This window comes from Micromonospora tarapacensis (genome assembly GCF_019697375.1).
Classification (GTDB): Bacteria; Actinomycetota; Actinomycetes; order Mycobacteriales; family Micromonosporaceae; genus Micromonospora; species Micromonospora tarapacensis.
The window spans coordinates 999,765-1,461,137 of the sequence record NZ_JAHCDI010000004.1; the positions used below are offsets into that span (position 1 = coordinate 999,765).

Sequence of the window (461,373 nt, forward strand, 5' to 3'; positions counted from 1 at the left end):
CGCGGCGAGACCCACCAGGTGTGCCGGATCGAGGGGCGCGTTCGGGTAGCTGCCGACCCACCAGAACGGCGAGAGGGCCTTGACCGCCGTGGGCAGTTGGAGGACAGATCCGAAGAACCGCTCCACCACGATGATCGCGCAGAACACCCAGGCGAGCGCGCTCGCCCGGGGAACCCAGGCATAGAGCGCCGCGGTGAAGGCGATCAGCACGGCGATGCCGAGCGCGAACGCGCCGGCACTCTTCAGCAGGATCAGCAGACTGGTGTCGCCACCGGAGAGGGACGCGCCGACCCACAGCGGCAGGGCGCCGCCGGCGACGAGCAGCACGAGCGCGCCGATCCCGGCGACGGACAGGTGGGCGAGCAGCGAGTTGGTCCTCGACGTCGGCCGTGACAGGCCGAGCCCGAGACGGCCCTCGTCCTCCTCGGTCTGGACTCGCAGCACGGACGCGGTGGCGAAGACGGCCACGGCGAGCGCGTTGTGCAGCATCATGATGGCCAGGAACGCCAGGATGGGGTCGTCACCGAAGATGGTCTCGGTGAGTTCGTTCTGTTCGGCGATCCGTTGCAGGGCGTCACCGGAGTCCGCGCCGAGGAACAGGCCGGCGGGGCCGAACATCGCCACACACCCCACGAGCCACCACAGCAGCGCCCCGCGCTGCTGCCGGACGACGAGCGCGAACGGGCTGGCCAGCGACGGCGCGGCGTCGGCCCGGCCGGGCCTGCCGTGCAGGAGGGCGCCCCCGAGGTCACGCCGGGAAGCCAGGACGGCCCCGACAGCCAGCGCGACGAGGATCGCCAGCACGCTCAGGCCGAGCGGCCAGAGCCGGACGTCGGCGTATGGTCGCGTCTGCTGCGCCCAGGCGATGGGGGACAGCCAGGACAGCCAGCTGCCGTGCCGCTGCTGGATGTCCCCGATGCCGCGGATCAGCACCGCGGCGGCGAGTGCCGCGAAGGCGAGGCCGGAGGGCCCGCGACTGTGCACGGTCAGCTGACTGGTGACCGTCGTGACCCCGGCGAAGACCAGGGCCGTCAGCATCACACCGATCAGGAGTGTGAAGGTGTCCACCGCGGCGAGTTGGCCGGCACTGATCATGAGCACGCTACCGAACAGGGCGAAGGCAGCGTCGGCGATCACCACCATCAGGAACGCCGCCACGGTCCCCGCGTGTCGTCCGACGGGCAGGGCCCGGACGAGTTCGGTGCGACCGCTCGCCTCCTCGGCGCGGGTGTTGCGGGCGACCAGCAGGATGTTCATCGTCGCCAGGAGCGCCATCAGCCAGAGCGACATCTCGTTGGCGAACATTCTGCCGATGGTGTAGTCCTCGAGCCCGTAGCCCGGTCCGGCCAGCAGCGTGCCACCGGCGTTCGCGATCGACTCGGCCCGGTTCTGCCGGTCGGCGGCGGTGGGGTAGACCGCCGCGATGGCGACGACGTAGTAACCGCAGAACGCCACCAGGGAACCTGTCCAGACCGTCAGCCGGACCCGGTTGCGCCGCAGCATGAACCGCAGGAGGTAGCCGGTGCCCGCCAGGGCGGCGGTGGATGCCGGAGCCCGCGTCGGTTCGGCCCGGGTGGGCGGTGCCTGCCGCGCGACGTCGGCGGTCGGCGTGCTCATCGGGACACCGCCTCGACGCTTCGCGGCACCGCGGCGGTCGAGTCTCCGCCGTAGTGCCGCATGAACAGTTCCTCAAGCGACGGTGGGGTGGCGGTGAGGCCACGTACGTCCAGCCTCGACAGCGCGGCCAGAACCGCGCCGATCTGCGCGTTGTCCACGGACAGGTCGACCTTGGTGACGTCGCCGCTCGCGGAGGTGGTGGTGACGTCATGGACACCGGCGAGCCCGGTGATGGCCGCCGGGTCGTCGACGACCAACGCGCTGACGGTGGTGCGGGTCAGGTGCCGCAGTTCGGCGAGGGTGCCGGACTCCACCGTGCGACCGTTCCTGATGATCGTGACGGTGTCGCAGACCTTCTCCACCTCGCTCAGGATGTGCGAGGAGAGCAGCACCGCCTTTCCTGCGTCCTTGGCCCGCTGGACGTGTTCGGTGAAGACCGCCTCCATCAGGGGATCCAGGCCGGAGGTCGGCTCGTCGAAGATGTACAGCTCGGGGTCGATGAGGAAGGCGGCCACGAGCGCCACCTTCTGGCGGTTGCCCTTCGAGTACGTCCGTGCCTTCTTGGTCGGGTCGAGCTCGAAGTGTTCCAGCAGGGCGGCTTTGCGCTTTCGGCGCTCCGCCCGGTCGGCCGTGTCGTGCAGCCGGGTCAGGTAGTCGATGGCCTCGCCGCCGGTGAGGTTGGGCCACAGGCTCACGTCACCGGGAACGTAGGCGAGCCGGCGGTGCAGGGCCACGGCGTCGCGCCATGCGTCGCCGCCGAAGAGCCGGGCGGTACCGGAGTCACGGCGCTGCAGGCCGAGCAGCATCCGGATCGTGGTCGACTTCCCGGCGCCGTTGGGGCCGAGGAATCCGGCGATCTCACCGGGACGGACGGTCAGGTGCAGGCCGTCGAGCGCTTTGACGGAGCCGAACGACTTGTGCAGGTCGGCGACTTCGACGGGGTTCTCTGTCATGGTCACTCCCAGGGAGAGAGGCGGGTGCCGCGGTGGTGGGCGTTCGCCGGTCGTTGCGGCGTGTCGACCGTGCGGCGCCGGCTCGGCGATGAGGGCGCGTCGAGCCGGCGCCGCGGTACCGAGTGGTGTCCACCCCGGAGCCGCCCGGACCCAGGCACGTGGTCAGGCGTCCGGGGAGTCATGCTCGCTTGTTGAAGGTGGAGACCGACCACAGGTATCCGGTGACGGTCAGCCCGAGACACCAGGCGACGGCGGCGAGAGCGCTACCGGCCGAGGGATCGCCCATCAGCAGTCCGCGCAGCGTCTCGATGATCGGGGTGAACGGCTGGTACTCCGCGAACTGCCGCATGCCGGCCCCCATCGAGTCCGCGGGCACGAACGCGCTGCTCAGGAACGGCAACATGATCAGCGGTACGGTGGCGATGCCGGCCGACTCCACGGTCTTCGCGGAGAGCCCCAACGCGACGGTGAGCCAACCGGCCGCGAAGCTGAGTAGCACGATGACGCCGATCGCGGCGAGCCAGTCGAACGCGCTGGCAGTGGGGCGGAAGCCCAGCCCGAAGGCAACCCCGACGATGGCGGCGCAGGCGACCAGGCAGCGGAGCGTGGTCACGATCACGTGCCCGGTCAGCACGGAACCCCGAGAGACGTCCATGACCTTGAAACGATTGATGATGCCTTTGGTCATGTCGGAGTTCACCTCCGTCGCGGTGGCTCCCAGACCATAGCTGACAGCCATCACGAGTAGGCCCGGCGTGGCGTAGTCGATGTAGCTGGAGCCGACGTCGAATGCGCCGCCGAACACCTTGACGAACATCAGCATGATCACGATCGGGAACAGGATCGCGTTGAACACCGTGGTCGGGTTGCGCAGGGTGTGTTTGAGGTTTCGGCGCAACATGACGGTCGAGTCGCCCAACGACGTCGCGACAGCGCTCATCGTACGATCGCCTCCTCACGCGGTCGGCCGGTGCTGGGGCGCTCGGTCAGGGACAGGAAGACGTCGTCGAGGTCGGGAGTCCGTACGGAGAACTCCCGAAGATTGATCGACTGTTCGTCGAGGCGGTTCAGCAGTGTCAGCAACGACCGGGGCTCGCCGTCGTGCGGCACCTGGAGGGTCAGTTCCTCGTCGTCCCGGGTGGCGGCGGCCAGGACCCGGGCCGCCGCGTCGAGGTCGTGCACGGCGGCGAACCGGAGCTGCACATGCGCGCCGGGGACCTGGCGCTTGAGCTCCTCGGGGGTACCCCGGGCGACCAGCCGGCCCTCGTTGAGAACCGCGATCTGGTCGGCGAGTTGGTCGGCTTCCTCGAGGTACTGGGTGGTCAGGAAGATCGTGGTGCCCTCGGCAACCAGCTCGCGGACGATGCTCCACATCGTGCGCCGGCTGCGCGGGTCGAGACCGGTGGTCGGCTCGTCCAGGAAGATGATGTCCGGGTTGCCGACCAGCGTCATCGCCAGGTCCAACTTGCGCCGCATGCCGCCGGAGTAGGTCGAGGCCAGCTTGTCCGCCGACGCCACCAGATCGAAGCGTTCCAGGAGCCGCGTGACGACCGTGTCGCCGCCCCGCAGGTGCTTCAGGTCAGCGACCAGGCGCAGGTTCTCCCGGCCCGACAGGAGTTCGTCCACCGCGGTGAACTGACCGGTCACGCCGATGGCCGAGCGCACCTGCCTGGTCGCGGTCGTCACGTCGTGTCCGGCGACGTGCACCGTACCGGCATCGGCTCGCATCAAGGTCGTCAGGATGTTCACGGTCGTGGTCTTGCCTGCTCCGTTGGGGCCGAGCAGGGAGAAGATCGATCCCGCGGCGACATCGAAGTCGATGCCATCGAGGACCACGTTGCCGCCGTAGCTCTTGCGCAGCCCCGAAACTGAAACCGCTGAACGTCTCACTTCTCCACCGTCCTCGTCGTGTCCGAAACGCAGTGCGTGTGCCTCGATCGGGCACCGGCGCCCCTCAGGGTGGTTCGGCTCTGCGCCTGCTGAGTAGTAAGCGTATTTGTGTCCAATGCGGTGTCTACGTCCCGAAGCTGCCTATAGGGGTTGCCGGGCGAGATTAGGGGCACGAGTGGAGACGAACTGTGATCCGCGACAGGGGTAAATGGTTGGGGGAGAGCCCTCGTGAACAGGGGTATAGCCAACCTTGACAGGCGTCCGTAACCGCTGCCTACGATGACCTGGCAATTATTTCGGCGGCCGTAGATTTCGGGCGTCGTCTCGATTTGAACTACGACTCGTTCCGTGACGATCTCAAGGACGGTGGCATGTGAGCACGAACCCTTTCGATGACGAGAGCGGCAGCTTCTACGTCCTGGTAAACGACGAGGACCAGCACTCCCTGTGGCCGGTCTTCGCCGAGGTGCCGGCCGGCTGGCGGGTCGTTTTCGGCGCGGACGTCAAAGCCGCCTGCCTGGAATTCGTCGAACAGAACTGGACCGACCTGCGCCCGCGGAGTCTGCGGGAGGCGATGGCGGCGAACTGACCGTCGTCGCATCTCGCGGGAGGAATGGAACGCCATGTTTGTGCCTCGTATGTACCGGGAGCCGGACCCGCAGTGGATCCGGGAGTTGATTCGGCGGAATCCGCTGGCGTTGTTGATGACCAACGGCGCCGACACGGAAGGGCCTTTCGGCACCCACCTGCCGGTCATCGCCGACCCGGGGCCGGCCGCCCATGACTCGCCGGACCTGACCGGAACGACGCTGCTCGGCCACATGAACCGGGCGAATCCGCAGTGGAAGGCGCTGCGCGCGGGTACGCCCGCCGTGCTCAGCTTCGCCGGCCCGCACGGTTACGTCTCACCGACGCTGTACCCGCTCACTCCCGCGGCACCGACCTGGAACTACACCGCGGCGCAGCTGCGCGGCGTGATCGAGCCGGTCGAGTCCGCGGAGGAGACGCTGTCGGTGGTGCGGGCGACCGCGGGGGCCTTGGAGGCCGAGTTCGGAAACGGCTGGGACATGACCGAGTCGATGGGCCACTTCCGCCGGATCCTTCCCGGGGTGGGCGCCTTTCGTTTCACGGTCACCCGGTCCGAGGCGATTTTCAAGCTCAGTCAGGAACAGAGCCGTGAGACGCAGGGCCGGGTGTGCCGACATTTCCAGGAAGCGGCCGACGGGCAGCCCGCAGTGGCGGAGTACATGAGCAGGCTGGCCGGAAGCAGCTGAGACACCCGGGCGCCGGGAAGCTCGATCGCGCGAGTTCACGCCGCCCACCTCTGGTTTCGACAAGGAATGGGGGACACCCGTGAAGACCGTGGACGAATGCCGGACCAGGCCGGTGAGCGCTGGCGGCGGACCCATGCAGCACGATCTCGTGGTCTCGTTCGTCGGCAACCAGGCGACGGTACGGAAGTCGGGGATGGTCTTCCCGCAGGGACTGTCCGAGCGCTCCTGGGAGCAGATCGGGAGCAGCCTACGCGAGCTGGCGAACTCGTCGGCCTGGTGGCTCGCCGATTGGCTGATCTTCGGGGAGACCACGTACGGGTGGCGGCGGTACCGGGAGGCCATCGAGCGGACCGGCCTCGACTACCAGACCCTGCGCAATTACGCCTGGGTGGCCCGGAGGTTCGAGCAGGGCCGCCGGCGGGACAGCCTCAGTTTCGCCCACCACGCCGAGTTGGCCCGCCTGGCACCGACGGAGCAGGACTATTGGCTCCGCAAGGCGGAGCAGCAGAAATGGTCACGCAACGAGCTCCGCAAGGCGGTTCGCGCCAGTCTGGCCGAGCGCGGCGCGAACGCCACGACGCCGATCACCGACGGCGCCCAGAGTCAGGGCGTCGCGCAGCTGGCCGATGCGGCGGACGCCGAGAAACGCCAGCCGCCGACCACCAAGATCACTATCGAACTGTCCGCGACTCAACTGGACTGTTACGCGAAGCTGGCCGCGGCGCACGGTCTCTCCGTCGACGAATGGGTCACCCGTGTCCTCGACGCCGTTGACCGGCGCGTCGCGTGACGCCGCCGCATCGTCCCCCTCGTGGTGGTCCGGCGAACAGGCCCGCCGGCCACCCGTCACATCGGAGTAGGTTCATGATTCTTCCGGGTAAACGAGTCCCGCTGCCCTCGGTGCCGGTGGTCCACCGCCGATTCGAGGCACACGCCGAGGACACTCCCGACGCCACCGCCGTCTACTGTGCCGGGCAGCGGGTGTCGTACCGCGAGCTGAATGCCAGAGCCAACCAGTTCGCGCATCTGCTCGCCGAGCGCGGGCACGGACGGGGCGCCAAGGTCGGCGTCTGCCTCGACTATTCGATCGACATGCTGGTCGCCATCCTGGGCACGCTCAAAGCGGGTGCGGCCTACGTGCCGCTGGACCCGGCCTACCCGGCCGCCCGCCTGCGGCTGCTGTTGGGGCAGATACCCCAGCTCGCCGCGATCGTCGCCGCTCCCGCCACGGTCGAGCTGGTGGAGTGCGCGACCGCCCCGGTCATCGACCTGGCCCAGTTGTCCGATCAGCTGGCGGCGTTGCCGGTGGTCGACCCCGGCGTGCCGGTCACCGGCGACGACCTCTGCTATGCGGTCTTCACCTCGGGATCGACCGGTACTCCGAAACTGACCGCCGTCCGGCACGAGAACTGGTTCAACCTGCTGAACTGGCTGACCCTCGAGTACGACCTGCACCGTGGGTCGAACAACCTCGTGGTCAGCGCGTTCGGTTTCGACCTTTCGCAGCGCAGCCTGATGATGCCGTTGTTCTGCGGCGCCACCCAGCACCTCATGGCAAGCCGGAACTTCGACGCGGCGATGGCGTACCGGATGTTGACCGAGCATGACATCCGGACGGTGAACTGCGCCTCGTCCACGCTCTACGTCCTGGTGGACTGGGAGATCGCGAGCGGCGGCGATGCGCTCACCCGGCTGGACTACGTGCTGTTCGGTGGGGAGCCGCTGCACGTCGAACGGGTCCTGGACTGGGCCGGCGCCGAGGGGAACACCTGCACCCTGCTGCACCAGTATGGCGTCGCCGAGTGCGCGGACGTCGCGACCTCGTACGACCTCGCCGACTACCGCCGCGACGAGCACGACGTCGCGCCGGTCGGCCGGCCCGCCTACAACACCGACATCCACATCCTCGACGAGCAGCTGCGCGGAGTGCGCACCGGGGCGCCGGGCGAGATCTGCATCGCCGGGCGCAGCGTCGGCGCGGGCTACCTCAATGGCTCGGGTCCCGAGTCCGCCCGATTCACCACGATCCAGGTCCACGGCGCTCCGGTGCGGATCTACCGCACCGGCGATCGGGGATACGTCACCGAGACCGGTCAGCTCATCGTCCTGGGCCGGATGGACACCCAGGTGAAGGTGCGCGGCATGCGTATCGACCCGCACGAGATCGAACGGGCGCTGGGCCGACTGCCCGGCGTCCGGCAGGCCGCGGTGGTGGTGGGCCCGGACGACTCCGGTGACTCCGAGCTGACCGCCTTCCTGGTGCCGGCCGGGGACGATCTGGCCGACCACGACGTGCGTGCCCGCCTCCTGGAGTCACTGCCGCGGAACATGGTCCCGGCCAGGTTCCGCACCATCGCCCGACTGCCGTTGACCCCGCACGGGAAAGTCGACCGCGCGGCGTTGCTCGACGAGCTTCGGACCAGCGTGCCGACCCGATGACCGACGAAGGGAAATTGATGATTACCGAAAGAGTGCACGCGATCTGGCGCCGCGAACTCGGGCGGGACGACGTGGCTTTCGACGACGACTTCTTCGCCCTCGGCGGCCAGTCGGTGATAATGGCCAGAATTCAGCGATCCCTCATCGCCGAACTGGGTGTCGAGGTGCCGGTGGACCAGTTGTTCCGCAACCCGACGGTGGCGTCCATCTCGGCGTACATCGAATCCCTGCGGGCCGCAACCGCATAGCGGCGCACCCGGCCCCATTCAGGCCCGTATCAATCGTGAAAGCCTGGTTAAGAGAGGCGCCATGTACGACGTTATTGTCATAGGTGCCCGTTGCGCGGGCTCGCCGACGGCCATGCTGTTCGCGCGGCAGGGTTACCGTGTCCTGCTCCTGGAGAAGGCGAAGTTCCCGCAGGACACGCTCTCCTCGCACTACCTGCATTCGCAGGGCGTGGCGCTGCTCGACCGGTGGGGGCTGCTCGACGAGCTGCGGGCCACGGATGTCCAGCCCATCACCCACCAGGTGTACGAGGCGCCCGGTGTGCGCGTGGAGGGGTTCTCCCTGCCGATCGACGGGCTGCGGACCACGTACGCGCCGCGGCGGTACGTCCTCGACCCCATCCTCGCGGCGGGTGCCGTCCGGGCCGGCGCCGAGTTCCGGCAGTCGTGCACGGTCAACGACCTGATCCACGAGGACGACCGGGTCGTCGGGGTCAGGTACACCACGCCCGCCGGCGTGCAGACCACCGAACGGGCGCGTCTCGTGGTCGGTGCGGACGGCATGCGTTCGCTGGTCGCCCGCAAGGCCGGCGCGCCGAACGTGATCGAGCACGCGCGGCTGACCTGCGTCTACTACAGCTACTGGGCCGGGGTGCCGGCGAACTTCGAGCTCTACGAGCGGCCGGGTCGCTGGATCGGCGTCGTCCCCACCAACAACGACCTGACGCTGCTCATGACCTACTTTCCGCAGGCCGACTTCGGTGACGTCCGCAAGGCGGTGGAGCCCGCCTATCTGGAGGCATTCCGCTCGACGGCGCCCGAGCTGTACGAGCGGATGCAATCCGGCGAGCGCGTGGAGCAGCTGTACGGAACCGGGCACCAGGAGAACTATTTCCGCAAGGCATACGGGCCTGGCTGGGTGCTGGTGGGCGACGCGGTCAACCACAAGGATTCCATCACCGCTCGTGGCATCACCGAGGCCTGGGTGCAGGCGCAGACGCTCACCGAGTACATCGGCGAGCACCTGCACGACGACCGCGCGCTCCGGTCGGCACTGCGGCGCTACGAGCGCAGCCTGAGCAACGAGGCCCTCAACCACTACCAGGGCGCTCTCAACGTGGCCGAGCTCAAGCCCGAGGGGCGTACGGACATGCTGCGCAAGCTGGTCGGTCACCAGGAGCACATCGATCGCTATTTCTCGACCCTGTCGGGGGCGATCTCCATCGACGACTTCTACAACGAGGAACTTCTGGCCCTGCTCGACCAGAACTAACTGACGTTCTGCTCCCCAGGTTCGCCGATTTTGGAGAAACAATGATTCCGTTGTCGTTCGCGCAGCGCCGGTTGTGGTTCGTGGACCGGTTCGAGGGCCCGTCGCCGACCTATAACGGCGCTTTCGCCTTGCGGTTGACCGGTGAGCTGAACGTCGGTGCGCTCGAGTCTGCGCTCCGGGACGTCATCGACCGGCACGAGGTTCTCCGTACGGTGATCGTCGAGGGCGACGACGGGATCCCGTATCAGGAGATTCTGCCGTCCGGAACGAGACCGGTCGCCCTGCCGGTCGTCGAGGTCGCGGAGGCCGACCGGCCGGCGGCCGTCGACGAGGTGGCCAAGGAGACCTTCGACCTGGCCACCGACGTGCCGATCCGGGCCCGGCTGGTGCGCACCGGGCCTGGTCGGCACACGCTCGTCCTGGTGGTGCACCACATCGCCCTGGACGGGGAGTCGCTCGGGCCGCTGCTGCGCGATCTGAGCACTGCGTACGCGGCGCGTCGCGAGGGGCGGGCCCCGCAGTGGGAGCCGCTGGCGCTCCAGTACGCGGACTACACGCTGTGGCAGCAGGAGATGCTCGGCGACGAGTCCGACCCGGAGAGCGTGGCCGCCCGGCAGTTGGCGTACTGGCGTGCGGCGCTGGACGGCCTGGCGCAGCCGCTGGCACTGCCGACGGACCGGCCCCGTCCGCGGGTGATGCGCTCGGACGGCGGCCTGGTGGAGTTCCCGGTCGAGCCGGCCCTGCTCGCGGCGGTGCGGAGACTCGTCGGCGAGCAGGACGTCACGGTGTCGATGGTCATGCACTCCGCGCTGGCGGTGCTGCTGCGCCACCTGGGCTGCGGCGACGACGTGCCGATCGGCGCGCCCATCGCCGGCCGGGTGGACGAGGAACTGCGCGACCTGGTCGGATTCTTCGTCAACACCTGGGTGCTGCGGGTCGACCTCAGCGGCAACCCGACCTTCCGTCAGCTGCTCGATCGGGTGCGTGATCGCTGCCTGGGCGCCTACGACAACCAGGACCTGCCGTTCGAACGGCTGGTGGAGCTGCTGAACCCGGACCGCTCCACCGCGTACCACCCCTTCTTCCAGGTGATGCTGGCCTGGCAGGAACCCCTGGGTGAGCTCACCTTCGCCGGTCTGCGGACCGAGTCGGAGACCCTGGAGACGGGCACGGCCAAGTTCGACCTGTTCTTCAACATCATCCCGAACGGCTCCGGTGGAGCCGGCGTCCGCCTGGAGTACGCCAGCGACCTGTTCGACCGGCACACGGTCGAGGGCATCGCCGCCCGCTTCACGCGCGTTCTGCGCCAGCTCGTCGCCGACCCGGACCGCGACGTCGACCGGACCGACGTGCTCGCGGCGGCCGAACGCGACAGGTTGCTCACCCGGTTCAACGACACCGCCACCACGCTCGACGAGCAGACGATCCCGGAACTGGTGGCGCGCCAGACGGCCCGCACTCCGGACGCGGTGGCGGTGGTGTGCGGAGGCCGCACGCTGACCTACCGCGAACTCGACGACGGGGCGAACCGGCTCGCCCGGGAACTCCTCCGCCGCGGGGCCACGCCGGAGGACCTGGTGGTGTTGGCGGTGCCGCGCTCGGCGGACCTGGTGGTCGGCCTCCTCGGGATCCTCAGGTCCGGCGCCGGGTACCTGCCGATGGACACCCGGTATCTGGGCGCCCGGGCCGCGGGGGTGCTGGCCGAGGCGCGGCCACGTTTCGCCGTCACCGACACCGCGACCTCGGCGGAACTGCCCCACGACGGCATGGCGGTGGTCAACCTCGACGACCGCGGCCAGTGGGCGTCGCCGGACGAGGCGGTCCCGGTGCCGCCGCCGGCCGCCGACAACCTCGCGTACGTCATGTACACCTCGGGCTCCAGCGGCAGGCCGAAGGGCGTCGCGATCACCCATCGCAACGTCGTCAACGGGGTACGGGCGCTGGCCCGCCGCCTCGACGCGCCACCCGGATGGCGGATGCTGGCCGGCACCTCGATCAACTTCGACGTCTCGGTCTTCGAGCTGCTGACCACGCTGTCCACCGGCGGCACCGTCGAGGTGGTGCCCGACGCGCTGGCGCTTGGCGAGCGCGCCAGCTGGGACGGCCACGTGATCAGCGCGGTGCCGTCGGTGCTCGGCGAACTGATCGGCCACCTGGACAGGGCACCGAACGTCCGTACCGTCGTCCTCGCGGGCGAGGTGCTGCCGGGCCGCCTGGTGCGGCAGATCCGCGAGATCCTGCCCGACGCGCAGATCGTGAACTCGTACGGGCAGAGCGAGAGCTTCTACGCCACCGCCTTCTCCCTGCCCGCGGATCAGGACTGGGCACACGGTGACGTCGCACCGATCGGTACCCCGCTGCACAACGTGCGCGCCTACGTGCTGGGTCCGGGACTCGTCCCCGTACCGCAGGGGGTGCTCGGCGAGTTGTATGTCGCCGGCGCCTCGCTCGGCCGCGGCTACCACGGTGATCCGGGGCTGACCGCCGAGCGCTACGTGGCCAACCCGTTCGGACCGGCCGGCGAGCGGATGTACCGCACCGGCGACCTGGTCCGCTGGAAGGCCGACGGCCAGTTGGAGTGCGTCGGCCGCGACGACAGCCAGGTGAAGGTGCGCGGCTTCCGCATCGAGACGGCTGAGGTGGAGGCGACCTGCACGCAGCACCCCGGGATCAGCGAGGCCGTGGTGATCACCCGTGAGGTGCCCGGGGGCGGGCGGCGGCTCGTCGCCTACGTGGTCCACACCGGCGACGGTGGCGTCGGCGACGACGGCGCCGGCGGCATCGGCGACGTCGACGTGCAGGCCGGCGCCTCGGCGGCCGAGCTACGCGAGTTCGTCGCGGCGCGGCTGCCCGACTACATGGTGCCGTCGGCCTTCGTCGCCCTGAGCCGGCTTCCGGTCGGCCCGACCGGCAAGCTGGACCGTTCGGCACTGCCCGAACCGGAGTTCCGCGGTGAGACCTACCGGGCACCGCGCACCGAGGCCGAGTCCATCATCGCGACGGCCTACGCGGATGTGCTCGGGGTCGACCGGGTCGGTGTGGACGACGACTTCTTCGGCATCGGCGGGGACAGCCTGCGCTCGATCCAGGTCGTCGCGCGGGCCCGGGCCCGCAACCTGCACCTGACCACCCGGGAGATCTTCGAGGGCCGCACCGTGGCCCGGCTCGCCGAGCTGGCGGGTGCCCGGGGACCGCGCGCCCGCGCTCGTCGAGGACGCCGGTGGCGGGATCGGTCCGATGGTGCTGCCGCCGGTGGCGTGGCAGGTGTTCGAACACGGCGGCGGCATCGACCGCTTCGCCATGGCCATGACGCTGGAGCTGCCGGCCGGCATCGATGCGGACGGACTGACCGCGACGCTGGACGCCGTCCTCGATCGGCACGACCTGCTACGTGCGCGGCTGGTGCGCGACGGCGAACTCACCCTCGACGTCCGCCCGCCGGGCAGCGTACGAGCGGGCGACCTGCTCCACACGGTCGCCTGCGACGGCCGCTGGGCGGAGCCGTCCGCACTGGCGCAGGCGCAGGCAGAACTGCACGCCGCGCTCGGACGGCTCGACCCGGAGGCCGGGATCGTGGCCGACTTCGTCTGGTTCGCCGCAACCGGCGGCGGCCGACTGCTCATCGTGCTGCACCACCTGGTCGTGGACGGCGTCTCCTGGCGCATCCTCATGTCGGACCTCGCCGAGGCGTGGCATCGGATCGGCTCCGGACGCCCGGCCGAGCTGCCCGCCGTCGGCACCTCGGCTCGCCGGTGGACCGCTGCCCTGGCGGACGAGGCGCTCTCCCCGCAGCGGGAAACCGAGTTGGCCTACTGGCGTGACCTGCTGGAGATGCCGAACCCGCCGCTGGGGCAGCGGATGTTCGACCCCTCGGTGGACCTGATGGGCACCGTCGACACCGTGCGGCTGCGGTTGCCCGTCGAGGTCACCGACGTCGTGCTGACCGAGCTTCCGGCGGCGTTCCGGGCAACCGGGACCGATGTGCTGCTCGCCGCCCTGGCCCTGGCCCTCGACCGGTGGCGCGGTGCGCCACAACCCACAGTGGTCCGGCTGGAGGGGCACGGCCGCGAGGAGGACGTCGTACCCGGCGCGGACCTGTCCCGGACCATCGGGTGGTTCACCAGCATGTACCCGGCCCGGGTGGCGGTACCGGGAGTGGACCTCGCCGACGTGCTGGCCGGCGGCCCGGCCACCGCAACGGCGATCAAGCTGGTCAAGGAGCAGCTGCGCGAGGTTCCCGACAAGGGCCTGGGCTACGGACTGCTGCGCTACCTCAACCCGGAGACCGCCGAGCAGCTCGCCGGCTACCCGGCACCACAGATCGGCTTCAACTATCTCGGCCGGATCTCCGACACCGACGTGCCCGAACACCTGCGCGCGCACGGGTGGGTGCCGGCGTCCTGGTCCACCGAGCTGATCGCGATGCCCGACCCGGGCCTGCCCGCGCTGTCCGCACTGGAGGTCAACTCGGTCGCCGTGGACACCGCCGACGGCACCCAGCTACAGACGATCTTCATGTTCCCGTCCGGGGTGCTGACCCGGGAGCGGGTCGCCGAACTGGCCGACCTGTGGGCCGACGTGCTGCGCGGCATGGCCGCGTACGCCGCCCGCGCGCCGATCGGTGGCCTGACCCCCGCCGACGCCCCGCTGGTGTCGGTACGGCAGGACGAGATCGAGGGTTGGGAGCAGCGCTACGGCCGGCTGGCCGAGGTGTGGCCGCAGGCTCCCGGCCAGTCCGGCATCCAGTTCCAGGCCGCGCTCGCCGACGACGCCTTCGACGTCTACCACATGCAATTCGTGCTGCACCTGTCCGGACACGTCGAACCCACGAGGATTCGGTCAGCCGGACAGGCACTGCTGCGCAGGTACCCGAACCTGCGCTCCGCGTTCCTCACCGCGGCCGACGGCGATCCCGTCCAGGTCGTGCCGGAACACGTCGCCCTGCCCTGGCGGCACATCGACCTGACCGGGCAGGGCGACGCGGAACAGAACGCCGCGCTGGACCGATTCCTGGCCCAGGACCGGGCCGACCGGCTCGACCCCACCCGGCCGCCGTTGTTCCGCCTGGCCCTGCTCAGCTGCGGACCGCAGCGGGCCAAGCTGGTCATCACCGCACACCACACCCTGTTCGACGGCTGGTCGTCGCCGCTGGTGATCAAGGATCTGGTCCAGCTGTACGCCGAGAACCAGGCGCTGCCTCCGGTCCGCGACTACGGCGACTACCTGGCCTGGCTGTGCCGGCAGGACCGCCAGGAGTCGGCCGCCCGGTGGCAGGCCGAACTCGCCGGGTTCGACCAGCCGACCCTCGTTGCCCCGGACACCCCGATTACCGGCGAGGTGTCCGCTCTCGGGCGCGTCGAGGTGCCGTTCTCGATCGACCAGGGGCGTGAGCTCGCCGGGCGGGCCGCGCAACTCGGGGTCACCCTGAACACCCTCCTGCAGGGTGCCTGGGCGATCCTCCTGTCGAAGCTGACCGGCCGGCCGGACGTGGTGTTCGGCGCCGCGGTAAACGGCCGCCCGGCGGACCTCACGGGTTCCGACGAGATGGTCGGCCTGTTCATCAACACCCTGCCGACCAGGGCCTACTGCCGGCCGCACGACAGCATCGGCGAGATCGTCACCGAGCTGCAGAACCGGCAGGTCGCGCTGCTCGACCACCACTACTACGGGCTGGCCGACATCCAGCGTGGCACCGGGCTGCCCGCGCTGTTCGACACGATCGTCGTGTTCGAGAACTATCCGATCGACCGGGCGGGCATCGTCGAGGCGAACGCCGCCGCCGGTTTCACCATCGACGGCATCCGACCGCTCGCCGGCTCGCACTACCCGCTCACGCTGAACTCCTCCGACCCCTACCTGCGGCTCTCCCTCGACTACCAGACCAACCTGTTCGACCGCGACGCGGCCGAGGTGATCGCCGCCCGGCTCGTCCGGGTGCTGGCGCAGCTGCTCGACGACCCGACGGCGACCGTCGGCGCCGTGGACGTGCTCTCCGAACCCGAACGGGACTGGTTGCTGCGGAAGGTCAACGACACCGCGCACCCGGTGGCCGCGGACACGCTACCCGGCGCGTTCGAGGCCCAGGTGGACCGCGACCCGGACCGGCTGGCGCTGATCCACGAGCGGGAGAACCTGACGTACGGTGAGTTCAACCGGCGTGCCAACCAGTTGGCGCACTGGTTGATCGACCAGGGCGCCGGGCCCGAACAGCTGGTCGCGGTGCGGATCCCCCGGTCGGTGGACCTGCTGGTGGCGATCTACGCGGTGGTCAAGGCCGGCGCGGCCTACCTGCCGCTGGACACCGAGCTGCCCGCCGACCGGGCCCGCAAGGTGCTGGACAGCGCGAAGCCGCTGCTGGTGCTCGACCAGACGACGCCCGACGTGTCCGGCTATCCGACCGAGAACCCACGGCGCACGCTGTCGCCGGACCACGCCGCGTACGTCATCTACACCTCCGGCTCCACCGGCGTACCCAAGGGCGTGCAGGTGACACACCGGGCGATCATGAACCGCCTCAGGTGGGGACTGGCGCACTTCCAGGTCGGCACCGAGGACCGCGTGCTGCTGAGCACCACCGCGAGCTTCGACGTGTCGGTGCCCGAGCTGTTCGCACCGCTGCAGGTCGGTGCCGCCGTCGTGATCGCGCGTCCGGACGGGCGCCGGGACCCCGCCTACCTGAGTGATCTGATTCAGCGGGAACGGGTGACCGGCGCGGACTTCGTGCCCTCCCTGCTGGATGCCTTCCTCACCGAGCCCACCGCCAAGGAGTGCGACAGCCTGCGCTGGATCGAGGTCGCGGGCGAGGCGTTCCCGGCCGCACTGGCCAACGCGGCGGTCGACCTGCTGCCCGGCTGCGAGGTGCACAACCTCTACGGTCCGACCGAGGCCGCGGTGGAGGTCACGGCGTGGCGGCACGTGCCGGGCGCGGACCGGGTGCCCATCGGCGCGCCGGTGTGGAACATCCAGGTCTACGTGCTGGACGGTTCGCTGCGCCCGGTCGCGCCCGGCGTCGTCGGCGAGCTCTACCTCGCCGGCGCCGGTCTGGCCCGCGGTTACCTGGGACAGACCGGGCTGACCGCCGGCCGGTTCGTCGCCTGTCCCTTCGGGGCGCCCGGAACCCGGATGTACCGCACCGGGGACCTGGTGCGCTGGAACCAGGAAGGCCAGGTCGAGTACCTCGGGCGGTCCGACTTCCAGGTCAAGGTTCGCGGGTTCCGCATCGAGCTCGGCGAGATCGAGCAGGTGCTGACCGCGCTCCCGCAGGTCGGCACCGCGGTGGTCGTGCTGCGCGAGGACCGCCCCGGCGACCAGCGGCTGGTGGCGTACGTCGTGCCGGCCGACACCGCCGGGGACTCCGCCCGGCTGGACCTGACGGCGCTGACCCAGCAGGCCCGGCAGAACCTGCCCGAGTACATGGTCCCCTCGGCGGTCGTCCCGCTGGCTCGGCTCCCCCTGACGTCGAGCGGAAAGCTCGACCGCAACGCGCTCCCCGCCCCGGAACAATCCACCACCGCGACCGGGCGAGGACCGCGCAACCACACCGAGGAGGTCCTCTGCCGGATCTTCGCCGAGCTGCTCGGGGTGGACGAGGTCGGTGTCGACGTCGACTTCTTCGAACACGGCGGCCACTCCCTGCTGGCCACCCGGCTGATCGGCCGGATCCGCAAGGAACTCAAGGTCGACGTCAAGGTCACCATGGTCTTCCGCAGTCCGACTGTCGCCCAGCTGTCGGCCCAGATCGAGAAGCTCTCCACCTCAAGTCGCCCTCAACTGCGCCCGATGAACGTGTAGGAGTGCGTCGATGATCCCGTTGTCCTTCGCCCAACGCCGGATGTGGTTCCTCCACCGCCTGGAGGGCTCGTCCGCGACGTACAACATCCCGTTCGTCCTGCGCCTGAGCGGGCCACTGGACACGGCGGCGCTGTGCGCGGCCTTCACGGATGTCATTGCCCGGCACGAGAGCCTGCGTACCCTCATCGTCGAGGACGCGGACGGCACTCCCGAACAGCGGGTGCTGTCGCCCGAGGAGGCGGTCTTCCAGAGCCGGTTCCTCACCGTCGCCCCCGTCGCCTCGGACGCCGCGGTGCAGGCCGCGGTGCGCCAGGGGTTCGACCTGCAGACGCAGATTCCGTTGCGGGTCACCATCTTCCAGGAGGCTCCACAGGAGCACGTGGTGGCGTTCGTGTTCCACCACATCGCGGCGGACGGTGCGTCGATGGGCCCGTTCCTGCGGGACCTGGTGACGGCGTACTCGGCCCGCCGTCAGGGTGCCGCACCGCAGTGGGCCCCGCTGCCGGTGCAGTACAAGGACTACACGGTCTGGCAGCAACAGCTGCTCGGTGACGAGTCCGACCCCGACAGCATCGCCGCGGCGCAGGTCGAGTACTGGCGCACGGAGCTGGCCGGCGTGCCGCAACCGGTGAACCTGCCACTGGATCGGTCGCGCCCGACGGCGGCCAGCCACCAGGGCGGCCACGTCGACTTCGAGCTGGACGAGGAACTGCTCACCGGCGTCGCGAAGATCGCCGCGCTGCACGGTGCCACGGCCCCGATGGTCGCTCAGGCCGGACTGGCGGTGCTCCTGCACCATCTCGGCGCCGGCAACGACCTGACGATCGGTAGCCCGATCGAGGGGCGGGCCGATGAGCAACTTGACGACCTGATCGGATTCTTCGCCAACACCTGGGTGCTGCGCGTCGACCTGTCCGGGAATCCGGCGTTCGAGGACCTGCTCGGGCAGGTCCGGGACCGGGCCCTCGCCGCCTACGACAACCAGGACGTTCCGTTCGAGCGTCTGGTGGAGCTGCTGAGCCCGGACCGGACCACCGCCTACCAGCCCCTGTTCCAGGTGATGCTGGCCTGGCAGTTCGAGTGGGCGCAGGTCGAGCTGCCGGGGCTGCGGGTCACCCCCGTCCCGGCCGGCACCGGGACAGCGAAGTTCGATCTCTTCTTCAACATCGTCCCGGCGCCGTCCGGCGGTGCCTACGGGCGGTTGGAGTACGCGACCGAGCTGTTCGACCCGGCCACGGCCGAGCACCTGGTCGACCGCTATCTGCGGGTGCTGCGGGCGGTGGTCGCCGATCCCGCGGCGCGGCTCGCAGCGGTGGACGTGCTCACCGACGCCGAACGGGGTCGGCTGGCCCGGCTGAACCAGACGAGGGTGCCGGTGCCGGACACGACGGTGGCGGAGTTGGTCGCCGCCCAGGTGGCCCGGACCCCGGACGCGACGGCGGTGGTGTGCGGATCGACCACGTTGTCGTACCGGGAACTCGACGTCCGCGCGAGCCGGCTGGCCGCGCTGCTGCGGGAGCGCGGTGTCGGGCCGGACGTCCTGGTCGCCGTGGCACTGCCACGGTCGGTGGACCTGGTGGTCACGCTGCTGGGCGTGCTCAAGGCCGGCGGTGCCTACCTGCCGGTCGACCCCGCCTACCCGGCCGGGCGGGTCGCCCTCCTGATCGAGTCCGCCAGGCCGGCCCTGGTGGTGACCGATGCCGCGACGGCGGCGGTGGGCCCTGGCGCACTGCCGGTCCTGCGGCTCGACGACCTGCGCCTCGACGGCCCGGCACGGGAGCTCCCGGACGTCGGCGTCGGGCCGGACCACCTTGCCTACGTGATGTTCACGTCCGGGTCGACCGGCGTGCCCAAGGGTGTCGCCGTCACCCACCGCGGCGTGGTCAACGGCGTGCGGGACCTGCGTCGCACGGTCCGGGTCGAGGCGGGCTCCCGGATGCTGGCCGCGACGTCGGTGAACTTCGACGTCTCGGTGTTCGAGACCTTCACCGCGCTGACCACGGGCGCGAGCATCGAGATCGTTCGTGACGTGCTCGAACTCGCCGAGCGTGGCAGCTGGTCGGGTACCACCGTCAGCGCCGTGCCCGCGGTGTTCTCCGCACTGCTGGATCAGCTCGGCTCCGGCACCCCGGGACGCCTCGCCCTCGACGTGGAAACCGTCGTCTTCGCCGGTGAGGCCCTCTCGGCCGAGCTGGTCCGCGAGGTCCGGCGCGCCCTGCCCGGCGTGCGCGTCGTCAACGCGTACGGGCAGACGGAGAGCTTCTACGCCACCACCTGCACCGTCCCGCAGCAGCTGGCCGGGACCGAAGCGGTACCGATCGGAGCGCCCCTGGCCAACATGCGCGCCCACGTGCTGGGGCCTGAACTCGCTCCGGTCGCGCCCGGCGTGATCGGTGAACTGTACGTCGCTGGCCTGCTCGCCCGCGGCTATCACCGGGACGGCAGGTTGACCGCCGAGCGCTTCGTCGCCTGCCCCTTCGGCCCGCCCGGCGCACGCATGTACCGGACCGGCGACCTGGCCCGGTGGGACGACGACGGCCAACTGCGGTACGCGGGGCGCGTCGACAGCCAGGTGAAGGTGAACGGCATCCGGGTCGAGCCGACCGAGGTCGAAACGGTCCTCACCCGGCACCCCGCGATCGGCCGCGCGGCGGTCACCGTGTGCCAGGACCACGGCGGCCGTGCCCGGCTCGTCGGCTATGTGGCACCGGCGGACACCGCTTCCGGCGGCGGTGTGTCGCCGGCGGAGCTGCGCTCGTTCGCGGCCGAGCGGCTGCCGGACTACCTGGTCCCTGCCCAGTTCGTGGTGCTGGACCGGCTGCCGTTGACCGCGAGCGGAAAGCTGGACCGGGCCGCGTTGCCCGTACCGGAGTTCGCCGACGCCGAGCATCGGGCGCCGCGCAGCGCCGTGGAGCACGTCCTGGCCGAGGTGTACGCGGACGTCCTGGGCACCGGGCCGGTGGGGATCGACGACGACTTCTTCACCAGCGGCGGCGACAGTATCCGTTCCATCCAGGTCGCCGCGCGGGCCAAGACGCGCGGGCTGGTCCTCAGCCCGCGGGAGATCTTCGAGCACCGCACCGTCGCCCGGCTCGCCGAACTGGTCGACAACCGGGCGGACGAGGAGCCCGTGACCCTGGCCGAGCTTCCCGGCGGCGGCGCGGGCTGGGCTCCGCTGCCGCCGACGGCGGCGCACGTCCTCGCGCGGGGCGGCGGTATCGGACGGTTCTGCATGTCCGCGATGCTCACCCTGCCGGAGGAGATCGACCGTGCGGGACTCGTCGCGACGTTGCAGGCCGTGCTGGACCGGCACGACGTGCTGCGGTCCCGGCTCGACCGGGCCGGGGCGGGCATCGTCATGGCGGCCGTCGGCAGTGTGGACGCCGGCTCGTTGCTGCGGGACGTCGCCCTGGGCGACGCCGATGTGCGGGCCGAGCTGGACGCGGCCGCGGACCGGCTGGACCCGGACGCGGGCGTCATGGCCCAGTTCGTGCGATTCACCTGCGACACGGACGTGGACCGGCTGCTGATCGTGCTGCACCACCTGGTCGTCGACGGGGTGTCGTGGCGGATCCTGGTCCCGGACCTGGTGTCCGCCTGGCAGCGGGTCAGCGGCGGCCGTGCCGCACCACCGGTCGCGGTGGGTACCTCGCTGCGGCGGTGGATGTGGGGGCTGGCCGATGCCGCGACCAGCCCGCAACGGGTGGCGGAACTGCCCGTGTGGCAGGAGATCCTGCGGGCCGAGGAGCCGGTGCTGGGCGCACGGCGGCTGGATCCGGCCCGTGACGTCGCGGCCACCGTGGACACGCTGCGCGTCCAGGTGCCTGCGGAGGTCACGCGGACCCTGCTGACCACCGTGCCCGCGGTGTTCCGGGCCGGTGTGGACGCCGGGCTGTTGACCGGCCTGGCGCTGGCGCTGGCCCGCTGGCGCGAGACGCGGGGCGGGTCGGGCACCTCGACGCTGGTGCGGCTGGAAGGGCACGGCCGGTCCGAACACGTCGTCCCCGGCGCCGACCTGTCGAACACCGTCGGATGGTTCACCGCGATGTTCCCGGTGCGGCTGGACCTGGCGGGCCTCGACGTGGTGGACGCGTTCGCCGGCGGCCCGGCCGCCGGACGGGCGATCAAGGCCGTCAAGGAGCAGCTGCGAGCCGTGCCGGACAACGGCATGGGCTACGGCCTGCTGCGCCACCTCAACACGCACACCGCCGCCGCGCTGGCCGAGGCGCGCGAACCGCAGATCGGCTTCAACTACCTGGGCCGCTCCTCCGGCGCGGACATTCCCGAGGAACTGCGCGGCCTGGGCTGGGCGCCGGACGCGGCGCACCGGGACCTGATCGCCGCCCCGGACGCGGACATGCCGGCGCTGTCGGCGCTGGAGATCAACGCCGTGGCCGCGAGCACCGCCGACGGTGACGAGCTCACCGCCTACTTCGGCTTCCCCACCGGCGTGCTCGACCGCGACGAGGTGACCGAGCTGGCCGGGCTGTGGGTCGAGGCGCTGACCGCCCTGGCGCGCCACGCCACCACCCCCGACGCCGGCGGGCTGACCCCGAGCGACGCGCCGCTGGTCGAGGTGAGCCAAGCGGAGATCGACACGTGGGAGACCCGTTTCGGCGCGCTGGCCACGGTCTGGCCGACGACACCGGTGCAGTCCGGCATGTTGTTCCACACGATGCTGGCCGGGTCGTCGTTCGACGCGTACCACATGCAGCTGGTGTTCCACCTGTCCGGCGAGGTCGACCCGGAGCGGATGCGCCGCGCCGCGCAGGCGCTGGCGGGGCAGCACGCCAGCCTCCGTGCCGCCTTCGTCGACCGAGCGGACGGTGAGGTGGTGCAGGTGGTGCCGCGGGCGGTGTCCCTGCCGTGGCAGTACCACGACCTGACCACGTTCGACGAGGCGGAGCGGACCGCGAGGTTCGAGCGTTTTCTCGCCCGCGACCGGGCCGTCCACTTCGACGTGGGCCGCCCGCCGTTGGTCCGGATGGCCCTGGTCGTCCCGGCGCCCGGCCGCGCGGAGTTGGTGCTGACCGCCCACCACGTGCTGATCGACGGCTGGTCCATGCCGCTGTTGATGCGGGACCTGCTGCTGCTCTACGCCTCGGGCGGCGACCCGGCCCGGCTGCCCGCATCCGGCGACTTCGGCGAGTTCCTGCGCTGGCGAGCCCAGCAGGACGACGAGGAGTCCGCTCGGGTGTGGGCGGCCGAGCTCGACGGGGTCGAGGAGCCGACCCTGCTCGCCCCCGGCTCGGACGGTGTGGCCGTCGAGGGCGTCGGCCAGGTCGCCGTCGCGCTCGACCCCGACGTGGCGCACGCACTCGTCCGGCGGGCAGCCGACTGGGGCGTCACCGTCAACACCCTGGTCCAGGGCGCCTGGGCGCTCCTGCTCGGCCAGCTCACCGGCCGCCAGGACGTGCTGTTCGGGGCGACCGTCTCCGGGCGTCCGCCCGCGGTGACCGACGTCGACTCGACGGTCGGCATGTTCATCAACACCCTTCCCGTCCGCGTCGAGTACGCGCCCGGCGACACCGTCGCGGAGGTCCTCACCCGGCTGCAGGGTCGGCAGGCCCGCCTGCTGGAGCACCACTACTACGGGTTGACCGAGATCCAGCAGGGTGTCGGGCTGCCGTCCCTCTTCGACACCCTGGTCGTCTTCGAGTCCTACCCGGTCGACCGGGACGCTCTCGACGCCGCCACCGATGCCGCGGACGGTATCGCCTTCACCGGCCTGCGCCCGTCCACGGCCACCAACTACCCGCTGACCCTGATGGCGGCGGCGGATCCGCAGCTCCAACTCCTCCTGCAGTACGCGCGGGGTGTCTTCGAGCCGGAGGCGGTGGAGGTGCTGGCGGCCCGCCTCGGCCGCGTGCTGCGGCACATCGTGGCCACCCGGGGCCTGACCGTCGCGCAGCTCGACCTCCTGGACCCGGCCGAACGCGATCTGCTGCTCGCCAAGGTCAACGACACGGTCGCGCCGACTCCGCAGGCCACGATCACCGGGCTCGTCGAGGCCCAGGCGGCGCGGACACCGGACGAGGTCGCCGTGGTCGCCGAGGGTGAGTCGCTCACGTACCGCGAGTTGACCGCCCGGGCCGCCCGCCTGGCGCACGAACTGGGCGGCCGTGGCGTGGGCCCGGAGTCGGTGGTCGCGGTATCGCTGCCGCGGTCGGCGGACCTGGTCGTCGCGCTGCTGGCGATCCTGCGGGCGGGCGGCGCGTACCTGCCGGTCGACCCCAGGTATCCCAGCTCCCGCACGGCCGCCATCATGGGGGAGGCCCGGCCGTGCCTCGTCCTGACCGACTCCGCGACGGTCGCGGTGTTGCCGGAGCACGACGCACCGGACGTCTTCCTCGACACGCTCGACCTGTCCGGTGACCGCACCGGCCCCGAACCGCGGATCCAGGCACAGCAGCTGGCGTACGTGATGTACACCTCCGGCTCCACCGGCCGACCCAAGGGCGTGGCCATCACGCACGCGAACGTGGTCAACGGGGTGCTGCGGCTCGCGTCCCGGGTGGGCCTGGGGCCCGGCAAGCGGCTCCTCGCCGGCACCTCGGTGAACTTCGACGTCTCGGCGTTCGAGATCTTCACGACGCTGGCCACCGGCGGAGTCGTCGAGGTGGTCCGGGACGTCCTGGTTCTGGGCGAGCGGGCGGGTTGGAGCGGCAGCGTCATCTCCACCGTCCCGTCCGCCTTCGCCGAGCTCGTCGACGAGATCTCCGGCCGAACCAGGGTGGAGACCGTCGTGTTCGCCGGCGAGGCCCTGCCCGCCTCGCTGGTGGAGAAGACGCGGGCGGCCTTCCCCGGCGTACGGGTGGTGAACGCCTACGGGCAGAGCGAGTCGTTCTACGCCACCACCTTCACCGCCACCGAGGAACCACCGAACCGGGCGGGAAGCGTGCCGGTCGGCACGCCGCTGGGCAACATGCGGGCCTACGTTCTGGGCCCCGGGCTGGCGCCGGTGCCGCCGGGGGTGGTCGGCGAGCTGTACGTCGGCGGGAGTGTCGGTCGTGGCTACCACGGCCGCGCCGACCTGACCGCCGAGCGCTTCGTCGCCGACGCCTACGGCCCACCCGGCGCGCGTATGTACCGCACCGGCGACCTGGCCCGGTGGAACGACGAGGGGCAGCTGGAGTACGCGGGCCGGGGCGACGCGCAGGTCAAGGTGCGTGGCTTCCGGATCGAGCCGGGCGAGGTCGAGACGGTTGTCACCGCGCACCCGGCGGTCGCCCAGGCCGTCGTCGTCTCCCGGCCGGGCGCGGGCACCGGCACCCGACTCGTCGCCTACGTGGTGGCCTCGGGCGAGGTCGACGCCGCGCGGCTCAGCCGGTACACCGCCGAGCGACTGCCGGAGTTCATGGTGCCGTCCGCGTTCGTGCTGCTGGACCGGCTGCCGTTGATGACCAACGGCAAGCTGGACCGGGCCGCTCTTCCCGAGCCGGAGTTCAGCGGGACCCACTACCGGGCGCCGCGCACCGCCCGCGAGGAGTGCCTGACCAAGCTCTTCGCCGAAGTGCTCGGGCTGGAGCGGGTCGGCGTCGACGACGACTTCTTCGATCTGGGCGGGCATTCCCTGCTCGCCACCCGGTTGATCAGCCGCGCCCGGGCGGAGACCGGAGCGGAGATCCCCATCCGCACGATCTTCGACCTGCCCACGGTGGCCGCGCTCGCCTCCTGGCTGGACCGGCCAGGACCGGAGGCACCGGCAGCTCCGCGTCGCCCTCGCCTGCGCAAGATGACCGTAGAGGAGTAAGCACATGATTCCGTTGTCCTTCGCCCAGCGCCGCTACTGGTATCTGCACCAACTGGAGGGTGGCGAGACCTGGAACATGTCGGCGGCCCTGCGGCTGACCGGGGAACTGGACCTGCCCGCGATGGACGCGGCGATCCGGGACGTGGTCGAGCGGCACGAGATCCTGCGCACCACCTACGTGGTGGACGACCAGGGCGAGCCGTACCAGCGGATCCTGCCGGTGGCGGAGGCGCTGGCCCGGGTGGAGACGCCGGTGCTCGAGGTGCCACCCGAGGAGGTGCCCGGTGCGGTCGACAGGGCCGTCGCGCACACCTTCGACCTGGCGACCGAGGTGCCGTTCCGGAGCAGCCTGATCCGCTCCTCGCCCCGCGACCACGTCCTCGTCCTGGCCATCCACCACATCGCCACCGACGGCAGCTCCAGTTTCCCGCTGGCCCGGGACCTGGCCACGGCCTACCGTGCCCGCCGGGCCGGCCGGGCCCCGGAATTCGAGCCACTGCCCGTGCAGTACAAGGACTTCACGCTGTGGCAGCGTGAGGTGCTCGGTGACCTGAAGGACCCGAACAGCCTCGCCGCGGCGCAGCTGGAGTATTGGCGCAAGGAGTTGACCGGCGTTCCCCAGCCGCTCAGCCTGCCGCTGGATCATCCGCGCACGGCGGACCTGAGCACCGACGGCGACGCGGTGGCCTTCGTGGTGCGGCCCGCCGTCACCGCCGGCCTGGAGCGCCTTGCCGCCGAGCGTGGCATGACCATGTCGATGATCGTGCAGGCCGCGCTGGCGGTGCTGCTGGGCAAGCTCGGCGGTGGCGAGGACGTGCCGATCGGCTCCCCGATCGCCGGGCGGACCGACGAGGCACTGGCCGACCTGGTCGGGTGCTTCGTCAACAACCTGGTGCTGCGCGTCGACCTGTCCGGCGACCCGACCTTCCTGGACGTGCTCGCACAGGTGCGCAACAAGGCACTCACCGCGTACGAGCACCAGGACGTGCCGTTCGACGTGCTGGTCGAGGAGATCAATCCGGACCGCTCCGCCATGTACCGGCCGATGTTCCAGGTGATGTGCGGCTGGCAGAACTTCGCCAAGCCGGTGCTCGACTTCCCGGGGCTCACGGCCGAGTTCCAGCAGGCCCTCACCACGAAAGCCATGGTCGACCTCTTCTTCAGCATGACGCTGGACGACGCGGCGGGCGTGCTCTACGGCGACATCCAGTACGGGACCAGGCTGTTCGACCGGGACACCGTCGAGGCCATGGCCGCCCGGTTCGTCCGCGTCCTGGAGCAGCTGGTCGCCGACCCGGCCAGGTGCGTCGGCGACGTCGACGTGCTCAGCGCGCAGGAACGCGAGCGGCTACTGGTGGCGGTGAACGACACCGCGGAGCCGACGCTGGAGGGCGGCCTGCTGGCGGCGGTGAGCCGCCGGGTGCGGGAGTCACCGCAGGCGCTCGCGGTGCTCACCGAGGACGGTTCGCTCACCTATCAGGAGCTGGACATCCGGTCGAACCGGCTGGCGCACTGGCTGGTGGAGCGCGGCGTGCGGGCCGAGTCGCTGGTCGCCGTGTGCCTGCCCCGAACGGTGAACCTGATGGTGGCGCTGCTGGCGGTCCTCAAGGCCGGCGGGGCCTACGTGCCGGTGGACCCGGAGCACCCGCGCTCCCGCGTCGACGAGATCCTGGCGCAGGCGAAGCCGATGCTGGTGCTCGACGAGGAAACGCTGTCCGGCGCCGACTGCTCGGGTCGTCCGGACCTGCCACCGGCGGTGGTCGTGCACCCCGCGAACACCCAGTACGTGATCTACACCTCCGGTTCGACGGGCACGCCGAAGGGCGTGACGATTCCGCGTGGCGCGGTCGCGAACTTCCTGGCCTCCGTCCAGCGGCGCTTCCCGTTGTCGCCGGGGGAGCGGATGCTGTTCAGCACGACGGTGTCCTTCGACATGGCGAACACCGAGCTGTATCTCCCGTTCGTCACCGGCGCGACAATGGTGATGGCGACCAAGGAGACGGTCACCGATCCGGCGGCCGTGCTGGCGTACATCCGTGGCACCGGGGTCAGCGTGGTGCAGGCCACGCCGGGGTTCTGGCAGATGCTGCTCGCCCACGACCCGGACGCCGCGCAGGGGCTGCGCATCATGACCGGCGCGGAGGCGGTGCCCGCCCGCCTCGCCGAGACGCTGGCCGGGCAGGCCACCGAGGTGGGCAACTGGTACGGCCCGTCCGAGACGACGACGTGGTCGACCATGGCGCCGCTGACGCCGGGAGCGCCGGTGGCGATCGGCACGCCGATCGGCAACACCCAGGTGTACCTGCTCGACTCCCGCTTCTGCCCGGTGCCGCGCGGTGTCGCGGGTGAGGTGTACATCGCCGGCGACGGCCTGGCCCGTGGCTACCAGGGCCGGCCGGACCTGACCGCCGAGCGGTTCGTGCCCAGCCCGTTCGGGCCGGCCGGATCGCGCATGTACCGGACCGGAGACCTGGCGCGGTGGAACCGCGACGGTCGGCTGGAGTACATCGCGCGCACCGACTTCCAGGTGAAGGTCCGGGGCTTCCGGATCGAGCTGGGTGAGATCGAGCACGTGCTGACCGGGCACCCCGGAGTGGCGCAGGCCGCGGTCGTGGTGCGCGAGAACCAGCAGGGCGACAAGAGCATCGTGGGCTACGTGGTGCCGACGCCCACCGTTGCCGTCGCGACCGATCAGCTTCGCACCGAACTCTCCACGTACCTGCGCGGACGCCTGCCGGACTACATGGTGCCGGCCACGGTGATCCCACTCGCCGAGCTTCCGCTCACGCCGAACGGGAAGCTCGACCGTCGGGCGCTGCCCGAGGAGGACACCAGCACGGTGGTCGGCCGGGAGCCGCGTAACGCGCAGGAGCAGCGGCTGTGCGCGATCTTCGGCGAGCTGCTCGGCCGGGAGGCCGTCGGTGTCGACGACGACTTCTTCGCCTTCGGTGGTCACTCGCTGCTGGCCACCCGGCTCAGCGTGCGCATCCGCAAGGACTTCGGGATCGACTTCCCGCTCCGTACGATCATCAAGTTCCCCACCGTGGCCGAGTTGGCCTCGCTGCTGCTGATCGGCCAGCCCGCCGGGGAGACCGCCGACCCGCTCGGCGTGGTGCTGCCGCTCAACACCGATCCCGGCACGGGCAAACCGCCGCTGTGGTTCTTCCACGGGGGAGGCGGGCTGGGCTGGGCGTACTTCAGCTTCGTGGTGCACGTGACGGACCGGCCCGCGTACGCCCTGCAGGCGCGCGGTTACAACGGCGTGGGTGAGCTGGTGACGTCCGTGGAGGAGATGGTCGACGACTACATCGACGAGATGCTGAAGATCCAGCAGGACGGGCCGTTCCACCTGATCGGCTGGTCCTACGGCGGCACCGTGGCACAGGCCGTCGCGGCCGGCCTCGCCCGGCGCGGGCACGAGATCGCCCTGACGGCCATCCTCGATTCGCAGCCCGGCGGGCACGGCTGGTCCGAGATCCACGCCAACAAGACCGTCGAGGACTACCGGGACGAGTTGGAGGACTTCTTCGGCCAGTACATCGGCACCGACAACCAGCAGGACTCCATCGACGTCATGGCCCGGGTGCTGGCCAACAACTCCCAGCTCATGATGACGTTCGAATCGCCGGTCTACGGCGGTGACGTGCTGTTCTTCAACGCGGTGCTCAAGGACGACCTGTACGCGCACCTGTGGCGGCCGTACGTTCTCGGTGCCATCGAGGAGTACGACGTACACGCCACGCACCACGAGATGAACCTGCCCGGCCCGGTGGCCGAGATCTTCGAGGTCATCAACCGCAAGCTCGCAGCGCAGTGAACCGGCAGACGGCGAATGACAGGAGTTGGTCGAGATGACAGGGCATGGCGTGGCCGGTGAGACGCGGGAGCGCGGCACGCTGTTGTGTGTCCCGTTCGCGGGAGCGGGTGCCTCCTTCTTCCACCCGTGGCGCGGGCTGTCGGCGGGCCGGTGGCGCGTCACCTCCGTCGAGCTGCCGGGCCGGGAGCGACGACTCCTGGAGGAGCCGTACCGCAACGTGGTCGAAGCGGCCCGCAACGAGGTTGACGCCATCGCCGCCGACCTCGGCGCGGGGGCGCGGACCGTGCTGTTCGGACACAGCCTGGGCGCGGTGCTCGCGTATGAGCTGGTGCACCTGCTCAGCAAGCGGGACGTCGTGGTGGAGCGGCTGGTCGTCAGCGGCTCACCGGGACCGTGGACGCAGCGCGAGAGGCGGGCGGCCGGGCTGCCGGACGAGGAGTTCCTCGCCCGGGTCGAGGAGTTCGCCGGCTTCCGGCACGAGGCGCTCGACCACCCGGAGATGCGGGAGCTGATCCTCCCCGTGTTGCAGGCCGACTGCGAGATGCACGAGGCCTACGTGCCGAGCTTCGACGAGCCGCTGCCGGTGCCGATCTGCTCGCTGCGGGGCAGTTCCGACGGCCTGGTGACCGCCGCGGAGGCTCGGCAGTGGCAGGCGGCGACCACCGGCGAGTTCAGCTACGTGGAGTTCCCCGGTGATCACATGTACCTGGTGGATCAGGGTCGGGAGGTGCTCGACGTCGTCGAGCAGGTCGGCACCCTCAGGAGTGCGGCACCGGTCTGAGTCTGCCCGCGACCGACGAACGGAGGGCCCCGAGCTTCGCTCGGGGCCCTCCGTGGTTTCGATTGATCCGCGGCGCGTGGTCAAGCCGGCCGCGCCCGACCGAACCAGGTGGTGAGGGCGGCCCGCAGCGCCGAGGTGTCCAGCGGCTCGTCGGCGGACGCCACCCAGGCGACGTGGCCGTCCGGGCGGATGAGCAGCGCGGCCGGAGCGGGCATCTCGTCGAGGTCCGGGACGATCCAGTGGTCGTCCACGCTCGTCGCCTCGACCAGGTCGACGCGATCGGCCCAGCCGCCGGCCGCCGCGGCCACCTCGGCGCTGCCGTGCAGATCGATGAGCACCGGTCGGGCGGCGTGCAGCAACTCGTGCACGCGAGTGCCGCCGCCGGCTGTCTTGAGGTCGACGTCCGGGACCCGGCGACCCGCCAACGGGTGATCGCCGCCGACCGGATAGCGAATGGTCAGCGCGGTCAGCATGCCGCACAGCTGCCGGTTGACGTCGTCGAACTGCAAGAGATCGCCGAAGACGTCGCGGAGCGCGTCCGTGTGTGGGCCGGGGCGGGCCAGCGCCGACTGCGCCCGGGTGTTGTGCAGCACGCGCTCGCCGACCGGGTGGCGCTCGCGGTGGTAGGTGTCCAGCAGGCTCTCCGGAACCTGGCCGTTGACCACCGCGGCGAGCTTCCAGCCGAGATTGACCGCGTCCTGCACGCCCAGGTTCAGTCCCTGCCCGCCGGCCGGGAAGTGGATGTGCGCGGCGTCGCCCGCCAGCAGCACCCGACCGGCCCGGTACCGGGCGGCCTGTCGGGCGGCGTCGCTGAACCTTGAGACCCACCGCGGGCTGCGCATTCCGAAGTCGGTGCCGGCGAGCCTGAGCAGCGACTCGCGGAGTTGCTCGAACGTCACCGGCTCGTCACGGTCGGCGACCCGGTCGTACTCGGAGGCGATGACCCGGTACCAGCCCGGCTCGAAGGCGATCACCGAGTAGTCGCCGGTGGGGCAGCGCCGCACCCAGATGTAGTCCTCGGTCAGATCCGGGAGCTCGACGTCGCCGATCAGCGCGGTCATCGTCGCCGGGGTGCCCAGGAAGTCGATGCCCGACAGTTTGCGCACGATGCTGCGTCCGCCGTCGCAGCCCACCAGATAACGGGCGAGAAGCGTCCGCGTCGACCCCGGCGCGGTGCCCAGCTCGACGGTCACCCCGGAACTGTCCTGGCTGATTCCGCTCACCTCGGACGACCGCTGAATGCGCACACCGAGCTCGACGGCCCATTCCTCGAGCAGCCGTTCGATGTCGGTTTGCAGGATCATCAGCGGATAGGGGTGCCGCGACTCCGCTTCGTCGAACTCCAGATAAAGACCGGAGAAGTGGCCTACGGGTTGCGGATCGCCGATTTCCGTGAAGCGATCCAGGATCCCGCGCTGGTCCAGTACCTCCAGGGTGCGCGAGTGCATTCCGCCGGCCCGCGACTCGCCCGTTCGCTGCGCGAGTCGCTCCACCACCAGCACATCGACACCCGCCAGGCGGAGTTCGCAGGCCAGCATCAGACCGGTGGGCCCGGCACCGGCGATCACCACGTCCGCATCCACGTCGCTGTGTTCCACGTCGTTCCCCTCACGTCCCTGCGCAGTGTGTTGTTGAACCACTGTCACGGTCACGCGCCGCCGGTCGCGAGGCAACCGGCGGTGGACGCCGACGCGGTCCGGCGTCGGTCCACCTTGTACTGTCCCGCCAGCGGGACACCGTACGGGGCGTGGGTCGCCTCGACCGCACCCCGGCCGACCCCTGTAATCGCCTTTACCGGTGTTCCCGCCCGAGAAATCGCGCGACACTCGAACCGGCCACCGAGAAATTGCCTCGCCGAGCGGGACGACTCCCTGATCGGCACTTTCCTCAAGCCACATGGCGGTGTCGGCGGTGGCGGCCCCGAATCGGGCCGAAAAGGTTGTGGACCGGCAATTCCGATCGGCGGACTAGAGGGAGCTCAAGAATGGAATCGTCACCACGGACGGACCACCGGAATGGTGGCGGCAGTGCAGCCGTGGAACGACCCGTCCCGCAGGCGCAGGCCATCGCGGACCTGTGGTCGGAGTATCTCGGTGCCGAGGCCAAGGAGAACGACGACTTCTTCGCACTCGGCGGCACCTCGCTGGCCGGCATCAAAATCATCGACCGGCTGGCCGACGACTACGGCGTACGGCTGTCCGTGCGGGCCTTCTACCTGGCGCAGACACCGGCCCGGGTCGCCGAGCTGATCGAACAGGGCAGGGCCGGGACGTGAGGCTGACGCCGGGGCCCGACCGTGACATCGACCTGGACACCGTCGATCTGTTCGACCTGGACCTCTACTCGCACGGTGACCCGCATCCCGTCTGGGACGTGATGCGGGCCAAGGCCCCACTGCATCACCAGGTCCTGCCCGACGGCCGGGAGTTCTGGTCGGTGACCCGCTACGAGGACGTCTGCCGGGTGCTCGGCGACCACCGCGAGTTCACCTCCGAACGCGGCACGGTCCCCACCCACCTGGGGACGGACGACCCGGCCGCGGGCCGGCTGCTCACCTCCACCGACCCGCCGCGCCACACCCGGGTACGCCGCGCCATCGGTGCCAAACTCACCGCACGGGCGGTGGCGCCCTGGGCGGACCGCATCCGCAGCACCATCGTGGACTTTCTCGAACCGGCGCTCGACGGCGAGGTCTTCGATCTGGCCGACCGCGCGCTGCTGCTGCCGGCGCTGGTCACCGGCCCCCTGCTCGGCATCCCCGAGCGGGACTGGCAGGAGCTGGTGGAGCTGACCGCGATGGTGACGGCTCCCGCCGACCCGCATTTCCAGCACGGCAGTGAGGCCGCGACCCTGGCGATCGCCCACCACGAGCTCATCACCTACGTCACCGAGTGGGTGCGGCGGCGGCGGGCCGGCGGGGGCGACGACGGGAGTCTGCTCGACCACCTGATGAACCTCAGCGTGGAGGACGCACCGCTGACCAACGAGGAGATCGCCCTCGACGGCTACAGCATCCTGCTGGGCGCCAACGTGACCACACCGCACACCGTGTCGGGCACGGTCGAGGCGCTCATCGAGCGGCCCGAGCAGTTCGCCCGCGCGCAGGCCGACCCGTCGCTGATCCCGAACCTGGTCGAGGAGGGACTGCGCTGGACGTCCGCGGCGTGCAACTTCATGCGGTACGCGGTGGACGACGTCCAGATCGGCGGAGGCACCATCCCGGCGCGTGGTGCGGTCGTCGCCTGGATCGGTTCGGCCAACCGGGACGAGTTGCAGTTCCCCGATCCGCATCTGTTCGACATCAACCGCGTCGGCGCGAAGCGCCAGGTCGCGTTCGGCTTCGGCCCGCACTTCTGCATCGGCGCGCCGCTGGCCCGGATGACGCTCCGCATCTTCTTCGAGGAACTGCTCCAGCGGTTCAGCTCGATCGAGCTCGCCGGCGAGCCGCAGCACCTGCGGTCGTACTTCATCGCCGGGATGACCCACCTGCCCATCGTTGCCCAGAAACGGCCGACATCATGACCTCCGGCACCGTCGCCACCGCCTCGCCCTGGTTCATCCGGCAACCGGCCACCCACCACCCGACCCGGATCTTCTGCCTGCCCTTCTCCGGCGCCGGGGCCTCCGCGTTCAACGGCTGGCCCGCCGCGCTGGGCGACGCCGAGATCTGCCCGGTGCAGTTTCCCGGCCGGGAGAACCGGCTGGCCCATCCGCACTACGGCAGCTACGAGAACCTCGCCGACGGCCTGGTCGAAGCGCTGACGCCGATGCTGGACCGCCCGTTCGCGCTCTTCGGACACTGCGCCGGCGCACTGCCCGCCTTCGAGACCGTGGTCCGGCTCGCCGCACGTGGCCTGCCCGGCCCGGAGTGCCTCTTCGTGTCAGGCCAGCCGGCCCCGCACGACGCGTCGCGCGACCGGATGCTCGCGATGAGCGAGCCGGAACTGCGCCGGGAGGTGGAGGCGTTCCTGCGTGGGCGGGGGATCGACCCGCGGCCGGACATGATCGACATGGGTCTGTCGGTGCTGGTCGAGGACCATGCCGCCGCCGCGCGGTACCGGCGGCTGGAGCCGGTCAGGCTTCCGTGTCCCATCGTCGTCGTGCACTGGCGGGACGACCCCGAGGTGAGCCTCGACGAACTCGCCGGATGGCGCCACTACTCCGACGCGGTGCGGTTCCGGGTCGTCGCCGGCGGCCACTACGACTTCATGGACGCCCCGGGCGAACTTCGAGATCTGTTGACCAGCTGGCGGTGACGGCGGCACGGCGGGACGAGAGTCGTCCGCCGCCCGGAGCGGAAGGAAATCGCATGGTTAGCGCAGGAGCGGACATTGCGGTGATCGGGATGTCGTGCCGCTTTCCCGGCGTGCCCGGCTTGACGGAGTTCTGGCGCCTGCTCGTCGACGGCGAGTCGACCGTCGCAGAGTTCCCGGAACACCGGCTGGCCGATTCGAAGGCTCCGGCCCACCCGGACGCCGCCACCCTGATGACCGGGTCGTTCCTCGACGCCATCGACGGATTCGACGCGGCGTTCTTCGGAACCGGCGCCGCGGAGGCGGCGGCCATGGATCCCACCCAGCGGCTGGGGCTGGAACTGGCCTGGGAGGCCGTCGAGGACGCCCGCGTCCCGGCGACCGCACTCGCCGGTCGCGAGATCGACGTCGTGGTCAGCACCGCGCCCTCCGGGTACGACCTGCTGCGCAAGCTGTCCGGCAGTGATCGGGACGACCACTACGCCGCGCTCGGATCAAGCGGTGCGCTGATCGCGAACCGGATCTCCAGCCTGTTCGACGTCCGGGGGATGAGCCTCTGCGCGGACTCCGGCCAGTCCTCCTCCCTGGTCGCGCTGGCGCTGGCGTGCGACCGGATCCGCAGCGGCGCGGTCGAGATGGCCATCGCCGGCGGCGTGCACCTGATCACCGACCCCGAGGCGGGCATCAGCCTGGCCAACCTGGGCGCGTTGTCGCCCGACGGCCGTTGCTTCACCTTCGACGACCGGGCCAACGGTTTCGTCCGCGGCGAGGGCGGCGCGATCGTCGTGCTCAAGCGGCTGGACCTCGCCGTCGCCGACGGCGATCACATCTACGCGGTGGTCCGTGGCTGGGGAGTCGCCAGCGGTGGAGCCTCCAGCCGGATGCCGGATCCCAGCCCCAGCGGGCAGGCCGCGGCGACACTGACCGCACTCGAGCGTGCCGCCGTCGCCTTCGGCGACGTCGACTACGTCGAGGCGCACGGCACCGGTACCCGGCTCGGCGACCCGGCGGAGCTCGCCGGGCTGCGCGAGGTCTTCCAGCGGACCGGCCGCACCCGACCCCTGGCGATCGGGTCGGTGAAGACCAACGTGGGCCACCTGGAACCGGCCGCGGGAATCGTCGGCTTCGTCAAGGCGGCGCTCTGCGTGGACCGGAGCCGGCTGGTCCCGAGCCTGAACTTCCGGTCGCCGAACACCGCCGTCGCCGACCTCGGGCGGGACTTCGAGGTCGTCCGCGTCGCTCAGCCCTGGCCGGGGCCGCCCGGCCGGCCGCGCCGGGCCGGGGTGTCGGCGTTCGGCATGGGTGGCACCACCGCGCACGTGATCCTCGAACAGGCACCCGAGCCACCGTCCGCCCCCGCCGCCGCGGAGACCGCCGGGACGCTGCCGTGGGTGCTCTCGGCACGGTCGGCGGAGGGACTACGGGCGCAGGCGGCCCGGCTGCGGGCGTTCGTCGCCGCGGACCCGTCGCTGTCGGCGGCCGACGTGGCGCACTCGCTGGTCTCGACGCGGACCGTGTTCGAGCACCGGGCGGTGGTGCTCGGCGACGGGCGCGAGGCGGCCCTGGCCGGTCTCGACCTGGTGGCGAGCGGGCGGAGCGCCCCCCGGGCGATCCGTGGGGTGGTCGACGGGCCGGTCGGCCCGACCGTCTTCGTCTTTCCCGGCCAGGGATCCCAGTGGCAGGGCATGGGACGGCAGCTCTACGCGGAGTCCGAGGTCTTCGCCCGCGCGATCGACGACTGCGCCCGGGCCTTCCAGCCCTGGCTCGACTGGTCCCTGGTGGACGTGGTGACCGGCGCCGAGTCCGCTGCGGCGCTGGACCGGATCGACGTCGTCCAGCCAGCGCTGTTCGCGATGATGGTGTCGCTGGCGCGGGTGTGGCGCTCGCTCGGGGTGGTGCCCGACGCGGTGGTGGGGCACTCGCAGGGCGAGATCGCCGCGGCGTACGTCTGCGGGGCGATCTCGCTCGACGACGCCGCCCGGATCGTCAGCGTGCGCAGCCGGGCCATGGCCGAGCTGACCGGATGCGGTGGGATGACCGCGGTGGCCGCGCCGCTGGACTGGGTCCGGGATCGGCTCGCGCGGTGGTCCGGGCGGCTGTCGGTCGCCGCGGTCAACGGGCCGTCGTCGGTGGTGATCTCCGGCGAAGGGCCGGCCCTGGACGAGTTCGCCGAGCTGGCCGTCGCCGAGGACGTCCGGGCACGCCGGGTCAAGGTCGACCTGGCCGGCCACTCCCACTACCTCGAACCCCTCCGTGACCGGCTGCTCGATGCCATCGCGGGCGTCACGTCCCGCGAGTCGGCGGTCAGGTTCTACTCCACCGTCACCGGCGGGCTGTTCGACACCCGGGGGCTGGACGGCGCCCACTGGTACGCCAACCTCCGCTCGATGGTCCGCTTCGGCGAGGTCGTCGAGCACCTGATGGGTGCGCCCGGCACCGTGTTCGTGGAGGTCAGTCCGCACCCGGTGCTCCAACTGGCGATGGCCGAGACCGCTGACGCGCTGGCCACCTCCCCGGTGCTGGTGAGTACGTTGAATCGGGACGACGGCGGCCTGTTCAAGGTGTTCGGCTCGCTGGCCGAGCTGCACGTGCGGGGCCTGCCCGTCGACTGGACCGCGGCCTGCGGCGGCCCGCGAGCGCGCCGGATCACCCTGCCGACCTACCCGTTCCAGCGGCAGCGGTACTGGTTGACCGCCGAGGACGCCGCCACCACGCCCGATCGTCCGGCAGCGGGCGACGGACTGGGCCTCGACACCGAGTCAGCCGCCCTCAGCCTGGTGTGCGCCGAGGCGGCGGCGATGCTGAGCACGAAGAACCCGGGCCTGACGCAGGCCGTCCTCACGGCGCGGTCGGCACAGAGCTTCCGGGACCTCGGCTTCGACTCCGCCATGGTGATCGGACTCCGGAACCGGCTCGCCGCGATCACCGGGCTGCGGCTCTCCGCCACCGTCGCCTTCACCTACCCCACGCCGCAAGCGCTCGCCGAACACATCTTCTCCCTGGTCGAACCGCCGAAGCCGGACACGCCGGCCGAGGAGGCGGGCTTCGACGACCGCGCCGACGACGAGCTGTACGCGCTCATCGACCGCGGATACCTGTAGTCACTTCCGTTCTTGTCCGTCAACGTGAGGGAGGGCCCGGTGGAGGATCTCGACAAGCTCCGGTCCTACTTGAGACGTGCCGTCAGTGACGCGCAGAAGCTGCGCGACCAGGTGCGTCACCTGGAGGAGTCCGCTCGCGAGCCGATCGCGGTGGTGGGCGTGGGTTGTCGCTTCCCGGGTGGCGTCGCGTCTCCCGAGGACCTGTGGGACATCGTGTCCGGCGGCCTGGACGCCATGAGTGACCTCCCACCGGACCGCGGGTGGAACCTGGCGTCGCTGGCCGGTCCGGAGCCCGAGGCGGCCGGGACGACGTACCCGCGGGCCGGCGGCTTCCTGGCCGACGTCGCCGGGTTCGACGCGCCGTTCTTCGGGATCAGCCCGCGCGAGGCGCTGGCCATGGACCCGCAGCAACGGCTGATGCTGGAGATCTCGTGGGAGGCCCTGGAACGGGCGGGCATCGATCCGACCGGGCTGCGCGACACCGACACCGGTGTCTTCACCGGGCTCTACGCCGTCGACTACGGCCCCCGCATGGGCAGCGGCGCCGCCGGCGAGGTGGAGGGGTACACGCTCACCGGAACATACACCAGCGTGGCGTCGGGCCGGGTGTCGTACGTGCTGGGCCTGGCGGGCCCGGCGGTGTCGACCGACACCGCCTGCTCGTCCTCGCTCACGGCCATCCACCAGGCCGTGCGCTCCCTGCGCTCCGGGGAGTGCTCGCTCGCGCTGGCCGGCGGCGTGTCCACGATGCCGACGCCCGGAGTGCTCGTCGAGCTGGGCCGGCAGCGGGGGTTGTCGGTGGATGGGCGGTGTAAGGCGTTTGCGGAGGCGGCGGATGGTACGGGTTTTTCGGAGGGTGCTGGGGTTTTGGTGTTGGAGCGGTTGTCGGATGCGCGGCGGAATGGTCGTCGGGTGTGGGCGGTGATTCGGGGTTCGGCGGTTAATCAGGATGGTGCGTCGAATGGGTTGACGGCGCCGAGTGGGTTGGCGCAGCAGCGGGTGATTCGGGCGGCGTTGGCGGATGCGGGTTTGGGTGTTGGTGATGTGGATGTGGTGGAGGCGCATGGGACTGGTACGCGGTTGGGTGATCCGATCGAGGCGCAGGCGTTGTTGGCGACGTATGGGCAGGGTCGGGAGTCCGGGGTTCCGGTGTGGTTGGGGTCGTTGAAGTCGAATATTGGTCATACGCAGGCGGCGGCGGGGGTGGCCGGTGTGATCAAGATGGTGATGGCGTTGCGTGGTGGGGTGTTGCCGCGGACGTTGCATGTGGATCGGCCGTCGTCGCATGTGGATTGGTCGGTTGGTGCGGTGGAGTTGTTGACGCAGGCGCGGCCGTGGGTTGGTGGTGTGGGTCGGGTGCGGCGTGCGGGTGTGTCGGCCTTCGGCATCAGTGGGACGAATGCGCATGTGATTGTGGAGGAGGCGCCGGCGGTTGAGGTGCCGGTGGTTGGTGACGGGGTGCCGGTTGCCGGTGGTGTGGTGCCGTGGGTGTTGTCGGGGCGTTCGGAGTCGGCGTTGCGGGCGCAGGCGGTTCGGTTGCGGGATTTCGTGGTCGGGGCGCCGGGTGTGGACGTGGCGGATGTCGGGTTTTCGTTGTTGTCGACGCGGTCGTTGTTCGAACACCGCGCCGTGGTCCTGGGCCACGACCGCGACGACCTGCTCGCCGGGCTCGCCGCGACGGCCGCCGGGACCGACGGCCCGTCGGCACCGGCGACGCCGGGTGGCAGGACGGTGTTCGTCTTCCCGGGTCAGGGGTCGCAATGGGTCGGCATGGGGCGCGAACTGTGCGCCTCGTCGCCGGCCTTCGCCCGCCGCATGCGGGAGTGCGCCGACGCGCTGTCCCCGTACGTGACCTGGTCCCTCCTCGACGTCCTCGACGATGCCGAGGCACTGCAACGGGTGGACGTCATCCAGCCGGTGCTGTGGGCCGTCATGGTGTCGCTGGCCGAGGCGTGGCGCTCCTACGGGGTCGAGCCGGCGGCCGTGATCGGCCACTCGCAGGGCGAGATCGCCGCCGCCTGTGTCGCCGGCGCCCTGACCCTGCCCGACGCGGCCCGGGCGGTCGCGCTGCGGTCGAGGGCGATTCTGGCCCTGTCGGGCCGCGGCGGAATGGTGTCGGTCGGGCTGCCGGCCGACGACGTGCGTGCCCGCCTGACCGAGGGACTGTCGATAGCGGCGGTCAACGGGCCGTCGTCGGTCGTGGTCTCCGGTGAGGTGGCCGCGCTCGACGCGCTCCTGGCCCGGTGCGACGCGGAGGGGGTGCGGGCACGTCGTGTTCCGGTGGACTACGCGTCGCACTCCGCACAGGTGGATGCCATCCGCGACGAACTGGCCCGAGTGCTGGCGGGGATCGCCCCGCGAACGTCCGAGGTCCCGTTCTTCTCGACGGTCACGGCCGACTGGCTGGACACCACCCGGCTGGACGCCGAGTACTGGTACACCAACCTGCGGCACACCGTCCGCTTCGAAGAGGCCACCCGGGCCCTCGCCGAACAGGGCTTCAGCTTCTTCGTCGAGGCGTCCGCCCACCCGGTGCTGACCGTCGGCATCGCACAGACGCTGGACAGCACGGACGTCACCGCCATGGTGGTGGGCACGCTGCGCCGCGACGAGGGCGGCCTGAAGCGACTGCTCCAGTCGGCGGCCGAGGCCTTCGTGGCGGGCCTCCCGGTGGCCTGGGACACCGCGCTGCCCAGCCGGGACGGTCGGTGGACCCCGTTGCCGACCTACCCGTTCCAGCGACAGCGTTACTGGCTGAACACACCGCACGACGGTGCCGCGGCGCCCGAGCCGGACCAGCGGACCGACCGGCTGTACCAGGTGGACTGGCTGCCCCGTGCGGTCCGCGCCGATCAGGCAACCGGGCGGTACGTGGTGCTGGAGCCGTCCGAGACGGACCTCGCCGGCCTCGACGACGTACCCCCCGTCGTCATCGTCGCGGTCCCAGGCGCGTCCGAGGCGGACGCCGACACACCGGCCGCCGTCGAGGACCACCTGCACCGGCTGCTCCGGCGACTGCAGAGCTGGCTCGGCGACGACCGCTTCGCCGACTCCCGGCTGGCCATCGTGACGCGCGACGCGATCCACGACGACCAGGTCGTCCACCCGGACCTCGTCGCGGCGGCGATCTGGGGATTCGTCCGTAGCGCGCAGACCGAGAACCCGGGCCGGATCACGCTTGTCGACATCGACGACCAACCCGCTTCGTGGGACGTCGTCCCGGCGGCCGTCGCGACCGGAGAGACCCAGATCAAGATCCGGGCCGGCGAGGTGAGCACGCCGCGACTGGCCCACGCCGGCGCCAACAGCGCCTCGGCGCAGCACGGCGGCCGGCCGCCATCGGGCACGAACGGCTCCACGCTCGGACACGGGACGGTGCTGATCACCGGAGGCACCAGCGGACTGGGCGCGATGCTGGCCCATCACCTCGTGCGACGGCACGGCGTGCGCCGACTCCTGCTGACCAGCCGGCGAGGGCCGGCGGCTCCGGCCGCGGCACGGCTGCGCGAGGTGCTGACCGGGTCGGGTGCCGAGGTCGAGGTGGTGGCCTGCGACATCACCCACCGCGAGTCCGTCGCCGAGCTGATCGCGGCGGTACCGGCCGACCACCCACTGACGGCGGTGATCCACTGCGCGGGTGTTCTGGACGACGGGGTCGTCGAGACCTTGACCGAGGACCGGATCGACACGGTGCTGGCGCCGAAGGTGCGCGGCGCCTGGCACCTGCACGAGCTGACCAGGGACCTGAATCTTTCCGCGTTCGTCCTGTTCTCGTCGATCGCGAGTGTGCTGGGCACCGCCGGGCAGGCCAACTACGCCGCGGCCAACGCCTTCCTCAACGGCCTGGCGGAGGCCCGCCGGGCGGGAGGCTGCCCGCCGGCGCCCTGTGCTGGGGCTTCTGGGCCGAGCGCAGCGAGATGGTCGCCGGGCTCGGCGACGCGGACCTGGTTCGCCTGCGCCGGCAGGGTGTGCTCCCGTTGTCCTCGCAGCAGGGGCTCGCGCTCTTCGACGCGGCACTCGGCCACGACCAGGCGGTGCTGGTGCCCGCCCGTCTGCAGCAGCCGTCGCCGGACACGCGCGACGCCGAGCGGCTGGCCTCGCCGCTGCTCCGGGGCCTGCTCGCGGCACCGGCCGAGGGCACCGGGCCGGCGGCCGGTGACGCCGCCGAGTCGGGACTCGTGCAGCGGCTGCGCTCGCTGCCGGCGGCCGAGGCGGAGACGGTGTTGCTGGACGCCGTCCGCACCCAGACCGCGATCGTGCTCGGGCACGCCGACACCAGAACGACCGGTGCCACCACGGCCTTCAAGGAACTGGGCATCGACTCGCTCACCGCGTTGGAACTGCGGAACAAGCTGTCGGCGATCGTCGGCTGCAAGCTGCCCGCCACGATGGTCTTCGACCATCCGAACCCGCGCGCGCTGACCAAGTTCCTGCTCACCCGGATCACGCCGGACGCCGGTACCGACACCGGATCCGTGGTCGATCGGCTGACCAGGGAGATCGAAGCGCTGGGCAGCCAGCTCGACGACGCGTACCTCGGCCTCGGGCCCGAGGAGCGGGCGACCATCTCCGCCCTGCTGAGTGAGTTGCGCGGCCGGGTGACGGCGAAGGCGAGCGTGGGCGCACCGGTCGGCATCGTCGATCGGATCAGTTCGGCCTCGGCGGGAGAGCTTCTCTCGCTCCTGGACAACGAACTCGGCTAGGGGAAGAGCGATGACCAACGACAACAGTGCCGATGTCCTCGAATACCTCCGTCGGACATCCATCGAGCTGATGGAAACCCGCAAGCGGCTGCGTGAGCTGACCGAGGCCGCCAGCGAGCCGGTCGCGGTGGTCGGCCTCGCCTGCCGGTACCCGGGCGGCGCGGTGACTCCGGAGGCGTTGTGGGAGCTGGTGGAGTCGGGCGCGGACGTCATGTCCGATTTCCCCACCGACCGGAACTGGGACCTGGACGAGCTGTACGACCCGACCTCCGGCCGGCCGGGCACCTGCTACACGCGCACCGGCGGATTTCTGAGCGACGCCGGGGACTTCGACGCCGAGTTCTTCGGCATCAACCCGCGTGAGGCGCTGGCCGCCGACCCGCAGCAGCGGCTCCTGCTGGAGGTCTCGTGGGAGTCGTTGGAACGTGCCGGCATCGACCCGCACTCGTTGCGCGGCAGCCGCACCGGCGTGTTCGCGGGGCTGGCCTACTTCGGGTACGGCAACCACTTCGTCACCCCCGAGGTCATCTCCGGGTACGCGCAGACCGGGTCGCTGGCGAGCGTGGCGTCGGGCCGGGTGTCGTACGTGCTGGGTCTGGAGGGCCCGGCGGTGTCGACCGACACCGCCTGCTCGTCCTCGCTGGTCACGGTGCACCAGGCGGTGCGTTCGCTGCGCCAGGGCGAGTGCGACCTGGCCCTGGCCGGCGGGGTCACGGTCACCGCGACGCCGCAGGTGTTCCGGGAGTTCGCCCGGCAGCGGGGGTTGTCGGTGGATGGGCGGTGTAAGGCGTTTGCGGAGGCGGCGGATGGTACGGGTTTTTCGGAGGGTGCTGGGGTTTTGGTGTTGGAGCGGTTGTCGGATGCGCGGCGGAATGGTCGTCGGGTGTGGGCGGTGATTCGGGGTTCGGCGGTTAATCAGGATGGTGCGTCGAATGGGTTGACGGCGCCGAGTGGGTTGGCGCAGCAGCGGGTGATTCGGGCGGCGTTGGCGGATGCGGGTTTGGGTGTTGGTGATGTGGATGTGGTGGAGGCGCATGGGACTGGTACGCGGTTGGGTGATCCGATCGAGGCGCAGGCGTTGTTGGCGACGTATGGGCAGGGTCGGGAGTCCGGGGTTCCGGTGTGGTTGGGGTCGTTGAAGTCGAATATTGGTCATACGCAGGCGGCGGCGGGGTGGCCGGTGTGATCAAGATGGTGATGGCGTTGCGTGGTGGGGTGTTGCCGCGGACGTTGCATGTGGATCGGCCGTCGTCGCATGTGGATTGGTCGGTTGGTGCGGTGGAGTTGTTGACGCAGGCGCGGCCGTGGGTTGGTGGTGTGGGTCGGGTGCGGCGTGCGGGTGTGTCGGCCTTCGGCGCCAGTGGGACGAATGCGCATGTGATTGTGGAGGAGGCGCCGGCGGTTGAGGTGCCGGTGGTTGGTGACGGGGTGCCGGTTGCCGGTGGTGTGGTGCCGTGGGTGTTGTCGGGGCGTTCGGAGTCGGCGTTGCGGGCGCAGGCGGTTCGGTTGCGGGATTTCGTGGTCGGGGCGCCGGGTGTGGACGTGGCGGATGTCGGGTTTTCGTTGTTGTCGACGCGGTCGTTGTTCGAACACCGCGCCGTGGTCCTCGGCCGCTCCCGCGACGAACTGCTCGGTGCGCTGGACTCGCTGGCCGACGGCGGCGAAACCACCGGGGTCGTGCGTGGTGTCGCCACCGAACTCGCGGGCGTGGCCTTCATGTTTCCCGGCCAGGGGGCGCGCTGGACCGGAGTGGCGCGGCAGTGGTACGAAACCTACCCCGACTTCGCACGGAGCCTGGACGACGTCTGCGCACACTTCGACGCGCACCTCCCGTTCGCCCTCAAGCCCATCCTCCTCGCCGCGGAGCCCGCCGATCACCACCGGACGGACGTCGCCCAGCCGGCCCTGTTCGCCCTGCAGGTCAGCCTGTACCGGCTCATCACCCGGTACGGTCCGCGACCGAAACACCTGATCGGTCACTCCGTCGGCGAGATCGCCGCGGCGCACGTCTCCGGGGCACTCAACCTCGACGACGCCACCAGGCTCGTGGCCGCCCGTGGGCGGATCATGCAGACGGTCCGCGAGCGCGGCGCGATGCTGGCCGTGCGCGCTGACGAGGACACCGTGGGCGAGCTGCTCGGCCGGTACGACCGGGTCGACATCGCCGCGGTCAACGGCCCGGACTCGGTGGTGGCCTCCGGTACCCGTGACGACGTCCACGACCTGCGTGACCGGCTCCTCGCCCGCGGCGTGTCGGCAAAGCTGCTCGACGTCGACCACGCGTTCCACTCCCCGCTGATGGAGCCGGTCCTGGACGAGTTCGCCGACGCGATCCAGGAACTCTCGCCGGGCACGATGGCGATCCCGATCCTCTCGACCCGGCTCGGCCGGGAGGCCACCCTGGCCGAGCTGACCTCCGTCGAGCACTGGGTGCGCCACGTGCGCGAACCGGTCCGCTTCCACGCCGCGGTCCAGGCGGCCCGCGCCGCCGGCACCGACGTCTTCTTCGAGGTGGGGCCGGGTTCGACGCTCGCGAGCATCACCAAGGACGCCTTCGCCACCGCGAACGTGAACGACGCGCTGGTGTTGTCGTCGGCGCGGCGTGGTCGCGAGGCCGCGGAGGGACTGGCCGACGCGTTGGCGCACCTGCACGTCCGGGGCGGCTGCGTGGACTGGGCCCCGCTGCTCGGTACCCGCCAGTGGGTGGATCTGCCGACGTACCCGTTCCAGCGCCGACGCTACTGGCTGGACTTCCGGGCCGGGACGACGGACGTGGCGACCGCCGGCCTGGCGGCACCGGATCACCCGCTGCTCGGCGCCGTGGTCGACCATCCTGACACCGGCGAGGTGATGTTCAGCGACCGGTGGTCGGTGCGGACCCACCAGTGGCTCGCCGACCACACGGTGTACGGACAGGTCGTCGTACCGGCGACCGCCTACCTGGACCTGGCGCTGTGGGTGGGCGGACAGCTCGGCTGCGCCGCGGTGGAGGGACTCTCCCTGGAAGTCCCGTTGATTCTCCCGGACGTCGGCGACGTGCGGGTGCGGCTGGTCGCCGGCGCCCCCGACGAGACCGGCCGCCGCTGCCTGACCGTCTACTCGTGTCCCGGCGACGACCAGCCGGCGGCGGGCTGGACCCGCCACGCGATCGGTCGGCTGGCTCCGGTCACCGCGCCGCCGCCCGCCCGGACCATCACGCAGTGGCCGCCGGCTGGCGCCCGGCGGCTGGAGCTGGGGGACCTGTACGACTCCCTCGCGGACGCGGGATTCGACTACGGTCCGGCGTTCCGCGGGCTGGGAGAGGGGTGGCAGGACGGTGACGACCTGTTCGCCGCCGCCACGCTGCCGGAGGCGGCGACGACCTCGTCCGGCGGCGGATTCGCACTGCATCCGGCCCTGCTGGACACGGTGCTGCACGCCCTGGTGGCCGGCGGCGCCATCGAGGTACGGGGCGATCAGGGCTGGATGCCGTTCGCCTGGTCCGGCGTGCGGCTTGCCGGCGCCTGCGGACCGGCGGTCCGGGTCCGGCTGTCCCCGGCCGGCGAAGGCGCCTTCTCGGTGACCGTCGCCGACGAGCACGGCCGCGAGGTCGCGCACGTCGACGCGTTGACGTTCCGCCGAGTCAGTGCGGAGCAGGTGCGCTCGGCGGCAGGCACTACGGAGCAGCCGCTGTTCGAACTCCGGTGGCGCCCGGTCGAGCCGTCCGAGCGGGGAGCCCACCGCGGGCAATGGGCGGTGCTGGGTGCCGAGGACGGCCTGGCGGCCCGCCTCCAGGACGCCGGCGAGGGGGATGTCACTCGTCACGGGTCCCTCGACGCGGCGATCGAGGCCGGCCCGCCGCGACACCTCGTGGTCGGGGTGGACGAACTGGTCGCCGGCGGCGACCCGGTGGCCGAGGTGAGCACCGTGAACCACGGCGTACTCGCTCTGGTCCAGCGATTTCTGACCGAGGAGCGGCTGGCCGGCTCGACGCTGGTGGTGATCACCCGGTCGGCCGTCGACACCGGCGAGGGGGTCAAGAGCCTGCCCGGCGCGTCGGTGTGGGGCCTGATCCGGTCCGCCCAGACGGAGTACCCCGGCCGGTTCCGGATCGTGGACGTCGACGACGAGTCGGCCCTGCGCGCGTGCTTGCCGGCCGTGCTCGCCGCGAGCGACGAACAACTGGCGGTGCGCGGCGGCGCTTGTCTCGTCCCCCGGGTGGCTGCCGCCTCGCCCGCGGACCAACAGCTCGACCCGCCGCCGGACGGGGCTCACCGGCTGGGTATGTCGAGCGCCGGGACGCTGGAGAACCTGACCTGGATCGCGGACCCGGCGGCGCAGGCGCCCCTGACGAGCGGACAGGTACGGGTCGCGGTGCAGGCCGCGGGCCTCAACTTCCGGGATGTCACCATTGCCCTCGGACTGGTGGAGCGAACCGCCTTCGACGCCGGGCTCGGCAGTGAGGGTGCCGGCGTCGTGCTCGACGTGGCGGACGACGTGACCGGCCTCGCGCCGGGTGACCGGGTGCTGGGCATCTTCCCCGGCGCGTTCGCACCGGTGGCCGTGGCGGATCACCGCCTGCTCACCGCCGTCCCCGACGGGTGGAGTTTCGCCGAGGCGGCGTCGGTGCCGAGTGCCTTCCTGACCGCCTACTATGCGCTCTTCCACGTGACCGGGCTCGCCGCAGGACAGCGCATCCTGGTCCACGCCGGCGCCGGCGGCGTGGGTATGGCCGCCGTTCAGCTGGCCAAGCACGTCGGCGCCGAGGTCTACGCCACCGCCAGCCCCGGCAAGTGGCCCGCGCTGCGGGCGCTGGGCATCGACGACGAGCACCTGGCGTCGTCGCGCGATCTGGAGTTCGCGACGAAGTTCACGGACACGACGGGCGGCCGCGGGCTCGACGTCGTCCTGAACTCCCTCGCGCACGACTTCGTGGACGCCTCATTGCGGCTGCTGCCCCGGGGCGGAACCTTCATCGAGATGGGCAAGACGGACATCCGGGACTCCCGTCGGGTGGCGGCCGAGCATCCGGGCGTCGACTACACGGCCTTCGACCTCTACGAGGCGGGCCCGGACGCGATCCGGGACATGTTCCAGAAGGTCATGGAACTGTTCGCCGACGGGCGGGTGCGGCTGAATCCGGTCTCCGTGCGCCACGTCCGTGACGCGCGCCGGACGTTCCGCGAGATGAGCCAGGGCCGCCATGTCGGCAAGCTCGTCCTCGAGGTGGGCGGCGGCTTGGGCGGCGGCACCGTGCTGGTCACCGGCGGGACCGGGGGAGTCGGCTCGCTCGTGGCGCGGCATCTCGTCGCCGAGCACGGGGTGCGTAGCCTGCTGCTGGCGAGCCGTCGCGGCCCGGCGGCGGACGGGGTGACGCAGCTGGTGGCGGACCTGGAAGGCGCGGGCGCGGCGGTCGGGGTCGTGGCGTGCGACGTGGCCGACCGGCAGGCCGTGACGGATCTGTTGGCCGCCGTGCCCGGCCGGTACCCGCTGACGGCGGTCGTGCACGCGGCGGGCGTGCTGGCGGACGGCACCCTCGAGTCACTCACCCAGGAGAGCTTCGACCGGGTGCTTCGGGCCAAGGTCGGTGGTGCGGTGAACCTGCACGAGCTGACCAAGGATCGCCCCCTGTCGGCGTTCATCCAGTTCTCCGCCCTTGCCGGCACGCTGGGTACCGCGGGGCAGGCCAACTACGCCGCGGCGAACGCGTTCCTGGACGGGCTGGCGTCGTGGCGCCGAGCCGGCGGCCTCGTCGCCACCTCGCTGTGCTGGGGGTGGTGGGAGCAGAGCAGCGGCATGACCGAGAACCTGGACCAGGCCGACCTGTCCCGGCTGCGACGGATGGGCGTCGGTCCGTTGCCGACGCCTCAGGCGCTGGCCCTCTTCGACGCGGCCTGCGCGTTCGACAAGCCGGTGCTGATCCCGGCGCGGCTGGAGACAGCCGCGCTGCGCGCCAGGCCCGCCGACGAACTGCCATCGGTGCTGCGCGAGCTCGCCGAGGGTGGCGGACCTGCCCGCTCCGGCTCCCGCCGGGCTTCCGACGGCGGTTCCCGTGGGCTGCTCGACCGGCTGGCGAAGCTGAGCGCCGACGAGGCACCGGTGGCCGTCCGGGAGTGGGTCTGCGAACAGGTCGCCGTCGTGCTCGGCCATCCGGCCGGTGCGGTCATCGACGCCGACCAGCCGTTCACCGTGCTCGGCTTCGACTCGCTGACCGCGGTGGAACTGTGCAACCGGCTGGCGTCCGCGACCGGGCTGCGCCTGCCCTCCACCCTCGTCTTCAGCTATCCGACTCCGAACGAGTTGGGTCGGCACCTCAACGACCTGCTGCGCCCGGTGCCGGAGCCCGGCCCGGCCGAGGACGAGGACGAGGCGATCCGCGACGTGCTGCGCACGGTATCGATCGACCGGCTGCGTGACCTCGGCATTCTCGAAGACATTCTGGCCTGCGCCCAACCGGTTCAACCGGACGGGTCGGGCCCGACGGCTGGTGCGGAGCCGGACGAACTGGCGGACCTGGACCTGGAGGCACTCCTGGACCTGGCTCTCGACGGGAGGAACAACTGACATGAGCGATGCCATGGACGGTCCGGCCGTGAGCGCGAGCGGGGACCGGGTCCAACAGGCCCTTCGCGCCCTGCTGGCCGAACGCGACCGCCTCCGCCAGGAGAACGAGGCCCTGAAGGCCGGCCGCGGCGAGCCGATCGCGGTGGTGGCGATGGCCTGTCGCTACCCGGGCGGTGTGTCCTCGCCGGAGGAACTGTGGGAGGTGATCCGCTCCGGCCGGGACGCCGTGGGGGACTTCCCCGCCGATCGCGGATGGCGCGACGTCTACCATCCCGACCCCGACACCACCGGCAGCTCGTACGTGCGGCAGGGCGGGTTCCTCACCGACATGGCCGGGTTCGACGCCGACTTCTTCGGCATCTCCCCGCGCGCGGCGTTGGCCGTCGATCCGCAGCAACGCCTGCTGCTGGAGACATCGTGGGAGGCGTTCGAGCGGGCGGGCATCGTGCCCGCAGAGGTACGTGGGGCCGAGGTCGGCGTCTTCACGGGGGTGAGCTCGTCGGAGTACGGGTCGCGACTCCTGGACGGACCCAGCGAACTGGAGGGCTACCTGCTGCAGGGCAGCACCCTCAGCGTCGCGTCCGGGCGGGTCGCCTACGAGCTGGGGCTGACGGGGCCGGCCGTGTCGATCGACACGGCGTGTTCCTCGTCGCTGGTGGCCCTGCACCTGGCCGCGCAGTCGCTGCGCGCGGGGGAGTGCTCGCTCGCGCTGGCCGGCGGGGCGTTGGTGATGTCGACGCCCTCCATCTTCGTGGAGTTCTCCCGGCAGCGCGGGCTGGCGCCCGACGGCCGGTGCAAGTCCTTCGCGGACGGTGCCGACGGGACGGGCTGGGCCGAGGGGGTGGGCGTGCTGCTCCTGGAGCGCCTGTCGGACGCGCGCCGCAACGGCCACCCGGTGCTGGCGGTGCTGCGCGGATCCGCGGTGAACCAGGACGGGGCCAGCAACGGGTTGACCGCCCCCAACGGCCGGGCCCAGGAAGAGGTGATCCGGCGGGCACTCGCCAACGCGGGAGTGTCAGCGGCCGGGGTGGATCTGGTGGAGGCGCACGGAACCGGAACCGTGCTGGGCGACCCCATCGAGGCCGGGGCGCTGCTCGCGACCTACGGCCGGGACCGGGCGGCGGGCCGTCCGCTCTGGCTGGGCTCCCTGAAATCCAACATCGGGCACGCCCAGGCCGCGGCCGGCGTCGCCGGTGTCATCAAGGCCGTCCTGGCCATGCGACACCGGCACCTGCCGAAGACGTTGCACGTGGGCGCGCCCTCTTCGCACGTGGACTGGTCCTCCGGCACGGTCCGGCTGCTGGTCGAGGGGCGCGAGTGGGAGCGGGCGAACGGTCCGCGGCGGGCCGCGGTGTCGTCGTTCGGCGTCAGCGGCACCAACGCGCACGTCGTCCTGGAAGAGCCTCCGCCGGCTTCGGAGGTGGCTGGCCGCAGCCCGGGTGCCGGAGTGCTCGGCGGGCTGGTGCCGTGGGTGGTGTCGGGCAAGAGTGCCGCCGCCGTGGCGCAGCAGGCCGCCAGGCTACGGGACTTCGTCGCCGGCGATCCCGCCGCCGACGTCGCCGACATCGCCGGGTCGTTGATCTCGCACCGCACGCGGTTCTCGCACCGGGCGGTCGTGCTGGGCCGCGATCGGGACGAACTGCTCCACGGTCTGACGGCGGTCCGGGACGGCGCGGACTCTCCCGCGGTGGTGCGCGGCGTCGCCGGAAACCTGGGCGGGGCTGTCTTCCTGTTCCCCGGGCAGGGTTCGCAGTGGGTCGGCATGGGCCGGCAGTTGTACGACTCCTTCCCGGCTTTCGCCACGACGTTCGACGAGTGCGCGACGGCGATGGCCGAGTGGGTCGACTGGTCCTTGCTGGATGTCATGCGGGGCGTTGCCGGGGCGCCGACTCTGGACCGGGTGGACGTGGTGCAGCCGGTGCTCTTCTCCGTGATGGTGTCCATGGCCGCGCTGTGGCGATCGTGGGGGGTGGTGCCGGCCGCGGTGATCGGGCACAGCCAGGGTGAGATAGCCGCGGCCCATGTCTGCGGTGCCCTGTCCCTGCGGGACGCCACCAGGGTCGTGGCGTTGCGTAGCCAGGCACTCGTGGACCTGATCGGGCACGGCGGCATGGGTTCGGTCGTGGCCGGTGCCGACGTCGTGGCGCAGCGCCTGGCCCCGTGGCGGGGGCGGGTGAGCATCGCTGTCGTCAACGGCCCTCGCTCGGTGGTGGTGTCCGGCGAGCCGGAGGCGCTCGACGAGTTCATCGAGGCGATGCAGGCCGACGACATCCAGGCGCGGAGAATTTCCGTCGACTACGCGTCGCATTCTCACCAGGTGACCCGGGTCCGTGACAAGGTGCTCGGTGCGCTGGACGGGGTGGCTCCGGTCACCGCCCCGGTGCCTCTCTATTCGACACTGCACGGCACGCGCCTGGACACCGCCGAACTCGACCGGGAGTACTGGTACGACAATCTGCGGGAAAGGGTGCTGTTCGAATCCGCCGTTCGGCGCTCGACCGAGGACGGATTCCGTCTTTTCATCGAGATGAGTCCGCATCCGGTGCTGACCGTACCGGTGCAGGAGATCGTCGAGGATCTCGACGACGCGCTGGTCCTGTCGTCGACCCGCCGCGATCGTGGGGAGGTGGCGGCCCTGCTCGGCTCGCTCGCCCAACTCCACGTGCGGGGCGGGCCGGTGGACTGGACCGCCCTGATCGGGTCGAGCCGCTGGGTTGATCTGCCGACCTACGCCTTCCAGCGGCAACGGTACTGGGTGAATTCCGCACACCGCGAGGTCGTCGCGGAGCTGCCGCCGACGGTGCTACCGACGGGCGACGTATCCCAGGCACCCCTGTCCGACCTGATCTCCGCCCTGCCCACGGAGGACGCGACGGCACTCGTCCTCGCGCACGTCCTCGACAAGGTCGCCGTCGTGCTGGGCCGCAGCTGCGGCACGGCCATCAACCCGGATCAGCAGTTCAAGGAGATCGGATTCGACTCACTGCTCTCCATGGAGCTGAGTAAACGTCTCACCACCTCGACCGGGATCAAACTCCGGGCGAACCTGGTGCTGCGCCATCCGTCACCGCGAAGGGTCGCCGGGCACATCGTGTCCACGATTGCGGCTGGCGATCCGTAATAGGTTCGAAGGGGACCTTCTGGGTTCCGATGCCGAAGGATTGTCCCGCCAGCGGGACGGGGCAGGTGTGGTGGCAAGCATTGTCGCCCCCGCTTCCCAGATGGCTTGTAAAGCTGGATCACCTCGCCGAATGTGGGAGGTGGTTGACGAATTTCTTTGATTCCCGAGCTATTGCTGAGGGGTGATTCGTGTGCGCTCGTTCGATGCGTCGCCCGCACATAAGGGACTGTGGCTGGCGGACGGCATGGCGTCCACCACGCTCAATCACGCGCTGACGATGTGGGACGTGGCCGGTGAGCTGGACGAGACAGCCATCGTGTCCGCGTTCCGGCACGTCCTCGACGAGGCGGAGATCCTGCGGGTCAATTTCGTCGACAACGGCGACGGACTGAAGCTGGTACCCCGGGACCTGGGCGACTGGCAGCCGTTCCTGCTGGACCTCGTCGGCGCGGACGATCCCGAGCAGGCCGCGCGGGACGCCCTGGCCGAGATGATCAGCAAGCCGTTCGACGTGGCGCGTGACCTCCTGTTCCGGCTGGGAGTGGTCAGGCTCGCCGCGAACCGGTCGCTACTGGTGATCGCCTACCACCACCTCATCGCCGACGGCTATGGCGCCGGCGGCCTGCTGTCGCGGCGCCTCGCCGAGGTGTACACGGCGCTGGTGCGGGGACAGGACATCCCCGCGCTGGCGCACCGGTGGGACGTCGAGTCGTTCGCGGCGATCGCCACCGAGTACCTTGCCTCGGAACGGTCCGCGGCGGACGCCGAGTTCTGGCGCGACTACCTGAAGGAGGCGCCCCCGCCGGCGCAGGTTCCCCGGGTCGTCGTTCCCGATGCGCTGCGGCCCGCGCTCGACGCCCCGATGAGCAGCGCGGACAGCTGGGCCGAGGTGGCCGGCGCGATCGGTATGGCCAGCCGGACGCTGACCGTCGCGCGGGCCGAGGCCGACGCGTGGGCCACCGCCGCGGAGTCGATGGGCGTGTGGATGTCGTCGATGCTGACCACGGCCGCAGCGGCGTTCCTGCGGCATCGCTGTGACCTTCCCGAGTTCCTGCTCTCCCTGGCCACCGGCAACCGGAGCGGACCCGCGGGCACGACCCCCGGGCTGGCCGTCAACGTGGTGCCGGTTCGGGTCCGTGTCCCGTTGAGCGCGACCGTCGACGAGCTGGCCGACGCGATCGTCGATGGCACCTACGAGATCTCCGGACACACGCTTCGCCACTACTCGGACATTCAGCGCGCGATCGCGGCGGCCCCCAGCGAACGCGGAAGCTTCGGTGTCGTCATGAACGTCATCGAGTTCGTCGACCAGATCCACTTCGCCGACCACCCGGCGCGTTACTCAGGGGCGACGACCGGAAGCTTCAACGAGCTCTCGATCGGCGTCTACCGCGACGGGACGCCCGACAGCGACCTGTTCATCCGGCTGGACGCGGCGGCGAGCCTCTACTCGCGGGCGGAACTGCGCCTGATCGGTGAGGACTTGATCGCGTTCATTCGGGCCGTGGCCGCCGCCGGCGCACGGTCGATCGGCGCGCTGGACGTGGCTGGCGACACCGGGCGGGACCGGATGCTGACGGCGTCGGAGGGCACGAGGGCGTCGGATCCGACGATTGCGGACCTGTTCGCGCAGCGGGTGGCGCGGGATCCCGATGCCGTTGCCCTGGTGGCCGGCGGCTCGGCGATCTCCTGTCGAGAACTGGATCAGCGATCCAGTCGGGTGGCCGCGGCGCTGCGAGGCCGCGGCATCGGGCCCGAGACCGTCGTGGCGGTGGCGATGTCCCGATCGGTGGATCTGGTCGTCGCGCTCCTGGGCGTGGCCAGGGCGGGTGCCGCCTACCTGCCCGTCGACCCGGGCCTACCGGCCGACCAGATCAGGTCCCAGCTCGACACGTCCGGCGCGGGCCTGCTGCTCGTCGGCGCCGCGTCGGCCGAACGGCCGTGGGGCGATCTGCGGGTGCCGGTGGCGATGTGCCACGACCTCGAAACGGACACCATCGATGGCGCCGAGGTGGCCTGGTCGCATCCCGACGGCGCCGTCGCCGTGCTGTACGGCTGCGCATCGGCCGACCCGGACACGGGCGTCGTGGTCACCCACCGGAACCTGGCGCGGTTCGTCCTGGACCGACACTGGCCGCGAGACGGCCGCGACACCGTCCTGTGGCACACCTCGCCGGCCTCCGACGCACTCGCGCTCGAACTGTGGGTGCCCCTGCTCACCGGCGGCCGGGTCATCGTGGCCGAGCAGACCGAGATGGACGGCGACGCGCTCGTCGCGGTGCGGTCGGCGCACCAGATCTCCCTGGTCTGGCTGAGCGCGGAGCTGTTCTCCGCCATCGCCGCCGAGCGTCCCGACGGCCTGGCGGGACTGAGGCAGGTGTGGATCCCGGCCGATCAGGTGGCGGTGACCGCCATGCAGCGGGTTCGGGCGGCCTGTCCTGGCCTGTCGATCGTCAACGGTCATGGTCCGGTGGGGACCACCCCGCTGATCCGGGCGCGTGGCGAAACGACCGACGAGCAGCGGCACGCTGCCGCTGCCGCTGGACTGACCGACGGTACCGCGTGCTACGTCCTGGGCCCAGGGCTGGCGCCGGTCCCGGCCGGTGTGGTCGGTGAGCTGTACGTCGCCGGGTCGGCGGTCGCGCGCGGTTTCGCCCGGCGGCCCGGGCACACCGCGCAACGGTTCGTGGCCTGTCCGTTCGGTCCGGCGGGCGGGCTCATGTTCCGCACCGGGGACCGGGCGCGGTGGGGTGCCGACGGCCGGTTGGAATACGTGGGCCGGGCCGGTGTCCCGGCCCGCATCGGCGGCATCGAGGTCGACACCGGCCACATCGAGGAGGTGCTCGCCGAGCACCCTCGGCTCGCGCAGTCGTTGGTGGTCGTCGGTGCCGACCGCACCGGCCAGCAGCGTCTGGTGGCGTACGTGGTCTCGGTGCCTGGCCGCGACGTAGCGGGTGCCGGAACCAGCGGCTCCCGCACCGAGACCTTCCATGAGGAGCTGAGCCGGTTCGTCGCCGGGCGGGTGCCCGAGTCCCTGGTGCCCTCGGCCTTCGTGGTGTTGGACCGACTGCCGGTCACGGCCGGCGGGCGGGCGGACCGAACCCGGCTACCGGAGCCCGAGTTCCGCGACGGGTCGCACCGGGCGCCGCGCAACCGCACCGAGCAGGTCCTGGCGACGCTCTTCGCCGACGTGCTCGAACTGGACCGGGTCGGAATCGACGAGGACTTCTTCGACCTCGGGGGCAACTCGCTGCGGGCGATCCGACTCGTCGGGTTGATCCGCGCGGAGCTGCACCTGGAAGTTTCCATCCGCACGTTGTTCGCCGCGCGCAGCGTCGCCGGCCTGTCTCAGCGTTGGGAGAACCTCAACAAGTCGAGCAGGCCCGCGCTGCGTCGGCGGACGAAGGGCGGAGCAATCGTCTGAGCGGGGCACCGGCCCGCTCATTCGGATCACATCCCAGCGACATCGACATCGCGATGGCGCGCAATCATAGGGGAACTTTTATGCCATTGAAGATCTCTTCCACAAAAGCGCTCGTCACAGCCGTGGCGCTCCTCGCCGCGGCGGTGCTCAGCCCGGCCGTCGCCCAGGCCACCGAGCCGCTCGGCTCGTCGGCTAAGCGGGTGGCGCCGACCCCCGCGCTCCAGCCGTTGAAGAAGCTGACCGGAAAGTGGACCTGCACCGGGGTGACGACCCTCCCGGACGGCAGCCAGTTGGCGTTCGACACCTCCTCGACCGCCAAGTTCATCCTCGACGGGAACTTCATGCGCTGGCAGGAGACGAACAGTATCGAGGGCACGCCGATCGCCTCGGCGGAGTACATCTGGGGTTGGGACGCCCAGCAGGGCCTCTTCACGGCGGATCGCTTCGACAACTCCGGACAGCGCGGCGCGCAGACGACCCCCGGATGGGTCGGGAAGGTGCTCACCTCGACCGGCGTCCTGATCCAGCCGGACGGCACTTCGCTTCCGCTGACCACCACGATCACGAAGACCGCCAAGAACGCCTTCACGGTGCAGGCGGTGGTCAGCCTGGGGGCTGCGGCGGGCGGAGCCAGCGTGTTGTCCGAGTCGTCGTGCGTCCGGTGACGAACGTGTCGTCGCCACTGCGCGGTTCCTGCCAGGTACCGGATTTCGCTCACTGACGCGGGGATCCCCGGCGTGCGGTTGCTCGCCGGGGATCCCTCCGAGCCACTATCGCCGGCCGATATACGAACAGCGCGTCGTGCGGCCATGCCAGCGGGAGAGTATCCATGACTAATCGTGAACATGAGATCTACGACGTGGTCGGCATCGGATTCGGACCGTCCAACCTGTCGCTTTCCATCGCCCTGGAGGAGCGCGCACTGGACGATCCGGAACGTGTTCTCCGCAGTCACTTCTTCGAGCGTCAACCACGTTTCGGTTGGCACCGCGACATGTTGCTGCCCTCGGCGACCATGCAGATATCCTTCCTCAAGGACCTCGTGACCTTTCGCAATCCGACGTCGAGTTTCAGCTTTATCTCCTTCCTGCACGCGGCGGGGCGGCTCTCGCAGTTCGTCAACAACCAGGACTTCTTCCCGACACGCCAGGAGTTCCACCAGTACCTCGAGTGGGCTCAGGCGCGGGTGGCCGGCCGTGTCTCGTACGGATCGGCCGTGACCTCGCTTCGCCTGGCCCCGAACGTCTCCGCGGCGTCGCCGGACCGTCTGCGACTGACCGTCGCGGATGTCACGGGTCAGATCAGCCGCGTGGTCGAGGCCCGCAACGTGGTGATCTCGACGGGCCTGGTCCCGAAGATGCTCGACGGGGTCGAGAGTGACGAGCGGGTCTGGCACAGTTCGGAGTTCCTGCAGAAGTTCCGCCGCATGAACCCGCGCGACCTGCGACGAGTGGCGGTGGTCGGCGCCGGCCAGAGCGCCGCCGAGATCACCAGGTACCTCTACGACGAGCTTCCGCATGCCGAGGTCTCGGCGATCATTCCGTCCTACGGCTACTCCATCGCCGACGCCACCCCGTTCGCCAATCAGATCTTCGATCCCCGGGCCGTCGACGACTACTACTTCGGCTCGGAACAGACGCGCGAGGCGTTCTGGCGGTATCACCGCAACACGAACTACGCGGTGGTCGACGACGAGGTGATCCGGGATCTCTACCGCAGGGCGTACGACGACGAGGTCCGTGGCGTCGACCGGCTTCACTTTCTCAATCTGACGAGGGTCGACGGGGTGAAACGCGCCGGCGCCGAGACCCGTGTCTCCCTACGGGGCGGCCCCGGCGGTGAGGCGGTCGACATCGACGTGGATGCCCTCGTCTGCGCGACCGGCTACCACTCGATGGAGCCCACCGAACTACTCCGTGATCTCGACGGGCACTGCCTGCGCGACGAAGCCGGCCGGCTCCGGATGGAACGTGACTACCGCGTCGCCACCACGCCGGACGTGCCATGCGGCATCTACCTCCAGGGCGGCACCGAACACACCCACGGCCTCAGCTCCTCGCTGCTGTCCAACATCGCCGTACGAAGCGGGGAGATCGTCGACTCGATCGTGGCCCGGGGCACGGGACGGAACGACAAGCGCTCCATGTACGCCAGGGCCGCAGGCGGTCTCCGCTAGTGCGGCGTGCGACGCCGTCGGTCGTCGGCGGTAGCCGGCGCGGCCCGGAGAACGCTTCTGGACACCGCACTGGCCGTTCCGTGCGGCCACCGCGGTGTGGAGGGGAGACTGTTGGATGAGAACCCTGACAAAGGACCGGTGGATACGCCGTTTCCACGACGGTGAGGGGTGTACGACGAAGCTCGTCTGCTTTCCCCATGCCGGCGGTTGGGCGAGCGCGTACCGCACCTGGCCGTCGAGCCTGCCGGCGGATGTCGGCGTGCTCGGAGTCCGATATCCGGGCCGGGAGGACCGGGTCGCTGAACCGTTTCCGTCCAGTCTCGAGGCCCTGGCGGACGACGTGGCCGACGTGTTGGACGCGCTGGCCGGGCACCGGATGGTGCTGTTCGGCCACAGCATGGGTGCGTCGGTGGCGCACGAGGTGGCGGTACGCCTTCACCGACGGGGGCGTCCGCCGGCCGCACTGTGCGTATCGGCGCGGCTTCCACCTGCGGCCTTGGTGGATCAGCCACCGATAACGGGCACCGATGACGAGATCATCGCCGAGATCGTACGCCATGACGCGAGCCGCACGGAGGTCTTCGCCGACCTCGAACTACGGGAGTTCGCGTTGCCCGCCATCCGCGCGGACCTTGGGCTGGTCAACGACTACCGCGGCGGGCGGCGGCCCATGCTCGACTGTCCGGTGTTCGGCTACCTGGGTGTGCAGGATGCCGCGATCAGCCCGGACCAGATGCGGGGGTGGGCGCACGTCACGCGCGGTCCCTTCCGGCTCCAGCTGTTTCCCGGTGGGCATTTCTACCTCAGGGACGAGGAGACCAGGCTGCTGGCCGACCTGGCACGGATCTGGGCGCCGGGAGGCGGCAATGGCGATCCGCGTTGACGGCGGTGGCCGCCGAGCGTTGACCGAACGCTGGTCGCGCACCACGGCGAGCAGCTACGGCACGCCGGGCCTGGCACTGGTCAAGGGCGCTGGTGCGGTGGTGACCGACGACGCCGGCCGGGAATACCTCGACCTGATGGGTGGCGCCGCGGCGAACGTGCTGGGGCATGCCCACCCGGCCGTCGTGAACGCGGTGTCCACGCAGGCCGCGACGCTCGGCCACGTCTCCAGCCGCGACGTGGCCGAGCCGACCGTCCTGCTCGGCGAGCTGCTGCTGGCCCTGACCGGGCCGGGTCGGGTGGTGTTCACCGACTCGGGCGCTGAGGCGAACGAGACGGCGTTCCTGGTCTCGCGCCTCACCGGACGGTCCCAGGTCGTCGCCACGACCGGGGCCTTCCACGGTCGGACCATGGGCGCGCTGGCGTTCACCGGTCAGCCCGGCAAGGCGCACCCGTTCCGGACGCTGCCGGACGCTGTCACACATGTCCCGTTCGGTGATGTCGAGGCATTGCGCGCCGTGGTCAGTGACGCCACGGCGATGGTCATCCTGGAATCGATCCAGGGCGAGAACGGTGTGGTGGTGCCGCCGCCCGGCTACCTCGCGGCGGCTCGCACGATCTGTACGGCGGCCGGTGCGTTGCTGGTGCTCGACGAGGTACAGACTGCCCTCGGGCGCACCGGGTACTGGTTCCACTATCAGAGCGAGGGCATCGCGCCGGACTTCGTCACCCTTGCCCAGGGGCTTGGTGGTGGCCTGCCGCTCGGGGCCTGCCTGGCGTTCGGGACGGCAGCTGACCTGCTGGCCACCGGTGCCCACGGAACGACGGTCGGTGGCAGTCCGCTCAGTTGTGCGGCCGGGCTGGCGGTGATCCGCACCATTGCCGGCATGGGTCTGCTCGACCACGTCAGGCGGGTCGGCGACCGGCTGCGCGCCGGTATCGAGGCGGTTGCGCACCCGCTGATCGCCGGGGTGCGTGGATCCGGGCTGCTGCTCGGCATCGCGCTGACCGAACCGGTCGCCGTGGCGGTGACCGATTGGCTGCGGGCGGCCGGCTTCCTGGTCGACGCGGTTCGGCCCGCCGTGATTCGGGTCGCACCGCCCCTGGTGCTCACCGGGGCTCAGGCCGACGCCTTCGTCGACGCGCTCGCGCGGGCATTGGTTGCCGGCCCGGGGCCGAGGCCACCGGCCCGGCTGCTGGTGCACGAGGCGGCCTGAGCAGCAGCCTGGGGAGCAGACCTGCACTCCGGACCGATGGCTGGAGACACCGACGGGCGGCGTACTCCGACGGTGGTGTCGGCGTACGCCGCCCGGGTGGGGGAGGGCGGCAGGTGGGAGCACCTCGGCCTGGCCACCCCGGGTTGGTCATGGCAGGCGGTCCCTACAGGCTGCGGGCGGCGATGTCACCGTAGGCGGTGGTCGCGTGGATGGTCAGACCGGCGGCGGCACCGTCGGTGTTCCTGAGCTCGTTGCGGACGCGGCCGTACGTGGTGCCGGCGTCCAGGGTCGCCGAGGCGTCCCGGGCGGCGCCGATCGTGATGTTGCCCTGCTCGGTGCGCAGGGTGACGGTGCCGGTGACGGCTTCGGTGACGGTCAGGTTGCCCCGCTGGGTGCTGATCTGCGCGGCGCCGCCCAGGCGGCCGACGGTGATGTCACCCGACTGCAGGGTCAGGCGGGCCTGCGCGGTCTCGTCGAGCTTGACCGCGCCGTCCGCGCCGTCGAAGGTGACGTCGCCGAGGCGGCCGACGCCCCGGAACTCGACGCTGGCCGCCTCCGCCTCGACCCGTGAGCCGGCGGGCAGCTGCACCGTCACCTCGACGGATCCGGACGAGCCGAGGACCCGCCGCGCCGGCTCCGCCGCCTGCAGGCGCAGGACGCCGTCGTCGTAGGTGACCTCGATGCGTTCGGCCGCCGTCACGTCGCGGGACTTGGTGGCGTCGGTGGGAAGGATCTCGACGGTCGTGTCGGTGCGGTCGGCGGCGATGATCTGGATACGTCCCGCGGGGATGTCGAGCACGGCCGAGATCGCGGCGGGGGTGTCGAACCTCTGCATCATGACTCCCTCTTGATTGATGTTTCCTATGTTGGAAACACTACGTTGCCTTCACCAAACCGGCAACAGATGGGTTGCACTTCAATGGTAAAACGGCAGGTCAAGAGCCATACTTCGTTGCAATGGGCCGCCGTTCAATGCAACACGTCTGGGATGAACGTTGCAATGAAGGGGAAGTGAACGCTATGCTGGAGGCCGTCACGGATTCATGAAAGGAGGCGGCGATGCCGGGAGGCAGGCTCACGCAACCCGAGCGCCAACAGATCGCCCTCGGGTTGGCCGACGGTCTCGCCTACGCGGCGATCGCCCGACGCCTCGACCGCCCGACCTCGACGGTCACCCGCGAGGTGATGCGCAACGGCGGCCCCACCGCCTACCGCGCCGACCTCGCTCATCACGCCACCGAGCGCCGCATCCGGCGCCGTAGAAAGGCCACACCCGGGCGTGCCGACACACCCCCCCAGGCGCACGGTCGTGACGCCGAGGCCGTGCAGGAGTACGAGGAGACCTTCGCCACGGTCTTCATGCAGTCGGGCCTGCCCAAGATGACGGCCCGGACACTGGCCTGCCTCTACACGACCGACACCGGCAGCCTCAGCGCCTCGGAACTGGTCGGGCGCCTGCGGGTCAGTCCGGCGTCGGTCTCCAAGGCGGTCGCCTTTCTGGAGAGCCAGGGCCTGGTCCGTCGGGAACGCGACGAACGACGTCGCGAACGCTACGTCGTCGACGACGACGTGCTGTACGAATCGGTGATGGCCAGCGCCCGAGCCACCGCCCATCTCGGCGAGATCGCCCGGCAGGGTGTGGGTGTCCTCGGCCGCGGCACACCGGCCGCCACCCGCCTGGAGAACATCGCTCGCTTCGTCGACTTCGTCTCCGAGAGCATCGCCCGAGCCGCAGATCAGGCCCGCGAAGTCCTGCACACGAAACTTGAGACCACCCGGGACGACGCCGGCTGAGCATCGCGGACCTCCCGCCCATCCGGCGTTGGGTGGCCCGTGCTCAACTCGCACGGCGCACCCCGGGGCCTCAGCCGGGTGCGCTCGGCACCGGCACCAGCCGGCGCTCGATCTCGGACACGACCGCGTCGCGGTGGGTGGCCACGAAGAAGTGGCGGCCCGGAAAGGTCAAACACTCGAAGCGGCCGAGGGTGTGACCCTTCCACGCGGCCGCTTCGGCGGCGCTGACCACCGGGTCGTCGCGGCCGCTGAGCACCGTGATCGGGCAGCGCAGCGGCGGGCCTGTGGTGACCGGGTAGGTCTCTACGGCACGGTAGTCGGTACGCAGCGCGGGTAGCGCCATGTTGCGCACGTCGGGATCGTTGAGCGCGTCGGCGACGCCGGCGTCACCGTCGAGTTCCTGCACGTGGGCGACCAGCCGGTTGTCGCTGAGCCGATGGACGGCCTCCGTCCGGCTCGTCGACGGGGCCCGCCGGCCGGAGGCGAACAGGTGCGTCAGCGGGTGGCCTGCCTGTTCCAGGAGCAGCGCGGTCTCATAGCCCACGAGCGCGCCCATGCTGTGCCCGAACAGCGCGACCGGTCGCCGGCCGAAGGCGGCCACCTGCTCGGCCACCGCCGCGGCAAGGGCCGCCACGCTGCCGACCTGCGGCTCGTCGTGGCGGTCCTGGCGACCCGGGTACTGCACGGCTACGACGTCGACCGAGCTGGACAGTGCCGCCGAGAACGGGTAGAAGAAGCTGGCCGAGCCGCCCGCGTGTGCCAGACAGACGAGGGTGACGCCGGCTTCCGGACCGCGGTGGTATCGCCGGACCCAGCGCGGATCGGGACCGTTCATGCCGAGCACCCGGCCGACGGCCGGAACCGGTTGATCGCCGTCAGATGCCGCTCCCTCAGGCCAGGGTCCTCGACACCGCCGCCCTCGGCCGGTGCCAGGCAGAGCACGCCGACTTTGCCCTGGTGCCGGTTGCGGTGCAGGTCGTCGACGGCCTGGCCGACGTCGGCGAGCGGGTAGGCGACGGACAACGTCGGGTGGATGCGGCCCCGCGTGACGAGCCGGTTGGCCTGCCAGGCCTCGCGGTAGTTGGCGAAGTGCGTCCCAACGATGCGCTTGAGATTCATCCACAGGTGGCGGTTGTCGAACTGGTGCTCGTAGCCACTGGTCGAGGCGCAGGTGACGACCGTGCCCCCGCGGCGGGCGACATAGACGGAGGCGCCGAACGTCTCGCGCCCAGGGTGCTCGAAGACGATGTCGGCGTCCTCTCCTCCGGTGAGCTCGCGGATGCGCTGGCCGAACCGGCGCCACTCGCGCGGATCCTGGGTGGTCTCGTCGCGCCAGAAGCGGTAGGCCTCGGCCTCTCGGTCGATGACCGCCTCCGCGCCCATGCGCCGGCACACCTCGGCCTTTTCGGCGCTGGAGACCACGCAGATCGGAGTGGCACCGCCGCACAGCGCGTACTGCACGGCGAACGAGCCGAGCCCGCCGGCCGCGCCCCAGATCAGCACGTTGTCGCCGAGGCGCATGCCCGCACCGTGTGGCGACACCAACTGCCGGTAGACGGTCGAGTTGACCAGCCCCGGCGACGCGGCCTCCTCCCACGTCAGGTGCGTCGCCTTCGGCATGAGCTGGTTCGCCTTCACCAGCGCCAGGTCCGCGAGCCCGCCGAAGTTCGTCTCGTACCCCCAGATGCGCTGTTCGGGGTCCAGCATGCTGTCGTCGTGACCGTCCGGGTGCTGCAGCTCCACCGACAGGCAGTGCGCGACCACGCGGTCGCCCGGGTGCCAGCGCTGCACGCCCGACCCCGTGCGCAGGACGATGCCGGCCAGGTCGGAGCCGATGACGTGGTACGGCTGGGCGTGCCGGGCAGCGACATCCCCGGTGCGGGCGTAGCGGCGCAGAAAACCGAACGTCGGTACCGGTGCGAACAGTGCGCTCCACACGGTGTTGTAGTTGACGGCACTCGCCATCACGGCGATCAGCGCCTCGCCGGGCCCTGGCTCCGGGGTCGGCACGTCTCGCAGGTGCAGGGCCTTGGCCGGTTCACGCTCGGCGATCGGGATGTCGTCGAACATGTGCTGGTCCTCTTCGAGCAGCACGGCCCCTCGGTAGTACTCCGGCACCGGTAGGGCGGCGACCGCCGCGGCGTCGGGCGCGGCGACGACAGCCTCGGCGAAGTTCGCGTTCATCGGGTACCTCCTGGGACGGCAGCGGTGCCGGCCATCGCCGGCTGCCGTTCCCGGGCGCGGGGAATCTCGCTCAGGAAGCCGGTGCCCGTCTTGCGGCCCAGCCGCCCCGCGGCGACCAGTGCGGCCAGGGCCGGCGCGGGAGCGAAGCAGGTCTCGCCGAATTCGTCGTGGAGCCGGCGCAGGATGGCCAGCGACACGTCGAGTCCGATGGTGTCGAGCAGCGCGAACGGGCCCATCGGGTAGCCGAACTCGGCTCGGATCGTGGCGTCGAACTCCTCGGCCTGCACCTCGCCGCGTTCGAGAGCGGTGATGGCGCCGTTGAGATAGCCGAACAGCAGGTAGTTGACGATGAATCCGCATCGGTCGGCGCTGCGCACGGAGACCTTGCCCAGGCGCCGTACCAGGGCGTGCGCCGTCGCCAGCGTGTCCGCCGAGGTGGTAGCGGTGGCGGCGATCTCGACCAGCCGCATCGCCGGTGCCGGGTTGAAGAAGTGCAGACCGAGCACGTCGGCGGGTCGACCGGCAGCGGCCGCGCATGCGGCGACGGACAGGCTCGAGGTGGTGGTGGCGAGCACCGCTCCGGCCGGGCAGGTGGCGGCCAGCGCGGCGAAGACCTGCCGCTTGATGTCAGCGTCCTCGACCACCGCCTCGATGACGACATCGCAGCCGGCGAGCGAGGCGTGGTCTGCCGACGTGGTCAGGCGCTCGTCGGCCGCCATCCGGGCCGGCTCGTCGAGGCGGCCGCGCGACACCGCGGCGGAGAGCGACCGGTCGATCTGCGCGCGGACCAAAGCGGCCCGTTCATCGGTCCGGGCCACCACCGTGGTGTGCAGGCCTGCGACGGCGCCGACCTGGGCGATCCCGCGTGCCATGGTGCCCGACCCGACAACGCCGAGGCGGCGCAGCGGAGGCGGCCGCCGGGCGGCCCGGATTCCCACCCGGCGCCCGGCTCGGCGGTGTCCGGTCGGTCGTAGTCGTAGAAGCCGCGGCCGGCGCGGCGGCCGAGCCGGCCGTCGCACGCCATCCGGATGAGGACCGCTGCAGGCCGGACCCCGGCGTCGTCGAGCATGGCGAGGGCTACGTCAATGCCGAGTTCGTCGAGGTGAGCGAGGGGACCCCGCGGCAGGCCGCAGCCGAGGCGCATCGCCGTGTCGACATCGTCGCGGGTCACGTGACCGTCACCGTAGTGAGCGGCCGCGCGATTGAGATACTGCACCACGAGAGCTGTCGCCGTTTGATCCTGCATGCCCGCAACGCTAAGAGCGTGTCTGATGCCGGTGGCACCCCTTTTCTCCACCTGGCGGAAAATCCGGGGCTCCTAAGGGTTCGACGGTCTCCATTGAGGTTCACTGCTGTGAATCACTGAGCAGGAAAGAGGGCGTGCCAGCGGACCCACACCGTCTGCCGCTGCACAATCGATTGAACGGGCAGTCGTGATTGGACGAAGGGCTCCGGTTCGCGGGTAGCGGCGGCCGTGGACGCGTTCGTAACCTCAATGTGACACACGGTGGAGAAGTCCATTGTGGTTCGGACATCGAAAATGGGGCAAATGTGCTGATTCGAAGAACAGGCGTCGACAAGCCGTGAGCATGGTTACCCTATCGGGACGAATACGCCATGGTGGCGCAGGGTAGGCGGGTTGATGGAGTTCCGTGTACTCGGTCCGCTGGAAGCGGTCGACGATGACGGGCGCCGCCTCGACCTGGGGGGCCATCGCCAGCAGATTGTCCTCGCCAGCCTCGCGCTGGAACCGGGCCGGGTGATCTCGGTCGGGCGACTGGTGACCGCGGTCTACGGCGAGCGGCTGCCCATCAGCGCCCGTGCGCAGGTGCAGATCTGCGTCTCCGCGCTCCGTCGGCTGCTGAGTGCCAATGGGCGACCGGAGGCGATCGTCACTCGCCACCAGGGATACGTCCTGGAGGTGCCCCACGACGAGGTTGATCTGCAGCGCTACGAGTCGCTGCTCACCCGGGCGGGCGCGGCCGTCGAGAAGGACGAGGCGGTGCGGCTCTACCGCGAGGCGCTGCGGATGTGGCGCGGCGAGCCGTTGGAGGGCTTGGACAGCGAGCCGCTGCGTGCGGCCGCCGACCGGCTTGTCGAGCGCCGGCTGACCGCCGCCGAGGAGTGCATCGACTTCGAGCTCGCCCTGGGTCGGCACGGTGACCTGATCGCCGAGCTGACCGGGCTGGTCGCCGCCCATCCGTTGCGCGAGCGGCTGCGCGGGCAGCTGATGCTCGCGCTCTATCGGTCCGGCCGGCAGGCCGAGGCGCTGGAGTGCTATCGCTCGGCCCGCCGGATCCTGATCGAGGATCTCGGCCTGGAGCCCAGCGAGCGGTTGCAGCGGTTGGAGCGCTCCATCCTCGGCTGCGACGTGGGGCTGAGCGCGCCGTTGGCCCGGGCGACGGTCGAGGTCGGGCTGCCCGTCGCGGCCGAACCGGTGGTGATCCCGCCGCCCGTCGAGGTCGCCGAGCAGGCGGCGCCCAACGCCGTCGGCCCGAGCCTGTCGGTCAGGGCGGCGGCCCGAGCCCGCCGGCCGACAGCGATGGCCCGAACCTGTCGGTCAGCGGTGGCGGCCCCAGCCTGTCGGCCGACAGGCTCGGACCGGGTCTGTCGGTCAGCGGTGGCGGCCCGAGCCTGCTGCCCACCGACATCGCGGACTTCACCGGCCGCACCGAACAGGTCCAGGAGATCCAGGAACGATTCGCCGAGGCTGCCGAGAATCCGGCCCAGTTGGCCGTGCCGGTCGTCGTGGTCGCCGGTAAGCCCGGCATCGGCAAGACCTCGCTGTGCGTACACGTCGCGCACCGGCTCGCCTGGCGCTATCCCGACGGCCAACTCTTCGCCGACCTGCACGGCGGTGCATCCCGGCAGGCCAGCCCGACCCAGGTGCTGGAACGCTTCCTGCGTACCCTCGGCGTGCCCGGCAACGGGATCCCGGACGAGCTGGAGGAGCGCGCGGAGATGTACCGCGACCTGCTGGCCGACCGGCGCATCCTGGTCGTGCTGGACAACGCCGGCAGCGAGACGCAGCTACTGCCGCTGCTGCCCGGCAACCCCAGCTCCGCGGTGCTGGTCACCAGCCGGCGGCGCCTGGCCGGACTGCCGGGCGCCGTGCACATCGAGGTCGATGTCTTCGACTCCGCCCAGTCCATCGCGCTGTTGTCGCGGATAGCCGGGGGCGACCGGGTGCAGGCCGAGGCCGGCGCGGCGGCCGAACTGGCCGAGCTCTGCGGGCAGTTGCCGTTGGCGTTGCGCATCGCCGGCGCGCGGCTGTCGGCTCGTCCCCACTGGACGGTGGAGCAGCTCGCCAGCCGTCTGGAGAACGAATCACGCCGACTCGACGAGCTCAAGCATGGCGCCCTCGGAATCCGGGTGAGCATCTCGCACACCTACGACAACCTGGCCGAGGACGCCCGCCGGCTGTTCCGCCGGCTGGCCCTGCTCGACTTCCCGGCCTTCGGTGGCTGGGTCAGCGCCGCGCTGCTCGACCAGCCGCTGGTCGACGCGCAGGACCTGCTGGACGAGCTGGTCGACGCGCAACTGGTCGAGATCACCGGCACCGAGGGAGGTGTGCGCACCCAATACCGGTTCCACGATCTGATCCGGGTGTTCGCCCGGGAACGGCTGGCCGTGGAGGAGGTCGCGGCCGACCGCAGCGCGGCGCTGTCGCGGGTGCTCGGCGCGCTTCTCTTCCTCGCCGAGCAGGCGCACGGGCGGTTGCACGGCGGTGACACCCCGCAGGTGCACAGCCAGGCCGAGCGGTGGACGTTCGCTCCGGAGGTGGTGGTGCAGGTCATCGGTGATCCGCTGAGCTGGCTGGAGCGCGAGCGCCTGAACGTGGTCGCCGCCGTGCGTCAGACCGTCAAGGCCGGCCTGGTCGAGTTGTGCTGGGACCTCGCGTTCACCGCGGTGACCCTGTTCGAGTCGCGGATCTATCTCGACGACTGGCGGGAGACCCACCGGGTGGCCTTGGCCGCGTGCCGGTCCGCCGGCGATCAGCGCGGCGAGGCGGTGATGCTCTACTCCACCGGCTCGCTGGGCATCGTCGAGAAACGTTTCCACGACGCGCGAGAGAGCCTGGAGCAGTCCGAGCTGCTGTTCAACCAGCTCGGCGCCGAGCACGGTGCTGCCCTGGTCAGCCGCCAATTGGCCTACCTGGACCGGATCGCCAGCGATTTCGAGAACGCGACGCGCCGCTACGAGAGCGCGTTGGCCGTACTGCTCGCCGCCGGTGACCTGACCGCGGCGGCCTATGTGCTGAACAGCATGGCGCAGACCGCGCTGGAACGCGGCAACCCGGACGAGGCCAAGCGGATGCTGCCACGCGCGCTGGAGCTGAGCCGGCGGGCCGGCAGCCGGCGCATCGAGGCGCAGGTGCTGCACCGGCTGGCCGACGCGAACCTGAGCGCCGGGGATCACGCGGCGGCCGTGACGGCGTTCGACGAGACCCTGGCCGTGGTCCGCGACCTGGGTGATCCGATCGGCCAGGCGTACGCGCTGCACGGACTGGGCCTGGCCTACCTGTGCTCCGGCGATCACGAGCAGGCGGGCACCGCGCTCAACGCGGCGCGAGCGCTGGCGTCCAGCACCGGCGAGCGGATGATCGAGGCGCGGGTCGAGCGCAGCCTGGGGGAGCTGGACCTGGCGGTCGGCAGGGCGCCGCAGGCGGTGGTGCACCTGCACCGGGCCCTGGGCCTGTTCCGCAGCATCCAGGCGCCGACCTTCGAGGCGCGGGTGCTGGTGATGCTCGACGAGGCGTACGCGGCGGCAGGCGACGGCGACCAGCCGTTCGCCGAGCCGGCGGAACGTGAGGCGTCGGCCACGCCGGCTCATCCGAAGATGACCGCGAAGTAGTTTCTTCCGCAGGGGTCCAGCCGGGGTGCGGAACTGCGAAAACGGTATGCAGGCGTATCGCCTGCATACCGTCGACTGGCTATGGTTGTCGTTCGGCAGCCCGAATTCGCATTTATGTGAGTCACCGTGTGCCGGTGCGGCGGTGATCAGGTCCAGGGCCAGTTGTTCACCGTGGTCGAGTTCACGGTCGTCTCGCCGGCGGAGTGCGAGGCGTCGGCGTGTGCGGCGGCGGTGCCGGCGAGGGCGAGCCCGATACCGAACAAACCGGCGACAATGGCCTTGGCGATGTGTGCAGCAGTCGAACGCATGGTGAATCCTCGTTTCGTAGCGGATTACCGGCTGCCTTGGCAGTGGTGCGGCAGCGGTTCTGGAAACGAAGTTATGGCCCAGATCCATTGATGCACTATCGAAGTTCTTTCCTGCCCCCGATAGTCGGTGACGGTCGCGACGATAGACATTTGAATGCATGGCGATAGCGGTCCATTCGATGATCGCCGCAACCAGCCGCCCGCGCAGTCGCGGGCTGAACAGGAGCAGAAGTCGATGAAGGTCACCGCGCAAGCCCTTGATGTGGTCTACGGCCGGCCCGCAGTCGGAGTCCCGGCACGGCTGGAACGACGTGCGCCGAAAGGTTGGGAGCCGGTAGCCGGTGCGGCGACCGACGAAGAAGGCCGCATCCGCGACTGGGCGAACAACCGGCTGGGCAAGGGTGACTATCGCGTCGTCTTCGACAGCGGCTCCTACTTCGCCAACCTCGGAGTGGGCGCCGTCTACCCCGAGATCGCGGTCGTCGTCGGTCTCCTCGACGACACGGACGCCTGCCAGATCCAGGTACTGCTGGCGCCGTACTCCTGCTCGATATTCCTCGATGCGCGCAGCTGACATCCACCACGGTCGCGCCCCGCGCGCCATCGTGACGAAGGCGCCGCAGCGGCCGTCGTGCTGCGGCGATGATCAAGGAGGACACCCATGCATTCCTTTCGCAACGCGGTGAAGCGCTACCGGCCAGCCGTCCAAGATCCGCTGCCGGACCGCACCTGGCCGGATCGGGTCATCGCGGCGGCCCCCCGCTGGCTCTCGACCGACCTGCGCGACGGCAACCAGTCGCTGGTCAACCCGATGAGTCCGGCGCGGAAGCTGAGCATGTTCCGGCTGCTGGTGAAGATGGGTTACCGGGAGATCGAGGTGGGCTTCCCGTCGGCGAGCAGGGACGACCACGACTTCCTGCGCCTGCTCATCGAGAAGGAACTGATCCCCGACCACGTACGGATCACGGTGTTGGTGCAGGCCCGCGACGACCTGATCCGGCGGACCGTGCAGAGCCTGGTCGGCGCGCCCCGCGCCACCGTGCACCTCTACAACGCGACCTCGCCGCTGTTTCGCCGGATGGTGCTCGGCGTCGACCGCGACGGGTGCAGGCAACTCGCCGTGCACGGCACGCAGCTGATGATGAAGTACGCCGAGGAGAGTCTCGGCGGTTGCGATCTGGGCTACCAGTACTCGCCCGAGCTGTTCAACGACACCGAGGCGGACTTCTCGCTGGAGGTCTGTGAGGCGGTGATGGACGTGTGGCAGCCCGAGTCCGGCCGGCCGATCATCCTGAACTTCCCGACCACCGTCGAACGCACCATGCCCAACGTGTTCGCAGACCGGATCGAGTGGATGGACCGGCAGCTGAGCCGGCGCGAGCATCTGTGTCTGTCGGTGCATCCGCACAACGACCGCGGCACCGGGGTGGCCACCGCCGAGCTGGCCGTGCTCGCCGGCGCCGAGCGCATCGAGGGCTGCCTGTTCGGTAACGGGGAGCGGGCCGGCAACGTCGACCTGGTGACGCTCGGGCTCAACCTGTTCAGCCAGGGCATCGACCCGGGCATCGACTTCTCCGGTCTGGACCGGATCCGGCGCACCGTCGAGCACTGCACCGATCTGCCGGTGCACCCTCGGCATCCGTACGCTGGGGATCTGGCCTACACCGCCTTCTCCGGTTCCCACCAGGACGCCATCAACAAGGGATTCGCCGAGCAGAGCCGGGTGGCAGCCGAGCAGGGCACCCCGGTTGACGAGGTCGCCTGGGAGATCCCCTATCTGCCGATCGACCCCCAGGACGTGGGCCGCGCCTACGAGAGCGTGGTGCGGATCAACAGCCAGTCCGGCAAGGGCGGGCTGGCGTACGTGCTGAGTTCCCGGCTCGGGCTGCACCCGCCGCGGGAGCTGCAGATGGAGTTCGCCAGCCTGGTGCAGTCCTACGCCGATGCCGAGGGCGGTGAGATCGACCCCGAGCGGGTGTGCGCCCTGTTCCGCGACGAATACGTGTCCCGGTCGCTGATGGTGGTGCCGCTGGCGAGGACCCGTCCGGTCGCCGCGTACCTGCACGTCGACGGCGCCGCATTCGCCGTCGGCGGGCAGCGCACCGACGAACTGGAACGGATCGGGCGGGCGCTGGCCCGCTGGGGCGTCGAGGTGCGCGCGGTGCACCGCACCGGCACCGGCCTGGCCGACTCGACCGGCCTGGTCGTCTACGCGGAGCTGCGGGTCGGCGACGAAACGCTGTGGGGCGCCGGCATCGAGGCCGACCTGCCGGCGGCGGTCTCGGCCGCGGTGCGCTCGGCGGTCGCCCGGGTCGGTCGGACCCCGCAGGCATCGGCGCCGAGACAGGAGCCGGCACCTGCTCTCGCGCGGAGCTATGCCCGGGTGGGGTGAGAGCGATCGGCGGATGGCGCGGCGATAGGGGTACGACAGCGGCCGTCCGTAGCGTCTGGATCACCGGCCGATCCCAGGTGAGGGAGCCGGAGCTGCGATCGTAACGAGAGGATGATCATGAAATTGGTCGAGCGCGCGGAAGCGATCGCGACGCTGGACGGCCTCCTTGCCTCAGCCGTTTCCGGCAAAGGGCGGGTCGCCGTCATAGCGGGCGCGGTAGCGTCCGGCAAGACCGAGTTGTTGAACACCTACGCCGACCGGGCGGTGGATCGCGATGCCCTGGCGATCACCGCGATCGGCGCGGACGCCGAGCGTGACCTGCCGCTCGGTGTGCTCACCCAGCTGTTGCTCGACGCGCCGCTGGTTCCCGAGGAACAACAGCGCGCGATGAACCTGCTGTACGAAGGGGTTCGCGCCGACGGCTATGACAACCAGATCGACCCGCAGATCGTGCACGCACTCTGCACAATCCTGCTGGAGCTGTCCCACCGCTATCCGCTGATCATCGCGGTCGACGACATCGACCGGACCGACCGTCTGTCGATCATCTGTCTGTCCTACCTGGCCCGGCGGGCACGCTTCGCGCCGATGCTGCTGCTGTTCACCCAGACTCAGCAGGGCCGTCGGGACGAAGTCGGATTCGAGATGGAGGCGCTCTGGCGGCCGCCGCACGGCTCGCTGATCGTACTGTCGGCGCTGTCGGCCGAAGCGGTGGGTGAGTTGGCGGCCAGCTGTGTCGGCGAGGCCGACGCGGAGCGGCTGGCGCCGGCCTGGCACCACCTCAGCGGTGGCAACCCGCTGCTGCTGCGCGGCCTGCTCGACGATCACCGCGAGGCGTCGGCCGCCGGCGCCGCGGCCGGCAGCGAACCGGTGACCGGGGAGAACTTCACCCGGGCGGTGGTCTCCTGTCTCCACCGCACGAGCGCCCGCGTGCTCCGGGTGGCCCAGGGGCTGGCGGTCTGCACCGATCTCGCGCTGCTCGAGCAGTTGGTCCCGGCCGACGGCGCACAGATCAGCCAGGCGGTGCGCACGCTGACCATGGTGGGCCTGCTGTCCGGCGGGGACTTCCGGCATCCGGCCGCTCGCGCGGCGGTGCTGGCCGACATCGACGAACTGGACCGCGTCGACCTGTTCGGCCGGGCCGCGGTGCTCGCCCATCGCGGCGGCGCGTCCAGCGCCGTGGTCGCCCAGCACCTGGTCGGCGCGGGCGACGTCAACGAGGCGTGGGCCGTGCCGGTGCTGGAGGACGCAGCCCGGCAGTCGCTGCGGGAGGGCCAGGTGGCCGCCGCGGTGCGCTACCTGCAGCTCGCGCTGCGGGCCTGCACCGACAGCCAGCGTCGCGCCCGGATCACTGCCGCGTTGGTCCGCGCCGAATGGCGAATCAACCCGAGCGCACCGACCGGCTACCTGCCCGAGTTGGCCGTGGCCCTGCGCGGCGGGCACCTGCGTGGTGTCGACGCGCTGGTGCTGACCAAGGCGCTGCTCTGGCACGGCCAGTTCACCGAGGCCCGGGAGGCGTTCGAGCTGATCACCGCGCACAGCGGCAACGCCGACGCCGAGACGCTGGCCGAGCTGTTCATCACCCGGCCGCTGATGCTGGCGACATACCCGTCGTTCCGACCGCTGCTCCACCAGGGCATGCAGCCGCCGGTGGCGATGCCGACGGTGTCGGCCAGTCATCGGCTGGCGGCCGCCACCGCGCTGGCCGGGGTGCTGAGCGAGGGCCCGTCGGAGCGGGCGATCGCGGTCGCCGAACGGATCCTGCACAACGCGCGCCTGGACGAGATGAGCCTGGACACCGTGGAGAGCGCGTTGCTGGCGCTCACCTACGGTGGCTGCTCGGCCAGCGCCGCGGTGTGGTGCGACACCTTCGTCGACGAGGCTCGCCTGCGGCGTTCGCCGAGCCGGCAGGCCCGGCTGGCTGCCATCCGCGCGGAGATCTCGATGCGCCTGGGCGATCTGACCGGGGCGCGGCGGTACGCCACGGACGCGCTGACGGTGATGCCGTCGAGCAGCTGGGGCGTCGCGGTCGGCGGCCCGCTTGCTGTTCTGATCATGGCGACGACCGCGATCGGCGACTTCGGTGCGGTGCGTGACCACCTGGACCAGCCGGTGCCGGAGGAGATGTTCCAGACCCGCTTCGGGTTGCACTATCTGCACGCTCGGGGCCGGTACAGCCTCGCCATCGGCGAGTTGCCGCTGGCGTTGCGGGACTTCAAGCTCTGCGGCCAGCTGGCCGCCCAGTGGGGGATGGACACGCCCGGCCTGGTGCCGTGGCGGGTCGACGCGGCCGAGACGCTGCTCCGGATGAACGCGCCGGAGCAGGCGCAGCAGCTGGTCGAGGAGCAGCTGAACCGCTGCGGCGACGGCCAGCCGCGGGTGCGCGCCATGGCCCTGCGCCTGTATGCCGCCTGCGCCGAGCTCCGGCACCGGCCGATGTTCCTGCGCCAGGCCGCCGATCTGCACAACGGTGGTGACGGCTACGAGCTGGCCCGCACCCTCGTCGACCTGACCGAGGCGTTCCAGACGCTGGGCGAGTCGCGGCGGGTCCGGCTGATCGCCCGGCGGGCCCGTGCCACCGCCGAGAAGGCGGGTGCGCTACTGCTGCTCAAGGCGCTGAGCCTGGAGCCCGGCTGGGACGAAGGGGACACCGTGGAAGCGATGAACCCGGCCGTGGTGGTGGCCGTCCTGAGCGAGGCCGAGCATCGTGTCGCGGCCCTGGCGGCGGCCGGCTACAGCAACCGGGAGATTTCCGAGAAGCTCTACATCACGATCAGCACGGTCGAGCAGCACCTGACCCGTACGTACCGCAAGCTGAATGTCGCCCGCCGTGGCGACCTGCCGGCGAGCCTGAGCCCGGACCACTCCGCCAGCGTCTGAGTGACCAGCATGGAAGGGGCCGAAGGCCGCACCCACCGGGTGCGGCCTTCTACCATGCTGCGGTCCGGCAACGTGTGGGCTACCGGCTCAGACGGTGGCCAGCGCGGGCGCCACCACCGCGATGGCGGTCACGACCAGCCCTTGCCGGGCCAGCCAACGCCCACTGAAGCCGGCGAGCCTGCGCCCGTGCAGCTGCCCCCCCGCGACCAGTATCCGAGCCTCGAAGGTGCCGGCCAGCGGGTCGAAGGTGATGTCCGCGTCCTCGAAGTCCAGCCAGCGTGAGGTCAGCGGAAACCACGCCTTGTAGACGGATTCCTTGGCGCTGAACAGCAACCGGTCCCAGCACACGTCGGGGTGCTCGTGCTGCAGCGTGCCGATCCGGTCCCGTTCCTGGGGCAGCGACACGGCGGGCAGTACGTCGTCGAGCAGCGGTGCGTTTGGCTCGGCGTCGATGCCGACGGTGGTGATGACCTCGGATTCGGCGAGCACCGCGGCGCGGTAGCCGTCGCAGTGCGTGATGCTGCCGATCAGGCCGGCCGGCCATCGCGGTTCGCCACGCGGCCCCGGCAGCACCGGTGCCGGCGCGCGCCCGAGGCGGGCCATCGCCTGCCGGGCACACCAGCGGCCGGTGGCGAACTCCCGCCGCCGTTTGTCGACCGCCGCGCGGATGATCTTCTCCTCCTCCGGAAAGAGGAACGTGCCGGGTGCCTCGGTGAAGGTGTCGATCGCCACGGTGCCGGCCGGGAGAATCGCCTCGATCATGGCACGCTCCGAACCGGTAATTTTCTCTCGGGTCCCACCGTCGATCGCGGCGGGGCGCTCTTGTCGACAGTGGGCATGTATCGAATGCTAGGGACCAGCACCGCGTACCGGAATGCGCGGCGGCGGACTCTCGGGCTTCGGCCGGGACGGTTACGGGATGGCCGGGTCGTGATAGGGGAGACGTGTTGCAGCGGCTCGCCGCCGCTGAGCGTGGCGCCACCACCGGCCACCTTGATGAAATGCTCGTACCGGCTGCGGCAGAAGCGGCAGCGCAGGCGTGATCGCCCGCGGGCGCGTCCACCGGTTCGCAGGCAGTTACCCTGGCTGACTGGGCATCGCTCCCGGCTGCGGATCGGACAGGACGGAACCCCGGCTCCGGGCGATCGTCGGCCCTGCCGGCGACCACGAGTACCGTTCGGTGCTCGACCAGCAGGGGCCTCGCTGGCAGGTCGCCGGGCGAGGGCGGGCCAACCGCTGGCGAGGGACCGGGGAAGGGAGCGAGGGGTGGCGCAGCAGAGAGCACTCGTGGTTCGGGGCGGGTGGGAGGGGCACCAGCCGGTCGAGGCGACGGAGTTGTTCATCCCCTTCCTCGAACGCAGCGGATACGCCGTACGGGTGGAGGGTTCGACGGAGATCTACGCCGATGCCGCCGAGATGGCCGACACCGACCTCGTCGTGCAGTGCGTGACGATGTCGCAGATCACCGGGGAGCAGGTGGCGGGCCTGGCCGCGGCGGTCGTCGCCGGGACGGGTTTCACCGGCTGGCACGGCGGCATCGTCGACTCGTTCCGCGCCTGCTCGGACTACCTGCACCTGGTGGGCGGCCAGTTCGCCACCCATCCGGGCGTGCAGCCGTGCGACCGCGGCGGCGGCGCGGCGGACAACTTCCTGCCGCACTCGGTCACGATCACCGAGCTGGGCCGGGAGCATCCGATCACCGCCGGGATCGAGGACTTCGACCTGGTCACCGAGCAGTACTGGGTGCTGCACGACGATCTGATCGACGTGCTGGCCACCACCACCCACCCGACGCGGGCGTGGCATCCGTGGCACCGGCCGGTCACCTCGCCGGCGATCTGGACCCGAAACTGGGGCGCCGGGCGGATCGTCGTGACAACCCCGGGACACAGCCTTGACGTGCTGGAGCACGCCTGCGTCCGTACCGTCATCGAGAGGGGGATGGTGTGGGCGACCCGCACGGCGTCGGCATCGTAGGTCTCGGGGTCATCTCCCGTGCGTACCTGACCACGCTGGCCAACCATCCCACGGTGCGCGTCGTCGCGGTGGCCGACCTCGACGCCGCCCGGTCCGCTGCGGTCGCGGCCATGACTCCCGGCGCCGAGGCGGTAAGTGTCGAGCGCCTGCTCGCCCACCCGGGCGTGCAGACGGTGCTCAACCTCACGATCCCGGCGGCGCACGCCGAGATCTCGCTCGGCGCGATCGACGCGGGCAGGAACGTGTTTGTCGAGAAGCCTCTCGCCGTGACATTCCCGGAGGGGCGTTCGATCATCAACCGCGCCGCGTCGGCCGGCGTCCGCGTCGGGTGTGCGCCGGACACCGTGCTGGGCACGGGTACGCAGACGGCGCGTGCGGCGATCGACGGCGGGCTCATCGGACGCCCGTTGTCCGCGTCGGCCGTCATGGTCACTCCAGGGCACGAGCGTTGGCACCCCAACCCCGACTTCTACTACACCCCGGGCGGCGGTCCGTTGTTGGACATGGGGCCCTACTACATCTCGGCACTCATCCACCTGCTCGGGCCGGTTCGCGCGGTGAGCGGAGCCGTCAGCCGGCTACGCGCCGAGCGGGTCATCGGCTCGGGTCCGCGCATCGGGGAGCGGATCCCGGCGGAGGTGGATACCCATGTGACCGGCGTGCTCGAACACGCCAACGGTGTCCTCTCGACCATCACCACGAGCTTCGACGGCGTTGCGACGACGGCCGCACCGATCGAGGTGCACGGGGAGACCGGCACGCTCGCCGTACCCGATCCGAACGACTTCGACGGTGAGGTCCGCCTCTTCGCGCTCGGCGCCACCGCATGGCGCGTTCTCGAACCACGGGCCGGTTACGCCGAGGGCTCCCGAGGCATCGGTCTGATCGACCTTGTCAGGGCCGGCGACCAGCGTCCGCCGCGCGCCGGCGGCGACGTCGCGTTGCACGTACTCGAAACAATGACCACCCTGCTCCAGTCGGCAGCCGAAGGTCAGCGGATCGAGCTGACGACGGCGGTGGCGCTTCCCGCACCAGTTCCGCTCACTCCGGTCGAGGACTGGAAGGCGATCGGTCAGACTGGTCGCTGAGCGCGGTGGGGACGTGGCCGCCGATGGTCGACCCGCTCGGCAGTGGTCGCTTGAGCCGCCGGGTGGGGCAGCTCCCGAATAGATCAGCATCGCTTGCGCGAACAGGCGATGGCTGGCCAGGAAGCGCCTGCCAGGGCCGGTGCCCCGGCTACCTGCGGAGGGTGCGCAGGATCCCGGCAAGCTCGGCCCGATCGGTGGCGTCGAGGTGACCGAAGCGGTCCGCCTCGGTCCGGCGGGCAGTGCGGATGGCGGCAGTGACCCGGCGGCCCTCATCGGTGGGTGCGACCAGGGTGGCCCGCCGATCCGCCGGGTCGGGCCGGCGTTCGACCAGCCTACGGGCGACCCGACCGCGGGTCGCGTCACCACCGACGGTGTCGACGTGCGCCCGCCCGCCCGGACGCCAGCGACGCGGAGATCGAGGACGCGGCCCGCGCCGCCCGGATCCACGACCTGATCGCCGGCCTGCCGGACGGGTACGACACCATGGTCGGCTCGCGCGGTCACCGGTTCTCCGGCGGCGGGCCATCGCACGTACGCGACCCGCGCATCCTGGTCCTCGACGAGGCCACCAGCGCGATCGTCGAGGCCGGTGACCACCACAGCCTGCTGGACCGCTACGCCGCCCTGGCCACCTGAGCGCAGCTCGCCCACGGCGGCCGAGGCGCTGGCGCGGCACGGCCACGGCGAGAACGTGCACCGATGGTTGGACGGGTACGTCGACCGACCGGTGCTAGCCATCGCAAATGACAACCGTTACCATCTGATGGTCCGGGATCCCCTGAACATCTGGAGTGCGCGGTGGGGCATGCGTTGGTGATCGAGAGCTGGGTCGGTGCGATGAGCACCCTGCTGCCCCGGGCGATCCGGGAGGCAGGGCATCGGTTCACGTTCTTGACCAGGAACCTGCACCACTACCTGCGTCCGGGCAGCGGCGAAGGGGTGCACCCGTTGCTCCTCGCGGACAACGTGATCACCGCCGAGACCAACGACCTGGACATGCTGCTGCCCCAGGTCCAGCGGCTGCACGAGGTGCTGCGGTTCGACGGGGTCGTCACGTCCTGCGACTACTACCTCGGCACGGCGGCCCGGCTGGCCGCACACCTGGGCCTGCCCAGTCCACGGCCGGACGCCGTCGAGTACGCCTGCCGCAAGGACCTGGCGCGGCAGCGGATGCAGGTGGCCGGCCTGCCCGGTCCGGCGTTCGCGATCACCGAGGACTGGCCGGGTACCGAGGTGGCCGCGCGCACGCTGGGCTTCCCGCTGGTCATCAAGCCGGTCGACCTGTGCGCCGGGATGTTCGTCCGGCTGGTGGCCGACCGGACCCAACTGCGCGAGGCGTTCGACGCCCTCGACGCATTCCCGGTCAATGCCCGTGGCCAGCAGCGCCTGCCGCTGGTGCTGCTGGAAGAGGTGCTGGTCGGGCCGGAGGTCAGCGTCGAGACCGTCACGGTCGACGGGGCGACGACGGTGCTCGGCGTGACGGACAAGAGCCTCGCCGGCGAGCCGTGGTTCGTGGAGACGGGCCACATGTTCCCCGCCGCGCTCGATGCCGCGACGGTCACCGCGGTGTGCGACATGACGGTCGCCGCCCTCGCCGCGGTCGGGTACGACCGGGGAGTGGCGCACACCGAGCTGCGGCTGACGGCGGCGGGGCCGCGGGTGGTGGAGATCAACCCTCGCCCGGCGGGCAACCAGATCACCGAGTTGGTGCGGCGGGTGACCGGGGTGGATCTGCCCATGGTGTTCACCCAGCTCGCCCTGGGTGAACAGCCGGACATCGCGGTGACCGGCACGGGCGTGCGCAGCGCGGCCATCTCGTTCCTGCTTCCACCCCGCGCCGGAACCGTCGCCGGGATCGAGGGTACGGCCACGCTGGCCGTGGCTGATGACGTCGTCGACTGGGCGGTCAAGCCGGCCGGGCACCGCACCGGCGACGCGGTGAGCAACAACACCTACCTCGGCCATGTCATGACGGTGGACACCGCAGCACTCGGCGCCCGTGCCCGGGCCGAGGAACTGGTTGCCGGGCTGGGCGTCCGGTACGCCGACGACCTGGCCGGGGCTCTCGCGTGACGACGCCGACGCCGGTCAGAAGCGGTGCGCCGTTCACGTCGGTGACGGACCTGATCGAGGCCGTCCGCGCTGCCCGGTTCGGCCCTGACCCGTCCGCTGAGCAGGTGAGCGTCGCGTTCACCACCCGGCAGGGTGCCCGGCACGCCGGGCGCGGCCGCGGCTACCGCAACCACGTGCTGAGCCTTCGGGTGGGCGCCACCGTCGGTTCCTGCGCGGCGGAGCCGGACGAGCTGACCGACGACGTCGCCTACGACTGTGTGGGCCGTAGCGTCGCCGAACTGCTCACCCACCCGGTGCCGGCGGTCCGCGTCGCGGCCCTCGACGCCTACCTCGCCACCGCCCGCCCGCACGCGCACGTCGCCCACGACACGGTCACGATCCCTGCCGGCACCTCGCTGGCCAAGTCGCGCGCCAGGGCCGCCGCGGTGGTGGACCTGCTACCCGTGCCCCCGGGGCAGGACGTCCTGGTCGTCGGTGTGGTGAACTCCCTGCTCGAGCAGCTGCGTCGCCGCGGTGTCAGCTACCTGCCCTGCGATCTGGCCGGCGGCAGCACGGAGTGGGACGAGCCGTGCCTGCCGGACGCCGCCGCCCTGCTGGACCGCTGCGACGCCCTGCTGGTCTCCGGCATGACCCTCGGCAACGGCACCTTCGAGCCGCTGCTGCGGCACGCCCGCGCCACCGGCAAACCGATGGTGGCCTTCGCGCAGACCGGTAGCGCCGTCCTGCCGTGCTTCCTCGGTGCCGGGCTGAGCGCCGTGTCCGCCGAGCCGTACCCGTTCTTCTGGCTCGACGGCGGACCGACCACGGTCTACCGCTACCGCGCCGCCGTCGGGTCGCCATGCTGACCGACGCCGCGCCGAGAACGCGCGCACCGCACCTGCTGGATCTGCTGGGGCGCTCCCCGGTGGCGTTCGTGGACACTCCGCTGCCGCACCCGCACGGCGGCTTCCACGCCAAGGTGGAGTATCTGAACCCCGGCGGCATGAAGGCACGCGCCGCCGTGGCCATGCTGCAGGCCGCCCGGCAGCGCGGCGACCTGCGGCCCGGAGCCACAGTGGTGGAGTCCACAAGCGGCACCTTCGGGATCGGGCTGGCGTTCGCCGGGCAGGCCCTGGGCCACCCGGTGATCCTCGTGGTGGACCGCGAGATCGAACGACCGATGCGGGCGCTGCTGACCGCCTACGGGGCGGTGGTCGAGGTGGTCGAGCAGCCGCACCCGGTCGGCGGGTGGCAGCAGGCCCGCCTGGACCGACTGCACGAGATTCTGGCGCGCACTCCGGGCGCCTACTGGCCCGACCAGTACCACAACCCGGACAACGCCGCCGGTTACCGCACCCTCGCCGCCGAGCTGACCGGGCAGGTCGAGGTCGTCGACGTGCTGGTGTGCAGCGTCGGCACCGGCGGGCACAGCGCCGGGCTGGCCCGGGCGTTGCGGCGGCACTGGCCCCGGATGCGGCTCGTCGGTGTCGACACCGTCGGCTCGACGATCTTCGGCCAGCCCGCGCGGCCACGGCTCATGCGCGGGCTGGGCAGCAGCATCTTTCCCCGCAACGTCGACTACACCGCCTTCGACGAGGTGCACTGGATCGGCCCGGTGGAGGCGGTGGACACCTGCCGCCGGCTGGCGCGTTCGGCCTTCGTCACCGGCGGCTGGAGCACCGGCGCCGTCGCGCGGGTCGCCGCGTGGATCAGCCGCATGCAGCCCGGCGCGCGGGTGGTCACGATCTTCCCGGACGGTCCGCACCGCTACCTCGACTCGATCTTCGACGACGCGTTCTGCGCCGCCCACGGGCTGTTCGCCCCGGCACCGGGCCACCCGATCGAGATCCCGTACCCGGACGCCGTCGAGGTGACCCGGTGGAGTCGCTGCCGGACCGTCCTCGACCCGCTGCGCAGCCTGGCGGTGCCGGCATGAGGCTCGGCTGGCGCACCTACCCGCTGCGGCTGCGCGAGCCGCTGCGCATCTCCCGCTCGACGATGCCGGGCCGCGACGCCGTCCAGGTCGACCTGTCCCACGACGGCGTCACCGGCCACGGCGAGGTCGTCACGAGCGTCTACTACGGCCTCGACCTGGCCGCCATTCTCGGAGTGCTGGCCGGGCTCCGGCACCGGGTGCGCGGCTATGGCGAACCCGAGGCGCTGCTGGCGGACCTGCCCGCGCTCGCCGCCGAGCTGCCCGCCGGTGTGCTGGCGGCCCTGGACGCCGCCGTCCACGATCTGCTGGCCCGCCGGGCCGGGATGCCGGTGCATCAGTGGCTCGGCCGGCCGGCCTTCTCTCCGGCGCCCACGGCCCACACCATCGGCCTGGTCGCACCTGACCACGCAGCCACCACCGCCCGGGCGCTGGCTCGGCGCGGCTTCCAGCTCATCAAGGTCAAGTGCGGGGACGACGCGGACCCGGCCCGGGTCGCCGCCGTCCGCGCCGCCATGCCACGGGCACGGCTCGTACTCGACCCCAACGGCGCCTGGACACCCGAGCAGACCGTGCGGCTGCTCGACGCGTTGCGCCCGCACGGCATCGACGCCGTCGAACAACCCATCGCGCCCGGCACACCGCAGCTGCTCGCCTGGATCAGCGCGCGCACCGACGTGCCCGTCATCGCCGACGAGGACGCCGCCACGGTGGCGCACCTCGACGCCCTCGCGGGCACGGTCGCCGGCATCAACATCAAGATCGCGAAGTGTGGCGGCATCCACGCCGCACAGCGGATCGCCGCCACGGCCGGTGCCTACGGTATGGACCTCATGCTGGGTTGCCTGGTGGCCAGCTCGCTGGGCATCGCGCCAGCGGTGCACCTCACCGGGGATGCCCGCTGGATCGACCTGGACGGGCACCTGCTGCTCACCGACGATCCGTGGACCGGCATCGGCGGCCACGACGGCGTCCTGCGGCTGACCAACGAACCCGGTCTCGGCGTGCGAGCGGCCCGATGAACACGTGGGCCACCCTGCGCAGCTTCCCGCTGCCGATCCGGCTGCTGGTGGTCAACCAGCTCGGCGTCAACGTCGGCTTCTACCTGCTGCTGCCCTACCTCGCCGGCTACCTGGCCGACGACGTCGGCCTGTCCGCCGCCGTGATCGGCATCGTGCTCGGGGTGCGGAACCTCAGCCAGCAGGGCCTGTTCCTGCTGGGCGGCTCGGCCGCCGACCGGCTCGGCGCCCGCAGCGTCATCATCGCCGGCTGCGCCCTGCGCGCCGTCGGCTTCGGGCTGTTCGCCCTCGACACGTCACTGCCGTTGCTGCTGGCCGCGTCGATGCTGTCCGGGCTGGCCGGGGCGCTGTTCAACCCGGCCGTGCGCAGCTACGTGGCGCAGGCCGCCGCCGACCGGCGGGCCGAGGCGTTCGCGTTGTTCAACGTGTTCGCCAGCGCCGGCGCGCTGCTCGGGCCGCTGCTCGGCGCCGCACTACTGCTTGTCGACTTCCGGGCCGCCGCGCTGACCGCCGCGGCGGTGTTCGCCGCGCTCACCGTGGCGCAGGCGGTCTGGCTGCCCGCCCAACCGGTCAACGCCAGTGAGGAGACCGTCTGGCAGGACTGGCGGACCGCCATCGCCGACCGCCGGTTCCTGGCCTTCAGTGGCGCGCTGGCCGGCATGTTCGCGTTGCAGACACAGCTGTACCTGATCCTGCCGGTGCAGGCCGAACACGTCACCGGGCAGCCCGTGGCGGTCGCCGCGTTGTTCGTCGTCTCCACCGTCGTGACGCTCACCCTGCAACTGCCGCTGACCGGCTGGCTGCAGGGCCGGTGGAGCCGTGGCACGAGCATCACCGCGGGCATGGCCGTCATGGGCGCCGGTTTCCTGCTGCCGCTGCTGCGGGTGGAATCGGCGTCGCCGGTGCTGCGGCTGGTGCCCGTGCTGGCCGCTGCCGTCCTGCTCACCCTCGGGGTGATGGTCGCCCAGCCGTTCGTGTTGGAGCTGATCCCCGCCTTCGCCGGCCACGGGCTGACCGGCACCTACTTCGGCCTGTTCTACCTGGTGTCCGGGGTCCTCGCCGCCGGCTGCACCGCCGCCGTCGGCGCGGCGGTGGACACTTCCGCGAGGGCCGGCGTTCCCGCGGTGGCCTGGCTGCTCACCGCTGGCGTGGGGGTGGTGTCGGCGGGCGCGGTGTGGCTGCTGCGCCGTGGCGGCCTGCTCACGCCCGCCCCCGCCTCGGCGCCGGCGGGCGTGTCATGAGCGGCGAGAACCTCCTCACCGACAACCCGGAGCTGTACGAACAGCAGTTCCCCGACCCGGGCCGCGTCGCCGCCCGGTTCGTCGACGACCTCGTGCGCCGATTCGCCGACCGCACCGACGCCGCGCCCCGGCTGCTCGACGTCGGTTGCGGCACCGGCCGCGACGCCGGGCACCTCGCCACCCTCGGATACGCCGCCACCGGGCTGGACACGTCGGTGCCGATGCTGACCTATGCGCGGCGCCGCCACCGGGGAGTCCGGTTCGTGCGCGCCGACATGCGCACCTTCGACCTGGCCGACCGTTTCGACGTCATCACCTGCCTGGACAGCGCGTTGCTGTACTGCCACCGCAACGCCGACCTGACCGCGTTCCTGCAACGCTGTCACCGGCACCTGCGCCCCGGTGGGCTGCTGCTGGCGGAGATGCGCAACGGCGCGTTCTTCCTCGGCAACACCGAACTCCTCGACGGCACCCGCACCCGCACCGTGACCTGGCGCGACGTCACGTACACCGCCGCGACGAGGCTGTGGATCGACCACCGTGAGCAGTTGCTGCGCCGCGAACGTGTCTGGACGTGGCCGGCCCGCCCGGAACCGCTGGTGCAGACCTCGGCCTGGCGGCTGCTGTTCCCCGCCGAGCTGCGGCACCTGCTCGACACCGCCGGGTTCGACGTCGTGGCCGTGTTCGACACCCCGGGCCCACGTACCGATCCGCCCTGGCATCCGGCAGCCGCGCTGTCGGGCGTCCTGTCCGGCGACCGCCTGCACCTGGTCGCCCGCCGCCGCAACGACGCGGCGTGACTCCCACCTCTGTACCGGAAGGACACCCACGATGGTTCACCCACCCGTCACCGTGCCGAGAATGTCTCGCCGTGGCCTGCTCGGCGGCGCCGCCGCCGTCTCCGCCGCCCTGCTGACCGGCTGCGGCTCGGGCAACGACCCGGCCACCACCGCGGCCGGGCAACCCCGGCGCGGCGGCCGGCTGCGGGCCGCCTTCGCCGGCGGCGGCGCCAACGAGACGTTGGATCCGCACCTGGCGAACCTGTTCAACGAGGCGTCGCGCGCCAAGGCGATGTTCGACAAGCTCGCCGACTACGGCCCGGACGTCTCCATCCAGCCCCGCCTCGCCGAAGGCTGGGAGCCCAGCAGCGACCTGACCCGCTGGCGGATCACTCTGCGCCCGGCCACGTTCCACGACGGCAGGCCGGTCCGCAGCGCCGACGTGCTTTACAGCTACACCAGGATCACCGACCCGACGAAGGCATTCCGCGCGAAGGCCAGCCTCGACCTGCTCGACCTGCCCAACAGTCGTGCCGTCGACGACCGCACAGTGGAGCTGGCCCTCAAGCGGCCCTTCGCCGAGTTTCCCAACGCGCTGGCGGCGTTCGGCGCGTACGTCGTTCCCGAGGGCGCCGACGGCTTCGAGCGGCCCGTCGGGTCCGGGCCGTTCGCCTTCGACTCCTGGCAGCCCGGCCGGTCGCTGCTGCTCAAGCGGTACGACGGCTACTGGGACGGGGCCGCGCACCTCGACGAGCTGGAGTATCTGATCAGCAACGAGGAATCGGCCCGGGTCAACGCCCTGCTCGCCGGCCAGGTGGACTACGCGCACGACATCACCCCCACCACGGCCCGTACCCACGCCGGCAGTGGCCGGATGGCCGTCACCCGGATGCCGAACAGCACCATGCAGTCGTTCGCCATGAAGGTCGACCGGCCGCCGTTCGACAACCGCGACCTGCGCGAAGCCATGTTCCTGCTCACCGACCGCCAACAGTTGGTCGACACCGTCCTCGCCGGTTCGGGGCAGGTCGGCAACGACCTGTTCGGCAAGGGCTATCAGTACTACGCCGACGACATCGCCCAGCGCAGCCGCGACCTCGACCGCGCCCGGTTCCTCATCGACAAGGCCGGCGCCAAGGGTCTGCGCATCACGCTCGACACCGCGTCGGTGGCCAGCGGTTTCGTCGAGGCCGCCAGCGTCTTCGCCGAGCAGGCCAAACAGGCCGGCCTGGTCATCGACACCGCGCTGGGCAACAAGGACACCTACTGGAAGGACATCCTCAACTCCGGTGTGCTGGCCTCGTACCGCTCCGGTGCCATGCCCATCGAAACGCACATCTCCCAGCGGCTGCTGACCAACTCCACCACCAACGCCACCCGGTGGACCCGACCCGAGTTCGACGCCCTCTACGCCAAGGCCATCTCCAGCGCCGACGAAACGACCCGCCGGCAGGCGTACGGCGACATGCAGCGCACCCTGCACGCCGAGGGCGGATTCCTGATCTGGGGCTTCGCCGACTTCCTCGTCGCCACCGCACCCCGCGTCGGCGGGGTGTCCGCCAACGCACCCGCCAACACCCTCGACTGGGCCCGCTTCGACAAGGTCTGGCTGGGGTGAGTCTGCCCCGCTACGCCGCGGGGCGGCTGCTGCTCGGCCTCGGGCAGGTCGCCGGGATCACCACAATCGTGTTCGTACTCACCGAGGCGCTACCCGGTGACGCCGCCGTGGTGATCGCCGGCGACCAGCCCGACCCGGCCCGCATCGCCGCGATCCGGGCGCAGCTGGACCTCGACCGACCGGCCTGGCGGCGCTACCTCGACTGGCTGACCGACCTGCTCCGCGGCGACCTCGGCGTCTCGCTGATCTCGCAGCGGCCGATCGTCGACCGGCTCGCCGACAGCGCGGGCGCCACCCTGCTGTTGGCCGTGGTGACGCTGCTCGTGCTGGTACCGCTCGCCATCGCGCTGGGCATGCTGGCGGCCCGCCGGGAAGGGGGGCGACTGGATCGGGTGGTCTCCGCGGTGTCGGTCGCGCTGTACGCGGTGCCCGAGTTCGCCCTGGCGATCCTGCTCATCGCCGTCTTCGGCGTCCAACTCGGTTGGCTACCGCCCACCGCCTTCGGCGCCGACCTGCTCGCCCAGCCGTCCGTGCTCGTGCTGCCGCTGCTCGTGCTGCTCGCCCGGCCGATCTGCACCATCAGCCGACTCACCCGCGCCGGCCTGCTCGACGCCCTGCGAAGCGAGCACGTGCGTCACGCCCGACGGCTCGGTATCACCGGCAGCCGGCTCTGGCTTCGCCACGCCCTGCCCGGCGCGCTGGCGCCGGTCGTGCAGCAACTCGCCCGCACCACCGACTGGCTGCTCGGCGGCGTCATCGTCGTCGAGGCGGTGTTCGTCATCCCCGGCCTCGGCACCGCCCTGGTCGACGCCGTGTCCACCCGCGACATCCCCACCGTGCAGGCGCTGTGCGTCCTGGTAGCCGTCACCACGGTGGTGGTGAACCTGGCCGCCGACCTGGTGGCGTTCCGCCTCGCACCTCGTATCGGGGCCGTGCGATGAGGCGGCTGCGCACACTGACCGGGGCGGTCTTGCTCACGGTGCCGCTCGCGCTGGCCGGGTTCGGCCCGGTGCTGGCCGGCGAGCCGGCCGGCCGCACGTTCCCGTTCGCCGGCGACGGCGTGCTGGGCACCGACTTCGTCGGCCGTGACGTCGGGCAGCAGGTCCTCCTCGGCGGCCGGTCCGTCGTCGTGGTCGCCGTCGGCGCGACGGTGCTGGCGTACCTCATCGGCGTGCCGGTCGGCCTGCTGGCCGCGTCGACCCGCCGCCGGTGGGTCGATGAGCTGCTCATGCGCCCCCTCGACCTGACCCTGGCCGTGCCGTCGCTGTTGCTGCTGATCCTGCTGGCCGCCACGGCACCGCCCGGGCCCCTCACCCTGGTCGGGATCGTCGCGCTGATCGGGCTGCCGGAGATCGCCCGGATCACCCGGGCCGCCGCGCTGCCGCTGGCCCACGGGCCGGCCATGGAGGCGATGCGCCTGTACCGCGAGACCTGGTGGCGGCGCGGCCCCGGCTACGTCGGCACCGGCATCCGCCGGATCCTGCTCGCCGACGCCGGGGTCCGGTTCATCGGCGCCATATATCTGGTCGCCACCGCCAGCTTCCTGGGCATCGGCGTGGCACCCGATGCGGCGGACTGGGCCGTCATGGTGGACCGCAATCGCACCGGGCTGTTCCTACAGCCCTGGGCCGTCGCCGTGCCGGCCGCGCTCATCATCTGCCTGGCCGTCGGTCTCAACCTGGTCACCGACCGGATGCTGATCAGCGGTGCCATCCCCAGCCCAGCACCGCCCGGGCCAGCCACGACCGGCAACCGCCCGCGCACGAACGAGCCCCTGCTCCAGGTGCGGGACCTGACGGCCACGACCGTCGACCGGACGTTGGTCGACGGCGTCTCCTTCGGCCTGCCTGCCGGCGAGATCCTCGCCGTCATCGGCGCATCCGGCAGCGGCAAGACCACCACCGGCCGGGCGGTGCTCGGCGAGGTCACACCCGGCGTGACCCTCGCCGGGACCGTCACCCTGGCCGGCCAGCCGGTCACGACCGTCACCCCGCCGAAGCCCGGCACCGTCGGCTACGTGCCCCAGCAACCCGCCGCCGCCCTCAACCCCGTACGCCGCATCGGCGCCGTGCTCCACGAGATCGCCCGGCACCACGCACCCGGCGACAGCCGCAGCGCCCACCGGCGCACGGTGACGGCCATCCTCGAACGCGTCAGCCTGCCCGCCGATCGCCGGTTCCTGCGCCGCTTCCCCCACCAGCTCTCCGGCGGCCAGCAGCAACGCCTCGTCATCGCCCACGCCCTGCTGGCCCACGCCGTCCTGCTCATCGCCGACGAACCCACCACCGGCCAGGACGCGCTCACCCGCAGAGACGTCGCCCGAGAACTGACGAAACTCGCCCGCGACGGCATCGCCGTGATCCTGCTCAGCCACGACCTGCACCTCGTGCGAGCCGTCGCCGACCAGATCCTCGTGCTGCACCACGGCACCGCCATCGAACAGGGCCCGGCCGTCGAGGTTCTCGCCACACCACGGCACCGGCACACGCGGCAGTTGCTCGCCACGCCACCGACCCGGTCGCCGGCCGTGGTCCGCGAGGACCGGCCGTTGCTGCAGGTCACCGGCCTGGGTGCCGCCCACCGTGACGGCGCTCGGCGGCGCGACGTGATCCGGGACGTCAACCTGGGCGTTTCAGCCGGCCAGTGTCTGGCCGTGGTCGGCCGGTCCGGCAGCGGCAAGACCACCCTCGCCCGCTGCATCGCCGGCCTGCACGCCGCCCACACCGGCCGCGTGACGCTCGCCGCGCACCACCTCGCCGCGCGTCTCGACCGGCGCCAGCCGCACGAACTCGCCGCCATCCAGTACGTGTTCCAGGACGCACGCGCCAGCTTCAACCCCTACCGGCCGGTCCTCGACCAGACCGCCGGTCCCGCGCAACGCCTGCGGAACGCCACCGCGGAGCAGGCCCGCCGCGTCGCCCTGCACCTGCTCGAACGGGTAGGACTCGCCGAACACACCGTGGCCCAACCTCCCGACCGGCTCTCCGGCGGCGAGCTGCACCGCGCAGCGCTCGCCCGCGCCCTCGCCAGCGAACCCCGCGTCCTCGTCTGCGACGAGACGACCGCCGGGCTCGACCGCGTCACCCAGCACGGCATCCTCACGCTCCTCGATGAGCTGCGGGGCAGCCTCCAGCTGACCGTCGTCGTGATCAGCCACGACCGCGACGTGGTGGCTCACCTCGCCGACCACATCATCGTTGTCGACAACGGAGCCGTCGTCGACCACGGCCCGGCCGACGCCCTGCTCACCCACGCACACCACCCGCTGACCCGCGCGCTTCTGCACACCGACACGGTGACCGCCGCGGCACCGTCGAGCCCATGACCGGAGGAAGAACCATGCAGCAGCACCGACACAGCGTCGGCCCGTACGACGTCCAGGCGGCCGACCAACGGCACCTCGACGGAGCGCGCAGCGTCATGCTCGACACCTTCTACCGCGACTTCGGCTACGGCTACCGGCCCGACTGGCACCAGGACGTCATCGACCTCGGCGGCACCTACCTCACGCCCGAGCACCACGCTTTGTTCGTCGCGACGAAGGGCGACGAGGTCGTCGGCACCACCGCGGTGCGCGCCGCCGGGCCCAAGAGCCCACCCCACCCGCGCGTCCTCGCTCAGCGCTACCCCGATGACACCACCGCGCAGCTGTTCCGGGTCTACGTGCGGCCTGAACACCGACGCTGTGGCCTTGCCCGGGCACTCGTCGACCTCGCCGTCGAGTTCGTCACCCGGCAACCCCGCTATCGGGTGCTCTACCTGCACACGGACCCGCGCATCGACGGCGCCGAACCGTTCTGGCGAAGCGTGGCGACGCCGATCCACGACCCGTGCGACGGCTACGACGACACCTACCAGACCGTCCACTTCGAGATCGCGCTGCCCTGACTGGTCTCCGGCGTTGGTGGGACGGGTGCTGCTGGTGGGTGGCACCGACGGTGCGGGCGTGGTCGCGATGAGCCAGGTCCCAGAACAGTGAGGTCCGGCCAGACGTGATCCCCTGAGGGATCGGAATCCGTCAGGGGATCACGGAGGAGCAGCCCGGGCGTCCGAACGGGTCAGGGCACCGCGACCACCGCGTCGTTGCCCGGCATCCGGGTCACGCTGGGCAACTGCGCCACGGCCGCTGCCGAGCGGCTGGTCACCTCGCTGGTCGGGCACATCGCGGTGCGCAGCAACGTGTTCCAGGCGATGTCGATCGGGTGCGGATCGGGCAGGCCGACCTGGTAGTGGCTGATGTTGATCCCGGACGATACCTGGCGAGTTCCGTCGCGGCTGTGCATCGAGAACATCAGGTGGCCGATAACCGCGCCGTCGTGGCCCCAGAACTCGCCGCACGGGGTGGGCAGCGAGTAGATGCCGAGACCGTAGCCGCCCGCCTGGGGCAGCTCCGGCAGGATCGGTACCCGGGTGAGCATCTCATCGAGGGCGGCCGGGCTGAGCAGGTCGCCGCCGAGCAGTGCCCGGAAGAAGGTGTTCAGGTCCGCCGTGGTGGCGATCATCTCGCCCGCCGTCCACGCCCAGCTCATGTTGAACTCGCTGAGGTCGCGCACTCCGAACGGGGCGAAGTAGGCGCCACTGTGCGGGCCACGGATCCTCGGATCGGTACCGGGGAAGGATGTTCCGGTGAGCCTCAGTGGCCGCAGGATGCGGCGCTGCACCTCGGTCGCCGCATCGTTGCCGGTGACCGTTTCGATCAGCAGTCCGGCCAGGACGTAGTTGGTGTTCGAGTAGGTGAACCGGGCGCCGGGGGCGTTGGTCGGCGGCATCGCCAGGCCCATGGCGACCAGGTCCGCCGGTGCGTACGTGGTGACCTGCATCTGGTTGATCGCCGCATATGAGTCGATCATCGCGTTGGTGTAGTTGCCGATGCCGCTGGTGTGATTCAGCAGCATCCGGACGGTGACCTGGGCGCCGGGCTCGCCCGGCACGGTGTCGGGCAGCCACTGCCCGATCGGGTCGTCGAGGCCCAGTCGGCCCTCGTCGACGAGTTGGAGCACGGTGGTGGCGACGAACGTCTTGGTGATGCTACCGATCCGGTGCCGCATCTGCGGCTGCATCGGCCGGGGCCTGGTCAGAAACGCCTGACCGGCGGCCCGACGCCAGTCATGCCGGCCGTCGCGCACAGCGACCAGCACGCCCGGGACGCCGGCTTCGGGTACCGCGGCGAGGGCGGCGCGCAACTCGGCGCGATCCGGCCCGCCGGCGGCTGGCCCGCCCGGCGGACCCGGCTGCGCGGTGGCGGATGCGGGTACGACAGCGATCGTGGTCACCAGCGCCACGCTGGTGACCACGATCTTGAGTGTCCGAAGAGTACTTGACATATTCGCATGGTCGCCGGGCCGCGGGCTGCCCGCATCCTGCTCAGGCGGGATTCTCGACTCCCGCTGCGGTATGGGTGAGGGCCAACCGTTGCCGCGCAACTGCGATGGGGATGCCGATGCCAGGGGTGCCTCCCACCCGTGCGGCTCGGCGCACCCAGCAGGTCGGGGTTCACGTCCCTTCCGGTGCAGTCCTGGGTCGTGCCCGTGTGCAGCCGGGGGCTCCTGCCGTTGTCGTCAGCTCCTGCTCGATACAGGGGCGGGCTCTGGTCAGGGTGCCCGGCTGCCGGGCGTGAGGTTGGCATGTTCCCGATGCGGTTGAATCAGCCCGTCCGCACAGCGGACGTCCCTCGATGTTCACGATCACCATGGGCATCGCGTTGGCCGACATCCTGGATGCGGCAGCCCAGGGGCGTTTCCCGGCACCGGACGGCGGCACCACCGTGGTGCCGCAGCCGAGCAACCATTCGCCGGGGTCTCCACGGTGTTTCTGCCTGCGCAGCCTGAACTGGCCAGGGTGTCGTCGACTGCGGTTCGCATGCGCGGGGAGTCACCATCAGTCGGGCGCGCCACACGAGCGTCCCGGTGTGCATGAGGGGGTTCGCCTTCAACTGTGGAAGAAGGCGAGTTGGTGGTGGACCGCGGCTGTTGCGCGGTCGTGGTCTCCGGTCGCCAACAGGTCGAGCAAGGCTCCTCTGAGGACCGCGAGAGCGAGGGTACGGCGGGCAGCGCCCTCCACGCTGTCTCTCTCCTGCGCGGGCTGGCAGTCGGCCAGGACGGTGAGCCAGTCGTGCACCGTCGCCGCGGCGAAACCGCCCCACACGCCTTCGGGCTCCACCAGAGAAGTGGCGTAGGTTTCGGCCCACAGCTTCAGTAGTTGCTGATGCTCTGCGGCTGCGAGCCACCCCCAGAGGCGCTTGACGGCGGTGGCCAGGCCGATGGCTCCCGGGTCGCCGGGGTCCTGGATGTGGTTGAGGATCGTGAGTTCGTCAGCGCGGGCCCGGGCCAGGACCGCCCTGGTCAGACCGTCTTTGTTGCCGAAGAGGAAGACCAGCACGCGCGGACTGGAACCGATCGCCGTGGCCAGTGGGCGCAGGGACAGGCGCGCCAGGCCGTGCTCCAGCGCGTATCGGTAGGCGGCCTCCAACAGTTCGACTTTCCGCGCGGAGGGAATTGTCGTGTCCTCGGTCACCGCCGCAGCCTACCCCTACTGAAACGCTCGTTTCAGTGGCCGAGAGGGGTTGACCAATGACGCACGGGTGCCAGCGGCGGGTCGAGATCACCGTGCGCCCCGCTGATCGCCCCGGAGACCTGGGCTGGGTGGTGATGGCTCACGGCGAGACCTACGAGCAGCAGTTCGGCTGGAACACCGACTTCGAGGCACTGGTCGCGAAGATCGTCGCGGACTACGCCACCAGCCGCGATCCGTCCCGCGAGGCGGGGTGGATCGCCGAGGCCGACGGCGAACGTGCCGGTTGCGTCTTCCTGGTCGCCGGCGACGAGCCGGGGACGGCCAAGCTGCGCGTCCTCCTGGTCACCCCGGCTGCCCGCGGCATCGGCACCCGCCTGGTCGACCAGTGCCTCACCTTCGCCCGCCAGGTCGGCTACCGACACGTCGTCCTGTGGACCACCGACGTCCTCGTATCCGCACGCCGGATCTACCAGGCCGCCGGGTTCACCCTCATCGACGAGAAGCCTCACCAGAGCTTTGGTGATGATCTCGTCGGCCAGACCTGGTCGCTGACGCTTGATCAGCGCCGGCAGGGGAGCGCCGCGTACGGATCGGAAGACTAGCGGCGTCGTTCGAGGGAAAGGCGAGAACCGGTAATTCGGATGTGTCGCGGTGGTGCGCGTCGCTAACGTCCCACCTCGTGGGGAGCGCAAACCTACGCACCGAACGCCTTGAGCTTCGTCCCGTGCGTGACGAAGACATCGACCGCATCCTGGAGTACCGCAACCTGCCGGAGGTCACCCGCTGGCTACTGCGCACCGATGTCGACCCGGTGTCCTTCCGGGCGGCGTGGCGGCGCGCGGCAAAGAACCCCGACGACCACAGCGTGGCCGTGGTCCTTGGCGGCGTGGTGATTGGGTCCGTCTCGCTCGACGTGGTCGACGGCATGGGGCAACCCGGCATGCCGGCACGCACGGAAGCCCAGCTCGGCTACATCTTCGACCCGGCGTACGGCGGTCATGGCTATGCGACCGAGGCGGTCACCGCGATGGTGGCGTATTCGTTCGACCGGTTGGGCGTGCGAAGGATCACCGCGGGGTGCTTCGCGGACAACCTGGCATCCGTGCGGATCCTCGAGAAGATCGGCATGCGTCGTGAGCAGCACGGCGTCGGCGACTCATGGCACGCCGAGCTGGGCTGGGTGGACGGCTACACGTACGCCCTGCTCGCCGAGGCATGGCGCCAAGGGACGTCGTCGTAGGGCCGGCAGCCGCCGCCGGCACCGGGCTGCCCGCAGGCGCCCTTCAGGTCCGCCGGCTTCTACGACCTCCGGTAGGACCCGTTGGTCGTGCGGCGGGCGAGGTGGAGGAGTTCGTTGACACTCCATTGGTCATCGGCGCGGTGGCCGTACTTGTGGGCGAGGATGTGGCCGTCGGTGCTGATGAGGAAGTCCGCGGGCAAGCCGAGGGCGGTCTCCCCGCGGCCAGGAGGTGCGGCCTTTCCGGCGACCATCCCGCGCAGGGCCGAGGTCCAGGTTCGTGGGTGCAGCGCCGCCCACGGTGAGGTGCCGACGCCGAAGCGGGCGTAGAGGCGGCGATGTGGATCGGCGACGGCGGCGAAGGGCAGGTCGCCCTGGTACGGGAGCATGGCGGCGGCGGTGGAGTGGAAGACGGCGACTTCGCGGACGCCAGCGGCGACGATGTCGTCGTGCCGGCGGGTGATGGAGCGCAGGTGCAGGTTGCAGATGGGGCAGCCGGCGAAGCGGCGGAATTGCAGGTGGACGAGGCGGTCCGGGTCGGGAATGCGGACGGGTTGCCCGGTGATGGCGGTGAGGTCGAGTGGGCCGACGCGCTGACCATCGTGGATTTTCGTCATGGCGGTGGTGTCGTCTCCTTCGTCGCTACGCGGTTTGGGCGAGGCGGGGCCAGGGGTAGCCGCTGGCCTCCGCTTCGGCGAGGGATGCGCGGACGGCGTTCCGCCAGTCCTCGCGGGGGGTGTAGCCGAGTTTGCGGGCGGCGTGGTCGGTGGGGCAGTCCCAGTCTTCGGAGACGTGCACCAGGGAGCGGGTCAGGAAGGGGTCGGAGCCGGGCAGGAGGGGGTGTAGCTTCTCCATCAGCCAGGCGAAGGCGTAGCCGGCGGCGTACGGCACGCTGAACCAGGGGCGTGGGGAGCCGGTCTCCTCGGCGATGAACTCGATGACTTCGCGGGCGGTGGGCAACGTCGGGCCGCAGATGTTGAACGACTCGTAGTCGTCGAGCCCGTCGGCGGTCGCCGCCAGCGCGAACGCCTCGCCCAGGTCGCTGCCGCCGACGAGCGCGAGGCGGGCGCGTCCGCCGGCGAGCCAGGGCACGAGGCGGGTGCGCAGCCGGGGTACGAGAGCCGGCACCATGCCGAGGGTGTTGCCGGCGCCGACGAAGTGCCCGAGGCGCATGGTGACCATCTGAGTGTCCCGGTCGCTGCGGCGGCGCATGTGGTCGTCGAGGTCGATGAGCCGGTCGAGGTGGGGCCAGAAGCCGGTGCGGCGGGTCGGGGTGAAGTCGTCGATCGGTCCGCCGTCGGCGGGGCGCGCGGCGATCGCGATCGTGCTGGTCTGGATGAAGCGGCGGACGCCGCGGTCGATCGCCTGGTCGATCAGGTCCAGGTTGGGCTCGAAGAACTGGCGGCGTTCCTGTTCGGCGTGGCCCCAGAAGGCGCCCCAGGTGCCGGCGTGGCAGACCACGTCGACGCCGTCGACGACCGCCTTGCGATATCCGGGGTCGCGTAGGTCGCCGACCCGGACTTCGCCGGTGAAGGCTGCCGGCAGCCGGTCGGGCGTGCGGCAGGCGGCGACGAGGGCGACGTCTGGGCGCGCGGCCAGCGCGGCGAGGACGTTGCGGCCGAGGAAGCCGGTGGCGCCGGTGACCAGAACTCGCGTGATTGGTGGTTTCACGTCTACTCCTTGCCGAGTGGGGTGGCGGATCACAGGGATTGGATCCAGCCGGTGAGTCTGGAGGTCTCCCGGTCGATGTAGCCGGGGTCGCCGAGGCTGTGGGCGATCAGCGACACGCCCTGCAGCGCGGACAGCAGGTGCAGGGCCAGGTCGGCGGCGTCGCCGTCGCGGCCGAGCGCCCGGAACTGCTCCTCCAACCAGCTCAGCAGTTCGGCGAAGACGGCGCCGGCCTGCTCGGCGAGGGGACCGGCCGCCTTGTGCAGCTCGGCACAGAGCGTGCCGACGGGGCAGCCGCTGCGGGCGAGCACCGCACGGTTGTCGGCCGTCATCCGCACGAACGCTGCCAGCCGTGACCGGGCCTCACCGGCCTGGTTCCATTGGGTACGCAGCGTGGCGTACTGCCCGGCGTGTCGGGCGATGAGGGCTTCGCCGATGGCGTCCTTGGTTTTGAAGTAGTAGTAGACGTTGCCGAGCGGCACTCCGGCCGCGCCGGCGATGTCCGCGAGCGTGGTCTGGGCGTATCCCTGCTCATGCACGAGCCGGACGGCGGCGTCGATCAGGCGGCTGCGTTTGTCGCGTTGGCGGTTCACCACGTCATCTCACCATCCCTCAGTTAGTTAGCTAACTTACAGGCCATGTAGGAGATGGTCCAGTGGCAGATCCAGATGGTCACTCAGGGTAGGCGACGAGCGGGCTTATCAGCATGGTCTTGTTGTGGGTGTCGGGTGACAGCCATCCCGTTGCCCGGTCGCCGGGAAGCAGCGCCGCCCAGGGGATCTCCGCGCGCGTTCGCGGGCCGGGGCTGAGGTGCAACACGAACCGCCAAGGCTCCTGCCCACCGGGTCCGCACCAGGCCCGGCCGCGGATGCACGGCGCGGCGGTCAGCAGATCGTACTTCTCGGCTACCAGGCCGTCACACCAGTACCACCGAAGGTGCCTGTCCTCGAAGCCCTGAAACTCCGCGCAGATGCGGAACTCCAGCCGTAGCCAGAAGTCCTGCTCATCCATGCCGACCTCCACCGGCCACCGGGCACCACGGCAGCCGACGCCGTCCTGGCGTTCCACGTTGGCCAGCTGGTTGCCTTGATTGTCAACCTGGGCACGCTCTCTCGCCGCGCCCAGCCCGCGGCGATCGAGTTGATCGGGCTGTCGTCACGTCTTGAGAGCGTCGGTGGCAGGCTGGCGGGGAGTGGCGGGGAGTTGCCGTATGGTGTCGCCTGTCCCGATCGTTGCGCCGACGAGCACCCGGGCGTTGAGGCCGCGCAGCCGTAGTCGCCGGCCTTCCTCGGTCCAGACGATCTTGTGGGCGTCACGTCCGAAGCGGGCGGCGAATTTGGCACAACCGGTGTGTGGCTGGTCAGTCACTTCGATGACGGCCCGGTCGCCGATCGCCAGCCGTGAACCGGCTGGCATGGCGTCGATGCTCAGGTCGAGATCGACGTAGAGCTGATCCCCGGCAAGCGCCCAGGCATCACGATCGGGACCGGCGATCAGTTCGACGAAACGGGAGTTGATGACGTTCAGCTGCATGTCGGGGTGCGGTGACCGGTCGGTCGTTCGCGAGCTGGGTCGTTGACTCCAGCTGTCGCCGAGCAGCCCGGCGTCAGGGTCCAGCTCGGCCCGGGACAGCACCTCGCGGGCGTCGACGGCCGGCCGGCGGACGGCCAACGCCAGGGTGCCGACACCCCGCGGGGACTGCCGCACGAGGTGCAGGCCCTCCATGATCTCGTCCATAGAGCGATGACGTACGGCGATGGAACTCTCCATGGTCCGACTGTGCTCCACGCACCTGCACGGCGTCCAAACAGTTCTCGAAACACGAGACCGGATCGAGGACATCCTCCGCTTGCCGTCAAGGGCGCTGTCGCACGCTCGCCGGCCCGAAGTCGGATGCGTGAGGCTCGGCATCAGCAGTAGCGTCCCGGTCATGGCTTCGGATGCCTTCGTACCGGCCGGCTTCGATCCGCCGACGTCGCTGGTGACCGGCCGGTTCCGCCTTGAACCGCTGGGCCCGCAGCACAACGTCGCGGATCATGCTGCCTGGATGTCGAGCATTGAACACATCCGCACCACGCCGGGGTACCCGGACGGCGACTGGCCGCCATCCCGCGGCATGTCGCTCGAGGCGAACCTTTCCGATCTGCGCCGTCATGCTGACGACTTCAGCAGTGGCACCGGGTTCACCTTCACCGTCCTCGACACGGTCGACGGCGACGTCATCGGTTGTGTCTACCTGTACCCGCCAGTCTCCGAAGCGTATGACGTGACGGTCCAGTCCTGGGTGCGGGCCGACAGGGCAGCCCTCGACAGGCCGCTTGCCGCCGCCGTCGCGAACTGGATCGCCACCGACTGGCCGTGGACGCGCCTCGACCGATGTGGCCGTTGACGAACTGCCTCGACAGAGGGCTCGGACTCTCCCGGCGGGTTGCCGCCTCCCGGACCGACAAATCCGCGCCGACCGCAACGCCCGGCCGTGCACATCACAATCCCACGGCCGGCGCCGCGACGCACTCGTGACCGAAGGTGGCGTCGCGGTATCGGTCCCCGGCCCCTCGAACGTGCCGAGCGGAGAGGCCCGACACGGCCACCAAGCCAACCGGGACGCCACGTGACGTTGGTGTATCACGGTTGTTCGGTAAGCGTCTCCGGCCTCGGGGCCCGCCTGATCTGCCGGCTCGCCGTCGACGCCGCTGCGACGATGGCCAGCCACGTCGCCAGGGCTGCGAAGGTCGGCACCGCGCCCAGGGTTTCCAGGGATATGCCGCCGAGGAGAGCGCCCACGGGTCGGGCGCCCCAGCCGATCATCCGGGCGGCGCCGTTGACGCGGCCCTGGAGGCGGTCGGGGGTCAGGGCGTAGCAGTAGGCGGCGTTGGTGGTGTTGAAGATCGGGCCCATCAGGGCGCCGACCGTGTAGACCACGCCCAGCACGAACACGGTCGGGGCGAGGGCGAACGCCACCATCTGCGCGACCCACCACCACAGGGCGCCCAGCATGATCATGCTCGGGGCGACGAGGCGCTGCATCGGCGGGGCCACCAGGGCGCCGGTGATCGCGCCCACCCCGAAGAGGCCGAGGAGAACACCGACGCCGGTCGGGGACGCGCCGAGGTCGGTGGCGCGGATGACGATGGTCAGGCCGAGGGCGCTGAAGGCCAGGTTGCCGGCCGACGCGATCGCCACCAGGGCGCGGAGGAGGTGCTGGCGCCACAGCCAGCGGACGCCCTCGGAGACCTCCGCCAGCAGGTGACGACGCTGCGGTGCCCGTTCGTCCTCCAGGGGCCGCTGGATCGGGGCGACCAGGGCAGCGCCCACCAGGTACGATACCGCGTCGACGGCGAACGGCACCGCGTGGCCGAGCCCGAAGAGGAGGCCGCCCAAGGGCTGGCCGGCCAGGTCGGCGCCCTGGTCGCGGGCCTGGTTCTGGGCGATCGCCGCTGGCAACTGGGGTTTCGGCACCACGTGGGGTAGGGCGGCGGTCTCGGCGAGCAGGAAGAAGACGTACAACGTCCCCTCGACGAAAGCCACGACCATGAGGTGACCGATCGTGATCCGCCCGAGCACGACGGCCACCGCGACCGATGCCAGGGCCACCGCCCGGCCGGCGTCGGCGGCGAGCATGATCCGCTTGCGGGACCAGCGGTCGACCAGGACACCCGCCGGCAGGAACCAGATCAGGAACGGTGCCGCCTGCGCGGCCGCCACCAGGCCGGCCTGCGCCGGTGAGCCGGTGACGGCCAGCACGAGCAACGGGTACGCGAGGCCGCTGATCCGGGCACCGAGCGTCGATACGACCTGGCCCGTCCACAGGAAGAGGAAATCCCGATTTCGCCAAAGGGGGGCCGGCATCGGACCAGTCTGCTCAATCTGCGCGGCAACCGCCCAAGCCCGATCCCGGCGATCCCACTACCAGCGCAGACAGGCGAAATGACGTGGAGTATCGGACGGGTCGTCATCCAGCAGCAGCGCGACTCGTCTGCGCTGTCGATGCCCGGAGACAGGAACGCTTTCCTGTCCAGCTGACGAGGCCGCACGACGTCAATACCGAGCCTTAGTCTCGGCTCGGTCGGGTGCGAGCGGCCTGGACCGGTGTGACGGCTTAGCGGCCTGCCTTCGCGTGGTATTGGTCCACGATCTCCTGGGGGATCCGGCCGCGGTCGGAGATGTCCTTGCCGGCCTTCTTGGCCCACGTCCGGATGGCCTTGTTCTGCTCACGGTCGGCACTGGCGGTACCGTGACCACGAGCAGCCCGGCCGCCGACGACCACACCGCCACGGCCCACCTTCGTACCGTGGGCGACGTAGGGAGCGAACACCTCACGCAATTTGCTGGCGTTGCCGCTCGACAGGTCGATCTCGTACTGGACGCCGTCGAGTGCGAACTTGACGGTCTCGTCGGCCTCGCCGCCGTCCAGGTCGTCGACCAGCTGATGAATGATTTGCTTTGCCACGTCTGAGCACATTCCTTTCGAGCATGATGGTCCTACCAGCGTGCATGCACAATAACCTGTACGGCACCGGCGACGTCAACAGGATCCGCCATGTGGCCTCGTAATGACTAACCCGGTCCCGGGAAATCTATCCCCACCCGTCCGTCATATTACCGCTGGGTAGGCAAAGGGCGACGGTGAGTTGACACGAAAGGCTGATCCTTGTGCGTCCAGCGACCTCAACCCAACGCGACGGATCAGAGCTGCCATTTTCGTGGCAATCCGTGATCTGCTCGTAGGGTGGGTGACGGGGCTATCGACCGCGGCCTCGTCGCCAACCGGGAAGCGCCACCCCGAATTTCGGGGCCATGCGTGAACCGGAACGACTGTCAGGTCGACACCACGGTCAAGAGCATGACGGCAGCGCCGGGGCGGTGACCGATGACGACCCGGTGGCAGGGGCGGCGAACCCGCCCCTGCCACCCGGGATCGGCCGGCGAAGTCGGGCCGGTGACCCGCGGCCCACTCGGCATAGGACCGGCGGGGTGCCCGCTGACCTGCTCGATGACGTCGTTGACTGGCGCGGCTTTGCCGACTGCCTCCGCCATGAGGCCGATCAGCGCCGTCAGATATTGGCGGCCCATGAACTGGCTCATCTGGCGGCCTCGCCGCCGGCCGGTGCCGCCGGGAGCGTCTCCGGCCTGGTCAGGTCGCCGCGGACGACGCCGACGCTGTCGGGGAGCGCGGCCCGTTCCGGAGTGGAGTTCGACGTGGTGGGTCGGGTGGGCAGCGTGGCGGCTGCGGTGTTGCCTCGGGTGGCGGCGAGGTGCAGCCGGTGAGACCGTCTCGGCGGCTGTCGTGGCGGAGGCTCCAGTGGTGCGGTTGCGTCAGCAGGCGGCGCAGCGCGGTCGGTGTGTGGCCGACGTGGGTTCGCCCGGTGCGGCACAGGTGCGCCTGATCGGCGAAGCCGAGGTCGACCGAGATTCCGGCGTGGTGGCCAAGATGTCGAGGTTCTCGACCTGACGGGCGACAGCGGCGAAGGCCAACAGCGCCACCGTGACATGTTCGGGAGCGGCCTGCGGGCGAGTCCGTCGGGCCGTGGAGTCGGAGGAGAAGTGCCTGGTCAGTACCGGTCGCGGAGAATCTTCTTCATTTGGGTGATCTCCTCCTCCTGGGATTTCACGATCTGGTCGCACAGCTCGACGATCTCCGGATCGGTGATGTTCGACTCCTGGCAGACGAGGATCGCCCGGGAGTGGTGCGGGATCATGGACTTGAGAAAGTCCTCGTTGCCGACGAAGGGCTCGGTGCGCACTGCCGCGAATCCGCCGACGAAGAGGGCGCCGAGCGCGGCGTACAGGGCGATGTTGAGGCGCCGGTCGGTGTACATCTGGTGCATGACGCCCATCATTATGACGCCCATGACCGCCACCATGATCACCGACATGTAGAAGTTGCTCAGGTTCAGATAGAAGTCCGACCACCTGCGGATCTGCGACAGCGTGAGGACGAACATGACGGCCAGGCTGATCAGCAGGACCAGGCCGAACCGGAGGTAGTTCTTCTTCATCTCTGCTCCGTCAGCTTATGGAGAGGGGCCAGTCGACTCGGACGTTTTGTCCACGCTAATACAGCATTTGGGGCATACAGTGTGTGATCCGGACGTACGTGCCGGCAGCGCCTCGGGTCAGCGGTGGGTGAGTTCGGGGGCGGCGCTGTCCAGTGGCACGGCGGCGCCGGGCACCAGTCCGAGTTGGACGCTCGATCGGGAGCCGACGGCGGCGAAGAGCCAGTCGGCGGCGGTGCGGGCGCGGTTGGCGGGCAGCGACAGCTTCACTCTTACGTCCGGCCCGCCCCTGCTGTGCTGGGCCCGGTCGATCCCTCCCGCATCGCTCGCTCGGTGTCAGCGGCGGACGTCGTGGGTAGGGTGGGCTGCGGGTCAGGACGTGTGCCAGATCCCCCACACCCGCGCCCTCACGCACCGGCTCCGACGGTCGCCGAACTCGCTGCGGAGCCGGACATCAGTGACGAGGAGGTGCTGGACGGTCTGGAGGCAGCACGCGCGTACCACGCGGTATCGGCCGATTCACGTCTCGGGAGCGGCGCGCGAAGGGACCGGAGGCAACACCTTCGCCGTGGTGGCATGCCGCTCGGTGAGGAACGCCGGCGCTCATCGGCCGCCGACGGACGGCCGCTGGCCAGTCGTAGCTCCACCTCCGCCGTCCTGTCACGGCGAACGTCTCCTGGCCGCAGCGATTGTGACCGTGTTTACCGAACTACCGTGCGGAACCAGCGTATGGTCGCCCGCATTGCCCCTGCGGGAACGGAGCACTCAATGGTCGCACGTCGGTTGATCTGTCTCCTCGCCGTGGCGGTGCTGGCCGTGGCCGGCTGCGGCGACAACGGCGGGACCTCGGCCGGCAGCGCTGATCGGCCGTCGGGCACGGCGACCGGATCACCGCTGGAGTTCACCGCGACCACTGTCGACGGCGCACCGTTCGATGGGCGGTCGCTGGTCGGTAAACCCGCCGTGCTGTGGTTCTGGGCACCGTGGTGCCCGGTGTGCCTGCAACAGGCGCCCGGCGTACGCGAGGCGGCCGAACAGCACGGCGACCAGGTCGCCATCGTCGGGATCGCCGGCCTCGACGAGGCCGCTGCGATGCCGGAGTTCATCCGCCTGGCCAAGGTCGGTTCGATCACGAACCTGTCCGACGAATCCGGGGAGGTGTGGAAACGCTTCGGCATCACCTCGCAAAGCACCTTCGTTCTGATCGACGCCGCAGGGACTGTCACCTTCCGCGGCCGACTCGACGCCGACGAGGTCCCCGACCGTGTCGCGGAGTTGCTGGGCTGACCATTGTTACCACGGGGATGGGGAGCCGATCCCCAGTTCAGAGCGTCTTGGCGCAGTCGCTTACGGTGATCCCCTTGCCGTCGCCGTGGCCGAACGTCTCGTGGCCGCGCCCGACACGAGGGTCACGCTGGCTGTGCCGGAGTACGCCATCGAGTTGGTATCCGCGGGGCTTTCCGGTGCGACGGTGCTCGTCGCAGATCGGCTCGGCGCCGAGGTCCTGGCCCATTGCGGGCTCGTCGACACGGTTTGCGGTCCTGCGTCGTGACACCGCGCCGTGCGACATCCTGATGGCCCGTGCCCACCAACCGCAGGCGCGGTTGGTGGTCCGGACCGAGCTTCCCGCCGCTGCGGCTGCCCACGACGTCCGGCACTTCTCCCTGGCGTCTGCGGTCGCCGATGCGTACCTGTCGGCGTTGGCTTCCACGGCGACCCGCCGGCCTCGACTGTTGCCCAGGATCGGCCGCGCCCGCCGCACCCCGTATCTCACCGGCAGCACCCACCCTTCAGCTCCGACACCGCAGCTGAATGCTCGATCAGTTCCTGATCATGACGATGCCGATGACGGGGAACTCGGCGGCTTGGCCTTCTGCGGGTAGATCGTCTCGTGGCGGGCCAGCATGGCGACGAATTCGCCGATCTTCCGCTCGCGGGTCTGCGCCCGCTTGACGGCGTTGACGCGGTGGATGAGAGCGAACCGGTTGGTTCTGGTGAGTACGTCGAACATGGCCTGGGCGGCGGGGTCGGTGGCGATGGCGGCGAGGAGGTCGGCCGGCACCTCGGCTTCCGAGGGCGGGGCGTAGGCGGCCGCCCACCGCCCGTCCGCCTTCGCGGCTTCCACCGCGGCGCGGCCCGCGGGCAGCATCCGCCCCTGCGCCTCAAGCCGGGCCACGTGGGCGACGTTGCGTTGCGACCAGGAACTGCGGGGCCGGCGCGGGGTGAACCGGATCCAGGACGTCTGCTGATCCCGCTTACGGGCCTGCCCGTCGATCCAGCCGAAACACAGGGCCTCGTCGACCGCCTGCTGCCAGGTCAACGTCGTGACGGTGCCGCCCTTCTTGGTCAGGGCCAGCCAGACGCCGGGCGACATGGCGTGATGGGCCGACAACCATGCGCGCAACGCCTCGGCGTCCGCGACGATCAACTCATCCAGTTCGGTGCTCACCATGACGGCAGGCTATCCGCTGCACCATGGCCGCAGTCACTGCCCGGTGCCCAGCCCGGCGAGCCGAGCCCAGTGGGCAAGGCGCCGCGCCCTTCGTGCGCCAGCAGCACGCCGGCCGGGCGCTATCGGCGCCGGGTGGTGTCGATCGGTAGGGCGGCGTGGTCGGCGGCCTGCCGGCCGGATTCCCAGCCTTCGCGGCTGTTCACCCGGCTGGCCCTGGCCCGGACCGTGTGCGGGAAGACCCGCTGCATGGTCTCGCGGATCTGCTCGTCCCGGGAGGCGAGTACCGGCAGCAGGTCGGCCGGGTCGGCCACTCCGTTCTCGTCGCCCCGACCGGTGGCCTGCGCCAACGCGAGCTGTGCCGCGGCGGCCAGTCGTTCGTCGATCCGGTCCGCAAATGCCACCAGGAAGGACTGGCGGAACGCTTTCAGGCGGCTCCGACCGGCCTTGCCGCCCGGCGGCTCGGCCCGGGCCATCGCCCGGTGCGCCTGCACCAGCAGGGAGGTGTAGAGCAGGTCGACCGCGTCGATGTCGGTGTCGAAACCGAAGACGGTGCTGAACGCCAGCTCCGGCGACGAGACCGTGTGGCAGCGGTTGGCGCGGGCGACGGCGTCCAGCAGGGACGCCTTCTCCTTCTCGTGCGGGTGGTCCACGCCGATCCGCCGCGCGTACGGCACCACTGGCGCCGTGTCACCGCCGCGGGCGGCCAGCAGCGCCTCGTCCAGACTGTGCCGGGTGACGAGTTCCTGGGCCTTGGCGGTGTACGCCTCCGCCTCGGCCGGAAAGGTCGTCGACTCCGCCTTGGCGAGCAGGGCGCGTACCCGGTCCAGCAGCCGGGCGTCGATCCGGGTCGACCCGACGGCGCCCGACCGGTCGGCCGGCGCGGCGGCGGAACCCGGCGGGGGCACGAGCACCTCGATCGGCGGGAGCGCGGCCAGGATGGCGAGCAGGCCCAACACCAGATCGAGCACGGCCACCCGGTCGAGCCGCCAGCGGGCCGCGAGTTCGTCGACGTACGTCGCGTCGCCGGTCCACCAGACCCGCGCGCCCAGGGTGTCCGCCTGCGCCAGCCACCGCCCGTCGACGGTGGCCCGGGAAAACAGTCGCAGGTGCGCGGCGACCGCGTCGGTCACCAGGTCGGCCTGGCGCGGCCGGCCCCGCCGGGCGACCACCCGGTGCAACTCGGCCGGCTGCCACCCGCCCCGCCACAGCCGCGCGCAGGCCTCGTCCTTCGCGGCCACCAGCTCCGGGTCGACCTCGGCTGACGGTGTGACGGTCAGCGCGTCCAGCCCCGATTCGTAGTCGACCGTCCCGGCGAGAACCGCCCTGATCCGTTCCCGCACAGTTGTCACCAGCCCAAGGCTACGGAGTCGCTGGCCCGCTCCGTCGACGCGGGGCGGACGAGAGCGCCTCGGCGATCATTCGGGTCGAGGCGATCATTCGGGTCAAGCCGTCCGGTTGACCGGACCGTGGTCCGCGAGAGCGGCGACGTGGGAGCGGATGCGTTCCGCCTCGGCGAGTTCGAGCTCGGTGGCGTCGGTCAGGAGGTACTCGTGGTGGCGGTGGGCGTGGCCGGGTTCGCCGCGGGTGTGATGGGTGTGCCCGAGCCCGGTGCGCGCGCGGGCCTGCTGGTAGCGGGCGCCGGTGACCGTGGCGGCGCTGAGCGCTGCGGTGAAGTGGGTCAGGGCCGTCGCGGTGTGCCCGATGGCGTGGGTGACCGCGCCGAGGCCGTTGAGCGCCGAGGCGCGGCCACCATGGTCACCGATCTCGGTGAAGATGGCGAGCGACTGTTCGAAGTACCGGTGGGCCCGCTCCGGATCGCCGAGTCCCAGCTGAGCGGTGCCGAGGTTGTCCAGCACGTGGGCCTCGCCACGCCGGTTGCCGTACCGCCGGGTCAGGACCAGCGCCTGCTGGTGGTGGTCGGCGGCGGCACGGTGCCGGCCCAGTTGCTGTTCGACGAGGCCGAGACAGTCCAGCGCCAGGGCCTCCGCGGTCCAGTCGTCGGTCCGCCGGGACAGCTCCAGGGCGCGCCGGTGGTCTTCGGCAGCGGCCTCGTGCCGGCCCCGCCGTCGGTGTACGAGGCCGAGATTGTTGCGCACGAGGGCTTCGCCGGTCAGGTTCGCGGTCTGCCGGAACAGGGTCAGTGCCCGGGCGAAACAGGCCTCGGCGGAGTCGTACCGGACGAGCTCGAAGTGGAGGAAACCAAGGCTGTTCTGGGCGCTGGCCTCGTCGGTGAAGTGCCCTGAGCGGCGGAACAGCTCGATCGCCTGCCGGAGGTGCTCGGCGGCCGACTCGTGCCGGCCCACCCGCTGTTCGGTGTTGCCGAGACCGGCCAGCGCGTGGGCCTGCCCGACGAGGTCGCCGGCCTGCCGGGCGGCGCGCAGCGCGTGCTGGTGGACGACCAGGCCATCGGCGTAGTGCCCGCAGTCGAGATAGCGGTAGAGCAGCACCGAGAGCCGGATCGCGTGGCTGGGCCAGCCGTGCGCGGCGGTGTAGCGGGCGACCGCCGCGAGGGTGGACCGCTCGGTGTTCAGCCATCGTTTGGCGGTGTGCGGTTCGGTGAGTTCCGGGCTGGGTGTCGCGGCGGGGGCCACGTTGGGCCGCGAGGTGACCGCGGCCGGGTACAGGCCACCGACGGCGTCGGCGGTGGCGGCGAGGTAGTAGTCGAACAGCCGGTCCCGCGCCGCCCGCCGGTCGCGGTAGCCGTCCAGCGCGGTCGTCAGACTCACCGCGTACGCGCGCAGCAGATCGTGCATCCCGTACCGCCCGGTGCCGGTGAGGTGCACCAGGTGGGCGCGGGCGAGCAGGTCCAGCGCGTTGCGGGCGGCTGCCAGGTCGGTGCCGGCGAGCGCGGCGACCGCGTAGCTGTCGAGGTCGGTGCCGGGGTGCAGGCCCAGCAGGCGGAAGGTGCGGGCCGCCTCGGCCGGCAGGTGCTGCATCGACCAGGAGAAGACGGCGGTGACGGCGGCGTGCGGATCGTCCCCGGCGGCCAGCAGGTCCAGCCGCTGCTGCCCGTCGGCGAGTTCCGCGACCAGCTCGGCCAGGGGCGCCTCGCCCGGCGGCCGGCCAGTTCGGCCGCGATCCGCAGGGCCAGCGGCAGTCGCGCGCAGCGCCGCACGAGGGCCCGCACGGCGTCGGCCTCGACCTCGGCGCGCCGGCCGATCAGGCGGCGCAGCAGCACGGCCGCGTCGGTGAGCGGGAGCGTGGCGAGGTCGAGGCGCTGCGCGCCGTCCACGGCCACCAGCCCGGCCAGGCTGTCCCGGCTGGTGATGACGACCAGGCACCGGCCGGTGCCGGGCAGCAACGGACGGATCTGCTCGACCGATGCGGCATTGTCCAGCACGATCAGCATCTGCCGCCCGGCGAGCTCGGTTCGGAAGCGGGCGGAGCGGCCGTCGAGGTCCCGGGGCAGTTCGTGGTCGGGCACCCCCAGCGCGTCGAGGAAGCCGGTCAACGCCTCGTCGGCGCCCATCGGCTGCTCGGGGTGGTAGCCGCGCAGGTTCACGTAGAGCTGCCCGTCGGGAAACCGGTCGGCGACCTGGTGGGCCCAGTGGACCGCGAGTGCGGTCTTGACGATTACCCCGATTCTGACATACTAGAGCTATGACGTCAACACCCACCCCCCAGACCCGCCGACCCCGGGCGATCCTGCTGGCCCGGCTGTCGGACAACCGCGAAGAAATCGACCTGACCGACGAGGGCATCCCGCTGGGGCTGGACGACCAGATCCGCCGCATGCACCAAAGCGCCGATCACCTCGGTTGGGACGTGTACAAGGTCATCAAGAACCCGCGCCTGTCCGCGTACAAGCGGCGTAAGGTCACCCTGCCGGACGGGCGCCGGGAGTACCGGGTGTTCCGCCCGGACCTGCGCGAAGCGTTGGCCGACCTGGCGGCCGGGCGCGCGAACGCGCTGCTGTGCCTCGATCTGGACCGGGCGTTTCGAGACCCGAAGGACCTGCAAGACCTGATCGACGTGGTGGAGCACTCCCCGCACCGGATCGTGGTGGAGTCGGTCACCGGCAGCCTGCACATGGAGAAGGGCCGGGACAACTTCGACGCCGAAATCCGGGTGCTGGTGGCCAACAAGGCATCCCGCGACACCGCCCGCCGGGTCGCCGCCGCCCGCGAGCGGCAAGCCCTGGCCGGGCAGTACGGCGGCGGCCGGCGGCCGTTCGGTTTCTGCGCCGGCCCGCCCCGGCTCCCAGACGACGCGAACCCCGAGGAGCACCTGTGTGACTGGCACGGCGCCCGCACCTGCAAGGCCGGGATCACCTTGGTCAAGGACGAGGCGGACGTGATCGCCGACTGCTCCCACCGGCTGCTGCAAGGCGTGAGCCTGCGGGCGCTCGCCCTGGAGCTGCGCGACAAGCAGGTACCCACGGTCACCGGGGCGCAGTGGAGCGCGGAGACGCTGCGGGATGTGCTGCTGCGCCCGCGCAACGCCGGGTTGCTGGTCTACCGCGGCGAGATCGTGGAAGGGGTAGCCGCGCCGTGGGAGCCGATCATCAAGCGGGAGGTGTTCGACGCGGTACGCACGTTGCTGACCGAGCCAGCCCGGCGCACCGGGCCGGGGGCGGCGCCGCGGTGGTGGGGGTCGGGTATCTACCGGTGCGGGGTGTGCACCCCACCCGGCAGCAACCCCGAGAAGCCGATGACGTGTCAGGTGACCCTTGGGGGGCGGGCACCCCGTTACAAGTGCAAGGACAACAACCATTTGGCACGTAACGCCGGCCACGTCGATGATTGGGTGTTCATGCACATCGCCTACTGGCTGACCCACCCCCGCGCCTACGAACTTTTGGCCCCACCGCCGCCGGAGGTTGACGCCGCCGCGTTGCGGGCTGAGCGGGCCGCGATCGCCGCCAGCCTGGAGCAGTACGCGATCGACGAGGTGTTGCAGAAGCGCACGCAGGCGCAGGTGAACGCCGCCACCAGGGCCGGTCAGGCGCGTATCGGCGAGATTGACGAGTTGTTGAACGCGACGGTCGCGGATGATCCGTTGGCGGAGGTGGTCAACGCCGCCGACCCGGTAGCGGTCTGGAGCAGCCTGCCGCTGGCTAGTCGGCGGGTGTTGCTGGACCGGTTGTGCACGGTGACGATCATGCCTTCCGGGCGCCGGGGGCAGGGGTTTGACCGGTCCACGGTGCGGGTGGCGGCCAAGCATCATCTGGGCACGCCGGTCGGGTAGGCCCGCCAGGCGCCAGGCGGCGGGTATCCGGCCCAGCCGGGTACGCCGCCGGCTGCGGGTATGGGGCGCGCGTTGGGTCACCCGGCCGACCGGCGCCGGGCGCGGTGCGGGTGCAGCAGCGCGGCAAGGGTGTCGCGCTGTTCGTCGGTGATTGGCTGCCACTGGTCGACGGTCGCGGTCACCTCGGCCATCGCCTCCCAGTCACGCAACAGGCCGCGTAGCCGGGCGGTTTCCGGATCGTCGGACGGGCGGGGTGTCGACATCGCCGCGAGCCGGGCGCGCATGACCTTCTGTACCGGCGTCAACGAGTCCGGCGATGTGCCCGCGTCCGGGGTCATTTCCGGACCCGCCCGCGCGGTCGTGTCCGGAAGGCGCGGTGCGGTTGGTTCCGGACGGTCCCGCGCGGTGGTTTCCGGACTTTGCGGTGTGCCGGCAGCCGCCCGCCGCCGGTTGCGGCGTGGCCGGGTGCGGGCCGCGCCGCCCGTGCGGGTGTGGTTCCGGCGCCAGGTTGCTCGGGTGCCCACCGGGGCGGGGTGCCGGTGGCCTCGGTCGCCGGTTGTTGGCCCGCGTGGGTGGTCGGCACGTCGCTGTCTTGACGTGCCGCTGAGGCGGGGCGTAGCGTCATATTCCTCCTAATTGGGCCATGCACGTGTCTCAGTTGGGGTTGCGGCCGGGCGCGGGTCGCGTCCGCGTCCGGCCGAGCTGTTAGGTTGTCGTCTACGTGTAGCGGCCAACCGTCCTCGGAACCCTCTCCGGGACCATCGCCGGAACCGTCCTCGGGACCGCCCCGGCTTGGCCGGTTGGGTTGTCTCCCACCCCTATAGCGGGCAGGGGTTAGCGAATCCGCTACTAGTCGCGCTCCAAAGTAGAATCCTCAGCGGCGCGTGCTATCCTGCGCCGTTCATCCGCGAGCGCTGCCAGCGGACCCGGAACACGCGGGCGGAATGTCCGCTGTGCTCTTATTCAGTTGATATGGATCTATACATACCTCCTCGGTCGTGTTAGCGTGTGGTCGCCGGGGTTCCGGACGGGTGACGGCACAGGGTCAGGGTGACGCGAGGGGGTTGACGCCCGCGTTACCAACAGACATCCGTCGATGCTGAATGGCGTAGCGGCCCAGGTCACGGCTGTGAACGGCCCCGCTGTCGTGGGGTGGTCTGCGGCTTCCAGCTAGCCCTCTTACGCAGCCTGCGAGCTGCGCGCCGAGCCCGCCGGGTGAGCATGGTCGCCGGCCCGCTGGAGACGGCCGCGAGCCCGCCCGCCCCGCTCGGGCGTACGCCCGCCCCGCTCCTGCGGGTGCGGCTTGCGCGCCCGCCTTTCGGGCGGGTGCCCAGGCAGGCCGCGCCCACGATCCGCTCGTAGCGGGCTGCATCCTGCTGCCCGGCCCGCCGTACCGCACGCCGGCCCTCTGGATGTGCGTGACGGGACACACCGGCCCGCCGCCGGGGTGCGGGTGGCCGGTGGGTGCTCTCGTAGCCGATGACGGCCGGGTCGCCTGCAAAGGTCCACACCTAGTAAAGACTGAAAACACCCCCCGATTCCTGATCTTGACCGAAAGTCCTTGCCCGGCGCGGGTCCGCGACACGGTGGTATCCCTACCAGTCGGCTCCGCGCACGGTTCCCGGACACCGGTGGTGACCAGCAGGTTCGGCCACGCCGGGGTGGTCCTTTCACTGGTCCGCTCCAGGACCAGTGAAGGGACCACTGAACGGACCAGGCAAAGGCCCACTGTGCAAAGCCATGCACAGCCGCGTGCACAGACCATGCACAAGGCTGGTAACCCCGGCGTGCATCCCGACGGCAGGCCGGTTCACGGCCGCGTTACCAGCCGAACAGCCCGGCCCACGCGGTGACACCGGCGTGCACACACCATGATCTGTCTCTTGTGGAGCGCTACGGTAGCGCTACCGTAGCGATGGCGCGCTATACTGCCGCCTTCACCTTGCCCGCAAGTCGCAGCAGCGGATTCGGTGACGGTAGCGTGCTACCCTTGCACCCCCCTGTGTGTCCCCCTGCCCGAACCGGGCGGAAGACCAGCCCGCGAGGCGCACCGGAACCGGCCAGGCGGCCCGCTCGGTCACCAGCGTTACCAACCCGATCGCCGCCGCCGCTTCGACACGCCACCACCGGCGGCATCACCCCCACGGCCAGCGGCAACCTGGTAACGTCCCCGTCGAAGACAAGCAGACCCGGTTACCAGGCACGCCCCCGGAGCCGCGAACGCGCAGCTCGACCCAGGCAACGGCATCCTCGGAGGCGCACCGGGACCAGCCTGCGGAGGAGTTTCGGCATCCTCCCCAGTGGCCGACCACGACGGCGCGGAAGCCTTGTGGTAGCGCGAAACCACCGGGAGCAAGCTAACGGTCTTGTGACAAGACCTCAGACCGGGCGCGGTCTGAGGAGCCTCCCGGCTCGCGTAGGTGCGCTACTGGTAACGGTCGCCTGTCACTGTCGAACCAGCGGCGAACCACGCCGCACCAGGGTTCGGCAGGAGGCACCGACATGGACAGCCGCACCGCACACCACACCGCGCCGAGGGCACGCGCCGGCCGCGACCGCGACCACCTGTTCCCGAGGCGGGTAAGGCGCGCCGGCCCCAGCTTCCACGACGACGAGTGGGCCGCGATCGCCGCCGCAGCCGAGAAGGTGGACCTGACCCCGACCGGGTTCATCGCCCAGGCCGCGTACGCGCACGCCCGCGGCGAGTGCGCCACCACCGGCGCCGGGTCGGGCGGGGATGGGTACGAGGTGCTGCGGCAGTTGCTCGGTGAGCTGTTCGAGACCCGCACCGCGCTGAACAGAGTGGGAACCAACCTGAACCAGGCCGTGGCCGCGTTCAACTCCACGGGCGAGGCGCCGGTGTGGCTGGCCGACGCGGTGAGGCTGGTAACCCGGGCGGTAACCAGCGTGGACGAGACGGCCGCCGGGGTGGGTCGGCGGTTGCCGTGATCCCGGCGATCACCAAGGGCAAGAAGGTCTACGGCCTGCTGCGGTACCTGTTCGGGCCGGGCAGGCGGGAGGAGCACACCAACGCCCACCTGGTGGCGGTATGGAACGGCGCCGGCCCGGTGGCCGAGCTGGAGCCGCCGATCCACGGCGACGGCAGCCGCGACGTTCGCCGGCTGGCCGACCTGCTGAACCAGCCCGTACTCGCGGCGATGCGCAAGCCGAACAAGCCGGTGTGGCACTGCTCCATCCGCACCCACCCGTCAGACCGGGTGCTCTCCGACCAGCAGTGGGCACACATCGCCGGAGAGGTCATGGCAGCGGTCGGGCTGGCGCCGCACGGCGACCAACAGGCCGTCCGGTGGGTCGCGGTACGTCACGCCGAGGACCACATTCACCTGGTGGCCACGCTGGTGCGCCAAGACCGGCGCCGGGCCTGGACGAACTACGACTACCGCAAGGCGCAGCAGGCGTGCCGGGACCTGGAGGAACGCTACAACCTGTATCGGGTGGCCCCACCCGGCCAGGGCAGCCGCCGGTGGCCGTCGCCGGACGAGCTGAACAAGACCACCCGCCTGCACCAGGCATCGACCAGCCGACCGGCGACCAGCAGACCAGCGACCGGCCCGAGGGCGACCAGCCGCAGCCGGCGGGGACCGGTGGCCCCGCGCGAGCGGCTACGCCGGCTGGTGCGAGCGGCAGCAGCCACCGCCACCGACGAGGACGACTTCTTCGCCAAGCTCGACCGGGCCGGGGTGAAGGTCAAGCTGCGCCACTCCAGCCGCAACCCCGAGCAGGTGACCGGCTACGCGGTCGGACTGGACGGCCACGCCAACCCAGATGGCGAGACCATCTTCTACGGCGGTGGCAAGCTCGCCGCTGACCTGAGCCTGCCGAAGCTGCGGCGGCGCTGGACCGGGGCACCACCGGAGGACCCGGCGCCACCTATGACGGAGGCTCAGCGGGTCGCTGCTCTGTCGTTCCCGCCGACCGGTGTCTACGCGCGGGCCGAACGGGTCACCCGCCAGGCGGCGCAAGCGCTACGTACCACCGGCGATCCGGCGCAGGCGGCCGGTATCGCCCGCGCCGCCGCAGACGTGCTCACCGCGATCGCCCAACGGTGGGAAGGCCGCGACGGCGGGCCGCTGACCGAGGCCGCCGAGCTGTTCGACCGCGCCGCCCATGACCAGCGGGTGACCGCCGCCCACGACAACTTGCACGCCACCCGGATGCGCGGCGTGGCCCGGCTGATCCTCGTTGCTGCCGCCGTGTCTCGTGACGAGGATGTCTCGAACACCACCCGGCTGCTGCTGACCCTGGCCCTGTTCCTGACCGCATGGGCCGAGATGCGGGAAGCGCGGCGGCTTGTGCACCAGGCGCACGCCGCACGCGAGGCCGCCGCGCGGCTGCGTTCCTGGACCCCGCCACCGGGAGCAGCTACGGCCACCGGTCCGGCCGCGCCGGGACCGGACCTGTTCCGTACGGCGCGGCCGGTGGCCACGCCCTGCCACCGGCGGTGACCTGCTACCCGGCCCGGTGGGTGGCGAGTCGCGCCAGCCGCACACGATCACCGGTGCCGGTTGCCGGTGCCCAGACGGGTCCGGCGGGATGTTCGGTGGTACCGCCTGCGCCGGTGGCGACCGTGAGCGTCCCGGAGGCCACGGCAGGATGGCGGGCCAGCCGGGAGCGTAGCGAGGTCTCCCGGGCCGGTGTGGGTGCCCAGACCAGCACCAGATGGTTCAGTCCGGTGGCCCGGTGCAGGTCCGCGTAGCCGTCCAACTTGGATGCCACGCGGTGGGCCTGTTCGGTGCCCTGGTCCCATTCGAGCCAGAACGAGACGGTGGTGCCGTGTTCGGTCCATACGCCGTGCCCGTCGGGGCGGACCAGCTCACCGGTCACGGTGCGGCAGGTGCGCTCGGACCACCACACCGACAGCTCCGCCCCCGGTGTGGTGCGGGCGTGGGCGGCCAGGTCGACAAAGAAGCCGTTGACGCCGAGCAGGTGGCCGAGCTTCGGGGAGGTGGCGAGCCGGTTGACCCGCTGGCGCACGGTGGCGGGTTTGGGTGCCGGTTGGTCGGCGCGGGCCGCCAGGTACGCCAGCCCGATCAGGTCCAGGGTCCAGCGCCATTGCTGGGAGCCGGGGCGTACGCCGTCGCGGAACCGGGCCAGGATGCCGCGCTGGTTTAGCAGCACCAGCCGGTTGCGGGCGGTGTGCAAGTGGTCGAAGCACAGCGCGGCGACCTGTTCGGTAGTGAACACCTGGTGTTCGCCGAGTAGTTCGATCAGCCACCGGTCGCGGGGCATCAGCCGGCGGAGCTCGCCGGCAACGTCGATACCGCCCCGGGGTGGTCGGGCAAGTGCCCGGATGTGCGGCGCTGCCGCATGTGTTGTTCCCATAGGGAATGTCTGCCCTTTCGTTGATGCGCGGTCAGGGGTGCTGACCTGCGCTGTTGGCTGCATGTGGGGTGGAGCCTCACCCGGAGGTTCCCGCACGAGGGAGGGTCCGGGTAAGGCTCCGGGGGAGGCTCCGACCCGACCGGTACCCTTGCCAGCCCGGTGTGGACCATCGCCAGGTCGGTTGTCAGGGATCGGTGTCAGCCGTCCGCCTATGCGGTGAGGGTGGGATCGGCACCGGCACAGCAGGCGCCGGACCACCGGAGGCTGCCGGCGGCGTGCCCGCCTGTCGCCCTGGCTCCGGTGGCGTGGCCGGATCGCCCGAGGAGGGTTCCCGTGCCGGGTCGATGCCGGCGGCCGGTCCGAGCCGGCGGGCCTGCGCCAGCTCCCGCCGCACCTCGGCGGGTAGCCCACGCGCCCGTGCGGCGGCCCGCAACGCCTCGGCGCGGCCGGGCCAGGCCGGTGGCGCCGGGCGGGTGGTCAGGCTGAACGGCTCACCGTCGCGTCCGTCGATCACCAGCCGGCACACGATCCCGTACGCATCCCGGTGGGTCAGGTCTGGCGGTGCGAAGTACGGCGCCACATGATGGCCCAGCTTCTCCGCATCGCCAGGGGCGAGCGAGAAGAACACCTTGTTACGGGCGTTACTGTCGATCGCGGCCAGCATCCGGGGCGTGAGCTGGTCGAGATGCTGGTGAGCCAGCACGAGCGACAGGTGCAGCTTGCGCGCCTGCGCCAACGCCACATCCACCCCCACGGGCAGGTTCAGGAACGTGGCCGCCTCGTCCAGCATCAACATGGCGTCCAACCTGGCCGCCTCGGGCAGGTCGGCCCGCCCGGACGCGGCGTGCAGCAACGCGGCCAGCAGCAGCGACCCGGAAAGCCGTACCGTGTCATCGCCCAACGTCGGGGGCAACCTGACCAGCAGCACCCCACCATCCAGAACATCCGACAGGCGGAACGTGGACGCGCCGGTGCCGAACAGCCCAGCCGCGAACCGGCGCGACAGCACCGCCCGCAGCTTCGACAGCAGCGGCCCGGCCTGCACCGACACCGCAGCCGGGGTCAGGCTGTCGTACCACGCCCAGAACCCGGCCAGCCCGGCATACTCGGCCGGCGGCGCCACCCTGCCCACCGCGCCGAGGACCCGGCGCCGGTGGCCCGGGTCGGCCAGCAGCGGCGGCAGATCAGCCAGCGTCGACCCGGGTAGGTGCGCCAGGGTGAGCACGGCGTGGCGGGCCAGGTCATCGGTGCGCGGCCCCCAGTAGGCCGCCCACACCTTGGCCATCACCCCGACGAGCTGATCCGCCACGGTCTCCGGGTCGGCGCCCAGGTCGAACAGGTTCAACGCCGGAGGCGCCTCGGTCTCGTCTGGGTCGATCACCACCAGGCGGCCGGCCACCCCGGTAGGCAGCCGGTCGAGCAGGTCGCGTACCAGGTCCCCGCCGGGGTCGAACACGACCACTCCGCGCCCGGCCCGTGCCTGGGAGATCGCCAGGTTCAGCAGTAGCGTCGTTTTGCCGGTGCCGGTGGGTCCGGGCACGTGCAGGTGGTGGCGGGCATCCTCGGGCGCGAGCCCGATCAGCACCGGCTCACCCACCGGCGCCACCCCCAAAGGCGTAACCTGCCGGCGGCGTGGCGAGTCGGGTGGGACCAGCCGCAACCTTGCCGGCCCCCGCATGCGTGTGGGGGACGCGGTTTCCGCCGCGCCCCCCACCGTGGTTGTCTCATATGGTCGATGGTTGTTCATGCAGCCTCCGTGTACGGCCAGCCGCCGTCCTCGTCATCGCTGGCCCTGTAGTCGTAGATGTCGGACTCGGCGCGGTCACGCCGGCCGCCGTACCCACCGCCGGAGTCGTGCCAGGAGTCGCCCCCGTCGCCGAACTCCTCCGGTGCGGCAACCGGTGGAGTGCTCCAGCCGGCAGCGGTCCAGCCCGCCGCGCTGCGGGTGGCCCGTTCCGGGGCGACCCGGCGGGCCTGGACCGGATGCGGGCGGTGCAGCGCAGCGGTAGCGAACCCGTACCGGGCCGGGTCGCCCGGCAGATGTGCCAGCACCGCCAACTCGTCGGTGGTCAACAGCAGCCACTCACCCCGCCGCGCCCGCCGCTGCCCCAGCGCCGAAGCGGCCCGCCACATCCGGGCCGGGCGCAGGTGCCGCGCCACGGTGGCGAACCCGCCCGCTACCGAGCGGGCCGCCGCCGCAGCCGAGGCCCGGTCCGGGCGGACGGCGCCGGTGCGGATGGTGGCCAGGACATGCGGCCCGGCGGCCAGCTTCTCCGCCGCGCGGCGCATCGCCTCCCGCTGCAAAGGGTCGGGCCGGGCAGGCTCGTACCGGTCATAGTCGTAGCCCGCTCGGCCGGCGGTTGGCCCGGTGCGGGTTGGGGTGATCAGCTCGAAGACCGCCGACAGCACCAGCCGCACCGCGCCCAGCAGCAGGTTCAGCACCCCACGCCCGAGACGGACGCCGACGCTGGCGCGGGGTTTCGCCGGAGCCTGCGCAGCCTGGACCAGTTCGCGCAGGCGTCGGCCGGTGGCCGGCCGTACGAGCACCTGCACCATTGCTGGACCACCGGGCCGGCCCAGCGCGGCCAGCACCGCCGCCAGCACATCGGGCGCGGTGGCCACGCCACGCGCCGGCCCGCCGGCAAGCCGGGTGTCGTCGACCAGCGGGCCGACATCCGGACGCGAGGCGGCCAGCCGGTAGCCGGCCACCCGCCAACCCTCCCGACCGGTCAGGGTCGGTGGGCGGTCCCGTTCGATGCGGGCGCCGGGCCACACCCGCCCCACCTCGTCAACGACTGCCGGCAGCGGCACCCAGCCGGGCAGCCACAGCCCCACCGTCATCGCGCGGCCGGTGTGGACGATCTCCAGCGCCAGCGGCGGCCGGGCCAGATGAACGCCCCGGCGGGCCAACCTGGCCAGCCCGACCAGCAGCCGCCACCCGGCACCGGCCCGCGTGACATCCACGGTGCGGGGTGGGGTGATCCGCACCCAGAAGCCGCCCGCGACCGCCCGCCGCCACCACCACCGGTGCACCACCCGCACCACCACGACCAGCGCGGCCACGACCGCCGCGACCAGCACCAGCCCAGGCCAGCCGCCGGTTGCCAGATGCCACAGCCACCCCGGCAGGCCCGTAGCCCACGCGCCCAGGTCGTACACCCGCACACCACGCCGCCGCCGGCAGCAGGCTCCCGGGGCCGGTCGCAGCCCGGCCCCGCCACCAGGAACGGCGCCGTGGCCGGGCCGCCGGCCCCACCATGCTGGTTCAACACCATCACTCCACCTCCCAGGCACGCCAGCGGGCGGGCCGTCAGAGCCCGCCCGCGAAGCGTCTACATCAGATACTTAGGTCGCGTTTCCCCCGCCGCGCAGGGGTTCAAGCAAGGCCCGGCAGCGTACCGCCGGGTGAAACACCACCCACATTGAACGGCCGCACCCACCCCGCCCCCGCCCCGGGCGTAAGAACCCCGCACAAGGTAAAGGCAGATTCGAGGCCCGGATTGCCGAACTTGACACCTATACGTGGCGCAGGTCACAGGCGCGGGTCGCCGTGCGTCCCGCTCGACGCCCGCGCGGCCGGAGCGGGTGCCCCTACTTACACAAAGGGACGGCCGGACCGGCGACCATCACAAGATCACCGGAATTCGTTCTCGTCCGGGCGTGCCGGCCGTCGCGGCGCGCGGGTCCGGTTGTAGCCGAAGTGTGGGGAAACCGCGTGGCGCCAGGACAGCCGCACCTCGTACGCTAGTTCGTAGACCCCGGCGGGTCCACAGCACGCCGGGTCACCGGCCACCCCACCCAGCTCCGTTGGGTTCTGTGGGGGTGCCGGTTGGGTTCGGCGTGTCCAACCAACGTCGCCACTGTTGGCCGGGGGAAGGACACTAAACGTCGTGCCGCGCCACGTGCACCACCGCCCGCCGGGTCCACCGCCAGGACCCGGCGGCCCCGGCGCGCTCACCGCGGCCCTGACAGCGGCACTGACCGGCGAACCCGAACCGGCGCCGGCCCGCCCGGCGGCGCGGGTCGCCACCCTACTCGGCGAGATCGAAGCGTTGGCCTACGCACTGCCCGCGCCGACCGTGCCCCGGGGTGTGGTCGGGCAGCAGCCGCCCGCGCAGGGCATGACGATGCCTCAGCTGCGCGCCACCCTGCTCCGCCAGGGGACCACGGTCGAGGTCAAAGACCAGGCGTGGCGCTACCTGGTCACCCAGGCACGAGCGCAGCGCGGCGACTGGCACCTGTACACGCTGGGGATGCTGCTGCCCGGCCTGTGGAAGGCCGCGCTCACGCTGGCGCCGCCCCGGGCCACACCGCTGGGGCGGGTGCAAGCCGTACACCGGCTGATCGCCGAGGAAACCCTGTTCGCGCTGCACCGCATCGACGCGACCGGTCCGTACCTGGCCAAGCGGCTGATCGACGCCGCCGTGTACGGCACCAAGGTCGAGCTGGGCATCCGCCGCCGGGTACGCGACCAGCAGCCACCCACCGCCGGCCTGGAGGCCCTGACGGCGGCCGAGGCCGCCGGCACCGCCGCCCAGGCCCGGCTACCCTGGCCCGCCCGGGGCCACCCGTACCTCGTGCTGGCCCGGATCGTGGCCGCGACCGCCGGCAAGCCACCAGGGCAACGCCTCACCGCCCAGGACGCCCGGCTGATCGCCCACACCTACATCGACGGGTACACGCTGGCGCAGGCCGCCAGGTGGGAGCAGCTACCCGAGCCGACCGCCCGAATGCGCCGCTGGCGCGCCGCCCAGCTCGTCGCCCACGAACTCGACCACGCCCGCCCCACCGACCAGCAACCGGCCGAACCACCCGGCCCGGCCGCTGGCCGCCGGCAGGAGACCTGAACAGGGGGTCGCGCGAGTGACCAGCAGGTGCAATGCTGTGCCTATGGCCGGCCGTGATGGTGAGCACGGCGTGGACCCGCACCGGGTGCCACCCGGCTCCGAGCTGCCCACCAACACCGGCCTAGGGATTCCGCTCACCGGCGACGACTACGAAGCGCTCGGGATCGACCCCGACCAGTTGGAACCGGGCGAACAGCTACGGCTGTTGTTCGTGCCCGCCGACGACCCCCGGTTCCCCGACCGCCAGCCGCCCGACCAGCCGGGCGAGCCCGACCAGCCGGAGGAGCTGAGCCAGGCGGCACAGGACCGGCGCCGGCTGGCGGACCGGCTCGCGCAGGTGTTGACCGACCCGCCGTACCGCACGCTGGCCCACGACGCGGTAGCCGGCCTGTCCGTGGCCACCCCCGTCGAGTACGTACCCGAAGTACAAAAGGCGCTCGCCGAAGCCCCACACGTCGCCGAAGCGCCGCCACCGGGGGCGGCGCGGGTCGGCTCCGGCACCGGCGGGCTGGTGGTCCGCCTACACGGCCCGACCTGGAGCCTGGTGTTCCGTGTCTCCCCGGTGCCCTACCCGGTGCTGGTGTGCACCGACGAACTAGCCGGGCACGCCTGGCGCATCGACCAAGACCCGGACTGGCGCCCGGAGATCGAACACACCATGATGGCCGTGGTCGGCCAGTTGTCCCGCTACGGCATCGGCGGAGACCGCCACCAACCCCCCGTGCCCGGCGACCAGGACGACCAGGACCACGCGGGTTAGGTCGTCGCCGTTTCGGCGGGGTGGCTCCACCATGCCCCGTCTGGGGTGTCGAGCCAGAACCGGTGTTCACCGGTGGCGGTGACGGTAACGCCGAGCCGGTCCCGGGACGGTTCACCGAGCTGGGTCCACTGTAGGTGGATGTCTTCGATTTCGTCCCATAGCCGGCGGGTGCCGTGCTGGGACACGGTGAGCGTGGTCTCGTCCAGGCACGCCCAGGAACCGTCTGCGGCCAGCAGCCACCGTTGCGGACCGCTGTCGTCTGGCGCGAACCCGATCGAGGCGACGCCGGGAAGCCGCAACGCGGCGACCATGCCGAAGTCCGCGCTGTCAAGCAGGTCTGCCCCGAGGCTGGTCGGCCGGGCCGGTGGGGTGGTGCCGGCTAGTGCCGCGTCGAGCAGCGGCCCGGTGTCGGCTGGCGGGTGGAGGCGCAGCGGCATGAACCCCCCGTATTCGGGCAGGAATCGGCCCTGCGCCTGCCCGTTCCCGACCACGTGCAGCAGCACGAGCGGGCCGCCGCCCAGGTCGCGGTACAGGCTGGTCAGGATCATCCCACCAGGGCGTACCTGGTCGATCCACGCCGGTGGGACGGTGCTCGCCGAGCAGGTGGCGATCAGGCGGTCGTAGGGCGAGCCCTCGGGGTGGCCGGCTGACCCGTCCGCTACGGCCACGGTCGGTGTGTAGCCGGCGGCGTGCAGGCTGGCGCGGGCCGAGTCGGCTACGGCCGGGTCTACCTCCACCGTGGTGACCAACGTAGAGCCGAGCCGGTGGGACAGCAGCGCGGCGTTGTAGCCGCTTCCCGTGCCGATCTCCAGGACCCGGTGTCCGTCATGTACGTCGAGCGCTTCGAGCATGAGCGCCATCAACCCGGGGGCGGTGCTAGACGAGGTAGGTGTGCCCGGGGTGGGCTTGTCAGCGCCGCGTGCGTTCTGCCACCGGTGCGGGTCGTTGTCCAGTTGGGTGACCCAGGTGGCGCCGTCGTAGATCATCTCCAACGCGCCCGGGTCGGTGTCGCTGACCGCCTCCCAGCCGGACAGGTCGCCGCTTTGGCGGAAGAACCGGCGCAGGAACAGATGCCGGGGTACAGCGGTGAACGCGGCAAGCCACGGCCCGCTGCGCAGGCTGCCGGCCGCGACCATCTGCTCTACCATCTTCGTACGCAACTGCTGTGTGCTCACATGTCCTCCCGCATCAGTGCGTCGGTGATCGCGGCCGTGATCGGCAGCCCGGTAGCGTCCTCGATCCAGGCCCATTGCCCGTTCGGGTTGACCTCCAGGAACCACCACGCGCCGTCTGGAGAAACGATGAAGTCCAAGGTGCCGAAACGCAGCCGCAGCCGGCCCAGCAACGCCCGCACGCCATCCCGCACGGTATCGGGAACCTCCGGCAAGGGCGTGTAGGTCACGGCATCGTAGTCGGCGCGCCAGTCCGCCGCCGCCGCCTCGCTGCTGGTGTCGATCCGCGCAGCAAGAAGGGTGTCGTCGGCCACGGTCAGGCGAACCTCGTACGCCTTGTCCACCCACGCCTGGATCAGGTGGGCGGTCAGCCGGATCGACTCGTCAACGTCGGCCACGGTGATCGGGGTGGTGAAGGTGACCCGGTGCGAGCCGGCCTCGGTGATCCCGGTCGGGGTGAACGGCTTGTACACCGCCCGCCCCGCCTCGCCCACGAAGGCCCGCGCTTCCGCCGGGTCGTTGGTCACCAGCGTGGCGGGCACACGCAGCCCGCACACGCGGGCGTGCGTGAGCTGCACTGGCTTGTACTCGGCCCGGCCGATGTCCACCGGGTGGTTCAGCCAGCGCGGCAACGCCGCCAGCACCCCGCCCACGCCCATGCGTGCCTCGTTGGCCGACCAGCGGCGGACCTGCTCACTCATGCCCGCCGGCAGGTCGAACCCGGTCGGGCGCCGGTAGTACACACACCCAACGTCGGCAAGGGACACATGGCGTTCGGGTAGGTGCAGGCCGCCGACCCAGCCCGCACCCGCCCCTTCTGAGCCATCGAGCCGGGCCGCGACGGTCAACCGCTGGGGGAACTGGCCCGGGTCGCACCGGAACACCGGCGCCCCGCGCCGGTTCAGCTCCATGACCACGTAGTCGGCGGTCGGGTCAAACGGGTGGGTCAGCACCAGCGTCACCGCGCGGCCCACCGGATCAGTCCTCCCGATGGTCGGTGTCGGAGTCCGGACCCTTGTGCCCGTCCGCGTTCGTGGTCGTGCTGGTCTGCCCGGTGGTGTGCCGCATCAGCGGCACCACCGTGTCACCGTCGCGGACCGTGCCGATTTGCTGGTCGTGGTCGTAGCCGTAGGCCGACAGGTCGCCGACCGGTAGCGGTTTGCCGACCACTGCCCGGCGCAGCCCGAACGGCAACAGCTCCTCCGGACACACCTCATCTGATTCCGGCAGCAGCCCGAACGGCCGCCCCAGCGGGAACAGCCCACTGGCCGGGTACAGCGGGTCCGCCTCCGGCGCACGAGCGGCATCGGCCGGACCTGCCCGGCCCGGCACCGTGGTTGCCAACATCACGTCTCCTTCCTCCACCCCGCTACACGCGGGGAAGCCTTCCGGTCGGACTCCCCAGGCCCCGTCCGTTGAAACAACACGTACACGTCGGATCACCCGAACGTCCACAGCCGGTCCGGTCCGGCGTAGGGAACCCGTGCGCTCCACAGCACCGCACGAGCACCCGCCCGGCCCGTCACCGGCAGGGTTCAGGCCCACCTCACCTCCTCCTCATCCGCCTCCGCATCCTTCAAGATCAGCTCTACCTCACGCAGCGGCACGCCGGCCGTAGTCGCGATGATCTCGACCGGGACGCCGGCACGGGCCGCCTCCTCGATCGCGTCCGCGATCGTGCAGTGCGCCTCGTTGGTCGTGCGCCACAGCTCCCGCACACTCGGGTCGTCCCGCGACCAATCCGTGCGCGTCTGCTTCTCCATCACGCTGGTACCGATCATCTTCTCGCTTTCATTCCAGAGTGGTCATGATCTTTGCGTTTCGCCCAACTCGCGTAGGGCCAAGTCGAAGCGGCGCACGTCATCCTCGGTGGCAAGCGAGAGCATCGTGTCCAGCAACTGATACGTCTCGAACCGTAGGCGTCCGGTCGAGTCCTCCTGCCAGGCCCGCACCGCCGGGATGCTGACCCCCAGCTTCGCGGCGAAGTCATAGACGTTCATCCGCATCGCGATCCGCAGCGCATACGCCTTACGGCCCGTCCAGTGCAGCACCACCCGCGTCGGCGGCACCGGTGCAGCAGCCGTGCACCGGGTCACCGCCGGCCCGGACGCCAGGGGCGGGGACACCGGCGCAGCAACCGGAGCCGGTGTGAGCGCCGCGCCGTTGACCCGGCTACCGGCAGGCTCGCCCAGCCCGCCGCCAGGCTCCTCGATCTCGAACGGTTCGGCGTTGCTGGGACTCGGCCGAGTGCTGCAAAACCCAAGCTGCGCATCCGTCTGCGCACCCAGCACCACCCGAAACGACCGCCGATGATGCGCCCGGGGCCAACGGGTCTCGCCCCGCTCATACCGCCCGATGTCATGACCGTCAAGGAAGCTCATGACACCCACGCTGTGCAGGTAGGCGTTGACCGCCTCGGCCAACTCCTGCCGTGACATCGGATCACCCGAGCCCGACGGAGACGCCAACGACAGCCGCGCCCGGCGAAGCAGATCGTTGCGCCGTGGCTTGTGACGCGAACCCCGCCGGGCCGACGACGAGGAGCCCACCGACCCGGGTGGGGCCGCCACGGGCGCCGGTGCCTCCGGACCGGGCGTGTCCGAGCCGCCGGCCCGGTTGGGATCGCTCACCAGGTCACCGCCAGCGTCGAGCACTTCGTCCAGCCGTTCCGCCATCTGCTGCGAGGGCTTCTTGCGCCCTCTCTCTATCTCAGAGAGATATACGTGGGAACACGGCACCCTTCGGGCCAACTCCCGGTAGGACCAGCCATGCGCCTCACGCAACTTGCGCAGCAGACGTGCGAAGCTTGACGCCGTGCCCGCCGATGGCGGCCGGGTAGCCGACTTCGCCGCTTGCGCAGTCATCGCAACCCCCCGGACGGCCACGGCCACGTGCACGGTCCACCGGCGCTATGGTCGGTCGGCATCAGCGGGAACATCTCCACCAAGCTACGAATCTCCCCTATAGACAAACGCGGGAGGCAGTCCGCCGCCCGCAGAAACTCGATCGCATCAACCCGGGACGCGACGTGCAGCCCGGTCATGATCTGCCAACACCGCTGCACCGCAGACGAGCCCACCGGTAGGTCAGGCATGGCGCACCTCCCACCGCCCGGCCCGCCGGTGTGCCACGACAAACGGCGGCACCCGCACCCCGCGCTCCAGGATCATCGTCGGCTCGTTGAGCACCCGCTCCAACGCGGCCCACTCTCCCGCCTGCTGCGCGGTAAGGTCGGCCGCCTGCGCCAGCACCGCATCCGGATAGGTCAGGTCGGCCCACACGGCGCGGGAGCGTGACCCGTGCGCGGCCCGGTCCGGGCCTGTGTCCCGGGCCGGCCGTTGCCACGGCCACCGCCACCACATCGCGCCGTCTCCTATCCGTCCGCTTGCGGGGACGGGGCACACCGAGCCCGGCTGTTCCGATGGGACCTGGTGCCCCACCGGGCCGGTGCGCCCCGTCGAGGGGAGGACCACGACGACTCCGGAGGGTTCCGGACCCGGTGAGCTTGGGGCGGGGGTCCGGTCACGTCACCGCCGCGTCTCTATCAGCAATCGTGTGTGACGAGCGTTACGCTTGGGAAGCCCTTCGCAGGGACGACCGTGCGACAGCATCGATGTCCCGGGGTGTAGAGACCTGTGGTGGAGATGTGGAGGAGCTGTGGCGAGGACGCCCGTTACCGAGCACTTCGGCGCGATGCTAAAGCGTGCCCGGGAAGCAGCCGGACTGTCTAGAGAGGAGTTTGGGAAGCTCGTCGGCTACGCGCCGAGCACCATCGGGGCGTTCGAGACCGGGGAGCGGTTCCCCCAACCCGCGCTGGTCAAGGGAGCAGACGAACACCTCGGTACCGGTGACAAGTTTGCGATGCTCTACGACATGCTGCTGCTTACCGGTGACGTGTACAAGGAGGGCTTCCGTCCGTGGCGCGACGCGGAAGGCGAGGCAACCTGCATCTGGACGTACGAACTCGCGCTGATCCCCGGTCTGCTTCAGACGGAGGGATACGCACGGGCGCTGCTGGACAACGACGAGACCGAGGTTACCTCCCGGCTGGCGCGACAGGACATCTTCTCCCGCGACGACCCACCTCCGCCCACATTGGTAGCGCTCATCGAAGAACGTGCCCTACGTACCCTCATCGGGGACGAGGAGATCATGCGCGAGCAACTGGATCACCTCGTCAGCGCGGCGCAGCGGCACATGATCCAAGTCGTCCCGCACGGCACCCGTACGTACCTGCACCTTGACGGACCGTTCGCCATCGCGACGGTCGACGGCCGTGACCAGGCGTTCGTAGAGACGCCGATCCAGGGTTTCGTGGTGGACGACGCTCCGGTAGTCTTGGACATGCGGCGCCGGTGGGATGTGATCCGAGCACAGGCGATGTCCGCACATCAGTCAATCGAGTACATACAGGAAGCAAAGGGGCAATGGACCTAAAGTGGCGTAAGTCGTCGCGATCCGGTACGGGAAACGGTAACTGCGTTGAGGTTGCTACCAACGTAGCCGGCATGGTTGCCGTGCGTGACAGCAAGAACCCAGACGGGCCAATGCTGACCGCGAGCCCGGCCGAGTGGCGCGCCTTCCTGTCGACCGTTCGGCAGGCGTAAGGCTGGACCCGTAGCGTAGGCCACCGCGCTGTGGCCCGGTGGCCTACTTGTGGTGCCCGTTGCCCTCGACGTTCGTAACGACCCAGGTACAGCATCAGAGCTTGAACCAGGTGGAAGGGCCGGCCGCGATGGCCGGCCCTTCCACTTGTGTCTGGTGGCGTCACTGGTGATTGGTACTCGCCACGACGGACCGATCCGTGACCGGGCGGGCGCCGCCCGCGTGAGAGTCCGTCCCGTTGGTCCGCGCACGGCGCACGGTGGCGCGGCTGACCCCGGCCAGGCGCGCCAGTTCGGCCACCGGCGCGTCCGGGTGCGCGGCCAGGACGCCGGCCGCCGCAGTGCCCGCTTCACCACGCCGCTTACGGCCACCCTTGCGGCCATGGCCATCACTACCGTTGACGGCCGGACGTGGAGCGGCCGGCCGTGACGGTGCTGGCGGCGGCGGCGGCGCGGGAGGCTCGTCCGCCGGTTGGGCCGGCTCCGTGGCCGGCTGGTATGCGGTGGCGCGGATCAGAACCTCCACGGCCAGCAGCAGCGACACGGCCGGGATGGCGGCCACGGCGCGCGCTGGCCAGGTCGGCGCAGCGGAGGCCACGTTAGCGGTGACCGATACGGCCACCCCGAACAGGAACCCGCAGTACGCCCAGGATGACGGCTTGCGTCCGGCACGCCGCGCGGCCAGCATCGCCAGCGTGGACATGACCATCAGCGCGTCGATCGTGACCGGCAGCGCATAGGCCACCTCCCGACGCTCGCCTACGTCCATGGCCACATCCACGATATGCAAATAGGACACATACCCGGCGACCACGGCCACCAACGCCGCCGAGATGCGGGTGACCAGCATGGAGCCCTTCACCGGTCCACCTCCCCACCGGTACGCGGACCGTCCGGCGTCGCGGCCGGCTGGCCCTGCTGGCGTGTCCGGTACTCGCGAGTCAGGATGTCGTTTATGACATCGCTGTCGGCCCGGTCACCAGGCTGCGGGTCGAAGATGGCCAGGATGGCGCTGATCTCGTCTTCGACCTGCCGGGCCTCGGCGAAGGTGGCCGGCACCCGGCCACCGCGCCCAACCAGGTCGATCACGTCGGTATCGGGCCGGATGACCGCGTGGGGGGTGCCGCTGGCGGGCTGCCCGGCCGCCGCGCCCGCCGTGGCGGCTAGGTCCAGCAGCATGGTGCCGAGGGTGGCCGCTTCCTCGGCCGGTAGCTGAGCAGTGCCGCCCACGGTCTGAAGCTCGTGGTCGAGGCCCTGGACGTCCAGGGTGACGTACGGGCCGGCAAGCGTGTGCTTGGCGTTCTGGTACAGGCTGGCGGTCACGCTCAGCGGGACCGGGAAGCCGTGCTTGGCGCGCAGCGTGACCGGGCTGCCCCGGTGGCCTTCTCGGATGTCGGCCGCCGGGGTAACGGTGCATAGGCTAGGCTCGCACCAGTCCGGGTGGTCGATCTCGACCCCGGCTGGCGCGTTGCTCGGGTTGGACATTGGTCCTCCTGGCGATAGCGAGTGGTACGTATCGCCAGGCCGGCATCGGAAGATCAGATGTCGATCTGTGTCAAATTCCCGGATACCGGCTTGCCGACGCCGGCCGTCCCGTTGATGGACGAGATCACCACGGCGTCGGCGTCCTCGGCGGGCAGCTCCAGCAGGTCGGTCAGGGTGCGCAGCTCGGTGTCCCGGCCGGTGAAGTAGCGCACCGCCGGTGGCAGTTGCCGCGGCACCGGCTGCGCGGCCGGCGCCGGCCGCGGAGTCTCCGGGTCGGCCGTGGGCGCCTTCGGAGCGGTCGTCCGGCGGTGCCGGAACGCCTGCTCGACCATGGCGTGCCGGGGTCGCCAGAACTCCTCGACCCCCGTGCGCAGCGAGACGTGCCGTAGCCGGTCGTGCTCCTTGGCGTACTGGTGAAACGCGTTGACCAGGGATTTCACCACATCCCAGTCGGGTGGGCGGCGGATCTGACCGCCGAGGATGGCGCCGACCTGGCTCTTGCTCAGGCAAACCGACCCGCCCAGGGTTCGCAGGCTCGGTCCGCCCGCCTGCCGCCAGAGCGTGTGCAGGTCCTGACAGTACTGGCGCAGCAGGTCATCCGCGGCGCCGATGGTCATCCACATCTCCCAGCTGTCCGGTGCCGTCCGGCACGCCGACAACGGACGCTGGCTCCCGGGCTGGCGTGTCACCGGCGGGTTACCGGCACGTTGCCGCCGTGTTCGGTTTGGTGGCCGGCCCGGCCGCCCGGAGGCATCCGGCTTGGAGACTAGAAGGTGCCTTGTGGACTGACAAGCGCGCCGCGGAGGGCCCGGGCGGCATTCAGCCGTACGGCGGAGGGCCAAGCCGCGCATCGGACCGCAGAACCACCCAGTATAGACGACGATGTCGTACGTTGTCGGTCGGCCCGCGAAATCCCGGCTCCGGCGGCGTGAAATTCAGCCTTTGCCGACGTCTCCGAACCCGTCGATCTCGGCGCAAACCAGGCGTTCGACCTCGCGGCCGAGGCCGGCGGCGGTGGGTTGGTCGAAGAACGTCCGCATGGGCAGCTCGACTCCGAACACGCTCTTGATCGTCCAGAGCAGCCGCGCCGCCAGCAGGGAGTTGCCCCCGCGCTCCAGGATGTCGTCGTCGGTGCCGATGTCGTCGCGCCCGAGCAGGTCCCGGATGAACCCGAGGATCGTCTCCTGGTGCGGCGCCAGCGCCGGCGGTGCCGACGCCGTGGTGGCGGTGTGATCGGCGTTGGCGGCGGGCGCGGCCACCGGCATCGCCAGGACGGGGCCCGCCGCACCCACCGGGAGCGCCGGTTCGGCGGCGAACCGTCCGGCGAGTGCGCGCAGCCGGTCGGCCAGCGTGACCGCCGTCGCCCGGTCGTAGAGCGCCGAGGCGTACTCGACGGCGCCCACGTAGCGCCCGTCGGGCTGTGGCCACACGGTGAGCGCCAGATCGGTGCGGGCGACGGTCCACGCCTGCGCCAGCAGATCGAGGTCGGCCTCCTGCCAGTGCTGGCCCACCAGGCCGTCCCCGGCCATGGTGACCAGGGTCTGGAACAGCGGTGTCCGCGCCGGATCCCGAGGCTGGACCAGGGCGTCGGCGACGGCCTCGAACGGCGCCGCCTGATGGGCCAGGCCCTCCCGGCAGGTCCGCTCGACCCGGGTCAGGGCCTCGGTGAAGGTCAGCTCGGGCGTCAGCCGCGCGCGGATGACCACGACATCGATGAACAACCCGACGAGGTCGTGGAGTTCCGGTCGGGTCCGTCCCGAGTGTGGGGCGCCGACGCCGAAGTCCCATCCGCTGCCGGCGTTGCCGAGCAGCACGATCCACAGGGTCAGGCAGACGACGTACGGGGTGGCCCCGGCCTGCCGGCCGATCTCCAGCAGCTCGCGGACGCTGGCCGCGGGGATCTCGAAACGCACCGCGCCGCCCTCGATGCTGCGCTGCTCGGGGCGCCCGCCCCTGATCGGCAGGTCGAGCGGGGGCAGGTCGGCGAGCGTCTGGCGCCAGTATCCGATCTGCTCGGCGAGCAGTTCCCCGGTCAGTCGCGACCGGAGCCAGGCGACGGCGTCGGAGTACCGGATCGGCAGCTCCGGCAGGTGCGCGGGTCGCCCCTGCCCGATCGCGGCGATCGTCTCGGCCAGTTCGTCGGCGAGGATCCGGGTCGACCAGCCGTCGCAGATGATGTGGTGGCAGACCAGCAGGAGCAGTTGTCCGGCCCCGCCGTCGCGTACCAGGGTCGCCCGGAACAGGGGCGCCGCCGCGAGGTCGAAGCCGGTGCCCAGTTCCGCGGCGACGACCTTGCCGACCTCGGCGGGGGTCGTCTCGACGGTGCGCAGTGGCACGTCCGGCGCGGGTTCGAGGACGGCCCGCAGGCCTTCGGCGTCCATCCGGTAGCAGGTGCGCAGCACCTCGTGGCGGGCCATGAGGCGGGTCAGTGCCTCCCGCACCACCGCCGCGGTGGTGTCGCCGTCGAGCCGGACGAGCATCGGGAGCAGGTACTCCGGGCTGCCGGGATTCATCCGGTCGAGCACCCAGAAGCGTTCCTGCGCGTGCGACAGGGGCAGGCGTGCCCCCGCCGGCAGCCGCTCGATGGGGCGTGCCCGCTGTGCCTGGCGCAGCAGCCGCGCCTGCTCGCGCACGGTCGTCGCGAGGTTCAGCTCGCGGAAGTCCAGGTCCAACCCGGAGAGCTCGCGTAGCGTCGCCAGCAGCCGGGTCATCAGCAGCGAGTGCCCGCCGAGGCGGTAGAAGTCGTCCTCGGGGCCGATGTCGTCGACGCCGAGCAACCGTCGCCACGCCGCCACCACGATCTGCTCAGCGGCGGTCCCGGGCGTCGGCGAGTCCGCCGTCCGTGGTGCCGGGCCCGCCCAGTCCGGCTCGGGCAGCCGGGCCCGGTCGGTCTTGCCGCTCGTCGTGCGGGGCAGGGTGGCCAACCGGCTCAGGTACGCCGGCACGGCGCTGGGCGGCAGCCGGTCGCGCAGGTGACCGAGGAACTCGTCGACCGCGTCGTCGCGGGAGGTGACCACCCAGGCGGCGAGCCGGCGGGTGCCGTGCGGGTCGGTGACCGCGCGGACCGCGGCCTCGATCACGTCGGGGTGGGTTTCGAGGACCGCCTCCACCTCGCCCGGCTCGACCCGTACGCCGTTGATCTTCACCTGGTCGTCGACCCGGCCGACGAACTCGAGGGCGCCGTCGGGGCGTACCCGCACCAGGTCCCCGGTCCGGTACATCCGCGCCCCGGGCGGACCGTCGGGATCCGGCAGGAACCGCTCGGCGGTCTGCGCGGCGTCCCCGTGGTATCCGCGGCCGACCCCGGTGCCGCAGAGGTACAGCTCCCGCGCCGACTCGTCCTCGGTGACCCCTGCCGCGGGCGGCAGCAGCAGGTGGCGCAGGTTGTCGATGGGGCGCCCGATCGGCACCGGACCGTGCCGCTGCGCGGGGTCGAAGGGCCCGGCCAGGGCGTCGATGGCGCACTCGGTGGGACCGTAGGTATTGAGGATCTCGACGTCGAGCCGTTCCCGGACCCGCTGGCACAGCTCCGCGTGCAGGGGTTCGCCGGCGCAACAGATCAGCCGCAGGCTGTGGCAGCGGTCCAGCTCGGGTTCGACCGTGAGCAGTCGCAGCAGGGTGGGCACGAGCTGCACCACGGTGGCCTGCTGCTCCCGGACGGATCGGACGAGTTCGCCGGCGTCCCGACCGGCCCCGGGCCGGCCGAACGTCACCGCGGCGCCGCAGAGCAGCGGCGCGAAGATCTCCCAGCCGGCCGCGTCGAACGTCAGCGGGGTCTTCTGGAGCACCCGGTCGTCCGGGCCGAGCTTCAGGGCACGGACACCCCAGTGCACCCGGTTGGCGAGGGCCTCGTGTTCGACGACGACACCCTTGGGCGCGCCCGTCGATCCCGAGGTGAAGATCATGTACGCGGCCTGGCGTGGTCCGGTCACCCGTACCGGCAGCGGGGTGGCATCGCCCGCGCCGACCAGGCGGCCGACGTCGCAGCGGAGGGTGCCCGGCGGCAGGTCCGCCGCCGCGGCGTCCGGGTACCCGCCGGTCGCGTCGGTGAGGACGATCCGGGCGCCGGAGTGCGCGACGACCTCGCGTCGGCGCCGGGCCGGGGCGAGCGGGTCGAGCGGCACGTAGGCGCCACCGGCCAGCCAGATCCCGAGCAGCGCGGCGACCAGGTGCGGACCGGGGAGACGAGCACCCCGACCGGCGCCTCCGGCCGCACCCCCGGGTGGCGAGCCCTCGGGCGACGCACCACGCCGCGTCAGCCAACTCCTGGTACGTGACCACGGTGCCGTCGTGGCGCACGGCGGGCGCCAGCGGGCGCTGCCGAACCTGCTTCAGAAAGGACGCGGGAATCAACTCGGTCATTGTCCACCTCGGCCCACAGGTGAAGACTGGCCCGCGTCCCGCGGCGCGACCAGGCATCCGGCAGGCAATATTCGGCCACCGAGTTGCCGGTCTCCGTGCCTGGATGGCGCCGGTCGTCGGCTGCGAGGATTCTCGCGCTACCGCGGCGGCGTGATTGCCATGCGTCTTTCGCGACCCCTGCCTGAGGTGCGCCCTCGACGGTCCGAGGGAATGGAGGATCGCATTGACTCCCATCACAAGTGAAATCGTTGAGCTCCGCGATCTGGCGCTCACCGAGGACGAGCGGTCCGCGCTGTCCGCCGTGGTGGCGCGCCTGGCGCGTACCGCGCCGGCGGTCGTCGACGAGGCGGCCTGGCAGGCGAGGGCCCGACTCGGCGGATGCCATCTGCCGCCCCGGCTGCTGGCGGCGATCCGGGGCTTCCGGTACGACGCCGGCGTCGACGGCCGGCTGACCATCACCAACCTGCCCATCGGGGCCGAGGCGTTGCCGCCCACCCCGACCGTGCCGGAGTCGGTCGAGCGGGAGGCCACCACCCCCGCCACGGTCGCCATGCTGATCGGGCTGCAACTCGGCGAGGTCATCGCGTACCGCGAGGAGAAGCACGGTGCGCTGGTGCAGAACGTCGTCCCGGTGCCGTCGCTGGCGACGTCGCAGAGCAACGGCGGCTCGGTACAACTGGAGTTCCACACCGAGAACGCGTTCCACCCCGACCGGCCGCACTACGTCGGGCTGCTCTGCCTCCGCCCCGCCCACGAGGACCGGGTGGGGACCCAGGTGGCCTCCGTGCGTCGGGCCTTCCCGCTGCTCGACGAGGGAAGCCGCACGGTCCTGCGCGAGGCGCGGTTCGTCACCGTCGCGCCGCCGTCGTTCCGGTCGGCGAGCGAGTCCGAACCGCATCCGGTGCTGCTCGGCAACGAGGAGGACCCGGACCTCTGCGTCGACTTCCATGCCACCTCCGCGCTGGACGACAAGGCCGACCAGGCCCTGGCCGCACTCCGCGAGGCGCTGACGGAGGTCCGGTGCGACCTGGTGCTCCGCCCCGGCGACATGGTCTTCCTGGACAACCGGCTGGTGGTGCACGGGCGGGTCGCGTTCCGGCCGCGCTACGACGGCAACGACCGGTGGCTGCACCGGGTCTTCGTGCATCTGGACAACCGCCGTACCCGGAGCCGCCGTGCCGGCAACGGCGCGGTGCTGTTCTGAGGCCCCCGGAGGCTCCGGGAATTCCCGAGACCGGCCTCGGCCGGTTCATCCGCAGCGCCACCCGGGGTCCGGGTCGTCGCCGGCGCTCGCGCCGGCCGCCCCGGGTAGCGCGGCGGCCACGCAGACGACCAGGCCGCCCTGGTGGCTCAGGGACACCTCGACACGGTCGATCCCGGCCGCGGTGGCGACTGCCCGGGCACCGCCGCGCAGCGTGACCGTCGGCGCCCCGTACCGGTCGGCGACCACCTCGATGTCGCGCCACACCAGGCCCTGGCCAAGGCCCCGACCCAGCACCTTCGCCACCGCTTCCTTCGCGCCGAACCGGCCGGCCAGGTATTCGGTGGCGCGCCGCTGGCCGAGGGTGTCGGCGTGCGCCAACTCGGCGGCGGTGAAGACGAGCCGCCGGCCGCCCGGGTGGGCGGCGATCCGCGAGATCCGGGCGATCTCGACCAGGTCGACCCCGAGTCTCATGGCTCCTCCTTCGCCCCGGTGGCGACCCCGCGCCGGGCGCGGCCCTTCAGGTAGGACCTGACGATGTGCTGGCGCTGGATGTCGCTCGTGCCCTCCATGAACTCGAAGGCGCAGACGTCACGGCTCCACTTTTCCAGCAGCGGGTGCTCGACCAGCGCCGCCGGACCGAGCGACCGGACCGCCCAGCGGCTGGCCTCGCGCGCGAGCGGGTGGCGGTGAGCTTCGCCAGGCTCGACAGCTGGCCGGCGGCGCGGTCGCGGTCCACCACGGCCGCCGCGGCGTAGACCATCCTTCGGCAGGCGTCGAGCCGGGCGGCCAACGCCGTGGCGCCGGGCGCGGCCGGGCGTTCGGCGCGCACCAGGTCCACCAACGCCAGGCCCGTGCCGACGGCGAGGGCGGCCACCTGCACCCGCATCGTGTTGAACACCCGCACGGCGCCCCACAGGCCCCGCCGGGTGGCGGAGAGGTGGCGACCGAGCAGCAGCTCGGCCGCGACCGGCACGCCGTCGAGCCGGATCTCGCCCAGGCCGGCGCCGCGCAGGCCGATCATGTCGAGGGCCGCCGCGCGGCAGCCCGGCGCGCCGGCGGTGACGAGCGCGGCGCGGATGGCCAGCGGACCGTCGCCGGTACGGGCGAAGACCACGCCGACGCGGCCCCGCGAGCCGTTGCCGATGTGCCGTTTCGTGCCGTCCAGCCGGTAGTGCTCGGTGGTTTCGCGGCGCAGCGCGGTTTCCAGCGCCCCGGCGTCGCTGCCGTGCCCCGGCTCGGTCATGGCGAAGAAGGACCAGCTGGCGCCGTCGGTCAACGTGCCGTAGAAGCGGTCCCGCTGCGCGTCGTCGGCCAGTTCGTCGACGAGGACGCCGGCAAGGCTGGGGCCGGGGCAGGCCAGGACCATGCCGGCATCGCCGTACCCGAACTCCACTCCCCACACCGCCTGGTCCAGGCAGGATCCGGGCGGGTAGCGGAAGCGGCCCACCCGCAGCGGGCCGTCGGTGTACCGCAGCGGGGTCACCGACCGCCGTATCATCCGGTAGGCGGCGAGGTCGAGGTGAGGGCCCAGCTGGTCCGGGTCCGCGTCGACCGCCAGCGCCGGCCCACGCAGTTCCCGGGCGAGTTCGGCGCTGGCGCCCCGCAGCGCGCGGAGCCGGTCGTCGAGCTCGAACACGGTCACGCTCCGGCCGCCGTCGGCCGGGGCACCCAGACGTCCGCGACCAGTGTGGAGACGTACAGGCTCCGGGCCGGATGGGTGGCGAGGTACCCTTCGGCGCCGAGGAGTCGGGCCACGGTCCATCCCGCCTCGGTCAGGCGTTCGTGCCAGCAGGCCGCGACCTCCACCGGCGGTGCCGTGTCACCGCCGTCGTGACCGTCACGGGTGTCGTCGAGGGCCGCGGCGGACAGCTCCAGCTCGGTCACCACGTCGGCGACCGCGCCGACGACCAACTGCTGCTCGATCAGGGGGACCCCGCGGAAGGTGCGCCCGGCCAGCCGCTCCACCGCCAGGTGCAGCAGGCTGGTGAGCACGCCGATCCGCACCGCGGCAAGCGCGAGGGCGCGCCGGCCGCGCAGTCCCGTCCCCCGGGCGCCGGGTCACCGCCGGTGGGCGCGGGGAACCGGACGACGGCCAGACCGTCCCGGGCCGCGAGCAGATGGGGCAGCACCTGGGCGTCGGCGGGAAGGTCGGCCGCCGGGAGCACGGCGAGCCGCTGCGGCGCCACGGTCGCCGGATCGAGCCCGTCGAGTACGGCGGCCAGCCCCACGGCCAGCCCGTGGTCGCGGCCGAGGTCCCGGTAACCGGTCAGGCCGGCGCCGGTCATGCCGCGGTCCCGGGGCGAAGGCCGGCCTGGAAGAGTCGCCGGGCGTGCGGGTCGTAGTCGGCGACGACGGTGTACCGGTCGCCCGGCCAGTGGGCGGCGAGCGCTGCCCAGGCGCTGGTGCACAGGTGCCCGGGCGGACCCTCGATGACGTCGTGCCGGGCGCGGGTGCGTGGATCGAGTCGGCGGGCGAGTGCCGGGCCCGCCACGATCCGGGCGGGGGCGGTCCGGTGGCGAGCGCGTCCGCGAGGTCGGCCGGGTCCGCGACGCACCGCTCGTCCAGGAAGTCCAGCGTCACCGCGTCCGCCGGGCCCGCCGCGTCCACCGGGTCCGTGCACAGCAGGACCGCGCAGTCGCGCACCGGTCCGCCCTCCGGGTCGGGATCCGGGTGCGGCACCGTCGACTGGTCCAGCACCAACACGGCGCCGGCCGCGTCGCCCGCAGGTCGCATGCAGTCGAGGATCCGCAGCGCGGTGAAGGGCGCGCCGACACCCTGCCCGGCGACCGAGAAGACGGCCGGATCGCCGGAACAGCGCCCGGCGAGGTAGCTCCCCGCGACCTCGATCACCCTCAGGTCGGGTACGTGGAAGGCGAGCAGCACGGTCTCGAGCGGCGGCAGCGCCCCGTCGAGGCCGTCCAGCAGTTCCGCACACATGTCGGTGAACGAGTTCCCGCCGCCGCCGGCGTACCGCTCCAGGTCGACCTCCATGCCGAACTCGGCGAGGAAATCGGTCAGGAACTCCAGTTCCTGCGCGGTCGGCTCGGGCCGGCAGCGGCGCCCGAAGATGCGCACCGTCGGGCGGACCAGCCGCAGCGGGCCGCCCGCCCGCCCGGCCCGCCGCGCCTCGGCCTGCGGCGTGCGCACCTCGCCCATCGGCGTCGGCGTCGGCATGGTCAGTTCGCCGGCTCGGGCGCTGCCAGGCAGGTGCTGACGTAGGTGGTCAGCGTGCCGACGGTGTCGAACACCTCCGCGGTCAGCTCCTCCGGATCGACCTGCACGCCCACCGAGTCCTCCAGCGCCATCAGCAGTTCGATGACGCTCGTGGAGTCGAGGCCCAGGTCGCCGAAGAGCCGGGTGCCGTCGTCGATCTCGGCAAGGTCGCGGTCCAGGACCTCACCGAGGGCCTTCCGCAGCGCGGTACGGATCTCGGCGTCGTCGATGTCGGACATCTGGGAACTCCTTCGTGACTGCTCGATACCTGCCCGGCGCCACGGCCGGCGGCTCAGGCCGGGACGGGACGGCTCAGGTCGGGATGGGTCGACTGCTTGGCCAGCACGTCGTCGACGGTGTCGCGGCTGCGTACCAGGTACGACCGGCCGCGCAGCAGCAGCACCTCGGCCGGGTAGCCGTGGCTGAGGAACAGGCCCGGCGACGCCGACGGTCCGTACGCTCCGGAGCGGCGGACGCCGAGCAGGTCCCCGGGCACCAGATCGGGCAGCAGCACTCCCTTGGCGACGGTGTCGTTCGGCGTGCACAGCGGCCCGGCGATGGTCCATCGGCCGGCTGGGCCGCCACCGCCGGGCCCGGCGGTGGGTCGGGACAGCAGCTCGACGGGAAAGTTGCGTTTGACGAACGAGCCGATCCCGACCGCGGCCATGTGGTGGTGCGTACCGCCGTCGGTGACGGCGAACTTCTCGCCCATCGACTCCTTCACGTAGCGGACGCGCATCAGGTAGGTGCCACAACGGGCGGTCAGGTAGCGCCCGGACTCCAGGATGAGCCGCGTGTCCGGGTGCGCCGCCGCGAACCGGTCCAGCATCGGGTTGAGTTCCTTGGCGAGCGCGGCGTCGTCGAGGTCGTCCTCGCCGTCGAAGTAGGCGACGCCGAGGCCGCCGCCGATGTCCACCGCGTCGAGGCGGATGCCGGTCTCCCTCGCGACGCGCTCGGCGAGCGCCAGCACGTAGCCGGTGTTGCTGACCACCACCTGCGGGTCGAGGATGCGGGTGCCCAGGTACACGTGGATGCCCGCCACGTCGGCGTGGCGCCAGCTGGTCAGTTCCGCGCCCGCCGCGAGCACCGTGGCTTCGTCGATGCCGAACTGGCGCGGCTTGCCGCCCATCGTCAACCGTGACCCGGCCACCGAGAAGGCCGGATTGACCCGAATCAGCACGCGCTGCCGTACGCCGGACCGCTCCGCCACCCGGTCGATCTCGGCGAGTTCGGCCAGCGACTCACAGACCACCGCGTACACGCCGGCCTCGACGCAGGCGGTGATCTCCGCGAGGCTCTTGCCCGGCCCCAGGAAGATGATGTCCGCCGGGTCGGTGCCGGCCGCGAGGACGGTCCGCAGCTCGGCGAGGGAGGAGACCTCGGCGCGGGCGCCGGCGGTGTGCAGGACGTCGTAGACCCCCCGGTTCGGGTTCGACTTGAGCGAGTAGAAGACCTCCAGCCGGTGATGCAGCACCGTCCGCAGCGCGGCCAGGTTCGCCGCGAGCCGGTCACCGTCGTAGACGTACGTCGGGGTGCCGTACCGTTCGGCGATGTCGGTCCAGTCGGTCTCTGCGGTCACGGCTGCGCCACCATCCTCTGCAACGCCGACTCCGCCGCCGCGCTCAGCCGCTGCACGTCGTCGACGTCGTCACCGATGCAGATCGCGTAGACGCGCCCGTACGGTTCCCGGCCGGCCAGGAGCGCGGCGTTCAGCGTGGCGAAGTTGTTGATCAGTACGCCGGGCGCGCCGGTTTCGCGCGTGGCGTGGCCGGGCTGGTACAGCAGCCCGCCGAGGGCACGGCGCACCTCGTCGAAGCCGTGGGCCCGGCCGGGCCGCAGTTCGACGGCGGTCGCGAGCGCGTACCGGCCGGCGGTCACGAAGCGCTCGGCGACCCGGTTCTGGTAGGTCGCCATGTTGAATCTCGCGTTGATCTCCAGGCAGGGGTGGAGCGTGCCGTCCGCGGCCAGGATCGCGTCGACGCCGACCAGTCCGAAATACCCCTCGCCGGCCAGCGCCTTGCCGATCACCTGGGCGGCGTCCTCCAGTTGGGTGACCTGGTCGGGCCGCAGCGGTGGGGGGAACAGGTGGCCGCGGTGCACGCCGTTGGCGGTGAGGGCCGCCTTCACGGTCTCGAACCGCACCTGCCCGTCGCGGCCGAGGATGAACTGGTAGTTGAGGTCGGCCTGCTTGTCCAGCCACCGTTCCACCACCACCGAGACGGCGCCGGTGCCGCCGCGACGAGCCAGCATGCGGAGCAACCGCTCGCCGCGACGAGGGCTGTCCAGCACCACCATGCCGCGGCCGGAGACGCCGAGCGACTCCTTGACCACGACCCGGTTCCCCCCGGTGAGGTGGGTGTCGAGCGCCGCCGCCAACTCGTCCAGGGTGCGGCACACCGCGCCGGGCACCGGGGTCAGGCCCGCGGCGTCGACGAGTTCCCGGCTGAAGATCTTTCCGTTGACCCGCTTGCAGATGGCCGCACTCGGCGTGGCCAACGGGATGCCCACCACCTCGGCGAGCCGTTCCTCGTCGGTCGAGACCCCCAGCGGCAGCAGGTAGGTGCGGCCGTCGGCCAGCGCGGCGAGATCGGCCAGCAACCGCGGCGAGGCCAGTGCGTCGGCGGTGACGCACCGATCCGGCTCGCTGTGGTCGACGACCAGCCGGGTGCCCGTCGCCAGACCGAGCGACTCCAGGTAGGCCGCGTACCCGGGGTCCACCGGAGCCTTGAGTACGACGGCGTCGACCTCCTCGCTGAGCAGGACGCCCACCTCCTCCATCCGGTTCACCGTGGCCAGCGCGAAGGACAGGCCGGTGCCGGGCAGCCGTGGCTCGCCCCGCGCCCAGGCCCGCTCGACCTCGAAGTTGTTCAGATAGACGAAGCGGGCGCCCGCGTCACCGACGAGGGCTGTCTTGAGCCTGGTGGTGAAGCCGTCCCCGGCCACGTCAGCCTCCTTCTCCGGCGCGGACGACGACCGCGCAGAACGTGCCGCTCTGACCGGCGGAGACCAGCAGCAGCGTGTCGCCGGGACGGACCGCGCCCTCGGCGCGGGCGGTCGCCAGGTTCAGGAACGGGTCAGCGCAGAAGCAGTGCGCCAGTTTCGGCACATTTTCCAGATAGATGCGGTCGATGGGAAGCCCGAGTTCCTTCGCCGCGGTGTTCCAGGAGAACCGGTTGACGTTGTGCGGCAGCACCAGGGAGACGTCGTCGAGGCACCGGCCCGCGTCGTCGAGGGCGTCGCGGATCACCGCCGCCAGCGTCGGCACGTAGATCCGGTGGTAGCGGTGGCGCAGCTCGCCCGACATGTTGCGGGACCGGTGGTACCCGCCCAGGGTGCGCCGGGCCAGCCCCAGCAAGGCGTCGCCGGGGCCGCCCAGCCCCACCAGGGCGGCGGCCGAGGCGTCGCCGAGCAGGGTGGTCCCGGGCAGGTGTCGGGTCACCCGGGACAGCACCTTCTCGCCGACCAGGACGAGCGCCGTGGCGTCCGCCGGCTCCGCCCGCAGCAGGCACTCCACGACCCGCAGGGCGAACAGGCCGGTCACGCAGTCCAGATGGGACATCGCGAAGGCGCGCGCCCGATCCAGGCCCAGCTGCTGGCGCAGCAGATCGACCGGGCGCAGCCCCGCCGGCGCGACGTGCGCCGTGGTGTGCCCGTGGACGAGGTAGCGGACCCGGGACCGGTCGACTCCGGCCAGTGCCCGCTCACCGCTGGCGAGCAGCATGTCCAGCGTGGTCAGCGCACCGGCGGATGCCACCCGGTCGAGTCCCAGGAACCGGGTGAAGAGGACGACCTCGCCGTCGGGAAGCCCGATGCGGTCGCCCAGGTCGGCGACCGCGATGGACTCGCCGGGCACGAACGGCACCACGGCACGCAGGTGCAGCCCGGCGGCCGGGACGCCGGGCGGGAGGGCCGGCCCGCGCGGCGGTGCGACCGTGCGGCGCGTCGTCGCGGCGTCGTCAGTAGGTGCCACGACACCACTCCAGCACCGCCATGGCGCTGTACATCTTGTTCTCGGCCTGGTCGAAGGCGATGGCGGTCGGTCCGTCGAGCACCTCGGCGCTGACCTCCTCGCCCCGGTGGGCGGGCAGGTCGTGCATGAACACGGCCCTCGGGGCGAGCGCCATCACCTCCGCCGTCACCTGGAACGGTGCGAACACCTCGCGCCAGTCGGCGTCGGGCTTGCTGGTCCCGGTGGTCTGCCAGCGGGTGGTGTAGACGACGTCGACGTCTTTCGGCAGCTCGGCCAGGTCGTGGCGCTCGCGCACGACGGCACCCCGGGCCGCCGTGGCCGCCGCGCGCCGGTGGACCTCGGGCGCGAGGCCGTACCCCGGCGGGGTACGCAGCTCCAGGTGGACCCCCGGGTAGCGGCTGAGCCCTCGGGTGAGTGCCGACGCGGTGTTGTTGCCCTCGCCGACGTACAGCACGCGCAGGCCGTCGACGGAGCCGAACCGCAGCGTGAGGGTGGTCAGGTCGGCCAGGGCCTGGGTGGGGTGCTCGTCGGCGCTCATGGCGTTGACGACCGCCATCCGGTGCTGCCGGGCCCAGACCCGCATCTCGGTCGGGTCGTCGGCGGTGCGCGCCACCAGCACGTCCAGCATCCCGGACAGCACCCGCCCGGTGTCGTCGCTGCTCTCGCCGGTGTTGAGTTGGAGGTCACCCGGCCCGTACGCGATGACCCCGGCGCCGAGCCGGAGCGCGCCGGAGGTGAACGCGGTGCGGGTGCGCGTCGAGGTCCGGCGGAAGTAGATCCCCACGACCGTTCCGGCGAGCGTGGCGCCGGGGGTGCCCGCAGGTCGGCTGCTCGCGGTGCTGGCCGGCCCGCCGGCCCGCCGCGCGTGCGCGGCGCCGCGCTCGACGATGTCCCGCAGCGTCCCGTCGTCCAGGTCGTCCAGGGAGATCAGGTGCCGGGTGCTACCGTCGTTCGCCATCCGGCATCCCACCTTTCGGGTTGGCGTGCCACGGGATCCCTACCATCGCTCGACCTCCGCGAAGAATTCCGGCACCGCCGTGACGCGGCCGGAGCCGCGACCGGCGGTGAAGATCTCCAGGCCCACGGCGAGATCGAGGACGCCGAGCCCGAACGGCGAGAAGACGTGGGGTTTGTCCCGGCCCAGCGCCACCTCGTCGAGCAGGAGTTGGGCCAGGGTCGCGTCGATGAAGTCGCGGTGGCCGAACTTCTGCTCTGCCAGGTGGGCCGAGGTGCCGGCGGTGAGGCAGTGGTCCACGTCGTCGACGATGTTGTGCGCGGCGGCGATGACGTCCGGTCCGAGGTCGCGCAGGGAGATGTTCAGGACGGTCTGCCCCGCGACGAAGGTCCCCGGGTCGAGGAGGTACGGCTCGGTGGCGGTCGTGGCCAACAGGACGATGTCGGCGCCGGTCACGGCATCGGTCAGGTCGTCGGCCACCGATGCCGGGTAGCCCAGGGACTCGGTGTGGTCGGCGTACCGCCGGGCGTAGCCCGCGACGGTGTCGTGGACCGTGACCCGCCCGATCGACCAGCGCAGCGATGCCAGGAACTCCAGGATGTTGCGGGCGATGATTCCCGCGCCGATCACCGCGACCCGGGCCGCCGTGCGGGAGCCGTGGATCCGCTCCGCGGCCAGGGCGGCCGAGGCCGCCGTCCGGGCGGCACTGATCTGCGCCGCCTCGAGACAGGCGAAGGGATATCCGGTCGCGAAGTCGTTGAGCACCAGCACGGCCGAGGCGCGCGGGATGTTGCGGGTGATGTTGTCGGGGAAGCTGGCGATCCACTTGATGCCCGCCACGCCCGGATCGCCGCGCAGAAACGCCGGCAGGGCGATGATCCGCGCGTTCGGCTTCTCCGGGAAGCGCAGGAAGTAGCTGTTCGGGTTCACCGTCTCGCCGCGATGATGCGCCAGGTAGGTCTCGCGTACCCGGTCGACGAGTTCCGGCCGCGACTGTTCCACGACGGCCCGGATGTCCTTGCCGCCCATCAGGTGGAAGGGGAACACGGCGGCTCAGCTCCTCAGCGGTGACAACCGCGGCTGGTCGTCGGTGGCCGGTACCAGGCAGGCCGCGCCGAACCGCTCGGTCACCCAGTCGTCGTCGTAGATCGTCCGCACGTATCGGTCGCCGAGGTCGGGGGAGATGCCCACGACGCGCGAGCCGGCCGGTAGGTCGGGCGCGCGTTGCAGGATCGCCGAGACGACCGAGCCGGTCGAGCCGCCGGCGAACAGCCCGTGCCGGCGCGCGAGCCAGCGGCAGGCCCGGACGGTGTCCGCCTCGGCCACCAGGACCACCTCGTCCACGACCTCCGGCCGGAAGATCTCCGGCCGGCGGCTGGCGCCGATCCCGGGAATGTACCGACGCGCCGCTGGAGACCCGAAGTTGACGGACCCGACCGCGTCCACGGCCACGATCCGGGTGCCCGGCGAGGCGGTGCGGAAGTGGCTGACGCACCCCATCAGCGTGCCGGAGGTGCCGGTGCCGACGAACAGGAAGTCGATGTCGGAGAGTTCGGCCGTGATCGCGGCGGCCGTGCACCGGTCGTGCACGAACCAGTTCGCCGGGTTCGCGTACTGGTTCAGCCACACCAGGTCCGGGTCCTCGGTGAGAAGCTGCTCGATGTAGGAGATGCGGCTGCCGAGGTAGCCGCCGCTGGCGTCCAGCCAGTCCACCCCGACGACGTCGGCTCCCAGCGCGCGCATCACCGCCACGCACTGCGGGGACGTGTTCGGGTCGGTGACGCAGAGGAAGTGGTAGCCCTTCTCGGCCGACACCATCGCGAGCGCCACGCCCAGACTGCCGGAGGACGATTCGACCAGCCGGCCGTCGGGCCGCAGAATTCCCCGTTGCTCGGCGTCGGTCACCATGTTCAGGGCCGTCTTCAGCTTTATCGACCCAGCCGGATTGAGGCCCTCTATCTTGAGATAGAGGTCGAGGTGCTCCGCCACGCCGGTGAGGTGCAGGAAGACATCGTCCAGGATTATCTCGTACGTGTGCTCAAATATCACCGATGTCAACCCCGATCAATGTCGATTCAAGGCCGCACGACACATGGACGATCTCCGCCGGCGGTCCCGTCCGGCGATCTTCGTTTTCCGATCGACGAACGCCAGAATAGGCGGGGCCGACCTGCCGCAACAGGCAAGAAGGCGGCAGCTTCGCCGGTCGACGCGGCGGCGGACCGGTAGCTGCGGGGCAGTGGAATTGCCGCCCGGATGCCTGGTGCGCGACGCCCGGGCGTGTCCTACTGGGTGCGGATCCGTAGCCGACGTGGGGGTGTGAGACCGGCATGCGTCCTTCATCGGCGGGCAGTGCCGTCGCCGCGACGGACGGCCGCGACCTGAGCGTCGGGCAGGAAGCGCTGTGGTTTCTCTACCAACTGGCGCCGGAGAGCAGCGCCTACAACGTGTCCGGGGCGCTGAATCTGCACTTCCCGGTCGACGTCGCGACGCTCGGATCGGCGGTCGCCCGCACGACGGCCGGCAACAGCGTACTCAACGCGGTCTTCCGGGCCGTTGCCGGCGAGGTCCGGCGCTTTCCGGGCGGTGCCGGGGCGGTGCGGCCGGCGCTGGAGGTGCACGAGCTGGCCACCGACGACCACGCGGTGCGGGATTTCGCGCGGGACTGGGCGCAGCGGCCGTTCCAGCTCGACCGGCAACCACCGGTCCGGGTCGCGCTGCTGCGCCGCGGTGCCGCCGGCCCCGACCTGCTGCTGATGGCCGGGCACCACATCGCGCTGGACAACGCCTCCCAACTGCTGGTCATCCGCGAGATCCTCGACCAGTACGCGGCTCTCACCGCGGGAGCCGAACGCCCCGTGGTGGACACCGGCGCGGATTTCGACCGGTTCGTGCGGCGGGAGCGGGGGTTCCTCGGCTCGACCCGCGCGGCGTCGGCCCGCGCGTACTGGCGCCGCGAGCTGACCGGCGTGGGGAGGCCACCGGCCTGCCGGCCGACCTGCCGAGACCCGCGGTGTACCGCTTCGTCGGCGCCGAGGTCGGTGTCGCGCTGCCGGCGGACCTGCTGGCGCGGGTCGAGGCGGCCTGTGCGGCGGAGAACGTCACCCCCTTCGCCTATCTGCTGTCGGTGTTCCAACTGCTGCTGCACACGGCGAGTGGCGACACCGACTTCATCGTCGGTTACAACGTGTCGGTCCGGCCCGGCCGGACGTTCCGGGACGCCGTGGGCTACTTCGTCAACACCCTGCTGCTGCGGGCCCGGGTCGAGCCGGACGGCTCCTTCCCCGCGCTGCTGCGCCGCACCAGCGAACGACTGTGGCCGGGACTGATCCATCGCGACTACCCGTTCGCCCTGATGCCCCGGCTCGTCGACGCCCGACGCGACCCCAGCCGGGCCGGGCTGATCTCGACGTTGTTCGTGATGGGCGCCGACGATCCCGCAGACCCCTTCTTCGGCATCGTCGTGCCGGGCCACCGCGTCGAACGGGCCGGCCTCACCGTGTCGCAGTTCGACGTGCCGCAGCAACTCGGTCAGTTCGACCTGACGCTGCAGGTGCTCCGGCACGCTCCGGCCGGGCGCGCCGAGCTGAAACTCAAGTACAACACCTCGCTGTTCACCGCCGACACGGCCGGCCGCCTGGCCGACGGCTACCTCGGGCTGCTCCGCGCCGCCGCAGACGGGACGCTCCCGCCGAGGCTGGCCGAGATCGACCGCTGACGCCACCCGCGGCGCACCCCCGCCGGGTTGGTCCCGGCCGCCGGGGATGCCCCACCGTCCACCGCCGTGCGCAACCGTCCGGACCGGACGGTCGCACACCCGCCGTCCGGTCCGGGTCAGCGTCGGCTCACCGGTAGGCGCGCGACTGGAGCCCGTACAGCTCGGCGTACAGGCCGCGCGCGGCGATGAGCTCCTGGTGGCTGCCCTGCTCGCGGATCCGTCCCCCGTCCAGGACCACGATCAGGTCCGCCATCCGCACGGTGGAGAACCGGTGCGACACGAGCACGGTGACCGCACCCGAGGCCCGACCGGCGCGCGCGGTCTCGGCGAATCGCTCGAACAGGGCGTGCTCGGTGTGTGCGTCGAGCGCCGCGGTGGGTTCGTCGAAGACGACCAGCAGGGGAGTGGTGTCCATCAGGCCGCGGGCCAGCGCCAACTTCTGCCACTGCCCGCCGGACAGGTCGGCGCCGTCCGGCCAGCGGGCGCCCAACTGGGTGCGCAGCCCGGCGGGGAGCGCGGTGACCACGCCGGTCGCCCCGCCGCGCTCCAGCGCCGCCCGCACCGTGGCCGTCTCCTGCATCCGGGGCAGGTCGCCGACCCCGACCGTCTCCGACACCAGGAACTCGAACGACGCGAAGTCCTGGAACGCGGCCGACACCCGCGCCCGCCACTGGTCACCAGGGAGACGAGCGACGTCGACGCCGTCGACCAAGATGCTGCCGCGAACCGGCGAATAGAAGCCGCACAACAGCTTGACCAGTGTGGTCTTGCCGGCGCCGTTGTCGCCGACGAGCGCGACGACCGTGCCGGCGGGCAGCCGCAGCGAGATGTCGGAGAGCACCTCGCGGCCCCCCTCGGCCCGCGGGTACCCGAAGCTGACCCCGCGCAGCTCGATGGCGTTCCGCAGGGTCTCCGGAACCGGGGCGGGATCGGTGAGCGGCCGGCGCGCCCGGGCGGCCTCCGCCGCCAGCCACCGGAACCGCCGCGCCACCGCCAGGACGAACAGGAACTCCGTGCCGTACTGCACCGCCAGCCCGACCGTGCCGGTCAGTTGCGCGGCCACGCCGACCACCAGCGCCACGTCACCGGGCGTCGCGCGCCCGCTCGTCGCGAGGATCAGCACCAGCCCGATCGCACCGACGTACCCCAGGGCGGAGACCACGCCGTCGACGGTCTGCAGGCCGGCGCCGCGCCAGTCCGCGTGGTTGCGTTGCCGCAGTACGGCCGCCGCGCTGCGGTGATGGCGGGTGCGGACGACGTCGACGAGGTCGAACACGCGCAGCTCCTTGCCGGCCGCGGCGGAGGTGCCCAGCTCGAACAGGTGCCGGCGGAGGCGTTCCGGCTCGCTGGTGGCCTCCTGGGCGGCCACCTTGAGATCGCGGCTGATCTTGCCCAGCCAGAAGGAGAGCATCGACAGCACCGGCAGCAGCAGGAGCAGCGGATGGACCATCAGGAGCAGCACCGCGCTGACGCCCAGGGCCGCGCCGACCCGCAGCAGACCGGCCGTCGCGTTCACCATGCCGGACAGCCGGCCCTGCTCCTCGCGGACCCGGTGCGCCTGGTCCAGGTATTCGGGCCGCTCGTGGTGCGCCAGCCCGTCGGTGCCGCCCATCAGCGTCATCAGCCGCTGGCTGGCCAGCGCGCCGGCCCGTTCCATCACCGTGAACAGGCAGTCCACGTAGTAGAAGACGCAGGTCAAGGCACCGCCGGAGATCAGCGCCAGCAGGCCGGCCGCCAGGAGGCCGCGCTCCAGGTCGCCGGCGATCGCGGCGTCGACGATCAGTTTGACGCTCCAGGCGGCGATCGGCACCGCGACCGCGAACACCACGCCGGTGAGGAGCTGGCCGGTGGCGTGCCAGGGAGCGGCGCGGAACCCGATGCCCATCAGGGACACGTACGCCCGGAATGTCTCACGCATCTTCGCTCCCTGATCCGGTGTCACGCATGCTCGCTCCCGGAGGCGGTGAGCGCACCCGGGCGCTCGTCCGGTGGTGCCACGTCCTCGACGAACCGGGCGGCCTGCAGCCGGAACATGGTCGCGTACCGCCCGTCCAGGGCCACCAGTTCGGCGTGGCTGCCGTCCTCGACGACCGCGCCCTGCTCGATCACGATGATGCGGTCCGCCCGGCGTACGGTCGAGAACCGGTGCGAGACCAGGATCGTGGTCAGTCCGGCGGTGAGTTCGAGGAAGCGTTCGTAGAGTTCGGCCTCGGCCCGCACGTCCAGCGCGGCGGTCGGCTCGTCCAGGATCAGCACGCGGGCGCCGGCCTCGACCGCGAAGAAGGCCCGCGCCATGGCGATCCGCTGCCACTGCCCGCCGGACAGGTCGACGCCGCCGGAGTACTCCGGCGACAGGATGGTGTCCCACCCCTGCGGAAGCCCTTCGATCAGCGGCAGCGCTCCCGCCCGTTCGGCGGCGGCCCGCAGCCGGCCGTGATCGGCGGCCGACTCGGGCGCGCCCATCCCGATGTTGTCCCCGGCGCTGAGGTGGTACCGGGTGAAGTCCTGGAAGAGCACGGAGACCCGGCTGCGCCACGCCGCCGGCCCGAGGTCGGCCAGGTCGTGGCCGTCCGCGCTGATCGTGCCCGCCGTGGGCCGGTACAGCCCGCAGAGGAGCTTGACCAGCGACGTCTTGCCGGCGCCGTTCTCGCCGACGACGGCGAGCGACCGGCCCGCGGCGATGGTGAGATCGAGATCGCGCACCGCGTCCTGGGCGGCGCCCGGGTAGCGGAACCGGACCCCGCGGACGCGGATCTCCGCGGCGGGGAACTCCGCCGGCAGCGTTCGTCCCCGGGCCGGGTCGCTCGTGCCCTCGGCCGGGTCGCCTGCGCCCTCGGCCGGGTCGGGTGTGGCGCCGAGACGGTCGTCCAGATCGAGCACCTTGGGCACGGTGACCGCGGCGAACGACAGGATCGCGTTGTGACTGTCGAACGCGGTGTAGCTGTTGGCCATGCTCAGGGCCTGGGTGTAGACCGCGAGGGCGGCCAGGCCCAGATCCCCCCGGATCGCGGCCCAGACCAGCAGACCGTAGGAGAGGGCGTTGACCGCCACGATGGTGCCGGTGGTGCCGAGGACCGCGCCGAGGCGGGGCCGCCGCTGCCGCCAGATCGGCTCGATCGCCGAGCGCCAGATGGACCGGTAACACCCGAGCAGCCAGTCCAGCATCCCCCAGATCCGGATCTCCTTCGCGGCCGGGGCGGTGATGGCGAGGTCGCGCAGGTACTCGGCGCGCCGCAGGGCGTCGCTCTGCCCGAAGCCGACCTGACCGACGCGGAGGTACTCGCGTTGCATGACGTGGACGACGACCGGCCAGACCACCAGCCACAGCAGACCCACGGCCGGGTGGAACGCCAGCAGCACGGCGGCTGCGCCGAGCGCGCGCAGCCAGGACGGGAGCACCGCGGCCAGTGCCTCGACGGCGAGGCCGGGGCGGTCCGAATCGGACGTGCCGAGACCGCGGACCACGCGCAGCCGGGCCAGCACCTCGGAGTCCTCCAGGTGCGCGATGGTGGCCGGCCGGCCGACCGCGGCCATCATCCGCTCCTGCAGGTAGCGGTCGACCTGGCGACCGAGCGTCTCGGCCAGCGTGCGCAGCAGCGGCGAGACGATCCGTTCCAGCATCACCAGGGCGCCGACCACCGCCAGCAGCGCGACCAGCGTCCGCTGTTGCGGGGAGTCCGCGCCGCCGCGTACCGCGTCCGGGATGGCGCCGATGAGGATGCCGGTGGCGACGCCGACCGCGACCGGCAGTACGGATGCGAGCAGGACACCGAGTACGCCGAGCACCGCCTTGGGACGGCTCACCCTCGGCAGCAGCCGCAGCAGCGCCAGGAGTCCGATGACGGCTGCCGGCGGGCGGAGAAATGTCACGCCAGTTGAATATCGGGGACTGCCGCGAAGGGTCAAGACGGGTCACCGATCATTTTGACCGCCGTCACTTCCCTTTGTCCCAGGAAAGCTGCCTGCTAACCTCCGCTTGGCACCTGATCGAGGACTCAACGGTCGAGTATCTCGGGTGATGTTGGGGTGACTGTCGCGCTCGCGGCGCAATAAGGAAAGCCGCACGCTTTCGGCGTTGAGCGGGGAGATATGGGCCTGGGAAACAATGTTGCACTGCTGCGCAGGCTGCGTGGTTGGACGCAAGAGGAACTCGCTGAGCGGTGCGGGCTCAGCGTACGGACGATCCGCAACGTCGAGCTGGGATCGGTCGACCCCCGTCGGTCGTCGGTCAACCTGATACTGCGCGCGCTCGACGCCGGCGAGGTGACCGAGGACCCCCGTGGTGTCCCGGCTGCCCCGGACCAGTGGCGCGGGCTGCCCCCGCCGAGGCATCCCATCGTGGGCATGCGCGCCGAGCTGCACGAGCTGGCGCGGACCGTGCTGGCCAGCCGCCTGACGGCCGTGCTGGGGCCCGGGGGAGTGGGCAAGACCCGGATCGCGCTGGGCGTGGCGGCCGAGATCGCCTCGACGTTCCGGCACGGGGTCCTGGTCGTCGAGCTGGGTGACATCCCGGCGGAGGAGCCGGCGGCACCACCGCCCACGGCGGTGATCCTGGACCGCGTCACCCGGCTCATCGATCCGGAATCGACCCGCGGCGACCAGCGAACGGTGGGCGGTGCCCCCGGCGTCAACGCCGCCCTGCTGATCCTCCTCGACAACGCCGAGCACCTGCCGTCCGCCGTCGCCGCAGCCGGCAAGGAACTGCTCAACACGTACCCCCGGGCGCACATCCTCATCACCTCACGCCGGCCGGTCACCGACCGGTGGGGGGTGAGCCGGGAGATCCGGCCGTTGCCGGTGGAGCCGGCGCACCAGGAGGGCGGCTCGCTCGCGCCCGCCGTCGAACTCGTCCTGCGCCGGGCGAGCACGGGCCTGCCGGGCACCGCCGACCTGGCCCGGGACCTGCCGCACGTGGTGGAACTGTGCCGACGGCTGGAGGGCATTCCCCGGGCGTTGGAGTTCGCCGCGGAACGCCTGCGGACCATTCCCATCCGGTCGCTGCTGGCGGCCGGACCGGCCCTGCGCATGCTGTGCACCAGCGACCATTCGCTGTCTCCGCACCAGCGGTCGATGGCCGACAGCATCCGGTGGAGTATCGACCTGCTCTCGGACGGCCACCGTTGGCTGCTGCGGCACATCGCCGGCCTGCCCGCCACCGAGTTCACGTACGAACAGGTGCTGGAGGCGGCCGGCGAGGCGGCCGGCGCGGACCTGGAGAGCGTGTTGTGCCACTTCTCCGACGTGGTCGACCATGGTCTCGTCACCGCCTGCCGCGACCACGGCTACCGGTACCGTCTGATGCCCTACGTCGGTGAGGTCGTCCGGGCCGACCTCGACGCCTCCCCGGTGGCCGCCTGACCGTCCGCCCGACCGCCGGGATCGGCCCGGCACCGGTCCGGTTCACCGCGGCCGGTGTCCACCGCGGATCCGGGCACCGTCAGAGCAGGGTGAGCAGCGTCCTGGTGTCGACCTTTCCGTTGGCGGTCAGCGGGATCTCGTCGACGGCGACGAAGTCCGCGGGGATCATGTGGTCGGGCAGCCGGGCGGCCAGGCCGGCGCGGAGCCGGTCGACGTCCATCGGCTGACCGGTGGCGGCGATGACGAACGCGGCGAGTCCGCGTGGGCGCGACGGCGTGCCCGTGGCGAGGACCACCGCGTCGCGGACCTGGGGATCGTCCCGCAGGACCGCACGGATCTCCCCGAGCTCGACGCGGTACCCGCGGATCTTGACCTGGTGGTCGACGCGGCCCAGGAACTCCAGCGTGCCGTCGGGCAGCCAGCGGCCGAGGTCGCCGCTGCGGTAGAGGCGGGCACCGGGGGCACCGAACGGATCGGGCCGGAACCGGTCGGCGGTCAACGCGGGGTCGCCGAGGTAGCCCCGGGCGACGCCGAGCCCGCCGATGTGGATCTCGCCGGCCACGCCGACCGGTGTCGGTTCCAACTGGTCGGTCAGGACGTACATGGTGGTGTTGGGGATGGGCAGGCCGAGCGGGACCAGCTCGGTGCCGGGGTCGTCGGTGATCGGCTGTCCAGAGTTGCCGATCGTGATCTCGGTGGGTCCGTACTCGGTCGCGACCGGCGTCCCACCGGGGCCCGCGAGGTCGCGCCAGCGCCGGGCCAGCGCGGTGGGGAACGCGTCACCCGCGGCGATCACGATGCCCGCCAATCCGTGGGCCTGCTCCGGGTCGAGGTCGAAGCTGAGCAGGTTGAGCTGCCCGGGAGTCAGCTTGACGAAGCTGTACGGCGCGCCGGCGGCCAGCGCGTCCCCGAGGTCGGCGGCGGGCAGCGGATCGGGCAGGAGGTGGACCGGCTGCCCGGTCAGCAGCGGTGTGTAGAGGCTCGGGATGCCGAGGTCGAAGGCGAGGGAGGCGAAGAACGGCGCGCCCCCGTGACCGCGGGCCGCGTACGCCTGCACGGTCCACAGCAGATAGTTGCGCAGCCCGCCGTGCTGGACCAGCACGCCTTTGGGCGCACCGGTCGAGCCCGACGTGTAGATGACGTACGCCAGGTGGCTGGGTTCGATCCGGGTCGCCGGTGGGGTGGCCGGCGCCCCGTCCACGTCCGCGCGTTCCCGGTCCAACAGCAGGAACCGGCATCCCGGGGTGGGCTCCAGCGCGGGCAGGTGGCCGGTTCGGCTGATCACCAGCCGGCAGCCGGACGTGCCGATCATGTGGCGCAGCCGCTCCACCGGGTGGTCCGGGTCGAGCGGGACGTACCCGGCCCCCGACTTCCAGATGCCGAGCAGCACCGGAAGCAGGTCGGCGCCCCGGCGCAGGCACACACCCACCGGGATGTCCTGCCCGGCGCCGAGGCCGATGAGGTGGTGGGCGATCTGGTTGGACCGCCGCTCCAACTCCCGGTAGGTCAGCGACGTGTTACCCAGCCGCACGGCGGTGGCCTGCGGATTCCGCTCCGCCTGGGCCTGGATCAGCTCCACCACGCTCGGACCGTCCCGCTCGACGCGGGGGCCGGCGGCCCAGTCGTCGAGGAGTGCGCGCCGTTGTTCGGGCGGCAGGCAGGCGCGGCGGGGTCGTCGGGCCCCGCGGCCATCGCGGTGAGTACGGCCCGGTACAGCGACGCCAGCCGGTCCAGCCGGGCCGGCGAGGTCGCGCCCGACGCCGCGCGCAGCAGCAGGTGGCCGTCGCGGACCTCGACCCGCGGGCCGTGCCGGGCGGGCGGGTCGGCCGGTGACCCGGCGGCGTCCGGGCCGATGAAGAGCGGGTCGGCGCCGTCGGCCGGTCCGGTGTCCGGGGCCACCGTGGCGGCGGCGTGCGCCGCCCGCCACACCCGGTCGACCAGCCCTCGCCAGGTCGGGTCGGTCAGCTCGATCTCGATCCGGCGCGGCATCCGCTCGCCGGCCGCCAACAGCAGGTCGACGTGGCACAGACGCTCCTCGGCCAGCATACCGAGGACCTTGACGTGGGCGGCGAGCAGCACCGCGGGTATCGGCGCGTCGTCGGTGCGCGCCCGCAGCGCGGCCACCAGGTCGGCGTACGCCACCCTGACCCGCGCGACGTCGGCGACGGTGCCCCGCCCCGCCTCGGTATCGGTGGAGGAAGTCGTGGTCATGTCTGTCCCATCAGGTTCCGGACCAGGGTGCCGACCAGCTCGCCCGCCTCGCGCAGGATGAAGTGTTCGGCGTCGATCAGGTGGAACGCGAAATCCCGCGTCGTCTCCGCCGACCAGGCCGCCATGTCGGCGGCCCGCACGAACCCGTCGCGGCGGCCACCGATGACGGTGATCGGCACGTCCAGCGGGGGCGCCGGCTCGTACCGCACCCGCTCGACCACCCGGTAGTCGGCCCGGAAGATCCGTTCGAGCAACGGCAGCAGGTCGGGATCGTCGAGCACCTCCTTGGGCATCCCGCCGAACTCGACGACGCGCCGCAGCAGCTCCTCCCGGCCCAACAGGTGCAGTTCGCTGGGGGGTCGCAGCCGCGGCGCCTCGGACGACGAGACGACAAGCATGGCGGGCGTGGCGCCGCCGCCGGCGCGTAGCCGCCGCGCCAACTCGAAGGCGATGACGCTGCCGGAGCAGTGGCCCAGCAGCACGAACGGGCGGTCCAGCAGCGGCGCCAGCGCCGGCAGCAGTCCGTCGACCAGGGCGCCCAGATCGTCGACAAGTGGCTCGCCGAGCCGGTTCTCGCGGCCGGGAAACCGGACGGCACAGAGCTCGACGTCGGCCGGCAGCCGTTCCACCCAGGAGTTGAAGGCCGCCCCACCGGCGCCGATGTGGGGTACGCAGATCAACCGGAGCCGGGGATCGGCCACCTTTCGGGGACGGGCGAGCCACCGGGTGGGCGCGGGACCGGAAGTCAACGGGCCAGCTCCTGTCTCCTCAACGGGCCAGTTCCTGGTGGAGGATGGCGCCGAGCCGGGCGTCGGCGAGGATCCCGGCGGGCGACTCGACGCCGTACTGGAAGAGGTGGACCCGGGCATCGGCGACGAGGGCACCCCAGGCGTCGGCGACGGCCCGGGCATCCGGCCCGTCGACGCAGAGCACCGCCGGACCGTCGTAGCCGCCGGGCTGGTGGCCGTGGACCTCGCCGGCGAACTCGGCCCAGGCGAGCTGCGCCCGGGCCACGTCGGCCGGTGACAGCTCGTCGTCGTACCAGCCGGCCTCGCGCAGCCGGGCCAGCACCTGACCGGCGTCCTCCCGGCCGGAGAGCGCGAAGCGGCGGGCCAGCGCCGTGCACCGCAGGTCGAGCAGCTCCTCGACGCGGGTCGGGCGGCCGGCTGCCGGTCCGGGCGCGGGGGGCAGGATCATCGCCAGCAGCGCGACCTCGTGGCCACCGCGGCGCAGCGTCCGGGCCACCTCGTAGGCGAGCACCGCGCGGTGTCCGAAACCGGCCAGCAGGTAGGGCCCGTGCGGCGCGGCGGCCAGCAGCGCGTCGAGGTAGCGCTCGACGAGGTTGGCGAGCCCGGCGTCCGGCGGGAGCGGGTCGCGCACGCCCGGCGCCGCGAGACCCGTCACCGGCCGGTCGGGCGCCCACGCCGCGGCCGCCTCGCGTTCCCGTCGGGCATGGCTCTCCGAGTGCAGCAGGAACAGCGGCGGGGCGGCACCGCCCGTCCCGATCGCGGTCGGGCGGCAGCGCACCTCGGCCCAGGACGGGGCCCGCCAGCGGGATACGGCGTCGGCGCCGGCGAGGAGTTCCGGGAACACGGCCCGGCCCGGTGCCGGGGCGCGCTCGTTGCCCACGGTCAGGCTCTCCGCCAGCCGGGCCGGGGTCGGGTTGCGCAACGCCACCGAGGTACGCACGGCGATGCCGCGCCTGCGTAGCTCGTCCACGGTGTCGATGATGGAGAGCGAGTCGCCGCCCAGATCGAAGAAGTCGTCGTGCGGGGCGACCTCGGTGTCCAGGACACCGCGCCAGACGTCGCAGACCGTCTCCTCGATCGCCCGGCAGGTGAGCAGTGTCTCGCCCAGCCGGGAGCCGGGTGCGTCGACCGCGGTCATCCCCCACCTCCCGCCCTTGCGTGGCCCCCCGATCCTCTTCGGCGGCCGGCGGCGGTACCAGGCAGTTCGCCGGCAAGTCCGGTGGCCGGAGTTGCCGTCGCCGTTGCCTGTCAACCGCAGGTCGGGCGTGCGTTACTGGGCATCCAGGAGGGACGATGATCGAGACTGAGGTCGTTCTGCGTACGCCGGTGCCACAGGCCCGCGTCGCGGAACTCGAGCGGCGGATGTTCTACGTGTCCGCGCAGATCGAGTCGTTCCGACTCGTCGTCGACGACGGGACGGTCCGCGCGGTCCGGTTGTTCAGCACGGCGGCGCTGGACCGGGAGGCGCTGTCGGCGAAGCTCAACACCATGGTCGAGAACGACCTGGGCAGCCAACCGGAGCAGCCGACCAAGGTGGTCTGGCGGTCGGCCAACCTGCGCGCGACCCATGAGGTGTACGCGCCGCTGCTGGCCGCGGGGGTGGTCAGCGAGGCCGGCGAGGGGCAGATCGCGGTCGGTGAGCCCCTGATCTCGCTGCTGGCGGCGCTGGACCGGCGCCTGCGGGATCTCGTGGTCGAGACGTTCGCGGCGACCGAGTACCGGTATCCGACGCTGATCCCCACCCGGGTGCTCGACGCGGCCGGCTATCCGGGCGCCTTCCCCCAGCACCTGATGTTCGTGACCCGGCTGCACGAGGACCTGGACGTGTACCGCGACTTCCAGCGCTCCTACGATGCCGCTGGCGCGCTGGACGGCGAGGCGGCGTTGCGGCGGTGCTCCAACGTGGACTACTGCCTGCCGCCGACGATGTGTTACCACACCTTCGCCCAGTACCGCGGCCGGGTTCTGCCGGCCGACGGGGTGCACGTGGTGACCTCCCGCGGCAAGTCGTTCCGGTACGAGTCGCGGTACGCCACGACCCTGGAGCGGCTCTGGGACTTCACCATCCGGGAGACCGTGTTCTTCGGTGGCCGTGGCGCGGTCCTGGACGCCCGCGAGCGGCTGATGGAGCTGATCTTCGCGCTCGTCGACGAACTGGGGCTGGACGGGCACTGCGAGGTCGCCAGCGACCCGTTCTTCATCGGCGCCGACCGTGCGGCCCGTGCCTGGTCGCAGCGGCAGCTCGAACTCAAGTACGAGCTGCGGCTGCGGTTGGGGCCGGACCGGGACGTCGCCGTGGGCTCGTTCAACTTCCACGGCGACTTCTTCGGCCGTGGGTTCGACATCACCCGGCCCGACGGGGTCCCCCTGGTCAGCGGCTGCGCGGGGTTCGGCCTGGAACGCCTGGTCTACGCGCTGCTCTGCCAGCACGGCCCCGATCCCGACAACTGGCCGGCGGCGGTGCGCGAGTGGCACCGTGCCGAGCGCGCCGGCGAACAGTCCCCGGTGCGCTGATGGCCGCGCCCGACCCGTCCCCAGCGGCCTTGGCGGAAGGAGAGCTCTGGTGAGCAGCGTCGTCGTGGGCGACACCTACCAGGTTGTCGTCAACCACGAGGAGCAGTACTCGATATGGCCCGCTCATCGCGAGCCGCCGGAGGGCTGGCGGGGCGAGGGCACCGTCGGCACCAAGGCGGACTGCCTCGCCCGCATCGCCGAGGTCTGGACCGACCTGCGCCCGTTGAGCGTCCGCGCGGCGAGCCTCCGCGCCGACGGGTCGTAGTCGCCGTGGGCCGCAGGGAGGAGGACCTACCGTGACCGTCGAACAGGCCGGCAGCCGTACCGGTGACATCGACGCGGCGCAGCGGGCGGAGCAGATCCGGCAGCGGCTGCTCGGCTCCGCGCGCCGTACCGTGGTGATCGACCGGGTCGACCGGAGTGGGCCGCTGGCGCTGTCGGCCGGGCAGCAGCAGATGTGGGTGCTGCACCGGGTCGATCCGGCGAGCCCCGCGTACCTCATGGCGTGGACACTGCGGCTCGCGGGTGAGGTGGACGTCGAGGCCCTGCGGTGGGCGTGGGAGCGGCTCGTGCACCGGCACGAGATCCTGCGGACGCGCTACGGCCAGCCGGGGGACGAGCCGGTCGCGTACCTCGACCCCCCGGCCCGCTTCGAGCTGCCCGTGGTCGACCTCGCCGGCGAGCCGGAGGCCGGGCGCGAGGAACACGCGCTGCGGATCGCCGCCACGCGTCGGCAGCAACCGTTCGACCTCGAAACCGAGCATCCGCTGCGGGTGACGCTGATCCGGCTGGCGCCGGCGCGGCACCTCCTGGTGGTCGTCACGCACCACATCGCCTGCGACGGGGCGTCGTACCCGCGGATCGGCGCCGAGGTGAGCGCGTTCTACGCCGAGCGCGCCGCGGGCCGCCCCGCCGCTCTGCCGGAACTTCCGATCCAGTACGCCGACTACGCCGGGTGGGAACGCGGGCGAACGGCGGGTGCGGGCCTGCGCGCCCATCTGGAGTACTGGCGTGGTCACCTGGAGGGTCTCTCGGATCTGGTGCTTCCCACCGACCGGCCCCGGCCGGCGCGCCCGGACTGGCGTGGCGGGGTGGTCGAAGTCCCCGTCGGGCCGCACCTGAGCGACGAGATCCGGCGGCTGGCGAGCGCCCGGCAGGCCACGCCCTACCTGGTGCTGCTCGCCGCGTTCCAGGCGATGCTGGCGCAACTGTCCGGCCGCGAGGACGTGGCGGTGGGCACGCCGGTGGCGATGCACTCGCTGCCCGAGCTCGACCAGCTCATCGGGTACACCATCAACACGGTCGTGGTGCGCGCGCGCTGCCCGCGCGACAGCACCTTCGCCGCCGTGCTGGACGAGGTCCGGTCGGTCGCCCTGGCCGCTCTCGACCATCGGGAGGTGCCGTTCCGACTGCTCGTCGACGAACTGCGGGCGGCCCGGGATCCGGGCAGCAACCCCTTGTTCCAGGTCGCCTTCGACATGAACCCCACCGAGGACGGCGTGTTCGACCTGCCCGGCGTCGACGTGACGCCCGTCGCGGCGCCGGAGCGGACCGTGGCCAAGTTCGACCTCACGATCCACGTCGAGGAGGCGCCCACCGGACAGTTGTCGGCCTACCTCGAATTCGCGCGGGCGCTGTTCGACGAGGAGACGGCGCAGCGCCTCGCCACCCACTACGGCCTGCTGCTCGGCACGGTGGTCCGGGAGCCGGACCGCCGCCTGGCGCTGCTGCCACAGCCGTACCTGCCGGCCGCGCCGAGCGGGCCCGCGATCGCACCGGCCACCGGCGACGGCGGCGGGCCGGCCGCGTCGGACCCGGCGGCGCCCGGGTACGCCGGCGCCGCCCCCGACGCGGAGTTGCTGGCCACGCTCGACGAGGTGTGGCGCGACGTGCTGCGGGTGGACCACATCGACCCGGACGACAACTTCTTCGACATCGGCGGGGATTCGGTGCGGGCGGTCGCGCTCGCCGGCCGGCTGAGGACGCGGGGCCTGGACGTGACCGCGGCGGACCTCTTCGCCCATCAGACGGTCAACGACCTGGCCCGGGCGGTCGCGGTCCGGCGCCGCGCCGAGGTGCCCACCGGCATCGCCCCGTTCGCGATGGTGAGCCCGGCGGACCGGGACGCGTTGCCGACGGACCTGACGGACGCCTATCCGGTGGGCGCCGGGCAGCTCGGCATGATCATCGAGATGCTGGCCCGGCCGGACCTGAACCTCTACCAGGACTCCACCTCCTTCCTGATCCGCGGCGACGGCCCGTTCTCGCCGCCGGCCTTCCAGCAGGCGGTGCAGCTGGTCGTGGACCGGCACGAGGTGCTGCGCACCACGTTCGACCTGAGCAGCTACTCGATGCCCCTGCAACTGGTGCACCGCGAGGTCGACTACCGGCCGGGGGTCACCGACGGTGAGGCCGTCGGGCCGGACGGCTGGGAGCCCCGGCTGCGCGCGTACTTCGACGAGCGGCGGCGCAACCCGATGACCCTGACCGAGGCGCCACTGGTCCGGTTCCACGCCCACACCGCGGCGGGCACCGACGACTGGTGCTTCTCGGTCACCGAATGCCACCCGGTGCTGGAGGGCTGGAGCTTCCACACGCTGATGATGGAGATCCTCACCGCCTACCGGGAGTTCCGGGCCGGCGGGGCACCGGCGTCCCCGGAGCCGGTGCCGTTCCGGTACGCGGACTACATCGCCGCCGAACTCGCCACGCTGCACTCGGAGAGCGACCGCGCCTACTGGCGGGGTGTCATCGAGGGCCGGTCTCCGGGCAAGCTTCCGGCGGCCTGGCGGGACGACCCGGCCGCCGCACGTGACCGGTACCAGCACAGCGTCTGGTTCGACGACCTCCAGGACGCCCTGCGCCGGCTCGCCGCCGAGACCAGGACCTCGCTGAAGGCCGTGCTGCTGGCCGCGCACCTGACGGTGATGAGCGCGGTGACCGAGGCGGAGGACTTCTGCACCGGCCTGGTGACCGACGCCCGCCCGGAGATGGTCGGCGCGGAGCGGGTTCCCGGCTTCTACATCAACACGGTGCCGTTCGCGATGCCCACGGGCGCGCGTACCTGGGGGGAGCTGGTCGGGCTCGTCTACCAGGGACTGACCGGGATGTGGCCGCACCGCCGGTTCCCGATGCCGATCGTCCAGCAGGAGTTCGCCCCCGGCACCCGGCTGGTCGAGGTGATGTTCAACTACCTCGACTTCCACCAGGTGGACAAGGACCTGGTGCACTGGGAGGCGACGGTCGACGAGTCGGAGAACGAGTTCGCCCTGCACGTGTTCACCCTCACCGGCGAACGCTCCGGGGTGCTGCGGCTCAACACCACCAACCACGTGTTGACCCGCGACGCGACGCGCCGGCTCGGCGAGATGTACCGGGCCGTCCTGGAGGACATGGCCCGCGGCCCGGAGGGAGACGCCACGGCGGCGTGCCTCGCGCCCGGCGACGCGCGCCCGCTCGCGGCGGCCCGGGGCGGTGCGGTGCCGGCCCGGGAGCCGGACCCGGTCCCCGACGCCTTCGCCGGGTGGGTCGGCAGCCGACCGGACGCGGTCGCCGTCCGGTCCGCCGGCACCCGGCTCAGCTACGCGCAGCTCGACGCGGCGGCCCGGGAGGTGGCGGACCGCCTGCGGCAGGCGGGCGTGCGCCCGGGCGGGCTGGTCGCGGTGGCGCCGCGACACGACGTCTCGCTGCCGGCGACGTTGCTCGGGGTCTGGCAGGCGGGTGCCGCCTGGCTGGCCCTGGATGGCCCGCTCTCGCCGGAGCAGCGGCGCGCGGCGGCCCGCGCCGGGGAGCGGACGCCCTCGTCGAGGCGGTCACCGTGACGGACCTGCGACCGGCGGCGACCGGCGGGTCGCGAACCGGTTGGCGGCCCGGCCCGGCCGCCTGCGTGCTGCCCGACGCACGGACCGCACCCGGAGGCGGAGCGGTGCTCTCGCACCGCGCGCTGGCGTCCGCGTTGGCCGGCCTGCGCGGCGGGCTCGCCGAGATCGGCACACCGTCGACCGAGGAGTCGGTCTGGTTGTTCGCCAGCCCCTTCCCGTCCTGGGCGGCCCTGACCGAGCTGCTCCTGCCGATCGTCACGGGCGGGCAACTCGTCGTCGCGCCGGAGCCGGCTTCGCCCGCCGTCACCCACCGGCACGCCACACCCGGCACCGCGTGGGATATCGGGCCGGGCCCCGCCGCCCGGATCGAGGGCGGACCGGACAGCGGGTCCCCGGCCGCCGTCCTCGTCGGCGGCGACCCCCTGCTCGGGGTGGCGCGCCTGGCGGAGACCGGCGCCGGCGCCCGCGTGGTCGAGGTGGGCGGCTGCGACACGCCGCCGGGTTGGCTGACCCTCGCCGGCCGGCCGCTACCCGGCCTGGACCCGCACGTGCTGGACCCGCACCGGCGCGCCGTGCCGATCGGCGTACTCGGCGAGTTGTACGTGGGCGGGCCGGCGCTGGCCGACGGGTACCACGCCGACCCGGTCGCGACCGCCGAGCACTTCGTCCCCGACCCGGGCGGGCACGATGGGCAGCGCCTGTTCCGGACCGGTCACCTCGCCCGGTTCCACGAGGACGGCCGGCTGGAACACCTCGGCCCCGTGCGGCGGCACGTCACCCCGGACTCGGGCCTGGTCGACCTGGGCGGGATCCGCGCGGCACTCTGCGCCCAGCCGGCGGTACGCGAGGCGTACGTCCGGCTGCGGCCGGCGGCGGCCGACGGCCGCAGGCTGGTGGCGTACCTGCGGCCGGTCCCCGGCGCGGCTGTCGAGCCCGTCGAGGTACGCCGAGCCCTGGCCGACCGGTTGCCCCGACGACTCGTGCCGGACATCCTGATCCCGGTCGAGGCCTGGCCGCTGACGCCCGGCGGCCGGGTCGACCCGGACGCGTTGCCCGACCTGCCCGCCGCGGACGCCACGACCGGTGGCCGCAAGCCGTGGGACGAGGAATTCGAGGCGCTGCTGCGGGCGGTGCTACCGGCCCTGCCCGACGACGCCGAGCTGACCGCGGACGCGGAGCTGACCGTCCTGGGCCTGAACTCGCTCGCCACGGTGGAACTGCTCATCTCGCTGGAGCACGCCTACGGCGTCAGCATCCCGGGCGGGCGGCTGGTCCTGGACCTGTTCGAAACCCCCGCGACCCTGTGGGACGGGATCTCCCGCCTGCGGGCCGCGCCACCGGACGCGGCGGGCGCGCCATGACGCCATGACGCCGGGCACGCCGTCCGGCCCCCGCGACCGACTGACAGCCAACAGGGAGGTGGACATGTCCATCGCAGACATCGACACATCATTGCGCGACGGCATCCGGGAAACCGTCGCCGAGATGCTGGAGATCGGACCCGACGAGATCACCTGGACCAGCAGTTTCCAGCGGGATCACGACGCCGACTCGTTGCAGGGCATCGAGATCCTCTCCGCCCTGGAACGCCGGTTCGGCATCACGATCGACCAGTCCATGCTGTCCAGGATGACCGACCTGTCGAGTACCTACGCCGTCGTCGCCGAAGCCATGGCGACCCGGTAGCGGGCGGAGGGGAGCTGGCTGCCATGTCGGCCGAGTCGACGCACCGGCGCGTGGTGATCACCGGCCTCGGCGTCATCAGCAGCATCGGCACCGGGGCCGAGGAGTTCGCCCGGGCGGTACGCGCCGGCCGGTCCGGCGCGCGGCCGATCCGGGCGTTCGAGACCGACGGCTTCGAGTACGTGAACGGATGCGAGGTGACGGACTTCGACCCGGCGGCGTGGATCGACCGGCTGGATCACCGGGACCTGGGCCGGGCCACCCAGCTGGCCGTCTCCGGCGCCAAGCTGGCCCTCGCCGACGCGGGGCTCGCCCCGGCGTACCTGCGCGCCCGGCCGGCGGTCATCGCGGTCGGCACGACCAGCGGCGAGACCCGGGAGGTGGAGCTGGCAGTGCAGCGCCAGCTGACCACCGGAGCGACGGACGTCGACCCGGGCGCCGCCCGCCGGGCGCGGTCGGGGCGGCTCTCTGCGGACATCGCACGGGAACTCGACCTGACCGAGGTCGAGGCGGTCACGGTGCCGACCGCGTGCGCCGCGGGCAACTACGCGATCGGCTACGGCTACGACGCGATCGCCGACGGCGACGCGGAGCTGGCGCTCTGCGGCGGAGTGGACGCCATGGTGCGGACCAACTTCATCGGATTCCACCGGCTGGGCACCATCGCGCCCACCGTGTGCGCGCCCTTCGACCGCGACCGCCGGGGCATCCTCATCGGCGAGGGGAGCGGGATCCTGGTGCTGGAGAGTCTCGACGCGAGCCTGGCGCGCGGCGCCCGGATCTACGCCGAGGTGCTCGGCTACGGCCTGAGCTGCGACTCGCACCACGCGGTGTCGCCGGACCGTGACGGTGTCGCCAACTGCATCGCCCGCGCGCACGCCAACGCCGGCGTCGCACCGGACGACGTCGACTTCATCTCCGCCCACGGCACCGGGACGAAGACCAACGACCTCACCGAGGTGGCCGCCATCCGCCAGGTCTTCGGCGACCGGCTCCCGCCGACGGTCTCGGTCAAGTCGATGTTGGGCCACACCATGGGCGCCGCGAGTGCGCTGGCCGCGATCGCCTGCGCGCTGGCGCTCACCGAGGGCTTCATCCCGCCGACGATCAACCACCGGCACCCGGACCCGGAGATCGACATCGACTGCGTACCGAACCGGGCCCGACCGGCGCGGCTGCGCCAGGTGCAGAACAACGCGCTCGCCTTCGGCGGGAACAACGCCGTCCTGCTGCTCGGGGCGTACTCATGAACGCGACGCGCACGGTCATCACGGGCTGGGAGACCCACTCGCCGCTGGGGCACGGCGCCGACGCGCACACCCGCGCCGCGGTGCTCGCCACGCGCCGCGACGACGCCCCCGCCAGGTGCCCGACTTCGAGGTGCGGCAGGTGCTCGGCCCCAAGGGGACCCGTTCCATGTGCCGGGCCAGCGGCCTCGCGGTCGCCACCACGGGACGGCTGCTGACCCGGTTCGCCCTGGACCGGCAGCACCGGGCGGGCCATACCGACGACGACCTCGGCCTGGTGCTGGCCACCAGCGACAACGTGCAGACCGTGGTCAACTTCAACCGGGACAGTTGGACCCGGTCCCGCCCCTACGACGTGGACCCGGCGCAGCTGCCGGTGTCGCTGATGAACGTGCACGCCGGACAGTGCGCCATCTGGCACCGGCTGCGTGGGCCCAACTCCACGATCTGCGGCAGTCACCTCGGCTCGTTGCTGGCACTTCGCTACACCGGCCGGCTGCTGCGGCGCGGACACGCCCGCGCGGTGCTCTGCGGGGCGGTGGAGGAGTACAGCGAGGCTCGGGCGGCGTACGCGGCGGCTCGGGCGGCGCCCGGGCCACGCCGGCCACCGGGCGAGGGCTGCGTCATCTTCCTGGTCGAATCCGCGGACCAGGTGGCCCCCGAACGGCCGGTGCTCGCCGAGTTGCTGACGGTGGAGTTCGGGTTCGCCCCGCGCGACAACGCCGTCCGGGCCGCACTCGCGGGCTGCCTGTCGCGGGCGCTGACCCGGGCCGGCGTGCCGGCGGACCGGATCGGCGCGGTGGTCCCGTCACCGGCGTTGGACGCGCGCGGCGGCGAGGAACAGCTCGCGATCAAGGCCGTCCTCGGCGAGGTGCCCGTGCTGTCGGCCACCCACGACGCCCTGGGGGACACCGACTCGGTGGCGGCGGCCTTCCAGATCGTCCGGCTGCTGACCGACCCGGCGCTGGCCGGGCAGATCGCGGCCGTCACCGCGACCGACGCCGAGGGACGGGTCGGATGCGCGCTGCTGCGGATGGCGTGACGGAACGCGACGCCCTCCCGACCGTAGGCCGGCCGAGACCGGTTGATGACCCGAGCACGGGTCGACCCCGCGTCCGGACCCGAATTGACACGTCTAGAAAGGACCTCACCGCGATGGATTCGGTCAGCACCGGCGACAGGCCGGCCGTCCTGTACCTCACCAACGGCAGCGAACTGATGCGGGTCGGCGGCAACGCGCTGCGGACCTCCGCGATCGACGAGGCGCTGCACCGCTGCGCGGCGACGACCCGGCACCGGGTGCGCTGCGTCGACGAGGAGGACTGCGCGCACGCGGCGCCGGCCGAGCCGCCGGCGGCGTCGGGCATCGGCCAGGACGCCGCCTTCCACAACGCGTACTGCTCGGTGGCGGGGCAGCAGGTGCGCCAGGTGGCCGAACGGGTCCGGCCGGACATCGTGGTGGCCACCGGGCTGGAGATGTGGCGCTACCTGTACGCGGCGAAGGAGGCGACCGGGGCGGTCGCCGTGCTCGACCTGGTGAACGCCGACTCGCAGCTCGCCAGCGAGATCTGGGCGGTGCTGCGGTCCCGCCCGGACGCCGCGACCTTCGGACTCGACGACGGTGCGGCCCTGCGCCGGGTCGAGGCCGCCGCACTCGGCTTCGTCGACCACCTGTGGACCTGCACCAGGCTGGATGCCGTGGCCCTGTCCGGGCTCCACGACTTCCCGATCGACAACGTCACGGTCGTGCCGAACGCGGTGACGTCACCGGCGGTCCGGCCGCAGCACTCCGCCGTGGAACGGATCGTCTACCTCGGCCGGTTCGGCTGGTTCCCCAACTACCTCGCCGCCGAGTTCCTGATCGACGAACTGGCACCGATGCTGGCCCGATCCGCGACCGCGCTGCCGATCGTGCTCGCCGGCTTCGGACCGCCCGCGTCGCTGCTGGACCGGCAGCTCCCGGCGGCGGTGCGGCTGCTGGCCGATCCCGTCACGATCGACCACCTGTGGCCGGACTCCCTGCTCGCCGTGCCCCTGACCCTCGGCGGCGGCAGCCGGTTGAAGATTCTCGAAGCCTTCGCGGCCGGCTGCCCGGTGGTCTCCACCGCGAAGGGTATCGAGGGCATCGACGCCGAGGACGGCGTGCACTACCTACGGGCGGAGACGGCCGCCGAGATGACGGCCGCGATCAGCCGGATCACCGCGGACCACACCCTCCGGGAGAACCTGACCAAGGCCGGCTTCGACCTTCTCAACGACGCCTACACGCCGCAGCGCCTGATCCCTCTGGTGGCGGGCAGCCTGCGGCGGCTCACCGCCGTGCACCACTGACCGCCCGGGGCGCGCGTCCGGGGTTCCGCCGATCCGGGTGCCGGCCGGCACCCGGGCGCCAACTCCGGCCCGGGCGGGGCAGCGCCCGCCCGTTGCGGGTCGGACGTCCACCGGCGCCGGCTGGCACCCGGTCAGGCACGCGCCGGCACGTCGGCCGGGTGCAGCACCGCCGCCAGTTCGGCGAGCGGGCGGAGGTTGAGGAAGTCCTCCAGGTGCAGGCCGTGCCAACCCTCCGCGGTGAGCCGGCGCAGGACCGCCGGAATCCGGTCCAGCCGTCCGCCGGTGAGCGCGTAGGGATCCTCCAGCAGCGCCCGCGGCGCCGCGTAGGCGCGGATCGCGGCCAGCAGCGCCCGCTCGCCGTCGGTGCGGGGCGGGCGGGGACGGGCCGGTGTCCCGCGACCGTCGGCAGCCGTTGCGGTCTGCCCGAACGCCGTCGGATCCATGGTCACCGCATAGCTGCGGGGGGCGATCGCGGCGGGGCAGGAATCGAGGCGCGCCATCAGCCAGCGGTGCAGCAGGACGGCGTCCAGGCCGGCGGTGCGGACCAGCACGTCGGCGTGGAGCGTGGCCCGACCCGCCTGGGTGACCAGCCGCACCGCGCACCGGGTCACGTCGGGATGCGTGGCGATCAGGTTCCGTACCGCTGCGGGTTTGATCCGGCAGCCGTCGGCCCACGCCCAGCCGTCGGGTGTCGGCGGCCGGGTGAGCCCGGCGAAGGCCGGTACGGTGCACAGGGTGAGTTCCCGCGCGGTGCCGGCCTGCTGGACCAGCAGACCCTCCAGTTGCCGGAGCAGGGCGGAGGTGGTGGCCCGGTCCCGGACCCGGCTCGGCACGTGCAGGGTCACCTCCCGGAGGTCGGGGCCGTACCCGGCGCTGAGCCGGATCCAGTTCTGCCAGGGTTCCTCGGCCTCGATCAGGCGGGTTTCGTCCAGCGCCCGGGTCAGCGTCGCGGCGTCGCACGGTTGCCGCCGGCCCGGCGTGGCGGTCGGCTGGTCGCTCACGACGAAGTTGAACTGCGGGATGAGGTCGCTGCTCGTGCCGCGTCGATGCTGCACCCGGATCCCCTCCAGCAACGTCTCGGTGTTGTCGCACTCCGCACGCTGGGTGGCCGTCAACTGCGCGCCGGCCGCCTGACGCAGCAACGACCCCACCGTGTCCGCCCAGTCGACCGCCACGCTCGCCAGCGCGGGCAGCACGGTGGAGGTCACCGTGTCCCGGCGGCGGGCACTGAACCGGTTGTTGACCACCGTCGACACCCCGATCGTCGGGAACCCGGTGGTGGCGGACATGACGGCCGCGTACGCCCCGAGCAGGACCGCCGACGCGGGAACCCGGTACCGCTCGGCCAGGCAGTCGAGGGCCAGTGCGGCGGCGGGTGACCGCAGCCGGGCGACGTGCACGCTGTGCCGGTCGGTGTCGCGTCCCTCGCTGATTTCCGGGAAGAGGGTGTGCGGGATGGACACCATCTGCCGGCGCCAGTACGCCAGGCCCGCCTGGTTGCGCCGGGCACCCGCCTCGGTCGACTGCTCCGCCACGAGTTCACGTGGCTGTCCGTGCCGGTCCCCGGCGCTGGTCGGCGCGGGGTCGAGGAGCGCGACGAGATCACGCCGGAGCACGTCCCCGCCCCACACGTCCGCGGCCACGTGGTCGAGGAGGACGAGCACGTCGAGCACGCGTTCCCCACGTGCGACGAGCACCGCCCGCGCGCAGGACCGGGTCACGTCGAACGGCGGGTACTCGGCGCCGACGATCTCCGCCACGCGCCGTTCCCGCTGTGCCGCGTCCGCGTCCGCCGGCAGCCGGACCACCTCGTACTCCAGCGCCGGGTCGCCGATCCGCTGGAACGGCTCGCCGTCGGCGGCCACGAAATAGCGGGTACGCAGGGACTCGTGCCGGTCGCAGAGGCGGTGCAGCGCGCCGGTCGCCGTCGCCAGCGCGACACCGGGCTCGGCGAGCCCGACGCGGAAGCCGACGGGGTCGAAGGTGCGGCGGTCGGGGAACCGGTACTGGTCGAGCCAGGGCCAGGCCTGCCCCCAGCTCAGCGGGTACGTGGCTGCGGCACCGTCAGCCGTGGACATGTCGGCACCTCCTGGTGTCTGGTGGCGCGGCTCGGGCGGCCCGGCCTGCGCGTGGTGCCCTCTTGATCCTCCTGGCCGTGCCCCGGGCCGGCCGTGCGGTGGGCCGCCTAGGCCGTGTCCTTGGCCTCCTGCTCCAGCAGTTCGGCGAAGGCGAGCCAACCCTCGGAGCACTGGCGCGCCAGCCGGGCCACGGAGTACGTGCAGTGTGGTGGCAGGGCCGCCGGCACCTGGTGCCACTCGGGCGCGTTGACCACCCGGAGGTTGAGCCAGCGCAGGAACTGACGGCCCGAGTCGGTGAAGCGCAGCGACGGATCCTGCTGCAGGCCACGCAGCAGGTCGTCGATGTTCGCGCCGACCCGCCTGATGGTCCGCGTCACCTGGCCGTCCACCGCCGCCGAGCGCCGTACCTCCAGCGTGGGATTCTCGCCGCGGTCGAGCCGGGCCCGCACGTCGCGGACCGTGGCCGGGGAGATGCCCGCCCGGCGCGCGGTCTCCCGCAGCGACGTCTGCGGATCGCGTCGGATGATCTCCGCCGCGATCCGGCGACCGTGATTGCTGTCCACCGGACGTGCCCTGCCGTCGCGGCCGATGCGGAACGGGGGTTGCTCCACGGTGGTGAGCGAGCGGCGGATGGTGCCCACGGTCACCGGTGCCAGGCCGGTGACCTCCGCGATGGTGCGGTCGGACCATGAGCCGAACGCGCTGATGATCCGGCGCGCCGCCGCGGTGCGGTCGGCCAGGGAGAGCGGCAGGCCGTGCCCCGCGTTCGCGCGGACGGACTCCACGAACGCCTGCTCCTCCGTACCGTCGAAGAAGTGCACGTCGATCGTCCGCTGGCCGCGTAGCGCGGCGGCGTGGAGGCGGTGCATGCCGTCGATGACCCGCATGTGCGTCCGGTGCACGAGGATCGGGGGCAGGCGACCGTCGATCTCGGCCAGGAGCCGGACGTACGCGGAGTCCGAGCCGTCGAGCCGGGGCGAGTCGGCTGGCGCGAGGCGGTCCAGCGGGACGTGGACCGGGCGGGGCGACTGCCGCGGCCTCCCCGGTACGGCCAGGACGCGCAACTCGCGGGTGAGGGTCGGGACCATGCCCGATCCGTCACTGCCGTCGACCTCTCCCATGCCGCACCCCAGTTCACAAAAGCCCGATGAGCCGATGTACCGCTACCGTCCGATGCCGTGGTGGCGTCGTGTCCTTCGCCGCCCTACACCCGGGTCCCCGGACCGGTCAGCGGAAGGACCAAGGTCGATCTTTGGTCCCCGGGGCCGGACAGTCTGCGAACCCGGACGCCTCCGGACGGTGCCGCCTCCGTCACCGGCTGAAGCCGACACCGGCCGCCGAGCCCGCCGGACGGCACCGGACAGGTCGACACGTACGGCCTCGACGTGGCCACATGCATCCGCGCGGATCCCCGGTGATGAGTTGTCGCGCCCGCACCCGTCACACCTACGACGGGGCAGTTCCAGACGGAAGGATGGCGTGATGAGGGCGGACACACGGCTGGAGGCGCTGGGTGTGAGCGGGCTGGGTGAGGTCGACGAGTCGGCGTTCTCGGGGCTGGCGCAGCGGCACCGGCGGGAGCTGCACGTGCACTGCTACCGGATGCTCGGGTCGTTCGAGGATGCCGAGGACACCGTGCAGGAGACGTTCTTGCGTGCCTGGCGGCGGCGGGAGACCTTCGCGGGGCGGTCGACGTTCCGGGCCTGGCTGTACCGGATCGCCACCAACGCCTGCCTGGACCTGCTCGCCAAGCGCCGCCCGGAGCCCGCGACCGGCGGCGAGGTGCGGTGGCTGCAGCCCTACCCGGACCGGCTGCTCGACGAGCTGCCCGCGGGCGACGCGGACGAGCCGGAGACCGTCGCCGTCGCGCGGGAGACGATCGAGCTGGCGTACCTGATCGCAGTCCAGCACCTCGCGCCGCGCCCGCGGGCCGTGCTGATCCTGCGGGACGTGCTCGGCTGGCCGGCGAAGGACGTCGCGGAACTCCTCGGCGACTCGGTGAACTCCGTGAACAGCGCGTTGCAGCGGGCCCGCGCCGGCATGCGGGAACACCTGCCTGCCGAGCGGCAGGACTGGACCGGCGGCGAGGAGGACGCCGGGACGCGCGAGCTGGTGCGCCGCTACACCGACGCCAGCGTGGCCACGGACGTCGACGGGATCGCCGCACTGCTGCGGCACGACGTCCGCTGCTCGATGCCGCCCACGCCGGGCCTGTACGTCGGCCGCGACCCGGTCGTGAACAGCTGGATCGAGGACGGCTTCGAGGACCTGGGACAGCTGCGCACCGTCCGCACCTGCGTGAACCGGCAGCCCGCCGTCGCCTTCTACCTCTGGCGGTCACAGGAGGGCGCGTACCTGCCGCTGACGATCGACGTCCTGCGCGTCACCGGCGGAGCGATCACCGAGATCGTCACGTTCCACGACGACCGGTTTGCGCAACTCGGGCTGCCGGAGCGCCTGCCGGCGGACGGCACGGAGTAGTTGCCGAAGGAGGGAGGAGCGACATGAACAGCAGGAATGACACCGGGGTGGCCGCCAGCCCGGCATCGGATCAGACCAGTCATGCCCACCGACCGCGCGGGGTCGCCGGCACCGGCTTCGTTGCCACGCTCGCCGCGATGGTGGCCACCACCCTCGCCGCTGCGCTTGCCCAGGCCGTTGGCGTCGACTTCGAGGTCCCCGATGGTGGGGAGGAGGCGATTCCGTTGTCCGGGTTCGCCGTGGTGACCGGCTTCTTCTCGCTCGTGGGCACCGGCATTGCCGTCGCTCTGCGTCGTTGGAGCGACCGCCCCGGTGAGCGATTCGTGTGGACGGCAGTGTCGCTGACCGCGATCTCGTTGGTCCCGCCCCTGCTCTGCGGGGCAGACACCGCCACCATCGCCGCCCTCCTCGGGCTACACCTCGTCCCCGCGGCGGTGATGATCCCCACCCTGGCACGGAGCCTCCGCACGGGCCGCGCCGCAGCCGTGTTCCAGGGCGTACGGTCGGGGTCCGGGCGTTAGATCTCGCCCGTGCCTCCGGTCGTTAGGCACCCGGCAGCGGTACCCACCGATCACCGACGGCGGCGTGGAGCGCCAGCAGCAGAAGGTTGATCAGGATGGCCGCGAGGATGCCGAGGACGAGACCGAGGATCCCACGGTCCCGCCGCTCCCGATCGCCGGGCATGGCGGCCGGCACCACCGGACGTGACCACGGGCGGTCGCGGGACAACCAGAAAAGCATCCCGAGGCCGTACGGTGCGGTGGAGACCAGCCAGAACCAGAACCATCGAGTGCCGAGAACCGGAGCCGGACCGGCAACAAGCACGCCGAGGGAGATGGCAGCGAGGAGCAGCCCGATCCCGGTGACGGTGGCGGCGGCCCACCGGGGACGGACCTCGCCGGCGCGGTGCTCCGGACCGCCGGCCCGCAGATCCTGCCCGATACCGACGGCCCCGGGCCCGGAGTAGCTTGCCGGGTCGACGGCGCCCGTGGTGGTGACCTGGTCGAAGCGATCGGTGTCGGTCCAGTACACCCGACCGTCGGGGGTCCGCCACGCGAACAGCGGACCGAGCGTGCTGGACGCCCGCAGACCGGACGCTCCGAACCACGGCCGCGGACCGCCGCCGGCGGCCCAGCTGTCGCCCCACTGGTATGCCGTCACCCGGCCGGCGACCACGGCCGCCCTCGCCTGCTCGTAGCTCTGCTTCCGGGGCGCCGTCCACCAGCTGACCGCTGCTGCCAGCAGCCACACCAGGACCAGAGCGAGCCGCAACACGGCCCACCACCGCGACGTCCGCCCAGCCAGCGCAACGGCCACGACACGCACCCCCCCCCGCACGACCACATGGTTCCAGTACATGTCTAGTCGCCGGGAATGGTCTCCGGCGGCGACGGCGAGAGTGCCGCGCTGAAGCGGGCCGCGACCGCCGCCACGGCGGCACGCAGTTCGGGGCCTTCTGCCACGGAGAAGTCGAACGGGACGGCGGCCAGCCACTCCTGCGCGTACATCGCGGGGTTTCTGGTGCTACCGACCAGCACGCATCGGTCGCCATCCGCCTGGAGGCGGCCCATCGGCGGCCGGATCCAGGGCACCACCTTCTCCCGCGCCGCGTGGAACACCACGCGGGTGAGGTACTTCCAGCCCGCGCCCAGATTTTCCTCGAGCGCGGCAACAGGATCCAGGTCGCCGGGCGGCGTGAAGCCTCGCGCGGTCTGCCGTACGGCCCGGACTCGGTCGACCCGGTACGTGCGGATGGCGTCCGCGCGGTGCGAGTGGCACAGCAGGTACCAGCGCCCGTACCGCACCACGACTGCCCACGGGTCGACCTCGGCGTCCCACTCCTCGCCGCCCTCGCCCTGATAGGTGACCACGACGCGGCGCCGGTCGGCGACGGCGGTGACCAGGGTGCTCGTGATGGCGGGGTCGGGGCGGCTCGAATATCGGTCAGGGGCGGCCGAGGCGTGGACCCGCAGCGCCGCCGCCTGCCGTCCGACGCTGTCGGGGAGAGCCCGGATGACCTTGCTGAGCGCCGAGCCGATCGGGTCGTCGTCGTCGATTGCTTCCGGCTGCCCGTCGAGCACGGCCATGACCAGGCCGAGCGCCTGCTCCTGGGTGAAGACGACCGGCGGCAGTCGGGTGCCGCGGCCCAGCCGGTAGCCGCCGTACGGCCCGCGGACCGACTCGACCGCGATGCCGGCCTCGCGAAGGATCTCGACGTAACGTCGCGCGGCCCGTTCCGTCACGCCCAGGGCCGAGGCCAGCTGGCCGGCGGTCGCGCCGGGACGTGCCTGCAGGATCTCGAGCGCGCGGACGGCCCGGGCGGTGGGGCTCGGACCGGTTCGCACAGCGGAGACAATACCGGAAGTAGAACGTCCGGAATCGGCTCTAGGTTGGTTCCATGACCGCAGAACAGATCGTGCTCCTTGGTGGCCTGTGGCTCGACGAGTCGGTGTGGACCAGCGTCGCGCGCGAGCTGGAACAGGGGGGCCGCCATCCGGTGCCGGTGACCCTGCCGGGGCAGGGCGACGGGAACAGGTCGGCGACGCTGGCCGATCAGCTGACCGCGGTGCTTGCCGCCGTGGACGCGGGGCCCGGCAAATCGGTGGTGGTGGGACACTCCGCAGCGTGCACCCTGGCCTGGATGGCGGCCGACGCGCGGCCCGGTAGGGTCGCGAAAGTGGTGCTGATCGGCGGGTTCCCGTCGAGCGACGGGCAGCCGTACGCGGACTTCTTCGAGATCACCGACGGCGTCATGCCGTTCCCGGGGTGGGACCCGTTCGAGGGCGCGGACGCGGCCGACCTGGACGAGCGGGCGCGGCGGGCGTTCGAGGCGGTCGCGATCCCGGTCCCACAGGGCGTGGCCAGGGGCGTCGTACACCTGACGGACGAGCGGCGGTTCGACACACCTGTCGTGATGGTGTGCCCCGAGTTCACCCCAGCCCAGGCACGGGAGTTGATCGCCGCGGGCGACATACCCGAGTTGGCCCGGGCCAAGCACGTCGACCTGGTCGACATCGACTCCGGGCATTGGCCGATGCTGACGCGGCCCGCAGAACTGGCCCGGATCCTCGCCGCCGTCTAGCCGCACACGGAGACCACACCTGCGGACCACGTCGGACTACGGCTACCTGCCATCGACGGCGCTGACGTCGCCGCGTACAGCGTCAGCAAGGCGGCGCAATTCGGTCTCATGAAGGCCCTTTCCGGCGATGGCAGGCGCTCCACGTGCAGTTCCCTTGACACCGCTATGACCTGCGCTTGTGCCGGCTGGCTGCCAGGCGCCCCAGAGCGGGCCTCAGGGCTTGGCCCGGGGCAGCCAGAAGGCGTCTTGCCAGGCCCTTTGGCTCTGGCCGGAGGCTGGGTTCTCCCAGGCGCCGCGTCGCCTCTGCCAGTTCCGCTCCGGTTTCACGTACGGTCGAGGTCAGGCTCCCCAGCTTGGAGTTGACCTCTTGCAGTTGTTCGACGAGCTTGCCGATCGTGGTCTGTCCTATCCACGTGTCCTGCATAGGTGTGAGGTCGATGTCGTACGTGAGTTCCGGCGCCGGGCCGAACGGTCCATCCGCGTTGACGATGAAGGTGAACTCGTTGCTGACTCCGGGCTTGAAACGCTGGGCTCCGATGTCGAAGAACAACTCCATCCGGTGGCCCGGTGGCATCGTCTTCACTCCTCTGGTGAAGATGTGCCACTCGTGGATCGGATTCCGTCCGTCACCGTCGAGCGAGGTGGTTATCGGCTGTGCCAGTTCGATCCGTACGTTGCGGGCGATCGACGGGCCGATATTCTCGATCGACAGCATGAGGACACTGCGGTCGTTCGGTGCCGGCCCGATGTCCACCACCACCATCGGTTGGAGCGACTCCTCCTGGGCCTGACGAGTCGCTCGGTGGGCCGCGTCGGTCTGGGCAACCTGCTGGAGCAGAAGTTCGATCTGGCGTCGTCCCAGTTCGGTCTGTTCGCGGGCGGAGTCGGCCTGCGACCGCGCCGCCTCGGCTGACGCCTTGGCTGCCTGCGCCGAGCGCCAGCTGTAGATGAGGCCGAGGAGCGCGAGCACGGCCACGGTGGCCGACAGCCGATCGACCGTGAGCCAGCGCAGTGCCTCCGGGATCCGGTCAACTGCCCCACTCACGCCGCTGCCCTAGTCGTCGGAGGCGTAGGAGATCGCGATGTTGCGGGCGGCGTCACCGAGGTCATGCTGGGCGATCCAGTCGAAGAAGATCCGGGGCCCACGGCGTAGTACGCCATCGTCGATCCGGAGGACTCCGATGCATCGGGCGAACCGCGCGGCTCGTCGATATTTCGACCAGGGCGGCTTACCGATGTCGGCACGGGGCAGCCCGGCTGCGGGAAACCTGCGGATCATCGCCATGCCGTCGGTGCCGAGTTGCTGTTGCCAGGCAGAAAATGTTGACAGGCATCTGTCGGAAACGATCTCCTCCGCCTCGTCGAGCGTCTGCCCGTCCCAGACCTCGGCGAGCAACCGGGTAGAGAGCCAGGCATGTCCACCGGCGAGATCCATCACCCGGTCCACCGCGTTTCCGCCGACGATCTCCACCAGCTTCGCGACGGCGACGACATCGAGCGGCTCGATGTATCTCACCTCGGCGGTGTTGAGCGGTGGCGAGCCCTTGTCGTGCGGATCCCGGAACAGCACCAGCACCGGGCCGCCCACCAGCAGAATCGAGATGTCGCTCCGTAGGTGGGTGTCGTCCAGCCAGCGGAGGAAGGAATAGAAGCCGGGGCCCCACCGCGCCTGGAGGAGGCGGTCCGCCTCGTCGATGACCAGCGCGAGCGGGCGGAGGTGATCGAGTGCTCGGACGATCTCGCTGCGGGTCGCCTGCTGATGGGTGGTTTCCGGCCGGTGCTCCACCGCGCTGCGTAGCGCGCCCAGCGCGGATGCCTCCGTGGTCAGATCCCAGCCGGCGGCATCGGTCCGGACGAGGCGCCGCGCAAGCCCGTCGCTCGACAGTTGGCGGGCCAGGGTGGTTTTCCCCGCCCGTCGGCCGCCGATGAGCAGCGTCGACTTTCCCTGCTGAAGGAGGGCCGTCAGCTGCCGCAACTCGGCCTCGCGACCGACGAACAAGTCAGGCGAGAGCAGCGGATTGCCTGCCATGGCTACCAGCTCCCGCTTCCGTCGCGGTCGAGTATCCACTTCTCGAACAGCCCGATGCGGATCCGCTGGTCGGTAACCAGTCCCTGCCTCCGCAGTGTCGCCTCCGCCTCGCTCCAGTCGCCACGGCGGTTGGACGGCTTGCGCCCAGGTCGGGCCAGTGCCTCCAGGACATGCCGCTCGCCGACAGTCATGAAGTCCCAGAGGTTGTTGCGCAGGACGTATCCCACCGCATCCGATTCCTCAAGTTGGTCGAGCCCGGCATCGAGGTCTGCTCCGGTCAACAGTGTGGCATCCTGACGACACCGGTACGACTCTCCGGCAAGGGTGCGGGCGAGCGACGGGTGTCCGCCGCTCAGCCGGAACAGCCGCTCGGTGAACCCCGTGGTGACCTCGGTGACGCCCATCTCGCGGGCCAGTGAATGGACCATCTCCGTCAGCGCCTCGGCGTCGAGAAGCGGCAGGGGAGTCTCCTGGAAGAAGCTGAAGAGCGGGTTCGTTCCGGCCGGGCCGAGGTGGTTGACGCGGTTCGCCACCGGTCGGAGGTCTGCTCCGATCACCACCACCGTCCGGCGGTCTCCCTGGGCCAGTAGACGGAGCGCTCCGCTGGCTCGTACCCACCGTCGTGCGGCGTCGAGTTCGTCGGGCTCGGGGAACACCCGCTCGATCTCGTCGAGAACGACGGTCAGGCGAATCGATCGTCCGACATGGTCGATCCGCTCATGGAGCTGCCGCTCCAGCTCGGAGACGGTGTTCGGCGTCGAGGTGGTGAACGGCCAGTCGACCTGCTCGAGCCGCCCCCACCGGTCGAAGGCTTCGATCATCAGGTGAAACAGCGCGGTGGGCCAGTCTTCGGTGTGACGGTCGAAGCGTTGCAGGTCGACCATGCAGACCGGCTGGTCCACGAGGTGCTGACGCAGGATGTTGAGCAGACTCGTCTTACCGACCTTCCGCAGGCCGGTGATGAGGACGTGCTCATCGCGCTTGATCGCACTACCGATCGTGTTCAACAGGACATCTCGACCAAAGAGGAAACGCTCGTCGGTGAGAGCGTTCTTGGTGTCGAAGAGGTTGTCCCTGGTGCCATAGCGGCGCTCAAGCTCATCAAGGAAAGGCTTGACTCGGCCGTCCGTGAACGCGGCGCGGAGGGCGCGCAGTGAAACGGTTACCACCGGCTTGCCGTCCAGCCGCATCCGGTCGGCGGCGCGCTCCACGTCGCTCCGCAGCGGGTCGGTGTGGACGAGGTAGCCCACCCGGCCGTGACGGGCGTATTCCCCGAACGGGGAGAGCCCGGTGGCCGTGGTACCCACGTTGGTGACCACCCAGACCGGACCGGGCGTGAACAGGCCGGGAACTCCTGTCGCGTCCAAGGGGCGACCGGCGGCGCTGAACGCGGCCTGGACCACCGACCGGGCGTCGTGATCCGGAGACGACACGACGGCACCGCCGGCATCGGGGTGGAAGGCATTTGGCACAGACTGGAACGACACGTCGAGAGCTGCTGGAACCGGGAGTTCGTGGGCGATCTCGGCGATGTTGGTCGCGAGCTCGAACAGGAACTCGCGGTAGTCGTCCCTGTACCGCTGCAACCGCATCAGCTGCCGTACTCCCATGGCGCGGTCGAGGACGGTGAACGGTTTTCCGTATCGATACCGACGGGCGACCTCGGGTATGCGGCCCGGATCGGTAGGAATCCACGGCAGCGGGACCAGTGCTCTCGCCGCGACCTGCTGACGGTCGCCCCACGCCTGCTCCAGGCGCCTGCTGAAGAAGGCCCACTCCCTGCCGCACACATCACTCCGGTAGTAGCGGGGGGTGCTGAGGGCCACAAACGTCCGGCAGGTGGACAGGGCATCGGCAAGACGCTCGGGCCACCGTTCACCTGGGACGGACCGGTCCACGAACCCGACCACGGCGTCCTGGGGAAGACCCGCGACCAGCCGTACGTCCGCGCTCAGGTCCTCATAGAAGCGCTGTACGAGGGCGTCCTCGTCGCCTCGGGCATAGCTGAGGTAGAAGTACAGCACCGGCGCCCCCTGGTTGACCGTGCCACCACGTTAGGGCGTCCGGGCGACGAAGTGGAGACTCGACCGGCCGGCACGTGCCTACATCCTCCCCCCTGGCGGCAACCTTCCGAGAAGCCCGGCCAGATCGCTGGATGTCGGTCGGTGTCAGACTGTCTGGGTCGCGTTCGCCATGATCTTCAGGGCGGTTCGCCGGGGTAGTCGGCGCAGGATGGCGAGGTTCAGGCGGTTCCTGGTGCCTGAAACGACCTGGACGGGTGTGCGGCTCGCGTCGAGCGCGCGTAGGCCGGCGGTTACGACCTGGTCGGGCGTCTGGAACCGGGCACCCTTCTCGCTGGTGTGTGACGTGGCGTAGAACTCGGTGCGCGTGGGGCCGGGGGACAGGGCGAGCACCCGGACGGGTGCGTGGCGTAGTTCGTAGGCGAGCGCCTCGGTGAAGCTGAGCACGTAGGCCTTGGTCGCCGCGTAGACGGCCATGTTGGGTGTCGGCTGGTGGCCGGTGAGGCTGGCGACGTTGACGATGGCTCCCTGCCCGGTGGCGAGCACGTCGGGGAGGAACTCGCGGGTCACCTCGCTCAGCGCGGTCACGTTGACGGCGATCTGCTCGTTGATCGACTCGATGCCGCTGTCGGCGAACGCACCCGTCGCGCCGAGGCCTGCGGAGTTGACGAGGATGGAGATGGCGATGCCGCGTCGGGTCACCTTCTCGTGGAGCGTGCTCGCGGCGCGCGGCCGGCTGAAGTCGGCTTCGAGCACGGTGACGGTGACCCCGTGGCTCTCGTGTAGGCGGCGAGCCAGCGTGTCGAGCCGGTCGACCCGTCGGCCGGCGAGGACGAGGTTGGCTCTCCTCGCCGCGAGGGTGGTGGCGAATTCGCGGCCGATGCCGGAGCTGGCGCCGGTGACGAGGGCGGTCGCGTCGTGGTAGCGCATGGCTTCTCCTCCACGTCTATGGTTAACACCTGTTCATGAGAGGTGGTGAACAGATGTTAACCAACACTGGTGAACACCTGTCAACCGCGCGGGTGGAACGATCTCTGGGCATGGAGTGACACAGATGGCAACGGACGAGGCAGGCGCGGCAGGACGACGGAGGCGGCGCGAAGGCGATCAGCTCCGCGGCGAGCTGTTGCGAGCCGCTGCCGCCCTGGCCGCGGTCCCCGTCCGGTGGCGATTCCCCCGTTGCGCGCCGTGGCCCGGGCCTGCAATGTCTCGGCCGCCGCCGTCTACCGGCACTTCTCGTCGCAGAGCGCGCTCACCAGGGCCCTGCTGGCCACCCAGTACGAGGCGTTCGAGGCCGCCGTGCTGCATGACGACGACCCGGCACGGTCGGCGGGCGATCGCGCGCGACGGTTGGTACGCGCCTACGTGCGTTGGGGTCTGACCAATCCGGGGATGTATCAGCTGCTGTTCGAGAGCGCCGATCAGCTCGGCGCCGACAGCGGCATCGGTGACGTCGCCCACGAGACCATCGAGCTGGCCCAGCAGCTGCTGGTCGCCGGGGGTGGGCCCGATGGAAGGCCGCTGACGCCGGACGAGGCCGCATGCCAGAGCGAGCGGATCTGGTTCGGCCTGCACGGGATCGTGTCGTTGCGGATCCACAAGCCGGCCCAGGAGTGGCTCACCGACCCCGAGGGCGAGGCCGAGCGCCTGGTCGGCGCACTCCCATGAGCTTGCGCGTGGGATGTCCCGACCTGACCGGTACGGGCGTCCGGTGCGGAGCTGGGCGCCGGTACCGGTGATACGTGCAGATTCGTGGCGGCGAATGAGACCAGATGAGGGCCTCAGCTTCCTGCCGTTGTGGCCTGCGCGTCCCACATGCTGATGACCACGCCGAACACGAAGAGCTGCAAAGCTGTCGCGAGGCCCGGCAGCTCGATGGCGACGTCGCCGCGCCCGAAGCTGGTCTTGCGTACCGGACCCACTCGTGTGTCGCCGATGAGGAGTTCCTCCTCGCTGCTCCAGGAGGACTTACGCCGGAAGTGGTAGGTCCGCCCGGCCGCCTCGACGGTCCACCGTTTGCGGCCTACCCGGTCGGCCGAGGCGACCGTGGCCCCCGCGTCGTCGACCATCGTGTACTTGTTGCCCCACACGTTGGAGCGGACCTGAAAACGCCGCCCGTCGAACTCGAACTCGCCCCCGCTCTTCCACACCGAGCGATCCCACACCGCGATCTCTCGGCCTTGGTCCGTCACGCTGTAACGGCTCCGCCAGATGCTGATCTTCCGAGCTTCCACTCGACCAGAGTAGGTAACCCGGCTTCAGGGCGGCACGCGAGAACATCGGGCGGAAGGGCAGCAGCCACCCGGCGTGGCCAACGGCTATGCGAAGCGCTCGGCCAGCCTCGTCAGCTTGGTGACGTACGCCGGCCAGTCGTAGTCGTGGGGGATGTTGCTGTTCTCCCGTCGCCAACCGATCGCTCCGTCGTGCTGCTCGCGCATGATGTCGGCGTGACCGGCGTGACGGGCGAGGTCGGCGGTCACGTGGACGATGATCCTGTGCAGTGTCACGTCCTGTGCACCGGGCCGCCACCACGGCACCTGCCCCGGCGCGTCGAGCGGTAGCTGTTCGACCGTCTGGTCGGCGAACACCCCGACCCGGCGATACAGGTCGATCAGCCCATCCCTCGTCTCGTCCTCGCCCGCGTACCAGTCTGCCTGTGGATCGTCCGCGAACGCCGGCATGGGGACCAGTTCCTCAGGCGTCGGGAATTCGCGCCCGAAGGTGGCCCCGAAGTAGCCGGCTTCGACATTGAGGCAGTGCTTGAGGATTCCCAGCAGGTTGTTGCCGGTCGCGGTGCGGGGCAGCCTGGCTTCGCGTTCGCTCAGCCCGTCGAGCTTCCAGATCAGGTCGTCGCGAGTCGCCTGGAGGTAGTGGTGCAGCGCAGCCTTCGCATCGCCCAGGTCAGCCATGCCCGCCAGTCTTCCCGGTGCGCCGAGCCGCGGACCAGGTGGGTCGTCCGTGAAGTCATCGGGAGCCGGATCGAGGCCGGGACCGAGTGGCCCTCGCGAACGTCTGCGAGCCGCCAGTGGCGTATCCCTCAACCCGCTGCGCACCGAGGTGATCTACGGTGGCAGTCGAGGAGCGCAGATGATGCTACGACCTGGGGTGCAGCGTGCCCTGATCGCTGCCGTCCAGGTACTCGGCCTGGCAGTGTGGTTCTCGGCCTCCGCCGTGGTGCCGGCGCTGCGTGAGTCGTGGCAGATCGGCGCGACCGCGTCCGTCTGGCTGACGGCGTCCGTCCAACTGGGGTTCGTGGCCGGCGCCATCACATCAACCATGCTGAACCTGGCCGACCGGACCAAGGCGCACCTGTTGATGGCCGGGTGCGCGACGCTGGCCGCCGCCTGCACCGGCGTCTTCGCCGTCGCCGTCGGCGGACTGGCCGGTGCCATCCCGCTGCGGTTCCTCACCGGCGTGTTCCTGGCCGGGGTGTATCCGGTCGGCATGAAGCTGACCGGATCCTGGGCGCCGCCGGCCCGTCGGGGTCTCGCGTTCGGCGTCATGATCGGCGCGCTGACCCTCGGCTCGGCGTTACCGCACCTGATCGGCGGGCTGGGCGATCTGCCGTGGCGCGGCGTGATGGGCACCGCGGCCGGATGTGCGGTCCTCGGCGCGGTGCTGGCCGTGGCCTTCGTGCGGGAGGGTCCGCAGTTCGCCCCGGGCCCGCCACCGCGTCCGAATCCGCGGTACGCCCTGGCGATGTTTCGTCAGCGTGGTCCTCGGTTGGTGAACTTGGGCTACTTCGGGCACATGTGGGAGCTGTACGCCTTGTGGACCTGGCTGCCGAGCTTCCTGATCGCGGGAACGGCGGTCCGGACGGGTCGCGATGACGCGAACGTCAGCATGCTCGCGTTCCTGGCCATCGGTGTGGCTGGGGTTGCCGGATGTCTGGCCGGCGGTTGGGCCGCGGACCGGTTCGGACGACCGCGAGCCGCGGTCACCGCCTTGGTGGTCAGCGGCGCCTGCTGCCTGACATCGCCGCTGTTCTTCACCGCCCCGCCCGGCGCCGTCGTGGTGCTGGGTGTGGTGTGGGGTGCGGCGGTGATCGCGGACTCCGGTGTCTTCTCCACCGCGTTGAGCGAGGTCGCCGACCGGCGTTACGTCGGCACCGCGCTCACCGCGCAGACGGCCATCGGTTTCGCCTTGACGGTCGTCACCATCCAACTCGTACCCGTCCTGGCCGACTCGGTCGGCTGGCGCTGGGCCTTCTGGCTGCTCGTCCCCGGCCCGCTGGTGGGCGCGCTGGCGATGCGCGCGTTCGGCCACCAGCCCGGCCGCGCGTGAACGCAGGTCTGTCCGGCGTCGCTTCTCCGGTGGGTGACATGCGCACGTCAGCGGCCAGCACCTGATGGATCTCGGCCTGCACGCCGGCGAGTGGGACCAGCGCAGCGCGGACGGCGGCGAGCCATTCCGCCTTGGTCGATGTGGTTGAACCCGGCCTGTGGTGGACGAAGTCCTCGCTCAGGGACCGGGCGAGCGCATCGACGTCACCTGTCTCGATCAGCGGTGCCAGCGCCCCTTGGACGATGCTCTTGTTTTCGGTGGTCATGGACGCAGAGAGTTGCGGCTGTTCTCGACCATCACCACGTTTGGCAGCCCGATGGACATCACGATCGACGAGGTCGCAATCGAGTCCTACTACCCGGCAGACGCGCAGAGCGCCACCTACTTCACGCAGTAGCGCTGTCCGGGACGGGACCGGCCCCAGCGACGGCTGCCCTATGAGGGTGGTCATCGCCGATCATCGACGACCACCTGTGCAGACGCCGGACGCCCCCGGTATCGGGCGGGGCTGATCCCGAGGTGGCGCTTGAAGTGCCGGGTCAGGTGGGACTGGTCATAGAATCCGGCCACCGTGGCGACCTCGGCGGGGCGCTGGCCGGCAAGGAGCAGCCGGCGGGCCAGCTCGATACGGCGGCCGGTCAGGTACAGGTGCGGCGGCAGCCCGTGCGCGTGGGTGAACGCCCGGACCAGGTGGGTCGGATGAGCGTGCAGCAGCTCGGCGGCCTCGCGCAGGGTGATGCCCTCGGCGGTCCGGGCGTCCAGCAGCTCGCGCATCCGTACGGCGAGACCGCGGGCGACCGGCGGGGCGAGGGCCGGGGGGTGCCGGCGTAGGTGCAGGCTGAGTCTTTCCAGGATGAACGCGAGACGGCTGTCCGCCTCGAACGCGTCACCAGGCTGGGCGAGCACCTGGTGGAGCTGGTGGATCCGGTGGCGAAGCTGCCGGTCGGGCAGGCTCGGCTCGTCGACGGCCGCACCGGCCAGCTCCGCGCCGAGGACCGACGTGTCGAGGTACAGGACGCGCTTGCGGAAGCCCTGATGCGTGGCCGAGCGGCCGTCGTGGGGCACGTGCGGCGGCAGGAGGGTGACGGACGGCCGCAGGGCGCCGTGCTGATGCCGGTAGAGGTCGAAGCGGATCGCCCCGTCGTCAACGATCAACAGCGTCCACACGTCGTGCGTATGGGACGGGTATGCGTGGTCCACGAAGTGCGCGTGGAACACCTCGGCGATCCCGGGCACCGCGGGACGCCACGCGCTGACGTGCGGACCCGCCGGCCGTGTGGCCACACCAAGAACGTACAAGACGGGTCCGTCCACCAGGGGGCAGGCTCGAAGCCATGAGCGAGCCGATCCGCTTCGACACCAAGATTGCTGTTCTACTCCGGGACGACCTGGCGACCTGGCAGCGGCTGAACGTCACCGCGTTCCTGGTCAGCGGAGTCGCGGGGGCCGGGCCGGAACTGCTCGGCGAGGAGTACCTGGACGCGGACGGTACCCGGTACCTGCCGATGTTCCGCCAGCCGGTCCTGGTCTTCGCCGGCGGTCGGGACACCCTGACCAGCGCCCACGCGCGCGCCCTCGGGCGCGGCCTCCGCATCTCGATCTTCACCCAGGAGCTGTTCGGTACGGGCAACGACCGGGACAACCGCGCGGCCGTGCGGGCGGTCCTCCGCGAGAAGCTCGACCTGGTGGGGCTGGCGCTGCACGGCCCACGCAATGTGGTGGACAAGGTGCTCAAGGGGGCCAGCCTGCATCGCTGAACGCCGCCGTTCCCGTTACGGGGCAGTTGTCGTGGCGCAAACGAGCGCAGTCCGGGATAGCCTTGGCGCATATGGCTACCTATCGCAGTGCCTCAGTGCTTCTCTCCTCGGACGGCACCAGGACCCCCGGCACGGCCGCGCTCTTCGCCGAGCCTGCCCGCAGGGGTGGGACCCCGCCGTGGGCCGGCGACTTCCGACCTGCCAACAGCGCCGGCAACGGCCCGAAGAACGCGGTCGGGAAGACCTTCACGTTGGAGCTGCCCGACGGCAGCACCGGCAAGGTCGTGGTCCAGAGCCTCAAGAGCGGGAAGGGGGGCGTCGTGCTGGCGTTGATGGGCCAGGACGCGCCCCCCTTCTGATCAGGACACTGATCGCCGCCGGCTGGCGAGGGCCGGTATCGGCAGGCGTCCACGATGGTCCGTCGGTCACGGGCGTTCGAACAGAACCAGAGCGGTTGCTCCGGCCGGAAGGGCGGGGCAACCGCTTGCGTCGGGCTCTGCCTGGGCCGAGCACCCTGAACCACCCTTTCGGTCTAGTGACCGACGCTCACCTTCGGGTGGCGCTCGGCGAACTCCCAGACGATCTCGCTGGCGTCGGGGCCGGCGTGATCGGTGTAGCTGCCGTCGCCGGCCGGGCCCGGCCAGGCGTGCCCCATGTCCTGGACGAGGTACGACTCGACGATCGACGAGCCGTCCGGTGCCTTGATCGTCGAATGCGTGTACGCGTGTCGGTCGTTACCGGCTGGCACGGACACGGTCTCCTCGACCAGGTCGAGGCTGCCGTTGGGCAGTCCGTCGTCGACGAGATCACTCACTGCGGTCCAGTGTGCGACGAGTCGGGTGGCGACCAGGGGTGGAACGACTGTGTCCTGTTCGCCCTGGATGACGAGCAGTGGCACCTGCCGGGCCCGATCGCCCATCTGCGCCCAGGCTTGACGTGCCGTGTAGAGCGGTGACGTCGAGTCCGGCTCGTCCGGGTCGACCTGGTTGAGTCCGTACTCACCACCTGCGACCGAGGTGACCGTGGCGAAGACGTCGGGGTAGGTCGCGCCGAGGATGACGGCGGTTCCCGCGCCCGAGGAGGCGCCGGCCACGTGCACCCGCGCGGGATCCGCGTCGTACTCCTGGACCACCTGGCGGGCGACACCGGCGAGCAGCGCGGGTTCGCCGGTGTGTCGGTGTTGCTCCCGGGGGTCGGCCGAGTTCCAGCAGTTGATCGGACTGCGGAAGATCCGTTGCGTCGGGTAGACGACGATGAAGCCTTCCCGGTCGGCCAGGCTGTTGAACTGCGTCGTGGACTTCATGGAGTTCCATCCGTAGCCGGTCATTCCGCAGCCGTGGATCGCCATGACGACCGGCAGCCGGGCCGTACCGTCGTACTGAGGCGGAAGGTGGACCTGGTAGCGCTGCGAGCCCACCTCGCTCTCGTACACGTGGTTGTGGTCGCCCTCCCGCATCTGCCATGGCAGGCCGAACTGGAACGCGGCGGTGCCGGCGGCGATGGCGACCAGGACGGCGACGAGTGCGCCGGAGACGATCCACCGCCATCGCCTGCGCGGGGCAGCGGAAGGCTCGGTCTCGACAGCGCGCGTGGCGTCGGAGGTCATCGGCGGGGTTCCCAACGGAAGAGCCGGGTGGCGAGCACGACGGCGATGACGACCCAGGCCAGCGTCGGTGCGAGCAGGGGCAGGGATTCGGTGACGGCGACGCCGCCGTTCCAGGCATTCATGGTCAGTTCGGTGGCGGAGCCGCCGGGCAGGAGCCGCTTGAGCAGGGTGAGGTCCTCGGTGCCGCTGACGCCCACCCAGCTGGTCACGCCGATCACGCCGAGGGTGACGGGCAGGGTGGTGACCTGGGCGTGTTCGGGCGAGTTGGTCAGTCCGGCGGTGGCCAGGGCCAGGCCGATCATCATGGCCAGGGTCGCGAGGGCCGCCACCGCCAGCAGGACCACGTTGGCCGGCCGGCCGGCGATCACGGCCAGGGCGGTCAGGATCGCGGTCACCTGCACCACGGCGAGGACCACGACGGGCAGCAGCAGGCCGGCGAGGATGCCGGCGTCGCAGGCGGCGGTGGATCGCAGCCGCTTGAGGAAGAGGTTCTGACGCCGGGAGGCCAGGGTGGTGACGGCGGTGGCGTAGAGCCCGAACGCGGCCACGGTGAACATCACGATCGCCGCGATGTAGCCGAGACTGCCGATGGCGGCGAAGGTCTCGTGCTGGCGGACGAAGAGCACGCAGATGGCCACCGGGACGATGAAGCTGGTGATCAGCACCAGCCGGTTCCGGAAGATCTGGATCAGCTCACTTGCAGCGATGGGAAACACGGACATTCCTCTCGGGAACGGGTCGGCGGGCGGGCCGGGGTCAGCTGCTGATGGCGCGGAAGACGTCGTCGAGCCGGGTCGGCCCGGCCTGCAGGTCCTGCAACTCCACGGCGTTGTCACTGGCCCACCCCAGCAGGAGATGCAGGTCCTTCTGCAGGCCGAAGGTCTCGATCACGACCGTGCCGTGGGCGTCGACGACGGCCTGCAGCGGCAGCGTCGGCACCGGTGTGGGCAGGGAGAAGCGGATGACGGCCGGCAGGGTGCGGGTCAGTTCGGAGACGGTGCCCTCCCGGTGGAAGACGCCCTGGTGCATGAGCCCGATGCGGTCGGCGCGTTGCTGTGCCTCCTCCAGGTAGTGGGTGGTGAGCACGATGGTGGCGCCGTTCTCCCGCAGCCGGTCCACCGTCGCCCAGAGGGCGTCGCGGGACTGGATGTCCAGGCCGGTGGTCGGCTCGTCCATGAAGATCAGCTCCGGGGTTCCGTAGACGGCGGTGGCGAAGTCCAGCCGCCGTTTTTCCCCACCGGAGAGCTGGGACACCTTCCGACCGGCCCGGCCGGTGAGATCGACGAGGTCGAGCACCCGGTCGACGTCGTCGTCGCGCCGGGTGAGCCGGCCGATCAGACGGACCGACTCGCGCACCGTGAGGTCCGGGGAGAATCCACTCTCCTGGAGCATGACGCCCATCCGGGGACGGACGGCACGCCGGTCGTCCGGGCTGTGCCCGAAGACACGCACGGTGCCCGAGGTCGGGGTGCGGTGCCCCTCGATGGTCTCCAGGGTCGAGGTCTTGCCCGCCCCGTTCGTGCCGAGCAGCGCGTAGAGTTCCCCGCGCCGCACCTCGAAGGAGAGATCCTGCACGGCGTGGAAGTCACCGTAGGTGACGTTCAGCCGGTCGACTTCGATAACTGGTGTGGTGGACATGCACCCATGACAGCGCGGGCGCACCCGAACCGTCAGTGGCACCACGTCACGACCCCATGTGACGTGGTGTCACTGCTCGTGGCCGGTGGCTGCCGGGTTTCCCCGTTCCCCCGTTGGCCCGTCAGGCGACCGCGGCCGAGAGCAGGGCGGTGGCCTCGCGTTCGGTGGCCAGGGTGGCCTCGACCAGTTCGGCGGCCTGTTCGCACCAGTCGCGCAGGTCCGCCTCCGGGTCGGCCTGCGCGGCGTGGTCGGCCAGCGCCGACCAGCCCCGTCCGGACTCGCGGAACAGCTCGGCCGCCGCGGTGCGCTGGGCGGGGGCCGGACCGGTCACACCCAGCGCGGCCTTGGTCGAGGTGCCGCGGCTCTGCCGGTACGCGAGTCCGAGCCGGTCGAGCACAGCGGGCGCCCAGGGCTGGGGGTGGTGCTGGGCGACGATGGTGAGCAGCGGGTGCGGCACTGCCGCGTACTCGAACACGGCGTACATGAAACCGATGACACCGGCTGGGCGCATCTTGCCGACCGTCACAAGCTGATCTTTCTCATCGCACTCGGTGAGTCGATCCTGGTCATCGGCATGGTTTTCAGCGGCACGGACTACTCCGCGGAGCGGGCAGCCGCCTTCGGGGTCGCATTCGCCACCAGCGCGCTGCTCTGGCGGATCTACTTCCACACGAGATCTTCGGCCGGGTCTCCCGATCCTGGATGATCGGCCTGGTGGCCCTGCTGCTGTTCACGCCGGCGTTGACCAGCTGGGCGCCGATGGTCGGGTTGAGCGTGGTGGCCGCAGTGCTGGCCCTCGTCGCGCTACTCGACGCGCTGCGGAGCCGCACCCGGCCGCTGGAGGTTTTCGCCTCGCCGATCGGGCGGGAGGCATCCGCCGGTCGCGACCCGGAAGCGTGACCGGGCCTGGCCCCGTGCACGGCGACCAGTCTGCCGACCCGCACCGGCTGTCGTACCAGCGGGCGGATTCGGTCTAGCGGGCGGATTCGGTCGACCGGCGATCGGCGTTGATCTCAAGGAGCCCGTCGATCCCGCGGAGGAAGGTCTCGGACACCAACGCGGGGTCGAAAAGGCAGCCGGCTGCCATGGCGCCGTCGCGGAGCATGACGAAGTGGCGCGCGGCGGGTTCCGCCGTTTCCTCGTGGACCTGCGCCATCAGCATGGTCAGCGTGTCGAGGAACCATTGCCGGTGGGCGATGATCTCCTGGCGCACCGGATGGTCGGTGTCGGGGTACTCCGCCGCGGCGTTGAGGAAGGCGCATCCGCGGAATCCGGGGGACTGGATGCCCTCAGCGATGGAGCCGGCAATGGCCAGGAGGGGGGCGACCGGCGACGGGTCGGCGGCGACGGCCGCGTCGACCGTGCCGCGATCCAGCTGATGGACTTCCCGCAGGTAGGCGAGTATGAGGTCGTCCTTGCTGGGGAAGTGCCGGTAAAAGGTGGCCCGGGTCACTTTCGCCTCGGCGATGATCCGGTCGACGCCGACCGAGTGGATGCCCTCCGCGTAGAAGATCCTGGTTGCCGTGGTGAGGAGCCGGAGTCGGGCCGCGGAGGGCCGGGTGTCGGATTCGGCACGCGTCATGCAACGAACCTTAGCAGATAGAACGTTCGGTCTTGACAATCCGGGGCGGCGTCGGCACACTTTGCAAGGACAGAACGTTCGGTCTACGGACGCTGCTCCCAGCTGCGGATCCCTGATCGGTTCCCTCGCCCACCACCGGAAGGATCACCATGACCACCGTTGCCGCTCCCGGCATCTCGACGACTGCGGCCGCCCTGCGGCGGCTGTACTTCGCCCGCTTCGTCTTCGCCATCGTCTGGGCCGGCGTGACGTTCACGATCGCCGCCGAGCTCAACCCGCTCGTCGTCGCACTGTTCGTGCTCTACCCGCTGATCGACGTGGCCGCCGCCATCATCGACGCCCGCTCGTCGCGCTCCCTGGGGTCATCCACCCTCCTGCAGGTGAACGTCGCGGTCAGCATGCTCGCCGCCGTGGGCCTGGCCGTCGCCGGCGCGTCCGGCATCCCGGCGGTCCTGCGCGTCTGGGGCGCCTGGGCGGTCGTGGCCGGTCTGGTTCAGCTGATCGTGGGCGTCACCCGCCGCCAGCTGGGTGGCCAGTGGCCGATGATCATAAGCGGTGGCCTCTCCGTACTTGCCGGTGGGTCGTTCTTCGTGGCTGCCTCCGCGCAGAGCCCGATGCTGACCAACGCGATCGGCTACGCCATCCCCGGCGCCATCTTCTTCCTCATCGCAGCCATCCGACTCGGCCGTGCGGCCAAGGGGAACTGACATGGAGAACACCGTCCACGACGTCGTCGTCATCGGCGCGGGGCCGGTCGGGGAGAACGTCGCCGATCGTCGGCTGCACCCTCGTCGGCCCGGACGTCGCGGAACTGATCCACGCCGCGACGGTCGCCATCGTCGGCGAGGTCCCGTTGGACCGTCTCTGGCACGCGATCCCCGCGTACCCGACCGTCAGCGAGGTGTGGCTGCGGCTGCGGCTGCTGGAGACATACGGCCGCCGACGGTCGACCCAGCGCCCGTCCCGTGCGTCGCGAGCTTGATCGGTAGCCTCAGCGAGTGCCCCCGCAACTCCCTCACCCCGAGCCCGGGGTGCCGGATGCGAGGAGCCCGATGCGGTACCTCTGGTGGCTGGTCCGCTGCCAGCCGTGGCGGGTGCTGCGCGGCAGCCTGATCGGTACCGCCTGGATGCTCGGGCTGTCGATCCGGCCGTACCTCGTCGCCCGCGCCATCGACGACGGGCTGCGGGACGCCGATCTCCGGGCGCTGTCGTGGTGGGTGGCCGCGATCGTCGCCGCGGGGATCGGCCTGGCGTACCTGGGCATCATGCGGCACCGCACGATGACCTTCGTCCGGGAGGATGCGTCGGCCCGGTCCGCTGCCGTCCTGCTGCGTCAACTGTCCCGAATCGGCGCCGTGCTGCCACGCAGGATCGCCGCCGGGGAGGTCGCCACCGTCGGCGGCGCCGACATCATGCACACGTCGGCGGTGCTGACGGTGACCGGGCCGGGCGTCGGAGCGGTCATCGCGTACGCGTTCGTCGCCGTCGTACTCTGGTCGGTCTCCCCGCTCCTGGCGCTGTTCGTGCTGCTGGGCGTGCCCGCGGTGGTGCTGGTCATCGGGCCGCTGCTGCGCCGCCTCGAACGGGCCGAGTCGGTCTACCGGCACCAGCAGGGCATCCTCACCACCCGCGCCGTGGACATCGTGGCCGGGCTACGCGTCCTCGCCGGGGTCGGTGGGCGGGGACTGTTCGCCCGCCGGTACGCGGCCGGCTCCCGGAAGCTGCTGGCCGAGGGGTACCGGGTCGGCGCCGTGAACAGCTGGATCGAGGCGCTGACCATCGTCATCCCGGGGCTGTTCCTGGCCGCCGTGGTGTGGCTGGCGGCGCGGATGGCCGCGGCCGGCGACATCACGATCGGGCAGCTGGTCGCCGTCTACGGGTACGTGGCGGTCCTCGTCGTGCCGGTGTGGTTCCTGCTCGAAGGTGGCTACCAGGTGATCCGGGGCCGGGTCGCCGCCCGCCGGATCGTCGCGCTGCTCAACCTGACCCCCGACGACGCGGCCCCGCCGGCGCGGGTCGGTGGGACGGAGGCCCGGCCCGTGCCGGACCGCACCGCCGAACTGCACGATCCCGCAACCGGGCTGACCGTACCCACCGGGCGGCTGCTCGCCGTCGCCGCCGACGATCCGGCCGAGGCCGTCGAACTGGCCGACCGCCTCGGGCGGTTCGTGACCAGCGACGTGACCTGGGGCGGCGCACCGCTGACCGGGATCGCACTCGACGAGGTACGGGCTCGGATCCTCGTCGCCGACCACGACTCCTACCTCTTCGCCGGGACACTGCGCGAGATCCTGCGGACCCGGGCCGGCATCGGCGACGCCGACCTGAGAGCGGCCCTGCGTACGGCGTCGGCGGAGGACGTCGTCGACGGCCACCCGGACGGGCTCGCCATGCCGATCGGCACGCGGGCCCGGACCCTCTCCGGCGGCCAGCGACAACGCGTACGCCTGGCCCGAGCCCTGCTCGCCGAGCCCGACGTGCTGATCCTCGTCGACCCGACATCGGCCGTGGACGCGCACACCGAGGAGCGCGTCGCCCAGCGCCTGCGAGCGGCGCGGGCCGGGCGAACCACGATCGTGCTGACCACGTCACCGCTGTTGCTCGGCCGCGCCGAGATGGTCGCGCACCTGCGCGACGGCCGGATCGTGGCGGTCGGCACCCATGTCGAGCTGCTCGGCCAGGACCCGAGCTATCGGGCCCTGGTGTCCCGGGACGGCGAGTCCGCCGACGCCGACGGGTCGCTGCGGTGAGCGGGTTACCCGTCGCGGATCGCAGGGTCGTCCGTCGGTCCGCGCTGGACCTGATCGCCGTGGACCGCCGCGCGGTCGCCGTCGTGCTGGTGCTGCACGGCGCTGCCGCTGTCGCCGGGCTGGCCGCGCCGTGGCTGCTGGGCCGGATCGTGGACGAGGTCGCCGCCGGTTCCGGTGCCGCCGCCGTGGACCGCCTGGCGCTCGCGATCGGCGGCTGCGTGCTGGCCCATGGGCTGCTCACCCGCTACGCCCAGTACGCCGGCCACCGGTTCGGCGAGCGGGCCGTCGCCCGGCTGCGCGAGGAGTTCGTGTCGCGGGCGCTCGACCTGCCCGTCTCCGTCGTGGAACGGGCCGGCACCGGCGACCTCGCCACCCGCAGCTCGGTTGACGTGACGACCGTGGGGACCACCGTCCGAGAGGTGGTGCCCGTCATGGTCATCGCCTCGACACAGCTGTCGCTCCTCTTCGGCGCGATCTTCCTGCTGCATCCGCTGCTCGGCCTGGTCGCGCTGACCGGGCTACCGTCGATCTTCGCGGTGACCCGCTGGTACCTGCGTCGCGCCAGACCGGCGTACCTCGCCGAGGGGGCCGCGACCGCCGAGCTGACCGACGCGCTCACCACGACCGCGGAGGGTGCCCGCACCGTCGAGGCGCTTCGCCTCGGCGCCGACCGCGTCGCGTACGGCAGGCAGCGCATCGCCGCGGTGTGGGCCACCCGCCGGACGACCCTGGCGCTGCGGTCGGTCTTCTTCCCGGTGGTGGAGGCGAGCTACGCGCTCCCGATCGCCGTGGTGCTGCTGTTCGGCGGGTTCTACCTCGGCAGTGGAATGGTGACGCTCGGCGAGGTGGTCGCCGCCGCGCTCTACCTCCAGCAGGCGATCGAGCCCCTGGACCGGCTGTTGCAATGGATGGAGCAGGCCCAACGTGGCCTCGCCTCGTTCGCCCGCGTGCTCGGCGTCGGCCAGCAGGCCGGGTCCGCCGCCACCCCGGTCGCCACCGGGACACCGCAACCGCGCGTCCCGACGCCCGTCCGGTCCGGCCGGCTCGTCGTGCGCGGTGCCAGGTTCTCCTACGCCGACGGCCACGACGTGTTGAACGGGATCGATCTGGAGGTGCGCCCTGGCGAACGGCTCGCCATCGTCGGCCCTTCGGGCGCCGGGAAATCCACCCTCGCCCGGCTGCTCGCCGGGATCGACGCGCCCCGCGAGGGCGTGGTGAGCCTCGATGGCCGCCCGGTCACCGACCTGGCCCCGGCAGAGCGACGCCGCCGGATCGCCCTCGTCACCCAGGAGCACCACGTCTTCATCGGCTCGCTACGCGACAACCTCGCCTTCGCCGCACCCGGCGCGTCCGACGAACAGATGCGCGCCGCACTGGTCGCGGTGAGCGCCGACTGGTATGCCGACCTGCCCGACGGCCTCGACACGCAACTCGGCGGCGGTGCCCGCGAACTCGCTGCCGCCGACGCCCAGCAGCTCGCGCTGGCCCGGCTCGTGCTCGCCGACCCGCACACCCTGATCCTCGACGAGGCGACCGCCGCGCTCGACCCGACCACCGCCCGACGCACCGAGCGGGCGCTCGCCGCCGTGGTCACCGGGCGTACCGTCATCGCCATCGCGCACCGCCTCAACACCGCACACGACGCCGATCGGGTGGCGGTGCTCGAAGACGGCCGGATCACCGAACTCGGCAGCCACGACGACCTCGTCGGCGCCGACGGCGCCTACGCCGCCCTCTGGCACTCCTGGCACGGTTGACGCGCCCGAACCAGCAGCGCACGGTGCCCGGGACCGCGTTCGGTTCGTGGTCGGCGTCGGCCGTGGTGAACGACCCCGCGAGGGCTGTGGGACAGCGGAGGGGTGTGCCAGACGGTCCCTCTCATAACGGAGAAGAAACCATACGGCGATCGATCGTCAGGCGTCGGCTTCCTGCTGGCGTTGGTATTCCTCGTTCTGCCGGAGGGCTTCTTCGAGCTGGTCCTCGAGGATGATGATGCGGCAGGAGGCTTCCAGCGGCGTGCCCTGGTCGACCATCTCCCGAGCCCGGGCGGCGAGGCGCAGCTGGTAGCGGGAGTAACGGCGGTGCCCGCCGGCCGACCGGAACGGGGTGATCAGCTTCGCCTCGTCGAGCCGGCGCAGGAAGTCCTGCGAGGCGCCGGTGATCTCCGCGGCGCGGCCCATCGTGTAGGCGGGGTAGTCGTCGTCGCCGAACATGTCATCGGGTTGGGCCATATACATCTCTCCAGGACGAGGGCCCCGGCGCGGAAGCGCCGGGGCCCAGGGTTACGGGTCGAAAACACCATCTACCGACAGGTTCGTCGGTTTGTCGTATCCGCACCTGCCGCCGTCGACGGCGTGCGGTGCGAGGATCGCATAAGCGTGACCGGAGACCACCTCTCGTTCGATGGAAACTGCGGTGTCCGCCCCAGGGTCGGAACTTCGTCCCGGCGGCGGGCGATCCAAACGGTGTCCAGCCCTCCCTTTCCTCTGCTTCCGATTTCGCCCTGACCTGGACCTTGCGTCAGGGCTCGACTGCCACGTGCCTTGCTGTGCGGTGACGTCGACGTCCACCGCGATGCCGAGCGAGCCACGAAATGGGTCCGGGCCCTGCTTGGTGCTCGGTCTTCGTCCGCGTCTTCCTCGGACCTCGTCTGTCAACGACACAAACATTAGCCAGTCCTGGCGAGAATGTCTAGCGCGTTGAGCATAGATTTTCTCGGTGGGTGTCGGAGCTTCCCGGATCCGACACGCGCGTCCCAGCTCCCGCAGCGAGCAGGTGACCGAGGAAGCCGAAGGGCCAAATTCATGTGCGACGGGCGCGTCCTGCTGAACACGGACGAATCAGAACGCGCAGCCGCTTCGGTCCAGCACGCCGCCGAGTTCGCGGCGGCAGGTGATCCGGCAACGCGGAACGCCCGTACGGCCGGGGCATCGGTCAACGGCGGCGACGTTCAGCTGACCTCGACCACCGTCGAAGCGCTGGTCAGTGCTCGCGGTCGCCCGGTCGGCCCGTGACATGATGGCGCTCATGGGGAAACAGCAGGACGTCGGCGAGCCCAACGGTCACGGCGGGTCAGGTGCCGCCGCGGACGGTGGGCCGGGTGACGATGTCGATGCGCGGCTCGCCCTCGCGCAGGACCCCACCACAGGGCAGATGACCCTCATCGACCTGGCGTCCGACCCGTCGGCCGTGGTCCGTAAGGCGGTCGCGACCCGCACCGACGCGCCCGCGCAGGCGCTGCGACCGCTGACCCGGGACCGTGATCGTCACGTCCGGGAGGCCGTGGCGAGGAACCCCTCGACCTCGGTCGGCAATCTCCGGCTGCTCGTCACCGACGCCGACCGGTGGGTCCGCTGGGCGGTCGCCGGCAACCCGGCCTGCGACGAGTCGATTCGCCAGGTGATGGCGGAGGCCCCCGACAAGGAGCTTCGCGGTCTCCTCGCGGAGACGCGCGAGCTGGAGCCCGAACTGGCCGCGCGGCTGGTTGACGACGTCTCACCCGAGGTACGGGAACGACTGGCCACCCACACCCACGACCCCGACGTGATCACCGCGCTGATGGCCGATCGCACCGCTCGCGTACGCAAGGGGCTCGCCCGCAACCCACGGACGACCAGCGCCCAGCGCAGCGTTCTCGCCCAGGATCCGGTGGGCGACGTCCGCGTCGCGCTGGTGCTCGCGGTCGAGCTGGGCGAGGCGGATCTGCGTCGCCTGGTTGACGACCGCTCGGTGCAGGTGCGGATGGCGATGGCGAAGTCGGAGGTGGTTCCGCCGCACATCCGGCAGGCGCTCGGTCGCGATCCCGACGAGATGGTTGCCGCCGCGGCCCGGGACTTCCGCCCCGGGGCAGGCAACTCCTCGGTGGTGCGGGCTCCGCGCGTCGGTCACCGGGCCTCCGGGACGGGTCGAGGCCGACCGGGCGGCGCCCGGCTCTGAGGCCGGCGGATCCGCCGTCTTCCGCCCGCGCCCCGCGGCCGTCATCCGCACACACGGGCAGGCATGGCACTGTTGGGTTAGGGTCGCCTATCCTAACCCCGTGAACCAGCCCCTGCTCTCGTTCGCCGGTGTGTCCGTGCGGCACGAGCTGCCCCAGCACGGCGACGACGACGTTGTCCGCTACGGGCGTCCCAGCCCGGATGGGGTGTCGTTCGAGGTCTGGCCGGGTGAGGCCGTCCTGCTGCTGGGGCCGTCGGGATGCGGCAAGTCGACGTTGACCCTGACCAGCAACGGGCTGATTCCCAACGTGGTGACCGCCCGGGTGGCGGGCACGGTGCATGCCGCTGGCCGGTCCACCGCCGACCATCCGGTGCCGAGCTTCGCCGGCGACGTGGCGATGGTTTTCCAGGACCCGGACGCGCAGGTGGTGATGGCGACGGTCCTTGACGAGGTCTGCTTCGGCCCGGAAAACCTGCGGCTACCCGTCCCGGAGGTGCTCGGACGGGCCGAGGAGGCGTTGCGGACAGTCGGCCTGTGGGAGCGGCGCGACGACGACCCGAGTCAACTGTCCGGCGGCGGCCGGCAGCGACTGGCCATCGCCTGCGCGTTGGCCCTGCGGGCGCCGCTGCTGGTGTTGGACGAGCCGACCGCCAATCTCGACCCGGTCGGGGTCGAGGAGGTGCACGCCCTGCTGCGGCGGATCGTCGCAACCGGCGAACGCGGCGTCCTGCTGGTCGAGCACAACCTGGACACCGCCGTCGAACTGGTCGACCGGGTGGTGGTGCTCGACGACATCGGCCGGGTGGTGCTGGCGGGACCGGTCCGGCAGGTGCTCACCGAACATGCCGACCGCCTGATGCGGCTCGGCGTCTGGCTGCCGCAGGCGACCCTGGCGGCGCTTCGGCTCCGTGGCGCCGGCGTCGACCTCGCGCCACTGCCGCTGACTCCTGCCGAGTTGGGCGCGGCCCTCGATGCGCGCCCGATCCTGCCGGCGCCGCCGCCGGCCGACGCCGTGACCGCGGTGGGCTGCGGGGGCGATGTCGCGGTGGAGGTGTCGCGCCTGACCGTGCGGCGCGGCCGGGTGCCGGTGTTGCACGAGATCGACCTCGTCGTACCGGCGGGTGAGCTGGTCGCCGTGGTAGGCCCGAACGGTGCCGGCAAGACCACGCTGGCGCAGGCCGTCGCGGGTGTGGCCCGGCCACCCCGCGGGGCGGTCCGGGTCGCCGGCGTGGATCCGGCTCGGGTCGACGGTCGTACCCTCGCCGGTCTGGTCGGGTTCGTCTTCCAGAACCCGGAACACCAGTTCGTCACCAACCGGGTCGACGACGAACTGGCCCACGGGCTGCGGATCCGCCGGGTCGCCGAGGGGGACGTGGCGACCCGGGTGGACGACGTACTGCGCCGGTTCGGCCTCCTGGAACTCCGCGACCGGCACCCGTTCCTGCTCTCCGGCGGCCAGAAACGACGGCTGTCGGTCGCGACCGCGATCATCTGCCGTCCGCGGGTGCTGGTGCTCGACGAGCCCACCTTCGGCCAGGACCGGCAGCGGGCCGCGGAACTGCTCAACCTCCTGACCGATCTGCACCGGGCCGGCACCACCGTCCTCGTGGTGACCCACGACATGCAGCTGGTCGCCGAGCATGCGAGCCGCGTCGTGGTGCTCGCCGAAGGGCGGGTGCTCGCCGACGCGCCGCCGGCTGACCTGTTCGCCGACGCCGGAGTGCTCGCCCGGGCCGGCCTGCGCCCGCCTCCGCTGGCCCGCGCCACCGGCACCCTGGTCCGCCACGAGCGGTGGCGGGCGGTCACCCGACTCGCCGACCTTCCATCGGGTACGCCCGCGGTGGCGGCATGACGGCCCGCGCGGCACGCGGCGGCATCGGCGTCGTCACCGAACCGGATCTGGACGGCTCGGTGCTGGACCTGCGGACGTACAACCCGCTGGTGAAGGTGCTCGGGCCGCTCCCGGCCATGGTCGTGGCGATCGGTTCGCGGGATCTGCTCACCCCGGCGTTGTTCGCGGCCCTGGCGTTGGCCCTGCTGCTGGGCGGGGGCCGGCTCGCCGCACGAACGCTGGGTGGCCTGCTGCTCGGCATCACCGCCCTGGTGGCCGTGATGACCGTGTCGTTCGGGGTCTGGACGGATCCGTCCCGGGTCGAGCACACCCCCGCCCTTCTGCGGCTCGGCCCGTTGACCCTCTGGTCGGGGGCGTTGGAGACCGGCCTCGCGACCGGCCTGCGGGTCGCCTCGGTGGTGCTGCTGGCCCTTGTCTCGGGGCTGACCACCCACGGAGCCGACCTGGTCCGTTCGATGATCGCGCAGCTTCGCGTGCCCTACCGGGTCGGCTACGCCGGGCTGGCCGCGCTGCGCTTCGTGCCGCGCTTCGCGCAGGAACTCGACACGATCCGTAGCGCCCACCGGGTCCGCGGGCGCTCCGGCGGCCGGGGTCCGTTCGCGGGAATCCGGCGATATTCCGGGTACGCCATCCCGCTTCTGGCAGGTGGTATCCGGCATGCCGACCGCGTGTCACTGTCGATGGAGTCGCGCGGTTTCGGTGCCTATCCACGTCGGACCGAACGTCGGCACATCCCGTTCCGGCTGCGCGACGGTGTGCTCCTCGCGCTGCTGCTGGCCGGCGCCCCGCTGATTCCGCTGCTCGTTTCACACCTGACCGGAGGCACCCCTTGACGTTGACCACCCGTTTCCTGATGGCCTGCGCCGCGATCGGCGCGGCAACCGGCGTGCTGCTGATCCCGGCCAACTTCGCGGCCTTCAGCGTCTCGGCGACCGTGCCGCTGGCCTACGCCCCGATGGTCGGGCTGTGGCTCATCGGACCGGTGGTCGCGCTGGCGGTGCTGCGCCGGCCCGGCTCGGCCGTGCTGACGATGTTCATCGCGGGCGTCATCAGCACTCCCACCCCGGCCGGCCCGAGCGCCATCGTCACGTGCCTGATGGTCGGCGTCGCAATGGAACTGGGCTTCCTGGTGACGCGGTACCGGATCTGGCGGCCGTGGCTGTTCCAGCTCACCGCGATCATCTTCACCGCGCTGTATGCCTTGTCCGCGTACGCGGCGTTCAACATCTCCACGATGTCGGTGCTGGTGCAGGTGATCTTCTTCGCGCTCATGGTCGCCAGCCAGGTGACGTTCACCGCGTTCGGGCTCGTCGTCGCACGTCGGTTGGCCGAGACCGGGGTGGCCCGGGGCATCGCACCGGCCCGCCGGACCGCGGTGACGGAGGGTTGAGCGACGCCGGTGCGCGGCCCGGTTCGCCGACTGCGACCTGCTCGTCTTCGGGCACTCCCACATCCCGTGGGACAGCGAGGCGCCGGGCGGTCTGCGGCTGCTCAATCCCGGCTCGCCGACCGACCGGCGCCGCCAGCCGTACGCGACATACCTCACCGCCGAGCTGACCGGTGGCCGGCTCGACGCCGTCACCCTGCACGAGGTGCCGCGATAGCGACGACCGGCTGGCCGGTCGCGGGCCGGCATAGTCTGGGGGTATGCCGAAAGCAATCTGGAACGACCTGGTCATCGCCGAGAGCCCGGACACCGTGGTGGTCGAGGGGAACCACTACTTTCCCCGCGCGGCGCTCCGCGACGACCTGCTGCGCGACTCCGACACCCACACGTTCTGCCCGTGGAAGGGCACCGCGTCGTACTACACGCTGGAGCGCGCCGGCCAGATCAGCGCGGACGCGGTCTGGTACTACCCGGAGCCGCTGCCCGAGGCCGAGTTGGTCCGGGACCGGGTCGCGTTCTGGAAGGACGTCAAGGTCGTGGCGGAGGACTGAGTGCGATCTTCTGCTCCACCTCGGTCAGCTTCGCCCGCGCACGGGCCCGCAACCCGCTGGACCCCGATCACGGCCGAGGCGAACAACTCGTCGAACCCTGTACCCAGGTACCGGATGCAAGCTCGCCCGGGCACGGGTCAGTACACCCACACAGGAGTGTCGAGCGGCAGCTGGTCCCGTGCCCACAGCCAGTCCATCGCGGGCAGCGTCACCCGCACGCAGCCGTGCGACGCCGGCTGCGGCGGAACGCTGGTGTACCCGTGCACCGCGATGCCCTGGTGGTGGAAGTACTTCGGTCGGTACAGCCGGCCGAGCGGGCCATCCCGCCACCCGTCCACCTGCCAGCCCACCGCCCACTTGCCCCGGGGCGTGTCGGCCAGGTAGGTCTCGCCGTCGTGGGTGTACTCCTCGAAGGTGCCGGTCGAGGTGTTGAAGATGCGGCTCACCGACCCGTCGTCGACGATCATCAGCAACTGTCGGTCCAGGTCGACCTCGGCGACATGACCCTTCGTACTCTGTGCGTCTGGGCGGGTGCCCTCGGCGAGGGCGGCCCGGGTCTTCGGACCCACGACGCCGTCCGGCCGGAGGCCGGCGGTCTTCTGCACGGCGTACACGGCCTGCTCGGTGAGGTTGCCGAAGACTCCGTCGGACTTCCCGGTCCAGTAGCCGAGTTCGTCGAGTCGCTGCTGGAGGTCGCGGACTGCCGGCCCGGACTGGCCGCGACGCAGGTTGCCGTCCGGGCTGGCCGGAGCGGTCGCGGTCGGGGTCGCGGTGGGGCCGGGCGTCGCGGTGCTCGGGTGCGCGGTGGGGAGTGGACGGTGCCGCCGACCCGGCCGAGGGCGTGGTCGCCGGTGGTGGTGCCGCGGTGGTGGTGCCGTCGCCGTCGGCGGCGCCCGGCGAGGGTCCGTCCGAGCTGGTGTCGCCGCATGCGCTGACCGCAAGGACGACCGCCACCGTCACCGGCAGCAGTGCTCGCCGGACCCGCATCACCGGGCCGCCGGAGACTTCCGGTGCCGTGGCGACCCCGGTGCCCGAGGGGCCGAAGGCCGGCCTGGCCGCCATTGCCGTCTCGATGGGGATGCGCATCTGTTCCACTTACCCCCTTTGCCGGGAAACGAAAACGGCGGGTCCGGAAGCGCCCGGCCCGGCTGCACCTATGGTGCTCACCGCTGGGTAACTGCATGATTACCTGATGGGTGCTGACCGGGCGGTTCACTCGCACGTGGAGAACCTGACCGCCGAGAAGCGCTCCCGGTGCTCGGGTTGTCGCGGCCCAGGGTCGGGGTGCGCGGTCCCGGGCCCCTCGTTAGCTATTGACGCTCTTCACTGAGTGCCATGGTGCGGGCAGCGGGTGGCTCGAGGCGACGAACAGCTCCGGCCCGGCACACCCGACGAATGGCGATGGCCCAGTGACTTGGTTCCAGGCTGCGACCTGGGCGGGAGTTGCCTGCTCGGGGGTATGGCTGGCAACGCCGAGTTGGGCGGCCGCGCTGATGCGCGCGCCGACGGTGTCGGTGACGTGGCGTTCGATCAGCCAGACCTCGTTGACGTGTCTTGACATCGCGGGCTCCATCTTAGACGACAGATCAACAGCAGGGACACCCAAACCGCGGGGTCAGTCGCAAGCAAGAGTCAGGCCGCCTGACGGCGCCTCAAAGTCTCATAGTCGTACGAGTCGATCGATCCGACGGACGGGTCGACGCCGGCCGCGGCGAGGCGTTCGGTAAGCGCGATCGACATGTGTTGGGCTCGCTCACGTCACTTGATCTTCCAGCCTGCTCCGTGACAGAGTTGTGCTGGCGGTCAACCCGCGAATCCGTACATGACGGAGCGTTACCGAGTCGGCGGATCTCGGCGGCATCCAACATGATGATCCTCATTTCGACGGCTTGCCGCCGCGAGTACTGCACCGCAAGAGCTACAAACGCAAGGCCGAAGTCGGAACCGACCGACCGAAAGAGAAGGACAGACACGGTGCGAAAGAGGGAAAACGGGGCAGGGTACCGGGTGGCAACCGCGAAACGGATAGCGGTCTCCCTGACCCTTGCGCTCACTTCGACCTTCGGTGTCGTCACAGTCACCGCCGCGCCAGCGTTCGCGCTGCCGACGAACTGCAACGCCACCCCCGGGACCGCCACCTACGGGGTCATGTGTCGGGGTGGCACAGGCTTCTACCGTGCCTGGACCAAGTGCATCCACGTGAACAACTCGAGCACGACGAAGTACGCCTACGGCAACGGCGTGGGCATCGGTGGGTACTCCAAGGCGAACTGCGGGTCCAACTACCGCATCAGCAGCACCGCCCGCGGGGTGACCAAGACCAACTATCTCCCCCCGAACTGGTAGTCACGACCACACAGGTGCGCCACGACCGACAGTCTCCAGCGAGATGCCGGTCGTAACTCCGGATGCTGCCAGTGGCTCTGCCCGAGGATGAACAGGTCGGGCAGAGCCACTGGCAGGCTCGGGCAGATCACCCTCGGCGAGCAGTAGCGTCGGCGCCCGCCGCAGCTGGCTGGCGCGTACCACTGTGGGGGCCACCGCGCTGCCCGGTGACGATCTCCCCTGCCAGCCGATCAGCTAGTTCTTCGGATCGATGTAGTACGTTCCCGGCACCTGCTTCGCGGTCCCGTCCCGCCGCGCGGCGATCGCGGCACTGCTGCAGTTCTGCGCGAACTCCGTAGCGGTCATCTCGGCCCCTCGGGCGCGGAACAGAGCGGCGTTGTCCGGGACCGGCCCGGTCGCCGTGACACTCTTGATCTGCCAGTTCTTACGACCCCAGTAGTTGTTCTCGAACGTGAGATTGTAGTGCCCAGTGACGGTCTGCATCTCGGGGTCGCGGTCAAGGGCATACCAGTGCCGCGCCGGAATGGTGGCCGAGGTGGTGTCGGTTGTCGTCGACGACCAGTTCCATTGCTGGCCGAAGGTCGCCGAGACCGATGCGCTGATCTCCGCCAGGCCGGGGATCCCGCCGCTCCCGGTTACGCCGACCTCGAACGACATGTGGATGGAGCCGCCGACCGAATCCGTCCAGGTCTTGGTGTAGGCGAAGTCGAAGTCCGAGCAGTTGATGGCCTGGGCCACCTGCCGCCAGCCGTTGTAGACCGGGAGTAGTTCGGTGTCTGGCGTGAACGAACAGGTCTCGGCGCCGTCGTCGCACTTGCTCAGCAGACCCTGTCGGGTGGGTCCCCGGTGGAGGATGAACATGTTGACTTTGTCCTGCATGTACGCGGGCACGTCGGCGAGCCGGTCATTGGCGTACCACTCGTGGGAGAACTCGGTCGAGTCGTAGTGCCTGACGTAGCAGTAGTTGAATGTCTGGAACGACCTGATTTCCGACCGGTACTCGGACGGAAGGTACTGGACTACCGCTTCGTCCGAGCGCATGCAGGGGGTGAAGGTGTTGCCGTAGCCGGGGTCGTACTCCACCGGTGCCGAGATCGACAGGCTGCGGCCCTGGTAGTTCGGCTCGGTGAATTCGATGGCGAGCAACATGCGGGACGCCTCACCGGCTGCCCTGGCCGCGCTGCCAGCCTGGTTGATCTGCCGGAGCGTCTGCCCGTCGAACTCCGCCCCGTCGTGCGGGGCATCCTCGACCCGTCCGCCGGTCGCCTGGGCGACCGCCGCCCGCAGCGTGGGGTGGCAGGTGGACGTCGTGGTGGGCACTTCGATGTTGACGACGCAGTGCGGGTTGACGGGGACCGACTCAGATTGACTCGACGCGGCCGACGCCGCCGGGACGGCCGCCATCGTGGCGACGACCACGACGGCGACGAGTCCTGCTGTACGGCGGATGCCGCTGATTCTATTCACCGCTTGTGAACCTTCCGGATATTTTTCGGCCGTTGCCGGCATGGACCTCCAAATGTTCGGCCAACCGGATGGCTTGCCGCTTGGGGAAGGTCTGCGGCCTGGCTGAGGGAACATGAGCGGGACCTGAGGGACCGCCCGCCACGCGCCGCTGACCAGGTATCTTCGCCACTGTGCGACGAGCTGTCATTCATCGGACTCGTTGCCGACGTGCCGTAGCTGTCCGGCGGCAGGTGCCCATCCCCGCCCGGTACGCGTACACCCCGGGTGGTCGCCCGCTACGGTGCCGTACCAGGGTGCCGGTGTTGCTCCCAGAGCGCGCCGATTGCGCTGAGTTCCGCCACGAAGGCGTGGACGTCGTGGCTGAACGCCCTTTCGTCGAGAAACAACAGCAGCAGCTTGCGCTGACGGTGGTGGGTGCTGACGGTGACGAGGTAGCGGGACGCGACCTGGAAGCCGTATGCGCCCACGGCGGCGTGGCGGTCCTGAATAGCCAGGTCCGTAATGTCCTGCCAAGCGAGGTGCTGGGCGCCGACGAACCGGTTGCGTGTGATTCCGTCCCTGGTGACGGTCGTCCCCAGCGATCGGCATCGGACGAGGATGAAGGCCCACCCTGCGGCCACGACCAGCACCGCGACGAGCAGGACTTCGCCGGCCACGAACGTGGCCCACAGCACGCCGCCGAGGGTTGCCGTGGTGACCACTGCGGCCATCACCGCGTAGCGCATCAGGTCGCGCGGGATGTCGTAGGTGACCGGCAGCCTGTGCATGTCGACTTCCTTCCCCTGGCGACGCCGCAGATCGCCGCTGGTTGGTCCGGAGCGGTGTTTGGTGGAGCACCATTGTGACCCACGCGTCGCGCCAGAACTGTTGGGTAGTCGGTGGTGGAGCGTCCGAGCTGGGAGTCTGGGCGGGACCGACTCGGGTCCATGTAGGACGGATGCGACCTCCGGTGACCACGAGGTGGCCCCACCGGCCCGTCGATCTTCCCGACCGGTCGCCGACACAGGCCGGGCCGAATGTCTTCGAAAAGTTCGGGCGTGCTTGTCGATCGGGGTTGATTCTCTTCGTAGCCCTGGTGAGAGCCCGGCACCGAGCCGGTCCGCACATCCGCCGGAGGGCACGATGACCACCGCTGTGAACACGACCCGCACCACCTCGACCGTCGGTGCGCTGATCCGGACCGGTGCCGTCGCCACGGTTGCGGCATGCGCCGCCACCATGGCCGTCGCCGCGATCGGCCGTGCCGCAGGGATCAGCCTCGATCTGGGCGGTGCACCGATTCCGGTCACCGGGTTCGGCGTGCTGACCGCCGTCTTCTCGCTGATCGGCGTGGTCATCGCCGCGCTGCTGTCCCGTTTCGCCCGGCGCCCGCGGCGCACGTTCGTCCGCACGACGGTGGCGCTGACCGCCCTGTCGCTGGTGCCGGACGTGATCGCCGACGCCGGGGCGGGCACCAAGGCGCTGCTGATGCTCACCCACCTGGTCGCGGCCGCGATCGTGATCCCCGCTGTCGCGCGCCGCCTGGCCGCCTGAGCTGTCGCCATCCCACCGTCGAGCTACCGGAGGAACCGCCATGAAGCAGTACCTGCTTTCCGTGCACTTCGTCGAGGGCGCGCCGGCGCCGTCTGACGAGGAGATGCAGACCATGTTCAGGGAGACCGATCGGATCAACGACGAACTGCAGGCCGCGGGCGCCTGGGTCTTCGCCGGAGGACTCACCGCGCCGGACAGCGCGACCGTCGTCCGGATCGAGAACGGCACCACCACGTTGAGCGACGGGCCGTTCGCCGAGACGAAGGAGCACATCGCCGGATTCTGGGTCATCAAGTGCGCGGACCTGGACCAGGCGTTGGCTTGGGCCGAGAAGTGCGCGGCGGCCTGCGGCCCGGTCGAGGTGCGCCCGTTCGACGAACTGTCCCAAGCCTGAACAGGAGCCGGTCACCCGACATGGACCTGGCGAGCATCTACCGCGCGGAGTACGGCCGCTGCGTCGCCACCCTGGCCCGCTTCCTCGGTGACATCAACCTCGCCGAGGAGGCGGTCCAGGACGCCTTCACCACGGCGCTGCAGAAGTGGCAGACCCCGCCGCCGAACCCGGGCGCCTGGATCGTGACCACCGCACGCAACCGGGCCGTCGACCGGCTCCGCCGGGAGTCGACCCGTGAGGCCCGACACGCCCAGGCCCTGCTGCTGCACCAACAGGACGAGCCCCAGGAGGTGGGACCGGTGAAAGACGACCAGCTGCGACTCATCTTCACCTGCTGCCACCCGGCGCTCGCTCCCGACGCGCGGACCGCTCTCACGCTCCGCCTGCTCGGCGGCCTCGAAGTACCGGAGATCGCCCGGGCCTACCTGGTTCAGGAGGCGACCGTCGCCCAGCGGATCGTGCGCGCCAAGAAGAAGATCCGCGACGCCGGCATCCCTTACCGGGTACCCGCCGAACATGAGCTGCCCGATCGGCTGCCGCCCGTGCTTACGGTGCTCTACCTGATGTTCAACGAGGGCTACACGTCCACGGCCGGGCCGCTGATCAGAACGGACCTGTGCACCGAGGCGATCCGGCTCGCCCGCGAGCTCGCCGCGTTGATGCCCGACGAGCCCGAGGTCCTCGGCCTGCTCGCCCTGCTGCTGCTGACCGAGGCGCGCCGCCCGGCCCGGCTCGACCCGGCCGGGCAACTGGTGCTGCTGGCCGACCAGGATCGGTCGTTGTGGAACCGGACACTCATCGCCGAGGGCCACGACCTGGTCCGCCGTTGCCTGCGGCGCAACCGGCCCGGCCCATACCAGATCCAGGCCGCGATCAGCGCGGTGCACACCGACGGTGCCGCCAGCGACTGGGCACAGGTCCTGGCACTCTACGATCAGCTGCTCGCGCTCGCGCCGACCCCGATCGTCGCGCTCAACCGCGCGGTCGCCGTCGCCGAGGTGCACGGACCAGCGGCGGCACTCGCCGCGTTGGCGGATGTCGATCTTCCGGGCTACCACCGGCTGCCCGCCACCCGGGCCGAACTGCTGGCCCGGCTCGGACGCCACGCAGCGGCCCGGGCCGCCTACGACCAGGCCGTGGCACTTGCCACCAACGAGACCGAGCGTGCCTTCCTGCAGACTCGTCGCGCCGAACTCACAGGCACAACGGGAGCATGAGGAGTCGGGCGCTGCCCGGGGGCGGGTGGGGCACTATCGTGCTGGCGTGCACATTCGTTTCGACGTCCCTGCCGATCCCGCCTACCCGGGCCGGGTGGCGGCTGCGCTCAGCAGTGTCCGGCTGCGCAGGTACGGCTCTGTCGGCGCGGTGCTGGCGGCGGTCGGGGCGATCGGTCTCGCCGTCTCGCGTGGGTTCGCGTGGGGCGAGCAGATCTCGCCGCTGTGGATGGCGATGGTCGTGGGTGGCCTGCTCTCGATGCTGTACTGGCCGTGGGTGCGGTTGCGCGCCCGGCGCCGCTCCGGTCGCTACGCTGTCGAGGGCGCCTACGACATCACCGACGACAACATCATGATGCGCAGCGGCTCGGAGTCCGGCGGCATCGCCTGGGACGGGGTCACCCAGGTAAGGGACACCCCTGAGTTCTGGATCGTGTATGTCGGCCGGATGCCGGCGACCGTGATCCCACGCCGGCTGATGTCCGCCGAGGACGCCGAGACGTTGCGAGCCCACATGGCCAGACGCGGGCTGCTCCAGGCTCGGTGAGACCTCTCGCCAGGGCTGGTGGTCTGTGCGTCGGTTGTACGGCGATTGTACGGGCCTCACCGTATCGTTTTGCCGGCCACCCTTCCCTGGTCCGATCTGATCGACGGCGCCCGGGCGGCACACCGATCGAGACCCGACGTGTCGAATCTGGCCATCACAGTCGTACCACCTGGAGGATCTTTCCCTCATGCGTAAATCCATCGGGGCTGCCGCGACGGCGCTGGCCCTCGCCGCGGCCGGCATCGCCGTAGCCGGAGTCGGACCCGCCCGGCCGGCGAACGCCGCGCTCAGCGACGTGCCCGCGGACTGCAGGGTCTTCACCGCGGCGTACCGCCCCGATGGTCAGCGTCTCAGCTACGGCTACGTCGGCGGCGAGACCAGCACCACGGCCTACGCCGACGACAACCTCGGCTGGGTGCCGTCGGCGCACCAGCAGATCGGCGGCTCCGGTGACGACACCAGCTTCCGCAGCACCGAGTACGCCGCCCACCCGACGGACGGGTGGCTCTACAAGGTGAGCCGTCAGGGCGAGCGGGTCGACGGGACCATGCGAGTCACGGCGGTGAGCGCTGGCCGCCTCAAGAGCGGGTTCGCCGACACCCGCGTCCTCGCGACGGCGTCGCCGTACCTCTACCGCGTGGCGGGCACGTCGCTCTACCGCTACACCGAGACCTACGTGGACGGTGTGTTCACGCTCTCGTCGCCGGTGAAGCTGGCCGGTTCCGGCTGGAACACGGTCAACACGTTGACCTACGAGCGTAGCGGCGGAACGGGCAGCGCAGCCGTGGACGTGCTGATCGGTACCAAGACCAACGGGCAGCTCAAGGAGTGGCGAATCAACCGGGCCACCCCGAAGACGATTACCTCGAAGGTGCTGCGGGCGAGTGGCTGGGCTCCCTTCACCAGCCTCAGCACGGGCTACTGCGAGGCGCACCCGAACGGTCGGCCACTGCTCGGGATCAAGGCCGCAGGCTCGGCCTCCGTGCACTTCGACGCCAACAAGACGGACGGTGTCGGCACGGACATCAAGGGCGGCTCCCTCGGCTCGCTCGGCTGGACGGCGAAGGCCTACGGCCAGTAAGCGGGAAGATCTCGGTGAGTCCGTCCGGGGCCAGCTGTACTCGGACGGACTCGTCCGGAGATCGGTGCCGACGATCCCGGACCCGGGATCCTCGGCACGTCGCCGTCGTGAGTTCGGGTGGAGCGGCGTCCAACTTCCGGTACACCCGTGGATGGCCCCACCGAGGGGCCGACGTCAGGCGATGGTGGCATCACCGTCGTTCGGGGTGAGCCAGGTGCGGATGCTGGCGAGTGCGGTGGGGCCGTGGTCGTGGTCGACGCCGCTGGCGAGGTCGGCGATGGAGACAGCTTGGAGTGCGGCGCGCCAGGCGGCGTCGGCGCTGGCCATCGCGCGGGCGATGGGGCAGGGGCGGGTGCAGTCCTGCGGTGGTGTGGCGAGGGGGCCGCGTTGGCGGATCTCGGTGCAGACGAAGGTGGGCTGCGTGCCGTCGACGGCGGTGACGACGTCGAGGATGGTGATCAGGTCGGGCCCTCTGGTCAGGGTGTATCCGCCGGCCTTGCCCTGGACGGCGGCGATGAGGCCGGCGCGGGAGAGTGCCTGTAGCTGCTTGGCCAGGTAGCTGGGAGAGACGTCGTGGAGCTCCGCGAGTCGGGCGGCGGGCACGGGCTCGGTGGCGGTGGTGAGCACCACGCAGCAGTGCAGTGCCCATTCGACTCCGCCGGACAGCTTCACGTGACCCCCTGCTTGACTCGGACACAGACTATCCGACTACTGTCTCGGACAGAAAGTGTCCGAGTTTGGGTTGTGTCCTCGACGAAGTCGGCGTGCCCCTGTGGCGTGCTGTGGAAGGGTGAGAGCCATGAAGGTCGTCGTCATCGGTGGTACCGGATTGATCGGCTCGCAGGTGGTCCGGAAGTTGACCGCGGCGGGGCACGAGGCGGTCCCCGCGTCGCCGTCGAGCGGGGTCGACCTGCTCACGGCTGAGGGCCTGGATCAGGCCCTGGAAGGGGCGGATGTCGTGGTGAACGTGGCGAACTCGCCGACCTTCGACGAGGCGTCGCTGGAGTTCTTCCGCACCTCGATGACCAACCTGCTGGCCGCCGGGGAGCGGGCCGGGGTCGGCCACCAGGTGATCCTGTCGATCGTCGGGGTGGACCAGGTGCCCCGACTCGACTACTACCGGGCCAAGACCCTGCAGGAGGACCTGCTCCGGCAGGGGCCCTCGCCGTACTCGATCGTGCGGGCCACCCAGTTCTTCGAGTTCGTCGACGCGATCTTGTCCTGGACCTCCGACGGCAACAGCGTTCGCCTGCCCGCCACCCGCGTCCAGCCGATGGCTGCCGCGGACGTGGTCGACGCGGTCGTCGACGTGGCCACCGGCCCGCCGCTGCGGGGCATCCGCAACGTTGCCGGCCCGGACGTCTTCGCCCTCGACGACCTTGGCCGGGTCACCCTGGAGGCGCAGCCGGACGACCGGACCGTCGTCACCGACGACACGGCCGGCATGTTCGCCGCGGTCTCCGGCGACGTGCTCATCGCCGGACCGGACGCACACCTGGCGCCCACCCACTACCAGGACTGGATCCGAGCGGCCCGCTGACTGTCGGCCTTACACCGCGGCGCCGGCACCTGCGGCGGCGCGGACCTCGGGTGCGCCGCAGGGATGCCGTCACCCGCGCCTGCGAGATCGAGACGGTTGCGCTGAGGCACGGGATCATCCTGTCCGCCTTCGCCGCTCGCCATCCGGACCTCTCCGATCCGAATTGCGGAAATCCGTGCGGCCGGGTCAGCCTTGAGGGCGACCACCGCTTGCGAGCCCGAACACAGGGGAAGATTGAGATGAACTTCTTGCGCCTAGGCCCGGCGGGGCGGGAGATCCCGGCCGTCCAGCGGGAGGGCACGACCTACGACCTGCGTACCCTCACCGCCGACCTCGACGGGGCGTTCTGGTCGTCGGACGGGATCGCGGGTACCCGCGCGGCGCTCGACCGGGGTGACCTGGCCGAGTTGCCCGGCGCCGCCACGCTGCGGGTGGGCGCGCCCGTCGCGCGTCCCAACAAGATCGTCTGCATTGGACTCAACTACCGGGACCACGCGGCGGAGACCGGTGCACCGCACCCCGCCGAGCCGGTGGTCTTCATGAAGGATCCGATGACCGTGGTCGGGCCGTTCGACGACGTGCTCGTGCCGCGCGGCTCCAGCCGGACCGACTGGGAGGTCGAACTCGCGGTCGTCGTCGGCTCGACCATCCGCTACGCCGACTCCCCGGAGGAGGCGATGCGGTGCGTCGCGGGGTACGCGGTGTCGCACGATGTCTCCGAGCGCGCGTTCCAGCTCGAGCGTGGGGGGCAGTGGGACAAGGGCAAGAGCTGCGAGACGTTCAACCCGCTGGGGCCCGTCCTCGCGCCGGCGGACGAGGTCGGCGATCCGCAGTCGCTCTCGCTGCGGTTGTGGGTCAACGGGGCTATCCGCCAGGACGGATTCACCGGAGAAATGATCTTTCCGGTCTCGCATATCCTCTGGTATCTCAGCCAGTTCATGGTCCTGTATCCCGGTGACGTGATCAACACGGGTACGCCGGCCGGGGTGGCGCTCGGCCGTCCGGACCAGCCCTACCTGCGCCCCGGGGACGTGGTGGAGCTCGAGATCACCGGTCTGGGGCGGGCGCGCCAGGCGGTGGCGGCGGCATGAGCGGCGATTTCGTCGGGCTGTCCGCGATCGTCACGGGCGGCTCGTCCGGCATCGGGCGCGCGACGGCCGTGGAGCTCCGGGCGAGGGGCGCCACGGTGGCGGTCCTCGACCTCGACCCGGGCGGACTCCCGGCGGACATCGCCGGCTTCGCCGCCGATGTCGCGAGCCGCCCGTCGGTGGACGCGGCGGTCTCGGCAGCCGCCGCCACGCTCGGCGGCATCGACGTGGTGGTCAACAACGCCGGTGTCGGGGCGATCGGCACCGTCGCCGACAACACCGACGACGAGTGGCTCCGCGTGCTCGACGTCAACGTGGTCGGCATGGCGAGAGTGGTGACCGCGGCCCTGCCGTGGCTCCGGCGGTCGGGTCACGCGTCGGTCGTCAACACCTCGTCCATCGCCGCGTTGAACGGCCTCCCGGGCCGGGCGCTCTACGCGGCCAGCAAGGGCGCCGTGCTGTCGCTGACGCTGGCCATGGCCGCCGACCACGTCCACGAGGGCATCCGGGTCAACTGCGTGTGCCCCGGTACGGCCGAGACACCGTGGATCGACCGCCTGTTGGCGCGGGCGGAAGATCCCGTGGCCGAGCGCGCGGCGTTGCAGGCCCGGCAGCCCATCGGGCGACTGGTGTCGCCCGAGGAGGCCGCGAACGCGATCGCCTACCTCGCATCGCCGCGGTCGGGATCCACCACCGGCACGGTGCTCAACGTCGACGGCGGTGTCACCCACCTGCGGGTCGGGCCAGCGCGATGACCACAGCAGCCCGCTGCCGGCAGCACCGGCCCGGACGCGCCATACTTGGCGCGGCCGACGCGGGAAGTCGTGCGCCCGGCGACAGCGCCGTGGCGGCGCTGGCCGCCTTTCCGACCCCACGGCTGGAGGTGTGAGGTGCGGATCGCGCTGTTCGTGACCTGCCTGGCCGACACCATGTTTCCGCAGGCGGCGAAGGCGACCGTGCTGCTGCTGGAACGGCTTGGCCACGAGGTGGTCTTTCCGGACGGTCAGACCTGCTGTGGGCAGATGCACATCAACACCGGCTACCAGCCCGAGGCGGTGCCGCTGGTGCGCCGGCACGCGCGGATCTTCGATGCGTACGACGTGATCGTCGCGCCGTCGGGCTCCTGCGTGGGGACGGTGCGGCAGCAGCACGCGATGGTGGCCCGGCGGGCGGGCGACGAGCGGCTGGCCAGCCTGGCGGAGTCGGTGGCGGCGCGGACGTACGAGCTGTCCGAGTTGCTGGTCGACGTGCTCGGCGTGACCGACGTGGGGGCGTACTACCCGCACCGGGTCACCTACCACCCGACCTGTCACTCGCTGCGGGTGCTGCGCGTGGGGGACCGGCCGCTACGGCTGCTGCGCGAGGTGCGCGGTCTCGGTCTGGTGGAGTTGCCCGCCGCGGAGCAGTGCTGCGGCTTCGGGGGTACGTTCGCGCTGAAGAACGCGGACACCTCCACCGCGATGCTGGCGGACAAGATGCACCATGTGCTCTCCACCGGCGCCGACGTCTGCACCGCCAGTGACTCTTCGTGCCTCATGCACATCGGCGGCGGGCTGTCCCGGCTGCGGACCGGGGTCCGCGCGGTGCATCTCGCCGAGATTCTGGCCTCGACCGAGCAGCCGGGGACCGCTGGTGCGCAGAGCCGTTCGGCGGTGACACGGTGACGCGGACGACGTTCCTCGGCATGCCGGCGACCGCGCCGGCCGGAGTGGGGCAGCTGCGCGGCGAGGAGCCGTTCCCGGCCGCCGCGCGGCGCAGCCTGGCCGATCCGCAGCTGCGCCGCAACCTCCGGCACGCGACGACGACGATCCGGGGCAAGTCAGCCGCTGTGATCGCCGAGGCGCCGGACTGGGAGCAGTTGCGGGCGGCGGGCGCGGCGGTCAAGGCCGACACCATCGCCCGCCTGCCGGAGCTGCTGGAACAGCTCGAAGCGAAGGTCACCGAGGCTGGCGGCGTGGTGCACTGGGCAGCGGACGCGGTGGAGGCCAACCGCATCGTCACCGACCTTGTGCGGGCAGCCGGTACGGACCGGATCATCAAGGTCAAGTCGATGGCGACCCAGGAGATCGGCCTCAACGAGGCGCTCGATTCGGCCGGGATCACCCCGGTCGAGACGGACCTGGCGGAGCTGATCGTGCAGCTCGGCGGCGACCGGCCCAGCCACATCCTGGTCCCCGCGATCCATCGAAATCGGGCGGAGATCCGGGACATCTTCCTCCGCGCGATGCCCGGCGTCGACCCGTCGCTGACCGACGATCCGGCGGCGTTGGCCGCCGCCGCGCGCCACTACCTGCGGAAGACCTTCCTGAGCACGCCGGTGGCGGTGTCCGGCGCGAACTTCGCCGTTGCCGAGACCGGCACCCTGGCCGTGGTGGAGTCGGAGGGCAACGGCCGGATGTGCCTGACCCTGCCGGAAACGTTGATCACGATCATGGGTGTGGAGAAGGTCGTGCCGACCTGGCGGGACCTGGAGGTGTTCCTGCAACTGCTGCCGAGGGCGTCGACCGGGGAACGGATGAACCCGTACACGTCGATGTGGACCGGAGTCACCCCCGGCGACGGTCCGCAGGCGTTCCACCTGGTCCTGCTGGACAACGGGCGCAGTGCCGTGCTCGCCGACGAGGTCGGCCGGCAGGCACTGTGGTGCATCCGCTGCTCGGCCTGCCTCAACGTGTGCCCGGTCTACGAGCGTACCGGCGGGCACGCGTACGGGTCGGTGTATCCGGGGCCGATCGGGGCGGTGCTGTCACCCCAGCTCACCGGCGTCGCGGAGAACACCTCGCTGCCGTACGCGTCGACGTTGTGCGGGGCGTGCTATGACGCCTGTCCAGTGAAGATCGACATTCCGGAGCTGCTGGTGCATCTGCGCGCCGAGGTCGTCGAGTCGCGACGCCGGCCCACCGCCGAGTCGATCGCGATGGCCGCCGCCGCGCACACGATGGACCGCGTCGGGTGGTACGAGGCCGCGCAGCGCGCCGCCAGGCTGAGCCGGCTCGCCGGCCGGCGCGGACGGGGCCTGCCCCCGCCGCTGAACGGCTGGACCGTCAGCCGCGACCTGCCGGACGCACCGGCCGAGACGTTCCGGGACTGGTGGGCCCGGCGATGAGTTCCCGCGACCTCGTCCTCGGCCGGCTCCGGGCCGCCCTCACCGTCGGCGCCCACGGCCCGGTCGAGGTGCCGCGGGACTACCGGCACGCGGGCCCGCGTGACCTCGACCAACTGGTGGAACGGTTGACCGACTACCGGGCACACGTGCATCGGGTCGCCGACGCCGCAGTCGCCGACACGATCGCGGACATCCTGCCGGTGGGGGGCACCGTCGTCGTACCGCCGGGCCTGCCGAGCGCCTGGCTGCCGCCGGCGGTGACCGTGCTGCCCGACGAGGGCCTCGACAACGGGCGGATCGGCGCCGCGGACGCCGTCGTCACCGGCGTGGCGATCGCGATCGCGGAGACCGGGACGATCGTCCTGGACGGCTCGCCCGACCAGGGCCGCCGGGTGCTCAGCCTCCTGCCGGACCGGCACGTGTGCGTGGTCCGGGCCGACCAGGTGGTGGCGACCGTGCCGGAGGCCGTCGCCCGGCTGACTCCCCACCGCCCGCTGAGCTGGATCAGCGGGCCGTCGGCCACCAGCGACATCGAGCTCATCCGGGTGGAAGGCGTGCACGGCCCGCGTCAGCTGCACGTCATCCTGCTGCCCTGACCCTGCGGTCACCAGGCGCTGGGCGTGTAGTCCTTCAGGAAGCAGCCGTACAGGTCTTCGCCCTGTTCGCCGCGGACGATCGGGTCGTAGACCCGGGCCGCACCGTCGACCAGGTCCAGCGGGGCGTGGAAGCCGGCGTCGGCCAGCCGCATCTTCGTCGGGTGGGGCCGCTCGTCGGTGATCCAGCCGGTGTCGACGCTGGTCATCAGGATGCCGTCGGACAACATCTCCTGGGCGCTGGTCCGGGTCAGCATGTTCAGCGCGGCCTTGGCCATGTTGGTGTGCGGGTGCCCGGGCCCCTTGTAGCCGCGGGCGAACTGGCCCTCCATCGCTGACACGTTCACCACGTACTTGCGGCGGGCGGTCGCTGCGGCCATCGCCGGCCGCAGCCGGCTGACCAGCACGAACGGCGCGGTCACATTGCACAGCTGCACTTCGAGCAGTTCGACCGGGTCCACCTCGTGCACCCGCTGCACCCAGCTGTTGACGGGGTCGAGGTCCGGCACCAGACCGCCGGCGTCGATGGCGGTGGCCGCGGCGATCCGTTCCGGCGAGGCGGAGCCGCTGGTCAGTGCCAGCGCGGTGAGCGCGTGCGGGGTGATCGCCGGCGGCGGGGCGGTCAGGCTGCCCGCCGGGTCGTGCCGGCCGGCCGGTTTGGCGAATGTGATCATCTCCGGCAGCGGGCCGTCCGGCAGGGCCGCCGCCTCGGCGGCGACGAGCTGCGCGTACGCGGCGGGAGTGCGGCGGACCGTCTGCGCCGCGTTGTTGATCAGAATGTCGAGTGGTCCCTGCCCGCTGACCGAGTCGGCGAGGGCGATCACCTGGGCGGGGTCGCGCAGGTCGATCCCGACGATTCGCAGGCGGTGCAGCCAGTCCGCGCTGTCGGGCATCGCGGCGAATCGGCGGGCCGCGTCGTGCGGAAACCTCGTGGTCACCGTGGTGTGCGCGCCGTCGCGCAGCAACCGCAGCGCGATGTACATGCCGATCTTCGCCCGGCCGCCGGTGAGCAGCGCTCGCCGGCCGGTCAGGTCGGTGCGGGCGGTTCGGCGCTCCCGGTTGAGCGCGGCGCACGGCGGGCAGAGCTGGTGATAGAAGGCGTCCACCTCGAGGTAGCGCTGCTTGCAGACGTAGCAGCCGCGCGGATTGTGCAGGGTGCCGGCCGTGGTGTCGGCGGTGGGTGAGGCGAGCGGGATGCCCTGGGTCTCGTCGTCGATCCGGCCCGGGGCGCCGGTGGCGGTGGCGGCCGTCACCGCGCGGTCGGCCGCCGTGATGGCGTCCCGCCGTTCCTCACGTCGCCGCTGCTTGATCATTTTGTAGAGCTTCGCGGTGGCCCGTTGCACCCGCACCACGTCGGGATGATCGGGAGGCAGGTCCTCCAACGCCTCGAAGACGCCGAGACAGGTCTCCAGCTGGTCACGGTCAATGCCGTTTCGACCGTTTTCGGTAATGTTGTCCGCCGTCATGCCGCCGCTGTCTCATCCCGTTCCCTGAGCCGGAGCTATCCGGCCCACCCAAGTCCGACCAGGAACTGTACGCACCGCCCAGCCCCGAACGTCGAGGGCGGGTGCATCGTCGCCCACCGGCCGGACGGACGCGGGCTGCCGTAGCCACGCGCGACCCGGCGTGCGGTTTCGTCCGAATCGGTACGGCTCGCGCTCGGTGAGCACTGCCGCGTCGCGACATTTCCCGCAGAAGTTGGTGCGCAGCCGGTCCAGTGCGGCGTGGCGGCTCCGTCCCGGGCGCGGATGCGACCACCGTGTCCGTACCAGACTAGGGAGGCCCCATATGGCGATCCAGCGGATGGACAACGTCCTGATCGTTGTCGACGATCTTGACGCCGTCATCGCGTTCTTCGTCGAGCTCGGCATGGAGTTGGAGGGCAGGACGCCAGTCGAGGGACGTTGGGTCGAGAGTGTCATCGGGATCGACGACGTCCGACAGGAGATCGCGATGCTGCGGACCCCGGACGGTCACGGCCGGATCGAGCTGGCGATGTTCCGTACGCCGAAGGCGATCAGCGCCGAGCCGAAGGATGCACCGGCGAACACGCTGGGCATTCGTCGCATCATGTTCGCCGTCGACGACATCGAGGACGTCGTTGCCCGCCTGCGTACCCAGGGCGGCGAACTCGTCGGCGAGCTGGCGCGGTACGAGAACGCCTATCGGCTCTGCTACGTCCGCGGTCCGGAGGGCATTGTCGTCGGACTGGCCCAACAACTCAGCTGACGCCGGGGACCGGGGACCGCGCGGCCAACCCATCGGGGCGGTGGCGCGGTTGGCCCAGACCGGGCTCTGAATTCCGAGTCAGACCGCGCCTCGGTCGACCAGGCTGAACGTGGTGCTGATCGGGGCGTCGCCGAGAAACTCCACGTAGATCTTCTTTCTGCTCGGACTCCACTGCACCAACCCGTGCTCGTCGCTGACGATGGCGTAGGTGGTACGTCCCTTGTCGTCCTTGCGGTCCTGACGGGCGAGCCCGAACAGGGTCGCCGCGGTCGGTGCACAGTCGGTGCCCACCAGCGAGGCGTATGCCGAATTGATCTTGACGCCGAGGCACGGCCGGTGGGAGACGTCCGGGTTCAGCGACTTGATCATATAGTCGACGCCGACCGGTTCGAGCACGAAGAGGGCATCCGGGCCGGTCCCGTTGCCGATGTGGACCTCGGCGTCGAACGGCAGTGCAAGGTCGCGATCGATCTCCACCAGATGCAGGAGGATTCGCCGCTGCCCGGCCAGCACGGCCCGGGTACTGTCAGCCCCGGCCGACGGTGAACCGGTAGCCGTACTCGACCCGGTCGCGGCCGGCGCCGACCCCGGCGTCGTCGGGCCGCCGGTCGCCGTCGCACCGGTGGCGTCCGGGTTGGCCAGGTCGCGCAGCAGCTGCGGGCCGAACAGAGCGGCGGACACCAGCACCGCGACCACCGCGGCGGCACCGCCCAGCCCGGTGAGCCAGGCACGCCGGTTCGATCCCGTACGGCCGGCCGTGGCTGGCCGCGACGGGTTCGATCGCCTGCCCTGGGCATTGCCACCGGCGCCGGGCAACGCATCCGGCGTCGTGCCCAGGGGTCGGACAGCTCGGGTGTCGCCCCTCGGCACTGCTGCGGTCAGCAACCCGTCGAGCAGTTGCCGGGCGGTGGGCCGGGCGGCGGGATCCTTCTCCAGCGCCCGGGAGACCAACTCCCGCAGTGGCCCACCGAGTCCGGTCAGCTCCGGCGGCTGGGTGAGGATCCGCATCGCGGTGGCGGTGGGGGAGTCGGCCCCGAACGGGTTGCGGCCGGTCGCGGCATGGGCGACCACGGCACCCCAGGCGAAGATGTCCGCGGCCGGACCCACCGGCTGGCCGGACGCCACGTCGATCCGCTCCGGAGCCATGTACGAGACGGTCCCGACCATCTGGTTGGTCCGGGTGTGCTGGCTCGTCGCGTCGAACGCGCGGGCGATGCCGAAGTCGATTACCTTGATTCCGCCGGGTGCGACCAGGACGTTCGCCGGCTTCAGATCCCGGTGGATCACCCCGGCACCGTGGATCGCGGTGAGCGCGGTGGCCACCCCGACCGCGATGCTGTGCAGTTGCGCCGGCCCCAGCGGTCCCCGCTCCCGCATCACCTGGGCCAGGCTGGGACCCTCGACGTACTCCACCACCAGGTAGGGCGGGTCGTGGTCCGGGTCGGCGTCCAGAACCTCGGCGGTGCAGAACGGTGGAACCTGGCGGGCCCGGTTCACCTCACTACGAAACCGACCCCGGAACTCGGCGTCGTGCGAGAGTTCCGGGCGAACGACCTTGACCGCCACCGGCCGTCCCTGCGGCGACCGGGCAAGGAAGACGCTTCCCATGCCGCCCTCGCCGAGCCGGTCGAGCACGTCGTACCCGCCGATGCGGCCCGGGTCGCCGGGACGCAGCCCGCCGTTCACGCCGGATGCTCGCAGGCCACGACCACCCGGTGAACCGTTCCGCCTATCACCCGTTCCCCTTAGGTCACCCGGACGCCGCCCGTAGCCTACTGCCCGACCGGCCTCCCCCCGTCGATGCCCTCGGTCGGCGGTTGAGCTGGGTGCAGCACCAGGAGCATCCGAGCGTGTGCGAGGGACTGGTTGCACGGCGGCTGGCTCGACCACCCCAACTTCCGGGCGCTGCTTCCAGCCGAGCAGGTCAACCGGTGAGCACCAGGGCGTGTGGGGTGACGGTCACGGTGGCGGCCACGGCGCTGTGGACTCGTACGCTCGCTTGTGGGGTCTCGACGAGTGTCAGCGCCGAGCGTGCGACACCCTTGGAGGCGGTCAGGGTCGGCTTGCCGCCCACCTTGACACCGCCCTCGGCGTCGCCCGTGGCGGTCACGGTGACCAGCGCCGCCGCGATGCGGTCCGCCGGCACGTCAGCGAGCGTATCCGTGGTGCCGAGTGCGATCTCGACGTCGGACTGTTCGGTGGCGCGTACCGGTTCGGGGGTGTGTGGCGGGATGGGGACCACGAGTCCTTCGGTGGATTCGGGTGCGCCCGCGCCGGTGACGTAGCCGACCAGATTCGCTCGCATTTCGGTGCCCGCCTCGTACCGGAGGTGGACCGACCCGTCGCTGACCGGAATGACCATGAGCCCGCCGCGGGTGCGGTCGCTGCCGCTGGTCGCCGACCAGTAGACCGTCTGGTTCAGGTCACCGGCGCGCGTCCCCGCGGAGACGAACCCGCCATTTCGCCCCACGTCGGCGGAGACCTGCAGGATCACCGCCGAGATCGGGCCGGCGTCGGCGAGTTGCCGGACCTCGGCGAGCGCGACGCTGGCTTTCTTACCGTCGGTCCTGGGCACCAGGGTCACCACCCGGGCAGGTGGCACCGCCACGACGCGGCCGGCGTCGGACCGCTCCGCCGGCTCGAACACGCCGACGAGTCGGACCAGCAGGTCGCCGCCGCCGGTGGCGCTGGCCCGCAGGTCGCCGTCGGGGCCGAGGTGGGCCACCACGGTGGCGGACAGCTGTGCCCCGGCCTTCGGTACCCGCAACACGGTCGTCCGGTCGGTGCCCTGGACGACGGTGACCTCGCCGGGGCCCTTCGCAGCCAGGATCGAGACCTCGACCAGCACCGCACTGGTGCCGGCGGGCACCGGGGGCACCGGCACCGTCACGTCCACGCCGGCGGGCAGTGCGCCGACCTCGCGCGAGTCGAGCAGCACCTGTGGCCGCACCGGGATCAGGCGGGTGGAGCCGGCAACCGCGGGGTCGGCGGGAGGTGCCGAGGCGGCGCCGAACGAGCGGGCGTCCAGCGCGGTCGCCGGGACCGTCCCGGGGTTCCCGACCCAGGCGTCCACCGCGTACCGCGAGCCCACCAGCACGGCAGCGGAGGCGAGGACCCAGGCCAGCCCGATGACGAGCCACCGGGTCACCGGTGACATGGGCCGCCGCTCGCCGCTGGCGACGGTGACCTTCACACCTCTCGTCGGGCTACGCATGGCGTCTCCTCCGTTTGTTGCTCGCGCTCACCGGACGCGCTCACGCGCTGCACGGCCCATCCGGTCTCCGCTGTGCGGCAGTCCCATTGTCCGGCATCACTGCCGGAGTCGTCAGTACCCGCAAGTCGATCCCCGGGGTCGGCGGTGCGGTGCCGCGGGAACGCGCTGAGCGCCGCGGCAGCCGCCCACCCGGGTGCCTCGTCCGCCATCGCCTGGATGAACCGCCGGTCGACGGCCACGCCGACGCCCAGATCGACGTCGCTCCGCAGCCCGGCGAGCTGCGCCGGCACCAGTACCGCGGTCGGCAGGAATCCCGCCCGGGCGATCAGGGCGGCAAACTCCGGCCGCGACGTCCCCGGCCCGGTGCGCCCGCGGCGACCGCCGCGTCCATCCCGATGATCCGGGCCGCCTGGATCGTCCGGTGCACCGAATCCGTCCACCATCGAGGCCGAGCACCAGCGGGGTAGGCCGAGCTGCCGCCGGGCGCGGGCCAGCCGCCGCGACAGTGGCTTCGGCCCGGCCAGGCCGCCGGCGACCTCGGCGACCGCGGCCAGCCGCATCGGATTGTCGCGGACCACCGCGATCACGACACCGTGTGCGCTCAGGCACACCCCGACGCCGTACGTCGACTGACTGCTCATCGTGCCTCCCCAGCGAACACCCCGACCGGTATGGCCAGCTGCGCGCCGGGGGGTGGCTGGGCCAGGAACGCGACCTGGACCTGGGCCAACCCGCCGGCCTCCACCAGATAGCCGCGCCCCGGCAGCGGTCGGAGCGGTGCCTCGCGCGGCAGCCGGACCCGGAGCACCTCGCCGTCGTCCGGCGCCGGGCGCAGCAGCAGCCCGGTTCGCGACATGGTCACCGCCCGCTGCCACGGTTGCATGCCGCGGAAGGCGTCGGTCCGGCCGGCGGCGACAACGTGGACGCCGGCCGGCAGGCCCGGCAGGAGCCGGTCCAGTGCCGGCCCGGCGTCGGGCAGCGACTCGATTCCGTCGACCAGCAAGAGGGATCGTCCCGCGGTCGGCTTGTTGGTCAACTCGCTGAAGCCGCCCGCCACCTCACTGACCTGGGCGCCGATCCAGGCGTCCGGCTCGGCGGCCACCACGAGCACCTGCGCGTCAGGTGCGCTGGCGCGCGCCGCGGCGGCGAGCAGCCGCAGCACACCCGTGCGACCGCTGCCGGCGGGGCCCGCCACCACCGCGTGCATGCCCGGACCGAGCGCGAGCGTGGCGACGCTGAGGTCGCGGTAGTGCCGGCCGACGCCGAGTCGCCAGACCGGCCCGCCCGCCGTGGACGAGGACAGCACCTCACCGGCGGGCACCAGTTCGGGCAGCACCGTGACGGTGGGCGCGGGAACCGCGTCCGGGTAGTCGGCGGCGACCCGGGCAACCGCGGCGGCGAGCGCTCCCGGCCGCCCGTCACCGTGCCGCCCGATCTGGATCTCGCGGCGGGTCTGGATGTCGATGGCTCGCAGGCCGGTGAGCTCGGGCACGTCCCGGGCCCGCAGGCCCAGCCCCGTGTACGAGTTGGTGTCAGCCAGGCGCAGACACAGCTTCGTGGGCAGTTGGGCGAGCACCCGGCCGGGTACGCCGCGGTCGTGCGACGCCGAGATGAGCAGCCGGATGCCGACGGGTGCGCCGTCGCGCAGCAGACGCTCCAGCCGTGCGCCGACCTCACCGATGCCGGCCCGTTCGGCCCCTTCGACCAGCGCGTCCCAGCCGGCGACCACGAGCAGGACGTCAGGTCCCGTGGACCGGCTCACCCGCCGGTGGGCGATCTCGGCATCCACCTGGTCGAGTACCCGGGCGAGCCGTTCGCCGTCGTCGACGCCGACTGTCGCGGTCACGTGCGGCAGACCGGCCAGCGTTCCCAGTCCGGTGCCGAGGCCCTCCAGCACGAAGATCCGCTGCCGGTCGGGGGCGCGGTGGCGCGCGAGGGAGAGGCAGGCGGTGGCGAGCACCGCGCCGGTGGCGGTCGCGTCGGCGCCGAGCACCAACGTCCCGCCCGTCTCCGGCGCCCAGCACCACACGTCGGAGCGCTGCTCGTCGGGCAGGTCCACCAGGCCGAGCGGCACCGGACCAGTTCCATCCACGTCGACGCCGGCCGCCAGACTCCAGGCGTCGACCTCCTGCGGCAGCGGTGGCGGGCAGGGCACCCGCGGCCGGGGGTAGCCACCCCGCCCGGCGGCGTCCGCCATCGCGGTCACCAGCCTCCCAAGATCTGTCGGTACGCCGTCGGCCTGCTCCTCCCGCACGGTCGCCTCCCGGTCGGCCAGCAGTGTGAACGGGGCGACCTCGATTCGTTCGCGCGATCCGCGTGGGGTGGCCGCGGACACCAACGCGGTCTGGACCCCGATCACCTCGCCGGCACCGAGCCGGACGTAGGCGCGGCCGGGCCTGCGTCGGTCGATGTCGGCCGCCTGCCGGGTGCCCAGCACGTCCCGGGAGTCCGCCTCGTCCTGCACGCGCAACGCCACCCGCAGGTTCGTGTTCGCTCGGATCTTGCCGTCCACCACCCCCTGCGGTCGCTGCGTCGCGAGCAGCAGGTGGATGCCGAGACTGCGGCCCCGCTGCGCCACGTCGACCAGTGCGGCGAGGAAGCCGGGCAGTTCCACCGCGAGAGTGGCGAACTCGTCGATCACGATGAGCAGGCGGGGGAGCGGCGGGTCGGGGGCGACCAGGTCGCCGATGTCGCTGACACCGGCTTCCCGCAGGCGCCGTTCCCGGTGCCGCAACTCGGCGCGCAGGCAGCGCAGTGCCCGCGCGGCCAGGTGTTCGTCCAGGTCGGTGACCAGCCCGACGGTGTGCGGCAGTGCGGCGCAGGCGTCGAAGGCGCCGCCGCCCTTGAAGTCCACGAGCAGGAAGGTGAGCGCGTCCGGTGAGTGCGCGCACGCCAGCGACGCCACCACCGTGCGCAGGAACTCGCTCTTGCCCGAACCCGTGGTGCCCACCACCAGACCGTGCGGTCCGTCGCTGTGCAGATCCACGGTCAACGGGCCGCGTTCGGTCATTCCGATGGTCGCCTGCATCCCGGAGAGGCCACGTCGCCACCACTCGCCGATCGACAGCGGGTCGAGGTCCTCGACCGGCCGGCCCAGCCCGTTCGGGCCGGAGGCCACGGTCCGCAACAGGTCCACCAGGCGGGCGTGGGCCGGCAGCAGCGCCGCCGCGACCGCCTGCTCCGGGTCGGTCCAGCGGGCGAGTGCACGGGCCGCCCGCCCGCACACCCCGTCGGCGGCCCGTACGGCGAGCAGGCCCGACGTCCGCTCGCCGGTGACCGCGTCGGTCAGGTCGGCGGTGTCCTCCGGCCCCAGGACGAGGAAGGAACGGCACACCGAGGGCAGCCGTTCCGTGCGCCCGCTCACCACCAGCGCCCGGCCGCTGCCGCGGGCGAGCCGGCCCAGCAACGACGCGACGCGCCCGGTCAGCAGGTCGTCGGCGTCCACCACGACCACGGTGTGCGTGGCGCCTGTCCCACCTGCGCCGGCCCCGCCCGCGACCGTGGCCGCGGCGCGGGTGGCTGGTGCGGTGTCGGCGGCCAGCCGGGTGAGCAGTTGTTCGGTGGCGGCCGGGTCGACGGCGACCCGCAGCGTCCCGTCGTCACCGTTGAGGTGCGGCAGCCACTTCAACCAGTCCCACGCGGCCAGCCGGTCCGGCTGCACCACCAGGGCCAGCGCCAGGTCGGCCGGTCCGTGCCGGGTGACAAGATCCAGCACGACGGCGGCGACTGCGCTGCGCGCGGCGGTGCCGGTGCCGACGATGCCCAGCCCTGAGCGGTCCCGCAGGTTGACGTGGACCGGCACGTCCGACAACCGGGAGCGCTCGGCGAGTGCCTCGCCCAGCTCCGGCCGCCCCGCCAGCTCCTCGGCGCCGCGCCGGCCCAGCTCCGGCAGCCACGGTCGGGCACCCACGCCGACCACCACCCGCAGTTCGTCCGCGTCGCCCGGGCGTACCTCCCACAGACCTCGACCCGACACCGCCCGGCGCACCAGGCCGGCCAGCCCTGGATAGGCGGCGCGGGCCGCCGCGGCCACCGCGGTGCGGGTGGTGTCCAGGTCGGTGCCGAACTGCCGGGCGGCAGCCGCAGATTCGGTGGCCATCCGGATGGCGTCCTTCTTCGCGCGGTGCTTGGACTCGACCCAGCGGGCCAGTGCCATCATCGGCGTCATCGCGACCATGACCAGGAAGAACGGGCTGAACACGAAGGCCATCACCACGCCGATGGGCAGCGGCGCGATGAGCAGCAGCCAGGACAGTGGCGCGGGTACGGACGCGGGTGCCGGCGCGGCCGGCACGGGCACCTGCGCTGCCGGCGCGGTGGAGGCCACCCGGGGGGTACGGATCAGCGGCTCGCGGCCCGTCGGTGCCTCCGGGGTCGAGGGCGCGGGCCACGATCCGGGCGGGTCGGCCGGCGCCGCGGGTGCGACCCGGAAGGCCGTGTCGCCGAGCCGCAGGTAGCTGCCGTCGAGCAGATCGGCGTCCGAGTCGTCGTCGGTGAGGTCCCGTCCGTCCACCCGTGCCGGGCAGTCGTCGTCGACGGGCCTGGCGGTGACACGTGCCTGTGGGGTCGTCTCGACGTGCACCAGCGGCCGGGTCACCGGACCGAAACGCACCCCGGCGTCCGGGCAGCGTCCGATTGCGAACGTGCCGTGGTCGAGTTCGATGGTCTGGCCGCTGTCGGGCCCGGCCACCCGGCTCAGCTCGACGACGGGCCGCCCAGCTTGCCCGCCGCGCGACCGGTCAGCCGAGAACCCCGGTGTCGCCAAACGCACGCTCAGCTCCGCGCCGGCCCACATCGGCAGGTCCGCGAGCTGGGTGTCGCCCGGAACCTCCGCGCCGTCCAACTCGATGACCAGTTCACCGGCCGCGACCCGAGCGGCGACCGGTCCGACCAGGTGGTCGAGCAGTTCACTCACGGTGACGTCCGGGGCGACGGTGCCCAGGGAGACGTCACGGGTGGTGGCGGAGAGGTCGCGGACGGGCCGCCGATCTTCGATGCGGACGCTGAGCCTCATGACCACAGTTCGCGGCCGGGCGCCCCGGTGGTTCCCGTCCGGGCGAGATTTGGCAGATTCACGCCGCGCGATCAATTGCGTATCGTGGGTCGGTGGCCGAAAGATCTGCGCCGGGTACGACAGCCGTAGCCGGCTCGTCGGCGGAACCACTCGACACGGGGGACGGGCGGCGCGAGCTGCCGCCCGCCGTGCTCGTGCGTTTCCGGGCTGGGGACGCCGAGGCGCTCGGCGAGGTCTACGACCGATACTCGCGTTCGGTGTGGGCCGTCGCCATGACGGTCACCCGCGCCGACCATCTCGCGCAGGAAGCACTCCAGGAGACGTTCATCCGCGCGTGGAAATCCGCGTCGACGTACGACCCGGAGCGGGATCTCGGCCCGTGGCTGTTGACCATCGCGCGGTACACGGCGCTGGACCTGATCCGGCGTGAGCTGCGACCGACCCGTGGTGGCCACGAGGCCGAGCAGGACGCGGTGGTGGAGGCACCCGACCTGGACGTGGCATGGTTGTCCTGGACGGTGCAGGAGGCGCTGGGTCGACTCGCCGACCACGAGCGGGAGATCGTCCGGCTGTCGTTCTTCGACGACCTGACCCACGCGCAGATCGCCGAACGGCTGGGACTGCCACTGGGCACGGTCAAGTCGCGCTCGCACCGGGCGCACCGGCGGCTGGCCGAACTGCTGGCTCACGTGCGGGATCCTCCGCAGATCGACGATGCCGCGAACCAGACCGGCACCGGGGGGCGAACAACAATCGGAAAAGCGGGCATCGAGGGGAGGAGCGACGGGTGAGCACCGCACCACAGACCGACGGGGGCACAGACGAACAGTTCGTGGATTTCCTGGCCGGGCACCTCGATCGGCACGCGAGGCGCACTCCGGGCCGGAAGAAGGCGGCGGCGCAGAGCGCCGACCCGGCTCTCCTGGCCGCGGTGGTCACCGAGTTGCGCGCCGAGACCACCTGGGCATCCGGTCCGCCGCCGGCACTTCGGGACAGCGTCCTCAGCCGGGTGCGGGCGCACGCCGACGAGCAGCGCGTTGCCGAGCAGCGCGTCGCGGACCCGGCGCCCGAGCCGCTGTCCGTGCCCGAACCGGCGCCCGAGCCGCTGTCCGCGCCCGAGCCGCTGTCCGCGCCCGAGCGGCTGACCGGGCCCGGGCGGTGTCCGTGCCCGAGCCGCCGAGTGGCGGCCCGGCCACGACGGTCCCGTCGGCGGACCCCGGCCCACGGTGGTGGCATCCGGCCTGGTGGCGGCCCCGGATGGGCCGGCTCACCTGGGCGCTGCCCGCCGCGGCCCTCGGTGCCGCGGTGTTCACCGCTGGAGTTCTGACCGTCGACCGGATGCTCGACCCGCAACCGCGGGCCGACGTCTACGTGGCCGCCGGCACGGATCTGGCTCCGGAGGCGCGCGGCACCGTGTCCGTCGTGGACACGCCGTCGGGGGCGTCCGTCGTGCTGGAGCCGGTCGGGCTGCCCGCCGCCGCACCGGGCTCCTACTATGCGGCGTGGCTCAAGGGACCGCGCGGCACCGTACCGATCGGGTCGTTCCACGAGCGCCGCAGCGGCGTACCGATCGAGCTGTGGAGCGGCGTGGACGTCGCCGACTACACCACCTTCAGCGTCACCCTTCAGATGGAGGGAGCGCCACCGGCCCCGTCGGGCCTGGTGGTGATGACGGCCGTCCTGAACCCGTGACCACAGCGAGCTGGCGCGGTCCACCACGATCGGTGACCGCGCCAGCGTGACAGCTTCGGCGTCGGTTCAGTGGTTGGCCCACGACGGCGGTGCCGCCGGGGGCTGGGGTGCCTCCGGCAGGCGGCCGGGCTCCCGGTGCTCCTGCCAGTCCCGCAGCTCGGTGCGGTATTCCTCGTACGCGGCGGTGTAGTCACGCTCGGCCGCCACGGCCGCGCGACAGGTCTCCGCGCGCTCGCGGCAGGTGACGGCGAGCTGGGTCAACTCCGTGGCGACCTGATCGAGGATGGCGGCCGCGGCGTCCAGTTCGTCCGTCACGATGTTGGTCAGTTGGCCACCGATCATGGAGCCTGCGCCGATCGCTGCCCGCGCGGGCTCCATGAGCGTGCCGGTCATCTGGGCCGCCGCGTCCAGCATGGTGGCCGCCGCCTCGTAGTCCTCCGCAAATGGCATTACGACGCTCCCTTCCGGCACGGGCCACGCGTGAGGGGCCGGGGCGGTCGTCGCACCCCCGGCCCCCTGCACGGCCGATCCGACACTCAAGCCCGGGTGATCCCGGTGTTCATGATCTCGTCGAGCTGAACGGCCTGCGCGTCCATCACCTGTCCCAGCGATCCGGCCGACTCGCCGGCCGCCGCCGCGACCGCGTTGAACTGGGTGGCCACATCGGTCAGTTCCCCACCGAGGCGCGCGAGGTCGGCCCGGAAGGTCTCGAAGATCTCCTGTACGCGTACCGTCGTCTCGTTGACCCGGGCGTCGAGTTCCACGCCGACCTCCTCGGCCTGCGTCCGGTTGGCGCCGGTCCACTGGACGCCGCCGAAGCTCGCGGTCACGGAGCGGGACTCCTGGCTGACCGCCAGCAGCGCCGAGACCACAGCGCTCTGGGCGTTGGTGATCTGCTCCTGGAGACCGGCGACCGCGCTGTCCGTCGTCGAGACGACGTTGCCGCCGCAGGCGGCGAGGTTGTCACCGAGGCTGCGGTACGCGTTGGCGTGCTGCTGGATCTGGGCGACGTCCCCGCCGAGCATTCCGACGTTCATGGCTGCTACCTCCCGATGTGTTTTCCCCCGGCGACCCGTGTCGCCTCGGTCGTCTGCATTCGCTGCGAGGCACCGGTTCGGTTCCCTCGCTCACCAGTCCGACCAGCCGTCGTCGAAATCCAGGTCGAGCGGCGTCGCGAACTCGTCGTCGTAGCTGATGTCGATCCCGGGCACGGACTCCAGGTAGGGATCCCAGGTCACCGCATCGAGCGCCGGGCCCATGAGGGCCGGCACCCCGTCGTCGTAGGCCGCCGAGGGCTGCGTCTGCGCCCAGAAGTCGTCGTCGTATCCGAAGTCGACGGTGGTGCCCTGGGGCGCCCCGAGGCCGATCATCGTGTCGTAGGCGGTGTGGTAGAGGTCGGGCAGCTCGTACTCGGACACGTCATCCCAGCTGGTCGGCTCCGCCGTTCCCGCGGTGCCGTACCGGTACAGGTCGTCCGGCGGCGGCGCGTACTCTCCGCCGAGATCGACGGAGAAGCCGGCCGGTAGGCCGCCAGCAAGGTCGAGGGCGGCACCGGGCCGCAGGTCCGGGTCCGGGAATCCGGGCCGGTCCGCGAACGCGGGGTCGAACGGTGACCGGAACTCGTCCCGCACGTCGAACGCCAGCAGACTGCCCGGTGGTGCGTGCTGGGCGACGAGCACGTCCGCCGTGGACACGCCGGCGAGTTCGGCGATGCGCCCTACCGCGAGATCGCCGCTGACCGGGTACTTGACGCTGACCAGTGCACCCGGGCCGCTCGCCAGACCTTCGGCGAAGTCGCTCTGCTCGGCGGGTCGGAACCCGTCGCTGTTGGCCCGGAAACCGACTGCGCCGATGTAGGGGATGTTCACCGCCGCCATCCCGTCCACCGCGAGGGTGGGTAGCCGCAGGTCCAGGATCGGGCCGAGATTCACCTCGCCGGCAATCGAGGTGACCAGGCCGTAGTGGTCCGCCTGGAACGAGACGCCGGCCACGCCGCCGACGGTGAGACCATCCACCGGGGCCGTGTCGTTGTCGATCAGCAGGACGCCGTTGCGCACACCCACGTACACCGACTCGGACGCGCGGTGGGGCCCCTGGGCGGAGGCGCCCCAGCCCACGATGTTGAAGATCCCCTCCTTGGTACGCGAGCCGCCGTCGAGGACATGGTTGGGGACGAAAGCCAGGTTCTGCGGTGCCGCCCAGACGTAGGACGGGTCCGCGGCCGGCGGCACGAACAACCGCCCGATGGGGTGCAGTGGTGGTTCGGCCGGAAGCGGGACGTAGAACGGTGAGTCCGGGCCGCGGCCGGACCCGTCGGGAAGGGCGACCCGCCCCAACTCGTCCTGGGCGTTGGTGGTGCCGGTGCGGAGCAGGTCGCTGGCAGGGCCACCGAGCAGCGGCGCGCCGGCGAGGCCGGCGAGGCGGAGATCACCGCCACCGACGCCAGTGTCGTCCAGCCGGCTCTGCGGCAGGTCCTCGGGACGGTCGAGGAAGAAGAGCAGGTAGCCGCCGGGAAGCTCCTTGAGTTGTCCGGGGGCCGACCGCATCCCACCCGGGAGGCTCATCGAGCCGCGTGCCGAATCCGGGACCTCACCGCCGTCGCCGCCGTACACCGTGCCGTCGGGCCCGACGACCTCGGCACCGGGCGGGATGAACTGCATTCCCGGTTGCAGCGGGATCGGTGTCGCAGAGCCGGGCAGCGTCATGGTCGGTCCTCGGTTGGTCGACCCGGCCGGGCCCTGCGCCAGGACGAATCCGCCGCTCAGCGTGTCTGCTCCGGCTCCGCCCACCAGGACGTCTGTCCCGGCTGAGCCCGCCAGGGTGTTGTCGCCGGCCCGGCCCGCCGGGCCGCCGATCACCGCACCACCGCTCGGCCCGGCCGGCCCGGCCGGCCGGGCCGGTCCCAGGGCCGTGCCGAACGTGGTGCTCGCCGTGGGCGTGGTGGCTGCGCTGCCGAACAGGGCGAGCGACTCACTCGGGGTGGCGGAGCCGCTGCCGGGTGTACCGGTCGGCGGCAGCGACTCGACCACCTTGCTGAGCCGCTGCATGACCACGGGCGCGGCCAGTCTCGGGTCGGCGCCCCGGAACACGCCCTCCAGCACGATGCCCACCTCGGCGACCCGCTGTGCGATCACGGCCGCATCCGGCCCGGCCTGCGGCGAGGTGCGGCTGATCCGCAGCGCCTGGGCAAGTGCCTGACCGGCGGCGAAGGGGCGTCCGGCGTCGACGGCGGAGACGGCCCGCGCGAGGTTCGCCACGATCCCGGTGCCCTTGGCCAGGTCGGCCAGGTCGGTCCGGGTCTTCGGGTCGAAGTCGAACGCGGTTCCGGCGACGGTCTTCGGGTCACCGAGGACGCCCCTGGGATTGAGCAGCGCCGTCGCCCCGGCGGAGACGACCGTGAGGCCGTTGCTGAACGCGCTCAGCGCGTCGCCCCGGTCGAGCGCCTGGACCACGCCGACGGCCGGGGTCACCAGTCGGGCGACGTCTCCTACGGACGTCCCGAGTCGCACCAGGTCGAGCGCGAGGCTCCTGTCGATCAGGTCGAGGTTCGCCAGCAGTGGTCCGCCGTTGCCCAGGAGACTGCCGGTCGCGCCGAGCCCCGCGGATATCGCACCGATCACCGTGTCCGCCTGGGACGCCCGGAACACCGACGCACCGATGTCGAAGGCGCGTTTGGCGTTGCGCAGCACGTCCAGGGTGCCGCCGGCGTCGAAGAGACCGCCCACGATGCTGCTCTGCCCCACGAGCGTCGCCGCACCGGCCGCCGCACCCACCAGGTCGGCACCGGCGGTGAAGGCGGACAGGCCCGCGCCGATGGCGCCCAGCCAGTTGCCTTCGACGGCATGGGTCACCGCTTCGACCGCGTTGATCGCCAGGGTGGCTATCCCGACGGCCTGTAGGCCGGGTACGACGAGACTGGCGACCCCGAGTGCGATCTTGCCGATCTGGAAGATCGCCTTGAACGGGTTGTCCTCCCAGGCGCTCACGATGGCCTTGCCGATCGACTTGACGGTGTCGAAGATCCGCGACAGGAAGCCCTTCTTCTTCTTTTTCCGCCGGCTGATGCCGGTCAGCACACCGAGATCGTCGAAGGTGATGTTGAGCTTGTACTTGCCGAGGTTTTGACTCCGGCCGCCGGGGATGCCCCACTGACGGGCGAGAATGAGGAACTCGGGATTGTCCTCGACCGCCTCCCGGCTGCGCATCCGCAGCCGGCTGCGGCCGAGCGCGTCCACCACGTTGCCACCCACCACGGCGGTCAGCTCGCGTTCGGTGAGCGCCGGGGCCCCGACGACGGCCAGGGCCCGGAACGCCGCGACCACCCGGTTGATGCGCTCGTGCAACTGCGGCCCGTCGGTCGCGCCCCGCAGGTAGCTCAGCGCCCCGACGAACTGTGCCTGGATAGTCGGTGACTGTGCCATCGAGCGGGGGATCTGACTCGCGACCAGCGCGAAGAGCTGCTGCTGGACCGGTTCGGTCAGGTCGATCGGCGTCGCACTGCCCAGATCGACCCCGACGCCGGTCATCGCCCGGTCCACGAGCGCGGCCAGGCCGACGGTGTAGGCGTCGTCGATGACCCCCGTCGTGCGCCCGAGCCTCAGGACGAGATCGATGCCCGCCTCGTTGAAGAACGTCGTCGGGTCGGTGTCGCCCTCGAATCCGGTGGGCAGCAGCGCGCTCTGCAGCATCCGGTTGGCGCGCAGGAACTCCACCGCCGCCGCGAACCGGGCCGACGGGGTCGCGGCCGAATCCCCGGGGTCGGTCCAGCCGACCCGGGCGGCGAAGGCCAGAGTCTGGTCGAGTTGGATGTCGTCCGGTGCGGTCACGTCCCGACCCACGAGGTGTGCGGGCAGCCAGTCGACGATCGCCGCGAACTCGACCTCGGCCGCGGCGATCTTCGCGGCCAGCTCTGCCGGTGCGCTGTCGGCGGTGGCGAAGTCGTGCGTGGCCAGCACGTCGCCGAGTCGTGGCAGGTCCGCCGCGCGGGCGAGGCGGTGGTCCAGTTCGAGCGTGCCGGCTACCCAGTCCAGCAGGCGCTCCGGGTCGGCCAGCACGTCGTCGACGGCCCGGCCGTCGGACCAGAAGTCCTGCCAGAACACCTCGGTGGTGCGTTGCTCGGCCCGGCTCCGGAACAGGCCGAGGAATCCACGGCCGGCCTGCTCCCGTTCCACCGGGGGCACCGGGGGGCCGACGTGTTCGATGCCCAACGCGAGGGCCAGCGTCCGCAGGTCGGGCAGCAGTTCGCTGGGCAGGTCGGGTCGCTGCCCGGCCAGCAGCGCCGGCACCAGCACCGGCGACAGGCGATCGAGTGCCGCGTCCAGCGTCGCATTGGTACCGGCGGGGGCGAGGCCGACGAGGAGGGCCCGCAGATCCCGTGGGCCGGCGAAGCCGAGCAGCGCGTTGAGCACGCTGCCGAGTTCGGCCGTGGTCGCGCCGACGCTGCTGGCCACTCCGCGCGGATCGATCACGAACTGGTCGGCGAGGTCGGCCTTGTCGATGACCCCGGCGCCCAGGGTGGCGAACCCGTCCTGGACGAGTGCGAGTTGGAGGGGCGCCTGGCTGGTCAGCTCGGCGAGGTTGAGCGCGCCGACGGTCTGGCGCCGCACCGCCTCCGCGCGGGTCGCGGTGTCGCGCAGTACCCCGCCCAGCGTCCGCGCGCCCTGACTGTCGATACCGACGTACGCCATCCTCCGGCTCCTTCCCCCAACGCGTCCCGGCGAGGGTCGCGACAGCCGGGGTTCGCCGTGGCGGCACGAACCGGTTCCCTAGCGAAACCGGGGAACCGCGGAGCGGGTGGCCGGCGAATGGAGGATGTGCGGGCCGACCGGTCCGGCACAGCCCACCTGACCGCCATTGGAGGCCCCCATGTCCACACAGGTCAGCGCCGTGACCGGCGTCGCCGCGACCCCGTTGTTCGACGCCGAGCAGGCTCGCGGCGACGCCGCCCACCGGTGGGCCGGTACGCCGCTGGCCACCGAACACTGGCTGGAGCAGGCGAGCGGCTTCCCGCGCGGTGACGTGTCGGTCGACCCCGCGGTGGCGGCCACGGTCGTCGCGGTTTCTCGTGGATACCGGTTGACCCGGGGCCATCTGGAGGAGACGGTCGCGTTCGGCGAGTTCCTCGCCGGCGAGACGTTCACCGCCGAGGAGCGCGCCGAGCTGGAGCAGGACGTGGTGGACGCGTTCGAGGATTCGCCCAAGCGGGCACTGCACTCCCTGCGTCCACTGTCCGGCGGTGTCCGGCGGGTGGCGGCCCTCGACCCGGTGCAGCGCGCACAACGCCGCCTCCAGGCGCTCACCACCAGCTACCTGCTGGAGTTGCGCCGCCAGGCCGACGGGCAGGAACTGAGCCCGCTCATGGCGGTGGTGAGCCGGCACAATCCGGTGGTGCGGCACTGGGCGTCAGCGGGAGTGGTGCTGGTTGCCGACGCGCTGGCCGCGCGGATGGAACAGCATCGGCTGGTGCTGTGCCTTGTCGGGCGCGAACTCGAAGAGCCGGCCGTGCTCGCCGACCAGCTGCTGGCGCGGGCCGAGCAGGCAGGTCGCCTGGAGGTCGCCGAGCTGGCCGGCTCGGAACTTCGCCTGTTGCTGATCCGCGCCTGGCTGACCGACCTCGGCAGCAGGGCGCTCGCCAAGGTCCGGGAGGACGTCGCCCGGGCTGTCACGTCCGCTCTCGACGTGGATATCGTCGTGCAGCATGTGGGCTACCGGGCGGCGCTGGAGGTGGTGGGTCAGGCGGCCTGAACGGAGGTGGTGGCAGTGAGCGAGGATGGCCGGCCGACCACGGTGGACAACGCAAGGGGCAGGAGTCCACGGCGGGAACAGGCTGAGGCGATGGACGGCGCAGGGCCACGACGCGGCGCCGACCACACCGTGATGCGCGAGGTGAACCGCTCGCTCGTGCTCACTGTGGTCAGGGAGGGCGGGCGGGTGTCGCGGGCCAGCCTCGCGCGGGCCACGACGTTGGCCAAGCCGACCGTGTCCGCGATCGTCGACGAACTGATCGCCGACGGTCTGGTCCGTGAGGTCGGTCCGGGGGTCACCGCGGTCAGTGGCGGCCGGCCACCGATCCTCCTGGAGTTCAATGCCTCCTCGCATCTCGTCGTCGGTGCGCACATCGGCGCCAGGCGCACCACGGTGGCGGTCGGCGACGCCAATGGGCACGAGGTGGCGCGCCGCGAGTTCGACACTGCGGACGGCGAGCCCGAGGCGGTGCTGCGCGAGGTCGCGGCACAGGCGACGCTCGCCGTCGGCGCGACGGTGCCGGGCGGGCGGATCGCCGCGGTCGGGGTGGTGCTGCCCGGGCTCACCGACTTCCATCGCGGCGTCTGTCTGCTGGCGCCGAACCTCGGGTGGTACGACGTACCTGTCGCCGAGGTGTTGACCGCCGTGCTCGACGTACCGGTGTACGTGCACAACGCCGGTCAGGCGGCGGCGGTGGCGGAGAACCTCGAAGGCGTCGGCGACAAGGTCGGCGACCTGGCGTTGCTGTACGTGGGTACCGGTCTGTCGGCCGGGGTGCTCTCCGCCGGGCGGGTGTTCCACGGCACCGGCGGCACGGCCGGCGAGATCGGGCACTGCCGGATGCCGGGCAACGCCGAGCAGTGCAACTGCGGCAATGTCGGCTGCCTGGAGACGGTCGCGTCCGGGCCGGCGATGGTCCGGTTCGCGCGTGAGGCGATCGCGGCGGGCCGGGTGTCGGCGCTGGGCGACGGGTTCGACGCGCGGGCCGTGGCCGCCGCCGCCCGCTCCGGCGACGCCGTGGCGGCCGAGGCGGTGGCGGAGGTGGGCGGGAACCTCGGCCTGGCCGCGTCGTGGGTCATCAACGCGTACAACCCGGCGATGCTCGTCCTCGGTGGCGGCCTCGCCGCGATCTCCGACCTGCTGCTGCCCCATCTCCGGGACGCGGCGACGGAGTACGCGCTCGGCGCGGCCCGGCGCGGCGTGGAGATCCAGGTTTCCAAGCTCGGCCGCGACGCGGAGGTACGCGGTGCGGTGCTGCTCGCGTTGCAGCACTCCGAGACGTACTACCGGGTGGTCTTCCGGGCCTGATCCTCACGATCGGCAGCGTCCGACCACTTTGGCAGGGCATTGAACTAACCCGGCCGGTGGGCGTAGGGTCGGCCTCCCGGCGAGCTACGGAGGGACCGCCATGAATGGCTCCACGCCCACCTCGGGGCGCCTCGACCAACTGGCCATGGAACAGTTGTGGAGCGTGCGATGACACTGGTTGCCGGGGTCGACACGTCAACCCAGTCGACAAAGGTCGTGGTGTGCGACGCGGACACCGGCGAGGTGCTCCGCGAGGGCCGCGCCGGGCACCCCGACGGTACCGAGGTCGATCCGCGGCTGTGGTGGGCCGCGTACGAGCAGGCCAGCGCCGGGCTGCTGGATGGTGTCGCCGCGATCGGCGTCGGTGGGCAGCAGCAGGGCATGGTCTGCCTCGACGAGACCGGCGAGGTGGTGCGCCCCGCCGTGCTGTGGAACGACACCCGCTCGGCGGGCGCCGCGGTCGACCTCACCGCCGAGTTCGGCGGCCCCAAGGCGTGGGCCGACGCGGTCGGGCTGGTGCCGGTGGCCAGCTTCACGGTCACCAAGCTGCGCTGGTTCGCCCGCGCCGAGCCGGAACTCGCGGCCCGGACCAGCACGGTGCTGCTGCCGCACGACTGGCTCACCCACCGGCTACGCGCGGGCGGGGGAGAGCCGACGACCGACCGTGGCGAGGCCTCCGGCACCGGGTACTGGTCGGCGGCGGCCGGGGATTACCGCCGGGACCTGCTGAAGCTCGCCTTCGGTCGGGACGTGTCGGTGCCCCGCGTCGCCGGGCCCGCCGAGACGGTCGGCGAGACCGCGTCCGGCGCGGTGCTCGCGGCCGGCACCGGTGACACCATGGGCGCGGCGCTCGGCGTCGGCCTGCGGCCCGGGGACGTGGCGGTGTCGCTGGGCACCTCGGGGTGCGCGTTCGGGGTGAGCGAGGTTCCGGCCGCCGACGCGAGCGGGCTGGTGGCCGGCTATGCCGACGCGACCGGCCGGTTCCTGCCGCTGGTGTGCACGCTCAACGCGGCCCGGGTGCTGGGCACGGTCGCCGACCTGCTGGGCCGGTCGCTGGCCGAGTTCGACGAGTTGGCGCTCTCGGCGCCGCCGGGCGCGGGCGGGTTGACGCTCCTGCCGTACCTGGACGGGGAACGCACCCCGAACCTGCCCGACGCGCGCGGTCTGCTCGCCGGGCTGACGCGGGCGAACGCGTCGGCGGCGAACCTGGCGCGGGCCGCGGTGGAGGGCATGCTCGGCGGCCTCGCCGACGCCCTCGACGCGCTCCGCGCCCAGGGCACCCCGGTCGACCGGGTGCTGCTGATCGGCGGCGCGGCAAAGTCCCGCGCGGTACGGGCGGTCGCGCCGGCGCTGTTCGGCGCGCCGGTGAGCGTGCCGCGCCCCGGCGAGTACGTCGCGCTCGGCGCGGCGCGTCAGGCGGCCTGGGCGATCTCCGGCGGTGCCGAGCCGCCACAGTGGCCGGTCGCGGCCGAGGAGGTCGCCGCCGCCACCACCCCGGAGGTGCACGAACGCTACGTCGACGTCCGCCAACGGGCGCGACAACTGCTGACGTAACGCGACGGAACGCGGCCGTGCCGGGTTCCGCCCAGGGCCCGGCGCCGCACCGCCAGCACGGCCGGTGCCCAGCCCATCGCCTCAGTTCCCATGCTCCTTTCCTGGTTGCTCGATCTGGGCCTCGGCGATGCGGCGCAACCGGTGGTGCACTCCGTCGTACGGGTTCGCGCCGGCCAGGACGGCTTTGTTGAGGGCGGCGTGCATGGTGTACAGCGGGTCGCAGACGTTGCCGGGCGCGGCTCGACCGGCCTGCGAGACGACCTGGTAGGCGTCGAGGATCTCCAGGCCGGTCAGCTGCGCGGTCCAGGTCACCAGGTCGTGCTGGCTGATGCGGTAGGCATCCTCCAGCGGACGGGCCGCGCCGATCGAGATGATCCGGTGCTCGGTCTCGATGCGTGGCCACGGGGTCGGCACGCCCTTGATCAGGTCGACGACGACGCTGACGTTCATGGCGGTCTCCACCGCGACACCACACGCCTCCCCCTGGCCCTGACGGGCGTGGCCGTCGCCGAGGGCGAAGAGCGCGCCGGGGACGTTGACGCCGAGGTAGACGGTGGTGCCGGGGCGCATTTCCGGGGTGTCGAGGTTCCCGCCGTGCGCGTCGGGCACCAGCGTCGAGCGGGCTTCGCCGCCGGCCGGGGCCACGCCGACGGTGCCGAGCATCGGTTCGAGTGGCATGACGATGCGGTGGTCGGAGCGGCGGGCGTGGAAGGTCACGGTGCGGGCGGCGGTGTCGATGGTGTAGCGCCACACCCGCTCCTCCAGCGGCGGGTGCAGCATCGCCGTGCTCCGGGTGCCGGTCAGCGCCCCGAAGTGCGGGAAGGTGGCGGACATGCCCCAGTCGCGGGCCGGGGCGATGGCCGCGAAATGCAGCGCGAGAGTGTCCCCCGGTTCCGCGCCGACCACGTGGAAGGGGCCGGTGACCGGGTTGAACGCCTGACACACCTGCGACGGCAGATCATCCACCGTGCGGACGGCACCGCCGTAGCAGTCCTCGGTGCTGGTGACCAGCAGGCTGCCCGGCTCGATCTCCATGACCGCCGGGTGACCACCGAAGGTGTAGCGCAGCTCGCCGGAGGTCGGCCGATAGGTGACGACGTTGGTCATCGGGAATCATCCATTTCCGCTGGTCGGGATGTCTGCGCGAACGAGGCTTCGTGCCAGGCCAGTGCTGTCCGAAAGAGTGTCGAGGGCGAGTGGCTGCGTGGCGAGGGCGCCCTCGTGCAGCACGAGGAGCCGGGTGGCGAGGGAAGCGGCTTCCGAACAGCCCGCCGCGGCGGCGAGGTCCATGAAAAGATTCAGCAGCCAGTGCTTCTGGTTCGTGGCGATGCGGTTGGCGGGATGCGAGGGGTCGGGTAGCTCGGCCAGTGCGTTGATGAACGCGCATCCGCGGGTGTTGGTCCTGCTCCAGATCCGCAGCGCGTCGAACGGTGCGGTAACAGCCTCGACGGGGTCGTCGCACGCGTCAACGGCGGCTCGGACGAGCGAACGCCAGCGCTGGTCGCGTTCGGCGAGGTAGGTCGTCACGAGGTGGTCCTTCGAACCGAACTGGTTGTACAGGGTCCGTTTGGTGACGCCGGAACGCTCGGCGATGAGGTCCACGCCGACCGCGGTGATCCCGCGGTCGTAGAACAGCTCCTCGGCGGCCGCCAGGATGCGTCGGCCAGCTGGTGTCATGGCCTGTGCTTCCGGCACGGGGCTCCCTTCACCGATCGGTGTACTGTAGTGGTTTACAGATCAGTGTACTTCTGGAGGATGACGAATGGTGGTGCCGGAGACCATGCGTGCGGTGCGGATCGCACGGCACGGAGGGCCGGACGTGCTGGCGGAGGCGGACGTCACCGTGCCCACCCCGGGGGCGGGGGAGGCGCTGGTCCGGGTCACCGCGGTGGCGTTGAACAACACCGACCTGTGGACCCGGGAGGGCGCCTACGGCCGCCCGGGGGACCCGAAGGCGCTGTCGGGCTGGCGAGGTTCCATCGATTTCCCGCGCATCCAGGGTGCCGACGTCGCTGGCCGGGTCGTGTCGGTGGGCCCCGGCGTGGACCGCAGCCTCGTCGGTCGTCGCGTGGTCGTCGACCCGGCGATCTACGACGCTGACCGGCCGGATGCGAATCCGGTGGGCCTGATGGGAAGCGAACGCGACGGTGGTTACGCCGAGTACGTGACCGCGCCGGCGAAGCAGGTGCATGACATGGCGGGGTCACCGCTCGCGGACGATCAGCTTGCGACACTGCCGACCGCGTACGGCACGGCGCTGGGCATGATCGAGCGGGGGCGGCTGCGGCAGGGGGAAACCGTCCTGGTCTCGGGGGCTTCCGGCGGCGTCGGCTTGGCGCTGGTGCAGATTGCCCGTGCGCGCGGCGCGCGGGTGCTCGCCATCAGCAGTGCAAGCAAGCTCGATTCGGTGCGCGAGGCGGGAGCGCACGACGTCGTGGACCGCGCGGAAGGCGTCGTCGAGCAGATCCGCGCCGTCGCCCCGGACGGCATCGACGTCGTCCTCGACGTCGTCCTCGACGTCGTCGCCGGGAACCTCGTGAGTGAGGGCCTGCCGCTGGTGCGCGACGGCGGCCGGTGGGTCACCGCTGGCGCGCTCGGCGGGCATGCGGTGGCCTTCGACGTGCGCCGTCTCTACCTGCACAACGTGCAGCTGATCGGGTCTTCGATGCACACACCCGCACACTTCGAACTGCTGATGGACCTGGCTCGGCGGGGTGAGATCGCTCCCGTCATCGCCGCCACCTTCCCGCTGCACGAGGCTGCCCGCGCACAGGAGGAACTCGCCCGCCGGCGCCACGTGGGAAAGATCGTCCTGCTCCCGTAGGGACGCTTCGGAAGTAGGGGAACCCCCGGACCAGGACGAACCACTCTGGCCGATGAGCGCTGCCCCAGCAGTCCGACGGGTTTGATGATCAGCGCCGATGGGACGGCGCTGGGCCGCAGGCGGCGGATGCCACCTGCGGCCCAGCTGTGCGGTTGGTCGTCCCCACCGGCTCCCGGAAACACGGTGGCCGTCGGCTCAGGCGCAGATTGCCTGGATGGCCAGGCCGTCGCTGGGCACGCCGGTCAGTGAGAGGCGGACCGAGCTGAGGCCGGCGTCCGGGTAGAGCGAATTCAGGAAGGTCTGACCGGTCGGGCCCGCCCCCGTGGCCCCGCCGACCGAGTGCACCTGCTCGGTTCCCGGGCAGGTGTGGCTGGCCGAGCTGACCCCGGTCTGCACCGACCCCTCGGCCGCCGCCCCCACCGGGTTGGCGCAGATGGCGTACGCGGTGACCTGCCAGTTGCCTGAGTAGGTGCCGTCCTCGGCGGCAGCGGCCCGGGCGATGTCCAGGGGACCGGAGGCCCGGGACATCTGCAGGCCGACGCTGCCGAAGCCGCCACCGGCGATGCTCGCCCCGTTGCCGATCACCCGCTGGTTGCCCGGGCAGCCGGCGGCGGTGCTCCGGGTCGAGACCGAGGAGTAGCCGGAGCCGTGGGCAACGATGTTGTATCCCGGCACCGAGGTCGCGGGGGCGCAGATGGCGTACCCCTCAAGAGCCCAGTTGCCGCTGATCCCGCCCGGCGGCTCGTCCGCCCAGACCTCGTACCGATCGGTCTGGCCAGGGCCGCTGATCGGCTGCATGACGCCCAGCCGGATCGACCCCGCCGCGGGGCCGCTCACCCGGGTGCCGCCGCCGATCACCCGCATTCCGTTCGGGCATTCGGCGGCCCGGAACTTCGGTGACTGCGAATTCGTCGCGGTGCTCACGTGGGTGGTCCGGATCAGGCCGCTGACCGCGGCGGCCGGAGCGGCCGCGACGAGTTGGGCGGCCCCACCGAACGCCAGGGTGGCGAGCAGAGCTGCCACGCGGAGGCCGGTCCGACCTTGCTTCGTGTTCATCGTTCCTCTTCTCGTATGGATCGAGGTGACTGGCTTGTGCCGTCGGTCAGGACTGTGCCCGGTGGACCTTCGGAGAACTTTCGGTAGTCGTGAAATAGGCTGCTCAGCCGCACAGCTCGGAGGATGCTGCGGTGATGGACACGGCGCGGATGTCACCCGGCCCGGATCCGGCCGGTCCGTCCCGGCCGGAGACTCAGGTCGAGCTGCTGGTCCTCGGTGAGGTGGCGGTCCGGGTCGGCGGCCACGATCTCGACCTGGGACACGCCCGGCAGCGCTGCGTGCTGGCGGCCCTGCTGGTCGACGTGAACCGGGTGGTCCCCGCCGAGCGGCTGCTCGACCGAATCTGGGGGGAGCGGCAGCCGCAGCGGGCCCGCAACGCACTCTCCGCGTACGTCTCCCGGCTGCGTCAGGCGCTGGCGCCGGCCGACCAGGTGGAGATCGTCCGCCGGGCCGGCGGATACCTGCTCCGGGTCGATCCGGCCCGGGTGGATCTGCACCTGTTCCGGCAGCTGATCATGCAGGCCCGCGCCGCCACGGTGGCCGGGCACCGGTCCGAGAGGGCCGGTCGGCCCGAGGCCGGGGCGCCCCGACCCGGGGACGATCCGGCGGACCTGTTGACCCGGGCGCTGTCGCTGTGGCGCGGCGAGCCCTTCGGCACCCTGGAGACCGCCTGGCTCGACACGGTCCGGACGGCCCTGGTCGCTGACCACCACGCGGCCCAGCTGGACCAGGTCGACCTGGCGTTGGCCGCCGGCCGGCACGCCGGCCTGCTCGGAGAACTGGCCGCCCGAGCCGCCGCGCATCCCCTCGATGAGCGGATCGCCGGCCAGCTGATGCGGGCCCTGTACAGCGCGGGACGGCAGGCCGAGGCCCTGCGGCACTACCAACTGATCCGGACCCGCCTCGCCGAGGAGTTGGGCACCGATCCGGCGGCGCCGCTGCGGCGGACGTACCACCAGATCCTGACCGCCGACCCGACCCTGGGGACAGCGACCATGCCGCCGGCGGTCCCGGACCTGGTTGCCGCTGCGGCGGTTGTCGCGCCGGGCGTCCCACCTCCGACGTTCGTCGCCCCGGCCGGACCTCCGCCCCGCCAGCTGCCGGCCGCGCCGCTCGCCTTCACGGGCCGGGTCGAGCAGCTCGCCGAGCTGGACGCCATGCTCGCCGAGCGGGGCGCTGGCGGCAGGTCGCCTGGGACGCGAGAATCCGGGGACGGTGCCGGGTCGGCTGGGCCGACGCGGACCTCCGTGGCGGTGGTGAGTGGCGCTCCCGGGGTCGGCAAGAGCACCCTCGTGCTGCACTGGGCACACCGGGCCGCCGACCGATTCCCCGACGGGCACCTGTACGTGAACCTGCGCGGCTTCGATCCGGCCGGCTCGGTGCTGGAACCTGCCGAGGTCGTACGCGGATTCCTGGCGGCTCTGGGGGTCGCACCCCAGCGCGTCCCGATCGGCCTGGCCGCGCAGACCGCCCTCTATCGCAGCCTGATCGCCGACCGGCGGATGCTGGTGCTGCTGGACAACGCCCGGGATCCCGAGCAGGTACGCCCACTGCTGCCCGGAGCCCCGGGTTGCGTCACCGTGGTGACCAGTCGTGGACAGCTCGGCGGCCTGGTGGCCATCGAGGGGGCCCGGCCGCTCACCCTCGATCTCTTCACCGACGCGGAATCACGATGGTTCCTGGCCCGGCGGCTGGGGCAGGCACGGATCCGGGCGGAACCGGCGGCCACGGCGGAGATCATCGCGCGGTGTGCCCGGCTGCCGCTCGCGCTCGCCATCGCCTCGGCACGGGTGGTGGTGAACCGGGCGATCACCCTCGCCGACCTGGCGACAGAGCTGGCGGGGGCCGGCGCCAGCCTCGATCCGTTCGATGGAGGTGACCCGGCCGCCGACGTGCGGGCCGTCTTCTCCTGGTCGTACCGGGCACTCGCTCCGGCCGCCGCCGAGCTGTTCCGGCTCATCGGGCTGCATCCCGGGCCGGAGCTGGAAGTGGCGGCCGTGGCGAGCCTGGCCGGCGGCCCGATGCCCGCCGTCCGTCGCCTGCTGGCCGTCCTGACCCGCGCCAATCTGATCGCCGAGCAGGCTTCCGGCAGGTACGTGCTGCATGATCTGCTCCGGGCGTACGCCGCCGAGCAGGCCGAGACCGAGGAGCCGGCGGCGACCCGGCGGGCCGCGACCCGGCGCCTGCTCGACTACTGCCTGCACACCGCGTACGCCGCGGACCGGTTGCTGTATCCGCACCGGGACCCGATTCTCCTGGCCGACCCGGAGCCCGGGGTGATCCTCACACCGCTGGCCGACGGCGCGGCGGCGATGCGGTGGCTGGTGACCGAACACCGGATGCTGCTGGCCGCGGTCAACCTGGCGGTGCGGGACGGCTCCGACCGGCATGCCTGGGAACTGGCCTGGAGCCTCACCAGCTACGTCAACCTGCGGGCGCTCTGGCACGACCAGGTGGCCGTTCAGGGTGCCGCGTTGCCGTCGGCGGTCCGGCTGGCCGACCGGGTGGCCCAGGCGCACCTGCACCGCAACCTGGGTCGGGCACTGACCCAACTGGACCGGCCGGACGAGGCCCAGCGGCACCTGGCGCAGGCCCTGGAGCTGTTCGTGGCGGTCGGGGACCGGGCAAACCAGGCGCAGACCCACGTGAACCTTGCCCGGTTGCTACAGCAGCAGGGCCGGGACCGGGAGGCCCTCGGGTACGACCTGCGTTCGCTGGAGCTATACCGGCTGGCCGGGCATCTGGCCGGTCAGGCCCGGGCCATGAACAACATCGCCTGGACCCGGATCCGGCTCGGCGAGCACGACCAGGCCCGGGAACTGTGCCGGCAGACGCTGCGGATCAACGAGGAGATCGGCAACCGGCACGGGGCGGCCACCAACTGGCGTACGGCCGGCTGTGCTGAGGCGGCGGCCGGCGCGCACCACGAGGCGGTCGTCTGCCATGAGCGGGCCCTGCGGCTGTTCCGGGAGATCGGGGACCGGGGTGGCGAGGCGGAAACCCTGGTCGGCCTCGGCGACGCCCGCTACGCCGGCGGCCAGGTCGAGGCGGCCCGGGAAAGCTGGGCGGACGCGCTGGTGCTGCTGGAGGAGACCGGCCATCCGGACACCGCTGCCGTCCGCGCCCGCCCCGCCGCGTTGATCATGGGACCAGCGGCGGCGGAAGGCATCCTCCGCCGCCGCTGATCCCGTGCGCATGGCGCCGCGGGCGCAGTGGGGCCAGGCGAGTCGCCTGACCCCACTGCGGTCAGCAGCTGTCACCCCAGGTACCTCTCCCAGGGGCCGGTGACGGCCAGCGTGAGGCCGGGCTCCTGCATGTTGACGAAGAGCATCCTGCCGTCGGCGGTGAAGGTCGGCTCGCAGAACTCCGAGTCGTTGAGCTCGTTGCGGGCGATCGCGTACGTGGGTCGCCCGGGATCGCGCTGAGCACGTGGGAGGCGCCCGAGCCGTCCTCGGCGAGCACGAGGCTCCCCCACGGGGTGACGGTCACATTGTCCGGACCGTCGGAGGAGGTCGTGCGGGGCCGCGTCCACCGGGAGGTCACCGTCGTCCCACACGTAGGAGTTGACGACGTACACGCCCTCGTCGGTGCCACACGCCTTCGAACTTGCGTCCGCGGGTGACCGGAGCATCGGCGAACTGCTCGCGTACCGGCGTGGTCCGGGCATCGCGCTCGGGCACCTCGATCCACCGCACCGGGAAGGGCCGGCGCAGTTGGGAGGAGAGGGCGGCGGCGACCGGGTTGCGTGCGACTCGGCGGGAGTTCGTGAGCGGCTGCACGCCGACCTGGTCGAGCTGGCGCGGCGATCGAACGTCGCAACGGACGGCACCGTCCGCCTCCCGTCCGCCTATCTGGAGGTGATCGCGGAGCGGGCCGCCTGATCCGCAGCCGTGCCCGCGGGGAACCCGCCGGTGCCGCAGTGTGGGTCAGGAGGCCGTGGCGGGTTTCCTGGTGGGGTCGGCCGAGGCGGCACCGCGGGTGGGGCGGCGGGTCAGGACCTGGGGGCCGGAAGCGGTGACGGCGATGGTGTGTTCGGAGTGGGCGGTGCGGGAACCGTCGGCGGAGCGGATCGTCCAGCCGTCGTTGTCGAACGTGATCTTGTCGGTGGAGCGGCAGAACCAGGGCTCGATGGCGATGGTGAGACCGGGGTGGAGTTTCATGCCGCGGCGGGGGCGGCCGTTGTTGGCGACGTGCGGGGCCTCGTGCATGGTGCGGCCGATGCCGTGGCCGCCGAACTCGGCGTTGACGCCGTAGCCGTAGGAGCGGGCGACCTCGCCGATCGCGGCGGAGATGTCGCCGAGGCGGCCGTCGGGCTGGGCGGCGGCGATGCCGGCCTCCAGCGCGACCTCGGTGGCCTCGATCAGCCTCAGGTCGGCCGGGTCGGGAGTGCCGACGATGACGGAGAGCGCGGAATCGGCGACCCAGCCGTCGATGCCCGCCGCCATGTCGATGCTGAGCAGGTCACCGTCGCGCAGGACATAGTCGTGCGGCAGGCCGTGCAGCACCGCGTCGTTGACCGACAGGCACAGCACGTTGCGGAACGGGCCGCGGCCGAACGAGGGGGCGTAGTCCCAGTAGCAGGATTCGGCGCCGCGTTCGGTGATCCGGCGGCGGGCGTGGTGTTCGAGGTCCAGCAGGTTGACGCCGACTGCGGCGACACCGCTCAGCTCGGCGAGCAACTCGCCGACGAAGCGGCCGGCCACCGCCATCTGGCCGATTTCCTCGGCGGACTTGAACTCGATCATGACAGCCCTCCCTCTCCGGGTACCGGTATTTTTATACCATGCCAGGTCGGGGAGCTCCGGAAGGTATCCTGCTGGCATGGTTCGCCAACCACTCACCGCCGAACAGATCGCTGCGGGCCAGCGCCTCGGAGCCGCCCTCCGGGTCGCGCGGGCCGGCCGAAGCCTCGTCGAGGTGGCCCTCGCGGCCGGCATCTCCCCCGAGACGCTGCGCAAGATCGAGGCGGGCCGGCTTCCCGCCCCGGCGTTCGGCACTGTGGTCTGCCTCAGCCAGGCCCTCGACTACCCCCTCGGAGACCTGGCCGACGTGTGGCTGGCCGCCATGCCCATCCGCCAGGCGTCCTAGTTTGATCTTCGACCGGTGGCCGGGCGGTATCGGCCCCGGCTGAGGGAGCATGCTGTCCGTCGACGGCCGCTGGCTCGGCCGCCCGGAGAGACGCTGGCCTGCCCCCTCGGCGCTCGCGCGAGGGTGCGCCGTGATCCCGCGGTTGTGTTGCACCCTGGTTCGGTGGACGACGTGGCGGAACTGTTGGACCGGATCTGGCGGACGGACGCGGCCGGCCTGCTCGGCGCGCTCAGCCGGCGGCTCGGCGACTTCGACCGCGCCGAGGAGGCGCTGTCGGACGCGCTGACCGAGGCGCTCAAGCGCTGGCCCGACGAGGGGGTGCCGGAGAGCCCCACCGGTTGGCTGGTCACCACGGGCTGGCGCAGGGCGTTGGACCGGCTGCGCCGCGACGCCGTCGGCCGCGAGAAGGTGGCACAGGTGGCCGCGGCGCCGCCCCGCAACCGGGCGTCGACGACCGGCTGGCCACGATTTTCGCGTGCTGCCACCCCGACCTCGCCGAGCCGGCCCGGTGCGCGCTGACGCTGTACGCGGCAAGCGGCCTGAGTACGGCCGAGATCGCCGCCGCGTTCCTGGTGCCGGTGCCGACGATGGCGCAGCGGCTCGCCCGGGCCAAGCGCCAGCTTCGGGAGCGCGGCATTCGTTTCGAGGTGCCACAACCGCATGAGTACGCCGACCGGCTACCGGCCGTGCTCGCGGTGATCTACCTGGTGTTCAACGAGGGGTATCTGTCCGGTGGCCGCTGCGCCGAGCGGCGCGAGCTGGCCCGCGAGGGAGTCGAGTTGGCACGCCAACTCGCGGCGCTGCTGCCCCGTGAGCCGGAGGCCGCCGGCCTGTGCGCGCTGCTGGAGCTGCACCACGCCCGCGCCGCCGCGCGGTTCGACGCGTGGGGCCGCATCGTGCTGCTCGAACAGCAGGACCGGCGGCTGTGGGACAGGACGGCGATCGAACGGGCAGCGCGGCGGCTACGGGCGGCGGTCCGTCAGGGCCGGCCGGGGCCGTACCAGTTGCAGGCAGGCATCGCCGCGCTACATGCCCTGGCCCCCTCGTACGCGGCCACCAACTGGGCCGATGTGCGGGCGCTGTACGACCGGCTGCACGCGTTGGACCCGTCGCCGGTGGTGCTACTGAACCGGGCGGTGGCCACGCGGTTCGCGGTGGGGCCGGCCCCGGCGCTGGACGAGGTCGACGCGCTCGGGGACCGGCTCGCCGGTTACCACCTGTGGCACGCCGCGCGGGCCGACCTGCTGGGCACCCTCGGCCGTCCGGCCGAGGCGCTGACGGCGGCGGAGCGGGCTCTGGAGCTGGCGACGAACCCGGCCGAGCGAGAGCTGATGACCGATCGGGTGGGTGCGTTGAGGCGCCGGCTGTGAGACCGGCGCCCCGACGTCGCGGCTACTCGCGGCTCATCACCGGACGGACCTCCAGCGCGCTCATCGCCGGGGCGAGTGGCCAGGTGGCCGCGATCCGGGTGGCCTCGTCGATGTCATCGCACTCCAGCACCACGATCGCGCCGATGACCTCCTTGAGTTCCAGGTACGGCCCGTCGGTGACCACCGGCCGGCCGTTCACGCCGGCGCGAACTGTCTTTGCCGTCTCCCGGGGCTGTAGCTCCGCGCCGCCGTCGGCGATCTTGCCGGTCGGCTGCCACCGTTCGAACCACTCGTAGACCTGCTTCATCGCGTCCTGCTCGTCGGCGGGGGACAGCGCGTTCCACTCGCGGTCGTCGCCGAAGATCATCATTGCGTACTTCACGTGTTGCTCCTCGTGGTGGGAAAACCGCGTCGTCCGTATGACGAACGGCCGGCACCGGTCCTCGACAAGGACCGCCGGCCAATCCGTCGCTGCCCGTCGGCTCCGTTGTCGGACTACGGGCAGGGCTGCGCCGAATACGGCCGGTTCGTCACCGCGGACCGGCGGGACCGCGAAGGCACGCCGCCGGCGCATCGTCGCCGCATCCACGAGGCGCCGGCGGCGGATACGAGACTGCTCGTAGCGCAAAACGTACCGGGTCGGTCGCTGAACTCGGCGCGGTCCACGGCGAAGAGCGTCCGGTCGTCGCCGGTGAACACCAGGTGGAGGTCGTGGAAGCCGTTCGTGGCACCCGGGCTGGTGTCGATCCAGGTCGTGGCCGTCAACCAGCCGGCACCGGGCCCGCGGTGGCCGGCAGCGCGGGCGGGGCGCGTGGCGAGGTATGGCTAGACTCGGTCCGGCGTTCGGCCAAGCGGTTCGGCCGTCCGTGATCCCCTGTGGACGAGGAGACGAACTGTGGCGAGTCAAGAGGTGGCACCGTCCGGGGTCGACATGAGCGTGCCGAGTGTCGCCCGGGTCTACGACTTCATGCTCGGCGGCAAGGACAACTTCGCGGTGGACCGCGTTGTCGCCGACCACGCGCTCAGGATCACACCGGATGGCCCGCAGGCCGCCCAGGCGAACCGGGCCTTCCTGCGGCGGGTGGTCCGTTTCCTCGTCGCCGAGCAGGGCATCGAGCAGTTCCTCGATCTCGGTTCGGGTCTGCCCACCCAGGGTAATGTGCACCAGGTGGCCACCCGGCACGCCGCGCAGGCGCGGGTGATCTATGTCGACAACGACCCGATCGTGCTGGCACACGGGCGGGCGCTGCTGGCCGACGCCGGATCCGCAACGGTGATCCAGGCCGACGTCCGATCGCCGGAGGCGATCCTGGAACATCCGCAGGCGCGCCGGTTTCTGGACTTCGACCGCCCGATCGGGCTGCTGCTCTTCGCGATCCTGCATCACCTCAGGGACGACGAGGACCCGAAGGCGGTGGCGGCGAAGCTGATCGAGGCCCTTCCGTCCGGCAGCTACGTGGCGATCTCACACTTCCGCGATCCGGGCGAGCGGCACCCGGATGCCTCCCTCAAGGCGCGCGAGGTCGAACACATCTTCAACCAGTCGCTCGGCACCGGCCGCTGGCGTACCGATGAGGAGATCCTCTCCTTCGTCGATGGGCTGGAGGTGCTCGATCCGGGGCTGGTGCCGCTGGCCGAGTGGCGGCCGGAGCCGGGTGAGGCCGCACCGAGTCAGAGCGACACCTACCACACCTTCGTCGGGCTCGTCGCCCGCAAGCGGTGACGCCGGCACCGCTTCCGGGCCGGTCGCGGACCCGTGCCGGTGCCGGTCAGACCGGCAGGGCACGCTTGTCCGGCTTGCCGCTCGGCCCCACCGGAACCCGGTCGATCGACCGGACCGTCCGGGGGCTGCGGCCTCTCCCAGCGCCTGCGCCACCAGCGCACGCAGCCGTCCCGCATCGGGCGAGTGACCGGCGGTGGGCACCACGTACGCGTGTACCGCCTCGCCGGTGGCGTCATCGGGCCGGCCGACGACGTAGGCCTCGGCGACCGCGGGGTCGGTCGCGAGAACTCGTTCGATCGGGCCGGCGTACACCAGGTTGGCGTTGACGATGATGACGTCCCGCAGCCGACCGAGCAGGTGCAGGTGGCCGTCGGTGTCCAACCGGGCCAGGTCGCGGGTGCGCACCCAGCCGTCGACGAAGACCTCGGCGGTCTCGGCCGGGTCCGCCCAGTAGGCGGCGGCCTGCGCCGGTGTCCGCACGAAGAGTTCGCCTTCGGTGGCGGCGCGGCCATCCGCGTCGCGGATGGACACGTCGACGAACGCGGGCGGCCGGCCGACCGAGGCGAGCGCGGCCGGTGACGCCAGCATCTCGGCCGGGCCCACCATCGCGATCATGCCGGCCTCGGTCTGGCCGTAGCCGTGGAAGATCACCGGACCGAGCACGTCGAGCGCCTCGGTGAGCCGGCCCGGGGTGAGCGGGGAACCGGACACCACCAGAGCCCGCAGACTGCTCAGGTCGGTCGGGTCGGTGCGCTGGTCGTGGACGAGTTGGTGCAGCTTGCCAACGGTGATCACACTCGCGGTCGCTCGATGCTGGGCGATCATGCCGCGCAGGCTGGTGGGCCGGGCGGCGACCAGGGTGCCACCCGCGGCCAGCGTCAGGATGCCGTACTCCAGCATCACCTGGCTGCTCAGCGAGCCGAAGACGAGATAGCGCCGCAGTCGGGTGGCGAGGTCGACGATCACCGGGGGCCAACGGCTCGGATGGGGCGCCCAGGCCGCACCCATCGACGCGTACGTCTGGGCGCAGCCCTTGGGGTTGCCGGTGCTGCCGCTGGTCCAGGTGATCCGGGCGACGTCGCTCGGGCGCCCGGCGGCGACCAGGGTGGTTCCGTCGTCGGGTGTGTCGACCAGGTCGGCGACGCGGGCGTCGTCGACCAGCAGCGCGTTGTCGCTGCCGAGTAGGTGGGCGAGTTGTGCCGGAGCCAGGTCGGGGCGGATCCCGGAGACCCGGGCACCGACGGCGAACGCGGCGACGGTCGCCGCGAAGGCCTCCGGGGTGATGCCGAGCCGCAACGCCACCCCGACGCCCGGTCCGGCTCCGGCGGCGCGCAGCCCGGCCGCGATGCGGCGGACCAGCCCGGACATCTCGGAAGCGGTGACCACCCGGTCGCCGTCCTCGAAGACCGGCCGGTCGCCGCCGGTGGCGAGCAGGTCCAGCACGGCCTGCGGCCACACCTCAGGCGGCATCGGACAGGACTCCCTTGATGAACAGCGCGAGTGGCTGGTGGTGCACGGCGGGGAGGTTCCAGTCGTTCTCCAGGTTCTCCGCCAGGTGGTGCACGGCGACGACCCGGCCACCCCGGTGGACCCGCACGACCGGGTGCAGGTAGCTGGCATCGGGTGCCCGCTCGACGTCGTTCTCGGCGATCCGGACGACCGTCACGTCGAAGGGATCGACCTGGTCGTGGTCCGGTCCGTACTCCAGCGTGATCACGAAGGCGAACGGCTCGGGACCCAGGCCGCCGTCGTTCAGGTAGTCGATCGGCACCTCCTCGAAGTAGCGAGCGGTGTCGCCGGCGATGGTGACGACGTCGCCGAGGACGGCGAACTGTTGCCACAGTGCGGAGGTCCGGTTGATCCGGGCGATGATCGCGTCGGTGATCGCCTCCGGGGTGCCGTCGAGCGCGGTGCTGGGCCACGGGCGGTCGTGGTGGCGGAGGTTGAGGATCCGGTGCAGGGCGCGCACGCCGTACCGGAAGCCGTGGATGAACCCGCTGGTCGAGCGCTTGAAGTCGCGCTGCTGGGTGAGCGTGCCGGCGAAGTACAGGCCGGGGACGTTCACCGACTCGTACGCCGAGGTCTGCTCGGGGAAGCGGTCGTTGATGACCAGTCTCGGCCGGGCTGACGGGTCGAAGACGCTCGCGTCGAACCGGAAGCCGGTGCAGAGGATGATCCGGTCGTAGTCGAGCTGCCGGATCGACTCGACGGTCCGGGCATACCGGAAGTCGACCCGGTAGCCGCCGCCGTCCCGGTGGGCGATCCGTTCGACGGTGCCGTCGAGCACCGCGTTCTGCGACTTGAGCTGGTAGGTGTCGAGGAAGTTGTTGTTCACCGCGCGCAGGTGCCCGACGTAGTGCGACTGCCATGCCAGCTTGACCGAGCGCGGGCCGGCGACGTGGATCACCGCGGCGGTCTCGATGAGCGCGTCGGCGGTCTCGAAGGCCGAGTTGCCCTTGCCGATGATGAGCACGCGTTGGTTGGTGAAGTCGTTTGGGTCCACGCTGACGGTGTCGTACCGCTCGGCGAGCGCAGCGCCCTCGATCGGTGGGACGTACAACTCGGAGAGGCCGGTGGCGACGACGACGCGGCGGGCGGTGATGGTGCCGCCGTCGGTGGAGACGGTGAACAGTTCGCCGTCCCGCGCTACCCGGGTGGCCCTGGTGTCGTATTTGATCCGCAGGCCACGGGCGAAGTCGGCGAGGTACCGCACCAGGTCGGCCGCGTCCGGGAAGTAGCGCTGACTGTAGTTCTTGAACAGCAGTGCCGGGTCGTCGGTGAGCAGGGAGTTCCAGTCCCCGCGCAGGTTGAACTCCGGATCGTCGGAACCGGTCCAGATCTTGTTGATCGAGATCAGTTGCCGGTGCCGCGGATAGGTGCTGAAGAACGTGCCCGGCGCCGGCCCCGCCTCCAGGGCCAGATAGTCGCGGCCGTCGCGCTCCAGCAGGGCGGCGAGTTGGAGCCCGGCCGGCCCGGCTCCGATGATCAGGTAGTCGAGCGTCATGCGGCGCAACGTAGCGGCCCGATCTCAGAGTGTTCTGAGAATTCGTCTCTAGGGTGCCGTCGCATGACGACAGAGGTAGACCTCGCGGCACCGCTGCGGATCGCCGACCTGAGCGCCGCCCGGGACCCGGTCAAGGTCGTGGTCGGGACGGAGGTCCGCGATCGGGTCACGACCGCCCGCATCTTCCTGTCCGAGGTGCTCGGCGACGACCGTGCGGTGTACGGCAGCACCACCGGCTTCGGTGCCCTGGTGGGGTACGCGGGTCGTGCCGACCTGCGCGACCAGGCCGACAACACGCTCGCGCACCTCGGTGCGGGCCACGGCCCGGACCTCGCTCCGGAGGTCGTCCGCGCCACCATGCTGATCCGGGCCTGGTCCCTGGCCCGCGGTGCGTCAGGAGTGTCCCCGCACGTCATCGACGCTCTCGCGGCGATGCTCGCGACCACGTTCGTGCCGGCGGTGCCACGGCTGGGTTCGGTCGGGGCCAGCGGCGACCTGATCCCGCTGGGCGCGGCGGCCCAGGCGTTACGGGGCCGCGGGCACGCCTATCTGGACGGGGTACGTCTGCCCGCGGCCGAGGCGCTGCGACGGGCTGGTCTCGAACCGCTGCCGCTGGACGGTCGGGACGCCCTCGCGCTGGTCAATGGCACGTCACTGACCACTGCGGCGACCGCGCTCGCGCTGAACGCGGTACGCGCGTCGCACCGGGCGGTCCAGGTGCTCACCTGCCTGCTCGCCGACCTGCTCGGCAGTGACCCGCAGTTCCTCGACGCCCGGCTGCTGCGCGCGTACGGCCATCCGGGTGCGATCGACGTGGCCGCGCAGATGCGACGGATCAGCGTCGGGCTCGTTCCGTCCGGCAGTCGCCCGTTGCAGGAGCCGTACAGCATCCGGTGCGCACCGCAACTGCTCGGCGCGGCAGAGGACGCGCTGCGCTACGTCGACGCCGTCGTCCGCGCCGACCTGGGCAGCGTCAGCGACAACCCGTTGTTCTTTCCCGACGAGGATCTCGTCGTGCACGGCGGCAACTTCTTCGGCCAGCCCGCCGCGTTCGCCGCCGACCTGCTGTCGATGGTCGTGGCGCAGGTCGGCAACCTCGCCGAACGCCAGCTCGACCTGCTCGTCGACCCGAACCGTAACGGCGGCCTGCCGCCGATGCTGGCCGCCGGCCCGGGACAGCAGCACGGGTTGCAGGGCGTGCAACTGGCGTCGACCGCGCTGATCACCGAGATCCGCCGGGACGCGATGCCCGCGAGCATGCAGAGCCTGCCGACCAACCTGCACAACCAGGATGTCATCCCGCTCGGCACCCAGGCCGCCCTGCGGGCGCTGGACCAGGCCCGGCTGCTGCACCTCATCGTCGGGTCACTCGCGGTGGGGCTGCGCCAGGCCGCGTACGTCGGCGCGCGTACGCCGACCGCGGCCGGATGCGCCGAGGTGCTGGCGGCGCTTGCCGCGGCCGTACCTCCGGTCGACCCGGACCGGCCGTTGGAGAGCGACGTACGGCGCGCCGCCGACGTCGTCGAAAGGCTTGAGACCTCGCTGACTCCTCTTTCCCAAGGTGGCCACCGTGACGCTTGATTACCTGATCATCGGGGCCGGGCCGGCCGGCCTGCAACTGGCCGCCCTGTTGGAGGCCGACGGTAAACGCGACTATCTGGTGTTGGAGGCCGCCCGGATTCCGGGGGCGTTCTTCGCCACCTTTCCCCGACACCGGCAACTGATCTCGATCAACAAGCCGCGCACCGGTTCCGACGACCCGGAGACGAACCTGCGGCTGGACTGGAACTCGTTGCTCAGCGACGACCCGGCGCTACGGTTCACCACCTACACCGAGCGGTATTTTCCGGACGCCGACGTGATGGTCCGCTACCTGGCGGACTTTGCCGCGAAGACCGGGGTGAAGGTTCGGTACGACTCCCGGGTGACATCGGTCGGCAAGGTGGACGGGATCTTCGAGGTCCGCGCCGGTGAGACCTTCCGGGCCCGGCGGCTGATCGTGGCCACGGGCGTGTCGCGGTCGTACGCGCCGGAGATCCCGGGCTTCGAGCTTGCGGAACAGTACGCGGACATGTCCGTCGACCCGCGCGACTACCTCGACCAGAAGGTGTTGATCATCGGCAAGGGCAACTCCGCGTTCGAGACCGCGGAGAATCTGATGGAGACCACCACGCTGATTCACCTCGCCGGGCCGAGTTCGGTCCGGATGGCCTGGCGCACCCACTACGTCGGGCACCTCCGTGCGGTGAACAACAACTTCCTGGACACGTACCAGTTGAAGTCGGCGAACGCGATCCTGGACGGCAACATCAGGCGCATCGAGCGCGACGGCGCCGGCTTCAAGGTGACATTCTCGTTCTCCCGGGTGGACGAGGTCAGCAAGGAGCTGTGGTACGACCGGGTGATCGCCTGCACCGGGTTCGCCTTCGACCCGTCGATCTTCGATGACGCCTGCCGTCCGGCACTCGCGATCAAGGACCGCTTCCCGGCCCAGACCCCGGCGTGGGAATCGGTGAACGTGCCCGGCCTGTACTTCGCCGGCACGCTTTCCCAGGAGCGGGACTTCAAGCGCTCGACCAGCGGCTTCATCCACGGCTTCCGCTACGCGGTGCGTGCGCTTCACAAGATCCTTGAGCGACGGTACGGGCAGACACCGTGGCCGGCGCAGAAGCTGGACGCCACCCCCGAGGCGATCGCCGACGCCATCGTCGCCCGGGTCAACCGCACCTCCGCCCTGTGGCAGCAGTTCGGCGTCCTCGCCGACGTGGTGACGGTGGCCGGGCCGGACGCGCGATACCACGACGAGGTGCCGGTCGAGTACTTCGCTCAGGCCGGTCTGCGCACCGCCGACCACGACTACGCGCACGCCTTCGTCGTCACCCTCGAATACGGCCCTGGGCACGACCAGGTGGACCCGTTCGACATCACGGTCGGCCGGGTGGCGCAGGACGTCGTCGGTCAGGCCCACGAGGCCGCCTACCTGCATCCGGTCGTTCGTCACCACCGTGCGGGCCAGGTGGTGGCCACCCACCACCTGGCGGAGAACCTGGAGAACCGGTGGGATCGGCCGGACGTCCATGTGGCGCCGCTGGCCGCGTTTCTCGGCCGCTGCCTGACCCGCGTCGAGGCTTGAGATGTTCGCGCTGGACGAGGTGAGGCTGAACCTGGCCGACGTGGCCGCCGGCGCGCGGCGCCGCCTGGACCCGGTGCACTGGGACTTCTTCGCGGGCGGGGCCGGCGAGGAACGGACGGTCCGCGCCAACGAGGAAGCCTTCACGAGGCGCTGGGTCGTGCCCCGGATCCTGCGGGCGGTGGGCGAACGCGACCTGCGGATCTCGCTTCTCGGCAGCCCGGTGTCGATGCCGGTGCTGATCGCGCCGACCGCGTTCCACCGGCTGGCCCACCCCGAGGGTGAGGTGGCCACCGCGCGGGCCGCCGCCGGGGCCGGCACGATCATGGTGATCAGTATGGCGGCCACCCGGTCGGTCGAGGAGATCACCGCGGGCGGCGGCGTTCACTGGTTCCAGCTCTATCCGCAGTCGGACCTCGGATTCACCTCGTCGCTGGTCCGGCGGGCGGAGGCGGCTGGCTGCCGGGCCCTGGTCGTCACGGTCGACTCGCCGGTGTTCGGTCGGCGCGAACGCGACCTGCGGCACGGCTTCGTCGACCTGCCACCCGGACTGGTCTGCGAGAACATGCGCGACGCGAGCGGCCAGCTCCGGGACATCGAGATGGACGCCGGGTTGGACTGGCGGCGGATCTCCTGGTTGCGTGGGCTCACGACACTGCCGATCCTGCTCAAGGGGGTGCTGCACCCGGCCGACGCCCGGCTGGCCGTCGAGCACGGCGTCGACGGTGTGCTGGTGTCCAACCACGGCGGTCGGCAACTCGATCAGGTGATCGCCACCCTGGACGCGTTGCCCGCAATCGTCGAGGCGGTCGGGGGGCGGTTGCCGGTGCTGGTCGACGGCGGCATCCGCCGCGGCACGGACGTACTGGTGGCGCTGGCGCTGGGCGCGACCGCCGTACTGGTCGGCCGCCCGGTGCTCTGGGGGCTCGCGGCGGGCGGCGCCGCCGGGGTACGGCACGTGCTCGACCTGTTACGTGCCGACCTCGATCGGGCGCTGGCGCTGGCCGGCGCCACGAGACCGGGCGATCTCAGTGCTGACCTCGTCGCCACGGTGGCACGCGCATGACAGCTCCGGTCGTCGTTGTCGTGCTGCTCGTGCTCGGTGCGGGCTGGACCCTTCCACGTTGGCTGCCCCCGGGGGTGGTCCGGCTGCGGGAGTGGGTCTTCGCCAGGGTCAACGGCGTCGAAGGCATCCCGGTGCCGGGTCCGACCGTCGGCGTCGAGCACTTCGAGTGGGTGTACTCGCATCCGGCGGCCGACGGACGCAGCCGGGGGGCCGCGCTGTCGGACCTGTTCTGGTACTGGCTGGCGCCGGGACCGCAGATGCACCAGGAGCACCTGGAGCCCGGCGAGCGCTACCGGACGGTGGCCGCGACGACCAGGCGGGTGCTGGCGGTGCCGCACCAGCGCTCGGACGAACTCGCCGCCGCGGTCACGCGGCGGGTGTTGGACGAGTTGCCGGCCGGTCGGAGCCACGTACGGCTGCGTGACCTGATGATGCCGGTGTGGGCCGAGGTCTACTACGAGTTGGTCTTCGACCAACCGTGTCCCGCGGACGCGCGGGCGATGATCGTCGCCAACGCCGACGACGTGGTCACCTCGCTGAAGTGCACCGGCCTGCGGCACATGGCACGGCGCGACAGGTTGACCCGATACCTGCGCGACCGGATCGAGGCGGGAACCTGCCCGGTGACGCTGCCGCCACCGTTCAGCGTCCAGGAGACAGCCTGGTACCTGCAGGGCGCCTTCTTCAACACCGCGGTCGTGCAGATGTCCGAGGCGATGGCGCACGTGCTGCTGGCCCTCGCCACGCATCCCGAGTTGCAGCGCGGCCTCGACGACGACGACGCGCTGGACCGGGTGATCGACGAGACGCTACGGGTGCATCCGCTGTTCGGTGTCGCGCACCGGATCACGTCCGCGCCGATCGTGTTGCCCACGGGTGTGTCGCTGCCCGCCGGGTCGGTGCTGCTCTTCAACTACCTGGCGTTCCAGCGCAGCGGATCCGCCGCCGACGACCGGTTCGCCCCGGACCGGTGGCTGACCCTGCGGCGCAGGGACGCGCACTTCATCCCGTTCGGAGTCACCGCGAACCGGGCCTGTCCGGCCCGTGGTGTCGCGCCGGTGATGATGCGCGCGGTGACCCGTGAGGTGCTGCGCCGGTACGCCCTGGCCTCCTCGGTCTCGCACACCCGGTCGCTGCCCAGCCGAGGTCCGGCGTACCTCACGCCGGTCGGGGGCATCGGCCCGGGGCGGCTCCGGCTGGGCCTGATGCGGCTGCGGGACCGCTGGGCCGGCCTGGGCCGCAGTCTCCAGCAACTGGTGCTCGGCACCTGGATGGTTGTCGACGCCCGGCGACAGCGGTTGTGCGCCAACTACTTCGAGGAGGCTGTCCGGTGACCGCGGTTCGGGCCGGACCCGCGTCCGGCGCGCCGCGGTCGTGATAGTTGAGGAGACAACCATCACTTTCTCATTGGTCTCGACCTATGCGATCGTGAACACGTGCACAGCGGACGATCGAACCGGCTGCTGTTGGTCGAGGACGACGCAGGCCTGACGGAGCTGCTCACCGAGACGCTCGTCGACGAGGGCTACGTCGTTGATCGCGCTGCCGACGGCCAGCGTGGTCTGCATCTCGGGCTGACCCGCAGCTATGACGTGATGGTCATCGACCGGCTGTTGCCGGTGCTCGACGGACTCGACCTGGTCGCCCGGTTGCGATCACGGGCGGTCCCGGCCCGGGCGCTGATGCTCACCGCGCTCGGCACGGTCAACGACCGGATAGCCGGGCTGGACGCGGGCGCCGACGACTACCTGATCAAACCCTTCGACCTCGACGAACTGAGCGCCCGGATCCGGGCGCTGTGTCGGCGCACGGCCGAGTCCACCGACGTGCTACGCCTCGGCGCCGGGCTGCTCGACCTGGCGTCGCGTGACGCTGTGCTGGCCGACGGTACCCGGATAGCGCTGTCCGCCCGCGAGTTCGAGTTGCTGCGGGTGCTGGCGGCCCGACCGAACATCGTGCATCCTCGGGGTGAGCTGCACCGGCGGGTCTTCCACGAGGCCGCTGCGGCATCGATCGTGGACACCTACGTCTACTACCTTCGGCGCAAGCTCGGCCGCGCGGTGGTCCGCACCGTGCACCGGTTCGGCTACCGGCTCGGTCGGCTCTGATGGATTCGGCGGAGCGGGCGATCGTCCGGCGGGCCCGGCTCCGGATCGGCCTGCTGGTCGGCCTGGTCATCGGCGCACTGTTGATCCTGGCCGGCGGCATCTCGTACACGGCCCTGGTCGGCCGCCAGGAGGCCCAGATACAACGCGAACTCGAATGGGGCACGAGACACGGCACGATCGCCGGTCCGCCCGCCTGCAGTTGGATCTTCCAGTACGACGGCACCACGGTGGACACCGGCACCAGTCCGCCGCCGCCCGGCTTTCCGCTGCGCACCGCGCTGGACACCGTGGCGGCCACCCGGATCACCGAGACCACCACCGTCACCCGCAACGGAACGGTCTACCACGTACGCACCGAGGCCCGCGGCGACAGCGTGATCCAGGCGGTGTTCGACGCGCGCTTCCAGCTGTCCGACCGCCGGCACCTGCTGCTGGCATTCAGCCTCGCGGCGACCGTCGGGCTGCTCGCCGCCGTGTTGACCGGTGTGCTCGTCGGCCGTCGGGCCGTCGCACCACTCGCGGAGGCACTGACCCGTCAGCGCCGCTTCGTCGCGGACGCCAGCCACGAACTGCGAACCCCGATCGCCCAGGTGCACACCCGTGCCCAGTTGATGGCCCGGCGGGCGCGCACCGACGGCACGGCTGCTGACCTGGACGACCTGCAACGACTGATCGGCACCACCCGTCGACTCGGCGAGATCGTGGACGACCTGCTGCTCTCGGCCCAACTCGCCGCGGCTCCCACCGGCCGGCCGCCGCACCCGCCGGTCGATCTCACCGCGCTGATCGGGGCGACGGTCGCCGCCGAGACCGAACGCGCCGCCGAACGTCAGGTCGCGCTCACGCTGGACATGCCCGACGGCCCGACGCTCGTGCCGGGTATCGAGTCGGCACTGTGCCGGGTCGTTGGCGAGTTGCTCGCGAACGCGCTGAACCACACCCCCGCCGGAGGCCGGATCGAGGTGACCCTGCGGGCCGGCGAGGGCCACGCCGAGCTGGTGGTCGCGGACACCGGGGAGGGCTTCGACCAGGCGGACGCGCGGCGCATCTTCGAGCGGTTCCACCGGGGTACGGGTTCCGGCGAGCGCCGCTTCGGACTGGGGCTGGCGCTGCTGCAGGAGGTCGTCACGAGCCACCACGGCACAATCGAGGCCGAGGGCCATCCGGGCCGTGGTGCGATCTTCACCGTGCGCCTTCCCGCGGCCCGGTTGCCGATCACCACAGGTAGGGCCGCCGGAATCAGAGGCCGTCGGTTGAGACAGCTCGGAGCCGGCTAGGGCTTGTCTCCTGGATCTCGTCGAGCCGACTGGTCGCAGGCGGCCAGGACGTGCCAGGCGGCGGTGTCGGTGGCGCGGGAGCCGCGCAGTGTCTTGCCGTCCACGGCAATCGCCTGCCTGCCCACCGGCGGTGTGGCCGTGTTCCGGCTGGCGACCCAGTCGCTGATGGCCGCGGTCAGTAGGTCCGGGTCCAGGGCCTGCAACAACCGGCGGATCATCGCCTCCGACGGGCGCCGGTCCGGGGCGATACCTAACGCGACGACGGTCGCAGCGGGGACGTCAGCGATCCACTCGGCGATCGCGGTGTAGGAGCGGTAGCCGGCCACCACGGCACAGACCGCCGCGGTCACCACCACGGTCAACCGGTGCCGGACACCGCGACGGGCGCGAGGATCCGGCAGATCGGCCAGTGCTGCGGGCAGCCCAGCAGCGGCTTCGTGCACGGTGACAGCCGGCGCGCCGGACAGAGACGAGATCAGCGATGATGGCAGAGCGGGCATGACTCACTTCGGACGATCAATAAGGCGTAGGAACCTCGATGATCAACTGAACCGGTCATGCCCGCCTTGCTACCGCCAGCACGGGCGCATCTACACCAACCACATCAAGCCGGGCATCCCCGCGACTTTGCCCGGGGCCTGCGCTTGGCGTTCGCCTTGCTGTTGCTATTGGTTTGCGAATCGGATGTCACATTATGCGTGAGCAAAAGCGCCCCGTACTCAGGCCGTCAAGTCGGGGCGCTTTGCTTCAGGTGGAGCGGCGCTACGCTACGTGCAGTTCCCGGTACCTACTCAGCACATCCTTTACGGCGTCCGTCACCGGCAGTTCCTCGGTGAGCGGCGTCCACGTGTAGGCGTCGTGCTCCTGAAGTTCGATTGGCTCACGGCTGGCCACATCCACCGCAAAGTTGAACTGACGGCTCTTCTTGCCGCTGCCCGACGTGTAGTCGAAGCTGCCGAGGTAGTCACGAATTGCGGCCACGTCAAGGCCGCTTTCCTCCCTCACCTCGCGGATCAGGGCGGCGTCCAGCGCCTCACCCGCCTCGACCTTGCCGCTGGGAAGCTCGAAAATGCCGCCCATGAAGTCGTCGTCGGGGCGCTGGAGCAGCAGCACCTTGCCGTCATGCTGGACGACCGCGCCGACGACGAGTTGTTGAACGCCGTCACGCTCGGCTTCAGCGTTCAGACTATCGAGAAGGGAAGCGAGTTCCATGTCCCTTATCCTAGCAGGTCGCAGTAATTCTCTATCACCTTGCGGAATGCGTCGATGTAGCGATCGACCAGCGGCATATCCTCCTTACCGTGCCAGACGGGAAGCTTGAGGGTGTTGTGGTGAATCGCCTCCGCGTTCGGAAAATCGCCGGGCGAATAGCTCACCTTGTCGGAATATTCGGGGAATAGCGGTTCTGGTCGCTGGAACAGCGGCAACAGGTTGAGCGGACAGGTCGAGCCGGGCCGGTCGACCTCGCGGCAGCCTTCGGCCTGCAATGCTTTGTAGAAGCGCTCGACCGGGAGGCGATCCAGCTCGTTCGTGGCGTACTGGAGCGGCAGGCCATACCACGAAGCGCGCACACCGAGCGGCAGCTCGGGCGCGATGACGCCCGGCAGCTCAGACAGCCGCTCGGACAGGTAGGCCGCGGTGGTGGCACGCTCTGTCAGGTAGTGGTCCAAGCGGCCGAGCTGGTCAAGCGCGATGGCAGCAGCCAGCGGGTGTATGCGGAACTTGAGGCCCATGCCGGTCACGGCATAGTCGTAGAGGTTGTGGCCGCGCGGCAGCTCGCTCCGGCAGCGCTTGTTGTACTGGCCGTGCAGCAACACCCGGTAGTAGACCTCATCGTCGTCGGTCAGGACGAAGCCGCCCTCACCGGCCGACAGCGGCTTGGGGCCGTTCATGCTGAAGGCCGCCGCCCAGCCGAAGGTGCCGACCCGTTGCCCGTCGATGCTCGCGCCGTGGGCGTGGGAGGCGTCCTCCAACAGCATGAGGTCGTGCTCGTCGGTGATGGCTTTGAGCGCCTGCATCGCGGCCGGCACGCCCCACATGTGACTGACGACGACAGCCTTCGTTCGCTCGGTGATGCGCTGGGCCACGTCCTTGGAGCCGAGGTTGCCGGACTCGTCGCAGTCGGCCAGCACCGGCGTGGCACCCAGGTGCAGCAGCGGCGTCACCGTGGCGAAGAAGGTGTAGGCGGGCACGATGACCTCATCACCGGGGCCGAGCCCGCAGGCCGCGTACATTGAGTGCAGCGCTGCCGTGCCCGAGCTGGTGAGCACCGCGTGCGTGACGCCGTGGTACTCGCACAGTTCTTCCTCCAGGCGTTCGACCACCCCCGACCGGTCGTAGATCGAGATGCTGCGGCGAAGCTGGCTCATGACGGCCGCCTCGCTCTGGTCATCCAACGGGGGCCAGGTGAAATGCGGCGTGGTCTGAGTGACGGTCGGCGGGCCGCCGAGCAGCGCCAGAGGTGAAGTCACAGCATCTCCTTGGGGTTGATGTAGGCGTGCGTCTTCGCGGACTCGTAGCAGGCCGCGATGAAGCTCATGTGTGCCAAGTTCTCTTTCGGGCCGCTGACGTTGGGCCGCAAGCCTTCGATCACGCGGCAGAAGTAGTCGATTTGCGAGGTGGCGGCGGACGGCCAGGACTGCTCGCGCGATAGCGACTCGATGGCCTCCCCGCCGTTGGTCAGCCGTCGGATACGGCCGCGCTCCAGGTGAATGATGCCGCGGCTACCGACCAGGCGGATTTGTTCAGTCTTCGGGCCGATGAAGCGCGACAGCAGCAACGAGCCGTACAGGCCGCTGTCGTAGCCGAAGTGGATAAGCGCGGTGTCCTCGGCGTCGTAGGTCCGATCCGGCCGGGCCTCAACCGACAGGTCCGCCAGGACGCGATCCGGCAGGCCGAAGTACCAGAGGATCATGTCAATCAGGTGGTAGCCCATGTCGATAACGCAGCCACCGCCAGCCTTGGCCGAGATACCACGCCAGCCTTCAGATGGGTCGGTGATGTGCTGCGTGTACTGGGCGTCTACCACGAACGGCGTACCGATTTGGTCGGCAAGCTGAGTGAAGCTGGTATAGATCGGGTTGAAACGCCGTTGCAGCGTCACCATGAGATGGATGCCCGACTCGCCGCACAGCTTGGCAAGCTCTTGCGCTTCGCTCAGCGTGGTTGCAAACGGCTTCTCCTTGAGAACATGCACCCGGTGCTCAGCCGCCGTCTCGATAACCGCCCGGCCGACGTGATGCGGCACGGTGACGATCACCAAGTCGAGCTGTTCGCTCCTGAACATCTCGCGAAAATCGGTATAGCCGTTCACCCGGAGCTGGTACTGATTCTCCCGCACGATCTCGGGGTTTTCATCGCATATGGCAACCAGTTCGGCGCCATCGGATGATTGCAGCCCTGGAATGTGGTCTTCGGGCGCTTGCTTGCCGAGCCCGACCACGCCAGCTCGCAGTTTCACTTGCCGACGCCCTTTCCTGAGACTGTTCAGTGCGACCACGGCCGCTGGTTCAAGTGCGGAAAGCGTCGCCATGTCACCGTTGACCCTTCTCTGGTTGGGCCAGCCGAGTATGGATAGCTTCAATGATTGTCGCCGCCCTCTCTGTGAGTGATCGATTGGAGTTGTCGAGTACAAGAAACCGGCCCGGCTCCTCGGTTATGAGTCGCCGGGCAATGCGTTCACGGACCGCGAACACCGCAAGGTCTTCGGGGCTGACTTCGTTCGCCCGGTCTTCGCGCAAATGCCTCTGACGGGCTCGAATTCGCTCCAGCCGTACCGAGAGCGCCACGTCCGCATACACCGTCAACGCTGGGCGGTGCCGCAGCTCGCTGCACAAGACGCTGAGCCAGGTCAGGGCCCGGCTCTCGTCCCCGACCGCGCCAGCAGCAACGAGGGTGGGCGTCAGGGTGTAGAGGATGGTGTCCAGGTGGCGATCTTTGAGCACGATGCTGCCGTGCTCCAGCGCTGGCCCTATCTCGCGCTCGTCCTGGTAATAGAGGTCGGCCACGACCTCCAGGGCTCGCGTGCGAAAGGTCGCGGCCTCACCTGGCACGGGCCGCAGGAACTTGTCCCGGGCGACGGCCTCAATGAGCTGCTGGCCGTATGGACTGCCCGAGAACTCCTCGACCACGACGGAAGACATGCCCTCGGCCGCGAGCACATCGCGCACGGCTATGAGGAGCGCGGTTTTACCGGCTCCGTCCTGACCCTCGAAGGAAACGAGCATTAGTCCTCCCGCTTTTCGTCGTTGTCAAGCGCGTGCAAGCCTTCGATCACCCGGCGCAGCAACTCAGGGTCACGCATAACTTCGATGGGACGGTACGGCCCCCGTGTAGCGCTTGCGGCGCGGCAGAACGCGCGGAAGCTCAGTGGTGTCGCTTTCGGTTGGCCACGGCGGGAGGCCGGTTTCGCACCACACGAATTTGCCGCCATCCTTCGGGTGGTAGTAGTTCCAACGGCGGCTCATCGTCGCCACGAGGAACAGGCCACGGCCGCCTTCGGCGTCGAGCGTCTGTTCTTTCATAACGGGCGGGTTGGGGTCGGCGTCCCAGACCTCCAGCACTACGCTGCGGTCGAACAGCAGCAGCCGGACATGGACCAGCGCCAGGTGGTTGAGCGTGGTGTAGGCCGGGTGCGGCTCGATAATGCCGGTGGACTTGACCGCGTTGGTGACTAGCTCCGACGTCAGCAGTTCGGCGGTCTCGATCTGTTCGCGCCCGATATTCCAGTTCTGGAGCGCGTACTTGACGAACAGGCGCGCACAGCCCACAGCCGTCAAGAGTGCGGCGAACGTCATCCGATCCGCAGCGCGTATCTGACGGGCTTCTCGTCTGGGCACGGCTGGAGCCATTCTCTCCACGACGGCGGTCATGTTGATGCCTCCGGGCTCGGATACATGACCACAACGCACGCGCCCGTCTTGCGCTCCAGCATCTCTTTAAAGGGCAACTGGATGCCGGGCGAGCGGGCAAAGTGATAGAGCGCCGGGACGATGACATGCCGGGCTTCGCCTCGTTCCAGCGCATCGACAAGCGCTGAAAAACCGGAGGCCTGCGACTCGTAGAAGTCCGAGTAGACCTCGCCGAGGGTGAAGCCTTCCCGTGTCGCATAGGCCGCGATGTCGTCGCGGAATTGCTTAGCCCGTTCCCCGGACGTACCGGATGAGACGCGAAAATAGCCAAGTGCCAGTGGCCGCACATTCGCCTCCACGGGCTTGGAGGGCCAGACCGGCGACGGCGTCGGGGGCAGCATCGCCGGTCCGGCCCAGTTCGTGAGCGGCTTCTCGCGCCGCAAGGTCACGCCGCCCGCGTTAGCGGAAATGGCGAGCGAATCGGATTCCCGGAAAGCGGTTGATCTGGTCTGTTCCATAACCGATTCCTCCGTTGCTGCTCGGCATCTGGGCGTCGTACCCTGCACGTAACCGGGAGTGGTGGTATCCGCACCAGAGCAGGACGCGCGCACCGTTGTCTCAGGGTTGTGGCAGGCGACGCCCTGACCAGCGGGAACGCGCTTCGGACGAGAAGGGCGGGCACATGGCGTCACGGCGGCAGCGCTTCGCGCAGCGCCGCAAGGCGGTCGGCTTCAGCCAGGAAGGGCTTGCCGAACGGCTCGGCATTGACCGTTCCACCGTGGCCCGCTGGGAGTCCGGCGAGACAGAGCCCTTGCCGTGGCTGCGGCCCAAGCTGGCGCGCGTCCTCCAGGTCGCGATCGAGCAACTTGACGAGCTGCTGGCTGAGGCCGGTGAGCCCGAAGCGCTGGCGGATGAGCGGCTGAGTTACGCCTTGGAACATCCGCGCAGCGCGGACCTGGTAGCGGTCGCGCGGCTACGGGAGCGCGTGCACGACCTCGACACCCGGTACGACATGGCACCATCAACCTCGCTGCTGGCCGACGCTGGGCAGTGTCTTGGTCAGGTGTCCTTCCTACGGGCGCACGCGACCACCAGTCGTGTCCGCCGGGAACTGTTCGCAGTCGAAGCTGAGGCGGCCACGCTCATGGGTCAGCTCGTCTGGGACGCCTCGCAGCGCCGCGACCACACCACGGCCCGCGCCTACCTCGACCAGGCGGTTGACGCTGCCCGGCAGCTGCGTGATCCGACTGCGGAGGGGCTGGCGCTGCTGCGGACCAGCTTCGTGGCGCTCTATGGCGAGAAGAACCCGGACGCCGGGCTGACGTTGGCGATGCAGACGGCGGAGACCGTCAAGGGCAGCAGCGATGTTCTGACGGGTCTGGCCGTGCTCCATGCCGCCGAAGCGCGGGCCATGCTCGGGCAGCGGCAGGAGTGCGAACAGTCGCTCGGCGAGGCTGAGGGCTGCTTCGAGCGGATCGGGGCCGCGGACGGGGCGGCTGACCTGTTTTCGCCGACGCAGCATGGACGGCTGGCGGGTTCCTGCTACTTGTTCTTGCAAGACGCCAAGCGGGCCGAGCCGATCCTTGACAGCACCGCACAGGCCATGCGTGACCGGTCAAAGTCGCAGGCCATTGTGCTCGGCAACTTGGCGCTGGCCCGCATCCGTCAGCAGAAGCTCGACGAAGCCGCCGCCACGCTGCACAGTGCCATAGACGTGGTAGAGATGACTTGGGGTGGCGGCGGGCTCAACATCGTCTTCGGGGCTGGCCGGGAACTACGGCCCTGGCGAGAGGTCCCGGTTGTCCAGGACGTGTACGACCGCCTGCTCACCCTGATGGCAGCGGCATAGGGAGCGAAGTTGACCAGCGTGGACACTGACCAGGCCAAGCAGACGATCAGGGAACGAGTGTGGGCGCTCCTGGAGCAGGAGCGTGCTGTATCGCTGGGTGTCCACGGCCGCATCCCGGCGTTCTTCGGGGCTGAGGCCGCCGCTGACCGCCTGGCCGAGCTGCCTGTCTGGCGGTCGGCCCGAGTCGTGAAGGCCGTACCGGACAAGGCGCAGCTCCCCGTCCGGGCGCGGGCACTTACTGAGGGCAAGCTCGTCTATATGGCCGTGCCCAAACTGGCCGAAGCCCTGCCGTTCTACCTGCTCGACCCGGTGACGCTGACCGTACCGCCGAGCGAGGCCGCGTCGAGCAAGGTCGCCGCAACAGTCGCGCGGAAGATCGGCGTGGACGAGATGCGTCCCGTAGACCTCATCGTGTGCGGCAGCGTGGCCGTCAACCGGCACGGGGTGCGTCTGGGCAAGGGCGCGGGCTACTCGGACATCGAGGTAGCGCTGTTGCAGGAGGCTGGGCTGATCGGGCCGAGCACGACGATCGTGACCACCGTGCATTCGTTGCAGGTGGTAGACGACGAGCTGCCCGAGACCAAGCACGATTTCAGCGTCGATCTGATCGTGACGCCGGACGAGGTTGTCCAGTGTGGGCCGTCGCGTCGCCCGCAACGGCTGTACTGGGACAGTTTGAGCCAGGAGAAGATCGAAGCGATTCCGGTGTTGGCTGCACTAGCGAAGAATCGCAGCGCGTGAGAGGGCTATTCGAGCTTCGTCAATTTTCAATCAGTAGGAGAGTTATATAATTTCCGTCGGCCACTACGTCCACGCATCGACGTCGGCGGCGGCTTGGCCAGCCCATCCGACGACGGCGGCATGCTGGAGTCGGCCCGACAACGACAGCGGCAAGTTCGTCGTAGGAAGGACGCTCACCGGCCCGGACAGGCACCACACCAAGACCATCCCGTAGTGGACGTCACGTCCCGAACCCGGAGGCTCACACCGAACTCAAGCGACCTGAACAGTTACGACTAGCCATCATCAAGTAACTGACGGCGAACACGTAGTCGTCTTCACGACAGCGCCGCTCACGGCTTGGGACTTCGACAGCGTGGGCGAGGCCTTCATCCTGACATGTCCCGGATGATCCGATCGGCGCCGTCATCGCTCGGATAGTGGAGGATTCCGGGCAATGCGTGGGGCTATCCCGAGTGGCACGACGCGGAAATCGTGCCGCCCGGCGGATCGGCTTGGGCGGGCATCAGGTGGGAGACGTGTGACAAGGGCGCCGCGGACTGCGGCGCGGGCAACTCGGTTCCCTGCAACCCGATCGCCGGGACGTCGTGGCCGGGTAGCCCGTCCCGGCCGGATGACCGCGGGAGCTTCTTCGGACTGCTCGGGTGTGGTGGGTTCCATGGCAACGCCCTTGCGGCATCAGGCGTACCGCACTGTTCGCCTGACCGACGCCTCGGTGTGACGTCTCGGCCAGAACGACAAACATTCATATATTGTCATGAGCGGACATCATCCCCACCACTGCCATCACGACCACGGATCCGACGACCAGGTGCCGTACGGCCAGGTGCACCTCACTGCGGGCTTCGGCCGGCGGGCGCTCCTGGCCGGCGCCGGCGGCGCGCTGATGCTGGCCGCGCTGCCGACCTCGGCCCGGGCGGCCAGCACGGCGATGGCCGACGCCCCGACCGCGGCGGCCGGCGCCGGCCGGACGTCCATGATCACCCAGGGCACGATGCTGGTCCATGCCGACATGCACAACCACACGGTCATGTCGGACGGCGACGGCAGCGCCGCGGCGGCGTTCGCGTCGATGCGCGAGGCCGGTCTGGACGTCGCCGCGCTGACTGATCATGCCACGATCTTCTCCATCGAAGGGCTCAGTTCGTCGGAGTGGCGGACCACCGGTGACCTGGCGAACGCGGCCAACGACCCGGGTCGGTTCACCGCGATCCGCGGGTTCGAGTGGTCACATCCGCTACAGGGGCACATCAACGTCTGGAACAGCTCCGACTTCGCCGACCTGCTGCGGGCCGGCAGCCCCGGCAGCCTGTACAGGTGGCTGACCGGCCGGCCCGGAAGTCTGGCCAGCTTCAACCACCCCGGCCGGGAGGTGGGCCGGTTCAACAACTTCTCCTTCAACGCCTCGGCCCGGGATCAGTTCGTCGGACTGGAGATGTTCAACCGCACCGACGACTACCTCTTCGAGGGCTGGTCGTCGGGCCTGACGTCGCCGCTGGTGGCCTGCCTGAACGCCGGCTGGCGGCCGGGTCTGACCGGCGTCACCGACGAGCACGGCACGACCTGGGGCTTCCACGAGGGTAAGGGCCGCAGTGGGCTGTGGGTCACCGAGAACACCCGCGCCGCGGTGTTCGAGGCGATGGCCGCCCGCCGCTCCTTCGCCACCCGCGTCTCGGGGCTGCGGGTGGACGCCACGGCCAATGGCGTCCGCATGGGTGGGGTGCTGGACGTGACCTCGGGCGACGTACGGTTCCTGCTGGATCTGGACCGCGGCCCGGCCTGGGACGGCAAGCCCCTGCGGGTCCAGGTCCTCCGTCCCGGCACCTCGGCGCCGACCGTCGTCGACGTCATCGACACGGTCAACGGCCAGGTCACCGACTTCACCGTGCCGCTCGACGTCGCCGACGGCGACTGGGTGGTGCTCCGGATCTCCGACCCGTCCCTGCCCAACGGCAGTCCCGGCCCGGCCGGCCATCCGTGCAACGACTTCGGGGTGGCCTACACCAGCCCCTGGTGGCTGCGGCCCTGACCTGCCGCCGGTCCCGACACGGCGGGCCAGCCGCGGGCGGGCTGGGTCGGCCGTGCCGGGACCGGGATCCGGTGACGGTTCGGCCGTTGGCCACGGTCCGAGGTTTTCCGCCGCCGGGTCGGGGTAGCGGGCTAGCCAGCGCCGCAGGACCGCGGTGCCGCCGCACCGGGGGAGGAGATGACCGTGACGCGCCGATCGCGCTGGGTGGCACTGCTGGGCAGTGCAGCGATGCTGATCGCCACCGACGCCGTCACCGACCTCGCCGTGCTCCGCGCCGAGCGTGCCGACCTGCCGCCCGCCCCGTTCCGCACCGAACTGCCCCCGCCTGGCGAGCCGGTGGTCGCCCTCGGCAGCCCGCTGGGCTTCCTCAACAGTGTCACCGCGGGCATCGTCTCCGGCGTCGGCCGGGAGATCCCCGGATCGGCGAGCCAGGGCAACGCCCTGGTCGATCTGATCCAGACCGACGCGGCCATCTCGCCCGGCAACTCGGGCGGCGCGCTCGCCGACCATGGCGGCCGGGTGATCGGCATCAACGACGCCTACCTGCCGCCGCAGACCGGCGCGGTGTCCATCGGGTTCGCGATTCCCGCCGCCACCGCCTTGGACATCGCCGACGACCTGCTCGACGACGGCCGGGTCACCCAGCCGTACCTCGGGGTGGCGGTGGCCCGGCTGACCCCGCAGATCGCCCAGTCGCTGAACGCCGGCACCGATCGCGGGGTACTGGTCCGGGACGTGGACCCGGACGGTCCGTCGGCCGCGGCCGACCTGCGTCCGGGGGACATCGTGACGCAGCAGGTGGCCGGTGAGCGCACCGACACGCTGGAGGCGTTCCTCGGCGCACTGCGGTCGGTCGAGCCCGGCGAGCGTGTCCCGGTGACCTACCTGCGCGACGGCGACGCCGGCAGCACGACCGTCACCTCGACCGCGGCCACGCGCTGACGTGGTGTCCCCCGAGCACCGAGGGCGCACCGGCCGTTGTCAGGCGGCAGGCGCGACCGGTGAAGGGTTGAGCCTGGCGAAGCCTTCTTGCCGCTGATAGGGGAAGTACGGGTACGGTGCCGTCCGGGTGCTGGCAGCGTCGAGCCGGGTTATCTGTTCGGGCGTGAGCGACCAGCCGACAGCGCCGATGTTCTGCCGCAGTTGCTCCTCGTTGCGGGCGCCGATGATGACGGTGGCTACGGTGGGTCGTCGTAGCAGCCAGTTCACCGCGATCTGCGGCACCGCCCGGCCGGTCTCGCGGGACAGTTCTTCGAGGACGTCCACGACGCGGAACAGCAGCTCGTCGTCGACCGGCGGGCCGTAGGCGGCGGTCGCGTGCAGCCGGCTCGCGGGCGGTGGCGGCGTATCGCGGCGGATCTTGCCGGTGAGCCTTCCCCAGCCGAGCGGGCTCCAGACCATGGCTCCGACGCCCTGGTCGAGGCCCAGGGGAAGCAGCTCCCACTCGTAGTCCCGGCCGACCAGGGAGTAGTAGACCTGATGGGCGACGTAGCGGCGGCGGTGGTCCCGCTCGGCGGCAGCGAGAGACTTCATGAGCTGCCAGCCGGCGAAGTTGGATGCGCCGAGGTAGCGGATCTTGCCGTCCCGCACCAGGTCGTCCAGCGTCGACACGACCTCTTCGACGGGCGTTCCGGCATCGAAGGCGTGCAGCTGGAACAGGTCGATGTAGTCGGTGCCGAGTCGGCGCAGCGCCGCGTCGACCGATCGGATGAGCCGGGCCCGGGACGTTCCCGCGTCGTTCGGCCCGTCACCGGTCGGCAGGCCGCTCTTGGTCGAGACGAGCACGGCGGCGCGTCGGCCCTTGATCGCCTGCCCCAGCACCTCCTCGGAGGCGCCGTCGGAGTACACGTCGGCGGTGTCGAACATTGTCACTCCGGCGTCCAGACAGACGTCCACGAGGCGTCGTGCCTCGCGCGCATCCGTGTTGCCCCAGGCGCCGAAGAGGGGTCCGGAACCGCCGAAGGTGCCGGCGCCGAAGCTGAGGGCGGGCACGGTGAGCCCGGATGCCCCGAGTCGTCGGTACTCCATGAGATAACGCCTCCACTAACGGTACCATGGTTCCTTTAAGACGTTGGTACGATAGCAGCCGTCGGCGCTTAAGGAAACTGGAGACCCGTTATGGCCGTCGGTGCGATCCGGCCCGGAGGACGGACCGCCCGGGTCCGGGCCGCCGTGCTCCGAGCTGCCGGTGAGGCGCTCGTCGAGCACGGATTCGACCGTCTCGACCTTGCCGACGTGGCGCGTCGCGCCGAGGTCGGCAAGACGACGGTCTACCGCCGCTGGGGTACGGTGACCGGCCTCGTCGCCGATCTGCTCGCGGACATGGCGGAGCAGTCGTCACCGCGCGCCGACACCGGGTCGCTGATCGAGGACCTGCGCGCCAACGCCCGCCTCGTGCAGCGCACCCTGGCCGACCCACGCCAGGGCGCACTGTTCCGGGCGGTCATCGTCGCCGCGACCTGCGACGCCCGTGCCGCCGAGGCGCTGCACCGCTTCTATGCCGTCCGCATCGCCGAGTGGGCGCCCTGCGTGGAGCGGGCCGTGCAGCGGGCGGAGCTGCCAGCCGGCACGGATGCCACCGAGGTCATCCGCGCCGTCTCGGCACCGCTCTACTACCGCCTGCTCGTCAGCGGAGATCCCGTCGACGCGGCGGCGGCGGACCGTGCTGCCGAGGCGGCAGCGGTGGCCGCCCGCGCCGGTGTCTACACGCCCGCCCGCGGTCCCGACCGACGAGACGGCGCATCCGCTCCGGCATCCGCACGGCCACGGTGAGCCGATCCGGCGACGAATCGATGTCGAGAACCGGTGGCCGGCTCCGTCCCCGCCCCGAACACGACCACAATGGGTCGCACCAGCGCCGAGGAGAACCAGGATGGCCAAGTAGCTGCTGCTCAAGCACTACCGCGGCGCTCCGGCCCCGGTCAACGACGTGCCCATGGACCAGTGGACGCCGGCGGAGATCTCGGCGCACGTGCGGTACATGCACGACTTCGCGGTCCGGCTGGAGGGGACCGGCGAGTTCGTCGACGGTCAGGCGCTTGCCCCGGAGGGGACGTTCGTCCGGTACGACGGCCAGGGGCGCCCGCCGGTCACCGATGGTCCGTTCGCCGAGACCAAGGACCTCATCGCCGGCTGGATGGTGATCGACGTCGACAGCTACGAGCGCGCCGTCGAACTGGCCGGGGAGCTCAACACCCGCCGGTAGCCGCCTCAGCGGATTCCGGGCCGCCGGGCGCTGCTCGTCAGCCGGCGACGACCGGGTTGGCGAGTTGGGCGGCCAGCACCGCGGGTGCCGCGGCCAGCGAGGGGCCGTACCAGGTCAGGTGCCGTCCGGACACCAGGGCGCACGGCATCCCAGGGAAGGCCTCCGGCCCGTCGTCACGGGCGAACCGGTACGGCTCGTCCGGCAGCACGACCAGTTCCGGCACCGTCGCGCGCAGTTGTTCGAGGGTCGGTCGCGGATACCGCTGCGGCTGCTCGGCGTACAGGTTGGACACGCCGAGTCGGCGCAGCACGTCGCCGGCGAACGTGTCGGCGCCGAGCACCACCCAGGGGCGGCGCCAGACCGGCACCACCGCGCGTCTGGTGACCGGTGTCTCCGGCCGTGCGGCCCAGGCACGTCGGGCCGAGGCCAGCCAGTCGGGCTCCGCGGACGCGCCCAGGTCGCGCAGCAGGTCGGCCAGCTCGGTCAGCGCACCGTCCACGGTGCGCGGGTAGGTCAACCGGATCGATACACCCGCGGCGGCCAGCGCGGCGGCGTCCTCGCGCCGGTTCTCCTCGATGTTGAGCAGGACCAGGTCGGGGCGCAGCGCACGGATCCGGTCCAGGTCCGGATACTTGGTGCCACCCACCCGGGGCAGGTCCAGGTCCGCCGGGTGGGTACACCAGTCGGTCGCACCCACCAGCAGCCCGGGCAGGGTCACCGCAACCGCCTCGGTCAGCGACGGCACCAGGGACACCACGCGCACCCGTCCGTCCACCTCCTCGGCCCCGGGCCGGCCCCGCGCGGCCCACCGCCAACTCGCCGCATGGTCGGTACACCCACCGGCATGATCGTCATCCTAGACTCGGTCGTTCGGCGGCAGGATTGGTGGAGACGACGATGACCGGTGGCGACCCCTCCTGGCTGTCCACGGTGCCGCCCGGCGTCGGGCGCGCCGTGCTGCACCGGTCAGGGCGACGGGTGCACGGCGGACTGCGCCTGGGCGAGCTGATCCGGCGCCGCCCGCCGGGCCTCACCGGGAGCCAGTGGAACACGGCCGGCCGCACGGTGATCGACCAGGTGATCTGCGCGGTGGACGACGGACGACCGGAGTTCGGCGTCGAGTTCCGTCCGCCGTCGCCCGACGCGGCGGCCCGGCGGACCGAGCGAATCACGGAGGCGGTGACAGCGGCGGTCGGTCTGTCCCTGCTGCGGATCGCCTCCGCTACCCTGCACACCGCCGAGCACGGGCCGCGGATCGCGGAGTACCTGATCGATGCCCGAGGGTACGCCGCCGGGTCGGACGTGCCGGCCGTCGGATTCCGGGACATCGTCGGCCGGCTGCCCGACGGGCGCACCGGGGCGGTGAACGACCTCGGCGCGCTCGCCCGGGCCGAGGCGGTCGAGGCGTACGTGGCGCGACGGCTGGTGGACCCGATCCTGCGGGGGCTGCACGTGCACTGGGCGCAGGGACCGGTCGAGGGGTGGAGTTGGGTCGAGGTGCGTCCCGGCGGCTTCCTGGTGGAGCGGGTGACGTTGCAGCCGTACCGGATCTCCTGCGGGGTCGACCCGGCCCGGCTGGCCGAGGATCTGGCCGTGCTCGCCGTCGGCGACCGGCTCCGGACGCTGGAGTCCGAAGCGCCGGCGCTGATGTCGCGCGAGGATCTGCTGCACGACTTCCGGCGTCTGCGGGATCGCCGGGGCGAACTGGTGAACGGCTTCGCCTACGAGCATCTCTGCCAGGAGTGACCGCGGGCCGAACGGCAGCCGACCGCGGTGACCTTCCGGATCCGCCACCCGGCCGGGCGAGGGCGGACGGTAGCGGGCCGGGCGCGGAAAGAAGCCGTCCAAAAAAAGATCGCAGCTTTTGAACCCCCGTCGTGGCTGGGCCGTACCTCACCGCGAATGGACAGGATCTCGCCAACCCGCACCGGCAGGCGCGGGAGACGGTGCGGAAAGGGCATCGTCGTCTATCGACGTGCCATCGGCGCGTTCGGACGGTCCGCCGTCGAGCGTGCCATCACGATTCCGTTCGGTCCGTCGAGTCACGAATCAGGAACCGGATCGAGAAGGAGAGCAATTCGATGCGCAGGTCAACCCGGTCGCGCCGGCCATCCGGCAACGCGCGGACCAAGCGACTTCTGGCCGTCGGCGCCACGCTCGCTGTCTTCGGCGGCGTCGTCGCCGTGACCCAGATCTCGTCGGCCGGTGACCGACGGCCGAACAAGCAGCCCCGGCCGGCCTCGGCCGCGTGCGTGGAGCCGAGCCCCGGCGCCACCGCGCCAGCCGCCCGCGGCACCACCACCACGCGGACCTGGCAGAACGGCCGCTGGGTGGTCAACCACTGGGGCGACGGGCAGCAGACCGTGGAGGAGTGCCAGGAGACCCGCGACGGCAACGGTGACGAGACCGCCGGCGCCCTCGCGGTGGCCTGCCCGGACGTGGTCAGTCGGCTGCCCCAGGTGCCCGACCGGGCCCGTGCCGAGGTGGACCGCAACCTGAACGCGCTGCAGACCCAGATCACCGAGGCGGACCAGCGGCTCGCGGCCGACGGCGACCGGGGGCAGGCGTTCATCCGCAACGCGATTCTCAATCCGTTGGCCAGCAAGCGTCGGGCGACCCTCAACCGGATCAGAATCGCCATCGACCGGTTCGGCCCCCGGCCGCGTGGTCTGGCCGGTCTCGCCACCTGTCAGGTCCAGCCGGTCGACAACAACGACGGCGGCGACAATGGCGGCGGCGACAACGGTGGTGACAACGGCGGCGACAATGGCGACGACAACAACGGCCTCGACGTGCTGGCCAGCAACTGCGACGACAGCCAGCTGCAGCCGCACGACGGTTTCCAGAACGGCAACCGCTGCATCAGCACCGCCTTCGGCGAGGTCGGCGCGGCGGCCAACAACCCGTCGCTGCTGATCACCGATTTCCCGCAGCAGATCAACCGTAACGAAGGCTTCTCGATCCAGGTCAGCACCCGCAACCTGATCCGGGACCGGTTCCTTCCGGCCGGCCAGGGCGGCTACTACCTGGAAAGCTCGCTGCTCAACGAGCAGGGCCTGACCCGTGGCCACTTCCACACCGCCTGCCGGATGCTGCCCAGCGTCGACGAGGCGCCGGCACCGGAGCCGGTACCGGCCTTCTTCGTCGCCACCGAGGACGGTGGCGGTGGTGCCCAGCCGGACGAGGTGACCATTCAGGTCCCGGGTCTGCCGGATTCCGGTGTCGCGCAGTGCGCGGTCTGGGCCGGTGACGGTTCGCACCGCATCCCGATGTCGGAGCGGGCCAACCAGACCCCGGCGTTCGACGCGGTGCGGATCCAGGTCAACTGACACCACTGAACTGACGCCAGGCGCGGGGCCGTCCGGAGATTCTCCGGGCGGCCCCGCGGCACGTTCAATGGCCGTCGTGCGTGACCAGTCCGTGCCAGAACGCCGTATCCGCTGCTCAGCGGTTCTTGTACGCCTCGACCACCTCGACCGGGATGCGACCCCGCTCGGAAATCTTGTAGCCGTTGTTGATCGCCCATTCCCGGACGGCGCGGTTCTGCTCGCGGTTCATTCCCTGGGGCGCCGAACCGTTGGCGCGGCGGGGGGCACGGCCGGTGTCGGCGCCACCACGGCCAAGTCGCCGACCCGCGTCGATAAACGGATCCAGCGCCTTGCGCAGGACCCCCGCGTTCTCGTCGGAGACGTCAATGGTGTACGCCACGCCATCCAGGCTGAACTCGACCGTACGGTCGGCCTTTCCGCCGTCGAGGTCGTCGGTCAGCACCGTGATTACTTTCTTGGCCATCGTCAATTACTCCCTGTGTCTGACGGGGTGTGGTCAAAGTTTGACTCATCGCCCCGCAATTGCGCAACAAAAGCGCGCCCGGTGCCTGCTCGCGTTTCGTGCGGCGTCGAAATCCCGATTCCGGATCTCGTGGGCGCGGTGCGGTCGACCGGCCGGCGGGTCCGCCCGCGCATCGCGCCGCGCGCAGCGCCCGAACCGTGTCCTGGCTCACACGGAGGAACAACGTGGATCCGTCTCGACTTGAGTCAAGCACGCTCAACTCAATGCGATAGCAGGTGTTCGATGGCAACTCTTCCGGTACTTCCACTGACCGACGCCGTGCTGCTGCCCGGCATGGTCATCCCGGTGACCCTCGACCCGACCACCCAGGCCGCGGTGGACGCGGCCCGTGCCACCGGCGACCGCAAGCTGCTCGCCGTGCCGCGGCTGGACGGCGAATACGGCTCCGTCGGCGCGATCGCCACGATCGAGAAGGTCGGCCGGTTGCCCAGCGGGAGCCGGCCGCGGTGATCCGCGGCCTCGCCCGTGCCCGCATCGGCTCCGGGGTGCCCGGTCCCGGCGCGGCGCTCTGGGTCGAGGCGACCGAGATCGACGAACCCGCCCTGGCCGGCAAGGCCCGTGAGCTTGCCCGCGAGTACCGCGCCCTGATGACCTCGGTTCTCCAGCAGCGGGGCGCGTGGCAGGTCATCGACGCGATGGAGCGGATGACCGACCTCTCCGAGTTGGCCGACGCCGCCGGATACGCGCCCTGGCTCAGTCTGGCGCAGAAGACCGAGCTGCTGGCCGCGCCGGACGTCGCCGCCCGGCTGGAACTGCTGGTCGGCTGGGTGAAGGACCACCTGGCCGAGCAGGAGGTCACCGAGCAGATCAACTCCGACGTACGCGAGGGGCTGGAGAGGTCCCAGCGGGAGTTCCTGCTGCGCCAGCAGCTCACCGCGATCCGCAAGGAACTCGGCGAGGACGCCCCGGACGGCTCGGCCGACTACCGGGCCCGGGTCGAGGCCGCCGAGCTGCCGGAGAAGGTTCGCGAGGCGGCGCTGCGTGAGGTCGGCAAGCTCGAGCGGGCCAGCGACGCCTCCCCGGAGGCGGGCTGGATCCGCACCTGGCTCGACACGGTGCTGGAGATGCCGTGGAGCACGCGTACCGAGGACATCACCGACCTGACCGCGGCGCGGGCCGTGCTCGACGCCGACCACGCCGGTCTGGCGGACGTGAAGGACCGCATCCTGGAGTACCTCGCGGTGCGTAACCGGCGGGCCGAGCGCGACCTCGGCGTGGTCGGCGGGCGTGGCTCCGGCGCGGTGCTGGCCCTGGCCGGTCCGCCCGGCGTGGGCAAGACCAGCCTCGGCGAGTCGGTCGCGCGGGCACTCGGCCGGAAGTTCGTCCGGGTCTCGCTAGGAGGTGTCCGGGACGAGGCCGAGATCCGCGGCCACCGGCGTACCTACGTCGGTGCGCTGCCCGGTCGCATCGTCCGGGCGCTGCGCGAGGCGGGTTCGATGAACCCGGTGGTGCTGCTCGACGAGGTCGACAAGGTTTCCGCCGGGTACGCGGGCGATCCGGCCGCCGCCCTGCTGGAGGTGCTCGACCCGGCGCAGAACCACACCTTCCGGGACCACTACCTGGAGGTCGACCTCGACCTGTCCGACGTGCTGTTCCTGTCCACCGCCAACGTGGTGGAGTCCATCCCCGGCCCGCTGCTGGACCGGATGGAGCTGGTCACCCTGGACGGCTACACCGAGGACGAGAAGGTCGCCATCGCCCGTGATCACCTGCTGCCCCGGCAGCGGGAGCGGGCCGGGCTGACCGCCGACGAGGTGGACGTCGACGCCGAGGCGCTGGGCCGCGTCGCGGGGGAGTACACCCGCGAGGCCGGCGTACGGCAGCTGGAGCGGGCCCTCGCGAAGATCATGCGGAAGGTCGCGGTCGCCCTGACCGGCGATCCGACGCCGGTCCGGGTCGGCGCGGACGACCTGGTCCGCTACCTCGGCCGGCCGAAGCACACACCGGAGTCGGCGGAGCGCACGGCGGTGCCCGGCGTGGCCACCGGTCTCGCGGTCACCGGCGCCGGCGGGGACGTGCTGTTCATCGAGGCGACCAGCATGGAGGGAGACCCGGGGCTGACCCTCACCGGCCAGCTCGGCGACGTGATGAAGGAGTCGGCGCACATCGCGCTCTCCTACCTGCGCGCCAACGGCCGCCGGCTCGGCCTGGACCCGAACGCCCTCGCCGGGCGGCGGATCCACCTGCACGTCCCGGCGGGCGCGGTGCCCAAGGACGGCCCCAGCGCCGGCATCACCATGGTCACCGCCCTGGCGTCGCTGGCCAGCGGCCGGCCGGTGCGCCCCGAGTTCGGGATGACCGGCGAGGTGACGCTCTCCGGCCGGGTGCTGCCCATCGGCGGGGTGAAGCAGAAGCTGCTCGCCGCGCACCGGGCCGGCCTGACCGAGGTGATCATTCCAGCCCGTAACGAGCCGGACCTGGACGACCTGCCGACCGAGGTACGCGAGGCGCTGACCGTGCACACCCTGGCCGACGTCGCCGACGTGCTCGCCCTGGCGCTGCGCCCGGCCGAGATCGACCCGGCGTCCCTGGGCGACCAGCGCCTCACCGCCGCCTGAGGCACGCGCGGAGGGATCCCGCTCGACGGGGTCCCTCCGCGTCAGTGGCGGTCGTCGCGGTCGCGGCGGACGGTGGCCTTGCGGCCCTTGATGGTGCTGCCGCGCAGCCCGGAGATGACCTCGTCGGCGACCGAGTTCGGCACCTCGACCAGGGAGAAGCGGTCGGCGATCTCGATCGAGCCGATGTCCCGGCCACGGATTCCGGTCTCGCCGGTGATCGCGCCCACCAGGTCCTGCGGGCGCACCCCGGCGCGCCGGCCGAGGCCGATGAAGACCTGGGTGGTGCCGCTGGCACGGGGACGCCCCGGCCGGCGTTCGCCCCGGCCGTCGTATCCGGGCCGGGACTCCCGGCCCTCTCGACCTGCGCGGACCGCGACCTGCGGGATCTCCTCCTCGGCCTCGTCGGAGCCGGGCAGGTTGGCCTCGTGGGACAGTTTCACCGCGGCGAGCGCCACCTCCATCAGGTCGAACTCGTCGCTGAGCGTCTCCACGATGACCCGGAACGGGTCCAGGTCGTCCTCCAGCAGACTCTCCCGCAGCGCGGCCTGGGTCAGCTCCAGTCGGCGGGTACGCAGGTCGGCGACGGTGGGGATCTTGTCGATCGTGATCCGTTGCCCGGTGACCCGCTCGATGGTCTTGAGCATCCGGTGCTCCCGTGGCTCGGCCAGGGTGATGGCCACCCCCTCCCGGCCGGCCCGGCCCACCCGGCCGATGCGGTGCACGTACGACTCCGGAGCCGACGGCACGTCGTAGTTGACCACGTGGCTGAGTTGTTCGACGTCCAGCCCGCGGGCCGCCACGTCGGTGGCGACCAGCAGGTCGGCGGTGCCGGCCCGGAGCCGTCCCATCACCCGGTCGCGCTGTTCCTGGCTCATCCCGCCGTGCAGCGCCTCGGCCCGGTACCCGCGACCGTTCATCGTCTCGGTGAGCCGGTCGACCTCCTCCCGGCTGCGGCAGAACACGATCGCCGCGGCGGGCGACTCGACGTCGAGCACCCGGCCCAGCGCCGCCGGCTTGTGCGCCCGGGCCACCAGGTAGGCGCTCTGCCGTACCCGGGGCGCCTCCCCGGCGACCGCCTGCTCGCGGGCGATGAGGATCCGCAGCGGATCGTTCAGGTGAGCCCGGGCCATGCCGTCGATCCGCGACGGCATGGTCGCGGAGAAGAGCAGCGTCTGGCGCTGCTCGGGGGCGTGCTCCAGGATCGCGTCGATGTCCTCGGCGAAGCCCATGTCGAGCATCTCGTCCGCCTCGTCGAGCACCACCGCGGCGATGTTGCCCAGCCGCAGCGTGCCCCGGGCGATGTGGTCCAGTGCCCGGCCGGGGGTGGCCACCACGACGTCGACCCCGATGTCCAACGCCCGCAGCTGCCGGCCGATCGGCTGACCGCCGTAGATCGGCAGCACCCGGGCGCCGAGGTCCTTGCCGTAGCGGTGGAACGCCTCCGACACCTGCACCGCGAGTTCCCGCGTCGGCACCAGGACCAGGGCCAGCGGGTCGCCCGTCCGATCGTCCGGCATCCGTTGCAGCAGGGGCAGTGCGAACGCCGCGGTCTTGCCGGTGCCCGTCGCCGCCTGCCCGAGCAGGTCCCGACCGGCCAGCAGCGGAGGGATCGCCTCGCGCTGGATCGGCGTGGGCTCCTCGTAGCCGAGCGCGGCGAGTGCGGCGAGCAGTTCGGGCCGCAGGCCGAGATCCGCGAAGGCGGGGTGGTCGGTGGACGGGGCGGGCTCTACGGGCGTGGAACTCATGGGTCAAGCTTTTCATTACGCCCTTTCGCCCGCTGAGCCGACCACCGGAACACACGAGGGGGCCCGCCACCCCGTGCCCACCGGATGCTCATCTACCACTTCGCCACGCCTTAGGGGGATTCGGGAGTGCTGCTCGCACTCATCCCTATTTGCGTGATTACTGTCTGCAACAGGCGATCGTCGCGCCGGCAGAGAGGACCGACCATGCGAGTGCCCAGCCGAAGCCCGGGACACCGGTCCGGTCCTCCCGTCACCCCGGCCCGTCGTCGGCAACGGGGTGTCGTCCGTCCGCTCGCCGCGGCTCCGCCCGACCTGGAGGCGTATCGCGACGCCGTGGCTGAACTGCTTGTCGAGGTGAGCGCGCTCGCCGGTGAGAGCAGCGCCAAGGCCCGCCAGGTGCTGATCGACCAGCGACTGCGGGAACCAGCCATCGCCGACGTGCTCGACGCGACCTCGCAGGGGTTGATCGGCGCCCGCGAGACCCTGCTGCTGGAGATGGCGCGGTACCAGCCGAACACCCGCAGCTCCGCCGCCGACCTGGCCGCGCTGGTCCGGATCTACCTGCTGTCCCGGATCGACGTGATGTGGTGGCGCGACACGTCGACCTTCCTCACCGACAGCGAGGTCCACCACAGCACCGAGCTGGTCGACCTGGAGTGGCTACGGCGCCGGGAACTGCTGCGGTTCCGCTACACCGAGCAGCCCGGCACGGTCGTCGGCCGGGGGATACGCGCGCTGCGGCGCCGGGTGCTGCCGGACGCCACCCCACGCACCGCCGGCGTGCTGTTCCGGCGTGCCCGCCGAGAGGTGGTCGCCCTGCTCAACGCCATCGGAGATGAGTTCGCCGCCGCCACCCCGGCGGGCACCCCGCCACTGTGGGTGACCAGCCTGGTCCGCAGCGCCGAGCACCAGTACCGGTTGCGGCGCCTGGGCTACGCCGCGATGGTGCCCAGCGGCCACTGCCTGGGTTGGGCGGTCGACGTGGAGATGGAGTGGTACGGCCGCTTCGGTGCCCGGGACACCCTGGCCGGGGTACTGCTGAACCGGCAGCGCGCCGGCGAGATCAACGTCGTCGACGAGGGACAGGCCTGGCACATCTGCCTCGCCCCGTCGGCGGCGCCGCGGCTGCGCGGAGCGTACGAAGCCGAGATGGGGATCTGAACGATGTGCGGAATCGTGCTCAGCGTCGGCCCGGAGGCCGACCCGGCGATCTTCCGGCGGATGCTCGGCACGCTCGCCCCGCGAGGTGAGGTCACCGAAACCCGGTACGAGAGTGGCCTGCTGGCCGGAACCCGGCGGTTGCGGGTGGTGGACCGGGAGCGTGCGGTGCAGCCCTGGGTCTCCGCCGACGAACGCTGGCTGCTCTGCTACAACGGCGAGGTCTTCAACCACCACGAGTTGCGTACCGAGCTGAGCGGACTCGGCCACCGGTTCCGCAGCAGCAGCGACACCGAGGTGGTGCTCGCCGCCTTCGAGCACTGGGGCGAGCGGATGGTGACCCGGCTGCGCGGCGAGTACGCGTTCGCCGTCGTGGAACGGGCCACCGGTCGGGCGTACCTGGTGCGGGACCCGCTCGGGGTGAAGCCGCTCTACTGGGCGCGGACGCCGGGGTGCCTGCACGTGGCGAGCGAGGTGAAGGCGCTGACGCGGCTGGGCGTGCCGGTGGCGGAGGTGCCGCCGGGACAGCACGGCTGGGCCGACGCCGACCGGCAGGTCCGGCTGCGGCCGTACGTGGACCTGCTCGCCCTCGGCGCGGGGCTGCCGGTGGTGGCGGACCCGGACGAGGCCGCCCTGCTCGTCCGTACCGCCCTCACCGACAGCATCCGGGTGCGGCTGGACACCGACCTCACGGTGGGCGTGGTGCTCTCCGGCGGGCTGGACAGCTCGCTGGCGCTGCTGCACGCGGCACAGCTGCATCCGGACTGCGTCGCGGTCACCGTCGGTGCGCCGGGCAGCCCCGACCTGGCGTACGCCCGCCGGCTGGCGAAGGACCTCGGCGTGCCGCACGAGGTGGTGGAGCTGCGCCCGCGCGACATCCGGCTCGCCGACGTGCGGGAGGCGATCCGGATGTCGGAGCTGACCGAGTACGGCGACATCATCAACGCGGTGGTCTCGGTGCCGATCTTCCGCCGGCTGCGGGAGCTGGGCGTCAAGGTGGTGCTCACCGGCGACGGCTCCGACGAGCTGTTCGGCGGTTACCCGATGTACCACGAGGTCGGACCGGCGGCGTCCCGGCGCCTCTTCCTGCACAAGATCCGCAACCTGTGCCGTACCGAGTTGCAGCGGGTCGACCGGACCAGCATGGGGTTCGGTGTCGAGGCCCGGGTGCCGTTCCTGGACCTGGCCGTGGTCGAGCTGGCGATGCGGCTGCCGATCGAGCTGAAGATGCGCGCCGGCCAGGAGAAGTGGATCGTCCGGCGGGCCTTCGCCGACCTGTTGCCCGACTACATCCGGCGCCGCCCGAAGAACCCGATGTCGTACTCGTCCGGCCTGCACGAGCGGGCCCGGCTGTACAAGCCACTCTTCGCCCGGCTGTACCGTTCGTTCGGCTACCACCTGCTGGAGCCGGTCCGCCGCGACTTCGACAGCGTGCTGATGCGCTGCGGCAACGACCTGGACGCCGCACTCGCCGCCGGCCGGGCCAGGCCGGACTACACCGTGCTGGAACACGCCCGCGACCTGGTCGGCGCGGCACGGTGGAACGCCGCGCCGATGATGCGCCGGCTGGTGTCCCCGCGCCGCAACCGGGGCGACGGGGCACCGCTGCCCGGCTGAACCGCCGCCCGAGCGGACTGGTGGCCCGCGGTTGACTCTGACACGGTGTCAGCGCCGACCGTGGAGGGACCATGTTCACCATCGGAGACTTCGCCAGCCTGGGCCGGGTGTCGGTGCGGATGCTGCGGCACTACGACAGCATCGGACTGCTGCCGCCGGCCGCCGTCGACCCGCACAGCGGCTACCGCTACTACACCGCCGCCCAGCTGGGCCGGCTCAACCGGGTGATCGCCCTCAAGGACCTGGGCCTGACACTGGGCCAGGTGCGGGCGATCCTCGACGACGCCGTCGACCTCGCCGAGCTGCGCGGCATGCTGCGGCTGCGCCGTGCCCAACTGGAGGCGCAGCTGGCGGCGGACACCGCCCGGCTGTCCGGGGTCGAGGCGAGGCTCCACATGATCGAGACGGAGGGTCGGATGACCAGTCAGGACGTTGTGATCAAGAAGCTCCCGCCGATCCGGGTCGCGGAGCTGAGCGCGGTCGCCCGCAGCTACGACGGCGCGGACATCGGCCCGGTGCTGACCCCGCTCTACCCGGAGCTGTTCCGCCGGCTGGAGGCCGCCGGCGTCCGCCCGATCGGGCCGGCGCTGGCCTGGTACGACCCGGCCGACGACGGCGAGGCGGTCGTGGTGCACGCCGGGGTCGGGTTCGACGCCGGCCCGGCGGCGGCCCGCGACTTCGCCGTGGTGGACCTGCCGCCGGTCACGGCGGCGACGACGATCCACCACGGCCCGATGGACTCGGCCGACCGCAGCCTGCAGGTGTTGGCCCGCTGGATCGAGGAGAACGACTGGCGGACGGACGGCTACGCCCGTGAGTTCTACCTGGAGTACTGGCCCGAGGAGGCCGACAAGGGCGTCACCGAGCTGCAACTGCCGGTGCGTCGGGCCTGAACCCGGACGGCCGCCCGGCACGGAGGGCGGGCGGCCGTCGCTCGCCGGTCTCCGGCCGGCTCAGCCGGCGTCGCCACGGAAGCCGATCGCGGCGAGCGTGCCGAGAATCGCCACGGCCGCGCTGGTGCGGCGGCCCGGTCAGCCGGCGGGCGGGTACGGGTCGTCCTGGTAGGTGAATTCGGTCTCGATCTTCCCGTCGGCGGTGTGCACCACGAGCTGGCTGGGCTCGTTGCCGTGCGCCGCCGTGCGCCCGGCGTCGACCGCCCGCTGCTTCGTGTCGTAGTGGCCGACGATCGTGCTGCCCTGCTCGACCTTCCAGCCAGCGCCGTCGGGCACCACGTGGTACTCGTTGCGTTTCATGTCACCACCCCTGTCCTGCGTGACGGACGAGGTACCCGTGGCGCGCGGGAGGAAACGCGACGGATGGTGTCCTCGGGTCCGCACCGCCGGTACGCGACCGGGCCCGGCCACCCGCGGTGCGGGTCGGGGCCGGGCCCGGTGGGTGCGGGGTGCCTACCAGCTCAGGTAGCTGGGCTGGGTCTGGACGTTCAACTCGCGGTAGTGGACCAGCTTGGCCGTCCACGTCCGCCAGTCGTTGAGTTCGAGCACGTCCAACCCCTTCTGGATGTCAGAGGAGTAGATGTGTCCGTTGTAGTAGTAGGCGGACCAGGAGCCGCCGATCATCAGCTGGGTGTCCGACAGCGGGCCGCGCTCCCAGAAGCCGATCTCCTTCGGCTTGCGGGAGTTGGTGAAGTCCCAGACCGACACGCCGCCCTGGTACCACGCCTGGACCATGATGTCCTTGCCGAGCACCGGGATCAGCGAGCCGTTGTGCGCCACGCAGTTCTCGGTGTCGCCGTTGGTCCGCGGGATCTTGTAGTAGCTGCGGAACTCCAGCTTCCGGCCGTTGCCACGGCCGGTGATGTCGTAGATGGCGTTGGCGCCACGGTCCGGACCCACGGTCTCGTTGCAGGTGGCGCCGCCACCGCCGCCGAGCTCGTCGGTGAAGACGACCTTGGTGCCGCGGTTGTTGAAGGTCGCCGAGTGCCAGAACGCGAAGTTGGTCGTGTCCCGCACGGTGTGCAGCACCCGCGGTGCCTCCCGCCTGCTGATGTCCAGCAGCACTCCGTCACCCATGCACGCGCCGGCCGCGAGGTCCTTGGCCGGGTAGGCGGTGATGTCATGGCAGCCGGTGGTCGCCGAGCCGCCCGGCCGTCCCTGGTAGCCGCCGTCGGAGAAGAGGTTCGGCGTGGCGACGACGGCGGCGTCGGTCGGCTTCTTCAGCGGCACCTTCACGATGCTGATCGAGTCGTGCGGTGGCTGGCAGTCCGGGAACGCGGTCTGCGGGCTGTACGAGGAGACGTAGAGGTAGACCGACTTCTTGTCCTTGCCCGGCACCAGCGTGTGGGTGTGTGAGCCGCAGGCGGTCTCGACCGACTTGAGGTAGCGGGGCTTGGTCTTGTCCCGGACGTCGAAGATCTTGATGCCCTCCCACGATTCCTTGACCGTGGCGGACTGGGAGGCGCTGCTGCACGAGTCGTCGTTGCGGGACGAGTCGGTCGACAGGAAGAGCAGGTTCCCGTGGATGGAGACGTCGTTCTGCGCGCCCGGGCAGAGCACCTGCGACACGATCCTCGGCCGGCTCGGCCTGGAGACGTCGTAGATGACCAGGCCGTCGTAGTTGCCGACGAAGGCGTACTTGCCCTGGAAGGCGATGTCGGTGCCGAGTGCCGCGGTGGTGTCGAACGGAGCCTGCTTCGGCAGGTTGGCGATCAGCCTGAGGTTGTAGCTGCTGGAGATCTCGTCGACACCGAGGGGTGCCTCGACGGCCGCGGCGGACTCGGTGGCCGCTTGCGAGACGGTCTGCGCGTTGCCCGGTGGGGCAACGGCGATGCTGGCGAGGAGGAGCCCGGTGGCGGCCACACTGACGATGCGCAGTTGCCGCCCCCGTGGCAGGGTCGATCCGACCATCGGCGACACCCTTCACGAAAGGGAAATGACGATGGCCGTACCTTACTCACCGAAGAGATTCATCGATGTGACCTCGATCACATCTTGCGGTCATCGTCAATGGTTACGATCGCTGCGACCTCGACCCTGAGGGGGTGTCGCATGACCGCCCGACGTGGACGGCTGCTCGCCGTCGTCACATCGGTCGCCGTGGTGCTGACCGCCGGGGCACTCGCGCTGCGCGGCGGCACCGAAGACGCCGTCGCGCCCGACTCGGCACCGGCCGCGGTCACCGCCGATCCCGCACCGACCGCCGCCGATCCCGCACCGACCGCGCAGGACGCCGACGTCCCGCCGGTCATCGTGCCCGGACGGCCCGGTGAGGAGGCCGCCGAGCGGGACGCCGCCGAGGTCCGCGACGACTCGTCACCGCGCTACAACAGCCTGGACACCTGGTTCGTACGGATGATGATCTCGCACCACCAGCAGGCGCTGGAGATGGCCGGGCTGGCGACCGACCGTGCCGCCGCCGCGCAGGTGCGCGCTTTGGCCGAGCGGATTCGGGCCAGCCAGGGGCCGGAGATCGGAGTGTTGCGCGCCTGGCTCACCGCGCGCGGCCTCGCCGGCGAGGTCGACGGACACGACCACACCACGATGCGCGGCATGCATTCCCCCGAGGCGATGCGCCGGCTCGCCGACGCCCGCGGTGCCGACTTCGACCGTCTCTTCCTGCAGATGATGACCGAGCATCACGAGGGTGCCGTGGTGATGGCGACCGACGTGCTCAAGGTCGGCCTCGACCTGACCGTGGAGCAGTTCGCCACCTCCGTCGCCACCGAGCAGGCCGTCGAGATCGCCCGGATGCGCGACATCCTGCCGACCTGACCGGCGGCAGCCCGCGCCGGTGCCCGCCGCTGCCCGTGTTGCTCACCCTCCGCCGAGCTGGCGGGTCTGCTGTCTCAGAGGCGCTCCACGGTGGGGCCGGTGCAGCGGTTGCGAGTGTCGAAGACGTAACGGGCGTGCCGGGTGACCAGGTCATAGTCGAAGACATCGTGGTCGGTGACCACCACCACGCCGTCGGCGGCGCGCACCTCACGCTCGGTCAGGTCCACCGTCAGCACGCCGGCGGGAAGGTGGTGTGCCTGGGCGTACGGCTCGACCGCGCGGACCTCGGCGCCGAGTTCTCGCAGTCGCCGGGCCACGTCGACCGCCGGCGAGTCGCGCATGTCCCCGGTGTTGCGTTTGTACGCCAGGCCGAGCAGGAGCAGCCGGGCGCCGTTGAGGGCCCGCCCGGACCGGTTCAGCCCCGCCATCACCCGCTGCGCCACGTGCTCGGGCATCTCGTGGTTGACGTCGTTGGCCAGTTCGATGAACCGGAACTGCCGCCCGAGGCGGCGCTTGACCTGCCAGGAGAGGTAGCAGGGGTCGATCGGCAGGCAGTGCCCACCGACACCGGGGCCGGGCCGGAACGGCATGAAGCCGAACGGCTTGCTCTCCGCCGCGTCGATCGCCTGCCACACGTCGATGTCCAGCTGGTGCGAGAGCATCGTCAGCTCGTTGACCAGGGCGATGTTGACCTGGCGGAAGGTGTTCTCAAGCAGCTTGGTCAGCTCGGCGACGCGGGTCGAGTCCACCGGCACCGTACGCTCCACCAGGCGGCGGTAGAACCCGTCGACCCGGGCCAGCGAGGCGTCGTCCACGCCGGAGACCACCTTCGGGGTGTTCTCCAGCCGCCAGGTCCGGTTGCCCGGGTCGATCCGTTCGGGGCTGTACCCGAGGTGGAAGTCCCCGGGACTACGCAACCCGCTGGCCGACTCCAGCAGTGGACGCAGCAACTCCTCGGTGGTGCCCGGGTAGGTGGTGGACTCCAGGACCACCGCGCAGCCCGGCCGCAGGTACGGCCCGACCGCCGTGCCGGCCTGCTCGACGAAGCTCAGGTCGGGCGTGCCGTCGCGCAGCGGCGTGGGCACGGTGATGACGCAGACGTCGAAGTCCTTGGCGTCGGCGTAGTCGGTGCTCGGGTGGTAGCGGCCACTGGCCAGTGCCCGGCCGAGCCGGTCGGCGGGGATGTCCGCCACGAACGACTCGCCCGAGGAGAGGCGCTTGACCCGGTCCGCGTCGACATCGAGGCCGACCACGTCCAGACCGACCTCCACGGCCCGCACGGCCAGCGGCAGACCGACGTACCCCTGGCCGATGACGACCAACTTCTCCACGCTCACCCGAGCTCCCGAACAGTAGGGGATAACTGCTGGTGAGGAGCCTAGAGCGAGGTCTGCTGCCGTACGTCCGTTTCGGGAAATTCGGGAAGGTCGGGGTGGGTGTGACTCAGCTGCCCTCGTCACCGGTGTCCGGTGGTGTCACCGGCGGAGGGCTCGACGTCGGCGGGTCGGACGGCTCGGTCGAGCTCGTCGGGGAGGCGCTGGACGCGGTCGGCTCGGGCTCGGGGTCGGGCTCCGGCGCCGTCGGGTCCGGTGACTCGGGCTCGCTCGACTCGCTGGGCTGCGGCGTGGTCGGCCCCGGCGACGGGGATTTTGTCGGTCTGACCGTCGAGCCGGCCGGACGGAGCGGCGGCACCTGGGCGGGCACGCTCTCCTCGCCGGTCGACGGCGCCACCTCATCGACGACGGACTCGGCCGTCGGCCCGGGGTCGGCAGCTTGACCGCCGGGGTGTCGGCCTCATGCGCCGCGCCGAGCGCCGCGCCCAACGCCGTCAACCCGACCAGCACGGCGGTGAGCGCACCGACGAGGGTGCCGCGGCGTCGCCGGCCGCCGGGCGGTGGTGCGCCGGTCACCGGCAGGTCGGCCCGGGTGTCCGGCCCAGCGTCCCGCAGCGCCGCCGCGACCGGCACCATGGCCGTGGGCAGTGACCCCTCCGAGACGGCGGTCCGGGCGGCCTCCGCCATCGCGGCACCGCTGCTGAACCGGTCGGTCGGATCCTTGGCCAGCGCGCGGGCGATCAGCACCCGTACCGCTTCCGGAATGTCCGGCGGCAGTTCGGGCGGTGGGTCGTCGAGGTGTCGGACGGCGACCTGGAGCGGGTTGTCACCGGTGAACGGCGGGCTGCCGGTGAGGCAGCAGTAGCCGACCGCGCCGAGCGCGTACAGGTCGGTCGCCCCGGAGACCGGCCGTCCGGCGGCCTGCTCGGGTGCCATGTAGAGCGCGGTGCCGGGCACCGCGTTCGTGCTGGTGATGCTCGTGATGTCCGTCGAGCGGGCGACGCCGAAGTCGACCAGGACGACGGTGCCGTCCTCCTGGACCAGGAGGTTGCTCGGCTTCACGTCGCGGTGCACGATCCCGCCGAGGTGCGCGGCGTGCAGCGCCTGGGCCGCCTGCGCGACGACCGACATGGCCGCGCCCACCTCCAGGCGGCCCTCGGCCTCGATCCGCTTGGACAGCGGCTGGCCGCTGACGAACTCCATGATCAGGTAGTCGGCCCGGCCGCCGCCGGGCAGGTCGTCCTGGCCACAGTCGAAGACCTGCACGATTCCCGGGTGGCGCAGCGCCGCCATGATCCGTGCCTCGGCCCGGAAGCGGGCGATGAAGCCGGGATCGGAAACCAGCGACGGCAGCAGCACCTTGACGGCGACCTGCCGGCGGAGGATCAGGTCGGTCGCCCGCCAGACGTCGCCCATGCCGCCGGTGGCGAGCCGTTCGTCCAAGCGGTACCGACCGCTGATTACGACCTCCGATGACAACACGGCACCACCGTACCCACAGCGGCCAGGAAAGGGCGCGCCGGTAGGTCCCGGAACGGAGTCGGGTGAGCGGCAACCCGGCATCCCTGCGGTGATCCCCCGGGCACCAGGCGTCACCGCGCCGGCGCGGGTAGACAATTCTCACTGCGAGTGTGGGCATCGGGGCTTGTCCGGCCACGTCCGGGCTCCTAGCGTTAGCCCGATTCCGGTCGAGGCTCGGCGACGGCCGCACCGTGCCCGGTTGTGGCCCTCGCCAAGCTCGGCGAAGATCCGCTTCCGGACCGCGGTGGTGCGGAACGAAACCGTGGTGGTGCGGAACGAACAAGGCAACGGGGGCGGGGTGCGGGAAGAGGTACGGCTCGAAGAGCGCCCCGGCGCCGTGCGCGTCCGCCTGCCGGACGTCTCCCGCGCGAGCCGGTGGCCGGATGCGGCGCGGCCATGAGCGGCGAACTGAGTCAGGCGGTCGAGGCGGCCAAGGCCGGCGACGAGGACGCGTTCCGTTTCCTCTACCGCAGCCTGCAACCGGGGCTGCTGCGCTACCTGACCGCGCTGGTCGGTGCGGACGCCGAGGACGTCGCGTCGGAGACGTGGCTGCAGGTGGCCCGGGACCTTCCCACCTTCACCGGTGGCGAGTTCCGTGCCTGGGCCGTCACCATCGGCCGGAATCGGGCCATGGACCATCTGCGCCGGCAACGGCGTCGACCTGCCCTGTCGGTGCCGGTGCAGGAACTCTGCGAGCTGGCCGGGGACGCGGACACCGCGGAACGGGCCGGGGAGGCCATCGGCACCGAGGCGGCCCTCGCGATGATCGCCGGCCTGCCACCCCGGGAGGCCGAGGCGGTGTTGCTGCGGGCGGTGGTCGGGCTCGACGCCGAGACCGCCGGGCGGGTGCTCGGCCGCCGGGCCGGTGCGGTGCGCACCGCCGCCCACCGTGGGCTGCGCCGGCTGGCCGTGCTGCTGGACCAGCAGGGCGCCAGCGCGGCGCCCGGCGCCACGGGCAACCCGCCGGACGATGTTCCGACCGCGTCGCGCATCGACGTCCGGCCGCGCCCGCGTACCGACGGCCCGCCACCGGCTGCACAGGCCGAACCGGTGGACGGCTGACATGCGGGGACTGCGGGTGATGCTGCGCCGGTCGGTCCGGGCAAAGTACCGGACCGACCACGACGGGCTGCTGGACCACGGCGCCGGCCCTCGGTCCGAGCCGTCGGCGGGCGGCTCGGCGGGCGTGCTCGCCGGCTTGCTACGGGCGGCTGCCGCCCCGCCCCGCGCCCAGGAACTCGCCGGCGAGGAGGCGGCGCTCGCCGCGTTCCGCGCGGCCCGGCAGGGTGCCACGGAGGCACCGCCGGTCGCCCGGGCACGTCGCCGCCGGAGATTCACCGCTGGCGCCGTCGCCTGGATCGCCGGGCTGGCGGCCACCGCCACCGCGGGGGCGGCGCTGGCGGCGGGCGGCCTGGATGGGCTGGACGGCCTGGGCGGTCCCGGACCGTCGGCCCCGCTGCCCTCCGCGGCCAGTTCGGCCGAGCCGTCGCGCACCGCAGGCGACGGTCGACCGTCCGACGAACCCACCGGGGCACCGGCCGGCCGCCCGACCGGCGGCCCCACCGGTGATCCGACGCGCGGCGCGGCGGTGTCCCCGACGCCCCCGGCCGGCGCACCCGGAGACCCGGAGCCCGCCGCTTCCGGCTACGTCGGTCCGGGCAACTCGACCAACACCAGCGATCGGCCCGGTCTCTGCCGGGCCTACCTGGCCAAGCCGGCGCGTCAACGGGAACGCGCCCTGCGGACCCCGGCCTTCGCCGAACTGGTGGTCCGCGCCGGTGGTGCGGAGAATGTCGAGGGCTACTGCCGGACCGTGCTGGCCGATCCCGATCAGGATCCGCGACCCAGCGCGACTCCCGCCGGCTGACCGGGGTGGCGGCCGATCCGCCGGGTGCCGGATGACCGGATCGTGAATTCCGTTCGACGGACGGCCGGCTCCTGCTAGACAGATGATGGCGGAGCCGCCCGGCCCTGGCGTGGATGTCACCGGGGCGGGTTAATGTCACCGGGCCGGGTTACGGTGGCGGGCGGATCCGGGTCGGGAAGGGAGCCGTCGGATGGTGACGTCGCCGGAGGTGGATCAGGTTCCGGTGCTGCGTGACCGCGCCGCTGCCGCTCGTCACCTGGCCCGCATCTGCTTCAAGACCGGCCCACCCATCTTCACCGGGGTCGAGCTCGAATGGACGGTCCACGACGCCGCCGACGCGGCCCGCCCTCTCGACGCCGCCCGGCTGCGCGCGGCGCTGGGGCCCTACAGCCCCGCCACGCTGGACCCGACCAGCCCCGCCCTGCGACTGCTCCAGGGCAGCACGATGACCGTCGAGCCGGGCGGGCAACTGGAGATATCCAGCCCGCCCCGAGCCTCCGTCGCCGCGCTGATCGAGGCCACCCAGTCCGACATCGACCAGGCCACCCGTCTGCTGAACGTCGCCGGCCTGACCCTGGGTCGCGCCGGCATCGATCCGTACCGACCCCCGCAGCCGGTGATCGACACGCCGCGCTACCGCGCCATGCGCCGGGTCTTCGACCGGGACGGACCGGACGGTCGGACGATGATGTACAGCACGGCCGGCCTGCAGATCTGCCTCGACGCGGGTCAGCCCGAGCAACTCGGGGCCCGCTGGGAACTGGTCCACGCCATCGGCCCGACCTTGCTGGCCGCCTTCGCCACCGCCGGCCGGCACGCGGGCCGGGACACCGGCTGGGCGTCGGCCCGGATGGGGGCGTGGTGGCGCATCGATCCCGCCCGTACCGCCCCGGTCTGGTCCCCGGGTCGGGCTGACCCGGACCCGGTCGCCGCCTGGACGGCGTACGTGCTGGCCGCCCCGCTGCTCTGTGTCCGCCGCGACGACGGGGACTGGACGCCACCGCCGGACGTGACGTTCGCCGACTGGATAGGCGGGGCGTTGCCCCGGCCGCCCGGCGTCGACGACCTCGAATACCACGTCTCCACGCTCTTTCCGCCGGTACGCCCGCGTGGCTACCTCGAACTGCGCTACCTCGACGCGCAACCCGGGCGGGACTGGATCCTGCCGCCGGCGCTGCTCGGCGCGCTGCTCAGCGGTCCGGACACGGTGGCCGCCGCGATGGCGGTGACCGCACCGGCGGCCGACGGCTGGCACACCGCCGCCCGGCGGGGCCTGCGCGACCCCGTCCTGGCTCGCGCCGCGGTCGAGCTGTTCGACCTGACCCGGGCGGCGCTGCCGCGGCTGGACCTGCCGCCGGCCCTGCACGACGAGATCGACCAGGGGATCCGACGACGGCGCGACGCCGCAGAGAGGAGCCAGCGGTGACCGATCCCGGCACCGGCCGGAGTGCCGAGCAACTACGCGGCTGGATCGCCGCGGAGCTGGACCGCACCCGGGCCCGAAGCGCACTGCTGACCGAGGCCGTGGATGACGGTGACCTGGTGCGCCAGCACTCGCCGTTGATGTCGCCACTGGTCTGGGACCTGGCCCACGTGGGCAACCAGGAGGAGATCTGGCTGGTTCGGGACGTCGGGGGGCGGGAGCCCGTCCGGCGCGACATCGATGACCTGTACGACGCCTTCAAACAGCCGCGCCGGGACCGTCCGTCGCTGCCGCTGCTGCCGCCCGCGCAGGCGCGAGCCTACGTGGCCACCGTCCGGGACAAGGTGTACGACCTGCTGGACGGGGTGGTCTTCGACAGTCGCCGGTTGGTCGCCGACGGCTTCGCCTTCGGCATGGTCGTGCAGCACGAACAGCAGCACGACGAGACCATGCTCGCCACCCACCAGCTGCGCTCCGGGCCCGCGGTGCTGCGCTCGCCGCCGCCGCCCGAGCCGAGTGCCCGGGTGCCCGCCGAGGTGCTGGTGCCGGCCGGCCCCTTCGTCATGGGCACCGACGCCGACCCGTGGGCGCTGGACAACGAGCGCCCGGCTCACCGGGTGGACCTGCCCGCGTACGCGATCGACGCCGCGCCGGTGACCAACGGGGCGTACCGCGGGTTCATCGCCGACGGCGGCTACGACGAGCCCCGCTGGTGGAGCGAGGCGGGCTGGCGACACCGCTGCGCGGCCGCGCTGAGCGCGCCGATGCACTGGCGGCGCGACGGCGACGGCTGGGCGTACCAACGCTTCGGCCGTTGGGATCCGGTCCGCGACGACGAGCCGGTGGTGCACGTCTGCTTCCACGAGGCGCAGGCGTACGCCGCCTGGGCCGGCAGGCGACTGCCCAGCGAGGCGGAGTGGGAGAAGGCGGCCCGCTGGGACCCGACCACCGGTCGCTCCCGCCGCTATCCGTGGGGCGACGACGAGCCGACCGCGACCCACGCCAACCTGGGGCAGCGGCACCTGTGGCCGGCTCCGGTCGGCGCCTACCCGGCCGGTGCCTCGCCGCTCGGCGTGCACCAGCTCGTCGGCGACGTGTGGGAGTGGACCGCCACCCCGTTCCGGGGATATCCGGGCTTCGCCGCGTTCCCCTACCGGGAGTACTCCGAGGTCTTCTTCGGCGACGACTACCAGGTCCTGCGGGGCGGTTCGTTCGGTACCGACCGGGCCGCCTGCCGGGGCACGTTCCGCAACTGGGACTACCCCATCCGCCGGCAGATCTTCAGCGGCTTCCGGTGCGCCCGGGACGCCCGCCCCGACGAGGCGCGCCCGTGACGGGCCTGGACCGGGTCGCCTGATGTGCCGACATCTGGCCTACCTCGGGCCGCCGGTGTTCCTGCGCGAGTTGCTGTTCGACCCGCCCCACTCGCTGCTGCGCCAGTCCTGGGCGCCGCGCGACATGCGCGGCGGCGGGACGATCAACGCCGACGGGTTCGGCGTCGGCTGGTACCCGGACGGCGGCCTGCCGGTGCGGTACCGGCGTGCCCAGCCGATCTGGAGCGACCCGACCATCGCCGAACTCGCGGCGGTCACCTCGGCCGGCGCGGTGCTGGCCGCGGTCCGCTCGGCCACGGTCGGCATGGCGGTCGTCGACGCCGCCGCCGCGCCGTTCGCCGAGGGACGGTGGCTGTTCTCGCACAACGGCGTGGTGCGCGGCTGGCCGGATTCGGTGGTGCCGCTCGCCGCCGCGCTGCCGGTGCGGGATCTGCTCACGCTCGACGTGAGCACCGACTCGGCGTTGTTGTGGGCGCTGGTCCGGGCCCGGTTGCGCGCGGGTGTCGGGCCGGGTCGCGCGGTCGCCGAGACGGTCACCTCGGTCGCCGAGGTCGCCCCCGGCTCGCGGCTCAACCTGCTGCTCACCGACGGTCACACGGTGGTCGCCAGCGTGGCGGGGCACGCGCTGTCGCTGCGAACCACACCGCTGTCGGTGCTGCTGGCCTCCGAACCGCACGACGACGAACCGGGTTGGCGGGAGGTGCCCGAGGGGCAGCTCGTGGAGGCCACCGTGACCGAGGTACGCCAGTACGCCCTCGCGGGGTCGTGACCGGCCCGGCCGCACCCAGACAGGCACGACGGAAGGGGAAACAGATGAGCGCTGAGCCGCTCGAGATCCATCTCGACGACCAGGACCTCGGGCGCAGCCTGCGGCGGGACGTACGGGTCGGGCTCTCCGCCGGGCAGAAGTGGCTGCCGCCGAAGTGGTTCTACGACACCCGGGGCAGCGAGCTGTTCGACGAGATCACCCGGCTGCCCGAGTATTACCCGACCCGGGCCGAGCGTGCGGTGCTGGCCGAGCGTGCGGCCGAGATCGCCGAGTTGACCGCTGCGAAGACCCTGATCGAGCTCGGCTCCGGCTCGTCGGAGAAGACCCGGCTGCTGTTGGACGCGTTCGTCCGCGCGGGTGGCCTCGGGACGTTCGTACCGCTCGACGTGTCGGTCAGCGCCCTGCGGGGGTCCACCACCACCCTCGCCGCCGACTACCCCGGGCTGCGGGTGCGCGGCATCGTCGGGGACTTCACCCGTCATCTGGACCGGCTGCCCACCGGCGGGCGGCGGCTGGTGATCTTCCTGGGCGGCACCGTCGGCAACCTGCTGCCGGTCGAGCGGGCCGAGTTCCTCGCCCGGATGCGGGCCGCGCTGGAGGTGGGTGACTGGCTGCTGGTCGGTGCCGACCTGGTCAAGGACCCGGCGGTGATCGTGCCGGCGTACGACGACGCGGCGGGGGTGACCGCGGAGTTCAACCGCAACGTGTTGCGGGTGCTCAACCGGGAACTCGGCGCCGACCTCGACCCGGAGGCGTTCGCCCACGTCGCGCTCTGGGATCCGGAACACGAGTGGATCGAGATGCGGCTGCGGGCCGAGCGGCCGATGCGGGTACGGGTGCTCGACCTGGACGTCGGCTTCGCCGCGGGGGAGGACCTGCGGACGGAGGTGTCGGCGAAGTTCCGCCCCGAAGGCATCACCGGCGAACTGGACTCGGCGGGGTTCCGCGCGGAGCGGTTCTGGACCGACCCCGACGGTCTGTTCGGCGTGACCCTGGCCCGGGCCGGCTGACCCGACCGATCCGACCCGGACGGGGCCGGCCCGACGGCGCGGATGGGTCGACTCACCCGGCGGTTCGGGTCGGTGGATGATCGGCTATGGTGGGCGGCAGCGAAGGGGAGTAGCCCGCAACGTCGTGGTCGACATACTGGTGCGTTTCGCATCCGGCCACGGGGCCTCGTGCGATGAGGCGGGCGAGACCTTCGACCCAGGCTTTGCAGCCGGGTCGAGGGCGTCCCCGTGCCTCCTCCCGGCCTGATCCGGAAGGACGTCATGGAAGGCTTCCTCGTCGCGCTGGTGGTCAGCTTCGGCGTGATCTTCGTCGCCGAGCTGGGCGACAAGTCCCAGCTCATGGCCCTGGCCTTTGCCACCAGATACCGCACGATGCCGATCCTGATCGGCATCACCGTCGCCACCGCGCTGGTGCACCTGGCCTCGGTGGCGCTCGGCCACGGGCTCGGCGCGACCCTGCCGACCGGCTGGATCTCGCTGCTGGCGGGGCTGGCCTTCATCGGCTTCGGCGCGTGGACCCTGCGCGGTGACACGCTCACCGAGGAGGAGAAGCGCAAGGCGGCCAAGGGCGGCAGGTCGGCCGTGCTCGCCGTCGGTGTCGCGTTCTTCCTCGCCGAACTCGGCGACAAGACGATGCTCGCGACGATCACGCTGGCCACCCAGTACGGCTGGTTCGGCACCTGGGTCGGCTCGACCGTCGGCATGGTCGCCGCGGACGCGTTGGCCATCGTCGTCGGCCGGCTGCTCGGCCGGAAGCTGCCGGAACGGACGATCAGGTACGGTGCCGCCGCACTGTTCGCCATCAGCGGCGGCTGGCTGCTCGTCGAGGCGGTCTCGCAACTGTCCTGAGCGGCGTTGGCTCCTACGCGAAGTTCCCGGCCGCCGACTACCCGGTTGCCGGCCGGGTAAGGCGCTCGGATGGACGTCGAGGTGATCCTCCACGGCGGCCACCAGGTGCTGGTGACCGCGGTGGAGATCGTCGGCGCGTCGGTGATCGTCGCCGGAGCGGCCTGGGCCGCGCTGCGGTTCGTGGTCGACGGGTTGCGTCACCGCGACGCCGCCGTGTTCACCCGGATCCGGCTGACCCTGGGCAGGTTCCTCACCCTGGGGCTCGAGTTCCAGCTGGCGGCGGACATCCTGCGGACCGCGCTGTCGCCGACCTTCGCGCAGATCGGCCAACTCGCCGCGATCGCCGCCATCCGCACCGTGCTGAACTACGTCCTGGGCCGGGAGATCGAGCAGGAACAGCGGCAGGTCGGCCGGCCGGAGCGACCGGGACGACCGAGATGACCGGGGCGCTGTCCGCCGCCGTCACGGTGCTGGGCGTGCTCGCCGCGACGGTCGCACTGGTGACCACCGGCTCCCGGTCGACGGCCCTGCGGGTGCTGCTCGACATGCTGCTCGCCGCCGGCCTGCTGCGGCTGGCCGGCGGGCCACCCTGGCCGGACCTGGCCGCCGTCGCGGCGATCGCCGCCCTGCGTACGCTGCTGCGCGGCGCGCTGATGCGGGATTTCCGGCGGTGGCGGTCGACGGATGCCGGACGCCCGTCCGAGCAGGTCGGCCGGGCGTCCGGGACGTGATCAGAGGCGGTCAGCCGCCGGGTTTCTGGTAGACGTCCGGCACGCCGTCCTGGTCGATGTCGGCCCGCTCCTTCAACGCGATCGCCCGGTAGACCTTGTTGCGCCTACGCAGCACCAGCATGGCCAGCAGCGCCGAGATCAGCGAGCCGGCCAGCACCGCGGCCTTCACGTTGGCGCCCTCGACGCTGTCGGAGCCGAAGGCGAGCTCGCCGATCAGCAGCGACACGGTGAAGCCGATACCGGCCAGGAACGACACGCCGAGCAGGTCCGACCAGGTGATGTCCTCGTCCAGGCTGGCGCGGGTGAACCGGGCCAGCAGGTAGGTCGAGCCGAGAATGCCGACGCACTTGCCGACGACCAGACCGAGGACGACGCCGAGGACGACCGGGTCGGTCACCACCGCGCCCAGGTCGGCGCCGCGCAGCGAGACCCCGGCGGCGAAGAACGCGAAGACCGGCACGGCGAACCCGGCCGAGATCGGCCGCCACCGGTGTTCCAGATGTTCGGCGAGGCCGGGCATCGGGCGGCGGGCGTCGCCGCCCTTGCCGGTGAGCACCGGCACGGTGAAGCCCAGCAGCACACCGGCCACCGTGGCGTGCACCCCGGAGGAGTGCACAAGCGTCCAGGCGATGAGCGCGAGTGGGACGAGCGCCCACCACCAGGTGCGGCGGCGCTGCACGAGCAGGCCGAACAGGGCGATCGGCAGCACGGCGCCGAGCAGCGGGAGCACGCTGAAGTCATCGGTGTAGAAGATCGCGATGATGGTGATCGCGAGCAGGTCGTCGACCACGGCCAGGGTGAGCAGGAAGGCGCGCAGCCCTTGCGGCAGGTACGCCCCGATGACGGCCAGCACCGCCAGCGCGAAGGCGATGTCGGTGGCGGTGGGGATGGCCCAGCCGCGTACCCCCTCGCCGCCGCCGGCGACGTTGACTCCCACGTAGATCAGCGCCGGCAACGCCATGCCGCCGATCGCCGCGACCACCGGCAGTGCCGCCCGGCGCGGGTCGCGCAGTTCACCGGCGACGAACTCGCGTTTCAGTTCCAGCCCGACCACGAAGAAGAAGATGGCCAGCAGGCCGTCGGCGGCCCAGGTGGCGAGGTCGAGATCGAGGTGCAGCGCCGAGCCGGCTGACCAGGGGACCCACTGCCCGAGCGCGGCGTAGGAGTCGCCCCAGGGGGAGTTCGCCCAGACCAGTGCGATCACGGCGCCGAGCAGCAGCAGGGCGCCGCCGACCGTCTCCGTGCGGAGTACGTCGGCCAGGAAGCGCGCCTCCGGCCAGGAGGTACGCGCGAAGAGGCGGCGTACGCCGCGGTGCTCGGGGCCTGGGGTCTGGTCGGTCATACGTGAGGTCCACCTCGTCGGTCGGGGGCAGCACGGCATTATCGCCGACCAGGCTTCCCGGCACACCCGTCCAAGACCCTATCCAGTGCGGACGGCGGTCGCGAGCGGGGCGGAGGCGACTCTTCCCACAGCTCGGTGCCGGTCGTCGCAGTGTCCCCTCGGCGATCACCCCGCATCTTTTTCGGGTCGGAGCGATTCCGACGGGCCGCCGGTCCGGTTGGTCACTTCGGGCGCGATCCTCCTTGAGGAAAATACCTAACTCCGGACATAAGTCGCATGAGCCGCTTTAATGGTTTCACGAGATTGAGCCGACCTTGGGGGTTTTCGTGAAGTTCTTTGGCGTTACCGGCCCGGCACGGAGGCCCGCCTGATGGACCTGTACCGCCAACTACGCCTCGTGCGCCGGCACTGGTGGATCGTGCTGGTCACCTTCATGGTGGCCCTCGGCGTGACCGCCCTGGTCACCGTCCGGGCGCAGCCCCGTTACGTCGCCTCGGTCACCTTCTTCGTCACCACGCCGAGCCAGGGCGTCACGGACGCCTACCAGGGCGGCCTCTTCCTCCAGCAACGGGTGAAGTCCTATGCGGAACTGCTGACCAGCGACCGGCTGGCGCAGGCCGCGGTGGCCGACAGTCAGTTGGGACTGACCGCCGAGGAGATCCAGCGCCGGGTCAGCACCTCCACCGAGAACGGCACGGTCCTGCTGCGGGCCTCGGTGAACGACACCGACCAGACCCGCGCGTTGCGGGTCACCGAGGCGCTCTCGGCGAAGTTCATCGAGTTGGTGCAGAAGGTCGAGGCGCGGCCGGACGGCAGTCCCGGCCCGATCAAGATCGAGGTGGTCAGCGGGCCGCGGGTCACTCCCACGCCGGTGTCGCCGCAACCGGTCCGCAACACCGTCATCGGTGCGCTGCTGGGCCTGCTGGCCGGCGTCGGCCTGGCGATCCTGCGCGGCATGGCCGACGTGCGGCTGCGCGACGCCGCCGGACTGCAGCGGGTGACCGGAAGCCCGCTGCTCGGCGAGATCCCGATCGACAGCACCGCGCGCTCGGCTCCGCTGATCGTCGGCGACGCCGCGACGTCGGCCCGCGCCGAGGCGGTCCGCAAGCTCCGGACCAATTTGCGTTTCGTCGACGTGCACGAGCCGGCGCGGGTCATCGCCGTCACCAGCGCCCTCCAGGGCGAGGGCAAGACGACGTTGTCGTGCAACCTGGCGATCGCGCTCGCCGAGGCGGGCTGGCGGGTCCTGCTGGTCGACGCCGACCTGCGTCGCCCCAAGGTCGACGAGTACCTGGGCATCGACGCGGGAGTCGGGCTGACCGACGTCCTGGTCGGCGATGTGCACGTCGGGGACGTGGTCCAGCGCTGGGGCGACAAGTCGCTGCTGGTGCTGCCCAGCGGCTCGGCCCCGCCCAACCCGAGCGAGCTGCTCGGCTCGAAGGCCATGTCGGATCTGCTGCTGGCCCTGCGCGAGTCCGCCGACATCGTCATCATCGACACCGCTCCGCTGCTGGCGGTCACCGACGGGGTGGTGGTCGCCGTGCAGGCCGACGGCGCGCTCCTGGTCACCCAGCAGGGACGTACGTCCCGGGCGCAGGTGGCCGCGGCGGCCCGGGCACTGCACTCCGTGTCGGTGCGGCTGCTCGGCTGTGTGCTGAACATGGCCCGGGTGCCCAAGGCGGAGGCCTACCAGTACGAGGCCTACCGCGTCGTCGTCGCCGCGACCGGCGCCCGGTCGGTGCCGACGGACCGGGCGACGAGCGGCCGGCACGCCGGTCCGGCGCCCACCGGAGAGGTGAGCGACCACACCCAGGAACTCACCCGGCTGTCCCGATGAGTGCCGCCAGGGGGCGCAGGGCCCGCTCGATCTCCTCCGCGCAGCGTCGGAAGTCCTCGGGCGTGCCGGCCACCGGATCCCGCAGGTCGTCGGAGTCCCCGGGGCGGGTTGCAGCCGCCCCGGGCCAGGGCCGCGGCGGCCACGGCGGCCTGGACCGGATCGTCGTGCTCCTCCATCGGTGCCTCGACCGCCGAGGCGAGCCGGCCGAACTGGCGCAGCGTGAACGTGCGGTGCAGCACCGCGGGGGCCAGGGAGGTGCAGATCGACCGCTGGCGGCGGGTGGCGGTCAGCACCAGCACCGCGTCGGTGAGGTGCTCCGGCAACAGTCGCCGGCTGCGGAACGTCGCCGGGTCCTCGCCGGTCTCGGCGGCGATCTCGGCCGCGTACGGATGCATGGCCAGGTCCGCGACGGCGTCGGTGCCGGCACTGGCCACCGTCACCGGAAGCCCGGCGAGTAGGCGCCGTGCGGCGTACTCGGCCATCGGTGACCGGCACAGGTTGGCGTGGCAGACGAACAGCACCCCGGTGAGCATCTGGAACCCCCTCGACGAAGCGGTCGCGGGCGTCAGCACCGCGACGAGGAGCGGTCGCCGGCGGCGCCCGCCCCGGGAGGGGATGCCGGAATCCTACGCAGCCGTGACGCCCGCGTCCCCGGGCGCCGCGCCGAACCGGCGGGCCGGGACGGGGGTGCCCTGGTGCGGATCGGGATCCTGACATACCACTTCCCGCCGGAACCGGCGTTCATCCCCGGCAGCCTGGCCGAGGAACTGGCCGCGCGGGGACACGAGGTGCGGGTGCTCACCGGCTTTCCGGACTACCCGGGCGGGCACCGGTACCCGGGCTGGCGTCAGCGTTGGCACCACGAGACCCGCAGCCGGGGGCTGACCGTGCGCCGGCTGCCCAGATACACCTCCGGGGACGCCACGGTGCGCGGCCGGATGGCCGCCTGGCTCTCCTTCGCCGGCGGCGCGGCGCTGGTCGGTCGCCGTTTCCTCGCCGGCGTCGACGTGTTGTACGTGTACCAGCCGCCGGCCGCGGCGTTCGCCTCGGCCGCCCTGTTGCGCCTGCTCGGCTCGGTGCCGGTCGTCCTGCACGTGCCGGACGTGTGGGCCGAGGAGGCACCGGACGGCACCGACGACGGACGGTGGGCGGCGCGGGTGCGCGCGTCGATGGCCCGGACCTACCGGGCCGCCACCACGGTCGCGGTGGCCGCGCCGTCGTTGCGCGACGCGGTCGTCGCGGTCGGAGTCGACCAGGCCCGGGTCCGGGTGGTGCTCAACTGGACCGACGAGCGGATCTTCCGTCCGGCGCAGGCCAGCGTGGCCGCGCACCGGCTCGTCCGCCGCGACGGGCGATGCGTGGTGATGCATGCCGGGACCATCGGGGTCCGGCAGGGGCTGGAGACGGCGGTCCGGGCGGCGGCGGCCCTGGGCGACACCATGGACCTGGTCCTGGTGGGGTCGGGCGCCGACGAGCGGCGGGTGCGGGGCTCGCCGCCGACCTGCGGGCCGGCAACGTCCGGTTCGTCGACCGGCGGTCACCGCTGGACATGCCCGAGCTGTACGCCGCCGCCGACTACCAGTTGGTGATGCTGCGAAACCTGCCGGAGCTGCGCAGCACCGTGCCGGACAAGCTCCAGGCGGCCCTGTCCTGTGCCGCGCCGGTGGTCACCTCGACCGGCGGCGACACGGCCGCCCTGGTCGAGCGGGCCCGGGCCGGGCTGTCCTGCCCACCGGAGGACTGGGCCAGCCTGGCGGACCGGTTCTGGCTGGCGGCGCACATACCCGCGCCGGCTCGGGCCGAGATGGGCCGGCGCGGCCGGGAGGCGTACCTGCGGGACATGTCCTTGCCGGCCGGGGTGGACCGGATCGAGGAGTTGCTGCGGGACGCGGTGGCCGAGGGTGCCGCCCGGAAGGCGAAACACGACCCGGTCCCGCATAACGCCTGAGGCCGTCATTACCGCACCTTTCCGGTCGTTAGGTGCTAAGAACAATGTGGCGTTCTGTCCGTTTTGAGAATGGGGTGTGGTGTGACGGAGAGCGACAGTCCCCGTCGGCGGCGCAGCCGGCTCCGCCGGCGTCGCCGCGCCCGGCTGCGGCGCATCCTGCTCACCACGCTTGTGGTCGGTTCGCTCCTGCTCGGCCTCGCCGGCTGGGTCGGGCTCCGGGGCTGGCAGGCCCGCGCCCACCTGGTCAACGCCGCCGGGCTGGCCGGTGAGCTGAGCGCCCAGCTGGTCGGTGGCGACACCGCTCGCGCGCAGCGGACCCTCGCCGCGTTGCAGGAGCAGTCCGGGGCGGCCCGGCGGGCCACCGACGATCCCGGCTGGTGGCTCGGCCGGCAGGCCCCCCTCGCCGGGGCGAATCTCTCGGCGGTGCGCCAGATCGCCATCACCATCGACGAACTCGCTCGGCAGGCATTCCCGGCGCTGCTGCGGGTGGACCTCGGTGGCCTGGTGCCCCAGGAGGGGCGGCTGGACCTGACCGGGCTGCGGGCCGTCAACGACGACCTGGTCGCGGTGGACGCGACGGTGCAGCGGACCCGGACGGAGCTGGCCGGGATCTCCGGCGACCGGCTGGTCGGGCAGGTCCGCCGCGCCCTGGAGAACCTGCGCGGCGAGATCGACCGGCTGGCGGCGATGACCTCCGCGGCCGACCGGGCCAGCCGGCTGCTGCCGCCGTTGCTGGGGGTGGACGGGCCGCGACGGTACCTGCTGGTGTCGCAGAACTCGGCGGAGCTGCGGGCCACCGGCGGCATGTTCGGCGCGTACGCCGTGATCGAGGCCGAGAAGGGCCGGGTGCGGATGGGTGCGCAGGGCAGCAGCGCGAGCCTCGGCCAGTTCGTCGAGCCGCTCACGATCCCGGCGGAGCTGCGTGCGCTCTGGGGAGAACTGCCCGGGATCTATCCCGCGGACGTCAACCTCACCCCACACTTCCCGACGGCGGCGTCGCTGTACCGGGAGATGTACCGCCGACACAGCGGGGAGAGTGTCGACGGTGTCCTCGCCGTCGACCCGGTGGTGCTGTCGTACCTGCTCAAGGCCACCGGGCCGGTGAAGGTGCCGGGCGGGGTGGCGCTGAGTTCCGAGAACGCCGTCCAGACCCTGCTCAGCCACACGTACCAGCGGATGAGTCCGAAGGAGCAGGACACCTTCTTCGCCGCTGCCGCGGCCACGGTGTTCGACACCCTCTTCGCGAGAAACGTCCACCCGAATGGGTTGTTGTCCGCATTCAACCGCTCTATACAAGAACGTCGGATACTGTTCTGGAGTGCCCATCCGGAGGAACAGCGAACATTCGGCGACAGCCGAATGGCCGGGACACTTCCGGAACAGGACACCGTGCCGACGGTCGGCGTCTTCCTCAACGACGGCAGCGGCGCGAAGCTCGGCTACTACCTGCGGCACACCGCCGACCTGGCGGTCGACGACTGCCACGCCGACGGTCGCCGCGAGCTGAACCTCCGGGTGACGCTCCGGTCCACCGCACCGGCCTCGGGGCTCAGCGAATCGGTCCTCGGCCTGGCCCGGGCCGGGGATCCGTACACCGCCCGCACGCTCGTGTCGGTGTACGGCCCGGCCGGCGGCGCGGTGCTCGAGACCCGTCTCGACGGGGTCGAGACCTCGGTGGGCAACGGCACCGAACGGCGCCGGCAGGTCGCCACGGTGAACGTCGAGGTCGGCCCGGGCGGAACCCGAACGCTGGAGGTCTCGCTGCTCACCGGCAAGACGGAAAGCGGAGCGGCCGAGCTGTGGCTGACCCCGACCGCCACCCCATGGACCACCCATGTTGTTACCGCACCAAGCTGTTCTCAGTAGGAGGGAACGAACCATGCGGCTATCCCGCATCATCATGGCACTCACGGTCGGTCTGGCCGTCGTGGCAGTGCCGACCGCGGCGGGGGCGGCGCAGCCGCAGCCGGCGCCCACAGTCACCGACACGCCCCAGCCACCGCCCTATCCGCCGGTGCTCACCTCGCTGACGGTGAACCGACCCACCATCTTCCTGGGTGAGACGGTCATCCTCACCGGCCGCAACTTCGGGCCGAACGAGACGGTGGACATCGTGGTGTCGGTGACGCCGCTGGCCGCGCCGGCCGCAGGCACGGCCCGCCGTAGCGACGGCAGCACCGTCGCCATGGCACCGGTGGCCTTCCAGGCCAGTGCGCCGCTCAGCTTCACCGCCCGGACCAATTCAGAGGGCGTCTTCACCCGGAGGTACACGCCCAAGGTGACCGGCCTGCTCACCTTCACCGCGACCGGTCGGGAGTCCGGCCGCACCGCCTCGAGCGAGCTGCGGGTGCTGCGCAAGAAGAAGCCGCACCTGCCGGTCACCGGCAGCAGCCTGGACACGCCGATGAAGGTCGGTGGCGGTCTCGTCGGCGCCGGTGCGGTCCTGCTGCTCGGCACGCTGGTGTGGCGGCGCCGCAACCGCTTCGGTGCGGGTGGCGCGCACTGATCCAACCCACCGGGCAGTGCCCGGACGACCTTGATACCGGTGCCCGCCGTTCCCTCCGGCGGGCACCGGTATCCGCTTGTCCGCACCTGCGCACGCCGGTGCCGGCGCGCCGGCCGCGGCTACCGGCCCGGCTCATCCTGCGGGTGCGGGCACGACGTTCGCTGCCGCCCGATTCGGCCGCAGCGGCACGGCGGGCGGCCGGACCGGGCGTAGAGTCGGTCCGTGGAGCGCACCGAGTCGATGCCCGCGCAGACCCGACCGCCCGGAGTGGCGACCGTTGATCCGGGCAGCGTCCTGCTACCCGGCCACGACGTGCCGCTGGGCCGGTACACCACCGTGCGCCGGCTGTTGCCGCAACGCACCCGGCGAATGGTCGGGGCCTGGTGTTTCGTCGACCATTTCGGTCCCGACGACGTGGCACAGCGCCCGGGCATGGAGGTGCCGCCGCACCCGCACACCGGCCTGCAGACCGTCACCTGGCTGCTCGACGGGGAGATCCTGCACCGCGACAGCCTCGGCAACGAGCAGACCATCCGTCCCGGCCAGCTCAACGTGATGACCTCCGGGCACGGCATCGCCCACTCCGAGCGCTCGCCGGTCGAGCATCCGCCACTGATGCACGGTGTGCAGCTGTGGGTGGCGCTGCCGGACCCGGCCCGGGCCGGAGCGGCCGACTTCGCCCACCACGCCGACCTGCCCCGGTGGCGCGCCGGTGACCTCGGCGTCACCCTGCTGGTCGGGGAACTTTCCGGCGAACGCTCGCCGGCCCGGGTGCACACCCCACTGCTCGGCGCGCAGCTGGAACTCGCCGGTGCGGAGCCGGTCGGCGTCCCGCTGCGGCGCGACTTCGAGTACGCCCTGCTCGCCCTCGACGGCGCCGCCGAGGTCGACGGCGTGCCGCTCGCGCCGGGAGCGCTGCTCTGGCTCGGCGCGCAGCGGGAGGCGTTGACCGTGCGCGGTGAGCCCGGCAGCCGGTTGCTGCTGCTCGGCGGCACGCCCTTCGAGGAGCCGCTGGTGATGTGGTGGAACTTCGTGGGCCGCAGTCACGAGGAGATCGTCGCTGCCCGGGACGACTGGATGGCCGGGCGGCGCTTCGGCGTCGTCGCCGCGGACCCGGATCCGCCGCTACCCGCACCTGCCCTGCCAACGACCCGGCTGAAGGCCCGCGACCGGATCGGCGGCTTCCGGGGCTGACCGCAGGCGTGGTCGGCTCGGGCGGGGGTAACAGCCCCCATGGCCACCACCGTCTCCACCATCGAGGACCGCAAGCGCCTGGCGCGCCGACTCGCCGGCAGCGGCCGGGGATTCGCCGAGCAGTACGGCTTCCGGGTGACCAACAACCCGTCCAGCCTGTTCCAGTTGCTCTGCCTCGCGGTGCTGCTCGCCCGTCGGGGAGACTTCCGGCGAGCCCTGGACAGCGCGCACGCCCTGCCCGACGCGGGCTGGGACAGCGCGGCGCGGTTGTCCCGCTCGCTGCCCGCCGACCGGGCCCGGGTGCTGCGCGACAGCGGCCAGCGCGGTGACGTCGACGCGCTGGCCGAACTGCTGGGCGAGCTGGCTCGCGGGGTGGTCGGGCGGTACGGCGGCGACCTGCGTCGACTGCGGTCGGCGGCCCGCCGCGACCCGACGCGCGAACGGGCCCTGCTCACCGCCCTGCCCGGGGTGGACAACCAGGTGACGGACCTGTTCCTGCGCGACGTGCAGTCGCTGTGGCGAGAGGTCGCGCCGGTGGCCGACCAGCGCGCGCTGACCGCGGCGCGACGGCTCGGGCTGGGTCGTTCCGCGGAGGATCTCGCCGGGCTGGCTGGCGGCGGCGAGTCGGAACGACTCGCCTGGCTGGTCGGCGCGCTCGCCCGGGTCGACCTGGAGCGACGGTATGCGGAGTGGGTGGCGTGAGGCCGTTTGCCGGCACCCACTGGCCGTTCGGACGATGGCCTGCGGTATCCTGATCGCAGTAGCCACGGCCGCCCGGTTCGGGTGGTCGTCGGCCGCCCGGTGGTGGTGATCCGGTTCGGGTCCCGTCCGACGCCTGGGCAGGCGGCTACGCAGGGCGCTCCCGGTCGCGGTTCGCGGCCGGGGCGCGCCCGCCGCCAGGGCTCGGGCGAAGGTCGGCCCGCCGGGCTGCGGCGTCGGTGCAGCCGACGTGCCCGACGGGGTGCCGGTCTCAGATGCTGCGCAGGTGTTGGGACACCCGCTGATGGCGCTTGTCGCGGCCCTGGACCGCGCGCTGCGCGTCGGTGATCTCGGGAGCCGCTTCGATGCCGGCCGAGCGGGCCACCTCGTTGCCGTTGGCGTAGTCCACCGGAGGCAGAGCGCGCAGGGCCCGCAGCACGTCCGGCGGAGCTCCCTCGCGCTCGGCCTCGCGTACCACGTCGTCCTTCCCGGCGGGGTAGTCCAGGCTGGACAGGTACTGCAGGACGTCGGCGTAACTCGCCATGGTGTCGGCTCCTCCCGGCTGCTTGCGGCCACCACTTCCGGCCACGACCGGCGCCGGTTACCCGTCCGGGCGTCCGTCACGCGCCCACCGGGCGGGAAACCGGCCGCTGTTTCCGGCCCCACCCGGCGGGTAACCGGCGGGCCGAGGGGGTACGCGATGGACTACGAGACCTTCGTCGACCAGGTCGCGCGGCGGGCCGGTACGTCCTCGGCGCGGGCGGTGGAACTGATCCAGGCGACGCTGGCGACGCTCGCCGAGCGGCTGACCGGCGGCGAGGTGCTGGATCTGGCCGTCCAGCTCCCCATGCCGTTGCGGCTGCCGTTGCGTCCGACGCCCGACATCGAGGCGGCGGAGCGTTTCGGCGCGGCCGAGTTCGTCGCCCGGGTGGCCGTCCGCGCCGGGGTGGCGGAGCCGGCCGCCCGCAACGCCGTCCGTGCGGTGTTCACGACCGTCCGCGAGGCGGTGACCGGCGGGGAGTTCGACGAACTGGTGGTACAGCTACCCCGTGACTACCGGGACGTGGTCGAGCCGGCCCTGGCGCCGGGTGCCGGCCTGCGCCGCCGGTGAACGGCTGCGCACCCTGCGGGAGACGCCGAGTTCGGTGCCGAGGGCGTCCGAAGCTCCGGCGGCCCCGGGACGACGGTCAGCCGACCGCCCCGGCGCCGCGCAGCTCCGCAACCCGGTCCGGGCCGTAGCCGGCCTCGCCGAGCACCTCGTCGGTGTGCTCGCCGGGCCACGGCGGCGGCCGGCGGATCGACGTCGGGGTGCGGGAGAACCGCGGTGCCGGCGCCGGCTGGACGACCCCGTCGCGGACGACGAAGGTGTCCCGCGCGGCCAGGTGCGGATGCTCGGACGCCTCCCGCCAGTCCAGGACCGGCGCCGCACAGGCGTCGGAGGCGCTGAGCAGGGCCGCCCACTCGTCCCGGCTGCGGGTGCGGAACAGCCGCGCCCAGGCGGCGCGCAGCTCCGGCCAGTTCGCCGGATCGGTCCGGTCGGCGGCCTCGTCCGGCGGCAGGGGGAATCCGGTACGCCGGACCAGTTCGTCGTAGAAACGGGGCTCCAGCGCGCCGACCGCGAGGTGCCGACCGTCGGCGCACTCGTACGTGTCGTAGAACGGTGCGCCGCCGTCGAGCAGGTTGACTCCGCGCGGGTCCTGCCACATGCCGAGCCGGCGCAGCGCGTGGATCTGGGTGCTGAGCACGGCGACGCCGTCCACGACGGCCGCGTCGATCACCTGCCCGGCCGCGCCGCCGCCGACCGCGTAGAGCGCGGAGACGACGCCCAGGGCGAGCATCATCCCACCGCCGCCGAAGTCGCCGAGCAGGTTCATCGGCGGCACCGGGCGCTCCCCGGCCCGGCCGATGCCGTGCAACGCGCCGGTCAGGGCCAGGTAGTCGATGTCGTGCCCGGCGTACGGGGCGCTCGGACCATCCTGGCCCCACCCGGTCATCCGGCCGTAGACCAGCCGCGGACTGACCGCGTGGCAGTCGGCCGGCCCGAGCCCGAGCCGTTCGGTCACCCCGGGCCGGAACCCCTCGACGAGGGCGTCCGCGGTCTCGACCAGGGCCAGCACCACCTCCCGGCCGCCGGTGGACTTCAGATCCACCGCGATCGAGCGGCGGCCCCGGTTGAGCAGATCGGGGTGCGGGGTGCCGAACCCGGAGGCGTCCACGTCGGTCACCCGGTCCACCCGGATCACCTCCGCCCCGAGGTCGGCCAGCATCATCGCGGCGAACGGCGCCGGCCCGATCCCGGCCAGTTCCACCACGCGTACGCCGGCCAGCGGGCCGGCTGCCAGGTCTGCGCTCACCCGATCACGATAGGCGCCCGCGCCCGCCGGCGGTGACCGGCGTCACCTGCGCCGATGCACGTCGTGACCGGCGTCACCGCGTCGCGAGTGCCCCGCCTGGCGGGCGGGATCCGGCTGCCCTAACCTTGTCACCACGAGGGGAGTACTTCCCACGAACCATGCCGGTCAGTACGGCGCGCCCGGGGCGCGCCTCGGGTGGTTGCCCACGAAACGTGGGTGAAGGAGACCTCGAACATGACACGGTGTTCGAGGAGGCTCCATGTCCGATTTGTCATATGTCGCGGCCGATCTGCAGTCGGTGGGCACCCCCTCGCTCTGGGCGATCACCCTCCTGGGCGTGCTCGCCCTGCTCGTGCTCGACTTCCTGGTGACCCGCCGCCCGCACGAGGTCTCGCTCAAGGAGGCACTCGGCTGGTCCGCGTTCTACATAGCCCTGCCGCTGGCCTTCGGCGCCTGGGTCTGGCAGCGCTACGGCTCGCAGCGGGGCTTCGAGTACCTCACCGGCTACCTGGTCGAGAAGTCGCTGTCGGTCGACAACCTCTTCGTCTTCATGCTGCTGCTGGCCGCCTTCGCGGTGCCGAGCGTGCTCGCCCAGCGGGTGCTGCTGTTCGGCATCACCGGCGCGCTGGTGCTGAGGGGTGTCTTCATCGCCCTGGGTGCGGCCGCGTTGCAGACCCTCGACTTCGCTTTCCTGATCTTCGCGTTGATCCTGCTGTTCACCGCGGCCAAGCTGCTGCGCGACGCGCTCACCGGTCACGAGCAGACGGTGGACATCGGCACCATGCGCTCAGTACGCCTGCTGCGTCGGTTCATGCCGGTGGTCCACGAGTACCACGGCACGAAGATGACCGTGCGGGTCGACGGGCGCCGGGCGCTCACCCCGCTCGCGTTGGTGGTGGTGGCGGTGCTCGCCACCGACGTGGTCTTCGCCGTCGACTCGGTGCCGGCCGTCTACGGCATCACCGAGGATCCGTACCTCGTCTTCGCCACCAACGCCTTCGCCCTGCTCGGCCTGCGGGCGCTGTACTTCGTGCTGCACGCGGCGCTGAGCCGGCTGGTCCACCTCAGCTACGGTCTGGCGATCATCCTGGCCTTCATCGGCGTCAAGCTCGGCCTGCACTGGGCACACGGCGTCTGGGAGGGCGTCCCGGAGATCCCCACCGTGGCGTCGCTCCTGGTCATCCTCGGCGTGCTGACCGTCGTCACCCTCACCAGCCTGCGGGCCACCCGCAACGCGGTGCCCGGCTCGAAGGAAGTCGTCACCGAACGCAAGTGACCCCCGCCGGCCCGGCAACGCCGCCGCCCGGGTCGGCGAACGCACCCGTGGCGTCGCCGGACGTGGTACGACTGAGTGGTGGGCATCGTGACTCCGGGATTCCAGGGCCGGCCGCGTTCCGGGGCGCCGGACCTGCCTCCGGGGCAGTACCTGACTCCGGACTTTCCCGTCCTCTCCGCCGGCCCGACACCGAGGGTGCCGCGCGATCAGTGGGAGTTCGTCATCAGCACCGAGACCGGTACCCAACACCGGTGGAGCTGGGACGAGATGATGGCGCTGCCGCAGGAGACACCGACCGTCGACATCCACTGCGTCACCCGCTGGTCGAAGCTCGGCACCACCTGGCGGGGCGTCTCGCTGGACACCCTGCTCGACGGGGTGGACAGCGCGGCGGACTACGCCCTGGCCCACTGCTACGGCGGCTACACGACCAACCTGCCGCTGGACGACCTGCGTGACGGGCAGGCCTGGCTGGTACACACCTTCGACGGTGCGGACCTGCCCGCCGAGCACGGCGGCCCGGCCCGGCTGCTGGTACCCCACCTGTACTTCTGGAAGTCCGCCAAGTGGGCGCGCGGCATCAACCTCACGGTCGAGGACACCCCCGGGTTCTGGGAGACCGCCGGCTACCACGACTACGGAGACCCGTGGCGCGAGCAGCGGTACCAGGGCGATTGAGCGGGCGGATGCGCTGGCAGGCGGCCCGGCTGGTGGACCGCCGGGTGGAGACGTCGACCGCGCAGACGCTGGTGCTGGAGGTGCCCGGCTGGCCGGCACATTTGCCGGGTCAGCATGTCGACATCCGGCTCACCGCGCCCGACGGGTACCAGGCGGCCCGGTCGTACTCCCTGGCCGCCCCGGCGGACGGCGACCGGATCGAGGTGACCGTCCAGCGGGTGCCCGAGGGCGAGGTGTCGCCGTTCCTGGTGGACGGCTACCGCGAGGGCGACCCGGTCGAGGTACGCGGCCCGATCGGCGGCTGGTTCGTCTGGCGGACCCAGCAGACCGACCCGGTGCTGCTGGTCGCCGGCGGATCGGGGGTGGTGCCGTTGATGGCCATGATCCGGGCCCGGCGGGCGGCCGGCAACCGGACCCCGTTCCGGCTGATCTACTCCGTGCGCACCCCGGCCGACGTCTTCTACGCCGAGGAGTTGCGCCGCCGGGTCCGCGACGACGCGGGCCTCGACGTCGCGTACGTCTACACCCGAGAGGCACCCGATGGATGGCGTGGTGAGCCACACCGGCTCGGCCTCGCCGACGTCAACAACCACGGCTGGCCGCCGGCGCTGGAGCCGTCGGTGTACGTCTGCGGCCCCACCGGTTTCGTGGAGGCCGTCTCCGATCTGCTCGTCGGGCTGGGCCACCCGGCGCGGCGGGTCCGCACCGAACGCTTCGGCCCGACCGGCTGAGAGGAGCCGCGGATGACCGCGCTGCCCTACGTGGACGGCAACATGCTCGACGGCCCGCTCGGGGAGGTGTTCGCGGTCGACCTGAGCACCGCCACCGCCCGGTGCGCCCACTGCGGCACTCCCGGCCCGGTGGCCGGGCTGCGCGTCTACTCGCACGCGCCCGGCCTGGTGGCCCGCTGCCCGAACTGCGCCCAGGTGATGCTGCGCCTGGTCCGGGCGCCGGACCGCGCCTGGCTCGATCTGCGCGGCGCCACCTTCCTGCGGTTCCCGATGCCGATCGAGCGCACCCCCTAGCGCCTCCGCCGGCCCTCGTGTCGGGAGGCGGCCATCCGCCGCCGCCCTCCAGGACGGTCCGGTTGTGACGTTTGGCGGCGCTCAGCGCGGGAACCGGGCCGGCATGACGAAGCCTCGTGTGGTGGTCGTGGGGGCCGGCTTCGCCGGTTACCACGCGGCGAAGACGTTGAGCCGGCTGGCCCGCGACCGGGCCGAGGTCGTCCTGCTGAACTCGACCGACTACTTCCTCTACCTGCCGCTGCTGCCGGAGGTGGCGGCGGGCGTGGTGGAGCCCGGTCGGATCGCCGTGCCGCTGAGCGGCACGCTGGACGGCGTGCGGGTGGTGATCGGCGAGGCCGACCACGTGGACCTGCAGAACCGTTGGGTCGGTTTCACCCAGCCGGAGGGCGATCGCAACCGGCTGGCGTACGACCGGTTGGTCCTGGCGGTCGGCAGCGTCAACAAGCTGCTGCCCATTCCCGGCGTGACCGAGTACGCGCACGGTTTTCGCGGCCTGCCCGAGGCGCTCTACCTGCACGACCACGTGATCCGGCAGATTGAGCTGGCCGAGCAGGTCGACGACCCGGCCGAGCAGCAGGCGCGGGCCACCTTCGTGGTGGTGGGTGCCGGTTACACCGGTACCGAGGTGGCCGCGCACGGCCAGTTGTTCACCGACGAGTTGGCCGCCCAGCACTCCCGCCTGAAGATCCGCCCGAAGTGGATGTTGCTGGACGTCGCCCCCCGGGTGCTGCCGGAGCTGGATCGGCGGATGTCGGCCACCGCCGACCGGGTGTTGCGGCGGCGGGGGGTGGACGTCCGGATGGGCACCTCGGTGGCGGTGGCGACCTCCGACGGTGTCAAGCTCACCGACGGCGAGTACGTGTCCACCTGCTCCCTGATCTGGTGCGTCGGCGTTCGCCCCGACCCGTTCGTCGCGGAACTGGGCCTGCGGACCGAGAAGGGGCGGCTGGTCGTCGACGAGTACCTCAACGTCCCCGGTTTTCCCGAGGTGTACGCCTGCGGCGACGCCGCCGCCGTGCCTGACCTGACCCGGCCCGGAGAGATCTGCACGATGACCGCCCAGCACGCCCAGCGCCAGGGCAAGCTCGCCGCGCACAACATCGCCGCCTCGTACGGGCAGGGGCGCCGCCGGCCCTACAAGCACCACGACCTGGGTTGGGTGGTCGACCTGGGCGGTAAGCAGGCGGCGGCGAACCCGCTCAAGGTGCCGCTGTCCGGCCTGCCGGCCAAGGCGGTGACCCGCGGCTACCATCTGCTGGCGATGCCCGGCAACCGGGCCAGGGTGAGCGCCGACTGGCTGCTCGACGCGACGCTGGCCCGGCCGGCGGCGCAGCTCGGGCTGGTTCCCGCCAACGCCGTGCCACTGGAGAGTTCCTCGCCCGAGACGCCCGCGCGGGTGCGCTGACCGGCCCCTGGGCGGTGCGGCCGGAGCGGGTACTCACGACCGCCGACCGGTCGGTGCGGCCCCGGGGCGGCGCGGCTGCGACCGTGAGCGTGCCGCAGCCGCGCCCGGCTCAGCCGGCCAGGCCGGCGCCGGCCTCGTCGATCGCGCCGTCGACCGCGTGGGCCAGGTCGATGTCCATCGGGGTCACCGCGCGGGCGTTGCTGCTGGACACGGTCAGCACGGCGGTCGTGGGGTCGGCCCGGCCGATCCGGGGTCCGCGGCCGGTCTGGTCCCGGAGCTGGTCGAGCCGGTCCAGGACGCGGTCGAGGTTGCCGGGCGGCAACTCGAGGGTTCGGGACAGCGCCGAGCTGTCACCGGACCAGTAGGGCAGTCCGGCCAGGGCCTCGCGTAGTTCGGCGTCCGACAGCGGTGGGGTGGCGCTGCTCGCACCGACGACGCCGCCGCCGGCCGCCGGCGGGTTCAGCAGTTCCCGCAGCTCGTCCGGTACGTGCAGCGAGTCGACCAGGTCGCGGTCGTGCGCGGCCAGCGCGGCGAGGGTTGCCTCCGCCTGGTAACGGGCCTGTTCCGGGCTGCGACCGCTGATCCGGCCGACCTCGGCCAGGAACCCGCCGAGATCATGGCGCCGCTTGATGCCGTCCACCGGCACGACGTCGTGCAGCGAGGTGGGAACCGCCGCCAGCAGTCGCCGGCGTTCGGCCGCCTCCAGCGCCCAGGCCAGCACGAGCACGGTCGACTCGACCCCGACCTTGGCGGTCCGGAAGTCGACGCCGGCGCGGCGGACGACGTCGTCGACCAGTTCGCGGTAGCCCACGGCGGTGACCCCGGGCGCGTCGACGCCCGGTTTCGGGCGAGGCCGGGGTTGTCCGGGACGCCGGCCGGCGGGACCGTGGGCCCGCCGCGAACGGTGTCCGGTTTGTGGGCCTGTCCGGCCGGCGGTGGGCCGGCGCGCCTGTTCTGGTTGAGGTGGGCGAGTTGCTTCGACGCGCTCAGGCTGGCGCCGGTGTCGGCAGCCTGCATGCCGCGTTCCCGGGCCTGGCGGGCCAGCGCCCGGCGGCGCTGGTTGTCGCCCTCCATCTGCTTGCGCATGGTGACACCTCGCTTCCGCTGGTGTTTCCCTGCCTTCGCCGACCGCGTTCCCGGCGCTGCCGGGAGCGAAACGACCGGTTCGGCGGTGGGGGACCGCCGTCGGCGATGCCGGCGCGGCTTCATCCGCCCGGGGTGAGGGACCGTCACCCGGGCAGGGCCGACGATCGCAGTGGACCGGAGATCTTCCGAGGCACGCGGAAGGGAAGGTCGTGATGAAGCGGATAATCGAGATCGTCCCCGCCCGACCCGGCTGGTACGCCCGCTGGCGGCTGGCACCCGAGAGCACCCGCTGTTACCCGGTGAGCCTGTGGGCGCTGCTGGAGGAGGCCGACGGCACCGGCCGCGAGGTGATCGGCGTCGACTGCGCCGGTCAGTGGCCCGGGGCGGAGGACGACGGGACGGGCGCGGAGTTCGTTCGCTATCTGTTCCAGACCCCGGATTCCGGGTCGCCGGAGGACGCGGAGCCGACCCCGCAGCGCGGCCGTGGCGGCTCGTACCCGGTCCCGACGCCCTGAACCATCCTCCGGCCCCCGACCCCTGGTCCCAGGGTCGGGGGCCACCCCCCTTCGGCAGTGCCTGCACGCGCTGCACCGGGTCGAACAGCAACCCGGCAAGCTGCTGCGCCTGCTCAACGACGCCCTGCCGGAGACCACCCTGGCCGGCGGTCAGGGCCGGTTCGCCACGATGGTGCTGGGTGTTGTCCGGCCGCACCGCGACGGCCGCGCCACCGGCGCCGGCGGCCGGCCGCACCGGCACCTGCACGCGGTGCCCGCCTCGGGCGGGGCGGACCAGCAGGGGCGACGGCGTCGTGACCGCCGCGACGACCGGCATCTCGCCCGCTGGCGTGTACCCGGACTACCTGCACCGCCTCGCCGAGCCCGACGAGCAGGCCGCCGTCGACGTGGCGCGGCGCCTGCCCGGCGCCGGCGTGCCGGCCGATCGGGTACTGCTGGATCTGGTCGCCCCCGCGACTTTCCGCGTGCGGCGGCCTTCCTCGATCAGGGCGGGGCGGCGGTGGGACGGCGGACCTCGTAGCAGGGGGCGTAGGATCCGGCCGGCCGTAGGCTCACCTTATACTTGCCGCACAGCAAGCATCGGTCCTGGACGGCGGGAGGGGATTCGTCGTGGCGTTCACCGTCACGCGCGTCGATCACGACGACGGCGGCCCGGTCCGGCTCCGCCTGGCCGGCGAGCTCGACATGAGCGGCGCTCCCCAACTCGACGCCGCCATCGACGGGCTGGCCACGGCCGGGGAGCGCCGCCTGCTGGTCGACCTGACCGACCTCACGTTCTGCGATTCGACCGGCATCGCCGCCCTCGTTCGCGGCGACAGTCTCGCGGCGGGCGAGGGTGGGTGGTTGCGGGTCACCGGTGCGACCGGCCGGGTGGAGCGGGTGCTCAAGCTGACCGGCCTGGCGGAGGTGCTGGGGTACGGATTCGACCTGGTTGACCCGGCGGGCACCGACCGGCCGGATATGGGCTAGATTTCCCGCCAGCGCGGGACCGACAGCTCCCGTACTGGCCGACCTGAGGCAGGTAACGATGGGCGCACGCACCCTTGCTCCGGTTCGCATCCTCGTGGTGGACGACGACCCGGGCGACGTGCTCATGATCGAGGAGGCGCTGGCGACCTCGGACGTCGAGAAGGTCATCGACGTGGTCGGCGACGGTCAGGAGGCGATGGAGTTCCTCCGCCGCGAGGGTCGGCACGGCGAGGCCCAACGCCCGGACGTGATCCTGCTCGACCTGAACATGCCCCGCAAGGACGGGCGTCAGGTGCTGGGCGAGGTGAAGAGCGACGAGGACCTGCGGACCATCCCGATCGTCGTGCTGACCACCTCGAACGCGGACACCGACATCATCAGCAGCTACACGCTTCAGGCCAACGCGTACGTCACCAAGCCGATCGATCTGGACGACTTCAACGATGTGGTGCACCGCATCGACGAGTTCTTCGGCCGGGTGGTCGTGCTGCCGAAGCGGGCCTGACCGGCGCGGCCACCGCCGCCACGGGTCAGGCCAGCGCGGCCACCACGGTGACGGCCCGCTCCTCGTGCTGCGCGTACGCGTAGGGGTAGGCGGAGATCTGTACGGCCTGGGCGGCCATGGTCACGCTCAACTGCTGCCAACCGGGCACCTCCAGCAGCGCCTCGTAGAACGCGCGGGACGCGTACGCGGGGCGCATCAGTTCGCGTACCGTGCCCCAACCGCTGCTCGGGCGCTGCTGGAACAGCCCCACCGAGTCGTGGTCCCAGCCGACGGCCTGGTGCGGGTAGTTCTGCGACTCGGGCAGCACACCGCTGGCGTAGTTGAGCAGCGTGCTCTCCTGCATCGCCGTGGCGACGGCGACCACCAGTCCCTGGCGGGGAATCTCCATGTCGACGCCCACGTCCACGATCACCTTGGCGTTGTCCATCTGTGCCTGGGTGAGCCCGGCGACCGGCTTGGGGCGGCGCGGCTTGGCGGGCGACTTCTTCGCCTTGGGGGTGGCCGACGGTTCGGCACTCGGCGAGGCGCTGGGGCTGACCGGGGTGGGGGAGGGGCTGCGGTCGAGGGAACGGGACGCTGCCTCGTCCTGGGCGGCCAGCGCACGGTCGGCCACCGCCTCGGCCACCCGCGGTCGCGGTGCGGGTGCCTCCTCCTCGCCCCTGGTCGCCAGGACGGCCGTCGCGCCGAGGCAGCAGGTCACGCCGGTGGCCAGCGCCACCCGGACGGGGGTGGAGGCCAGCATGGTGCGGACGCCGCGGCGAGGGAGCGCCGTCGCACGGTGCCGCCCTGTCGTCCGTTCGGATGATGCTCCGTCGGTTGACTGGCTCGCCGGTTGCTCGGGGGTCGGCTTCTCGCCGATCTGGTCGTCGGGGTGCACCCGCCGAGGCTAGAAAGGCGGCGGACGCCTGCCATCGGCTGGGTTGGTGGCATGCGTCACATTTCGCGGCTATCCGCCCGGTGATTCTTCGCTAGCCACCACATAGCGGATGGAATTCGATTACCCGAAATTCCGTAAATGACGGGAATGTCATGCCAAGATGGCCGCAAACAGTAATCTTGGGGGCATCGATGGCCGGGTTCGGGTGCCTCACCCGAACGGGCGATGCCGGGATCGACCCGAATTCGCCCCCACCTGGGGTGGTCGGACCATCCGGCGCGGATGCCGCGCCGTGTTCCCCCGACGCCGGGCCACCGTGCCGCGCCGGGACCGCGGATCAGTGCCGGCCGTTCTCCGCCGGGGTGACGGTGAGCCGGTGCCGGCTGTCGTCGTCGCTGGAGAACGGCCAGAGCCGGTCGGCGTGCTCGACCAACTCGGCGAGCTGCTGCCGGCTCAGCCCCACCGACGAGATCGAGGCGTGCACGTCGGCGCGGTACCGCCCGTCGTCGTCGCGCCCGAGCTTCGCCTCCGCGCGCACCTGCACGGTGTGCGCCTCGTCCGTGATCCCGCCGGCCGCCTCCACCGCGGCGTGGTGCAGGCAGGACGCGAAGGCGGCGGCGAGCAGCTGCGACGGGGTCAGCCCGGTGCAGTGCGGCGCCAGCGGCGAGGCGAGGGCGGTCGACAGCGCCTCGTCGTCGGTGTGGATGTGACCGCCCTCGGCGGTCGCGGCGGCAACCTCGTTCAGCCAGGAACTCGGCATCGCGTTCCTCCCGTCACTCCCCGCCCGGCTACCCCGGCCCGGTCGGGTGAAACCGGGGATCAGCCGCCGTGCCGACTCCCCTGGAGCCCGGCGGCCTCGGTGACCTCGGCCGCCGCCCGCTCCGTCCACGGGCTCACCGCGACCGGCCGATGCCGTGGCATCAGCGGCTCCTGCATCGGCACGTACACCCGGGCGTCCACCGCCTCGGCGAGCAGCAGCGCGGTGACCAGGCTGCTCGGTCGCCGGACCGGGTCCTCGGTGAGGCAGCGCCGGCACAGGTCGGCCACCTCGGCGGGCAGGCCGGGCAGCTCGGGCAGCGGGCGCGGGGCTGGCGCCCGTGCGGGCCGAGCAACTGGGTGACGTTGTCCGCCGGGTACGGCAGCCGTCCGGCCAGGCAGCGGTAGAGGAGCACGCCGAGGGCGTAGATGTCGGCGGCCGGGGTCGCCGGGGCCCGTTGCAGCTGCTCCGGCGCCAGGTAGGCGGGGGTGCCGACCACGATGCCCTCGGGTGCGGTGTCGGCGGCCCCGGCCGAGGTGGCGATACCGAAGTCGAGCACCTTCACCCCCGCCGGGGTGAGCATCACGTTGGCCGGCTTGACGTCGCGGTGCACGATGCCGTGGGAGTGGGCGGCGGCCAGCGCCGCGCTCACCTCCGCGCAGACCCGCACCGCGATTCGCCAGTCCAGCGGGCCGGCGTGCAGATGGGCGGCGAGCGTCTGCCCCTCGGCCAGCTCCATCACGATGTACGGCAGCTCGCGCCCGGGCGTCGCGGCGCAGGTGCCGAAGTCGTGCACGCTGGCCACGTTGGGATGGACCAGGCGGGCCGCGGAGCGGGCCTCGGCCCGGATTCGTTCCACCGACGCCGCCCAGTCCGCCTGCCCCGGCGACAGCAGCTTCACCGCGACCGGCCGGTCCAGCACCGCGTCGTGTGCCCGCCACACCTCCGACATGCCGCCGATGCCGATGCGCTGTTCGAGCCGGTACCGCCCGTCCAGCCTGCGCATCGACCGCTCCCTTACCCTCGTGCCGCCCGCCACGGCGTACGTGTCCGTGGCGTCGGCACGGTACCCCGCCTCGGATCAGGGCAAACCGGCCTCGGGCGGTGGCCGGTGCGTTAGCGTGCGAGCCGGGACGCCCGTGCCGGGCGGGCTGGAGGGCGGAGCGACTGATGAGCGAGGTGACCGTACGTTTCGTCGGTGGCCCGGCGCACGACCTGGTCCGGTCGTTGCCCGCCGGGCCGGACGGCACTCCGCCGCGGCTGTGGGTGCTGCGCCGGCAGCAGGCCCCGCCCACGCCCGCCGCCGACCATCTCTACGCCCGGCAGCGCGCCGACGAGGCCGGCGTCTGGTCCATGCGTTTCGTCCGCACCGACCCGGTCGGCGTGACCGAGTGACGCGCCGGCCGGCCGGCCCGGCGAGCGCACAGCGGACGCACAGGATCGGCACACGTGGAACCCAGCGCGCGGGCCCACGATGGAGACCATGATGACCGAGGGGGACGCCGGGCTGGGCCGCGTCGAGCTTCGCCGACCCGATGGCGGACCGGTCCGGGTGCTGGTCGTCGACGACGAGCCGACGCTGACCGACCTGTTGTCGATGGCGCTGCGCTACGAGGGTTGGCAGGTGCGCACGGCGGGCGACGGGATGGCGGCGGTACGCCTCGCCCGGCAGTTCCAGCCGGACGCGGTGGTGCTCGACGTGATGCTTCCCGACCTGGACGGCTTGCAGGTCCTGCGCAAGCTGCGGGAGGACCAGGCCACCGTGCCGGTGCTCTTCCTGACCGCCCGGGACGCGGTGGAGGAACGGATCGCCGGACTGACCGTGGGCGGCGACGACTACGTCACCAAGCCGTTCAGCCTGGAGGAGGTCATCGCCCGGCTGCGGGCGCTGCTTCGCCGCTCCGGCTTCGCCGTCGCCACCCGCCAGGACGCGGTGCTGACCGTCGGCGACCTCACCATGGACGAGGACAGCCACGAGGTGTGCCGGGACGGTCAGTTGATCACGCTCACCGCCACCGAGTTCGAGCTGCTGCGCTACCTGATGCGCAACCCGCGGCGGGTGCTGAGCAAGGCGCAGATCCTCGACCGGGTGTGGAACTACGACTTCGGGGGCCAGGCCAACGTGGTCGAGCTGTACATCTCGTACCTCCGTAAGAAGATCGACGCCGGCCGTCCGCCGATGATCCACACGCTGCGCGGGGCGGGGTACCTGCTCAAGCCGGCACAGTGATCGCCGTGCGCCGGTGGCTCGCGGGCCGGTCGCTGCGGACCCGCCTGGTGGTCACCCTGGTCACCCTGCTCGCCCTGGTCAGCCTGGCCATCGGGGCGTTCACCACGGCCGCGCTGCAGCAGTTCCTGATCTCCCGGGTGGACGAGCAGCTGCTCTTCACCCCCGGCGGGCGGCCGAGTGCGCCGTGGGAGCCGGGGCCCGGCGCGGGACCGTGGGGCGACGTCCGCGTGCCGCGTGGCTTCCCGCCCGGCACGATCAGCGCCCAGGTGGTCGACGGCCAGGTCACCGAGGCGTGGACACTGGTCGGCCGCCAGGAGCGGTCCGTACCGGCCGGCGAGCTGAGCGCGCTGGCCGAGGTGCCCACCGACGGCCGCCCGCACAGCCTCGATCTCGGCGAGCGGGGCAGTTACCGGCTGGTGGCCCGGCAGTCGTCGGTGGGGACCGTGCGGGTGCTGGGCGTGCCGCTGGCCGGGGTGCGGGAGACCGTCTGGTGGATGGTGGCCGCGCAGGCCGGCGTCACGGTGGCCGGCCTGCTCGTCGCCGGTGCCGCCGGTGCGTTGATCGTCCGGGCCACGCTGCGCCCGCTGCGTCGGGTGGCCGCCACCGCCGGCCGGGTCAGCGAACTGCCGCTGGACCGGGGTGAGGTGGCGCTCTCCGAGCGGGTGCCGGCCGCGGACACCGACCCGCGTACCGAGGTCGGGCAGGTCGGTTCCGCGCTCAACCGGATGCTCGGGCACGTCGCCGCCGCCCTCGCCGCCCGGCAGGCCAGCGAGACCCGGGTACGCCAGTTCGTCGCCGACGCCAGCCACGAACTGCGGACACCCCTCGCCGCGATCCGCGGCTACGCCGAGGTGGCGCGCCGGGGTCACGACCGCGTCCCGCCCGACGTGGCCCACGCCCTGCGCCGGGTCGAGTCGGAGAGCACCCGGATGACCAGCCTCGTCGACGACCTGCTGTTGCTGGCCCGGCTGGACTCCGGCCGACCCCTCGCGGTCGAACCGGTCGACCTCACCGCGCTGGTCGTGGACGCGGTCAGCGACGCGCACGTGGCCGGTCCCGAGCACCGTTGGCAGCTCGACCTGCCCGAGGAGGTCATCCGGGTTCCCGGCGACCCGGCGCGGCTGCATCAGGTGCTGGCGAACCTGCTGGCCAACGCGCGGGTGCACACCCCGGCCGGGAGCACCGTCACCACCAGCCTGCGACTGGTCGGCGACGCCGCCGAACTCGGCGTCACCGACGACGGTCCGGGCGTGCCGCCCGACCTGCGGCCCGAGGTGTTCGAGCGCTTCGCCCGGGGCGACGGCTCCCGGTCCCGCACCCACGGCAGCACGGGCCTCGGCCTGGCCATCGTCGCCGCGGTGGTGGAGGCACACCACGGCACCGTCTCGCTCGACACCCGGCCCGGTCGGACCGTGTTCACCGTCCGACTGCCGGATCCCACCGTGGACGGGTAGTCGCCGTACCGGGGCCGCGACAGCTGGCCGGTTCGGCCAGGACAACCCCGTCCCGCCGGGCACCGTTCGGGTCGTGGCAGGCTGGCGGTGTGTACCGGGAAAGACCGGCCGGTTTTGCCGGCGCGACGCTGTGGACCAGCACCGCGCCGGCCCGTCCCACGCCCACCCGGGTGCTTCCCGACGGCTGCCTCGACCTGCTCTGGTCCAGCCGGGCCGGGCTGCTGGTGGCCGGGCCGGACCGCACGGCGTTCCGCAGCGTGAGCGCGCCGGGGAGCGGTGGGTCGGGCTCCGGCTGCCGCCCGGGGTCGGCCCGCCGGTGCTCGGCGTCGCCGCGGTGGAGGTGTGCGACCAGCGCGTACCGCTGGCGGATCTGTGGGGTGAGCGGGTCGTCGCGGCGCTGGCCGAGCGGGCCGCGGCCGGCGCGGGGGCTGTGCTGGTCGACGTGGCGGTGGGCCGGCTGCGCGCGGCGGGTGGCCCGGACCCGCTCGGTGCCCGGGTCGCCGCCGCGCTGGCCGCCGGAGCGACGGTGGGCGCGACCGCCGCGGAGGTCGGGCTCGGCCCGCGCGCCCTGCTCCGGCGCAGCCGGCACCTGTTCGGGTACGGCCCGAAGACCCTCGCCCGGATCCTGCGGATGCGCCGGGCTCTCGCCCTGGCCCGCACCGGCGTGCCGCTGGCCGAGGTGGCCGCCCGCACCGGCTACGCCGACCAGGCCCACCTCACCCGCGACACCCGAGCCCTGACCGGCCTACCCCCCACCTCCCTCCTGCCTCCCGACCCCCGCCCCGATCGGTGATCAGGAAATTCTGGTCACCGTGGGAGCTCGGTGAACTTCTGATGACGAATGTCGTCGATGCTCCTGGCGCTCTTGATCAACCCTGATCGGTCGGGGTGGGAGTGGGGAGGGGGCGAAGAGGTCGACGGGGGTGCCGTCGGGGTCGTGCAGGACGGCGTAGCGCTGCCCCCAGGGGGCGTCCCAGGGTGGCAGGTGGCCGTGGTGGCCGTCGGCGGTCAGGTCGGCGTACCAGCGGTCGACCTCGGCCGGGCTGGTGCAGAGGAAGGCCAGCGCCGCGCGGTGGCCGCCGGCCGGTGGGGTCCAGCCCGGGTCGAAGGAGCGCACCGTCGGGAGGTCGTCCCAGGCGAGCCGGAGGCCGCCGGCCAGGGTCACCTCCACGTGCGGCTGCTGCTCCGCGCCGGGCGGGATGTCGAGTCCCAGGCGGCGGTAGAAGTCCAGGGTGCGGGTCATGTCGGTGGCGACCAGGCTGATCAGGTCGAAGCGCGGAAGCAGGCTCATGGCGGTGAGGTTACGGCCGGCCGGTGCCGGCGGTCTTGAACGAAACGGACGCGGCGAAGTGGGCGTTGTGCCCGACAGGCGACGGCGAGGGGCGTACGGTGGCAGAGGTCCGGCTTCAGGGTGTAAATCCGAAATATGAGTGACGGTGCCTGATGCCGGTGTCGTGCTGGCGAGGGAAGGAGTGGTCGGTGAACCACCTGGCCTACCTGGACGCGGGATCCGGCAGCCTGATCGTGCAGGCGGTGGTCGGCGGGATCGCCGGCGTCGCGGTGGCGGCCAAGCTCTACTGGCGCAGACTCGTCAGCAGGTTCCGCCGCCAGCCCACCGACCAGGGCTGACCGCCCGAGATGGTGATTCCGGACCTGGGCCGGTCGCCCGCACCGGTGCCGCCCGACGCCGACCTGCGCGCGGAGCCCGGCTCCTTCCGGGACCCGGCCAACCGGGTCTTCCACGCCGGCGACGACGTGCTGCGCGCGCTCGACGAGACCGCCGCCGCGCACTGGCGGGCGCTGGCCGGCAGCACCTTCTTCCCGCCGCTGCTCGCCGCCGGCAAGGTCTGCGGCACCGAGGAACTGCCCGCCGGGTCGGTGCTGTCGGGCCTGCCGGCCGGATCGGACCTGCCCGCGGGATCGAGCCGGCCGGCCTGGGCGACGGTGCTGCGGCACGAGCGCATCCCGTTCGTCTCCCACCCGTACGAGTGGTCGTTCGCGATGCTGCGCGACGCCGCGCTGCTGCACCTGGAGATCCTGCGGGCGGCCCTGCCGGCGGGCTTCACCACCAAGGACGGCTCGGCGTACAACCTGCAGTGGCGCGGCACCGAGCCGGTCTTCATCGACGTGGGGTCCTTCGCCCCGCTGCGCGACGGTGAACCGTGGGCCGGCTACCGGCAGTTCTGCCAGACGCTGCTCTATCCGTTGCTGCTCGGCGCCCACCTGGGACTGGCGTTCCAGCCGTGGCTGCGGGCCCAGGTCGACGGCATCCCGCCGGAGCAGATGGGTCCGCTGTTCCGGGGCACCCGCCGGCTGCTGCCCGGCGTGCTCACCCACGTCCACCTGCACGGCAGTGTGCAGCGGCGCAACGCCGCCACCAGCACGACCGACGTACGCGCGCAGTTGCGCGCCGCCGGCTACACCCGCGAGTTGGCACAGGCCACCGTGCGCGGCATGGAGAAGCTTGTCCGGCGGCTGGACCATCAGCAGCCGCCCACGCACTGGGTGGACTACCAGCGCACCTGCGGCTACTCCGGTGACGACCGGGCCGGCAAGGAGCGGTTCGTCAGCGCGGCGCTGGGCGTCGCCGGCCGGCGGCGGCTCGTGCTCGACCTGGGCGCCAACGACGGACGGTACGCTCGCCTCGCCGCCCGCCACGCCGACTACGTGGTGGCCGTCGAGCAGGACCCGGCGGTGCTCGACCGGCTGTACCGCACCCTGCGGGGCGAGGGTGAGCGGCGGGTACTGCCGCTGGTGATGGACCTCGCCGACCCGTCGCCCGGTGGCGGCTGGCGCGGGGTGGAGCGGGCCTCGTTCGCCGCCCGGGCCAGCGCGGACACCGTGCTCGCCCTGGCCCTGGTGCACCACCTGGCGATCGGGCGCAACGTGCCGCTGCCCGAGGTGGTGGCCTGCCTCGCCGGCTTCGTCGCGCCCGGCGGCCGGCTGGTGGTGGAATTCGTCCACCCCGACGACCCGATGGCCGCCCGGTTGCTGGCCAACAAGCCCGACGGAATCTTCCCCGGCTATCGCCGGGACGCCTTCGAGGCGCTGCTCGCCGCCCACGGCACCGTCGAGGATCGGCTGGAGCTGCCCTCGGGCACCCGCACCCTGTACCGGGTGGCCCGTTCGTGACCGACCGTCCCGGCGCCGGGCCCGATGCCGCGACGGAGGCGTCCGCGCGAGACGGTTCCGCCGCGGACGGGGCCCCGGTGGCGGGGCGTCGTGACCGGTGGCGACGGTGGGGCGACCGGTGGCGGGGGTGGGGTGACTGGCGGGCCGAGGCCGGCCGGCTGCTGGAGGTCACGGCGCTGGTCGGACTGGTGATCACCCAGCCGCTGCTGGACATCCTCGGCCGCAGTCCCGACTTCTTCCTGTTCCACCGGGCCGACCGGGGGGAGATCCTGCTGCTGGTGGCCCTGGTCGCCGTGTTGCCGACAGCGGCGATCGGGCTGCTCGGCCTGCTGTCCGGAGCGGCCGGGCGGCTCGCGCGAGCGGCCACCCACAGCCTGACGCTGGGCCTGCTGGTCGCCGCGCTGGCGGTGCAGGTCGGCCGGCACACCACGCCGCTGCGGGGCGTACCGCTGCTGCTGGTGGCCGGGGCGGTCGGTGCCGTCGGCGTCGTCGCGTACCGGCGGTGGCGGTTCCCGGGCCGGGCACTGCGACTGGCCGCGGTCGGGCCGTTGATCTTCGTCGGGCTGTTCCTGTTCGCCTCGCCGACCGGGCCGGTGGTGTTGCCGCGCGGCGACGGCGGGTCGGCCGGCACGGCGACCGGCGACCGGCACCCGCCGGTGGTGATGCTGATCCTCGACGAGTTGCCCCTGGTCTCCCTGCTCGGTCCGGGCGGTGGCGTCGACGCCACCCGGTTCCCGCACTTCGCCGAGTTGGCCGCCGGGTCGACCTGGTACCGCAACGCGACCGGCGTCAGCGGCTGGACGCCGTACGCGTTGCCGGCGATGCTGACCGGCCGTTACCCTGCGGAGCCCTTCGCCCCGCACTTCTCGCACTACCCGGACAACCTCTTCACCGCCTTCGGCGGGCTCTACGACATCCGCGCCGAGGAGAGCATCACCCGGTTGTGCCCGCCGAGCCGCTGCGAGCGGCCGGTCACCCCGCAACAGGGGATCGGGGTGCTGGCCCGGGAGACCGGCAGGCTGCTGCGCCAGCTGACTGCCCCGCAGGACAGCCGGATCGACCCGGAGGACTCCTACCGCGAGCGCACCGCCGAGGAGGCCGGCATCGACGCCGCCGAGCCGGTGCCGGACGACCCGAAGTTCCGCTGGGACAGCCTCAACGTCAACCAACCGGCCCGGTTCACCAGCTTCCTGAACGGCCTGACCCCGTCCGGGCGGCCGACGCTGCACTTCCTGCACCTGCTGATGCCGCACACGCCGTGGGCGTACCTGCCGTCGGGGGCTCGCTACGAGGCACCGGAAGACTTTCCCTACGAGGGCGACGGCTGGGTGGATCTCGCCCGGGCGCGCCACCTGGCGCAGCTCGGCTACACCGACCGGCTGATCGGCGAGACGATGCGGACGTTGCGCGCCAACGGCCTGTGGGACCGGGCGCTGGTGGTGGTGACCGCCGACCACGGGGTCAGCTTCACCAAGGGTGCCCAGGGGCGGGGCGAGGACGCCATCAGGGCCGCCGCCGACGAGGTGGCCTGGGTGCCGCTGTTCGTCAAGACGCCGGGGCAGCGCACCGGGCAGGTCGACGACCGCAACTGGGAACATGTCGACCTGCTGCCGACGATCGCCGACGAGGCGGCCATCCGGCTGCCCTGGCGGGTCGACGGCCGTTCCGCCCGGCAGGCACCCCGTACCGGGCAGGGCAAGGTCTTCTACGACCGGCCGTCCCAACCGATGCCGATCACCGGCGCCGTGCCGGCGGCCCCGGCGCCGGCGGCACCGCATCCGCTGGTCGGCACCACCGTGGGCGCCGCACCGGCCGGCGGCACCGCCCGGGTCGGTGGGCTGGACGCCTTCCGCGCGGTCGATCCCGACGAGGGCCTGCTGCCCGGCATGATCTGGGGCACCGTGCCGGACCGGGTGGCCGACGGCACCGAGCTGGCGGTGGCCGTCAACGGCACCGTCGCGGCGGTCGTCCCGGTGGTCGCCCCGGATCCGGGCGGGCGTCGCTTCGCCGCGCTGCTCGCCGACGACCGGCTGTTCCACGCCGGCACGAACCGCCTCGACCTCTACCTCGTCGGTGCCGGCGGTCAGCTGCGCCACCTGACGATCTCCTGACGCCGACCCGCACCGCCCGCGCCGGTCGCCGGGTAGCCCGGCGTCACCCGACCTGCTGAGCCGGACAGCGCCGGCCTGCGCGTGGTTGCCCGCCGCGGGCGCCGGCCGTGCCCTTGCGTCCTGGTCGTCCGGGTTTCCCCGCCCGGTGGTCGGGAATCGGGTGACGCAGACCTCACCGCCGAACCACGCCAGGCGGTGTCGCCGCAACCGCAATTACGGTAGAAGCGAAGGCAATTCAACGTAGATCTGCCGGCGAAGCGAGGAACCACATGACGGAAGTCAAGCTCGATCACCCCGGCGGGCAGCTGTCGATGCCGGTACATTCCGCGGTCGAGGGCCCCGCCGGAGTCGGCGTGGGCAAGCTGCTGAAGGAAACCGGGATGACGACCTACGACCCCGGGTTCGTCAACACCGCTGCCTGTTCGTCCGGGATCACCTACATCGACGGCGACGCGGGCATCCTGCGTTACCGCGGCTACCCCATCGAGCAGTTGGCCGAGAAGAGTTCCTTCCTGGAGGTCTCCTACCTGCTGATCTACGGTGAGCTGCCGAGCACCGACCAGTTGACCGAGTTCACCGAGCGGATCCGCCGGCACTCGCTGCTGCACGAGGAGATGCGCCGGTTCTTCGACGGCTTCCCCCGGGAGGCCCACCCGATGGCCGTGCTCTCCTCGGCCGTCAGCGCCATCTCCACCTTCTACCAGGACAGCCTGGACCCGTTCGACGCCGAGCACGTGGAGATGTCCACGGTCCGGCTGATGGCCAAGGTCCCCACCATCGCCTCGTACGCGTACAAGAAGTCCATCGGGCAGCCGCTGCTGTACCCGGAGAACTCGCTGGGCTACGTGGAGAACTTCCTGCGGATGACGTTCGGCGTGCCGGCGGAGCCGTACGAGGTCGACCCGGTCACCGCCCGCGTGCTGGACATGCTCTTCATCCTGCACGCCGATCACGAGCAGAACTGCTCCACCTCGACGGTGCGGCTGGTCGGCTCCAGCAACGCCAACCTGTTCGCCTCGGTCTCGGCCGGCGTGAACGCGCTGTTCGGGCCGCTGCACGGCGGCGCCAACCAGGCGGTGCTGGAGATGCTGGAGCGGATCCAGGCCGAGGGCGGTGACGTCCAGTCCTTCGTCCGGCGGGTCAAGGACAAGCAGGACGGCGTCAAGCTGATGGGCTTCGGTCACCGGGTCTACAAGAACTACGACCCGCGGGCCGCGATCGTGAAGAAGGCGGCGCAGGACGTGCTCGGCCGGATGGCCAAGCCGGACCCGTTGCTGGACATCGCGATGGAGCTGGAGGAGATCGCCCTGGCCGACGACTTCTTCGTCTCCCGGCGGCTCTACCCGAACGTGGACTTCTACACCGGTCTGATCTACAAGGCGATGGGCTTCCCGACGAAGATGTTCACGGTGCTGTTCGCCCTGGGCCGGCTGCCGGGCTGGATCGCACAGTGGCGCGAGATGATCAACGACCCGGAGACCAAGATCGGCCGCCCGCGGCAGATCTACACCGGCGCCACCGAACGCGACTACCACCCGTTCGGGAAGCGCTGAGCCCTCGCGGGAAGCGCTGAGCGCAGCCCCGCCCGACGACGGCCGCCGCCCCGGATCACGGGGTCGGCGGCCGTCGTGGTGCCGCGGGTGTCCGCGTTCAGTGCGCCGGGTGGCCGTCGTCGTCCTGGCCCGCGGTGGTGGGCAGGTCGCCGAGCACCTCGTTGATGACGTGGATCCGGGCGTCGACCGCCTGGTAGTCGGCGCACACCGTCTCGGCCCGGTCGTCGACGCGGGCGGTCTGCCCCTGACCGGTGACGGTGATGGTGGTGCCGGCGACGGTGGTCACCGTGCCGGCCGCGACCAGTTCGGCCAGCGGCAGCGCTCCACTGACCAGATGGTCGCGCAGCAGGTCGCGTAGTCGTGCGGTGTCCCGCAGGAGCAGTTCGTCGAGGTTCGTCCGGGAGAACTTGCTGGCGAACGCGTCATCGGTGGGTGCCAGGATGGTCACGTCCCGGGTCAGCTCGTGGGCCAGGCCGGTGGCGCGTACCGCCGCCTCGAAGGTGGTGAGCACGGGAATCCACCGCAGGGCCTGGTCGGCTGGCTGACCGGCCAGCGAGGCGGGGTTGCCCGGCTCGCTGCCCGCGGGCAGCAGGCCGCACAGCGGCCCGGTCACGCCGACCGTGGCCGGCGCGGCATCGGCCGCGCCGGAGCCGCCGCCGCTCCCGCCGGTGCTTCCGACCACCACGAGCAGCACGGCGGCCAGTGCCGCGCCGGCGATCGGGAGCAGGCGCCGGAGTGCCGGGTTCGCGGCCGGTGGCGGGGTCTGGCTCACAGGCGGGCGCACTGGTTGAATCTCGGTCCGCTGACCGAGTTGGCGACCTCCAGGTTCACCGGCGTGGCGGCGTTGCCGGTGCAGCCCAGCGGGCCGTTGACGGTGTTGCCCGCCACCAGTGGGGCCACGCCCGCGCTGTTGACCACGTTGACCGGTCCGCTGATCTTGTTGCCGACCAGCAGGACCGGGCCGGCCGTGCCGGTGACGTTCACCGGACCGTTGACCGTGCCGGCGGTCAGCACGAACCCGGCCGCGTCGCTGGCGTCCACCGGGCCGTTGATCGAACCGCCGTTCACGATGAGCGTGGCACCCGGCCGGACCCGGACGGGCCCCCGGACGGTGGCGCCCGCGAGGCAGGCCACTCCGGAGATGGTCAGCGGGCCGTTGTGGGTGCCGGTCAGGGTGGGGGCGACCCGCTCGCCGTCGACCATGCCCTCGACGGCCTGCGCGTCGAGCAACAGCGGCACCAGGCCCCGCTCCGGCTGGGACAGCGGCACGAGGTACCCGCCGGCAACCTTGATCACCTTCCAGCCGTGGGCGGCGAGCCGCTGGGCCACGGTGGTCTGCCGGCCGCTCGGGCCGTCGGTCCGTGCACCGTGGTACTGCTCCTCGGTGAGCTGGTAGGCGCACGGCGGCTGTTCCAGGATCCGCTCCGGGGTGGGCGCGTCCAGCGGTGGCGGGGTGGCGCCCGGGTGCGGCGCGGGGTACGCCTCGATCGGGCGGGAGCCCCGGAAGACGATCCGGCCGGTGTTCGCGGACTGGAACCTGATCGCGTCGGCGCGGGCCGCGGTGATGTCGCCGACGGCCGCCCCGTGGTACGCCAGGAACTGGTGGAACGTCCACAGCGCCGAGTACGTCTTGCGCCGGCGGTTGTTGGTGGTGTTGCCCTCGTCGGGCCGGGTCGGTCCGCCGGCGCTGCGCAACTCCAGCAGGGAGTTGACCACGTTCTTCAGGCCGAGGGTGTTGCGCAGGATGGTTTCCTCGCCCAGGCCGACGTTCGCTCCGGTGCACCCGTACGGGCAGGCCCACCAGCCGTCCCGGGCGCCCTGGGTGTACATGTGGCCCTCGATCATGTGCCGCGACTCGTCGAAGATCCCCTGCGCCACGTTCTGGTGGCGTGGTGGCAGCATCGGCAGGTCACCGGTGTTGCGGTTGCCGTACTCGTGGCCGTCGTAGCTGGCGATCGGCCGGTAGTCGCGGACCATCTCCACGAAGGACTGGGTCTCCGGCTGACGGATCAGCGAGTAGTCCCGGTTGAGGTCCTGGCCGGTGGAGTTGCCCCGGCTGTTGGCCGCCCGGCCGTCGCCGTTGATCGTCGGCACGATCAGCATGGTCGTCTTCGACAGCAGGCCGAGCGTGGTGGCGTCGTCGGTGAACGCCAACTGCCGGGCCATGATGAGACAGGCCTCCCGGTCACCGGGCTCGTTGCCGTGCACGTTGCAGTTGACCACCAGCGGGTTCGTCGCGGCCACCGCCGCCGGGGTGGTCGGCGGGGCCGGGTAGCCGACGACGAACATGTTGATCGGCCGGTCCTGGAGGGTGCGGCCGATCTCCACCACGCGCACCCGGTCACTCAGCTCGTCGATCGCGGCGGTGTAGGCGTACTCGTCGACGTCGCTGGTGTACTGCGCGCCCAGCGTGGTCTCCCACTGGGTACGCAGGCTCTGGCCGGGGGTGTCGGGGTCGCCCCAGGGCGCCCTGGTCGTGCCGCTGACGGGAACCGAGTACGGCTGGCCGGTGCCGTCGAAGCGGGCGCTGACCCGCCACTGGAACCGGTTGCCGGGGGCGAAGCCGGCGTCGGCGAAGGTCGGCTCGGAGTTGTTGATCTGACGGTTCGGCCGCCAGACACCGACGGTCACCGACGGGCCGGTGGCGGTGTCGTCGTCGGCGACCGGGGTCCGCTCGATCTGGTAGTCGGTGGCCCCGCCGACCGGGGTCCAGGCCAGGGTGGCGTACCCGTCGCCCTGGACGACCGTGAGGCCCTGCACCTGGTTCGGCTCCGCCTGCGGTTCGGCAGCCGTGGTCGCCTGGGCGGGCTGTGCGGTCGCCGCGAGGGTGACGGCGAGTAGGGCGGAGAAGACACCGGCCGTGGTCCGTCTGTATCTCAAGGGGATCTCCAAACAGGAGGGATGGCTGGGTACGCACAGCACACCCGCACCCGGCCCCGCGCGGGGTCGCCAACTGGGATTCTTGAGCAGGATCTGAGGTTGCCCCACTTTGAGCCGGTGCTCAGCCGGCCCGCAGCCGGTAGCCGACGCCGCGTACCGTCTCCACCATCGCGGCGTCGTCGAGCTTGCCGCGCAGCGCCGCGACGTGGACGTCGAGGTTGTGCCGGGTGGCCCAGGTGGTCTGCCAGACCTCCAGTTGCAGCCGGTCCCGGGGCACCACCGTGCCGGCCTGCCGGGCCAGCGCCACCAGCAGGCCGAACTCCTTGCGGGACAGGCCGACCTCCCGGTCGCCCACCCAGACCCGCCGGGCGTCCACGTCGATGCGCAGGCCACCGACCTGCAACGCGGTCGCCGGCCGGGCGGTGCGGGTGGTGCGGCGCATCACCGCCTCGATGCGGGCCTGCAACTCGACCATCGAGAACGGCTTGACCACGTAGTCGTCGGCGCCGGCGCGCAGCCCGGCCACCCGGTCGTGCTCCTCGACCCGCGCGGTGACCGCGATGATCGCGACGCCCTCGTCGTGCTGGCGGATCCGCCGGCACACCTCCAGCCCGTCGCGGTCGGGCAGGTTCATGTCGAGCAGGACGAGGTCGACCGGCTCGGCCTGTTCCGCCTCCGCGGCCGTCACCGCCTGGACCACCTCGTGCCCCCGCCGCCGCAGCGCCGAGGCGAGACCCGCCGAGACGCGGAGGTCGTCTTCCACCAGGAGCACCCGCACCCGCGCCCTCCTCGGACCGCACCGCCGCCGGATGCCTGCGAGTGTGTCGGATGGCGGCGCCGCTGACCAGTGTGGATACAAGATCGTAACGGCGGGCTGGACTGCCCGGGTGGGTCAGTCGACGGCGGCCTTCAACACCCAGGACGTCAGGCGGGGCCGGCCGGCATGCTGCCAGTCGCCCTGCCGGCCGGTGGCCCCGTCAGGTCCGGGGCCACCGGACCCACCGGGTGGTGCTGGCGATGTTCGTCCAGCCGCTCGCCACGGTGGCCGTGCTCCTCGGGTTGGTGTCCCTCGACCGCACCTGGCGGGTCGGCGATCGGTCCACGTTCCGCTGGCTCGCCGTCGGCACCGCCCGGTGGTGCGCGACTGCGGTCCTCGCGCTGACCCCCGAGGGCACGCGGCGGCAGCGCAGGTTGCTGGACCAGGGGTTGGGGCCGGCGTTCATGAGTGAATGCTGTCGGTCGGGATTGTTATCGTCCGACATCCGCTGGAGCGGACTCCGGCGGGCTTCCGACCGGGACCACCGGCTGACAGGAGAGGGGATGCACGGCATGGGCGACGAGGAGAAGAGCGCACTGTCGATGTTCCTGGAGGCGCAGCGGGTCAGCGTCCTCGCGATCATTGACGGGCTCGACGTGACAGCCCTGACCACCGCCGTGCTGCCCTCCGGGTGGACGCCACTGGGCCTGGTGGAGCATCTCGGCTACGCCGAGCGGCACTGGTTCCAGGAGATCATGTTCGGCTCGGCCGTCCCGCTGGCCTGGCCCGACGACGACCACGCGCCGCTGACCACGCCCCGACCGCCGTCGGTGGTGCTGGACTTCTACCGTGCCCAGTGCGAGCGGTCCGACGCCGTCCTCGCCGCCACGCCGCTGTCCGCGCCGGTACGCGAGCGGCACCCCGGCTCGCTCGGAGACGAGGTCACCGACCTGCGGCGCGTCGTCCTGCACATGATCGAGGAGACCGCCCGACACGCGGGTCATCTCGACGCGGCTCGCGAGCTGCTCGACGGAAAGACGGGCCTCGGGCCTCGATGACCCACCCCGATCGGGGTGGGTCATCGCCCTGACCCGGCCGCGACCGGGTCGGGGCGAGGGTGCCTGCAAGCGCGTGCGGTGGGGAAGCGGTCAGCGCAGGCCGGCGGCGAGCAGGTTGCCCTCCGGGATCGCCGGGAGTGCCCGCCCGTGCGCCATCTGCTGCGCCGCGCGTTCGGCGGTGAACGTCGGTGCCTGGGCGATCGCCGAGGCGTACGTCGAGGCGGTGCGGCTGGCGATGGCGGCCCAGCCATACCGCTCGTTGACCATGTCCCGGGCCCGACGGGCCAGTACGCGGGCGCGTCCGGTGTCGGAGAGCAGGGCGTGCACGGCGTCGGCCAGCGCGTCCGGGTCGTGGGGTCGGAAGGTCTCCCCGGTGACTCCCGGCTCGACGATCTCGGCGAGCCCGCCGGTCGCGGCGACCGCGAGCGGCGCTCCGGCGGCGGCACCCTCCAGGGCGACCATGCCGAACGGCTCGTAGATGCTGGGCACGGCGAAGCAGTCCGAGGCGGCCATCACCGCGGGCAGGTCGGTGTCGCCGAGGAAGCCGGGCAGGCTGACCATGCCGGCCAGGCCGAGCCGGTGCACGTCGGCCTCCAACTCGCCCCGGTAGGGACCGTCGCCGACGATCACCGCACGCAGCCCGGGATGCCGCTCGCGCAGCCGGGGCAGCCCGGCCAGCAGGTGCTGCACACCCTTCTCGTAGACCAGCCGGCCGGCGAAGGTGACCAGCGGGCCGTCCCCGGCGAACCGGGCCCGCGCCTTCGCCACCGCGGCGGCCGACACCCGCCAGCGGTGCGGCTCCACCCCGTTGGGCACCACGTCGACCCGGCCGGCCGGCACGCCGAACAGGCCGGTCACCTCGTCGCGCATGTAGCCGGAGCAGACGACGACCCGCGTCGACTCACCGCCGAGCCAGTGTTCGACGCCGTGGATGGTGCGGTTCATCTCCTCGGGGAGCCAGCCCTGGTGCCGGCCGGCCTCGGTGGCGTGGATCGTGGTCACCAGCGGCCGGCGCAGGTGTTCGGCCAGGGTGATGGCGGTGTGTGCGACGAGCCAGTCGTGGGCGTGGATGACGTCGTAGTCGCCGGTGGCGGCGGCGCGCAGGGCGGCCCGGGTGAGGGTGTGGTTGAACGCCATCGTCCAGGCCAGCAGGGAGCCGGTGGCCAGGGGGAAGGTGACCGGGTCGGCGGCGGCGCGGACGATGTGGACGCCGTCGACGTATTCCTCCAGCGGGGCGCCGTCGGCGTGCCGGGTGACGACGGTGACCTCGTGCCCGGCGGCGGCCAGGGCGAGCGAGAGGGCGTGCACGTGCCGGCCGAGACCGCCGACGAGGACGGGCGGGTACTCCCAGGACAGCATGAGGATGCGGCGGGTCTGCGATCCGGTGGGCGGGCCGGACTGCACCGGGACCTGGGGTCGCGAGGTGAGCGTGGGGCGGTGGACGCGGTCCGTGGCGGTGGCGGGACGCCCGCCGACCCGCAGGGTCGTCACATCAGTCTCCGTCCGTGCAGGGTGGAACGCGCCGACATCGGTGGCGGCGAGAGGGCAGCGTTGGGTTTCGGACACGCGAGGACGCGCCGACGGTGCGAGGATCTACAGGCACGCTGAATGCGCGCCCGCGAACAAGGAAACGTCATGACGGCCGATCCCGCATCTCGAAGACGGTCCCAGTGACTGAAGACACCGCAAGGGTTCATCGCCGATCGGTCGAGTGGATACCAGGCATTCACCCGATCGGATGGATTGGTGGCGGACCGTGCGGGGCATTACCGCCGCACGCCCCCACCGGGGTTCCCCGGACGGGTGTGCTCGTGGTGCGGGCGCGCTCACGACACGTGGCCGAAGGAGCGACATGCAGGTCTGGCCGGGCGAGCGGTATCCCCTTGGTGCCACCTACGACGGGATGGGCACCAACTTCGCCATCTTCTCGGAGGTGGCGGAGCGCATCGAACTCTGCCTCTTCGACGAGTGGGACACCGGCGCCGAGCGGCGGGTCGAGCTGCGTGAGGTCGACGCGTACGTGTGGCACGCGTACATCCCCGGCATCGGTCCGGGGCAGCGGTACGGCTACCGGGTGCACGGAGCGTACGACCCGGCGGGTGGGGTGCGGTGCAACCCGAGCAAACTGCTCATCGACCCGTACGCCAAGGCCATCGACGGTGACGTGCGGTGGGATCCGGCGGTCTACGACTACACCCACGGCGACCCGGACCGGATCAACACGACCGACTCGGCGCCGTTCATGCCGAAGTCGGTGGTGGTCAACCCGTACTTCGACTGGGGCAACGACGCGCCGCCCCGCATCCCGTACCACCACTCGGTCATCTACGAGGCGCACGTACGCGGGCTGACCATGCGGCTGCCCGGCGTCCCCGAGGAACTGCGTGGCACGTACGCCGGCATCGCCTCGCTGCCGATGATCGAGCACCTGACCCGGCTCGGGATCACCGCCATCGAGCTGATGCCGGTGCACCAGTTCGTCAACGACCACCGCCTGACCGACCTGGGGTTGCGCAACTACTGGGGCTACAACACCATCGGCTTCTTCGCCCCGCACCACGGCTACTCGGCACTGGGCCACCTCGGCCAGCAGGTGCAGGAGTTCCGGGGGATGGTCAAGGCGCTGCACGCCGCCGGCATCGAGGTGATCCTCGACGTGGTCTACAACCACACCGCCGAGGGCAACCACCTCGGCCCGACGCTGAGCTTCAAGGGCGTCGACAACCCCAGCTACTACCGGCTGTCCGACGAAGACCGGCGTCACTACGTCGACTACACCGGCACCGGCAACAGCCTCAACGTGCGCAGCCCGCACTCGCTGCAACTGATCATGGATTCGTTGCGGTACTGGGTCACCGAGATGCACGTCGACGGTTTCCGCTTCGACCTGGCCGCCACCCTGGCCCGCGAGTTCTACGACGTGGACCGGCTCTCCACCTTCTTCGAGGTGGTGCAGCAGGATCCGGTGGTCAGCCGGGTGAAGCTGATCGCCGAGCCGTGGGACGTCGGCCCCGGCGGCTACCAGGTCGGCAACTTCCCGCCGCAGTGGACCGAGTGGAACGGGAAGTATCGCGACACGGTCCGCGACTTCTGGCGCGGCGAGCCGGCCACCCTCGCCGAGTTCGCGTCCCGCATCTGCGGCTCCGCCGACCTCTACCAGGACGACGGGCGCCGCCCCTTCCACAGCATCAACTTCGTCACCTGCCACGACGGGTTCACCCTGGCGGACCTGGTGTCGTACAACGACAAGCACAACGAGGCCAACGGCGAGGACAACCGGGACGGCGAGAGCCACAACCGGTCCTGGAACTGCGGCGTCGAGGGCGACACCGACGACCCCGGGGTGCTCGCCCTGCGGGCCCGGCAGCGGCGCAACTTCCTGGCCACCCTGATGCTGTCGCAGGGCGTGCCGATGATCGGCCACGGCGACGAGCTGGGCCGCACCCAACGCGGCAACAACAACGCCTACTGCCAGGACAGCGAGCTGGCCTGGGTCGACTGGGACGACGTCGACACCGAGCTGATGGACTTCACCCGCCGGCTGGTCGAGTTCCGCCGCAAGCACCAGGTGTTCCAGCGCCGCCGCTTCTTCACCGGCCTGCCCGTGCACGGCCGGGAGATCGACGAACCGCTGCCCGACCTGGCCTGGTACACCCCGGACGGCCGGGAGATGACCGGCGAGGACTGGGGCAACGACTTCGGCCGCTCGGTGGTGCTCTTCGTCAACGGCGAGGGCATCCGCGAACGCGGCCAGTACGGCCAGCGCCACCACGACAACTCCTTCTTGCTCTGCTTCAACGCCCACGACGCACCACTGGACTTCAACCTCCCGCCGGTCGAGTTCGGCCATCGCTGGGAACTGGTGATCAGCACCGCCGAACCCGACCAGGACAAGGGCACCACCGCAGAGGCCGGCGGCACGCTCTGCGTGCCGGACCGCTCGCTGGTGGTGCTGGAGAGGGTGGCCTGAGATGCCCGTGAACCCGCGCCCCGTCGGCGCCACCTACCGGGTGCAGGTGCGCCCCGGCTTCGACCTGGACGCCACCGCCGGCCTCGCCGGCTACCTCGCCGACCTCGGCGTCACCCACCTCTACAGCGCGCCGCTGCTGGCCGCCGCCCCGGGCAGCACGCACGGCTACGACGTGGTCGACCACCGGCAGGTCAACCCGGAACTCGGCGGCGAGGCGGGCCGCCAGCGGCTGCTGCGGGCACTTCGCGACGCCGGGCTCGGCCTGGTCGTGGACATCGTGCCCAACCATGCCGGGGTGGCCGTGCCGGCGGCCAACCCGCCCTGGTGGGACGTGCTGCGCCGGGGGAGGGCCTCGACGTACGCGCGCTGGTTCGACATCGACTGGGAACGGGGCCGGCTGCTGCTGCCGGTACTCGCCGAGGGCCCCGACGCGCTCGACGACCTCAAGCTCGCCGACGGGGAGCTGCGCTACCACGAGCATCGCTTCCCGATCGCCGACGGCACCGGCGACGGCAGCCCCCGGGAGGTGCACGACCGGCAGCACTACGAGCTGGTCTCCTGGCGGCGCGGCGACGCCGAGCTGGCGTACCGCCGGTTCTTCGCCGTCTCCAGCCTGGCCGGGCTGCGGGTGGAGGACCCGGAGGTGTTCGCCGCCACCCACGAGCTGGTGTTGGCCTGGGCGGCGGCCGGTGAGGTCGACGGCATCCGGGTCGACCATCCCGACGGGCTGCGCGACCCGGCCGGCTACCTGGCCCGGTTGCGCGCCGCCGCCGGTGACGCGTGGCTGGTCGTGGAGAAGATCCTGGAGTACGGGGAGGAACTGCCGGCCTGGCCGGTGGACGGCACCACCGGCTACGACGCCCTCGCCGCGGTCGGCGGGATCTTCGTCGACGGCGACGCCGAGGCCGACTTCACCGCCCTGGACACCCGGCTGGTCGGCCGGGCCACCTCCTGGGCGGACCTGACCCACGACACGAAACTGAACGCCGCCACCCGGCTGCTGTCGGCGGAGCTGACCCGGCTGGCCGCGCTCGCCCCCGACGTCGACCCGGAGGCCGCCCGCGCCGCCCTGGCCGAGCTGGCCGCCGCCTTCGCCGTGTACCGGGGCTACCCGCCCGACGGGGCCCGGCACCTGGCCAACGCCCGCGCCGAGGCGGGCCGCCGGCGCACCGACCTGACCGGCGCGTTGGACGCGATCACCCGGCGGCTGCGCGACCCCGACGACGAGCTGGCCGGCCGCTTTCCCCAGTTCACCGGCGCGGTGATGGCCAAGGGCGTGGAGGACACCGCCTACTACCGGTGGAGCCGGTTCGTGGCGCTCAACGAGGTCGGCGGCAGTCCCACCCACTTCGGCACGCTGCCCGGCCGGTTCCACCGCTTCGCCGCCGCCCGCCACGAGCGTTGGCCGGTCAGCATGACCACCCTCTCGACCCACGACACCAAACGCGGCGAGGACGTCCGCGCCCGCCTCGCCGTCCTCGCCGAGTTGCCGCAACGCTGGGCCGAGCAGGTCACCCGCTGGACGGCGGCGGTGCCGCTGCCCGACGCCGCCCTGGCCCACCTGCTGTGGCAGACCGCCGTCGGCGCCTGGCCGGTCCAGCGGGAGCGGCTGCACGCGTACGCCGAGAAGGCGGCCCGGGAGGCGGCGGCCTCCACCGGTTGGACGGACCCGGACCCGGCCTTCGAGCGGGCGATGCACGCCCTGGTCGACGCCATGTACGACGACCCGGCCGTCAACGCGGAGCTGGCCGCGTTCGCCGCCGAGATCACCCCGCCCGGCTGGTCGAACTCGTTGGGACAGAAGCTGGTGCAGCTGGCCATGCCCGGGGTGCCGGACACCTACCAGGGCACCGAGCTGTGGGACAACTCCCTGGTCGACCCGGACAATCGCCGCCCGGTCGACTTCGGCGTACGCCGGGAACTGCTGGCCCGGCTGGACGCCGGCTGGCAGCCGGCGGTGGACGACACCGGCGCGGCGAAGCTGCTCGTGGTGTCGCGGACCTTGCGGCTGCGCCGCGACCGTCCGGAGCTGTTCGGCGACTACCAGCCGGTCATGGTGCACGGGCCGGCCGCCCGGCACGCCGTCGCCTTCGACCGGGGCGGCGCGATCGCCGTTGCCACCCGGCTGCCGGTGCGGCTCGCGTCGGCCGGCGGCTGGCGGGACACGGCGCTGCAACTTTCCGTCAACGAGGTGTCGTGCCTGTTCACCGGTCGGGTCTACAGTGGCGGACAGGTCCGTCTCGCGGACCTGCTGACCACCTATCCCGTCGCGCTGCTGGTGCCCACCACCTGACCGGGAGGCTGCGTCGTGTCCGAGTTCACGGTCTGGGCGCCCGAGGCGAAGCGGGTGCGGCTGCACCTGCCCGGGTCCGCCGACCACGAGATGCGAGCCGGCCGGGAAGGCTGGTGGCGGGTCGAGGTGCCGAACGCCGGCACCGACTACACGTTCCTGCTCGACGACGACCACCAGCCGCTGCCCGACCCGCGTTCTGCCTGGCAACCCTCTGGTGTGCACGGGCCCAGCCGGCGTTACGACCACGCGGCCTTCTCCTGGACCGACCGATCCTGGACCGGCCGGCAGCTGCCCGGCAGCATCCTCTACGAGCTGCACGTCGGCACGTTCACCCCGGAAGGCACCTTCGACGCCGCGATCGGCAAGCTCGACCACCTGGTCGACCTCGGCGTCGACCTGATCGAGCTGCTGCCGGTCAACGCCTTCAACGGCGAACACAACTGGGGGTACGACGGCGTCTGCTGGTTCGCCCCGCACGAACCGTACGGCGGACCGGACGGCCTGAAACGTCTGGTCGACGCCGCTCACGCTCGCGGCCTGGGGGTGATCCTCGACGTCGTCTACAACCATTTCGGGCCCTCCGGGGCCTACGCGCCGAAGTTCGCGCCGTACCTCGCCGAGCGGAACACCCCCTGGGGCGCCGCGGTCAACCTGGACGGCCCGCACTCCGACGGGGTCCGCCGCTTCATCATCGACAGCGTGCTGATGTGGCTGCGCGACTACCACGTCGACGGCCTGCGCCTGGATGCCGTCCACGCCATGCCCGACACCCGCGCGGTACACCTGCTGGAGGAGATCGCCGTCGAGGTCGAGTCGCTCTCGACGCACCTGGGGCGTCCGCTGTCCCTGATCGCCGAGTCCGACCTCAACGACCCCCGCCTCATCACCCCACGCGAGGCCGGCGGCTACGGCCTGCACGCCCAGTGGAACGACGACGCCCACCACGCCCTGCACACCCTGCTCACCGGTGAACGGCAGGGCTACTACGGCGACTTCGGCACCATGGAATGCCTCGCCGAGGTGCTGACCGGCGCGTTCTTCCACACCGGCACCTGGTCCAGCTTCCGCAGCCGCCAACACGGCCGCCCCGTCGACCCGCGTACCCCCGGCCACCGCTTCGTGGCCTATCTCCAGAACCACGACCAGATCGGCAACCGCGCGGTTGGTGATCGCCTGTCGGCGTCGCTGTCGCCCGCACTGCTGCGGGTCGGCGCGACCCTGCTGCTCACCGCACCGTTCACCCCGATGCTGTTCATGGGGGAGGAGTGGGCGGCGTCGACGCCGTGGCAGTTCTTCACCAGCCACCCCGAGCCGGAGCTGGCCGCCGCGGTGGTCGACGGCCGCCGCCGGGAGTTCGCCGCGCACGGCTGGCCCGCCACCGAGGTGCCGGACCCGCAGGACCGGCAGACGTTCGTACGCTCCCGCTTGGACTGGGCCGAGCTGGACAAACCCGAACACCGGGCGATGTACGACTTCTACCGGCGGCTGATCGCGCTGCGGAGGTCCCGCCCGGAACTGTCGGACCCGCACCTGTTCGCCATCGACGTACGGCACGGTGACCGGTTCCTGGTGATGCGGCGGGGCGGCTGCCTGGTGGCGGCCAACCTGGCCGACAAGCCGCAGCGGGTCACCCTGCCGGGGGTGGCACGCCGGGTGCTGCTGGCCACCGGAGAGGGCGTCACCGTCCAACGCGACCGCATCGAGCTACCAGCGGAAACGGCAGCCATCGTGGCCCTTTGAATCTCGTCGATCATGCAGTTGTGGCACCAGAAATGAGATGGATGCGCAGCTTGTCTGGCACCACAACTGCATGATCGTCGCGGCGGCGTGCTTCGCGGTGCGCGACGGCGGCCGGGTGGTCTGGGGGCGGTGTCGGGCCGGGCAGGGTGGTCAGAGTCCGGCGGCGGCGTCGTACCGGCGGCGCAGGTCGGCCATCTCCGAGGGGGCCAGTGCCTCCTTGAGCGCTTGCTGCGCGTACCTGTCCGGGAACATCTCCCGCAGCCGGTCGACGAACCTGACGTCGGCGGTCGCCTCGACCACCTGGATGCCCGGAGGCTCGGTGGACATGTCCATGATCACCGGACCGGCCAGCTTGACCGCCCAGTCCCAGGGGCGCTTCTGCTCGGCGACCCCGCAGAGGTGGAAGCCGTAGATCGTCTGCACGTCGGCGAGCGTGGCGACCTCGGCCGGCTCGTAGCCGTAGACGTGGACGCCGCAGATCACCGCGGGCTTCGCCTCCTCGTCGGTGGTCACCTGCTGGACATGGTGTCCGGCGTGGTTGTGTGCCCCCGGGTCCGCCTGTTCGAGAGTGGTGCGCATCCAGGTCATGATCTGCCCATGCACATCCACCGGCCTCGTCTGCGACGTGGCCGAGCTGACCAGTACGACCGCGCCGGCCGACACCGCCAGCAGGATCACCTCCATCCACACGAAGCGGTTCCGGTACCACCCCGCGAACTTCTCCCGGAAAATCATGCTTCTCACCTCGTTGCCGGTTCTGGTGCGTTGGCAGACCGCATCGGACGCCACCGGCGTGTCAGACCTTGGGCACGCCGGCCGTCTCGGCGACACGTACCGGTGGATACGTACGGCGGGGACACCTGCCCGGGAATGGGTGCCCGTCGTCGTGGAGATGGCCCGGCGATGCGGCGCGCTGCCGGCACTGCGGTGCTCCCGTGCTGGCCGTTCCCAGCGCGGTTGCCCCCGCGCTGCGGCGATGTGAGCCATTCCAGCACGCCTGGACCCGCTCCGGCAACATCGACGACCCTCAGTGCTGTTTGAGGCCGGCGGGGCACCGATGCAACGGCGTCCGGGGGACACCGGGAGTTCCCACGTCGCCACCGATGGGTCGGCCGGCTCCCAACAGCTCCCAGCTGTGCGGGACCTGCAACGGACGGGCACAGGAAGGCCGTTCGAAGCGTCGCGTACCGGGTAACCGCGGACGGTTCATGCACGTCGGTACCGGAGGAGTCGCGAATGACCAGGATCGGCATCATCATCGGCAGCACCCGGCCGGGGCGTCACGGCGAGACGGTGGCCCGCTGGGTGCACGGCATCGCCGCGAAACGGGTCGACGCCGAGTACGAACTTGTGGATCTTCAGGACTTCAACCTGCCGCACCTCGACGAGATGACGCCCCCGTCACTCGGGCAGTACACCCAGCCCCACACGTTGCGCTGGGCCGAGAAGATCGCCTCATACGACGGGTACGTCTTCGTGACACCGGAGTACAACCACTCCACCTCCGGGGCGCTGAAGAACGCCATCGACTTCCTCTACGCCGAGTGGAACAACAAGGCGGCCGGGTTCGTCAGCTACGGCAGCGTGGGTGGCGCCCGTGCGGTGGAGCACCTGCGCCTGGTGGTGGCCGAGTTGCAGATGGCGGACGTACGGGCGCAGGTGGCTCTGTCACTCTTCACCGACTTCGAGAACTTCACCGCCTTCAAGCCCGGCCCGCACCAGGAGGGTGCGGTGAACACGATGCTCGACCAGCTGGTGGCCTGGAGCGGCGCGTTGGCCGGCCTGCGCGGCGGCACGACGATGGCGACGTCCGAGTCCACGGCATAGCGCCGGGGTGTGGCCGAGCCGGCCGACCGGAGGGGTCCTGATCGAGTGGCCTCGCCGCGACGTCATGTCTGCCGGTCGGTGACGCACATCCAGACACCGGCCGGCGCCGACCCGTGACACCCGGGCGGAAACCTTGACGCTTCGTTTGCATGACAATGCGGCATGGTGCATACTTTTCCCGTGTCCAAGGTACTCACCTCCCTGCCCAACGGTGAACGTGTCGGCATCGCCTTCTCCGGCGGCCTCGACACCTCGGTCGCGGTCGCGTGGATGCGCGACAAGGGCGCGGTGCCCTGCGCCTACACCGCCGACATCGGCCAGTACGACGAGCCCGACATCGCCTCGGTGCCCGGTCGCGCGCTCAGCTACGGCGCCGAGGTCGCCCGCCTGGTCGACTGCCGAGCCGCCCTGGTCGAGGAGGGGCTGGCCGCGTTGACCTGCGGCGCCTTCCACATCCGCTCGGGCGGGCGGGCGTACTTCAACACCACCCCGCTGGGCCGGGCCGTCACCGGGACCCTGCTGGTCCGGGCGATGGTCGCCGACGACGTGCAGATCTGGGGCGACGGCTCCACCTTCAAGGGCAACGACATCGAGCGGTTCTACCGGTACGGACTGCTGGCCAATCCGCAGCTGCGCATCTACAAGCCGTGGCTGGACACCGACTTCGTCACCGAGCTGGGTGGGCGCAGCGAGATGTCGCAGTGGCTGCTGGAACGCGGCCTGCCGTACCGGGACAGCGCCGAGAAGGCGTACTCCACCGACGCCAACATCTGGGGCGCCACCCACGAGGCGAAGACCCTGGAGCACCTCGACACCGGCATCGAGACGGTCAACCCGATCATGGGGGTCCGGTTCTGGGACCTGTCGGTGGAGATCCCGACCGAGGACGTCACCATCGGCTTCGACCAGGGCCGCCCGGTGACCGTCAACGGGAAGGAGTTCGCCAGCGCGGTCGACCTGGTGCTGGAGGCCAACGCCATCGGTGGCCGGCACGGCCTGGGCATGTCGGACCAGATCGAGAACCGGATCATCGAGGCCAAGAGTCGGGGCGTCTACGAGGCGCCCGGCATGGCGTTGCTGCACGCCGCGTACGAGCGGCTGGTCAACGCCATCCACAACGAGGACACCCTGGCCAACTATCACAACGAGGGCCGCCGCCTCGGCCGGCTGATGTACGAGGGCCGTTGGCTGGACCCGCAGGCGCTGATGCTGCGCGAGTCGCTGCAACGCTGGGTCGGCACGGCGGTCACCGGCGAGGTGACGCTGCGGCTGCGCCGGGGCGAGGACTACTCGATCCTCGACACCACCGGCCCGTCCTTCAGCTACCACCCCGACAAGTTGTCGATGGAGCGTACGTCGGACTCGGCCTTCGGCCCGCAGGACCGGATCGGCCAGCTCACCATGCGCAACCTCGACATCGCCGACTCGCGGGCCAAGCTGGAGCAGTACGTCAACCTCGGCCTGGTCGGCGGTGCCGCACCGCAGCGGGTGGTCGGCGCCGCGCAGGCGGCCTCGACCGGGCTGATCGACGCGATGCCGCAGGGCGGCGCCGAGGCGATCGCCTCCGGGGCGTGTCCTCGGCCGACGACGAGGCCCTCGACCGCGCGGCGATGGAGTTCGGCGTCGACTGACCCGGCCACCGGCCGGCACGGACCGGACCGTGCCGACCTGGAACGCGCCGACCGCCGCCGGCGGCGGCTCGGCGACGCCGACCGCCCCGCTGGTCAGGGAATCGGCCACTCGTGGACCGGGCGGTTGCTGTGCATCAGCTCCACGTAGTGCCGGACGACCTCCCGCAGGGCCTCCGGTCGGTCGAGGTGGTCGGTCGACTCCAGTCGGTGCAGCGTCTCCACCTGCCAGCTGGCGCCGTTGCGGCCGGTCAGGCAGCGCTGCTCGATGATGCCGAGCAGCCGGTCCCGCTCGGGTGGCGCGACGCCCCAGCAGTCCAGGCCGTGGTGGGCCAGCGGCAGCAGGCGGCGCAGCACCAGCTCGGTCACCGGCAGGTAGCCCAGACCGGGCCAGAAGATGTGGGCGTCGATGCCGTGCCGGGCGCAGGCGTTGAAGTTCTCCTCGGCGGCGCTGAACGACATCTGCGACCACAACGGCCGGTCCGCCTCGGCGAGCGCGCGGACCAGCCCGAAGTAGAACGCCGCGTTGGCGACGGTGTCCAGCACCGTCGGTCCGGCCGGCAGGACGCGGTTCTCCACCCGCAGGTGCGGCCGGCCCCGGAGCACGTCGTAGACCGGCCGGTTCCACCGGTAGATGGTGCCGTTGTGCAGCCGCAACTCGGAAAGGGCCGGCACGCCGCCGGCGGCGAGCGTCTCCGAGGGGTCCTCGGGGTCGCAGACCGGCAGCAGCGCCGGGAAGAACCGCACGTTCTCCTCGAACAGGTCGAACACCGAGGTGATCCATCGTTCCCCGAACCACACCCGGGGCCGTACGCCCTGCGTCTTGATCTCCTCGGGGCGGGTGTCGGTGGCCTGCCGGAACAGCGGGATCCGGGTCTCGCGCCACAACTCCCGGCCGAAGAACAGCGGCGAGTTGGCGCCGAGTGCCACCTGGATGCCGGCGATCGCCTGCGCGGCGTTCCAGTAGTCGGCGAACTGGTTCGGGCCGACCTGGAGGTGGAACTGGGTGCTGGTGCAGGCCGCCTCCGGCGTGATGGTGTCGGCGGTGACGGCAAGCCGCTCCACCCCGTTGATGGAGATCCTCAGGTCCTCGCCGCGGGCGGCGAAGATCTGCTCGTTGAGCAGCGCGTACCGGGGATTGGCCGACAGCGTGGCGGCGGTCAGATGCTCGGGGAGCACGGTGGGCAGGATGCCGATCATCACCAGTCGCGCGCCGACGCTCCGGGCCTGCTCGTCGGCCGAGTTCAGGCTGGCCCGTACGTGCTCCTCGAACTCGGCGGTGCCGGTGCCGGCCAACCGCCGGGGCGCGACGTTGATCTCGATGTTGAACTGGCCGAGCTCGGTCTGGAAACTTGGGTCGGCCACCGCCCGCAACACGTCGGCGTTGCGCATCGCCGGCATCGACCGCTCGTCGACCAGGTTCAGCTCGATCTCCATGCCGGTCATCGGCCGGTCGACGTCGAACCGGGACTCGCGCAGCATCTCGGCGAACACGTCGAGGCAGCGGCGTACCTTGTCCCGGTAGCGAGCCCGGTCCTGGCGGCTGAAGGTCTCCACGCCGACTTCCTCGCCCATTGGTCACCACCCTGTCACCGCTGGTACCCCCAACGTCGCACGTCCATGCCCTCCGGGGAAGCCCGGACCGCCGGGTCGTCCACCATTCGGCAGGCGGCCCGACGGGCGGCGACGCCGCTCGCGGACGCGTGCCCGGCGGTGCCGGCTCGCGCCGGTAGCATGACCGACGTGCGCGAAAAGGTGACCCGGCTGTTCGTGGTGGCGGCGATCGCGGAGGCGATCTCCTGGGCCGGTCTGCTGGCCGGGATGGTGGCCAAGTACGGCCCGCCCGGCAACGAGCTGGGGGTGCAGATCTTCGGCCCGGTCCACGGCGCGCTCTTCGTGGCGTACGGGTTGCTGGTGCTGGCCGTGGCCCGGGTGCACCGGTGGAGCCTGCCGACCACCGGTGTGGCGTTGGCCTGCGCGGTGCCGCCGTTCGCCACGCTGGCCTTCGAGCGGTGGGCGCGGCGGCGCGGCATGCTCGCCGTCACCGAGCCGGCCCGCGAGCCGGCTCGGGCGGGCTGACTCCCGGACTAGGCCGGCCCGTCGGCCAGGAACCTCCGCAGCGTGTCGGCGAGCTGGTCGGGGGCCTCCTCGGCCATGTGGTGACCCGACTCGATCGGCACCGCCCGGGCGTCGTCGGCCCAGTCCCGCCAGATGGCCGTCGGGTCGCCGTACAGCTCGACCAGGTCGTCGCGGGTGGACCAGGCGAACAGCACCGGACAGCCGATCCGGCGTCCGGCGGCCCGGTCGGCGTCGTCGGCCGCCCGGTCCGGCCCCAGCCCGGCCCGGTAGTCCTCGCACATCGCGTGCACGGTGGCCGGGTCGTGGATGGCCCGGCGGTAGGCAGCAGTGCCCTCGTCCGGGGGGCCGGAAACCGGCCCGGGAGCCTCAGGTCAGCGCGGTGCAGGCGGCCACCGTGGCGAGCACCAGCCCGCCCAGCACGGCCTGCAGCAGCAGCGGCGGACCCAGGTGGGACCACATGGTGGCGGTGCGGGGGCGGAGCAGTTGCACGGTGGTGAGGTTGACGATCCGTTCGATCTTCGGTGCGAGGTCGGGGTCGCCCTGGTCGCGCAGGGTCAGCTGGACGTGGTCGCCCGGGTGCAGGGCGCTCTGCGGCAGGTGCCCGTGCAGCTCCACCTCGTACAGCCGGCCGTCGGTGTCGCGCAGGCGGACCGGGGTGACCAGGTATTCCGGCCCCTTCTTCAGCTCCTTGAAGCTGCGCCGACCCGTGCCGGAGCCGGCGGAGAGCACGGCCCGCACGAGTTTGGCGAGCAGGCTGGCGACCCCGGCGGCGGCGAGCACCACCACCAGGATCGGCTGCCCCACGCGCACCTCCCGGGGATAGCCGTCCATCAGGCGCACGATCTGCGCGGTGAGGATCCGGCCGGTGGGGTGCAGGCTGCGCCGGGAATACGATGTCGTGTCCATGATCACCACCCAGAGTCCGTTTCCGCCTACAGATCGTATCGATCCTCCGGGTTGAACGACGTGAATGAACACCGGTCACGCGGCTGCCGGCAGGTGACAACCCGGATGGTGCGGGTAAGCGGTGGGCCGAGCCGGAAAGGGGTCGAGCATGCAGCTGTCCTTCCTGCGCCCGCTCTACCAGCGTCCAGGCCCGTGGTGCTCGGTCTACCTGGACGCTTCGCTGGACACCGAGGACGCGCACCCGGCACTCGATCTGCGGTGGCGCGGCCTGCAACGGCAACTGGCCGAACAGGGGGCGGACGAGCCGACCGTCGCCGCCATCGACCGGGTGGTGCGCGGACACGACCCGATGCCCGGCGACTACGGTCTGGCCGTCTTCGGCGCCCAGGGGCGGGTGGTGCTCTCCGAGTACCTGTCCGCCCCGCCACGGCGGGACCTGGCCGCGTACGCGCCGTTGCCGCACGTGATGCCGCTGCTGGCCCAGCGGGGCGAGCAGGTGGCCTGGGTGCGGGTGCTGGCCGACCGGACCGGCGCCGACGCGATGTCGGTCAGTGCCGGCGGAGTGCCCCGCCGGGCGCACGTCGTCGGCCGCGAGAGTTACCAGCTGCGCCGGGTCAAGCCGGGCGGGTGGTCCCAGTCGCGCTACCAGCGTGCCGCCATGGAGGCGTGGCATCACAACGCAGGCGACGTCACCGCGGCCACCGTGGAGCTGGCCGAGCGGATCGGTGCCGAGGTGGTGGTGGTGGCCGGCGACGTCCGCGCCACCGGCATGATCGCCGCGCAGATGCCGGAACGCTGGCAGGACCTGGTGGTACGCACCGACGCGGGTTCGCGGGCCGGCGGCGCGGACCAGACGCTGTTGGACGACCTCACCGTGCAGACCATCGCCGAGGTGGCCGACCAGCGGGTGAACGCCGCGCTGGACCGCTTCGGCATGCAGGAGGACGTCGGCGCGGGCCTCGACGCCGTGGTCGCCGCGCTGCAGCGCAACCAGGTCGACACGATGCTGATCGTGGACGACCCGTCCGCCGACGGCGAACTGTGGATCGGCCCGTCGGCCACCGACATCGCCACCGAGCCGAGCCACCTCGCCACGGTGGCCGAGCCGGCGCGGGTCCGTGCCGACGCGGCGCTGGTGCGCGCCCTGGCGGGCACCGACGCCGAGCTGACCGTGCTCGGCCTGGACGAGGCACCGCAGCTGACCGACGGGGTGGGTGCGGTGTTGCGCTACGTCGACCCGGTCACCCCCGGACGGGGCGGTGCCTGAGCCGAGCGCGGCCGACGCGGTCGTCGCGCGGCTGCTGGCCTGGCGGGTTCCCGGGTCTTCGGCCAGCCGGGCGGGGCGGTCGCGCCACTGGTGGAGGCGATCGAGGCCACCGGCGGCGACCCGGAGTTCGTGTCCGCCCGGCACGCCGAGAGCGCCGCGTTCATGGCGACCGGACACGCCCGGTTCACCGGCCTGGCCGGGGTCTGCCTGGCGCCCGGCGGGTCGGCTGCCCTCGGTCTGCTCGGCGGTCTCGACGCCGCCCGGCGGGACCGCCTACCGGTGCTGGCCCTGGTGGCCGATCCGGCCGACACACCCGGCACCACCGGCTACGGCCCCGGCGGCCCCGGCGCCGAACACGCTGCGGTCGTCGGGCGAACTGGCGACGGGTGGTGGGACGCCGGCCGGCTGTTCGCCGGGGTCTGCCACCGCGTCCGGCGCGCCGTCGACCTGGCGCGGGTGCCGCAGCTGATGGACGAGGCGCTGCGGGCCGCGGTGCAGGGCGCCGGCCCGGTCTGCCTGGTGCTGCCCCGGCATCCCGCCACCGGCCGGTTCCCGGGCGTCAGCACCGGTGGTTCGGTCGACCCGCGGCTGGTCCTCGACGAGCTGGCCGGCCGGCTGCCCCGGCCCAGCACCGTCACCGTCGACGGCGGTCTGCTGCTGGCACACCACACCCGCCAGCTGCGGGTGCCGACCGGTGTCGCCGTCTGGCCGGCCGATCCGTCCGGGGTGCCCGGCCTCGCGTTGCCGTACGCCCTCGCGGCCAAGCTGGCCGCCCCCGACCGCCCGGTGGTCGCCCTCGTCGCCGACGACGGGATGCGGTCGCACGGACTGGCCGAACTGGTCACGATCGCCCGACGGCGATCGGCCTGGCCCGATCCCAGACTGGTCGTCCTGGTGCTGAACACGCGGTCCGGCCATCCCCGGACGATGGATCCGGCCCGGCCGGTCACCGACGACGTGCCGTACGCAGGCTGGGCGCGACTGCTCGGCCTGCACGGCCTGCGCGTCGACCGGCCGGGCCTGGTCGGCGCCGGCTGGGACGAGGCGTTAACCTCCGATCGGCCGTGCGTGCTGGAGGTGGTGGTCGACCCGCTGGCCGTGCCCCGGGTGGAGCCGACCGGGTCCGGTGCGGCGCGAGCGGGACGCGACGTCCGGCCGGAGCCGCTCGCACCGCCGGGCGGGCCGGTCGAGCCGGCAGCGGTGGGCTCCGGTGCGGCGTTGCGGCACGGTGGGGCGCGGTGGCCGGACGGGTCACCGGTGTCCGGGCCGCGAGGGACCCACCGCTGACGGGCGTTCTGGCGCGGCGGGGCACCGGTGTCCGGGCCGCGAGGCAGGCGCCACGGACGCCGGGATGCGGTCGTCGGCTCCGCCGTGGCCCCTGTCGCCGGGAACGGTCAAGGTCACCTGGTTGATGCCGCCCGGTGGGGGGATGCCCTGTTTAAGCCGCATCGAGGCGGGAAGCCGGGCCGCGTGGTGAGCGAACGAGGCAGGGTGGGGCCGGTGCGCAAGGCGCGTCCAGAGCTGACGGCGGCCGGCGCCGGCATGGCCGGCGACCGGGTCGTGGCGGCCGCCAGCACCGCCCGGATCCTCGTCGCGGCCACCGCCCGCGCACTGCGCGGCAGCGACTGTGCCGACCTCGGCCACGCCGGGCCGGTCTCCCGCTTCGCCGGCACGCCCGATCCGGTCCGGCGGGCCGCCGCGATCCGCTCCGTCGGCCGGATCGCCCTCACCGCCGGACAGGCGGCCGAGGTCGACGCGGAACGGGTCGCCCGGTGGTTCGTCGACCAGTACCCGCGCCGCCGGTACCCCGGCGTGCTGCTCGGCTCCCCGCACGGCGGTGCCGTACACCTGGCGGCGGCGCTCGGGATCCCGTGGCTACCCGCCGGGTTCGAGATGACCGCACACTGGCCGCACGGCGCGGTGGACCGCCCGCGGGCCGCCCTGGACCACGGTGCGGCGCTCGCCGGCCGGCTCCTCGCCGGCAACCCCGACCTGCACCTGCGTCAGGTGCACTGCCCGGCCAGCCGGGGTGCGCTGGCCGGGGTGACCGTGGCGCTGGCCGCCCGCTGGCAGGCGCCGCCGACCGCGTACCGGAGGTTCCTGGCCGAGCAACTGGCCCCGGGCGCGCCGGTGCTGGTGCTCGCCGACGCCCGGACGTGGCCGGTGGTGGCGGCGGCCGGGGGCACAGCTTCCAGCTGGGCTGCCCGGCCAGCGGCCTGAGCCCGGTGGACTTCCACCCCGACAGCCACGCGCTGCGGCAGGTACTGCGTTCGGTCGGCGGCGACAGCGCGCACTGGGAGCCACCGGAGATCGCCGCCCCGCCCGGCGCCGCCGAGCACGGGGTCGAGCCCGGTTTCGAACGGGGCGTGCGGGATTGGACCTTCCGGCACGGGCATCCGCTGCACCGGATCCTGGTCCCCGCACCGGAGGCGCTCAGCGCCGCCACCGCCGACCTCTACCGGTGGTGGCTGCGCGCCGCCGGCAAGACCGGCGACCGGTTGGTCGTCGAATGCGGCCGGCTGCTCGACCCGTGGCAGGTGATCCGGGCCGGCCTGGTGCCGTACTGGTGTGAGAACGCCACCCGGCGCAGCGTCGAGCAGGCGGAGTGGTGGCTGGCCGGCAGTGAGCCGTTCAGCTCGGTCGACGTGTTGCCGGAGCCGCCGGGCGTACGCTCGCCGGCGTTGGCCGGACTGCCGCAGTGGCTGGCGGTCGCCGGCTTCGGCCGGCGGCGCCGCGCCCTGGACCGCGCCTCCGCCCGGGGCTACCCGGTCACCTCGGTGCCCACCCGCCGGGCCACCGAGGTGCTCCGCGGCCAGCCGTACGACCTGCCGAGCCCGGCGCCGCTCGCGGTGCCCGAGGCACTCGCCGCGCTGCGCGACGCCGGCACCCACCACGGCCTGCTGATCTGTTGAGACGGGCCTGACGAAACATCCTCGCGAACCCGCGATCCCGTGATTGAGTACCTACGGAGCGGGAACACCGCCGGCTGCGACAGGCTGATCACCTCGCGCCGCACGGCGCCGTCGCCCCGCTGGCATCCCAGTCACGTAACCCACTTAACAGGCCCGTGCGTGCCTACGCGCGTGCCCGGTGTCGGCGAATCCGGGCGGGTCCTTCCTGAGGGAGGCGCGGATGTTCGGACAGACCACCACGACCACACCACCACCCACCGATCGGGGGCTTGAGGACCTGGACGCGGCGGCACTGGCGTACGCGGCGCGGATCGAAGGACTGCCACCGGAACGTCGCCAGGAGGCACGCGACGACCTGGTCCGCTTCGCGCTGCCGTTCGCGGGCCGGCTGGCCCGCCGCTACCGGGGGCGCGGGGAACCGTTGGAGGATCTGGAGCAGGTGGCCCGTCTGGGGTTGGTCAACGCGGTCGACCGGTACGACCCCGAACGGGGCTCGTTCACCGCGTACGCGGCGATCACCATCGTGGGTGAGATCAAGCGGCACTTCCGGGACCGCACCTGGGGTGTGCACGTGCCCCGCCGGCTGCGCGACCTGATCCTGGAGGTGGGCCAGGCGACAGCGGCGCTGACAAGCGAGCTGTCCCGGGCGCCGACCGTCGCCGAGTTGTCGAAACGGCTGGATACCCCGGAGGTGGAGATCCTCGCGGCGCTGGAGTCGGCGGCCGGCTACAGCCCGGCCTCGCTCAACGCGCCGGTCGGTGGGGAGAGTTCGGCGGAGTTCGGCGACCTCGTCGGCGAGTCGGACATCGCCCTGGAGTCCGTCGACGACCGGGTGACCGTCAGCGGCCTGCTGCACCGCCTGCCCTGGCGGGAGCGGCGGATCCTCGCCATGCGGTTCTACGGCAACCAGACCCAGGCCGAGATCGCGGCCCGGTTCGGCATCTCGCAGATGCATGTGTCCCGGCTGCTGTCGCGGGCGCTGACCTGGCTGCGTCAGGCGATGCTCGCCGACGCGCCGCCGCCCTGGCAGAACGGCCCCGCCGAGTCGGAGGCGGCCGGCCCGCCCCGCCCGGCCGGGGTGCGGGCCAGGTAGGCGGCGGTACGAGACGTCGGTGGGGCGGCACCGATCCCGGTGCCGCCCCACCCGTACCCGCCGGTCGGGTCAGTTCTCCGTCGTGTCGCCGGGCCCGCGTGGATGCCGCCACCGGTCGTTGGCCTGCGGCTCGCGGTCGGCCCCCAACGGGTTCTCCTCCGGTTCGTCGGTCTCGTCGAAGCTGGGCCGGCGCACCTCCTCCGGCTCCGGCACCTCGACCGGCCGGGCGCCGGACTGCGGCGCGGGTTCGTAGGCGACCGCCTCGCGTGCGCCGTGGGCTCCTTCGGCGCTGGGCGATTCGGGTACGTGTTCCTCGCGGTGCAGTTCTTCGCTGAACTCCTGCGGTGGCCGGGTGGTGCGTTGTGGCAGGTCTCGACCCAGGTCGGAGACGAGTTCGCCGTACTTGGCGTCGAAGGCGGGGCGCTCGGACCGGATCCGGGGCATCCGGTCGAAGTTGCGCAGTGGCGGCGGGCAGGTGGTGGCCCACTCGAGGGAGTTGCCGAAGCCCCAGGGGTCGTCGACGGTGACCTGTGCGCCGTAGCGCCAGGATTTCCAGGCGTTCCAGATGAAGAAGAGGGTGGACGCGCCGAGCACGAACGAGGAGATGCTGGAGATCGTGTTCAGCGTGGTGAAGCCGTCGGTGGGCAGGTAGTCGGCGTAGCGCCGGGGGAAGCCCTCGGCACCCAGCCAGTGGTGCACCAGGAAGGTGCCGTGGAAGCCGAGGAACATGGTCCAGAAGTGGAGCTTGCCGAGCCGTTCGTCGAGCATCCGTCCGGTCATCTTGGGCCACCAGAAGTAGAAGCCGCCGAACAGGGCGAAGACCACGGTGCCGAAGACCACGTAGTGGAAGTGCGCCACCACGAAGTAGCTGTCGTGGGTGTGCCAGTCGGCCGGCGGGCTGGCCAGCAGCACGCCGGTCAGCCCGCCGAGGAGGAACGTGACCAGGAAGCCGATGGAGAACAGCATCGGCGTCTCGAAGGTGAGCTGCCCCTTCCACATGCTGCCGATCCAGTTGAAGAACTTCACCCCGGTGGGCACCGCGATGAGGTAGCTGAGGATGCTGAAGAAGGGCAGCAGCACCTGACCGGTGGCGAACATGTGGTGCGCCCAGACCGTCATGGACAGCACGGAGATCGCGATGGTGGCCAGCACCAGACCGGTGTAGCCGAAGATCGGCTTACGGGAGAAGACCGGGATGATCTCGGTGATGATGCCGAAGAACGGCAGCGCGATGATGTAGACCTCGGGATGGCCGAAGAACCAGAACAGGTGCTGCCAGAGCATCGGCCCGCCGGTGTCCGGGTTGAAGACCTGCGCGTCGAGCAGCCGGTCGGCGGCCAGCGCGAGCAGCGCGGCGGCCAGCAGCGGGAAGACCAGGATCACCAACACGCTGGTGAACAGCATGTTCCAGGTGAAGATCGGCATCCGGAACATGGTCATGCCCGGCGCGCGCAGGGTCAGGATCGTGGTGATCAGGTTGACCGCGCCGAGGATGGTGCCGAGTCCGGAGACCACCAGGCCGATCACCCACATGTTCGCCCCGGCGCCGGGGGAGTGTTCGACGGTGCTCAGCGGCGTGTACGCGGTCCACCCGAAGTCGGCCGAGCCGGCCGGGGTGAGGAAGCCGCCGATGACCATCAGCCCGCCGAACAGGTAGAGCCAGTACGCCAGGGCGTTCAGCCGGGGGAACGACACGTCCGGCGCGCCGATCTGGATCGGCACGATGTAGTTGCCGAACCCGAACGCCGCCGGGGTGGCGAACAGCAGCAGCATCACCGCACCGTGCGAGGTGAACAGCTGGTTGTACTGCTCCGGGGAGAGGATCTGCATGCCCGGTCGGGCCAGCTCGGCGCGCATCACCATCGCCTCGATCCCGGCCACCAGGAAGAAGCCGAACGAGGTGAGCAGGTAGAGCAGACCGATCTGCTTGTGGTCGGTGGTGGCCAGGAACCTGACCAGCGAGGCGCCGGGGACCGGTCTGCGCAGCGGTCCGGGATAGCCGCCGAAGCGGGCCGGCGCGAGAATCGCCGGCCCCCGGTCCTGGCCAGGTTCGGTGGTTACCCGCTTGGGCATGAACGCTCACCCCGCTGACGACAGAAAGGACGGGCGTGGCTACCCGCCCCGCCGACCATGTAACCAGGCGAGAGCGGTAATTTCGGTCAATTCGCGGGTAGCGTGGCCCAGACGGCCTTTCCGTCGCCGGTCGGCGCGCTGCCCCAGCGGTCGGCCAGCTCGCGTACCAGCAACAGCCCGCGGCCGCCCTCGTCGCGTTGCCCGGCCCGGCCGGGCTCGGCCGCGGCGTGGCTGCCGTCGACCACCGTCAGGTGCAGCCACGGCCGGCGCAGGGTCACCGTGACCTGCATCGGCGTGCCGGCGTGCCGGACCACGTTGCCGACCAGCTCGCTGAGCACCACCGAGGCCGGGCCGACCGCCTCCGGCAGGTTCCACCGCGTGCAGGCGTCGGCGACCAGTTCCCGGCCCGGCGGCAGGCCGCAGCCACCGGCTCCAGGCTGACCCGCAGCCGGGGGCGGCTGCCGCGTCGGCGACCTGGGTCGCTTCGGTGCAGGTGTCGCGCACCGGCACCACCCGGCAGGCGGTCGACCCGGCCAGTGAGGCGGCGACCTCCGGTCCCGGCGCGCAGAGCACCATCGGCACGACCGGCCAGTCCGCGGCGCGGCGCGCCGCGGCGGCGAAGACCGACACCGCCAGCCGGTCCCGCACGGCCAGCTCGGCCAGGTCGACCACCAGTGTGTCGGGCTGGCGGGCCAGGCACCGGTCCAGGACGTCGTACGCCTGGCGCATGGTGGTCATGTCGAGGACGCCGACGAGGCGTACGACGGTGCCCGGTGACCCGTCGTGGACCTCGCAGGTGATCCGGCTCGCCATCGCCACCCTCGTCTCGCCGGCTTTGCGGAGCCTGCCAGATACCCGCCCGTTCACCCGGTGAAACCGCGCCGTGGCGTCACCGACAGCTCAGGCGGCGTGCAGCCGCGGTGTGCTGCCGAGCCGCCGGAGCTGCTCGTAGAGGGCGAGGTAGCGGCGGGCCATCACGGCCGGGGTGAACCGGGCCGCGGCCTCCCGGCGACACTCGTCCGGCTCCAGCAGGTCGGCGGCGAGCACGAGGTCGGCCAGTTCCTCCTCGTCCCCGGTGAGCAGCCCGGTGCGCCCGTGGTCGATCAGTTCCGGCAGGCAGCCCCGGGCCATCGCCACCACCGGTGTCCCCAGGGCCAGCGACTCCACCACCGCCGTGCCACCCGGCTCCTCCCAGCGCAGCGGGAACAGCGTGGCCCGGGCACCCGCGAGCAGGATGTCCCGGTCCCGACCGGCCACCGTGCCGATCCACCGCACCCGGTCACCGTCGAGGAACGGGACCACCTCGTCGTGGAAGTACCGCACGTCCGGATTCTGCCGCGCGTCGTCGCCGGCCGCGGCGAGGTCCGCCGGCCGGTGGTACGGGCCGACCGGCCCGGCCAGCACCAGCGGGAACCCGACCCGCCGGGCCAGCCGGACCGCCACGTCCTGCCCCTTACCCGGGTTGACCCGGCCCAGCACCAGCACGTACCCGCCCTTGGCCATCCGGGGACGCCGGTGCGCCTCCTCGGCGAGCGGGGTGGCCAGGTGCACGTGCCCGACCGAGTGCTTCAGCAGCGCCTTCGGCGCCCGGTTCAGCTGCGCGCCCGACACCCCGTTGACCCGGACCCGGTCTCCGCCGTCGAGACCGCCGTACAGCTCCGGATGCTTGGTCAGGTCCCAGTGCAGGGTGTGCAGCACCGGCGGCGCGTCCGGCCCCATCGCGGCGAGCGTGGCCAGGCCCACCGCCTCCACGTGGTCGTGCACCAGGTCGATGTCGTCGCGGGCGTGCAACTCGCGCACCACGGCGGCCAGGTGCGCCTGGGCGACGCCGCAGACCTGGTTGTACGGCCGCTGGAGGGCGCCGAACTGGCCTTCGGCGAAGACGGTGATCCGCTCGTCGACCGGCACGGTGCTGGTGCCCACCGAGGCGAGCACCACCCGTACGCCGAGGCGCCGCAGCGGCGGCACCAGCGTGGCGACGACGTTCTCGATCCCGCCGTAGCCGCGGGGCGGCACCGACAGCCACGGACCGGCGTTCATCAGGACGGTGAGACCCATCGTGTCGCGTCCCTCCCCTCGGCGGACCGATGGCCGGTCGAACCCCGGCCATCGGTCGCCTCCGGCGTCCGGCCGCCCCGGCTGACCCGCCGGCCGTTCAGGCGGCGGCCACCCGGCGCCGTGGCACCTGATGCCGCAGCTGCGCCAGCGGCGGTCGCTCCTCGACGGCGACGTCGCTGACCACGATCTCCCGGTCCAGGTTCGGCAGGGCCTCGGTGCCGCCGCGGCGGAACTGGGTCAGCAGGGCGGTGGGCAGCACCTCCGGGTTCGCCCAGCCTCGTCGTTGCAGTCGCGACCAGGCGGTGAGCATGATCTGGGCGGACATCCGGCCCAGCGCGGCGGTGTCCTGGTGCCGGTGTTTGCGCTCGCCCAGATCCACCTGGGCCAGCGCGTCCAGGCCGACGAGTTCGAGCAGGTCGATCAGCATGGCGGTCTCGACGCCGTAACCGGAGACGAACGGCACCTGCGCCAGCACCTCGCGGCGCCCGGCGTACTCGCCGGCGAGAGGTTGCACGAAACCGGCCAGTTCCGGCCAGAACAGGTTCAGCATCGGGCGGGCCATCAGCTCCGTCACCCGCCCGCCCCCGTCGGCCTCCACGCCGCTCGTGCTGACCAGCGGCCGGTGGTAGAAGCCCTTGACGAAGTCGACCGACCGGTCGGTGAGCAGCGGCCCGAGCAGCCCGGTGACGAAATGCGGACGGAACTCCCGCAGATCGGCGTCGACGAAGGCCACCACGTCGCCCTCGGCCGCCGCCAGCCCGGCCCAGAGCGCGTCGCCCTTGCCGGTCAGCCGGGGCAGCCCGCGGGTCATCGCGTCCTGGCTGACCACCTCCGCGCCGGCGGCCCGGGCCACCGACGCGGTGCGGTCGGTGGACCGTGAGTCGACCACGATCAGCTCGTCGACCAGCGACACCCGGTCCATCAGGTGCTCGCGGATGGTCGCCACGATCGCGCCCACGGTGGCTTCCTCGTTGCGAGCCGGCAGCACCACGCTGACCCGGCTGTCCCCCTTGGCACGCAGCAACCGCCGCGTCGGCCAGTCGGCCGCTGAGGTGGTCCGATAGGTGGCCCAGGCCTCCACCACCGGCGAGACCAGAGATTCGTCGTTGCGCACAGGCACCCCCTCGTCGGCGGGAAGACCGGGAAGTAGATTTCCCAGCACCCCGCACGCTAACCGGATCCGTCCTCCCAGCTTGATCACGACCGTGCTCCGGGCACGTTCCCGGCGGATGAACGTTTGATTGCGCCGGCCGGGGGACCCTCTCGGACCGGCGCTGAGGGGCACGAATGCGACGGCGCGCCGGGCGGGCCGCGAAAGCCGCCTCTCGTCGCGTACCGTTGCCGCTCATGGGTGTGTCGCAACGGTTGAAGACCAGGTTCCGCCGGTTCCTCCAGCGCCCGGGGACCACGGTCGACCTGGCCCCGCTGGAGAAGCTGCTGCCGGCCATCGAAGCGCGCGAGGAGGAGATCTCGGCGTTCGACGACGCCGAGCTCACCGAGGCGGCTGCGGCGGCGTCGAGCTACGAGGAGATCTGCGCGCTCGGCCGCGAGGCCGCCCGCCGCGGCATCGACCAGCGGCCATACGACGTGCAGCTGCTCGGCGCGATGTCGCTGCTCGCCGGCAAGGTCGCCGAGATGGCCACCGGTGAGGGCAAGACCCTCACCGCCGCGATCGCCGCGTACGGGCACGTCCGGCTCGGCAACGGGCCGGTGCACGTGCTCACCGTCAACGACTACCTGGCCCGCCGCGACGCCCAGTGGATGGAGCCGATCTACACCCTGCTCGGGCTCACCGTCGGCTGGGTCAACGAGGCGTCCACGCCGATCGAGCGGCGCGCCGCGTACGCCTGCGACGTGACCTACGTCTCGGTCAGTGAGGCCGGCTTCGACTTCCTGCGCGACCAGCTCGTCACCGACGTCGACGACCGGGTGCAGCGCCCGCTGCGCACCGCCATCGTCGACGAGGCCGACTCGATCCTGATCGACGAGGCCCGGGTGCCGATGGTGCTCGCCGGCTCGGTGCCCGGCGAGCAGGACCCGGTGCACGCCGCCGCAGCGCTGGTGCGCGGTCTGCGCCGGGGCAGGCACTACACGGTCGCCGAGGACGGCCGGAGCGTGGCGTTCACCTCCACCGGCCTGGCCTCGGTCGAGGCCAAGCTCGGCATCGACCTGTACGACGAGGAGAACGTCGAGCAGCTATCGGCGGTGAACGTGGCGTTGCACGCGCACGCCCTGCTGCACCGGGACGTGGACTACATCGTCCGGGACGGCACGGTCGAGTTGATCGACGAGATGCGCGGCCGGGTCGCCCAGCGTCGCCGCTGGCCCGACGGGCTCCAGGCGGCGGTCGAGGCCAAGGAGGGTCTGGACGCCACGGCCGAGGGCGAGGTGCTCGGCACCATCGCGGTGCAGGCGTTCATCGGCCTGTACCCGAAGCTGTGCGGCATGACCGCGACGGCGGTGCTCGTCGGCGACCAGCTGCGCGAGTTCTTCGGCCTGGAGGTCGCGGTCATCCCGCCGAACACCCCCTGCGTGCGGGTCGACGAGACGGACCGGATCTACGCCACCCGGGCGGAGAAGGAGGAGGCGCTGATCGACGAGATCAAACGCTGCCACTCCGACGGACGCCCGGTGCTGATCGGCACCCTCGACGTCAAGGAGTCCGAGCAACTGGCCGCCGGCCTCAACGCGGCGGGCGTGTCGTGCGTGGTGCTCAACGCCAAGAACGACGACGAGGAGGCGGCGATCATCGCCGAGGCCGGCGCGCACGGCGCGGTGACCGTCTCCACCCAGATGGCCGGTCGTGGCGTGGACATCCGGCTCGGTGGCAGCGACCAGGCCGACCGGGACCGGGTGGCCGAGCTGGGTGGCCTCTACGTGATCGGCGGCGGCCGGCACGACAGCCGCCGCGTCGACGACCAGCTGCGCGGCCGGGCCGGCCGGCAGGGCGACCCGGGCGGGTCGGTCTTCTTCGTCAGCCTGGAGGACGACCTCGTCGTCCGGCACGCCGGCGACGCGGTGCCGCCGTCGCCGCGGATGAACGCCGACGGCCTGGTCACGGATCCGCAGGTGGACTACGCCGTCGAGCACGCCCAGCGGGTGGCGGAGGGGGTCAACCACGAGATCCACCGCAACACCTGGCGCTACAGCGTGGTGACCGAGCAGCAGCGCAAGGCGCTCGCCGAGCGTCGGGAGCGGCTGCTGACCAGCGACGTCGCGGCGTTGATGCTGCTGGACAAGCTGCCGGAGAAGGCCGGCGAGATGGACGAGGACCTGCTGGCCCGGGTCGCCCGGTCGATCGCGCTCTACCACCTCGACCGGCTGTGGGCCGCCCACCTGGCCGAGCTGTCGGAGGTCCGCGAGGGCGTGCACCTGCGGGCCCTGGGTCGGCTCGATCCGCTCGACGAGTTCCACCGGGCCGCGGTGCCGGCCTTCACCGAGCTGGTCCCGGAGATCGAGGCGCGGACCCTGGCCACCTTCACCGAGACCGAGTTCGACGAGGACTGGCAGCCGGACGAGGGCGAGCTGGTGCGGCCGAGCGCCACCTGGACGTACCTCGTGCACGACAACCCGTTCGGTTCGGAGCTGGACCGGCTGATCGCCTCGGTCGGGCGGCGACTCAGCGGCGCCGGCTCTCGCTGAGCCCCGTCGGGCCGGCAGCGCACCTCGCGGTGGCACCCGTATCCTGGGGCCACGGTTTGCGCCGTTTCGACCGTTGTCGGCGCGGGTAGTAGGGCGAGTCCGTGGTGTCGAGGGGCGGTCGCCGAGCCGCGGCCCCAGCCGAGGAGGAGACAGGTGACGACGCTGGCCGGGCGTACGAGGGCTGGGCGCCGGTGAACCTGGAGGCCAGTCCACCGCTGGCGGAGACCCTCGGGGTGCTGGAGACGGCGGCTCTGCTGCGGGAGTTGACCGCCGGCCTGATCGCCGTCGACGACTTCGACCAGGCGCTGTCCGGGCTGGTCCGGATCACCCGCGACGCGCTGGTCGGGGTTCGCTGGTGCGGATTCACCGCGCTGCGGGCCGGTGAGCCGGCCGGCGTGGCCGCCTCCGACGCCACGCTCAGCGGGCTGGACGACCTGCGGTACGGCGCGGACACCCCGGCGATGGACGCCATCCGGCGCCGGGAGATGGTCGGCGCGGAGGACCTGGGCGCCGAACCGCGCTGGTCGGGCTGGACCCCGCGGGCCCGCGAGCTGGGAGTGCGGGGGGTGATCTCGGCGCCGGTCGACATCGACGACCAGGTGATCGGTGCGGTGACCCTCTACGCCGGTGAGTCCGACGTGCTCACCCCGGGCCACCAGCTGACCGCGATGCTGCTCGCCGAGCACGCCGGTCTGCTGCTGGCGGCGGTACGCGACCGGGAGCGGCGCGCCGTGCTGGCCGGTGAGCGGGACGCCGCGCTGCTCGGCGAGGGCGTGATCGGCCAGGCCGTAGGCGTGATCATGACCCAGCGCGGCTGCCCGGCCCAGGACGCCCTCGACGTGCTGCGCACCGCGGCGTCATCGTTGTCGATCCCGCTGCGCGAGGTGGCGGAGCGGCTGGTCAGCACGGTCTCCCGGCCCCGGGACAACTGACCGCGGCGGGTCGTTTCGCCGAGGCGGCGCCCGGGTAGCACCCTGGGCTGATGGGCTGAACCGATCCCAGGGGGCGACAATGCAGAGCCGGCTGCGGGTGCAGGGGCATCCGATCCAACCGATGTTGGTGACATTCCCGTACGGGCTCTTCGTCTGCGCCACCATCTTCGATCTCGCCGACGTGATCGGCGGTCCGGTGTTCCTGGGCGAGGTCGGCTACTGGACGGCGGTGGCCGCCCTGGTGGCGGCGGCGTTGACGGCGGTGGCCGGGATGGTCGACCTGTGGGACGTGCCCCCGGACCGGACCCGCCGCACCGCGGTCACCTTCAACCTCGTCAACGCCGGCATGGCCGGGCTGTTCCTGCTGTCCTGCCTCGTCCGGGCCGGCGCGTCGAACCGCGGCGCGTCACCGGTGCTGCTGATCGTCGAGTTGCTCGCCCTCACCGTCGGCGGCCTGGGTGTCCACCTCGGTGCCCGGTTGATGCGTCACTTCGAGGCGGGCCGGGTCGAGACCACCGGCCTCGACGCCCTCCGCACCGTCGACGGGCCCACCGCCGAGATCGTCGGCGGTGGGCGGTAGGGCGGGGCGCCGGAATCTGTGTTGCCGGCCGGCGGCGCGCCCGGCAGGCTGGCCCGGTGACGGCCGACGCGAGCTTCGAGGAACTGGTCGCCGAGGGGGCCGCCGCACCGGTGACGGGCTGGGGTTCGACTGGCTCGCCGGCCGGGCCACCGAGGAGCGGCCACCCTGGGGTACGCCCGCCTGATGGCGGCGCGGATGGCGGCGGCCGACGCGGCGTTGGACATCGACACCGGCGGGGCAGAGGTCCTCGCCGAGGTGCCCCACCCGCCCCGGCTGCTGGCCGCGACCGAGGCGTGGCCGCCGAACGTGCCGGTGGCCCGGGCCAATCTGCGCCCACTCGGTGCGAGCGTGGTGGCGGTGACCGCCGACGCGCCGCTGCCCTTCCGGGACGCCGCCTTCGACCTGGTGGTCAGCCGGCATCCGGTGCGTACCGACTGGCCGGAGGTGGCCCGGGTGCTGCGCCCCGGCGGGACGTTCCTGTCCCAGCAGATCGGCCCGGGGACGATGGGTGAACTCAGCGAGGCGATCCTCGGGCCGTTGCCGCCGCCGCGGCGGCACCCCGAAAGGGCGGTCGCCGCTGCCCGGGCGGCCGGTCTGACGGTGCTGGACCTGCGCGAGGCGACGCTGCGTACGGTCTTTCACGATATCGGCGCGGTGGTCTGGTTCCTGCGCAAGGTGGTCTGGACCGTGCCCGGCTTCACCGTGGCGGCCCACCGGCCCGCCCTGCTCCGGCTGCACGCGCGCATCCAGGCCGAGGGCCCGTTCGTCGCCCACGCCCGCCGGTTCCTCATCGAGGCCGCGAAGTAGGCGCTGCTCAGGCGGGACGCAGCAGGGCGAGCATCTCCGGCAGGTCGAAGAACTGGGCGGTCTCCACGGCGGACGGACTACCGCCGTCGGGGTCGGCGCCGGCGTCGAGCAGCGCGCGGACCGCCTCGGAGTTCTTGCGGAACACCGCCGCGGCCAGCGCGGTCTGCCCCCGGTCGTTGGCGCGGGTGTGGTCGGCGCCGCGGGTCAGCAGCGCGTCGACGGTGTCCGGATGGGCGTGGTACGCCGCCAGGATCAGCAGGCTGTCGCCCTTCTCGTTGGTCAGGTCGACCGGCAGCCCCGCGTCGACGAACCCGGCCAGTTCCGCGGTCGCGCCGTCGCGCGCCAGGTCGAACATCCGGTGCGCGAACTCCAGGGTCTCGGCGTCGAGTTCATCGCTCACCGGTACAGGCTAGTCGTCGTCGTGCCGCCGTTCGCGGCCGGTCGGACGATCTCGGTCGGCGGTCGGGCCCGGTCGGCCAAGGGCAGGACGCGAACCAGGCCCGTGTCACCGCGCCGCCGGGCTGTCCCGTCCGCGTGACAGCGAGGGTTCGTGGGAGCGTGATCACCCGACGTCGCGCTCGGTACGGGTCGCTCGGTCGAGGGCACGCGGATCGCCACGGTGACCCCCCGCATCAGGTCAACTTGGCGACTCTGCTGTAATCATCTTGCCTCGTACGGAGAGCGAGCGGTCGGCTCCGATGTGTCGGTCAATTGTCACATTCATGCAACGCAGTCGGCCCTTGATTCTCGTACGGTCGCCGGGAAGCATCGAAAGGCGGCGTCCCGGGGCCGTGGGGAAAACCCGGACCAGCCAAGGAGGACCATGTCGGTCAGCCCCGCTTCGTCGCGCGCCGGATGGCACACGTCCCAACCCGCGGTTCCCGGTCGACCTCCCGGCGGTCAGCGCCGTCCCACCAGCGCCGCCAGTCCGGTGCTCACGGTCACCCTGTCCATCCCGCTGGCGTGTGAGGAGTCGCTGACCCCGGCCGCGCGCCGCCTGCTGGACGCGGCGCGGGAGATGCTGGAGCGGGGGGAGGGCACCATCTCCACCGCCGCCGTGGTGCCGGAGCGGCGCACCGAGGCGGTCCCCGCCGGGCGTACGCCGGCGCGGCAACTCGCCCCGACCATTCCCACCCTGCACATCCTGGCCTCGTCCCGGTCGGTGCTGCGCGACGGGGATCCGCTGCCCCTGACCCGGCTGGAGTTCGACCTGCTGCTGCACCTGGTGGCGCACCCCCGGCGGGTCTTCACCCGGCTCCAGTTGCTCAACGCGGTCTGGGGTTACGAGCATGCCGGCGTCCGTACCGTGGACGTGCACGTCCGCCGGCTGCGCGGCAAGGTCGGCGTGGACGTTCCGCTGGTCACCACCGTCTACGGAGTCGGCTACCGGTTGGCCGACGACGCCCGCGTCACCCTGGACCACACGGGCTGACCCCCGGCGGCCGGCCGGGTGCCGGTGTGCCTGTCGCGGTCACCGGGCACGATGGTCGGATGCGTGTGCGTCCCATCTCGCCGGAGCTTCTGGTCGCCGAGTTGGCCGTCCGGCTCGCCGGGGCCGAGCCGGACGGGCGGCTGCGGGTCGCCGTGGACGGCGCCCCGCCGCCCGTCCCGACGAGCTGGCCGCCGCCCTGGTCGACCCGCTGCGCGCCCTCGGCCGTCCGGCGCTGCACGTGCGGGCCGACGACTTCCTGCGACCGGCCTCGGTCCGGCTGGAACGGGGCCGCACCAATCCGGACGCGTACTACGAGGGCTGGGTCGACGAGGTCGGGCTGCGCCGCGAGGTGCTGGACCCGGCCGGGCCGGTCGGGACCGGTCGGCTGTTGCCCACGCTCTGGGACGCAGAGGCCGACCGGGCCAGCCGGGCCCGGTACGTCGAACTGCCGCCCGGCGGTCTGGTGGTGGTCAGCGGTGCCTTCCTGCTCGGCGCCGGGCTGCCGTTCGATGTCGTCGTGCACCTGGAGATGTCGGCCGCCGCACTGGACCGGCGCACCGATCCCGACCTGGCGTGGACGCTGCCCGCCTTCGACCGGTACGCCGCCGAGGTCGCCCCGGCGACCTTCGCCGACGTGGTGGTCCGGGTCGACGACCCGCGCCGCCCGGCGCTGGTGGAATCCGCCGATGAGGCGGTTTGATCCCGGGGCGAGCAGGGTATTCGCGGGGCTCACAGCGCCTGGGTGTGATCACTTGGGCGGTATGACCGGATGGGGAAGGCCCCGTCCGCGACGACGATGAGGCCCAGGAAAGGCAGGCAGCCATGCTCGTCCACGACACGGTCGGCACGGGCCGACCTCAGGCGGAGATCGATCAGATCCGGCTCTCCCTGCGGGCCCGCCACGACGAGCTGTCGGCGGAGTACGAGCAGGCGGTGCAGCAGAGTCAGGTGCTGCGGCTGGTCGAGGTCGGCGACACCGCCGGCGACGACCAGGCAGACAGCGGTACCAAGACCGCCGAGCGGGACACCGCGCAGTCGTTGCTGCGCACCATCCTGGACCGTCGGGCCCAGTACGAGCACGCCCTGACCCGCCTCGACGAGGGCACCTACGGCTTCTGCGAGGGCTGCACCGCACCCATCCCCGTGGAGCGGCTGGAGATCTTCCCCTCGGCCACCACCTGCGTGGCCTGCAAACAGACCCGCGAACGCCGGGCAGCCTGAGTCGCAGCGGTTGCCGGCCGGTCCGGGACACGGTGGACTGCACCCGTGGGTGAGCTCAAGGTGGGCACCGCGTCCTGGACCGACCGGACCCTGCTCGACTCGGGCTGGTACCCGCAGACGGCCGACACACCCGAGAAGCGGCTCGCCTACTACGCGCGGCAGTTCCCGCTGGTCGAGGTCGACGCCACCTACTACTCGCCGCCGGCCGAGCGTACGGCGAAACTGTGGGCCGAGCGCACCCCGGCCGGCTTCACCTTCAACATCAAGGCGTTCAGCCTGCTCACCGGCCACCCCACCAAGGTCAGTGCGATCTACAAGGACCTGCGGCCGGAGACCGACAAGCGCAACCTCTACCCCGACGACCTGCCGCCGCAGGCGTACGAGGAGGTCTGGACGCGCTTCCTCAGCGCCCTCGACCCGCTGGTCGGGGCGGGCAAGCTCGGCGCGCTGCTGTTTCAGTTCCCACCCTGGTTCACCATCCGGCGGGACAACAAGCAGTATCTGCTGGAGGTGACGAAGCGCTGCGCGCCGCTGCGACCGGTCTTCGAGTTCCGGCACGCCTCCTGGTTCGACGGTGACAACGCCGCGGAGACCCTCGACCTGCTGCGCAGGCACCGGCTGGCGTACGTCGGCGTGGACATGCCACAGGGCCACCGCTCCTCGATCCCGCCGGTGCTGGCCGCCACCTCGGACCTCGCGGTGGTCCGCTTCCACGGCCACAGCGACAGGTGGACCAGCAAGGACATCCACGAGAAGTTCGGCTACCGCTACTCGGACCGGGAGCTACGAGACTGGGCGCCCAGGCTGCGGGAGCTGGCCGCCGAGACACAGCAGACCCACGTGCTGATGAACAACTGCTACCGGGACTATGCCCAGACCAACGCCCAACAACTCCAGGCCCTCCTCACCGAACCCGCCTAGGCCCGCGTCGCCGTGGCGTCGGCCGGTCGTCTCACCCGGCCGGGGTGAGGGCGGCTCACCCCGACCGTGCCGACCATGGGGGAGTGCGGTCGGCTCCGTCGACCGTGCCGTGAAGGCGACATCACGGGGGTGGTTGACGATGACGGCTGGCGTGCTACCGCACCGGCGACGCGAGGTGGTGCTGCACGTCGTCGGGAGCATCGACCGGGCCCGACGGGTGCCGCGGGCCGGCCAGGGCAGCCCGATCCGGTCCCGGCGTGACCCGCTGGGCCCGCCGCGACGCCACGACGACCGACGGTGGGAAACCGACCTACGGGGGTGGACAGATGGCTGAGCAGTTCCAGTCCGCGATCGAGTCTTCGGTGGACAAGACCAACCTGATCCTGAAGGACATCGAGCAGGCGTACGGGTGGCCGAAGGAGCGGCGTAACCAGTCGTACGCCGCCCTTCGTACCGTGCTGCACCTGTTGCGTGACCGGATGCCGGTGCAGGAGAGCGTGGAGTTCTCCGCGCAGCTGCCGATGGTGGTGCGGGGCGTCTACTTCGACGGCTGGCAGCCGCAGGACGTGCCGATCAAGCTCAACCGGGACGACTTCCTCTACGAGGTCCGCCAGGGCTTCCCGTACGACGTGGAGGGCGGTCCGGAGCGGGTGGTTCAGGTGGTGCTTGACACCCTGCGCCGGCACGTCACCCAGGGCGAGTGGGACGACGTGACGGACACCATGCCCGCCGGCATCGCCCGGATCATGCCCTGACCGGCCACCTCGCGGCCCGCCCCACCGTCGGGGCGGGCCCCGGCCCGGACCGGCGGTCGCGTTCGGTGGCCCGCGGCCGGTGCGGTGAACCGGTCGTGACGGGCGGTCCGGGCGTTTACCGTGGGATCAGGTGTGGTTAGAGAAGATCGGCCGCGGGGTACCACCCGCGGCACGACGCACCCGACCAACGGCGGCGGGGCGGGTCCATCCGAGGGAGCACGATGCCACTCAACGACGACGACATGCAGACCACCGGCGGCGGCGGGCCCGAGGGCCGGCCGACGGCGGTGCCACCCAGGTCAGCACGACGGTGGCGCGGACGGTGGCGCCGAGGGCCGGCCGACGGCGGTGCCACCCGGGCCAGCACGACGGTGGCGCCGACGGTAGCGCCGAGGGCCGGCCGACGGCGGTGCCACCCCGGGCCAGCATGACGGCGGCGCCGACGGCAGCGCCTGACGGCCGTTCACCATGACGCACCTCGACCCGCCGGGCGGCCACGGCCGCCCGGCGGCCCTGGTCCGCTGCGTCAGCGTGGAGCCGGCGAAGTTCGCCACCGCGCACTGGGGACGCACGCCACTGCTGTCCCGCGCCGCCGAACTGCCCAACCCGGCCGGCTTCACCGATCTGCTCAGCCCCGCCGACGCCGACGAGTTGCTCAGCCGGCGCGGGCTGCGTACCCCGTTCCTGCGGGTGGCCCGGGACGGCCAACTGCTGCCGGCACAGCAGTACACCGGCGGTGGCGGTGTCGGTGCCGAGATCGGCGATCAGGTCCTCGACGAGAAGGTCCTCCAGCTGTACGCCGATGGCGCCACCCTCGTCCTGCAGGGCCTGCACCGCAACTGGCCGGCGCTTATCGACTTCACCGGTGAGCTGAGCCGGGCCGTGGGCCAGCCGATGCAGGTCAACGCCTACCTGACGCCGCCCGGAAGTCAGGGTTTCGCCACCCACTACGACACCCATGACGTCTTCGTGCTCCAGGTCGACGGTCGCAAACACTGGCGCATCCACCCGCCGGTGCTGCCCGATCCGCTGGAACGCCAGCCGTGGGGCGGGCGGGCCGACGAGGTCTCCGCCACGGCGCAGGGCCTGGCCGCGCTGGACGTGGTGCTGGAGCCGGGCGACACGCTCTACCTGCCCCGGGGGTGGCTGCACAGCGCCCAGGCCCAGGAGTCCAGCTCGCTGCACCTGACCGTGGGCATCCGGGCGCTGACCCGGTACGCGCTGGTCGAGGAGTTGCTCGGGCTGGCCGCCGAGGACCAGCGGCTGCGCGCGACGCTGCCGTTCGGCACCGACCTGGCCGACCCGGACGCCGTCGAACCGGAGCTGACCGAGACCGTCGAGGCGCTGCGCGACTGGCTGCTGCGCGCCGACCCGGGGCGGTGGCAGCCCGGCTGCGGCAGCGGGTCTGGCCGGCGTCCCGCCCGGTCCCGATTCGTCCCTGGCCCAGGCCGCCGCGCTCGCCGCGCTGGACGCGGACAGCCGGGTCACCGTCCGGCCGGGCCTTCGCTGGCAGCTCGGCGCTGCGGGCGAGCGGGTCGCGCTGCGCCTGTTCGACCGCACGATCACCCTGCCCGCGCGGTGCGCGCCCGCGGTGCGCGCCCTGCTCGCCGGCGACGTGATCCGGGTGGCCGACCTGCCGGGCCTGGACACCGACGCCGACCGCCTGACCCTCACCCGCCGCCTCCTCCGCGAAGCCGCCCTGACCCCCGCCTGACTCGACCCCCCCACCGCCCGAGCGCTGTTGACCATGAGGTTGCCGGCGGATTCGGAGATCGAACCGACCGCTAACTTTATGATCAACAACCCGGCGGGTGGGGGCTAGGAGAGGAGGGGGAGGGCGAGGAGGAGGAAGGTGGTGGTGAGGCCGGCGGCCACCACGATCAGCACGGGGCGAGGGCTCAGCACGGCGTGTTGCCGGTCGGCGATCACCCGCGCCGGGATCAGTCCCAGGACCGGGCCGAGCAGCGTCACCACCAGGGCCAGCACCGGCAGGCCGACGGCCAGGTCACCGTCGTTGCGTCCGGCCAGGGCGCGGGCTCCGGCGCCCAGCACGTACGCCAGCACCGCACCGGCCATCCCGCACAACGCCAGCAGCGGGTTGACGTTGCCCGGCAGTTCGCCCGGTTGTCGGGTACGCCGCAGCAGGTCCCGTACGCCATCCAGCAGCGCGACCGGCTCGGCGGTGGCGTCCGGCACGGGCGTCGGGGAGCGCCGGCCCGCCGTCCGCCGCCGCCCAGCCGGCTGTTCAGCTCCTGCCACAGGATCGCCACCTCGGCGTCCACCCGCTCCTGCGCCTCGCGCGCCGCGACCAGTTCCCGTTCGGCCCGGCTGACCTCGTCGGCGGACTCGGCCACCGCCCGGTCGGCCGCCGCGCACTGCTGCTCGTGCCAGGCCCGGGCCTCCTCGCGCTGCTCCTGCACCCGGGCGGTCAGCTCGGCGAGCCGCCGGAGCTGGGACGCGTACGTCTCGCTGGTCACCGCTTCGTTCATCGCGATGGTCCGTAGGGGATGATGGTCTGCCCGCTGCGGTGCACCGCCCGGTCGAAGAAGAGTCCCCGCCACGGCCGGGGATACCAGTCCGGCCCGCCGCTGCCCGGGTACAACGACGAGCCCAGCTCCCCGCCGTGGGTGTCCAGCGCGACCCAGGCGCCGATCTGGTCGGTACGGGCGCCCGTCCCACCCAGGTCGGCCCGCATCCGGGCCACCCCGCGCCACCAGGCCAGCACGTGCGTGCGCCGCTCGGGGCCGTCGTGCAGGATCCGGCGCAGGTGTTCCAGCCCGGTGCTCCGCCCGGCCCGGGCCGCGAGCGTCCCGGCCGCCGCGTCGACGGCGAACAGCAGCAGGTAGTGCGGCGCCCCCGTGCCCCCGGGCGCACCCAGGCCGTCGGCCGTCTCGGTCATCAGCTCGGCCACGGTCTCCTCGTCGTACCAGGCGGCGTCGTCGGCGAGATCGTCGTAGAGGGCCCGGGCCGCCGGGTCGGCGTCCGGATCCAGGCAGGCGATGGAGAACCGGGCACTGCCGGGGCGGTGCTGCCGGGCCAGCGACCGGGCCGCCGCGTCCAGCACCGCGCACGCCTCGTCGATCCGGGTGCCCAGCACGGCCAGGTTTCGCCCCGGCGCCCGGGGCAGCCGCAGTACCGCCGAGCGGGCCTGCACGTCGATGATCTCCCCGAGCAGCGCGACCGGATTCCGCGGTGTGCCCACCTCCGGCGCCCGCAGCGCCCGGAAGTCCGGCGCATCGGCCAGCCGCGGGATCGCGTCGCCGTCGAAGAGGCGCGCGGGTGCCGCCTCGGCCGGGCGCATCCGCCACAGCCGGTGCTGCAGTCCGCTCCAGGTCTCCCAGTCGCCCGCCGACGGGATCCGGGCCACCTGGTTTCCCTCGGCCAGCCCGGACTCGGCGTTGACCACCGCGTGGTGCCGTGGCAGCGACTGGGCGGCGTCGTTGCGTTCGGCGAGGATCCGCAGCGCCTTGGGCAGCGCGATGCGCAGGGTGAACTGCGCGACCAGGGCGGGGCGGCCCCACAACGCCTCGATGCCCCGCACGTCCTGCGAGGCCAGCACCAGGTGGATGCCCTGCGAGCGACCCCGTCGGGCCAGGTCCTCCAGCAGGTCGGCCGCCTCCCGGGCCACCGCGTCCCGGCCCGCCAGCAGCATCTGGAACTCGTCGACCACCGCCACGATCCGCGGCCAGTGCCCGGTCGGGTCCACCGTACGCAGCTCGGAGAGCTTGGTGGCCTCGTGCTTCTTCGCCGCGTCGGCGCGCCGGCGCAGTTCCTCGGCGAGGAACCGCAACAGGGCCAGGCCGAACTCCCGGTCGGTGTTGACGTTGATGCCGACCAGCCGCATGTGCGGCAGCCAGCTCGGGTCGCGCCGGCCCTGGGCGAACCGGGCGAAGGACACCCCCTCCTTGAAGTCCAGCAGGTAGAACTCCAGCTCGGTGGGGGAGTACCGGGCGGCCAGCGCGCCGATCCAGGCGAAGATCAGGTTGGTCTTGCCGGTGCCGGAGGGCCCGCCGATCAGCGCGTGCGGCGGGTAGTCGCCGAGGGTCAGCAGCACCGGCCGGCCGTGCGGTCCCTCGCCGATCGGCGCGGTCAGACCGGTCGCCGAGTCCTCGCGCCACATCCGGTCGGCCGGCGGCAGCAGGTCGCTGAACGGCGTGGGTGCGGGGCCGGCGTTGACCACGGTGGCGATGTCCCGGCAGGTCTCGGTGACCAGCGTGGCCGGCGGGGGCGGGTCGAGGCGAACCGGCAGGCTGCCGACCCGGGCACCGTCGGCGGTCACCAGCACCCGGGTGACCGCCGGATCGTCGGGCAACGGGACACCCCGCACGATCAGGTGTACGCCGCACGCGGCGCCGGCGCGCACCACCCGGTCGAGTTGGCCGCGCTCGTGCCGGGACAACTCCTCCCCGCCGAGCAGCACCGCGACCCGCCAGGGCTCCGGGCGGCGCCCCGTCGCGGCGGCCAGCTCGCGCAGCGAGGCGTGCTCGCCGGCGAGGACGGTCTCGTTGATCCGGCGGACCTGCTCCACCAGGTCGTCGAGCAGCCGGCCCAGGCCACCCGGCCCGACGAAGGTGAGCAGCCCGGCCGGGCCCAGCGGGGCGAAGCCGGCCAGCCCGCCGCCGAGGCGGTCCGGGTCGTAGCCGACCAGCCGTACGCCTCCCGGCGTGGCCCGGCCCAGGCTGCGCAGCAGCAGCGCGGACACCACCGCCGCGCAGCCCTCCGCGTCCCCGTCCAGCGCCACGTGCCCGCCGTCGAGCAGCGCCACCAGCGCCGGCACCGGCTCTGCCCCGACCAGCCGGACGGTGCCGACCCGCGTCGCGCCCGGCGGCTCGGCCCGGTCGGCGGGGTGGGCCGCCACGCCGGCCAGGCCGCCGAACCCGCGCCGGGCGCCTCCCGGGCGGCGGCCTCGGCCGCCCGCCGGGCCAGGATCTCCAGCCGCGCGGCGTGCCGGGAGTCGATCTCGGCGAGGCGACGGTCGCGTTCGGCGCCCACCCGCTCGGGTACGCCCGCGGCGGCGCGGCGCACGCGTACCGACCGCTCCCGCGCGGCGGCCAGCGCGAACTCGGCCGCCGCCAGCCGGGTGCGGGACGCGCCGAGCGCCTCGGCGAGCAGTTCCCGGACCCGGGCGACCAGCTGATTGCGCCGGTCAGCCATCGATCCCGCGCCTCGGCCCGCCGGTCGTGCGGTGGCCGGCCGTGGGCCGCGCCGGGGTCCACGGTGTGGCTCGACCTGCCCCGGGTGGGCAGCCCGGGTGGTCGCCGAGTGGGCGGCCCGGTCCGCGTCGACGTGCTCGGCCGGCAGGTCGCGGCCCAGCCGGTCGAGCAGGACGCCGGTGAGCACCCCGGCCGTGACCGCCGGATCGGCGGCGTGTGGCTGCTCGTCCTCGCCGCGACGGGGTGGGGGCATCCGGCAGACCCGGGTGAGCAGGGTGTCCAGGACCGGGGCGGGCAGGCCGGGCAGCAGGTCCCGGACCCGGCCGTCCAGCTCGCGGTGCAGCCGGGCCAGGTCGTCGCCGCGCGGCGGATGGCCGAGCAGCTCGGCGGCGAGATCGCGCAGCAGCGGCGGGGCGACGGCGGCCAGGCCCAACCCGACGTCGGCGTGCGCGCCGCGCAGGTCCCGGTGCAACCGCTCGCGGTCGCCGGCCCGGACACCGCGAACCACCCGGTGCAGCAGGTCCCGGGAGTCGGCTATCCGCTCGTCGGGCCCCTCGGCCGGGCACTCCCGCCCGCCGGTCAGCTCCGCCACCCGTACCGACCACCAGCGACGCAACCGCACCTCGCCGGCGGGCTCGAGGGCGACGGCCAGCGGGTCGGTCGACCCGGGCGCGTCGTGGCCCGGGCGGCGTTGCGGCTGCCCGGCAGGCGGTGGCGCGCCGTCGGGGGCCAGCCCGATCGCGGCCAGGTACGCGGTCAGCTGCTCCTGGGCCACCCGCAGTGCGTATCCGGCGGTCTCGGCGTGCTCGGTGGCGGCGGACAGTTCCGGCACACCCATCGGATTGGCCGACTCCTGACGCACCCAGCGCAGCCGCTCGCTGGCCAGCCCGAACTTCTCCAGCGCCCGCGCCAGCAGGCCGAGCGGCAGTTCCTCGGCGGCGGCACGGACCTGCGCGCCGACGTCCTCGACGATGGACACGCCCGCCCCTACAGCGTCGAGACGTACTGCTGGGCCTGCTCGACCGCGACGAGCGTCGCGGCGAGGCACTCCTCCAACTCCTGGCTGGCCTGGGTCAGTGAGGCATGGGCCGCCTCGACCGTGGTGTGGCCGCTGCCCTCCAGCGCGCCGGCGAGAGTCTGCTGTGCCTCGGCAAGTTTCTCGCCGGCGGCCTGCACGGCGCTCTGGCCGTCACCGATCTGCTGGAGCGCGACATCGATGGCTGCCTTGAGCTCGGCGACGCTCGCCACGCGGAACCTCCTGGGGGCGGGGAGGACTCCATTAGAGCCTATGCCGGTAGGGGAAAGAACATGCGCCCAGTCAGTGTTCCCGCCCCGCTGACCGGTTGTCGACCATAGACGCTCCGAGTCCGATTCGTGGGATTGGTGGGCGGACGGTCACCCACGGCGATCCGGGGCGCGCGACCGGCCCGGCCGCCGTCAGGGCCGCAGCCAGCGCGGGCCGCGCACCTCGGCGCCGAGCGCGGTGACCCGGTCCCGCAACTCGCGGTCGGCGGTGACGACCACCCGGCGCCGGTCCCCGGCCCTCGCGACCAGGTCGACCACGGCGTCGTCGCCGGACCCGTCGGCGGGCACCACGCGAACCCCGTCGACCCCCGGCACGTCCCGGGCCGCGCCCTCCACCACCAGCACCACCTCCACCGACGGTGGGAGGTCCGGCGGCACCCCCCGCTCGCCCAGCGGGGCCAGCGTGTCCCGCAGTCGGGCGGTCGCGCCGGCCCGGTCGCGCCACCAACCGTTCGGGCGCGATCCGACCACGTTGGCGGCGTCCACGATGAGCAGGGGTGTCTGGTCCATCCCCTCAGCCTGCCACCAGTCGTACCGGCTCCGGCCGTGCCGCGCCCGCGCCCCGCCCCGGGTGCGCGGCGGCGGCGTTTGTCCGGCCGGGGGCCGGGTAGCCCGTGCCGACCGTCTCGCGCCGACCGCGGAGGACAGACATGATTGGACCCGGCGACTTCGGCTCCGACCCGTGGGACGAGTTCCTGGCGCGGTACTTCGGCCGGGGCGAGGGCGGGCGCCGGCCGGCGCACCGGGTCGACATCACCCGGTTGATGACCGCCGACGCCCGCGAGATGCTGGCCGACGCGGCCCGGCGGGCGGCCCAGAAGCAGAGCAGTGACCTGGACACCGACCACCTGTTGTGGGCGGCGTTGCAGCGCGACTCGTTGCGCGATCTGGTCCGCCGGGCGGGCGCGGACCCGGACACCCTGGTCAACGCGTTGGGTGGTCGGGGCGACGGTGCGCCGCACGGTGAGGTCCCGCCGAACCTGTCACTGACCCCGGCGGCCAAGCGCGCCCTGCTCGACGCCCACCAGCTCTCCCGGGCGATGGGCGCGAACTACATCGGGCCGGAACACATCCTGATGGCGCTGCCGCTGAACCCCGAGTCGCCGGCCGGCCGGATGCTCGCCGCCGGGCGGATCCAGCCGGAGTCGTTGCAGGCCGCCAACGCGGAGCGCGGTCCGATGACCAATCCACGGCCGGACCGAGGCACGCCAACGCTCGACCAGTACGGGCAGGACCTCACCGAGCTGGCGCGCAACGAGCAGATCGACCCGGTGATCGGCCGGGCCGACGAGATCGAGCAGGCGGTGGAGATCCTGTCGCGGCGTACCAAGAACAACCCGGTGTTGATCGGCGAGGCCGGCGTCGGCAAGACCGCCATCGTGGAGGGCCTGGCCGAGCGGATCTGTGACGGCGACGTGCCGCAGACGCTGCTCGGCAAGCGGGTGATCCAGCTCGACCTGGCCGGGCTGGTCGCCGGAACCCGCTACCGGGGCGACTTCGAGGAGCGGTTGAAGAAGGTGATCGACGAGATCCGGGCCCACCGGGAAGAGCTGATCATCTTCCTGGACGAGATCCACACTCTGGTCGGTGCGGGCGGCGCCGGCAGCGAGGGTGGCATGGACGCCTCCAACATGCTCAAGCCGGCCCTGGCCCGTGGCGAGTTGCGGGTGATCGGCGCGACCACGCTCGACGAGTACCGGCGCAGCATCGAGAAGGACGCCGCGCTGGCCCGCCGGTTCCAGCCGGTCTTCGTGCCGGAACCCACCGTCGAGGACACGGTTGCCATCCTGCGCGGCCTGCGGGACCGTTACGAGGCCCACCACCAGGTGCGCTTCACCGACGAGGCGCTGGTCACCGCGACCGAACTGGCCGACCGCTACATCACCGACCGCTTCCTGCCGGACAAGGCGATCGACCTGATCGACCAGGCCGGCGCCCGGGTGCGGCTGCGTACCCGGACCCCGGACGCCGACATGCGTGACCTGGAACAGCAGCTCGACGAGGTGCGCCGGGACAAGGAGCAGGCGGTCACCGACGAGCAGTACGAACGCGCCTCCACGCTGCGCGACCGGGTCGCCGAACTGGAACGGCAGGTGCAGCGGGCCCGGGGCGACGACGGCGGCGGCAGCCAGGTGCCGGAGGTGGGGCCGGAGGAGATCGCCGAGGTGGTCTCCCGGGCCACCGGCATCCCGGCGAGCCAGCTCACCGAGGAGGAGCGGGACCGGCTGCTGCGGCTGGAGGGCCAGCTGCACGAGAAGGTCGTCGGGCAGGACGACGCGGTCACCGCGGTCGCCGAGGCGGTCCGTCGCTCCCGTACCGGGCTGGCCGACCCGAACCGGCCGATGGGCAGCTTCCTGTTCCTCGGCCCCACCGGCGTCGGCAAGACCGAGCTGGGCCGGGCGCTGGCGGAGGCGCTGTTCGGCGAGTCGGACCGGATGGTCCGGGTGGACATGAGCGAGTTCCAGGAACGGCACACGGTCAGCCGGCTGGTCGGCGCGCCACCCGGCTACGTCGGGTACGAGGAGGCCGGCCAGCTCACCGAGGCGGTCCGTCGCCGCCCGTACGCGGTGGTGCTGCTCGACGAGATCGAGAAGGCCCACCCGGACGTGTTCAACGTGTTGTTGCAGGTGCTCGACGACGGGCGGCTGACCGACAGCCAGGGCCGCACCGTCAACTTCAAGAACACCGTACTCATCATGACGAGCAACATCGGTTCCGAGCTGATCACCGGCGCGCAGCGGGCGGTCGGCTTCGGTGCCGGCGAGCCGGGCAGCCCCCAGGAGAGCGACGAACTGCGGGAGCGGCTGATGCGCCGGTTGCAGGAGAACTTCCGCCCCGAGTTCCTCAACCGGATCGACGAGGTGATCATCTTCCGCCGGCTGGAGGCCGAGCAGCTGCGCCAGATCACCGAGCTGCTGCTGGAGGAGACCCGTCGCCGGCTGCACGCCCAGGACATCGAGGTGGACTTCGCCACCGCCGGCATCGACTGGCTCGCCGAGCGCGGCTACCAGCCGGAGTTCGGGGCCCGGCCGCTGCGCCGGGTGATCCAGCGGGAGGTCGACAACCACCTGTCCCGGATGCTGCTGGAGCAGCAGATCTCGCCCGGTCAGCGGGTCACCGTCGACGCCCGGGACGACCGGCTGACCTTCGACGTGTCGGCCGGCCGGGGGCACGCCAGGGCGACGACCTCGCATCCCCGCTGACCGGAAGGGCACCGATGACCGAACCGGACGAGGCCCGCGAGGACGAGCGGACCGAGGCGATCCTGGCGCCACCGACGGCCAACCCCGCCCGGGTGCGGGTGCCGCCGGAGGGGCTGGGCGGGCAGACCGACGAGGGGCACCCGGAGGAGTCCGGGTCGCCGCCGGCAGAGGAGGGCTGATGGCACGCGAACAGCGACTCGACCCGGAGGTGGAAGTGCTCTGGGAGGACTTCCACGCCGAGGTCAACGTGCCGTCCGAGCAACTGCGACAGTGGCTGCTGACCCGCGGCTCCGGCGAGGCCGCGTTCGGCCCCGACCCGGACCTGAACCTGCCGGAGCCGGGCCGGCAGATCCTCGCCGTGCTGCGCAAGCGCAAGGTCGACCTGACGCCGGAGGACGTCGAGGTGATGCGGGACGCCGTCGAGCGGATCCGCTCGCTGACCGCCGCCAAGCCCGGCCGGGGCAACGCCGACGACGAATGGCGACACAGCCTGCTCGACCTGGGCCACGACGTGCTCGTCGAACGGTGACCCCGCCACGGGTGTCCCCGGCGCCGCCGCACCGCGCCGGAGACACCCGCACGTCCGGCCGGGCTACTCGGCTTCGGGTCAACCAACTCTCCATCAGACCCGGGGTTCGACACGTGGTCGATGCCGGTCTGCTCGGACGTGACGCCCGGGTCGCAGGCGTCGTCGAGCTGATCATTTAGCCACCGGGCTGGCGCACCTGACGTCCTCGGCAGACCATGTGGGGGTGCTCTGCTCCGTCCGGTGGTTTGCGGCCTCCGCGATCGCCTATGCCTTGTTCCACCACGTCGGCAGCGGGTTTGCGTGGCTGGGCCCGGTGGGGTCCGGGTCGACCCGCTGGGCCGACTGGATCGATTTGGCGACGCCCTACGCGTTCCTCCTGCCCGCCGCCGCTTCCCTCTGGCGCGCGGGAGGGACCTCGGCCGTGGTTTGGCTCGTCTACCTCGCAGGCGCCGTCACTTACGTCGAAGGACACGGCGTCCACCTGTCCGCCAACTCGATCAGCAACGCCACGTCCGCCGAGGCAGCCCACCTGTGGGACGAGGTCGTCGGCCACTACCTGTGGTTCACCGGTGCGATGCTGGTCTGGGCCGCGCTCGCGACGATCATCATCCGGCGAGATCCACCGCGCGGACCGGTCCCGGCGCTGCTGGCGCTGGCCGTCGGGACGACCGCTGCGACCAACGCGGGCCGGTCACCACCGTCACGAAGGACGACTCCATCGTCGTCGACTACGAGAACTATCCGAGGGCGGGCTCCGTCAGCCCGGGGCCCAACACCTTCAAGGTCGCCCTGCAGGACGGCGACGGGCTGGTCGACCGGGTGGAGATCGACCCCGCGAGCGGGTTCACTGCCACCACCATCCAACCCGAACAGCTCAGCATCGCTCTTCCAAAAAAGCTGAGCGCCGAGGTCGGCGAGCAGTTCACCCTGCCCTACGAGGTGTCGAGCCGAGCCGAGCGGGCTGACCGTCCGTTGAGCGTCCTGGTCGAAAGTGCCGGTGGACCGCTCGAGCTCGACCGCGATCAAGACACGTTCTCGACCACTGGCACCAAACAGACCGGGGAGTTCACCGGAACTGCCACCCAGCCGGGGCGCTACGAGCTGCGGGTCGCCGCCAACGGCGGTTACAATCCCGCGGCCGGAACCGTCCTGGTGGACGTCAAACCCGCGGGCCGGCGCGGCCCGGGGCTCGCCGCCGTGATCGGAGCGGTTATGCTCGTCGGCGTGGCCTTCCTGCTGTTGACCGGCAGCCGACGTCGCGCCGACCGGCGACGGGCGTGAACCCATGAGATCAGCGGGCTGGCCGTTGATCGGGCTGGTCGCGGGCGCGGCCGCCGGCTGGCTCTGGGGCTGGTCCGCGAGCGACTACGAGGCGATCGACTCGGCCGTCGGCACCGCGCTGCTCGGCGCGGTGGCCGGCCTGCTTGCCGGCGCGACCGCCTACTCGCTCACCCGCCGCAAGCGTGACAGAGACTGACGGGCTCACTCGGCTTCGAGGCTGGCAATGGCCAGCCCGGCGGCGTCGGCGGCGGCCTGCCGGTCGGCACGGGTCTGCTCCTCGCGGGTGAGCAGGGCGGCGTACTCGGCCAGGGCGGCCGGGTCCGGCACCTCCGGTAACCGGCGCAGGAAGGCTTCCACGTTCCGGACGGCGGTGGTGTGCGCGGCGGCCGCCTCACGAAGCAACTCGCGGTCGTCGGCAGCGGGATAGAGGTCGGTCATACCCGCCCCTTACCCGCGCTCAGGCGGTTCGCACCCCGGGAGTGGCCACCACGGGTGCCGGCCGCCGCACCCCGAACGCCGGGTTGCGCAGCAGCCAGGCCAGATACGCCGGATGCGGCGCGAGGGCGTCGGTGTACGCCACCAGGGCCGTCTCCAGCACCAGGTCCGCCGTCGGGGCGGCGGGCGACTCCGGGTGCCACCCCAGCATCAGCCGCCAACGCAGGGGCGTACCGGCCAGCCGGCGGGTCACCAGGCCGGCCACCGGACGGAACGTGGCCTGGCAGAGCGCCACCCCCTCGCCGGCGTCCACCAGGTCGATACAGCTGCGCACGTCGGCCTCGTACACCTTGCGCGGGGTGAAGCCGGCGCGGGCGCAGGCGGCGGCGAAGCAGTCGCCGAAGCAGCCGTCCCCCGGCGCCGCCACCCACTGCTCGTGTCGCAGGTCGGCCAGGTCCACCTCGTCGCGCCCGGCCAGCGGATGGGTCTCCGGCAGCAGCACCATGACCGGGTCGACGGCGACCTCCCGCCAGCTCAGGCCGTAGTCCGCCGACGGGGTGGAGTCGCCGCAGACCCCGGTCAGCGCGTAGTCCAGCCGCGCGGCGGCGACCAGCTGGGCCAGCTCGTCGACCGACCAGGAGGCGTGCGTGGTGATCTGGGCCTGCGGCTGCTCGGCGGCGAGCCGGTGCACCAGCCGGCCCAGGATCGGGCTGTTGACCCCGCCGAACCGGTACCGGCGGGGGCGTCGCCCGCCCCGGCCAGCCGGGCCGCCTCGTCCTGTAGGCCCTTCATCGCCGGCAGCAGCACCCGGGCCCGGGCGAGGACCAGCTCGCCGAGAGCGGTGGGCCGGGCGCCACGTCGATCCCGCTCGAACAGCGGACCGCCCAGGGTCCGTTCGATGCGCTGGAGCTGGGCGGTCAGCGCCGGCTGGGCCAGGCCGAGCGTCGAGGCCGCCTTGGTCACGCTCCCCGTCTCCGCGATGGCGCAGACCACCCGCAGGTGGCGCAACTCCAGATTCATGACGTGACGGTAGGGCCACAAAGCAGCTGGCGGAAGGGCCTGGACGGATCAACGACCGTGAACGTGTCGCGGGTCTCTCAGCTTGCCGGCGGCTCGGTCAGCTCAGCCAACTGCGTGTGCCGGCCGGTGACGGCGTCCCGGACCTTGTCCACCACGCCGACCGCCGGTTCGACGATCCGGTTCCACGGCGGGGTGTGCGGCGCCGCCGGGTGCGGGCGGGTCGGCGCGGCCTCCTCGGCGATTTCCAGCCGGTTGCCGAGCCGGATGAGCTCCTCCTCGGTGGCGGCGGCGCACAGCCGCTGCACCAACGGATCGACGGCGCCGGCGTGCGCCTCGATCCGGGTGGCCAGCTCGGCGAGACCCTCGTCGGTCAGCTCCCGCATCGCCCTGAGCAGCTCGACGTCGGCGGACACCACCTCGTCGACCAGCGGGTCGGCGTTGTCGACGGCGTGGCGGACGGCGGGCAGCAGATACTGCTCCTCGGCGGACAGGTGCCGGGACAGCGTGGCGACGAGCACGTCCCGGCCGTGCTCCGGGTCCGGTCCGGGCTCGATCAACCGCCGGGTCAGCTCCAGCAGCTGCCGGTGCTCCTCGGCGACGAGGTCGGCGATGCTGCGTCCGCCGGGCCGGTAGCCGTCGGCGGGGGTGGGTGGCAGCGGCGGCAGGTGGACGGACATGGTGTCCTCCTCGGCTGGCGGGGGGTGCGCAGACGTGGGCGTCAGGTCGGGCCCGGCAGTACCCGCAGCCGCCCGAACCGAAACCCCGGGCTGATATGAAGGGGTGATGACGAGCGACGTCCACTCCGCCTTCCCCGCGCCCGCCGACGAGGTCGTCGACCTGTGCCGGGATCTGCTACGCATCGACACCACGAACACGGGCGAGAACGCCACCAGCGCCGGGGAACGCCGGGCCGCCGAGTACGTCGCGGAGAAGCTGGCCGAGGTCGGTGTCCCGGCGGTGATCCACGAGTCGGCGCCCGGGCGGGCCAACGTCGTCGCCCGGATCCCCGGCACCGATCCCGGCCGCGGCGCGCTGCTCGTGCACGGGCATCTGGACGTCGTGCCCGCCGACGCCGACGAGTGGTCGGTGCATCCGTTCTCCGGCGAACTGCGGGACGGCTACCTGTGGGGCCGGGGCGCCATCGACATGAAGGACTTCGACGCGATGGTCCTGGCCGTGGTGCGGCACTGGCAGCGCACCGGCGTGCGTCCGCCGCGGGACATCGTGCTCGCGTACACCGCCGACGAGGAGGCTGGCAGCGATTACGGCGCCCATTTCCTGGCCACCCGGCACCGGGACCTCTTCGACGGCTGCACGGAGGGGATCGGTGAGGTCGGCGGCTTCTCGTACACGGTGGACGAGTCGCGGCGGCTCTACCTGATCGAGACCGCCCAGAAGGGCATCGACTGGCTGCGGCTGCACGCCCGGGGGCGGCCCGGACACGGCTCGATGCTGCACGACGACAACGCGGTGACCGCGCTGGCCGAGGCGGTGGCCCGGATCGGCCGGCACCGCTTCCCGGTGGTCGTCACCGACACCGTGCGGGCCTTCCTGGAACAGGTCTCCGAGGTGCTCGGCATCGAGCTGGACCCGGAGGATCCGGAGACCGCCATCGCCAAGCTCGGTCCGATCGCCAACATCATCGGCGCCACCATCCGCAACACCGCGAACCCGACCCGGCTCGCCGCCGGCTACAAGGACAACGTGATCCCCGGCCGGGCCAGCGCCACCATCGACTGCCGCAGCCTGCCCGGGCAGTCCGAGCTGCTGGAGCGGCAGCTGCGCGAACTGGTCGGCCCGGACATCGCGATCGAGTACGTCCAGCGTCAGCCGGCGCTGGAGACCACCTTCGACGGTGACCTGGTCGCGGCGATGTCGGCCGCGCTGCGGGCCGAGGATCCCGGTGCCCGGCCGGTGCCGTACATGCTCTCCGGTGGCACCGACGCCAAGGCGTTCTCGCAGTTGGGCGTCCGTTGCTTCGGCTTCGCACCGTTGCGGCTGCCGGCCGACCTGAACTTCTCGGCGCTGTTCCACGGCATCGACGAGCGGGTTCCGGTGGACGGACTACAGTTCGGCGTGCGGGTTCTCGACCGGTTCCTGCGTACCTGCTAGCTCGTGTCCGGCTCGGACGCGAACATCCTGGGATTCTTCGTGAAGGGGACGCCTCACATGACCGACCAGCACGGTGAGCTGGACGCCGCCCTCGAACGCGTGATCGAAGCGGCCCGCCACCACCTGGCCGCCGTCCGCGCCGCGCAGGGCCGGATCGACGACGACGACGTCTGGCAGGCGTACGTCGCGCTGAACAACGCCTCGTTCGCCTACGACGAGCAACTCATGGACGCCTTCGGCGAGGTTACCCCGTGGGACGTCGAGTCGATCGACCCGGACGAGGCCGACCAGCGCTTCGCCGGTGCCGAAGGGGTCGAGTCGACCGATCCGCATCCTCAGGTGATCTCCGTGCGGCAGCGGCGCGACTACCGGGTGCCCAGTGTCTCCGCGCTGATCCGGATCGCCGAGGCGGCCCGCCGTGAGGGCGTCCCGGGCGACGAGGAGGTGCCGCCGGTGGAGGGCGTCGGCGAGGCGGTGCTGGAGCTGTTGCAGAGCGGCGACGGTTCCCTCGGCGCGCTCGACCTGCCGGAGTTGGAACCGCTCGACGGCGTGGTGATGGTCAGCGAGGTCGGTACCCCGGTGGACCTGGAGTCGTTCTCCGACGACGACCCGGTGGGCCCGTTCCAGCCCGCCGCCGACGACCGGCTGGTCGGCCGGCTCGACGAGCACCCCTTCCTGGAGATCGACGAGGAGCACGACCACGTGCACTGAGCGTGCGCCGGGCGGTGCGGTCCGTGCTGCCGGCGAGCCTGGCCGTCGCCCTCCACCGGCGGTCGAGCTGATGGCGCGGTCGCACCGGCATCCCGGACGGAGTCGGCCACCCGATCCGTCCGGGACCGTGCCCTCCGGGCGGTGCGCGGACCGGTCAGTACGACAGGCCCGGCTGCGGCTGGTTGACCCGGCGGCGGCGCAGCACCACCTGGCGCGTGCCGTCCCGGAACAGCCGCACCCGGGCCAGTTCCCAGCCGGAGAACTCCGCCTGGATCGCCAGCTGTGCCGCGGCGGTCAGCCGGTCGACGTTCGGCGGTAACCGCAGCGGCGCGTATTCGTAGTCCATGGGCACCATGCTGCCCAGCCAGGCCTGCGGGCGCCACCCTCTACGGGGTGACCCGCGCCGCGGTCGATCTCCGCCCCGCGCCGGGGCGTCCGCCCGGTGGTCCTCAGCCGTCGCGCTCGGGATAGCCGACCTCCAGCGCCGACACGTCGTCCAGCGCGATGGTGATCTCCTCCGGCAGGGTCATCCGTTCGACCTGGAGCGCGCCGAGCAGTTGCCCGGAGGTACGCGCGCCGAGGATCGGCGCGGTCACTCCGGGCCGGTCCCGGATCCAGGCGAGCGCCACCTCCAGCGGGGACACGCCGAGTCCGTTCGCGGCGGTGGCGACGGCTTCCACGATGCTGGAGCAGCGCGGCTCCAGATAGGTGGCGACGAACCGCTCGAAATGGGGGGAAACCGCGCGGGAGTCGGCGGGCCGGCCGTGCCGGTACTTGCCGGTGAGCACGCCGCGGCCGAGCGGCGACCAGGGCAGCACGCCCAACCCGAGCGCCTCGCAGGCCGGCAGCACCTCCCGCTCCACCCCCCGCTCCAACAGCGAGTACTCCACCTGCGCGGCCACCACCGGGGCCCGCCCCGGCCAGGCCGTCTGCCACGCGGCGGCCCGGGCGGTCTGCCAGCCGGAGAAGTTCGACACGCCGACGTAGCGCACCCGACCGCTGGCCACCGCGTGGTCCAGCGCCGCCAGGGTCTCCTCCAGCGGGGTCCGCGGATCGTATCCGTGCACCTGGAACAGGTCGACGTGGTCGGTGCCCAGCCGCCGCAGCGAGGCGTCCAGCGTACGCAGGAGGTGCCCCCGGGAGCCGTCCCGGCGCCGGTCGCCGCCGCCCGGCCGCAACCCGGCCTTCGTCGCGATCAACAGGTCCTCGCGGGGCACCAGGCTGCCCAGCAGCGAGCCGATCACCGACTCGGCGTCGCCGTCGCCGTACACGTCGGCGGTGTCGATCAGGTTGCCGCCCGCGTCGAGGTAGCTCTTCAGTTGTGCGGCCGCGTCGTCGGCGTCGGTGTCCCGGCCCCAGGTCATGGTGCCGAGCGCGAGCCGGGAAACCGCCAGCCCGCTTCGGCCGAGCGGTCGCTGCTGCATGGGTGAACCTTATTTCGAACCGGGGTCGGATCGACATCCTCGCTCTTGTCGAGTCTGCCCGCCGGTTCGTGTTCCCGCTCGCCCCGCGCAACGGGGTGAGCCGGTGATCGTCCCCATCGTCGGCATTGCGTAACCTGATGCGACTGCGGATGGGGGAGGACTCTGTGCGACTCGGGCTGAATCTCGGATACCAGACAGCGTGGAGCACGCCGGCCCACCACCTGGCTCTGGCCCAGGAGGCGGACCGGCTCGGCTACTCGGTGGTGTGGGCGGCGGAGGCGTACGGCTCCGACTCGCCGAGCATGCTCGCCTGGATGGCCGGGCAGACCGAGCGGATCGACATCGGCAGCGCGGTGATGCAGATTCCCGCCCGGACCCCCGCGATGACCGCGATGACGGCGGCGACCATGGACGCCCTCTCCGGCGGCCGGTTCCGGCTCGGCCTCGGGGTCTCCGGCCCGCAGGTCTCCGAGGGCTGGCACGGCGTCCGCTTCGGCAAGCCCCTCGCCCGCACCCGGGAGTACGTGGACATCGTCAAGCTCGCGGTGGCTCGCAAGGAGGTCGCCTACGACGGCGAGTTCTACACGCTGCCGCTACCCGACGGCCCCGGCAAGGCACTGCGGCTGGGCTTCCATCCGCCGCGTGAGCGCATCCCGATCTACCTGGCCGCGGTGGGCCCGAAGAACCTGGAACTGGCCGGTGAGATCGCCGACGGCTGGCTGGCCGTCTTCTACGCACCGGAGTTCGCCGAGGAACAGCTCGCGGCGGTCCGCGCCGGCCGGGCCAAGGCCGGCAAGGAACTGGCCGGGTTCGACGTGGTGCCGTCCGTGCCGGTCGTGGTCGGCGACGACCTCGACGCCTGCGCACAGTTGGTCCGCTGGTACGCGGCCCTGTACGTCGGCGGCATGGGCAGCCGGCAGCAGAACTTCTACAACCAGTTGGCCACCCGGATGGGCTACGGCGACGACGCCCGCGAGGTGCAGGAGCTCTACCTGGCCAAGCGGCAGCGGGACGCCGCCGCCGCGGTGCCGCTGGAGTTCATCGACCGGACCTCGCTGCTCGGCCCGAAGGAACGCATCGCCGAGCGGATGCGCGAGTACGCCGCGGCCGGGGTGACCACCCTCTCGGTGACCCTCTTCGTCGCCGATCCCGAGACCGGCGTACAGACCCTGCGGACCGTCGCCGAGGCGCTGGAGCTCTCGGGAGTCGGGGAGTGACCTGGGTCGAAGCCATCGTCCTGGGCATCGTCCAGGGCCTGACCGAGTTCCTCCCGGTCAGCTCGTCGGGGCACCTGCGGATCACCTCGGCCATCTTCTTCGAACGCGACGCCGGTGCGTCCTTCACCGCGGTCACCCAGTTGGGCACCGAGGCGGCCGTCCTGCTCTACTTCGCCAAGGACATCTGGCGCATCGGGCGCACCTGGGTCCTGGGGATCTGGGACAGGTCGGTGCGCACCAGCCTCGACTACCGCATGGGCTGGTACGTGATCATCGGGTCCATCCCGATCGGCTTCTTCGGGTTCCTCTTCAAGGACCAGATCCGGGAGACCGCCCGCAACCTGTGGGTGGTGGCCAGCACCCTGATCCTGTTCGCCTTCGTCCTCGCCTTCGCCGAGTACTGGGGCCGGCAGACCCGGACCCTGCGGGACTTCCGGTTGCGCGACGGCGTGGTGATGGGCTTCGCCCAGGCGCTGGCGCTGATTCCCGGCGTGTCACGTTCCGGAGCCACGCTCACCTTCGGCCTGTTCCTGAACCTGACCCGCGAGACGGCGGCCCGTTACTCGTTCCTGCTGGCCATCCCCGCGGTGGTGATGTCCGGAGTGTTCAGCCTCGGTGACGTCTTCGAGCCGGCGGCGGCCGGCACGTCGGTACCGAGCGTCGCGCAGATGGTGGTCGCCACGCTCATCGCGTTCGCCATCGGCTACGCGGCCATCGCCTGGCTGTTGCGGTACGTCGCGCACCACACCCTGTACGTCTTCGTGCTCTACCGGGTCGCGGTCGGCACCCTGGTGCTCGCCCTCCTGCTGACGGGCACCATCAGCGCCACCTGAGCTGCGACGAAGGACGCCCCGCAGATGGCGGCGGGGTGAGCGGGGCGAGGGCCTAGGGTGGTGCGGGTGGCGACACTTCTGCTCCTGCGGCACGGACGTACCACCGCCAACGCCGACGGCGGTCTCGCCGGCCGGCAACCGGTCGAGCTGGACGAGACCGGCCGCGCCCAGGCGAGCGTCGTCGGCGAGCGGCTGCGGGCCGTGCCGCTGGCGGCCGTGGTGACCAGCCCGCTGATCCGTTGCCGGCAGACCCTGGAGCTGGCGCTGCCGCAGGCATCGCCGGTGGTGGACGAGGGGCTGATCGAGTGCGGGTACGGCAGTTGGGAGGGGCAGCCGCTGAAGAAGCTGGCCAAGGAGCCGCTCTGGCCCGTGGTGCAGCAGCATCCCAGCGCGGCGGTCTTCCCCGAGGGCGAGGCGATGGCGCAGATGGCGGTCCGGGCGGTCGCGGCGGTGCGCGCCTGGGACGCCCGGCTGACCGCCGAGCACGGTCCCGAGGTGGTCTGGCTGGCGTGCAGCCACGGAGATGTGATCAAGGCAATCGTGGCGGACGCCCTCGGCGTACACCTGGATCTTTTCCAGCGGATCGTGGTGGACCCGGCCTCGGTGACCGCGATCCGCTACACCCCGCTGCGGCCCTTCCTGGTCCGCCTCAACGACGTCGGCGGTGAGCTGTCGGGGCTGGTCCCACCGGCGCGCAGGCGGCGTCGGCGGGCCGGTCGGTCGACGGACTCGGATGCGGCGGTCGGCGGCGGAGCAGGAGCGCCCCGGTGAGCCGCCCGGTGCGGAGCGCCGCCGGGCCCACCGTGACCCGCTGCCGGGAGTGCGTCGCGATTCGGGTCGGTGGGGTGCCCGCTGCGGGGGGCCGCCGGATAGGGTCGTGGGTATGACCCACCAGGTGCACGCCTTCGAGCCGCCGGAGCGGTTCGTCGCCGGGACCGTCGGGCCGCCAGGGGAGCGCACGTTCTTCCTCCAGGCGCGTGGTGGCGGCCGGCTGGTCAGCGTCGCGCTGGAGAAGGTCCAGGTCTCCCTGCTCGCCGAGAAGTTGGAGGAGTTGCTCACCGAGGCGCAGCGCCGCTTCGGGGTGGACCTGCCCGAGGCCCCCGTCTCGCTCGGTGACAACGACCCGTTGGAGACGCCGGTCGACGAGGAGTTCCGGGTCGGCACGCTGGGCCTGGCCTTCGACGCGGACACCGCGACCGTGGTGATCGAGGCGATCGCGGTCGGCGAGGCGGAGGCCGAGATCGAGCTGGGCGAGTCGGAGGAGGACGAGCCCGACGACGTCGAGCCCGACGAGGACCTCGACCGGTTGCGGGTCCGGTTGACGCCCGAGGAGACCCGCGCGTTCATCGAGCGGGCCCGCCGGGTGGTCAACGCCGGCCGACCTCCCTGCCCGCTGTGTGGCCAGCCGCTCGATCCGGCCGGCCATCTCTGCCCACGGAACAACGGCTACCACCGGTGACCTCGTCCGGCCTGGCACCCCGGCAGGACGATGGCGCGGCGCTGCGCCTGTTGCGCGACGGTGAGCTGAGCGTCGAGGGGCGGCTGGTCGACGCCTCGAACACCACGCTGCGCGGTGTGTTGACGCTCGACGGTGTCTCGGCGCGGTGCGTGTACAAGCCGGTGCGCGGTGAGCGGCCGTTGTGGGATTTTCCGGACGGCACGCTGGCCGGCCGCGAGGTTGCCGCCCACCTGGTCTCGGTGGCCACCGGCTGGGATCTGGTGCCGCCGACGGTGCTGCGCGACGGGCCGTTCGGCCCGGGGTCGTGCCAGCTGTGGATCGACGAACCGGACGACACCGAACCGCTGGTCGGGTTCGTGCCGGCCGACGCGCTGCCGCCCCGGTGGTTTCCGGTCGCGGCGGCCCGCGACGACGACGGCACGCCGTACGCCCTGGCGCACGCCGACGACCCGCGGCTGGCCCGGCTCGCGGTGCTCGACGCGGTGATCAACAATGCGGATCGCAAGGGTGGCCACGTCCTGCTCGGGGCGGACGACCGGGTCCACGGGGTCGACCACGGGGTGAGCTTCCACGTGGAGGAGAAGCTGCGCACGGTGCTCTGGGGCTGGGCCGGCCGGCGGCTGCCGGCGGACGTGGTCGAGACGCTCGACCGCCTGGCCCGTCAGATCTCCGGACCGCTCGCCGAGGAACTGGCCGAGCACCTCACTCTGGGCGAGATCGCCGAGCTGGCGGCCCGGGTCGACCGGCTGCGCGAGCGGGGCCGCTTCCCGCGGCCGTCACCGGACTGGCCGGCGGTGCCGTGGCCGCCGATCTGATCCGGCTGGGCCGGTCGGAGGGCGACGAAGCCTGTCGCGTTGATCACTCCCAGGCTGGCGTGACGCCGCCCGACGGCTGGTTAGGCTGACCGTCATGGACTCTTGGGTGGGGCACGAGGTGCCGCGGCTGCCGGGCAGGGGCGAGCCGCTGAGGTTGTTCGACTCGGCGCGCCAGGGTGTGCACCCGACCGATCCGGCCGGTCCGGCCACCATGTACGTCTGCGGCATCACTCCGTACGACGCGACCCACCTCGGCCACGCCGCCACCATGATCACCTTTGACCTGGCGCAGCGGATGTGGCGCGACGCGGGCCACGAGGTCCGGTACGTGCAGAACGTCACCGACATCGACGACCCGCTGCTGGAGCGGGCCGAGCGCGACGGTGAGGACTGGAAGGTCCTGGCGATGCGGGAGACGGCGCTGTTCCGCGAGGACATGGAGGCGCTGCGGATCATCCCGCCGGCCCACTACGTCGGCGCGGTCGAGTCGATCCCGGAGATCGCCGAGAAGGTGCTGGTGCTGCTCAAGGACGGTGCCGCGTACCGGCTGGACGACGGCACCGGCGACGTCTACTTCGACACGTGCGCCGCGCCGCGGTTCGGCTACGAGTCCAACCTGACCCGCGAGCAGATGCTGAAGATCTTTCCTGAGCGCGGCGGCGACCCGGACCGGGCCGGTAAGCGCGACCCGCTGGACCCGCTGTTGTGGCGCGGCGCCCGAGCGGACGAACCGTCCTGGCCCGGTGGCGACCTCGGCCCGGGCCGGCCGGGTTGGCACATCGAGTGCGCGGTGATCGCCCTGGGCCTGCTCGGGTCCACCGTCGACGTGCAGGGCGGCGGCAACGACCTGCTCTTCCCGCACCACGAGTGTTCCGCCGCGCACGCCGAGCGGCTGACCGGCGCGGCGCCGTTCGCCGGCCACTACGTGCACGCCGGCATGATCGGCCTGAACGGCGAGAAGATGTCCAAGTCCCGGGGCAACCTGGTCTTCGTCTCCCGGCTGCGCGCCGACCGGGTGGACCCGATGGCGGTCCGGCTGGCGCTGCTCTCCGGGCACTACCGCGCCGACCGATCCTGGACCGACGACCTGCTGACCACCGCGCTGGAGCGGCTGGGCCGCTGGCGTCGCGCCGCCGCGGCGCCCGCCGGCCCGTCGGGGCGGGCCTTCCTGGCCGCCGTACGCGAGCGCCTCACCGACGACCTCGACTCGCCCGGCGCACTCGCCCTGGCCGACACCTGGGCCGACCAGACCCTTTCCGGAGTGGCCGACGACCCGACCGCCCCACCCCTGTTCACCAACACCCTGGACGCCCTCCTAGGCCTCCGCCTCTAACTCCCCCCACCCCACCCCACCCCCACCCCCACCCCACCCCCACCGCACCCCCACCCGCGTCGATCATGCAGTTGTGGCGCCCCGGGTCGGGGTGGTTCGCGGACTATGTCCAGCACCACAACTGCATGATCGGCGGTGCGGAGGGTGGGGGCGGGGGCGGGGGAGGGAGGGGGAGTTAGCCGAGGATTAGGCCGGGGTCGGGGTGGGGGGTTTGGTGGGGGCGGGGATCTTGTACTCCTCGGTGAGTGTGGTGACCGGGCCGGGCCAGGTGGCCTGGGCGACCTCGATGGGCCTGCGGTGCGCGTCGTACGCCACGTGCAGCAGGTGCAGGACGGGGGTGTCCGGCCGGATCTGGAGGGTCTCCGACTCCTCCCGGCTGGGCTGGCGCGCGGTGATCGTGTCGGTGGCGGTCGCGTACCGCCGTCCGGTGGCCTCCTCGGCCTCCTGGTAGAGCGGGCGGCCGAACGCCTCGGTGCGTTCCAGCGAGGTGCCGGCGGCGTCGGCGGGCAGGAACCAGGAGGCACCCACCTCCACCGGGGAGTCCTCGGTGCGGACCAGGTGCCGGCGGCAGAGCAGCTCGGTGCCGTCGGCCACGCCGAACGCGTCGGCCACCTCCGGCGGCGCGGGGGAGCGGCCGACGGAGACGAGTTGCTGGCGGTACCGGGCGGCCAGGTCGGTGTGGTAGCCGCGGAAGCCGCCGTAACGTCCGCGGGAGAGCCGGTTGAGCCGCCGCCGGGTGCCGCGCACGTACGTACCGGAGCCCGGCTTGGTGATCAGGACGCCTTCGACCCGTAGTTGGTCGACGGCGCGTTGCACGGTCTGCTTCGCCACGCCGAACATCTCGGCGATGGCCGGGATCGACGGTAGCCGCTCGCCCGGCGCCCAGTCGCCTCGGCGGATCTGGGTTCTCAGCTGCGCGGCGATCTGCCGGTGCGGGAACTCGGCCACGCCCGGGTTGATCTGCATCCCCGGCCTCCTCGTCTCAGCTAGGTTCCTAGGATGCCCTACGTGGGGTGAGCCCGCCACCCCGAACCGCGTCCCGACACGCGGGTCAGATTCCGCCGGAGACGCGGCGAGACCCCGGCGGTCGTGCCCGGGGTCTCGGAACGGTAGTGCGGCGAGGGTTACCAGGAACCGGCGGTGGGGCCGGCCGATCCGCCGCGGCGGCGCAGATACTTCTCGAACTCCTGGGCGATCTCGTCCCCGGTCAACGGGGTGATGCCCGCGTCGCCGACCCGTTCCTCCAGCTCGCGGACGTACTCACCCAGTTCGGCGTCCTGCTCGGCGGCGCTGCGGACCCGCTGCTCCCATTCGGCCGCCTCCTCGGCGAGGTCGGCCATCGGCACCGGCAGGTCGAGCACCTCCTCGACCCGGTGCAGCAGTGCCAGGGTCGCCTTCGGGCAGGGCGGATTGTTGGCGTAGTGCGGCACGTGCACCCAGAACGAGACGGCGTCGACCTCGGCGCGGGTGCAGGCGTCGTGCAGCACGCCGACGATGCCGGTCGGCCCGTCGTAGCGGGTGGGGGTGAGCTGGTAGCGGCGCGCGGCGTCGGCGTCGGAGGCGCTGCCGCTGATCGGCAGCGGACGGGTGTAGGGCACGTCGGCCAGCAACGCGCCGAGCAGCACCACCCGTTCGACCTCCAGGCTGTGGCAGATCTCCAGCACCTGCTCGCAGAAGGTGCGCCAGCGCATGCTCGGCTCGATGCCGCGGATCAGCACCACGTCGCGGTCGGTGCCGGCCGGGCTGGCCACGGTGAACCTGGTCGTCGGCCACTCCACCCGCCGGGTGGCGCCGTCGGACATGGCGATGGTGGGCCGGCTGACCTGGAAGTCGTAGAAGTCCTCCGGGTCCAACTCGGTGATGGGCCGGGCCTCCCACACCTGCTCCAGGTGCTCGACCGCGGCGGTCGAGGCGTCGGCCGCGTCGTTCCACCCTTCGAAGGCGGCGATGGCGACCGGGGACCGCAGCACCGGCAGGCCGTCGAACTCGGTCACGCCGTCACCGCACCCTCGTCACCGGCGGCACGGGGACCGGCCCCGGACGTCCGCCCGCGGTGCATGGTGGTGTCGCTGTAGTCCTTCACATCAGTCAGCCTACGTGCCGTGCCTCGACGCGGCCCGCCGGCCGCGCCGGATCGGCCCGCCGCCCACGTCGGCCCGGCCGGCCGCCGCCACCGGCCGTGACGCCGCCAACCGGCATACCAGACGAAAGCGTGCACCGTGATCCCGATGACACATTGTGGGATGGGGTGGCGCGCGGGGATGCGGCCGGTCGATGCCGCACTAACCTGGGACCGTGCGGACTTCGTTGCTCGATGCGCTGGCAGACCGGATCCTCATCGCCGACGGGGCGATGGGGACGATGCTCCAGGCCGCCGACCTGACCCTGGACGACTTCGACGACCTCGAGGGCTGCAACGAGATCCTCAACGTCACCCGGCCCGAGGTCGTCCGCGGGGTGCACGAGGCGTATCTCGCGGCGGGCTCGGACTGCGTCGAGACCAACACCTTCGGTGCGAACCTCGCGAACCTGGCCGAGTACGACATCCAGCACCGGATCCGGGAGCTGTCCGAGGCCGGCGCCCGGATCGCGCGGGAGGCGGCCGACGCGTACAGCACGCCGGAGCGCCCCCGGTTCGTGCTCGGCTCGATCGGTCCGGGCACGAAGCTGCCCACCCTCGGCCACGCCGCGTACGCCACGCTTCGGGACGCGTACCAGGAGAACGCCGCCGGCCTGATCGAGGGCGGCGCGGACGCGCTGATCATCGAGACCTGTCAGGACCTGCTCCAGGTGAAGGCGGCGGTGGTCGGCTCGCACCGGGCGATGGCGGAGCTGGGCCGCAAGGTTCCGCTGATCTGCCACGTCACCGTGGAGACCACCGGCACGATGCTGCTGGGTAGCGAGATCGGGGCCGCGCTGACCGCGATCGAACCGCTCGGCGTCGACCTGATCGGGTTGAACTGCGCGACCGGGCCGGCGGAGATGAGCGAGCACCTGCGCTATCTCTCCCAGCACGCCCGGGTGCCGCTGTCGGTGATGCCGAACGCCGGCCTGCCGCAGCTCACCGCCGACGGTGCGGTCTACCCGTTGACCCCGGCGGAGTTGGCCGACGCGCTGGAGCGTTTCGTCACCGAGTACGGCGTCTCGCTGATCGGTGGCTGTTGCGGCACCACCCCGGAGCACATCGCGGTGCTCTCCGAACGGCTGCACGGCACCCGGCCGGGGCCGCGGGAGCCCCGCACCGACGCCGGTGTCTCGTCGATCTACCACCACGTGCCGTTCGCCCAGGACGCCAGCGTGCTGATGGTGGGGGAACGGACCAACGCCAACGGCTCCAAGGCGTTCCGGGACGCGATGCTCGCCGCCGACTGGCAGGCCTGCGTGGAGATCGCCCGCAGTCAGGCCCGGGATGGCTCGCACCTGCTGGACCTGTGCGTCGACTACGTCGGCCGCGACGGCACCACGGACATGCGCGAGCTGGCCGGCCGCTTCGCCACCGCCTCCACCCTGCCGATCATGCTCGACTCCACCGAGCCGGCGGTGATCGAGGCCGGGCTGGAGATGCTCGGCGGCCGGTGCGTGGTCAACTCGGTGAACTTCGAGGACGGCGACGGCCCCGACTCCCGCTACGCCCGGGTGATGCCGGTGGTCGCCGAGCACGGCGCCGCCGTGGTCGCGCTGCTCATCGACGAGGAGGGCCAGGCGCGTACGGCGGAGTGGAAGGTGCGCGTCGCCGAGCGGCTGATCGGCGACCTCACGGGCCGGTGGGGGCTGCGCCGGTCCGACATCCTCATCGACGCGCTGACGTTCCCGATCGCCACCGGGCAGGAGGAGACCCGCCGCGACGGCATCGAGACCATCGAGGCGATCCGGGAGATCGCCCGCCGCTGGCCGGGGGTGAACTTCACGGCCGGCATCTCGAACGTCTCGTTCGGGCTGAACCCGGCGGCCCGGCAGGTGCTCAACTCGGTCTTCCTGAACGAGTGCGTGCAGGCCGGGCTGACCTCGGCGATCGTGCACGCCAGCAAGATCCTGCCGATGTCCAAGATCCCCGACGAGCAGCGCACGGTCGCCCTCGACCTGATCTACGACCGCCGCAGCGAGGGCTATGACCCGGTGCAGCGGTTCATCCAGGTCTTCGAGGGCGTCGACGCCGCCTCGGCACGGGCCACCCGGGCCGAGGAGCTGGCCGCGCTGCCGCTGCACGAGCGGCTCAAGAGGCGGATCATCGACGGCGAGCGCAACGGCCTGGAGGCCGACCTGGAGGCGGCGATGGCCGCCGGCACGGCACCGCTGGCGATCATCAACGACATCCTGCTGGACGGCATGAAGGTCGTCGGCGAGTTGTTCGGCTCCGGGCAGATGCAGCTGCCGTTCGTGCTCCAGTCCGCCGAGGTGATGAAGACCGCGGTGGCATACCTCGAACCGCACATGGAGAAGGCCGACGACGGTGGCAAGGGCCGCATCGTTCTTGCCACGGTCAAGGGCGACGTGCACGACATCGGCAAGAACCTGGTCGACATCATCCTGTCGAACAACGGCTACGAGGTGGTGAACATCGGCATCAAGCAGCCGATCTCCGCCATCCTCGACGCGGCCGAGCAGCACCGCGCCGACGCGATCGGCATGTCCGGCCTGCTGGTCAAGAGCACGGTCATCATGAAGGAGAACCTCGCCGAGATGGCCACCCGGGGGGTCGCGGAACGCTGGCCGGTCCTGCTCGGCGGCGCGGCGCTGACCCGGGCGTACGTCGAGGACGACCTGCGGTCGGTCTTTCCCGGCCAGGTGCACTACGCCCGTGACGCCTTCGAGGGGCTGTCCCTGATGGACCGGGTGATGACCGCCAAGCGCGGCGGCGCCCCGGTGGTCGACGCCGAGCGGGAGACGGCCCTGGCGGCGCGGCGGGCCCGCCGGGAGCGGCAGCGCGCCGTGGTGGCCGAGTCACTGCCGGAGTTGCACGACGCCTCGGTGCGCTCCGACGTGGCCGTCGACGTGCCGGTGCCGACCGCGCCGTTCCTCGGCACCCGGGTCATCAAGGGGGTGCCGCTGGCGGACTACGCGGCGCTGCTGGACGAGCGGGCCACCTTCATGGGCCAGTGGGGGCTGCGCGGCGCGCGCGGCGGCAAGGGCCCGTCCTACGAGGAGCTGGTGGAGACCGAGGGCCGGCCCAGGCTGCGCTACTGGCTGGACCGGCTGATCTCCGACCAGGTGCTGGAGGCGGCCGTCGTGTACGGCTACTACCCCGCGTACGCCGAGGGCAACGACCTGGTGCTGCTGGACGAGAACGGCCACGCCGAGCGGGCTCGGTTCTCCTTCCCCCGGCAGCGGCAGGAGCGGCGGCTGTGCCTGGCCGACTTCTTCCGCCCGCGCGGCGAGGAGCTGGACGTGGTCGCGTTGCAGCTGGTCACCGTCGGCCAGCCGGTCAGCGAGTACGCGGCCAAGCTGTTCGCCCGCAACGAGTACCGCGACTACCTGGAGGTGCACGGGTTGTCCGTGCAGCTCACCGAGGCCCTCGCCGAGTACTGGCACAAGCGCGTCCGGGCCGAGCTGACCCTGCCCGACGGCCGTACCGTCGCCGACGACGATCCGACGGACCTGGCCGGCCTGCTGCGCACCGACTACCGGGGCTGCCGGTACGCGTTCGGCTACCCGGCCTGCCCGGACCTGGAGGACCGGGCGAAGATCGTGGAGCTGCTCGGCGCCGAGCGGATCGGCGTGCAGCTGTCGGAGGAGTTCCAGCTCATGCCCGAGCAGGCCACCGACGCCATCGTCGTCCACCACCCCGAGGCGAGCTACTTCAACGCCAAATAGACGGTGGAGGCCGGGAAGCCGGTCTGAGCTGGGCAAACATAGATTACGCATCCTTCGCGGGTCGCAAGCGGGGCACATTGCGCCGGAACGCGGCGTCGATCGCGCTCCGCGCCCGGTCGTCGTCGTCCGGCCACAGGTGGGCGTACTTCTTGAGCGTCTGAGACGGGTCGGCGTGTCCGAGCATCTTCGCGACCAACTTCGGACTGTGCCCGTCGCGGATCAGCAGCGAGGCGTAGAGGTGCCGGAGGTCGTGCATCGTCGCCTCTGGCAGGCCGACCGCCTGCCGGGCCGGCGCCCACACCTCGATGTTGAACGTGCTGCGGTGCAGCGGTTGCCCGTCGTCGACGAAGATGAACCGAGCCTTGCGCAGCATCACCGCCCCGCCGGTGGTCGGCTGGACCTGCTGGTCCACGACCAGTTCCTTGCGGAGAAAGGTCGACCTTCGGCACCTCCAGGCCGAAGATTCCGCCCTGCCGTAGGCCGGTGACCGCGTCCGCCTGATGAGGCGGCGATACCGGGTCGGCACTGCGGCGGCGAGCGCGTCGACCTGATCCAGCAGCAGCGGCACCACCTCATCGTGCGGCAGCTCGGGCAGCCTGATGCCGTCGCACGGTTCGTGGCCGATTATCCGGTCCCTCCCTGCCGCGCCGAAGATCGCGCGGACGGTCGCCCACGCTGGGCGCACCGAGGACGGAGCCAGGTCGAGGCCGGGCACGAACGCCTGCAACTCGCTGAGCCGGATTGCGGCCATCGGCCGGTCACCGAGGTGCGGGTAGACGTGCCGGTGAAGCGGCGACTTGGTCCGCATGGCGGTGTTCGGCCGGTGGACCTGGGCCGCCCCGCCACGCCTCGGCGTAGGAGCGGAACGTGACCTTGCCGGCCTTCGGGTCGATGTAGCTGCCGGTGTTGAGGCTGTGCTCGACCTCGACCTCGACCTCGACCTCGACCTCGGCGCGGTAGCGGTCGGCATCAACCTTCCGGGTGAACGACTTTTGCGCTGCTTGCCGCTTCGTCGCGCCACCGGCAGACGTAGCCGGGCCGGGCCGGAACCCGACCACCGGCCAGCCCACCACGCCGACCGCGGCTGCGGATGTGACGCCCATCCGGCGGGTACCGTCGACTGCGGACGGCCCGCGGGTTGTAGCGGTCGGCGGGCCGCCACCCAGACCGCTACCTGGGAGACGATCATGGAGCCCACGATCGGCGAGCACCTCGCCCGCATCCGCCGCCAGTCGACACTCACCCAAGAGCAGCTCGCCGAGCGGGCCGGGGTGTCCGTGGAGACGATCCGCAAGCTGGAGAGCGGGGCGCGCGCCTCCGCCCGCATGGCCACCCTGCACGCGCTCGCTCGCGCCCTGGACGTGCCCACCACCGCACTGCTCGGCGACACCTCGCAGGCCGCCGCCCGCCGCGAGCCCCACCACCGGCCGTTGTCCCTGGCGGAACTTCGTCGAGCCTTTACCCCCGCCCGCGGTCTGGGTGGCCCGATCGCCGCAGCGCGGGACGGGCTGCCGTCAACCGTGGATGCTGTGCGGGTGCGGCTGCGTGACGCTGATGCGGCGTATCACCGCGGCGACTACGCGGCGGCCCTGGTGGCGCTGCCCCGCCTGCTCGACGACGCCCGGCACACCGCCGAGGCCGCCGGTGCGCACGCCTACGCGACGCTCGCGCAGGCCCGTTACCTGGCCGGTGAGCTACTGATCCAGCTGCGCGCCGCAGACCTGGCGTACGCGGCCGTGGTGGCGGCCCTGGACGCCGCTGAGGCGGCCGGGGACCCGGTGCTGGGTGCGTCGACGGTCAAGGGTTCGTCGTGGCTGCTGCTGCGGCAGGGACGGCTGGCTGAGGCCGAGCAGGTGGCCATCGCCACCGCCGACGCCGTAGAGCCACGGCTACGGCGGGCCGACCCGGCGGAACTGGCGGTGTGGGGTGGCTGCTGCTGGCCGCTGCGGCGGCTGCCGCCCGGGACAACCGGCCGGACGACGCGGCGGCGCTGCTGGACTCGGCGGCAGCTGCGGCGGCCCGGCTCGCGGACCGGCCGGTGGGTGGCGGGCACCTGGCGATCCTCGGCGGGTTCCGGACGGCCCGGGTGGACATGATGCGGGTGGAGGCGGCGGCCGTGGCCGGTGATCCGGGCCGGGTGCTCCATCTGGCCGAGCGGGTGCCGGCCGGGGAGACGGTGGCCACGTCGTGGCAGCGTCACCGTCTGGACGTGGCGTGGGCGCACGCCGAACGACGCCGGTACGCCGACGCGACCGGGGTGCTGCTTGACCTCCGGGACCGGGCGCCGGCGTGGTTGCGGCACCAGCGGTACGCGCGGGACATCGTGCGGCAGATCGCCGCTGGTCGTCGGCGCGCGATGTCGGCGGAGTTGGCGGACCTGGCGACCTTGGTCGGCTACGCGTCCTGACCGGTACATCATGTACCAGTTGGGCCGCTGACCTGTGCTTCTAGTCATCGACGTCCCTGGTTGAAGTGCTGTCCAGCAGGGACGGTGGACAGGAGAGGCCGGCGTGGTCCCCCTGCGTCAGGCCCTCTGCGGCGGCGGCGGTGTCCATCGCGTCCCACCAGGTGCGGGGAACCCGCCGCCGCCTTCCGGACTCCGGCGGAGGTGGCGGCGGTGCGTACGTGGAACAGGTTTCGGCGGTGGCTGCGGCGGCGTACCGTCCCGCCGGTCGGCACCGGGCAACGGTCGCAGAGCGTCGAGCAGCAAGCGGCCCGGCAACGTCTGCTCGACCAGGCCCGCCGTAACGCCCGGTGGCCGGCATGACCGGGCGGTCGGTGTCGTACCGGGCGGCGATGGCCACTGAGGCGGTCAGGATCGGCCGTGCCGTCGACGCCCTACCCGCACGCCTGGGCGACCAGCACGTGCCGCTACGGCCCGCCTGGACGTGCGGCAGCTGCGAGCCGGACACACCCTGGCCGTGCGCCCCGGCGCGGGTACGGCTCGGCGAGCACTACGGCCGGGACCGGGTGGCCCTGTCGATGTTCGTGGGCGCGTTGTTGACGGCCGCCCTGGACGACCTACCGGCCGCCGACCCGGGCCGGCTCACCGTCAGGTTCACGGCCTGGACGCGGTGCGCCTGCAAGCAGTAGCCCTGCCGGTGGCAAGCCCGGCAGGGCTACTGCATCCGGCACGCCGGGACCCACCGGGGGGTGTCTACTCGGCATCCCCTCGCGCGCGGGGAGCGCTCAATCCTTCGGGCGAGCCGGATGGGCGTGGGTGTGGGTGCCGGCAGGATGATGCCAGTACACCCCTCTCTGACGGGTCCAGGCGGGACACGGCGTCGGTCAGCAGGTCGGACCGTAGGCGTTCGCCTTCGGGGCACCGGCCTTGAGCCGCTGCATGATCTGGTTTTCGGGACGGCACCGTGCCCTGCTCGTCGGCCAGGGCGCGGGCCGTTGGCAGCAACTCGTCTCCGACAGCTTCGACAGGGTTCTAGCCGCCTCGAAGTTTGAGCCGTGCGGTGAGGTGGCAGCCTAGGACCATGGCGAGGACCGAGCACTACCACGACCCGAGCGCACCGAAGGCCAACAGCATCGTCGTGGCCGTATCCGTCTTCGTCCGAGACGAGCAGGGCCGGGTGCTGCTCATCCAGCGCACGGACAACGGTCTGTGGTCCCTGCCCGGTGGCGGTCAGGAGATCGGCGAGTCGGTCGCGGAGACGGCGGTCCGGGAGACCTACGAGGAGACCGGCGTCCAGGTCGAGGTGACCGGAATCGTTGGCGTCTACTCAGACCCGGGCCATGTCGTCGGGTACTCAGACGGCGAGGTCCGACAGCAGTTCTCCCTCTGCTTCCGGGCTGTTCCCGTCAGCGGCACACCGACCCCGAGCGACGAGTCAAGCGCTGTCCGGTGGGTGGCCCGCGACGAGCTGGCCGCGCTCGATATCCACCCGTCAACCATGCTCCGCATCACCCACGGGTACGAGGAACGCGCAACGCCCTACATCGGCTGAGGGACGCTGCCGACGAGCCGGCGCTGAGTCCGCTGCACAGCGGCGACCATCTCCGGTTCCGCCCGGCCGATGAACCGGGTCACCAGGTGCTCCGGCCCGTACCGCGACCGGATCTCCGCCAGCCGTTCCAGAACCTCGAAGTCCTGCCCGTCAGGGCCGGTCGTCATATCCGAGAAGCAGAGGGCGTCAGTCACCGCAGTTTTCTCCCGAGGGAACTCGGCGGCCAGGACCTCACCGAGCCCACGTTCCTCGGCTTCCAACCAGGCGCAGGAGTGGTGAGCCACCAGAGCGGCGATCCGCTCGTCGTGCTTCTGGCGTCGCAGCCAGCGGCCACCATCCAGGGAGTGAAAGCCGGTGTCGACCAGGTCGGGACTGTAGCCCACGTCATGCATCCACGCCGACGCCACAAGAACCTCACGGTCCTCGATCGGCACCGCCGCGCTGATCCGGTCCGCCTTGGCGGCGACCGCCTGGACGTGACTCCAACGGCGGGGCAACGGTGTCTCAAGTAGGTGCCGCGCAACTTCCCGAGCGGCATCGACGAGGGCAGCCATGCCGCCCAGGGTACGGAGCACACTCGGTCCGCACCATCCCGTGTCCGTTGGCCGACGAGACGAGGCCGGCCGGCTGCCGGCGACGTGGTTCAAAGTTTCTGTACGTCTTCAAGGCGGCCCGCAACGGGCCGCACGCGCCGCCGCCTGGGCGAGCGTCCGTCGCTCCGCTGGCGCTCCGACTCCGGCCACGCAACACGCCCGGCGGCTGGCGCGGAAGCGGGTAGCCCATAGGGCCGCCGCAGAACGACAGGTGGCGTTGACCGGGTGGTGGTGGGCCGGCAGCCGGCCGGGCCGCGCGGCCACGAGCCCGCGCGGCGTAGGGAGCGCACACCGGGCGCGTCGGCGAGTTGGCGGCGGTCGCGGGGTTGCGGCTACTGCGCCTCCGGCGGGGGGCGCTCCGGCTCCAGGATGGCTGGGACTCCGTCGGCGGGTCGCGGTCCGTGGGTAGTTGCGGTAGGCCATCCCGCCTGCCCTCGACCCGGGCGAGCCGAGCAGACAACCGCCCGACCCGCCAGCGCCCGACCGGGCGTCAAGGCCGCCTTGACGTGGCGGGCCGGGCGGAGGCCCGCTCCCCAGCAGGGCGGGTCGAAGGCAAACGGGATGGCGAGTAGCCCGCTCGGGGGTGTTCTAGTTGTGCGTCAGTCGATTGAAGAGTTGATGTAGATAGCCGAACGCTTCGCCTGATGGGGGCGCGGAAAGCTCTTGCACCAGAGCTTTGAGATCGTCGTCATCGAGAGGAATGATGTACCCGCGATGGTCATGAGCCGTGTCGAGACACGATCTCCAGATCTTCTCCTTGTCTGTGTACCCGCGATACACCAGCAATCCGACTATGCCGCGGGAAGGGGAGAATCGTCCTTGAATCTGATCGAGGGCGGGATTATCGATTGGGCGGTTGTAGTTTTTGCATTCGATCATTATGTTGGCGGACGGATAGTGCATGCTAAGCCACTGAAAAAAACCATGCCGGGCGGCGTTGGTGTAGGTCAGATCAAGCCGCTTGCGCCCGTCGTGGAGTGGATGCTGCCGTTTGGGATGTACCAAGTGCGGGTAGAAAATGGCAGTAAAGAGATCCTGAATGCGTCGCTCATATAGATCTGCCTGCCTGCTTCCTGGCTCCACCTCGATCACCCGAGCAAGAAGATCCTCGGCTTCGCTTAGATCACCGCCAACTACTTCGGCGATCTCTTCGTTCTCAAGGATGCGACTGGGATTCGCTGCTTTTTGCTCCTTGTAGCTGGGGAGCATGTCTGGATTATCTGCTGAAACCGCAGAATTAATCCGCTTCTCTACCCCTGGGTTGTCTCGTCCGACGCCGAACTGCTCCTTATACTTCGCGTCCACATCTTTCTTGGTGACCGTAGGCCGACCACGCACCAGCTTAACCAGGCTCCCTGCGGCGTATTCTTGGGCGACCAGGAAGTTTAGTACCTGATGCCTATAGTAGTCGTTGGAATTCATGTGGAGCTTGCGCCGAACTATTTCTTTGGGGATCAGAATGAGCTTGGCTCCATTGGGGTTTGGCAAGGAAGTGTACTCCTCGTACCATTCTCCCTTGTTGGAGTTCCAAAGCGGGCCAGATGCTACACCCTCAGCTAAAGGTATATTGTGGTACTCGGAAGTCTCCTGCGTGTAGGAGATAAGCTGACGTCGAATGATGTTCGTAGTGATGTCAGAGATGCGGTCGCGATCGACACCTTCAATCAGAAGCGCTGTATCTTCCAGGTCCTGAATGAGGCCGGTGCGGACAGCTTTGCTGCTAGAAAGAGCTTGCCAGAAATCTCTGGCGAGTTCGTTGCCGACGCCGCTTCCATTCGACGGGCCACGAGAGAGTCCTAGGTGGGTCTCGTTGGGCTCCCTGAGATTGGAGAGGAGAGAGAGCGCGAGGTCGTTGTCGCCGTCGGTAATCGCATCAAGCACTCTTTGAAAGAACGACTGGATCGCCGATGCGCAACTATCCGCCCAAGGGCCCGACAATTGAGCTATGGCTCGTGGGTCAACGTAGAGGCGAACATCGTTGACGATATCTACGTCGACAAAATCGAGTTCCGACTGCCTCTTGCCTAATCTGTAGTACTCGGATACCCGCATGCCGCGCCCTTCCTCTTATCGCTGCGGAGCGTGGTCATGGAGTTTACGGCTTGAAGCGGCGAGTGATATCGCTCCAAGGTCCATGGCTGTGACTTGAATATGACCAACTCTGGCAAAACATACGAAAACTCGCCTGTCCGTTTGGCGGCGAGTCTGACTTCCGACAGGTGTAACGGCACCTACGGCCACCGCCAGAACCAAGATCATGCCGTTCTGAGGCCGTCGGAGGGCAACTTGCGCTGCCTACTGCTGACCATCAATGCCAGCCGTCACGGCAGCTCAACAGCCAAGTCGCCCGCTTTGTTCAACTACACCCCCGCCGTTGATCAATACAACGCCAAATAGACGGTGGAGGTCGGGCAACCGGTCTGAGCTGGGCGAGCATAGATCACGCCTCCTTGCTTGGGCGCACGGTGTGTACACCGGCTTCACGCCGGAAAGCAGCGCCGATCGCGACGCGCGGCCGCTGATCGTCGTCCGGCCACCAGTGCGAGTAGACCCGCAGGGGTGGTCGTCCTTCGGTGAGATGTACCGGCGGCAGCCGCGGTGACCAGCGGCCCCAGCCGGGCCGGCCGGCCTGTGGCCAGGTGGACCGCCCCGGCCGACCGGTCCCGCCGGTTCGCTACCCAAGGTGTACCCGCCGCTGGCGCATGCTCGTCTTCTCCCACGCGGTGTTCGTGTGATCGATGAAGCACGCCGCTCCGCCTCGGCCGCCCGTTGACGCTCATGCCAGCTATGAGCGGGTCCAGCTTGCGGTCGATCTTCACCAGGCCATCTTCCGCCGTACCGGGTGGTGGTGTCGCCTCGCCGTGGTGGTGTCGCCTCGCCGACATGGCCCGGAGCGCCTGTCAGCTGCTGTGGTGGCGTACCGGTGCCGGGTACCGTCGACTGTGGTGGCACGCCGGTTGTAGTGGTCGGCAGGGCCGCCGCGTAGACCGCTACCTGGGGAGCAGCGATGCCGCCACGCGCGCATACCCTCGTTGACCCGCGATTTCCTGCCGAACTGGCCCGGCTGCGCCGTGAGCGTGGCCTGTCGCTGCGGGAGCTAGCTCGGCAGGCGTTCGTCGGCAAATCCTACGTTCACGACCTTGAGGCGGGGCGTACCCGGCCGTCCCGGGATCTGGCCGCGCACCTGGACGACACGCTGCACGCCAGCGGGACGCTGGCCGCCATGGTGGTCGACGCCCCGGCCGTCACCACCCCCGACGACGATGACCGCCTGGCGTACGTGTTCGCCGAGCCATCCCGGCTCGACGGCACGGCGGTGCGGCTGATCGGCGATGTGCTGGCCGCTCAGCGTCGGCTCGACGACGTTCTGCCGGCACCGGTGACGCTGCCCGCCATGGTGGCGCAGTGGCACACCGCGCAGCAGCTGGCCGAGCGGGCCGCCGGGCCGCACGCCGCCGGGCTGCACGAGGTGGTCGCGGAGTGGACGCAGTTCGTGGGCTGGCTGCACGCTGAGGCTCGCAACGACGGTGAGGCGGTGCGGGTGCTCATCGAGGCCGCCAACCAGGCCGACGCCATCGACAGCGGGCCGATGGCCGCGCAGGTGGAAAACTTCCGCGGCTACCTCGAACGGCAGCGCGGCAACCCGAGAGGCATCGTGCGGCACTTTCTCGCCGCGTACCACACCCCCGGCGCGACGGCCCTACAGCGTGTCGGTGACGCCATTCAGGCCGCGCACGGCTGCGCGTTGCTCGGCGACCGAGACGCGGCGGTACGGCTGCTGGCTGAGGCGAGCGACCTCACCGAGGTGGCCGAGAACGAGCAGGCGCCGGTGCTGGCGTACTGGCTGACGCCGACGTTCTCCCGGATGGGGTTGGGCCTGGCCTATCTGGCGCTCGGCGACCACCCGGCCGGCATCGACAACCTGCGTACCGGCCTGGCTGGCCTGCCGGCGGACCAGCGCGACGCCGAGTGGACGCGGGAGTACCGCCACGCGCTCGCGGTCGCCACCGGTTGACCTGTCCGCCACCCGTTCCGGACAGCGTGCCGGACACGGCGCCCCTGACCTGGGCACACACCGTCACTGCGTGATGCCTGTGGGCGGCGGTGTTCCCCCGACGCCCGGTGGCCGATTTGACCGGGCAACCGGTGACGTACTGGGCTTCGGTGGTCGCTGAGACGGTCGCGATCGGCCGGGCAGTGGACGACGCCCTGCCCGCTCCCGGTCGGCTGCCGCGTCAAGCCGCTAGCTAGCGGTGGAGCCGAGGTGGGCGTGTAGCTTCGCGGCGATCTCGCCGGCGGCGGCGAGCTGTTCCGGGGTGAGCGCGTCGACGAAGAGTTTCCGGACGGCGCGCAGGTGCGGAACGGTGGCGCCGTGGAACGCCTGGGCGCCGGTGGGGGTGAGCACGATGTCGGCTCCGCGGCTGTCGTCGGCGGGCTCCTCGCGTCGGATCAGGGCGCGCCGCTGCATCCGGGCGAGGTGGTGGGAGAGGCGGCTGCGGGTCCAACCGGCGGCGTCGGCGAGTTGGGAGGAGCGCATCCGCTGCTCCGGGGCCTCGCTGAGGGCGAGCAGTACGACGTAGTCGGCGCGCGAGAGTGAGCAGTCGCGCTGGAGTTGGGACGCGAGCTGTTGCCGCAGGGTCTCGGCGGTCTCGATGTAGTCGCGCCAGATGCGTAGTTCCTCCGTGGTGGGCAGCTGGCGTCCGTGCCGCTGCGGTGCCGGTGTGTCCATCGTCATGCCGCACTCCCGATTGACGCGTCAACTAAATGATACGTTATTGACGCGTCAATCATCAGTTCGGGATGGGCGGCGCGAGTCACCGGCGGGGAATCGGGGAGGTGAGGGCCATGAGGCGCGAGACGTGCCGACTCGGGCTCGGCCGAGGTTGCCCCACGGTCCAGGAAGAGCTGCTCAGGAAGGAGTCTTCGTATGTCTGACGTGCTGTTCGGCCTCGACACCTTTGGTGACCTGCCCGAGGACGACTCCGGCGCGCTCCTGTCGCACGCCGCCGCCATCCGGCAGGTCGTCGACGAGGCGGTGCTGGCGGACGAGATCGGCGTCGACGCCATCGCCCTCGGCGAACACCACCGGCCGGAGTACTCGGTGTCGACGCCCGAGACGGTCTTGGCCGGTATCGCCACGCGGACCTCGCGGATCCGGCTCGGCTCCGGGGTGACCGTGCTGAGTTCGGACGACCCGGTCCGGGTGTTCCAGCGCTTCGCCACGGTGGACGCGCTGTCGCGCGGCCGTGCCGAGGTCATCCTCGGCCGCGGATCGTTCACCGAGTCCTTTCCGCTGTTCGGCTACGACCTGCGCGACTACGACGTGCTGTTCGAGGAGAAGCTCGACCTCTTCGTGAAGCTGCTCGACGAGACGCCGGTCACCTGGAAGGGCACCGTGCGTGCCCCGCTGGAGCAGGCCGACGTCTTTCCGAAGACGGAGTCGGGACGCCTGCCCACCTGGGTAGGGGTCGGCGGCTCGCCGCAGTCGGTCGTCCGCACCGCCCGGCACGGGCTGCCGCTCATGCTCGCCATCATCGGTGGCGCGCCCGAGCGTTTCGCCCCGTACATCGACCTGTACCGGCGGGCCGCCGAGCAACTCGGCACGACCGCGTACCCGGTCGGGATGCACTCGCCCGGCTTCGTCGCCGAGACCGACGAGGAGGCCAAGGAGGTCTTCTGGCCGCGCTACCGGGTGCTCCGGGACCGGATCGGCGCGCTGCGCGGTTGGCCACCGATCCACCGGGCGGAGTTCGACGCCGAGGTCGAGCGCGGTTCCCTGTACGTCGGTTCCCCGGAGACCGTCGCTCGGCGGGTCGCCGGGGCGATCCGCAGCCTCGGCGTCGGCCGGTTCGACCTGATCTACACGGCGGGATCGCAGCCGACCAGCGCCCGGCTGCGTGCCGTGGAACTCTACGGCACGAGGGTGATTCCCATGGTCCGCGACATTCTGGCCGGTTGACGCGGCATCGAAGCCCGGAGGGAAGACATGAACGACACCGGCCAGCCCGAACCCCGGGGCACCCTGGGCATCCTCGGTGCCGGCAAGGTGGGCACGGTGCTCGCCCGCCTCGCCCTCGCGGCCGGCTACCGGGTGTTGGTCGCCGGCTCCGGCGATCCCGCCAAGATCGCCCTCACCGTCGAGGTGCTGACCCCCGGCGCGGTCGCCACCACCGGCACCGACGCCGCGACCCGCGCCGACGTCGTGATTCTCGCGCTGCCGCTGGGCCGGTATCGCACCGTCCCCGCCGACGCGTTGCGCGGCAAGCTGGTCGTCGACGCGATGAACTACTGGTGGGAGGTCGACGGCATCCGGGACGACCTGACCGATCCGGGCACGTCGTCGAGTGAACTCGTCCAGGCGTTCCTGCCGGACTCGCGGGTGGTCAAGGCGTTCAACCACATGGGTTACCACGATCTTGAGGACGAGGCGCGGGCTGCCGGCCAGCCCGGACGAAAGGCCATCGCGATCGCCGGCGACGATGCCGTCGACCTCGCTGCCGTCGCCGCTCTCGTCGACGCCCTCGGCTTCGATCCCGTCGTCGCGGGCCCGCTCGCCGAGGGCGTCCGCCTGCAACCCGGTGCCGAGCTGTTCGGCGCCGACCTGCCCGCCGACGAGGTGCGGGCCCTGCTCGACCGCTTCCCCGAGTCACCGCACGGCAGAGCTGTTGCCGAGGCCCGCCGCGCCCGACCCGAGGCGGCCGGCCCGTCCTGACACACCGGCTGGCAACCGGGTGACGCCGATGCGGGACTGGGATGCCGCCGATCTGTGGCAGTCAGGCTGTTGCCGAGCCGGCGTGTCAGCTTGCTGTGCTGCCACGATTCCGGCTGGCAGCGGTGCTCCGCGCGTACGGCGGGCAGCCTCGGATCCCGCGCCAACCGCCCGTCGGCCGTCACCCGGTCGACCAGGGCCAGCCCCGCGTCGGGTCCCTCGGTCATCGCCACCGCGACGGCGTGGTTGAGCGCCACGAGGGGGGTGCCGTCGAGTTGCCGCAGCACGCCGTAGAGGGCCACGATCTGCGGCCAGTCGGTCTGTTCGGCGCTGGGCGCCTCGTCGTGCAGCGCGGCCACCTCCTGCGCCGACATCGCCGGCCTGCCCGGCCATCGCATCGTAGTCGCGCTGCGAGCCGTACAACATGATCATGTATTTCACGACTGCCTCCTCTCCTGCCGGTACCGCTCTGGTGCCCGGCCACCGGGGACGTCGGAGCCGGCTGTCCGTTCCGGACACGGTTCGCCAAGCTTTTCGGGCTACGAACGCCCCTCGCCGCAGGTCTGGCACAATCCGCCGTCATGACGATCTCTCGTGTCCCGGTGGTGCGCCGCGCGGTGGTTGGCGTCGCGCTGCCGGTGCTGCTGCTGACGGGCTGCGCCGACAGGGCGGCGCCGGCGGCTGAGCCGTCGTCCGGCCCGACCCGCACCGTGCCCGGCGATTTCTGCGATCGCCTCGACTACACAGTCGCCGTGCCGGCCTTCGTGAAGGCAATGCCGATCCCGGCGCAGGACGTCGACCGCGGTCCCGACGCCTCCTGTAGCAAGGGGTTCTTCAGCGGGGACGAGTTCGCCGGCGGGTTCGTCATGGTGAAGACGCAGACCTTCGACAGTGCGGCGCAGGCCCGTACCGCCTTCGAGCGCACCGCCGGGGGCGACGCGGCGGAACAGTTCGCGGGCGGCGCGGAGATCGTCGCCGACGAGGTGCGGTACCTACAGATCCGGGGTGACGCCAGGATCACGGTCCTGGACGCCAACGTGATGATGGAGATCCGGCTGGTCTCGCCGACCCCGGTCGGCGACGAGCAGGCGGCGGCGCTGCCGCCGTCGGCGGTGCGGGTCGCGGTGCAGGCGCTGGAACTGATCCGGGTGGCGTGACGGCCGTACCGTCGGGGTATACGGGATCGGGCAGTGCGGACGGGAGGGCTGCGGTGGCGGCGGGTGGGCGAGGACGGCGCCGGGGAAGGCTCGCCGGGCTGGCGGTGGCGGTGGTGGCGGCGGCCGCCTGCATGGTGGAGCCGGTGGGCCAGCCGGCGGAACCGAACGAGCAACGGGAACCGGCGTCGCCGGGCGCCGAGGTGACCCGCGCCGACGGCACCGACACGGTCGAGGAGCTCCGGCAGGACATGGCCGACGCCCAGCGCCTCGCCGAGCAGTACTGGGCCGGACAGTTCCGCGCCTCCGGGCAGTCGTTCCGCCCGATCCGACGGGTCGTCACCTACCAGCGCGACGGCGAGGTCTCCTGCGGCGGTCAGGAGGTGCCCCGCAACAACGCCGTCTACTGCACGGTCAGCGACTCCATCGCGTACGACATCAACTGGTCCTTCGGCGCGTTCCGCCAGATCGGCGACGCGTTCGTGTTCTACCTGCTCGCCCACGAGTACGCACACGGCATCCAGACCCGGCTCGGTATCCGCTACAACTTCACCATCCAGCAGGAGTTGCAGGCCGACTGCATGGCCGGGGCGTTCCTCGGTGACTCGGTGCGCGCCGGCACGCTCACCCTTGAGGACGGTGACCTGGAGGAGTTCAACGAGGGCCTGCTGGCCGTCGGCGACGATCCCGGTCAGCCGTGGTTCGCCGAGGGCTCGCACGGCACCCCCGAGCAGCGGGCCGAGAACTTCTTCCGGGGCTACGAGCGGTCCCTGTCCGCCTGCGACCTCGGTTGAGAAAGGTCACTGTGCCGGGCGCGTCGCGGTCGTGGGCTGACAGGATCCACCGGGTACCCGAACCTGAGGAGGATCCGGTGAGCAGCGCCCACCCGGCCGCCGTGCTCTTCGACATGGACGGCACCCTGGTCGACAGCGAGCGGCTGTGGGACGTCGCGTTGGCCGAACTCGCCCAGACGTACGGCGGCACGCTCTCGACCGCCGCCCGGCGGGCGATCGTCGGCACCGGCATGGCGGACTCGATGCGCATCCTGCACGACGACCTCGGCCAGCCGCACCGGGATCCGCAGGTCAGCGCGGCGTGGATCAACGCCCGGATCCTGGAGCTGTTCCGCACCGGCCTGCAATGGCGGCCCGGCGCGTTGGCGTTGCTGGGGGCGGTGCGGCAGGCGGGCATCCCGACCGCCCTGGTCACCTCCAGCGGCCGGGCACTCGTCGAGATCGCCCTGGAGACCCTGGGCCGGGACAGCTTCGACGTGGTGGTCTGCGGCGACGAGGTCGACTCGACCAAGCCGCATCCCGAGCCGTACCTGACGGCCGCCCGGCTGCTCGGCGTGCCGATCGACCGCTGTGTGGCGATCGAGGACTCGGCGACCGGGGTGGCCAGCGCGGTCGCCGCCGGGGCGGCGGTGCTGGCCGTGCCGGCGGAGGTGCCGCTCGCGCCCCGCGACGGCGTACACCAGCTGGAGAGCCTGCTCTCGGCGGACCTGGACCTGCTGGCCGGGCTGCTGGGCCGGACGACGGTCTGACGCCGGCCCGGCCCGCGCGTCGTCGCCGCGCCGGGTGCGCCCCGCCGGACGACGGTGTTCGGGAAGGGCCCCGGGCGGGGCCCTTCCCGGCGGCTCACTCGTGGGCGATGGCGCCCAGGACGTTGATCCGGGCGGCCCGGATCGCGGGCAGGACCGCGGCGACGACGCCGATCAGCGCGGCCAGGCCGAGGAAGATCCCCATCTGGCCCCAGGGCAGCACCAGCTCGGTGATCCCCTCGTCGCGCAGCGCCTCCACCACGGCGGCGCCGAGGCCGGCGCCGACGACGACGCCGAGCAACGCACCGAACACCGAGATCACCACCGCCTCGACGGTGATCATGCCCATGGTCTGCGACCGCCGCAGGCCGATGGCGCGCAGCAGGCCCAGCTCGCGGGTCCGCTCCAGCACCGACAGGGCCAGGGTGTTGATGATGCCGAGTACGGCGATCACGATGGCCAGCGCCAGCAGGATCTGGATCATCTGGAGCAGGCCGTCGAGCTGGCCGGTCTGCTCCTCGATGAACGCCTGCCGGTCGGCCACCGACACCTCCGGGCTGTCCGCCAGCAGTGCCTCGACGCGCGGCTGCACGTCGGCCACCTGGGCACCCGGTTCGAGCTGGATGAAGGCCTGGATCGGCTGGGTGACGCTGAAGTTGCGGGCAGCGTCGGCCGACACGGTCACCCCGCCGAAGATCGGCGTGCTTTCGTAGATGCCGGTGACCGTGTAGGTCTGCGACTCGCCGCGGGCGAACTGCACCGGCAGCGTCGAGCCGACCGACAACCCTTGCGAGGTCGCCGTGTCCGAGCTGATCAGCATCTGGCCGGCCGTCAGCCGGTCGATGTCCCCGGCGGTGGCGGTCGCCCCGTAGATCTGCCGCATCGCGGCCGGCTCGGTGACCGCACCCACCCAGGTGCGCTCGTCGCCCACCAGCGCCATGTCGGCGTACTGGCCGTCGACCAGGCGGACCCCGGGGATCGCCTTCGCCTCCTCCAGCACCGCCGGGTCGAAGCTCGGCGGTCGGGGGCCGCTCTGCACCCCCGCGATCACCAACTCCGCTGAGACGGTGTCCTCGACCAGCCCGCTGATGCTGCTCTTGGCCGAGTCGAGGATCACCGTGATGCCGGTGACCAGGGCGATGCCGACCATCAGCGCGGCGGCGGTGATCGCCGTGCGGCGCGGGTTGCGACCGGAGTTGAGCCGGCCCAGCTTGCCCGGCACCCAGCCGGAGAAGATCGCACCGAGCGCCGCCACCACCGGCTTGCTGATCAGCGGCGTCAGCAGGGCCACCCCGATGAACGCGAACAACACGCCACCGAGGATCGCGGCCAACGTGCTGCCGCCCGCGTACCCGCCGAGGCCGAGGAAGAGCAGCGTGGCGCCGATCGCGGCGACCAGCGCGCCGGCGACGGTGACCTTGGTCAGCGGCCGGTCCGGCGTGGCCGCGTCCTGCATCGCCGCGATCGGTGGGATCCGCGCGGCCCGCAGCGCCGGCAGCAGTGCCGCCACCACGGTGATCACCAGGCCGACGCCGAACGCGCCGATCACCGCCGCCGCCGGCACTCCCACCCCGGCCAGGGCGATACCACCGGCGAGGTTGCCGAACAGGTACGCCAGCAGCGCGCCGACCCCGATGCCGGCGGCTAGGCCGAGCACCGAGGCGATCAGGCCGACGGCGATGGCCTCCAGCACCACCGAACCGATGATCTGCTTGCCACTGGCACCCACGGCCCGCAGCAACGCCAGTTCCCGGGTGCGCTGCGCCACGATGATCGAGAAGGTGTTCAGGATCAGGAACGTGCCGACCAGCAGCGCCACCGCGGCGAAGCCGAGCAGGATCCGGTTGAAGAACGAGAGCCCTTCCTTGAGCCCGGCGGCGGCGTCGGCGGAGAGCTGCTCGCCGGTCTTGACCACGTAGTCGTCGCCCAGCGCCGTGGCCACCGAGTCGCGCAACTCGTCGTCGGGAACGCCTGCGGCGGCGGTCACCACGACGTTGTTGAACACGTCCGACTCGCCGAGCATCAGTTGCTGGGCGACCGGGGTGGTGAACATGACCTCGTTGACACCGCCGAGGGAGTCCCGGTCACCGCTGTAACCGAAGATGCCGACGATGGTGAAGTCCTTGCGCGGTTCCAGGGTGAGCACGCCCACCCGGTCGCCCAGCGCCACCTTGCCGGCGGTCGCCAGTCCCTTGTTGATCACAATTTCGTCGTCGGCCCGCGGTTCCCGGCCCTCGCGCAACTGCACCAGGTCGCTCTCCCCGGTCCAGTTGCCGCCCAGCTGCGGCGGCCCGAACGAGGTGACCACCTTGCCGTTGCTGCCGATCAGGCGGGCGCCGTCGGTGACCACCATGCCGGTGGCCCCGGCAACCCCGGGCACTGCCTGCACGGTCTCCACCGTGGTCGCCGGGAACGGCGGCGCGAGCTGCTCGCCCTCGAACTCGCTGATCTGGAGCTTCGGCTTGCCGGCCACGTTGACGTCGATGTCGGCGTACGCGTCGGCGAACAGCGAGTCGAACGAGCGGCCGAGGGTGTCGGTGAGCACGAAGGCACCGGAGACGAACATCACGCCCAGCACCACGGCCAGGCCGGACAGGACCAGCCGGACCTTGCGGGCCAGCAGGCTCTTCATAGTCGCCCGGAACATCAGCCGGCCACCTCGGCCGGAGTGTCCAGCTTCTTCATCGTGTCCAGCACCGTCTCGGCGGTCGGCTCGATCAGCTCGGAGACGATCTGCCCGTCGGCCAGGAACACCACCCGGTCGGCGTACGCGGCGGCCGTCGGGTCGTGGGTGACCATGACGATGGTCTGCCCGTGCTCGCGGACCGAGTTGCGCAGGAAGTTGAGCACCTCGGCGCCGGAGCGCGAGTCCAGGTTGCCGGTCGGCTCGTCGGCGAAGATCACCTCGGGGCGGGCCACCAGGGCGCGGGCGCACGCCACCCGCTGCTGCTGTCCGCCGGAGAGCTGCGCCGGGCGGTGGTCCAGCCGGTCCCGCAGGCCCACCGTGTCGATCACGACGTCGTACCAGGCCGGATCCGGCTTGCGCCCGGCGATCGACAGCGGCAGCAGGATGTTCTCCTTGGCCGTCAACGTCGGCAGCAGGTTGAACTGCTGGAAGATGAAGCCGACCTTGTCCCGGCGCAGCTTCGTCAGGCCCGCGTCACCCAGGCCGGTGACCGTGGTGTCGCCGACCTGCACCGTGCCCCGGGTCACCGTGTCCAGCCCGGCCAGGCAGTGCATCAACGTCGACTTGCCGGACCCCGACGGGCCCATGATCGCCGTGAACCGCCCGCGCTCGAAATCGGCGCTGACCCCCCGCAGCGCGATGACCTGAGCCTCGCCACTGCCGTACACCTTCCACACGTCGCTCGCCCGGGCTGCGGCCGATGCCGGCTGGCCTGTCGTAGCGGTCACGTCACGTACCTCTCCGTCGCTGTCCCAATCGCACCGCCCCCGCTGGTCCGGCACGAGTTCCATCATCTGCGCCGCCGGAGGACGATCCGTCCGACTCCGGGTGGAGCCGGCGCGGATTTCCGGCTGCGGGTACCCCCCACGCGGAGTCAGGGTTGTCCCCGACCCCGCACCGCGTCAGGGGCACCCGGCGGCGGTGCACGGTCATCCTGGCGGCTGCCGCCGCGTGAGAGTCAACCGCTTCCCGCCGTGGTTCGTCACGGTAGGTGACGAATGCAACGTCGGCGTTACGCCCCCGGTCGGACCAGGCCCGACTCGTACGCCAGCACCACCGCCTGCACCCGATCGCGCAGCCCCAGCTTGGTCAGCACGTGCCCGACGTGAGTCTTGATGGTGGTCTCGCTCACCGACAGGGCCCGGGCGATCTCCGCGTTGGACAGCCCCCGGGCGACCTGCACGAGCACCTCGCGTTCCCGTTCGGTGAGCGCGCTGAGCGCCTTCGGGGGCACCGCCGCCGGATCCGGCAGGGCGTCGGCGAAGCGGTCCAGCAGCCGCCGCAGGATCCGTGGCGCCACCACCGCGTCGCCGGCGGCCACCGTGTGGATCGCGGTGACCAGGTCCTCGGCCGGCACGTCCTTGGCCAGGAAACCACTCGCCCCGGCCCGCAGCGCCCCCACCACGTACTCGTCGAGGTCGAAGGTCGTCAGGATGAGCACCCGCACGGGCAACCGGGCGTCCACGATGGCCCGGGTCGCGCTGACCCCGTCCATCCGGGGCATCCGGATGTCCATCAACACCACGTCGGGGGTCAACCGGCGGGCCAGCTCCACCGCCTCCACCCCGTCGCCGGCCTCCGCGACGATGTCCAGGTCGGCCTCCGCGCCGAGGACCATCCGGAAGCCGGTCCGCAGCAGCGGCTGGTCGTCGGCGAGCAGGATGCGCACCGGCCGGGGCCGCGCCCTCGAATCGGCCATCTGATCCTCCACGTTCGCCGCCTCGCTCCGCACCCTCACCGCGTCACCTTGCCGCCGTCGGCCAGTGGCTCGACCGGGATCCGGGCATAGATCCGGTAGCCGCCGCCGGCCCGCCCGCCGGTGCGCAGGATCCCACCGTAGAGGCCGACCCGCTCCCGCATCCCGACCAGGCCGTGACCGATCCGGTCGGTGTCCGGCGACGGCCCCCGGCCGGTGTCGGTGACCTCGACCTCCACGGCGCCGCCCGCGAAGCTCACCCGCACCTGTGCGGTTGCCGTTCCGGCGTGCTTGAGCGCGTTCGTCAGCGCCTCCTGCACGATCCGGTACACGGTCAGCCCGACCCCCTCCTCCAGCGGCCCCGGGTTGCCCTGCACGGTCAGCGTGACCGGCAACCCGGCCTCGCGTACCTGCTCGGTCAGCAACTCGATGCCGGCGATCCCCGGCTGGGGCGCCAACTCCGCCGCCGGCTCGGCCTCGGTCCGCAGCACGTCGAGCAACCGGCGCAACTCCCGCAGGGTCGCCCGGCTGGTCTCCTCGATCGTGCCGACCGCCTCGTCCGCGGCATCCGGGTCGCGGCGCAGCACGCGCCGCACGCCGGTGGCCAGCACCCCCATCACGCTGACGTGGTGCGCCACCACGTCGTGCAGTTCCCTTGCGATCCGCCGCCGCTCGTCGGCCACCGCCTGCTCGGCCAGGGCCCGCTGGTTCGCCTCGGCGACCCGGGCCCGCTCCCGCAACGCCTCCGTCGAGGAGCGCCGCGCGTTCACGGTGCGGCCCACCGAGAACGACACGATCCCCACCAGGAGGTTGTTCGCGATCAGATAGGCGGAGCTGACCTGCGGAATGCCCGCCGGCGGCACCAGGCTGTTCACCACCGCCACCGGCAGCCACAGCACCGCCGCCGCGACCAGCGCGGGACGCACCGGACGGTATGCGGCCATCGTGTAGGTGAGGACCACGAAGGTGAGGCTCTGCGTCGTCGGAGCCACCTCGAGCGTGACGGGCAGCAACAGCGTCGCCAGCGCGGCCGGCACCGCCGGCCAGGTCGCCACCCGCCGCAGCACCACCGGCGCCGCGCAGAGCACGCTCCAGCCCAGCGCCGCCGGCAGCGGCCGGGGCCAGAACTCCCGTGGGGTCAGCAGGGTGAACACGACCTCCGCCAGGACCAGCCCGGCGGCCAGCAACGTGTCACCGGCCAGCGGACGCCGGCGCAGCCACTCCCTCAGCCCCATACCCACGCCACGACGCTAGCCGCCGCCGCTCTCGAAAGATCGTCTCGTGTGGTGACATGACCCTCCTTCCCGGGGAGGAGAGCGCCTACTCGTCGGCCCCCGGCGGCGCCGCGGAAGGGCGGGAATCCCGCAGCGGAGCGGGCACCGCCACCTGCTCCGGAAAGGGCGGCGGCGTGCCGCCGTAGCTGGGGCACCGGACCTGATGGCTGCACCAGTCACACAGCCGGCTCGGCCGGGGCCGGAAATCCCGCGCGTCGGTGGCCTGCTCGATCGCCCGCCACAGCGCCACCACCGTGCGCTCGAACCGCACCAGTTCCTCGGCGTCCGGGGTGTAGTCGCACACCTCGGCGTCCTTGAGGTAGAGCAGGCGCAGCACCCGGGGCACCACGCCCCGGGTGCGCCACAGCACCAGGGCGTAGAACTTCAACTGGAACAGGGCGCGGGCCTCGAACGCCTCGCGCGGCGCGCCCCCGGTCTTGTAGTCCACCACCCGCAGGGCACCGTCGGGGGCGACGTCGAGCCGGTCGAGGTAGCCCCGGATCAGCAACTCGTCGTCGACCACGGCGGAGACCAGGCTCTCCCGCTCGGCCGGCTCCAGGCGGCGCGGATCCTCCACCGCGAAATAGCCGGCCAGCAGGGGCGAGGCCGACCGCAGGAACTCCGCCAACTCGGGCTGGGTGTCGCCGGGGAACAACCCGGCCAGCTCCGGCTGCTCGGTGACCAGGCGGTCCCACTCGCCGGCGACGAGGTCGCCGGCGGCGTCCGGGTGCGCCCGGCCGACGGCAGGTCGAACAGCCGCTCCAGCACCGCGTGCACCAGGGTGCCCCGGGCCTGCTCCACGGTGGGCCGCTCGGGCAGCCGGTCGATGCTGCGGAACCGGTAGAGCAGTGGGCAGGTCTTGAAGTCCGCCGCCCGCGACGGAGACAGCGAGGCCCGCACCGTGGCCGGCTGGTCCGTCGGAGTCGGTGCCTGCTGGGTGATCACCAAATCCGCCGTCATGCCCCGGAAGGTTAGGGCACCGGTGTGACAGGACGGCCGCCGCCGCACCGGTACGTGATCTCCCGCCGCGTAGCATCAGCCCGATGGAGCAGCGGAGGCGACCGCGGGCGGGCCGGCGCCCCGGCATGCAGGTCGGTCGGGTCTTCGGGGTGCCGCTGTACCTCAACGCCTCGATCCTGCTGCTCGCCCTGCTGATCACCGTGCTCTACGGCGAACTGGCGGGCCAGCGGCTGCAACTCTCCCCGCTCGGGGGCTACCTGGTCGGCGCCGGGTTCGTCGTCTCGCTGCTCGGCTCGGTGCTGGCCCACGAACTCGGGCACGCGCTCACCGCCCGCCACTTCGGCATCGGTGTGCGGGGGATCACCCTGGAACTGCTCGGCGGGTACACCGAGATGGACCGGGACGCACCGTCACCGCGGGTGGACCTGCTGGTGTCGATGGCCGGACCGGCGGTCTCCGCGGTGCTCGGCGTGGCCGCGGTCGCCGCGACCCTGGCCCTGCCCGACGGCACCGTGGCCGACCAACTCGCCTTCCAACTCGCGGCGAGCAACGTCATCGTCGCGCTGTTCAACATCCTGCCCGGGCTGCCGCTGGACGGCGGTCGGGCGTTGCGCGCGGTGATCTGGGCGGTCACCCGGGACCGGCACCGGGCCACCGAGGTAGCCGGGTGGGCGGGCCGGATCCTCGCCGTCGGCACCGCGCTGCTGGTGGCGGCGCTCTATGCGATCGACGTGCTGAGCCTGCTGGCGCTGCCGTTGACGGCACTGGTCGCCCTCACCCTCTGGCACGGCGCGGGACAGTCGATCAGGATGTCCCGCATCAGTCGGCGGCTCCCGCTGGTCGACCTGACCCGCCTGGCCCGCCCGGTGTACGCCGTGCCCACCGGCACCCCGTTGGCCGAGGCGCTGCGCCGGGCGGCGGACACGCAGGCGGGGCACCCGGTCGCCGATGCGTCCGAGGGGCGGCCGGCAACGGCGGCGCAGCGCCCGGTCGCACTGCTGGTCACCGACTCCGCCGGCCGGCCGGTGGCGGTGGTCGACCCGGCCGCCGCGGTGGCCGTACCGGAGACCCGCCGGCCCTGGCTGGCCGTCGACGTGGTCGCCCGCTCGATCGCCGACCTGCCGAGGATGCCGGTCGCCACCGACGGCGAACGGGTGCTGGAGACCGTGCAGACCCACCCGGGCGCGCAGTACGTGGTGACCGCAGGCGAAGATGTCGTCGGCGTTCTGCACATCGCGGATCTGGCTCAACTGCTCGAACCTCACCGGAAGATGAACACGTGACCGTCACCCACTCCGCCACCCCGGCCGACCCGGGCACCGACGTGCCCGCCGAGAAGGCGGAGCCGCCCGCCGTGCACCGGGGGCCGTTCCGGCCCGGCGACCGGGTGCAGCTGACCGACCCGAAAGGGCGGATGCACACGGTCACCCTGGAGCCGGGCAAGGCGTTCCACACCCACCGGGGCATCCTGGCGCACGACGCGCTGATCGGCCTGCCCGACGGCAGCGTGGTCACCACCTCCGGCGGTGGCACCACGTTCCTGGCGCTGCGCCCGTTGCTCTCGGACTACGTGCTGTCCATGCCCCGCGGCGCCCAGGTGATCTACCCGAAGGACGCCGCGCAGATCGTCGCCATGGGCGACGTCTTCCCCGGTGCCAAGGTGCTGGAGGCCGGCGCCGGTTCCGGCGCGTTGAGCTGCTCGCTGCTGCGCGCGGTCGGCGCCGCCGGCGAACTGCACTCGTACGAGTTGCGCGACGACTTCGCCCAGATCGCGCGGCGCAACGTGGAGTCGTTCTTCGACGGGCCGCATCCGGCCTGGCACCTGCACGTGGGGGACGTCGCCGGCTGCGCGGAGACCGGTTTCGACCGGATCATCCTGGACATGCTGACCCCCTGGGAGAACCTCGACATGATCGAGCGGGCGCTGCTGCCCGGCGGGGTGTTCATCGGCTACGTGGCCACCACCCCGCAGCTGTCCGAGTTGGTCGAGGCGCTACGGGAGCGGGGCGGCTGGACCGAGCCGCGGGCCTGGGAGTCGCTGGTGCGCGACTGGCACGCCGAAGGGTTGGCGGTCCGTCCCGACCACCGGATGATCGCCCACACCGCGTTCCTCGTGTCCGCGCGTAAGCTCGCCCCCGGAGTCACCGCCCCGCCGCGACGCCGCAAACCCAGCAAGGGCACCGAGGCGTACGCGCAACGCCGCCAGGCGCTACGTGAGGCGGAGGTGGCCCGGCAGGCGGCGACGCCGGCCGAGCAGGCACAACCCGACGTGACGCAGGAGACGGACAGGCCGTGACGGCGGAACTGGGCGGCTGGCAGTGAACGGGCTGATCCTGGGCGCGGGTCGGCGCGGGCCGGCGGCGATGGCATGAGCCGTCCCGGTTTCGGCGGCGGCGACCTGCCGGCGGTCTTTCCCGACTGGTCGCCCTACACCGGTCTCGAGTCGGCGGCGCGGGCCTACCTGCGCGATCCCGATGTCGCCCTGGAGGCCCTCGGCGGTGTGCTGCGTGGGGCGTCGGTGCTCGGCTTCACCCTCGAACGGTTCGTCAACGAGGTGAACGGGGTGTGGCAGGAGGTCGTCGTCTGCGACGGCAGTCGCCTGGTGCTCTGGCACGGCGAGGACGTGCCGCCGGGGGAGGGGCCGCCCGGCTCGATGACCTCCTCGCTGCGGGTGGTGCCGGTCTCCTCGGTCACCGAGGTCGGCTGCCGACGCCGGCTGTTCCGCCACGACAACGGTGAGATCCGGGTCGACAGCATCGACGTGTACCTGCTGCTGACCTCGCTGGACGAGTCGCCGCCCAGCGACGAGACCGCTGGTGGGCCGCGCCACGACGCGTTGCGCTTCGGCAAGACCCTCGACGACGGCGGCGCCGGGCAGATCGCCCGGCTGGAGGAATTCGCCCGGCTGGTCGCCTCGGTGGTCGGCCGGCCGCTGCTGTAGCCGGCCCGCGTCCGGCCGCGGGCCGGCCGGATCGCCCGCCGGGCCGGTCAGTCCTCGGCCTGCGGGCCGGCCACCTCGACGCCGTCGCTGCCGCGCACGACGTGGATGCACTCGCCCGGGCACTCCTTCGCCGAGTCGATCACCTCGAGGCGCAGGTGCTCCGGCACGTCGACCCGGGCGCCGTGGGCCTGGCGGAGTTCACCGTCGGGACCCTTTACGTACGCCAGGCCGTCGACGTCGAACTCGAACACCTCCGGCGCGTACTGCACGCACAGCCCGTCACCCGTGCAAAGGTCCTGGTCCACCCAGACCTGCAGCTGGTCGGTCGCGACCTCGGCCACCGGTGCACCCCCCATGTTCTCCCGTCCCACCCCCCGACGGTACCCGAATGCCGGTACCCACCCACCGACCCACCCTTGGCGATCAAGCTTCTGTGACGGGCGCGTTGCGGAGGACCGAATCGGGCTCATAGCGGCTAGTGTTAGGTCAGAACGTTCAAGCCCCCCGGGGAGGTGGGACGTGGCACGCAGCGACGACGCGGACTCGCGCGCCGCACGGTGGGAGAAGGAGGCCCACGATCTCTCCACGCAGGTCGCGTTCCTTCAAGAGGAACTCGCTCTGGTGCGGCGCAAGTTGACCGAAAGCCCCCGACACGTCCGGCAGCTCGAAGAGCGCCTGGCCGCCACCCAGGCGCAGTTGGCGCGGCTGACCGAGAACAACGAAAGGCTCGTGAGCACCCTCAAGGAAGCTCGCGCGCAGATCGTGACGCTCAAGGAGGAGATCGACCGGCTCGCCCAGCCCCCCAGCGGCTACGGCGTCTTCCTGGCCCGGCACGACGACGGCACCGTCGACGTCTTCACCGGCGGGCGCAAGCTGCGCGTGGCCGTCTCGCCCTCGCTCGACGTGGGTGAGCTGCGACGCGGCCAGGAGGTCCTGCTCAACGACGCGCTCAACATCGTCGACGCGTTCGGCTACGAGCGGGTCGGCGAGGTGGTCATGCTCAAGGAGATCCTCGCCGGTCCCGAGGGCGCACCGGGTGACCGGGCGCTGGTGGTCTCGCACTCCGACGAGGAACGCATCGTGCACCTGGCCGAGACCCTGATCGGCAGTCCGATCCGGGCCGGCGACTCGCTCATGATCGAACCCCGCTCGTCGTACGCGTACGAGCGGATCCCCAAGAGCGAGGTCGAGGAGCTCGTGCTGGAGGAGGTGCCGGACGTCGACTACACCGACATCGGCGGCCTGCACTCCCAGATCGAGCAGATCCGGGACGCGGTGGAACTGCCGTTCCTGCACGCCGACCTGTTCCGGGAGCACCAGCTGCGCCCGCCGAAGGGCATCCTGCTCTACGGCCCGCCCGGCTGCGGCAAGACGTTGATCGCCAAGGCGGTCGCCAACTCGCTGGCGAAGAAGATCGCCGAGCGGCAGGGCAAGGAGCGGCACACCAGCTTCTTCCTCAACATCAAGGGCCCGGAGTTGCTCAACAAGTACGTCGGCGAGACCGAGCGGCACATCCGGCTGATCTTCCAGCGGGCTCGGGAGAAGGCCGGCGAAGGCACCCCCGTGATCGTCTTCTTCGACGAGATGGACTCGGTCTTCCGCACCCGTGGCTCCGGTGTCTCCTCCGACGTGGAGAACACCATCGTGCCGCAGTTGCTCAGCGAGATCGACGGCGTCGAAGGGCTGGAGAACGTCATCGTCATCGGCGCCTCCAACCGGGAAGACATGATCGACCCGGCGATCCTGCGCCCCGGACGACTCGACGTGAAGATCAAGATCGAGCGCCCGGACGCCGAGGCGGCCAAGGACATCTTCTCCAAGTACATCCTCGCCGGCCTGCCCCTGCACGCCGACGACCTGGCCGAGCACGGCAGTGACGCCCAGGCCACCGTCGCCGCCATGATCGACGCGGTGGTTCTGCGGATGTACTCGGAGACCGAGGAGAACCGCTTCCTGGAGGTCACCTACGCCAACGGTGACAAGGAGGTCCTGTACTTCAAGGACTTCAACTCCGGCGCGATGATCCAGAACATCGTCGACCGGGGCAAGAAGATGGCCATCAAGGAGTTCCTCACCTCCGGCCGGAAGGGGCTGCGCCTGCAGCACCTGCTCGACGCCTGCGTCGACGAGTTCCGCGAGAACGAGGATCTGCCCAACACCACCAACCCCGACGACTGGGCCCGCATCTCCGGCAAGAAGGGCGAACGGATCGTCTACATCCGCACGCTCGTCTCCGGCGGCAAGGGCGCCGAGGCCGGCCGCTCCATCGAGACCGCCAGCAACACCGGCCAGTACCTCTAGTACCTCTGACCCGACGCACCGCCAGGGCCCGTGACGCCACTCGTCACGGGCCCTGCGCGTGCGCTCTCGGGCGGGGAACGGACGGCACCGGTAAAATCCGGAGAATCCCGCCGCCTATCCGCGAAGGAATCGCGTGCCCGCCGAGCAGAGCGAGCTGGCCCCACCGCTCACGCCGACCTCGACCACCAGCCCCACCCCGCCGTACCGCCGGCGTCTGCTCGCCGCACCGGCCGCCCTGGCCGCAGCCTGGCTCCTGCCGCTCGCCGCGACCGCGGTCGGCGCCCGCTGGGTGCTGCCCCCGCTGGTCCTGCTGGTCACCGCAGGACTGCTGCGTGGCGGGCGCACCCTGCTCGACCGGCTGCTCCTCGCCGCCGTCCTGCTCGTCGGCCTGACCACCGCGGCCGGCCTGCTCTTCGCCGTCTGGCCGTGGGGGATGGCGCCGGTCCCGGTCGCCGGCACCGCCCTCACCGTGCTCGTGCTGACCGCCCTGGCCGGCGGCCGGCGCCCGACCCTGCCGCGCCCCGCCTGGGCCGACCTGTTCCCGGTGCTCGGCACCGCCGCGCTCGTCGGGTACCTCGCGCAGCCCGTGCTGCGCGCCGACGACCTGCTCGGCCAGCTCACCATCCTCGGTCGAGGCGAGGACTACCTGCGCCACCTCACCCTCGTCGACGTCATCGGCCGGCACGGCGGCTACGCCTTCGTCGACCCCGCCGCACTCCGCGACCAGCTCGTCTCCCTGCTCGTCCACTACCCGCAGGGCTGGCACCTGCTCGTCGCCCTGCTCCACGGCCAGCTCAGCCCGCCGGGCACCGCGCCGGCCGGCGCCGACGCCGTGCAGCCCTTCCTCTGGTGGAACATCGCCGGCTTCGGCCTGTTCGCCTTGACCGTGCTGTGGGCCGCGCAACGCCTGCCCGGCCCACTGCATCCGCTGAGCCGCGCCGTGCTCACGGTCGTCGTCGGCGCGCTGGTCCTCGGCACCCAGATGCCCCGGATGCTGCTGGCCGGATACCCGACCGAGACCCTCGGGCTGGCCCTCACCGTCGTCCTCGGCGCCCTCGTCGCCCGGCCGGTCGCCGCCCGCCGCGAACAGCTCCTGCTGCTCGGGGCTCTGGTCGTCGGCATCGGCTACACCTACTACCTGTTCCTGCCGGCCGCCGCCGTCATCGTGCTCGGTGCCCTGCTCGCCAACCGCCGCGAGGTGCTTCGAATACGCGGCACCGCGCTGGCCGTCGGCCTGGCCACCGTCGCCGTCGCCCCGGTGCCGATCCTGCTCGGGGTGTTCCGGGCCAACCAGACCGAGTCGCTCGCCGCGACCGTCGGACCGGACCTCACCGAGACCTGGCTCGCCGTCGGTGGCCTCGGTGCCTTCGTCGTGCCGGCGCTGCTGCTGCACGCCCTGCGGACCGGCCGCGCCGATCCCGCCTGGCGGCGCTGGCTGTTCGTCCTGCTGGTCAGTGTCGGTCTCACCCTCGCCATCGGTCAGGCCAGCGTCAGCCTCGGCGGCGAAGCCGGCTACTACTTCAACAAGGCCGGGCACCTCACCACGCTGCTGCTCATCGTCGGCACCGCCGCCGTGGTGCGGCTGCTGCCGGTCCCGCGGCGCCGGCGCCCGGTGCGGGCCGTGGTGGCCGGCCTCACCGCCGTCACCGTCGTCGCCACCACCGTGTTCCTCGTCGGCGTCACCGGCTGGCACCGCAGCCTGCTCGTCACCGAAACGCCGACCTGGGCGCAGCGCTGGGTGCACCAGCAGGTCGACCAGCCCACCCGGGCGGCCGTGGTGTGCGACGAGGTCAACCGGCGGTATCCGCCGGTCGAGGGGGTCACCACGCTCGTGCTCGACCGCAGCCCGTACGGCTCGTACCTGGAGAACATCTGCGTCTCCACCCTCCAGGGCACCACCGCTCAGACCGAGTCGGCCATCTACAACCTGGTCTTCGTCGAACCGGACCGGACCGTGCAGATGCTCTACCGGACGCCCGGCGAGATCCGTCTGATCGTCACCACCGCCGGCGCGCGGGTCCGGGTGAACCGGCTGTTGCGGGCCGACCCGGACCTGCGCGACCGGATCACCGCCGAACTGATGCTCGTCGACGAGCCGTGACACCGCGCGGCGCGACCCGCGGGTGCGCCGACCACACCGCCACGCCCCCGGTTGCCCGGGCGCGGACTACGCTCGACGTGACGGGGGACCGGTCGGGCGAACGAAGCGGGTAGGTCGATGAGCGTAAGACGGATCATGGGCACCGAGGTCGAGTACGGCATTTCCGTGCCCGGTCAGGCCGGGGCCAACCCGATGGTCACCTCCTCCCAGGTGGTGAACGCCTACGGCGCCCGCCCGGAACTGAACCGGGGTGGTCGGGCCCGCTGGGACTACGAGGAGGAGTCACCGCTGCGCGACGCCCGGGGCTTCACCTACTCCGGTGCCGCGTACGACCCGGCCGAGGCGCTCGCCGACGAGGACCTCGGGCTGGCCAACGTGATTCTCACAAACGGGGCGCGGCTCTACGTCGACCACGCCCACCCGGAGTACTCCACCCCCGAGGTGACCAACCCGCGCGACGCGGTCCGCTGGGACAAGGCGGGGGAGCGGGTGATGGCGGAGGCGGCGCGGCGGGCCGCCACGATTCCCGGCGCGGCACCGATCCACCTCTACAAGAACAACACCGACAACAAGGGTGCCAGCTACGGCGCCCACGAGAACTACCTGATGCGTCGGCAGACACCGTTCGCCGACATCGTGGCGTACCTGACGCCGTTCTTCGTCACCCGGCAGATCGTCTGCGGCGCCGGTCGCGTCGGCATCGGCCAGGACGGCGGCCAGAGCGGTTTCCAGATCTCCCAGCGTGCCGACTTCTTCGAGGTCGAGGTCGGCCTCGAGACGACGCTCAAGCGGCCGATCATCAACACCCGGGACGAACCGCACGCCGACGCGGACAAGTACCGCCGCCTGCACGTCATCATCGGCGACGCCAACCTCTCGGAGATCTCCACCTACCTGAAGGTGGGCACCACCGCGCTGATCCTCACGATGATCGAGGAGAAGGCGCTCGGTGCGGACCTCGGCATCGCCGACCCGGTCGGCGAGTTGCGCGCGGTCAGTCACGACCCGTCGCTGTCCCACCTGATGCGGCTGCGTGACGGGCGCCGGCTCACCGCCATGGACGTGCAGTGGGCCTACCTGGAGCGGGTGCGCGAGTTCGTGGACGACCGCTACGGCAGCGACGTCGACGAGCAGACCGCCGACGTGCTGGACCGGTGGGAGGACGTGCTGGACCGGCTGGGGCGCGATGTGATGCTCTGCGCCGACGAGCTGGACTGGGTGGCCAAGCTGCGGCTGCTGGAGGGCTACCGGGAGCGCGAGAAGCTGGGCTGGGGCTCACACAAGCTCCAGCTGGTCGACCTGCAGTACTCCGACGTCCGCCGGGAAAAGGGTCTCTACCACCGGCTGGTCTCCCGTGGGTCGATGAAGACGCTGCTCGACGACGAGGAGAGCCGGATGGCGATGACCGAGCCGCCGGAGGACACCCGGGCCTACTTCCGGGGCCGCTGCCTGGCGCAGTACGCCTCCGAGGTGGTCGCCGCGAGCTGGGATTCGGTGATTTTCGACGTAGGTCGGGAGTCGCTGGTGCGGGTGCCGATGATGGAGCCGGAACGCGGCACCAGGCGGCACGTCGGTGCGCTCTTCGACCGCTGCGCCAGCGCCAAGGACCTGCTGGAGACCCTGACCGGTGGCTCAGCCTGACCCGGGCGGGCGGCGGCTGACCGACCGGGCGGTCGGGTCTGCCCGGCGGCCGGTGCCCGGGTGTCTGCCACTGCCGCGTCACCGGTGACCGTCGGTGGTGGTCGCTACGGCGCGCGAGGGGTGATTCGTCGCTCCCGCGAGGTAGGTTCATCGCAGGGAGATCGTGGAGGAGGCAACAGTGGCCACTCGTGACAGCGGCGGTCAGTCGCAGTCGGGTAAGTCCCGCCAGGGCGAAGAGGTCGAGGATGTGACCGTCGAGGCGAACCCGGAGGTCGCCGAGCGGCAGGCCGAGATCACCGAGGACGTCGACGACCTGCTCGACGAGATCGACTCCGTCCTGGAGGAGAACGCCGAAGAGTTCGTGAGAGGATACGTCCAAAAAGGGGGCGAATAGGGTATATGTTCGTCTCGCCCATCGGGTCGGGCACGGGGTCCGCGGCGTAGCGGCTCGCCGCCCTTCACGGATCCTGCCGCGGCCGTCGCCGAGCCGGCGCGCTGCCCGCTGGTGCCGGGTCCGGGTGCGCCCGCCCGCTCGGCGGTCAGCCGCCCGATGCGCGGCACCGCCGCGCCGAGCAGGGTGAGGTCGCGCGGTCCGCGATGACGATCCAGAACATGTGGACCACGATCATCGCGCCGGGTGGGTGCGCGGGATACTCTGCTTCAACTGCAACGGTGGTCTTGGCCAGTTCCGCGACAGTCCAACTAGGCTGGCCAGGGCCATCACGTACCTGAGAGGAACCACGTGGCAGCGGGTTTTGATCCATCCGGGCGTCTTCCAGATGTGTTCGCCAACGCGGGGACGTCCTCCTTCACGGCATTCCTGAGCAAGGTGGCCCCGGAGATGTTGCCCGGCCGTCGGGCGCTGCCCCCGGGCATGGCCGCCGACCTGGCCCCGCACGCCACCACCATCGTGGCCGTCGCCGCCTCCGGCGGCGTCGTGATGGCCGGCGACCGGCGCGCGACCATGGGCAACCTGATCGCCCAGCGGGACATCGAGAAGGTGCACCCGGCTGACGCGTACTCGCTGGTGGGCATCGCCGGCGCCGCCGGCATCGGCATCGAGCTGATGCGGTTGTTCCAGGTGGAGCTGGAGCACTACGAGAAGATCGAGGGCGCGATGCTCTCCCTCGACGGCAAGGCGAACCGGCTCGCCTCGATGATCCGGGGCAATCTCGGCGCGGCGATGCAGGGACTGGCGGTGATCCCGCTCTTCGCCGGGTTCGACCTGGCGGCGAAGGAACCGACCCGAGCCGGGCGGATCTTCAGCTTCGACGTCACCGGTGGTCCCTACCAGGAGACCGGTTACGACGCGATCGGCTCGGGGTCGTTGTTCGCCAAGTCGGCGTTGAAGAAGCGTTACCGGGCCGGGCTCTCCGTCGACGACGCCGTGCGGTTGTCGGTGGAGGCGCTCTACGACGCCGCCGACGACGACACGGCGACCGGTGGGCCCGACCTGATCCGGCGGATCTACCCGGTGGTGATGACCGCGACGGCGGAGGGGACGCACCGGCTGACCGACGCGGAGACGTCGACGATCGCGGAGAGCGTGGTCGCCGGCCGGATGGAGAATCCGGGCGGTTGAGCCGCGCTCCCGCCCGCACTGACCGCAGTTCCCCAGGTACCGCGTCCGAAGGAGAGCCGCCGCCGTGGCCATGCAGTTCTACGCCTCGCCCGAACAGATCATGCGCGACCGTTCCGAGCTGGCCCGCAAGGGCATCGCCCGGGGGCGCAGCGCGGTGGTCCTGAGCTACACCGGCGGGGTGCTCTTCGTTGCCGAGAATCTCTCCAGCACCCTGCACAAGGTCAGCGAGATCTACGACCGGATCGGCTTCGCGGCGGTGGGTCGCTACAACGAGTTCGAGAACCTGCGTCGCGCGGGCGTGCGGATGGCCGACCTCAACGGTCTCAGCTACGACCGCCGTGACGTGACCGGTCTGGCGCTGGCCAACTCGTACGCCCAGATCCTCGGCACCATCTTCACCGAGCAGTCGAAGCCGTTCGAGGTGGAGCTCTGCGTGGCCGAGGTCGGTGCCACGCCGGAGGAGGACTCGCTGTACCGCCTCACCTACGACGGATCGGTCACGGACGAGCCGGGCCGGATGGCGATGGGTGGCCAGGCCGACGCGATCTCCGGGGTGCTCAAGTCCAACCACCGGCCGGACATGTCGCTCGGCGACGCGGTGCGGGTGGCGGTGCAGGCGCTGGCCAGTGTCGGCGTCGAGACCGGCACCGCCCGGACGATCGCCGCCAACCAACTGGAGGTCGCGGTCCTGGACCGCAACCGGATGGGGCGCACCTTCCGGCGGATCACCGGGACGGCGCTGACCGCGCTCCTCGACGGCGACGCGGTCGGCGAGGCCGCGGCGGAGGGTGACCGGGCGCAGACCCCGACCACGCCGACCGAGGAGGCACACAAGCCGACCACCTCGGCCGGCTCCGCCGACCTGGAGGACAAGCCGGGCGGCGAGCCCGAGGCCTGACGGCCCGCAGTGCTCAGCCCAGCTTCCGCGCCAGCAGCGGCCGGACCATCGCCCACCAGCCGGCGGCGACGGCGTTGAACAGCGCCGTTCCGGGCGGTGCGGCGACGTTCGAGGGGCCACCCGAGCGGTCATCAGGTCGGCGACGACGCCGTCGCCGAGCGTCCGCTCGGCCTGCAACCGTCGGCGGCGGACACCCACCCAGCCCCGGTGGCGCCACAGCCAGGCCCAGCCGCGGGTCTTCTGCCGCGTCCAGCCACCGGCCAGCGCGGCGGCGAGCATGGCCGCCTCGGTGAGCAGCAGCATCGGCGCCAGCAGCGCCAGGGTCCGACACTGGTACGCGGTGAACAGGGTCAGCAGGCGGTTGCGTTCGACCAGGTAGAGCTTGCGGTCGTTGCGGGAGAACTCGTAGTGGTGCCGCACCACGGCGTCCGGCACGTACTCCAGCCGCAGGCCGCGCTGCCACAACCGCAGGCTCAGCTCGGTGTCCTCGTGGTAGGCGAAGTACTCGGCGGCGAAGCCGCCCAACTCCGCCCAGCGTGCGCCGCTGATGACGAAGCAGCAGCCGCTCAGGGACGGCACCACGGTGCGCCGGGCGTGGGCGGTGGCCGGCTCACCGTTGCCGCCGGCCCAGGACAGGCCGGTGAAGTGCAGCGGGTTGCCTGAGGTGTTGACCACATCTGGGTCGTGGGCGAGCCGGATGGAGGCCATCGCCGCGCCCACACCCGGCTCGGTGGCCACCGCGACGACCTTCGCGAGGGCGTCGGGGGCGACGATCGCGTCGGAGTTGACGAAGGCGAGCCAGTCACCGGTGGCGTCGGCGGCCCCGATGTTGCAGCCACCGGCGTAGCCGGTGTTCTCCTCGGGGCGGATCACCCGTACCCCGGGCAGTCCCTTGACCACGTCGACGCCGTCACCGGTGCAGCCGTTGTCGACCAGGACCAGCTCGATGTCGACGTCGGTGCTGGCCAGCACGGCTCGGGCGGCGTCGACCAGCCAGGGCTCGGGGCCGTAGGCGAGCATCACCGCGGTCATGCGGGGCGGGCTCATCGGAAACCTCCGGGGGTGGTCGCGGGCACGCCGACCGCGACGGGCCGGGGCGACGCGGTCGCCGCACGGTGGTGGCGCCGTAGCAGGGGGACCATCACGGCGGCGGCGACCAGGGAGCCCGCGGTGTAGCCGAGCTCGACCCGCAGCGCGACCGGCAGCGGGGCCAGGGTCGTGGCGGTCAGCGCGGCGACGCCGGCGGTCCAGGCCAGGGCCTGGGCGAGGTGCCGGTCGCGGGCCAGCAGCCCCTGACCGAGGACCATCGCCCACAGGTAGGCCAGGGTGGCCAGGGACAGCCAGGCGAAGTCGTCGCGGCCGAGGACGTCGGGGGTGTCGAAGAGGGCACGCACCAGCCATGGGCCGGACAGCACGGCGAGCACGCCGCCGGTGGCGCCCAGTGCGGTGACGACCGCCAGGGACCGGCGCAGCAGCGCACCGAAGGCCAGGTCGTCGCCGGTGGCGGCGGCGGTGGACAGGCCGGGCAGCAGGGCTGCCTGCATCGAGCCGAAGGCGAACAGCGGCACACGCACCAGCACCAGCGCGGACAGCAACGCCCCGGCGGTGGCGACGTCGGACGGGGAGAGCAGCCGTACGTTGATCACGCCGACGTTGACCACGACCTGGGCGAGCAGGCTGGAGGCGGTGAGGAGCGCCAGCCCGCGTAGCAGCGGTCGCGCGGGTACGGCGGGACCGCCGCCGGCCGCCCGGGCCACCGGTACGGCGGTCAGCGCGACGGCGATCAGGGGTGCGACGACAAGCACCAGCGCGTACGCCACGGGTGAGTCGACACCGGCCAGGGCGAGCGCGGCGACCAGCCCGATGCGCAGCCCGCCGTCGAGTCCGAGCTGGGTGCCGTACCACCGGAAGTTCCGCAGCCCGGAGAGCACACCGCGGGTGGTGTGTGCCACGGCCAGTGCGGCCACCGCGCCCGCGAGGGTCGCCACCATGGCGTGATCGCCGTCGAAGAGCCGGTCGGCGAGGGTGTCGGCGACGGCGACGGTGAGCAGCAGGAGCAGGCCGAGCAGGACGGCGGCGATGGCGGCGCCCCGGGCCAGCACCGGCCCGGGGGGCAGCCCACGGCTACGGCGGGCGGCCACGAGTCGGGCCACCTCCTGCTCGACGGGGAAGAACACGCCGATGCCGAGGGTGAAGACGACGGACCAGAGCACCGACAGGGCGGAGTAGTCGGCGGCGGCGAGGTTGTGTCCGGCCAGGGCGAGATGGACGTACGAGGCCAGCCCGACCAGGGCCAGCCCCGCGCCCACGGGAAGGGTGCCGGGTGGGACGAGGCGGAGCAGGCGGCGCGTCACCGGCGGATGAGTGCCAGGGTGAGCACGGCCAGCGCCCGGCCGAGGTAGATCATCGCCTTGGCGGGGGAGTGGCTGGGGGTGCCCGCCATCCGGCGGCGCATCGCGACCGGGACCTGTTGGATCCGGTAGCCGCGACGGGCGGCGTGCACCAGCGTCTCGACGGTGTCGCCGAGGTACTCGGCGGGGTACCAGCGGGCGAACATGTCGATCATTCGCCGGTTGGCGGCGCGGAAGCCGGAGGTGGTGTCGGTCAGCGTGGCGCCGGCCAGCCCGGACAGCACCGTCGACAACATGCCCATCGCCCAGCGGCGCGGGCCGCCTACCACGTACTCGCCCTCGCCGGCGAAGCGCGCCCCGATGACCAGGTCGCAGTCGTCCAGGAGATCGACGAGCTTGGGCACGTAGCGAGGGTCGTGCTGCCCGTCGGCGTCGATCTGCACCGCGACGTCGTAGTCGTTCGCCTGCGCGTAGCGGTAGCCGAGCCGCATCGCGCCACCGACGCCGAGGTTGTACGGCAGCCGGGCGACCCGGGCGCCGGCCGCGGTGGCCACGGCGGCGGTCCGGTCGGTGGAGCCGTCGTCGACGACCAGCACGTCCACGCCGGGCAGTTCGCCCCGGATCTCGCCGACGACCTCGCCGATGGAGCCGGCCTCGTTGAGGGCCGGGATGATGATCAGGAGTCGCTTGCCGTTAACCATCGCGGGACACCAGTCCCGCCCGGTCCGCGAGCGCCGCCCGGTCCGCCCGGTCCGCCTCGACCTCGGCGCGCAGCAGGGCGAACTCCTCGGCCAGCGTGCGGGTCTCCTCCTCCAGCGCACTGACCTCCCAGCTGAGGTGGATGCAGACCAGCAGGAGGAAGACGATGCCGAGGAAGAGCACGAGACTGACCCCGGAGGCCACGCCGAGCGTGTCCGCGATGCCGTCGAGCAGTCGGGGGAACAGCGACAGCGGGATCACCACGAACAGCAGCCCGAGCCAGAGCATGCCGTACTTCTCCCGCAGCTGCCGGCGGCGCAGCAACTCGACGATCGTGGCCAGCAGGACCAGACCGGTCAGGCCGGTGACGAGGGTGAGTTTCATGCGACCTTCCACGGGGAGGGTGGACGGGCGGGCGTGAACGCGGCGACCAGGGTGGCGTGCCAGGCCGGCAGGGGCGGCAGCCCCGCGTCGGCCCACCGGTCGTGCCCTAGCACACTGTACGCCGGCCTGGGGGCGGGTCGCCGGAACCGGGCGCTGGTGGTGGGCCGGATCCGGGCCGGATCGAGCCCGTGCAGCGCGAACACCGCCCGGGCGAGCCCGTACCAGGTGGTCTCGCCGGAGCAGGTGCCGTGGTATACGCCGGGGGCCGCCCGCCCGGCCAGGGCCGACTCGGCGAGCGCGACGAGCTGGCGGGCCAGCGCACCGGACCAGGTCGGCTGGCCCCGCTGGTCGTCGACCACGTCGAGGAACTCACGCTGGTCGGCCAGGTCCAGCATGGTGCGGACGAAGCTGCGGCCGTGGACGCCGTAGAGCCAGGCGGTGCGTACCACGTAGCCGGTGTCGGGCAGCAGCCGGGTCACGGCCCGCTCCCCGGCGAGCTTGCTGCGGCCGTACGCGTTGATCGGGCCGGTCGGCGCGTCCTCCGGATAGGGGACGGTGGCGTCGCCGGGGAAGACGTAGTCGGTGGAGGGGTGCAGCAGCCGTGCGCCGTGCGCGGCGCAGGCCGCCGCGAGGTGGGCGACGGCATCGCCGTTGACGGCGGTGGCGGCCCGCTCGTCCCGCTCGGCGCCGTCGACGTCGGTCCACGCGGCGGCGTTGACCACCACGTCGTGACCGTCGACGGCGGCGTGCACGGCGGCGGCGTCGGTGATGTCGAGTTCGGCCCGGCTGACGGCGGTCACCTTCGGGTCCGGTTGCCCGGCGAGGACGTCGACGAGGTCCCGGCCGAGCATCCCGCCGGCACCGGTCACCAGGACCCTCATCGGGTCGCCGCCGTCAGCGGCGCCCACCAGTCGCGGTTGTCCCGGTACCAGCGCACGGTGTCGGCGAGGCCCGCCTCCAGCGTGACGGTCGGCGCGTACCCCAGCTCCTTGTTGATCTTGCTGATGTCGAGGGAGTAGCGGCGGTCGTGGCCCTTGCGGTCGGGGACGGCTTCGACCCGGTCCCAGCCGGCGCCGCAGGCCTCCAGCAGCCGCTCGGTCAGCTCCTTGTTGGTGAGTTCGGTGCCGCCACCGATGTGGTAGACCTCGCCGGCGCGCCCCCGGTGCTGCACCAGCGCGATGCCGCGGCAGTGGTCGTGCACGTGCAGCCAGTCGCGGACGTTCCCGCCGTCGCCGTAGAGGGGGACGCTGCGCCCGTCGAGCAGGTTGGTGACGAACAGCGGGATGACCTTCTCCGGATACTGGTAGGGCCCGTAGTTGTTGGAGCAGCGGGTGACCACGACGTCGAGACCGTGGGTGCGGTGACAGGCCAGGGCGAGCAGGTCGGAACCGGCCTTGGCCGCCGAGTACGGCGAGTTGGGCGCGAGTGGCCAGTCCTCGGTCCAGGAGCCGGTGTCGATGGAGCCGTAGACCTCGTCGGTGGAGACGTGCACGAAGCGGCCGACGCGGTGCCGGAGGGCGGCGTCGAGGAGGGCCTGGGTGCCCAGCACGTTCGTGGTGACGAAGGGCGCGGCGCCGCCGATGGAGCGGTCGACGTGGGACTCGGCGGCGAAGTGCACGATCACGTCGTGCCCGGCCACGGTCTCGTCGACGGTGTCCGGGTCGCGGATGTCGCCGTGCACGAACCGCAGGCGTGGGTCGTCGCGGACCGGGTCGAGGTTGGCCAGGTTCCCGGAGTAGGTGAGCGCGTCGAGCACCGTCACCGCGGCGGGTTCCAGCGCGGGCACCCCCGCGGCGGTGCCGCCGGGCACGCCCAGCAGCATCCGGACGTACTCCGAACCGATGAATCCGGCGCCGCCGGTGACCAGGACCCTCACGGGTCCGGAAGTCTACGCGAGACGGCCGCCGGTGCAGCAGAGGCGGCGCGTGGCGGGCGGGACGGTTGCCGGTACGCTCCCCGGGTGCGTGGAATCCTGCTCGCCGGTGGCACCGGATCCCGGCTGTGGCCGATCACCCGAGCGGTCTCGAAACAGCTGATGCCGGTCTTCGACAAACCGATGGTCTACTATCCGCTCTCCACCCTGGTGATGGCGGGGGTACGCGAGATCCTGGTGATCACCACGCCCGAGGAGCAGCACCAGTTCCAGCGGTTGCTCGGCGACGGCAGCCAGTTCGGCCTGCGGCTGGAGTACGTCGCCCAGCCGCGGCCGGAGGGCATCGCGCAGGCGTTCGTGCTCGGTGCCGATTTCATCGGCGACGAGGCGGTCGCGTTGATCCTGGGCGACAACATCTTCCACGGTGCGGGCCTGGGGCGGCAGCTGGCCGCGGCGGGCGACCCGGTGGGTGGGCGGATCTTCGCCTATCCGGTGGCCAACCCGCAGGCGTACGGCGTGGTGCACTTCGACCCCGACGGCCGGGTGCTGTCGATCGAGGAGAAGCCGGAGAAGCCGAGGTCCCGGTACGCGGTGCCGGGCCTGTACTTCTACGACAACCGGGTGGTGGAGATCGCCGGTGGGCTCACCCCCAGCGACCGGGGCGAGCTGGAGATCACCGCGGTGAACGAGGCGTACCGCGGCCGGGACGAGCTGTCGGTCACCGTGCTGGACCGGGGCACCGCCTGGCTGGACACCGGCACCTTCACCTCGTTGATGCAGGCCGCCGAGTTCGTCCGGGTGATCGAGGAGCGGCAGGGTATGAAGATCGGCTGCGTCGAGGAGGTGGCCTGGCGGGCGGGGCTGATCGACGACACGCAACTGCGCGGCCTGGCCGAGCCGTTGACCAAGAGCGGCTACGGCGAGTATCTGCTCGACCTGCTCAGCGGCGAGCGCGACGAGCTGGGCGGCGAGTTCCGCGACGCGGGAGCCGGCCGATGAAGCTACGGCCGCTGAGCGTCGAGGGCGCCTGGGAGATCACCCCGGCGCAGCACGGGGACCCGCGCGGGCTGTTCCTGGAGTGGTACCGCTTCGACCGGCTCGCCGAGGCGGTCGGGCATCCGCTGCGCCTCGCCCAGGGCAATCTCTCCGTCTCGGCCCGCGACGTCGTGCGTGGCATCCACTTCGCCGACGTCCCGCCGGGGCAGGCGAAGTACGTCACCTGTGTCCGGGGCGCGGTGCTCGACGTGATCGTCGATCTGCGGGTCGGCTCGCCCACCTTCGGCCGGTGGGAGGGCGTCCGCCTGGACGACGTGGACCGGCGCGCGGTCTACCTCGCCGAAGGGCTCGGCCACGGCTTCTGCGCGCTGACCGACGACGCCACCCTGAGCTATCTCTGCTCGACCACGTACAACCCGTCGGCGGAGCACGCGGTGCATCCGCTGGACGAGGACCTGGGCATCGACTGGCCGGCCGGGACGCCACAGCTGTCCGCCCGCGATGCCGCCGCGCCGAGCCTGGCGCAGGCCCGGGCGGCGGGGTCGCTGCCGGACTACGCCCGGTGCCGGGAGTACGTGGCGGGCCTGCACGACGCGCATTTCGGCGGCGGGTGACGCGGGCAGGTGCCGCGACAGTGACGAACGGGGCCTTCGTACGGCTAATGTCTCACCATGGAACGGCGAATCTTCGGTCTGGAGACCGAGTACGGCGTCACCTGCACCTATCGCGGGCAGCGGCGGCTGTCCCCTGACGAGGTAGCCCGGTATCTCTTCCGCCGGGTGGTGTCCTGGGGGCGGTCCAGCAACGTCTTCCTGCGCAACGGCGCACGGCTCTACCTGGACGTCGGCTCGCATCCCGAGTACGCCACCCCGGAGTGCGACTCGGTGGTCGACCTGGTCGCTCACGACCGGGCCGGCGAGCGGATCCTGGAGGGGCTGCTCATCGACGCGGAGAAACGGCTGCACGACGAGGGCATCGCCGGCGAGATCTACCTCTTCAAGAACAACACCGACTCGGCGGGCAACTCGTACGGCTGCCACGAGAACTACCTGGTCTCCCGGCACGGGGAGTTCGGCCGGCTCGCCGACGTCCTGATCCCGTTCCTGGTCACCCGGCAGCTGATCTGTGGTGCGGGCAAGGTGCTGCAGACGCCGCGCGGCGCGGTCTACTGCCTGTCCCAGCGGGCGGAGCACATCTGGGAGGGCGTCTCCTCGGCGACCACCCGCAGTCGCCCGATCATCAACACCCGCGACGAGCCGCACGCCGACGCGGAGCGCTACCGCCGGCTGCACGTCATCGTCGGCGACTCCAACATGAACGAGGTCACCACGCTGCTGAAGGTCGGCACCGCCGACATCGTGCTGCGGATGATCGAGGCCGGCGTGGTGATGCGCGACCTGACCCTGGAGAACCCGATCCGGGCCATCCGCGAGGTGTCGCACGACATCACCGGCCGGCGCAAGGTGCGGCTGGCCTCGGGCAAGGAGGTCAGCGCCCTGGACATCCAGCAGGAGTACCTCGCCAAGGCGACCGAGTTCGTCGAGCGGCGCGGCGGCGACCAGACCGCCAAGCGGGTGGTCGAGTTGTGGGGCCGGGTGCTGCGGGCGGTGGAGACCGGCGACCTGGAGCCGGTTTCTCGGGAGATCGACTGGGTGACCAAGCTGCGGTTGATCGAGCGCTACCAGCGCAAGAACGACCTGCCGTTGTCGCATCCCCGGGTCGCGCAGATGGATCTGGCCTACCACGACCTGCGCCGGGGCCGGGGGCTGTACGCGCTGCTGGAACGGCGTAGGGAGGTGGACCGGGTGGCCACCGACCCGGAGATCTTCGAGGCCAAGGAGACGCCACCGCAGACCACCCGGGCCCGGCTGCGCGGTGAGTTCATCCGGCACGCGCAGGAGAAGCGACGCGACTTCACCGTCGACTGGGTGCACCTGAAGCTCAACGACCAGGCGCAGCGCACCGTGCTGTGCAAGGACCCGTTCCGGGCGTACGACGAGCGGGTGGAGCGGCTCATCGCCAGCATGTGAGGGCCACCCGGCCGGCCCGTGCCGGGCTGGCCGGGTAGGCTGGCCGGGCCATGATTCCTCCCGAGCCGCCCACCCGGGGCACCGAGCGGCAGAGCTGGCTGGAACGCCGCCGCGAGAAGATCCGCGCCGAGGTCGAACGCAACCGGCGCGGCGAGTACACCGTCCCCACCTGGGTGCTGGCGCTGGCGCTGGCCCTGATCGTCGGCGCCTGGCTCGCTCTGATCATTCTTGCGTGAGACCGGCGGCGTGCCGGCCCGCCGCGGCGGCGGCCAGGAAGTAGGCGTGGTCGGCGTCCAGCCCGCGCCCCATCGTCGACAGCGGCACCGTGCTGCGGCGCAGCGCCTCGTCCAGTCCGGTGGTGTCCACCCGCAGCACGCGGTGCCGTCCGGCGAGCGGTGCCAGCGCCGCGTCGACCTCGGCGGCCAGTGCCGGGTCCAGGCCGTCGGGCACCACCAGCTCCGCGCGGGCCAGCGCCACCCGGCCGTACGCGGTGAGGCTGTGGTGCGACACGCCACGGTGCCGCGGGCGCGGGTCGGCGGCGGAGATCCGCAGCGAGCCGACCGGCCGGCCGCCCAAGGTGGCGACGGCGTTGACCGCCTCGCCGACGGCCACGCCGGAGAAACCCCAGCGGGTGCCGGTGCCGAGGTTGCCCGGACCCTGGGCCACCACCGCCACATCCGCGTCGAGCACGTGCCGGGCGGCGAGCAGCCCGCTGTGCAGCGTGGACGCCTCCAGGTCGCCGCCGAACGCCTGCCCGACACTGATCGTGCCCGCGAGTTCGTCGCGCAGCCCGGCCAGGGTGCGGGAGAACCAGGCGGGCAACGCCCCGCCGTCGGTGAGCAGGTACGCCACCCGGGCACCCGACGCGTCGGCGCGGACGCCGGCCAGGATCGCCGGCAGCGCGGAGTGCAGGTCGGCGGTCACCACCGGCAGGCCGGCCAGGTCGTCGGCGCCGGCCAGCACCTCGCGGTGCGGCGAGGCCTCCTCGTCGACGCCGAGCAGGATCGGCTGCAACGGGGTGTAGCGGGCCTTGACCAGGTGACCCGCGTCGCGGGAGTCGAGGGCCTGCGGCGGGTCCGGAGGTAGCCGGTCCGGCAGCGCCACGACCAGGGCGTATCCGCCGGTACCCAGGCCCATCAGCAGCGCACCGGCGTTGAGCAGCACCCGGTCGCCGGCCTGGGGGTCGCCGACAAGCGCCGGATAGGCCAGCGCCCGCAGCACGGCGCCGTCGGCCAGTCGCACGTCCAGCTCGACCGCCCCGGCCCACCGTCGCCGCTCCCGCACCACCACGCCAGCCCGCCACCGCACCATGCCCGCACGCTAACCCTCACCCCACCCCCACCCCCGCCACCCCTGCGTTGATCATGAGGTTAGCGGCGACTTCGATCTCCATACCTGCCGCCAACCTCATGATCAACGCTCGCGGTGGGGTGGGGTGGGGTGGGGGCGGCGCGCGGGTGCGGGGGTGCGTGGGGGAGGGGGGTTGGCTGCTAGCGTCTACGGCGTGTCGCGTAGCCGCACCGAACGCCTGGTCAACCTGGTGATCTGCCTACTGTCTACGCGGCGGTTCCTGACCGCCGCGCAGATCGCCGCGACCGTGCCCGGTTACGAGCACGATCCGGACGACGCTCGCGACCATGAGGCGTTCCAGCGCAAGTTCGAGCGGGACAAGGCCGAACTGCGCGAGTTGGGCGTACCGCTGGAGACCGGGACGGCGAGCGCGTTCGACGCGGAGCCCGGATACCGGATCGCGCGGCGGGAGTACGCGCTGCCCGACATTCCCCTCAAGCCGGACGAGGCCGCCGCGGTGGGCATCGCGGCGCGGTTGTGGCAGCACGCCGGGCTGGCCGCCGCCGCCTCGTCCGGGCTGGCGAAGCTGCGCGCCGCCGGCGTGGACGTGGACCCGCAGGCCACTCTCGGGCTGGAGCCGATGGTCACCGTCGACCCGGCCTTCGCACCCCTGACGGCCGCCGCGCGGGACCGGCGCGAGGTCCGCTTCGACTACCGGGTGCCGGACCGGGACGCGTCCGACCGCCGCCGGCTGCAACCCTGGGGAGTGGTCTGCTGGCGGGGCCGGTGGTACGTCGTCGGCCACGACCTGGACCGCGACGCCACCCGCTGCTTCCGGTTGTCCCGGGTGGTGGGGTCGGTCCGGGCCACCGGCGCGGCGGCGGCGTACCAGCCGCCGGCCGGCGTCGACCTGATCAGCCACGTGGCGCGCTGGTCCGGCCCGACCGAGCGGCCCGGCCGGGCGACCGTGCTGGTCACCCCGGACGCGCCGCCGGGCTGCGCCGCTGGGCGGTGGAGGTCACCGCCGGGCCGGTGGCGGACCGGCTGGTCCTGCCGTACGGCGACGCCGACTCCCTCGCCGGGCACCTCGTCGGCTACGGCCCCGACGTGCGGGTGCTCGATCCGCCCGAGGTTCGCGAGGCGGTCATCCAGCGGCTCAAGGAGATCGCCACCCGGCACGACACGCTGGCGGTGACCCGGTGAGCGCGAGGAGTGAGCCTGCGAGCCCCGCGGTCGCGAACGGCGGGGCGGTCCGGTGAGCGCGAGGCCCGGCTCCCGCACCTCCGCCGACCGGCTCGCCCGGCTGCTGAATCTGGTGCCATACCTGCTCGCCCGGCCGGGCATCGAGATCGCCGAGGCGGCCGGCGACCTGGGCGTCACCGAGCGGCAGTTGCGGGAGGACCTGGAACTGCTGTGGGTGTGCGGGCTGCCCGGGTACGGCCCGGGTGATCTGATCGACATGGCGTTCGACGGTGACCGGGTGACCATCACCTACGACGCCGGCATCGATCGGCCGCTGCGGCTCACCCCGGACGAGGCGCTCGCGCTGGTGGTGGCGTTGCGGATGCTGGCCGAGACACCCGGGGTGGCCAACCGGGAGGCCGTCGAGCGGGCTCTCGCGAAGATCGAGGACGCGGCCGGCGACCTGGTCACCGCCCCGGTGGAGGTGCGGCTGCCCGGCGACACCGGGCGGGTGGAGCAGCTGCGCGCCGCGGTCGAGGGTGGGCGGGCGCTGCGCATCACCTACTACACCGCCGCCCGGGACGAGACCACCGAGCGCGTCATCGACCCGCTGCGGGTGCTGATGGTCGGTGGCCGGACGTACGTGGAGGCGTGGTGCCGGCGGGCCGAGGCGGTGCGGCTGTTCCGCGCCGACCGCATCGACGCGGTCACCGAGCTGGCCGAGCCCGCCGTCGTGCCGCCGCAGGCCCGACCGCAGGACCTGCGCGAGGGGGCGTTCCGCCCCTCGGCCGACCTGCCGCTGATCACGTTGCGGATCGGTCGGGGCGAACGCTGGATCACCGAGTACTACCCGTGCGAGCGGGTCGAGGCCGACGGCGAGCGGTGGGTGGTCTCGATGCGGGTCGCCGATCTCGGCTGGGCCCGTCGGTTCGTGCTCGGGCTGGGTCCGGACGTGGGGGTCGTCGCCCCGGCGGAGCTGGCCGAGCAGGTCCGTGACACGGCGGTGGCGGCCCTGGAGGCGTACGCGAGGCCGGTGCCGGCCGGTGCTGAACCGGCGGCGGCGGGCGACAGGCAGTAGGCTGGCGGCCGTGCTGAAGTGGATCGTGCTCGCGCTGGTGCTGGTGCCGCTGGTCGTGCTGGCGCTGGCCGTGCGACCCGTGCTGGCGCGGCTGCCCCGGCTGCGGCGGGCAGCGGCGAAGTTGCAGCGACGTGCCGACGAGGCGGCGTCGCTGGGCGTGGCCGCGGAGACCCTCCAGCAGCACGCCGAGGGTCTGCAGAGCCGGCTGGAGACGACCCAGCAGCGGCTCACCCTGATCCGGTCGCGTCGCGGCGACTGAGCGGCGCCACCGCCGGTCCGCCACCGTGGGTGCTCGCTCCTGCACGCGGCGGCCCGGTTTCGCGCAGCACGATCCACTCGCCTGGTTGACGAGACACTTGCGGTTGGAAGAGACTTCACCTGCTGGGACCAACCACCACCTCCCTGGCGGGTGGCAACGGCCGTTGACGCACGTACGATGGCTGCGGCATCACCCTCATCGACACAGTGCGACTGGAGCCTTCCATGCATGTCCTCAAGCCGTGGCACATCGCCGTACTCGTGGTCGTGCTGATCCTCCTCTTCGGCGCGAAGCGGCTCCCCGACGCGGCCCGTTCCCTGGGCCGCTCGCTGCGGATCATCAAGGCCGAGACCAAGAGCCTGGCCGACGACGACCGCGACCTCGCCGGCAAGGCCGACGCGCAGGCCGGCTACCAGCCGTACCCGCCGGAGCAGCCCACGCAGCAGGCGCAGCAGCAGCCTTACCAGGGCACCGTGCAGCAGCCGGTCGTCGACCCGGTGCAGCGCGTCCGCGAGAACTGATCACCGGGTCCGGTAATCGTGGCCTTCGGACTCCTCAAGCGCGGACCGACCAGTTTCGAGCGGGCCGCCGACGGCTCGATGACCCTCGTCGAGCACGTCCGCGAACTGCGTAACCGGCTCTTCAAGGCGTCGCTGGCCATCCTGATCGGCTTCGGCGTCGGCCTCTGGCTGGCCGGGCCGGTCCGCGAGCTGCTGTCGCAGCCGTACTGCCAGCTGCCCGGGAGTCAACTGGCCGACGGCCGGTGCAACTTCGTCCAGCTCGGTCCGGCAGACCTGTTTCTGCTCAACCTGAAGATCGGCCTCTGGGTCGGACTGATCCTCGCCGCACCGATCTGGCTCTACCAGCTCTGGGCCTTCATCGCGCCGGGCCTGCACCGCAACGAGCGGCGGTACGCCTACGCCTTCACCGCGCTGGCGGCGCCGTTGTTCGCCGCTGGCGCGGTGCTGGCGTACTTCGTGGCCGCGAAGGGGCTGGAGTTCCTGCTGCAGATCTCCGGCGACGACATCAACACGACCCTCGACATCACCCGTTACATATCGTTCATCACGAACCTGATTCTGATGTTCGGGGTGGCGTTCGAGTTTCCGCTGATCGTGCTGATGCTCAACTTCGTCGGCATCGCCAGCGCCAAGCGGCTGCTCAGCTGGTGGCGGGTCGCGGTCTTCGTCTTCTTCGCCTTCTCCGCGGTGGTGACCCCGACGCCGGACCCGTTCGGCATGACCGCGCTGGCGATCTGTCTCTGCGCGCTCTACTTCGCCGCGGTCGGGGTCGCGTTCCTCAACGACCGGCGCCGGGGACGCGGCAAGGAGATCTACGCTGGCATCGACGACGACGAGGTCTCCCCGCTGGAGTTCGACCGGGAGCGGGTCGAGGCGGGTCAACCGGTCGACTCGGTCACCCCGGTCGACGCCCCCGAGCCGGTGGTCCGGCCCAGGCCGATCGAGCGGCGCTACGACGACGTGACCTGACCGACGCGGAAGGCAACTGCGTTGACCGTGGCGGTACGGTGCTCGCCGTGACCGCAGACGATCACGTTCCGATCCCCGACGGGCCGGTCGCCGTGCTGGCGAACCCGACCGCCGGGCGTGGCCGGCACCGGGGACTGCTGCCGGATCTGCTGGACCGGCTCTCGGCGGCGGGCCGGCCGGTTCGGCTGTTGCGGGCCGGCACCGCCACCGAGGCCGAGTCGGCCTGCCGCGCCGCCGTCGCCGAGGGTGCTGGCGCGCTGGTCGCGGTGGGCGGCGACGGGACAGTCCATCGGGCGATGCAGGCCGTGGCCGGAACCTCGGTGCCGTTCGGCCCGGTTCCGGCCGGCACCGGCAACGACTTCGCGGTCGAGACCGGCTATCCGGCCGACCCGCGCGCGGCGGTGGACGTCATCGCGGCGGCCCTGCGCGGGGGCGCGTCCGGCGGGTCGACCTGGCCCGGATGACCGGGGCCGACGGTGCCGTCCGCTGGTACGGTGCGGTCCTCGCGGCCGGGTTCGACGCGGTCGTCAACGAGCGGGCCAACCGGATGCGCTGGCCGCGCGGGCCCCGCCGCTACGACCTGGCGATCCTGGTGGAACTGGTCCGGCTGCGCCCACGTCGGTACACCCTCACTCTCGACGGTGAGCGGATCGAGGTGGACGCGGTGCTGGTGGCGGTCGGCAACGGCGCCAGTTACGGCGGCGGGATGCGGATCTGCCCGGACGCGGACCTGACCGACGGCCTGCTCGACGTGGTGGTCGGCGGTCGGTTCGACCGGCGTACGCTGATCCGGGTCAAGCCGCGCATCTACGCCGGCACCCACGTCGCTCACCCGCTGGTGCGCACCTACCGCGCCCGCACGGTCACCGTGGCGGCGGAGGGCATCACCAGCTATGCCGACGGCGAGCGTTCCCTGGCTCTCCCCCTCATGGTCACCGCGGTCCCCGCCGCCATCCGCCTCCTCCGCTGACGCTGACCGACGCCTCGTCGATCATGCACTTGTGGCACCTAACACAGTTCACTTGTCGGGCTAAATCGGGCGCCACAACTGCATGATCGCGGAAGTCGAGGGTCAGGGGGAGCGGAGGAGGTCGAGGATGGAGCCGAGGCCGTTGGGGCGGCCGGGGTCGGCGGCGGGCAGGATCAGGGCGGCGCAGCCGGCCGCGACAGCGCCGGCATCGGCGGGGGTGTCCCCGACCATCAGGGCCTCCTCCGGGTCGACGCCGAGCAGGCCGCAGGCCCGCCAGAAGATCGCCGGGTCCGGCTTGCAGCGGCCCACCTCGTACGACAGGACGTGGGCGTCGACCAACTCGGCGAGCCCCCAGGCATCGAAGATCGGCCGGATGTCGAAGCCGACGTTGCTGACCACCGCCACCCGAACGCCGGCCGCACGCAGCGCGGCCAGGGTCGGCCGGGTGTCGGGGTAGGGTACCCAGCCCGCCGGCACCAGCACCCGCTCGTAGAGCGCCTCGGCGAGCCCGTCGATGCCGGCGTCGACCAAGCCGGCCAGCCCGGTGTACGCCCCCCGGTGGGCGTGCTCGTAGAGATCCCGGTCGGCCCACAACTCGGCCAGGTGGGGTGGCACCCGGGCGGGTAGCGGCCCACCGGCGCGGCCCGCGGTGACCAGCCGGTCGGCCAGGGCGGTGGCGCGGGCCCGGTCCAGCCGCCCGCCGCACGCCGCCGCGGCGGCCAACACCCACTGGCTGGGCTCCTCCACCTGCGCGAGGGTGCCGTGGAAGTCGAACAGCACCGCCTTCACGGGCCGGCGCGAGGGCCCCCGATCGTCGGCGTCGGGCCCGGCGCTGGTCGGTTCGGCATGATCCGGCACGTCGTGCACCCTACCGACCCACTCCGACCGCCCGGCCGGACGGCCTTGCCGGGTGCCCACCGGGGGCACGCACTAATCTTGGGGACATGTCGAGCCCCGCCGAGCGGTACGCCGCGGCGCGCCGCCGGGCCGCCCAGACCTCACAGTTCCCGGCGTTGGAGGAATTCACCTCCGACCTGGGGTTCGACCTCGACGACTTCCAGCGGGAGTCGTGTCAGGCCCTGGAGCGGGGCAGCGGTGTGTTGGTGTGCGCGCCCACCGGGGCCGGTAAGACGGTGGTCGGTGAGTTCGCCGTACACCTGGCGCTGCGTGGCGCGCCCGGTCAGCCGGCGCCGGCGGACGGTGCCCGGCGCAAGTGCTTCTACACCACGCCGATCAAGGCGCTGTCGAACCAGAAGTACCACGACCTGGTGGACCGCTACGGCGCCGCGCAGGTGGGGCTGCTCACCGGCGACAACGCCATCAACGGCGACGCGCCGGTGGTGGTGATGACCACCGAGGTGCTGCGCAACATGCTCTACGCCGGCTCGGCCACCTTGCAGGGCCTGGCGTACGTGGTGATGGACGAGGTGCACTACCTGGCCGACCGGTTTCGCGGTGGGGTGTGGGAGGAGGTCATCATCCATCTGCCCGCCGCGGTCACCCTGGTGTCGCTGTCGGCGACCGTGTCCAACGCCGAGGAGTTCGCCGACTGGCTGATCACCGTGCGGGGCGAGACCACGGTGGTGGTCAGCGAGCACCGTCCGGTGCCGCTGTGGCAGCACATGCTGGTCGGCAAGCGGATGTTCGACCTGTTCCACGACGCCGCCGCTGCTCGTAAGCACGACGTGCACCCGGAGCTGCTGCGCTACACCCGGGAGACGATGCGTCGCCTCGACCTGGGCGAGGGACGCTCCGCCGGGCCGGGTGCCGGGCGGCGTGGCCCGCGCTGGCGGGGGCCGATGCGGGCGGACATCGTCGATCGACTGGACCGCGAGGGGCTGCTGCCGGCGATCCTGTTCATCTTCAGCCGGGCCGGTTGCGACGCGGCGGTGCAGCAGTGCCTGGCCGCCGGGCTGCGGCTCACCTCGCCCGAGGAGCGGGCGGAGATCCGCCGGGTGGTGGAGGCCAGGGTGACGGCGATCCCCGGCGAGGACCTGTCGGTGCTGGGCTACTGGGAGTGGCTCGACGGACTGGAGCGCGGGCTGGCGGCCCACCACGCCGGAATGCTGCCGGCCTTCAAGGAGGTGGTCGAGGAACTGTTCGTCCGTGGGCTGGTCAAGGCGGTCTTCGCCACCGAGACGCTCGCCCTCGGCATCAACATGCCGGCCCGCTGCGTGGTGCTGGAACGCCTGGTCAAATACAACGGCGAGGCGCACGTCGACCTGACGCCGGGGGAGTACACCCAGCTCACCGGGCGGGCCGGGCGGCGGGGCATCGACGTCGAGGGGCACGCCGTGGTGGTGTGGTCCCCCGAGACCGACCCGCGGCACGTGGCGGGGTTGGCCTCCACCCGCACCTACCCGCTGCGTTCCAGCTTCCGGCCGTCGTACAACATGGCGGTGAACCTGGTCGGCAGCGTCGGCGCGGATCCGGCCCGGGCGCTGCTCGAGTCGTCGTTCGCGCAGTTCCAGGCCGACCGGTCGGTGGTCGGCCTGGCCCGGCAGGTGCAGCGCAACACCGAGACGGTCGAGGCGTACGGCGCGGAGGCGGACTGCCACCACGGTGATTTCGAGGAGTACTTCGCCCTGCGTGTGGCCATCGCCGACCGGGAGCGGGCCATCGCCCGGCAGGGGCAGAGCCAGCGCCGGGCGGCGGCGGTGGCGGCCCTGGAGCGGCTGCGGATCGGCGACGTGATCCGGGTGCCGTCCGGGCGCCGCGCCGGTCTGGCGGTGGTGCTCGACCCGGCGGCCGGTGGCTTCAGCGAGCCACGCCCGCTCGTGCTCACCCAGGACCGGTGGGCCGGGCGGATCAGCCCCGGCGACTTCACCACCCCGGCCGAGGTGCTGGCGCGGATCCGGGTGCCGAAGCACTTCAACCATCGCAACCCGGCCGCCCGGCGCGACCTGGCGGCGCAGGTCAGCGGCACCGGCCTGGACCGGCACTCCCGCCGGGGCGCCCGGGGCCGGCAGGCGGGGGAGGACGACCAGCTGTCCCAGCTCCGGACCGAGTTGCGCCGCCACCCCTGCCATGCGTGTCCGGAGCGGGAGGAGCACGCCCGCTGGGCGGAGCGCCGCCGCCGGCTGGAGCGGGACACCGAGGAGCTGCGCCAGCGGGTCGCCGGCCGGACGGGATCGTTGGCACGCACCTTCGATCGGATCGTGGCGTTGCTCACCGCTCGCGGGTACCTCGCGGCGGAGGGCGCGGTGACCGACGCCGGGCGGATGTTGGGGCGGATCTGGACGGAGGCGGACCTGCTGGTGGCGGAGTGTCTGCGCCGCGGCGTCTGGGACGGGTTGTCGCCGGCCGAGTTGGCCGCGGCGGTCTCGGTGGTGGTCTTCGAGGCCCGCCGCGATGTCGACGAGCGGGCCTCGCTGCCGCGCGGCGCGGTCGCCGAGGCGGTCGACGCGACGCTGAAGTTGTGGAGCGAGATCGAGGCCGACGAGGCGTCGCGCGGACTGGCCGTCACCCGCGAGCCGGACCTGGGCTTCGCCTGGCCGATCTATCGATGGGCTCGCGGCGACGCGCTGGCGAAGGTGCTGGCCAGTGGCCATGAGCTCGATGGCGAGATGCCGGCCGGCGACTTCGTCCGGTGGGCCCGGCAGGTGGTGGACCTGCTCGGTCAACTGGCCGACTCCGGTGGCGCCACGGTCGAGTTGCGGGCCACCGCACGGCAGGCGATCGGTGCCGTCAACCGGGGCGTCCTGGCCTACCACTCGCCGGCCTGAGTAAACCGTCCGTGTTCGGCCCGCCGGCCGAACCGACGCATCGCTACGTCACCGTGGCGCCACGCCCCGAAATCCCCCTGGAGGCCTATTGTGCCTGGTGGGGACGTCCCGGATCATGTCATCGGCGCGTGGGCTATGCGCCGGTAGCAGCTCTGGGGGGAGCCGTCTTGGCGGACATCAATCACTTTGAGTACGGCTGGATCACACCGGCGCTCAGTTACGCGCTGTCGGTGCTCGGCTCGATCCTCGGGCTGATCTGTGCCGGCCGGATCCGGACCGCGACCAGCACGGGTCAGAAGGTCTGGTGGGGGACGCTGGCCGCCTGGGCTCTCGGCGGCACCGCGATCTGGACCATGCACTTCATGGCGATGCTGGGCTTCGCGGTGACCGGGTCCCGGATCCGCTACGACGTGCCGATCACCGTCGCCAGCGCGCTGATCGCGGTGCTGGCGGTCGGCATCGGGCTGACGATCGTGGGCACCGGCCGACTCTCGGCGGTGCGCATCGGCGCCGGTGGCCTGTTCACCGGCGCCGGGGTGGCGGCGATGCACTACAGCGGGATGGCCGCGATGCGGTTGGACGGCCGGCTGCTCTACGACAACTTCCGGGTGGGCCTGTCGGTGTTGATCGCCGTGGTCGCGGCGACCGTCGCGCTCTGGCTGGCGGTGACCGTCCGCCGCGGGTCGGCCATCTTCGCCTCTGCGTTGGTGATGGGCGTGGCGGTCAACGGCATGCACTTCACCGGGATGAGCGCCCTGTCGGTGCACCTGCACGAGCAGCGCGGCGAGGTCACCGGTGCCGGGGTGGGCACGCTGCTGATCCCGATCGTGCTGCTGGTGATCTTCGGTGTGGTGGGACTGGTCTACGCGCTGCTCGCCGCGCCCACCGACGAGGACCGGGCCGCCGTCGCGTATCTCGACGCCCGGCAGACACCGGCGTCGTCCGGGGTCGGTCCGGCCGGGGCGACCACGCCCGACCCGGTGGGGCTGCGCGCCCGATCCACCCTGGCCCGCCCGGGCGCACAGTTCCCGTCCCGCCGGGACCGTCCGCCGGGCTGACCGGAGGGAGGGCTTCGCCTCCGCCCCGGTCGAGCCGACCCGAGCGTGCTGTCGCGGGTGATCCCTCGCCCCCGTCAACCCGACGGGCGACGGCGGCGAGGGGAGCGGGCCGCGCTCGCCGGTGGACTGTCGCGGAAAGTGTCGTACCCGACACCGAGCATGTATTCATGGCTGTCCCCGCCCTCACCCCCCGAAACGGCCCGGCGCGCTCGCTGCCCCTGCGCGAGGTGCGCACCCGACTCAGCCAACTCGTCGCCCTTGCGGCGCTGACCGACACCGTCACCGTGGTCACCCGCGACGGCGATCCCCGCCCGGTCGCCGCGATCGTGCCGGCGGTCGCCGCCCGCACCGCCGCCGAGGCCCGCGCCGACGCCGACCGCCTCGCCGAGGTCACCGCCGGGTGGTCCCGGCGCCTCGACGCCCAGCGGCAGCAGAGCAGCCGCCGGCACGCCGCCGAGCTGCGTGCGGTCACCTCGGCGCTCGCCGAAGTGTGGGCCGAGCTGGATCGGCGGGTTCCGCCGGGCACCGACTCGCTGCTCGCGCGGCTGCGCGCGGCCCACGCCGACCTGCTCGCCGACTGACCGACCCGGTGCCGGCACGGTCCGGCGGTCGGGTTCGGGTGTGACGGCGCGGCGCGGCCTCGTGGGCCCGCCGGGCGGTACGGTCACGCTTGGGTAACTGTGGGTCACCCGGTGGCTGCCGTCGGCCACAATGGACCACTCGCGGTCGGCGATCGACGGGGGTGACGATGAGCGAGTTCGACGGATCGGCCACGGGCGCGGGCCCGGAGCGGGCCGGTGGACCCGGTGGCACGGCGCGCGGCCGGCGGCTGCGCCTCGTCGCGTTGCTCCTGCTGCTGGTGGTGCTCGTCGCCGCGGTGGTCCGGGTGGTCGCCGCCGTCGGGCCACCCAGCCGTGAGCAACTGCGCGAACGCGCCGGGCTGACCGGCAAGCAGACCCTGCTCATCGGCGTCAAGGACGACCAGCCGGGGGTGTCGCAGCAACTGGAGAACGGCGCGTTCGAGGGTTTCGACATCGAGATCGCCTACATGATCGCGGACGACCTGGGCTTCGATGCCCCGCGGGTGACCTTCCTGCCCATCGAGAGCGAGGACCGCGCCCGCAGGCAGGCTCGCACCACCGACGGCCGGTTCGTCACCGTCGACCTGGTGGTCGCCTCGTACAGCATCACCGAGCGGCGCCGCGAGCAGGGGGTGATCTTCTCCGCGCCCTATCTGGAGACCGAACAGTCGGTGGTCACCCTCGCCTCGGACGATCGTCCGGTGACCAGCCTGCGCGATCTCGCCGGCCGGAAGGTCTGCACCATCTCGACGTCGACCTCGGAGCGGAACCTGACCGAGTTGGGGGCGCAGGCGCGGGGCCGCAACCGGATCAGCGAGTGCATCCAGGAGCTGTACGACGGCACCGTGGACGCGGTCACCACCGACGCGGCGATCCTGGCCGGCTTCGTGGGCCCCCGCCCGGCCGGCGAGCTGCCCCCGATGACCAAACTGGAGCGGGTGCGGGAGCTGCGGCACTGGGACGTCGGCGCCGACGGTTCGGAGCTGTGGGGCGTCAACACCGGCACCAAACCGGAGCTGCGCGACCTGGTCAACCTCTCGCTCCAGGAGTCGGCGACCGGGCCGGACGGGGACCGCTGGCGGTCGGCCTTCGACAGGTACCTCGGCGCCGAGCAGAAGTACAACGACCCGCAGCAGGTCGCGGTGGACCGCCAGCCGGAACCCGCGCCGGAGGACATGGTGGAGGTGCGGCGGTGGCCGTGGGAGAGGTTCGCGCTGCCATATCCGCACCGACCACGGCCGGTGCCGCCGACCGGCGCTCGGGCGCCCGCCAGGCGCAACAGTGGCTGCTGACCCTGCTGCCGGCCTTTCCGGTGCTGCTGCTGGTGCTGCGGCTGTGGCGGCTCAGCCGGCAGGACATGTCCACGATGTTGCTGCTCGTGCAGTACGTCAGCCCGTTGGGGCTGCTCAGCGCCCTGCTGATCGCACTGGTCTGGGCGGTGCCGCTGGTGGTCCTGGTGCCCGCCGTGCTCGGCCGGCTCCTCCAGGTGAGCGCGCCGGACCGGTTCGACGCGGAGCGCTCACTGCTGGCGTACGCCACGGCGCGTACGCCGGACTGGGTGCTGGTGGTGACGGCGGCGCTGGCCGCGCTGACCTGGCAGCTACGGTTCCTCCCGACCCTGGCGATGCTGCTGCTGTGGCTGGTCGCCCTGCGTACCCGCAACCGGTTCCCGGACCGGCCGCGGCTGCTGGTCACCACCGGCCTGGTGCTGCCGGTGGTCGTCGCGGCGGCCTGCTACGCCTGGCTCGCACCGGCCATCTGGGCGGCCGCCGGCCACGGTGAGTGGGCCACCGCCCTGCTGTTGGTGCTGCCGCCGGCCGGTGCGCTGGTGTTGACCGGGCCGGTGCCGGCGGGGACAGCCCCGGCGCTCACGCGCATTCTCACCTACACGGTCGGCGCGTTGGTGCCGTTGCTGATGGGGGTGGTGTTCCTGCGGGTGCCGCTGCTGCCGGCGGTGGCCGTCGAGGTCGGTAGGCCGGTCACCCGGGAGGTCGTCCTGGGTGAGGCGGTCACCGTGACCGACCGGATGACGATCGTGCTGGACCGCTTCGGTGAGGTCCGGTTCCTGCCCAACGACGAGGTCCGGGGCCAGGTGCTGTGCCCCGATGCCGGACGGATGCCGGCCAGCCGGGTGGACGTGGCCGGCTGGCCGGTGGAGGACACGGCCCTGGACTGGATGATGCCGCGTGGCCCTGCCGCCTCGCCGGATCCGCGCTGCGCCGGCCTGGTGCCGGCCTCGGGCTGAGGCCCGGCTCGATCGCGCGCCCGGGCCGGTCGCGGTCCCCGAGATGAGCGCACCCGGCCGGTCGTCCGCCCCGGATGCGTGGCGCGGTCGGTCCGGCTCAGCCCCGCCCGAACCGACCCTTGAGCCGGCGGCCCAGCTCGCGGGCGATCTCCCGGTCGGCGTCGCGCTCGGCGAGCGCCTGCCGCTTGTCGTACGACCTGCGGCCCCTGGCCAGGGCGAGTTCGACCTTGGCCCAGCCGCCGGAGAAGTACATCGACAGCGGCACCAGGGTGATCCCGCCCGCGCGCGTCTGGGCCAGGATCCGGGCGATCTCCGCCCGGCGCAGCAACAGCTTGCGGGTACGCCGGGGTGTGTGATTGGTCCAGGTGCCGTAGCCGTACTCCGCGATGTGCAGGCCGTACAGCATGATCTCCTCGTCGCGTTCCTGGGCGAAGGCGTCCACCAGCGACACGCGTCGCTCCCGCAGCGACTTGACCTCGGTGCCGGCCAGCACGATGCCCGCCTCGTAGGTCTTGAGGACCGTGTAGTCGTGTCGGGCCTTGCGGTTCGACGCGATCAGCATCCGTCCGGTGTCGCGGGAGGTGCCCATCCGGCGAAGGATATCTCCTGCCGAGCCGGGTGCGGATGGCTCAGTCCGGCCCGCCGGATTCCGCCAGCCGGGCGCGCAGCCGGCCGGCCAGGTCGACCACCGCGGCGTCGAAGCGGGGTCGGACTCGCCCGGCCAATGCCCGATCGTCGGTGGGGGAACGCTGTCGCCGGGCGGGGCCACCACCTGCCGCGGGTCGCGCAGCCGGCGATCGACCGTGCCGGGCGGACCGGGCGTCACCGGTCGCCGGCCCGGCCGGTGCGGCGAGAAGACCCAGCCGCCGATCGGGTCGGTGTCGCGCCACAGGTTGATCCACCGCCAGTTCACCCGCTCGCCGACCTCGTGCAGCACCTGCTCGTCGACGTAGGCCGGGAACAACCGCGCGTAGAGCCGGCGCAACGGTGAGCCGTAGGTCAGCAGCGCGAGCCGACCGCACACCTTGGGTGGCAACTGGAGCACGGTGGCGGCGAGCAGCACCGAACCGTGGCTGTGCCCGCTCAGCAGCACGCCGTGGCCCTGCTCGGTGAGGTAGACGATCCGCCGGGTCAGCTCCGGCACCGCCCGCTCGGCATAGCAGGGCGGCGCGAAGGGGTGGGCCACCCGGGGCCAGAAGGTGCCCAGGTCCCACACGACGCCCACGAACCGGCGGAACTCGGCCGTCCGGTAGGCGAAGATGCCGCCGACGAGCAGGGCGATCACCACCACCGCGATGAGGAAGCTGCCCACCTGGATGCCGAAGTTGGTCGCCGCCGCCGGTATCCCGGTCAACCGTTCGACCACCGTCGACGGGGCCAGCCCCAGCATGCCGAGCAGGCTCGTGGGCATGCCCGCGCCGACGACGCAGGCATAGACCACGGCGAGTATCTCCACGCGTTCGGTGAACCGGGCCCGGGCGATCATGCGCTCGATCTGGTGCAGCCGGTACCGGGCGGCAGGCGGCGCGTCGGGGTGGTCGCGGGCCACGGTCGCCCGGGCGGTGCGCATCCGCCAGGGTCGGCTGGACAGGCTGAGGACGACGGCCGCCACCAGGGTGGTCGCGGCGGCCACGAGGAACACGAAGATGGCCCACTTGTAGCCCAGCGGTGGGCTGATCTCCGGTTCCCCGTCGGCGGCGGCGCGGCGGTTGAGCAGGTCGGCGACCCGGTAGACGAGATCTGCGGAGATCGCCACCGCCAGGCCGGTGGCGGTGGCGGCGATCGCCGGGGCACCCAGCCCCTGCAACGGCCCGGCGCCGAGCCCGTCGCGGCCGAGCCCGCGCCGCATCTCGTCGGTTTCCACCCCGTCGTCCGTTCGGGCGGCGTAGAGCCCGTCCGCTCCGCGCGTGGTGACCCGGCGCCGACTGCGGCCGGCCAGCACCATCGTCCCGAGCACGAACAGCAGTACCGCCTGTGCGAGGATGATCAGGCCCACCGCCATGGCGTATCCGGGCAGCCCCTCGCGCACCTGCCACGGCGTCGGATCCAGGGCCACGAGAGCCAGCACCGCCGGGGTAACGGCGACGGCGGCGGTGCGCAAGCCGCCGGTCAGCCGGTCCACCAGCGGACGGGGCCCGGGTGCGTCGATCAACGGGTGCGCGCAGAGCAGGGCGACGCAGGCGAGCAGCAGCAGGGCGGCGACGGCGGCCAGCGCGACGCTGGCGACCGACGGTCCGGAATCGATCCGGGCGGCGAGCAGCCCGAGGTTGAGCGTCGTGAAGCCGGCGGCGACGTGCAGCGAGCGCAGCCGGCCCACGATCGGCGCGGCGTCCCACTGGCCGACCGCGCTGAGTTGATGCGGCCCGGAGGCGGTCGCGGAGGTGTGGAAGGCGTCGAAGTTGTGCCCGGGACGGGCACCGAGGCGCCAGACCAAGCCGAGCGCCGCGGCCGGTAGCAGCGCGAACACCGCCAGCGTCACGCCTGGCGACCGACCACCGAGCCAGGACAGCCACGGGCGTCCGGAGAGGCAGGACGGATTGGGCAGGCACCGCCAGGCGATCAGGTCGAGCGCCACCCCCATCGCCGCGAGTACGTACAGCATGGTCAGCGTGAGGGCGAGCAGTCGGCAGATCGCCTTGAGGCCCGCCCCGACCCCGCTCCCTCGACGGGGCGGTCGCATCCAGATGGCGACGTTGCAGAGCATGAAGGGCAGCAGGAACATCAGCGACAGCGTCCGGACCGTGGTGCCCGAGGGCAGGTCGCTCCACCGGTACGCCTCCAGCGTCACCCCGGCCGGACCCTTGCTGTCCGGATAGCCGGGGCGCGGGCGGTAGAAGCCGCCACTGCCGTCTCCGGCGACCTGATGGCTGTGCGGACGGTCCAGGATCTGTTCGGCTCCGGCGCCGGACACGCCGTGCACCCGCAACTCCACGACGTCGTCAGACGTCCCCGGTTCGCTGGTCATCCGCCCCCCGGAACTGTCCGCGGGCCCGTGCGTCGCGGACCCGCCGCCGGGCCGCCCGGCGCGGCGTCGCCCGTCTACCCGCCGAGGCGCCGACCACGCCTCGGACGGGCGGGCAGCACTGCCGCCGTGCCCGGCCGGGCACGGCGCGCCCGGCCGGGCGGCCCGCGGCCTCCGGGGCCCGGAGAGCGGGTCAGCCCGGCCGGCGGGCGAAGAAGTCGGCGAGTACCCGGGTGTGGGTGGAGAACGCCAGCTCGGTCGGCTCGGTCAACACCAGCCATTCGGTGGCTTCCGCCGTCGGCCTCGACGGCGGAAGCTCCTCGGCCGGGCGTACCGGCAGCTCCCCGAAGATCATCATGGTGCCGCCGGCCGGAGCGCTGTGCACCGCGACCAGTTCCGCGCCAGCGGGTTCGGCGAGCAGCCCGGTCTCCTCGCGCAGCTCACGGACCAGCGCGTCGCGCCACTGTTCGCCGTACTCGATGAAGCCGCCGGGCAGCGCGAGCAGCCCCCGGGCGGGCTCGATGTCCCGCCGGACGACGACCACGCCCAGGCCGGTGCCGGTCCGTACCGGCTGCACGGCCACGGCCACGGGCAGCGGGTTGCGCCAGACCTGCTGGCCGCAGGTCGCGCAGAGCCGGGGCCAGCCGGCCCCCACCGGATAGGCCGAGCCGCAGTACGAACAGTGCGAGTACGCCACGCCGGTCATGGCGCAGCAGGTTACCCGGGCACACCCAGGCGCTGCCGTCCCGGGCGGGAGTGGCCCCGGTCAGCCCTGGGGGGCGCCGGTGTGGAAGGCGGTGGTCCGGTCGGCGGCGGCCCGGGCCTCGTCGGGGCTGGTGCCGGCGGCGAGGCTCACCTCGTACCGTTGCTCGCTGCTGGCCGTCCAGAAGTCGCTCTCGCCGCCGGCGAGCAACTCCAGGATCCGCCGCCGGACCGGATCGCCGAGCATGTCGAAGGCATGCACGGTGCCTGCTCATCAGGGAGGACTTATATAAGCAATGGTTCAAATGCCGGAGGTGCGGGCGCTGCCGATGGCGTCCTTGCGGCCCCACCGTCCCGGGATGTCGAGCAACTCGATCCGGCCGAAGCGCGGTGGGATGGCCGGGTGCACCACCAGGTGCTCGCCGTAGGGCTCCAGGCCGAGCAGGGTGCGCAGCAGCAGGAAGGTGGCCCCGGTCGCGGAGGCCTGCGGGCTGTTCGCCGCCGGAAACGGCACCGGGTAGCGGGTCAGGTCCCGTTCGTAGCCGGCGAAGGTCTCCGGCATCCGCCCGGCGAAGTGCTGGGCCGCCTCCACCACGGCCTCGGCGATCATCCCCGCCTCCTGGAGGAAGCCGTACCGGCTCAGCCCGAGGGCGATCAGCGAGTTGTCGAACGGCCAGACGGTGCCCAGGTGATAACCGAGCGGGTTGTAGCGGACCTGTCCGGTGGCGAGCGTCCGCACCCCCCAGCCGGAGAAGAGCCGCGGCCCGAGCAGGTGACCGGCGACCGCGCCGGCCCGTGCCCCGTCGACGATGCCGCTCCACAACAGGTGGCCCATGTTCGACGCGAGCGCGTCCACCTGGTCGCCGTCGGGGCCGAGTGCCAGCGCGTAGTACTCGCTGCCGTCGATCCAGAAGTCCCGGTTGAACCGTTCCTTGAGTTCCGCCGCCTCCCGTTCCAGGCGGTCGGCGTACGCCGGGTCGCCCCAGAACTGGCGGGCCAGCCGGGCGCCGCGTCGCTTCGCGTCGTACGCGTAGCCCTGCAACTCGCAGGTGGCGCGCGGCAGCCCGGGCAGGCGGCCGTCGCGGTAACAGATGGCCTCCGGGGTGTCCTTCCAGCAGTGGTTGTCGGCCCCGCTCTGCTCGTTGCGCGGCTGGTACCAGAGGTAGCCGTCGCCGCGCAGGTCGCCGTACTCGTCGATCCAGTTCAACGCCGCGCGGCCGGCGTCCTCCAGGTCCCGGATCAGGGCGCCGTCACCGGTCCACCGCTCGTACTCGTCCAGCAGCACCACGAACAGCGGTGTGACGTCCGCCCCGCCGAAGTACGGTGACTGGGGTCGCTGCTCGAAGGCGGCCATCTCCCCGTACCGGAACTCGTTGAGTATCTTCCCGGGTTCCTCGTCCCGGAAGTCGTCGAGCACCGTGCCCTGGTCGAGGGCGAGCAGGCGCAGCGTGGTGGCCGCCAGCCGGGGGACGAAGGGCAGCGTCTGGAAGCAGGTGAGGATGTTGTCCCGGCCGATGATGGTGGCCGACCAGGGCAACCCGGCCGCGAACGTGGTCTCGTGCGGCAGGGCCAACGGGGAGAAGCGCAGGCCGGCCAGGTCGACCAGGCCCCGCTGGTACGTCATGGTCAACGGCTCCCAGTCGGCGTGCAACCGGGGTGCCTCGGCGAGCCACCGGCTCAGGTCGTGGCGCGGTTGGCCCTCGATCTGGCCCTGCGGGTGACGCAGCCGGTCCCGGATGTCCTGTCCGTCCGGGCGCAGCACCAGGCTCTTGACCTGGAGGATCGTGTTCCATTTGCCTTGCCGGTCGACCCGGATCCGGAACGTCAACCCGCGTTTGTCGAGTTCGGCCGGCTCGCTGGTCGAGACGTCGGCGACCCGGTGGAACCTGTCTCGCCGGTATCCCAGACGCAGGCCGTTTTCCGTCACCTCGCGGTAGCCGCGGGGCGCCGACCCGTGCGGCCAGACGACGTCGAAGACCGGGGCGAAGTCGCTGTCGACGTCGACCCGCAGCACGTGGTCGACGGGTTCGTTGGTGTGGTTGAGCAGGGTGAGGCGTTCGGTGAAGGCGTTGCCGGAGATCCACCGGTCGCGGATGACCGAGACCTTCGCGTCCACGTAGTGGGTCGGATGTCCGGGGACCAGGAAGAAGCGGATCTCGTTGCAGCTCGGCTCGTGCACGGCCAGTGGGTGCAGCTGTTCGCCGTCGAGGACGAGCTGCCAGGTGGACAGGAAGCGGGTGTCGAAGGCGAAGAAGCCGCTCGGGTTGGCGGCGCCGAAGACCATGTCCCCGTTGTCCTCGCTGAGCGCGAAGACGTTGCCGTCGAGGATGCGGACCAGCTTCTTCACCGTGACTCCCGATCTGCCGCCGGGCTCGGGCGTCGGGCCATGTCCCGGGGGTGGCGCGCGGCGGGCGGCGGGGCGAACAGGCGCTCCAGCATGACCACGAAACGGAACTCGCCGTCGGCGGTGAAGTCGTTGCGCAGCCACGCCGGCAGTGGCTTGACCTCGCCGTGGGCCATCCGCAGGAAAAGCGCCTCGTCGGTGTGGATCACGGTGTCGGCGTCGTCCGCGCCGCTCTGGGACACCGCGATCCGTCCCCGGTCGATGCGGACCAACCAGTGGTCGACGCGCTCGGGGTAGCGCAGGTCGAAGCGGACGGTGCCGGAGACCTGGCGCAGCATCCGGCCGCCACCGCTGGCGAGACCGTCGAAGAAGTCCCGCACCGCCGCCGACATCGCACCTCCTCCGGGCCGGACCCGGCCGACGGGAGCTGGCGCCGGGGTGGCTCGACCCGGCGCGGGAGGGCCGGTCGAACTCCTCCGCCGCCGTCACCTTAACGGCATTGATCCGCCGACGGGATGGTCTGCGGACGTCAGTACCTTTTCGGATGGTTCCAGCGATACTCCCGCGGGCCCGTTATCGCGGATTCGCGTTGGTTTCCGGCCGGTGTGCCCCTATGGTGGTCCGATGCGTCCCGCCGCCCTGCCCACCCGCGTCGCCGTAGCCACGGCGGCGTCGGTGCCGGCTGACCCGGGTACGCACCCGGCGGCGGCCCGCCCCGGACGGGTTCCGGCAGAGGCCGGCCACGGCCAGCCGCGTCCCGCCGGCCGGAGTCCGCCGGCACCCTCCACCAGCAGGGACGGCCAGGGGCGAAGCGGACAGCTTCGGCCCTTTCTTTTTATCCGGAGGGAATCCGACATGAGTACCGGCACCTACGACAAGCAGTGGCTCACCGAACTCGAGGCCACCCTGACCGAAGAGTTCGAGGCCCAGAGCGCCCGGCTGACCCAACTGACGGCGGACACCGGGGATCCGACGGAGGCGCACACCAACGCCGCGATGATCGCCGCCGCCCGCCAGAGCCTGGAGCAGATCTCCGGGGCGCTGCGGCGCCTCACCGCCGGCCGCTACGGCAACTGCGAGCGGTGTGGCACGGCGATCCCGCGCGAACGTCTGGAGATCCTGCCGCACGCCCGGTTCTGCGTGCCCTGCCAGGAGAAGCAGAACCGCTGACCGGCTGGGCCGGCCGCCGCACCGCCCCGCGGTGCGGCGGTGGTCGGCGCGGACCTCGGGCGACCGGGATGTGCCCGCCGGTCAGGTGATCAGACGGGCGGTGACGGTCGCCGTCATGCCGTCGGGCCGGCGGGCGAGCGTCAACGCTCCGGTCAGGTGATGGGCCAACCAGAGCCCCCGCCCGCCCGGCGTGTTCGTCGCCGGCAGGTTCACCGCCAGGTCGCCGCCCGGCTGGTGGCCGCTGTCGGTGACCTCGCAGATGAGCAGGTCGGCCTGCCGGAACAGGTCGAGCCGGCCGTGGCCGCCACCGTGCAGCACGGCGTTGGTCACCAACTCGTGCACGGCCAGGACGAGATCCTCGGCGACGTCGCCGGTCAGACCCGCCGCGGCGATCCGGGCAGCCAGCAGGTGCCGTAGCGCGGTCACCGTCTGGGCGGTGAACGACTGGGACAGCAGGGAGGTCACCTCGCCGCCGCCGGGAGACGGGCCGCCGGGGCCCCTGGCGTCCGGCCGGCCAAGGTTGCTCATGCAGGCAGATTACGTCGTCCGGCAACATCCGCGACCTTTGCCGAGGGGCAAGGATCCCCTGGTCGGGGTCACGATCCCCAGGGCGGCCAGGGCGGCACCGGAGCGTCAGGAGCCGCCCTCGACCGAGGTCCGGCCGAAGGAACGCCCCAGGCGACGCACCTCCTCGTCCATCTGATCAGCCAGGTCGGCGCCCCCGAACCGGTCGACGAGCAGGTCGGCGAAGCCGCTGAGCACCACCGGCCGCAACGCCTGGACGAGCGCGATCGAGCGGGGCACGTACACCTTGCGCCGGCGGCGCTCGATGCCGCGCAGCAACGCCTCGGCGCACCGCTCGACACCCACCACCGTGTTCAGCGGCCAGGGGAGCCTGCGCTGTGCGTCCCGGAACGACGCGAGGTCGTCGCGGATGTCCCGGACCAGGTCGGTGTCGATCCAGATCGGGTGGGCGGTGCCGACCGTGAGCCCGCGGCGGCGGTTCTCCAGCCGCAGCACATTGCCGAACTGTTCGACGCCCGCCTTGGACGCGCAGTACGCGGCCATGCCCGGCATGGCGGCGAAGGCGGCGGCCGACGAGACGATCAGCACGTGCCCCCGGGCGGCCAGGACGTGCGGCAACGCCGCGCCGACCGTGCGGACCACGCCGCTCAGGTTCACCTCGATGGTGCGTACGAGTGCGTCGACCGGCCCGACCGCGACGGTGCCGAGGTTGGCGATGCCGGCGTTGGCGACCACCACGTCGATGCCGCCGTAGCGCTGCATGGTGGAGGCGACGGCGTCGTCCAGCCCGGCCTGGTCGGTCACGTCGCACTCGTACCAGTGCCCGTCCAACTCCGCGGCGAGCTGCCGCAGCAGCCCGGGTTCCAGCCCGACCAGGGCGACCCGGGCGCCCCGGGCGGCGGCGGCGCGGGCCAGTTCGGCGCCGATGCCGCGGGCGGCGCCGGTGATCAGGATGGTCCGGCCGCGAAGGTCATACCGCATCAGCGTGCTCCAGATCCCGGGCTGCGCCACCGACGGTGGCAGGCATGTCGGCGGGACGGCAGCGGCGCAGCCGCCGTCGGTGGCCGGTGGCGGACCCCGGCCAGATGGTGGTGTGCGACCGCGCCCGTCGAGGTGGCAGCTGGCGCGGCCGGTCTGCCAGACGGTACCCGCAACCGTCGCGGACATCGCGGGGTGCATCGGGAAGGATCTACCCCGAGCCGTACCGACCCGACGACCACGACAAGGAGATTCGGATGGCTGACTTCGTCGGCGCCGTGGACCAGGGCACCACCAGTACCCGATTCATGATCTTCGACCACGGTGGTAACGAGGTGGGTCGCCACCAGCTCGAGCACCAGCAGCTCCTGCCGCGCGCCGGCTGGGTGGAGCACAACCCGCTGGAGATCTGGGAACGGACCCGGACCGTGGTGCGTACGGCCCTGAACACGCACAGCCTGGCCGCGTCCGACCTGGCGGCCCTCGGCATCACCAACCAGCGCGAGACCACCGTGGTGTGGAACCGGCGGACCGGCCGGCCGTACTACAACGCCATCGTCTGGCAGGACACCCGGACCGACCGCATCGCCTCGGCGCTGGATCGCGACGGTCGGGGCGACGTCATCCGGCGCAAGGCGGGCCTGCCGCCGGCCACCTACTTCTCCGGCGGCAAGATCCAGTGGATCCTGGAGCACGTCGACGGGGTGCGGGCGGATGCCGACCGCGGCGAGGCGGTCTTCGGCACCACGGACACCTGGCTGCTGTGGCATCTCACCGGTGGCACCGACGGCGGGACGCACGTCACGGACCCGACCAACGCCAGCCGGACGATGTTGATGAACCTGGAGACGCTGGACTGGGACGACGAGTTGCTGTCGTTCTTCGGGATTCCCCGTGCCATGCTGCCCCGGATCGTCGCCTCGTCCGACCCGCAGGCGTACGGCGCGACCCTGCCGAACGGTCCGTTCGCCGGTCCGGTCCGGATCACCGGGGACCTCGGCGACCAGCAGGCCGCCACCGTGGGGCAGGTCTGCTTCGCGCCCGGCGAGGCCAAGAACACCTACGGCACGGGCAACTTCATGCTGCTCAACACCGGCCCGGACATCGTCCGGTCGCAGTCCGGTCTGCTCACCACGGTCTGCTACCAATTCGCCAACCAGCCACCGACGTACGCCCTCGAAGGCTCGATCGCCGTCACCGGTTCGGCGGTGCAGTGGCTGCGCGACCAGCTGAAGATCATCAACAGTGCGGCGCAGAGCGAGGACCTGGCCCGCCAGGTCACCGACAACGGCGGTGTCTACTTCGTACCCGCCTTCTCCGGCCTCTTCGCCCCGTACTGGCGCTCCGACGCCCGGGGCGCCATCGTCGGCCTGTCCCGCTACAACACCGACGCGCATCTCGCCCGCGCCACCCTGGAGGCGATCTGCTACCAGAGCCGTGACGTCGCCGAGGCCATGGCACAGGACTCCGGCGTACGCCTGGAGTGCCTCAAGGTCGACGGTGGCGTCACCGCCAACGACCTGTGCATGCAGTTGCAGGCGGACATCCTCGGCGTGCCGGTCAGCCGGCCGGTGGTCGCGGAGACCACCGCCCTCGGCGCGGCGTACGCCGCGGGGCTGGCCGTCGGCTTCTGGCGGGACACCGACGAGCTGCGGGCGAACTGGAACGAGAGCCGGCGCTGGCAGCCGTCCTGGTCGTCGGAGCGGCGCGCGGCCGGCTACGCCGGCTGGCAGAAGGCGGTGCGGCGCACGCTCGACTGGGTGGACGTGGACTGACGCCGATCCCGGCGAGCCGATCCGACGACTCCTCGCGTACACGCCGATACCGCGCGTACGCGCGGTGGTCCCGGGATGTCCGGTCGGTCTGCCTTAGCATCCCGATGTCCGGCATCGGCCGGAGTGCGGACAGGGGAGGGGCAGCCATGCGGATCGCTCGTGTGATCATGGCGGTGGTGGTCGTGCTGTCGGCCGGCGTGCTGGCGGGTGCGGCGCGCGAGGCGTCACCGTTCACGGTGGTCAACGGGTCGATCCGGCCGGCGACCGGCACGCCGGAGCCACCCTCGGGCACCCACGCGACGCTGTGGCGCAACGCCAGCTACGCCACCACGACGGTGTACGGCGCCGGCCGGCTGCTGATCGGTGCCATCGGCGATCACTGCGACGGCTGGCCGACCGTCCGGGTCAGCGTGGACGGCACCCCGGCCGGTGAGGCCACCGTGACCAGCGCCACCGACTACGGCGGCTACGCGGTCGGTGCGCCGCTGGCCGAGGGCCGGTACGACATCCGGATCGAGTTGCTCAACGACCGGTACACCAGCGACTGCGATCGCAACGTGCACCTGGCGTACGCCCGGATGCAGCCGCCACCGGGGGTGGACACCACGTTCGCCTTCGCGGTGGTGCCGGACACGCAGGAGGAGGTGCTCACCGCGTCGGACCCCCGGCTGCTCCAGCGCGTCGGCTGGCTGGTCGCCCAGCGTGGCGCGCTCGACCTGCGCTTCGTCACGCACTCCGGTGACGTGGTCAACTACGACACCGCAGACCACGTGCAGTACGAGCGCGCCCGGGCGGCGCTGCGCCCGCTGGAGACCTCCGGCACGCCGTACACCCTCGCCGTCGGCAACCACGACACCCAGGCCGCCGGCCCGGACGGGGAACTGCGGAGTCCGGCCGGGCAGCTGCTGCGGGACACCACCGTGTTCAACCGGTACTTCACCGCCGGGCGCTTCGGTGCGGTGCGGGGTCGGTTCGAGCCCGGCAAGGTGGACAACGCCTACGCCACCTACACCGCCGGCGCGGTGCGCTGGCTGGTGCTGACCCTGGAGCTGTGGCCCCGCCGGGCGGCCGTCGCCTGGGCGCAGGGTGTGGTCGCCGCCCACCCTGGGCACAACGTGGTCGTCGTCACCCACCACTACCTGGAGAGCGACGCCACCATCGGTCAGGCCGCCGGCTACGGTTCCACCAGCCCGCAGTACCTCTTCGACAATCTGGTCGGGCGTTATCCCAACATCCGGTTCGTCTTCTCCGGACACACCGGCACCGCGGCGTCCCGGGTGGACACCGGCGTGCACGGCAACCGGATCCACTCCTTCCTGCAGACCTTCCACTCGCCCCGGACCAACCCGGTCCGGCTGGTCGAGATCGACACGACTGCGGACTCGCTGCGCACCTGGATCTACGCCCCGTACACCGACGAGAACTTCCCGGCGCACGACCGGACGTACACCGGGCTCGGCCTGGTGCGCTGACCAGTCACGGACCGACGCGGTGGCGTCCGACGGCCTGTCTCGAAACTATCCCACAACCGTCTCGTTATCGTCGACCGATTCGAGGTGGCGGTAGACCGTCGCCCGTGACACACCGAACTCGGCGGCGATCTCATCGGCCGAGTGGGTGCCCGCCAGGTGCATCCGGCGGGCGACCTGGACCTGTTCGGGGCTCATCGACCGCGGTCGCCCCGGCCGTCGTCGGCCCACCCGCGCCGCCACCGGCCGCGCGGGTGCCAGCACCGGTGCCGCCCCGCCATCGGTGCCCGGCTCGCCGTGGATGCCCGGTTCGCGGTCGCCACCTGTCTCCCGGTCGCCACCGGTCCTGGCGTTGCCGCCGGTCGCGCCGTCGGCAGCCGTCTCGCGGTCGGCGGACGCCGGGCGGCCCAGCAGGCGACGGACGCCGTCGAGCATGTCCGCCCGCAGCACCTGCGCGGGCACGTCGATCAGGAAGACCACCGGGTCGCTGCACATGGCGATCGCCTGCACGGCGCGGACCCGTTCCCGGCGGCCGGCGGCCGGGCCGGCGACGATCTCGTTGGCCCGCATCGCGATCCGCATCAACCGGTGGTAGGTGCTGCCCCGTTCGACCAGGGCCAGGTCGTGGAAGAGCATGCCGAGCGGGCCGCGGTGCGCGAGCATGGTGTCCACCCAGCCCTCCAGCAGGGTCCACCTCGCCCGTCGCGGCGGCACTTCCGCGGCACCGTCCAGCAGCGCCTCCAAATCGCGCAGCAGGGGCTCGGCCAGCGCGGTGAGCAGGTGCGCCTTGCTGGGAAAGTGGTAGAGGATGGCGGCCTTGGTCAGCCGTAGCCGCTCGGCGATCTGGCGCAGTGAGGTGCGCTGGTAGCCGTGCTCGGCGAAGAGGTCGAGCGCGGCGCGCAGGATCCGGCTGCGGGTGTCGTCGGCCTCCGCCCAGCTCATGACGCCCAGCCTAGCCGCTGCTGACCGCCGGACGGGGGCTGCTGCACCGACTCCTTACCATCGGTCAGTACAGTGACCCGGTAGGCACCGTACGGCGGGAGGCATCCATGTCCGTGATCTCCATCGAGAAACTCGTCAAGACCTTCGGCGGCGTACGCGCGCTGGACGGGCTCGACCTTCGGGTGGAGCAGGGGGAGGTGCACGGCTTCCTCGGACCCAACGGCTCCGGCAAGTCCACCACCATCCGGATCCTGCTCGGCCTGCTGCGTCGCGACTCCGGTCAGGTGCGGCTCCTCGGCGGCGATCCCTGGCGCGACGCGGTCGCGCTGCATCGGCGGTTGGCGTACGTGCCGGGCGACGTCAACCTCTGGCCCAACCTCTCCGGCGGCGAGGCGATCGACCTGTTCGGCGCGTTGCGCGGCGGGCTGGACCAGCGCCGCCGCGACGAGATGTTACAGCGTTTCGACCTGGACCCGACGAAGAAGTGCCGCACCTACTCCAAGGGCAACCGGCAGAAGGTCGCCATCGTCGCCGCCTTCGCCTCCGACGTCGAGCTGTACGTACTGGACGAGCCCACGTCCGGACTGGATCCGCTGATGGAGGCGGTGTTCCAGGAAGAGGTCCGCCAGCTCGCCCGGGCCGGCGCGAGCGTGCTGCTGTCCAGCCACGTGCTGGCCGAGGTGGAGGCGCTGTGCGACCGGGTCGGCATCATCCGGGAGGGTCGCATCGTCGAATCCGGCACCCTGTCCGAGCTGCGGCATCTGGCCCGCACCACGGTCACCGTCGAGACCCGACGGCCACTGACCGGCCTGGCGGAGCTGCCGGGCGTGCACGAGGTCCGGCCGGTCGACGGCCGCGTTCGGCTGGAGGTCG

Annotated in this window: 379 protein-coding genes and 40 pseudogenes (2 of these 419 running past the window's edge); 241 read left to right on the top strand and 178 right to left on the bottom strand. The window is 71.8% G+C overall.

From position 1 onward, the window contains the following. From KIF24_RS10555 to KIF24_RS10570, 4 genes are all read right to left on the bottom strand, one after another. Positions 1–1,617 carry the 5' portion of an ABC transporter permease gene (locus KIF24_RS10555; RefSeq protein ID WP_230415460.1) on the bottom strand. Its footprint begins 66 nt before the window's first position, so 1,617 of the gene's 1,683 nt are visible here — the first part of the coding sequence; the start codon lies at positions 1,615–1,617; the stop codon falls past the left edge of the window. Continuing rightward, positions 1,614–2,570, bottom strand: a complete 957-nt coding sequence (locus tag KIF24_RS10560; protein ID WP_221083881.1) for an ABC transporter ATP-binding protein — start codon at positions 2,568–2,570, stop codon at positions 1,614–1,616. Before KIF24_RS10560 ends, KIF24_RS10555 begins: the two co-directional genes overlap by 4 nt. Positions 2,571–2,748: 178 nt before the next feature. Then, positions 2,749–3,510, bottom strand: coding sequence for an ABC transporter permease (locus tag KIF24_RS10565; RefSeq protein ID WP_221083882.1), 762 nt, complete (start codon positions 3,508–3,510; stop codon positions 2,749–2,751). Continuing rightward, on the bottom strand, positions 3,507–4,460 hold the full coding sequence (locus tag KIF24_RS10570) for an ATP-binding cassette domain-containing protein (protein WP_221083883.1): 954 nt from the start codon (positions 4,458–4,460) through the stop codon (positions 3,507–3,509). Before KIF24_RS10570 ends, KIF24_RS10565 begins: the two co-directional genes overlap by 4 nt. Positions 4,461–4,833: 373 nt before the next feature. On the opposite strand from KIF24_RS10570, the gene KIF24_RS10575 reads away from it, so the two are divergent. The 11 genes and pseudogenes from KIF24_RS10575 to KIF24_RS10620 all read left to right on the top strand — a co-directional run bounded on the left by KIF24_RS10575 (position 4,834) and on the right by KIF24_RS10620 (position 29,812). Next, positions 4,834–5,049, top strand: coding sequence for an MbtH family protein (locus KIF24_RS10575; protein WP_221083884.1), 216 nt, complete (start codon positions 4,834–4,836; stop codon positions 5,047–5,049). Positions 5,050–5,083: 34 nt separating this feature from the next. After that, positions 5,084–5,734, top strand: coding sequence for an FMN-binding negative transcriptional regulator (locus KIF24_RS10580; protein ID WP_230415462.1), 651 nt, complete (start codon positions 5,084–5,086; stop codon positions 5,732–5,734). 133 nt (positions 5,735–5,867) lie between these two features. After that, positions 5,868–6,524 carry an LmbU family transcriptional regulator gene (locus KIF24_RS10585; RefSeq protein ID WP_230415463.1) on the top strand — a complete coding sequence of 219 codons (657 nt, stop codon included), beginning with the start codon at positions 5,868–5,870 and terminating at the stop codon, positions 6,522–6,524. A gap of 74 nt (positions 6,525–6,598) precedes the next feature. Then, positions 6,599–8,173, top strand: coding sequence for an amino acid adenylation domain-containing protein (locus tag KIF24_RS10590; protein ID WP_221083886.1), 1,575 nt, complete (start codon positions 6,599–6,601; stop codon positions 8,171–8,173). Beyond that, positions 8,170–8,421 carry an acyl carrier protein gene (locus KIF24_RS10595; protein WP_230415465.1) on the top strand — a complete coding sequence of 84 codons (252 nt, stop codon included), beginning with the start codon at positions 8,170–8,172 and terminating at the stop codon, positions 8,419–8,421. The genes KIF24_RS10590 and KIF24_RS10595 overlap by 4 nt, the downstream gene beginning before the upstream one ends. A 61-nt stretch (positions 8,422–8,482) precedes the next feature. Continuing rightward, positions 8,483–9,670 (top strand): NAD(P)/FAD-dependent oxidoreductase, encoded by a 1,188-nt coding sequence (locus KIF24_RS10600; RefSeq protein ID WP_221083887.1) that lies wholly within the window; start codon positions 8,483–8,485, stop codon positions 9,668–9,670. Between the two features lie 41 nt (positions 9,671–9,711). Further along, positions 9,712–12,786: pseudogene (locus tag KIF24_RS32540) on the top strand (non-ribosomal peptide synthetase); the annotation flags it as partial. Positions 12,787–12,907: 121 nt separating this feature from the next. Continuing rightward, on the top strand, positions 12,908–17,461 hold the full coding sequence (locus tag KIF24_RS32545) for a non-ribosomal peptide synthetase (protein WP_230415467.1): 4,554 nt from the start codon (positions 12,908–12,910) through the stop codon (positions 17,459–17,461). Between the two features lie 10 nt (positions 17,462–17,471). After that, positions 17,472–25,214, top strand: a complete 7,743-nt coding sequence (locus tag KIF24_RS10610; protein ID WP_221083888.1) for a non-ribosomal peptide synthetase — start codon at positions 17,472–17,474, stop codon at positions 25,212–25,214. A gap of 4 nt (positions 25,215–25,218) precedes the next feature. Next, complete coding sequence (locus tag KIF24_RS10615) at positions 25,219–29,031, top strand: non-ribosomal peptide synthetase (protein WP_221083889.1); 3,813 nt, start codon at positions 25,219–25,221, stop codon at positions 29,029–29,031. Between the two features lie 34 nt (positions 29,032–29,065). After that, positions 29,066–29,812: a thioesterase II family protein gene (locus tag KIF24_RS10620; RefSeq protein WP_221083890.1), complete on the top strand. Its 747-nt coding sequence runs from the start codon at positions 29,066–29,068 to the stop codon at positions 29,810–29,812. 80 nt (positions 29,813–29,892) lie between these two features. On the opposite strand, the gene KIF24_RS10625 is transcribed toward KIF24_RS10620, so the two are convergent. Beyond that, entirely contained in the window at positions 29,893–31,410 is a 1,518-nt protein-coding gene (locus KIF24_RS10625; RefSeq protein ID WP_221083891.1) for an FAD-dependent monooxygenase, read from the bottom strand. Between the two features lie 437 nt (positions 31,411–31,847). On the opposite strand from KIF24_RS10625, the gene KIF24_RS10630 reads away from it, so the two are divergent. From KIF24_RS10630 to KIF24_RS10690, 13 genes and pseudogenes are all read left to right on the top strand, one after another. Then, on the top strand, positions 31,848–32,087 hold the full coding sequence (locus KIF24_RS10630) for an acyl carrier protein (RefSeq protein ID WP_331461073.1): 240 nt from the start codon (positions 31,848–31,850) through the stop codon (positions 32,085–32,087). Further along, positions 32,084–33,334 (top strand): cytochrome P450, encoded by a 1,251-nt coding sequence (locus KIF24_RS10635; RefSeq protein WP_221083893.1) that lies wholly within the window; start codon positions 32,084–32,086, stop codon positions 33,332–33,334. Before KIF24_RS10630 ends, KIF24_RS10635 begins: the two co-directional genes overlap by 4 nt. Beyond that, entirely contained in the window at positions 33,331–34,068 is a 738-nt protein-coding gene (locus tag KIF24_RS10640; RefSeq protein WP_221083894.1) for a thioesterase II family protein, read from the top strand. Before KIF24_RS10635 ends, KIF24_RS10640 begins: the two co-directional genes overlap by 4 nt. Before the next feature lie 53 nt (positions 34,069–34,121). Next, positions 34,122–37,166, top strand: coding sequence for a type I polyketide synthase (locus KIF24_RS10645; protein WP_221083895.1), 3,045 nt, complete (start codon positions 34,122–34,124; stop codon positions 37,164–37,166). Between the two features lie 39 nt (positions 37,167–37,205). After that, entirely contained in the window at positions 37,206–41,588 is a 4,383-nt protein-coding gene (locus KIF24_RS33880) for a type I polyketide synthase (RefSeq protein WP_221083896.1), read from the top strand. Then, positions 41,474–41,869: pseudogene (locus KIF24_RS10655) on the top strand (phosphopantetheine-binding protein); the annotation flags it as partial. The gene KIF24_RS33880 and the pseudogene KIF24_RS10655, both read left to right, overlap by 115 nt. Positions 41,870–41,879: 10 nt before the next feature. Next, positions 41,880–48,412, top strand: a pseudogene (locus KIF24_RS10660) (SDR family NAD(P)-dependent oxidoreductase). 61 nt (positions 48,413–48,473) lie between these two features. Next, positions 48,474–51,533 (top strand): annotated as a pseudogene (locus KIF24_RS10665) (type I polyketide synthase); the annotation flags it as partial. A gap of 190 nt (positions 51,534–51,723) precedes the next feature. Continuing rightward, on the top strand, positions 51,724–54,957 hold the full coding sequence (locus KIF24_RS34395) for an AMP-binding protein (protein ID WP_331461074.1): 3,234 nt from the start codon (positions 51,724–51,726) through the stop codon (positions 54,955–54,957). A 122-nt stretch (positions 54,958–55,079) separates the two neighbouring features. After that, positions 55,080–55,622 carry a DUF1579 family protein gene (locus tag KIF24_RS10675; protein ID WP_221083899.1) on the top strand — a complete coding sequence of 181 codons (543 nt, stop codon included), beginning with the start codon at positions 55,080–55,082 and terminating at the stop codon, positions 55,620–55,622. A gap of 164 nt (positions 55,623–55,786) precedes the next feature. Continuing rightward, the gene (locus tag KIF24_RS10680) at positions 55,787–57,133 is read left to right on the top strand and encodes a lysine N(6)-hydroxylase/L-ornithine N(5)-oxygenase family protein (RefSeq protein ID WP_221083900.1); all 1,347 of its coding nucleotides are present in this window, start codon (positions 55,787–55,789) and stop codon (positions 57,131–57,133) included. A gap of 115 nt (positions 57,134–57,248) precedes the next feature. Next, a complete protein-coding gene (locus KIF24_RS10685) occupies positions 57,249–58,016 on the top strand; it encodes a thioesterase II family protein (RefSeq protein ID WP_221083901.1) in 768 nt (255 codons plus the stop codon). Next, positions 58,000–59,232, top strand: coding sequence for an acetylornithine transaminase (locus KIF24_RS10690; protein WP_221083902.1), 1,233 nt, complete (start codon positions 58,000–58,002; stop codon positions 59,230–59,232). Before KIF24_RS10685 ends, KIF24_RS10690 begins: the two co-directional genes overlap by 17 nt. Before the next feature lie 163 nt (positions 59,233–59,395). Here KIF24_RS10690 and KIF24_RS10695 read toward each other — a convergent pair whose 3' ends face one another. Then, entirely contained in the window at positions 59,396–60,067 is a 672-nt protein-coding gene (locus KIF24_RS10695; RefSeq protein ID WP_221083903.1) for a DUF4097 family beta strand repeat-containing protein, read from the bottom strand. 224 nt (positions 60,068–60,291) lie between these two features. On the opposite strand from KIF24_RS10695, the gene KIF24_RS10700 reads away from it, so the two are divergent. Beyond that, positions 60,292–61,026: a helix-turn-helix domain-containing protein gene (locus tag KIF24_RS10700; RefSeq protein WP_221083904.1), complete on the top strand. Its 735-nt coding sequence runs from the start codon at positions 60,292–60,294 to the stop codon at positions 61,024–61,026. A 70-nt stretch (positions 61,027–61,096) separates the two neighbouring features. Here the strand turns inward: KIF24_RS10700 and KIF24_RS10705 are convergent, their stop codons facing one another. From KIF24_RS10705 to KIF24_RS35005, 4 genes and pseudogenes are all read right to left on the bottom strand, one after another. Further along, positions 61,097–61,861: a thioesterase II family protein gene (locus KIF24_RS10705; RefSeq protein ID WP_221083905.1), complete on the bottom strand. Its 765-nt coding sequence runs from the start codon at positions 61,859–61,861 to the stop codon at positions 61,097–61,099. Continuing rightward, positions 61,858–63,210 carry a crotonyl-CoA carboxylase/reductase gene (gene ccrA, locus KIF24_RS10710; RefSeq protein ID WP_221083906.1) on the bottom strand — a complete coding sequence of 451 codons (1,353 nt, stop codon included), beginning with the start codon at positions 63,208–63,210 and terminating at the stop codon, positions 61,858–61,860. The genes KIF24_RS10705 and ccrA overlap by 4 nt, the downstream gene beginning before the upstream one ends. After that, entirely contained in the window at positions 63,207–64,229 is a 1,023-nt protein-coding gene (locus KIF24_RS10715; protein ID WP_331461075.1) for a 3-hydroxyacyl-CoA dehydrogenase family protein, read from the bottom strand. The genes ccrA and KIF24_RS10715 overlap by 4 nt, the downstream gene beginning before the upstream one ends. Continuing rightward, positions 64,193–64,456: pseudogene (locus KIF24_RS35005) on the bottom strand (3-hydroxyacyl-CoA dehydrogenase family protein); the annotation flags it as partial. The gene KIF24_RS10715 and the pseudogene KIF24_RS35005, both read right to left, overlap by 37 nt. A gap of 396 nt (positions 64,457–64,852) precedes the next feature. Here KIF24_RS35005 and KIF24_RS10720 point away from each other — a divergent pair. Next, positions 64,853–65,512: pseudogene (locus KIF24_RS10720) on the top strand (AfsR/SARP family transcriptional regulator); the annotation flags it as partial. Further along, positions 65,485–68,064 carry an ATP-binding protein gene (locus KIF24_RS10725; protein ID WP_331461076.1) on the top strand — a complete coding sequence of 860 codons (2,580 nt, stop codon included), beginning with the start codon at positions 65,485–65,487 and terminating at the stop codon, positions 68,062–68,064. The pseudogene KIF24_RS10720 and the gene KIF24_RS10725, both read left to right, overlap by 28 nt. Positions 68,065–68,210: 146 nt before the next feature. Here the strand turns inward: KIF24_RS10725 and KIF24_RS10730 are convergent, their stop codons facing one another. Beyond that, positions 68,211–68,372 (bottom strand): hypothetical protein, encoded by a 162-nt coding sequence (locus KIF24_RS10730; RefSeq protein WP_221083908.1) that lies wholly within the window; start codon positions 68,370–68,372, stop codon positions 68,211–68,213. 154 nt (positions 68,373–68,526) lie between these two features. On the opposite strand from KIF24_RS10730, the gene KIF24_RS10735 reads away from it, so the two are divergent. The 3 genes from KIF24_RS10735 (at position 68,527) to KIF24_RS10745 (ending at position 73,644) form a co-directional block, all read left to right on the top strand. Continuing rightward, the gene (locus KIF24_RS10735; RefSeq protein WP_221083909.1) at positions 68,527–68,946 is read left to right on the top strand and encodes a hydroxyisourate hydrolase; all 420 of its coding nucleotides are present in this window, start codon (positions 68,527–68,529) and stop codon (positions 68,944–68,946) included. An 87-nt stretch (positions 68,947–69,033) separates the two neighbouring features. Further along, positions 69,034–70,764, top strand: a complete 1,731-nt coding sequence (locus tag KIF24_RS10740; RefSeq protein ID WP_221083910.1) for a 2-isopropylmalate synthase — start codon at positions 69,034–69,036, stop codon at positions 70,762–70,764. Between the two features lie 117 nt (positions 70,765–70,881). Beyond that, on the top strand, positions 70,882–73,644 hold the full coding sequence (locus KIF24_RS10745; protein WP_221083911.1) for an AAA family ATPase: 2,763 nt from the start codon (positions 70,882–70,884) through the stop codon (positions 73,642–73,644). 87 nt (positions 73,645–73,731) lie between these two features. Here the strand turns inward: KIF24_RS10745 and KIF24_RS10750 are convergent, their stop codons facing one another. Next, on the bottom strand, positions 73,732–74,406 hold the full coding sequence (locus KIF24_RS10750; RefSeq protein WP_221083912.1) for a 4'-phosphopantetheinyl transferase family protein: 675 nt from the start codon (positions 74,404–74,406) through the stop codon (positions 73,732–73,734). Between the two features lie 504 nt (positions 74,407–74,910). Between KIF24_RS10750 and KIF24_RS10755 the strand changes: the two genes are divergently transcribed. The 13 genes from KIF24_RS10755 (at position 74,911) to KIF24_RS10825 (ending at position 89,239) form a co-directional block, all read left to right on the top strand. Further along, on the top strand, positions 74,911–75,621 hold the full coding sequence (locus tag KIF24_RS10755) for a ThuA domain-containing protein (RefSeq protein ID WP_221083913.1): 711 nt from the start codon (positions 74,911–74,913) through the stop codon (positions 75,619–75,621). Beyond that, complete coding sequence (locus KIF24_RS10760) at positions 75,591–76,709, top strand: Gfo/Idh/MocA family protein (protein ID WP_221083914.1); 1,119 nt, start codon at positions 75,591–75,593, stop codon at positions 76,707–76,709. Before KIF24_RS10755 ends, KIF24_RS10760 begins: the two co-directional genes overlap by 31 nt. Before the next feature lie 279 nt (positions 76,710–76,988). Next, positions 76,989–77,345 carry a hypothetical protein gene (locus KIF24_RS10770; RefSeq protein ID WP_407939911.1) on the top strand — a complete coding sequence of 119 codons (357 nt, stop codon included), beginning with the start codon at positions 76,989–76,991 and terminating at the stop codon, positions 77,343–77,345. 162 nt (positions 77,346–77,507) lie between these two features. After that, positions 77,508–78,782 carry an ATP-grasp domain-containing protein gene (locus tag KIF24_RS10775; RefSeq protein ID WP_221083915.1) on the top strand — a complete coding sequence of 425 codons (1,275 nt, stop codon included), beginning with the start codon at positions 77,508–77,510 and terminating at the stop codon, positions 78,780–78,782. A gap of 41 nt (positions 78,783–78,823) precedes the next feature. After that, positions 78,824–79,627: a Rossmann-like domain-containing protein gene (locus tag KIF24_RS10780; protein WP_331461077.1), complete on the top strand. Its 804-nt coding sequence runs from the start codon at positions 78,824–78,826 to the stop codon at positions 79,625–79,627. Further along, positions 79,621–80,697 (top strand): PLP-dependent cysteine synthase family protein, encoded by a 1,077-nt coding sequence (locus tag KIF24_RS10785; protein WP_230415472.1) that lies wholly within the window; start codon positions 79,621–79,623, stop codon positions 80,695–80,697. The genes KIF24_RS10780 and KIF24_RS10785 overlap by 7 nt, the downstream gene beginning before the upstream one ends. Next, entirely contained in the window at positions 80,694–81,716 is a 1,023-nt protein-coding gene (locus tag KIF24_RS10790) for an enolase C-terminal domain-like protein (protein ID WP_221083917.1), read from the top strand. Before KIF24_RS10785 ends, KIF24_RS10790 begins: the two co-directional genes overlap by 4 nt. Further along, positions 81,713–82,954, top strand: coding sequence for an MFS transporter (locus tag KIF24_RS10795; protein ID WP_221083918.1), 1,242 nt, complete (start codon positions 81,713–81,715; stop codon positions 82,952–82,954). The genes KIF24_RS10790 and KIF24_RS10795 overlap by 4 nt, the downstream gene beginning before the upstream one ends. Next, the gene (locus KIF24_RS10800; protein WP_221083919.1) at positions 82,951–83,754 is read left to right on the top strand and encodes a class I SAM-dependent methyltransferase; all 804 of its coding nucleotides are present in this window, start codon (positions 82,951–82,953) and stop codon (positions 83,752–83,754) included. The genes KIF24_RS10795 and KIF24_RS10800 overlap by 4 nt, the downstream gene beginning before the upstream one ends. A 61-nt stretch (positions 83,755–83,815) precedes the next feature. Beyond that, positions 83,816–85,351, top strand: coding sequence for an ABC transporter substrate-binding protein (locus tag KIF24_RS10805; RefSeq protein WP_230415473.1), 1,536 nt, complete (start codon positions 83,816–83,818; stop codon positions 85,349–85,351). Beyond that, on the top strand, positions 85,348–86,292 hold the full coding sequence (locus KIF24_RS10810) for an ABC transporter permease (RefSeq protein ID WP_221083920.1): 945 nt from the start codon (positions 85,348–85,350) through the stop codon (positions 86,290–86,292). The genes KIF24_RS10805 and KIF24_RS10810 overlap by 4 nt, the downstream gene beginning before the upstream one ends. Further along, positions 86,289–88,676: an ABC transporter ATP-binding protein/permease gene (locus KIF24_RS32575; protein WP_230415475.1), complete on the top strand. Its 2,388-nt coding sequence runs from the start codon at positions 86,289–86,291 to the stop codon at positions 88,674–88,676. The genes KIF24_RS10810 and KIF24_RS32575 overlap by 4 nt, the downstream gene beginning before the upstream one ends. Positions 88,677–88,690: 14 nt before the next feature. Next, positions 88,691–89,239: a GNAT family N-acetyltransferase gene (locus tag KIF24_RS10825; protein WP_221083921.1), complete on the top strand. Its 549-nt coding sequence runs from the start codon at positions 88,691–88,693 to the stop codon at positions 89,237–89,239. Between the two features lie 170 nt (positions 89,240–89,409). Here the strand turns inward: KIF24_RS10825 and KIF24_RS10830 are convergent, their stop codons facing one another. Then, positions 89,410–90,645, bottom strand: coding sequence for a serine hydrolase domain-containing protein (locus KIF24_RS10830; RefSeq protein ID WP_331461358.1), 1,236 nt, complete (start codon positions 90,643–90,645; stop codon positions 89,410–89,412). 395 nt (positions 90,646–91,040) lie between these two features. On the opposite strand from KIF24_RS10830, the pseudogene KIF24_RS32580 reads away from it, so the two are divergent. Next, positions 91,041–91,148: pseudogene (locus KIF24_RS32580) on the top strand (GNAT family N-acetyltransferase); the annotation flags it as partial. A 131-nt stretch (positions 91,149–91,279) separates the two neighbouring features. On the opposite strand, the gene KIF24_RS10835 reads toward KIF24_RS32580, so the two are convergent. Further along, on the bottom strand, positions 91,280–91,864 hold the full coding sequence (locus KIF24_RS10835) for a TetR/AcrR family transcriptional regulator (RefSeq protein WP_331461078.1): 585 nt from the start codon (positions 91,862–91,864) through the stop codon (positions 91,280–91,282). Positions 91,865–91,920: 56 nt separating this feature from the next. Here KIF24_RS10835 and KIF24_RS10840 point away from each other — a divergent pair, with 56 nt between their 5' ends. Next, on the top strand, positions 91,921–92,466 hold the full coding sequence (locus tag KIF24_RS10840) for a GNAT family N-acetyltransferase (protein ID WP_221083923.1): 546 nt from the start codon (positions 91,921–91,923) through the stop codon (positions 92,464–92,466). A gap of 77 nt (positions 92,467–92,543) precedes the next feature. Further along, positions 92,544–93,104 carry a GNAT family N-acetyltransferase gene (locus tag KIF24_RS10845; protein WP_221083924.1) on the top strand — a complete coding sequence of 187 codons (561 nt, stop codon included), beginning with the start codon at positions 92,544–92,546 and terminating at the stop codon, positions 93,102–93,104. A gap of 59 nt (positions 93,105–93,163) precedes the next feature. Here the strand turns inward: KIF24_RS10845 and KIF24_RS10850 are convergent, their stop codons facing one another. From KIF24_RS10850 to KIF24_RS10870, 5 genes are all read right to left on the bottom strand, one after another. Next, a complete protein-coding gene (locus KIF24_RS10850; RefSeq protein ID WP_221083925.1) occupies positions 93,164–93,718 on the bottom strand; it encodes a peroxiredoxin-like family protein in 555 nt (184 codons plus the stop codon). A gap of 25 nt (positions 93,719–93,743) precedes the next feature. Continuing rightward, complete coding sequence (locus KIF24_RS10855; protein WP_221083926.1) at positions 93,744–94,772, bottom strand: NAD-dependent epimerase/dehydratase family protein; 1,029 nt, start codon at positions 94,770–94,772, stop codon at positions 93,744–93,746. 29 nt (positions 94,773–94,801) lie between these two features. Continuing rightward, positions 94,802–95,362: a TetR/AcrR family transcriptional regulator gene (locus KIF24_RS10860; RefSeq protein WP_221083927.1), complete on the bottom strand. Its 561-nt coding sequence runs from the start codon at positions 95,360–95,362 to the stop codon at positions 94,802–94,804. Between the two features lie 79 nt (positions 95,363–95,441). Beyond that, positions 95,442–95,780 carry a hypothetical protein gene (locus KIF24_RS10865; RefSeq protein WP_221083928.1) on the bottom strand — a complete coding sequence of 113 codons (339 nt, stop codon included), beginning with the start codon at positions 95,778–95,780 and terminating at the stop codon, positions 95,442–95,444. Positions 95,781–95,924: 144 nt separating this feature from the next. Next, entirely contained in the window at positions 95,925–96,539 is a 615-nt protein-coding gene (locus KIF24_RS10870) for an MOSC domain-containing protein (protein WP_221083929.1), read from the bottom strand. Between KIF24_RS10870 and KIF24_RS10875 the strand changes: the two genes are divergently transcribed. Continuing rightward, positions 96,526–97,158 carry a GNAT family N-acetyltransferase gene (locus tag KIF24_RS10875; RefSeq protein WP_221083930.1) on the top strand — a complete coding sequence of 211 codons (633 nt, stop codon included), beginning with the start codon at positions 96,526–96,528 and terminating at the stop codon, positions 97,156–97,158. The genes KIF24_RS10870 and KIF24_RS10875 overlap by 14 nt on opposite strands. 236 nt (positions 97,159–97,394) lie before the next feature. On the opposite strand, the gene KIF24_RS10880 is transcribed toward KIF24_RS10875, so the two are convergent. The 5 genes from KIF24_RS10880 to KIF24_RS10900 all read right to left on the bottom strand — a co-directional run bounded on the left by KIF24_RS10880 (position 97,395) and on the right by KIF24_RS10900 (position 101,035). Beyond that, positions 97,395–98,618 (bottom strand): MFS transporter, encoded by a 1,224-nt coding sequence (locus KIF24_RS10880; protein ID WP_221083931.1) that lies wholly within the window; start codon positions 98,616–98,618, stop codon positions 97,395–97,397. 250 nt (positions 98,619–98,868) lie between these two features. After that, the gene (locus KIF24_RS10885) at positions 98,869–99,219 is read right to left on the bottom strand and encodes a histone-like nucleoid-structuring protein Lsr2 (RefSeq protein ID WP_221083932.1); all 351 of its coding nucleotides are present in this window, start codon (positions 99,217–99,219) and stop codon (positions 98,869–98,871) included. Positions 99,220–99,587: 368 nt separating this feature from the next. Then, positions 99,588–99,854, bottom strand: coding sequence for a hypothetical protein (locus KIF24_RS10890; protein ID WP_221083933.1), 267 nt, complete (start codon positions 99,852–99,854; stop codon positions 99,588–99,590). A 467-nt stretch (positions 99,855–100,321) separates the two neighbouring features. Next, complete coding sequence (locus KIF24_RS10895) at positions 100,322–100,768, bottom strand: DUF305 domain-containing protein (protein WP_221083934.1); 447 nt, start codon at positions 100,766–100,768, stop codon at positions 100,322–100,324. Positions 100,769–100,885: 117 nt separating this feature from the next. Next, entirely contained in the window at positions 100,886–101,035 is a 150-nt protein-coding gene (locus KIF24_RS10900) for a hypothetical protein (RefSeq protein ID WP_221083935.1), read from the bottom strand. Between the two features lie 306 nt (positions 101,036–101,341). Between KIF24_RS10900 and KIF24_RS10905 the strand changes: the two genes are divergently transcribed. Then, the gene (locus KIF24_RS10905; RefSeq protein ID WP_221083936.1) at positions 101,342–102,052 is read left to right on the top strand and encodes a TlpA family protein disulfide reductase; all 711 of its coding nucleotides are present in this window, start codon (positions 101,342–101,344) and stop codon (positions 102,050–102,052) included. Positions 102,053–102,137: 85 nt separating this feature from the next. Continuing rightward, on the top strand, positions 102,138–102,317 hold the full coding sequence (locus tag KIF24_RS10910) for a hypothetical protein (protein ID WP_221083937.1): 180 nt from the start codon (positions 102,138–102,140) through the stop codon (positions 102,315–102,317). A gap of 279 nt (positions 102,318–102,596) precedes the next feature. Here KIF24_RS10910 and KIF24_RS10915 read toward each other — a convergent pair whose 3' ends face one another. The 4 genes from KIF24_RS10915 to KIF24_RS32585 all read right to left on the bottom strand — a co-directional run bounded on the left by KIF24_RS10915 (position 102,597) and on the right by KIF24_RS32585 (position 106,719). Then, positions 102,597–103,217 (bottom strand): YdeI/OmpD-associated family protein, encoded by a 621-nt coding sequence (locus tag KIF24_RS10915; RefSeq protein WP_221083938.1) that lies wholly within the window; start codon positions 103,215–103,217, stop codon positions 102,597–102,599. 119 nt (positions 103,218–103,336) lie between these two features. Beyond that, positions 103,337–104,566: a DUF2786 domain-containing protein gene (locus KIF24_RS10920; protein ID WP_331461079.1), complete on the bottom strand. Its 1,230-nt coding sequence runs from the start codon at positions 104,564–104,566 to the stop codon at positions 103,337–103,339. A 93-nt stretch (positions 104,567–104,659) separates the two neighbouring features. Then, positions 104,660–105,970, bottom strand: coding sequence for a tetratricopeptide repeat protein (locus KIF24_RS10925; protein WP_230416247.1), 1,311 nt, complete (start codon positions 105,968–105,970; stop codon positions 104,660–104,662). Further along, positions 105,940–106,719, bottom strand: a complete 780-nt coding sequence (locus KIF24_RS32585; RefSeq protein ID WP_230415479.1) for a hypothetical protein — start codon at positions 106,717–106,719, stop codon at positions 105,940–105,942. Before KIF24_RS32585 ends, KIF24_RS10925 begins: the two co-directional genes overlap by 31 nt. Before the next feature lie 98 nt (positions 106,720–106,817). On the opposite strand from KIF24_RS32585, the gene KIF24_RS10930 reads away from it, so the two are divergent. Next, positions 106,818–108,404: a recombinase family protein gene (locus tag KIF24_RS10930; protein WP_230415480.1), complete on the top strand. Its 1,587-nt coding sequence runs from the start codon at positions 106,818–106,820 to the stop codon at positions 108,402–108,404. A 77-nt stretch (positions 108,405–108,481) separates the two neighbouring features. Here KIF24_RS10930 and KIF24_RS10935 read toward each other — a convergent pair whose 3' ends face one another. After that, positions 108,482–108,742 (bottom strand): hypothetical protein, encoded by a 261-nt coding sequence (locus KIF24_RS10935; protein WP_221083940.1) that lies wholly within the window; start codon positions 108,740–108,742, stop codon positions 108,482–108,484. Positions 108,743–110,906: 2,164 nt separating this feature from the next. Here KIF24_RS10935 and KIF24_RS10940 point away from each other — a divergent pair. Continuing rightward, positions 110,907–111,353 carry a MobC family plasmid mobilization relaxosome protein gene (locus tag KIF24_RS10940; protein WP_221083941.1) on the top strand — a complete coding sequence of 149 codons (447 nt, stop codon included), beginning with the start codon at positions 110,907–110,909 and terminating at the stop codon, positions 111,351–111,353. Further along, a complete protein-coding gene (locus tag KIF24_RS10945; RefSeq protein ID WP_221083942.1) occupies positions 111,350–112,870 on the top strand; it encodes a relaxase/mobilization nuclease domain-containing protein in 1,521 nt (506 codons plus the stop codon). Before KIF24_RS10940 ends, KIF24_RS10945 begins: the two co-directional genes overlap by 4 nt. Positions 112,871–112,874: 4 nt before the next feature. Here the strand turns inward: KIF24_RS10945 and KIF24_RS10950 are convergent, their stop codons facing one another. From KIF24_RS10950 to KIF24_RS10960, 3 genes are all read right to left on the bottom strand, one after another. Continuing rightward, positions 112,875–113,654 carry a replication-relaxation family protein gene (locus tag KIF24_RS10950; protein ID WP_407939992.1) on the bottom strand — a complete coding sequence of 260 codons (780 nt, stop codon included), beginning with the start codon at positions 113,652–113,654 and terminating at the stop codon, positions 112,875–112,877. Positions 113,655–113,931: 277 nt separating this feature from the next. Beyond that, the gene (locus KIF24_RS10955) at positions 113,932–115,344 is read right to left on the bottom strand and encodes a type IV secretory system conjugative DNA transfer family protein (RefSeq protein WP_331461080.1); all 1,413 of its coding nucleotides are present in this window, start codon (positions 115,342–115,344) and stop codon (positions 113,932–113,934) included. Positions 115,345–115,490: 146 nt separating this feature from the next. Continuing rightward, entirely contained in the window at positions 115,491–116,906 is a 1,416-nt protein-coding gene (locus KIF24_RS10960; protein ID WP_221083945.1) for a hypothetical protein, read from the bottom strand. A 731-nt stretch (positions 116,907–117,637) separates the two neighbouring features. On the opposite strand from KIF24_RS10960, the gene KIF24_RS10965 reads away from it, so the two are divergent. Then, positions 117,638–118,594, top strand: coding sequence for a hypothetical protein (locus tag KIF24_RS10965; RefSeq protein WP_221083946.1), 957 nt, complete (start codon positions 117,638–117,640; stop codon positions 118,592–118,594). Between the two features lie 43 nt (positions 118,595–118,637). Beyond that, positions 118,638–119,354 (top strand): hypothetical protein, encoded by a 717-nt coding sequence (locus KIF24_RS10970; RefSeq protein WP_221083947.1) that lies wholly within the window; start codon positions 118,638–118,640, stop codon positions 119,352–119,354. Here KIF24_RS10970 and tgmC read toward each other — a convergent pair. The 7 genes and pseudogenes from tgmC to KIF24_RS11000 form a co-directional block, all read right to left on the bottom strand. Next, on the bottom strand, positions 119,351–120,502 hold the full coding sequence (tgmC, locus tag KIF24_RS10975) for an ATP-grasp peptide maturase system methyltransferase (RefSeq protein WP_230416249.1): 1,152 nt from the start codon (positions 120,500–120,502) through the stop codon (positions 119,351–119,353). The genes KIF24_RS10970 and tgmC overlap by 4 nt on opposite strands. Positions 120,503–120,525: 23 nt before the next feature. Continuing rightward, the gene (gene tgmB / locus KIF24_RS10980) at positions 120,526–121,500 is read right to left on the bottom strand and encodes an ATP-grasp ribosomal peptide maturase (protein WP_331461082.1); all 975 of its coding nucleotides are present in this window, start codon (positions 121,498–121,500) and stop codon (positions 120,526–120,528) included. 4 nt (positions 121,501–121,504) lie between these two features. Next, on the bottom strand, positions 121,505–121,873 hold the full coding sequence (gene tgmA / locus KIF24_RS10985) for a putative ATP-grasp-modified RiPP (RefSeq protein ID WP_221083949.1): 369 nt from the start codon (positions 121,871–121,873) through the stop codon (positions 121,505–121,507). 188 nt (positions 121,874–122,061) lie between these two features. Beyond that, complete coding sequence (locus tag KIF24_RS10990) at positions 122,062–122,307, bottom strand: hypothetical protein (RefSeq protein ID WP_221083950.1); 246 nt, start codon at positions 122,305–122,307, stop codon at positions 122,062–122,064. Between the two features lie 24 nt (positions 122,308–122,331). Then, positions 122,332–122,949 (bottom strand): hypothetical protein, encoded by a 618-nt coding sequence (locus KIF24_RS32590; RefSeq protein ID WP_230415482.1) that lies wholly within the window; start codon positions 122,947–122,949, stop codon positions 122,332–122,334. Between the two features lie 216 nt (positions 122,950–123,165). Further along, positions 123,166–123,390 (bottom strand): annotated as a pseudogene (locus KIF24_RS35010) (helix-turn-helix domain-containing protein); the annotation flags it as partial. Between the two features lie 222 nt (positions 123,391–123,612). After that, entirely contained in the window at positions 123,613–123,807 is a 195-nt protein-coding gene (locus KIF24_RS11000) for a hypothetical protein (protein WP_221083952.1), read from the bottom strand. 376 nt (positions 123,808–124,183) lie between these two features. Here KIF24_RS11000 and KIF24_RS11005 point away from each other — a divergent pair, with 376 nt between their 5' ends. After that, positions 124,184–124,963, top strand: coding sequence for a helix-turn-helix domain-containing protein (locus KIF24_RS11005; protein ID WP_221083953.1), 780 nt, complete (start codon positions 124,184–124,186; stop codon positions 124,961–124,963). Beyond that, positions 124,954–125,133, top strand: coding sequence for a DUF397 domain-containing protein (locus tag KIF24_RS11010; protein WP_221083954.1), 180 nt, complete (start codon positions 124,954–124,956; stop codon positions 125,131–125,133). The genes KIF24_RS11005 and KIF24_RS11010 overlap by 10 nt, the downstream gene beginning before the upstream one ends. A 160-nt stretch (positions 125,134–125,293) precedes the next feature. Here the strand turns inward: KIF24_RS11010 and KIF24_RS11015 are convergent, their stop codons facing one another. The 4 genes from KIF24_RS11015 to KIF24_RS11030 all read right to left on the bottom strand — a co-directional run bounded on the left by KIF24_RS11015 (position 125,294) and on the right by KIF24_RS11030 (position 130,874). Continuing rightward, positions 125,294–125,992: a DUF2637 domain-containing protein gene (locus KIF24_RS11015; protein ID WP_221083955.1), complete on the bottom strand. Its 699-nt coding sequence runs from the start codon at positions 125,990–125,992 to the stop codon at positions 125,294–125,296. Then, positions 125,989–126,615, bottom strand: a complete 627-nt coding sequence (locus tag KIF24_RS11020) for a hypothetical protein (protein ID WP_221083956.1) — start codon at positions 126,613–126,615, stop codon at positions 125,989–125,991. The genes KIF24_RS11015 and KIF24_RS11020 overlap by 4 nt, the downstream gene beginning before the upstream one ends. Positions 126,616–126,668: 53 nt before the next feature. Beyond that, entirely contained in the window at positions 126,669–127,232 is a 564-nt protein-coding gene (locus KIF24_RS11025) for a hypothetical protein (protein ID WP_221083957.1), read from the bottom strand. Positions 127,233–127,550: 318 nt separating this feature from the next. Continuing rightward, positions 127,551–130,874 carry an amino acid adenylation domain-containing protein gene (locus KIF24_RS11030; protein WP_331461359.1) on the bottom strand — a complete coding sequence of 1,108 codons (3,324 nt, stop codon included), beginning with the start codon at positions 130,872–130,874 and terminating at the stop codon, positions 127,551–127,553. Positions 130,875–131,200: 326 nt separating this feature from the next. Here KIF24_RS11030 and KIF24_RS11035 point away from each other — a divergent pair, with 326 nt between their 5' ends. After that, the gene (locus KIF24_RS11035) at positions 131,201–132,181 is read left to right on the top strand and encodes a TauD/TfdA family dioxygenase (protein ID WP_230415484.1); all 981 of its coding nucleotides are present in this window, start codon (positions 131,201–131,203) and stop codon (positions 132,179–132,181) included. A gap of 45 nt (positions 132,182–132,226) precedes the next feature. Here the strand turns inward: KIF24_RS11035 and acpS are convergent, their stop codons facing one another. The 12 genes and pseudogenes from acpS to sbnA all read right to left on the bottom strand — a co-directional run bounded on the left by acpS (position 132,227) and on the right by sbnA (position 142,368). After that, complete coding sequence (gene acpS, locus KIF24_RS11040; protein WP_221083959.1) at positions 132,227–132,652, bottom strand: holo-ACP synthase; 426 nt, start codon at positions 132,650–132,652, stop codon at positions 132,227–132,229. Continuing rightward, positions 132,649–133,095 (bottom strand): acyl-CoA dehydrogenase family protein, encoded by a 447-nt coding sequence (locus KIF24_RS35015; RefSeq protein WP_407939993.1) that lies wholly within the window; start codon positions 133,093–133,095, stop codon positions 132,649–132,651. Before KIF24_RS35015 ends, acpS begins: the two co-directional genes overlap by 4 nt. Positions 133,096–133,163: 68 nt before the next feature. After that, a pseudogene (locus tag KIF24_RS35020) lies at positions 133,164–133,679 on the bottom strand (acyl-CoA dehydrogenase family protein); the annotation flags it as partial. Between the two features lie 140 nt (positions 133,680–133,819). Further along, on the bottom strand, positions 133,820–134,218 hold the full coding sequence (locus KIF24_RS11050; RefSeq protein ID WP_269440686.1) for an acyl-CoA dehydrogenase family protein: 399 nt from the start codon (positions 134,216–134,218) through the stop codon (positions 133,820–133,822). Between the two features lie 21 nt (positions 134,219–134,239). After that, on the bottom strand, positions 134,240–135,355 hold the full coding sequence (locus KIF24_RS11055; RefSeq protein WP_221083962.1) for a hypothetical protein: 1,116 nt from the start codon (positions 135,353–135,355) through the stop codon (positions 134,240–134,242). Between the two features lie 2 nt (positions 135,356–135,357). Then, positions 135,358–135,633 (bottom strand): acyl carrier protein, encoded by a 276-nt coding sequence (locus KIF24_RS11060; protein WP_221083963.1) that lies wholly within the window; start codon positions 135,631–135,633, stop codon positions 135,358–135,360. Between the two features lie 53 nt (positions 135,634–135,686). Further along, positions 135,687–136,973, bottom strand: coding sequence for a type III PLP-dependent enzyme (locus KIF24_RS11065; RefSeq protein WP_331461083.1), 1,287 nt, complete (start codon positions 136,971–136,973; stop codon positions 135,687–135,689). Continuing rightward, positions 136,970–138,337 (bottom strand): preATP grasp domain-containing protein, encoded by a 1,368-nt coding sequence (locus KIF24_RS11070; RefSeq protein WP_221083964.1) that lies wholly within the window; start codon positions 138,335–138,337, stop codon positions 136,970–136,972. Before KIF24_RS11070 ends, KIF24_RS11065 begins: the two co-directional genes overlap by 4 nt. Position 138,338: 1 nt before the next feature. Further along, positions 138,339–139,364 carry a 3-oxoacyl-ACP synthase III family protein gene (locus KIF24_RS34405; protein ID WP_221083965.1) on the bottom strand — a complete coding sequence of 342 codons (1,026 nt, stop codon included), beginning with the start codon at positions 139,362–139,364 and terminating at the stop codon, positions 138,339–138,341. Then, the gene (locus KIF24_RS11080) at positions 139,351–140,322 is read right to left on the bottom strand and encodes an ornithine carbamoyltransferase (protein ID WP_221083966.1); all 972 of its coding nucleotides are present in this window, start codon (positions 140,320–140,322) and stop codon (positions 139,351–139,353) included. The genes KIF24_RS34405 and KIF24_RS11080 overlap by 14 nt, the downstream gene beginning before the upstream one ends. 39 nt (positions 140,323–140,361) lie before the next feature. Continuing rightward, entirely contained in the window at positions 140,362–141,366 is a 1,005-nt protein-coding gene (gene sbnB / locus KIF24_RS11085) for a 2,3-diaminopropionate biosynthesis protein SbnB (protein ID WP_221083967.1), read from the bottom strand. A gap of 6 nt (positions 141,367–141,372) precedes the next feature. Beyond that, positions 141,373–142,368, bottom strand: a complete 996-nt coding sequence (gene sbnA / locus KIF24_RS11090; protein WP_221083968.1) for a 2,3-diaminopropionate biosynthesis protein SbnA — start codon at positions 142,366–142,368, stop codon at positions 141,373–141,375. A 281-nt stretch (positions 142,369–142,649) separates the two neighbouring features. On the opposite strand from sbnA, the pseudogene KIF24_RS35025 reads away from it, so the two are divergent. Together KIF24_RS35025 and KIF24_RS33900 are read left to right on the top strand one after the other, a co-directional pair. After that, positions 142,650–143,228 (top strand): annotated as a pseudogene (locus KIF24_RS35025) (condensation domain-containing protein); the annotation flags it as partial. 77 nt (positions 143,229–143,305) lie between these two features. Then, complete coding sequence (locus tag KIF24_RS33900; RefSeq protein WP_269440687.1) at positions 143,306–144,037, top strand: condensation domain-containing protein; 732 nt, start codon at positions 143,306–143,308, stop codon at positions 144,035–144,037. A gap of 127 nt (positions 144,038–144,164) precedes the next feature. Here KIF24_RS33900 and KIF24_RS11105 read toward each other — a convergent pair whose 3' ends face one another. Together KIF24_RS11105 and KIF24_RS34410 are read right to left on the bottom strand one after the other, a co-directional pair. Further along, complete coding sequence (locus KIF24_RS11105; RefSeq protein WP_221083970.1) at positions 144,165–145,955, bottom strand: ABC transporter ATP-binding protein; 1,791 nt, start codon at positions 145,953–145,955, stop codon at positions 144,165–144,167. Positions 145,956–145,975: 20 nt separating this feature from the next. Next, positions 145,976–147,907 (bottom strand): ABC transporter ATP-binding protein, encoded by a 1,932-nt coding sequence (locus KIF24_RS34410; RefSeq protein WP_221083971.1) that lies wholly within the window; start codon positions 147,905–147,907, stop codon positions 145,976–145,978. Positions 147,908–148,126: 219 nt separating this feature from the next. Between KIF24_RS34410 and KIF24_RS11115 the strand changes: the two genes are divergently transcribed. Continuing rightward, complete coding sequence (locus KIF24_RS11115) at positions 148,127–149,395, top strand: helix-turn-helix domain-containing protein (protein WP_221083972.1); 1,269 nt, start codon at positions 148,127–148,129, stop codon at positions 149,393–149,395. Positions 149,396–149,474: 79 nt separating this feature from the next. Here KIF24_RS11115 and KIF24_RS11120 read toward each other — a convergent pair whose 3' ends face one another. From KIF24_RS11120 to KIF24_RS11135, 4 genes are read right to left on the bottom strand one after another with little or no spacing between them, the layout of a single operon-like run. After that, positions 149,475–150,977, bottom strand: a complete 1,503-nt coding sequence (locus KIF24_RS11120) for an amino acid adenylation domain-containing protein (RefSeq protein ID WP_221083973.1) — start codon at positions 150,975–150,977, stop codon at positions 149,475–149,477. After that, a complete protein-coding gene (locus KIF24_RS11125; protein WP_221083974.1) occupies positions 150,965–151,606 on the bottom strand; it encodes a hypothetical protein in 642 nt (213 codons plus the stop codon). Before KIF24_RS11125 ends, KIF24_RS11120 begins: the two co-directional genes overlap by 13 nt. Then, complete coding sequence (locus tag KIF24_RS11130; RefSeq protein ID WP_221083975.1) at positions 151,603–152,355, bottom strand: thioesterase II family protein; 753 nt, start codon at positions 152,353–152,355, stop codon at positions 151,603–151,605. The genes KIF24_RS11125 and KIF24_RS11130 overlap by 4 nt, the downstream gene beginning before the upstream one ends. A 19-nt stretch (positions 152,356–152,374) precedes the next feature. Further along, entirely contained in the window at positions 152,375–153,493 is a 1,119-nt protein-coding gene (locus KIF24_RS11135; RefSeq protein ID WP_221083976.1) for a phosphopantetheine-binding protein, read from the bottom strand. Between the two features lie 155 nt (positions 153,494–153,648). Here KIF24_RS11135 and KIF24_RS11140 point away from each other — a divergent pair, with 155 nt between their 5' ends. The 8 genes from KIF24_RS11140 (at position 153,649) to KIF24_RS11175 (ending at position 163,951) form a co-directional block, all read left to right on the top strand. Further along, positions 153,649–154,869 carry a class-II aminoacyl-tRNA synthetase family protein gene (locus KIF24_RS11140; protein WP_221083977.1) on the top strand — a complete coding sequence of 407 codons (1,221 nt, stop codon included), beginning with the start codon at positions 153,649–153,651 and terminating at the stop codon, positions 154,867–154,869. A gap of 49 nt (positions 154,870–154,918) precedes the next feature. After that, on the top strand, positions 154,919–155,134 hold the full coding sequence (locus KIF24_RS11145) for an MbtH family protein (protein ID WP_331461084.1): 216 nt from the start codon (positions 154,919–154,921) through the stop codon (positions 155,132–155,134). A gap of 31 nt (positions 155,135–155,165) precedes the next feature. Next, positions 155,166–158,690: a condensation domain-containing protein gene (locus tag KIF24_RS11150; RefSeq protein WP_221083978.1), complete on the top strand. Its 3,525-nt coding sequence runs from the start codon at positions 155,166–155,168 to the stop codon at positions 158,688–158,690. Beyond that, the gene (locus KIF24_RS11155) at positions 158,687–160,051 is read left to right on the top strand and encodes an AMP-binding protein (protein WP_221083979.1); all 1,365 of its coding nucleotides are present in this window, start codon (positions 158,687–158,689) and stop codon (positions 160,049–160,051) included. The genes KIF24_RS11150 and KIF24_RS11155 overlap by 4 nt, the downstream gene beginning before the upstream one ends. A gap of 64 nt (positions 160,052–160,115) precedes the next feature. Then, the gene (locus tag KIF24_RS11160) at positions 160,116–160,376 is read left to right on the top strand and encodes an acyl carrier protein (RefSeq protein WP_221083980.1); all 261 of its coding nucleotides are present in this window, start codon (positions 160,116–160,118) and stop codon (positions 160,374–160,376) included. A 23-nt stretch (positions 160,377–160,399) separates the two neighbouring features. Then, positions 160,400–161,623, top strand: coding sequence for a beta-ketoacyl-[acyl-carrier-protein] synthase family protein (locus KIF24_RS11165; RefSeq protein WP_221083981.1), 1,224 nt, complete (start codon positions 160,400–160,402; stop codon positions 161,621–161,623). Between the two features lie 115 nt (positions 161,624–161,738). After that, positions 161,739–162,662 (top strand): beta-ketoacyl synthase N-terminal-like domain-containing protein, encoded by a 924-nt coding sequence (locus KIF24_RS11170; protein ID WP_221083982.1) that lies wholly within the window; start codon positions 161,739–161,741, stop codon positions 162,660–162,662. Between the two features lie 113 nt (positions 162,663–162,775). Continuing rightward, positions 162,776–163,951, top strand: a complete 1,176-nt coding sequence (locus KIF24_RS11175) for a glycosyltransferase (protein WP_221083983.1) — start codon at positions 162,776–162,778, stop codon at positions 163,949–163,951. A 131-nt stretch (positions 163,952–164,082) separates the two neighbouring features. On the opposite strand, the gene KIF24_RS11180 is transcribed toward KIF24_RS11175, so the two are convergent. Together KIF24_RS11180 and KIF24_RS11185 are read right to left on the bottom strand one after the other, a co-directional pair. Further along, positions 164,083–166,029 (bottom strand): condensation domain-containing protein, encoded by a 1,947-nt coding sequence (locus tag KIF24_RS11180; protein WP_221083984.1) that lies wholly within the window; start codon positions 166,027–166,029, stop codon positions 164,083–164,085. A gap of 107 nt (positions 166,030–166,136) precedes the next feature. Then, positions 166,137–167,150 (bottom strand): ParB/RepB/Spo0J family partition protein, encoded by a 1,014-nt coding sequence (locus tag KIF24_RS11185; protein WP_221083985.1) that lies wholly within the window; start codon positions 167,148–167,150, stop codon positions 166,137–166,139. Between the two features lie 358 nt (positions 167,151–167,508). Between KIF24_RS11185 and KIF24_RS11190 the strand changes: the two genes are divergently transcribed. Beyond that, positions 167,509–168,510 carry an RNA polymerase subunit sigma-70 gene (locus tag KIF24_RS11190; protein WP_407939912.1) on the top strand — a complete coding sequence of 334 codons (1,002 nt, stop codon included), beginning with the start codon at positions 167,509–167,511 and terminating at the stop codon, positions 168,508–168,510. 23 nt (positions 168,511–168,533) lie between these two features. Next, positions 168,534–169,031, top strand: coding sequence for a DUF6069 family protein (locus KIF24_RS11195; RefSeq protein ID WP_221083987.1), 498 nt, complete (start codon positions 168,534–168,536; stop codon positions 169,029–169,031). Between the two features lie 22 nt (positions 169,032–169,053). Here the strand turns inward: KIF24_RS11195 and KIF24_RS11200 are convergent, their stop codons facing one another. Both KIF24_RS11200 and KIF24_RS11205 read right to left on the bottom strand, forming a co-directional pair. Continuing rightward, positions 169,054–169,836 (bottom strand): hypothetical protein, encoded by a 783-nt coding sequence (locus KIF24_RS11200; protein ID WP_221087298.1) that lies wholly within the window; start codon positions 169,834–169,836, stop codon positions 169,054–169,056. A 35-nt stretch (positions 169,837–169,871) separates the two neighbouring features. Next, a complete protein-coding gene (locus KIF24_RS11205; protein ID WP_230416266.1) occupies positions 169,872–170,804 on the bottom strand; it encodes a helix-turn-helix transcriptional regulator in 933 nt (310 codons plus the stop codon). 104 nt (positions 170,805–170,908) lie between these two features. Here KIF24_RS11205 and KIF24_RS11210 point away from each other — a divergent pair, with 104 nt between their 5' ends. Beyond that, the gene (locus KIF24_RS11210; RefSeq protein WP_221083989.1) at positions 170,909–171,592 is read left to right on the top strand and encodes an alpha/beta fold hydrolase; all 684 of its coding nucleotides are present in this window, start codon (positions 170,909–170,911) and stop codon (positions 171,590–171,592) included. Positions 171,593–171,755: 163 nt separating this feature from the next. On the opposite strand, the gene KIF24_RS11215 is transcribed toward KIF24_RS11210, so the two are convergent. From KIF24_RS11215 to KIF24_RS11230, 4 genes are all read right to left on the bottom strand, one after another. After that, positions 171,756–172,637, bottom strand: coding sequence for a COG1361 family protein (locus KIF24_RS11215; RefSeq protein WP_221083990.1), 882 nt, complete (start codon positions 172,635–172,637; stop codon positions 171,756–171,758). A 9-nt stretch (positions 172,638–172,646) separates the two neighbouring features. Then, the gene (locus tag KIF24_RS11220) at positions 172,647–173,621 is read right to left on the bottom strand and encodes an ATP-binding protein (protein ID WP_221083991.1); all 975 of its coding nucleotides are present in this window, start codon (positions 173,619–173,621) and stop codon (positions 172,647–172,649) included. A 2-nt stretch (positions 173,622–173,623) separates the two neighbouring features. Then, positions 173,624–175,645 carry a TIR-like protein FxsC gene (locus tag KIF24_RS11225; protein ID WP_221083992.1) on the bottom strand — a complete coding sequence of 674 codons (2,022 nt, stop codon included), beginning with the start codon at positions 175,643–175,645 and terminating at the stop codon, positions 173,624–173,626. Between the two features lie 144 nt (positions 175,646–175,789). Then, a complete protein-coding gene (locus KIF24_RS11230) occupies positions 175,790–176,572 on the bottom strand; it encodes an SDR family NAD(P)-dependent oxidoreductase (protein WP_221083993.1) in 783 nt (260 codons plus the stop codon). Between the two features lie 234 nt (positions 176,573–176,806). On the opposite strand from KIF24_RS11230, the gene KIF24_RS11235 reads away from it, so the two are divergent. After that, complete coding sequence (locus KIF24_RS11235) at positions 176,807–177,310, top strand: TetR/AcrR family transcriptional regulator (RefSeq protein ID WP_221083994.1); 504 nt, start codon at positions 176,807–176,809, stop codon at positions 177,308–177,310. A 113-nt stretch (positions 177,311–177,423) separates the two neighbouring features. Here the strand turns inward: KIF24_RS11235 and KIF24_RS11240 are convergent, their stop codons facing one another. Then, positions 177,424–177,834, bottom strand: coding sequence for a hypothetical protein (locus KIF24_RS11240; protein WP_221083995.1), 411 nt, complete (start codon positions 177,832–177,834; stop codon positions 177,424–177,426). A gap of 126 nt (positions 177,835–177,960) precedes the next feature. After that, the gene (locus KIF24_RS11245) at positions 177,961–178,551 is read right to left on the bottom strand and encodes a DinB family protein (protein WP_221083996.1); all 591 of its coding nucleotides are present in this window, start codon (positions 178,549–178,551) and stop codon (positions 177,961–177,963) included. Positions 178,552–178,729: 178 nt separating this feature from the next. Here KIF24_RS11245 and KIF24_RS11250 point away from each other — a divergent pair, with 178 nt between their 5' ends. Beyond that, positions 178,730–179,926: an MFS transporter gene (locus tag KIF24_RS11250; RefSeq protein WP_221083997.1), complete on the top strand. Its 1,197-nt coding sequence runs from the start codon at positions 178,730–178,732 to the stop codon at positions 179,924–179,926. A gap of 106 nt (positions 179,927–180,032) precedes the next feature. Here the strand turns inward: KIF24_RS11250 and KIF24_RS34415 are convergent. Further along, positions 180,033–180,107 (bottom strand): annotated as a pseudogene (locus KIF24_RS34415) (nuclear transport factor 2 family protein); the annotation flags it as partial. On the opposite strand from KIF24_RS34415, the gene KIF24_RS32615 reads away from it, so the two are divergent. Then, the gene (locus KIF24_RS32615) at positions 180,084–180,323 is read left to right on the top strand and encodes a hypothetical protein (protein ID WP_230417261.1); all 240 of its coding nucleotides are present in this window, start codon (positions 180,084–180,086) and stop codon (positions 180,321–180,323) included. The pseudogene KIF24_RS34415 and the gene KIF24_RS32615 sit on opposite strands and share 24 nt — an antisense overlap. Positions 180,324–180,373: 50 nt before the next feature. Here the strand turns inward: KIF24_RS32615 and KIF24_RS11265 are convergent, their stop codons facing one another. Further along, positions 180,374–181,210 carry a helix-turn-helix transcriptional regulator gene (locus tag KIF24_RS11265; RefSeq protein WP_221083998.1) on the bottom strand — a complete coding sequence of 279 codons (837 nt, stop codon included), beginning with the start codon at positions 181,208–181,210 and terminating at the stop codon, positions 180,374–180,376. 50 nt (positions 181,211–181,260) lie between these two features. On the opposite strand from KIF24_RS11265, the gene KIF24_RS11270 reads away from it, so the two are divergent. Together KIF24_RS11270 and KIF24_RS11275 are read left to right on the top strand one after the other, a co-directional pair. Further along, positions 181,261–181,683: a DUF2000 domain-containing protein gene (locus tag KIF24_RS11270; protein ID WP_221083999.1), complete on the top strand. Its 423-nt coding sequence runs from the start codon at positions 181,261–181,263 to the stop codon at positions 181,681–181,683. Positions 181,684–181,754: 71 nt separating this feature from the next. Beyond that, positions 181,755–182,042 carry a hypothetical protein gene (locus KIF24_RS11275; protein WP_230415486.1) on the top strand — a complete coding sequence of 96 codons (288 nt, stop codon included), beginning with the start codon at positions 181,755–181,757 and terminating at the stop codon, positions 182,040–182,042. A 173-nt stretch (positions 182,043–182,215) separates the two neighbouring features. On the opposite strand, the gene KIF24_RS11280 is transcribed toward KIF24_RS11275, so the two are convergent. From KIF24_RS11280 to KIF24_RS11295, 4 genes are all read right to left on the bottom strand, one after another. After that, positions 182,216–183,289: an extracellular catalytic domain type 1 short-chain-length polyhydroxyalkanoate depolymerase gene (locus tag KIF24_RS11280; protein ID WP_221084000.1), complete on the bottom strand. Its 1,074-nt coding sequence runs from the start codon at positions 183,287–183,289 to the stop codon at positions 182,216–182,218. Continuing rightward, positions 183,286–184,005, bottom strand: coding sequence for a hypothetical protein (locus KIF24_RS11285; protein ID WP_221084001.1), 720 nt, complete (start codon positions 184,003–184,005; stop codon positions 183,286–183,288). Before KIF24_RS11285 ends, KIF24_RS11280 begins: the two co-directional genes overlap by 4 nt. A gap of 40 nt (positions 184,006–184,045) precedes the next feature. Further along, positions 184,046–184,927 (bottom strand): ABC transporter ATP-binding protein, encoded by an 882-nt coding sequence (locus KIF24_RS11290; protein ID WP_221084002.1) that lies wholly within the window; start codon positions 184,925–184,927, stop codon positions 184,046–184,048. Between the two features lie 121 nt (positions 184,928–185,048). Beyond that, the gene (locus KIF24_RS11295; protein ID WP_221087667.1) at positions 185,049–185,438 is read right to left on the bottom strand and encodes a hypothetical protein; all 390 of its coding nucleotides are present in this window, start codon (positions 185,436–185,438) and stop codon (positions 185,049–185,051) included. Here KIF24_RS11295 and KIF24_RS34420 point away from each other — a divergent pair. Continuing rightward, positions 185,376–185,633, top strand: a complete 258-nt coding sequence (locus KIF24_RS34420; protein WP_221084003.1) for a low temperature requirement protein A — start codon at positions 185,376–185,378, stop codon at positions 185,631–185,633. The genes KIF24_RS11295 and KIF24_RS34420 overlap by 63 nt on opposite strands. Further along, positions 185,630–185,827, top strand: a complete 198-nt coding sequence (locus KIF24_RS11305) for a hypothetical protein (protein ID WP_221084004.1) — start codon at positions 185,630–185,632, stop codon at positions 185,825–185,827. Before KIF24_RS34420 ends, KIF24_RS11305 begins: the two co-directional genes overlap by 4 nt. 73 nt (positions 185,828–185,900) lie before the next feature. Here the strand turns inward: KIF24_RS11305 and KIF24_RS11310 are convergent, their stop codons facing one another. Next, positions 185,901–186,509, bottom strand: coding sequence for a TetR/AcrR family transcriptional regulator (locus tag KIF24_RS11310; protein WP_221084005.1), 609 nt, complete (start codon positions 186,507–186,509; stop codon positions 185,901–185,903). Between the two features lie 149 nt (positions 186,510–186,658). On the opposite strand from KIF24_RS11310, the gene KIF24_RS11315 reads away from it, so the two are divergent. From KIF24_RS11315 to KIF24_RS11330, 4 genes are all read left to right on the top strand, one after another. After that, positions 186,659–187,216, top strand: a complete 558-nt coding sequence (locus KIF24_RS11315) for a hypothetical protein (RefSeq protein WP_221084006.1) — start codon at positions 186,659–186,661, stop codon at positions 187,214–187,216. Positions 187,217–187,281: 65 nt separating this feature from the next. Beyond that, positions 187,282–187,491, top strand: coding sequence for a hypothetical protein (locus tag KIF24_RS11320; protein WP_407939994.1), 210 nt, complete (start codon positions 187,282–187,284; stop codon positions 187,489–187,491). A gap of 70 nt (positions 187,492–187,561) precedes the next feature. Further along, positions 187,562–189,259: an ABC transporter ATP-binding protein gene (locus KIF24_RS11325; protein WP_230415487.1), complete on the top strand. Its 1,698-nt coding sequence runs from the start codon at positions 187,562–187,564 to the stop codon at positions 189,257–189,259. Continuing rightward, complete coding sequence (locus KIF24_RS11330) at positions 189,256–191,016, top strand: ABC transporter ATP-binding protein (protein ID WP_221084007.1); 1,761 nt, start codon at positions 189,256–189,258, stop codon at positions 191,014–191,016. The genes KIF24_RS11325 and KIF24_RS11330 overlap by 4 nt, the downstream gene beginning before the upstream one ends. 156 nt (positions 191,017–191,172) lie before the next feature. Here the strand turns inward: KIF24_RS11330 and KIF24_RS11335 are convergent, their stop codons facing one another. Further along, positions 191,173–191,490 (bottom strand): MerR family transcriptional regulator, encoded by a 318-nt coding sequence (locus KIF24_RS11335; protein ID WP_221084008.1) that lies wholly within the window; start codon positions 191,488–191,490, stop codon positions 191,173–191,175. 796 nt (positions 191,491–192,286) lie between these two features. Here KIF24_RS11335 and KIF24_RS11340 point away from each other — a divergent pair. The 6 genes and pseudogenes from KIF24_RS11340 to KIF24_RS11365 all read left to right on the top strand — a co-directional run bounded on the left by KIF24_RS11340 (position 192,287) and on the right by KIF24_RS11365 (position 196,985). Continuing rightward, on the top strand, positions 192,287–193,195 hold the full coding sequence (locus KIF24_RS11340; RefSeq protein ID WP_221084009.1) for a DUF2336 domain-containing protein: 909 nt from the start codon (positions 192,287–192,289) through the stop codon (positions 193,193–193,195). A gap of 100 nt (positions 193,196–193,295) precedes the next feature. Further along, positions 193,296–195,047, top strand: a complete 1,752-nt coding sequence (locus KIF24_RS11345) for an ABC transporter ATP-binding protein (protein WP_331461086.1) — start codon at positions 193,296–193,298, stop codon at positions 195,045–195,047. Beyond that, a complete protein-coding gene (locus KIF24_RS11350) occupies positions 195,044–195,880 on the top strand; it encodes an energy-coupling factor transporter transmembrane component T (protein ID WP_221084010.1) in 837 nt (278 codons plus the stop codon). Before KIF24_RS11345 ends, KIF24_RS11350 begins: the two co-directional genes overlap by 4 nt. Further along, positions 195,877–196,437, top strand: a complete 561-nt coding sequence (locus tag KIF24_RS11355) for an ECF transporter S component (RefSeq protein ID WP_221084011.1) — start codon at positions 195,877–195,879, stop codon at positions 196,435–196,437. Before KIF24_RS11350 ends, KIF24_RS11355 begins: the two co-directional genes overlap by 4 nt. Positions 196,438–196,444: 7 nt before the next feature. Next, a pseudogene (locus KIF24_RS11360) lies at positions 196,445–196,651 on the top strand (metallophosphoesterase family protein); the annotation flags it as partial. A gap of 43 nt (positions 196,652–196,694) precedes the next feature. Then, positions 196,695–196,985, top strand: coding sequence for a DUF427 domain-containing protein (locus KIF24_RS11365; protein ID WP_221084012.1), 291 nt, complete (start codon positions 196,695–196,697; stop codon positions 196,983–196,985). A 137-nt stretch (positions 196,986–197,122) separates the two neighbouring features. On the opposite strand, the gene KIF24_RS11370 is transcribed toward KIF24_RS11365, so the two are convergent. Together KIF24_RS11370 and KIF24_RS11375 are read right to left on the bottom strand one after the other, a co-directional pair. Beyond that, complete coding sequence (locus KIF24_RS11370) at positions 197,123–197,926, bottom strand: L,D-transpeptidase family protein (protein WP_221084013.1); 804 nt, start codon at positions 197,924–197,926, stop codon at positions 197,123–197,125. A gap of 365 nt (positions 197,927–198,291) precedes the next feature. Further along, a complete protein-coding gene (locus KIF24_RS11375) occupies positions 198,292–198,546 on the bottom strand; it encodes a hypothetical protein (protein ID WP_221087668.1) in 255 nt (84 codons plus the stop codon). 446 nt (positions 198,547–198,992) lie between these two features. Here KIF24_RS11375 and KIF24_RS11380 point away from each other — a divergent pair, with 446 nt between their 5' ends. Continuing rightward, entirely contained in the window at positions 198,993–199,331 is a 339-nt protein-coding gene (locus tag KIF24_RS11380; RefSeq protein ID WP_221084014.1) for a hypothetical protein, read from the top strand. Between the two features lie 234 nt (positions 199,332–199,565). On the opposite strand, the gene KIF24_RS11385 is transcribed toward KIF24_RS11380, so the two are convergent. Further along, positions 199,566–200,912, bottom strand: a complete 1,347-nt coding sequence (locus KIF24_RS11385) for a hypothetical protein (protein ID WP_221084015.1) — start codon at positions 200,910–200,912, stop codon at positions 199,566–199,568. A gap of 161 nt (positions 200,913–201,073) precedes the next feature. After that, the gene (locus tag KIF24_RS11390) at positions 201,074–201,565 is read right to left on the bottom strand and encodes a hypothetical protein (protein ID WP_221084016.1); all 492 of its coding nucleotides are present in this window, start codon (positions 201,563–201,565) and stop codon (positions 201,074–201,076) included. A gap of 355 nt (positions 201,566–201,920) precedes the next feature. Between KIF24_RS11390 and KIF24_RS11395 the strand changes: the two genes are divergently transcribed. The 5 genes from KIF24_RS11395 (at position 201,921) to KIF24_RS11415 (ending at position 205,567) form a co-directional block, all read left to right on the top strand. Continuing rightward, on the top strand, positions 201,921–202,331 hold the full coding sequence (locus tag KIF24_RS11395; protein WP_221084017.1) for a DUF6069 family protein: 411 nt from the start codon (positions 201,921–201,923) through the stop codon (positions 202,329–202,331). Positions 202,332–202,371: 40 nt separating this feature from the next. Then, positions 202,372–202,725 carry a YciI family protein gene (locus KIF24_RS11400; RefSeq protein WP_221084018.1) on the top strand — a complete coding sequence of 118 codons (354 nt, stop codon included), beginning with the start codon at positions 202,372–202,374 and terminating at the stop codon, positions 202,723–202,725. Between the two features lie 20 nt (positions 202,726–202,745). Then, positions 202,746–203,942 carry an RNA polymerase sigma factor gene (locus KIF24_RS11405; protein WP_221084019.1) on the top strand — a complete coding sequence of 399 codons (1,197 nt, stop codon included), beginning with the start codon at positions 202,746–202,748 and terminating at the stop codon, positions 203,940–203,942. A 46-nt stretch (positions 203,943–203,988) separates the two neighbouring features. Further along, entirely contained in the window at positions 203,989–204,486 is a 498-nt protein-coding gene (locus KIF24_RS11410) for a YcxB family protein (RefSeq protein WP_221084020.1), read from the top strand. Positions 204,487–204,673: 187 nt separating this feature from the next. After that, positions 204,674–205,567, top strand: coding sequence for a hypothetical protein (locus tag KIF24_RS11415; RefSeq protein ID WP_221084021.1), 894 nt, complete (start codon positions 204,674–204,676; stop codon positions 205,565–205,567). Between the two features lie 174 nt (positions 205,568–205,741). Here the strand turns inward: KIF24_RS11415 and KIF24_RS11420 are convergent, their stop codons facing one another. After that, a complete protein-coding gene (locus KIF24_RS11420; protein ID WP_221084022.1) occupies positions 205,742–206,239 on the bottom strand; it encodes an RrF2 family transcriptional regulator in 498 nt (165 codons plus the stop codon). A 127-nt stretch (positions 206,240–206,366) separates the two neighbouring features. Between KIF24_RS11420 and KIF24_RS11425 the strand changes: the two genes are divergently transcribed. The 6 genes from KIF24_RS11425 to KIF24_RS11450 all read left to right on the top strand — a co-directional run bounded on the left by KIF24_RS11425 (position 206,367) and on the right by KIF24_RS11450 (position 211,897). Continuing rightward, complete coding sequence (locus tag KIF24_RS11425; RefSeq protein WP_221084023.1) at positions 206,367–207,107, top strand: SDR family oxidoreductase; 741 nt, start codon at positions 206,367–206,369, stop codon at positions 207,105–207,107. A 239-nt stretch (positions 207,108–207,346) separates the two neighbouring features. Then, positions 207,347–208,198: a fumarylacetoacetate hydrolase family protein gene (locus KIF24_RS11430; protein WP_221084024.1), complete on the top strand. Its 852-nt coding sequence runs from the start codon at positions 207,347–207,349 to the stop codon at positions 208,196–208,198. Further along, entirely contained in the window at positions 208,195–208,950 is a 756-nt protein-coding gene (locus tag KIF24_RS11435; protein WP_221084025.1) for an SDR family NAD(P)-dependent oxidoreductase, read from the top strand. Before KIF24_RS11430 ends, KIF24_RS11435 begins: the two co-directional genes overlap by 4 nt. A 135-nt stretch (positions 208,951–209,085) precedes the next feature. Next, complete coding sequence (locus KIF24_RS11440) at positions 209,086–209,859, top strand: (Fe-S)-binding protein (RefSeq protein ID WP_221084026.1); 774 nt, start codon at positions 209,086–209,088, stop codon at positions 209,857–209,859. A 20-nt stretch (positions 209,860–209,879) separates the two neighbouring features. Then, the gene (locus tag KIF24_RS11445; RefSeq protein WP_221087302.1) at positions 209,880–211,301 is read left to right on the top strand and encodes a lactate utilization protein B; all 1,422 of its coding nucleotides are present in this window, start codon (positions 209,880–209,882) and stop codon (positions 211,299–211,301) included. After that, the gene (locus KIF24_RS11450; RefSeq protein WP_221084027.1) at positions 211,298–211,897 is read left to right on the top strand and encodes a LutC/YkgG family protein; all 600 of its coding nucleotides are present in this window, start codon (positions 211,298–211,300) and stop codon (positions 211,895–211,897) included. Before KIF24_RS11445 ends, KIF24_RS11450 begins: the two co-directional genes overlap by 4 nt. Before the next feature lie 8 nt (positions 211,898–211,905). On the opposite strand, the gene KIF24_RS11455 is transcribed toward KIF24_RS11450, so the two are convergent. Beyond that, positions 211,906–213,360, bottom strand: coding sequence for an SDR family oxidoreductase (locus KIF24_RS11455; protein WP_221084028.1), 1,455 nt, complete (start codon positions 213,358–213,360; stop codon positions 211,906–211,908). Positions 213,361–213,682: 322 nt separating this feature from the next. Between KIF24_RS11455 and KIF24_RS11460 the strand changes: the two genes are divergently transcribed. Further along, entirely contained in the window at positions 213,683–214,123 is a 441-nt protein-coding gene (locus tag KIF24_RS11460) for a VOC family protein (RefSeq protein ID WP_221084029.1), read from the top strand. A gap of 78 nt (positions 214,124–214,201) precedes the next feature. Here the strand turns inward: KIF24_RS11460 and KIF24_RS11465 are convergent, their stop codons facing one another. From KIF24_RS11465 to KIF24_RS11480, 4 genes are all read right to left on the bottom strand, one after another. Then, positions 214,202–215,809 carry a serine/threonine-protein kinase gene (locus tag KIF24_RS11465; protein WP_221084030.1) on the bottom strand — a complete coding sequence of 536 codons (1,608 nt, stop codon included), beginning with the start codon at positions 215,807–215,809 and terminating at the stop codon, positions 214,202–214,204. Between the two features lie 238 nt (positions 215,810–216,047). Next, positions 216,048–217,337 carry a hypothetical protein gene (locus KIF24_RS11470; RefSeq protein ID WP_221084031.1) on the bottom strand — a complete coding sequence of 430 codons (1,290 nt, stop codon included), beginning with the start codon at positions 217,335–217,337 and terminating at the stop codon, positions 216,048–216,050. Continuing rightward, positions 217,313–217,978, bottom strand: coding sequence for a hypothetical protein (locus KIF24_RS11475; RefSeq protein WP_221084032.1), 666 nt, complete (start codon positions 217,976–217,978; stop codon positions 217,313–217,315). The genes KIF24_RS11470 and KIF24_RS11475 overlap by 25 nt, the downstream gene beginning before the upstream one ends. After that, complete coding sequence (locus KIF24_RS11480) at positions 217,975–222,351, bottom strand: FtsK/SpoIIIE domain-containing protein (RefSeq protein ID WP_221084033.1); 4,377 nt, start codon at positions 222,349–222,351, stop codon at positions 217,975–217,977. Before KIF24_RS11480 ends, KIF24_RS11475 begins: the two co-directional genes overlap by 4 nt. 92 nt (positions 222,352–222,443) lie before the next feature. Here KIF24_RS11480 and KIF24_RS11485 point away from each other — a divergent pair, with 92 nt between their 5' ends. The 3 genes from KIF24_RS11485 to KIF24_RS35035 are packed head-to-tail and all read left to right on the top strand — an operon-like array spanning position 222,444 to position 224,043. Continuing rightward, a complete protein-coding gene (locus KIF24_RS11485) occupies positions 222,444–223,142 on the top strand; it encodes an RNA polymerase sigma factor (protein WP_221084034.1) in 699 nt (232 codons plus the stop codon). Next, positions 223,139–223,678, top strand: a complete 540-nt coding sequence (locus KIF24_RS35030; protein ID WP_407939913.1) for a hypothetical protein — start codon at positions 223,139–223,141, stop codon at positions 223,676–223,678. Before KIF24_RS11485 ends, KIF24_RS35030 begins: the two co-directional genes overlap by 4 nt. Further along, entirely contained in the window at positions 223,657–224,043 is a 387-nt protein-coding gene (locus KIF24_RS35035; protein ID WP_407939914.1) for an anti-sigma factor, read from the top strand. Before KIF24_RS35030 ends, KIF24_RS35035 begins: the two co-directional genes overlap by 22 nt. Before the next feature lie 66 nt (positions 224,044–224,109). On the opposite strand, the gene KIF24_RS11495 is transcribed toward KIF24_RS35035, so the two are convergent. The 3 genes from KIF24_RS11495 to KIF24_RS11505 all read right to left on the bottom strand — a co-directional run bounded on the left by KIF24_RS11495 (position 224,110) and on the right by KIF24_RS11505 (position 229,730). After that, positions 224,110–224,493: a hypothetical protein gene (locus KIF24_RS11495; RefSeq protein ID WP_221084036.1), complete on the bottom strand. Its 384-nt coding sequence runs from the start codon at positions 224,491–224,493 to the stop codon at positions 224,110–224,112. 86 nt (positions 224,494–224,579) lie between these two features. Continuing rightward, positions 224,580–225,080 (bottom strand): hypothetical protein, encoded by a 501-nt coding sequence (locus KIF24_RS11500; RefSeq protein ID WP_221084037.1) that lies wholly within the window; start codon positions 225,078–225,080, stop codon positions 224,580–224,582. A gap of 90 nt (positions 225,081–225,170) precedes the next feature. Then, positions 225,171–229,730, bottom strand: a complete 4,560-nt coding sequence (locus tag KIF24_RS11505; protein WP_221084038.1) for a collagen-like domain-containing protein — start codon at positions 229,728–229,730, stop codon at positions 225,171–225,173. Between the two features lie 178 nt (positions 229,731–229,908). Between KIF24_RS11505 and KIF24_RS11510 the strand changes: the two genes are divergently transcribed. From KIF24_RS11510 to xylB, 3 genes are all read left to right on the top strand, one after another. Next, positions 229,909–230,787, top strand: coding sequence for a hypothetical protein (locus KIF24_RS11510; RefSeq protein ID WP_221084039.1), 879 nt, complete (start codon positions 229,909–229,911; stop codon positions 230,785–230,787). A gap of 90 nt (positions 230,788–230,877) precedes the next feature. Beyond that, the gene (locus KIF24_RS11515) at positions 230,878–232,095 is read left to right on the top strand and encodes an ROK family transcriptional regulator (protein WP_221084040.1); all 1,218 of its coding nucleotides are present in this window, start codon (positions 230,878–230,880) and stop codon (positions 232,093–232,095) included. A gap of 168 nt (positions 232,096–232,263) precedes the next feature. Next, positions 232,264–233,649 carry a xylulokinase gene (gene xylB, locus KIF24_RS11520; RefSeq protein WP_221084041.1) on the top strand — a complete coding sequence of 462 codons (1,386 nt, stop codon included), beginning with the start codon at positions 232,264–232,266 and terminating at the stop codon, positions 233,647–233,649. Between the two features lie 81 nt (positions 233,650–233,730). Here the strand turns inward: xylB and KIF24_RS11525 are convergent, their stop codons facing one another. Together KIF24_RS11525 and KIF24_RS11530 are read right to left on the bottom strand one after the other, a co-directional pair. After that, positions 233,731–234,756: an acetamidase/formamidase family protein gene (locus tag KIF24_RS11525; RefSeq protein WP_221084042.1), complete on the bottom strand. Its 1,026-nt coding sequence runs from the start codon at positions 234,754–234,756 to the stop codon at positions 233,731–233,733. Between the two features lie 6 nt (positions 234,757–234,762). Continuing rightward, positions 234,763–235,344, bottom strand: a complete 582-nt coding sequence (locus tag KIF24_RS11530; RefSeq protein WP_331461087.1) for a TetR/AcrR family transcriptional regulator — start codon at positions 235,342–235,344, stop codon at positions 234,763–234,765. 85 nt (positions 235,345–235,429) lie between these two features. On the opposite strand from KIF24_RS11530, the gene KIF24_RS11535 reads away from it, so the two are divergent. After that, positions 235,430–236,473 (top strand): zinc-binding dehydrogenase, encoded by a 1,044-nt coding sequence (locus tag KIF24_RS11535; RefSeq protein ID WP_269440691.1) that lies wholly within the window; start codon positions 235,430–235,432, stop codon positions 236,471–236,473. A gap of 195 nt (positions 236,474–236,668) precedes the next feature. Here KIF24_RS11535 and KIF24_RS11540 read toward each other — a convergent pair whose 3' ends face one another. After that, complete coding sequence (locus tag KIF24_RS11540) at positions 236,669–237,529, bottom strand: hypothetical protein (RefSeq protein ID WP_221084044.1); 861 nt, start codon at positions 237,527–237,529, stop codon at positions 236,669–236,671. A 134-nt stretch (positions 237,530–237,663) separates the two neighbouring features. Here KIF24_RS11540 and KIF24_RS11545 point away from each other — a divergent pair, with 134 nt between their 5' ends. Beyond that, on the top strand, positions 237,664–240,714 hold the full coding sequence (locus KIF24_RS11545; protein ID WP_230416279.1) for an AfsR/SARP family transcriptional regulator: 3,051 nt from the start codon (positions 237,664–237,666) through the stop codon (positions 240,712–240,714). Positions 240,715–240,785: 71 nt separating this feature from the next. Here KIF24_RS11545 and KIF24_RS11550 read toward each other — a convergent pair whose 3' ends face one another. Continuing rightward, positions 240,786–241,004, bottom strand: coding sequence for a DUF839 domain-containing protein (locus KIF24_RS11550; protein ID WP_221084046.1), 219 nt, complete (start codon positions 241,002–241,004; stop codon positions 240,786–240,788). Between the two features lie 88 nt (positions 241,005–241,092). Here KIF24_RS11550 and KIF24_RS11555 point away from each other — a divergent pair, with 88 nt between their 5' ends. Then, entirely contained in the window at positions 241,093–241,410 is a 318-nt protein-coding gene (locus KIF24_RS11555; RefSeq protein ID WP_221084047.1) for a hypothetical protein, read from the top strand. A gap of 45 nt (positions 241,411–241,455) precedes the next feature. On the opposite strand, the gene map is transcribed toward KIF24_RS11555, so the two are convergent. Next, positions 241,456–242,274, bottom strand: a complete 819-nt coding sequence (gene map / locus KIF24_RS11560) for a type I methionyl aminopeptidase (protein WP_221084048.1) — start codon at positions 242,272–242,274, stop codon at positions 241,456–241,458. Between the two features lie 76 nt (positions 242,275–242,350). Here map and KIF24_RS11565 point away from each other — a divergent pair, with 76 nt between their 5' ends. The 3 genes from KIF24_RS11565 (at position 242,351) to KIF24_RS32635 (ending at position 243,987) form a co-directional block, all read left to right on the top strand. Next, a complete protein-coding gene (locus tag KIF24_RS11565) occupies positions 242,351–242,617 on the top strand; it encodes a helix-turn-helix domain-containing protein (RefSeq protein ID WP_221084049.1) in 267 nt (88 codons plus the stop codon). A gap of 162 nt (positions 242,618–242,779) precedes the next feature. Beyond that, positions 242,780–243,136, top strand: coding sequence for a sigma factor (locus KIF24_RS34425; protein WP_331461088.1), 357 nt, complete (start codon positions 242,780–242,782; stop codon positions 243,134–243,136). 68 nt (positions 243,137–243,204) lie between these two features. After that, on the top strand, positions 243,205–243,987 hold the full coding sequence (locus KIF24_RS32635) for an RNA polymerase sigma factor (protein ID WP_230417262.1): 783 nt from the start codon (positions 243,205–243,207) through the stop codon (positions 243,985–243,987). Positions 243,988–244,009: 22 nt separating this feature from the next. On the opposite strand, the gene KIF24_RS11575 is transcribed toward KIF24_RS32635, so the two are convergent. After that, positions 244,010–244,369, bottom strand: a complete 360-nt coding sequence (locus tag KIF24_RS11575; RefSeq protein WP_221084050.1) for a YciI family protein — start codon at positions 244,367–244,369, stop codon at positions 244,010–244,012. Positions 244,370–244,882: 513 nt separating this feature from the next. On the opposite strand from KIF24_RS11575, the gene KIF24_RS11580 reads away from it, so the two are divergent. Next, entirely contained in the window at positions 244,883–245,710 is an 828-nt protein-coding gene (locus KIF24_RS11580; RefSeq protein WP_221084051.1) for an SAM-dependent methyltransferase, read from the top strand. Positions 245,711–245,887: 177 nt separating this feature from the next. Here KIF24_RS11580 and KIF24_RS32640 read toward each other — a convergent pair. Beyond that, positions 245,888–247,180, bottom strand: a pseudogene (locus KIF24_RS32640) (class I adenylate-forming enzyme family protein); the annotation flags it as partial. Beyond that, on the bottom strand, positions 247,170–248,714 hold the full coding sequence (locus KIF24_RS11585; protein ID WP_221084052.1) for an NAD(P)-binding domain-containing protein: 1,545 nt from the start codon (positions 248,712–248,714) through the stop codon (positions 247,170–247,172). The gene KIF24_RS11585 and the pseudogene KIF24_RS32640, both read right to left, overlap by 11 nt. Positions 248,715–248,777: 63 nt before the next feature. On the opposite strand from KIF24_RS11585, the gene KIF24_RS11590 reads away from it, so the two are divergent. From KIF24_RS11590 to KIF24_RS11615, 6 genes are all read left to right on the top strand, one after another. Further along, positions 248,778–250,295, top strand: a complete 1,518-nt coding sequence (locus KIF24_RS11590) for an aromatic amino acid ammonia-lyase (RefSeq protein WP_221084053.1) — start codon at positions 248,778–248,780, stop codon at positions 250,293–250,295. Continuing rightward, positions 250,285–251,847 (top strand): NAD(P)-binding domain-containing protein, encoded by a 1,563-nt coding sequence (locus KIF24_RS11595; protein ID WP_221084054.1) that lies wholly within the window; start codon positions 250,285–250,287, stop codon positions 251,845–251,847. Before KIF24_RS11590 ends, KIF24_RS11595 begins: the two co-directional genes overlap by 11 nt. Before the next feature lies 1 nt (position 251,848). Continuing rightward, entirely contained in the window at positions 251,849–252,910 is a 1,062-nt protein-coding gene (locus KIF24_RS11600) for an alpha-hydroxy acid oxidase (protein ID WP_230415488.1), read from the top strand. Further along, positions 252,907–254,244 carry a cytochrome P450 gene (locus KIF24_RS11605; protein ID WP_221084055.1) on the top strand — a complete coding sequence of 446 codons (1,338 nt, stop codon included), beginning with the start codon at positions 252,907–252,909 and terminating at the stop codon, positions 254,242–254,244. Before KIF24_RS11600 ends, KIF24_RS11605 begins: the two co-directional genes overlap by 4 nt. A 102-nt stretch (positions 254,245–254,346) precedes the next feature. Next, positions 254,347–255,018, top strand: coding sequence for a response regulator transcription factor (locus tag KIF24_RS11610; protein WP_331461089.1), 672 nt, complete (start codon positions 254,347–254,349; stop codon positions 255,016–255,018). Then, complete coding sequence (locus KIF24_RS11615; protein ID WP_221084056.1) at positions 255,018–256,295, top strand: sensor histidine kinase; 1,278 nt, start codon at positions 255,018–255,020, stop codon at positions 256,293–256,295. The genes KIF24_RS11610 and KIF24_RS11615 overlap by 1 nt, the downstream gene beginning before the upstream one ends. Here the strand turns inward: KIF24_RS11615 and KIF24_RS11620 are convergent. From KIF24_RS11620 to KIF24_RS11650, 7 genes are all read right to left on the bottom strand, one after another. Continuing rightward, complete coding sequence (locus tag KIF24_RS11620; protein WP_230415490.1) at positions 256,292–256,795, bottom strand: transposase family protein; 504 nt, start codon at positions 256,793–256,795, stop codon at positions 256,292–256,294. The genes KIF24_RS11615 and KIF24_RS11620 overlap by 4 nt on opposite strands. A gap of 262 nt (positions 256,796–257,057) precedes the next feature. Further along, on the bottom strand, positions 257,058–257,507 hold the full coding sequence (locus tag KIF24_RS11625) for an NUDIX hydrolase (protein ID WP_221084057.1): 450 nt from the start codon (positions 257,505–257,507) through the stop codon (positions 257,058–257,060). A gap of 5 nt (positions 257,508–257,512) precedes the next feature. Continuing rightward, entirely contained in the window at positions 257,513–258,766 is a 1,254-nt protein-coding gene (locus KIF24_RS11630) for a DegT/DnrJ/EryC1/StrS family aminotransferase (RefSeq protein ID WP_221084058.1), read from the bottom strand. Further along, entirely contained in the window at positions 258,763–259,827 is a 1,065-nt protein-coding gene (locus tag KIF24_RS11635; protein WP_230415491.1) for a Gfo/Idh/MocA family protein, read from the bottom strand. Before KIF24_RS11635 ends, KIF24_RS11630 begins: the two co-directional genes overlap by 4 nt. 1 nt (position 259,828) lies before the next feature. Next, the gene (locus KIF24_RS11640) at positions 259,829–260,521 is read right to left on the bottom strand and encodes a dTMP kinase (RefSeq protein WP_221084059.1); all 693 of its coding nucleotides are present in this window, start codon (positions 260,519–260,521) and stop codon (positions 259,829–259,831) included. Positions 260,522–260,590: 69 nt separating this feature from the next. Further along, complete coding sequence (locus KIF24_RS11645; protein WP_230415493.1) at positions 260,591–261,166, bottom strand: ATP-binding protein; 576 nt, start codon at positions 261,164–261,166, stop codon at positions 260,591–260,593. Then, positions 261,163–261,663, bottom strand: coding sequence for a recombinase family protein (locus KIF24_RS11650; RefSeq protein WP_221084060.1), 501 nt, complete (start codon positions 261,661–261,663; stop codon positions 261,163–261,165). Before KIF24_RS11650 ends, KIF24_RS11645 begins: the two co-directional genes overlap by 4 nt. A gap of 164 nt (positions 261,664–261,827) precedes the next feature. Here KIF24_RS11650 and KIF24_RS11655 point away from each other — a divergent pair, with 164 nt between their 5' ends. The 4 genes from KIF24_RS11655 to KIF24_RS11670 all read left to right on the top strand — a co-directional run bounded on the left by KIF24_RS11655 (position 261,828) and on the right by KIF24_RS11670 (position 266,706). Further along, entirely contained in the window at positions 261,828–262,994 is a 1,167-nt protein-coding gene (locus KIF24_RS11655) for a helix-turn-helix domain-containing protein (protein ID WP_221084061.1), read from the top strand. 18 nt (positions 262,995–263,012) lie between these two features. After that, complete coding sequence (locus KIF24_RS11660; protein WP_221087307.1) at positions 263,013–263,735, top strand: 5-formyltetrahydrofolate cyclo-ligase; 723 nt, start codon at positions 263,013–263,015, stop codon at positions 263,733–263,735. A gap of 757 nt (positions 263,736–264,492) precedes the next feature. Then, positions 264,493–265,764 (top strand): CehA/McbA family metallohydrolase, encoded by a 1,272-nt coding sequence (locus KIF24_RS11665; protein ID WP_230415497.1) that lies wholly within the window; start codon positions 264,493–264,495, stop codon positions 265,762–265,764. Between the two features lie 183 nt (positions 265,765–265,947). Continuing rightward, the gene (locus tag KIF24_RS11670; RefSeq protein ID WP_331461090.1) at positions 265,948–266,706 is read left to right on the top strand and encodes a S1C family serine protease; all 759 of its coding nucleotides are present in this window, start codon (positions 265,948–265,950) and stop codon (positions 266,704–266,706) included. Positions 266,707–266,745: 39 nt separating this feature from the next. Here the strand turns inward: KIF24_RS11670 and KIF24_RS11675 are convergent, their stop codons facing one another. Beyond that, a complete protein-coding gene (locus tag KIF24_RS11675) occupies positions 266,746–267,792 on the bottom strand; it encodes an aldo/keto reductase (RefSeq protein ID WP_221084062.1) in 1,047 nt (348 codons plus the stop codon). A gap of 90 nt (positions 267,793–267,882) precedes the next feature. Between KIF24_RS11675 and KIF24_RS11680 the strand changes: the two genes are divergently transcribed. Both KIF24_RS11680 and KIF24_RS11685 read left to right on the top strand, forming a co-directional pair. Then, complete coding sequence (locus KIF24_RS11680) at positions 267,883–268,536, top strand: TetR/AcrR family transcriptional regulator (RefSeq protein ID WP_230415498.1); 654 nt, start codon at positions 267,883–267,885, stop codon at positions 268,534–268,536. 163 nt (positions 268,537–268,699) lie between these two features. Continuing rightward, positions 268,700–268,957, top strand: a pseudogene (locus KIF24_RS11685) (YciI family protein); the annotation flags it as partial. A 49-nt stretch (positions 268,958–269,006) separates the two neighbouring features. Here KIF24_RS11685 and KIF24_RS11690 read toward each other — a convergent pair. Next, positions 269,007–269,732, bottom strand: a complete 726-nt coding sequence (locus tag KIF24_RS11690; RefSeq protein ID WP_221084063.1) for a helical backbone metal receptor — start codon at positions 269,730–269,732, stop codon at positions 269,007–269,009. A 134-nt stretch (positions 269,733–269,866) separates the two neighbouring features. Between KIF24_RS11690 and KIF24_RS11695 the strand changes: the two genes are divergently transcribed. Together KIF24_RS11695 and KIF24_RS11700 are read left to right on the top strand one after the other, a co-directional pair. After that, positions 269,867–270,715, top strand: coding sequence for a hypothetical protein (locus tag KIF24_RS11695; RefSeq protein ID WP_221084064.1), 849 nt, complete (start codon positions 269,867–269,869; stop codon positions 270,713–270,715). Between the two features lie 335 nt (positions 270,716–271,050). Beyond that, a complete protein-coding gene (locus tag KIF24_RS11700; protein WP_221084065.1) occupies positions 271,051–272,298 on the top strand; it encodes a hypothetical protein in 1,248 nt (415 codons plus the stop codon). 115 nt (positions 272,299–272,413) lie between these two features. On the opposite strand, the gene KIF24_RS11705 is transcribed toward KIF24_RS11700, so the two are convergent. Further along, entirely contained in the window at positions 272,414–272,761 is a 348-nt protein-coding gene (locus KIF24_RS11705; protein WP_221087309.1) for a histone-like nucleoid-structuring protein Lsr2, read from the bottom strand. Between the two features lie 282 nt (positions 272,762–273,043). Between KIF24_RS11705 and lon the strand changes: the two are divergent. Next, positions 273,044–275,379: pseudogene (lon, locus tag KIF24_RS11710) on the top strand (endopeptidase La). A gap of 41 nt (positions 275,380–275,420) precedes the next feature. Here the strand turns inward: lon and KIF24_RS11715 are convergent. After that, positions 275,421–277,124: a DEAD/DEAH box helicase gene (locus KIF24_RS11715; RefSeq protein ID WP_221084066.1), complete on the bottom strand. Its 1,704-nt coding sequence runs from the start codon at positions 277,122–277,124 to the stop codon at positions 275,421–275,423. Between the two features lie 204 nt (positions 277,125–277,328). On the opposite strand from KIF24_RS11715, the gene KIF24_RS11720 reads away from it, so the two are divergent. From KIF24_RS11720 to KIF24_RS11730, 3 genes are all read left to right on the top strand, one after another. Continuing rightward, positions 277,329–278,285: a DUF5715 family protein gene (locus KIF24_RS11720; protein WP_221084067.1), complete on the top strand. Its 957-nt coding sequence runs from the start codon at positions 277,329–277,331 to the stop codon at positions 278,283–278,285. A 3-nt stretch (positions 278,286–278,288) separates the two neighbouring features. Next, positions 278,289–279,899 carry an asparagine synthetase B family protein gene (locus KIF24_RS11725; protein ID WP_221084068.1) on the top strand — a complete coding sequence of 537 codons (1,611 nt, stop codon included), beginning with the start codon at positions 278,289–278,291 and terminating at the stop codon, positions 279,897–279,899. A gap of 71 nt (positions 279,900–279,970) precedes the next feature. Next, a complete protein-coding gene (locus tag KIF24_RS11730; protein ID WP_221084069.1) occupies positions 279,971–280,792 on the top strand; it encodes a MerR family transcriptional regulator in 822 nt (273 codons plus the stop codon). Between the two features lie 138 nt (positions 280,793–280,930). Here the strand turns inward: KIF24_RS11730 and KIF24_RS11735 are convergent, their stop codons facing one another. Both KIF24_RS11735 and KIF24_RS11740 read right to left on the bottom strand, forming a co-directional pair. Then, positions 280,931–281,152: a DUF2188 domain-containing protein gene (locus KIF24_RS11735; protein ID WP_221084070.1), complete on the bottom strand. Its 222-nt coding sequence runs from the start codon at positions 281,150–281,152 to the stop codon at positions 280,931–280,933. A 153-nt stretch (positions 281,153–281,305) separates the two neighbouring features. After that, entirely contained in the window at positions 281,306–282,763 is a 1,458-nt protein-coding gene (locus tag KIF24_RS11740; protein WP_221084071.1) for an LVIVD repeat-containing protein, read from the bottom strand. A 141-nt stretch (positions 282,764–282,904) separates the two neighbouring features. Here KIF24_RS11740 and KIF24_RS11745 point away from each other — a divergent pair, with 141 nt between their 5' ends. Continuing rightward, positions 282,905–283,627 (top strand): DUF305 domain-containing protein, encoded by a 723-nt coding sequence (locus KIF24_RS11745; protein ID WP_221084072.1) that lies wholly within the window; start codon positions 282,905–282,907, stop codon positions 283,625–283,627. 74 nt (positions 283,628–283,701) lie between these two features. On the opposite strand, the gene KIF24_RS11750 is transcribed toward KIF24_RS11745, so the two are convergent. Then, complete coding sequence (locus KIF24_RS11750; RefSeq protein ID WP_221084073.1) at positions 283,702–284,964, bottom strand: nucleotide sugar dehydrogenase; 1,263 nt, start codon at positions 284,962–284,964, stop codon at positions 283,702–283,704. Positions 284,965–285,070: 106 nt separating this feature from the next. Further along, positions 285,071–286,443, bottom strand: a pseudogene (locus tag KIF24_RS11755) (serine/threonine-protein kinase). 435 nt (positions 286,444–286,878) lie between these two features. Between KIF24_RS11755 and KIF24_RS11760 the strand changes: the two are divergent. The 9 genes from KIF24_RS11760 (at position 286,879) to KIF24_RS11800 (ending at position 294,465) form a co-directional block, all read left to right on the top strand. Next, a complete protein-coding gene (locus KIF24_RS11760) occupies positions 286,879–287,544 on the top strand; it encodes an RNA polymerase sigma factor (protein ID WP_221084074.1) in 666 nt (221 codons plus the stop codon). A gap of 1 nt (position 287,545) precedes the next feature. Next, complete coding sequence (locus tag KIF24_RS11765) at positions 287,546–288,349, top strand: hypothetical protein (RefSeq protein ID WP_221084075.1); 804 nt, start codon at positions 287,546–287,548, stop codon at positions 288,347–288,349. 190 nt (positions 288,350–288,539) lie between these two features. Then, positions 288,540–289,775, top strand: a complete 1,236-nt coding sequence (locus KIF24_RS11770; protein ID WP_221084076.1) for a glutamate-cysteine ligase family protein — start codon at positions 288,540–288,542, stop codon at positions 289,773–289,775. Next, positions 289,772–291,106, top strand: a complete 1,335-nt coding sequence (gene egtB, locus KIF24_RS11775) for an ergothioneine biosynthesis protein EgtB (RefSeq protein ID WP_221084077.1) — start codon at positions 289,772–289,774, stop codon at positions 291,104–291,106. The genes KIF24_RS11770 and egtB overlap by 4 nt, the downstream gene beginning before the upstream one ends. A 22-nt stretch (positions 291,107–291,128) precedes the next feature. After that, a complete protein-coding gene (gene egtC, locus KIF24_RS11780) occupies positions 291,129–291,875 on the top strand; it encodes an ergothioneine biosynthesis protein EgtC (protein WP_221084078.1) in 747 nt (248 codons plus the stop codon). 44 nt (positions 291,876–291,919) lie between these two features. After that, positions 291,920–292,885, top strand: a complete 966-nt coding sequence (gene egtD / locus KIF24_RS11785) for an L-histidine N(alpha)-methyltransferase (protein WP_221084079.1) — start codon at positions 291,920–291,922, stop codon at positions 292,883–292,885. Between the two features lie 261 nt (positions 292,886–293,146). Beyond that, a complete protein-coding gene (locus tag KIF24_RS11790; protein WP_221087310.1) occupies positions 293,147–293,734 on the top strand; it encodes a TMEM165/GDT1 family protein in 588 nt (195 codons plus the stop codon). Between the two features lie 69 nt (positions 293,735–293,803). Then, the gene (locus tag KIF24_RS11795; RefSeq protein ID WP_221084080.1) at positions 293,804–294,175 is read left to right on the top strand and encodes a DUF1622 domain-containing protein; all 372 of its coding nucleotides are present in this window, start codon (positions 293,804–293,806) and stop codon (positions 294,173–294,175) included. Beyond that, on the top strand, positions 294,172–294,465 hold the full coding sequence (locus KIF24_RS11800) for a DUF1622 domain-containing protein (protein ID WP_221084081.1): 294 nt from the start codon (positions 294,172–294,174) through the stop codon (positions 294,463–294,465). The genes KIF24_RS11795 and KIF24_RS11800 overlap by 4 nt, the downstream gene beginning before the upstream one ends. Positions 294,466–294,475: 10 nt before the next feature. Here KIF24_RS11800 and nhaA read toward each other — a convergent pair whose 3' ends face one another. Continuing rightward, the gene (gene nhaA / locus KIF24_RS11805) at positions 294,476–295,807 is read right to left on the bottom strand and encodes a Na+/H+ antiporter NhaA (RefSeq protein ID WP_221084082.1); all 1,332 of its coding nucleotides are present in this window, start codon (positions 295,805–295,807) and stop codon (positions 294,476–294,478) included. A gap of 370 nt (positions 295,808–296,177) precedes the next feature. On the opposite strand from nhaA, the gene KIF24_RS11810 reads away from it, so the two are divergent. Beyond that, positions 296,178–297,644, top strand: coding sequence for a polysaccharide biosynthesis tyrosine autokinase (locus KIF24_RS11810; protein ID WP_221084083.1), 1,467 nt, complete (start codon positions 296,178–296,180; stop codon positions 297,642–297,644). 212 nt (positions 297,645–297,856) lie between these two features. On the opposite strand, the pseudogene KIF24_RS32645 reads toward KIF24_RS11810, so the two are convergent. Continuing rightward, positions 297,857–298,177, bottom strand: a pseudogene (locus KIF24_RS32645) (arsenate reductase/protein-tyrosine-phosphatase family protein); the annotation flags it as partial. Positions 298,178–298,339: 162 nt separating this feature from the next. Here KIF24_RS32645 and KIF24_RS11820 point away from each other — a divergent pair. The 5 genes and pseudogenes from KIF24_RS11820 to KIF24_RS11840 all read left to right on the top strand — a co-directional run bounded on the left by KIF24_RS11820 (position 298,340) and on the right by KIF24_RS11840 (position 303,994). Next, a pseudogene (locus KIF24_RS11820) lies at positions 298,340–299,592 on the top strand (glycosyltransferase family 4 protein). Between the two features lie 81 nt (positions 299,593–299,673). Next, positions 299,674–301,458 (top strand): DUF4012 domain-containing protein, encoded by a 1,785-nt coding sequence (locus tag KIF24_RS11825; protein ID WP_331461091.1) that lies wholly within the window; start codon positions 299,674–299,676, stop codon positions 301,456–301,458. 13 nt (positions 301,459–301,471) lie between these two features. Then, positions 301,472–302,098, top strand: coding sequence for a hypothetical protein (locus tag KIF24_RS11830; RefSeq protein WP_221084085.1), 627 nt, complete (start codon positions 301,472–301,474; stop codon positions 302,096–302,098). 222 nt (positions 302,099–302,320) lie between these two features. Continuing rightward, complete coding sequence (locus tag KIF24_RS11835) at positions 302,321–303,292, top strand: pirin family protein (protein WP_221084086.1); 972 nt, start codon at positions 302,321–302,323, stop codon at positions 303,290–303,292. Between the two features lie 39 nt (positions 303,293–303,331). Further along, the gene (locus KIF24_RS11840; RefSeq protein WP_221084087.1) at positions 303,332–303,994 is read left to right on the top strand and encodes a hypothetical protein; all 663 of its coding nucleotides are present in this window, start codon (positions 303,332–303,334) and stop codon (positions 303,992–303,994) included. Positions 303,995–304,262: 268 nt separating this feature from the next. On the opposite strand, the gene KIF24_RS11845 is transcribed toward KIF24_RS11840, so the two are convergent. Beyond that, the gene (locus KIF24_RS11845; RefSeq protein ID WP_221084088.1) at positions 304,263–304,535 is read right to left on the bottom strand and encodes a DUF2795 domain-containing protein; all 273 of its coding nucleotides are present in this window, start codon (positions 304,533–304,535) and stop codon (positions 304,263–304,265) included. 156 nt (positions 304,536–304,691) lie between these two features. On the opposite strand from KIF24_RS11845, the gene KIF24_RS11850 reads away from it, so the two are divergent. Continuing rightward, positions 304,692–305,102, top strand: coding sequence for a DUF2267 domain-containing protein (locus tag KIF24_RS11850; protein ID WP_221084089.1), 411 nt, complete (start codon positions 304,692–304,694; stop codon positions 305,100–305,102). A 76-nt stretch (positions 305,103–305,178) separates the two neighbouring features. Here KIF24_RS11850 and KIF24_RS11855 read toward each other — a convergent pair whose 3' ends face one another. Continuing rightward, complete coding sequence (locus KIF24_RS11855; protein WP_221084090.1) at positions 305,179–306,345, bottom strand: CaiB/BaiF CoA transferase family protein; 1,167 nt, start codon at positions 306,343–306,345, stop codon at positions 305,179–305,181. 259 nt (positions 306,346–306,604) lie between these two features. On the opposite strand from KIF24_RS11855, the gene KIF24_RS11860 reads away from it, so the two are divergent. The 5 genes from KIF24_RS11860 to KIF24_RS11880 all read left to right on the top strand — a co-directional run bounded on the left by KIF24_RS11860 (position 306,605) and on the right by KIF24_RS11880 (position 310,729). Next, entirely contained in the window at positions 306,605–307,621 is a 1,017-nt protein-coding gene (locus KIF24_RS11860) for a TerC/Alx family metal homeostasis membrane protein (RefSeq protein ID WP_221084091.1), read from the top strand. 87 nt (positions 307,622–307,708) lie between these two features. Continuing rightward, complete coding sequence (locus KIF24_RS11865) at positions 307,709–308,299, top strand: sulfite oxidase-like oxidoreductase (RefSeq protein WP_221087311.1); 591 nt, start codon at positions 307,709–307,711, stop codon at positions 308,297–308,299. A gap of 8 nt (positions 308,300–308,307) precedes the next feature. Beyond that, a complete protein-coding gene (locus KIF24_RS11870) occupies positions 308,308–309,030 on the top strand; it encodes a ferredoxin reductase (RefSeq protein ID WP_221084092.1) in 723 nt (240 codons plus the stop codon). 12 nt (positions 309,031–309,042) lie between these two features. Then, positions 309,043–309,324 carry a DUF6510 family protein gene (locus tag KIF24_RS11875; RefSeq protein WP_221084093.1) on the top strand — a complete coding sequence of 94 codons (282 nt, stop codon included), beginning with the start codon at positions 309,043–309,045 and terminating at the stop codon, positions 309,322–309,324. A gap of 103 nt (positions 309,325–309,427) precedes the next feature. After that, positions 309,428–310,729 carry an NAD(P)/FAD-dependent oxidoreductase gene (locus tag KIF24_RS11880; RefSeq protein WP_221084094.1) on the top strand — a complete coding sequence of 434 codons (1,302 nt, stop codon included), beginning with the start codon at positions 309,428–309,430 and terminating at the stop codon, positions 310,727–310,729. Between the two features lie 109 nt (positions 310,730–310,838). Here KIF24_RS11880 and KIF24_RS11885 read toward each other — a convergent pair. Continuing rightward, positions 310,839–311,815: pseudogene (locus KIF24_RS11885) on the bottom strand (DUF2267 domain-containing protein). Between the two features lie 212 nt (positions 311,816–312,027). Between KIF24_RS11885 and KIF24_RS11890 the strand changes: the two are divergent. The 3 genes from KIF24_RS11890 (at position 312,028) to KIF24_RS11900 (ending at position 313,804) form a co-directional block, all read left to right on the top strand. Further along, positions 312,028–312,330, top strand: coding sequence for a hypothetical protein (locus KIF24_RS11890; protein ID WP_221084095.1), 303 nt, complete (start codon positions 312,028–312,030; stop codon positions 312,328–312,330). 609 nt (positions 312,331–312,939) lie between these two features. Beyond that, complete coding sequence (locus KIF24_RS11895; RefSeq protein WP_221084096.1) at positions 312,940–313,299, top strand: STAS domain-containing protein; 360 nt, start codon at positions 312,940–312,942, stop codon at positions 313,297–313,299. 58 nt (positions 313,300–313,357) lie between these two features. Continuing rightward, complete coding sequence (locus KIF24_RS11900) at positions 313,358–313,804, top strand: response regulator (protein ID WP_221084097.1); 447 nt, start codon at positions 313,358–313,360, stop codon at positions 313,802–313,804. Between the two features lie 25 nt (positions 313,805–313,829). Here the strand turns inward: KIF24_RS11900 and KIF24_RS11905 are convergent, their stop codons facing one another. The 3 genes from KIF24_RS11905 to KIF24_RS11915 form a co-directional block, all read right to left on the bottom strand. Next, complete coding sequence (locus KIF24_RS11905; protein WP_221084098.1) at positions 313,830–314,681, bottom strand: hypothetical protein; 852 nt, start codon at positions 314,679–314,681, stop codon at positions 313,830–313,832. A 337-nt stretch (positions 314,682–315,018) separates the two neighbouring features. Then, positions 315,019–315,441, bottom strand: coding sequence for an OsmC family protein (locus KIF24_RS11910; RefSeq protein WP_221084099.1), 423 nt, complete (start codon positions 315,439–315,441; stop codon positions 315,019–315,021). 160 nt (positions 315,442–315,601) lie between these two features. Continuing rightward, positions 315,602–316,444 carry a serine/threonine-protein kinase gene (locus KIF24_RS11915; protein WP_230415502.1) on the bottom strand — a complete coding sequence of 281 codons (843 nt, stop codon included), beginning with the start codon at positions 316,442–316,444 and terminating at the stop codon, positions 315,602–315,604. Positions 316,445–316,608: 164 nt separating this feature from the next. Here KIF24_RS11915 and KIF24_RS11920 point away from each other — a divergent pair, with 164 nt between their 5' ends. From KIF24_RS11920 to KIF24_RS34430, 4 genes and pseudogenes are all read left to right on the top strand, one after another. Next, positions 316,609–316,833, top strand: a complete 225-nt coding sequence (locus KIF24_RS11920) for a hypothetical protein (RefSeq protein WP_221084100.1) — start codon at positions 316,609–316,611, stop codon at positions 316,831–316,833. A 91-nt stretch (positions 316,834–316,924) separates the two neighbouring features. Beyond that, positions 316,925–317,668: a response regulator transcription factor gene (locus tag KIF24_RS11925; RefSeq protein ID WP_221084101.1), complete on the top strand. Its 744-nt coding sequence runs from the start codon at positions 316,925–316,927 to the stop codon at positions 317,666–317,668. After that, positions 317,668–319,122, top strand: a complete 1,455-nt coding sequence (locus tag KIF24_RS11930) for a sensor histidine kinase (protein WP_221087312.1) — start codon at positions 317,668–317,670, stop codon at positions 319,120–319,122. Before KIF24_RS11925 ends, KIF24_RS11930 begins: the two co-directional genes overlap by 1 nt. Positions 319,123–319,211: 89 nt before the next feature. After that, positions 319,212–319,915, top strand: a pseudogene (locus tag KIF24_RS34430) (helix-turn-helix domain-containing protein). Between the two features lie 96 nt (positions 319,916–320,011). On the opposite strand, the pseudogene KIF24_RS11940 reads toward KIF24_RS34430, so the two are convergent. Continuing rightward, positions 320,012–320,407: pseudogene (locus KIF24_RS11940) on the bottom strand (VOC family protein); the annotation flags it as partial. Between the two features lie 194 nt (positions 320,408–320,601). Here KIF24_RS11940 and KIF24_RS11945 point away from each other — a divergent pair. The 4 genes from KIF24_RS11945 (at position 320,602) to KIF24_RS11960 (ending at position 325,918) form a co-directional block, all read left to right on the top strand. Then, complete coding sequence (locus tag KIF24_RS11945) at positions 320,602–320,751, top strand: hypothetical protein (protein WP_210825305.1); 150 nt, start codon at positions 320,602–320,604, stop codon at positions 320,749–320,751. A 9-nt stretch (positions 320,752–320,760) separates the two neighbouring features. Then, on the top strand, positions 320,761–322,254 hold the full coding sequence (locus tag KIF24_RS11950; RefSeq protein WP_221084103.1) for a class I SAM-dependent methyltransferase: 1,494 nt from the start codon (positions 320,761–320,763) through the stop codon (positions 322,252–322,254). Next, positions 322,251–324,365 (top strand): sulfatase-like hydrolase/transferase, encoded by a 2,115-nt coding sequence (locus KIF24_RS11955; protein ID WP_407939915.1) that lies wholly within the window; start codon positions 322,251–322,253, stop codon positions 324,363–324,365. Before KIF24_RS11950 ends, KIF24_RS11955 begins: the two co-directional genes overlap by 4 nt. Positions 324,366–324,634: 269 nt before the next feature. Continuing rightward, on the top strand, positions 324,635–325,918 hold the full coding sequence (locus KIF24_RS11960; RefSeq protein WP_221084104.1) for a citrate synthase: 1,284 nt from the start codon (positions 324,635–324,637) through the stop codon (positions 325,916–325,918). Positions 325,919–326,015: 97 nt separating this feature from the next. Here KIF24_RS11960 and KIF24_RS34435 read toward each other — a convergent pair whose 3' ends face one another. From KIF24_RS34435 to KIF24_RS11975, 3 genes are all read right to left on the bottom strand, one after another. After that, positions 326,016–326,690, bottom strand: a complete 675-nt coding sequence (locus tag KIF24_RS34435; RefSeq protein ID WP_221084105.1) for a fasciclin domain-containing protein — start codon at positions 326,688–326,690, stop codon at positions 326,016–326,018. After that, a complete protein-coding gene (locus tag KIF24_RS11970) occupies positions 326,687–328,798 on the bottom strand; it encodes a M14 family zinc carboxypeptidase (RefSeq protein ID WP_221084106.1) in 2,112 nt (703 codons plus the stop codon). Before KIF24_RS11970 ends, KIF24_RS34435 begins: the two co-directional genes overlap by 4 nt. Before the next feature lie 121 nt (positions 328,799–328,919). Continuing rightward, the gene (locus tag KIF24_RS11975; RefSeq protein ID WP_221084107.1) at positions 328,920–329,576 is read right to left on the bottom strand and encodes a response regulator transcription factor; all 657 of its coding nucleotides are present in this window, start codon (positions 329,574–329,576) and stop codon (positions 328,920–328,922) included. 239 nt (positions 329,577–329,815) lie between these two features. Here KIF24_RS11975 and KIF24_RS11980 point away from each other — a divergent pair, with 239 nt between their 5' ends. Beyond that, complete coding sequence (locus KIF24_RS11980) at positions 329,816–330,613, top strand: DinB family protein (RefSeq protein ID WP_221084108.1); 798 nt, start codon at positions 329,816–329,818, stop codon at positions 330,611–330,613. A gap of 90 nt (positions 330,614–330,703) precedes the next feature. Here KIF24_RS11980 and KIF24_RS11985 read toward each other — a convergent pair whose 3' ends face one another. Then, the gene (locus tag KIF24_RS11985; protein WP_221084109.1) at positions 330,704–332,104 is read right to left on the bottom strand and encodes a glycosyltransferase family 4 protein; all 1,401 of its coding nucleotides are present in this window, start codon (positions 332,102–332,104) and stop codon (positions 330,704–330,706) included. Between the two features lie 361 nt (positions 332,105–332,465). Here KIF24_RS11985 and glgX point away from each other — a divergent pair, with 361 nt between their 5' ends. From glgX to treZ, 3 genes are read left to right on the top strand one after another with little or no spacing between them, the layout of a single operon-like run. Beyond that, positions 332,466–334,583 (top strand): glycogen debranching protein GlgX, encoded by a 2,118-nt coding sequence (gene glgX, locus KIF24_RS11990; protein WP_221084110.1) that lies wholly within the window; start codon positions 332,466–332,468, stop codon positions 334,581–334,583. Position 334,584: 1 nt separating this feature from the next. Beyond that, positions 334,585–336,876 carry a malto-oligosyltrehalose synthase gene (gene treY / locus KIF24_RS11995; RefSeq protein ID WP_221084111.1) on the top strand — a complete coding sequence of 764 codons (2,292 nt, stop codon included), beginning with the start codon at positions 334,585–334,587 and terminating at the stop codon, positions 336,874–336,876. A gap of 15 nt (positions 336,877–336,891) precedes the next feature. After that, on the top strand, positions 336,892–338,616 hold the full coding sequence (gene treZ / locus KIF24_RS12000; protein WP_221084112.1) for a malto-oligosyltrehalose trehalohydrolase: 1,725 nt from the start codon (positions 336,892–336,894) through the stop codon (positions 338,614–338,616). 150 nt (positions 338,617–338,766) lie between these two features. On the opposite strand, the gene KIF24_RS12005 is transcribed toward treZ, so the two are convergent. Then, positions 338,767–339,351: a hypothetical protein gene (locus KIF24_RS12005; RefSeq protein WP_221084113.1), complete on the bottom strand. Its 585-nt coding sequence runs from the start codon at positions 339,349–339,351 to the stop codon at positions 338,767–338,769. A gap of 501 nt (positions 339,352–339,852) precedes the next feature. On the opposite strand from KIF24_RS12005, the gene KIF24_RS12010 reads away from it, so the two are divergent. Together KIF24_RS12010 and argG are read left to right on the top strand one after the other, a co-directional pair. Then, on the top strand, positions 339,853–340,443 hold the full coding sequence (locus KIF24_RS12010; RefSeq protein WP_221084114.1) for an NADPH-dependent FMN reductase: 591 nt from the start codon (positions 339,853–339,855) through the stop codon (positions 340,441–340,443). A gap of 180 nt (positions 340,444–340,623) precedes the next feature. Further along, positions 340,624–342,074 (top strand): annotated as a pseudogene (argG, locus tag KIF24_RS12015) (argininosuccinate synthase). Between the two features lie 93 nt (positions 342,075–342,167). On the opposite strand, the gene KIF24_RS12020 reads toward argG, so the two are convergent. Next, a complete protein-coding gene (locus KIF24_RS12020) occupies positions 342,168–343,646 on the bottom strand; it encodes a glutamate--cysteine ligase family protein (protein ID WP_221084115.1) in 1,479 nt (492 codons plus the stop codon). A gap of 159 nt (positions 343,647–343,805) precedes the next feature. Here KIF24_RS12020 and KIF24_RS12025 point away from each other — a divergent pair, with 159 nt between their 5' ends. After that, positions 343,806–344,150 carry a DUF3817 domain-containing protein gene (locus tag KIF24_RS12025; protein ID WP_221084116.1) on the top strand — a complete coding sequence of 115 codons (345 nt, stop codon included), beginning with the start codon at positions 343,806–343,808 and terminating at the stop codon, positions 344,148–344,150. 8 nt (positions 344,151–344,158) lie between these two features. Here KIF24_RS12025 and KIF24_RS12030 read toward each other — a convergent pair whose 3' ends face one another. After that, positions 344,159–344,431: an alpha/beta fold hydrolase gene (locus tag KIF24_RS12030; RefSeq protein ID WP_230415506.1), complete on the bottom strand. Its 273-nt coding sequence runs from the start codon at positions 344,429–344,431 to the stop codon at positions 344,159–344,161. An 85-nt stretch (positions 344,432–344,516) separates the two neighbouring features. Beyond that, the gene (locus KIF24_RS12035; RefSeq protein WP_230415508.1) at positions 344,517–345,056 is read right to left on the bottom strand and encodes a hypothetical protein; all 540 of its coding nucleotides are present in this window, start codon (positions 345,054–345,056) and stop codon (positions 344,517–344,519) included. A gap of 148 nt (positions 345,057–345,204) precedes the next feature. Here KIF24_RS12035 and KIF24_RS12040 point away from each other — a divergent pair, with 148 nt between their 5' ends. The 4 genes and pseudogenes from KIF24_RS12040 (at position 345,205) to KIF24_RS12055 (ending at position 350,328) form a co-directional block, all read left to right on the top strand. Beyond that, entirely contained in the window at positions 345,205–346,323 is a 1,119-nt protein-coding gene (locus KIF24_RS12040; RefSeq protein ID WP_221084118.1) for a baeRF2 domain-containing protein, read from the top strand. Positions 346,324–346,362: 39 nt separating this feature from the next. Continuing rightward, positions 346,363–347,610, top strand: a complete 1,248-nt coding sequence (locus KIF24_RS12045; protein ID WP_269440695.1) for a thiamine pyrophosphate-binding protein — start codon at positions 346,363–346,365, stop codon at positions 347,608–347,610. A 255-nt stretch (positions 347,611–347,865) separates the two neighbouring features. Beyond that, a pseudogene (locus KIF24_RS12050) lies at positions 347,866–349,235 on the top strand (hypothetical protein). Between the two features lie 220 nt (positions 349,236–349,455). Further along, positions 349,456–350,328, top strand: coding sequence for a SigB/SigF/SigG family RNA polymerase sigma factor (locus tag KIF24_RS12055; protein WP_221084120.1), 873 nt, complete (start codon positions 349,456–349,458; stop codon positions 350,326–350,328). 69 nt (positions 350,329–350,397) lie between these two features. Here the strand turns inward: KIF24_RS12055 and ctaD are convergent, their stop codons facing one another. The 5 genes and pseudogenes from ctaD to KIF24_RS12075 all read right to left on the bottom strand — a co-directional run bounded on the left by ctaD (position 350,398) and on the right by KIF24_RS12075 (position 355,540). Continuing rightward, positions 350,398–352,401 (bottom strand): aa3-type cytochrome oxidase subunit I, encoded by a 2,004-nt coding sequence (gene ctaD / locus KIF24_RS12060; protein ID WP_221084121.1) that lies wholly within the window; start codon positions 352,399–352,401, stop codon positions 350,398–350,400. An 86-nt stretch (positions 352,402–352,487) separates the two neighbouring features. Then, positions 352,488–352,817, bottom strand: coding sequence for an ATP-binding protein (locus tag KIF24_RS32660; protein WP_331461361.1), 330 nt, complete (start codon positions 352,815–352,817; stop codon positions 352,488–352,490). Between the two features lie 124 nt (positions 352,818–352,941). After that, positions 352,942–353,214: pseudogene (locus KIF24_RS34440) on the bottom strand (STAS domain-containing protein); the annotation flags it as partial. 87 nt (positions 353,215–353,301) lie between these two features. After that, positions 353,302–354,459: a glycosyltransferase gene (locus tag KIF24_RS12070; RefSeq protein ID WP_221084122.1), complete on the bottom strand. Its 1,158-nt coding sequence runs from the start codon at positions 354,457–354,459 to the stop codon at positions 353,302–353,304. A 97-nt stretch (positions 354,460–354,556) separates the two neighbouring features. Continuing rightward, positions 354,557–355,540 carry a glucosyl-3-phosphoglycerate synthase gene (locus KIF24_RS12075; protein ID WP_331461362.1) on the bottom strand — a complete coding sequence of 328 codons (984 nt, stop codon included), beginning with the start codon at positions 355,538–355,540 and terminating at the stop codon, positions 354,557–354,559. Positions 355,541–355,806: 266 nt separating this feature from the next. Here KIF24_RS12075 and secA2 point away from each other — a divergent pair, with 266 nt between their 5' ends. The 4 genes and pseudogenes from secA2 (at position 355,807) to KIF24_RS12095 (ending at position 360,420) form a co-directional block, all read left to right on the top strand. Then, positions 355,807–358,101, top strand: a complete 2,295-nt coding sequence (secA2, locus tag KIF24_RS12080) for an accessory Sec system translocase SecA2 (protein ID WP_221084124.1) — start codon at positions 355,807–355,809, stop codon at positions 358,099–358,101. Positions 358,102–358,292: 191 nt separating this feature from the next. After that, positions 358,293–359,033, top strand: a complete 741-nt coding sequence (locus KIF24_RS12085) for a GAF and ANTAR domain-containing protein (RefSeq protein WP_221087314.1) — start codon at positions 358,293–358,295, stop codon at positions 359,031–359,033. A gap of 79 nt (positions 359,034–359,112) precedes the next feature. Then, positions 359,113–359,613 (top strand): DUF2231 domain-containing protein, encoded by a 501-nt coding sequence (locus KIF24_RS12090; protein WP_221084125.1) that lies wholly within the window; start codon positions 359,113–359,115, stop codon positions 359,611–359,613. Between the two features lie 56 nt (positions 359,614–359,669). Further along, positions 359,670–360,420: pseudogene (locus tag KIF24_RS12095) on the top strand (class I SAM-dependent methyltransferase). Positions 360,421–360,427: 7 nt separating this feature from the next. Here KIF24_RS12095 and KIF24_RS12100 read toward each other — a convergent pair. Next, positions 360,428–360,820: an ankyrin repeat domain-containing protein gene (locus KIF24_RS12100; RefSeq protein WP_221084126.1), complete on the bottom strand. Its 393-nt coding sequence runs from the start codon at positions 360,818–360,820 to the stop codon at positions 360,428–360,430. Between the two features lie 423 nt (positions 360,821–361,243). On the opposite strand from KIF24_RS12100, the gene KIF24_RS12105 reads away from it, so the two are divergent. The 8 genes and pseudogenes from KIF24_RS12105 (at position 361,244) to KIF24_RS12140 (ending at position 366,463) form a co-directional block, all read left to right on the top strand. After that, a complete protein-coding gene (locus KIF24_RS12105; RefSeq protein WP_221084127.1) occupies positions 361,244–361,852 on the top strand; it encodes a winged helix-turn-helix domain-containing protein in 609 nt (202 codons plus the stop codon). 59 nt (positions 361,853–361,911) lie between these two features. Next, positions 361,912–362,552, top strand: a pseudogene (locus tag KIF24_RS12110) (uridine kinase). 122 nt (positions 362,553–362,674) lie between these two features. Beyond that, positions 362,675–363,073 carry a TraR/DksA family transcriptional regulator gene (locus tag KIF24_RS12115; RefSeq protein ID WP_221084128.1) on the top strand — a complete coding sequence of 133 codons (399 nt, stop codon included), beginning with the start codon at positions 362,675–362,677 and terminating at the stop codon, positions 363,071–363,073. 45 nt (positions 363,074–363,118) lie between these two features. Continuing rightward, positions 363,119–363,994, top strand: coding sequence for a DUF72 domain-containing protein (locus tag KIF24_RS12120; protein WP_221084129.1), 876 nt, complete (start codon positions 363,119–363,121; stop codon positions 363,992–363,994). Between the two features lie 139 nt (positions 363,995–364,133). Next, on the top strand, positions 364,134–364,328 hold the full coding sequence (locus tag KIF24_RS12125; RefSeq protein WP_221084130.1) for a hypothetical protein: 195 nt from the start codon (positions 364,134–364,136) through the stop codon (positions 364,326–364,328). Continuing rightward, on the top strand, positions 364,321–364,749 hold the full coding sequence (locus KIF24_RS12130) for a DUF2267 domain-containing protein (RefSeq protein WP_221084131.1): 429 nt from the start codon (positions 364,321–364,323) through the stop codon (positions 364,747–364,749). Before KIF24_RS12125 ends, KIF24_RS12130 begins: the two co-directional genes overlap by 8 nt. Positions 364,750–364,970: 221 nt before the next feature. Next, positions 364,971–365,202, top strand: a pseudogene (locus tag KIF24_RS12135) (hypothetical protein); the annotation flags it as partial. Between the two features lie 15 nt (positions 365,203–365,217). Beyond that, positions 365,218–366,463: pseudogene (locus KIF24_RS12140) on the top strand (cupin domain-containing protein). Positions 366,464–366,567: 104 nt separating this feature from the next. Here the strand turns inward: KIF24_RS12140 and KIF24_RS12145 are convergent. The 5 genes and pseudogenes from KIF24_RS12145 to KIF24_RS12165 all read right to left on the bottom strand — a co-directional run bounded on the left by KIF24_RS12145 (position 366,568) and on the right by KIF24_RS12165 (position 371,717). Then, positions 366,568–367,238: pseudogene (locus tag KIF24_RS12145) on the bottom strand (hypothetical protein). Continuing rightward, positions 367,235–369,903 (bottom strand): annotated as a pseudogene (locus tag KIF24_RS12150) (FtsK/SpoIIIE domain-containing protein). Before KIF24_RS12150 ends, KIF24_RS12145 begins: the two co-directional pseudogenes overlap by 4 nt. Before the next feature lie 81 nt (positions 369,904–369,984). Further along, positions 369,985–370,881 (bottom strand): annotated as a pseudogene (locus tag KIF24_RS12155) (hypothetical protein); the annotation flags it as partial. A gap of 8 nt (positions 370,882–370,889) precedes the next feature. Continuing rightward, positions 370,890–371,150, bottom strand: coding sequence for a hypothetical protein (locus tag KIF24_RS12160; protein WP_221084132.1), 261 nt, complete (start codon positions 371,148–371,150; stop codon positions 370,890–370,892). A 189-nt stretch (positions 371,151–371,339) separates the two neighbouring features. Then, entirely contained in the window at positions 371,340–371,717 is a 378-nt protein-coding gene (locus KIF24_RS12165; RefSeq protein WP_221084133.1) for a PIN domain-containing protein, read from the bottom strand. A gap of 140 nt (positions 371,718–371,857) precedes the next feature. Here KIF24_RS12165 and KIF24_RS12170 point away from each other — a divergent pair, with 140 nt between their 5' ends. The 5 genes from KIF24_RS12170 to KIF24_RS12190 all read left to right on the top strand — a co-directional run bounded on the left by KIF24_RS12170 (position 371,858) and on the right by KIF24_RS12190 (position 376,416). Continuing rightward, entirely contained in the window at positions 371,858–374,410 is a 2,553-nt protein-coding gene (locus KIF24_RS12170) for an ATP-dependent Clp protease ATP-binding subunit (RefSeq protein WP_221084134.1), read from the top strand. Between the two features lie 14 nt (positions 374,411–374,424). Next, positions 374,425–374,589, top strand: coding sequence for a hypothetical protein (locus tag KIF24_RS12175; protein WP_221084135.1), 165 nt, complete (start codon positions 374,425–374,427; stop codon positions 374,587–374,589). After that, the gene (locus tag KIF24_RS12180; protein ID WP_210823553.1) at positions 374,589–374,939 is read left to right on the top strand and encodes a DUF3140 domain-containing protein; all 351 of its coding nucleotides are present in this window, start codon (positions 374,589–374,591) and stop codon (positions 374,937–374,939) included. Before KIF24_RS12175 ends, KIF24_RS12180 begins: the two co-directional genes overlap by 1 nt. A gap of 558 nt (positions 374,940–375,497) precedes the next feature. After that, complete coding sequence (locus KIF24_RS12185; RefSeq protein ID WP_221084136.1) at positions 375,498–376,220, top strand: hypothetical protein; 723 nt, start codon at positions 375,498–375,500, stop codon at positions 376,218–376,220. A gap of 4 nt (positions 376,221–376,224) precedes the next feature. Further along, the gene (locus KIF24_RS12190; protein WP_210823542.1) at positions 376,225–376,416 is read left to right on the top strand and encodes a hypothetical protein; all 192 of its coding nucleotides are present in this window, start codon (positions 376,225–376,227) and stop codon (positions 376,414–376,416) included. A 5-nt stretch (positions 376,417–376,421) separates the two neighbouring features. Here KIF24_RS12190 and KIF24_RS12195 read toward each other — a convergent pair whose 3' ends face one another. From KIF24_RS12195 to KIF24_RS12205, 3 genes and pseudogenes are all read right to left on the bottom strand, one after another. Next, entirely contained in the window at positions 376,422–376,658 is a 237-nt protein-coding gene (locus KIF24_RS12195; protein ID WP_221084137.1) for a hypothetical protein, read from the bottom strand. Between the two features lie 19 nt (positions 376,659–376,677). After that, a pseudogene (locus KIF24_RS12200) lies at positions 376,678–377,675 on the bottom strand (LysR family transcriptional regulator). 77 nt (positions 377,676–377,752) lie between these two features. Further along, positions 377,753–378,352 carry a hemerythrin domain-containing protein gene (locus tag KIF24_RS12205; protein ID WP_221084138.1) on the bottom strand — a complete coding sequence of 200 codons (600 nt, stop codon included), beginning with the start codon at positions 378,350–378,352 and terminating at the stop codon, positions 377,753–377,755. A gap of 106 nt (positions 378,353–378,458) precedes the next feature. Here KIF24_RS12205 and KIF24_RS12210 point away from each other — a divergent pair, with 106 nt between their 5' ends. Continuing rightward, positions 378,459–379,787 carry a M20/M25/M40 family metallo-hydrolase gene (locus KIF24_RS12210; protein ID WP_221084139.1) on the top strand — a complete coding sequence of 443 codons (1,329 nt, stop codon included), beginning with the start codon at positions 378,459–378,461 and terminating at the stop codon, positions 379,785–379,787. A gap of 57 nt (positions 379,788–379,844) precedes the next feature. Beyond that, the gene (locus tag KIF24_RS12215; protein WP_221084140.1) at positions 379,845–380,498 is read left to right on the top strand and encodes a hypothetical protein; all 654 of its coding nucleotides are present in this window, start codon (positions 379,845–379,847) and stop codon (positions 380,496–380,498) included. A 154-nt stretch (positions 380,499–380,652) separates the two neighbouring features. On the opposite strand, the gene KIF24_RS12220 is transcribed toward KIF24_RS12215, so the two are convergent. Then, the gene (locus KIF24_RS12220; protein WP_053655860.1) at positions 380,653–380,844 is read right to left on the bottom strand and encodes a DUF5703 family protein; all 192 of its coding nucleotides are present in this window, start codon (positions 380,842–380,844) and stop codon (positions 380,653–380,655) included. A gap of 103 nt (positions 380,845–380,947) precedes the next feature. Beyond that, a complete protein-coding gene (locus tag KIF24_RS12225; RefSeq protein ID WP_221084141.1) occupies positions 380,948–381,922 on the bottom strand; it encodes an aldo/keto reductase in 975 nt (324 codons plus the stop codon). A gap of 164 nt (positions 381,923–382,086) precedes the next feature. On the opposite strand from KIF24_RS12225, the gene KIF24_RS12230 reads away from it, so the two are divergent. The 6 genes from KIF24_RS12230 (at position 382,087) to mshC (ending at position 387,579) form a co-directional block, all read left to right on the top strand. Then, a complete protein-coding gene (locus KIF24_RS12230) occupies positions 382,087–383,139 on the top strand; it encodes an LLM class F420-dependent oxidoreductase (RefSeq protein WP_221084142.1) in 1,053 nt (350 codons plus the stop codon). After that, entirely contained in the window at positions 383,136–383,972 is an 837-nt protein-coding gene (locus tag KIF24_RS12235; protein WP_221084143.1) for an undecaprenyl-diphosphate phosphatase, read from the top strand. Before KIF24_RS12230 ends, KIF24_RS12235 begins: the two co-directional genes overlap by 4 nt. Before the next feature lie 57 nt (positions 383,973–384,029). Beyond that, positions 384,030–384,743, top strand: a complete 714-nt coding sequence (locus KIF24_RS12240; protein ID WP_221084144.1) for a histidine phosphatase family protein — start codon at positions 384,030–384,032, stop codon at positions 384,741–384,743. Positions 384,744–384,855: 112 nt separating this feature from the next. Next, on the top strand, positions 384,856–385,431 hold the full coding sequence (locus KIF24_RS12245; RefSeq protein WP_221084145.1) for a DUF3090 domain-containing protein: 576 nt from the start codon (positions 384,856–384,858) through the stop codon (positions 385,429–385,431). Next, the gene (locus KIF24_RS12250; protein ID WP_221084146.1) at positions 385,428–386,246 is read left to right on the top strand and encodes an SCO1664 family protein; all 819 of its coding nucleotides are present in this window, start codon (positions 385,428–385,430) and stop codon (positions 386,244–386,246) included. Before KIF24_RS12245 ends, KIF24_RS12250 begins: the two co-directional genes overlap by 4 nt. A gap of 94 nt (positions 386,247–386,340) precedes the next feature. Next, positions 386,341–387,579, top strand: a complete 1,239-nt coding sequence (gene mshC, locus KIF24_RS12255; RefSeq protein WP_221084147.1) for a cysteine--1-D-myo-inosityl 2-amino-2-deoxy-alpha-D-glucopyranoside ligase — start codon at positions 386,341–386,343, stop codon at positions 387,577–387,579. Between the two features lie 175 nt (positions 387,580–387,754). Here the strand turns inward: mshC and KIF24_RS12260 are convergent. Then, a pseudogene (locus KIF24_RS12260) lies at positions 387,755–388,545 on the bottom strand (GntR family transcriptional regulator). A gap of 158 nt (positions 388,546–388,703) precedes the next feature. Further along, the gene (locus tag KIF24_RS12265) at positions 388,704–389,573 is read right to left on the bottom strand and encodes a PAC2 family protein (protein WP_221084149.1); all 870 of its coding nucleotides are present in this window, start codon (positions 389,571–389,573) and stop codon (positions 388,704–388,706) included. A 301-nt stretch (positions 389,574–389,874) separates the two neighbouring features. Between KIF24_RS12265 and metH the strand changes: the two genes are divergently transcribed. Continuing rightward, on the top strand, positions 389,875–393,390 hold the full coding sequence (gene metH / locus KIF24_RS12270; protein WP_221084150.1) for a methionine synthase: 3,516 nt from the start codon (positions 389,875–389,877) through the stop codon (positions 393,388–393,390). A 43-nt stretch (positions 393,391–393,433) separates the two neighbouring features. Here the strand turns inward: metH and KIF24_RS12275 are convergent, their stop codons facing one another. Further along, entirely contained in the window at positions 393,434–394,141 is a 708-nt protein-coding gene (locus KIF24_RS12275; RefSeq protein ID WP_221084151.1) for a tyrosine-type recombinase/integrase, read from the bottom strand. Positions 394,142–394,148: 7 nt separating this feature from the next. Then, the gene (locus KIF24_RS12280) at positions 394,149–394,493 is read right to left on the bottom strand and encodes a hypothetical protein (protein WP_221084152.1); all 345 of its coding nucleotides are present in this window, start codon (positions 394,491–394,493) and stop codon (positions 394,149–394,151) included. A gap of 84 nt (positions 394,494–394,577) precedes the next feature. Here KIF24_RS12280 and KIF24_RS33910 point away from each other — a divergent pair. The 4 genes and pseudogenes from KIF24_RS33910 (at position 394,578) to KIF24_RS12300 (ending at position 397,346) form a co-directional block, all read left to right on the top strand. After that, positions 394,578–395,797: pseudogene (locus KIF24_RS33910) on the top strand (helix-turn-helix domain-containing protein). Positions 395,798–396,007: 210 nt separating this feature from the next. Next, on the top strand, positions 396,008–396,157 hold the full coding sequence (locus tag KIF24_RS12290) for a hypothetical protein (protein ID WP_221084153.1): 150 nt from the start codon (positions 396,008–396,010) through the stop codon (positions 396,155–396,157). Then, positions 396,154–396,483 (top strand): hypothetical protein, encoded by a 330-nt coding sequence (locus tag KIF24_RS12295; RefSeq protein WP_230415519.1) that lies wholly within the window; start codon positions 396,154–396,156, stop codon positions 396,481–396,483. Before KIF24_RS12290 ends, KIF24_RS12295 begins: the two co-directional genes overlap by 4 nt. Positions 396,484–396,875: 392 nt before the next feature. Then, positions 396,876–397,346: an NUDIX domain-containing protein gene (locus KIF24_RS12300; protein ID WP_221084154.1), complete on the top strand. Its 471-nt coding sequence runs from the start codon at positions 396,876–396,878 to the stop codon at positions 397,344–397,346. Here KIF24_RS12300 and KIF24_RS12305 read toward each other — a convergent pair. Together KIF24_RS12305 and KIF24_RS12310 are read right to left on the bottom strand one after the other, a co-directional pair. After that, positions 397,334–397,900: an HD domain-containing protein gene (locus KIF24_RS12305; RefSeq protein WP_221084155.1), complete on the bottom strand. Its 567-nt coding sequence runs from the start codon at positions 397,898–397,900 to the stop codon at positions 397,334–397,336. The genes KIF24_RS12300 and KIF24_RS12305 overlap by 13 nt on opposite strands. Before the next feature lie 627 nt (positions 397,901–398,527). Beyond that, the gene (locus tag KIF24_RS12310) at positions 398,528–399,991 is read right to left on the bottom strand and encodes a hypothetical protein (protein WP_221084156.1); all 1,464 of its coding nucleotides are present in this window, start codon (positions 399,989–399,991) and stop codon (positions 398,528–398,530) included. A 955-nt stretch (positions 399,992–400,946) separates the two neighbouring features. Here KIF24_RS12310 and KIF24_RS12315 point away from each other — a divergent pair. Further along, on the top strand, positions 400,947–401,954 hold the full coding sequence (locus KIF24_RS12315) for a helix-turn-helix domain-containing protein (RefSeq protein ID WP_221084157.1): 1,008 nt from the start codon (positions 400,947–400,949) through the stop codon (positions 401,952–401,954). Positions 401,955–402,182: 228 nt separating this feature from the next. On the opposite strand, the gene KIF24_RS12320 is transcribed toward KIF24_RS12315, so the two are convergent. Further along, positions 402,183–402,674, bottom strand: coding sequence for a MarR family winged helix-turn-helix transcriptional regulator (locus KIF24_RS12320; RefSeq protein WP_221084158.1), 492 nt, complete (start codon positions 402,672–402,674; stop codon positions 402,183–402,185). A gap of 192 nt (positions 402,675–402,866) precedes the next feature. On the opposite strand from KIF24_RS12320, the gene KIF24_RS12325 reads away from it, so the two are divergent. From KIF24_RS12325 to KIF24_RS12345, 5 genes are all read left to right on the top strand, one after another. Beyond that, positions 402,867–403,898, top strand: coding sequence for an LLM class flavin-dependent oxidoreductase (locus KIF24_RS12325; RefSeq protein ID WP_221084159.1), 1,032 nt, complete (start codon positions 402,867–402,869; stop codon positions 403,896–403,898). Positions 403,899–403,925: 27 nt separating this feature from the next. Next, entirely contained in the window at positions 403,926–404,651 is a 726-nt protein-coding gene (locus KIF24_RS12330) for an NADPH-dependent F420 reductase (RefSeq protein WP_221084160.1), read from the top strand. A 578-nt stretch (positions 404,652–405,229) separates the two neighbouring features. Beyond that, positions 405,230–405,805, top strand: a complete 576-nt coding sequence (locus KIF24_RS12335; RefSeq protein WP_221084161.1) for a hypothetical protein — start codon at positions 405,230–405,232, stop codon at positions 405,803–405,805. A 53-nt stretch (positions 405,806–405,858) separates the two neighbouring features. Further along, positions 405,859–406,596 (top strand): neutral zinc metallopeptidase, encoded by a 738-nt coding sequence (locus KIF24_RS12340; RefSeq protein WP_221084162.1) that lies wholly within the window; start codon positions 405,859–405,861, stop codon positions 406,594–406,596. Positions 406,597–406,697: 101 nt separating this feature from the next. After that, positions 406,698–407,345, top strand: coding sequence for an HAD family hydrolase (locus KIF24_RS12345; RefSeq protein ID WP_221087315.1), 648 nt, complete (start codon positions 406,698–406,700; stop codon positions 407,343–407,345). Between the two features lie 94 nt (positions 407,346–407,439). Here KIF24_RS12345 and KIF24_RS12350 read toward each other — a convergent pair whose 3' ends face one another. The 5 genes and pseudogenes from KIF24_RS12350 to KIF24_RS12370 all read right to left on the bottom strand — a co-directional run bounded on the left by KIF24_RS12350 (position 407,440) and on the right by KIF24_RS12370 (position 413,958). Next, a complete protein-coding gene (locus tag KIF24_RS12350; protein WP_221084163.1) occupies positions 407,440–409,989 on the bottom strand; it encodes an ABC transporter permease in 2,550 nt (849 codons plus the stop codon). Continuing rightward, positions 409,989–410,756: an ABC transporter ATP-binding protein gene (locus KIF24_RS12355; RefSeq protein WP_221084164.1), complete on the bottom strand. Its 768-nt coding sequence runs from the start codon at positions 410,754–410,756 to the stop codon at positions 409,989–409,991. The genes KIF24_RS12350 and KIF24_RS12355 overlap by 1 nt, the downstream gene beginning before the upstream one ends. Positions 410,757–411,040: 284 nt before the next feature. After that, positions 411,041–411,727: a response regulator gene (locus KIF24_RS12360; RefSeq protein WP_221087316.1), complete on the bottom strand. Its 687-nt coding sequence runs from the start codon at positions 411,725–411,727 to the stop codon at positions 411,041–411,043. Between the two features lie 35 nt (positions 411,728–411,762). After that, positions 411,763–412,959 (bottom strand): sensor histidine kinase, encoded by a 1,197-nt coding sequence (locus tag KIF24_RS12365; protein ID WP_230416315.1) that lies wholly within the window; start codon positions 412,957–412,959, stop codon positions 411,763–411,765. Between the two features lie 85 nt (positions 412,960–413,044). Further along, positions 413,045–413,958, bottom strand: a pseudogene (locus KIF24_RS12370) (RecB family exonuclease). Positions 413,959–414,041: 83 nt separating this feature from the next. Between KIF24_RS12370 and KIF24_RS12375 the strand changes: the two are divergent. The 3 genes from KIF24_RS12375 to KIF24_RS12385 all read left to right on the top strand — a co-directional run bounded on the left by KIF24_RS12375 (position 414,042) and on the right by KIF24_RS12385 (position 416,899). After that, positions 414,042–415,241, top strand: a complete 1,200-nt coding sequence (locus KIF24_RS12375) for a M50 family metallopeptidase (RefSeq protein WP_221084166.1) — start codon at positions 414,042–414,044, stop codon at positions 415,239–415,241. 41 nt (positions 415,242–415,282) lie between these two features. Beyond that, positions 415,283–416,254: a tRNA (adenine-N1)-methyltransferase gene (locus KIF24_RS12380; RefSeq protein WP_221087317.1), complete on the top strand. Its 972-nt coding sequence runs from the start codon at positions 415,283–415,285 to the stop codon at positions 416,252–416,254. A gap of 72 nt (positions 416,255–416,326) precedes the next feature. Further along, positions 416,327–416,899 (top strand): hypothetical protein, encoded by a 573-nt coding sequence (locus KIF24_RS12385; RefSeq protein WP_221084167.1) that lies wholly within the window; start codon positions 416,327–416,329, stop codon positions 416,897–416,899. A gap of 47 nt (positions 416,900–416,946) precedes the next feature. Here KIF24_RS12385 and KIF24_RS12390 read toward each other — a convergent pair whose 3' ends face one another. Then, positions 416,947–417,240 carry a ferredoxin gene (locus KIF24_RS12390; RefSeq protein WP_221084168.1) on the bottom strand — a complete coding sequence of 98 codons (294 nt, stop codon included), beginning with the start codon at positions 417,238–417,240 and terminating at the stop codon, positions 416,947–416,949. A 178-nt stretch (positions 417,241–417,418) separates the two neighbouring features. Here KIF24_RS12390 and arc point away from each other — a divergent pair, with 178 nt between their 5' ends. The 7 genes from arc (at position 417,419) to prcA (ending at position 425,422) form a co-directional block, all read left to right on the top strand. Next, complete coding sequence (gene arc / locus KIF24_RS12395) at positions 417,419–419,200, top strand: proteasome ATPase (RefSeq protein WP_221084169.1); 1,782 nt, start codon at positions 417,419–417,421, stop codon at positions 419,198–419,200. Positions 419,201–419,333: 133 nt separating this feature from the next. Further along, positions 419,334–421,301, top strand: a complete 1,968-nt coding sequence (locus tag KIF24_RS12400) for a hypothetical protein (RefSeq protein ID WP_221084170.1) — start codon at positions 419,334–419,336, stop codon at positions 421,299–421,301. Positions 421,302–421,418: 117 nt separating this feature from the next. After that, on the top strand, positions 421,419–422,942 hold the full coding sequence (gene dop / locus KIF24_RS12405) for a depupylase/deamidase Dop (protein WP_407939916.1): 1,524 nt from the start codon (positions 421,419–421,421) through the stop codon (positions 422,940–422,942). A gap of 178 nt (positions 422,943–423,120) precedes the next feature. After that, a complete protein-coding gene (locus KIF24_RS12410; RefSeq protein WP_221084171.1) occupies positions 423,121–423,336 on the top strand; it encodes a ubiquitin-like protein Pup in 216 nt (71 codons plus the stop codon). A 247-nt stretch (positions 423,337–423,583) separates the two neighbouring features. Next, entirely contained in the window at positions 423,584–423,766 is a 183-nt protein-coding gene (locus KIF24_RS12415) for an endonuclease domain-containing protein (protein WP_331461363.1), read from the top strand. Beyond that, positions 423,685–424,524 (top strand): proteasome subunit beta, encoded by an 840-nt coding sequence (gene prcB / locus KIF24_RS12420; RefSeq protein WP_221084172.1) that lies wholly within the window; start codon positions 423,685–423,687, stop codon positions 424,522–424,524. The genes KIF24_RS12415 and prcB overlap by 82 nt, the downstream gene beginning before the upstream one ends. 64 nt (positions 424,525–424,588) lie before the next feature. Beyond that, positions 424,589–425,422: a proteasome subunit alpha gene (gene prcA, locus KIF24_RS12425; protein ID WP_221084173.1), complete on the top strand. Its 834-nt coding sequence runs from the start codon at positions 424,589–424,591 to the stop codon at positions 425,420–425,422. 456 nt (positions 425,423–425,878) lie between these two features. Here prcA and KIF24_RS35040 read toward each other — a convergent pair. The 6 genes and pseudogenes from KIF24_RS35040 to rfbB form a co-directional block, all read right to left on the bottom strand. Then, a pseudogene (locus tag KIF24_RS35040) lies at positions 425,879–426,469 on the bottom strand (glycosyltransferase family 2 protein); the annotation flags it as partial. Beyond that, positions 426,466–427,776, bottom strand: coding sequence for a polysaccharide biosynthesis protein (locus KIF24_RS12435; protein WP_221084174.1), 1,311 nt, complete (start codon positions 427,774–427,776; stop codon positions 426,466–426,468). The pseudogene KIF24_RS35040 and the gene KIF24_RS12435, both read right to left, overlap by 4 nt. Next, positions 427,773–428,474, bottom strand: coding sequence for a glycosyltransferase family 2 protein (locus KIF24_RS12440; protein ID WP_221084175.1), 702 nt, complete (start codon positions 428,472–428,474; stop codon positions 427,773–427,775). The genes KIF24_RS12435 and KIF24_RS12440 overlap by 4 nt, the downstream gene beginning before the upstream one ends. Beyond that, on the bottom strand, positions 428,467–428,856 hold the full coding sequence (locus tag KIF24_RS12445; RefSeq protein WP_221084176.1) for a DUF2304 domain-containing protein: 390 nt from the start codon (positions 428,854–428,856) through the stop codon (positions 428,467–428,469). The genes KIF24_RS12440 and KIF24_RS12445 overlap by 8 nt, the downstream gene beginning before the upstream one ends. Beyond that, positions 428,853–429,737: a dTDP-4-dehydrorhamnose reductase gene (gene rfbD, locus KIF24_RS12450; protein ID WP_221084177.1), complete on the bottom strand. Its 885-nt coding sequence runs from the start codon at positions 429,735–429,737 to the stop codon at positions 428,853–428,855. Before rfbD ends, KIF24_RS12445 begins: the two co-directional genes overlap by 4 nt. Beyond that, positions 429,734–430,732 (bottom strand): dTDP-glucose 4,6-dehydratase, encoded by a 999-nt coding sequence (rfbB, locus tag KIF24_RS12455; RefSeq protein ID WP_221084178.1) that lies wholly within the window; start codon positions 430,730–430,732, stop codon positions 429,734–429,736. Before rfbB ends, rfbD begins: the two co-directional genes overlap by 4 nt. Before the next feature lie 84 nt (positions 430,733–430,816). On the opposite strand from rfbB, the gene rfbA reads away from it, so the two are divergent. From rfbA to KIF24_RS12475, 4 genes are read left to right on the top strand one after another with little or no spacing between them, the layout of a single operon-like run. Further along, the gene (gene rfbA / locus KIF24_RS12460; protein ID WP_221084179.1) at positions 430,817–431,728 is read left to right on the top strand and encodes a glucose-1-phosphate thymidylyltransferase RfbA; all 912 of its coding nucleotides are present in this window, start codon (positions 430,817–430,819) and stop codon (positions 431,726–431,728) included. Next, positions 431,725–432,339 (top strand): dTDP-4-dehydrorhamnose 3,5-epimerase family protein, encoded by a 615-nt coding sequence (locus KIF24_RS12465; protein WP_221084180.1) that lies wholly within the window; start codon positions 431,725–431,727, stop codon positions 432,337–432,339. Before rfbA ends, KIF24_RS12465 begins: the two co-directional genes overlap by 4 nt. A 57-nt stretch (positions 432,340–432,396) precedes the next feature. Beyond that, positions 432,397–433,755, top strand: a complete 1,359-nt coding sequence (gene pafA / locus KIF24_RS12470) for a Pup--protein ligase (RefSeq protein ID WP_221084181.1) — start codon at positions 432,397–432,399, stop codon at positions 433,753–433,755. A 50-nt stretch (positions 433,756–433,805) separates the two neighbouring features. Continuing rightward, positions 433,806–433,991 (top strand): hypothetical protein, encoded by a 186-nt coding sequence (locus KIF24_RS12475; RefSeq protein WP_221084182.1) that lies wholly within the window; start codon positions 433,806–433,808, stop codon positions 433,989–433,991. Here the strand turns inward: KIF24_RS12475 and KIF24_RS12480 are convergent. Further along, positions 433,978–435,066: a DUF3866 family protein gene (locus KIF24_RS12480; RefSeq protein ID WP_221084183.1), complete on the bottom strand. Its 1,089-nt coding sequence runs from the start codon at positions 435,064–435,066 to the stop codon at positions 433,978–433,980. The genes KIF24_RS12475 and KIF24_RS12480 overlap by 14 nt on opposite strands. A gap of 193 nt (positions 435,067–435,259) precedes the next feature. Here KIF24_RS12480 and KIF24_RS12485 point away from each other — a divergent pair. From KIF24_RS12485 to KIF24_RS12510, 6 genes and pseudogenes are all read left to right on the top strand, one after another. Then, positions 435,260–436,248, top strand: a pseudogene (locus KIF24_RS12485) (helix-turn-helix transcriptional regulator). A 52-nt stretch (positions 436,249–436,300) separates the two neighbouring features. Further along, positions 436,301–437,305 (top strand): helix-turn-helix transcriptional regulator, encoded by a 1,005-nt coding sequence (locus KIF24_RS12490; protein ID WP_221084184.1) that lies wholly within the window; start codon positions 436,301–436,303, stop codon positions 437,303–437,305. A gap of 10 nt (positions 437,306–437,315) precedes the next feature. Continuing rightward, positions 437,316–437,564, top strand: a complete 249-nt coding sequence (locus KIF24_RS12495; protein ID WP_221084185.1) for a hypothetical protein — start codon at positions 437,316–437,318, stop codon at positions 437,562–437,564. A gap of 224 nt (positions 437,565–437,788) precedes the next feature. Then, entirely contained in the window at positions 437,789–438,085 is a 297-nt protein-coding gene (gene tatA, locus KIF24_RS12500; RefSeq protein ID WP_221084186.1) for a Sec-independent protein translocase subunit TatA, read from the top strand. 18 nt (positions 438,086–438,103) lie between these two features. Then, positions 438,104–439,054, top strand: a complete 951-nt coding sequence (gene tatC, locus KIF24_RS12505; protein ID WP_221084187.1) for a twin-arginine translocase subunit TatC — start codon at positions 438,104–438,106, stop codon at positions 439,052–439,054. A 38-nt stretch (positions 439,055–439,092) separates the two neighbouring features. Beyond that, positions 439,093–440,024 (top strand): annotated as a pseudogene (locus tag KIF24_RS12510) (diacylglycerol kinase). 102 nt (positions 440,025–440,126) lie between these two features. Here KIF24_RS12510 and KIF24_RS12515 read toward each other — a convergent pair. Further along, positions 440,127–440,882, bottom strand: coding sequence for an HAD family hydrolase (locus KIF24_RS12515; RefSeq protein WP_331461093.1), 756 nt, complete (start codon positions 440,880–440,882; stop codon positions 440,127–440,129). An 86-nt stretch (positions 440,883–440,968) separates the two neighbouring features. On the opposite strand from KIF24_RS12515, the gene KIF24_RS12520 reads away from it, so the two are divergent. The 5 genes from KIF24_RS12520 (at position 440,969) to KIF24_RS12540 (ending at position 447,633) form a co-directional block, all read left to right on the top strand. Beyond that, positions 440,969–443,749 carry a DEAD/DEAH box helicase gene (locus tag KIF24_RS12520; RefSeq protein ID WP_221084189.1) on the top strand — a complete coding sequence of 927 codons (2,781 nt, stop codon included), beginning with the start codon at positions 440,969–440,971 and terminating at the stop codon, positions 443,747–443,749. Between the two features lie 167 nt (positions 443,750–443,916). Beyond that, positions 443,917–444,807 (top strand): MHYT domain-containing protein, encoded by an 891-nt coding sequence (locus tag KIF24_RS12525; RefSeq protein WP_221084190.1) that lies wholly within the window; start codon positions 443,917–443,919, stop codon positions 444,805–444,807. Between the two features lie 167 nt (positions 444,808–444,974). Beyond that, the gene (locus tag KIF24_RS12530) at positions 444,975–445,388 is read left to right on the top strand and encodes a type II toxin-antitoxin system Phd/YefM family antitoxin (RefSeq protein WP_221084191.1); all 414 of its coding nucleotides are present in this window, start codon (positions 444,975–444,977) and stop codon (positions 445,386–445,388) included. A gap of 167 nt (positions 445,389–445,555) precedes the next feature. Continuing rightward, the gene (locus KIF24_RS12535; protein WP_221084192.1) at positions 445,556–446,680 is read left to right on the top strand and encodes a transporter substrate-binding domain-containing protein; all 1,125 of its coding nucleotides are present in this window, start codon (positions 445,556–445,558) and stop codon (positions 446,678–446,680) included. Then, positions 446,587–447,633 (top strand): hypothetical protein, encoded by a 1,047-nt coding sequence (locus KIF24_RS12540; protein WP_221084193.1) that lies wholly within the window; start codon positions 446,587–446,589, stop codon positions 447,631–447,633. The genes KIF24_RS12535 and KIF24_RS12540 overlap by 94 nt, the downstream gene beginning before the upstream one ends. 97 nt (positions 447,634–447,730) lie before the next feature. Here the strand turns inward: KIF24_RS12540 and smpB are convergent, their stop codons facing one another. From smpB to KIF24_RS12570, 5 genes and pseudogenes are all read right to left on the bottom strand, one after another. Next, complete coding sequence (gene smpB / locus KIF24_RS12545; protein ID WP_221084194.1) at positions 447,731–448,222, bottom strand: SsrA-binding protein SmpB; 492 nt, start codon at positions 448,220–448,222, stop codon at positions 447,731–447,733. 2,566 nt (positions 448,223–450,788) lie between these two features. Beyond that, positions 450,789–451,301: an NUDIX domain-containing protein gene (locus KIF24_RS12555; RefSeq protein WP_221084195.1), complete on the bottom strand. Its 513-nt coding sequence runs from the start codon at positions 451,299–451,301 to the stop codon at positions 450,789–450,791. Between the two features lie 188 nt (positions 451,302–451,489). Next, positions 451,490–451,559: pseudogene (locus KIF24_RS34445) on the bottom strand (transcriptional regulator); the annotation flags it as partial. A gap of 39 nt (positions 451,560–451,598) precedes the next feature. After that, positions 451,599–453,644, bottom strand: a complete 2,046-nt coding sequence (locus KIF24_RS12565) for an amylo-alpha-1,6-glucosidase (RefSeq protein ID WP_221084196.1) — start codon at positions 453,642–453,644, stop codon at positions 451,599–451,601. After that, on the bottom strand, positions 453,641–454,033 hold the full coding sequence (locus KIF24_RS12570; protein ID WP_221084197.1) for an SCP2 sterol-binding domain-containing protein: 393 nt from the start codon (positions 454,031–454,033) through the stop codon (positions 453,641–453,643). Before KIF24_RS12570 ends, KIF24_RS12565 begins: the two co-directional genes overlap by 4 nt. Positions 454,034–454,496: 463 nt before the next feature. Here KIF24_RS12570 and KIF24_RS12575 point away from each other — a divergent pair, with 463 nt between their 5' ends. Then, positions 454,497–454,811 (top strand): TraR/DksA family transcriptional regulator, encoded by a 315-nt coding sequence (locus tag KIF24_RS12575; protein WP_221084198.1) that lies wholly within the window; start codon positions 454,497–454,499, stop codon positions 454,809–454,811. 81 nt (positions 454,812–454,892) lie between these two features. Here KIF24_RS12575 and KIF24_RS12580 read toward each other — a convergent pair whose 3' ends face one another. Together KIF24_RS12580 and KIF24_RS12585 are read right to left on the bottom strand one after the other, a co-directional pair. Then, positions 454,893–455,339: an ATP-binding protein gene (locus KIF24_RS12580; RefSeq protein WP_221084199.1), complete on the bottom strand. Its 447-nt coding sequence runs from the start codon at positions 455,337–455,339 to the stop codon at positions 454,893–454,895. 105 nt (positions 455,340–455,444) lie between these two features. Continuing rightward, a complete protein-coding gene (locus KIF24_RS12585) occupies positions 455,445–456,317 on the bottom strand; it encodes an SDR family oxidoreductase (protein WP_221084200.1) in 873 nt (290 codons plus the stop codon). Positions 456,318–456,571: 254 nt separating this feature from the next. Between KIF24_RS12585 and glpK the strand changes: the two genes are divergently transcribed. Together glpK and KIF24_RS12595 are read left to right on the top strand one after the other, a co-directional pair. Further along, positions 456,572–458,089: a glycerol kinase GlpK gene (glpK, locus tag KIF24_RS12590; RefSeq protein WP_221084201.1), complete on the top strand. Its 1,518-nt coding sequence runs from the start codon at positions 456,572–456,574 to the stop codon at positions 458,087–458,089. 146 nt (positions 458,090–458,235) lie between these two features. Next, positions 458,236–459,561, top strand: a complete 1,326-nt coding sequence (locus KIF24_RS12595; RefSeq protein WP_221084202.1) for a metallophosphoesterase — start codon at positions 458,236–458,238, stop codon at positions 459,559–459,561. A gap of 45 nt (positions 459,562–459,606) precedes the next feature. On the opposite strand, the gene KIF24_RS12600 is transcribed toward KIF24_RS12595, so the two are convergent. Together KIF24_RS12600 and KIF24_RS35045 are read right to left on the bottom strand one after the other, a co-directional pair. Next, positions 459,607–460,221 (bottom strand): helix-turn-helix domain-containing protein, encoded by a 615-nt coding sequence (locus KIF24_RS12600; protein WP_407939996.1) that lies wholly within the window; start codon positions 460,219–460,221, stop codon positions 459,607–459,609. 122 nt (positions 460,222–460,343) lie between these two features. After that, positions 460,344–460,500, bottom strand: a pseudogene (locus KIF24_RS35045) (helix-turn-helix domain-containing protein); the annotation flags it as partial. Positions 460,501–460,607: 107 nt separating this feature from the next. On the opposite strand from KIF24_RS35045, the gene KIF24_RS12605 reads away from it, so the two are divergent. Further along, a protein-coding gene (locus tag KIF24_RS12605; RefSeq protein WP_221084204.1) for an ABC transporter ATP-binding protein crosses the window boundary here: on the top strand, positions 460,608–461,373 show its 5' portion. 155 nt of this gene lie beyond the right edge of the window; the window shows 766 of its 921 coding nt (coding positions 1–766); the start codon lies at positions 460,608–460,610; its stop codon lies beyond the right edge, outside the window.

What these genes read in the sequence shown, in the direction of transcription:
- KIF24_RS10880 (WP_221083931.1), bottom strand. Translation starts at nt 98,618, where the DNA reads ATGCCGGCCCCCCTTTGGCGAAATCGGGATTTCCTCTTCCTGTGGACG.
- secA2 (WP_221084124.1), top strand. Translation starts at nt 355,807, where the DNA reads ATGGGTGTGTCGCAACGGTTGAAGACCAGGTTCCGCCGGTTCCTCCAG.
- KIF24_RS11790 (WP_221087310.1), top strand. Translation starts at nt 293,147, where the DNA reads ATGGAAGGCTTCCTCGTCGCGCTGGTGGTCAGCTTCGGCGTGATCTTC.
- KIF24_RS10905 (WP_221083936.1), top strand. Translation starts at nt 101,342, where the DNA reads ATGCCGCTCGGTGAGGAACGCCGGCGCTCATCGGCCGCCGACGGACGG.
- KIF24_RS10705 (WP_221083905.1), bottom strand. Translation starts at nt 61,861, where the DNA reads ATGAACGGTCCCGATCCGCGCTGGGTCCGGCGATACCACCGCGGTCCG.
- KIF24_RS11385 (WP_221084015.1), bottom strand. Translation starts at nt 200,912, where the DNA reads ATGTTCCCTCAGCCAGGCCGCAGACCTTCCCCAAGCGGCAAGCCATCC.
- KIF24_RS12170 (WP_221084134.1), top strand. Translation starts at nt 371,858, where the DNA reads ATGATTGGACCCGGCGACTTCGGCTCCGACCCGTGGGACGAGTTCCTG.
- KIF24_RS12585 (WP_221084200.1), bottom strand. Translation starts at nt 456,317, where the DNA reads ATGCGGTATGACCTTCGCGGCCGGACCATCCTGATCACCGGCGCCGCC.
- KIF24_RS11290 (WP_221084002.1), bottom strand. Translation starts at nt 184,927, where the DNA reads ATGTCCACCACACCAGTTATCGAAGTCGACCGGCTGAACGTCACCTAC.
- KIF24_RS11745 (WP_221084072.1), top strand. Translation starts at nt 282,905, where the DNA reads ATGACCGCCCGACGTGGACGGCTGCTCGCCGTCGTCACATCGGTCGCC.
- KIF24_RS11740 (WP_221084071.1), bottom strand. Translation starts at nt 282,763, where the DNA reads ATGGTCGGATCGACCCTGCCACGGGGGCGGCAACTGCGCATCGTCAGT.
- KIF24_RS12025 (WP_221084116.1), top strand. Translation starts at nt 343,806, where the DNA reads ATGACCGACGTGCGCGAAAAGGTGACCCGGCTGTTCGTGGTGGCGGCG.
- dop (WP_407939916.1), top strand. Translation starts at nt 421,419, where the DNA reads ATGAGCGTAAGACGGATCATGGGCACCGAGGTCGAGTACGGCATTTCC.
- KIF24_RS12195 (WP_221084137.1), bottom strand. Translation starts at nt 376,658, where the DNA reads ATGACCGACCTCTATCCCGCTGCCGACGACCGCGAGTTGCTTCGTGAG.
- KIF24_RS11495 (WP_221084036.1), bottom strand. Translation starts at nt 224,493, where the DNA reads ATGCCATTTGCGGAGGACTACGAGGCGGCGGCCACCATGCTGGACGCG.
- KIF24_RS11210 (WP_221083989.1), top strand. Translation starts at nt 170,909, where the DNA reads ATGACCGCAGAACAGATCGTGCTCCTTGGTGGCCTGTGGCTCGACGAG.
- KIF24_RS11700 (WP_221084065.1), top strand. Translation starts at nt 271,051, where the DNA reads ATGCGCAGGTCAACCCGGTCGCGCCGGCCATCCGGCAACGCGCGGACC.
- KIF24_RS11115 (WP_221083972.1), top strand. Translation starts at nt 148,127, where the DNA reads ATGGGCCTGGGAAACAATGTTGCACTGCTGCGCAGGCTGCGTGGTTGG.
- KIF24_RS12480 (WP_221084183.1), bottom strand. Translation starts at nt 435,066, where the DNA reads ATGGTGCGGTGGCGGGCTGGCGTGGTGGTGCGGGAGCGGCGACGGTGG.
- KIF24_RS11250 (WP_221083997.1), top strand. Translation starts at nt 178,730, where the DNA reads ATGATGCTACGACCTGGGGTGCAGCGTGCCCTGATCGCTGCCGTCCAG.
- KIF24_RS12320 (WP_221084158.1), bottom strand. Translation starts at nt 402,674, where the DNA reads ATGACGATGGACACACCGGCACCGCAGCGGCACGGACGCCAGCTGCCC.
- KIF24_RS11795 (WP_221084080.1), top strand. Translation starts at nt 293,804, where the DNA reads ATGGACGTCGAGGTGATCCTCCACGGCGGCCACCAGGTGCTGGTGACC.
- KIF24_RS11340 (WP_221084009.1), top strand. Translation starts at nt 192,287, where the DNA reads ATGGGGAAACAGCAGGACGTCGGCGAGCCCAACGGTCACGGCGGGTCA.
- KIF24_RS12440 (WP_221084175.1), bottom strand. Translation starts at nt 428,474, where the DNA reads ATGGTTAACGGCAAGCGACTCCTGATCATCATCCCGGCCCTCAACGAG.
- nhaA (WP_221084082.1), bottom strand. Translation starts at nt 295,807, where the DNA reads ATGACCGACCAGACCCCAGGCCCCGAGCACCGCGGCGTACGCCGCCTC.
- KIF24_RS10840 (WP_221083923.1), top strand. Translation starts at nt 91,921, where the DNA reads ATGACGCACGGGTGCCAGCGGCGGGTCGAGATCACCGTGCGCCCCGCT.
- KIF24_RS10950 (WP_407939992.1), bottom strand. Translation starts at nt 113,654, where the DNA reads ATGCCCCGCGACCGGTGGCTGATCGAACTACTCGGCGAACACCAGGTG.
- KIF24_RS10560 (WP_221083881.1), bottom strand. Translation starts at nt 2,570, where the DNA reads ATGACAGAGAACCCCGTCGAAGTCGCCGACCTGCACAAGTCGTTCGGC.
- KIF24_RS11125 (WP_221083974.1), bottom strand. Translation starts at nt 151,606, where the DNA reads ATGACCACGACTTCCTCCACCGATACCGAGGCGGGGCGGGGCACCGTC.
- KIF24_RS12210 (WP_221084139.1), top strand. Translation starts at nt 378,459, where the DNA reads ATGACGAGCGACGTCCACTCCGCCTTCCCCGCGCCCGCCGACGAGGTC.
- KIF24_RS11275 (WP_230415486.1), top strand. Translation starts at nt 181,755, where the DNA reads ATGGCTACCTATCGCAGTGCCTCAGTGCTTCTCTCCTCGGACGGCACC.
- KIF24_RS11450 (WP_221084027.1), top strand. Translation starts at nt 211,298, where the DNA reads ATGAGTTCCCGCGACCTCGTCCTCGGCCGGCTCCGGGCCGCCCTCACC.
- KIF24_RS10745 (WP_221083911.1), top strand. Translation starts at nt 70,882, where the DNA reads ATGAAATTGGTCGAGCGCGCGGAAGCGATCGCGACGCTGGACGGCCTC.
- KIF24_RS32575 (WP_230415475.1), top strand. Translation starts at nt 86,289, where the DNA reads ATGAGGCGGCTGCGCACACTGACCGGGGCGGTCTTGCTCACGGTGCCG.
- KIF24_RS12295 (WP_230415519.1), top strand. Translation starts at nt 396,154, where the DNA reads ATGACCGGGCGGTCGGTGTCGTACCGGGCGGCGATGGCCACTGAGGCG.
- KIF24_RS10580 (WP_230415462.1), top strand. Translation starts at nt 5,084, where the DNA reads ATGTTTGTGCCTCGTATGTACCGGGAGCCGGACCCGCAGTGGATCCGG.
- KIF24_RS10890 (WP_221083933.1), bottom strand. Translation starts at nt 99,854, where the DNA reads ATGAGCCAGTTCATGGGCCGCCAATATCTGACGGCGCTGATCGGCCTC.
- KIF24_RS10795 (WP_221083918.1), top strand. Translation starts at nt 81,713, where the DNA reads ATGAACACGTGGGCCACCCTGCGCAGCTTCCCGCTGCCGATCCGGCTG.
- KIF24_RS11890 (WP_221084095.1), top strand. Translation starts at nt 312,028, where the DNA reads ATGAAGCGGATAATCGAGATCGTCCCCGCCCGACCCGGCTGGTACGCC.
- KIF24_RS11605 (WP_221084055.1), top strand. Translation starts at nt 252,907, where the DNA reads ATGACAGCTCCGGTCGTCGTTGTCGTGCTGCTCGTGCTCGGTGCGGGC.
- KIF24_RS11400 (WP_221084018.1), top strand. Translation starts at nt 202,372, where the DNA reads ATGAAGCAGTACCTGCTTTCCGTGCACTTCGTCGAGGGCGCGCCGGCG.
- KIF24_RS12225 (WP_221084141.1), bottom strand. Translation starts at nt 381,922, where the DNA reads ATGCAGCAGCGACCGCTCGGCCGAAGCGGGCTGGCGGTTTCCCGGCTC.
- KIF24_RS12350 (WP_221084163.1), bottom strand. Translation starts at nt 409,989, where the DNA reads ATGTTCCGGGCGACTATGAAGAGCCTGCTGGCCCGCAAGGTCCGGCTG.
- KIF24_RS11655 (WP_221084061.1), top strand. Translation starts at nt 261,828, where the DNA reads ATGGCGTCACGGCGGCAGCGCTTCGCGCAGCGCCGCAAGGCGGTCGGC.
- KIF24_RS11505 (WP_221084038.1), bottom strand. Translation starts at nt 229,730, where the DNA reads ATGGCGTACGTCGGTATCGACAGTCAGGGCGCGCGGACGCTGGGCGGG.
- KIF24_RS10970 (WP_221083947.1), top strand. Translation starts at nt 118,638, where the DNA reads ATGGCCGGCCGTGATGGTGAGCACGGCGTGGACCCGCACCGGGTGCCA.
- KIF24_RS10565 (WP_221083882.1), bottom strand. Translation starts at nt 3,510, where the DNA reads ATGAGCGCTGTCGCGACGTCGTTGGGCGACTCGACCGTCATGTTGCGC.
- KIF24_RS11675 (WP_221084062.1), bottom strand. Translation starts at nt 267,792, where the DNA reads ATGGAGTACCGACGACTCGGGGCATCCGGGCTCACCGTGCCCGCCCTC.
- KIF24_RS11725 (WP_221084068.1), top strand. Translation starts at nt 278,289, where the DNA reads ATGTGCGGAATCGTGCTCAGCGTCGGCCCGGAGGCCGACCCGGCGATC.
- KIF24_RS11915 (WP_230415502.1), bottom strand. Translation starts at nt 316,444, where the DNA reads ATGCGCAGGCTGGACGGGCGGTACCGGCTCGAACAGCGCATCGGCATC.
- KIF24_RS11230 (WP_221083993.1), bottom strand. Translation starts at nt 176,572, where the DNA reads ATGCGCTACCACGACGCGACCGCCCTCGTCACCGGCGCCAGCTCCGGC.
- KIF24_RS12055 (WP_221084120.1), top strand. Translation starts at nt 349,456, where the DNA reads ATGTTCGGACAGACCACCACGACCACACCACCACCCACCGATCGGGGG.
- KIF24_RS10590 (WP_221083886.1), top strand. Translation starts at nt 6,599, where the DNA reads ATGATTCTTCCGGGTAAACGAGTCCCGCTGCCCTCGGTGCCGGTGGTC.
- KIF24_RS11920 (WP_221084100.1), top strand. Translation starts at nt 316,609, where the DNA reads ATGAGCGAGGTGACCGTACGTTTCGTCGGTGGCCCGGCGCACGACCTG.
- KIF24_RS11105 (WP_221083970.1), bottom strand. Translation starts at nt 145,955, where the DNA reads ATGCGTGAGACATTCCGGGCGTACGTGTCCCTGATGGGCATCGGGTTC.
- KIF24_RS12445 (WP_221084176.1), bottom strand. Translation starts at nt 428,856, where the DNA reads ATGAAACTCACCCTCGTCACCGGCCTGACCGGTCTGGTCCTGCTGGCC.
- tgmC (WP_230416249.1), bottom strand. Translation starts at nt 120,502, where the DNA reads ATGGTAGAGCAGATGGTCGCGGCCGGCAGCCTGCGCAGCGGGCCGTGG.
- KIF24_RS11310 (WP_221084005.1), bottom strand. Translation starts at nt 186,509, where the DNA reads ATGACGCGTGCCGAATCCGACACCCGGCCCTCCGCGGCCCGACTCCGG.
- KIF24_RS11770 (WP_221084076.1), top strand. Translation starts at nt 288,540, where the DNA reads ATGGTGACGTCGCCGGAGGTGGATCAGGTTCCGGTGCTGCGTGACCGC.
- KIF24_RS12305 (WP_221084155.1), bottom strand. Translation starts at nt 397,900, where the DNA reads ATGGCTGCCCTCGTCGATGCCGCTCGGGAAGTTGCGCGGCACCTACTT.
- KIF24_RS11800 (WP_221084081.1), top strand. Translation starts at nt 294,172, where the DNA reads ATGACCGGGGCGCTGTCCGCCGCCGTCACGGTGCTGGGCGTGCTCGCC.
- KIF24_RS12465 (WP_221084180.1), top strand. Translation starts at nt 431,725, where the DNA reads ATGAAGCTACGGCCGCTGAGCGTCGAGGGCGCCTGGGAGATCACCCCG.
- KIF24_RS12275 (WP_221084151.1), bottom strand. Translation starts at nt 394,141, where the DNA reads ATGGCCGCAATCCGGCTCAGCGAGTTGCAGGCGTTCGTGCCCGGCCTC.
- KIF24_RS11830 (WP_221084085.1), top strand. Translation starts at nt 301,472, where the DNA reads ATGCGGCTATCCCGCATCATCATGGCACTCACGGTCGGTCTGGCCGTC.
- KIF24_RS11650 (WP_221084060.1), bottom strand. Translation starts at nt 261,663, where the DNA reads ATGGAACAGACCAGATCAACCGCTTTCCGGGAATCCGATTCGCTCGCC.
- KIF24_RS11135 (WP_221083976.1), bottom strand. Translation starts at nt 153,493, where the DNA reads ATGACCGCGGTCGACGCACCCGGCTCCCGGCTGGGCGAGACACTGCTC.
- KIF24_RS11960 (WP_221084104.1), top strand. Translation starts at nt 324,635, where the DNA reads ATGACGGAAGTCAAGCTCGATCACCCCGGCGGGCAGCTGTCGATGCCG.
- KIF24_RS10595 (WP_230415465.1), top strand. Translation starts at nt 8,170, where the DNA reads ATGACCGACGAAGGGAAATTGATGATTACCGAAAGAGTGCACGCGATC.
- KIF24_RS10645 (WP_221083895.1), top strand. Translation starts at nt 34,122, where the DNA reads ATGGTTAGCGCAGGAGCGGACATTGCGGTGATCGGGATGTCGTGCCGC.
- rfbD (WP_221084177.1), bottom strand. Translation starts at nt 429,737, where the DNA reads ATGAGGGTCCTGGTGACCGGTGCCGGCGGGATGCTCGGCCGGGACCTC.
- KIF24_RS11840 (WP_221084087.1), top strand. Translation starts at nt 303,332, where the DNA reads ATGGCCACCACCGTCTCCACCATCGAGGACCGCAAGCGCCTGGCGCGC.
- KIF24_RS11365 (WP_221084012.1), top strand. Translation starts at nt 196,695, where the DNA reads ATGCCGAAAGCAATCTGGAACGACCTGGTCATCGCCGAGAGCCCGGAC.
- KIF24_RS11500 (WP_221084037.1), bottom strand. Translation starts at nt 225,080, where the DNA reads ATGAACGTCGGAATGCTCGGCGGGGACGTCGCCCAGATCCAGCAGCAC.
- KIF24_RS12070 (WP_221084122.1), bottom strand. Translation starts at nt 354,459, where the DNA reads ATGGGTCTCACCGTCCTGATGAACGCCGGTCCGTGGCTGTCGGTGCCG.
- KIF24_RS12175 (WP_221084135.1), top strand. Translation starts at nt 374,425, where the DNA reads ATGACCGAACCGGACGAGGCCCGCGAGGACGAGCGGACCGAGGCGATC.
- KIF24_RS11220 (WP_221083991.1), bottom strand. Translation starts at nt 173,621, where the DNA reads ATGGCAGGCAATCCGCTGCTCTCGCCTGACTTGTTCGTCGGTCGCGAG.
- KIF24_RS12105 (WP_221084127.1), top strand. Translation starts at nt 361,244, where the DNA reads ATGTCGGTCAGCCCCGCTTCGTCGCGCGCCGGATGGCACACGTCCCAA.
- KIF24_RS11185 (WP_221083985.1), bottom strand. Translation starts at nt 167,150, where the DNA reads ATGGGAGAGGTCGACGGCAGTGACGGATCGGGCATGGTCCCGACCCTC.
- KIF24_RS12365 (WP_230416315.1), bottom strand. Translation starts at nt 412,959, where the DNA reads ATGGGGCTGAGGGAGTGGCTGCGCCGGCGTCCGCTGGCCGGTGACACG.
- KIF24_RS11810 (WP_221084083.1), top strand. Translation starts at nt 296,178, where the DNA reads ATGGACCTGTACCGCCAACTACGCCTCGTGCGCCGGCACTGGTGGATC.
- KIF24_RS11335 (WP_221084008.1), bottom strand. Translation starts at nt 191,490, where the DNA reads ATGGCCCAACCCGATGACATGTTCGGCGACGACGACTACCCCGCCTAC.
- KIF24_RS12005 (WP_221084113.1), bottom strand. Translation starts at nt 339,351, where the DNA reads ATGATTTTCCGGGAGAAGTTCGCGGGGTGGTACCGGAACCGCTTCGTG.
- KIF24_RS11455 (WP_221084028.1), bottom strand. Translation starts at nt 213,360, where the DNA reads ATGACGGCGGACAACATTACCGAAAACGGTCGAAACGGCATTGACCGT.
- KIF24_RS11525 (WP_221084042.1), bottom strand. Translation starts at nt 234,756, where the DNA reads ATGACCAACGTCGTCACCTATCGGCCGACCTCCGGCGAGCTGCGCTAC.
- KIF24_RS10940 (WP_221083941.1), top strand. Translation starts at nt 110,907, where the DNA reads ATGGACAGCCGCACCGCACACCACACCGCGCCGAGGGCACGCGCCGGC.
- xylB (WP_221084041.1), top strand. Translation starts at nt 232,264, where the DNA reads ATGACACTGGTTGCCGGGGTCGACACGTCAACCCAGTCGACAAAGGTC.
- KIF24_RS11535 (WP_269440691.1), top strand. Translation starts at nt 235,430, where the DNA reads ATGCGTGCGGTGCGGATCGCACGGCACGGAGGGCCGGACGTGCTGGCG.
- KIF24_RS12335 (WP_221084161.1), top strand. Translation starts at nt 405,230, where the DNA reads ATGACGATCTCTCGTGTCCCGGTGGTGCGCCGCGCGGTGGTTGGCGTC.
- KIF24_RS11565 (WP_221084049.1), top strand. Translation starts at nt 242,351, where the DNA reads ATGGTTCGCCAACCACTCACCGCCGAACAGATCGCTGCGGGCCAGCGC.
- KIF24_RS11375 (WP_221087668.1), bottom strand. Translation starts at nt 198,546, where the DNA reads ATGTCAAGACACGTCAACGAGGTCTGGCTGATCGAACGCCACGTCACC.
- KIF24_RS11615 (WP_221084056.1), top strand. Translation starts at nt 255,018, where the DNA reads ATGGATTCGGCGGAGCGGGCGATCGTCCGGCGGGCCCGGCTCCGGATC.
- KIF24_RS12360 (WP_221087316.1), bottom strand. Translation starts at nt 411,727, where the DNA reads ATGGCCGATTCGAGGGCGCGGCCCCGGCCGGTGCGCATCCTGCTCGCC.
- KIF24_RS12035 (WP_230415508.1), bottom strand. Translation starts at nt 345,056, where the DNA reads ATGGACACGACATCGTATTCCCGGCGCAGCCTGCACCCCACCGGCCGG.
- KIF24_RS10700 (WP_221083904.1), top strand. Translation starts at nt 60,292, where the DNA reads ATGCCGGGAGGCAGGCTCACGCAACCCGAGCGCCAACAGATCGCCCTC.
- KIF24_RS12215 (WP_221084140.1), top strand. Translation starts at nt 379,845, where the DNA reads ATGACCGACCAGCACGGTGAGCTGGACGCCGCCCTCGAACGCGTGATC.
- glgX (WP_221084110.1), top strand. Translation starts at nt 332,466, where the DNA reads ATGCAGGTCTGGCCGGGCGAGCGGTATCCCCTTGGTGCCACCTACGAC.
- KIF24_RS10640 (WP_221083894.1), top strand. Translation starts at nt 33,331, where the DNA reads ATGACCTCCGGCACCGTCGCCACCGCCTCGCCCTGGTTCATCCGGCAA.
- KIF24_RS11425 (WP_221084023.1), top strand. Translation starts at nt 206,367, where the DNA reads ATGAAGGTCGTCGTCATCGGTGGTACCGGATTGATCGGCTCGCAGGTG.
- KIF24_RS11180 (WP_221083984.1), bottom strand. Translation starts at nt 166,029, where the DNA reads ATGTCCACGGCTGACGGTGCCGCAGCCACGTACCCGCTGAGCTGGGGG.
- KIF24_RS12020 (WP_221084115.1), bottom strand. Translation starts at nt 343,646, where the DNA reads ATGGGCGAGGAAGTCGGCGTGGAGACCTTCAGCCGCCAGGACCGGGCT.
- KIF24_RS10620 (WP_221083890.1), top strand. Translation starts at nt 29,066, where the DNA reads ATGACAGGGCATGGCGTGGCCGGTGAGACGCGGGAGCGCGGCACGCTG.
- KIF24_RS12310 (WP_221084156.1), bottom strand. Translation starts at nt 399,991, where the DNA reads ATGCGGGTATCCGAGTACTACAGATTAGGCAAGAGGCAGTCGGAACTC.
- KIF24_RS11600 (WP_230415488.1), top strand. Translation starts at nt 251,849, where the DNA reads ATGTTCGCGCTGGACGAGGTGAGGCTGAACCTGGCCGACGTGGCCGCC.
- KIF24_RS10825 (WP_221083921.1), top strand. Translation starts at nt 88,691, where the DNA reads ATGCAGCAGCACCGACACAGCGTCGGCCCGTACGACGTCCAGGCGGCC.
- KIF24_RS11295 (WP_221087667.1), bottom strand. Translation starts at nt 185,438, where the DNA reads ATGCGCCCAGCCGGTGTCATCGGTTTCATGTACGCCGTGTTCGAGTAC.
- KIF24_RS11980 (WP_221084108.1), top strand. Translation starts at nt 329,816, where the DNA reads ATGTTCGTCCAGCCGCTCGCCACGGTGGCCGTGCTCCTCGGGTTGGTG.
- KIF24_RS11850 (WP_221084089.1), top strand. Translation starts at nt 304,692, where the DNA reads ATGGACTACGAGACCTTCGTCGACCAGGTCGCGCGGCGGGCCGGTACG.
- KIF24_RS11195 (WP_221083987.1), top strand. Translation starts at nt 168,534, where the DNA reads ATGAACAGCAGGAATGACACCGGGGTGGCCGCCAGCCCGGCATCGGAT.
- KIF24_RS12280 (WP_221084152.1), bottom strand. Translation starts at nt 394,493, where the DNA reads ATGGGCGTCACATCCGCAGCCGCGGTCGGCGTGGTGGGCTGGCCGGTG.
- KIF24_RS11695 (WP_221084064.1), top strand. Translation starts at nt 269,867, where the DNA reads ATGACCGGTGGCGACCCCTCCTGGCTGTCCACGGTGCCGCCCGGCGTC.
- KIF24_RS12205 (WP_221084138.1), bottom strand. Translation starts at nt 378,352, where the DNA reads ATGTCCGTCCACCTGCCGCCGCTGCCACCCACCCCCGCCGACGGCTAC.
- KIF24_RS10805 (WP_230415473.1), top strand. Translation starts at nt 83,816, where the DNA reads ATGTCTCGCCGTGGCCTGCTCGGCGGCGCCGCCGCCGTCTCCGCCGCC.
- KIF24_RS10925 (WP_230416247.1), bottom strand. Translation starts at nt 105,970, where the DNA reads ATGCACGATCTGCTGCGCGCGTACGCGGTGAGTCTGACGACCGCGCTG.
- KIF24_RS11430 (WP_221084024.1), top strand. Translation starts at nt 207,347, where the DNA reads ATGAACTTCTTGCGCCTAGGCCCGGCGGGGCGGGAGATCCCGGCCGTC.
- KIF24_RS12040 (WP_221084118.1), top strand. Translation starts at nt 345,205, where the DNA reads ATGCAGCTGTCCTTCCTGCGCCCGCTCTACCAGCGTCCAGGCCCGTGG.
- KIF24_RS12220 (WP_053655860.1), bottom strand. Translation starts at nt 380,844, where the DNA reads ATGGACTACGAATACGCGCCGCTGCGGTTACCGCCGAACGTCGACCGG.
- KIF24_RS11435 (WP_221084025.1), top strand. Translation starts at nt 208,195, where the DNA reads ATGAGCGGCGATTTCGTCGGGCTGTCCGCGATCGTCACGGGCGGCTCG.
- KIF24_RS12535 (WP_221084192.1), top strand. Translation starts at nt 445,556, where the DNA reads ATGAGCGAGTTCGACGGATCGGCCACGGGCGCGGGCCCGGAGCGGGCC.
- KIF24_RS10915 (WP_221083938.1), bottom strand. Translation starts at nt 103,217, where the DNA reads ATGGTGAGCACCGAACTGGATGAGTTGATCGTCGCGGACGCCGAGGCG.
- KIF24_RS10790 (WP_221083917.1), top strand. Translation starts at nt 80,694, where the DNA reads ATGAGGCTCGGCTGGCGCACCTACCCGCTGCGGCTGCGCGAGCCGCTG.
- KIF24_RS12570 (WP_221084197.1), bottom strand. Translation starts at nt 454,033, where the DNA reads ATGTCGGCGGCGGTGCGGGACTTCTTCGACGGTCTCGCCAGCGGTGGC.
- KIF24_RS12245 (WP_221084145.1), top strand. Translation starts at nt 384,856, where the DNA reads ATGACCCACCAGGTGCACGCCTTCGAGCCGCCGGAGCGGTTCGTCGCC.
- KIF24_RS11665 (WP_230415497.1), top strand. Translation starts at nt 264,493, where the DNA reads ATGAGCGGACATCATCCCCACCACTGCCATCACGACCACGGATCCGAC.
- KIF24_RS11415 (WP_221084021.1), top strand. Translation starts at nt 204,674, where the DNA reads ATGCGTAAATCCATCGGGGCTGCCGCGACGGCGCTGGCCCTCGCCGCG.
- KIF24_RS10610 (WP_221083888.1), top strand. Translation starts at nt 17,472, where the DNA reads ATGATCCCGTTGTCCTTCGCCCAACGCCGGATGTGGTTCCTCCACCGC.
- KIF24_RS11705 (WP_221087309.1), bottom strand. Translation starts at nt 272,761, where the DNA reads ATGGCCAAGAAAGTAATCACGGTGCTGACCGACGACCTCGACGGCGGA.
- KIF24_RS11175 (WP_221083983.1), top strand. Translation starts at nt 162,776, where the DNA reads ATGGATTCGGTCAGCACCGGCGACAGGCCGGCCGTCCTGTACCTCACC.
- KIF24_RS11445 (WP_221087302.1), top strand. Translation starts at nt 209,880, where the DNA reads ATGCCGGCGACCGCGCCGGCCGGAGTGGGGCAGCTGCGCGGCGAGGAG.
- KIF24_RS11590 (WP_221084053.1), top strand. Translation starts at nt 248,778, where the DNA reads ATGACGACAGAGGTAGACCTCGCGGCACCGCTGCGGATCGCCGACCTG.
- KIF24_RS11730 (WP_221084069.1), top strand. Translation starts at nt 279,971, where the DNA reads ATGTTCACCATCGGAGACTTCGCCAGCCTGGGCCGGGTGTCGGTGCGG.
- KIF24_RS12375 (WP_221084166.1), top strand. Translation starts at nt 414,042, where the DNA reads ATGGAGCAGCGGAGGCGACCGCGGGCGGGCCGGCGCCCCGGCATGCAG.
- KIF24_RS11860 (WP_221084091.1), top strand. Translation starts at nt 306,605, where the DNA reads ATGTCCGATTTGTCATATGTCGCGGCCGATCTGCAGTCGGTGGGCACC.
- tatA (WP_221084186.1), top strand. Translation starts at nt 437,789, where the DNA reads ATGCATGTCCTCAAGCCGTGGCACATCGCCGTACTCGTGGTCGTGCTG.
- KIF24_RS11395 (WP_221084017.1), top strand. Translation starts at nt 201,921, where the DNA reads ATGACCACCGCTGTGAACACGACCCGCACCACCTCGACCGTCGGTGCG.
- KIF24_RS11315 (WP_221084006.1), top strand. Translation starts at nt 186,659, where the DNA reads ATGACCACCGTTGCCGCTCCCGGCATCTCGACGACTGCGGCCGCCCTG.
- KIF24_RS11620 (WP_230415490.1), bottom strand. Translation starts at nt 256,795, where the DNA reads ATGCCCGCTCTGCCATCATCGCTGATCTCGTCTCTGTCCGGCGCGCCG.
- KIF24_RS11055 (WP_221083962.1), bottom strand. Translation starts at nt 135,355, where the DNA reads ATGCCGACGCCGACGCCGATGGGCGAGGTGCGCACGCCGCAGGCCGAG.
- KIF24_RS11480 (WP_221084033.1), bottom strand. Translation starts at nt 222,351, where the DNA reads ATGAGGCTCAGCGTCCGCATCGAAGATCGGCGGCCCGTCCGCGACCTC.
- KIF24_RS11460 (WP_221084029.1), top strand. Translation starts at nt 213,683, where the DNA reads ATGGCGATCCAGCGGATGGACAACGTCCTGATCGTTGTCGACGATCTT.
- KIF24_RS12130 (WP_221084131.1), top strand. Translation starts at nt 364,321, where the DNA reads ATGGCTGAGCAGTTCCAGTCCGCGATCGAGTCTTCGGTGGACAAGACC.
- KIF24_RS11025 (WP_221083957.1), bottom strand. Translation starts at nt 127,232, where the DNA reads ATGACCATCGGCGCCGCGGATGACCTGCTGCGCCAGTACTGTCAGGAC.
- KIF24_RS10730 (WP_221083908.1), bottom strand. Translation starts at nt 68,372, where the DNA reads ATGCGTTCGACTGCTGCACACATCGCCAAGGCCATTGTCGCCGGTTTG.
- KIF24_RS12595 (WP_221084202.1), top strand. Translation starts at nt 458,236, where the DNA reads ATGCGGATCGCTCGTGTGATCATGGCGGTGGTGGTCGTGCTGTCGGCC.
- KIF24_RS11900 (WP_221084097.1), top strand. Translation starts at nt 313,358, where the DNA reads ATGGGCGCACGCACCCTTGCTCCGGTTCGCATCCTCGTGGTGGACGAC.
- KIF24_RS11470 (WP_221084031.1), bottom strand. Translation starts at nt 217,337, where the DNA reads ATGCGTAGCCCGACGAGAGGTGTGAAGGTCACCGTCGCCAGCGGCGAG.
- KIF24_RS12520 (WP_221084189.1), top strand. Translation starts at nt 440,969, where the DNA reads ATGTCGAGCCCCGCCGAGCGGTACGCCGCGGCGCGCCGCCGGGCCGCC.
- KIF24_RS11735 (WP_221084070.1), bottom strand. Translation starts at nt 281,152, where the DNA reads ATGAAACGCAACGAGTACCACGTGGTGCCCGACGGCGCTGGCTGGAAG.
- KIF24_RS10870 (WP_221083929.1), bottom strand. Translation starts at nt 96,539, where the DNA reads ATGGAGAGTTCCATCGCCGTACGTCATCGCTCTATGGACGAGATCATG.
- KIF24_RS11765 (WP_221084075.1), top strand. Translation starts at nt 287,546, where the DNA reads ATGCGGGGACTGCGGGTGATGCTGCGCCGGTCGGTCCGGGCAAAGTAC.
- KIF24_RS11280 (WP_221084000.1), bottom strand. Translation starts at nt 183,289, where the DNA reads ATGACCTCCGACGCCACGCGCGCTGTCGAGACCGAGCCTTCCGCTGCC.
- mshC (WP_221084147.1), top strand. Translation starts at nt 386,341, where the DNA reads ATGGACTCTTGGGTGGGGCACGAGGTGCCGCGGCTGCCGGGCAGGGGC.
- KIF24_RS10615 (WP_221083889.1), top strand. Translation starts at nt 25,219, where the DNA reads ATGATTCCGTTGTCCTTCGCCCAGCGCCGCTACTGGTATCTGCACCAA.
- KIF24_RS12115 (WP_221084128.1), top strand. Translation starts at nt 362,675, where the DNA reads ATGCTCGTCCACGACACGGTCGGCACGGGCCGACCTCAGGCGGAGATC.
- KIF24_RS12165 (WP_221084133.1), bottom strand. Translation starts at nt 371,717, where the DNA reads ATGGACCAGACACCCCTGCTCATCGTGGACGCCGCCAACGTGGTCGGA.
- KIF24_RS10990 (WP_221083950.1), bottom strand. Translation starts at nt 122,307, where the DNA reads ATGATCGGTACCAGCGTGATGGAGAAGCAGACGCGCACGGATTGGTCG.
- KIF24_RS11545 (WP_230416279.1), top strand. Translation starts at nt 237,664, where the DNA reads ATGGACACGGCGCGGATGTCACCCGGCCCGGATCCGGCCGGTCCGTCC.
- smpB (WP_221084194.1), bottom strand. Translation starts at nt 448,222, where the DNA reads ATGGGCACCTCCCGCGACACCGGACGGATGCTGATCGCGTCGAACCGC.
- pafA (WP_221084181.1), top strand. Translation starts at nt 432,397, where the DNA reads ATGGAACGGCGAATCTTCGGTCTGGAGACCGAGTACGGCGTCACCTGC.
- KIF24_RS12385 (WP_221084167.1), top strand. Translation starts at nt 416,327, where the DNA reads ATGAGCCGTCCCGGTTTCGGCGGCGGCGACCTGCCGGCGGTCTTTCCC.
- KIF24_RS11870 (WP_221084092.1), top strand. Translation starts at nt 308,308, where the DNA reads ATGCGCTGGCAGGCGGCCCGGCTGGTGGACCGCCGGGTGGAGACGTCG.
- KIF24_RS11010 (WP_221083954.1), top strand. Translation starts at nt 124,954, where the DNA reads ATGGACCTAAAGTGGCGTAAGTCGTCGCGATCCGGTACGGGAAACGGT.
- KIF24_RS12180 (WP_210823553.1), top strand. Translation starts at nt 374,589, where the DNA reads ATGGCACGCGAACAGCGACTCGACCCGGAGGTGGAAGTGCTCTGGGAG.
- KIF24_RS12315 (WP_221084157.1), top strand. Translation starts at nt 400,947, where the DNA reads ATGCCGCCACGCGCGCATACCCTCGTTGACCCGCGATTTCCTGCCGAA.
- KIF24_RS11165 (WP_221083981.1), top strand. Translation starts at nt 160,400, where the DNA reads ATGTCGGCCGAGTCGACGCACCGGCGCGTGGTGATCACCGGCCTCGGC.
- KIF24_RS11720 (WP_221084067.1), top strand. Translation starts at nt 277,329, where the DNA reads ATGCGAGTGCCCAGCCGAAGCCCGGGACACCGGTCCGGTCCTCCCGTC.
- KIF24_RS10695 (WP_221083903.1), bottom strand. Translation starts at nt 60,067, where the DNA reads ATGCAGAGGTTCGACACCCCCGCCGCGATCTCGGCCGTGCTCGACATC.
- KIF24_RS11350 (WP_221084010.1), top strand. Translation starts at nt 195,044, where the DNA reads ATGACGGCCCGCGCGGCACGCGGCGGCATCGGCGTCGTCACCGAACCG.
- egtD (WP_221084079.1), top strand. Translation starts at nt 291,920, where the DNA reads ATGAGCGCTGAGCCGCTCGAGATCCATCTCGACGACCAGGACCTCGGG.
- KIF24_RS10935 (WP_221083940.1), bottom strand. Translation starts at nt 108,742, where the DNA reads ATGACCCCGGACGCGGGCACATCGCCGGACTCGTTGACGCCGGTACAG.
- KIF24_RS12190 (WP_210823542.1), top strand. Translation starts at nt 376,225, where the DNA reads ATGAGATCAGCGGGCTGGCCGTTGATCGGGCTGGTCGCGGGCGCGGCC.
- KIF24_RS12475 (WP_221084182.1), top strand. Translation starts at nt 433,806, where the DNA reads ATGATTCCTCCCGAGCCGCCCACCCGGGGCACCGAGCGGCAGAGCTGG.
- KIF24_RS10850 (WP_221083925.1), bottom strand. Translation starts at nt 93,718, where the DNA reads ATGACGAAAATCCACGATGGTCAGCGCGTCGGCCCACTCGACCTCACC.
- KIF24_RS11060 (WP_221083963.1), bottom strand. Translation starts at nt 135,633, where the DNA reads ATGTCCGACATCGACGACGCCGAGATCCGTACCGCGCTGCGGAAGGCC.
- KIF24_RS10600 (WP_221083887.1), top strand. Translation starts at nt 8,483, where the DNA reads ATGTACGACGTTATTGTCATAGGTGCCCGTTGCGCGGGCTCGCCGACG.
- KIF24_RS11640 (WP_221084059.1), bottom strand. Translation starts at nt 260,521, where the DNA reads ATGCTCGTTTCCTTCGAGGGTCAGGACGGAGCCGGTAAAACCGCGCTC.
- KIF24_RS10895 (WP_221083934.1), bottom strand. Translation starts at nt 100,768, where the DNA reads ATGAAGAAGAACTACCTCCGGTTCGGCCTGGTCCTGCTGATCAGCCTG.
- KIF24_RS32635 (WP_230417262.1), top strand. Translation starts at nt 243,205, where the DNA reads ATGGCGCAGCGGCTCGCCCGGGCCAAGCGCCAGCTTCGGGAGCGCGGC.
- KIF24_RS12010 (WP_221084114.1), top strand. Translation starts at nt 339,853, where the DNA reads ATGACCAGGATCGGCATCATCATCGGCAGCACCCGGCCGGGGCGTCAC.
- KIF24_RS10930 (WP_230415480.1), top strand. Translation starts at nt 106,818, where the DNA reads ATGACGTCAACACCCACCCCCCAGACCCGCCGACCCCGGGCGATCCTG.
- KIF24_RS11880 (WP_221084094.1), top strand. Translation starts at nt 309,428, where the DNA reads ATGACGAAGCCTCGTGTGGTGGTCGTGGGGGCCGGCTTCGCCGGTTAC.
- KIF24_RS12580 (WP_221084199.1), bottom strand. Translation starts at nt 455,339, where the DNA reads ATGAGCAACCTTGGCCGGCCGGACGCCAGGGGCCCCGGCGGCCCGTCT.
- KIF24_RS11875 (WP_221084093.1), top strand. Translation starts at nt 309,043, where the DNA reads ATGACCGCGCTGCCCTACGTGGACGGCAACATGCTCGACGGCCCGCTC.
- KIF24_RS10690 (WP_221083902.1), top strand. Translation starts at nt 58,000, where the DNA reads ATGGCGATCCGCGTTGACGGCGGTGGCCGCCGAGCGTTGACCGAACGC.
- KIF24_RS11140 (WP_221083977.1), top strand. Translation starts at nt 153,649, where the DNA reads ATGATCGAGACTGAGGTCGTTCTGCGTACGCCGGTGCCACAGGCCCGC.
- tgmA (WP_221083949.1), bottom strand. Translation starts at nt 121,873, where the DNA reads ATGTTGGCAACCACGGTGCCGGGCCGGGCAGGTCCGGCCGATGCCGCT.
- KIF24_RS11475 (WP_221084032.1), bottom strand. Translation starts at nt 217,978, where the DNA reads ATGAGCAGTCAGTCGACGTACGGCGTCGGGGTGTGCCTGAGCGCACAC.
- acpS (WP_221083959.1), bottom strand. Translation starts at nt 132,652, where the DNA reads ATGAGACTCGGGGTCGACCTGGTCGAGATCGCCCGGATCTCGCGGATC.
- KIF24_RS11950 (WP_221084103.1), top strand. Translation starts at nt 320,761, where the DNA reads ATGGTGATTCCGGACCTGGGCCGGTCGCCCGCACCGGTGCCGCCCGAC.
- KIF24_RS10865 (WP_221083928.1), bottom strand. Translation starts at nt 95,780, where the DNA reads ATGGATGAGCAGGACTTCTGGCTACGGCTGGAGTTCCGCATCTGCGCG.
- KIF24_RS11680 (WP_230415498.1), top strand. Translation starts at nt 267,883, where the DNA reads ATGGCCGTCGGTGCGATCCGGCCCGGAGGACGGACCGCCCGGGTCCGG.
- KIF24_RS11325 (WP_230415487.1), top strand. Translation starts at nt 187,562, where the DNA reads ATGCGGTACCTCTGGTGGCTGGTCCGCTGCCAGCCGTGGCGGGTGCTG.
- KIF24_RS10680 (WP_221083900.1), top strand. Translation starts at nt 55,787, where the DNA reads ATGACTAATCGTGAACATGAGATCTACGACGTGGTCGGCATCGGATTC.
- KIF24_RS11635 (WP_230415491.1), bottom strand. Translation starts at nt 259,827, where the DNA reads ATGGCGACGCTTTCCGCACTTGAACCAGCGGCCGTGGTCGCACTGAAC.
- KIF24_RS10800 (WP_221083919.1), top strand. Translation starts at nt 82,951, where the DNA reads ATGAGCGGCGAGAACCTCCTCACCGACAACCCGGAGCTGTACGAACAG.
- KIF24_RS11910 (WP_221084099.1), bottom strand. Translation starts at nt 315,441, where the DNA reads ATGCCGAGTTCCTGGCTGAACGAGGTTGCCGCCGCGACCGCCGAGGGC.
- KIF24_RS11845 (WP_221084088.1), bottom strand. Translation starts at nt 304,535, where the DNA reads ATGGCGAGTTACGCCGACGTCCTGCAGTACCTGTCCAGCCTGGACTAC.
- treY (WP_221084111.1), top strand. Translation starts at nt 334,585, where the DNA reads ATGCCCGTGAACCCGCGCCCCGTCGGCGCCACCTACCGGGTGCAGGTG.
- KIF24_RS11160 (WP_221083980.1), top strand. Translation starts at nt 160,116, where the DNA reads ATGTCCATCGCAGACATCGACACATCATTGCGCGACGGCATCCGGGAA.
- KIF24_RS11925 (WP_221084101.1), top strand. Translation starts at nt 316,925, where the DNA reads ATGACCGAGGGGGACGCCGGGCTGGGCCGCGTCGAGCTTCGCCGACCC.
- KIF24_RS12600 (WP_407939996.1), bottom strand. Translation starts at nt 460,221, where the DNA reads ATGCTCGCGCACCGCGGCCCGCTCGGCATGCTCTTCCACGACCTGGCC.
- KIF24_RS11020 (WP_221083956.1), bottom strand. Translation starts at nt 126,615, where the DNA reads ATGTCCAACCCGAGCAACGCGCCAGCCGGGGTCGAGATCGACCACCCG.
- KIF24_RS12030 (WP_230415506.1), bottom strand. Translation starts at nt 344,431, where the DNA reads ATGTGCGAGGACTACCGGGCCGGGCTGGGGCCGGACCGGGCGGCCGAC.
- KIF24_RS12125 (WP_221084130.1), top strand. Translation starts at nt 364,134, where the DNA reads ATGACGGCTGGCGTGCTACCGCACCGGCGACGCGAGGTGGTGCTGCAC.
- KIF24_RS10785 (WP_230415472.1), top strand. Translation starts at nt 79,621, where the DNA reads ATGCTGACCGACGCCGCGCCGAGAACGCGCGCACCGCACCTGCTGGAT.
- KIF24_RS11305 (WP_221084004.1), top strand. Translation starts at nt 185,630, where the DNA reads ATGATCGGCCTGGTGGCCCTGCTGCTGTTCACGCCGGCGTTGACCAGC.
- KIF24_RS10875 (WP_221083930.1), top strand. Translation starts at nt 96,526, where the DNA reads ATGGAACTCTCCATGGTCCGACTGTGCTCCACGCACCTGCACGGCGTC.
- KIF24_RS11245 (WP_221083996.1), bottom strand. Translation starts at nt 178,551, where the DNA reads ATGGCTGACCTGGGCGATGCGAAGGCTGCGCTGCACCACTACCTCCAG.
- KIF24_RS11625 (WP_221084057.1), bottom strand. Translation starts at nt 257,507, where the DNA reads ATGGAACTCGCTTCCCTTCTCGATAGTCTGAACGCTGAAGCCGAGCGT.
- ccrA (WP_221083906.1), bottom strand. Translation starts at nt 63,210, where the DNA reads ATGAACGCGAACTTCGCCGAGGCTGTCGTCGCCGCGCCCGACGCCGCG.
- ctaD (WP_221084121.1), bottom strand. Translation starts at nt 352,401, where the DNA reads ATGCCCAAGCGGGTAACCACCGAACCTGGCCAGGACCGGGGGCCGGCG.
- KIF24_RS10685 (WP_221083901.1), top strand. Translation starts at nt 57,249, where the DNA reads ATGAGAACCCTGACAAAGGACCGGTGGATACGCCGTTTCCACGACGGT.
- KIF24_RS11715 (WP_221084066.1), bottom strand. Translation starts at nt 277,124, where the DNA reads ATGAGTTCCACGCCCGTAGAGCCCGCCCCGTCCACCGACCACCCCGCC.
- KIF24_RS12330 (WP_221084160.1), top strand. Translation starts at nt 403,926, where the DNA reads ATGAACGACACCGGCCAGCCCGAACCCCGGGGCACCCTGGGCATCCTC.
- KIF24_RS12300 (WP_221084154.1), top strand. Translation starts at nt 396,876, where the DNA reads ATGGCGAGGACCGAGCACTACCACGACCCGAGCGCACCGAAGGCCAAC.
- KIF24_RS10735 (WP_221083909.1), top strand. Translation starts at nt 68,527, where the DNA reads ATGCATGGCGATAGCGGTCCATTCGATGATCGCCGCAACCAGCCGCCC.
- KIF24_RS11405 (WP_221084019.1), top strand. Translation starts at nt 202,746, where the DNA reads ATGGACCTGGCGAGCATCTACCGCGCGGAGTACGGCCGCTGCGTCGCC.
- KIF24_RS10585 (WP_230415463.1), top strand. Translation starts at nt 5,868, where the DNA reads ATGCAGCACGATCTCGTGGTCTCGTTCGTCGGCAACCAGGCGACGGTA.
- KIF24_RS32545 (WP_230415467.1), top strand. Translation starts at nt 12,908, where the DNA reads ATGGTGCTGCCGCCGGTGGCGTGGCAGGTGTTCGAACACGGCGGCGGC.
- KIF24_RS11515 (WP_221084040.1), top strand. Translation starts at nt 230,878, where the DNA reads ATGGACGGCGCAGGGCCACGACGCGGCGCCGACCACACCGTGATGCGC.
- KIF24_RS12325 (WP_221084159.1), top strand. Translation starts at nt 402,867, where the DNA reads ATGTCTGACGTGCTGTTCGGCCTCGACACCTTTGGTGACCTGCCCGAG.
- KIF24_RS11760 (WP_221084074.1), top strand. Translation starts at nt 286,879, where the DNA reads ATGAGCGGCGAACTGAGTCAGGCGGTCGAGGCGGCCAAGGCCGGCGAC.
- KIF24_RS11585 (WP_221084052.1), bottom strand. Translation starts at nt 248,714, where the DNA reads ATGACGCTCGACTACCTGATCATCGGAGCCGGGCCGGCCGGGCTCCAA.
- KIF24_RS11510 (WP_221084039.1), top strand. Translation starts at nt 229,909, where the DNA reads ATGTCCACACAGGTCAGCGCCGTGACCGGCGTCGCCGCGACCCCGTTG.
- KIF24_RS12530 (WP_221084191.1), top strand. Translation starts at nt 444,975, where the DNA reads ATGGCTGTCCCCGCCCTCACCCCCCGAAACGGCCCGGCGCGCTCGCTG.
- map (WP_221084048.1), bottom strand. Translation starts at nt 242,274, where the DNA reads ATGATCGAGTTCAAGTCCGCCGAGGAAATCGGCCAGATGGCGGTGGCC.
- KIF24_RS12555 (WP_221084195.1), bottom strand. Translation starts at nt 451,301, where the DNA reads ATGACCGGCGTGGCGTACTCGCACTGTTCGTACTGCGGCTCGGCCTAT.
- KIF24_RS11270 (WP_221083999.1), top strand. Translation starts at nt 181,261, where the DNA reads ATGAGCGAGCCGATCCGCTTCGACACCAAGATTGCTGTTCTACTCCGG.
- KIF24_RS12090 (WP_221084125.1), top strand. Translation starts at nt 359,113, where the DNA reads ATGCAGAGCCGGCTGCGGGTGCAGGGGCATCCGATCCAACCGATGTTG.
- KIF24_RS11080 (WP_221083966.1), bottom strand. Translation starts at nt 140,322, where the DNA reads ATGGCGAACGACGGTAGCACCCGGCACCTGATCTCCCTGGACGACCTG.
- KIF24_RS12575 (WP_221084198.1), top strand. Translation starts at nt 454,497, where the DNA reads ATGAGTACCGGCACCTACGACAAGCAGTGGCTCACCGAACTCGAGGCC.
- KIF24_RS10740 (WP_221083910.1), top strand. Translation starts at nt 69,034, where the DNA reads ATGCATTCCTTTCGCAACGCGGTGAAGCGCTACCGGCCAGCCGTCCAA.
- KIF24_RS11390 (WP_221084016.1), bottom strand. Translation starts at nt 201,565, where the DNA reads ATGCACAGGCTGCCGGTCACCTACGACATCCCGCGCGACCTGATGCGC.
- egtC (WP_221084078.1), top strand. Translation starts at nt 291,129, where the DNA reads ATGTGCCGACATCTGGCCTACCTCGGGCCGCCGGTGTTCCTGCGCGAG.
- KIF24_RS10750 (WP_221083912.1), bottom strand. Translation starts at nt 74,406, where the DNA reads ATGATCGAGGCGATTCTCCCGGCCGGCACCGTGGCGATCGACACCTTC.
- KIF24_RS11540 (WP_221084044.1), bottom strand. Translation starts at nt 237,529, where the DNA reads ATGAACACGAAGCAAGGTCGGACCGGCCTCCGCGTGGCAGCTCTGCTC.
- KIF24_RS11645 (WP_230415493.1), bottom strand. Translation starts at nt 261,166, where the DNA reads ATGACCGCCGTCGTGGAGAGAATGGCTCCAGCCGTGCCCAGACGAGAA.
- glpK (WP_221084201.1), top strand. Translation starts at nt 456,572, where the DNA reads ATGGCTGACTTCGTCGGCGCCGTGGACCAGGGCACCACCAGTACCCGA.